We start from the raw sequence: 461,373 nt of genomic DNA, 5'->3' as shown, positions 1-461,373 counted from the left end.
GAACTGCTGCCGCACTACGGGGCCGACTGCCCGGCCGCCGTGGTGGCGATGGCCTCCCGCCCGGACGAGATCGTGCTGCGCGGAACCCTCGACGACATCGCCGGGCAGGTGAAGGCGGCGGGCGTGATCCGCACCGCCGTCATCATGGTCGGCCGCACCCTGGGCGCCGAGCAGTTCCGCGACAGCCACCTCTACTCGCCCGCACGCGAACGCCACGTCTGCTGACGGGCCCCGCACCGGCCGGGCGGCCCGGTCAGCGCACTTCGCTGCGCCCGACGACCGTGCCCGCCCGGTCGATGCAGATGACGTCGACGGCGACCGGCGCGCCCCGCAGCACCGACAGCGCCTCGTCCCGCGCCGCCACGGCCACCAGGTCCCCGAGCGGAACACCCCGCGCGAGGCACAACTGGAGCGCCGCGAGTCCCGTGTTCGCGACCGCCACCTCGGCCGCCAGGGCCTCGTCCGCACCACCGCGCCGGGCCAGCCCGGCCAGGAACGGCTTGTCCACCTGCGACCGGCCCGAGTGCAGGTCGAGGTGGCCGGCGGCGAGCTTCGACAGCTTCGCGAACCCGCCGCAGACCGTGAGCCGGTCCACCGGATGACGGCGGATGTACTTGAGGACCGCGCCCGCGAAGTCGCCCATGTCGAGCAGTGCGATCTCCGGCAGCCCGTACTCGGACACCACGGTCCGCTCCGAGGTGGAACCCGTGCACCCGGCCACGTGGGTGTGCCCGGCGGCCAGGGCCACATCCACACCGCGGCGGATGGAGTCGATCCACGCCGAGCAGGAGTACGGCACCACCACACCGGTCGTGCCGAGGATCGACAGACCGCCCAGGATGCCGAGGCGCGGGTTCCACGTGGAGCGGGCGATCTCCTCGCCGTGGTCCACCGCGACGGTGACCTCCACGTCCCCCGCCCCCCGGTGCTCCGCGGCGACCCGTGCGATGTGGTCGCGGATCAACTGACGCGGCACGGGATTGATCGCCGGCTCACCGACGTCGAGCGGCAGCCCGGGAAGGGTGACCGTGCCCACTCCGGGCCCGGCCCGGAACACCACACCCGAGCCGGGCGGCAGCCGCCGCACGGTGGCCCGGACGAGGGCGCCGTGCGTCACATCGGGGTCGTCGCCGGCGTCCTTGACCACCCCGGCCGTCGCCCGCTCCTCGGCCAGCTCCTCCACCGCGAGCGCGAAGGCGGGCGTCTGCCCCTTGGGTAGGGTGATCGTCACCGGGTCGGGGAAGTCGCCCGTCAGCAGGGCCGTGTACGCGGCGGTGGCCGCCGCCGTCGCACAGGCGCCGGTGGTCCAGCCGGGCCGCAGACCGGTGTGTTTCAGCTGGGCGCTGCGTCCGCCCTCAATCTCACCCATGGATGGATCCGATGCATGTACTCGTACTCGGCGGAACGACGGAGGCCCGCCGCCTCGCCGAGTTGCTGGTGGAGGTGGTCCCGGCCGGCGCGCTGACGAGTTCGCTCGCCGGACGCGTGGCCGGCCCGAGGCTGCCGCCCGGCGAGGTCCGCATCGGCGGTTTCGGAGGAGCCGACGGGCTCGCCGCATGGCTGCGTACCCACCAGGTGGACGCGCTCATCGACGCCACCCATCCTTTCGCCGGGACGATCAGTTTCAACGCGGCCGCTGCCGCCGCTGCCGCCCATGTTCCCCTGCTCGCCGTACGGCGGCCCGGGTGGGTGCCCGGTGAGGGCGACGACTGGCACCCGGCCGGTTCCCTCGCCGAGGCCGCGGCGGCGCTGCCGGCGCTGGGCCGACGGGTGTTCCTCACGACCGGACGGATGGGACTGGCCGCCTTCGCGGGACTCGACGAGCTGTGGTTCCTGATGCGTTCGGTGGACGCCCCCGAAGCCCCGTACCCCGCCCGCATGGAGGTGCTGCTCGACCGGGGCCCGTTCACCCTGGACGGGGAACGCGAACTGATCCGCCGTCACCGCATCGACGTCGTCGTCACGAAGGACAGCGGCGGCGCCGCCACTGCCCCCAAACTCGCCGCGGCCCGCGAGGCGCGGATCCCGGTGGTGGTGGTGCGACGGCCCCCCGTGCCCCAGGGCATCCCGGTCGTCGAAGGCCCGGAAGCGGCCGTCGCCTGGCTCCGCGCACACATCCTGCACGGCAGCTAAGGGCTGTCCGGTAATCCCTGGTGGATCAGCGTGCGGCGTCAGACGCGGTGCATCGCAAGGCGGAGGGACGCCCGAATACTGGATGTATTCGGGCGTTCCGACAACGCGGCGAGGGATGGGGTCTCCCCAGCTCGAGCGCAGCCGAGAGCTTGGGGAAGTGGCTGTCGTCGCACGCCCGCCAGGGATCACGGGACAGCCCTCAGCCGACGGCCGCGCCCCGACAGGCTCTCAGCCCTCCGGATAGCGGCGGGGCGTCCAGACGATCTGCCGCCCGTCACCGCGCTCGACCCAGCGGGTCTGCGAGGACCCGACGAGCAGGATCGTGCGCATGTCGACCTCGGCGGGGTCGAGATCGCCCAGGCGCACGGTCCGCACGCTCTCGGCGGGCCCGCCGACATCCCGGCCGAGGACCACGGGCGTGTCCGGCGAGCGGTGTTCGAGCAGCAGGTCACGGGCCTTGCCGACCTGCCAGGTCCGGCTGCGCGAACCAGGGTTGTACAGCGCGAGCACCAGATCCGCCGTCGCGGCGGCGCGCAGCCGCTCCGCGATCACCTCCCACGGCTTGAGCCGGTCGGAGAGCGATATCGTCGCGTAGTCGTGGCCCAATGGCGCACCCGCCCGCGCGGCGGCGGCGTTGGCCGCCGTCACCCCCGGCAGCACCCGCACCGGGACCTGCGCGTACTCGTCCTGCGACGCCACTTCGAGGACGGCCGTCGCCATGGCGAAGACCCCGGGGTCGCCGCCCGACACCACGGCCACCCGCCGCCCGCGCCGGGCCAGATCGAGGGCGAACTCGGCACGCTCCGACTCGACCTTGTTGTCCGAGCCGTGACGCACCTGCCCCGGCCGCACCGGCACCCGGTCCAGATACGTGGTGTAGCCGACCAGGTCGTCGGCGGCGGCCAGCACTCCGCGCGTCTCGGGGGTCAGCCACAGCGGACCGGCCGGGCCGGTACCCACCACGGCCACCTCGCCACCCTCAGGGGCACCTTCGGGACGCGGCGCCCCGATCCGGCTGGGCAGGACCGCGACCGCGAAGTACGGCACCGAGCCGGCGTCGACCTCGGCCAGCTCGCCCACCCGCTCCCCGGCCATCGTGGCGCGCTCCACGTAACGCACCTCGGGCAGCCGCCCGGACGCCTCGAAGGCGCCGCGCACCGCGGGAAACGTACGGCCCAGCTTCATCACCACGGCCGCGTCGGTGGCGGCGAGACGCGCGGTCAGCTCCTCCTCCGGCAGCGTGCCGGGCAGGATCGTCAGCACCTCCTCGCCCTCCACGAGCGGGGTGCCGAGCCGAGCGGCGGCCGCGCTGACGGAGGTGACGCCCGGGATCACCTCGGTCGGGTAGCGGTCGGCGAGCCGCTTGTGCATGTGCATGTACGAGCCGTAGAAGAGCGGGTCGCCCTCGGCCAGCACGGCGACCGTCCGCCCGGCGTCGAGGTGCGCCGCCAGACAGGCCGCCGCCTCGGCGTAGAACTCCTCCATCGCCCCCCGGTAGCCGCCCGGGTGGTCCGTGGTCTCCGTCGTGACGGGGTAGACCAGCGGCTCCTCGACATGGTCGGCACGGATGTGCTTCGCCGCGATGGACCGGGCGATGGACCGCCCGTGCCGGGCGCTGTGATAGGCGATCACATCGGCCTCGGCGATGATCTCAACCGCGCGTACGGTCATCAGAGCCGGATCACCGGGGCCGAGCCCGACCCCGTACAGCCGGCCCGTCTTCTGCTCGCTCACGTCTACTCTTCCTCGCTGGCGATCGCGTTGAGGGCGGCGGCAGCGATGGCGCTGCCGCCGCGACGGCCCCGTACGATCAGATGCTCCAGCCCGGACGGGTGCGCCGCCAGGGCGTCCTTGGACTCGGCGGCACCGATGAAGCCGACCGGCACACCGATGACGGCGGCGGGGCGGGGCGCGCCCTCCTCGATCATCTCCAGCAGCCGGAACAGGGCGGTCGGCGCGTTCCCGACAGCCACGACCGCACCCTCCAGCCGGTCCCGCCACAGCTCCAGGGCGGCGGCGCTGCGGGTGGTGCCCAGTTCCTTCGCCAGGCCGGGCACCGACGGGTCGGAGAGGGTGCACACCACTTCGTTGTCCGCGGGCAGCCGCTTGCGGGTCACACCGCTGGCGACCATCGCCACATCGCACAGGATGGGTGCGCCGGCCCGCAGCGCGGCACGGGCGCGGGCGACCGCGTCCGGGGTGAAAGCGAGATCGCGGACGAGGTCGACCATCCCGCAGGCGTGGATCATGCGGACCGCGACCTGGCTCACATCGGCGGGCAGCCCCGCGAGGTCCGCCTCGGCACGGATCGTGGCGAAGGACTGGCGGTAGATCGCCGGTCCGTCCTTCTCGTACTGGTGCACAGTGCTTTCGCTCTCTTCCTCGGGCGTGCAACGGTCGGGTGCAGTCGGGTACAGGGTGAGTCGGGCGTACGGGATCAGCCGCGCGTACCGCGGGCCGCGGCCACCGCCGCGGCGAGCACGCCGGGGCGGTCGGGGACGTTCACGGGGGCACCCCGCTCCTCGCCCCGTACGAGGGAGATCCGGTGCCCGTCGGGGGTGGCGACGACGTCGACCCACTCGCCGCGGGGATGGCCGCACCGGCGTTCGCAACCGGACCAGTACACCGGCAGCAGGCCCACGGGCCCCACCACGGCCGCCGCCCGGCCCCGCACATCGGCCAGCGACTTCGCGCAGCCGGGCCGGCCGATACAGGCACCGACCCCGGTCCAGGGGGAGTCGGGCCCGACGACGAGGCCGGTGGCCCCCAGATCGTCCAGCAGCCCAGACGCCCGCCGCCGCTCCACCCCCGGTACGACGACCCCGCGCCACGGTGTCAGCCGCAATTCGCCACGCCCACCGTGCCGGGCCGTCTCCGTCAGGGTCCGCCACTGCGCCGGGGTGAAGCGCCCCAGCGGGATGCCGACGGACAGCGCGGCCCCGTCGTGCGGGCCGGTCACCACGCCCGGGGCGGGACCGTCCGAGCCCGGCGGGCAGTCTCGGTCCTCGGTGGAGGCGGCGCCGGAGCCCTCCTCCCGCAACCGCCGTACGACCTCGTCGAGAAGCGGGCCGGCGCCGCCGGGCAGATCCCTCACGCGCCAGGCACCGGTGCCCGACGCCCGTTCCAGAAAGACCTCGGCCGCCATGAGGGCGGCCTGCGGCGCCTGCGCGCCGGGTATCCGCACCACGGTCCGGTCCGTGCCGATCCGCAGCAGCGCCGCGCCGCCGTCCTGCGCCAGCAGCGTCACATCGCCGCCCAGCGCGTCCACATCGCCACGACCGTCGTCGAGCACGAACAGGAACCTGCCCGACAGCCCGGCCGTCCGGTCGCCCGCGCACAACAGCTCGTCCAGCGCCCGGAGCCACGGTCCGACGTCCCGCGCCCCCCGGCCGTCGAGCCCCGACAGCGGCGAGGCCACGATGTTGCGTATCCGCTCGTGGCGGGCGGAGGGCAGCAGCCCCGCTTCGCCCAGCCGGACGGCCAGTTCGCCACCGCAGTCCCCGCCCAGCCCGCGCAACTGGACATTGCCGCGCGAAGTGAGATGCAACTCACCATCGCCCAGGCTCTCCGCCACCGCCCCCAGCGCATCCGCCTGCACCGCGGTCAGCAGACCACCGGGCAACCGGACCCGGGCCAGAGCGCCGTCGTCCGCCCCGTGCAGCCGCAGCGTGCCGGGACAGGCGTCACCGCGGCCCCGGGCAGACGCGTCTGCGGGCAGCGAAGGCGAAGTGGCAGGTGGGGGCATGGCGGCGAGCATACCGACCATCCGACCGGATCCGTATGCCTCCATCAGCTGACCGGCCCTTACTATGCCTAGTGACGGGCCATCCGGCACGTCGTCGCCACAGACGGCGACAGGGGAGGAAGTCCGGTGCGATTCCGGCACGGTCCCGCCACTGTGAGCCCGGCCCCGGCCGGGCGAGTCAGGAACTCCCTTCCCCGGCCCTCGACTCCGTCGAGCAGGGGAGACTCCATTCCGACACCGCCCGGGGCGTGGACACCCCGAGGAAGGCCCGACGCCGCATGATCCTGCTCCTGTCGACGTCCGACACCGACCTGCTCAGTGCCCGCGCCTCGGACGGCCCGGTCCCCTACCGCTACGCCAACCCCTCCCGGCTCCCGCTCCAGGACCTGCCCGAGCTCCTCGACGGCGCCGACCTGGTCGTCGTCCGCCTCCTCGGCGGCGTACGCGCCTGGCAGGACGGACTCGACCAAGTCCTCGCCACCGGACGCCCCGTCGTCGTCCTCACCGGCGAACAGGCCCCCGACGCCCAGCTGATGGCCGCCTCCACCGTCCCCATCGGCATCGCCGCCGAGGCCCATGCCTACCTGGCCCACGGCGGACCCGCCAACCTGGACCAGCTCGCCCGCTTCCTCTCCGACACCGTCCTGCTCACCGGCCACGGCTTCGCACCGCCCGCCCCGGCACCCTCCTGGGGCCCGCTGGAGCGCACCGCCCGCCGCACCGACGGCCCGGTCGTCGCCGTGCTCTACTACCGCGCCCACCACATGAGCGGCAACACCGCGTTCGTGGACGCCCTGTGCGATGCCGTCGAGGACGCCGGCGCCCGCGCGCTGCCGCTGTACGTCGCCTCGCTGCGCACCCCCGAGCCCGAGCTCATCGAAGCGCTGCGCGCTGCAGACGCGATCGTGACCACCGTCCTCGCCGCGGGCGGCACCCGGCCGGCCGAGGCATCGGCGGGCGGCGACGACGAGTCCTGGGACGCCGGCGTCCTCAGCGGCCTCGACGTCCCCATCCTCCAGGCGCTCTGCCTCACCGGTTCACGCACCGACTGGGAGGACAACGACGAGGGCGTCTCCCCGCTCGACGCCGCCAGCCAGATCGCGGTCCCCGAGTTCGACGGCCGCCTGATCACCGTGCCGTTCTCCTTCAAGGAGATCGACGAGGACGGCCTGCCCGCGTACGTCGCCGACACCGAGCGCGCCGCCCGCGTCGCCGGGATCGCCGTGCGCCACGCCCGGCTGCGCCACATCCCGGCCGCCGAGAAGCGGATCGCGCTCGTGCTGTCCGCGTACCCGACCAAGCACTCCCGGATCGGCAACGCCGTCGGTCTCGACACCCCGGCCAGCGCCGTCGCCCTGCTGCGCCGACTCCGCGACCAGGGATACGACTTCGGTACGCAGGAGGTCCCCGGCCTCGTGTCGGGCGACGGCGACGAGCTGATCCGGGCCCTGATCGAGGCCGGCGGCCACGACCAGGAGTGGCTCACCGAGGAGCAGTTGGCCCGCAACCCGGTCCGGATCCCGGCCGCCGACTACCGGCGCTGGTACGCGACCCTCCCGGCCGAGCTCCGCGAAGCCGTCGAGCAGCACTGGGGCCCCGCCCCGGGCGAGATGTTCGTGGACCGGTCGAGCAACCCGGACGGCGACATCGTGCTCGCCGCCCTGCGCCGCGGCAATCTGCTCATCCTCATCCAGCCGCCGCGCGGCTTCGGCGAGAACCCGATCGCGATCTACCACGACCCCGATCTGCCGCCCTCGCACCACTATCTGGCCGCCTACCGCTGGATCGCCGCCTCCGCCGACGACAACGGCTTCGGCGCCGACGCCATGATCCACCTCGGCAAGCACGGCAACCTGGAGTGGCTGCCCGGCAAGAACGCCGGCCTCTCCGCCGCCTGCGGCCCCGACGCCGCCCTCGGCGACCTGCCGCTGATCTACCCGTTCCTGGTCAACGACCCGGGCGAGGGGACGCAGGCCAAGCGGCGCGTCCACGCCACCCTGGTGGACCACCTCGTACCGCCGATGGCACGGGCCGACAGCTACGGGGACATCGCCCGCCTCGAACAACTCCTGGACGAGCACGCCCAGATCGCGGCGATGGACCCGGCGAAGCTCCCGGCGATCCGCGCACAGATCTGGACCCTGATCCAGGCCGCCAAGCTCGACCACGACCTGGGGCTGGAGGACCGCCCCGAGGACGAGGGCTTCGACGAGTTCATCATGCATCTCGACGGCTGGCTCTGCGAGATCAAGGACGCCCAGATCCGCGACGGCCTGCACGTGCTGGGCGGAGCCCCGGCCGGCGCCGACCGGGTCAACCTCGTCCTCGCGATCCTGCGGGCCCGCCAGATCTGGGGCGGCACCGCCTCCCTGCCCGGCCTGCGCGAGGCCCTCGGGCTCGACGAGTCCGCCGCGACCCGCGTCACCGCCGACGAGGCGGAGGAGCGGGCCCGCGCACTGGTCCAGGCGATGGAGGACGCCGACTGGTCCCCGGACGCCGTCGCCGAGGTGGCGGCCGGGCACCCTCGGGCGGTCGCCGACATCCTCGCCTTCGCCGCCCGCGAGGTCGTCCCGCGGCTGGCGGCCACGACCGACGAACTCGACCACGCCCTGCACGCCCTGGACGGCGGATTCGTTCCCGCAGGACCCTCCGGCTCCCCGCTCCGCGGCCTGGTCAACGTCCTGCCGACCGGCCGCAACTTCTACTCCGTCGACCCCAAGGCCGTACCCTCGCGCCTCGCCTGGGAGACCGGCCAGGCCCTGGCCGACTCGCTCCTGGAGCGCTACCGCACCGACAACGGCGACTGGCCCACCTCGGTCGGCCTGTCCCTGTGGGGCACCAGCGCGATGCGCACCGCCGGTGACGACGTCGCCGAAGCCTTCGCCCTGCTCGGCGTCCGCCCGGTCTGGGACGACGCCTCGCGCCGTGTGACCGGGCTGGAGGCGATCCCGCCGGCCGAGCTCGGCCGGCCGCGCATCGACGTCACTTTGCGCATCAGCGGCTTCTTCCGCGACGCCTTCCCGCACACCATCGGCCTGCTCGACGACGCGGTCCGCCTCGTCGCCTCCCTGGACGAGCCGGCCGAGCAGAACCACGTACGCGCCCACGCCCAGGCCGACCTGGCCGCCCACGGCGACGAACGCCGTGCCACCACCCGTATCTTCGGTTCCCGCCCCGGCACGTACGGCGCCGGTCTGCTCCAGCTCATCGACTCCCGCGACTGGCGCACCGACGCGGACCTCGCCGAGGTCTACACGGTGTGGGGCGGCTACGCCTACGGACGCGAGCTCGACGGCCGCCCGGCCCGCGAGGAGATGGAGACGGCGTACAAGCGGATCGCGGTCGCGGCCAAGAACACCGACACCCGCGAACACGACATCGCCGACTCGGACGACTACTTCCAGTACCACGGCGGCATGGTGGCCACCGTCCGCGCCCTGCGCGGCACCGCCCCGGAGGCGTACATCGGCGACTCCACCCGCCCCGAGACGGTCCGCACCCGCACCCTGGTGGAGGAGACCTCCCGGGTCTTCCGTGCCCGGGTGGTGAACCCCAAGTGGATCGAGGCGATGCGGCGGCACGGCTACAAGGGCGCCTTCGAGCTGGCCGCCACCGTCGACTACCTCTTCGGCTACGACGCGACGACGGGCGTGGTCGCCGACTGGATGTACGACAAGCTCACCGAGACGTACGTCCTGGACCCGACGAACCGCGAGTTCCTCCAGCAGGCCAACCCATGGGCCCTGCACGGCATCGCGGAACGCCTCCTGGAAGCGGAGTCCCGCGGCATGTGGGCCAAGCCCGACCCGGCGATCCTCGACGCCCTGCGCCAGGCGTACCTGGAGACGGAGGGCGACCTGGAGGGCGAGGACTGACTCCCGGGGGCCCGGCTCCGGACCAGCGGTCGGTCACGGGTGTCCGGGCCCCGGGGGCGTCACCCCATTGCCCCAGGTAGACGCACTGTTCAGCGAAGGGGCGTTACCCGTCCTGCCGCCGGGCATAGTGTCGCCCGTGGCGTGGAAGCGATCTACGCATGACCGAAAGTGCCAGTCCTTACATCTCGTCGGCCCGGATCACCGTGCTCGCGGTGCAGCCCGGTGACCCGCCCTTCCGCCTCGTGGAGATCGACGGGGAGGTGGTGAGCGCGGCAACCTCGATGGTGGATGTGCTTGCCGCCGCCTCGGCCGCAGGAATCAAGGTCCATGACCTCGACGACCCGACTGTGGTGCGGTGGGTGGGGGGCGGGAAGTTCCACTGGCGGCCGCACTGAGAGTTGCCGCGCGGCGGCCCCGCGGGTCGGGCGGCGGGTTCGAATCGCCGCCCGACCTCCGGCGGCAGCTCGGCGGGGCGCCGACGATGGTCCGCGACCACCGTCCGAAAACCCAACGCGCGGAAACCGGCACGCGGAAACCCAACAACTCGGGACCCAACAACTCGGGACCCAACACCCAGAACCGCGAGCCAACACCCGAACCTCGGCTCGCGATTACAAAACGCCAACCCACGAGCGCGTCACAGGCCGGGGCCGACGGCTCGGCCGGGCCCCGAACTCTCCCGTCCCGCGCTGACGTTCCACGCACGTTTCGCTGACGTTTCGCTGACGTCCCAGGTCTGCCGCCGCCGCATCAGGCCAGCGAGGCGGCGCGGGCGGGGTCGATCGCGTGCTGGAGAGGTTGGTCATGTATAAAGCGTCGGAGTTCGTCGAGCACAAGCTCTCCGAGGCGATGGCGTTCGGCCCCGAGGGCACCGCCGAGGTGGGGTGTCAGGACGACGTTGGGAAGGGTGAAGAGTGGCGAGTCATGGGCGGGAGGCTCCGGGTGCGTGACATCGAGTACGGCGGTGAGGTCGGGTCTGGCGTGCAGGACCTGCGCCGCGGCGGTCTCGTCGATGAGCGCGCCGCGTGCGGTGTTGATCAGCGTCGCGCCCGGCCCCAGGGAATTCAGCAGCCGTGCCCCGATCGTGCCGCGGGTCTCGGGCAGGAGGGGCGCGTGGAGGCTGACGACATGGCAGGTGGCGAACAGCTCCTCGATGCCGACCAGCCGGACGCCCGCCTGCCGGGCGGTGTCGGGGGAGGCGAGGGGATCCGTGGCGAGGACCTCGACGTCGAAGCGGCCGAGGTGGGCCGCGACGAGACGGCCGATGTGCCCGAGCCCGAGCAGGCCCACGCGTGACCGGTAGGCCCCCGGCACCTGGGGGTTGTGCGGGAAACGGCGGCTGCTCGCGACGTCCCGGGCGATGCGATGCACCTGCTTGAGGCCCAGGAGGACCTGGGCGAGAGTGAACTCCGCGACCGGGACGGCGTTGGCCGCGGCCGCGGAGACGATCGGGACGCCGCGTGCCCAGAAGGCCGGCGTGGTCAGGTGCCGCACGGAGCCCGCGGCGACGAAGACCGCCCGCAACCGGGGGGCACGCGAGAGGAAGGCGGCATCGAGCACGGGCGCGCCCCAGCCCGTGAGCAGGACATCGACCTGTCGCAGCACGTCGGGATCCTCGTCGAGCTGCTGCCGGGTGAGGGGTGGACCCTGCAGGTGTACGAGACGTTCCACTTCGGCTAGGACCTCGCGGGGATAGACGTCCGCCCTGCGTTCTTCCTCCATGACCAACAAGGCTGTCGGTGTGCGGGCCGGCTCGTTCATGGCGTTACGCTCCTCGGCTCTTCGCTGACAGGCGGTCAGTGATTCCACTCGTGGTCCCTGGTCGGGCGCGTGGGGAAATGTCTGACCCGGTGTTGAAGATTGACGTGGCTTGTTCGTTGCCTTGGTCGGTGTGCTTGCAGGCACGATACATCGGATGATTGGTGAGTCCTCGGATGGAGATCGGTCACCCGGAACTCGCCGAACCGCAGGCTTTCGCGTTCACCTGTCAACGGTGCACAGCCGGCCCATCGGTGCGCCAGGCGGCGAAAACAGTGGCTCACCAGGGGATTTCGCCAACTGTCCCGGTCGCATCCCGAGGTGGCGGACGGCGGGGGAGGGGTGTGGGGGCAGGTTCGGCAAGGCTGTTGTGGGTCTTCGCGAGGGTTTTGTATTCATCGGACTATTGACCAAGGATTCGGACGCCGTTAGCGTCCCCAGCAAGCGCTTTCCAGGCCAGCTGTGACCAAGCGCTTCCAGGCCAGCTGTGATGCGGCGAAACAGGAGTTGTCATGCAGAGATCGCGGTGGATCGGTGCGGGTGTTCTCGCTTCCGCACTTGTCCTCACCAGCTGTACATCAGGGCCTGCGGGAGTGGACGCCAAGCAGAACTCGAAGGCACCGCTCGAACTGTGGACCCGGACGACACCGGGCGGTCCGGGAGAGCAGGGAGCGCTCAAGCTCGCCGCCGCCTTCGAGAAGGCCACGGGCTACAAGGTCAAGGTCACGGCGATCTTCGACGACTTCGAGACCAAGCTTCAGCAGCGGGCCGCGCAGAAGAAGCTGCCCGACATCGTCATGAACGATGTGACGCAGCTCGGCGCCATGCACAGCCAGGGCCTGCTGAGGGAGATCGACCTGGACAAGCTCAAGAACGCCGAGCAGATCGTCGGCCAGGGGTTGGACTCCGGCAAGAGCGTGGACGGCAAGCAGTTCGGCCTGCCGTACTCGGCGCAGGCGTCCGCGCTGCTCATCCGCAAGGACTGGCGGGAGAAGCTGAAGCTCGAAGTCCCGCAGAGCTGGGACGACTTCGCCGCGATGGCCGAGGCCTTCACCACCAAGGACCCCGACGGCGACGGCAAGAAGAACACCTATGGTCTCGCCGCACCGCTGTCCACCAAGCGCGGATACGCCTCCTGGTACTTCTCCAACTTCCTCTGGGCCGCGGGCGGAGACTTCATCGCCGACGCCGGGGGCGGCAAGTACAAGCCCGCGATGACCACGAAGGAATCGGTCCAGGCCGTGCAGTGGTTCCGCGACCTCGGCTGCAGGAACAAGGTCATCCAGCCGGGCGCCGTGACCATGGAGACCCCGCCCACGAACGAGACGTTCGAGGCGGGCCGGACCGGCATGTTCGTCGTCGGCCCGTACCTGCTGCCTCGCTTCGACGAGACCCTCGGCAAGGACAAGTACGAGGTCGTCCCGATGCCCAAGGGCGCGAAGGACGCCACCGTGCTCGCCGAGGGCGGGTCCATCTACCTGATGGCGGGCTCCGAGAACATGGCGGGCCAGGACGCCTTCGCCAACTACGCCATCTCCGCCGAGGGCCAGAAGACCGGGATGGCGGGCGACACCGGATTCACCGTGCAGCTGCCCGTCAACAAGACGGTGGACATCTCCGCGGTGCGTCCCGACCCCCGCTGGAAGACGTACGCCGAGGTCTACCAGAGCGCCGGCCGGTACGCGCCGTCCATCCCGAACTGGACCCCCGTCCGGCAGACGACCGCGGAGACCGTCAACGCACTGATGGCCGACTGCGACCTGGACACCGGGGCCAAGCTCAAGGAGCTCGACAAGCAGCTCGCCGACATCCTCAAGGAACAGGGAATCGCCGCGTCATGAGTCTTGACCAGGCGGACCCGGCCGCCCTCCCGGCGGCCGGGCCCGCCACCCGGAAAACGGGCCGCGCGGCCACCGGCCGCCGCGGGCACGACCGCCGGGCCGGCCGGTGGTGGACGCCATGGCTGTTCCTGGCGCCGGCACTGCTCCTCTTCCTGTACTTCAAGTTCATCCCCATGGTCAGCGCGCTGACCATGTCCTTCCAGGACGTCCAGCCCTACCTCGGCAACAGGTGGGTCGGCACCGAGAACTACTCCACGGTGCTCCAGTCCGACGGCTTCCGCGAGGCGGCCTGGCACACCGTCGTCCTCGCCGCCGGACAGACGGCCGGCTCGATGGCCCTCGGCCTCGCGCTCGCGCTGCTGATGGAGGGGCAGGGCCGCAGGCTCGGATTCGTACGCTCCGCGGCGTTCCTGCCGGTGGTGGTGCCGATCGCGGTCGTCGCCGAACTCTGGCGGATCATGTACCACCCGACCGAAGACGGCATGCTCAACTCCATCCTCGGCCTGGTGGGGTTCGGCCCCTCGGGATTCATCAACGACCCCGACACCTCGATGGCCTCCATCATGCTCACCGGCATCTGGCGGGGCGCCCCCTACGACATGATGATCTTCCTCGCCGGCCTCACCAGCGTGGACCGCGGCCTGTACGAGGCCGCGAAGGTCGACGGAGCCTCCAGGCTGCAAAGGGTCTGGCACGTGACGGTGCCCGGGCTGCGGTCGGTGTTCTCGATCCTGTTCATCCTCGCCGCGATCCGCGGACTGCGCGTGTTCACCGAGGTGTTCCTGCTCACCAACGGCGGGCCCGACGGCTCCACCGAGGTCGTGATGACCCTGATCTACAAGCTCGGCCTCGAGCAGAACAGACTCGGCGTCGGCGCGGCGGGAGCCGTCCTGCTGTTCATCGCGACGCTGATCCTGACAGTCGTCGTCCACCTGCTGCGACGGAGAGAGAGCAAATGAACGCGCCGACCGAGACCGCGCTGGGCCTGACGGAGAGCCGCAGTCCGGGCGGGCGGATCCTGAAGGCCGTCACCTACCTGCTGGTCCTGATCGTCTTCGCCGGCCCCCTGCTGGCCCTGCTGGTCAGCGCCTTCAGCCACGTCAAGGACCCGACCCAGCTCAGTGTCATCCCCTCGGGCGCCACTCTGGACAACTTCCGGATCGCCTTCGACCAGGGCGTGCTCGGGTACCTGCTGAACTCGTTCTTCGTCGTCGGCTTCGGGCTGCTGCTCCAGGTGGCCGTCTCCGTCCTCGCCGGGTACGCACTGGCCAGGAAGCGCTTCCCCGGGATGACGCTGGTGCTCGTCGCCATCCTCGCCACGCTGATGCTGCCCGAGGAGATCCTGGCCCTCCCGCTCTCCTTGATCCTCTCCGACCTGCCGGTCGTCCACTTCAATCTCATCGGCACCCTGGCCGGAATGATCGTCCCGCTGGGCGCCTGGGGATTCTCCATCCTCGTGATGACCGAGTTCATGAAGGACGTGCCGCGGGAACTCGAAGAGGCCGCCCGCATCGACGGCGCCGGTGACCTGCGCATCTTCGCCCAGATCATCCTGCCGATGTGCAAGCCCGCCCTCGGGGTCATCGGAGTCTTCGGCTTCACCATGATCTGGGACCAGTACCTGCTGCCCCTCCTGGTCTCCACGGACTCCTCCTCGTACACGCTCCCGCTGGCGCTGCGGACCCTGCGGATCGACCCCGCCGTCACCCCCGGAGTGGTGATGGCCGCCTCCCTCCTGGCCCTGCTCCCCTCCGTGATCGTCTTCCTGTTCTTCCAGCGTTCCTTCGTGCACGGCCTGTCCTCCGGCGCCCTCAAGGGCTGACCCGGCAGACCGTCCGCGCGCGAACCTCCCCCGCACGACCTGTACGACCAGCCCTCCGGCGGCGCACCGAACACGCCACCGGACGCCGACGACAAGGAACGATGCCCCCATGACCCCGAGCGCCGAGACCCCGGTTCCCGCGCCCGCCGCCCCGGACACGACCTGGTTCACCACCGACCGGTTCGGCATGTTCGTCCACTGGGGCCTGTACTCGCTCGCCGCACGGCACGAATGGGTGAAGAACCGGGAGAAGCTGACCGACGAGCAGTACCAGGTCTACTTCGACCACTTCGACCCCGACCGCTACGACCCGGTCCGGTGGGCCAGGGCCGCCAGAGCGGCGGGCATGCGCTACGTCGTCCTGACCACCAAGCACCACGACGGCTTCTGCCTGTGGGACAGCGCCCTCACCGAGTACAAGGTCACCAACACCCCGTACGGCCGCGACCTCGTCGGACCGTTCGTCGAGGCGTGCCGGGCCGAAGGGCTCAAGGTCGGTCTCTACTACTCCCTGATCGACTGGCACCACCCGTCCTTCCCGGTGGACGGCACCCATCCGCAGCGCGACGACGAGGAGTTCAAGGCCGCGGCCGCCGACCGCGACATCCGCGACTACCAGCGCTATCTGCACGGACAGGTCCGCGAACTGCTGACCTCCTTCGGACGCGTCGACTACCTGTTCTTCGACTTCTCGTACGCGGGGCGCACATGGTGGGGCGGCAAGGGCCCGGACGACTGGGACTCCCCGAAGCTGCTGGAGACGGTCCGCGAACTCCAGCCGCACATCCTCGTCAACGACCGGACCGGCCTGCCCGGCGACTTCATCACGCCCGAGCAGTACCAGCCCTCCGGCCCCATGACCAAGGACGGCCGGCCCGTGCTGTGGGAGGCGTGCCAGACGCTCAACGGGAGCTGGGGCTACGACCGCGACAACCTGGACCACAAGAGCGCCGACCTGCTGATCCGCATGCTCGTCGACGGCGTGTCCAAGGGCGGCAACCTGCTGCTCAACGTCGGCCCGACCGGCCGCGGCGACCTCGAACCGCGCGCCGTCGCAGTCCTCGGCGAGATCGGCCGTTGGATGGACCTGCACGAGAGGTCGGTCCGGGGCTGCGGCCCGTCCCCGTACACCGCCCCGCCGGAGTGCCGGTACACCCAGCGCGGCGACCGGCTCTACGTCCACCTGCTCGCCTGGCCGCTGCGCCATCTGCACCTGCCGGGACTCGCCGGCCGGGTGCGTTACGCCCAACTGCTCAACGACGCCTCGGAGATCATCCAGGTCCACATCGACCCGGACCGGCCCGCCATGAACACGGAGATGGGCGGGCAGCCCGCCGGAACGCTCACTCTCGAAATCCCCGTCCAGCGCCCCGACACCCCGGTGCCGGTCATCGAGCTGTTCCTGGACACCCCGGCAGACCGGGCCGACGGCTGACACCGGCACCGGCCCCCTCGATCCACCACCACACTCACGGAGGCACCATGCAACGCCGCACGTTCCTCATGGCTTCCGCGGCAGGGGCGGCGATCGCCGTCGCCCCCACCGGCCCTCTCCCGACCGCGAGCGCGGCGGTGGCCCCGGTCGCCGTCGGTTCGCTGGACGAACTCCAGGCCGCCATCGACGGGGCACGGCCGGGCACCCGCATCGTCGTGGCCGACGGCACCTACACCGTTCCGCCGGACCGGCCCCTGACCATCCGGAACAAGCAGGGCACCGAGCGCGCACCCATCACCATCGTCGCCGGCACGCGCGGCGGCGTCGTCCTCGACGGCGAACACAGCTTCGTCCTCGACGCGTCCAGCCACATTACGCTCAGCGGCTTCTCCTTCCGCCAGAGCAGCACCCTGGACATCCCCCCGAACTGCTCGCACATCAGGCTGACCCGCAACGACTTCCAGCTCGCCGACATCGAGGGCCTGCACTGGGTGATGGTGCGTGCCGACGACAGCAAGGTCGACCACAACCACTTCCACGGCAAATCCACACTCGGCATCTACCTCGGGATCGAGGGCGCGGGCACGGAGGAGATGGCCCAGCGCGTCCATGTGTTCAGGAACTACTTCTCCGACCACACCTTCGCCGGCTCCAACGGCGGAGAGCCGATCCGGCTCGGCGTCAGCCCCCGGGCCCTGTCCAGCGCCCACGCCGTCGTGGAGTACAACCTGTTCGAGCGCGCCAACGGCGACCCGGAGGCCATCTCCGTCAAGAGCTCGGACAACGTCATCCGGCACAACACCATCCGCGACAGCATCGGCGGAATCGTCCTGCGGCACGGAAACCGCAACCGGGTGGACGGCAACTACCTCGTCGCCGGCACGGAAGGCGTGCGGATCTACGGCAACGACCATGTGATCGTCAACAACCACCTCGCCGGACTCGCCGGCCGGGCCATGGTGATCGGCAGCGGTTCGGAGCGCGACCACCTGCCCGGCGAGTCGCCGGACGCCCGCCGCGGCAACGACGCACCCGACCGGGTCCTCATCGCGTACAACACCCTGGCGAACAACAAGGGCACGCTCTCCGGCGAGAGCCAACGCCCCCACGAGCCGCGCGACGTGACCGTTGCGGACAACCTGTTCGTCGGGGAATCGGGCGAGCTGGTCGCGATGGCGAACACCGTGCGGTTCAACTGGTCCGGCAACATCCTGTGGGGTGCCGCCACAGACGGCAACATTCCTTCCGGCGGTGGCACCCGCGTCGACCCGAAGCTGGTGACCGGTCCGGACGGCATCGCCCGGCCGGGCGCGGACAGCCCGGTGATCGACGCGGGCACGCTCAGGCGGCCACCGGTCACCCACGACATCGACGGAGAGCCGCGCGGCCGGCACCGGGACGTGGGCGCGGACGAGTACTCGCACCGGCCGCCCCGGCGCGGACCACTGACCACGGCCGACGTCGGCCCCGACGCCCGCTGACCAGATCCCCCCACAACGCAGGAGGCACCATGCAACGACGCACGTTCCTCAGGGGTACCGCGGTGGCAGCACTCGCCGCCGTGCCACTCGGCACCTCGATGTCGGTCGACGCCTCGGCGGCCGACAAGCCGGTCGGCTCCCTGGCCGAACTCCAGAGCGCGATCAACGCCGCCGTACCCGGCGACCGGATCATCGTGGCCGACGGCACGTACACCGTTCCGTCGGGGGGTGCGATCAATGTGTCCGGCAAGAACGGCACCGCCGCCGCACCTATCACCATCGTCTCCAAGTCCCGCGGCGGCGCGGTGCTGCGCGGTGAACGCAGCTTCGTATTCACCGATTCGAGCAACATCACCGTCAGCGGCTTCGCCTTCCGGCAGAGCACCACGCTGGAGATCCCGGCGAGCTGCTCGTCGATCCGGCTGACCCGCAACGACTTCCAGCACGTGGACACCGGCGATGCGTACTGGGTCGTCGTACGGGCGAACAACACGAAGATCGACCGGAACCACTTCCACGACAAGACCACCGCCGGCATCTTCCTCGTCGTGGACGGCCCCGGCTCGACCGACATGGCCCAGAACATCCAGATCCTCAGGAACCACTTCTCCAACCACAGCTTCGCCGGGGAGAACGGCGGGGAGTCGATCCGGCTCGGCGTCAGCGGACGGGCGCTGTCCGGCGCCCACGCGGTCGTGGAGTACAACCTGTTCGAGCACGCGGACGGGGACCCCGAAGCCATTTCGGTGAAGTCCTCCGACAACACCATCCGCTACAACACCATCCGCAACAGCCGCGGCGGGATCGTGCTGCGGCACGGAAACCGCTCCAGGGTGGAGGGCAACTACCTGATCGGCGGCAGCGAGGGCGTACGGCTGTACGGCAACGACCACGTGATCGTCAACAACTACCTCAGCGGACTGTCCGCGCGGGCCCTGGTCGTCGGCAGCGGCACCACCCGCGACCACAACTCCGGGGAGACGCAGGACGAACGGCGGGGCAACGACGCCTGCGACCGCGCGGTGATCGTGCACAACACCCTGATCGGCAACTCCAGCACGCTGTCGGGCGAGACCCGGACGTACGAGCCCCGGGACGTCGTCATCGCCGACAACCTGCTGGTCGGCGACTCCGGCAGCCTCGTCGCGATGGGGACGACCACCGGCTTCACCTGGCAGACCAACATGCTGTGGGGTGCGGCCGCCAACGGCAACATCCCTTCCGGTGGTTACACCCGCGCCGACCCGAAGCTGGTGACCGGCACGGACGGCGTCGCCCGGCTGTCGGCGGGAAGCCCGGCGATCGGCGCGGCGACCCTGGGCAGCCCCGCCGTGGCAGACGACATCGACGGTGACACCCGGGGCAGTACGCGGGACATCGGCGCCGACGAGTACTCGACGGCGCCCGCGCTCCGCCACCCCCTCACGGCCGCGGACGTCGGTCCGAACGCATCGTGAGGTGACACCGGTGGTGACGGCACCACCGGTGAGACGGTCGCTTCAGTGGAGCCCGGCCGCAGGCCGTAGCCGGGCTCCACGGCAGGGCGGGGCGCCGTCCCGCAGAGGAGGACCGCCGCCAGGCGGCCGAAGGAAGGGAACGCCGTGACAGGCAGCGAGACCCGGGACCGCGCCCCGGGCACCACCGTGACCAGACCCGGATTGTGCTCGGTCACCTTCCGGCAGCTGCCGGCGGCAGAGGTCGCACGCCGGGCCGCGGACGCGGGCCTCGAAGCGGTCGAGTGGGGGGCGGACGTGCACGCACCCGCGACGGAACCCGACATGCTCCGCGCCGCCCGCGAGGCCGGCGACAGTCACGGACTCACCTGCTGCTCGTACGGCTCCTACTTCCGCGCCACGCAGGACGAGCTGGCCGCGTTCCCCTGGACCGCCCGTGCCGCGGTACTCCTGGGGGCGCCACGGGTACGGGTCTGGGCCGGCGGGGTCGGATCGGCGGCCGTCACACCGCAGGAGCGGGGCGCAACCGTGGCCTGTCTGCGGGAGGCGGCCCGGATCGGCGCGGACCACGGGCTGGAACTCGCGCTGGAGTTCCACTCCAGGACCCTCACCGACACCGTCGACTCGACGCTCCGGCTGCTGGACGAGGTCGGCGAGGACAATCTCCGTACCTACTGGCAACCGCCGCTGAACGCCCCCGACGACGAGGCGTTGGCGGGGCTCTCCCGGCTCGTCGACCGGGTCAGCGCGGTACACGTCTTCTCGTGGTGGCCGGGCAACCGCCGGCTGCGGCTGGCCGAGCGTGCGGAGCTGTGGACCGGGGTCTTCGGCCTGCTGAACGAACGGCGCGTCCCGATGGACGCGCTGCTGGAGTTCGTGCCCGGCGACGACCCCGCCGTGCTGGCGCACGAGGCCGCGACGCTTCGGCGCGTGGCAGGTCACCGTCAGGGGCCGCTGCCCCAGGACGTGCTTCATTAGGGCACCGGGCACACTCGACCAGCGGCCACCGACCCACCACACCACCGTCAGGACGGCACCATGCACATCGAGGACGAGCACATCAAGGACAAGCACAACGTGGAGATGCACATCAAGGAGACGGACACACTCCTGTTCATCGGTGACTCCATCACCGACGCGGGCCGCGACCGAGCGGACTCCGCATCGCTCGGCAGCGGATACGTCCACGAGATCGCCCGGACCCTGCATGACCGGGCGAGCGGCGGACCCGGGCCCGCCGTCATCAACAAGGGCCTCAACGGCAATCGCGTGTACGACCTCGAAGCCCGCTGGACCACCGACGTCATCGATCTCCGGCCCACCGTGGTCACCGTGAAGATCGGCATCAACGACACCTGGCGGCGTTACGACTGCGGAATCATGAGCCCGGTCGACGAGTTCGAGGCCTGCCTCGACCGCCTCCTCGCGGACACCGCGCGGAAGCTGTCCGCCCGGCTGGTCGTCATCACCCCGTTCTTGCTGCCGGTCACCGCGGAACAGGAGGACTGGTTCGAGGACCTCACGCCCCGTACCGAAGCCGTCCTGCGTGCCGCGACGGCCAACGGCGCCCAACTCGTCCGCGCGGACCTCGCGCTCCGCCGCGCCGCCGAGCAGCACCAGGCCGCGGAGCTGGCCCGGGACGGCGTCCATCCGAGCCCTGTCGGCCACCGGATCATCGCCGATGCCTGGCTCGCCGCGGTCGACTCCACCGCCGCTGTTTCGGACCCGCGACGGTAGAGCCGTCGGCGGAGCGGCACCCCCTGGGCCTCTCCCTGCTCGCGGAGTTCGCGGAGCGGGGGGAGGCCCATTTGCACATCCATGGACTCCGCGCGTCCGTCTACCTGCACCGAACGCTGAAGCGCGGGGCGCGGGCCGGGCGGAGGGCCGGTTCGCCGAGTCGCAGCAGGCCCCTTCCGTCGTGCCCGGCCGGGAGCATGCCGCGCATTCCCGGCTGTACGACACGACTTGCCCGCATCGGCGCGTGAGGCGGGTCACTTTCCGTGCAGCCAGGGGCATGGTTCTCCGGACCCGGGGCATGCGGCCAGATCGCCGGGGTGTGACCGGCGCACCAGGCAATCCGGAACCGAAGGGCCAAATACGACGTGTCGGCAGCACAACAGACCATCCATGTGGGCGGACAATGGCGTTCGGCCGTCTCCGGCGCCACGCGCGACATCGTCGACCCCGTCGACGCGAGCGTCTTCGCCGTCGTGTCGGAGGGCGACGTCGCCGACACCGATGCCGCCGTCGCCGCCGCGCGTGCCGCCTTCGACGACGGCTCCTGGCCGCGTACTCCCGTGACCGAACGGGCCGGCCTGCTGCGACGCGTCGCGGACCTGCTGGAACGGGACCGGGAGAAGATCGGCGCCCTGGAGAGCCAGGACGCCGGAAAGACCCTCGAAGAGGGGCGCGTCGATGTCGACTGCGTGCGAGACGCCTTCCGCTACTTCGCCGACCTCGTCATGGACGAGAGCGGCGGACGAGTCGTCGACGCCGGGAACGACGAGGTCCACAGCGTCGTCGTCCACGAACCCGTCGGCGTGTGCGCATTGATCACCCCCTGGAACTACCCACTGCTACAGGCGAGTTGGAAGATCGCCCCGGCCCTCGCGGCCGGCAACACCTTCGTGATCAAGCCCAGCGAGATCACCCCGCTCACCACCGTCGCACTGATCGGGCTCCTGGCGGAGGCCGGGCTGCCGCAGGGCGTCGCCAACATCGTCACCGGCGCCGGGGCCACCGTCGGCGCCCGCCTCGCCGAGCACCCGGACGTCGACCTCGTCTCGTTCACCGGCGGCCTGGCCAGCGGTACGAAGGTGGCGCGGGCCGCCGCCGACACCGTCAAGAAGGTCGCACTCGAACTCGGCGGCAAGAACCCCAACGTCGTCTTCGCCGACGCCTGCGCCACCGACGAGGGCTTCGACACCGCCGTCGACCAGGCGCTCAACGCCGCCTTCATCCACAGCGGTCAGGTCTGCTCCGCCGGATCGCGCCTCATCGTCGAGGAGCCGCTGCGCGACCGGTTCGTCACCGAACTCGCCCGCCGCGCCGAGCGGATCCGCCTCGGCCGGGGCACCGACCCCGGCGTCGAATGCGGGCCGCTCGTCTCCGCGCGGCAGCTCGCGAGGACCGAGGACTTCGTCGCGTCCGCCATCGGGGAGGGCGCCGTGCTCCGGGCCGGCGGCGAACGGCCCGACGGCCCCGGCTACTTCTACCGCCCCACCGTCCTCGACCGGTGCGACCGCCGGATGCGCGTCGTCCGTGAGGAGGTCTTCGGCCCCGTCCTGACCGTCGAGACCTTCCGCACGGAGGAGGAGGCCGTCGCTCTCGCCAACGACACCGAGTACGGGCTCGCCGGCGCCGTGTGGACCGCCGACGCGGGCCGCGCCCGGCGCGTTGCCGGGCGGCTGCGCCACGGCACCGTCTGGATCAACGACTTCCACCCCTACCTCCCGCAGGCCGAATGGGGTGGCTTCGGGAAGTCCGGCATCGGCCGCGAGCTGGGCCCGACCGGGCTCGCCGAGTACCGCGAGGCCAAGCACATCTACCAGAACCTCGCCCCGCGCCCCGTGCGCTGGTTCGCGGGCTGAAGCACGCGCGACGCGACGCGCCCGCCACACCTGACGCATGGAGCAGGGCGGTGGGCGCGCCCGCACCCGCACGCAACCGACGCAACGCACACAACGGAGCAGAGGGAAGCAGCACATGACCGACAACCACGTCTACGACTATGTCGTCATCGGCGGCGGCACCGCCGGATCGGTGATCGCCTCCCGGCTCACCGAGAACCCCGACACCACTGTCGCCGTCATCGAGGGCGGCCCCAGCGACGTCGGACGGGACGACGTCCTCACCCTGCGCCGCTGGATGGGCCTCCTCGGCGGTGAACTGGACTACGACTACCCGACGACCGAACAGCCCCGCGGCAACTCCCACATACGGCACAGCCGGGCCCGCGTCCTCGGCGGCTGCTCGTCCCACAACACCCTCATCGCCTTCAAGCCCCTGCCGTCCGACTGGGACGAGTGGGCCGACGCGGGCGCCGAGGGCTGGGACGCGGCGTCGATGGATCCGTACTTCGCCCGGTTGCGCAACAACATCGTCCCGGTGGACGAGGCCGACCGCAACGCCATCGCCCGGGACTTCGTCGAGGCCGCGCGGACCGCACTCGACGTGCCGCGCGTCGAAGGCTTCAACAAGCAGCCGTTCCACGAGGGTGTCGGCTTCTTCGATCTCGCTTACCACCCGGAGAACAACAAGCGCTCCTCCGCCTCCGTGGCGTATCTGCACCCGTTCCTGGACCGGCCCAACCTCCATATCGCCCTGGAGACCTGGGCGTTCGGACTGGACCTCGAAGGCAGCCGGGCCACCGGTGTGCGGGTGCGCACCAAGGAGGGCGAGGAGCACGTCGTACGGGCCCGGCGCGAGGTACTCGTCTGCGCGGGCGCCGTGGACACCCCCCGGCTGCTGCTGCATTCGGGCATCGGGCCCCGCGCCGACCTGGAGAAGCTCGGCATCCCCGTCGTGCACGACCTGCCGGGCGTCGGCGAGAACCTCCTCGACCACCCCGAATCCGTCATCGTCTGGGAGACCGACGGGCCGATCCCGGAGAACTCCGCGATGGACAGCGACGCGGGCCTGTTCGTACGCAGGGACCCGGACGCCGACGGGCCGGACCTGATGTTCCACTTCTACCAGATCCCGTTCACCGACAACCCCGAGCGCCTGGGGTACGAGCGGCCCCCGCACGGTGTGTCGATGACCCCCAACATCCCCAAGCCCCGCAGCCGCGGCCGCCTCTACCTGACCAGCGCCGACCCCGAGGCCAAACCCGCCCTCGACTTCCGGTACTTCACCGACGAGGACGACTACGACGGCCGCACCCTCGTCGACGGCATTCGCATCGCACGCCGCATCGCGGAGCAGGAGCCGCTCGCCGGCTGGCTGAAGCGCGAGGTCTGCCCGGGGCCCGGGGTCACCTCCGACGAGGAGCTCGGCGAGTACGCGCGCAAGGTCGCACACACCGTCTACCACCCGGCGGGGACCTGCCGCATGGGCTCCCCGGACGACGAACTCGCCGTGGTGTCACCCGATCTGAGGATTCGTGGCCTGGAGGGCATCCGGATCGCCGACGCGTCCGTCTTCCCGACGATGACGACCGTCAACCCGATGATCGGCGTGCTGATGATCGGGGAGAAATGCGCGGACCTCCTGGAAGGCAATGCCTGATGACCGCCGAACCGCCTGTCTTCTCCGTGCGCGAGTTGTGGAAGGTCTTCGGCCCGAAGGCCGAGCGGGTGCCGAAGGATCCGGATCTCGCCGCTCTCGCCCCCGCCGAGCTGCGTGAACACACCGGCTGCACCGCCGCCGTGCGCGATGTGTCCTTCGACGTCCGCAAGGGCGAGGTCTTCGTCGTCATGGGGTTGTCGGGCTCCGGCAAGTCGACGCTCGTACGCTGCCTGACCAGGCTGATCGAGCCCACCTCCGGCTCGATCGCCATCGACGGCGAGGACGTGCTGTCGATGGACGCGTCCCGGCTGCGCGAACTGCGCCGCCACCGCGCCGCCATGGTCTTCCAGCACTTCGGGCTGCTGCCGCACCGGTCGGTGATCGACAACGTCGCGTACGGTCTTGAGATCCAGGGCGTCCCGCGCGCCGAACGGCGGGATCGGGCGGCCGAGTTCGTCACCAAGGTCGGCCTCGAAGGCCTGGAGGGCCGCCGCCCCGGCCAGCTGTCCGGCGGCCAGCAGCAGCGGGTGGGACTGGCCCGCGCACTGGCAGTCGACCCCGAAGTCCTGCTGTTCGACGAGCCGTTCAGCGCGCTCGACCCACTGATCAGGCGCGACATGCAGGAGGAGGTCGTACGGCTGCACGGCGAGGAGGGCCGCACGATGGTCTTCATCACGCACGACCTCGGCGAGGCGCTGAAACTCGGCGACCGGATCGCGCTGATGCGGGACGGCCGGATCGTGCAGCTCGGCACGCCCGAGGAGATCGTGGGCGCCCCCGCGGACGACTACGTCCGCGACTTCGTCCGCGACGTGCCGCGCGAACACGTCATGACCGTGCGCACGGCGATGCGGCCGGCCGAGGCCGCCGAGGCGGACAGCGGCCCGGCGCTGGCCCCCGGCGCCACGGTCCACGAAGCCATCGAGGCCGTGGTCCGCAGCGGCGGGACGGCCCGGGTCGTCGAGGACGGCCGCTGCGTGGGCGTGGTCGGCCACGCGGACCTGCTCGGTGTGGTGGCGGGGCTCGCCCCGCAGAAGGAGGCGGCCTGATGCCCGCGCACACCACCTGGGGCCCGCCGGGCCCCGGCGCCGCACCCACGCCCGCCCGTGCCTCGGCCGCGACGGGAAGGCTGCCACGATGAGCACCACCGCCGTCGCGCGCGTGCCACTGAGCGACACCCTCGCCCGGTACCGCACCGCACTCGTGGCGGGGGCCGCACTCGTCGCGCTCCTGCTCGGCATCCTGTTCCTGGGCGGCGGCACCTGGCCCGCGCGCCTCGCCGTCGACCTGTCCGGACCGCTCGGCGACGCCAGCGACTGGATCATCGACAACCGGGACAGCCACCCGCTCTTCCTGTACTTCTTCGGCCACATCAGCAACGCCGTCGTCCTGTCCGTACGCGCCGTCTACCTCGTGCTCCTCGCCGCCGGCTGGGCCGGGGTCACGGCCGCCGCCGGCCTCGTCGCCTGGCGCCTCGCGGGCATCCGCCCGGCGCTCACCGCCGTCGCCGCGTTCGCCGTGTGCGGGCTGCTCGGCATGTGGGTCCCCACCATGCAGACCCTCGCACTGATGACCGTCGCCGTCACCGCGTCCGTGCTGCTCGGCGCGGCGCTCGGGCTAGCCGCCGGACTGTCCGACCGCTTGCACCGAGCGCTGCGCCCGGTGCTCGACACCATGCAGGTGCTGCCCGCGTTCGCGTATCTGCTCCCGGTCGTACTGGTCTTCGGCATCGGCGTCCCGGCGGCCGTCCTTGCCACCGTCGTCTACGCGGCACCGCCCATGGCCCGGCTTACCGCGCTCGGGCTGCGCGGCGCGGATGCAGGGGTCATGGAGGCCGCGGCCTCGCTCGGCGCGACCGGCCGTCAGCGGCTGCTGACCGCCCGGCTCCCGCTGGCCCGCAAGGAACTGCTGCTCGGCGTCAACCAGTCGATCATGATGGCGCTCTCGATGGCCGTGATCGCCTCCGTGATCGGCGCGGGCGGCCTCGGTGACCGCGTGTACCAGGCCCTGGCCTCCGTCGATGTCGGCGCCGCGCTCGCCGCCGGGGTGCCGGTCGTGCTCCTCGCCGTCGTCCTCGACCGTGTCACCGCCGCGGCGGGGGAGCGGATCGGCGCCGCACCCTCCCGGGGGACGGCTCTCGGCTGGGCCGTCGCCGCGGCCGTGGCGACGGCCTTCGCACTCGTCGGCCGCCACACCGGGCGGCTGTTGTGGCCCGACGCCTGGACCGTGGACATCGCAGCGTCCGTCAACCGCGCCGTCGACTGGATGACCGCGCACCTGTACTCCGGGGTGCCCGTCGTCGGCGGCACCGCCGACTGGGCCGCCCGCTTCACCGGCTGGGTCCTCGACCCGGTCCGCGACGGCCTGCAGTGGCTGCCCTGGTGGACCGTACTGCTGCTGGTGGCAGTACTCGCCCAGCTCGTCGGCACCTGGCGCACCGCGCTGACCGCCGTGCTCGCCATGGCCGTGATCGGGGTGCTCGGGGCATGGGAACCGGCGCTGGACACCCTCTCGCAGGTGCTGGCCGCGGTCGCCGTCACGCTCCTCGCCGGTGTGGCCATCGGCGTCGCCGCGGCGCGCGGCCCACGCCTGGAACGTCTGCTGCGGCCGGTGCTCGACGTCTTCCAGACGATGCCGCAGTTCGTGTACCTGATCCCGGTGGTCGCGCTGTTCGGCGTCGGCCGGGCACCTGCCGCCGCCGCCGCAGTGGTGTACGCGCTGCCCGCCGTCGTCCGCATCACCACCCAGGGCATGCGGGCCGTGGACCCGGTCGTGCTGGAGTCGTCCCGCTCGCTCGGGGCGACCGGCTGGCAGCAGCTGCGCCAGGTCCAACTACCGCTTGCCCGGCCCGCTTTGCTGCTTGCCGTCAATCAGGGAGTGGTCCTCGTCCTCGCCGTCGTCATCATCGGCGGCATGGTCGGCGGGGGAGCGCTCGGCTACCTCGTGGTGTTCGGGCTGGCCCAGGGCGACCTGGCGACCGGGCTGGTAGCCGGCGTGGCCATCGTGTGCCTCGGACTGATGCTGGACCGGGTCACCCAGCCTGCCGGAAAGGAGACCCGGAATGCGTAGCCGTACCATCGCCGCCGCCGCGGCGTTCGGCCTGCTGACCCTCACGGGCTGCGGGGCGGCGGACATGACCAAGCAGGCGTCCCCGTACGCCGACGCCCACGGCGCGAAGACCGTGACACTGTCCGTCCAGTCGTGGGTGGGCGCGCAGGCCAACGCCGCCGTCGCCCGGTACCTGCTCGAACACGAGCTGGGGTACCGGGTCGACACCGTCCAGATCGACGAGGTACCCGCCTGGGACGCGCTCAGCCAGGGCCGCGTCGACGCGATCCTGGAGGACTGGGGCCACCCGGAGCAGGAGCAGCGGTACGTCGCGGACAAGAAGACCATCGCACCGGGCGGGGAACTCGGCGTGACCGGCCACATCGGCTGGTTCGTGCCGAAGTACTTCGCCGACACGAACCCCGACGTGACGGACTGGAAGAACCTGAACAAGTACGCCGACCGGCTCCGCACGGCGGAGAGCGGCGGAAAGGGCCAGCTCCTGGACGGCTCGCCGTCGTACGTCACCAATGACAGGGCGCTGGTGAAGAACCTGGACCTGGACTACCAGGTGGTCTTCTCCGGCTCCGAGGCGGCGCAGATCACCCAGATCAAGCAGTTCGCCAAGAAGAAGAAGCCCTTCCTGACCTACTGGTACAAGCCGCAGTGGCTGTTCGAGCAGGTTCCCATGACGGAGGTGAAGCTGCCCGCGTACGAGGAGGGCTGCGACGCCGAACCGGAGAAGGTGGCGTGCGCGTATCCGCACACCCCGCTGCGGAAGTTCCTCAATGCCCGGTTCGCCGACGCGGGCGGCCGGGCCGCCGAGTTCCTGAAGAACTTCCGCTGGACCACCCGGGCCCAGAACGAGGTGGCGCTGATGATCGCGGACCAGAAGCTCGCGCCCGAACAGGCCGCGGAGCGCTGGGTGAAGAAGAACGAGTCCACCTGGCGGGCGTGGCTGCCGAAGTGAACCGCGACGGTATGCCGTGCCGTGCCGTGCCGGACTTCGGCACGGCAGGCAGGACATGTGTGCGGTGGCGGGTCAGGCGCTGGTGTGCAGCGGGACCGTCAGCTGCTTGAGCCAGGTACCCGTGGTGAAGTCACGGGCCTTGATGACGACGGAGTGGGGACCGACCTCGACCTGGAGCCCCTGGTTGAAGGCATCGCCGAGGGAGACCTCGCCGCCCTTGCCGTCGTCCATCCAGCCCACCTGGACGGCTGCGGTGTTGACGACGGTGAAGCCTTCGAGGTTGCCGGTTCCGGGGACGACCCGGCGCACCACCCAGTCGGACAGGTTGAGGTCCCAGTGGGTGTGCCCGGAGAATAGGAACACGTCCTTGTGCCGGCCGAGGATCGACAGGAGCCGGTCGGGCTGGAGGTAGTCGTTGAGGTAGAGCTTGTTGTGGGTGCCCGACACGGTGTTGGGCAGCGGGTGGTGGGTCAGCACCATGACGGGCCTGCGGCGGCGGGCCCAGTACGCGAGACGGTCCTCCAGCCAGGCGAACTGCTCGTCGCTGATCCACACCTCGTCCCACAGCTTCGCGTCGTGGTAGTGCGAGTAGCGCTCGGTCCCGAGACTGAGCACGGGCACGCCACCGAACGACGTCTCGGAGTAGACCTTGTTGCGGCCGGCGAAGTTGTAGAAGCTGCGGAAGAGGGAGTCCTCCGTCGTGCCGTTGGGCCAGGTCGCCTGTGCCAGGGTGTTGGGGTCGCTGTACTTCGGCACGTAGAACTCGTGGTTGCCGATGGCCCAGGCGACGTTCTTGGGATGCGGGTGCCGCTCAAGGGTCTGGCGGACCGCCGCGTACTCGAAGTCGTAGCCGCGCGGGGTGATGTCGCCGGCTATGCCGAGGCCCGCACTGTCGGGGTTGACGCGGTGCAGATCATCGAGGGCCTTGCCGAAGTCCGTCAGGTCGCCCTGGATGTCACTGATGATGTTGAACCGGACCGTCCGGCCCTTGCCTGGCCGGTACGGAGCGGCCTCGGCCGCCGGTGCCGCGAGTCCGGCCCCGGCGGCAAGGGCACCGCCCACCAGGGACGCGGTGCCTGTGGTGGCCATGAACGATCTGCGATCCATTGGAACTTCCTTCGTCTGTACGCCCCCGTGCGGATGGGACAGAGGGAGTGTCGCTGCCCGGGATGGCCCGACGGGGTATCACGGATGACTGTGGCCTGAACTGTTCGGTCTGGCCGATTTGGCCGAGGCCGGAAGAGGCCGGAAGAGGCCGGAAGAGGCCGGAAGAGGTCGGCACGATCGCATGGGTGAACTCCTCCCCGCGCGCCGAGCGTTCCGCGTGGTCGGCAGCGAATCGGGTGGCCCTGTCAGGGCTGTGCTCAGCCACCCAGGGCATCCACGGGCGCAGGTGCTCCAACGACTACCCGACGAAGCGGAAGAGCTCCGGGAGTTCCCCCTGCGTCCGGATCCGGCCGGATGCACCACCCGTTTCGGTACCCAACGCCCGTTCGCGCACTCGTGGTCGCCCGAAGGGGCAACGCGTCCCCGGCCGTGTTTCCGTTCTTCGCTGCCCCGGGCTCCGCCTACGCACGCTCCGTGCGATCCGTCAGGACCGGCACTCTGGAACGAACAGCCCGGCGGCACGGACCGGCACGCCGACGGGCATGCGTACCGGACCGGTGACGGGGAGGGCTGATGAAGGCCGTTCCCGAAGGTGCCGCCGCTCCGGCGCGCACGGACATATCCCGTTCCTGCGACAGGTCGGCTCAGGCTGCCGCGCATTCCCCCGCGCCGGTCCCTGCTGCCCGTCCGGCCCCGTCTTCTGCGGACCGCCGCTCTCCAGTGCCTGCAGCGGACGGCGGGAAACGCGGCCGTCTCCCGTCTGGTCGCCCAGCGCTACACGGCCCCGGTGAAGCCGCCTCCTGCCCAGGCTCCGGGTTTCCGGGCCGTGAAGGCGGATGTGGCGACGAAGAAGAACCGGATCGTCGTTCACCCGCCCGCGGCAGCGGAGTCGAGGGCGTCGCAGGACGCCGCCGTGGCGCCGCCGGACGACAAGGAGGCGCAGGGCAAGGCGGCGAACGCGGAGAAGATGAACGCCGCCAAGCCCGGGGAGTTCGACAAGAAGGCGTTCGTCGACGCGGTGAACAAGGCGATCGACGCGCAGGCGCCGAAGAACCTCGACCAGGCGGACAAGTTCTCCAAGTCCGGCAAGGCCGACGAGATCAAGGGCGAGGTCGACGGGAAGGTCAAGGACGGGAAGGAGTCCTCGGCCAAGGACATCGACACCGCGACAAAGGCCCCGCCCGACACTTCGGTCGCGAAGGACAAAGAGGTCACCCCTCTCACTCCGGACCAGCCCCCTGCCAACCCGGGTGCTCCGTGTGCGGCGGACGCCGTTCCGGCGAAGCAGCCGGTGGCGGTGACCGACTTCTCGCAGGGCCCGGCCGCCAACGACCAGACCATGGCGGACGCCGAGATCAGCGAGGAACAGCTCGCCAAGGGCAATGAACCGGAGTTCGACGAGGCGCTTTCCGCGAAGAAGACCGCCGAGACGGACTCCGCGAAGGCCCCCGCCAAAGGCCGGGCGGCCGAGGACCAGCAGTTCGCGGGAGCGAGGACGGCAGCAGCCACCTCCGGCGCCCAGTCCATGACCGCCCTGACCGCGACCCGTGCTGCCGCGGGAAAGGAGAGGAGGCCTCCGGTCTCGTCGAGGTGTACGGGGCGCTGTTCAACGAGACGGATCTCAAGCGCGAGGAGTACGTCCCCGTCAGACCCCCGGCCGGGGAACGTGCGAGTTCACCGGGGCTCATGGAGCTGGCCAAGAGGCACAAGCCTGCGGAGTGTGTCGCCATTCTGACCACGCGCTCGGGAGTGGAGCCGTACAAGGGGGTGAGCAGGGACCGGAGCAAGTCGGAGATCGACCGGAACCTCGTGAACAAGCTGGATCAACTAAATCTCGCGCACAAATTCGGCTGTGCCGAGATCGACTGTCTGGATCAGGCCTACTCGGTCGAATACAAGGAAGGGATAAACGAATCCCCGGTCAAGGGCGCGGGCATCGAAGCGGTCCATGCGAATGAATTGAAAGGTGTGCACAAAGTCGGAGACCCATACCCGCCGTGCCCGCGCTGCGGGCCCGTACTGAATCACCTCGATGTCATCGTCACGAATTCGTAGTTCTCGTGATGGCTTGCCGAGGTGCAGATGGGGCGTATGTGAGCACCGATCTGTTCAGGGAAGCGCAAGCGCTGACGAGTTCCGATGCGGACCGGGCTCGTAGGGCACTTTTCGCGATATGCGAGGTGATCTGTCCTCAGCGCATGACGCTTGAGCGTGAATCCGTGGAGTACATTCCCGTCCTGTTCGAGGCGGGGCTGTCCCGTGCGACCCTGATCGCGCCGGAAATATTCTTCTATCTGGGTCGAATCTACACGTCGGCACTCTGGTCGTGGAAGAGGTCGCAGCTGCGCAGGCCCCCGGCACGCCACTCGGAATATGACGAGATGGTGGCATGGGAAACGGGCGTAGCTGCCGCTTATGAAAGATTTCTTCCAGCAGTCACCGAGCTGGTCGAGCGGAATGAAAATGTGCGTGACAGGTGCGCAGGTGTGTATCTGCTGTCACAGATGAAGGAACATCGGAACGACCTGATGGGGTTTCTGCGGTCGCTGTTCGATGATTCACTCGATGAGCGACTCAAAGTAGACATCATCGAGGCCCTGGCCAACCTGGGATTCACCGCCGGGCCGATGGACGAGAGGGGACGGGCCGTACATCAATGGGTCCATGAGAAATTGAGTGACCCGTCTCCCGCGATCCGGCTGGGAGCCGCACTCAGCCTTTTTCCCCGGGTTGATGGCGACGAGCAGAAGTCTTTGAAGCGTGAAATCGCCCGGACGGTGCTGGAGGGGCACGCCGTCGTGGAAGAGGCGGCCTGGCTCCTTGAAGGATCAGTTCCGTGGGCCATCCGCAGGGAGATTTCCTACTAGAGATCTTAACGGAGCGGGGTTACATCGGGCCGTGTCGGCTGCCGCGGTCCGCGCCATGCCGCACAGGACCGTCCGAGGCTGACGGGTGATGCGGTCATCACCGGCGAAGACCGGGAGAGCGTCGAGAAGATGGTAAAGAGCTACCGCGGACCGAGCCGCGAAAACCAGCCAGCGCGACGTGCGGGAGCCCAGTGCGCAGGTGCACCAGGGTAACCAGCACCCGGTCGGTGAAGACGAGGTCGTACTTCGGTCCGGCGCCAGCCTCCCGCTGCCGCTCGGTGCCACGCCGCTGGTGCAGGGCCGACTCGCACCGGGCAAGCCACGGGTCTGCCAACTCCTTGATCAAATCGCCGAGATGTGAACGGGAGATGCCGCAGAAAGCGCGATGGGACAAGGCCGCACGGGCCCACTTCTTGGTCACACTCGATCGGCCAGACGGAGCACTGCATCCAGTCCGCGACGCGAACCGGGAGTGGCTCGACCCGGCAGCACATACGAGCGCAGTCCCGCCCCAGCCGCGCCGCCATCCTTCGCGGGATGGTCACCCACCATCAGCGTCTCCTCCGGAGCGACACCCAGTTCACGGCAGGCATGCTGAAACAGCAACGGGTCCGGCTTTTCAGTGTCGTGTTCGTAGGAGTGCACCCAGGACGAAAAATAGTGGTCAAGCCCGTGATGGGCGAAGGTGGCCCGCAGATCCCGGCCCACGTCGCTAACCACCCCCACAACCACGCCGCTCTGAGTCAATCGGACCAGTGTGGACTCGGTGTCCGCGTAAGGCCCCCAATGCTCAGGGGCCTGCAGTTGCTCATAGAGCACGTCAGTGACCGGTGCCAGCTCAGGAACCGAGGCGTACCAGGCTGTGAAGGCATGGCGATGTGCCCTTGAGGACACGTCACGGCCTCGCTGGGCCTCGATCACGTCGGGGTCCGACAGACCGGATTCGAGCCCGCTCAGCATGATGTCCATCGCCACATCGTCCACGGGTTCAGCCATCGCCGCCCGGATCCGGTCTGCATACGTACCGATCTGGAACAGAGTGCCGGAGAAGTCGAAGAGGACGGCCTGCCCCGTCTGCGGACCCTGGCCGCCTACCCCGGCACGCTCGCCGATCCTCTGGGGATCGCCGGCCTCACCGCACTGGAGTTCCTGGAGCTCGGCCCGGAGGAATGTCGTGTCCTGCTCGACGCGGGAGCCGTCCCGCGCACCCTGTCGGCCGCGGCCATCACGGTGCACGGCACCCGGGACCCCCTGCCCATTGTGGGCTTGGCCAACGAACTCCTGGCCCTTTGGGACCGGCCACAGATCATCCAGACCGTCCTCGAAGGCGGCCTCGGACCCATGGCTCGGGGCGGGGAGGCTATGGACGGTGTCTCCCGAGACCCTGAATGACGGCACTTCAAGCCTCGACGGCCTCGGGGACGACGGCCACGGAGCTCATGAAGCGGATCCGCTCCGTTTCTTGCCCGGGGGCGCTCCGTATGTGACAGGGCCGGGGTCGGCGGGCAGATGGCGCACCGCGGTTGCCACGGCCTCCTGTGCCGTGGTGGCCTCGGCCAGCGGGCCCGCGCCCGTGAACCCCTTGCTGACGGTGTAGGCCTGGCCGGCATCGCCCGCGAGCAGGCACGGCCCGATGATGGTCAGGCTCGGGCGGGTGGTGGTGGAGAAGCGCAGCGCCCAGTGGCTGGTGAACGGGTAGAGGCGCCGCAGTGCCGGCTCGGCGTAAGCCGCCTCGATGAGCGCGTGGTACGCGGGCCGGTTCCGTTCGACGGCCTCCGTGCGCATGCGCTGCCACTCGGATTCGGTGAGGCGCACGGGATCGGGTTCGGGCACTTCGGAACGCCCGGTCAGACGCACGAACGGCGCGGCCTGCCGGATGTCGCTCAATGCCGCCCCGTCCTGCCAACCCTGCACGGCCCGCGCGACCTGCGCCAAGTCGTCGGTGTCTCCTTGGACGAGCGGGCTGTCCTCGAACGGTTCCTCACCGCGAATCGACCACCGCCGCTCGACCGCCCACGCGCTGACGACCAGAGCCTTGCGGTACGGCAGCCCGCTCGCGACGCGGGCATGGGACAACGGGTCGGTGGACGAGGGCGTCGCAACGACGGAGAAGCCGCTCTCTTCCGCCACGGCTTGCAGCGCCGCGCCGAGGCTGCCTCGCGCCGCGACATCGGGATACAGAACGGCTGGATCAGGGTGTGTGACCACAGCCGTTGATTGTGCCGCAGCGGTGGGAAAGGGTGTTCCGCCGGGTGTGCGGAACACTCCGCGCCCCGGCCCGGAGACGGCCACGGTCCGGCGCGCGGCCTGTGTCAGGTCTCCTCGTCCTCCGCGCGGCGCTCACCCTCCGCCTGGGACGGCTGGGTGCGCATCGTGGCGGGGTGCCGCTCCTCGGCCGGATCCCTGTCCTCGTCCAGCCTCTCGCCCTCGGCCTGCGACGGAGTCGGGTACTCGATGTTCTCCTTCATGGCAGCCTCCGTAGTCGGGACGCCTGCCTACAGATCGAGCCTATCGCGTCCGTCCGGTCGACGGCCGGGCCGGATAAAGGTGGTCAGCGCGGTGATGCCGGCCCAGTTGACTCCGGCGGTGTACCAGTACGTACCGCCCGGGGTCTCGTCGGTGAGGGCGGGGGGCCGTCGTACCGGTTGCGGCGCAGGAGGATGTCCGTGGCGTAGATAGCCATGCCGGGAGCACGACCGTGAGCTGGAGACAGTTGCCGACCGTGTCCAGGAAGTCGGACGCGAGCAGGGCGTACAGGGCCAGTGCCACGGCCAGCAGTCCGTAGACCAGGACGCGGAGCGAGCGGCCGATCCTCACCCCGACGGACTGGAGGGCCGGTCCCGAGCCGTAGGAGGTCATGGCGTTGATCGCGATCGTGCCCACGATGAGCGCGAGCAGGAAGAACGGCGTGAACCAGCCGGGCAGGATCCCTTCGAGTCCGGTCTGCGGGTCGGTCATGTCGATCGCGGTGGCGGCCAGCGTGCCCAGTGTGACGACGACGCTGGGGGGAAGCCGCCGAACGCCGTCCACCCGGCGACCTCCTCCGGAGAGGTCGCGGGCGGCAGATAGCGGGCGAAGTCGGCGCCGTTGTTGAACGGCAACGGGCCCGAGGCGATGAGGGCGAAGCCGCCGAGCAGCGCCGCCGTGCAACCGGGCGGCGGGCGTGTAGTCCCAGTGGGCGTGCCCACACATTTGTCTATTGGTCGGACACTCAATAAAATCGGGTTCATGGCGTCAAGAGTTCACCGGCCACGAATTCGGCAGTCACTCACTGATCGACGTGCGGAAATGGCCGGCGCGGCCGCTCCGGAGGCCCTGGCTGAAGGGCTGAGGGGCGACACCCTGCGGCGGATGGGCGAGCGCCTCGATGTACGCCAGGGACCGATCGGCCGCTGTTTCCCCGTGGTGGACGAACCGGTGGCGGGGGTGTTTCGGAAGGGTCGCCGGTGCCGAACCGGGCACTCTCATTCCGTCCGACCGGGCGGAGGATGCCGCTGTCGAACACCTCACACACTCCTTCGCACTCGCGACCGGATCCGAGCATGACGCTCTCGGCCGGCCGTGGATCAACGCCCGGCGACCGAGCCGGTACGGTGCCGGCGGCGGCCACGGCCGAACGCGAACCCGGTCCGGCCGCCGGCACTGTGCACTCTGCTGGAAGCGCCCGGCACACCGGACCGTCGCACTCTTCGCCACCCACTGACCAGCACCCAAGGAGACCGCCCGTGCACCCCGGCCTCGTACTGCTTTCCGCCCGCCTCCTCGACGTCGTCACCGGCGAACTGCTCCCGCAGACCGCCGTGGCCGTCTCCGACGGCCGGATCTCCGCACTCGACGACGACCGGCGGATCCGCGCCCTCGCCGGACCGGCGACCACGGTGATCGATCTCAAGGGCGCCGTCGTGACGCCCGGCCTCGTCGACGGACACATCCACCCCCTCATGGGCGCCGAACTCACCCACGGCCTGGACCTGTCCGGCTGCACCACACTCGACGAGGTTCGTCAGGCCCTGGCGCGGGAAGCCGGATCGCTGGCGCCCGGAGCCTGGCTGCACGGCTGGGGCCTGGACCCGAACGTCTTCGGTGACCGGCCCGTCGCATCCGCCGCCATCGGGCCGGTTCTGGACGGAGTCCCGGCCGTCCTGCTGCTCTTCGACGCCCACTCCATGATCGCCAGCCCCCGTGCGCTGGAACTTGCCGGAATCGACGGGCCCCGCCGGTTCGAGCAGTACGCCGAGATCGTGTGCGACGAGGCGGGCCGCCCCACCGGTCTGCTGCTGGAGGACGCCGCCTGCGAACTGGTCGAGCGGGCCGCGCCGCCGATCGCCCCCGCCGAGCGCCGCGCCCGCCTTGCCTCGGCGCTGCGCGAGGTGGCCGCCTCCGGGCTCACCGGCGGGCACGCCATGGACGCCAATGGGGAGAGCCTGTCGCTGTACGCCGAGCTCGACGAGGCGGGCGAACTGCCGCTGCGCCTGAGGGTCGCGCCCTGGCTCCAGCCCGGAGCCGACAGCCAGGCCGTGGCCGACCTCATCGCCCAGCAGGGCAGGGGCGGCCGGCTGTGGGAGGTGGCGGGCGTCAAGCTGTTCATGGACGGCACGATCGACAACGGCACCGCCTGGCTGGAGCGGCCCGACTGCCATGGCGAGTCCACGCACGCCTTCTGGCCCGACCCCTCGTCCTTCACCAAGATCATCGACGAACTCCACCGGGCCGGAGTGCCCACCGCCACTCATGCCATCGGCGACGCCGCCGTGCGCCACGTCCTCGACGCCGTGGAGGCGGCGACGCGTGCGGAGTACCGAGGCGTACGGCACCGGATCGAGCACATCGAGACCGTCCCCGACGACACCCTGCGCCGGTTCGCGGAGCTCGGAGTCATCGCGTCCATGCAGCCCACCCACTGCTGCGACTTCACCCGCGCCGACCACACCGACAACTGGTCCCGGCGGCTCGGCGAGGAGCGTGCCGGGCACGCCTGGCGCTGCCGCGACCTGTGGGACTCCGGAGCCACCGTCGTACTCGGCTCCGACTGGCCCATCGCGCCCTACCCTCCGCTCGCGGTCATGGCCGGCGCCCGCCACCGCCGCCCCACCCGCGATCTCACCCAGCCCCCGCACAACCCCGGACAGGCGCTCACCGCCCTCGAAGCACTCCAGGGCATGACCCTCAACCCGGCACGCGCGGCGGGCGCGGAACACGAGTCGGGGCGCCTGGCCATCGGCCACCGCGCGGACCTCACCGTGTTCTCGGAGAACCCGCTCGCCACGCCCGCCACAGACCTGGCCGGCCTTCCCGTCCTGCTCACCGTGGTGGACGGCCACACCACCCACCGCGACGCCGGCCTGTGACGGGGCGAGGGGCGAGGCGGCCTCGGACAGCCTCGCCCCTCGCCCCTCATGCCTGTCCCGTCGCTGCCGGTCACTCCTCGGCAGCGGCGCCGAAGACCTGCTGCCCGCCGACATAGGTGGCCTCGACACGCAGTGAGGCCAGTTCGGCCGGGTCCACGGAGTGGGGGTCGCGGTCGAGCACGATCAGGTCCGCGAGACGGCCCGCCCGCAGAACGCCGGTGTCGTCGAGCTGGTTGACGTAAGCGGAGCCCGATGTGTACGCGCGCAGGGCGGTCGTCAGGTCGAGCCGCTGGTGGGGGAGGAACGGTGGCATGTCCCCGCCGGGAACGATCCGGTTGACCGCCACGTGGATGCCCTCCAGGGGATCGGCGGAGCTGACGGGCCAGTCGCTCCCGGCGGCCAGCGGGGCGTCGGCGCCGTGCAGGTCGCCGAAGGGGTACTGCCATGCCGCGAGCTCGTCGCCGAGGAACGGGGTGGTGAGCTCGTCCAGCTGCGGCTCGTGCGCCGCCCACAGCGGCTGGAGGTTGGCGACCGCCTCAAGCCGAGCGAAGCGCGGTACATCGTCGGGGTGGACGACCTGGAGGTGTGCCAGGTGGTGGCGGTTGCCGCGCGGCCCGTTGGCCTTCCGCGCCGCCTCGATCGCGTCGAGCGCCTCGCGGACGGCCCGGTCGCCCAGCGCGTGGAAGTGGACCTGGAAGTCCAGGGCGTCGAGCTCGGTCACGTACCCCCGCAGCGCCTCCGGGGCGACGAAGCTGAGGCCGGAATTGGCGGTGGCGCAGCCGCAGGCGTCCTTGTACGGGGCGGTCATGGCCGCGGTGTGGTTCTCGGCGATACCGTCCTGCATGATCTTGACGGTGTCGGCGCGGAAGCGGCCCGTGCGCAAGGTCCTGCGGCGTTCGACGAGTTGGGGGATCTGCTCGGCGCCGGCGTCCCGGTCCCACCACAGGGAGCCGTTGACCCGGGCGGTGAGCAGGCCGCGTCCGGCCGCCGTGACATAGGCGGCCGAGACGTCGGGGTGTCCGCCGTACTCGCCGAGCAGGGCGTCCTGCCAGGCGGTGATGCCGTACGAGTGCAGCAGCCGCTGGGCCCGCAGCAGCCCGTCGACCAGGTCCTCCACGGTGGGCCGGGGCGCGGCGCGGCCGACGAGTTCGACGGCGCCTTCCTGCAGCATGCCCGATGGTGTGCCGTCCGCCTCGCGTTCGACGCGTCCGTCGGCGGGGTCGGCGGTCGAGGCGGTCACCCCGGCCAGCTCCAGGGCCCGGGTGTTGGCCCAGGCGCCGTGGTGGTCCCGGTTGACCAGCAGTACGGGCCGGTCGGGCACGATCTCGTCGAGCATCTGCCGGGTCGGCAGGCCGCCGGGGAAGCTCTCCATCGACCAGCCGCCGCCGGTGATCCAGGGCCGTTCGGGGTGGGCGGCGGCGTAGTCCGCGATCCGGCGGCGGTACTCGGCCGGGTCCGTCGTGCCCGTCAGGTCGCAGGTTCCCAGCTCCAGGCCGCCGAACACGGCGTGGACGTGGGCGTCCTGGAAGCCCGGCAGCAACGCCCGCCCCGCCAGGTCGACGACCCGGGTGTCCGGACCGATCAGTTCGCGTACCTCCTCACCGCCGACCGCGGTGATCCGCTCACCGGTCACCGCCAGGGCGGTGGCGCCGGTGTGCGCGGGGTCCATGGTGATCACGGAGCCTGAGGTGAAGACGAGATCTGCGTGGCTCATCGGGGTACTCCTTGTGTGCTGGTTCAATGCCGGGCAGCGGCGGCCGGGCACTGGACGCTGTCGGGCACGGGGCTTCGCAGCGCTGCTGCCGGGGGCGCGGGAACGGGGCCGTCCCGTGCGGTGGGGCGGGGTGGGGCCGGCTCGTCACAGGGCCGGCCTGTCACACGGTCGGTGCGGTGTCGCGCTCGGCGGGCACGGGCGTCTTCGAAGGGCGGGGTGCGGACGGCCGGTCGCGGTGGAAGTACGGTGCGCGCCGCCCGTACTTGGCCCACAGGGCGGCCGGGACTCCGGTGACGAGGATGACCACCGGCACCAGGGTCAGGAAGCGTCCGTTGTCGGCGGCGAACACGAAGTGCTCGGAGGACGCCCACAGGCTGTAGACCATGTAGCAACCGAGCCCGAGCAGCGCGAGCCCGCACACGACCGGCACCAGCACCGTGACCACCAGCATGCGCGGGTTCCGCCGGGCGTCCGGGGCGAAGGTGATCGCGCAGGCCAGGGCGGCGAAGGCGTAGTAGAGGGAGATCAGGATGCCGACTGAGGTGACGGATCCGACGATGATGTCCTGCAGGCTGCCCAGACCGGCCGACAGCAGGGCCAGCACCGCCGACAGCGCGGCGATCCGCAGGGTCGACAGATGCGGCGTGCGGCGGCGGGTGTGCACCGCGGCCCAGCCTGCACCGAGCACCCCGTCCCGGCTCATCGCGAGTGTCTGGCGTGCGGAGCCGATCAGTACCGACTGCACGCAGGCGATGATGGAGCACAGCAGGACGACGGTGGTCACCGTCCGGCCGACGCCCCCGGCCGCCATCTGGCCGATGTAGGGCAGGCCGCGCTCCCCGTTGGCGACGAGCTCCTCGGGGGTCAGGGTGCGCTGGAAGGCCACGGCCGCGAGCAGGAACAGCCCCGCCACCGCCGCGAGCGACCACATGCCGGCCCTCGCCGACGTGCGCGCGTCGGCGTTCTCCTCCGTCACCGAGAACGCGGTCTCCCAGCCCCAGTACATGAACACCGCGAGCAGGATGCCCATCGCCATCACCGAGGGCGAGGAGAAGACCGTCGGTGAGAACCAGCTGAGGTCGAAGTCGGCCGCGCGACCGGCGACGACGGCCCACATGCAGACGGCGAGGAGCACCAAGAACTCCAGGCTGATCAGCACCAGTTGGAAGCGTGCGGCGACATCGACACCGAGGATCGCCAACGCGGTGAGTCCGACGGTGAGGACCAGGCCGACCGCTATCGATGCCAACGCGGGGGCATCGGTCAGACTCACCCCCGCCACCCGGTGCAGTCCCATCGAGTCGGCCGCGAGCAGTGTGTACTGCCCCATCAGCGGGATGGCGTAGGACAGGAACAGCACCTGGGTGACGACGGTGACCCAGCCGATCATGTACCCGGGCATCGGCCCGACCGCCTTGCCCACCCACACGTACGCCGTGCCGCAGTTGGCCTCGCGCTGGTTCAGCTTGGTGTAGGCCAGGGCGATACCCAGGATCGGCAGCAGACCCAGCAGGAAGGCCGCCGGGATGCCCACGCCCACCGAGGCGCCGATGATGCCCAGGCCGATGCTGAAGGTCGGGCTGATGTTGGACAGGGAGAGCACGACCCCGTCCAGCACTCCGAGAACCTTGGGCAGCTCGGCGGGGGCTTGCGACGGGGTGCCCAAGGCCGTGGTGCCGGAGACCGGGGAGGAAGGGGGCGGGTGGCCGGGCATGGGCTTCTCCTTGACCTCTGAACGGGGCGGTGCGATGTGCCGTGCCGTGGCGCGCTGTGCCGTGGCGTGGTGCGGGTGGCGGCAGCGTGGCAGGGAGGCGACACCAAAGTCAACGGTGATGACAACGTGGTTGACTCCGAATGGGTGAGGGTATGACGTGCGAGGGCCCGGCTGACGGCACAATGGGGCCGACCGGAGCGAGGGGAGTGCGCAGTGGATTCACGTACGGGGAAGCGGGCCGCGGCGGCGAAGGCGGCGAAAGGGAAGCGTGCCGACTCGGGCCGCCCTCGGCCGTCGCTCAGTCCCCGGCTGATCGTCGAGGCGTGCCTCGAACTGATGGACACCGAAGGCGCCGACGCCCTGACGTTCCGCCGGATCGGCGCCCAGCTGGGCGCCGACCCCACGGCGCTCTACCGGCACTTCCGCAACAAGGACGATCTGCTGCTGGCGGTGGCGGACCATCTGCTGGAGGAGAGCATCGAAGGGTTCGAGCCCTCCGACGACTGGCGGCAGACGCTGCGCAGGCTGTTCAGCCGCATGCACAAGGTCTATCTCTCGCACCCGCGCGCCGCCGTGCTCGCCACGGTACGCATCACACGGCGCCCGGCCGAGATGCGGGTGATCGAGATGACCCTCACCGCGCTGTCCGACGCGGGATTCCCGCCCGAGCAGGCGGTGCGCCACTACCGGGCGCTGGTGGACTTCCTGCTGGCCTGGTCGTGCATGGACGCCACCTACTCCACGCTCGACGCGCAGACCCGCCGCGGCGACGAGTCCGCCTGGTCCGGCGAGTACGCGGCGGTCCCCGCCGCCACCCACCCCCATATCGCGGCGGCGGCCCCCTACTTGGCCTCGGTGGACGACGACGCCAACTTCCATTTCGCCCTGGACCTGATGCTGGACGCGATCGCCGCCCGCGCCCCCGCGAGCGGCTGAGGGGCCGGGCGTCGCGAGCCGGACGGCACGACCAACCGGCGAGCCGCAGGCCGATGCGGTCGATGGCGCACCTCCCGGGGGACCTGGTGCTGTCGGGGTGCTGGCCGACGTGGGCCAGGCGGAGCGTGTTGGCCCCCGCCCGCACGGGTACCTGGCCGAACTCCGGTTCGTCGTAGGTGATGACCGGGCTGTAGAGGTCGAGCGGCGCTCCGACCGGGGTGCCGTTCACCGACAGTCGGTAGATACCCCGGGAATCGTGCCGTTTCACCCGCAGCCGCAGGGTTCGCAGCCCGGCGCCCGGCGACTGGAACTCGCAGGTCAGCGCATCCCCGGCAGCAGCAGGTGTGAACAACAAGCCGTGGCCGGCGCTGCATTGGGGGTCGGCGAAGACCTCGGCGCGACCGCCGGATGCAGATTGACGACGACGCTGAGTTCGCGGCCCGGCGGCGGTGAGTAGAGCTACACGGGCGAGGGGCGGGTCAGATCGGTCTGCCAGACCGCGTTCACGGCGCAGGTGACGAGGCGTCCGCAGTGGATGTTCCACCAGGCGAACGGATTCCGGTCGCCCGCAGGGGTGGCGAACCGGGCCAGGAACCGCTCCCCGCCGGACCGCAGATTCATCTCCCACAGGCTCGTGGCCCCGGTCTCGCGCTGCCCGAGCACGATGCGGTCGGCATCGACGAAGCCGTTGTGGGTCGGGTACGTGAAATAGCGCCGCTGGTCGAACGTACTGAGATGGCGCAGCTCGAACGGTTCTGTGGCGGTGGCGGTGGCACGGCCAGTGGCAGGGGCACCGGAAGTGTCCGCGGCTGCGGCTGCAGCCCTGCCCGTACCCTGCGTCCCGGCGGTGAACCCTGAGGCCGGCACAGCCAGCCCGGTCATGCGGCCGAACCCTCTGCGGTGATCTCACTCATGGCGTCCTCACTCATGCGTGCTCACGGTGGGTGGCGCTCAGCTTCGAATCCGCCGATGGAGGAAGTCAAGGTACTAATACGGATTAGTAGCCGCCCGGACCGTCCGGGCGGCAGCCGAGACGGCCGCCGGTGTCGGTCCTGCCGACATCCATTCCGTTCCGCCGTTCCCGGCGGCACCGTGCTCCGGCCGTCAGGGCTCGGTCTCCAGCACCTCGGCCACGGGGCGGCGAGGCGTGCGCGGCCCCTCGGGCCCGTACCCCAGGCGCACGATCATCTGCGGGTGCCCCGTGCCGAGGGCCGGGTCGCGCAGCAGGCGCCGGAGCTCCGGCCATTCCAGGGGCTGCGTCGCGAACGAAGCGACGAGCCCGTGCACCACGGCGGTGAGCAGCACGCGCTCCAGGGCCTGACCGGCACGCAGCCAGTCCGCCGGGCGGTCGCGCACGGTACGGAGCAGGGCGAGCTGTGGCCGGCTCTCGAACAGGGCGCGCGCCCGCCCCGGAACGGCATCCGTGCCCGCGAAGTCCCGGTTGACCGCTCTGCCCGATGCGTCGGTGGGGCCGAAGGCGTAGTCCGGGATGCCGTCGACCGGTGCCTCCACCTCTGCGTCCCGGGTCCAGTAGCGCTGCTCCGCCTCCCTCGCCGGGTCGCTCAGGCCGAACCCCTCGGCATCCCGGATCAGCACGAGCAGAGCTTCCAGGTGTTCCGGCGGCAGGAAGGCGAAGTCGGCCCCCTCGACGCGGGCCGCGTCGACGAGGCGCGCGCGGACGTCGTCGGGGATGACCCGGTCGGCGAACGGAGCGCGGCTGGTGTGACGTTTCCGGATCGCGGGATGCAGAGCGGCGAGGGCCGCATCCGCCGGCTCCCCGGGTACGCCGGAGCGCTCGGCCAGGTGGACGGTCGCCGCGACGGCCGGATCGGCGGGAACCGGAAGCAGTGTGGTCACCGAGTCGAGGCCCCGGTGCAACGCCGAGACCCGAAGATTCAGCAGCGCAGCTCCGCACCCCACATGCAGGGCGCGTGTGGACGGATCGGCCTCCGGCATCTCCCGGTCGAACTCCGCCCGGAGCGTGAGCGTCCGGGTGGCGGGCCGGTACCGGAACCGCCAGGGCTGGGCGTTGTGCATCGACGGGGCGGCGATGGCATCGGCGACCAGTTCCCGCAGCGTCGTGTCGTCGAGCGGCTGTGCAGGCATGCGGCACCTCCCGCAGCGCACGGTGTCCTTCCACCGTCCCACGCGCGGCGGGCCCGGCGCGAGAAGCCCGCCGCACGTGGCACGCCGCACGTCGCGCAGCGCGATGTCCGAATAGCGCCGGATCCGATGCCCGGGGCAGGCCAGCATTGACCACAGGAGCCACCGAGAAGCCAGGAAACCGGAATCAGGACCAGACTCATGATCGACACAACACACCCGGCCGGAACCGTGCGCGACCGGGTCGACGCCACCGACTGGGCCACGCTCACCGACGAGATCGCCGCACACGGCAGCGCACCGACCCGGCGGCTGCTCACCCCCGCCCAGTGCCAGGAGATCGCCGCACTGTACGACGAGACCGAACGCTTCCGCTCCACCGTCGACATGGCCCGCCACCGGTTCGGCTCCGGCCAGTACCGCTATTTCACCCACGATCTGCCCGCAGTGGTACGAGAGTTGCGGGAGGCGTTCTACCCGCACCTGCTTTCCATCGCCCGGGACTGGTCCACGAAGCTGGGCACATCCGCGCCGTGGCCCGACGAACTGGCCGAATGGATCGGCATGTGCCACGGGGCCGGGCAGTCCAAGTCGGCCCAGATCCTGCTGCGTTACGGTGCCGGGGACTGGAACGCCCTGCACCGCGACGTATTCGGCGAGCTGCTCTTCCCGCTCCAGGTCGTCATCGGCCTCGATGTGCCCGGCACCGACTACACCGGTGGTGAGTTCCTCATGACCGAGCAGCGGCCCCGCGCACAGTCCCGGGGATCGGCCACCACACTGCTCCAGGGCCACGGACTGGTCTTCACCACCCGTGACCGGCCGGTCGCCTCCAGGCGCGGCTGGTCGACCGCGCCCATGCGGCACGGAGTCAGCACCGTCCGCTCCGGCCGGCGCCGCACCCTGGGCCTCGTCTTCCACGACGCCGAGTGAACGACCGTCCGGGGGACACGAACCCTGTGCCAGGAGCCGGTGACAGGCCCGGGTCACTCCATGCGGTCGATGAGATACGGGAAGAGAGCGAGGATCTCGCCCAGCGCGGCCGGAGCGAGCGGAACGGCCTCCAGACCGCGGCGGGCGATGTCCAGATGCTGATGGGCCTCGGCCAGCGTGGCGGTGCGTCCGCCGGCCTCCTCGACGAGCTCGGCCGCCCGCCGGGCGTCGGAGTCGTCGAGCGGGTTTCCGGTGCCCAGCAGCAGGGAGAGCCGGCGGGCGGCGGGGTGGTCCGTGGCCAGCGCCGACAGGACGGGGTACGTCTTCTTCAGCCGGCGCAGATCGCTGTGCACGGGCTTGCCCGTGACCTCGGGATCTCCCCATGTCCCCAGGAGATCGTCCACCGCCTGGAACGCCACTCCGAGATGCCGGCCCGCCCGGGCGAGTGCGTCGACGGTCGCGTCCGGGGCACCCGCCAGCACGGCGCCCAGACCGGCCGCGCAGCCGAGCAGCGCACCCGTCTTGTTCTCGGCCATCCACCGGTACTCGTGCGGCTGCACCGCCTCGGGGCCCTGCCAGGGCCGGGACTCGAAGAGCAGGTCGTCGGCCTGGCCGCGCACCAGCTCGGTCAGCGTCCCGGCGAGGTGCCGGACCGCCGCCGCACTGTGTCTTCCGGGTGCGTCGGCCAGGGTCTGCACCGCCAGCGCGAAGAGCGCGTCGCCCGCGAGGATCGCCGGGCCCGTTCCGTACGCCTTCCACACGGTGGCGCGCTGTCGGCGGGTCTCGTCGCCGTCCATGATGTCGTCGTGCAGGAGCGAGAAGACATGGATCAGTTCCACCGCGACCGCCCCGACGACCGCGTCCTCGGCCGGTGCGCCGGCGGCCTCGGCGCTGAGCAGCGCGAGTGCCTGGCGGACCCCCTTGCCCTGTGAGCCCGGGGCGGGGCTGCCGTCCGCCGTGGCCCACCCGAGGGAGAACACGGCCATTTCCGCGTGCCACGGATGCAGGCGACGCACAGCCTGTGCGAGCGCCGGGCGCACCTGCTCGCGGCAGCGGGCGAGCACCTCCGGCGGCGCGGCCTGCCGGGTTGCGGGCGGTGGTGTCATCGTCGTCCGCTCTCCTCGTCCGTGCCGCCGTCGACCAGTGCCACGCCGAGCTCGGCGTACGCCTTGTCCACCATGTCCCGGGCGTTGAGCAGGCCGATCCGGCTGAGGGTGCGGCGCAGCTCGTGCAGATCCGCCGCGGTGTCGTCGCGGTCGCGGCCGAGCCGGGCCAGCGATTTGACGAGTCCGAGCCGGGCCAGCGCCTCGCCCCGGGGTTCGGTCATGGCGCGGAACTCCCCGAGCGCTTCCTCGTACATCGCGCGCGCCTCCTCGTACCGCCCGGCGCGGAAGAGGACGTTGGCGCGCATCTTGTGGTTGTAGGCGAGCGCGCTGGACAAATTCATCGCACGGCAGGTGAGCTCGGCCTCCGCGAGCAGGGCGAGGGCACGCTCCGGATCGTCCCGCAAGGAGATGATGTCGGCCATGCCGCGCAGGGCCCACGCCCGGCCACGCCGGTCGTCCGCGTTGCCGGCGAGCTCGGCCGCCTCCTCGAACATGGCCAGGGCGGTGTCGAGCGAGCCGGTGTTGCGGTGGATCTGCGCGATGCCCTCCAGCGCCCAGACGGTGTGACGCGCCTCGCCGCGCGCCCGTGCCTCGGCCAGCAACTGCTCGTGCAGCGCGGCAACGGTGCGGTAGTCCCCCTGGATCCGGCCGGTCTCCGCGAGGCCGGCGAGGGAGTAGCCGCGGGCGACTATGTCCCCGCCGCGCTTTCCCATGTCGGCGGCCAGCCCCAACAGGCGGAAGGCAAGCCTGAGTTCACCCCGCTGCCGGGCCAGGGTGCCGCCGCTCCAGAGCGCCCAGGCCATCGCCCCGAGGTCGCCGGCCGAGCGGGCGGACCGGTAGCTGGACTTCCAGGCCCGATCGGCTTCCTCGACGTTGCCGAGCCGGCGGTGCGCCTCGGCGACAGCGAGCCCGCACCGGGCCACCTCCTCCTGTGAACCGGACAGTTCGGCCTCCCTCAAGTGGCGTACTCCTTCTGCCAGTACGTCTGTGAGGGAGGAGTTCACCGACATCTTGGTGAGGGCGCCTTGGTACTCGGGCGCCAGTGCCTTGCTGTGCATGGGGGCCTTTCGTGCGCGGGCGGATCAGGACAGGGGATTGCTATGCACTTGATGTATACATTCCATGCATAGTTGCCTGGCCGGTGCACCCGGGTGCTTGCGAGGGGTCGGTCTGGGCTGTCGGACGTGGCTGCTGCTCGTGGCTGTTGCCCGTTGCGAGCCGCCTTGTTGTGGATCAAGACGACGGTCGTGCGTCCGAGGTTGCTCCGCGTCCAACAGAAGTCGACATCGCCGCTACGGCGAGGCCGCAGCCGCGTGTCCAGTACGTGGCCATCGAGCCGGAACTGCACGGTGTCGCCGACTCCACCCGTAATGCCGCACGGACTCCGCCGCAATCCCACCCGGACTTCGCCCGCAATGCCGCTCGGTGTCAGCGGTTACTGTCGCCGTCGTATGCCCTGGCCATAGTAAAAGACAGAAACATTCGAGAGCCCCTTGCGCCGTATGGCAATCGCTTACATGCTGACGCGCAGCCCCCACGACCCTCCGATTCCGTTGATCCCCAAGGGAGTTTCCGGATGCGTCCTGCCCGATCACCGTTCACCACCCCGCCCCCCGGCATGCCGGACGGCCCCGCCCCGCGCGCCTTGAGTCGCCGGACAGTCCTGGGCTCACTCGCCGGTGCCGGTGCGGCGACCCTGCTGGGCGCGGGTCCGGCCGCCGCTCGCCAGACCGGACAGCAGGGCGGGAGACAGGCCGGACGGGAGACCGGGCGCAGTGCGGGGGACACGCTCCTGATCAAGGCGTTCCCGGACGCCGAGAAGGAGCGTATGCGGCTGGCCCGCGCCCTTCGTTCCAGCGACTTCATTCCCACCGGCCGGTACGCCCCGCCCGGCAAGCCCATTTCCGTGACGGTCCGTCCGGCGGGGGGCCGCGTACCGGTGTTGCACATCGGAACCTTCGACTACTACAACAAGGAAGCCTCACTCCAGGAACCGCGTGCCATCCCGCTGCGTCCGGGGCGCAACACGGTCGTCGACGCCCACGGCGGTCCGGTCTATCTGAGCTTCGCGGGCCAGGGTGAGCGTGCCGCCGTCACGTTCGACTCCAACACCCCGCGCATGGCGGTCTTCGAACTCGGCCGCACCGATGAAGCCGACTTCCAGCGGCAGCTGGACGAGAGGATCGACGTCCCCTGGGTCGAGTTGATCACCGATCAGGCGGTCCTCACCCTCACTCGCGAAGGCGCGCTGCTCTACCGAGGCGAGGACCACGCCGAGCTGATGGGGCTGTTCGACACCGTCATCGACAGCCATGCCCGCATCAGCGGTCTGGACGGCAGGGGGCGGATCAACCGGCCCAAGGCGGGCCGCTACCACTTCAACGAGGTGAGCATCGTGCCCACCGGGGTGGGGGCCTACGCCTGGCACGGATACAACGGTTTCCCGCGCGCCTACATGGACCGGTTGTGCACGGTGGCGGGCCTCGCCACCCGGGGCTGGGGTCTCTACCACGAGCTCGGCCACCTCCACCAGCAAGGCGCCTACCAGGCGGACCAGTTGACGGAGGTCACCGTCAACATCTACTCACTGGCCGCGCAACGCACCCTCGGCCAGCCCTCCAACCTGCTGACGGTCGACCCGAAGACCGGGCTGAACCCGTTCCAGACCGCGCTGCCGAAGCTCGGCGCCGAAGGAACCAGCTACGAGAAGACCTTCGGTGCGTACGAAAAGCTCATCCCGCTCCGGCAGTTGGAGCTGGCCTTCGGTGAGGACTTCTGGCCGAAGCTGCACCGGCTCGTACGCAGTGAGCACCAGCACGACGCCCCGGTCGACGACTACACGCACGATCCCGTCATCAACGCCCGCCAGTACCTGGCCCTGGCGACCTACGCCGGCCGCACCGCCGGATACGACCTCACCGACTTCTTCGTCCACAGGTGGGCTCTCCCGATCGATTCCGCAGGCGTCGCCGCGCTCGCCGCGCTGGGGCTGCCGAAGCCGCCCGTCGATCCCAGCACGCTCACCGACTGATCAGAGTCCGACACCCTGCGGCCCGCCCGAGCCGCAGGGTGTCGGACCGGAAGAACTCGGAACCGTACACAACGCAAGACCGCATCACCGCACATCGCGCACCGCATCACCACGCACGACATCACGGCACACGGCAACAGGCCCAGCACACCAGCCAAGGAGATGACATGAACGCGACATCACTGACCCGCTCCGGTGCGCCCGCCCGCAGGCATCTGCGCAGCATCATGAGGTCGGGCACCGTCCTCGCCGCCGCCGCGCTGCTCGCCGTCGGCGCGGCGGGCCAGTCCTGGGCCTCGACGCCTATCCTCCGCTGGACCACGAACGCACCCACACCCGTGTCCACGCTGACGCTCCCGATGGCCGTGGATTCCGCGCCGGACGCATCCGGCGTCTACTTCGCCTACTACACCACTCTGGAGAGCGGCACCCGCCCCTACGCCGGCTTCCAGCCGAAGCCCGTGGACGCGAACGGGAACCGTGTGCTCCAGGCGATCTTCAGCTCCTTCAACGCCGATGCCACGACGACGGACGAGCACTGCAACTACGGGGCCGACGGCGGTGCCGGAGTGAGCTGCGCGGTCCGGTTCCGCTACACACCGGGGACGATGTACTCCCTGGTCCTCAAGCGGGCCGGTGTGAGCGGTGCGACGCAGCTGATGACCGGGGACGTCGTCGAGACCGCGACAGGGGCGCCGGTGGCGCACATCGGCAGTTTCGGGCTGCCGTCCGCCTCGGGCCGGTTCAAGAACGCCGATCAGGGGTTCATCGAGCCGTACCTCTCCGCGGGCTGCGGCCAGCGGATCACGGTGACGTACGGCAAGCCGGTCGGCACCGAGGCGGGCGTCGCCCATACGGGCAGCCTCCCCACCGTCACCGATCCGACCTCCGGGAGCTGCCTGAGCACCGCCTCGCAGACCACGAGCCGGGGGCAGCAGGTCACGGTCACGGGCAACGCGGCGGCAGCGGCGTCCGCGCCCGCAGCCGACCGAATCAATTGAATCCGGAACCACGCCCGGCCCGGCCCCCTTCTTGTGAGGCGCCACCGGCGCCCACTGGCTAAGCTCGACGAGGGGCCCGGAACGGGACGGAGGCTCCCATGACGACTCTCGAACCACGCGATGTCCCCCCTCGCCTCGCCACTGGCGCGTTCATCCTGAACTCCGGCCTGGGAATGCTGAAGGCCGACGCGGAGACGGCCGAGGGCCTGCATGGCATGGCCTGTGTCGCCTACCCGTTCCTGAAGAAGATCGAGCCGGAGAGGTTCACCCGGCTGCTCGCCTGGTCGGAGATCGCGGTCGGCGGAACGCTGCTCGCCCCTTTTGTGCCGACCAGGCTGGCCGGGCTGGCGCTGGCGGGGTTCTCAGGGGGACTGGTCGGTCTGTACCTGCGGGTACCCGGCCTGCGGGAGCCCGGAAGCCTTCGCCCCACCCAGAACGGCATCCCGATGGCCAAGGACTTCTGGATGCTGGGTATCGGCCTCGGTTTCCTGGGTGCCGGTGCGCGCCGGTCGCACACGGCCGTGTCCCGATGCCCATGGCATCGGTCCCGTGGCTGACACGCACCGGCCGGGAACCGTACGGACGACGCCCGGTCCGCGTCGGGGGCCGGCACATCCAAGGAGTGATCATGAGTGAGTCGGACGAGCTCCGCAATCGCGTGCAGCAGATGCGAGCCAAGGCGAAGGACCTGAAGGCCGAGGCCGAGCGTGCCACCGATCCCGAGGAGCGCCGGCGCCTGAAGGAGAAGGCCCGCAGGATCGAATCGGAGAGTGAGCAGGTCAGCGGAATGGCGAGTGGGGACATCTACCCCATGAAGTGAGGTCGGCAAGGCCCGCGAGGCCGGGAAGGCCCGAGAAGCTGGACGGGCCCGCGAAGCTGGAGAGGCCCGGCGTGTGCCCCGTCCCCGGCTCCCGCATCCGTGCGGGAGCCGGGGGGCACACGGGGAATGCGGGCGCGCCCCGGACGTTGAACAACGGTGTGAGCTCAGTGATCGCATCCACCCGGTTTTCCGTGCTCGATCGTTCCCGCATCCGCACGGGGCACGACGGCCCACAGGCGCTGCGCGACACGGTGAGCCTCGCCGAGGAGGCCGAGACGCTCGGTTACCACCGCTTCTGGGTGTCCGAGCACCACAGCGTGCCGGGTGTCGCCGGCTCGGCGCCGACCGTGCTGGCCGCAGCCGTCGCGGCCGCCACCTCCACCATCAGGGTCGGTACCGGCGGCGTCATGCTGCCGAATCATCAACCGCTGCTGGTGGCCGAGCAGTTCGGCGTTCTGGCGTCCCTTTTTCCCGGCCGGATCGACATGGGCCTCGGCCGCTCGGTGGGTTTCACCGACGGCATCCGCAGGGCGCTGGGACGGGACAAGTCGGCTGCCGAGGACTTCGCCGGACAACTCACCGAACTGCTCGGCTGGCTTGACGGCACCCAGCAGTCCTACCCGCAGGTCCACGCGCTCCCCGCCGAGGGGCTGCGCATCCCGCCGTTCCTGCTGGCCACCGGCGAGGGCGCGGGCATCGCGGCCGCTGCGGGGCTGCCACTGGTGGTCGGCGACCTCAGGGGCCGTGAGAAGCTGCTGCGCGCCGTCGAGCGCTACCGCCGTGAATTCCGCCCCTCCTCCTGGGCCGCCGAACCCTATGTCGTCGTGGCGGGGACGATCGCCCTCGCCGGCAGCACGGAGGAGGCCCGCGCGCTCCTGATCCCGGAAGCGTGGTCGATGGCCCATTCCCGGACCCACGGCGTCTTCCCGCCGCTCGTCCCCGCCGAGCAGGTCGAGGCGCGAACCATGACGGAGAAGGAGCGCCGTTTCTACGAGAGCGGGCTGCGCGGCCACCTCCACGGCACGGAGGACGAGGTCGCCACGGAGCTCGAAACGGCCATCAAGGAGACCGGCGCCGACGAGGTGCTCGTCACGACCAGTACGTACGACCGTGCGGCGCTGGTCGACTCGTTGCGTCGCCTGGCCCGGATGGCGCGGCTGACCCCGCACCGATCGGGGTGGTGACCTGCCCTTCGCGGACCTTCCCGTGGGCGGTGTCCATGGACAGCGTGCGGATCCACCGCGTCGTACCCGACCGCAGTGGCCGTCTCCGGGGCCGTGTCACAACCAGGCTGTGACACGGCCCCGGAGATGCCTTGACTCAGTCGAGCCAGTAGCGCTTCCGCTGGAATGCGTAAGTCGGCAGATCGACCCACTGCGTGGCATGAGGGCGCAGGCCCCATGGAAGCCGGCAGGGACCGCGAGATCCGCGTACTTCCACCCCTCCCTCCTGGCCGGAACGGGGCCGGCCGACGTGCGCTCGCGAGAGCCCGCCGGCCGGCCCCGTTCCCAGTGCCTCGAGGCGTGCTTCCTCACGTGCTCAGCGGCTACCGAAGCGGGCCGGGCGCTCACCCCGCCGTAGGCCGTGACCGGGCCAACAGGGCATCGGCGATGGCGATCTGGGCCGGATCCAGGGCCCTCTCGCCGTCCTCGATGTCCCACAGCGCGTTCTGCAGGACACGCCCCAGCGTCCAGCCGGTCGCCCGTTGCCGGTCCAGGCCGAGCACCTCGGTCAGCAGGTCGAAGCGGCGGAGCACCGCGCGGGGCACGTCTCCCGTCGCCACGACGTCGTCCCAGCGGTTGTGCAGCGCAGGCAGCAGGTCGAAGCCGGGGTCGCCGGCCAGCGGTTCCGGATCGATGGCCAGCCAGGGTTCCCGCTGCCCGGCGAGGATGTTGTCGTAGTGCAGGTCCCAGTGCAGCAGGCGGTCGCCCGGTTCGCCGACGAGTTCGGCCACCGCAGACGCGCAGGTACGCACCAGCCGCCGTTCGGCCGGGTCGTGCAGCAGCGGCACGCTGCGCGGCACCTCTTCGAGCATGGCCGCCGCGATGTCGGCCAGCCGCCGGAAGCCCGCAGGCGCGTCCACCGCGACCAGACGTGCCAGCAGTTCGGCGAGGATCTGCACGGCGGCCGCCTCGTCGGCCACCGCCGACAGCGGCCGCGCGGTGTCCAGCCGTTCGAGCAGCATGGTGCCGGTGTCCGGGTCGTGGTCGAGCAGGTGCACCACTCCGTTGCCGTTCCATGCCCGCAGGCCCGGCGCGGCGTCGATGTTGTCCTCGGTGGCCTCCTGGAGCTTCAGCACCGCGGGCGTGTCGTCCGCGCGCGTCACCGGCAGCACCAGAGAGGCCATGCCGTGTGCCGAGGGTCCGTCCAGCCGCAGGCTCCAGCGGTCCAGGAAGTCCTCGGCCAGCCCGGGGAGCGCGGCGAGCCAGGCGCGGGCGGACGCACCGCCGTTCTTGCTGTAGGACGCGGCGAACGTGTCAGGGACGTCGATGGGCCGGGCAGTACTCATGTGTCGCTCCTTCGTCGGATCCGAAATCGGTCGGGTACGAGGGAGGCCGCGGTGGTGCCCGGTCTGCGGGCAGGCGTCAAAGCATGCCGCCACCCTACGCGGACGGCGGGGCCCGGCGCGTGTCGATAACGGGGGAGCGGGCCCGCAGCGGTGAGGGTGAGGGCATGAACAGTGCTGACCTTTTGACCGACGCGTTCACCCGCGTCCGGGAGACGGTGCACTCGGCGGTCGAGGGCCTTCCGAGCGCCGACCTCCATGCCCGTCTCGACGACGGAGCGAACTCCATCGGCTGGCTCGTATGGCATCTCACCCGGATCCAGGACGACCACGTCTCGGACGCGGCCGGAGTCGAGCAGGTCTGGTTCTCCGAGGACTGGGCCTCCCGCTTCGATCTGCCCTTCGCGAAGGAGGCCACCGGGTACGGACACAGCAGCGCGGACGTCGCGGCCGTGCGGGTGGGCTCGGCGGAGCTGCTGCTCGGCTATCACGACGCGGTACACGAACAGACCCTCGGTTTCGTGAGCGGGCTCGACGACAAGGCCCTGGACCGCATCGTCGACGAGGCGTGGTCCCCGCCGGTCAGTCTCGGGGTGCGTCTGATCAGCGTCATCGCGGACGATCTGCAGCACGCGGGTCAGGCCGCCTTCGTCCGGGGAGCGCTGGAGCGCCGGTAGGCGGCAGAGCCGGCGGGCGCCCTCTCCGGGCCCCGCCGCGTGATCGGTAGATTGACCGCACGGTTCGGTCGGAGCCGTGGACCCCGATGACCGGAGGGCACACGTGGGAAGTGACGTACGTTCACGAATATCGGCGTATGCGATCGCCGTCGTGGAGCATCAGCTGCTGCTTACCCAACTCTCGGACAGCTCACCGGTCTTCATTCCCGGACTGTGGCACCTGCCCGGCGGGGGCATCGATCCCGGTGAGCAGCCGCGTCAGGCGCTGGCACGCGAACTGTACGAGGAGACCGGCCTCGAACTCCTGGACGCCCACCTGGTGGACGCCCGCTCGTACAGCGCGCACCGGCTCGGCGTGAACTGGCACCTGGTGGGGCTCTTCTACCGGGTCGACCTCAGACCGGGACCGCTCGCGGTCACCAGGACCGACGACTCCACCTCGGCGGTCAGCTGGAAGCCCCTGTCGGGCCTGGAGGAGTCACTGCTCTCCCCGGCGGCGATCGACGGTCTTGCGATGATCGACACGCAAGGGACGCGGCAGTAGGGCGGTCGTCCGCTGCGCACCACCGCTGGAAAACCGGATGAGGGCCGGACCGGCCCGGTGGTGGGATGGCGCGATGCGAAGCGATTCGACGGTGGCGGTGGACCGAGGGCGGTACCCGGACGCGGTGACGCCCTGGGAGCGGGAGGACTGGCGGGCGGACGCCCTCGGATGGGTGGAGCGCGGGCTCGCCGCGCACGGGCTGCGCGAAACCGGCCCACGGAAGGTGCGACTGCGGCCGTGGTCCGTGTTGGTACGGATGTCCGTCGCGGGCGGCGAAGCCGTGTGGTTCAAGGCCAACCCGCCCGCCAGCGCCTTCGAGGCGGGGCTGACCGAGGCGTTGGCCCGCTGGGTGCCCGGGTACGTTCTGCGGCCACTCGCCGTCGACGCGGACCGGGGCTGGTCGTTGCTGCCGGACGGCGGCACGCTCTTCCGCGACGCGCTCGACGCGGCGGCGGACCGTACCGAAACGGATCCGATTGCCTGGGAGGAACCGCTGCGGCAGTACGCCGGGATGCAGCGTGCCCTCGTTCCGTACGCCGACGAGATCGAACGGCTCGGGGTCCCCGGCGCGCGCATTGCCGACCTCCCGGCGACCTACGACCGGATCGTGGCCGGGAACACCGCACTGGAGCCCGCCGACCGCCGGGCCCTGGGCGAGCTGCGGCCTCGGCTCGTCGAGTGGTGCGAGGAGCTCGTGGGAGTGGGCATCGCGGACACGCTCGACCACGCCGACCTGCACGACGGCCAGCTCTTCGCGCCGGAGCCGGGCCGCTTCACGTTCTTCGACTGGGGCGACGCGGCCGTCGCCCACCCCTTCTGCAGCTTCCTCGTCCCCGCCCTCGCGGTCCGCGAGCGGTTCGGGCCCGAGGCGTTGCCCCGGCTGCGCGATGCCTATCTGGAACAGTGGACCGGCGACGGCCGTACCGCAGCCGAGCTGCGGCGGGCGCTGAGTCTGGCCTGGCGGCTCGGGGCGATCGGCCGGGCCCGCTCCTGGGGTCGCCTCTTCCCTGGCGCGTCCAGCGGGGGAGCGGACGCGCAGGTCGCGCGCTGGCTGCTCGAACTCCTCGCCGAGCCGCCGCTGTAGGGGCGTTCGGCGGGACGAGGCCGGTGGGCCGGGCCGGGGCAGTGGCAACTACGCTGCTTTGATGCCTCGTTCGACGCCACCTCGCCCGGTGGACATCACCCAGGAGCTCCCGGAACTCGCCCCGCTGGCACGCACGGCGGTGCGGCTGCACCCGCGCCCGGGGGAGCCGGCCGTCTCGGACAGCTCCGTCGGCGGACCATTGCTGTGGCCACGGGACGAACCCTGGCCCAGCTGCCCGGAGCACGCGGGCCCGTGGCACCTCGGCCACGTACCCGACGAGGTGCGGGACAGTCGCCGTGTCCTGGCCGCGGGCTGGGCACGGGCGGAGGGAAACGGCCTGACCCTCACCCCGCAGGAGCGGGAAGTGGTGGACCGGGTCGGCTACACCGGTCGGCGCATCCCGCAGGACGGGCCGGTCCCCCTGCTGGCCGTCGCCCAGCTGTACGCACGCGACCTCCCGTCCGCAGAGGGCGGGGGCCTGTGGCCGGGCCCGCAGGGGGCCGATCTGCTCCAGGTGCTGTGGTGTCCCTTCGACCACGACGAGGACTGCCTGCCGAGGGTGCGGCTGGTGTGGCGGCGGGCCGCGGAAGTCGGTACGCCGCTGTCCACGCCTCCCGCGCCGTCGGTGATCGGGGACGACAACTACCTGCCCGCCCCCTGTGTCCTGCACCCCGAACGGGTCACCGAGTACCCGGCACCGCACGAACTGACCGAGGAACTCGCCGAACGCGTCAGGGACTGGGAGGAGCCGCGCGACTACCTGTACCAGGACGCCCTGTCCGTGGCGCCCGGATGGAAGCTCGGCGGCTGGGGCAACTGGAGCTTCAGCGATCCGTGGCCCATGGAGTGCCCGGACTGCGGAGGGCCCGTCCGCCCACTGCTGACCGTCGACAGCGGCGAATGGGACAACGAACGGTATTGGTGCCCCGCCGAGGACGAAGCCGCGGCCGCAGCCCCCGGAGTGGCCTACCCGCAGCCGCAGGAACCCACCCAGATCACCATCGGGCGCGGCTACACCATGCAGGTCTACTCCTGCGAGCGGTCCTTCGGACACACCCCGCTCCAAGTGATGCAGTAGCCCTACGAGTCGATGCCGAGGCGCTTCGCCACAGCAGGGGGCACCGGGCAGATCCGCTCCGGCGGGAGCAGCCGCTGGGCCTGCGCGCTCCGGCCGCCCTGCCTGAGCGCCGCGATCTTCTGGACTCTGGGTGTGATGTCGCTGAGGCCGACGACCCACTCCTCGGCGAACGTACGGATCAGACCGCGTCCCACCCCGACCTGGATGCTGTAGTGATTGAGCGCGGCTCCCCGCAGCGAGCGCTCGGGATCCCACTGGACGTGCACGGGAGCCTGGGCGACAGCTGACGGATCGGCTGTCGTCAGCACCGCCTGCGAGAGCGCCTCCTCCCAGCCGGCCCGGGTGATCCGTACCGCGAGAATCCGCTCCTGGCCCGGCTTCTGCGCCCAGTTGCTGCGGTGCATGAGCCAGCGGAACGACGGCTTGATCCAGGTCATCCTGTTGAACGAGAACGGCGGGACGAACCTGTTCGCCCGCAGGGCCGGTCCGGCGATCGCCGGTGAGTACGCCTGATAGACGACGATCGTCCGGGCGTCGTAGTCGGCCCGTATCTGGTGCTGCGCAGTCATGCGCCAGACATTCTCAGGTTGCGGATCTTCGCCGCCATCGGATTTCCCGCCGCCGTGACTCCTCCGTCCGCGATCACCGTGTCCTCGCGTCCGTCTTCGGTGCGACGCACCGTCGGGGGCGCCTTTTTTTGTGCGTCACGACCACTCGGAGCCGGTACGGCGCTGCCTACTGTTCCCTCACTCGGTGGCGGAGAGCCGCTCCCTCGGAGGTGCACCATGGCCGGCACCGCAGGCACGGAGACCAGGAACAGAAGGGCCCGCGGGACCAGGGCGGCGACAGTGGTGGTCACGGCGCTCGGCCTCGTCTGCACCGCGACCGCGTGCGGCGGCGGTACGTCCGCCGGCGGTGGTGACGGTTCGGCGGTGACGGTCGCCGTCGCCGGTGATCCCGGCAGCCTCAGCCCTACCACGGCACTGGCCAGCACCGCACTGGCGATGAACTCCTTCGCGTACGACACCCTCGTGCACCTGGACGCCGACGGTTCGCCGGTGCCCGGAGTGGCCGAGAAATGGTCCGCCACGACCACCTCGGCGACGTTCACCATCCGCCCCGGAGTCACCTGCGAGGACGGTTCGGCGCTCACCGCCGAGGACGTGGCCGCCGAGTACAACCACATCGCCGACCCGAGGAACCAGTCGCCGATGCTCGGCCTCTCCGTCCCCGTCACCGCTGTGGCCAAGGCCGACGAGGCGGCCCGGACGGTCACCGTCACCACCACGAAGCCCGCACCGTTCATCGTGCAGATGGCCCGGCTGCTGCCGCTGCTGTGCAAGGAGAACCTGGCGAAGCCTGCCGCGCTGGCCAGGACCACCAACGCGAGCGGCCCCTACCGGCTGACCGAAGCGGTCCCGGGCGACCACTACACCTACGTCAAGCGGGACGGATACAGCTGGGGGCCCGGCGGATCCACCGGTGCGGGCCTGCCCGGCAAGGTGGTGGTCAAGGTGGTGTCCAACGGGGAAGCCGAAACTGATCATCGCCGACGAGCCCACCACGGCGCTCGACGTGGCGGTCCAGCGACAGGTCCTCGGTCTGCTCGCCGAGGTCCGCGAGGAATCCGGCGCCGCGCTGCTGCTGATCTCCCACGACCTCGCCGTCGTCGCCCAGGTCTGCGAACGGGTCCTGGTGATGTACGCGGGTCTGATCGTGGAGAACCTCCCGGTCACCGAACTGCTCGACGGCGCCGCCCACCCGTACACCCGGGCACTGGTCGGGGCGGCCCCGACCATGACCACCGACCCCGGCACGGAACTGGCGACCATCCCCGGCCGGCCGCCGGAACCGGGGGAGACCGGCGCCGGGTGTCCGTTCGCCTCGCGCTGCGAACGCGCCCGGGAACGCTGCCACGACGACGCCCCCGGACTGACGGACCTCGGGCCGGGACGCCAGGTCGCCTGCTGGTACCCGGTCAGGCCGGCCGCGGCCACGTCACACACAACGGAGGCGACGTCATGAGCTCACTCGAACTGCGCGGGATCACGGTCCGCTACGGCCGCTTCACCGCCGTCGACAACGTCGACCTGCTGGTGCCGGAAGGCACGGTGACCGGACTGGTGGGCGGGTCCGGGTCGGGGAAGTCGACCCTCGGCAAGGCCGTCGTGGGGCTGGCTCAGGCACGGTCGGGGCGCGTACTGGTCGACGGGAGCGACGCTCCCCGCCGCCACGGGCGCAGCCCCGTGCAGCTGGTGTTCCAGAACCCGTACGCCTCGCTCGACCCGCGCATGACCGTCGGCGCGTCCGTGGCCGAGGCACTGTCCGGCGGGGCGGCCGGGCGCCGGGCACCCCGCCGCGAACGCCCCGCCGCACGCGACGCCGAGGTGGGGCGCCACCTGGAGCTCGTCGGCCTCGATCCCTCCCGTGCCGCGCTCACCCCGGACGCCCTCTCCGGTGGCCAGCGCCAACGCGTGGCGCTGGCCAGGGCCCTGGCCGCCCGGCCCGCCGTGCTGATCGCGGACGAGATCACCTCGGCCCTGGACGTCTCCGTACAGGGCGCGGTGCTCAACCTGCTGCGCCGCCTCCAGCGCGAACTGGGCTTCGCGATGCTCTTCATCTCCCACAATCTCGCGGTCGTCCGCCACCTCTGCGACCAGGTCGCCGTGATGGACGGCGGACGCCTCGTCGAATGCGGCCCCGCCGAAAGGGTGCTGGCGCATCCGGAGCACCCGACGACCCGCGAACTCATCTCCTGCGTACCCGAACTCGCCCTCGCCGAGGAGGCGTCATGACCCGACCGCTGACGATCGACGACCTGTACCGGTTCGAGATCCCCGGTGATCCCGCTCTGTCCCCCGACGGCGAACGTGTCGCGTACACCCTGACCACGCAGGACGCCGGGAACGACCGGGTGGTCCGCTCGATCTGGGAGGTACGCGGCGGGGGCGGCCCGGCCCGGCGCCTCACCCGCGGCCCGGCGGACACCGCGCCGCGCTGGTCCCCTGACGGGACGCGGCTGGCCTTCCTGCGCGCGGGGCAGCTCCATCTGCTGCCCGCCGACGGGGAAGAGGCCACGCCGCTCACCACACCCGCCGACTGCCCGGCCGGGGCGGGCCTCCCGGTCTGGAGCCCGGACGGGTCACGCATCGCCTTCGCCGCTCCCGAGGCATGTCGCGCGGACAGCGCACCGGTGGTCATCGACGCCCTCGGCTGGAAGGCGGACGGGGCGGGCCTGACCGGGTCGGTCCGGACCCAGTTGTTCGTGGTGGAGGTGGCGTCGGGAGAGGTCGTACAGCTCACGCACGACGACCGGCACGTCGGCTCGCCGAGCTGGTCGCCCGACGGCACCCGGCTCGCCTACCCGGCGCGGACCACCCCGGACGCGGCCGTCTTCGGCCCCTCGGCCGCCCATGTCGTAGGGGTCGGGGAGAACGCGTCCGAGCCCCGCCGGGTCGGGCCCGCCGACGGTCTGGCCGGTCCGGTGGGCTGGTTCCCCGACGGGTCCGCGCTGCTCGTCGTGGGCCGTGCCTCGTTCGGTGTCGGCCACTCGGAGCTGCTGCGCCAGCCGCTGGACGGCTCCGCGCCGGTGTCTCTCAGTGCCGCCCTGGACCGCAACGTCATGGGCGGCGGCCCCGGATACCCGGGCGCGCTCCCGCAGTTCCACGGCGACGACATCGTGTTCTGCGCCCGGGACCGGGGTGCGACCCGGCTGTACCGGGTGGGCGCGGACGGGATCAGCGCCTCCCCGCTGCCCGCCGGCACCGGGGTCAGCGGCTGCTCGGTCGTCAGCAAGGCGGGGCGGGCGGCGGTCGTGGTCTGCGACGCGACGCGCTTCGGCGAGATCGTGCTGCTGGACCTGGACGCCTGGGCCGACGGGGAGCCGGGGCGGCCCGGGTGGCTCACCGACCACATGGCCCGGTCGCTGCCGGAGATCGCCCTCCACCCGGTCACCGAACGCGAGTTCGGCATCTCGGACGGCACGGTCGTGCACGGCATGATCACCCGCGCCGTCGGCACACCGCCGGGCGGTCCGCTCCTGGTCGACGTGCACGGCGGCCCGCACAACGCCTGGGCCCCGCACTCCGACCCTGTCCACCTCTACCACCAGGAGCTGGCCTCGCGGGGCTGGACGGTCCTCACGCTGAACGTCCGCGCCAGCGACGGCTACGGCGAGGCGTTCTACACCGCCGCCGTGGGCGCCTGGGGCGAGACGGACGAACAGGACGTCCTGCAACCGGTCGCCGCCCTGGTCGACGAGGGGCTCGTCGACCCGGCACGGATCGCCCTCACCGGCTACAGCTACGGCGGCTATCTGAGCTGCTGGCTCTCCACCCGCACCGACCGGTTCGCCGCCGTCGTCCCGGGCGGAGTCCTGGTCGACCTGAAGAGCATGGCCGGCACCTCCGAGGAGGGCCATCTGATCGCCGACCACGAGATCGGCGACCCGGCACGGATGACGGAACTCTCGCCACTCAGCCACGCCGACGCCGTACGCGCCCCCACCCTGATCCTGCACGGCGGCGCGGACGACACCTGCCCGGTCGGCCAGGCCGAACAGTGGTTCCACGCGCTGCGCACCAGGCACGTACCGGCCCAGTTGGTCGTTTACCCGGGCAGCTCCCATCTCTTCCTCCTGGACGGCCGGCCCTCGCACCGGGAGGACTACTCCCGCAGGCTTGTCGACTGGGTCACCACGCACACCAACCGCTGAACGAGACGGAAATCGGAGTACGACATGACCGACACCACCGAGCTGTCAGCCCGCTGGACCACCCGGCTCACCGAACTCGCCGCCCGTCGCTCCGTACCCGGAGCCGGCCTCGCGATCCTGCACCGCGGCGAGATCGTCGCCGAGACCGCCGTCGGCCTGGCCAACACCGAGGCCGGGATCGGGGCGACCACCGACACCCTCTTCCAGATCGGTTCGATCTCCAAGGTCTGGACGACCACGGTGGCCATGGCCCTGGTCGACGAGGGCGTCCTCGACCTGGACGCCCCCATCGTCGCCGTACTCCCCGAACTGGGCTTGCCCAACGAAGAGTTGACCCAGGGTCTGACGCTGCGGCATCTCCTGACCCACACCAGTGGCATCGACGGCGACCTCTTCACCGACACCGGCCGGGGCGACGACTGTCTGGAGAAGTACGTCGCCCTGCTGGGCGACACCACCCCCAACCACCCGCTCGGCGCCACCATGTCGTACTGCAACGCGGGCTTCAGCCTGCTCGGCCGGGTGCTGGAGGTCGTCACCGGCGTCCAGTGGGACGAGTTGATGCGCGAGCGCCTGTACCGGCCGCTCGGCCTGACGCACACCGCGACCCTGCCGGAGGAGGTGCTGCGCTTCCGCGCCGCCATCGGGCACCTGGGGAGCCCGCCGGCGCAGGCACCCGTGTGGGGGCTGATGCGCTCGGCCGGATCCTCAACGATCTCGGGTCGACGCTGATCGAAGTGGTGGCCGGGGAAGCCGACCCGGCCCGCACCGTCACCGGGGTGCTGATCCAGGACCCCCTGGACGAACCGGCGAGACTGCCCGGCGCGGTGGTGCTCGGCGTCGGTGTGTACGGCGCCGAGCCGGTCGCCGCCCTGGTCGACACGGCCGCCGGACTCGGCGCGGTGGCCGTGGTGGTCCGCTCCCCGGTCCCGGTGGACGGTCCGGTGTCCGAGGCGGCGGCCCGCACCGGCCTGACCGTGCTGGGCCTGACCCCCGGAGCGTCCTGGGCCCAGGTGGCCGCGCTGCTCCGGTCGCTGCTCGCGGTCGACGAACTGGGCACGGTGGGCGGCCCCGACGAGGCCGACGGCGCCGAGCCGCTCGCCGGGGACCTGTTCGCCCTGGCCAACGCGACGGCCGGGCTGCTGGACGGCCCGGTCACCGTGGAGGACCGCGGCGGCCGGGTGCTGGCCTTCTCCAGCCGGCAGGACGACGCACGCACCGCAGGCCGCCGTCCGGCTCGGCCTTTCCGCGCAGCCCGCCTGCGTCCTGGCGCTCGCGGTGACCGGCGAGCAGTACGAGCCCGACCGGGTGGCCGCGGGCCACCGCGTCGCCGAGGCGTTCGCCCTGCACCTGGCCGCGATCCACCCCCGCACCGCCGCGGCCGCCCTGGGCCAAGTCACCTACGCGGTCCTGCCCACCGGTTCGGACGAGCAGGGACTGCGGGTCGCCGAGTCGTTCCTCGGCCGGATCGGTGGCCGGGTGCCCGCCGTCATCGGGGTCGGCCGGCTCGCCGCCCGCCCGGTGGAGCTGCGCCGCTCGCGCGCCGACGCGGACCGTGCGCTGCGGGTCCTCGGCTCCGGCCGCACCCGGCGCAGGGCCGCCCGGCTGTCGGACGTCTACGCCGCCTCGCTGCTGGAGGAGCTGACGGACCGGATGGCCGCCGAGGACGATCTGCCGGACGGCCCCGTCATACGGCTGCTCGCCTACGACGCCGAGCACAGCACGGCCCTCACCGAGACCCTGGACGCCTGGCTGAGCACCTTCGGCGACGTGGCCGCAGCCGCTGCCGCCGTACACATCCACCCCAACACCTTCCGCTACCGCCTCAAGCGGCTGTCCGTGGTCGCGGACATCGATCTCGACGACCCGGAGGCGAGGTTCGAAGCGATGCTGCAACTGCGGCTGAGACCGCCGCACGCCTGAGCCGGATCACTCCATCGCCGTGCCGCACGGAGCCACCCGGACGCCGGTCGGACGGAATGGTGCGAGAGTTTCCCGGAGCAGCGGGACACACCGGCACGCGGGTGTCCGGAAGCCGACGATGGGACAGATGCCATGCCTCTGCAGGGAGAGTACGAGCCGAGCCCCGAACAGTGGGTCCGCGACCAGGTCGAGCTGTTCGAGAGCTCCGGCGGCACCGATGGAACCACGATGCGGGGCATGCCCGTCATCATCCTCACCACCCGCGGGGCCAGGAGCGGGAAGATCCGCAAGACCCCGCTGATGCGGGTCGAGCACGACGGCACGTACGCCGTGGTCGCCTCACGGGGTGGCGCCCCCAAGCACCCCGTCTGGTACCACAACATCGTGGCCGACCCCCGGGTCGAGCTCCAGGACGGGCCGGTCCGCCAGGACATGAACGCCCGCGAGGCCACCGGCGAGGAGAAGGCCCTCTGGTGGCGGCGCGCGGTCGAGGCGTTTCCCGACTACGCCGACTACCAGCTCAAGACCGACCGGCAGATTCCGGTCTTCGTCCTCGAACCGGCGGCCGGACAGCACTGACGGCCGACGGCCGGGCAGCGCCCACGAGCGGCGGCCGGGCGGCACCGATGACCGTCGGGGGAGGCGCGGGCCGGCCCGCCCGCGCCCCCGCACGCGGCCGGGACACCGTCAGCGGTGCTCCGGATTGGGAGCGTCCGCACGGCAGCCCGCGTCCCACGCCGAGCGCTGATTGCCATGGGCCGGGATGCCGCCCGCACGTTTCAGCATCGCGGCGAGGTACATCAGGTTCCAGGCCATGAACGAGGTGTTTCGGTTGGTGAAGTCGTTCTCCGGACCACCCGACCCCGGGTCCAGGTACGAGGGGCCGGGCCCCGCCTCCCCGATCCAGCCCGCGTCGGCCTGCGGAGGGATCGTGTAGCCCAGGTGCTGGAGGCTGTAGAGCAGGTTCATGGCACAGTGCTTGACCCCGTCCTCGTTCCCGGTGATCAGACAGCCGCCGACCCGGCCGTAGTACGCGTACTGGTCCTTGTCGTTGAGGATGCTGGAACAGGCGTAGAGGCGCTCGACGACCCGCTTCATCACCGAGCTGTTGTCGCCCAGCCAGATGGGCCCGCACAGCACCAGGATGTCGGCCGCCATCACCTTCTCGTACAGTCCGGGCCAGGCGTCCCGCTCCCAGCCGTGCTCCCGCATGTCCGGCCAGACGCCCGTCGCGATGTCGTGGTCGACGGCCCGGACCACCTCGGTGCCGACACCGCGCCCCTCCATCACCGCACGGCTGCGGTCGATCAGCCCCTCCGTGTTGCTGACCTCCGGTGAACGCTTGAGGGTGCAGTTGACGTACAGCGCACGCAGGTCGTCGAAGCGGCAGGCGTCGTCGGAGGGTCCGGACGGCGGCATGCGGGGCTCCTTGGCAGGCACGGGGAACGCGGGACGTGGACCCGGTCTACCGTCAACTCCGGCCGTACCGGGCGGTAGACGCGCCGACACCCCCCCCGTACGCAGCAAATCCGGCCTTGGGACCCGAGCGCCCCCCGGACAGCCGATCAGGACGCGCGCCAGTACCGCCCCGCGCGCTCCAATGGACGGGTGACCGTGCCCCCGGACGACTGCCTGGCGCGCAACGAGTGGCTCTGCGGGGCCTATCTCTCCAGCCGTCGCGAGATCCTCTGGGACGCCGTCGTGCAGCACCTCCAGCTCACCGCGGTCTCCGTACTCATCGGGCTGGTCCTCGCCGTTCCGCTCGCCCTGGCGGCACGTCACCGACGCTGGGCGGCGGGCCCGGTGCTCGGTGTGACGACCGTCCTCTACACCGTGCCGTCGCTCGCCATGTTCTCGCTGCTGCTGCCGGTGTACGGACTCTCCGCCTCGCTCGTCGTAGCCGGGCTCGTGCTCTACTCGCTCACCCTTCTCGTACGGAACATCCTCGCCGGACTGCGCGCCGTGCCCGAGGAGACCCGGCAGGCCGCACGCGGCATGGGATACGGCCCGCTGCGGCTGCTGCTCGCCGTGGAACTGCCCCTCGCGCTGCCCGCGGCCATGGCCGGACTGCGGATCGCGACCGTCTCCGCCGTCTCCCTGGTCACGGTCGGCGCGATCGTCGGCTACGGGGGGCTCGGCAATCTCATCTACTCCGGGATGAACACCTACTTCAAGGCCCAGGTGCTCACCGCGTCGGTCCTCTGCGTCGTCATCGCCGTCGCCGCCGACCTGCTGCTCCTGCTCGCACAGCGGGTGCTCACCCCATGGACCAGGAGGCGGTCGTGAACACCCTCGCCGACGCCTGGTCCTGGCTCACCACCTCCGCCAACTGGTCCGGCGACGGCGGCATCTGGCACCGGCTGGGCCAGCACCTCTTCCTCACCGTCGTCTGCCTGCTCATCAGCTGCCTGATCGCGCTGCCCGTCGCCCTGGTCCTCGGCCATCTCGGCAAGGGCGGCGCACTGGCCGTCAACATCTCCAACATGGGCCGGGCCGTACCCACCTTCGCCGTGCTGGTGCTGCTCCTGCTCACACCGATCGGTGGGCACGGCGAATGGCCGACCATCATCGCCCTCGTCCTCTTCGCCGTACCGCCGCTGCTCACCAACGCCTACGTCGGCATGCGGGAGGTCGACCGCGACATCGTGCGCGCGGCCAGGGGCATGGGCATGACGGGCAGACAGCTGATGCTGGGGGTCGAGGTGCCGCTCGCCCTGCCGCTGATCCTCACCGGAGTACGGATCGCCGCCGTCCAGCTCGTCGCGACCGCCACCCTCGCGGCACTGGCCGGCGGCGGTGGCCTCGGCCGGATCATCACGGCGGGCTTCAACCTCGCCTCCACCGCACAAGTCGTCGCAGGGGCGGTGCTCGTCGCGGTCTTCGCGCTGATCGTCGAAGGGCTCTTCGAAGCGGGCCTGCTGCTCGTCCCGGGCCGGCTCCGCGGCGGAGGGTCCGGATGAGGCCGGCAGCCGCCGTCCCCGTACTGCTGGTGCTGCTCCAGGCGGCCGCCTGCACCACCGGCCCCTCGCTGGAGAACCAGGGCGAGATCACCGCACCGCCGGGCGACAGCAGACACCTCACCATCGGCTCCGCGGGCTTCACCGAGAGCGATCTGCTCGCCCAGATGTACGCGCTGCTGCTGGACCGGGCCGGCTACTCCACGAAGATCATCTCCGTCACCAACCGGGAGATCTACGAACCGGCGCTGGAGAGCGGTCAGATCGATGTAGTGCCGGAGTACGCCGCGACCTTCGCCGACTGGCTGAACGCCAAGAAGAACGGCGCCGACGCCGCCCCGGCCGGTTCGCCCGACCCCGCCGCCACCATGAAGGCGCTGCGCGCCCTGGCCGCACCCCGTGGCCTCACCGTTCTCGATCCCGGGCGAGCCGTCGACCAGAACGCCTTCGCGGTCGCCGCCCGTTACGCGGCCGAGCACCACCTGAAGACACTGAGCGACCTGGGCCGGTCCCGGCTGCCCGTACGGCTGGCCGCCGGCGACGAATGCGTCCAGCGCCCCTACTGCGCGCCCGGGCTGAAGAAGACGTACGGCATCCGCATCACCGCCGTGGACCCCAAGGGCGTCGGCACCACCCAGGCCAAACAGGCCGTCCAGAACGGCCGGGACCAGATGGTGCTGACCACCACGACCGACGCCACGCTCGACGACTTCGGGCTCGTCCTGCTCGCCGACGACAGGCACCTCCAGAACGCCGACTACCTCGTCCCCGTCGTCAACCGGTCCCGGGCGGGCAGCGAAGGCGTCCGCACGGCACTGGGCAGGCTCAACACCGTACTGACCACCGCCGACCTGGCCCGGCTCAACGAGCAGGTCGACAGCTGGCGGCGGCTGCCCGAGGACGTGGCGCGCAACTACCTGGAGTCCAAGGACCTCGTTCCGCGCGGCTGACCGACGCGGAACACCGTCGTGGCCGACCGCCGCCCCGCGCGGTCAGGCCCGCAGCCTCCCCGGCAGCCAGCCCAGCTGCACGGCCTCCTGGAACGGACCGCCGCCCTCGTGGTCGTTGAAGTCGTAGACCTCGATGGTCTTGTCCGGGTGGGCGTAGGCGTTGAAGGCGGCGAAGACGGTCGAGGGCGGGCAGGTCATGTCCTCCAGGGCGGTGGAGAACAGCGCCGGCGCCCGCCCGCGCGCCGCGAAGTGCACCCCGTCGAAGTAGGACAGCGTGGCCCTCGCCCGGTCGGCCCGGCCGCGGTGCGTCTTGAGGTAGTTGCCCACCTCGCGGTACGGGGTCCGGTCGGTGACGGTGAGGGCGCGGGGGAAGTCGCAGAGGAACGGGACGTCCGGCGCGATCGCCACCAGGTCGGGTATCAGCCCGCCCACGGCGAGGGTGATGCCGCCGCCCTGGCTCTCGCCGATGGCCGCGGTGCGCGACGCGTCGGCCAGCGGGTGCGAACGCGCCGCCTCCACCGCCCGCACGGCGTCGGTGAACACCCGCCGGTAGTAGTACGACTCCGGGTCCTCGATGCCCCGGGTCATGAAACCGGGGTACGCGGGGGCACTGCCCACCGGGTCCGGGGTGTCGCCGACGAGCCAGCCGCTGCCCTGACCCCGGGTGTCCATCACGAAGTGGGCGAAACCGGCCGAGGCCCAGAGCAGGTGGGTGTGAGCCAGGCCCCGCCCGCCGCCGTAACCGATGAACTCGACCACCACCGGCAGCGGCTCCGTGGTGCCCGCCGGGAGGACGAACCAGCCCTTGACCGGATGACCACCGAAGCCCGCGAACGTCACGTCGTACACGTCCACGGTGGACAGCCCGGTGCCGGTGCGCGGCTCGAAACGGGCGTCGAGGTCGTGGGACCGTGTCTCGTCCAGCGTCTTCGTCCAGAACGCGTCGAAGTCCTCCGGCTCGACCGAACCGCTGCGGTACTCACGCAGCCGGTCGAGCGGCAGATCGAACAGGGACATGTGGGACCGCCTTCTTCGCGGGGATGGTTGATCACACCGTACGGGGGCGTGCGGCGAAGAAGTTGTGCCCGTCCCATTGACCGGCATCCGGACGACCCTCACAGTACTCGTCAATGCGCATTAGTAATACGCATTAATCGATGTGAGGAGCCATGGTGGAGGAACCCGGGAAGCGGGCCAGGCCCGGCCGTTCACCCGCACCGGCGGGCCGCACGGCCCGTCCGCGCCAGGCGGAGGTCGCACGGCTCGCCGGAGTCTCGCAGGCCACGGTCTCGCTGGTGCTCGCGGACAAGAGACAGGGGCCCGCGATCTCGGAGGAGACCCGGCGCAAGGTCCTGGAGGCGGCCCGGTCCCTCGGTTACGTCCCCGACCCGGCGGCCCGCAGGCTCGCGGCGGCGCGCAACAACCTGCTGGGCGTGTTCAGCTTCACCGCGACGTTCCCCACCGATGTGCAGCACTCGTACTACCCGTTCCTGGTGGGCGTGGAGCGCGAGGCCGCGGAGCGCGGCTACGACCTGGTGCTGTTCACGGGGTCGAGCACCGGTGGCGCGGGGGCCGCCGGGCCCGACGCGCTGAACCGGGTCCGCCTCGCCGACGGCTGTCTCTTCCTCGGCCGCCACGCACCGGCCGAGGAGCTGGGCCGGCTGGTCGCCGACGGCTTCCCGATGGTCCACCTCGGCCGCCGGGACGAGCCGGAGGGCCTGCGCTGGGTCGGCGCCGACTACGTGAGCGCCGCCCGCGAGGTCGTCGGCCACCTCGCCGGCCTCGGGCACCGCCGGATGGTGCTGATCCGCGAGGACGACGAGGCGCCCGCCTCCACCGACCGCGAACACGGCTTCCGCGAGGGGCTCGCGGCGGTCGGCCTGGCCGGGCCCGGGACCGTCTTCCGTTCCGCGGACCCGGAGCGAGACCTCACCCCCGAGCGGCTGCGTAGCTGGCTCGCCGACGGCGTCACCGCGTTCGTCGCCGAGGAGACCGACACCGGAGCCGCCTGGCGCGCCCTGCGCCGGGCGGTCGCCGACGCCGGGATCGACTGCCCGCGCGACGCCTCGATGGCGCTGCTCGGCAGCCCGCCCGCCGACCTCGCGGACGGACCCGAACCCACCGGTTTCGACATCCCCCGCACCCGGCTCGGCGCGGCCGCCGTGCGCATGCTCGCCGCGCTGGTCGCGGGGGAAGAGGCCACCGAACCCCTGGTCGCCTGCGCCTTCCGGCCCGGGGCCACTTCGGGCCCGCCACCCGTCATCGAAGACCACTGACCGACCGCGCCACCCGTACGTACAGCTCAAGGAGACCCGTGATACCCGAACCGGACATCCTCGTCGTGGGCGCCGGACTGGGCGACGTCGCCGCCGCGCCGCGCCGATCACCCTGTTCATCGCCATTGGCATCCTGCTCGCTGCCGTGAAACTGCCCGGGGCCGTCGACGCGCTCGAACCCCTCGTCAAGGCGGTCAGCCCGCAGAACGCGGTGCTCTTCGTGCTCGTCTTCACCGTCCTCGTGCCGCTCTGCCTCTACCGCGGCCCGCTCAACGTCTTCGGTCTCGGCGCAGGCATCGCCGGTGTCCTGGTCGCCGCCGGTATCTACCCCGCCACCGCGGTGCTGGGCCTGGCCACCTCGTACAACCAGGTGTTCGGCGTCGCCGACCCCACGAGCACCCGGACCGTGTGGAGCGCGCAGTACGCGGGCGTCACCCCGCAGCAGGTGATGGTCCGCACCCCGCCCTACGTCTGGGCCGTCGCCCCGGCGGCTTCTGCGTGACGGCCGCCACGTACCTCTGATCCGGGGCGTTCACCCGTTCCCGCGGGCGGGCCGAAAACCCGTTGCCCGCGGGGCGGGTGCCTGCGATCCTCCTCCCCATGTCAGACAACGGAACAAGCGGCTCGCACCAGGTCGAAGCGCTCTTCTCGCACGGCCGCCTGACGGCGATCCCCCGCAAGACGGCCCGCCGGGAGCAGTTGCTCGTCCACCTCTCCGACACCCTCTTCGAGCGGGACCGCAGCTACACGGAGCGAGAGGTCAACGAGGCCCTGCTCACGGTGCACGACGACTGCTCGGCGCTGCGCCGCTACCTGGTCGTCGCCGGCCTGCTGGTCAGGCCCAAGGACGGCAGCAGCTACCGGCGCGGGCGCTAGCACCGGCCGCGCCCGTACGTCCTACGCGTCGGCGACCGAGTCGAAGGGCACCTCGTCCCGGGCCACGCCCCGCGCGTCCGCGTCGACCGAACGGCGCAGCGCCTCGTGGAGCTTGGCCGGTGTCAGCACGCCGAGGAACCGTGAACCGTCCAGTACCGCGACCCACCCCGCGTCGTGCTGGAGCATCTCGCTGAACGCCTGCTTAAGCGGGGCGCCGACCGGCACCCAGGCATCCATCCTGCGGGCCAGTTCGCCGACCGTGCCGTACCCGCCCGCGATCCGCAGCGCATCCGCCGCCACCCAGCCGTGCAGATCGCCCTCGCCGTTCAGCACCACCGCCCAGCGGGCCCCCGTGGCGCCGAGCCGGGCCGCCGCCGCGCCGGCCGGCTCGTCCAGCCGGGCGACCGGCGGCTCCTGAAGGTCATCCGGCTCGATCTCGGTGACCGAGAGCCGCTTCAGGCCCCGGTCGGCGCCGACGAACCGTGCCACGTACGGGGTCGCGGGAGCCCCGAGCACGGCTGCCGGGGTGTCGAACTGCTCGATGCGCCCCGCCCCGTACACCGCGATCCGGTCGCCCATCCGGACCGCCTCCTCGATGTCATGGGTGACCATCAGGACCGTCTTGCGGACCGTCGCCTGCAGGCTCAGGAACTCGTACTGCAGCCGCTCGCGCACCACCGGGTCGACCGCGCCGAACGGCTCGTCCATCAGCAGCACCGGCGGATCCGCTGCCAACGCCCTTGCCACGCCCACCCGTTGGCGCTGACCGCCGGAGAGCTGCGCGGGGTAGCGGGAACCGTACGTCTTCGGATCGAGGCCCACCAGATCCAGCAGCTCGGCCGCCCGCTCCCGGGCCCTCGCCCGTTTCCAGCCCACCAGCGCCGGCACGGTCGCCGTGTTGTCGAGGACCGTGCGGTGCGGGAAGAGACCGACCTGCTGGATGACGTAGCCGATCCGGCGGCGCAGTTTCACCGGGTCGACACCGGAGATGTCCTCGCCGCCGACCAGGATCCGGCCCGACGACGGTTCGATCAGCCGGTTCACCATCATCATCGTGGTCGTCTTGCCGCAGCCGGACGGCCCGACGAGGGTGACCAGTTCCCCCTCGGCGACCTCGAAGGAGAGCCCGTCGACCGCGCTCGTGCCGTCCGGATACACCTTGCCGACCTGCTCGAACCGGATCATGCCTGCACGGTAGGAGGCACCCGGGCGCACCGCACACGGGCCGCGACCGTCCGTGTCGTTGCCGTGTGCTGAACTGTCCGTGGCACATCTGATTCAGGAGCACCTTGTGAACAGCTACCGGCACCCCGGCATCGTATTCACCGACCGCCATTTCACGGTCCCGCTCGACCACAGCGATCCGGGCGGCGAGCAGATCGAAGTCTTCGGCAGGGAGGCCGTGGCGAGCGGCCGGGCCGACGAGGAGCTGCCCTGGCTGGTGTACCTGGAGGGCGGTCCCGGCTTCGGTGCGCGGCGCTTCATCGGCACCGAGGCATGGCTGGGGCGGGCCGTGCAGGAGTTCCGGGTGCTGCTGCTCGACCAGCGCGGCACCGGCCTCTCCACCCCCGCCAACCGGCAGACCCTGCCGCTGCGCGGCGGCCCGCGCGAGCAGGCCGACTACCTCAGCCACTTCCGGGCCGACAGCATCGTGCGCGACTGCGAGCTGATCCGCCCGCAGCTGACCGGCGGCGAACCCTGGACGGTCCTCGGCCAGTCCTTCGGCGGCTTCTGCGCCGTCCGCTATCTGTCGGCCGCACCCGAAGGGCTCAGGACCGTCCTGATCACCGGCGGGCTGCCCTCCCTCGACGCGCACGCCGACGACGTGTACCGGGCCGCCTACCTCCGCATCGAGCGCAAGAACGCCGCGCACTACGCCCGCTATCCGCAGGACGTAGAGCGCGTCCGGGAGATCACCGCCCATCTGCTGGAGCACCCCACCGACAGCGCCGGACACCGCCTGACGGCCGAAGGGTTCCAGTCCCTCGGCATCATGCTCGGCGGCGGCAGCGGCAGCCACCAGCTGCACTACCTGCTGGAGAACGCCTTCGTCCGCACCCCGCACGGCACCGAGCTCTCCGACACCTTCCAGGAGGCCGTGCGCACGGCCTCCTCGTTCGCCGGGCACCCGCTGTACGCCCTGCTGCACGAGGCGATCTACGGGCAGGACGAGCGGTCCACCGGCTGGTCCGCCGAGCGGGTCCGCGGAGAGTTCCCGCAGTTCGACGCGGCCGAGGCGCTCAAGGGCGACGGCCCGGTGCTCTTCACCGGTGAGAGCATCCACCCCTGGCACTTCGAGGTGGACCCGGCGCTGCGCCCGCTGCGCGAGACCGCCGAACTGCTGGCCGCCCGCACCGGCTGGGCGCCGCTGTACGACCCCGAGCGCCTGGCGGCCAATCAGGTGCCGGTCGCGGCGGCCGTCTACCACGACGACATGTACGTCGACACGGCACACGCGCTGCGCACGGCGGCGTCGATCCGGGGACTGCGCACCTGGGTGACCGACGAGTACGAGCACGACGGGCTGCGCGCGGGCGGACCGCGGGTGCTGGACCGGCTGCTGGCCCTGGTCCGGGACGAAGTCTGACCGTGCCCGTGAGCGGGAGGAACCGGCCGGCTCCTCCCGCTCAGGGCACCGCGGGTGTCAGTTCTGAAGGGCGTGCAGCGTGTCGTCCAGGCCGGCGCCCGAGCGCGGGGCCCGGTTGTACGGAAGCTTCGACAGGGCCGCCGCCATGCCGCAGGTGTTGGTCACGGCGGAGAACACCAGGCCGGAGCCGATACCGGCGGAGATCCAGCGCGCTGCCGGGAACCGCGCCCCGGCGAGCAGGCCGGCCACCACGAGCGAACCGGCGGCGAGCCGGACCTGACGCTCCATGGGCCAGGTCGCGCGGGCCCCGGCGGGGTGGTCGAGATCGCGTCCCTCGCCCGCCCAGGCCGAGGTGCCACCGGTGAGCGTCATGGCGTCGATGTCTGCGGCGGCGAGGACGTCGCAGGCCCGGGTCGAGCGGACGCCGGAGGCGCACACCATCAGCAGCGAGCTGCGGGCGGCGGCGGACTTCAGCGCGGGCACGGCCTCGGAGAGGCGGTCCAGCGGGATGTTCAGCGCACCGGGCACATGGCCGGAGGCGTACTCGCCGGGGGCCCGCACATCGATCACGGTGAACTCCGCGAGACGGGCCGCGGCCTGGGCGGGGGAGAGGGAGACGGGGCTGGTCACGAGCAGTGTTTCCTTTCGTTCACCGGGGATCGGGAGGGACTCGGTCCGTCCCAGGTCCTGTCCGGCGGATCATGGCCGGGGTCGCGGCGTCTGGTGCGGCACTGATCCGCCGGACAGGGCCTGCCCCGGTCGGGCTAGAATACCCCTCGGGGTATCAAGAGGAGGATGTTGTGGAACTCGACATGGCGGCCGACGAACTGAAGTCGGTTCTCAACCGCCTTCGCCGCGCGCAGGGCCAGCTCGCCGGGGTCATCAGGATGATCGAGGAGGGCCGGGACTGCGAGGACGTGATCACGCAGATGGCGGCCGTGTCCCGGGCGCTCGACCGGGCCGGTTTCGCGATCATCGCGACGGGCCTCCAGCACTGCATGGCCGACGGCGGCAGTGAACCGGAGGACCGGGACCGGATGCGGTCACGGCTGGAGAAGCTCTTTCTCTCACTGGCCTGAGCCGGCCGGGGGCGACGCCGTGGTTCATGCCACGGCGTCGACGAGCATGAACGCGGCCACCGCCAGCAGGGTCACGCCGAAGATCCGTTGCAGGGCGGCCGTGGACACCTTCGCGGCGAGCCGCCGCCCGTCCCAGGCGCCGAGCACCGCCGTCGCGGTGAACGGGGCGATGGTCGCCCAGTCCAGCGCGGTGGGCGTGGCGAGACGGGTGGCCAGTGCGGCCACGGAGTTCACCGTGATGACCAGCAGGCTGGTACCGACCGCCGCGGTCATCGGGAGGGCGACCACGGTGACCAGCGTGGGGACCACCAGGAACCCGCCGCCCACGCCGAGGAACCCGGTCACCGCGCCGAGCCCGGCACCCGTCCGCGCCACCCGTCCGGCGGACACGTCACTCGTACCGGGCCCGGCCTGCGACGCCGGCCCGGCCCGCGGCCGGAGCATCCGTACTGCGGCGACCGCCGCGAGCACGGCGAACCCCACGGTCAGCGGCCCGGGCGGGACCCGCACCGACAGTGCTCCGGCGAGCGCGGCCGGCACGATCCCGGCCGCCGCGAAGAGCCCTCCCGTACGCCAGCGGACCCCGCCCTCGCTGGCGTGGGCGACCAGCCCGGTGAGTGATGTCGCGATGACGATGAGCAGTGCGGCGGTGGTTGCTGCGGAAGGGGTGAAGCCGAGTGGATAGATCAGCGCGGGAACGGCGAGCACGCTTCCGCCGCCGCCCAGCCCGCCGAGCGCCAGGCCGACCACCGCACCGGCGAGCAGCGCCACGATCAGCGTGGTCACGCCGCGGAGGGCCCGGTCACGGGGGCGGCGACCCCCAGGCCGGCCTCCGCCGCCGCGCCGAAGCCGTCGTCGACGGCCACCACCTCGCGTCCCGCCGCGTCCAGCATCGACGCGGCGATCGCCGCCCGCGCCCCGCCCGCGCAGTGCACCCACACGAGGCCCGGAGGCACCTCGCCGAGCCGCCGGGGCAGCTCGTGGAGCGGAATGTGCACCGCCCCGGCTATCGCACCACCGAGGTGCTCGGTGTTGCGGCGCACGTCGAGGACCACCGGGTCCTCGCCGCGCTGCCGGGCGGCCGCCAGGCCCGCGAAGTCGGACCTGGCGAAGGACCGGAGCTCCATCGCCGGGGCCGCCCAGTCCTCGGGGCCGCCGGTGGCCGCGGCGGCCGGACGGTCCAGCCCGACGCGGGACAGTTCCCGCTGTGCGTGGGCGATCTCGGCGGCGGTGCTCGCCAGCAGGGTGACCGGCTTGCCCCACGGGATCAGCCAGGCCAGATACGTGGCGAGCGGACCGTCGCCCTCGAAGTTGAACGATCCGGCGACATGCCCCTGGGCGAACGCCACCCGGCTGCGCAGGTCCACCACCCACTCGCCCGCGGCCAGCCGCCGGGAGATCTCCCCGGCGTCGGCGGGGCCGGGCGGGGTCAGATCGAGCGGAGCCGGCCCCGCGGCATTGGCCGGGCCCATGTGCGCGTAGTACGCGGGGATGTCGTCGAGGCCGGCGAGCAGCTCCGCGACGAAGGTGTCCACGTCCTTGACCAGGGCGTCGTTCCGGCGGCGCTCGTCGCCGATCGTCGTGGCCGACCCCTCGGCCTGCGAGGACGAACAGAAGCTGCCGAAGCCGTGCGTGGGCAGCACGGGCACCTCGTCCGCGAGCTCGTCGGCGAGGCGGTGCACGGAGGCGTGCTGGGCGCGGGCCAGTTCGGCGGTGAGCCGGGGCTCCACCAGATCGGGCCGGCCCACGCTGCCGATCAGCAGCGAGCCGCCGGTGAAGGCGGCCACGTCGCGACCCTCCTCCACCAGCACGTACGAGGTGTGGTGCGGGGTGTGCCCGGGGGTGGCGAGCGCACGCAGCGCGAGGCCGTCGTCGACCTCGGCGATGTCGCCGTCCGCGACCGGGACCCGGGCGAAGGAGACCTCGGCGGCGGCGGGCACCAGGTAGCGCGCCCCCGTGACCCGCGCGAGCTCCAGGCCGCCGGTCACGTAGTCGTTGTGCAGATGCGTCTCCACCACCAGGGCGATCCGCACGCCGCGCCGGGCGGCGGCGGCGATGACCCGGTCGATGTCGCGCGGCGGGTCCACGACGGCGGCGGCCCGCCGGCCGCCCGCCAGATAGCCGCGGTTGCCTAGTAGGGCTTTGTTAGGTCCTGTGGTGTGGTTCTGGTGTTGGTGCGGGTTGGCCGCATATCGAGCAGGCGCCGGTCCAGGTGGCCAGGAGGGCCTGAAGCGCGCGGAGGACCGCGTAGAGGGTCAGGCCGGCGCAGGCGCTTTTGGGTCGAGCCTGAGCATGGTGCAGAACGCCTGGGCGAGGGAGGCGAGGGTGACGTGGCGGTGCCAGCCGGGGAAGTTGCGGCCCTCGAAGTGGTCCAGGCCCAGACCGTCCTTGAGCTCGCGGTAGTCGTGTTCAACGCGCCAGCGGATCTTGGCGATGCGGACCAGTTCGCGCAGCGGGGTCTCGGCAGGCAGGGTGGAGAGCCAGTAGTCGGTGGGCTCGGCGGCGCCGGGCGGCCATTCGGCCAGCAGCCAGCACTCGGGCAGGGAGCCGTCGACGGCGCGGCGGATCGTCCGGTTTGCGGGTCGGACCCGCAGTGCCAGGAACCGCGAGCGCATCTCGGCGCGGGGATTGTGCTTCGTGGTCTTGCTTCCCTGGCGCCAGGTCACGGTTCGTGCCGCCGATCGCCCTGTGTCCAGGACGAGTTGGCGCAGAGTGCTGTGCTGACCGGGGTAGGCCGGTCCGGGCGGGCGGCCCTGGCCGCTGTAGGGCGGGCGCTCGGGGACGGCGTCGCCCGGGTAGGCGGTGGTGGTGCCCTTGACCGCGACGGCGTAGGCCAGGTCGCGCTCGGTCAGGCCCTCGCGGAAGCCGGTCGCGTCGCCGTATCCGGCGTCGGCGACCACCGGCAGGTCAGGAAGTTCCCAGCCCTCGCGGACCTCGTCGAGCATGTCCAGGGCCAGGCGCCACTTCTCCCTGTGCCGCTCGCTGTCGGGGATGGCCGCCTTGGCGCGTCGGCGCTGGATCGCCCCGGTCAGCAGCGCATCGCCGGTGTTCTTGGTGTCGTCCCAGCTCTCGGGCAGAAACAGGCGCCAGTTGACCGCCGAGGAAGCGTGGTCGCTGACCAGATTGACGCTGACGCCGATCTGGCAGTTGCCGCGCTTTCCCAGCGCACCGCAGTACATCCGCGCCACACCCGGTGAGTCGTAGCCGTCCTTGGGAAAGCCCACATCGTCGATCGCGTACGCCTCCGGCGAGATGTGAGCGGCAGCCCAACGAGCCAGCCGCTCACGGACCTTGGCCCAGTCCCAGGTCGAGGAGGCCACGAACTGCTGGAGCTGCTGGTGGTCCACGCCCAGGCGCTCGGCCATCGGCTGCATCGACTTGCGCTTGCCGTCCAGCATCAGCCCGCGCAGGTACAGCTCGCCCTTGGCTCGCTGATCCCGCCGGGCCAGAGAACCGAGCATCTCCGCCGCGAACGCCTCCAAGCGTGTGCGGACCGTGTCCATCTCCTCGGGCGTCACACCTGAAAGAACATCACAACCTATCTGGAGATGATCAATCGGGGTACCTAACAAAGCCCTACTAGGCCCGCTGTCTCGATGGTGTCGACGAAGAACACGACACGGCTCCTTCCGTGATGCTTTACCCCGGGGGGTATCTCTGAATCAGGCTAACACCAATACCCCAGGGGGTATTTCTCGCCCCGGGTGAGACGTGCGCTACGTCGGGGCATCCGGGGAGCGTGGGGCGTGGGTGATCGGCGGCGGTCAGGGCCTGCCCGGTGGACCTGGGCCGGACAGGTCCTAAGCTGCCGACATGACGGAGCAGCTCGAACCCATGCCCGCGGACTGGCTGCGCGCCCTGGCCGTGGTCGCGCACCCCGATGACCTGGAGTACGGCTGTGCGGCGGCGATCGCGGGCTGGACCGACGAGGGCCGCGAGGTCTCCTACCTACTCGCCACCCGCGGTGAGGCCGGCATCGACCGGCTGCCGCCGGAGCAATGCGCACCGCTGCGCGAGCGCGAGCAGCGGGCGAGTGCCGCCGTCGTCGGCGTCCGCGAGGTGGAGTTCCTGGATCACCGCGACGGCGTGATCGAGTACGGCCTCCCGCTGCGCCGGGACATCGCCGCCGCCATCCGCAAGTACCGCCCCGAACTGGTCATCACGCTCAACCATCGGGACACCTGGGGAGGCGTCACCTGGAACACCCCCGATCACCGGGCGGTCGGCCGCGCCACCCTGGACGCCGCCTCCGACGCGGGCAATCGTTGGATCTTTCCGGAACTCGCGAAATCGGGGCTCCGGCCGTGGAACGGGGTGCGGTGGGTCGCGGTCGCCGGGTCGAACGCGCCCACCCACGCCGTCGACGCGACGGTCGGACTGGAGCGTTCGGTGCAGTCGCTGCTGGCGCACCGCACGTACATCGAAGGGCTCACGGACGAGGACCCCGAGGCGTACTGCCGTACCTTCCTGACCGGTCACGCGCGGGCCGAGGGTGAGCGCTTCGGCGGCCGCCCGGCCGTCACCTTCGAACTCTTCACCCGCTGATTCCGGTTCGGATCCGCTCGGCGTTCCGGCTGTGGATGTTCGATGTCGCGCATATTCGAGTACCGCTTCGGAAGACAAAACCGCAGGTCCGCGACTCGATGTTGTCCAGACCATTGACATGCAAGCGCCACGATGTTGAATTCGGTGTTGTTCTGCTGCGCGACTCCGGTGACTTGAGTGATCAATGGAGGACCTGTGACGCCTCGCCCACCCCGTCTCGCCGCGCTCGGCACGGCGGCGACCCTGCTCGTCGGCGGTCTGCTGACCGCCGTGCCGCCCGCCCAGGCGGCCGGCAGCACCCGCGCCGCCACCCCGGCGAAGGCCGCGGACGACCGGCCGGCCCCGGCCATCACGCCGACCCCGCAGTCCGTGAAGCCCCGGGCCGACCGGATCGTCATCAGCCCGACCGTCACTCTGGTGGCGGGCGATACCTCCGACGAGTCCGCCATGCAGGTCGTGGAGAGCGCGCTGCGCCGGGCCGGTGCCCAGCGTGTCGTACGCGCCGACAGACCCGCCCGGAACGGTCTCACCGTCCATGTCGGTGACTCCGCCGCGCTCGCCGCGCAGCGGATCGGCGGCCCGGCCGCGCTGCCCGCCGACGGCTATGTGCTCGGCATCGGCGCCGGTCGCATCGTCCTCGCGGGCAAGGACACCACGGGCACGTACTACGCCGCGCAGACACTGCGTCAGGTCCTGCCGGACGCCGGGCATCCGGGGGCCCAGGTCGCCGGGCTCGCGGTGCGCGACTGGCCGGGCACCGCGCTGCGAGGTGTCATCGAGGGCTTCTACGGCACCCCGTGGTCGCACGAGGCCCGGCTCGATCAGCTCGACTACTACGGCGAGCACAAGATGAACATCTACGTGTACTCGCCGAAGGACGACGCGTACCTCCGCGCGAAGTGGCGCGACGCCTACCCGGCCGGCCAGCTGGATCGGATCAAGGAGCTCGCCGGCAGGGCCGCGCAGCGCCATGTGGAGTTCACCTACGCGCTCTCGCCGGGGCTCTCCGTCTGCTACAGCTCGGAAGCCGACGCGAAGGCGCTGGTCGACAAGTTCCAGACCATCTGGGACATCGGCGTACGTACCTTCGCCGTGCCGCTCGACGACATCAGCTACACCGACTGGAACTGCGCCGAGGACAAGGCGAAGTGGGGGACCGGCGGCGGCGCCGCGGGTGCGGCGCAGGCGTATCTGCTCAACCGGGTCAACAAGGAGTTCATCGCCACCCACCCGGGCGCCCAGCCGCTCCAGATGGTCCCGACCGAGTACTACAACGTCTCCGCCTCGCCGTACAAGAAGGCGCTGTCCGAGCGGCTCGACCCCAATGTCCTGGTCGAGTGGACGGGCGTCGGCGTCGTCGCGCCGACCATGACCGTCGCCCAGGCGGAGGCCGCCCGCACGGTCTTCAACCACCCGATCCTCACCTGGGACAATTACCCGGTCAACGACTATGCGACGAACCGGCTGCTGCTCGGTCCGTTCAGCGGGCGGGAGAAGGGGCTGCCCGGCAAGCTGGCCGGGATCACGGCGAACCCGATGATCCAGCCGTACGCCTCGAAGATCGCGCTTTACACCGTCGCCGACTACGCGTGGAACGACGCCGCGTACGACCCCCGCGCCTCGTGGGGCAAGGGCCTGAAGGAGTACGCGGGCGGCGACCCGCGCACGCAGAAGGCGCTGCGGGCGTTCGCCGACGTGAACTACAGCTCGGCCCTCAACAAGGACCAGGCACCCGAACTGGCGGCGGAGTTCGCCCGCTACTGGAAGTCCGGTGACGCCACCCGGCTCGCCTCGGTGCTCGGTGAACTCGGCGCGGCCCCCGGCCGGCTGCGCGACGGCCTCCCGGACCGTGGCTTCGTCGCCGACGCCGGACCTTGGCTGGATGCCACCGGGTCCTGGGCCACCGCAGCCCGCACCGCCCTTCGCATGGTCGAGGCGGCACGCGCCGGAAAGGGCGCGCAGGCCTGGGAGCTGCGGCAGCAGCTGCCCGCGCAGGTCACCGAGGCGAAGTCCTTCACATACACCGGGCTCGACGGACACAAGGTGCCGGTCCTCGTCGGCGACGGCGTCCTGGACCGGTTCATCGACGCGGCGAACGCCGAACACGACCGGATCCTCGGTGTGAGCGGCAGGCCCACGGCCTCGACGAACCTGGGCACGTACCAGACCAACTCCGCCGCCCGGATGCTCGACGGAGACGACTCCACCTACTTCTGGAGCGACGGGGCGCCCGCCGCGGGTGACGCGGTCACCGTGGACCTCGGCCGGGTCCGCGACATCGGCTCCGTCGCCCTCGCGATGGGCAAGCCCGGCAGTACCGAGGACTACCTCCACCAGGGGGTGCTGGAGTACTCGGCCGACGGGCAGAGCTGGCAGCAGCTCACCGCTTTCTCCCAGAAGCCGGACGTCACCGCGACCGCACCCGCCGGGACGAAGGCGCGCTACGTGCGGGCACGGGCGACGGCGGGCCAGGACAACTGGCTCGTCGTACGGGAGTTCAGCATCCCGACGGACGAGGGCGCCGTGACCGGAGGACCGCCCGCCGCGGCCGGATCCTCGCTGCGCGCGGCGTCCGACGGGGACCCGGGCACCGTCTACCGGGCGGCCCGTGCCCCGGAGGCCGGGGAGGCGCTGGAACTCGGGCTCCTCGCCGCGCGTGCCGTGCCCTCCGTCACCGTCCTCCAGCCGGCCGGGTCCGAGGGCCGCGCCGACATCCAGCTGCGGGGCACCGACGGAACCTGGCAGACCGTCGGCAAGCTCGACGGTCCGTACACCCGACTCGACACGGCCGGCCGCACGGCCGACGCGGTGCGGCTCGTCTGGTACACCGGGTCGGCGGCACCGCAGATCGCCGATGTGGTGGTGGCCGGGCAGGACTGAGGCCCGCGCCCGGTACCGCCCGGCACCTGGAACCGCCCCGTGCCCGGTCCGGCCCGAACCTCTTCGGACCGGACCGGGCGCACCCATGTCCGGGTCCGGCCGAAACCGGCACCGGCAGGTTGTTCCCAGAGAGGCAAGCGACCGCTTAGTATGCGCCGGAGCAGTGGTAATGCCGACAGTGTTGTGGAGGCCCCTCATGCAGGCATGGCGAGTGCGCCGGAACGGCGAGCCGAGCGAGGTGATGCGGCTGGAGGAGACGGACCGGCCCACGCCCGGCGACGGGCAGGTGCTCATCGAGGTGCTCGCGGCGAACATCAACTTCCCCGACGCGCTGCTCTGCCGCGGCCAGTACCAGGTGCGGCCGCCGCTGCCGTTCACCCCCGGCGTGGAGATCTGCGGCCGGACGGCGGACGGGCGGCGGGTGCTCGCCACTCCCGCCCTGCCGAACGGAGGGTTCGCCGAGTACGTCGTCGCCGACGAGGCGGCACTGCTGCCCGCTCCGGACGCCCTGGACGACGCCGAGGCCGCCGCCCTGCACATCGGCTACCAGACCGGGTGGTTCGGCTTGCACCGCAGGGCGCAGCTCCGGGCGGGCGAGACCCTTCTGGTCCACGCGGCGGCCGGCGGCGTAGGCAGCGCCGCCGTCCAGCTCGGCAAGGCCGCCGGAGCCACCGTCATCGGTGTGGTCGGAGGCCCCGAGAAGGCGAAGACCGCCACCGGGCTCGGCTGCGACCTGGTCATCGACCGCCACAGCGAGGACATCGTCGCCGCGGTCAAGGAAGCAACCGGGGGACGCGGCGCCGACGTGGTGTACGACCCGGTCGGCGGCGACGCCTACGCCAAGTCCGTGAAGTGCATCGCCTTCGAGGGCCGGGTGATCGTCGTCGGCTTCGCGAGCGGTGTCATCCCCACCCCGGCGCTGAACCACGCGCTCGTCAAGAACTACTCGATCACCGGACTCCACTGGGGCCTGTACAACACCAAGGACCCGGCCGCCGTCCGCGCCTGCCACGACGAACTCACCCGGCTCGCCGCGCAGGGCGTCGTCAAGCCGCTGATCAGCGAACGCGTCGGGCCGGCCGGGGCCGCGGACGCCGTCCAGCGGGTCGCCGACGGCACCAGCACCGGCCGGATCGTCGTCCTCCCGTCAGGAGCCGCCCGATGACCGCGCCCGACGCGGCCGGACTGCACCGCCGCACCCAGGACCTGCTCGCCGCGCACCCCCCGGCCACCACCGGCCGCACCGAATTCCTCAAGGCCCGTTTCGACGCCGGACTGGCCTGGGTGCACTACCCGGCCGGCCTCGGCGGCCTCGACGCGCCACGCTCCCTGCAACCCGTCGTCGACGCCGAACTCGCCGCGGCGGGCGCCCCCGACAACGATCCGCGCCGGATCGGGATCGGCCTCGGCATGGCTGCCCCCACCGTCCTCGGCTTCGGCACCGACGAGCAGAAGCAGCGCTTCCTGCGGCCGCTCTGGGTCGGCGAGGAGGTCTGGTGCCAGCTCTTCAGCGAACCGGGCGCCGGCTCCGACCTCGCGGCCCTGGGCACCCGCGCCGTCCGCGACGGCGAGGACTGGGTGGTCGACGGCCAGAAGGTCTGGACGTCCAGCGCCCACCTGGCCCGCTGGGCGATCCTCATCGCCCGCACCGACCCGGACCTGCCCAAGCACCGCGGCATCAGCTACTTCATCTGCGACATGACCGACCCCGGAGTCGAGGTGCGGCCGCTGCGCCAGATCACCGGCGAGGCCGAGTTCAACGAGGTCTTCCTGACCGGCGTACGCATCCCCGACAGTCGGCGCCTCGGCCCGGTCGGCGAGGGCTGGAAGGTCGCGCAGACCACGCTGATGAACGAGCGGGTCTCCATCGGCGGGGCACGCGTCCCGCGCGAGGGCGGCATGATCGGCCCGGTCGCCCGCACCTGGCGCGAACGCCCCGAACTGCGCACCCACGACCTCCACCAGCGGCTGCTGACCCTCTGGGTCGAGGCCGAGGTGGCCAGGCTCACCGGCACCCGGCTGCGCCAGCAGCTCGTCGCCGGACAGCCCGGCCCCGAAGGCTCCGGAATGAAGCTCGCCTTCGCCCGGCTCAACCAGGAGATCAGTGGCCTGGAGGTAGAACTGCTCGGTGAGGAAGGGATGTTGTACAGCGACTGGACCATGCGCAGGCCGGAGCTGGTCGACTTCACCGGCCGGGACGCCGGCTACCGCTATCTCCGCTCCAAGGGCAACTCCATCGAGGGCGGCACCAGCGAGGTGCTGCTCAACATCGTTGCCGAGCGCGTACTCGGTCTGCCGGCCGAGCCGCGCAACGACAAGGACGTCCCCTGGAAGGACCTGGCCCGATGACCGCACCGAACGACGAGACCCCGACACCCGATCTGCTGTACTCGGAGGCCGAGGAGGACCTGCGGGCAGCGGTCCGCTCGCTGCTCGCCGACCGGAGTGACGCGCCGACGGTGCTCGCCCGGGTCGAGTCCGACACGCCGTACGACCCGCAGCTCTGGAAGGTCCTCGCCGCGGACATCGGCGCCGCCGGGCTGCTGGTGCCGGAGGAGCTCGGCGGGCAGGGCGCGGGCCATCGCGAGGCCGCGGTGGTGCTGGAGGAGCTGGGCCGCGGCGTCACTCCCGCGCCCTATCTGACCAGTGCGGTCGTCGCCACGGAGACCCTGCTCGCGCTGTCCGTGCGGGAGGGGCCGGCCATCGCACTCCTCGGTGAGCTGGCTGCCGGGCGCAGGGTCGCGGTGCTCGCCGCGCCGTTCGCCGCCGGGCGCCCCGGCGGTGCGCAGCCGGTCGCCGTGGTCGCCGACACGCTGGAGGGCACGGTGACCGGCGTCGCCGACGCGGCCGCCGCCGATGTGCTGCTGGTGCCCGCGACCGACGGCCTGTACGCGGTCGAGCCGGGCGCCGAGGGGGTCGCCGTCGAGCCGCTCGTACCGCTCGACCTGACCCGCCCGCTGGCCACCGTCACCCTTCGCGGGGCGGCCGGGACCCGGCTGGCCGACGGCGCGTCCGCCGTCGGCGCCGTGCGCCGGGGTCTGCTGGCGGGCGCCGGACTGCTCGCCTCGGAGCAGTTCGGACTCGCCGAGTGGTGCCTGACCGAGACGGTCCGGTACACCCGGGAACGGCACCAGTTCAACCGGCCGGTCGGCTCGTTTCAGGCGCTCAAGCACCGCATGGCGCAGCTCTGGCTGGAGGTCGTGTCGGCCCGTGCCGCCGCCCGCAACGCCGCGGACGCCCTGGCGAGCGGCAGTCCCGACGCGCCGTTGGCGGTGGCCGTCGCGCAGGCGTACTGCTCCGGGGTCGCCGTGCGTGCCGCCGAGGAGTGCGTCCAGCTGCACGGCGGCATCGGGATGACCTGGGAGCACCCGGCGCACCTGTATCTGAAGCGGGCCAAGGCCGACTCGGTCGCGTACGGCACCGCCGGACAGCACCGCACGACCATCGCCGAGCTCGTGGAGCTGCCCGCACCGTAACGACAGGAGAGGCAACGGTCCGCAGAACTGCGGGACTTGGAGCGGAGGCGCGTGAAGACGCGCCTCCGCTTCTGCTGTTTCCCGTCAGGCGGGGTACCGCGCACCCCTTTACCTGTTGTTTAATTGCGAGCTGTTCGCAATAACATTTGATCTTGAATAAGGAGTGCGGGTATGACGGCCCGATCGATACGGGGAGCGGCCGCCGCAGTGCTGGCGACCGTGCTGTTGTCGGCCGCGACGGCCTGTTCGCAGCCGGGAGGCCCGGACGGCGGCGGCTCCGGATCGGGGGCGGGGGACTCGGCGGTGGTCGGCATCGCCTACGAGCCCGACAGTCTCAGCCCGCTGCTCGGCTACGGCAAGGACGGCAACTCCAAGATCTTCGACGGGCTGCTCACGCTCGACGACAACATGGAGCTGCGGCCCGCGCTCGCCACCGCCCTGCCCGAGGTGAGCGACGACGGGCTGACGTACACGTACCGGCTCCGCAAGGGCGTGAAGTTCAGCGACGGCGAGCCGTTCGGTGCGAAGGACGTGGTCTTCACCTACCGGACCATCCTCGACGAGAAGACCAACAACGCCTCCCGCACCGAACTCGACGCGGTGAGGAGCGTCGAGGCGGCCGGGGACGACACCGTCGTCTTCACACTCAAGTACCCCTACGCGCCCTTCGCCCGGCGCACCGTCCTGCCCATCGCACCCGAACACATCGCGGGCAAGCAGGACGTCAACACCGGCGACTTCACCACCCACCCCATAGGTACCGGACCGTACCTGCTCACCAAGTGGTCCAAGGGCGAGAAGATCGCCTTCAAGGCCAACCCCGGCTACTGGGGCGGTGCGCCGAAGGTGAAGAAGTTCACCATGGCGATCATCAAGGACGACGACGTACGCGCCACCCGGCTGCGCTCCGGCGAACTCGACGGCGCGATCCTGCCGCCCAACCTCGTCAAGGGCTTCGCCCGCACCGGCGGCACCCGGACGTACGCCGCCACCACCTACGACTACCGCACCGTGACCCTGCCCACCCACAACGAGGTCACGGGCGACATCGCCGTCCGGCGCGCCCTCGATGTCGCCGTCGACCGCAAGGCCATGGTCGACTCCCTCCTCAACGGCGAGGGCAGGCCCGCCTACGGGCCCGTCCCCACCGACAGCGAGTGGTTCACCAAGGGCACCGAACGCCCCCACGACCTCGACGCCGCGAAGAAGATCCTCGACGACGCCGGATGGAAGCCCGGCAAGGACGGCATCCGCACCAGGGACGGCGTGCGCGCCGCCTTCCCGCTCTGGTATCTCACCGGCGACAAGCTGCGCCAGGACCACGCGCTCGCCTACGCCTCCGACGCCAAGAAGGCCGGCATCGACATCACCACCGAGGCCGGGACCTGGGAGGTCATCGAGCCCCGGATGAAGCAGGACGCGGTCCTCGCGGGCGGCGGATCACCCGCCGACCCCGACTTCGACCAGTACACCCTGCTGAAGTCCTCGCTCGCGGGCGACGGCTTCAACAACATGGCGTGGTACGACAACAAGGCCGTCGACCGGGCCCTGGAAGCGGGCCGCAGAAGCGGTGACCGCGCCGCACGCAAGGCCGCCTACGACACCGTCCAGCGCGAACTGGTGAAGAACCCCGGCTACACCTTCCTCACCCACATCGACCACCTCTACGTCGTCAAGGACCGTTTCGGCACCCTCACCACCCAGGTCGAACCGCACGACCACGGACTGGCCTCCGGCCCCTGGTGGAACGTCGAGGACTGGACGCCGAAGAAGTGAGCCACCGCCTCCCCTGGGGGCCGATGGGCAGGATGGCGGGACGGCGGGCCCTACTCGCCGTCCCCGTCCTGGCCGCCGTGACGTTCGGCGTCTTCGCCGTCGCCGCCGCCTCCCCCTTCGACCCCGTCAAGGCGTACGCGGGCACCGCCGGCCTGACCGCCTCGCAGGACAACCTCGACCAGCTGCGGGCCAACCTCGGCGTCGACCAGCCGCTCGTCAGCCGCTGGTGGAACTGGCTGACCTCCGCGCTCGGCGGCGACCTCGGCGACTCCGCGGTCATGCGCCAGCCGGTCGCCGACGTCATCGGTGAACGCCTGGGCTGGTCCGTACTGCTCGCCGCGACCGCCTTCGCCGTCGCCGTGGTCCTCGGCACGGGCCTCGGCGTGCTGGCGGCACGCAGGCCGGGACGTCTGCTCGACCGGTGCGCAAGCTCCGCCGCGTACACCCTCGAAGCCGCCCCGGCCTTCTGGCTCGGCCTGCTCGCCGTCTGGCTCTTCGCCCTGGAACTCGACGTGCTCCCGGCCGGCGGCCTCACCGACGCGGCCAGCGACACCGTCACCCCCGGGCAGGTCGCCACCCATCTGGTGCTCCCCGCGGCCGTGCTCGGGATCTCCCAGCTGCCGTGGTTCTTCCTCTACGTGCGCCAGGGCGTCGCGGACGCCCTCGACGAGGACCCGGTGCGCGGCGCCCGAGCCCGCGGACTGCGCGAACGCACCGTACTGCTCGGCCACGCACTGCGCTCCGGAATGCTGCCGATGCTCACCCTCATCGGCTCCCGCGTCCCCGAACTCATCACCGGCGCCCTGCTCGTCGAGACGGTCTTCAGCTGGCCCGGCATCGCCGCCGCCACCGTGCAGGCCGCCACCTCCGTCGACTTCCCGCTGCTCGCCGCGCTCACGGTGCTCGCCACCGTGGCCGTGGTGCTCGGCAACCTCCTCTCCGATCTGCTGTACGCGATCGCCGACCCGAGGGTGGGCTTCGATGGCTGAGACCGACCTCGGACCCGCGCGTCGCACCACCCGCCGGATCCGCGTGATCGCTTCCGCCGGGATCACCGCCGCGGTACTGCTCGCGGTGCTGCTCGTGCCGCCGCTGGTCCAGCTCGACCAACAGGCCGTCGACCTCGCCGCCAAGCTCCGGCCACCGTCCTGGGAGCACCCGTTCGGTACCGACGACATCGGGCGCGACCTGCTGCTGCGCTGCGTGTACGGGCTCCGTGTCTCCCTGCTCGTCGGCGTCGTCGCCGGGCTCACCGCGACCGTCATCGGGACCGCGGTCGGCGCGCTGGCCGCGGCGTCCGGCGGCTGGACCGACCGCGTCGTCATGCGGCTCGTGGACACCTTCTCGTCCGTGCCGCATCTGCTGCTCGGCATCTTCATCGTCGCGATGTTCCGGCCCGGAGTCGGCCCGGTGATCGTGTCCGTCGCACTCACCCACTGGCTCTCGACCGCCAGGATCGTCCGCGCCGAGGTGCTGTCGCTGCGTTCCCGCCCGTTCGTCGACGCGGCGGTCTCCGGCGGCGCCTCGCGCGGCCGGGTCGTCGCCCGGCACCTGCTGCCCGCCGTGCTCCCGCAGGCCGGCCTCGCCGCGGTGCTCATGGTGCCGCACGCCATGTGGCACGAGTCCGCGCTCTCCTTCCTGGGGCTCGGACTGCCCACCCATCAGGCGAGCCTGGGCAATCTCGTACAGACGGCCCGCGGTTCGCTGCTCGCGGGGGACTGGTGGCCGACGCTCTTCCCCGGCCTGTTCCTGATCGTCCCGACCCTCGCCCTGGCGGGCCTCGCCGGAGCCTGGCGGGAGCGGATCAACCCGCGCCGCCGATCGGAGCTGATGCTGTGACGACCACCCCCGGCCCGAAGACCCCGGTGCTCCGCGTCCGCGGGCTCTCCGTGCGCTTCCGGATGCGCGGCGGGCGGCACATCGCCGCCGTCGAGGACGCGCACTTCGACCTCGCGGCGGGGGAGTGCCTGGCCCTGGTCGGCGAGAGCGGCTGCGGCAAGTCCGTACTGGCCTCCGCACTGCTGGGACTGCTCCCCGGCAATGCGCGGACCTCGGGCTCGGCGCTGCTCGGCGACGGCACCGAACTCCTCACCGCCGATGAACGGACCCTGGCCCGCACGGTACGGGGCCGCCGCATCGGACTCGTCCCGCAGAGCCCCGCCGCACACCTCACCCCGGTCCGCACCGTGCGCGCCCAACTGGAGGAGACCCTGCGCGAGCTGACCGGCACCCGCGGGCCCGCCCTGCGCCCGGCCGCCGAACGGGCCGCCGCGCGCGCCTCGTTCCCGGCCGGGCACCTCGACCGGTATCCGCACGAACTCTCCGGTGGCCTCGCCCAGCGTGCCGCGACCGCGCTCGCCCTGATCGGCGACGCGCCCCTGCTCCTCGCCGACGAACCCACCACGGGACTCGACCGCGACCTCGTCGAGCGGACCGTCGACGAACTGCGCCGCCACACCGACGGGGACCGGGCGCTGCTGCTCATCACCCACGACCTCGCGGCGGCCGAGCGGATCGCCGACCGGGTCGCCGTGATGTACGCGGGCCGCATCGTCGAACTCACCGACGCCGCCCGGTTCTTCGGCGGGCCGGGACCGCGCCACCCCTACGCGCGCGGCCTCCTGGACGCCCTGCCGGAGCGCGCCTTCGTGCCGATCCCCGGCATGCCGCCGGAACTCGGGGCGCTCCCCGAGGGGTGCGCGTTCGCCGCCCGATGCGGCCGTGCCGACGACCGGTGTGCCGAACTGCCCCTGTTCGACGGCCGTCTCGCCTGCCACCACGGTGTGCGGGCGGACGGGGAGGAGCCGGTCCGTGCTTGAACTCACCCGTGTCACTGCCGGGTACGATCCCCGGGACCCCGTCGTCCGCGAGGCGTCGCTGAGCCTCGCGGCGGGGGAGTCGGTCGGGCTGCTGGGCCCGAGCGGCTGCGGCAAGTCCACCCTGGCGAGGGTCGCGGCACTGCTGCACCGCCCGTACGCGGGCACGGTCGTGCTCGACGGCGAGCAGGTACGCGGCTGGCGGCACGCCGCCCCGCGCGCGCAGCGCACCGCCCTCGGTGTCGTCTTCCAGCAGCCCCGGCTCGCCGCCGACCCCCGGCTCACCCTGCGCGAACTCATCGCCCAGCCGCTGCGGGCCACCGGCCGCCGGGCCCAGGTGCCGGACCGGGTGGCCGAACTGGCGCCCGCCGTCGGACTCACGGCCGAACTGCTCGGCCGGCGCCCGCACGAGGTGAGCGACGGCCAGTTGCAGCGCGCCTGTCTGGCCAGGGCGCTGGTCCTGCGGCCGCGATGGCTGATCTGCGACGAGATGACCGCGATGCTCGACGCGTCGACGACCGCCGCGCTGGTCGCGGTGGTGGAGACCTACCGGCGGGAGTCCGGGGCCGGACTGCTGGCCGTCGGCCACGACCGGGTGCTGCTTGAACGCTGGTGCGACCGGACGGTGGGCTGGACGACGGTGTGCGGGGCGGGCGGCACGGCGCAGGAGTCCATGAGCGCGACCGGATAAGTCCATGCCCCTGGCGGTCCGCCGTCCCCCACCCTGTTTGACGAGTCCATGACCAATGGGTGAGTCCGTAGCCAATGGGCGAGTCCATGACCGAAGGGCGGGTCCTCTGCCGACCGACGGGTCGGCCCGTCGGCCCGTCCGGACAAGGAGTGGGACATGCACGGAGCACGCGCCACCGCCATGGTGGTGATCCTCACCGTCGCCGCCTGTCTGGGTCTGGCCGGGCCGTCCGCCGCGGCCGGCCAGACCCCGGGTTCATACAGCAACTACACGTTCCCGGCCGGGACGACCGCTCTCGACGAGGTCACCTTCGGGACGACCGTCCAGTCCGACCCCGGCCGGGCGAACGTCTTCTGGTCCCATCAGTTCGGCTTCACCAACGGGGTCGGCGGCTACATCGGCATGCAGCGCAACCGCTCAGGCGGCGGCCTGTTCCTCTTCTCGCTCTGGGACTCCACCGGAGGCAGGGCGGGAAGCGCGGGCACCTACTGCCAGACGTTCACCGAGGGCGGCAGCGGCTACACCTGCCGGCTCGTGAGCGTTTCACGGCCGGGCACCACTACCGGTTCCGCATCGCACCCGACACGACGTCCGGCTGGTACCGGGCCACGATCACCGATGCCACGGCAGGGACCTCGTTCGTGCTCGGCAGCCTGCAGACCGGCACCGGCGCGAAGGTCTCCACCGGTGGAATGGTCGACTGGGTCGAGTACTTCGACTGGAACAACAACGCCGCTACCTGCGCCGACTCGCCGTACTCCAAGGCCCTCTTCGACCTGCCAGGCGGTACGACGGGCAGCGGGGCCGTCACCGCCGCCCTCGGTGGCACCAGCGTCAGCAGCACGTGCTCCAGCGGCGCCGCGGTGCGGGGCCAGAGCGGCGGCAGCGTGCACGAGGACGGCATCGGCAACTCGTCCTCCGGTTCCCTCACCGGAGTAGGGGGCGCCTGCGTCGACATCCCCGGCGGCACCACGGGCACACAGCTGAACCTCTGGAGCTGCAACGGCGGAAACAACCAGAACTGGGTACGGGCCTCCGACGGAACGCTCCGCGCCCAGTTCCACTGCATGGCGGTCAGCGGCACCACCGTGCGGACCGCGGCCTGCGACGGCTCGGCCGCCCAGCAGTGGCGGACCGACGGAGCGGCCCTGGTGAACCCCGCCTCCGGGAAATGCCTCGACGCCTACGGGGGCGGCAGCGCCAACGGCACCCCGCTCGGCATCTACACCTGCACCGGCGGAGCCAACCAGCGCTGGACGCTCCCGGCCTGATCGAGGGAACGGCAACCGACGGACGGACGACGACCGGGACAACTCTTGTGCGGGGTATGCCCGTTGAGGTGATCACCGGCGCATACTCGGTCGCGTCCGCCCGTCCGGTCCACCACCGAATCCCGGGAGAATCCATGGCGTTCCCGACTCGCCGATCCGTCGTCACCACCGCGCTCGCCACCGCGGCCGCAGGCACGTTCCTGTCCTCCCGGACGGCCGTCGCCTCCGAGGCGGCCGCCGCGTCCCCGGCCGCACGACACCGCCGCACCCGCGCCCTGCCCAGGGCCCACGCGCACAACGACTACCTGCACCCGCGCCCACTGCACGACGCGCTCGCGCACGGCTTCACCAGCGTCGAGGCCGACATCTTCCTGGTGGACGGGGAGCTGCTGGTAGCCCACGAGGCCACCGACCTCGACCCCGCCCGTACCCTCGCATCGCTCTACCTCGACCCGCTGCTCGCGAGGGTCCGGGCCAACCACGGCACGGTCCACCCCGGCTACCGCGAACCCGTGCAGCTGCTGATCGACATCAAGACGGACGGAGCCGCCGCCTATCTCGAACTGGACCGGCAGCTCCGGCGCTACCGGCGGATGCTGACGTCGTACCACCACGGCCGGGTGCGGCCCGGCGCGATCACACCCGTCATATCCGGCGACCGAGCCGCCCGCGCCCCGATGGAGGCGCAGAGCACCCGGTACGCCTTCTACGACGGGCGGCCCGAGGACCTCGGGGGCGCGGCCGACGCCACGTTCGTCCCGCTCATCAGCAGCAGCTGGACCGACGGCTTCAGCTGGCTCGGCGCGGGACCCTTCCCTGTGGCCGAGCGGGACAAACTGCGCGCGCTCGTCGCCACGGCCCACCGGAGCGGCCGGCGCATTCGCTTCTGGGCCACTCCCGACACGCCGGGACCGGAGCGGGAGGCGCTCTGGACGGAGCTGCTGGCCGCCGGGGTCGACCACCTCAACACCGATGATCTGGCGGGTCTGGAGCGCTTCCTGCGCACCCACGACCGCTAAGGGCTGTCCGAGGACGCTCGCCCCACGACGGACCGGACGCGACGCCCCGAGCATGACAGCCAGTCAACACCCGGATGGCGGACACGCCAGCCGTCCGGATGGCTCCTCCGCTACGCCACACTGGCGGCCGAATGCCGCATTCCGGCGCGGCGGAGGAGGTTGGCCATGGCCATTTCGATCTCACTGGTGCTGCTTCTGCTGATCCTCGCGGTGATCTTTCTCCGCAACGGGGGCCTCAAGATCTCGCATGCGCTGGTCTGCGCCATGCTCGGGTTCTTCCTCGCGGGTACGAGCATGGCGCCGACCATCCAGGACGGACTGGCGGCCACGGCCGACGTCGTCAGCAGTCTCAAGCCCTGAAGCCACCAGGCGCCGCGCGGCCACCTCGCGGACGTGACCGGCACACGCGGAGCCGGGTGCCCGCCCTCCCCGGGGCGGGCACCCGCCGCTCACGCGGACGGCGTCGTCATCCGTGCCAGCGCCACCCCGCCGACGATCAGGGAGAGCGCCGCCAGCCGTCCCGGACTCACCGGATCGTGCTGGACGAGGATCCCCAGGGCGATGGCCCCGATCGCCCCGATGCCCGTGAAGGCCGCGTACGCCGTGCCCACCGGCAGCCCCTCCATGGCCCGCGCTAGCAGATACACCGCGCCGACCATGAGTACCGCGCACACCAGCGTCGGCAGCGGCCTGGTGAACCCATGCGTCGGTTTGATGCTCTGGGACCAGGCGATCTCGACCAGCCCGGCGCAGACCAGCAGCAGCCAGCTCATCGGATGCCTCCGCCCAGTTCACGCGCGGCGGTGAGGGCGGCCGCGCGCGACTCGTCGTGCTGGGTGCGGCGGGCGGCGAGCGAGGGATCGATCCGGGAGTTCACCAGCTCGGTCGAGAGGAAGACCGGGTCGTCGATCGCGAAGTGGCCCGCGAGGAAGTCCCGCAGATAGCGTTCCTGGTGGTCGTACGGTTCGCGCGGGGTGCCGGGACCGTATGCCCCGCCCCGGGCGGAGGCGATCACGAAGCGGCGCCCCGCCAGCGACATCTTGGGAAACGTCACCTGGTCGATCCACGCCTTCAGGGAGGCGGGGACGGAGAAGTTGTACATCGGGGTCGTGATCAGTACGACGTCCGCGGCGACCAGTTCGGCCAGCAGCGGCCGCAGCACCTCCCAGGCCCGCGCCTGGTCCGGGGTGCGCACCGCCTCCTCGTACCGGGCGATGTCGGTGATGCCGTGCCGCAGGACGTGGTCGCAGAGCTCGGTCCACGCCTCGTCGATCTGCGGCGCCGGGTCGGTGCGCAGATCGCGGAGCACGTACGTGCCGGCCGGATTCGCGCTCTGCCAGGCGGCGGCGAAGGCATCGCCCAGTTCGCGGCTGTAGGAGTCGCGCCGCGCGCTCGCGGCGATGTGCAGCAGTACAGGCATGGGTACCCCCTGGAATCAGTAAGTGGACATCGTGTCCGCTTAGCTCGACCAGGGTAACCGGACGTCGTGTCCACTTATTCCTGTACGGTGGAATCCATGGAACGCGCGGACGCAGCAAGGAACCGGGCCAAGGTGCTCGCCGCGGCCAACCGGCTCTTCGCCGCGGGGGATCCGCGCAAGGTGACGATGGACGCCATCGCCCGGGAAGCCGGCGTGGGACGGGGCACGCTCTACCGCCGGTACCCCGACATCCCGTCCATCGCCACGGCGCTCCTCGACGAACATGAACGCACGCTCCAGGAGAAGCTGCTGAGGGGCGAGCCGCCGCTGGGGCCCGGTGCGCCGCCCGCGCAGCGGCTGGCCGCCTTCTACGCGGCGATGACCGACCTGCTGGAGCAGCACATCCATCTCACCCTGGGCGCCGAGTCCGGCTCCGCGCGGTTCGCCACCGGGGCGTACGGCTTCTGGCGCGCGCATGTCCGCATGCTCGTCAAGGAGGCGGGCGTCCCCGGCCCCGACGCGCTCGCCGACATCCTGCTGGCCCCGCTGGCGCCCGAGCTGTTCGCGCATCAGCGGAGCCGGGGCCGTGGCGTCGACGAGATCGGGTCGGCCCTGGAAACACTTGCGGAACGGACGCTCGGCGCGAGCTGAGGAGTGCTGGGGTCAGTTCCCGGCAGTGGCTGCCGGGGCGCTCCTCAACTCGCCTTCGCCCACGCGTACCGGTGCTCGGGGCGGCCCGTGTCGCCGTACTTGAGGCTCAGGCTGATGCGGCCCGCGCCCTCCAGGTACTTGAGGTAGCGCTGGGCGGTGGAGCGGCTGAGGCCGGCCCGGGCGGCGACCTCGTGCGCGGAAAGCGGCCCCTCGGCGGCCGACAGGACATGGCGGATGACGTCGGCGGTGGGCGCGGAGTGCCCCTTGGGCAGCCCGGCCGCCGAGCCGGACTCCATGGTGCGCAGGGCGCCGAAGATCTGGTCCACCTGCTCCTGCCCGGCCTCGCCCCGGCCGCCGCCCACGCCTTCGAGGGTCCGGCGCAGGGCCGCGTAACTCTCCAGCTTGGACCGCAGACCGCTGAAGCTGAACGGCTTGACCAGGTACTGGAGCGCGCCGTACCGCATGGCGGTCCGGACGGTCGCCACATCCCGGGCCGCGGTCACCATGATCACATCGGCGGGGTGGCCGAGCTGGCGCAGCCGCCGCACCAGCGTCAGCCCCGTCTCGTCCGGCAGATAGTGATCGAGCAGGACGAGGTCGACATGGTCGCGCTCCAGGAAGGCCAGCGCCTGAGCGGCGGTGTGCGCACGGGAGATGACCCGGAAGCCGGGGACCTTGGCCACGTACGCGGCATTGATCTCGGCAACCCGGAAGTCGTCGTCCACCACCAGGACATCGATCATCGCGACTCTCCCACTTCTGTCAGCGGCCGGACGGTGAGCGCCTCGGGCAGGACGACGGTGAAGACCGCGCCGCCGCCGGCCCGGGCCGTGACGCGGGCCGCGCCACCGTAGCGCTCGGCCAGCCGGCGCACCAGCGCCAGCCCCAGGCCGCGTCCCCGGTGCGCGGGGGACTCCTTGGTGGACCAGCCCTCGGTGAAGATCTGCTCACGCATCCCGGGAGGCACCCCCGGGCCGTTGTCACTGACCCGCAGCACCGCCGTACTTCCTTCCGCGAGCAGTTCGACCTCGATCAGCGTGGCGACGTCCAGCGCGTTGTCGATCAGGTTGCCGAGCACGGTCACCAGATCGCGCGGGTCCACCACCACGTCCGGGAGCCGGGTGCCCGGCGAGATGCGCAGGGAAGCGCCCCGCTCCGCCGCGATGGCCGACTTGCCCACCAGCAGCGCGGACAGCAGCGGGTCGTTGACGCGCTCCGCGACCTGTTCCGCCGAAGCCCGGTGACCGCTGGTCACCTCCTCGACGAACTCCACCGCGGCATCGTGCCTGCCGAGCTCCAGCAGCCCCAGCAGGGTGTGCAGCCGGTTGGCGTGCTCGTGGTCCTGGGCGCGCAGCGCGTCCAACAGGCCGTGCGTGGAGTCCAGTTCACGGCCCAGGAGCTCCAGCTCGGTACGGTCGCGCAGGGTGACCACGGCCCCGCCGTCGCCGGTGGGCATGCGGTTGGCGATCAGCACGCGGCCCCGGCAGACGGTGATCAGGTTCGCGCCGTCGACCCGCCCCGTCAGCACTTCCGCCGTACGGCCCGGCGGCAGCACCTCACCCAGCGGGCGCCCGACGGCCTCCTGGTCCAGCTCCAGCAGCCGCCGTGCCTCGTCGTTGAGGAGCCGGATCCGGCCCCGCGCGTCGAGCGCGAGCACCGCCTCACGGATGCTGTGCAGCATGGCCTCGCGCTCGTCCAGCAACGCGGAGATGTCGGCGAAGGCGAGCCCGTGCGTGGAGCGTTGCAGCCGCCGCGAGACGGCCAGGGCCGCCAGCACGCCCACGGCGAGCGCCGCTCCGGAGTACTGCAGCAGACCGGGAATGGTTCCCAGCAGCCGGTCGTGGACGCTGTCGTAGGCGATGCCCACCGACACGGCGCCCACGATCTTCCCGCGCCGGTCGCGGAGCGGGACCTTCGCGCGTGCCGACCGGCCCAGGGTCCCGTCGTCGATCTGCATGATCTCCCGGCCGCCCAGCGCCGTGCTGGGGTCGGTCGAGACATGCCTGCCGATCTGCGCGGTGTCGGTGTGCGACCAGCGCACCCCGCGGGTGTCCATGACGACGATGTACAACGCGCCGGTGGCCCGCCGGATCCGCTCCGCCTCGGCCTGCACCGGTCCGCCGGGGCTGGGGCCGGTGCTCCTCAGATCGCGTACCAGACCGGGTTCGGCGGCGGTGGTCTGGGCGATGGAGAGGGCCTGGTGCATCGCCTGGTTGTCGAGCTGATGGCTGAGCGGGGCGAGGAAGAGCCCCGTGACGAGCATGATCACGCCGGTGGTGATGACCACCTGGGTGAGGAGGACCTGGGCGAAGACACGGCGCGGCCAGTGAATGCGCATGTGCTCGCCCTCTGCCTTCCGCCTGCCAGGAACATGATGCTCCGTTTCGTCCTCGTGTGAACGCAACGTAAACGTCGTGGTCGCCGATGACCAGTCCTCGTGGCGCATTCGTTGCCGGAGCGCGAGCAGAACGAGCAGAACCCCGGGTTATGAGCAGAACCCGGAGTTGTGGGCGCAAGGGTGCCCGGCTCCTCCGGGCGCCTCTAGCGTCCCGCTCCATGAAAAGCGAAACGAGCCCCGCCATCGAACTGCGGGGGGCGAGCAAAGCGTTCCGGACTCCGTCGGGGGCGCTCCACACCGCCGTACGGGATCTGGACCTCACGATCGGGCGCGGCGAGTTCGTCGCCGTGGTGGGCCCCACCGGATGCGGCAAGTCGACCACGCTGACCCTGGTCAGCGGACTGGAGGAGCCCACCGAGGGCGAGGTGCTGGTGGCCGGGGAACCGGTGCGCGGCATCGGCGACAAGGTCGGCTTCGTCTTCCAGCAGGACGCCGTCTTCCCCTGGCGGACCGTGCTGTCCAATGTGATGGCGGGGCCCCGCTTCCGCGGTGTGCCCAAGCCCGAGGCGAAGGAGCGGGCCCGGGAGTGGCTCGCCAGGGTCGGCCTCTCCTCCTTCGAGGACCGCTACCCCCACCAGCTGTCCGGCGGCCAGCGCAAGCGCGTCGCGCTCGCGGCGACGTTCGTCAACGACCCCGAGATCCTGCTCATGGACGAGCCCTTCTCCGCGCTCGACGTGCAGACCCGGGCGCTGATGTCGGACGAACTGCTGGAGCTGTGGGCCGGTACCGGCGCCTCCGTCGTCTTCGTCACCCATGACCTGGAGGAGTCCATCGCGCTGGCCGACAAGGTGGTGGTCATGACCGCGGGACCGGCCACGGTCAAGGAGGTCTTCGAGATCGACCTGCCCCGTCCCCGCAAGGTCGAGCAGGTGCGGCTGGAGCCCCGGTTCGTCGAGATCTACCGGGAGATCTGGTCCTCGCTCGGCGAAGAGGTCCGCATCACCCGCGAGAGGGGTGCACTTGATGTCGCCTGACACCATCACCGCGAGCGCCGCCGTGACGAAGACCGAGCGGACCCGGGCCAGGGCCAGAGCCGCCAGGAACCGCAAGTACCTGGTGACGGCGAGCCGGATAGCGGTGCTCCTCGCGGTCGTCGGACTGTGGGAATGGCTGGCCCGTACGGCGGTCATCGACCCGTTCAACTTCTCCATGCCCTCGAAGATCTGGGACCAGATCCGCACCTGGGTCGTCGACGGAACCGCCCAGGGATCCCTCTGGGAGCAGATCTGGTACACGCTCTACGAAGCACTGCTCGGCTGGGTCATCGGTGTGATCGCCGGGGTACTGCTCGGGATCGCGCTGGGCCGGGTGCGGTTCGCCGCCGATGTCCTCGGCCCGTACATCAAGGTGCTCAACGCGCTGCCCCGGATCGTGCTCGCGCCGATCTTCCTCATCTGGTTCGGTCTCGGCCCCGCCTCGAAGGTGGCCTCCGCGGTCGTCCTCGTGTTCTTCCCCGTCTTCTTCAACGCCTTCCAGGGCGCACGGGAGGTCGACCGCAACCTCGTCGCCAACTCCCGCATCCTGGGCGCCAGCAACCGCCAGGTCACCCTGCAGGTGGTCATCCCCTCCGCCACCTCGTGGATCTTCACCAGCCTGCACGTGAGCTTCGGCTTCGCGCTCATCGGCGCGATCGTCGGCGAGTACATCGGCGCCACCAAGGGACTCGGCCTGCTGGTCGCCGCCTCCCAGGGCACGTTCAACGCCGCCGGCGTCTACGCCGCGATGGTCATCCTCGCGATCGTCGCGCTGCTGGCCGAAGGACTGCTGACCTTCCTGGAGAAGCGGCTCTTCCGCTGGAAGCCGGCCGACGCGGACACCGCCCGCTGAGCCGACACCGCTCGCAGACGCCCCGTCACCACGACTGTTCCCGAATGTTTCTTCACAAGGACGTGAATCAGATGCGTGCATCCACCCGGATCCCGGCCCTCGCCGTCGTCGGCGTACTCGCCCTGACCAGCCTCACCGCCTGTGGCGGCGACTCCACCTCGGCCTCCGGCGACAAGAACGACAAGGTCAAGATCATGGTCGGCGGCCTGGACAAGGTCATCTACCTGCCCGCGATGTTGACCGAGCGGCTCGGCTACTTCAAGGACGAGGGGGTGTCGGTCCAGCTCCTGACCGAGCCCGCCGGCGTCCAGGCCGAGACGGCACTGGTCTCCGGAGACGTCCAGGGCACGGTGGGCTTCTACGACCACACCCTCGACCTCCAGGTGAAGGGCAAGCAGGTCGAGTCGGTCGTCCAGTTCTCCCAGGCCCCCGGCGAGGTCGAGATCGTGTCCAACAAGGCGGCGGGGGAGGTCCGTTCGGCGAAGGACTTCAAGGGCAAGAAGCTCGGTGTCACGGGCATCGGCTCCTCGACCGACTTCCTGACGAAGTACCTCGCCGTGAGCAACGGTGTGAAGACCAGCGAATTCACACCCGTGGCCGTCGGAGCCGGACAGACGTTCATCTCCGCCCTCCAGCAGGGTTCCATCGAGGGCGGCATGACCACCGACCCCACGGTCGCCACCATCCTGGACAAGAAGCTCGGCAAGATCCTCATCGACATGCGGACCCCCGAGGGCTCCAGGCAGGCGCTCGGCGGGCTCTACCCGTCGTCCAGCCTCTACATGCAGACCGAGTGGGTCAACAGCCACAAGAAGACGGTCCAGAAGCTGGCCAACGCCTTCGTCAGGACGCTGAAGTGGATGTCCACGCACAGCGCCGACGAGATCGCCGCGAAGATGCCCGCCGACTACGCCCAGGGCGGCGGCAAGGCCCTGTACGCGCAGGCGATCAAGAGCACACTGCCCATGTTCACCAAGGACGGCGTCATGCCCGCGGACGGCCCCGCCACCGTCGAGCGGGTCCTGAAGGCCTTCAACCCGAACCTGAAGAACGCCGAGGTGGACCTCGCCAAGACTTACACGACCGAGTTCGTCGAGAAGGCGAACTGACCGCCGCCGCCCACGGCACGCGCACACCCTGGCGGCGCGGCTCCCGGAAACCGGAGCCGCGCCGCCGGGGTGCGCCGGCTACTGCTTCCAGTTCGGGGGCTGGGCGGGGTCGAGGGTCCGCCACTGCGCGAGGACCTTGGGGTCCTGCGCGTCGAGCCAGTCGGTCAGTTCACGGAAGGACACACAGCGGACCTCCTTGCGGGGGCAGACCTCCCGCATCGTGTCCTCGGCGGCGTCCATGTAGATCCCGCCGTTCCAGTCCTCGAAGTGGTTCCCGATGAACAGCGGTGCGCGACTGCCGTGGAAGACCCGGTCGAACCCCGCCACGTACGCGTTCCGCGCCTCCTTGCGCCACGTCTGGTACTTCGCGGGATCGCCCTCGGTGCTGCCCTCGGACTGGTTGTAGAGGAAGTTGAAGTCCATGGACAGCACCTGGAAGTCCTTGCCGGGGAACGGCAGCATCTGCAGCGGGAGGTCCCAGATGCCGTTCTTCTTGGACGGCCAGATCTGGAAGTCGCCGGGGGAGCTCGCGTCGTAACGCCAGCCGAACGGCTTGGACGCCGACAGCAGGTTCTTCTGGCCCTCCAGGCACGGTGCCCGCCCGCCGACGACCTCACGGGTGGGGTCGAAGGGGAGCGGATCGAGGTCCTTGAAGCCGGTGTTCGTCTTCCAGTTCTGCACGAAGGAGTAGAACTGGCCGATCTCGCTGATCCACTCGTCCTTGCTCCAGTCCCCACCGCCCTTCTTCTCGCAGAAGTGGCCGTTGAAATGCGACCCGATCTCGTTGCCCTCCTTCCAGGCACCGCCGAGCTGCTCCAGCGTCATCCGGATGTGCTCGCGTGTCGGGTACGAGATCGCGGCGGCGCCGGCCTTGTGCTGGGGCGGCCGGTAGAGGTCCCGCTTCTCCTTCGGGAGCAGATAGATGCCGGTGAGGAAGAACGTCATGTGCGCGTTGCTCTCCTTCGCCGCACGGCGGAACCGGGAGAACATCTGGTCGTCGCCCTCCAGCGCCCCGTCCCACGAGAACACCACGAACTGCGGCGGCCGTTCACCCGGCTTGAGCCGCTCGGCCTTCAACTGGCCCGGCTGCGGACCGGTGTAGGACGTGGAGCCGTCCCCCAGGATCTTGACCTTTCCGTCCCACTCCTCCTCCTCGGTGCTTCCACCGCCCCCGCGGTGCTCCCGGGCGGTCGGCGTCGGCGCGGCGACGGTGCGCGTGCCCTCCTGCGGGGTCCGGGCGTCCGAGGCATCGTCGGACAGCAGCGGGACGAGGGCCGCGGAGCCCGACACCACGAGACATGCCGCGAGCCCCAGGACGATGCGGGGCGTGAGCCGGGCCCGTATTCGGTGTGCGGTGGACTTCACTCTGTTATCCGTCACTTCGTCGTGGCTTCCGTGTATGTGTTCCAGATCTGTGCCGGGAGCTTCCCGTCGTCCTCGGGGCCACCGGCCAGCCCCTTGAGAGGCAGCGGCGCGAGGCTCTTGGCCAGGTCCATGCGGTAGACGACGACGGCGGTGGACGCGGCCGGGCCGTATCCGACGTACCAGCGCGCGGTGTCGTCCTCGGTGGTTCCGGCCTTGGCGGCGACCGGCGCGGCCAGGGCGACCCCCCTCATGCCGGGCCGGGTGAGCGATCTGGTGATCGCGTCGGCGACGTCGGACCGTACGGCGCGCCTGGGCCGCGGCAGGTCGAGCCGGACCGGCTCGCCGTTGCGGGTGACCTTGCGGACCGAGTACGGATCGGTGTGCACGCCGCGGGCCGCGAACGTTCCGTACGCGTCGGCCATCCGGATGGCGCTGGGAGTGGAGTTGCCCATCGCGAACGCCGGGACGGGCGGGCCGAAACTGGCGGGGAGCAGCCCCGATGACTCGGCGGTGCTGCGGACCAGCTTCAGGCCCGTGTCCATGCCGAGTTGGAGGAAGGGGGAGTTCGCGGACTTCGTCATGGCCTCGTGCAGGCTGATCCGGCCGAAGGACTTGTCGCCGTCGTTGTTGCCCTTGACCATCTTGCCGCTCCGGTCCCAGTAGGGGCCTTCGGGCGTCATGACGGGAATGTCGTCGTCGCCGTCGTACTCGGTCGACGGTGTGACGGTGGAGCGCGGGCCGTTGCGTTCGTGCGTCACACCGTGCTGGAGGCCGGCGGCGTAGACGAAGGGGGTGAACGCCGAACCGGCCGGGACGGTACCCGCGTTGGATTCGTTGAACGCCTGCCGCTCGAAGTCCGGTCCGCCGTACACCGCGAGGATCCGCCCGTCCGGGGCGACGGTCGAGGCGCCGAACCGGACGAACCGGTCGGCCTTGCGCTGCTTGGGATCGAGCTTGTCGCGCGCGTCACGGACGGCTCGGGCGAGGGCGGTCATCCGCGGTTTCTCGAACGTCGTGTAGATCTGGTAGCCGCCGAGGTCGAAGCGTGCGTCGGAGATGTGGCCGGCCCGCTTGGCGTACGACTCGGCGAGCTGTACGAGATAACCGTCCTGCCCGCCCGCGCTGTTGGGCCGGTGCGGGGGCTTCGGCTCGGGGAAGGTGGTGTACGTGGCCCGTTCGGCCGGGCTCAGCCTGCCGATCTCCACCATGCGGTCCAGCGTCCACCGCCACCGTTCGACGGCCCGTTCACGGTTGCGGGGATTGACGGCCGGGTCGTACAGCGAGGCACCCTTGAGCAAGGAGGCGAGGAAGGCGCCCTCGCTGGCGTTGAGCTGGGTGACCTCCTTGCCGTAGTAGGCCTGCGAGGCACGTTGGAGACCGTAGGTGCCACGGCCGAACCAGCTGGTGTTCAGGTACTCCTGAAGGATCTTGTCCTTGCTCAGGCGGCGGTCCAGCTTGACCGCCAGCAGCATCTCGGTGAACTTCCGCGAGAAGGACTGGTCCTGCGACAGATAGACGTTCTTCACGTACTGCTGGGTGATGGTGGACCCGCCCTGGGTGTCACCGTCGCTGACGGTGCGCCACAGCGCACGGGTGATCCCTTGCGTCGATATGCCGTGGTCGGAGTAGAAGTCGGCGTTCTCCGCCGCCAGTACGGCCCATCGGACATGGTCGGGGATCTTCGACAGGGGCATCTCCTGGCGGCTCACCCAGCCGGTCCGGGCCATCGGCGTGCCGTCGGCCCAGTAGTAGACGGTGTCCTGCTGGGTGGCGAAGGCGTTGAGGTCCTCCGGTATGTCCGTACGGGCGTAGGCGATGCCCACCACGGTCGCCAGGGTCGCGGTGAACATCAGGACCGAGCCCAGGCCCAGCCGCCACGAGGGAATCCATCTTCGCCAGCCGCGCCGTCCCGCGCGTGGGTAGTCCGGTGTGCGCAGCCGGCGGGCGATCGGGCGCTTCGTCTGCTTCCGGCGCCCCGTCCCCGGGATCAGCACCGCTCGTGCGGCCAGCGCCGCCCTGCTGAATCTGTTGTGCTGTGTCATTTCGTCCAGCCAGGACAGGCCGGGCCGGCCGCGGTCCGCGACCGTGCCCGTGCAGTGGTCATTGAACGTCCGTCGCCACACGTCGGCACATCGACGCCAACAGATCAAAGGCCAAAGCATGACCGAGAGTTCTGTCGCGAAGTCACGTAAAGATAACAGGCCCCCGGGAGAGGTGGTGCCGGGCGGCTCACCCCGTCATGGCAACCGCCCGGTGGTCCGGGCCCCCCGGTGCCGAACCGGCCAATTCGATTCTTCTCGCGCGCCGACCCCGCCGGAACACCGGACAGGTACCGCGACTTCACCGGGCCCGGCAGCGGCCGGGGGACGAGAGCGAGGGGAACGTCAAGCGCCGTTCCCGGCCAACGGTGACACGCGGGCGTGAGAGTGTCGTGGTGACACCTGGGGCCACCTGCCTAAGGTCTGAGAGCACGCAGCCGGGCCGGCCGGTCGACCCATCGCCATCGTCGAACGACGCATCGCACAGGGAGAAGCAGTGTCGCGTGTCAATCCCGTCCTGGCGCGGGCCCTCAGCACAACACCCTTACTCCGCCTGGACGTCACCCACCGGGGTCGGGTGCGGCGTCTGGGCCTGAAACTCGAAGAACACGGCCCCACCGGATCGGTGAAGGACCGCAGCGCCGTAGGACTGTTACGGGCGCTGCACGACGAACGGCCGCTCACCCCGGGCACCGTGGTGGTCGAATCCACCTCGGGCAACCTGGGCCTCGCCCTGGCCAGGCTGCTGCCGACGCTCGGCTGCGACTTCCTCGCCGTGGTCGATATCAAGACCCCGCACGCCACCCGCCGCGGGCTCGCGGACAGCGGAGCGCGGGTGATCGTCGTCGACGAACCCGACGGCCTGGGCGGCTACCTGCTGAGCCGGTTGCGCCGGGTGCGCGAGCTGTGTGCGGACAACCCCGGATACCGCTGGCCCGACCAGTACGAGAACTGGGCCGCGCCCCACATCCACCGGCTCACCACCGGACCCGAACTCACCGCGCAGGCGGGACCGGAGCTCGGCGCGGTGTACATACCGGTCTCCACCGGCGGCACCCTCGCGGGCATCAGCGCCCATCTGCGCGAGCACCGGCCCGACGTCGCCGCGGTCGCCGTGGACGTACGCGGCTCACTGGCTGTCTCGGGCAGCGGCGGACGGCGCCTGGTCCCGGGCATCGGAGCCAGCCGCCCGTCCGTCTTCCTGAAGGCGCCGCACAGCTACCACCGCGCGGTGCACGTCGACGACATCGAGGCGATCGCCGTCTGCCGGATCATCGCCGAGGACATCGGGCTCGCACTCGGCGGCTCCAGCGGTTGCGCCGTGCGCGCGATGCTGACCGATCAGGAGGAGGCCGGGACGGACGGCCGGCTCGCGGTCTGCCTGGCCGCGGACGGCGGCGCCAAATACCGGGACACCCTCTACTGCGACAACTGGGCGACCGAACAGGGCGTCGCCAAGGAGATCACCGCCGCCGTGCAACGACTGCGCAGCGAAGGACTCTTCTTCGACCGAAAGCACCAGGAGCACTGAACATGGGCACCAGCACCACCCTTGACCGGCAGCGGACCCGCCCCGGCCACCGGCAGTACCTGCCACTGGTGCAGGGCGCCACGCTGATCGAATGGACCGGCACGGGCCTCTTCCTCGCCGTCTCGACCATCTACTTCGTCAAGGTCGCCCATCTCAGTACCTCGTCCGTCGGCACCGGTCTGACCATCGGCGGGGTGGTCGCCATCGCCGCCGCCGTGCCCATCGCCCGGCTGGCCGGGCGCTTCGGGCCGAAGCCGGTGCTGATCGGTGTGATGCTGCTGCGCGCACTGGCCACCGTCGGCTACCTCTGGGTGGACGGTTGGTGGAGTTTTCTGCTCGTGGTCGCCGTCATCGCCGTCACCGAGCAGTCCTCACCCCCACTGGTCCAGTCGTACGTCGGCGCGCGCGCCCCGGAGAACCTGCGCGCGAAGGTCATGGCCGTGCAGCGCACCGTCGTCAACCTCGGTATCAGCCTTGGTGGGCTGATCGCCGGAGTCGCCCTGGGCTCCGGCGCGCCGGGAGCATTCAGGCCGCTGCTGGTCGGTGGCGCGGTCGCCTACGTGGCGGTGGCCGCCGTGTACGCCACCGCGCGGCGGGAGGAGAAGACGGCGACGGCGGTCGCGAGCGCCCGGGTGGCGGATCTGCTCAAGGACCGCCGACTGCTCGGCTTCACCGCGTACAACGCACTGGTGTCGCTCTGGATGCCGGTGCTCAATGTGGCCTTCCCGCTGTGGCTGGTCACCGAGACGGATGTGCCGGAGCGCTATGTGGGCATCCTGTACGCCGTCAACACCGTGCTGTGCATCGCCCTCCAGTACCCCCTCAACCGCTGCTACAGCACCACGCGCCGGGCCTGGCTCTCCTACGCGGGTGCGGCCCTGCTGCTCAGCTGCGGCGCCCTGGCCTTCGCCGCCGCGCCCGGATTCGGGGCGCGAGAGGCACTGCTGGTGCTCGGCTCGGCCGTCGTCCTCCTGACGTTCGCCGAGCTGCTGCAGGTCGGCGCCTCGTGGACGCTCTCCTTCGACCTGGCACCGGAAGGGGCGCGCAGCGCCTACCTGGTGCTGTTCAACACCAGCCGCACGGTGGCCAACCGGGTCGCGGGCCCGGTGCTGATGACCGGCGTCGTCCTAGCCCTCGGCACGGCCGGCTGGATCGCACTCGCCGGCGTACTGCTGCTGGGTGCGTTCGTCCCCTTCGTGATGCTCCGCGCGGCACACACCCCCGGCGGCTGAAGCCGCTCCCGCGCCGTCCCCACCGCAACCGACCCCTCTCGCCAAGGAGCCCCGCCCGTCATGGACTTCGAGCAATACCCCGACAGCCACTTCCGCTATCTGACCCGCGCGGACGTCATCGAGGCCGCCCGCGACGTGGACATCGTGGCGACGGTGGCCGAGGCGCTCAGGCTGCACTCCGCCGGTCGGTCCGAGCTTCCCGAGGAGGCATACCTGGGCTGGACCACCCCGCAGGGCGACTCGGCCAGGCTGCTGGCCATGCCCGGCGCACTCGTCAAGGAGGGGCGGCCGCCGGTCATCGGCATGAAGACCATCAACGCCTCGATCGGCAACCCAGGGCGCGGCATACCCCGCTCCCAGGGCTTCACCCTGCTCCTCGATCCGGAGACCGCCCGCCCCCTCGCCCTGATGGAGGCCGCCTACATCAGCGCGATGCGCACCGCGGCGGTGACCGCGCTCGCCGTGCGCCATCTGGCGGTGCCGGAACCGCGCGGGCTGGCACTCCTCGGCTGCGGCGCCCTCGCCCAGGCGCACATCGCGCTGCTGCTGCGTACCGTGCCCACCCTGCGCCGCATCACGCTGTACGACGTGGCGCCCGACCGTGCGAAGTCCGTCGCCCACCACATCGCCTCGCTGCCGGGTGCGGCGGACATCGAGACGGTGGTCGCCGACGGACCGCGCGAGGCGGTACGGGGCGCCGAACTCGTCGTGCCCGTCACCACGGTGACCCAGGGGTACATCGACCCCGACTGGCTGCTGCCCGGCGCGCTCGTCTGCCATGTCTCGCTGGACGACCTCACCGAAGCGGCCGTGCTCTCGGCCGACACGGTGATCGTCGACGACTGGAGCCTGGTCCGTGACGACCCGCGACGGCTGCTCGGCCGGATGCACCGGGCAGGCACCCTGCTCGGCCCCGACGGCACCCCGCGGGAAGGAGTGACCGCCCGGCCCGGTGCCCGCCGCGTCGACGGCACGCTCGGCGATGTGCTCGCCGGGCGGCACCCGGGCCGCCGCGGCCAGGACGACATCGTGATCAGCAACCCGTTCGGGATGTCGATCCTCGACGTCGCCGTGGCCGACCGCATCCACGCCCGCGCCGAAGCCGCCGGTCTCGGCGCCCGGCTCACGCTCTGAGGGGGATTCGCATGACGATCGATCAGAACATCCAGGAGATCAACCGGACCATGTGGTCGTACGGCGAGTACCGGCACGTCGCCGATCTGCTGCGGCCGGGCGCCGTCGAGCTGGTCGACCGGCTGGCCCCCGCGCCGGACACCGCCCATCTCGATGTCGCCACCGGCAACGGCAACGTCGCGCTGCTGTCCGCCCTGCGCGGCTGCGTCGTCACCGGGCTGGACCTGACCGACGAGTTCTTCCCCGACGCACGCGAACGGTTCGCCCAGGCAGGCGTCCAGGTGGAGCTGCGACGGGGCGATGCCCAGGAACTCCCCTTCACCGACGCCTCGTTCGACCTGGTGACCTCCACCTACGGGATCCAGTTCGCGCCCGACCACGCCGCGTCGAGCGGGGAGATGGCCCGGGTACTGCGGCCCGGCGGCCGCATCGGCATGTGCAACTGGACGGCGCGCAGCTGGACCGCGCACTTCCAGGAGATCCTCTCCGCCTACTTCCCCTCGCCCAACGGCCATCAGGGACAGCCCATGCTGTGGGGATCGCCGGACTACCTCGCCGAACTCCTCGGCCCCGGCTTCACGGTCACCTCCGAACGCCGGGAACTCTTCTACCCGTTCGCCGCGGCCGAGGACCTGGTCACCTTCTTCGAGAACTGCTTCGGCCCCTGCATCGCGGCGAGGAACACCATTTCGCCGCCCTCGCGATGGAAGGAACTGCGAGCGGAAATGGTCGAGATGACCGAGGGATTCCACACCACGGACGAGCGAGGCACGGGCGTACCGGTCGAGTACCTGCTGGTCATCGCCGAGAAGCAGGCGGGCCGGTGACCGGCCTGCCCGAGTACTACCCCCGCCTTCCGCTGGCCGACGGGGCGCGCGAGCGCGCCGTCGCCGCGGCACTCACCCGCCACGAACCGTACGAACTGGGGGAAGGGGTCCATGCCTACGTCGAGCGGTTCGCGGCCGCACACCCCCACCGGACCGCCGTCGAGGACGGCGAAGAGTCCCTCGGATACGGCCGGTTGGCCGACCGGATGCGCCGCACCGCCGCGCAGCTGGCGGCCGCCGGGATCTCTCGGGGGCAGATCGTCGCGGTCGGCGGGCGGCGCGGCGCCGACGTCGTCACGGCCTTCCTCGCCCTGGAGCTGCTGGGCGCCGTCTACCTGCCGGTCGATGCGAGCTGGCCCGCCGCACGCGTCGAATCCCTGCTCACCGACAGCGGCGCGGCACTGATGCTGACCACCGGCGCGCCGACGGACACCGGGGAACTGGTCAAGGGCGCCCGCGCGGCCGGCGTACCCACCACCACACCGGAACCGGCCGATGCCTCGTACACCCGGACCCTGTCGCCCGGCCCGGACGAGGTGCGCTACGTCCTCTACACCTCGGGGTCGACCGGCCGGCCCAAGGCCGCGATCGTCGAGCACCGCGGAATGCTCAACCACCTCTGGGCCAAGATCGACGATCTGGGGCTGACCGCGGACGACCGACTGGCCCAGACCGCGCCGCTGAGCTTCGACATCTCCGTATGGCAGATGCTCGCCCCGCTGCTCGTCGGCGGCCGGGTCCAGATCTTCGCCGACGAGCAGGCACAGGACGGCGCCCTGCTGCTGGAGGCGTTGCGCGGATGCGGCACCACGGTGCTGGAGACCGTACCCACACTGATCCGCTTCCTGCTCGACGCCCAGGAGAGCGCGGGAATCCGGCCCGGCGCGCTGCGCTGGATGATCGCCACCGGCGAGGAACTGCCACCCGCTCTGGCCCGGCGGTGGCACTACACCATGCCGGGCATCCGGCTGCTCAACGCGTACGGCCCCACCGAGTGTTCGGACGACGTCACCCATGCCGAACTCGGTCCTCCGGCCGCCGGAGTACGCCATCTGCCGATCGGCTCGCCCATCGGGAACGCCGAACTGTACGTACTGCGCGAGGAGAACGGGCAGTGGCATGCCTGTGCGCACGGGGAGACGGGGGAGCTGTTCGTCGGGGGACTCGTCGTGGGCCGTGGCTACCTCGGTGACCCGGAGCGCACCGCTCTCGCCTTCTTCACCGACCCGTTCGGCACCGGTGGCGGACGCCTCTACCGCACCGGGGACGCCGTACGCGCACTGCCGGACGGCCAACTGGAGTACCTGGGCCGGGTGGACCGGCAGGTGAAGCTCGGCGGCGTACGCATGGAGCTCGCCGAGATCGAGGCGGTGCTGGGCGACCACCCCCGGATCGCCGCCTGCGCCGTCACCGTCCACACCCCCGACGACACCGGAGCCCTGGTCGCCCGGGAGAGCGCACACACTCCGGTGGCGGCGCAGCCACCCCGGCTAGTCGCGTATGTCGCCGCCTCCGGCGACGAGCCGACGGAGGAATCACTGCGCGCCCATCTGAGCGGCCGGCTCCCTGCTCCCATGGTGCCGCACACCTTTGTCGTCCTGCCCCGGCTCCCGCTCACCCGCAACGGCAAGACGGACTACAAGGCCCTGCCCGCACCACCGCGCCGCAGCCGCCCCGACACGCGCCCGTACGCCCCGCCGCGCGGCGCGGCGGAGACCGCGATCGCGGACGTCGTCGCCGGGCTCCTCGGCACCGGACGGGTCGGCAGGAACGACAGGTTCCTGGAGCTGGGCGGCGATTCGCTGCTGGCCATGCGGCTGGTCGCCGCCCTTCGCGGGACGGGATCGGCCGCCGGCCTGCGTGACGTGCTGCGCGACGGCAGCCCCGCCGCGCTCGCCGCGCTCGGCAAGGAACGGAGGCCCGCGCCCGGTGCCCGCACGGAGGCGGTGCGGGACGGCGCACCGCGCACCCGGCCGCTCACCCCGCAGCAGACCGGCGTGTACTTCCACTGGCGGCTCGACCCGCTCAGCCCCTACTACAGCTACCAGGGTTCCCTGGAACTCGACGGACTCCTCGACGTGGCAAGGCTGGCCCGGGCCTGGCAGCTGCTGCTCGCCGAGAATCCACTGCTCCTCGCCCGATTCGCGGAGAACGACGGGACAGACGGGGCGGACGGGCAGGACGCGGCGCAGGAAGGGGTGCACGAGGTGGTGCACCAGTACCCGCACTGGGAGGTGCCGCTGCCCGGCAGCGCCCGGGACGTCACCGCGGAAGCATTTCGCGCGACGGCCGCCGAGGAGGCGGCCCGGCCCTTCGACCTGCTCACCGAACCGGCCCTGCGGACCAGTCTGTTCCGGTTGCCCGACGGGCAGCACCGGCTCCTTGTCACCATGCATGAACTGCTCCTCGACGGCTGGGGAGCGACCGTGCTGTTCCAGCGCCTGGCCGAACTCTACGAACAGCGGCCCGCCGGGCCCGACCCCGAACGCGCCACCCGCTACGACCGCTATCTCGACCACCTCACCGAGCGGCTGGCCACCGAGGAGGTGGCCGCGGCGGGGGAGTACTGGCTGCGGCGGCTCGCGGGCGGGCTTCCGGTCCTCCAGATCGCACAGAAGCAGCGGCCCGCCGCACCCACCTATCGGGGCGAGATCACCGAGGCGGTCCTCGACGAGCGGCTGTCCCGGCGGCTGCGCGACACCGCGCTGGCCGCGTCCGCCACCGAGTTCGTACCGCTGCTGGCCGCCTATGCACTGGCCCTGAGCTACTACAGCGACACCGACGACGTGATCATCGGCGCCCCGATGGCGGGGCGGGAGCGTCCGGAGACCGCCGATGTGCCCGCCTTCGTGCTCGCCATGCTGCCACTGCGCCTGGACATCGACCCGGCCGTCACCCTCGCGGAGTTCACCGCACAGGTGAGGGAGACGGTGTACGACGCCTATGCCGCGGCCGAGCACCCCTTCGGCTGGACGTTACGGCGGCTTCCGGCCGCCTCGCGGAGCTCATCGGCGACCCCGGTCTTCCAGACCATGCTCAACATGCTGCCCTACCCGGCGCGCGCCACCACGGCGTCGGACGTCCGGTTCCGCTTCGTCGAACTGGACACCGGCTACACCAAGTACGACTGCGCTTTGTACGTCCAGCCGCACGGCCCCGGCCGACTGCTCCTCCAGTACGCCTACCAGCGGGAGCTGCTCGACGCGCCGGCCGCCCGCAACGTACTGGAATCCACCCTGATCGCGCTCCGGGCCCTCACCGACCCGGAGCGTGCCGAGCACACCACCGTTCGCTCCCTCGATCTGCTGCCCGGAGACGATCACCGATGACCACGCCGACCCTGCTGGAACGCTTCGCCGAGCAGGTGGCGGCCCACCCCCGGGCCGTCGCCCTGCGCCACACCGGCACCAGCGTCACCTACCGCGAACTCGACGAATGGAGCGGCCGGCTGGCCGCCCGGCTCACCGCCAAGGGCACCGGCCCGGGCTCGCTGGTGGCACTCGCCGCCCAGCGCGGGCCCGCCGCCGTCGCGGGCGTCCTCGCCGTACTGAAGACCGGCGCCGCCTACCTCGGGCTGGACCCCGCGATACCCGTGCGACGGCAGCGCCGGATGGTGGAGGAGACCGGGCCGCACTGCGTGCTGGCCGAGCCCGGACTCGACCAGTTCCCCACCCTGGACGCCCCCCGCGTCACACTGGCACCCCTGGCCGAGGGCCCGCTGCACCAGGCCCCCGAGCAGAAGCCCGACGAGGACGCACTGTTCCACATCGTCTACACCTCGGGGACCACCGGAAACCCCAAGGGCGTACGCATCAGCCACCGTTCGGTCCGTGGCCGGCTGGAGTGGATGTGGCAGGACCACCCGTTCCCCGAGAACGCGGTGCTCGCCGTCCAGAAGTCACTGGCACTGGTCGCCTCGCCCTGGGAACTGCTGGGCGGACTGCTCAAGGGCGTCCCGTCCGTCGTGCTCGCCACCGATGAACTCCTCGATCCGGTGCTCTTCGCCGCCGCCGTCGAGCAGGAACGGATCACCCATCTCTTCCTGACCCCGCAGCTGATCGCCGGACTGCTCCAGGAGTGCGCCGGACGCCCCGACGGGCACCGCCCGGTGCTGGTCACCAGCGGCGCCGACACCCTGCCCGTGGAAACCGTCCTGCGCTTCCGCGAGGTCTGGCCCGACACCATCCTGCTCAACCTGTACGGCATGACGGAGACCGCCTCCAACGTCGCCGCCTACGACACCGTCCGGCTGCCCGCCGACGCCGAACGCGTCCCCGTGGGCAGCCCCGTGGCGGGCGCCTCGCTCACGGTCCGTGACCGGCTCGGCCGACGCCTCCCGGCCGGTGTGACCGGCGAGGTGTGGGTCTCCGGACCACCACTCGCCCTCGGCTATGTCGGCGGCGACGGCGAGGACCGCTTCACCACCGATGACGCCGGAGTCCTGCACTACCGCACCGGCGACCGTGGCCGTCAACTCCCCGACTCCGTGCTGGAGATCACCGGACGCGCCGACAACCAGGTCAAGGTGCGCGGCTACCGCGTCGAGCTGGAGGAGATCGAGGCCACCCTGCGCAAGGCACCGGACGTCACCGACGCGGGGGCCTACGCGGAGACCGAGGACGGCGAAACACGCATCGTCGCCTGTGTCACCGCCGACGAGGAGACCGGCGCCGCCGCACTGCGCGCGTATCTGCGCGACCGGCTGCCCGACTACATGGTGCCCGCCCGCATCCAGCAGGTCCCACGGCTCCCGCTGAGCACCAACGGCAAGCTGGACCGCACCGCCCTGGGCACACTCGTGGCAGGCATCGGTCAGGAACGGGTGGCCGGATTCACCCCGTCCGACGCCACCGAGACCGCAGTCGCCGCGCTCTGGCAGGAACTGCTCGGCACACCGCCCGCATCGGCGGACCAGAACTTCTTCGACGCCGGAGGCCACTCCCTGCTCGCCGTCCGGCTCGCCAACCGGCTGGCGGCGACGGCGGGCCGCCGCGTGCCGCTGCGCCGCATCCTCGGCGCACCCACCGTCACCGCGATCGCCGCCCTGTGCCGCGAGATCCAGCAGGAGGAGCAGAAATGAACGACCCATGGCTGACAGTGCCGGGCGAGCAGCAGGGCTCCGCCACAGGTACCCTCGCCGTCTGCTTCGCACCCACCGGCGCCCACGGCTCGACGTTCGCGAGCTGGCGGGGCCTGACTCCCGAGGACACCACCCTCGCGTTCGTCGCACCGCCGGGCCGCGGGACCCGCGTCGACGAGGAGCCCGTCACCGACATGGCCGCCTACGCCGACGCGGTGGCGGCCGGGACACGCGAACTGCTGGGCGGGCGACGGCTGGTACTGATCGGAGTCAGCCTCGGCGCCCTGCTGGCGTACGAGACCTGCCGCCGGCTGCTCGACGCCGGGGTGCCCGTCACGCGGCTGTGCGCCGTTGCCGGGCAGTGCCCCGGCGACTTCCACGGCCGAGGCGAGGACGTGACCGTCGAGGACGCCCGCGCCTTCGTCGCCGGAACCGGACTGACCGACCCGGAGCTGCTTGCGGACCCCGAGTTCGAGGAGGTGCTGCTGCCTCCCGTCATCGCCGATCTGCGGCTGGCCGCCCGGTACGACGGCCGGCGGGGGACCGTTCCGCAGGTCGAGTTGCGTGCGGTGTGGGCCACCGACGACCCGCACGTGCCCGAGGTCACCGTGCGCCGCTGGGCCGAGTGGACCCGGGGCGAATGCACCCTGAAGTCCGTCGGGGGCGGTCATTACGCCCACCAGGAGAATCCTGCCGCGGTCATCTCCGCCTGCCTCGACGGACTTCCCGGAATTCGGCCGTCACGGCGTTCCGTGCTCGGTGCCGGCGCGACGGCCGTCGCGTCCACGGTGCTGGGCCTCGGCGCGGTGGCATCGGCGTCACCTGCGGCGCGGGCCGACGCGCCGACGGGGACGGCCGGAGCCTCCTTCGACGGCGATCCCACCGACCCCGTGGCCCTGGCCGTCGCCATGATCCGCCAGAACACCAGCAACCCCGGCGACGGCGCGGTCACCCTGCCGTTCGCCCGGATGCTCCAGGGCATCTTCCGGGATGCCGGAGTCGGAACCGAGATCGTGCCCACTCCGAAGGACGGCAACGTCCACTTCTTCGCCCGCGTACCCGGCAGCGGACCGATCACGAAGAAGCCCCTGATCCTGCTCGGCCACTCCGACGTGGTACCCGCCATCGGCGACAGATGGGAGACGGACCCCTTCGCCGCGGAGATCAAGGACGGCAAACTGTATGGTCGCGGCTCGCTGGACATGAAGGGCGTCAACGCCGCCTTCGTCGCCGCTCTGCTGCGCCATGTCCGCGAGGGAGCGGCCTTCGACCGCGACATCGTCCTCTGGTCCGACTGCGACGAGGAACAGGGCCCCTACGGCGTGCGCTGGTTCCTCACGGAACACCCGGGCAAGGTGGCGGCGGGCGCGGTCATCACCGAGGGCGGCTGGGTACTCAACCAGCGCGACGGCACCACGCCCATGATCGCCTCGCTCACCTGCAACGACAAGCGCTCCCTGCTGCTGCGCCTGGAGACCGCGTCGTACGCCACCCACACCTCCAAGCCGTTCAGCGGACAGGCGGTGATCCGGCTGGGCGAGGTGCTCGACCAACTCGGGGGGTGGCGTGCCCACATCCGCCCGAACGCGCTGTCCCGGCAGTACTTCGCCGAACTGGCCGAGGCCACCACCGACCGGCCGTTCGCCGAGGCGCTCCGGGAGATGCTGGCGGCCCGCACGGACCAGCGGCGGGACCGGGCGGGGGAAGCGGTGGTGCGGCTCAGCGAGACCCCGGAGCTGCACAACGCGATGCTGCGGACCACGCTCGCCTTCACCTCCGCCCAGTCCGGCTACTACCCGAGCATCGTGCCGGGCACCGCGACCGCGGAGTTCCGGGCGGCCTTCCTGCCGGGGGCCGATGACCCCGGACGCATCGTCGCCGAGCTCCGCTCGCTGATCGGTAACCGGGCGACTCTGAGTGTGGTCGGAAATCCGGGCGAGAGCGAGCGGCAGGCCCTGGACCGATTGCGCGGCTATCTGGCCACACCCGACTCCGACTACGACACGGACGTCTTCCGCGCCTGGCAGAGCGCTGTACGCCGGACCCACCCCGGAGTACGGGCCACCGCCTGCCAGTTCGAGGCGGTCACCAGCGCGGTGCCGTTCCGGGAACAGAACGTACCCGTGTACGGCATGTACCCGTTCACCGTGAACCGGGACATGCTCAAGCGCATGCACGGCACGGACGAACACATCGGCGTCGAAGCACTGCGACAGGGCACCGAGACCGTCTACCAACTCCTGGCCGGACTGCGGACGCGGGCCTGAGCCCCTGGCGCACTGTGCGGGCCCGCCCGGCCGGGCACGCCCGCACAGTGCGTCGGACCGTCATCCCACGCTGACCCAGTCCAGGGTGCGCTCCACCGCCCGTTTCCAGTTCGCGTAACCCCCCGCCCGCTGCTCCTCGCTCCACTGCGGTTCCCAGCGCTTCGACTCCTGCCAGTGCTCGCGCAACTCGTCCTGGTCCCGCCAGAATCCGGTGGCGAGACCGGCGGCGTAGGCGGCGCCGAGCGCGGTCGTCTCGGCGACCACCGGGCGGCTGACAGGGACACCGAGCACATCGGCCTGGATCTGCATGCACAGGTCGTTGGCCGTGACCCCGCCGTCGACCTTCAGCACGTCGAGATGGACACCGGAGTCCTGCTCCATCGCCTCCACCACGTCCCGGCTCTGGTAGCAGATCGCCTCCAGAGTGGCCCTCGCCAGATGGGCGTTGGTGTTGTACCTGGCCAGACCGACGATGGCGCCGCGGGCGTCCGAGCGCCAGTACGGGGCGAAGAGCCCCGAGAAAGCCGGCACGAAGTACATCCCGCCGTTGTCCGCGACGGACCGGGCCAGCCGCTCGCTCTCCGCCGCATCGGTGATGATCTTCATCTGGTCCCGCAGCCACTGCACCGCGGACCCGGTGACCGCGATCGACCCCTCCAGGGCGTAGACCGCAGGGCTCTGCCCGAACCGGTAGGCGACCGTGGTGAGCAGGCCGTGCTGCGACCGGATGGGCTTCGTACCGGTGTTGAGCAGCAGGAAGTTGCCGGTGCCGTACGTGTTCTTCGCCTCGCCCGGCTCGAAGCACACCTGCCCCACGGTGGCCGCCTGCTGGTCGCCGAGCACCCCGGTGACCGGGACGGCGGCCCGCAGCGGACGCGAGGTGCGGGTGCGGCCGTACGCCTGAGCGTCGGAGGAGGGATTGATGGTGGGGAGCATCGCCCGGGTGATGCCGAAGATGTCCAGCAGCTCGTCGTCCCAGTCGAGCGTCTCCAGGTTCATCAGCATCGTGCGGCTGGCATTGGTCGCATCGGTGGCGTGGGTGCCGCCGTCGGGGCCGCCGGTGAGATTCCACAACACCCAGGAGTCCGTGTTCCCGAACACCGCGTGCCCACGCTCCGCGGCCTCGCGGACCCCCTCGACGTTCTCGAGAATCCACTTGATCTTCCCGCCGGAGAAGTAAGTGGCCGGAGGAAGCCCCGACTTGCGCCGGATGACCTCGCCGTGCCCCTCGTTCTCCAGGGTTTGGGCGATCGAGTCGGTACGGGTGTCCTGCCACACGATGGCGTTGCAGTACGGACGGCCGGTTCGGGGGTCCCAGACGACGGTCGTCTCGCGCTGGTTGGTGATCCCGATGGCGTCGAGATCCGTGCCGCTGAGACCACCGGTGCGCAGGGCGTTCTGCATCACCGAGTTGGTGCGCTCCCAGATCTCCACCGGATCGTGCTCCACCCAGCCGGGGCGGGGCAGGATCTGTTCGTGCTCCAACTGGTGTCTGGCCACTTCGTTGCCGTCGTGATCGAAGATCATGAAGCGGCTGCTGGTGGTGCCCTGGTCCACTGCGCCGATGAAGTCCGCCATGGCATGCTGCCTCTCCTGAGTCCGGGCTCGGTGAAGGGACCGGGCGTCACGTCTCCGTCGGTACGGGGATGGTTCCCTCCGGTTCCTCCTCCGCCGTGGGGAGGAAACGGCCGATGAACACCTTGTAGACGAACGCTCCCAGTGGTCCGCCGACCAGCGGGCCCACGATCGGCACCCAGAAGTAGAAGTTCCCGTACTGATCCCGCCACGCCCCGCCGTATCCGGTGAGGAAGCTCGCGAGCCGGGGGCCGAGGTCACGGGCCGGGTTGATGGCGTATCCGGCGTTGGTGCCGAACGCCATGCCGATGGCGACCACGATGAGGCCCACGATGAACGGGCCGAGATTGGAGCCCGGCGGGGTGTTGAGGAGATCGGTGACCGCGAAGATGAGCAGTACGAGGATCGCGGTGCCGATGACCTGGTCCCGGAACGCTCCCCATTCGTGGACCGGAAGAGCGGGGTTGCCGTTGGCGGGAAGCGTGGAGAACACGAACTGCGTCTTGATCGTGTGCCCCGGGTCCGCCCTCGCCAGCGCCTCCGTGTAGTTCCACCGCACCAGCAGCGCCGCGACGAACGCCCCCGCGACCTGGGCGAGCGAGTACGGCGCCACCTTCTTCCAGGGGAAGTCCTTGAACGCGGCGAGGGAGAGGGTCACGGCGGGGTTGAGATGCGCTCCGCTGAGCCGGCCCGCCACATAGACGCCCAGTGTGACTCCGAGCCCCCAGGCCCAGGCGATGCTGTCGTGATTCCCGAGGCCGCCCGGCGGATCGGTGAGCGCACCGCCCGCGACGACCTGGGCCACCACACCACAACCGATGAGGATGAGAATCATCGTGCCGAGGAACTCCGCGGAGAGTTCCCCGGCGAGCCCCGACCGCTTGAGCCGCTCCATGGGGTCTCGCTTCCTGTCGATTCACGACCTCTTGCGGCATAGATCCACATCTGAGCGTAGACGGGGGCAGTTGGATCCGCACTCGGTGGCATACGCACCGTTCCCGCCCCCTCCCGGGGCGGGAACGGCGCCCTGTCTCAGTCCACGTCGACGTGGTCGAAGAGCTCCAGCATCCGCCCGAGCACCCGTACGCATGCCGTCACATCGCCATCGGTGAGGTCCCCGTCCACCTGGCGCAGCAGCGACTGCTCGCGGGCCAGAGCGGCGTCGATCGCCGCCCGGCCGCTCGCGGTCAGCCGGACCAGCGACGACCGCTGGTGTGCGGGGTTGGGGATGATCTCGACCAGCCCCGCGGCCGCGGCGTCGTTGACCATGCGTTGCACGAACTGCCGGCTCAGTGCCTGCGCCCGGCCCATTTGGGGAACCGTCATGGGGCCGTTCTCGCGCAGCAGATCCAGTACGGCACGCACACCGACGGACAGGCCCTCGATCGGTGCGGTCTGTTCCACCTTGCGCTGCACACGCCGGTAGAGCGGGCCGACCAGGGCGAAGACCTCCGTGAGCCGGTGGGCCAGTTCCTCGGGCGGCAGGGGCGGGTCGATATCGGTCATCCCGCAATCATGACACCTAGGTTGTCAATGTGACCAGGAGATGGCACCTTGGTTGTCATGAGTGCTGCTTCCGAGCTGAAATTCTTCGAGACCGAGGACGGCCGCCTCGTCCACCGGGACACCGGCGAGGGCCCACTGCTGGTGCTGCTGCACGGCGGATTCCTGGACCACGGGATGTGGGACGACCAGGTGCCGGAGCTGTCGCGCCACCACCGGGTGATCGTGCCGGACGCCCGTGGGCACGGCGGATCGGCCAATGCGACCAGGCCCTTCCGGCACACCGACGACCTGGCCGCCCTGCTGCGCCACCTCGACGCGGGGCCCGCGGTCCTGGCCGGAGTGTCGATGGGTGCGGCCACCGCTGTCGACACCGCGCTGGAGCACCCGGATCTGGTGCGTGCGCTGGTCGTCGGCGGGGCGGGGACGAGCGAGCCCGAATTCGACGACCCCTGGGCCCAGGGGGTCCTGGCCGCGCAGGCCCGCGCCCTGGGCGCGGGTGACATCGAGGGCTGGATCGACGCCTTCATGCTCTTCGTGGCGGGCCCGCACCGCAAGCTCGACGACGTCGACCGCGCCGTGGTGGTGAGGGTGCGCGAGATGGTGGCCCGGACGCTGTCCAAGCACAGCGGTGGCGAGGTCGATCTGAGGGTGCCCGTTCCCGACACCTGGGCGCGGGCGGCCGGGATCGCGGTCCCCGTCCTGGCCGTCAACGGCTCCATCGACGCGGCGGATCACCTCGCCATGGCCCGGCGCCTGGTGCGGACGGTCGCCGACGGGCGGGGGGTGATCGTCGAGGGTGCCGCCCACTACCCGAGCATGGAGAGGCCGGAGGTGTTCGGCCGGATCCTCGGGGACTTCCTGGCGGCCGTTCCCGCGCCGTAGAACGGCCGTACGCGCCCCGGGCAACGGCTGTACGCGCCCCGGGCAACGGCTGTACGCGCCCCGGGGAACGGCTGTACCCGCCCCTTGGAACGGTCGTACCCGCCTCGCAGGGCGCAACCGTCCTCAGTGGCCGGCGGCGGCCACCGCGTCGTCGGCCCCGGCGGTGACCTGCGCCGGGGTGTCGTGCAGCCCCAGGCGCAGGTGCTCGACGTGGAAGAGGGCCTGGTCGAGGAGTTCGGCCACGTGGTTGTCGTACAGCGCGTAGATCACCGAGCGGCCCCGGCGCTCGCCCGTGACCAGGCCGAGGTTGCGCAGCAGCCGCAACTGGTGGGAGCAGGCGGACTGCTCCATGCCGACCGCGTCGGCGAGCTCCGTCGCGGGGCAGGGGCCCTCCTGGAGGCGCGCCAGAATGCGGAGCCGGGACGGCGTGGCGAGGGCCTGAAGGGTGGACGCCACCTCGGTGGCCCCCACCACGTCGAGGCGCTCGCGCGCGGTGGCAGCGGTCTTCGCGTCAACTCCGTGGCCCATGCCCTCATCCTACGGAGATGTATACATGAATGAGTGTTCATGTGATCCTGTATGGTGCGGAGGCCGAACCACTCCGCCCTCTCGCGTGAAGGATCACGCCCATGTCTTCCACCCTCACCCGCCCGGTCGCGCCCGCCGGCCCGGTCCGAACGGGGGGCCCTGGGCGGCGCACCCGGATCCTGGCCCTCCCGGAGGCCCGCTGGGCCGCTGCCGCGCTGCTGCTGTTCCTGGTCGCGCTGCCCCTGCAACTGCTCGGTGCCCCGTGGTGGACATGGGGCCCGCTGTACGCGCTGACGTACGTCACGGGCGGCTGGGAGCCGGGCTGGGAAGGGCTGAAGGCGCTCAGGGAGAAGACGCTCGACGTCGACCTGCTGATGGTCGTCGCGGCTCTCGGCGCGGCGGCGATCGGACAGGTGCTGGACGGCGCCCTGCTGATCGTCATCTTCGCGACCTCGGGCGCCCTGGAGGCGTTCGCCACCGCGCGGACGGCGGACTCGGTACGCGGACTGCTCGACCTGGCACCCGCCAGGGCCACCCGGCTCGGCGAAGCGGGTGCCGAAGAGACCGTGCCCACCGAGGAGTTGACGGTCGGGGACGTGATCCTGGTACGCCCCGGCGAACGCGTCGGGGCCGACGGCCGGGTGCTCGACGGGGCGAGCGAGGTGGACCAGGCAACCATCACCGGTGAGCCGCTGCCAGTGGCCAAGGAGCCCGGCGACGAGGTCTTCGCGGGAACCCTGAACGGCACCGGGGCGCTGCGGGTGACCGTGGAGCGCGACCCGTCCGATTCGGTGATCGCCCGGATCGTCGCCATGGTCGAGGAGGCATCGGGGACGAAGGCCCCCACCCAGCTGTTCATCGAGAAGGTCGAACAGCGGTACTCGATCGGCATGGTGGCCGCCACCATCGCCCTGTTCGCCGTGCCCCTGGCCTTCGGCGCGGCACTGCAGCCGACACTGCTCCGGGCGATGACCTTCATGATCGTGGCCTCGCCGTGCGCCGTGGTGCTGGCCACGATGCCGCCGCTGCTGTCCGCGATCGCCAACGCCGGACGGCACGGGGTGCTCATCAAGTCCGCCGTGGTGATGGAACGTCTCGGTCCGGTCGACGCCGTCGCACTCGACAAGACCGGCACCCTGACCGAAGGCACCCCACGCGTCACCGACATCCGTCCACTCGTGTCCTCGGGCCTGACCGAGGACGCCCTGCTCACGCTGGCGGCGGCCGCCGAGCATCCCAGCGAACACCCCCTCGCCCGCGCGGTCACCGAAGCCGCCCGGACCCGCGGTCTCGCCCTGCCGCCGGTGGCGGACTTCACCTCCGCCCCGGGCACCGGCGTCACCGCCACCGTCGACGGCCGCACGGTCGCCGTCGGCAGCCCGGCCCGCCTGCTGGACGTTCGTACCGGCGAGGCCGAGGCCGGGGCCGCCGCCGAACTCGCCGTACAACTGGAGGAGGACGGCCGCACCGCCGCCCTCGTCGTGCTCGACGGCACACCCGTGGGCGTCCTGGGCATCGCCGACCGGCTGCGCACCGACGCCCGGTCCACCGTCGCCCGCCTCACTCGACTCACCGGCGGCACACCGGTGCTGGTCACCGGGGACAACCCTCGTGCCGCCGCCCGTCTGGCCGCCGAGGTCGGCATCGATGACGTCCGGGCCGGTCTGCTGCCGCAGGACAAGGTGCACGCGGTCAAGGCGATGGAAAGCGCCGGGCGGAAGGTGCTGGTGGTCGGGGACGGCGTGAACGACGCCCCGGCCCTGGCCGCGGCCCACACGGGCATCGCCATGGGCAGGGCCGGCTCCGACCTGGCCCTGGAGACCGCCGACGCCGTCGTCGTCCGCGACGAACTCGCCACCGTCCCCACCGCCGTGGCGCTCTCGCGGCGGTGCCGCCGCCTCGTCGTGCAGAACCTGGTGATCGCGGCCGTCTTCATCACCGGCCTCGTCATCTGGGACCTGGCCGGCACGCTGCCGCTCCCGCTGGGTGTCGCCGGGCACGAGGGTTCCACCGTCATCGTCGGCCTCAACGGCCTTCGCCTGCTCCGCGACGCCGCCTGGACGCGCGCCGAGCGCGAACGCTGAACCCGGGGCAGGCGGGGCAGTACGGAACGGGAAACCCGGTGGGGGTATCGTCGGGCATGCACCGCAGGACCCGTCGACCTGTACGACCACCCGTACGAGCGAGCAATCGAGGCAGCCGTGTATCGCGGACGGACACGCACACCGGGAGCGTCCCGGCTGCTCGTGCTCCGTGCCGTCCTGCTCGGGCTGTTCCTCATGCACGGAGCACCCGCGAGCGCCGCGGAGGGCTGCCACGACGCGGTGACCGTCACGGCGGCCGCACCCGCGCCAGGGTCCATGCAGGCGACCGCCGGCCACGCGGCCATGGAGGCCGGGCACGGTTCCGCTCAGGCGGCTGCCGCCATGCCCGCGATGAACGGCGAGTCGTGCGTATTCACCCATGCCCGTGACCGGGTGCTGCCGCTGCTGATGTCGCTGGGCCTGGCGCTCGTGGCGGTTCAGACACTCGCCGGGCGCCGTACGGCCGTACGCGGACCGGCCCGGCGGGGACCGCCCTTGGCCGGCAGGGGGCTGCTGCTCCAGGTGTGCATCGCGCGGACGTGACAGGGATCCGCCGGTCCACGGCCCTTCGAGGCCGGACCGGTTGGACGAACCTGCCCCATTCGCGCGCCACGGACGTGGCGCACCCACCTGGAAAGAATTTCTGATGTCCGCTTCCCGCTGCTCCGCCGCCCGCCGCCGCACCCGCGCGGCCGCCGGCACCGTCGCCGCCCTCGTTCTGGCACTGACCGCCTGTGGCTCCTCCGACGGCTCGAAGTCCGACGGTTCGTCCATGCCCGGCATGGACCACGGCTCGGCCGGTGCCTCCGCACCGGCCACCCCCGGCGCCGAGTTCAACGATGCCGACGCGAAGTTCGCGCAGCAGATGATCCCGCACCACCAGCAGGCCATCGAGATGGCGAAGCTGGCCGACGGCCGCGCCGCCGACCCCGAGATCAAGAAGCTGGCCACCGCGATCGAGAAGGCCCAGGACCCCGAGATCGACACGATGAAGGGCTGGTTGACGTCGTGGGGCAAGCCGCTGCCCTCGTCCTCGTCCTCGATGGGTGACATGCCCGGGATGGATCACGGCTCGGACGGCTCGGCAATGCCCGGAATGATGTCCGGCAAGGACATGAGCGATCTGGCGGCCGCCAAGGGCAAGGACTTCGACAAGAAGTTCGCCCAGCTCATGATCGGGCACCACCAGGGCGCCGTCACCATGGCCGAGGACGAGCAGAAGAACGGCGACAACGCCGAGGCGAAGAAGCTCGCCGGTGCCGTCGTCACGGCCCAGACCGCCGAGATCGAGCAGATGAACAAGATCATCGACAGGCTCTGACCCCGGCAGGGGTGCGGGCCGCCGGCGTACGAAGGCTCGCACCCCTTTTCCCGGTCCGGCCGGTACGGGCACGTCCCAGCGACCGCAGTTCGGCCGGCGGCCCTCCGGCGCCGCTGCCGGACTTGCGGCCAGGAGGTAGTCGACCCGCCGACAGCGCGGTTAGCGTGACCGCATGGATCGTGACGAACAGTTGCTTCACGCCTCGTCGTTCGGCGCGGCGGCGGTCGCGTACGCCGAGCACCGCCCGGTTCGGCTCCCCGGAGCAGACCGGGTTCCCGCACGGGCAGCACCGCACCGCCGACTCCCGCGTCGCGACCGTCGCGACGCGGGCGGGGCTGCTCGTCATGCCGGAAGCGGAGCGAGAGGCCTTGCTGGGCCGGATCCGTGCCTTCCTCGCAAGCAGACCCGAGACCGCCCGCGGCGAGTTCACCCTCCCGATGCTGACCGGCGTGCTGCGCGTCCGGCGGCTGTGAGGCGCACGAGGCCGACAGCCCGGGCATCAACCGATCGGGCCGCGTAGCAGTTCGGCCACCTCCTCCGCGCCGGTCTCCCGCAGCTCCTCCCCGACCAGCAGCCACCTGGTGACACCGACCGATTCGAGGAAGGCCAGGTCGTGACTGGCGATCAGCAGCGCGCCCTCGTAGGAGTCGAGCGCACCGGTCAGCTGCCGCACACTGGCGATGTCGAGGTTGTTGGTCGGCTCGTCCAGCATCAGCAACTGCGGGGCCGGTGCGGCGAGCATCGTCGCCGCGAGGGCGGCACGGAAGCGTTCGCCGCCCGACAGTGTGCCCGCCGGCTGTTCCGCGCGCTTGCCCTGGAAGAGGAAGCGCGCGAGCTGGGCGCGGATGTGGTTGTCGGTGACCCCGGGCGCCATCCGGGCCACGTTCGCCGCGACGCTCAGTCCGTCGTCCAGCACATCGAGCCGCTGCGGCAGGAACCGCACCGGTACGAAGGTCCTGGCATCGCCGGACAACGGGGCCAGCTCACCGGTGAGCGTGCGCAGCAGCGTCGTCTTGCCGGCGCCGTTGCGGCCGACGAGCGCGATGCGCTCCGGCCCGTTCACCTGGAGGGTGCCCTCGCGCAGCCTGCCGAACCGCGGGCGCAGCCCGTTCAGGCGCAGCACGGTGCGCCCGGTGGGCACCGCCGTGTGCGGGAGGCTCACGCGGATCTCGGCGTCGTCGCGGATCGCGTCGGCGGCCTCCTCCCGGCGTTCGCGCGCCTCGTCGAGACGCTCCTCGTGGACGCCGCGAAGCCTGCCCGCCGACTCCTGTGCCGATCGCTTCCGGCGGCCTGCCAGGATCTTCGGGAGGCCGCCCTCGGCCTCCGCCTTCCGGCCGTTCCTCTGGCGCCGGGCCAGCTTCACCTGTGTCTCCTCCAGTTCACGCTTCTGGCGGCGCACATCGGCCTCCGCGGCGCGCAACATCCGCCCCGCGGCCTCCTGCTCGGCGGCCACGGCCTCCTCGTACGCCGACCAGCCGCCGCCGTACCAGTTCACCGAACCGGTGCGCAGTTCGGCGATGCGGTCGACGCGCTCCAGCAGTTCCCGGTCGTGGCTGACCACGACCAGTACGCCCGAGCGCCAGGAGTCGACGGCTTCGTAGAGCCTGCGGCGCGCGAACACATCGAGGTTGTTGGTGGGCTCGTCCAGGAGCAGGACGTCGGGGCGCTCCAGCAGCAGCGCGGCCAGCCGGAGCAGGACGGTCTCCCCTCCGGACAACTGCCCCACGGTGCGGTCCAGTTCGATGCCGCCGAGGCCGAGCGACCCCAGTGTCGCCAGGGCCCGTTCCTCGACGTCCCAGTCGTCGCCGATCGTCTCGAAGTGCTTCTCGTCGACGTCCCCGGCCTCGATGGCGCGCAGCGCGTCACGCCGCTCGGCGATGCCCAGGGCCCGGTCCACCCGCAGCGTGGTGTCGAGGGTGATGTTCTGCGGAAGGTGGGCGAGGCTGCCGCCGACGGTCACTGCCCCCTGGGACGGGCGCAGTTGACCGGCGAGCAGCCGCAGCAGGGTGGACTTGCCGGCGCCGTTGGTGCCGACGAGCCCGACGCGCCCCCGGCCGATGCTGAGCGAGAGCCCGTCGAAGACGGTGGTGCCGTCCGGCCACCGGAAGGCCAGGGCCGAGCAGGTGAGGGAGGCGTGGGGGGTGGTGGGTGTCGCCATGGTGTTCCTCGCATTCGCAAGCGCAGTGAAGGGGGCTTCGTATGCGAGCACCACGCGGCGACCGGGGAGCGGAGGGAGATGCGGCGGTCCTGAAGATCGAGGGACGGCTCATGCACCGAGGTCGCATCCACGCGGGGTCACGGGCAGTGCGAAGCACTGCTACTGCGTGACGGGCGCACGGGCAAAGCCGTACGGCGTGATGTTCGCGAACCTCAGATGCGCAACGTCCACCTCAATCGGAGACAACAGGACATCAAAACTGTAACGACCGGGGGGCGGAAAGGCAATGTCACCGGGCCTCGGCGGCCGCTGGGCGAAATGCCCGCTTTTGTGAATTCGTGGCGCGAGTCACGTTCGGCCCGCGGGATGCTGTGCCTCATGGATCGGTTCCCTTTCCGCGCAAGGGGAGCGGGTCGTGCGGTGTGAGGTGGATTACCGAAATTCCCGTTAATCGATCTTGTGGGTGAATTGCATTCGGAAATTGGGGTCTTGTCCCGTTCGGCTCTTCTCGCCTACGGTCACCGTCAATCCGGACGGAACGCCGAATCCTGCCGCTGTCCGGCCATCCGACCACCCATGCACGGCAGGAGCGGGGGACCCAGGTAAGCCGCCGGTCCGGAATCCGGAACGGCTCGGGGTGAAGCCGCGCTCGTGTGCGGCCAGGCATCTCCAGCCTGAACCCGACAGCTCACCTCGCAGGCGACGGAGAGGAATCCACCATGTCCGCAACGGGTACGTACCGCCGTCGCAAGTCCACCCCGCTGACCCGCGGTTTCATCGCCGTGGGCACGGGCGCCGCCGCTCTCCTGCTGCCGCTGCTCGGCGCCCACACCGCCTCGGCGGCTCCGGCGCAGTCCGCCGGCGTCGCCGCACCGGCAGCGCAGTACGCCAACGATCTGGACGGCTGGATCAAGGAGTCGCTGGCCGTCATGGCCGAGCACAACATCCCGGGCAGCTACAACAGCATCCACCGCAACATCATGCGCGAGTCGTCCGGCAACCCCCGGGCCATCAACAACTGGGACTCGAACGCCGCCGCCGGGACGCCGTCCAAGGGTCTCCTCCAGATCATCGATCCGACGTTCCGGGCCTACCACGTGCCCGGGACCTCGATGGACAGCTACGACCCGGTCGCCAACATCACGGCGGCGTGCAACTACGCGGCCGCCAGGTACGGCTCCATCGACAACGTCTTCGGGGCCTACTGACGTACGCGACACCGCTGCCGCACGGCCGGGTGCTCCGTCCCGAGGTCAGCCCGGCCTCGGGGGTGTCCAGTCGGCGTGGCAGAGGATCGTGCGGATCGTGACACGGGACGGTGCGAGACGCATCGCCGCGTTGCGCAGCGCGACGGCCGCCGGGTGGGACAGCTGTTGGCCCATCCGGCCGGCCTGCCGCGCGGCCCGCGCGACCGACTGGCTGCGGGGCCGACGCTCCGCGTCGTAGCGGCCGAGCGCCGACTCGACGGTCGCTTCGCCGGACAGCGCGGCGGCCAGTGTCGCCGCGTCCTCCAGTGCCTGGCAGGCCCCCTGGCCGAGATTCGGGGTCATGGCGTGCACCACCTCCGCGTACTTCCGCACCCGTCAGGCCCTGCTCACCGCGCTCGTCAGACGGCTCGTCGCGCACGACCAGGCGGAACTCCAGGCGGCCGGCGAGCGGGCGCCGGTGATGCGCGACGCCGGTGAACTGACGGACGGGCTCGCCGGTTTCGTCGAGCGGCGGCTGACGGGAGCGGGGCGGCAGCGGTCGCTCGCCCGCTACGCGTGCGCGGTCGAGAGCATGCGCCACCCGGAGCTGCGCGAGATTCTTGTGCCGCGGGAGAACGCGGCTCGTGACGCCGTGCGGGCTTTCCTGCGTGCGCGGGGGGTGGCCGACGCCGAAGGCCGCACGCTCACGCTGTTGGCCTGTGTGGACGGGCTGGTATTCGACCGGCTGGTGGGCGGCGGGGGAGTGTCGAGGGGCGAGATCTCGGGGCTGGTCGCCGCGGCCCTCCGTGACTCCGGCTCCGATGTGGGGCATGGCCGCGACGCCCCGGGGTGATGCCGGGCCGCGTCACTCCTGGGCGGGTTCCGCCGCCTGTCGCCGTGGTTCGCGGCGGGGCAGTACGGGAACGGTCGCCGCCTCCCCGCCCCGGACCGCCTGCACCACCGCGTCGTGCAGGCTACGGCTGTCCTCCTCCGAACAGCACCGCACCGGACTGCCCGACATGGTGAACCAGTCGATCGCACCGGTGTACTGCACAGTGACCTGGGCCGAGTCATCCGCCCAGGTCGTGTGAACGGTCAGGTCCCCGGACAGCACACCCACCTCGTCCGTGAGCACGCCACCGCGTCCCGAGAACACACCGCAAGTCGTCCATGACGCCCAAGCCATGTCTCCAGGCTGGCACCACGACAGCGGTTGCGCGACCCGTGAGCCCCGCACTTCGGCCCAGGTCCGGCGGCCCCGCCCTTCCGGATGCTGGAAATGGGGGAAACTTTCCACCGGGTCCGGCTGCGGTTCCCGCACCCCCCGATCCCCGTGCTTTGACGCGTTGTTAGCGCCAAATCGTCGAATAGGGCCCTCGGAACAACGAATTCCGAAGGTGAACACCTATTGACCTGCGGATCACGTCAGGATTGCATGTCGCGCTGGGAGTGACGAAACCACTCACCACGTCCTCGTCTGGAGGCGATACCGCTCCCGCGCTCGAACACCGCACCTGTTGATCGGAACCGCACGATGACCGAAACGCTCAGCGCTCCCCAGGCGCTCGCACCAGCGACCGGCCCCACCCCACAGAAGCTCAAGCGTTCCATCGGCGTCGTGGGCGGAACACTGCTCACCCTCTCCTGCGTGACGCCCGCCTCGACCCTCTTCGTGGTCGTGCCGGACCTGTTCTCCAGCCTCGGCACGTACACCGCCCTCACCATCGCCATCGGCTCGCTGCTCTGTATCGCGGTCGCCTTCTGCTACTCGGAACTGGGCACGCTCATTCCGAGCGCCGGGGGCGAGTACGCCATGGTGTCGACCATGGCGGGGCGGCTCGCCGGGTGGCTCGTCTTCGTGCTCTCGCTGCTGGTCGTGATGATCGTGCCCCCGGTCATCGCCATGGGAACGGCCGACTACCTCGCTCCCATCGTGCACATCCCGGCCTCCGTCGCGGGCGCCGGCGTCATGGTGCTCGCCACCCTCGCCGGTCTGCTGGACCTGCGTGCCAACGCGTGGATCACCGGCATCTTCCTGGTCCTCGAAGTGATCGCGGCGGCCGTCGTCGCCGTACTCGGCTTCGCGCACTCCGAGCGCGGTGCCTTGGCACTGGTGCACGGCTCGGTCGCCTCGTCGGGCGGCGGGAGTTCGACCGTCACCGCGATGATGGTGGTCTCCGGGCTCGCCATCGCGCTCTTCATCACCCAGGGCTTCTCCACGGCCGTCTACCTCTCGGAGGAGCTGGAGAACCCGCGGCGCAACGTGGCCCGCACCGTGCTCGCCACCCTCGCCATCTCCACGGCGGTCATCCTCGTCCCGGTCATCGCCATCACGCTGGGCGCCCCAGACCTGGCGGCACTGACCTCGGGCGACCTCAACACCATGGTCGCCGCCTGGTCCAACTCGGCCGTCGGGACCTTCGTCAGCCTCTGCGTCGCCCTCGCGATCATCAACGCGGGCATCGTGATGGTCATCCAGAACTCGCGGGTGCTGTTCGCCTCCGCCCGTGACAAGGCCTGGCCCGGGCCGGTCAACAACGCCCTGTCCCGGCTCGGCCGCTTCGGCTCCCCGTGGGTTGCGACCCTGGTCGTCGGCGTTCCCGGCGCGGCGCTCTGCTTCGTCAACCTCGACACCCTGTACGGCGTCACCGGGGTCTCCGTCACCGCGATGTACCTGCTGGTCGCCGTTGCCGCGCTGCTCTGCCGCCGCGGCGCGCACCGCGAGGCGCCGGCCTGGCGCATGCCGCTCTGGCCCGCGATCCCGGTCCTGCTGATCGCCGTACTGGCGTACATCCTGACCCAGCAGGAGACCGAGTACCTGCTGTGGACCGGCGGGATCACGGCGGTCGCCACGCTCTACTGGGCGTTCTACCTGCGGCCCCGCAAGGAGACCCGCTGGCTGGTCAGCATTCCGGAGGACGCACAGTCCTGACCCGGACCTGTTCCGTGCCGTGCCCGGCCCGGCGGCGGAGACCATCCGCAGGCGGGCCGGGCACGTGTCCGTCCGGGCCGCCGTCGCGGGCCGGATCGCCCGACCGGGCGCCGTGACGGCCCGACGACGGGCGGACCCACCCCCGACTCCCGCACAGTGGGGTGAGGACAGGCCGTCGTCACAACACGGGGAGTCGGACGGGATGAGCGTGGCACGGGTCGGAGTCGTCGTACACCAGGGCCGTCCCGAGGCCGTCGTCGCGGCGGGCGTCGTACGCGACTGGTGCGCCCGCGAAGGCATCCCCTGCACGGACATCGACGTGTGGCGCGAAGACGGGCGCAGGCGCGGCGGGCGCGAGGAGGCCGACGTCGCGGGCAATCCCGATCTCATTGTGACGCTCGGCGGCGACGGGACATTCCTGCGCGGCGCCCGGATCGCCGCCAAGAACGACGGCGCCGTCCTCGGGATCGACCTGGGCCGCGTCGGCTTCCTCACCGAGGTCCCGGCGAAGGACGTGGTCCGGGCGCTCGACGCCGTCCACCGGGGCCGGGCGGCGGTCGATGAGCGCATGACCCTGACCATGCGGGCCTCCCGCGTACTCGAAGTGCCCAAGGACATCGACGCCCTGATGGCCTACGGACGACGCCCGATGCTGCCGCCCCCGCACGTCGACCTCGAAGCGGAGGCCGCGGCGGAGGACTGGGGCGTGGCACTGGACGTCACCGCGCTCAACGACGTCGTCGTGGAGAAGCTCGCCCGCGACCGGCAGGTCAGCCTCGGCGTCTACATCGGCGGACGGCTCCTCGCCTCGTACTCGGCCGACGCGGTCATCATGGCCACCCCCACCGGCTCGACCGCCTACAGCTTTGCCGCAGGCGGTCCGGTGGTCTCGCCACGCATGGACGCCGTCCTCTTCACGCCCGTGGCGGCGCACATGACCTTCGACCGCACCGTGATCGCCGCGGCCGACGAACCGATCGCCGTCCGGGTCCTGCCGCACTCGGGGCAGGGCGCGGTGACCATCGACGGCCAGCTGCGCGGCGTGCTGGACGCCGGGGACTGGATCGGGGTGTACGCGTCACCGCACCGCCTCCGCGTCATCAGGCTCGGCCCGCACGACTTCTACGGGCGGCTGCGCACCCGTCTGCGTCTCACCGACGCTCCGGCCACGGCGGCCGACGGGGCGAGCGCACCGCTCTTCCGCCCCGACGGACCGGTCCCGCACGACCTGGCCCACCTCCATCTCTCCCTGGCGGACCGGGACGCGGCCGACGGTGGACGGCCACGCAAGGCACCACCCGGATCCCGCCCGTGAACCCGGGCCGCAGGGAGCCCCGTGCGCCGAAGTCGCTCACGTTCGATTCGACAGGTCCCTTACGCCGAAGGAGTTCCCATGGCCGGCAGCGCCGATCTCCCCGCCCCCACCACCGTGACGGTTCCCGACACCGAACTGACCTCAGCCGCCACCCAGTTGGTGCGGGACACCACCGACGACCTGATCTACCACCACTCCCGCCGCGTCTATTTCTTCGGCGGTCTCCAAGGACACAACAGGGGGCTGAGCTTCGACCCGGAACTGCTCTACGTCGCGGCCATGTTCCACGATCTCGGCCTCAACGAGGAGTTCCGTGCCAGCGGGCGCCGGTTCGAGGTGGACAGCGCCGACGAGGCACGGCGGTTCCTGCAGAGCCGCGGTGTGCCCGAGGACAGCATCCGCCGCGTCTGGACGGCGATCGCGCTCCACACGACGCCGGGGATCCCGTCGTTCATGGAGCCGGAGGTCGCACTCGTGACAGCGGGGGTGGAGTACGACGTACTGGGCATCGGGTACGACGACATCAGCGAGGCGGACCGCGCGGCGATCGTCGCCCTGCACCCCCGCCCCGACTTCAAGCGGCGCATTCTCAGGGCCTTCACCGAAGGCATCGAACCCAAGCCGGAGACGACGTTCGGCAATGTGAAGGCCGATGTGCTGGCGCGCTACGTGCCCCGGTTCGAACGGGGCGACTTCGTGGACACCATCCTGGATTCGGCCTGGCCGGAGTGACGGCGGTGAGCGGACCGCACGACCCGGTGGGGGCCACTCCGTCGCTATAGTCGGCATCTGCAGGAAAGTGGTCGTGCGGGGTCGAACGGCTCCGCGCCCGCCGCCCGTTCCTCCCCCGTCCACGGAAAGGGCGAGCGATGCCGGCCGTCCTCGTACTGCTGCTCGCCGGAACGTGGCTGCTCTCCGGCGCCCTGGTCACCGGGACCGATCCGCTGATCGTCGCCGTGGGCCGCACCGCGGTGTGCTGTCTGGTGCTCACCGCCGTCGCGGCGGCCACCGCCGAGGGCAGGTCCGATCTGCGCCGGGCGGCCGCCAAGCCGGGCACCGTGTGGCTGCTGGGCCTGCTCGGCTTCGCCGGGTACGCGGCAGGGACCCTCCTCGCCATCCCGCGCATCGGGACCTCGCTCACCAATCTCGTCGTCGCGCTGATGCCGTGCGCCTCGGTGGCCGTGGGCGCGTTGTTCTTCGGCGAACGGTCCGGGCCGCGCAAGGCGGCGGGGGCGGTACTCGCCTGCGCGGCGGCGGTCGGATACGCGGCGCTCGGCGCGGACGCGGGCGATGCGGACGGGCCGGGGCTGCTGCTGGTCGCGGCGGCGACCGTGGCCTTCGCCGGGTACGGGTTCCTGTACCGGCAGCGGCTCTCGGGGCTGCCGCCGCTCGCCGTGCTGCCCGTACTGCTCGCGGCCGCCACCTGCCTGCTGCTCCCGATGGCGCTGCCCGCGCTGATCTCCCACCCGCCGACCCCCGCCGCGATCGGCGGCACGGTCGTGCTGGGCGCGGCCGTGTACGCACCCGCCTACCTCGTACAGCACCGGCTCATCCTGCTCCGCGGGCCGGTCTTCACGGCCGCCGTGCAACTGGCCGTTCCCTTCACCGTGCGACTGGGCGACTGGGCGCTCGGCACCGCGTCCGCTCCCTCCGCGGCCGAGCTGCTGCTCCTCGCCGTGTGCTGCGGGGGCATCGCACTCGTCACCGTCCAGCCCGCTCCCCGGCTCGCCGCCGCCGAGTGAGCGCGGGGCCGCCGGGCGGACCGGATCAGCCCTCCGGCCGCGGTCCGGCCGTCGTCGCGCCGACCACCGGTGTGCACGGGTGGGCGTGCGTCCCGGGGGCGTCGTGGCCGTCTTCCACCTGGGCCGCGGCGACGGCGCCCAGCGCGGCCAACTCCGTGTCCACGGTGGTGAGATGGCGGGAGCACCGACCGCTGATCACGTACTCCCAGTTGTCCACGCCGACCAGTGCGACATCGTCCGGCACGCGCCTTCCCGACTCCCCGCAGCTGCGGACGCTCTCGTCCATCGTGTCCGGGTCGAAACCCGTGTCGTAGAGCAGGTACGCCTGTTACTGGCCGCCGAGGTGGGTGACCGCCCCGACCAGCACCGGTTCGGTGAACGCTCCCCGGGCGTTCTGGGCGAGTATGCCGATCGTCCGGCTCCGCCCCAACGCGAAGGACTGGGCAAGGGCGTTGGGACGGAAGTCGAGTCTGCGCGCGGCCTCCGCGATGCGCGATCGCGTACCTGATCAACGACGGCAACGGGCCGAGCAACGGGGAGCACAACTTCGGCCTGCTGCGAAGGACGGGCCCGGAGGCCTACGGGCTCAACCCGAAGCCCGCCTGCCTCGCGTACTCCACCACGGCCCGCGAGCTGACCGGGGCGCGGTTCACCGGCCGGCTGCACACCGGCGACCGCGACCTGCACGCCTACACCTTCGGGTCCGCGCCAGCTCGCCCGGCGGCGGCGCGGTGACCACGGCCCTGTGGAGCAGCGACCGCACCGGCAATCCGGTCCGGGTGCGGACCCGGAAGCCGGTCACCGTGGTGGACATGCTCGGCTCGGAACGGGTCCTGGAGCCGGTGGACGGCTGGGTGCACCTCACGGCCACCGGCGCCCCGGTCTGTCTGCGGGCCGCGGTGGACAAGGTCGAGGAGCCACCGCTGCTGTCGCTGTCAGCGCCCCGGGACATCGCGGCGGGAGCGGAGGTTCCGGTGACCGCCACACTCGACAACCGGGTCACCGGTCACAGTGACGGGGCGTCGGTACGCGAGCGCACCGTGGTCTTCGAGATCGAGGGCGAGCGGGTCACCGTCTCGGCGGCCCCCGGCCGACGGGCCACCGCCGTGCTGCAGGTCCAGGCCGGTGACGCTGGTGCGCCATCAGCAGGTGCAGCTGACTGGCTGATCCGCTGTGCTGCCCCGGGCCGGTGGGCGACGTGGCACCCGGCACCCACCGGCCATCGACCATCAGTACCGAGAGGCGATCCACCATGACCAACACCACCACCGGCACCGGAGGCGCCGCCGGTCCCCGACGCCCGCACCGCCTTCGGACGGGCTCACGACCCCGCCCACCATTCGCCCGAGTGCCCACCCTCGCTCTCGCGCCGGCCCTCGCTCCGACCCTGGTCGTGGCGCTCCCGCCGCCCGCCCCGGCCGCGGCGCACACCTGTCCGTCACCTCCCCGAGCCTGATCTTCCAACGGGGCCAGGGCGCGGGGGAGTTCGGCTCGTCGGCCGCCTCGGTCTCCTGGACGGTCACCGACGAACAGGGCGCCCGGGTGCGCGGCGGCACCAGCCGGCTCTCCGGCGGGAAGCCACCATCCCCGTCGTCGACCTCGCCCCCCGGCTGCTTCGAGCTCGCCCTGCACGCGGGCGTCGCCCCCGAACCGACCGACCTGCGCACCTCGTTCGCCGTCATCGAACCCGTGCGGCGACGCCGTGATGGGGCCGGTCGGGAAAACGCGTCGACAGGCGGGTGCCGGTCAGGCTGTGATGGCCGGTACTGCCCGCCGTTCCGAGCGGGCCGAACGCGGGAGCCGTTCTTGACCGAGGAGCGAACGGCGGACATCCACCCCGTGATCGACACCGCGCTCGTCAGGCGGCTGGTCGACACACAGTTCCCCCAGTGGGCGGGGCTGCCGCTGAAGCCGCTCGACCGGGCCGGCTCGGATCATGTGATCCACCGGCTCGGTGAGGAACTCTCCGTCCGGCTGCCCCGCCATCCGGGGGCCATGGGGCAGGCCCGGAAGGAGGCGGCATGGCTGCCCCGGCTCGCCCCGCACCTGCCGCTGGCCGTCCCGGTGCCGATGGGGGTGGGGGAGGCGGATTTCGGCTACCCGTGGCCCTGGGCGGTGTCCCGCTGGCTGGACGGCGAGGTGGCGACCGTCGAGGGCCTGGCGGAATCGGCGGACGCCGCAGTCGGCCTGGCGCGATTCCTGGCAGCTCTCCAGCGGGTCGCGCCGAGTGAGGATCGCGAGGGTCTGACCGTACGGTCACTGGCCGACCGGGACGGTGCGACGCGGGCCGCCATCGCGGCGGTGGACGGCACGTTCGACGCGGCGGCCATGACCGAGCTGTGGGACGCGGCGCTCGGCGCGCCGGGATGGGACCGTCCTCCGGTCTGGTTCCACGGCGATCTCCACGCCGGCAACCTGCTGACCACCGACGGCCGTCTCGACGCGGTCATCGACTTCGGCGAACTCGGCACCGGCGACCCGTCCTGCGACCTGACCATCGCCTTCACCCTGATGTCGGCCGGAACCCGGGCCGTCTTCCGCGACGTGCTGGGCGTGGACGACGCGACCTGGACCAGGGGGCGGGGCTGGGCGCTGGCCACCGGCCTGAACGCCTGCACCGCGTACGCCGCCGACCACCCCCGGGTCGCCGTGCAGACCGCCCGCCAGATCACCGAAGCCCTCAACGGCTGACGAGTTCGCGGGCGGCCCGGCGCTCCACCGGACGACTTCCGCTGCCCGGGGTGGGCCCGTGCCTGGCAGCGGAAGTCGACCGGGTGCGGACCGGGATCAGAAGGTGACGTCCGAGCAGGCGTAGAACGCGTTGCCGGTGTCGGCGATCGTCCAGACGCCGAGGATCAGGTGCTTGCCCGACTTCTGCGGCAGGATCCCGTCGTGGGTCACGGTGGATCCCGGCAGACGGCCGCCGAAGGGCACTGTCAGGAACGGCTGCGGATCCAGGTCGGCCCTGGTGAGGGGCTTGGCGGGGTCGTAGCCGTCCTTGGTTATGTAGTAGCGGAAATCGGTCGTGGCGTGCCGGGCCTCGATGCGCCAGCGGAAGGTGTAGCTCTGCCCGCCGGTGACCTTCGTCGCGGGCCAGGCGCCGCCACGCGGGTCGTCGAGCTCGGAGAACCGGCCGTTGCCGCCGGCGCAGATGGTGCCGTCGACCGGGCCGCGGGCGGGGAAGCCCTTCGGGCCCTCGACGCTCGGCGGCTCCCACTGGATCTGGCCGCAGTTGCGCACGGTGCCGTTGCCGCAGAGCTGCTGACGGCTGACCGGGGCGTCGGTGTAGCCATGGCTCTGAGCGCTGCCTGTGGTGACGAAGAGGGAGGCTCCGGCGATCCCGAGGCCGAGGATGAACGAGGTGATCTTTCTGCGCATGCTTCGCTCCTGGAGGAGGTGTGGGGCGCTGCGTGACGAGTGGGGAGGGCGCGCTCCACCCCACTAGGTCTAGACCAACTTCGAGACTAGTCAGGGCGAATGGTCATGTCCATACCAGTAATGCGCCGTCGGCCGACGGGCTGACGACGGCCGCGATCGGGTCGGGGGATACCGGTCGGCATGGTGGGCCGAGGGACAAAGCAGGCGTACGCTGGCAAAAACGCCTGTGCACCGCGATTGAGCGATGGAGGCGGCCCCATGACCGACCCACACGGCTTCCTCAAGTTCCCCCGACGGCCCGTCCCGGCACGCCCCGTCCAGGAACGGCTGAGCGACTGGAACGAGGTCTACGCGGGACAGGCGCGGCTCCCCCTGGTGTCCGAGCAGGCCGGGCGCTGCATGGACTGCGGCATCCCGTTCTGTCACAGCGGCTGCCCGCTGGGAAACCTCATCCCCGAGTGGAACACGTACGCCGGGCGGGAGGACTGGCGGGCCGCGGCCGAGCGGCTGCACGCGACGAACAACTTCCCGGAGTTCACCGGACGGCTGTGCCCGGCCCCGTGCGAGGACGCCTGTGTGCTGGCCATCAACGCCGACCCGGTGACCATAAAGAACGTCGAGCAGGCCATCGCCGACCAGATCTGGGAACGCGGATACGCTCCACCGCGGCCGCCCGAGCGGCTCAGCGGGAAGACCGTCGCCGTCGTCGGTTCCGGTCCGGCGGGGCTGGCCGCGGCGCAGCAGCTCACCAGAATCGGCCATACTGTCGTCGTCTACGAGCGCGCCGACCGCATCGGCGGACTGCTGCGCTACGGCATCCCCGAGTTCAAGATGGAGAAGCGTCACCTGGACCGCCGCATCGAGCAGATGCGGGCCGAGGGCGCCAAATTCCGTACGGGCGTGGACATCGGCAACGACCTCGGCGCCGCCGGGCTCGCCGAGCGAAACGACGCGGTCGTCATCGCAGTGGGTGCGCGTGGACAACGGGAGTTGCCCGTACCCGGTCGTGAACTGCGCGGTATCCACCAGGCCATGGACTATCTGACCCTGGCCAACCGGGTCACCGAGGGGGACTGCGAAGCTCCGGCCGTCACCGCCGAGGGCAAGCGTGTGGTGATCATCGGGGGAGGGGACACCGGATCGGACTGCATGGGCACCGCACTGCGCCAGGGGGCCGCATCCGTGGTGCAGTTGGACATCAACCCGGAGCCCGGCGGCGACCGTCCGGAGGGCGAGCCCTGGCCCGTCTACCCGAAGGTCTACCGGATCTCCCATGCCCATGAGGAGGCTCGGGGGCGGGCGGGTGCGGATCCCCGGGTCTTCTCCTCGGCCACCCTCCGCTTCGAGGGGGACCGGACCGGGCGAGTGCATGCCTTGCGCCTCGCGGAGGTGGAGCCGCAGGCCAGAAGGCCGCGCCCCGGGACCGAGCGGGGGATCCCGGCGGATCTGGTCCTGCTCGCCCTCGGCTTCTATGGCCCCGAACACGGCACGGGGCTGATGCGGCAGCTCGGACTCACTCTGGACGGCCGGGGGAACTTCGCCCGGAACGTCTGCTTCCGGGCCGAGACTGCGGAGCCGTCCGGGCGGGCGGCCCGCCCCGGGACGGGCGGGATCTTCATCGCCGGTGACGCGGGGCGCGGCCAGTCCCTGGTGGTGTGGGCCATCGCGGAGGGACGGTCCGCCGCAGCCGCGACGGACCGTTACCTGGCCGGCTCCACAGTGCTCCCGGCACCGATCGCACCGCACGACCGACCTCTGGCGGCTTGAGCGCCCCTCTGAGAGGTCGACCCCCTTGCGCCTGTATTACTAGTAATTCATATTCATGGTGGACTGGATGGATGGGGTGGGCGGTGGTTGGGGCGGCCCCGGTGGACCGGGTGGTCCGGCCCTTGTCGACGACTCCCGCCACGACGGTCGCAGCATGCGGCTTGAATTCGACGGTTGAGGCCGCCGAGTGAGGAAAAGTTAGTAGAGCGGGCCGGCCCGGCGAGGGTTCTCGGGTCCGTGGGGTCCATCAGGCGATCCCTCTCGCGCTTCAGCGTATATTCCTTTCGTCCGGCACGTGGTGACCGGTGTGCCGGTCCCGTGTGCCCGCATGCGGTGAATCAGTGTCTCTTTCCTGGCCAGTGCACCCCGCTGTGCCGGTTCCTTTCGTAAAGGTGCTGTGAGTGGAAAATCGTGAACCGCTGCCCGGCGGTGATCCGGAGGTGGATTCCGGTCGGGCCGGAGGGAAAGGTGCCCCGGTGCCCGCGCGCGCAGCCCTGCGTGTGGCGGCGTACCCGTTCCTGCTGGCGGGCGCGGTTTCGGTGGCTGCGACGGCACTGTGTCTCGACTGGGACCCCGACCGTGTGAGCCCGCTCTTCCTGCTCGGTGTCATTTCCTATTTCACCGTGCTCGAACGATTGATTCCGCACCGCCGGTCCTGGCATCCCAATGCCGGTGAATGGTACTGGTACGGGGTCTATTTCGTGCTGACGATGGTATCCAGTGCATTCGCACAGTACCTGGTCTCCGTCGTTGTCTCCGAGGTGTCGCCGAGTGGATCGGATCTCAATCTCTGGGCAGAAATACCGGCGGCATTGCTGACCGGTTCTCTTGCCAGTTACCTGGTGCACCGGCTCGGCCATACCAATGCGATATTGTGGCGGCTGCACGGAGTGCACCATGTGCCGGAAAAGGTCAATGTCGCCAATAATGGCGTCAATCATGTCCTCGATATCGTTCTCGCGCAGGGAACCGTTCAGCTGGCTCTGGCGCTGGTCGGATTCTCCCGGGACTCCGTGTTCGTCGTGGGCCTTTTCGTGGCCGCCCAGGGCTATTTCATCCACGCCAACATCGACGTGCGCATCGGCCGGCTCAACCATGTGCTCGCCAGCCCCGAACAGCACCGACTGCACCACAGCACAGACCTGTCCGAGGCGGGCCACTACGGCTCGGACCTGTCGATCTGGGACCACGCCTTCGACAGTTACACCTGGCGGCCCGGCCGCGAACCGGTCGCGGTCGGGCTCGGCGATCCCGCGGCCTTCCCCCGTACCGGGGAGATCGTTGCCAGCCTTCTCCACCCCTTGCGCCGTGCGAAGGGGCCCAGGACCGGTTCTGTCTGAACTGCCCTTCCATGCCGGTCCTCGGCGTCACGACTTGAGGAGTTACAGCCTTGCCCGACGTGAACAGTGCCTCCGTGAGCGAAAAAGTAGCGATCATCGGCATGGGGTGCCGACTGCCCGGCGGTGCGTCGGACCACCGCGCGTACTGGCAGAACCTCATGGAGGGCAAGGACTGCATCACACCGACACCGGCCGATCGCTATGACGTCGGCAGTCTCGGCAGCAGACACAAGGAGAAACCGGGACGTCTGATCGGCGGCCGCGGTGGATATATCGACGGTTTCGACGAATTCGACCCCGCCTTCTTCGGCATCAGCCCGCGCGAGGCCGACCACATGGACCCGCAGCAGCGAAAGCTGCTCGAAGTCGCGTGGGAGGCGCTGGAGGACGGTGGGCAACGGCCCGCGGAGCTCGCGGGCAGCAATACCGCCGTGTTCGTCGGTGCGTTCACGCTGGACTACAAGATCCTGCAATTCTCCGACCTGGGCTTCTCGTCACTCGCCGCCCACACCGCCACCGGCACCATGATGACGATGGTCTCGAACCGTCTCTCGTACTGCTTCGACTTCCGCGGACCGAGCCTGTCGCTCGACACAGCGTGCAGTTCCTCCCTGGTCGCCGTGCATCTCGCCTGTCAGAGCCTCAACAACCGGGAGACCGATCTCGCGCTGGCCGGTGGTGTTCTGCTGCACATGGCGCCGCAGTACACCATCGCCGAGACGAAGGGCGGATTCCTGTCGCCCGACGGCCGTTCACGCGCGTTCGACGCCACGGCCAACGGCTACGTACGGGCCGAGGGCGTCGGCCTGGTCGCGCTGAAACGCCTTGACGACGCCCTGCGCGACGGCGACCCCATCCACGCGGTGATCCTCGGCGCGGGGGTCAACCAGGACGGCCGGACCAACGGCATCACCGTGCCCAACGCGGACGCCCAGGTCTCCCTCATCCGGCGTGTCTGCGGCGAGGCCGGCATCACGCCCGGCGACCTCCAGTACGTGGAAGCGCACGGCACCTCCACGCCGGTGGGCGACCCCATCGAGGCGAACGCACTGAGCCGGGCGCTGGCCGAGGGCCGCCGACCGGACGCACCCTGCTACGTGGGCTCCGTCAAGACCAACATCGGGCACACCGAATCGGCGGCGGGCATCGCCGGCCTGATCAAGACCGTGCTCTGCCTCAAGCACCGCATGATCCCGCCCCACATCAACCTGGAGCAGCTGAACGCCGCCATCGACCAGGGGGCGTCCCCGTACCGCATCCCGACCGAGCCGACCCGGTGGCCCGCACATGTGGGACCCGCGCGGGCCGGGGTGAACTCGTTCGGGTTCGGTGGCACCAACGCGCACGTCGTGCTGGAACAGGCACCGGAGCGGAGCGCTCCGTCGGTTCCGCCCGCCGAACGGGCCTGGAACATCCTTCCGTTGACCGCCCGCGCCCCGGAAGCCCTCCCGGAGGTGGCGGCCGGCATCCGCCGCGAACTGTCAGGAACGCACGGCCCCGGGGTGTCGCTCCCCGACCTCGGCTACACACTGGCCCACCGCCGCCAGCATCTGGAGTCGCGGCTCTCCGTCGTGTACTCCTCGCGGGCGGGACTGGACGAGGCACTCGACGCCTTCCTGTGCGGCGAGCCGCACCCCGGAGTCGTCCAAGGCCGGCAGCTCGAAGCCGGACAGCGCGGCCTGGTCTGGGTCTTCACCGGGATGGGGCCGCAGTGGTGGGGGATGGGCCGCCAACTGCTGGACGGCGACGAGGTGTTCCTGGATGCCGTGACCCGCTGCGACCGAGTCGTCCGCTCGATTGCCGGCTGGTCCCTGATCGAGGAGATGAGGGCCGACGAAGCCGGGTCGCGCATGGGCGAGACCTGGCTCGCACAGCCGGCCAACTTCGCCGTCCAGGTGGGACTCGCGGCCATGTGGCGCCAGTACGGTGTGCGGCCCGACGCCGTCGTCGGTCACAGCACCGGAGAGGTCGCCGCCTTCTACGAGGCTGGGGTCTACTCCCTGGAGGACGCGGTGAAGGTGGTGCTGCACCGCAGCCGTCTCCAGCAGAAGCTGACCGGGACCGGCACCATGCTCGCCGTGAGCCTGCCCGAGGACGAGGCGCAGGCCCGGGTGGCCGAGTTCGGGGACCGGGTGTCCGTCGCCGCGGTCAACAGCCCCTCGGCGGTCACCCTGGCCGGCGACCGTGACGCACTGGCCGAGCTGGCGGACCGGCTCCACGCCGAGCAGGTCTTCGCCAAGTTCCTCACGGTGCAGGTTCCCTACCACAGCGCGGGCATGGAGGTGATCAAGGACGAACTGCTGGCCTCGCTGGAGGATCTCGCTCCCCGGACGGCGACGGTTCCGCTGTACCTGACCGGGCAGGAGGGCACGGCCCACGGCAGCGAGCTGGACGCGAGCTACTGGTGGAAGAACGTCCGCCACCGGGTCCGTTTCCGCTCGGCCGTCGACCGGCTCGCCGACGACGGATACGGACTGTTCCTGGAGATCGGTCCGCACCCGGTGCTCGGCCACTCCATCCGCGAGTGCCTCGAAGACCGGGGTGCGGCCGCACGGACCCTGCCGTCGATCCGCCGCCAGGAGAACGAGCCGGAGCGCTTCGCCGCCTCGCTGGCCCAGCTGCACAACCTCGGCGTCCCCATCGCCTGGGACACCCTGCACCCGGCGGGCAGATCGGTGGTACTGCCCCGCTACCCGTGGCGGCGGGACCGCTACTGGACGGAGCCCGCACCCGTGGCCCAGGTCCGTCTCGGCCACGCCGACCACCCGCTGCTGGGCCGTCGCACCACGGACACCGAACCGACCTGGGACACCGCCCTGGACACCGAGCGGCTGCCCTACCTCGACGACCACCGCATCCAGTCCACAGTGGTCTTCCCGGCAGCGGGATACCTGGAGATGGCCACGCAGGCGGTCCGCGCCCTGACCGGCGGCACCCATGTCGTGCTGACGGACATCGAGTTCCGCAAGGCGCTGTTCCTGCCGGAGGGCGAGGACCGGGCCGTCCGGCTGACCCTCTCCTCGCAGAACGCGGCGTTCACGATCGCGTCGAAGGGGCCGGACGAGGGCGGCCGGGCGGTTCACGCGAGCGGAGTCGTGCGCTCGGGCCAGCCGCGGCCGGCCGGGCCCCCCGCCGACACCGAAGCCCTCCGGGCCCGCGCCCGGCGCAGGCTGGGAGGCGAGGAATGCTACGCGGAGCTCGCCGCCCTCGGCTACCACTACGGGCCCGCGTTCCGGGCCATCGGCGAGGTGTGGATCGGCTCCGGAGAGGTGCTCGCCCGTCTGCGCCCGCCCGCGGTGATCGGTGACGACGCGGCCGGACACCATATCCATCCCGTAGTGCTCGACGCCTGTTTCCAGTCGCTGCTGACGACACAGCTGCTCGAAGCCGAAGGCACCAGCGCGGTTGCCGGTGGACCGGAACGCCGGACTACCGGGATCCGCCTGCCGCTGTCGATCGACGAGCTGCGCCTCGCCCCGGTGGGAGACCGGCCGATCTGGGTGCATGCCACGGTGACCCGCGACGGCGCGGACGAGCTCGTCGGGGACATGGCCGTCTACGCGGACAGCGGCGAGCCCCTCGGCGGCATCAACGGCTTCCGCGCCGCCGATGTGGAGAAGGCCTCCACCACGGTCGGACTCGGCACGATCGACTCATGGCTCGCCGAGACCGCCTGGATCGACAGCCCCTTCGACCCCGCCACGGACGAGGCCGGACACGGCGCGGCCACCGGCGCCGAAGGCCGCCTCACCGAGCCCACCGGCGGCGACTGGCTGGTGTTCGCCGACAGCCAGGGCGTAGGCGACGCCCTGAGCGCCCTGCTGGCCGCCCGGGGTGAGCGCTGCCACCTGGTGCGTCCGGGCGACACGTACCGGCGAGGGGGCGAAGGCGACGGGTTCACGGTCGTCCCGGGGTCCGCCACCGACCTGGAGCGACTGTTCACCGACCTGGGCGAAGGCAGGGACGGCGAGCACAGCGGCGGCGCGGGCGGCGCGGGAAGCGTCGGATCCATCGTGCATCTGTGGAACCTCGACCTGCCTTCGCTCGCCCAGGCCTCTGCGCAGGACCTCGTACGGACCAGCGCCGCCGGGGCCTACTCGCTGATCGCGCTCGCCCGCACGCTGCTCCGCCGCGGGAAGGCCGGCCGGTTGCACATCGTGACCCGTGGCGCCCAGCACGTCGAGCCCGGCGAGACCGTCGAGCCGCTGGGAGCACCGGCGTGGGGAGTGGGCCGGGTGCTCAGGCACCAGGAGCTCACCTCGCACCCCGGCAAACTGATCGACCTGGGCCCCCGGGTGCCGGGCGACGAGGAGTGCCGGGCCGAGGCCCGTGCGCTGCTGCGTGAACTCCTCACCGACGACGAGGAGGAGATCGCGCTCCGTGGTTCGGCCCGCCGGACCAGCCGCATCCGACGGGCCGAACAACTGACACACCCCCTTCCACTGCGACTGCGCACCGATGCGAACTACCTGGTCACCGGCGCCTTCGGAGCGCTCGGCCGACTGCTCTGCCGGACGCTCGTCCGGTGTGGCGCGCGCAGTCTGATCCTGATCGGACGCACCGCACTGCCTGAGCGCTCCACCTGGCGGGAGCTCGACCCCGACACCGCTGCGGGCCGTGCCACCGCCTTCGTCAAGGAACTGGAGGCGCTCGGGGCACGGGTCGTCCTGGCGCCGCTCGACATCACCGACGAAGCCGCGTTCACGGCCTGGCTGGACGCTCACCGGCGCACCGATCCGCTGCCGGTGCGCGGCGTGTTCCATCTCGCCGGTCAGGTCCGCGACACACTCGTCGAGGACATGGACCACCGCACGTTCGCCGAGGCCCACGACCCCAAGGCCATCGGTGCCCACCTGCTCCACCGCCACCTGCGGGACGAACCGCTGGACCACTTCGTGCTGTTCGCCTCGATCGCCTCGCTGCTGACCACGGCGGGCCAGACCAACTACGCCGCGGGCAACGCGTTCCTGGACGCGCTGGCCCAGCACCGCCGGGCAGGCGGGCTGCCGGGGCTGAGCGTGGACTGGGGCCCCTGGGCCACCGGCATGATCGAGGAGCTGGGGCTCGTCGACCACTACCTCCACAACCGGGGGATGAGCTCGCTCGCACCGGACGTCGGCATGTCCGTGCTGGAACGCGTCATCGGCCAGGACCGCGCCCAGCTGCTCGTCGCCACGGTCGTCGACTGGCCGGTGTTCCAGGCCTGGTACGCCTCACCGCCCCGGCTGGTCGCCGAGCTGGCGGCGGCGGCCCCCGCCAGGGCGGCCATCGGGCCGGGCGAGGGCATCCTCGAAACCTTCCGTCACGCGGACACGGCGGAACGCCTGTCCCTGGTGACCGGACGGTTCGTCGAACTGACCGCCTCGGTGCTGCGGACCGGCCCCGACCGGGTCGATCCGCAGGCCGGGCTCAACGCACTGGGGCTCGACTCGCTCCTTGCGATGGAGCTGCGCGCCCGCATCAGCTCCGAGCTCGGCGTCGCCCCGCCCGTGGTGGCACTGCTGAGCGGCACCCCGGTCGCCGAACTGATCACGCAACTCCACGACGCCCTGGCCGAGTTGGTCGCCCACGAGGCCGGCGGAACGGACACGGGCGAGGTGGAGGTGTTCGAGGACGAACTCAGCCACCCGCTGACACAGAACCAGAAGGCCCTGTGGTTCCTCAGGCAGCTCAACCCCGAGGGCTACGCGTACAACATCGGCGGTGCGGTCGAGGTCCGGGTCTCACTCGATCCCGACCGCATGTTCGAGGCCGTGCGCCGCATGGTGGCACGACACCCCGCCCTGCGCACCAACTTCCGCACGGTGGACGGCGTGCCGCTGCAACAGGTGTCGCCGGAGCAGAGCCCGGACGTCGCACTGTTCGACGTGCAGGACCAGGAGTGGGAGGACATCCACCGCACGATCGTCGCCGAGTACCGAAAGCCGTACGACCTGGAGAGCGACCCGCTCTTCCGCTTCCGCCTCTTCAAGCGCGCCCCCGACCGCTGGGTGATCATGAAGGCGGTGCACCACATCGTCTCCGACGCGATCTCGACGTTCACCTTCATCGAGGAGCTCCTGGCGGTGTACGAGGGGCTCCGCCAGGGGCAGGCCCCCTCGCTGCCGCCCGTCACCGCCCGCTACCTGGACTTCCTCAACGCGCAGAACCGCTTCCTGGCCGGACCCGCGGCGCCGCGCATGCTCGACTACTGGCGTTCGCACCTGCCGGCCGAGGTGCCGACCCTGGAACTGCCCGTCGACAAGCCCCGTCCCGCCGTGCAGACACACAATGGCGCCTCGGAGTTCTTCGTCCTGGACGGCGAGCTGAGCGCCCGGGTGCACACCCTGGCCCGCGAGCACGACGTGACCCCCTTCATGGTGCTGCTCAGCGCCTACTACCTGCTGTTGCAGCGCTACTCCGGCCAGGACCAGGTCATCGTCGGCAGCCCGGTGACCGGCCGGACCGAGCAGGATTTCGCCTCCGTCTACGGCTATTTCGTCAATCCGCTCCCGCTGCACGCGGATCTGTCCGGCGACCCGTCGGTGGCCCGGCTGCTCCAAGAGGTCCGCACCACGGTGCTGGGCGGCCTGGACAACCAGGAGTACCCCTTCGTGCTGCTGGTCGACGAACTGGGGCTCCAGCACGACCCCAGCCGCTCCGCGGTGTTCCAGGCCATGTTCATCCTGCTGACCCACAAGGTCGCCACCGAGAAGTACGGCTACCGGCTCCAGTACATCGAACTCCCCGAAGAGGAGGGACAGTTCGATGTGACGCTGTCGGTCTACGAGGACGAGGCGGAGCGCCGTTTCCACTGCGTCCTGAAGTACAACACCGACCTGTTCCTGCCGGAGACCATGCGGCGGATGGCATCGCACTACACCGCACTGCTCGACAGCATGACCCGCGCCCCGGCGGACCGGCCCACCTCCCGGCTGGAGATGCTGGACGCCCAGGAGCGCGAGCGGCTGATCAGCGAGTGGAGCGGCACCGGACGCATCGCCCTGCCCCCGGCGGCGGGGGAGGGCGGGACGGACGGATTCCGCCCGGTGCACCGGCTGATCAGCGAGACCGCCGCCCGCTGCCCGGACGCCGTGGCCATCACGGCCCCGGCGCTCCAGGGGCCGGGGCGCCGGCTCACGTACGCGGAACTGGACCACGGTTCGGACGAGCTGGCCCGGCGACTGCGCGCGCTCGGGGCCGGTGCCGGGTCGGTGGTGGCACTCTGCATGGAGAAGTCGCCCGACCTCGTCGTCGCACTGCTCGCGGTCCTCAAGGCCGGGGGTGCCTATCTCCCGATCCCGGCCGACCATCCGGCCGACCGCGCCGCCCACGCCGTCCGGGCCGCGGACGCCACCCTCGTCGTCGTCGAGGACGACGCCTGCCGGGACCGGATGGCAGGGCTGCCGGCCTTGACCCTCACGCTGCGGGAGCTGCGCGAGGCGCACCCGGACGCGGTCCACGGGCCGGACGGCCGGAGCGAGGGCGGGACCGGCGCCGAGCACCCGACGGGACCCGACTCGGCCGCGTACGTCATCCACACCTCCGGCTCGACCGGCCTTCCCAAGGCCGTGCGGGTCAGCCACCGCAACCTCGCCTCGGCCTACGCGGCCTGGCTCCAGGAATACCGGCTGGACCGCGACGTGCGGGTACACCTTCAGATGGCCGCCCCGTCGTTCGACGTCTTCACCGGCGACGTGGTGCGGGCGCTGTGTTCCGGCGGCAGCCTGGTGCTGGTCGACCGCGATCTGCTCTTCGACACCGAGCGCCTGTACACCACGATGCGCCGGGAGCGCGTCGACTGCGCGGAGTTCGTGCCCGCCGTCGTACGCGGACTCATGGACCACTGCGAACGCCGGGACCTGAGCCTGGACTTCATGCGGCTGCTGGTCGTCGGGTCCGACGTGTGGAAAGCCGGGGAGTACCGACGGCTGCACGACCTGTGCGGGCCGCAGACCCGACTGATCAACTCCTACGGGGTCACCGAGGCGACCATCGACAGCGCCTTCTTCGAAGGCCCCGTCGACGACCTGGAACCCGGCCGGACGGTGCCGATCGGACGGCCCCTGGGCAACAGCACGCTCCATGTGCTCGACCGGCACGGCGAACCGGTGCCGCCCGGTGTGCCCGGCGAGCTGTGGATCGGCGGTGAAGGCGTCGCCCTCGGCTACGCGGGCGACCCCGAGCTGACCGACCGACGCTTCGTCACCCGGACCCTGAGCCGGGAGCCGGGCGCCGCCCCCGTACGCCTCTACCGCAGCGGCGACGCGGCACGCTGGGACGCGGACGGCCGGGTCCATCTGCTCGGCCGGGTCGACGACCAGGTCAAGCTCCGGGGCCACCGGATCGAGATCGGCGAGATCGAGGCACACCTCGCCCAGCGGCCCGAGCTGGCCCGGACGGTCGTCACGGTGCGCCCCGACGCCCGCGGCGAGGACGTGCTCGTCGCCTACTGCGTCCCGGCCCGAGGGGCCGCACCGGACCGGCGCGCGCTGCGCCGGTACCTCGGGGAGCGGCTGCCCGCGTACATGGTTCCGGCACACTTCGTCGTACTGCCGCAACTGCCGCTGACCGCCAACGGCAAGGTCGACCCCACCACCCTGCCGACGCCCCGGTTCGACGCGGACGACGAACCCGAGGAGACGCCGCGCACACCCTTCGAGCTGAGCATGGCCCGGCACTGGGAGGAACTGCTCGGACTGGAGAGGGCAGGCCTGACACAGGAGTTCTTCGAGGCCGGCGGCAGCTCCATCAAACTGATCGAGCTGATCCACCGGCTGCGCAAGGAATTCGGCGTTGGCATCCCCGTCAGCCTGCTGTACCGGGTCACGACCCTGCACGGGATGGCCGCGACGCTGGAACGCCTGGCGACCGGATCGATCGCCGACGACCTGCCCTGCCTCAGCTTCAACAGCGAGCGGGAGCAGACCGTGTTCTGTTTCCCGCCGGCGGGCGGCCATGGACTCGTCTACCGGGGGTTCGCCACCGCACTGCCCGAGTACCGGCTGATCGCCTTCAACTACGTCCCCGGTGCCGACAAGGTGGCCCGCTACGCCGACCTCGTCGAGTCGCACCGGCCCGAGGGCCGATGCCTGCTGCTCGGCTACTCGCTCGGCGGCAACCTCGCCTTCGAAGTGGCCAGGGAACTGGAGAGCCGGGGACGCGAAGTCGCCCATGTGATCGTGCTGGACTCGCACCGCATCGTCGAACCGTACGAACCAGGCCCCGAGCACATCGAGTTCTTCGAGGCGGAACTGGCCGAGCACCTGCGCAAGCACACCGGATCGGACGCGGTGGCCCGCGAGACCCTCGACCACGCCGCGGAGTACCTGGCCTTCTGCGGGCGCACACCGAACCTCGGCACGGTGTCCGCGACCGTCAGTGTGATCACCGACCAGGAGAAGACGGCACTCTACGCCGCCGGCGAGTCCGGCACCTGGCACGGCAGCTCGACCACGGCCACCGCCCTGCTGCGCGGCTCCGGGATCCACGCCGACATGCTCGACCCCAAGCACGCGGCCCGCAACGCCGAGCTGGTGCGCGGCATCCTCCAGGAGGGCGGCGCCGATGGCCGATGAGACGGAGGACGACTGGAGTGTTCCCGGCCGGGAGAAGGACAGCAGCCCCCGGGTCATCGTGATCGGCGCCGGCGTCGCGGGAATGTCCACCGGGTGCTACGCGCAGATGAACGGGATGCGCTCGCGCATCTTCGAGAAGCATGTGCTGCCCGGCGGCTGCTGCACGGCCTGGTCGCGCGACGGCTACATCTTCGACTACTGCATCGAATGGCTGATCGGCACGGCCACCGGCAACGAAGCCAACCAGGTGTGGCGCGAACTGGGCGCGCTCGACGGCAAGACCATCACCAACTTCGAGATGTTCAACCGGGTGGTCGACGAGAACGGGCGCTCGGTGACCTTCTACAACGACCCGGACCGGCTGGAACACCACCTGCTGGGAATCTCGCCCGCCGACGCCCGGCTGATCCGTTCCTTCTGCCGTGATCTGCGCCGGTTCACCGACATCGAGCTGTACCCGTTCCTGACCGCCCCCGCCCTGCGCACCGTAAGGGAGAGAGCGGCGCTGCTGCGCACCGTGCTGCCCGCGTTCCGCCTGTTCTGGCGCACCGCGGCCACGCCGATGCACGAATTCGCCGACCGGTTCCAGGACCCCTTGCTCCGCAGGGCGTTCCGCAACATCTTCTTCCAGGATCCGGAGGGCTTTCCGCTCCTGCCGTACCTGTTCAACATGGCCGGCGCCCACCACGACAACGCCGGTTTCCCGCAAGGAGGTTCGCTCGGTCTGGCCCGGTCGATCGAGGAACGCTACACCGGCCTCGGCGGCGAGATCAGCTACCGGGCGCGCGTCGAACGGATCCTGGTCGAGGACGGGCGCGCCGTCGGGATCGAGCTGCGCAACGGCAGGCGGTACTACGCCGACCACGTCGTCGCGGCCTGCGACGGCCACACCACGATCCACGGTCTCCTGCAGGGCCGGTACACCGGACCGCGGATCGACAAGCTCTACGACGAACTGCTGCACCGCCCCGGCACGCTGTTCCCCGCGGTGGTCTCCGCCTTCGTCGGAGTCAGGGGCGAGCTGGGCCCCGACCGGGCCCACAGCACCACCTACCTGCTCGACCCGCAGGACGCGGAGCAGCTGCCCGGCGCACTGCAGAGCAGCGTGGTGGTGCAGATGCGCTCCGACTACTCGGACGGATTCGCGCCGCCCGGAAGATCGGTCATCCACTGCACCTACTTCAGCGACTTCACGTACTGGAAGGAACTGCGCGCTGCCGACCGCAAGGAATACCGGGAGAAGAAGCGCCAAGTGGCCGACTTCGTCAGGAGGTTCCTGGAACGCCGGCTGCCGGGCACGGGCGAGCGCATCGAGCTGGTCGATGTCGCCTCCCCGGCGACGACCCGGCGCTACACCGGCAACCACGACGGTTCCATCCTGGCCTGGAAGGCGTTCTCCGAGGCCGACGACATCGCGGCCAAGCTGGTTGGCAAGGACCGCATGCGCCTGCCGGGCCTGCGCGGATTCTCGATGGCCGGTCAGTGGGTCGGCATGGGCGGACTGATCCGTGCCGCGTCCACCGGGCGCTTCGTCGTCCAGTACCTCTGCGACGAGCTGGGACGCGGGTTCACGGCAACCGAGAGCCGAGGCACCGACCCCTGGCATCCGGGAAAGCTGGGCCGACTGCCCCAGCTCGACAACTGGTCCATGCGTGGTGACACCCGCACATGAGCACCGAGGAGAACAGGTTCATGCCGCGTTCCGAACGAGAGTCGATGATCATCATCGGCGCAGGGCTGGGCGGGCTGTCCACCGGGTGCTACGCCCGGATGAACGGCTACCGGACCCATGTCCTGGAGATGCATGAACTGCCCGGCGGCTGCTGCACGGCCTGGGACCGGGGCGACTTCAGACTGGACCCCTGCGTCAGCTGGCTCCTGGGCAGCGGTCCCGGCAACGAGATGCACCAGATCTGGCTGGAGCTCGGCGCGTTGCAGGGCAAGGAGATCCGGCACTTCGACGTGTTCAACGTCGTGCGCGGCCGCTGCGGCCGGGCCGTGTACTTCTACTCCGACCCCGACCGGCTCCAGGCCCACCTCACCGAGCTCTCGCCCGCCGACTCGGCCCTGATCAGGAACTTCTGCAAGCAACTGCGCGCCTTCCGCAAATGCCTGGCCGTCTACCCGTTCCTCAGACCGGTAGGACTGATGCCGACGACGGAACGCTGGCGCATGCTGGCCTCGTTCATCCCGTACTTCAACGTCGTGCGCAAATCCATCGGCGTGCTGATGACCGACTTCTCGGCGCGGTTCAAGGACCCCCTGCTGCGCGAGGCGTTCAACTTCATCCTGTACGAGAAGCATCCGGCGTTCCCCGTACTGCCGTTCCACTTCCAGCTCGCCTCACACGCCAACCTCTCCGCGGGCGTCCCCGAAGGAGGCTCGCTCGGGCTGGCCGAGTCGATCGAGCAGCGCTACCGCGCGCTCGGCGGCGAAGTGACCTACAACGCCAAGGTCGAGGAAGTACTGGTCGAGGACGACCGAGCGGTCGGGGTGCGGCTCAGCGACGGCCGTGAACTGCGCGCCGACATCATCGTCTCGGCCTGCGACGGACGCACCACCATGATGGACCTGCTGAAGGGCCGCTACCTCAACGAGGAGTACCGGCGCCTCTACACCCGCACCATCCGGGAACCCGGCATGGTGTTCCCCGGCTACTTCACGCTGTTCCTCGGCCTGCGCCGCGACTTCCCCGACGCCGACCCCTGCACCACCTACCTGCTCGACGAGACGGAAGCGGCCGCACTGACCGGCATCCGGCACCCCAGCATCAACGTCCAGTTCCGCAATCAGCACTACCCCGAGCTCTCCCCACCCGGGACGAGCGTCGCGTACGTCACCTACTTCTGCGACATCGCCCCCTGGCGCGCACTGGACGAAGGCCCGGAACAGGTGACCCGCCGCCGGGGCGGGCAGGAGCTGCACACGCTCCCGGTGCGCCACGGCCGCGGCTACTACACGGCCAAGCGCCGGGCCCGCGAGACACTAGTCGCGTTCCTGGAACGGCAGCACCCCGGCATCGCCGACGCGATCGCCGTCCGTGACGTGTCCAGCCCGCTCACCCAGGTCCGCTACACGGGCAACTACGACGGCACGGTCCTTGGCTGGCAGCCGTTCGTGGAGAGCGGCGAAACGCTGGAGAAGCTCGTGAAACGGCACGGCCCCGGCCTGCCGGGGCTGCGGAACTTCTACCAGTCCGGCGTATGGGCGACCACCGGCGGCCTGATCCGCGCGGCGGCGGCAGGCCGGCACGTCATGCAGTTCATCTGCCGCGACGACGGCCGCGCGTTCACCGCGTCCATCGACGAAAGCGGTCCGTCACCGACCCACCGGGTCATCGAGGTGGGGCCCCGGCCGGTGCCGCGGCCCCTCACGGAGGGCCGACCGGCCCCCGTCGGGAGAGAGGTAGCGGGATGAGGGCCAGGAAATGGGTGGTGCGCGAGCACATCGAGGGCATCCCCGACGTCGAGCGGATCTACGGCGAGATCGAGGAGGAGATCGACACCGAACTCGCCCCGGACGAGATGCTCCTGAGGACGCGCTACGTATCGGTGGACCCCTACCTCCAGGGCATCGCGCTGGACACCCCGCTCGGTGCGCACATGGGCGCCGACTCGATCATGGAAGTGCTGGAATCGGGTCCGCTCGCCGCCCACCGCCCCGGTGACCTGGTGCAGGGGTTCGGCGGCTGGCGCACCCATCTCGTCAGCAACGGCGCCGCCACCCCCTGGCAGACCGGCACGTTCCCGATGGTTTTCCCGGCCTTCCGCCGCCTGGACCCCGACTGGTACGACGACGTGCTGCCGCTGCCCACCGCGCTCGGCGTGATGGGCGGCCCCGGCATGACCGCCTGGGGCACCCTGACCAAGTTCATGTCGATCCGCCCGGGGGACACCGTCGTGATCAGCGGCGCCTCCGGTTCCGTCGGCTCGCTGGTCGGCCAGCTGGCCAAGCTCGCGGGGGCCAGGGTGGTGGGCACCACATCGACGCCGGAGAAGGCGGACTACCTCGACGAGCTGGGGTTCGACGCGGTCGTCGTCTACCGCCACGGGGACAACAGCGAGGCGGTACGGGACGCGCTGCTGTGGGCCGCGCCGGACGGCGTCGACAAGTATTTCGACAATCTGGGCGGGACCGTCACCGACGCCGTGTTCTCCATGCTCAACATCGACAGCCAGGTGGCCGTGTGCTGGCAGTGGGCCACCCAGGTGGGCCGCGACGTCACGGGACCGCGACTGCTGCCCTACATCATGTTCCCGCGCGCACACGTACGGGGGATCTTCTCGCTGGAATGGTTCACCGAACCGAACTGGCGCGCGCTCCACGACGAGCTCGGCGGCCTGGTCCGGCGGGGCAAGGTGCGCTGCCGACACACCCTCCACCACGGCTTCGAGAACATCCCGGACGCCTACCGGAGCCTCTACCGGGACAGCGGGGCCAACCGGGGCAAGGTACTCGTCGAACTCTGACCCCCTGCCCGGCGCAACCCCCGCCCCCCAGCAGTTCGCCGCACCCGTGCAAGCCAGGAGGCCCCGTGTCCTGCCCCGCCGACGCCCACATCCGCCCCGGCCCGCCCCTGCCCCCGCTGCACCGGCTGGACTTCGACCCACCCGGCCCACCCCGGCCCGTCGAGTTACCCGATGGGACCCCGGCCTGGCTGGTGAGCCGATACGCCGACGTGCGCATGGTGCTGACCGACCCCCGGTTCGGACGCGCCGAGCTCCACCCGCCGGACTCCCCGTCCCGGTCGGGTGAATCCGGTCTGGTGAGCAGCATCGACCTGATCTTCAACCAGGACGGCGAGGACCATCTGCGCCTGCGCCGCACCATGCGGCGCGCCTTCACGCCCAGGGCCGTCGCCCGCTGGCGTCCCTGGATCGCCGAGATCGTCGAACAGCGCCTGGACGAACTCGCGGACAGCGCACGCCCGGCGGACCTGGTGGCCGGCTTCACCCTCCCGCTCCCGGTCGCCGTGATCAGCAGGGTGATGGGCCTCGACAGCGAAGCCCAGGAGTCGCTGCGCCACTGGAGCCAGTACGCCTTCTCGGACGGTTCCCACCCCGACGAGGAAACGGCCTCCGTGCTGGCGGAGTTCGCAGCTTTCGGAGCCGGGCTGCTGGCCGGGCGGCGGAAGCAGCCGGGCGACGACCTGCCCAGCGTGCTGGTACAGGCGGCCGACGAGGAGGGCGGCATCCCGGAGAGTCAACTCGTCCACCTGGTATGCGGGCTGATCGTGGGCGGCCATGACAGCACGATGACGATGCTCAGCAATTCACTGCTCTATCTGCTCGGTGAGCGACCGGAGGTCTGGCCCCGGCTCGGATCGGACGAAAAGGCCGCCGGCACACTGGCGGACCGCCTGCTGCACCTGATTCCGCTCGGCGACGACCGGGGGACCGCACGCCACGCCGCGACCGACACGGAGGTCGGCGGCGTGACTATCCCGGCGGGAGCGGTGGTCCTCGCCGACTGCGGCGCGGCCAACCGCGACCCCGAGGTGTTCCCGCCCCGGCCGCTCGACGACCTGTTCGCGCCCCTGGCGGCGCCCACCCTGGCGTTCGGAGCGGGCGCGCACTACTGCCTGGGCGCCTGGCTGGCCAGGCTGGAACTCCGGCTCGCCCTGCACCGGCTCGCAGCGCGCTTCCCCGGCCTGCGCCTGGCCCAGCCCCTGGAAACCGTCGAATGGCACCTGGGCACCACCTCCCGCAGCCCACAGCGGATCGTTGCGACCTGGTAGAACCACCTGTCCGCGGTGCGCGGAGTCACCCCCGGGGCTCGGGCCAGTCCTGGGCGTCCGCCCACGTGGCGTAGGAGGTCCAGGGGACGGCGGGGAACTGTGTCCGCAGCGCCGCCATGTCCACCCGGTAACCGCCGTTCGCAAAGAAGCTGTACATCGCAAACATGTCGGGGTTCACGGTGCGCAGTTCCTCCAGCGACGACTGGCGGAACGCGACCGTGCCACCCGCGGCCCGCCCGATCTCCTCGGCCATCCGGACCGGCGTGGGATCGTCGCCGGCGACCTCGATCCGCTGCCCGGTCCAGCGGTCCGGATCGGCGACGACCGCGGCCACGACCCGTCCCAGATCCTGCCGTGCAACCTGCTGGAGGGGAGTGTCACCGGGAATCGGCATGGTGAGGAGACCGGCGGCCACCTCGTCCCGGGAGCCCAGGGCGTTGTCATAGAAATAGGTCGGCGCCACCACCGTCGCCGGCAGCCCCGAGTGGGCCAGCAGTTCCTCGGTCCTGGCCTTGGTCTCGAAGTGCGGGACACCGGTGTCCTGGTCCGCACTGGCGACGGAGGCCAGCACCAGATGGGGCAGCTCGGCGTCCCTGGCCGCCCGCACGATGGCCGCGCCCTGGGCGACCTCGGCATCCAGGCCGTCCTGGAACGGGGTGGTGACGGCGAACGCGGCCTTCGCCCCCCGGAACGCCTCGGCGAGCGAGGCCGCGTCGAACAGATCGCCCGGCACGACCTCCGCTCCGGCCGCCGCCAGCGCACGGGCCCGCCCACTCCCGGGATCACGCACGACGGCCCGTACGGCACGCCCCGCCTCCAGCAGGGCGGCGACCACCGCGCCCCCCTGACCACCGGTCGCACCGAGTACTGCTGTAGGCATGAGGTCTCCTTGATCGAGCGACATGGGTCAATGCTGGCCCGGATCCGGCCGGCCCTGCCACCGGGAGGACCCCGGAGACGTCCGGGGCGTACCGGGCGGGTCGTCCCGGCCTCCGCGTCCTGCGGAGGCCGAGGCGACGTACCGTACTGCGGAGGGCTCAGCTGCCGGTGGCGGACCCGGCGGCGTTGCGCCAGAAGGTGAGGTCCAGCGTCATGTACTCGCTGGGCGAATCCTCGCTCGGGAGCCCCTGGACCGCCATGAGGCCCATGTGTCCGGTACCCGTCGTGACGCAGATCTGCCTGACCTGCCCTTGGAGAGCGTGCTGAGCTCGATGGTCTCGGTGAACCGGGTATCCGCGAGGCAGACATCGAGCGAGACCACCTGCCCCGGATCGAGCAGCACGAGAGTGCCGCCCGTGGTCTCGGAGTCGAGGTACCCGCCGGTGTCGCAGGAGAGCTCGTACTCACCGTCCTCGCCCTTCTGGGGCCAGACGTCGTCTTGTCCCCGAGCGTCAGGTGGTAGCCGGCCGGCAGATTGATGCCCTTGTAATCGGCGGGCTCCGGCCGGGGCTTGGTGCTCGGCTTGAAGTCGGTGTCCTTGTCCCCGCTCGGCTTCTGGTTGCCGGTCGTGCCGCTCGTCTGGCTGTCGCCCGAGGAGCTGCTCGCCTGCGACTTCTGATCGTCTTTCTTGAGCAGGAAGTACAGCGTGCCGCCGGCCACGACGCCGAGGACCGGCGCGGCGGCGATGGCGGTGACCGCACGCCGCTTGCCTGAGCCCCCGGGGCGCTGGGGCGCCTGCGGCGCGGTCCGCGGCGCCGGGGGTGCCGGGGTACGTCTGCGCCTGCGTCGGGAACTGGGGCGGGGCGTAGGCGTTGGCGTGCGCCTGGCCCTGGGCCGGATGGGGCACCTGGTACGGGGGCTGCGGCTGCGGCGGGACGGGAGAGGGCTGAGCCGGCTGAGTGAGCTGCTGCGCCACGGGCGGGCCGTAGCCCGGAGGCGGCGGGGTCTGGACCGGGGCCGGTGCCGCCGCGCGTACCGTGATGTCGGCGGAGACCGGGGCGGGCAGCCAGTACTCGGGGCGGCGCAGCACCGTCTCCGCGTTCGCGGACTGGCAGAGTGCGATGACCTCGGCGATCGACGGCCTGGCCGCCGGGTCCTTGGCGAGGCAGCGGCTGACCAGCTCCATCAGTCGCGGCGGGACGTGGGTGAGGTCGGGCTCCTCGTGGACGATCCGGTAGAGAACACCGTGCGAGGACCCTCGCCGAACGCCGGTGCCCCCCGTCGACGCGTACGCCGCCACCTGACCGAGCGCGAAGACGTCGGTGGCCGGGGTCACCTTGCGCCCGGCAGCCTGCTCCGGCGCCATGAACGAGGGGGGCCGATGGTGACGCCGCTGCTGGTGAGCGAGGTCGCGTCGGCGGCGTGGGCGATGCCGAAGTCGATGACGCGGGGGCCGTCGGCGGCGAGCAGCACGCTGGACGGCTTGAGGTCGCGGTGGACGATGCCCGCGCCGTGGATGACGTGCAATGCCTCGGCCATGCCCGCGATCAGCAGCACCACCGTCTCGACGGGCAGTGCCCGGCCGGGCAAGGGCTGTCCCGTACTCAGGACCGGGAGGACGCCGTGGGCGGTGGTCCCGGTTGCAGATCCGGCACCCGGGGCAGCCTGCGCGCCGCGTACGTGCCGGCGCCCGCCGCCAGCAGCATCACGCAGCCCGCGAAGATCAGCCCGGCCTGGCGCAGCCCGAGCCAGGTCGCCAGGGCGCCGACGCCGACCACCGGCAGCGAGATCCCGCCGTAGGCGACGACGAAGAACGCCGAAATGGTGCCGCCGCGATTGCGTGCCGGGGCCACGCCGCTGATCAGGGTGAGCGCGGCACGGAAGGCCAGCCCCTGGCCGGTGCCGCCGCACAGGGCGCCCAGGACGAGCAGGAGCAGGGATTCGGCGATCAGCGAGGACGCCACCAGCAGGAGTCCGGCGACGAGGATGCCGCAGCCGACCGGGAGTGCGAGTCGTGCGCCGATCCGCTGGGACAGGGACTGTCCGACCGTCGAAGCGAGGAACACGGAGAAGACCACGGCGCCCGAGACCGCCGGATTGTGCACACCGAGCGTCCGCTCGGCGAAGCTCGGTGCGACCGCCGTGAACAGTCCCAGAAGCGCGAAGCCGGCGAAGGCCGCCAGCGAGGCGGGCAGGAAGACCCCCTTCACCTCGGAGGGGACGGACAGCCCCTGTGGCCTCAGGCGCGGCCGGCGCTTCGGCTCGGCGACGGTCTCCGGCAGGAGCCAGGTGATCCCGCAGGCCAGGGTCACCAGGCCCAGATGGACCCAGAACGGAAGCGTCAGCGGCCAGGGCGTGTACTGCGCGAGGATTCCGGAGAGCAGGGGCCCGCAGCCCAGACCGCCCATGTTCGCCGCGGTGGCGGCGAACCCCGCACGTGCCTTGTGCCCGGGGCCCGCCAGTTCGATCACGGCCGCCGTCGCCGCTCCGCTCAGCAGACCGGCCGCGCAGCCGGACAGCAGCCGCCCCGCGAAGAGCAGCGGCAGACCCCCTTCCGCCAGGAAGCACCCCGCGCTCGCCGCCGACAGGCCCAGTGCGCACAACAGCACAGGTCTGCGGCCGCTCTCGTCGGAGTAGTTCCCCGCCACCAGCAGCACCGTGATCACGGCGACGGCGTAGACGGCGAAGACGACCGTCACCATCAGCTCGGAGAATCCCTGCTGTTCCTGGTAGAGCCCGTACAACGGGGTGGGCAGGGTGGTGCCGGCCATCCCGATGGCGAAGACCGTTGCGGCGGCCACGTACCCGGGCCGCCATCGGCCGCCGGTGTTCCCTGTGCATTCGCGAGCGTTCACGCACATCACCTCGCGGCCGGTGTTCCGTCGCGGCCGGGCCCGGGAGCGGTCAGTCCCAGAGCTCGTGCGTCATGACCCGCTCGGTGTATGCCGGCCTGCCGTCGGTGTAGACGAGCTGCATGCGGGTGAACTGCCGCAGCTCGGGATGGGCCTTCCAGGACTCCGGTCGGTCCAGCCGGATGATGACGGGATAGGTGTGGAACTTGCCGGCCGCGCAGTAGGGATCGCAGTCGTTCACCGCGTCAAGTGCCCTGCCCGTGGCCGAATTCGATCCCCAGTGGGACCAGTGGATGTCGATGAGGCGGTTGTTGCCGTCGCCGCAGGCGAGCAGGAAGTCGCCGGGCCGTACCTGTGGGTTCGAGAAGCAGTCGACGGCCACCACGCGTGTCGATGAGCGGGACTCCGTGGTGGCGCGTGCTGACGCGGAAGCGGATGCCGGAACGGGAATCGCCGCCGCGAGTGCCGTGGCGGCGCACAGCATGAGCGCTGTCCTGAATTTGCGTGTGTGCATATCGGCTCCTCGGCTGCCTGAGGCCGGTCCCACGCCGGCCGGCGCAGTCGTCGGTCGTGGGCCCTTCTTCCAGCCGTCGTCCCTGAAACGACCATATGGCCACACCCAGTGATACACCACCTGTACGGGTTACAACAGTGCGAAAATGGTATGAAAGGTCGCTCGGGTGCTTCCGCTGCTCGTCAGCGGCCGGGCCGGGCGGCGCGCAGGGCGCGGTCGATGTCCTCCGCCTGTTCCGCGGCGTTCTCCGTCCGGCCTATGGCCGACTCCCATTCCGCCCGGTCGGGGCCGTCGAACCGGGGTGCGAAGTCCGGGTGTTGGCCGAGCCAGTGGGCCAGCCGGGCGCGTACCTCTTCGGTGCCGTACGCCTGATCGGCGGTGAGCTGGAGGTGGCGGACCTTCGCGCGTGCGCGCATGACCAGTGGGTCGTCGAACGCGCAGGCGGCGAGGGCGGCCCGCTCGCGGGCGGCGGCGGTGGGTGGATCGGTGGACACCCGTGCGGGATCACCGAGTTGAGCCGCGTTGGCCCGGTCCGCGGCGACCTGGGCGTCGAATCGCAGGCGCAGGGTCTGCGACAGCCATCGGTGGTATGCGCCGGTGAACGCCGCCGGATTCGAGGCGGCACCGGCTTTCCGGGCCACCCACTGCGCCGCCTCCAGGGCCATGGCCACTCCCTGTCCCATCGTGGGATTGGTGTACGCGACCGAGTCCCCGACGCCGACGAGGCCGGTGACCACGGGCCCGTCGGCGTCGGCCGGTGTGGTCCAGCGATTGTGCAGGCCCCCCATCGCGAGCACTCCGGAGACCGGCTCGGGCTCCAGCGCCAGCCAGGCCGCGATGGCGGGAAACGTCCGGGCGACCCGCTCGAACACCGCAGGGTCCCGCAGTGCCGCGCGAGTCGGATCGGCGGTGGACACCGTCAAGGAGGCCGCGAAGATGCCGTTGTCCGACGGGAATACCCCGCCGACCGCGAACGCCGAGGTCGAACCCGCCTTGACACGTCCGGCATCACGCGGCCCGTCGGGGCGCAGCCGGTACCAACGGCAGAAGTACGCGATCTGGACGCGGTGGTTCTCCACGACGGCGTCCCGGCAGCCCGCCCCGGACAGCCAGCGGGGCACCGGCGAGCGGCGGCCCCCGGCATCGAGCACCAGATCCGCATCGTGCGTCCCGGAGGCGGACTGTACCCCCGTGACCCGCGGGACGTCACCGCGCCGGTCGACGAGGAGCCCCTCGACGGGCTCCCCGAGCCGTACCTCGACGCCCGGCTCGCGGTGCACCGCATCGTGCAGGGCGGCCTCCAGTACGATGCGCCGGGTCTGGATCGTCACCAGGTCCTCGTCGCCGGGGCGGGTGGGACCGCGGTCGTCGAACCACTCGAATTCGTTGCGTTCCCGGGCGCCCATGTGCAGCATCGCGCGGTACACATCCGGAACCTCGGCGCGAAGCACGGTCCGGACCGGGGCCAGGAGTCCGTGCGGCTGGACCGCCTGCGGCACACCGGGGCGGTGCCAGTCGAAGAATTCCCGGTCGGCATCCGGTCCCGGACGGTGACCGTCCCGTTCGAACAGGGCCACCCGATGGCCCCGCCGCCCCAAGAACAACGCGGCGGCCAGGCCGCCGATCCCGCCACCGACAATCGCAACCCGCGTCAATGTGGTCCCCTCCACGCCGTGTTGCGAACCAACCGTAGCGAGCTGCCGCCGGGTCCGGATGCCCCGGCGTGACGCGAGCGGGAGAGCCTAACCCCGCTCCACCAGCCGCTCGGTCGCCGAAAGCGCCATGTGCAGCGCGCTCGCCCGGTCCCCGCCGCGCTGGCCGAGGACCACACGGGTGCTCAACCCGTCGAGCAGGGCCAGGAGTTCGGAAGCGCGGGTCGCCGTGTCGAGGTCCTCGGCGAAGCGGCCCTGCCGCACGCCCTTGGCGAGAAGCGATTCGAGGTCCTCCTGCCAGCCGCGGTCGATCTCGGCCTGGGCCTGTCGCAGCGGCTCGTTCGACGCGGTACGCGCCCACAGTTCGATCCACAGCGTCCAGCGCGGATCGCGCGGCCCGAGAGGGAGGTACAGCTCGATGAACTGGCCGAGCTTGCGTTCGGCGCCGGCCCGGCCGGCCAGCAGTGTCCGACGCTCCTCGGTGAGTGCGCTCTCGCTCCAGCCCAGCACCTCCAGGAGGAGCCGGTCCTTGCTGCCGAAGTAGTAGAGGATGTGGCCGCCGCTGGTGCCGAGGCGCTTGGCGAGTGCCGACATGGTGAGTCCGGCCAGGCCGTCCTCGGCGATGGCCGTCATCGCCTCCTCCAGCATGCGTTCCCGGGCCAGATGCCCGTCCCGCCGTCGCGTCGCCGCCACGCCACCCCTCCCTTTTCCGTGGACCCAGTGACGACCTTACGGGACACCTCCGGGCCCGCCGATTTCGGCGGAGGTCTTGACGGGCCCCCGCGGACACATCTTGAATGCCGTTCTAACTTTTAGAACGGCATTCAAAGTACTGTTCCGGGATTCCCGGAGCACGCACGGATGAGGGGCAGGCCGCATGACGCAGCAGGAGACGACCGCGAGAGCGCCCGGTGGGACCATGGCTACCGACCAGGCCTTCCAGGTCGAGACGCACGGCATCGACCCGATTCCCGACGAGGAGCGCCACGGCGGCGCGAGGGATCTGTTCTGGCTCTGGTTCGGATCCAACCTCACCTTCACCTACGTCATCAACGGCGCCCTGGCCGTCGCCTTCGGGCTCTCCTTCTGGCAGGCGACCGGCGTCGTCGTCATCGGCGGACTGGCGTTCTTCGCCATCAGCGCAGCCGGGCTGAGCGGCGTACGCACCGGCACCGCCACCCTGGTGATCTCCCGGGCCTCCTTCGGCGTGCGTGGCAACTGGCCCGCCGGAATGCTCAACTGGGTGGTCAGCATCGGCTACACCATCCTCAACACGGTCGTCGGCACGCTCGCCCTCGAAGCGTTCTTCGCCGATCTGGGATGGGTCTCCGGCCACGCCGGACGGGCCCTCGCCCTGCTGATCACCCTCGCGCTGACGTTCCTCGTCGCCCTCTGGGGCCATGCCACCGTCCAGCTCGCCGAGCGCTGGATCGCGTACGTACTCGCCGTCGGGTTCGCCGCCCTCCTCGTGTTCCTGCTGCCGGGCGCCGACACCGGCGGTGCGGCGGTCCACCCCGGCGCCTCCGGGTGGAGTCTCGCCTTCGTCGTGATGCTGGCCGGGCCGTTCTCGTACGTCCCGATGCCCGCCGACTACACGCGCTACCTGCCGAGGACGACCTCGCTGCGCTCGCTCACCTGGTACGGAGCCCTCGGCGGCTTCGTCTCCTCGGTCGCCCTGGGCGTGGCCGGGGTGGCCGCCGCCACGCAGACGGACATGACCGACGCCGTGGCGGGCGCCGAGAAGCTGCTGCCGGGATGGTTCCAGCCGCTCTTCCTCGCACTCGTGCTCGGCGGCTCGGTCACCAACTCCATCGTCACGCTCTACTCGTCGAGCCTGAACCTCCAGGTGCTCGGCGTGCCCTGGAGCCGCTCCAGGGCCATCATCATCAGCGCGGCCGTCACCGCCGCGGGCTCCCTCTGCGCGCTCTTCCTCACCGACTTCACCAGTTCGCTGCTGTCCTTCCTCTCACTGCTCATCATCGTGTTCGCGCCCTGGGGCGGTGTGTTCCTCGCGGACATGGTGATGCGCCGCTGCCACTACGACGCACCGGCCCTGCACGCCGGACCGGACGGCGCCTACTGGTACCGCTCCGGCTACCACCCCGCCGGCATGACCGCGCTGCTCGCCGGCATGGTCTTCGCCGCGCTGACCTGCGACTCCGAGCTGTGGACCGGCCCGCTGGTCGCACCGCTGGGCGGCGCCGACCTCACCCTGCTCGGCTCCGTCGTTTCGGCCCTCGTCTACTGGGCACTCGCCCGCCGGACCGTCGCACCGCACACCGAACCTTCCTGACCGGCGGCCACACCCCGCCGAACCACCGACCGACCGCACCACAGCACCACAAGGAGTCACCCCGCATGGCCAGCCCCACCCGCCCCGCCCACCTCGTCCTGCGCAACGCACGCATCCACACCGTCGACCCGGAGCTCCCCGAGGCACAGGCCATGGCGGTGGTCGACGGCCGTATCGCCTGGCTCGGTTCCGACGAGGAAGCGAACGGGTGGACGGGGCCCGGCACCCAGGTGATCGACGCCGAGGGCAAGCTCGTGCTCCCAGGGTTCGTCGACGCCCACAACCATGTCCGGCTCGGCTCGGACGACGCCTGCGTCCAGCTCGCCGGCGCCGCGACCCTCGACGAGGTCCACGCCCGCATCCGCGCCTGGCACACCGCCAACCCCGACGCCGGGTGGATCGAGGCGGAAGCATTCGACTACTCGGCCATCCCGGACGGCCGGATGCCCACCGCCGCCGACCTCGACCCGGTCACCGGCGACGTACCGGCCTTCGTACTCAGCTACGACGTGCATACCGCCTGGGTCAACACCGCGGGCCTGCGCCGCCTCGGCATCGACCGTGACCACACCCACCTGCCGTTCGGCGAAGCCGTGACCGACCCGGCCACGGGTGAACCCACCGGCTTCATCAAGGACTTCGCGGTCAAGGGCCTGTCCCGCGACGGCCACCGCGCCCTGAAGCAGCTGGGTCTTCCGTGGGCCTCGCCCGACCGGCAGTACGGGCGGCTCGCCAAGTCCCTGGACGACGCCATCCGCTTCGGCATCACCACGGTGGTCGAGCCCCAGAACTCGCTCGACGACCTCCCGCTCTTCGACCGCGCACGCACCGAGGGGCGGCTCAAGTCCCGGATCGTCGCCGCCCTCTTCCACCCGCGCGGCACCACCGACGCCGATCTCGACGACTTCGCCACCGCCGCCCACCGCTACGACGACGACCGGATCCGGGTCGGACCGCTCAAGCTCTACATCGACGACGTGGTGGAGCCGCGGACCGCGGCCCTGCTGGAACCCTACGCGGGCTGCCGCCACCACCGGGGCGACACCTTCTACCCGCCCGAGGAGTTCGCCGAGCTGCTGACGAAGCTGGACGCCCGCGGCTTCCAGTGCTTCGTCCACGCGACCGGCGACCGGGGCATCCGAACCGTACTGGACGCCGTCGAGCGGGCCCGCACCGTCAACGGGGAGCGGGACGCCCGCCACCAGGTCGTCCACGTCGAGTGCCTGGACCCCGAGGACACCCCGCGATTCGCCGCCCTGGGCGTGGTCGCGTGCATGCAGCCCCGCCACTGCGCCCCGGAGGTCGCCGGCCCCGGCAAGGACTGGGCACAGAACGTCGGGGAGGAGCGCTGGCACAAGGCATGGCCGATGCGCAGCCTGCACACGGCCGGGGCCGTTCTCGCGCTCTCCAGCGACTGGAACGTGGCGGAGATGGACCCGATGATCGGCATCCACACCGCGGTCACCCGGCGTCCGCTCGGCGGTGGCGAGCCCTGGATGCCGCAGGAGACGATCAGTGTGGAGACCGCGGTCCACGGCTACACGATGGGCTCGGCATACGCCAACTTCCTTGAGAACGAGCGGGGTTCGCTGACCGTCGGCAAGGCGGCCGACTTCGTGGTCCTGTCCCGTGACATCCTGCGCGCCGCACCCGAGGACATCCCCGGCACCGTCGCGGAGACCGTCGTGGTCGGCGGAGTCGTCGAACACACCGCGTGAGAGGCCCCGGCCTCCCGGACCGAAACGCCCCGACGGCCTCCCGGAGTGCCACGCTTCCGCGTGCCCCGAGAGGCCGTCGGCGTTCTTGCCGTACGTGGTGCGAGGTGGGGCGACCCGCGACGCCGTCAGGTGCCGTACCGGCCACCCCACCGGTCAGGCGGCCTGGATCTCGTAGAGTGCGAAGTTGCCCCACTGGAGGTTGGCGTCACGGACCGTCAGGCGCAGGCGCTCGGTCGTCATCCGCTGCGGCAGGGTGATCGTGCGCTGCTCGACGGTCGACGTGTTGCCCGACCAGGCCAGTTGCTGCCCGGCGACCTGGGTCACCCAGGCCGAGCCGTTCCAGGTCTGCACGTCGAGCTGCTTGATGCCCTGGCCGGTGGCGAAGGCGGTGTGCAGGGTGACGGTGCCGACGCTGGTGGGCCGGCGGAAGTCCACGTCGATGGTGCCGGGGAAGGTGACCCCGGAGGACACGCTGCTCCACGCGGTCGCGGTGTTGCCGTCGACCATCCGGTAGGCGTGGCTGTTGCCGAGCGTGGCGTACGAGGTGGTGACGACCGGCTGCAGCGGGGCCCCGGTGAACTGGTGGAAGCCCCGGTCGGGAGCGGTGGCCGGGACCGCGTTGCCGAAGTAGTCCTTGATGTCCTGCGTCACCGTCCCGCCGCGTCCCCTGGCAGGGGAGTCGGCCTGGAGCTTGTAGCCCGCCGGGTCGGTGCCGATGGAGACCAGCTTCGGGTCCGCCTTGATGGCGTTGATGTCGCCGGAGGGGGCGACGGGGGTGTCGGTGCCCCAGTAGAGGTTGGAGTCGTAGACCGTGTTGTTGGCGGTGTCGTAGCCGGCCGTGGTCCGGTTGTAGAAGATGTTGTTGCGGATGTCGATGCCGCCGGCGTTGTTGTAGATGTGCACGATCTTGCCGAGCGGATAGTCGCCGGCCCCGGTGTACGGCGGGTGCACGGTGACGACCCGGCCGCTCGCGTAGATCGTGTTGTTGTAGATCGCGGTGCCCGACGTCTCGGTGGAGAGGCTGAAGACCTCGAAGCCGTCGTCCTTGCTCAGGTTGTACCGGACCACGGTGTCCTTGGTCGGCGCTCCCTTGAAGGAGACGGTGATGAAGAACCCGCCGTCGTTGTCGTGGCTGTAGTTGTACTGGACGATGCTGTGGTTGTTGTCGGCGTCCGCGTCGAAGCCGTGACCGTCGGTGCCCGGCCCGTTGAAGCCGGAGCCCGACACTTCGTTGCGCTGCACGAGCAGGTCGTCGTTGCCCTGCCACCAGATGCCGACGTTCCCGCCCTTGGTGTTGAGCCGGCCGGTGGCGGCCTTGTGGACGCGGTTGCCCTCGATGACGGCGCCCTTGGTGTGCATGGGGGTGATGCCGCCGGCCGTCACGTCATGGACGTAGTTGTCACGGATCTTGACGTCGGTGCTGGGCGTCCAGGTGACGACCTCGCTGTCGGGGATGCCGGTCTCCACCGGGTACAGGCTCGTCATGCCGTTACGCCGGGACCAGGTGGACCAGGTGATGATCCCGTACGAACGGATCCTGCTGACCTCGTTCTTCTCCACCACCAGGTTGTCGAAGAACGTGGGCGTCGTGTTGCCGCGGATGGAGACCAGCAGCCCCGCCGAGCTGACCGTGCTGCCACCGGGCCCGTCCACGTCATGGATGTTCAGATTGCGCAGGGTGACGTTGGACAGCTTGCCCGCGTCCTTGCCGAACAGGTTCACACCGGAGCGGGGCGTGGTGCTGTCGCTCCAGTTGGTCACCTCCAGCCCGTCGAGCGTGAAGTCGTGGACGTTGTTGAGCTTGACCGCGACGTCGCTCGTGCCGCCGCCCTCGATCAGCGGCTTGGCACCCGTGCCGTACGAGCCGACGAGCGCGGGACTGCCGACCGCCCCCGCCCCCCGCACATCCAGCCGTCCCTTCCACCGCTGGCCTGCCTTGAACAGCAGCTGGTCGCCGGGGCCCAGCGTCAACTGGCTCGCCCTGGCAAGGGACTTCCAGGCAGCCGCAGCGTTCCGGCCCGATGCGCTGTCGTTGCCGGATTCGGCGTCGACGTAGTACGTGGTGCCGGCCGCGTGCGGATGGGGCTGCTTCGCGGGTGCCGCCTGCGCGGGCACCGCCGCCACCGCGGAGAGGGGGAGAGCGAGAGCCGCCAGGAGCGCCCCTGCGATCCGCCTTCGCCGGGCGGGTGGGGTACTCGGGATACGTGAGGTACGCAAGTCTCGGTCCTTCCGATTGGATTGCCGGTCTCTGTTGCGCGTTACTTACCGATCCCTGCAGTCATGCCTTCGACGATGCGACGGCCCAGCCAGAGGTACAGCACGATCATGGGGTAGACCAGGATCACGATTCCGGCGAACAGGGCGCCCCAGTCGGAGCTGTACTGCATGGAGCTGTAGAGGCCGAGAAGGGCCGCGGGCAGCGTGCGCTCCTCAGGCGTGGGGGTGATCAACAGGGCGAGCAGGGTCTCGTTCCACAGGCCGATGACGTTGAGGACGAGCACCGTCATCACACCCGGCTTGGCCACCGGCAGCACGACCTGGACGAAGGCGCGCAGCGGACCCGCACCGTCCAGCTCGGCCGCCTCCTCGATCTCGTGGGGCAGTGAGCGCATGTAGCCGGTCAGCACGAACACGGCGAACGGGAGCGACAGCACCACTTGGAAGACCAGGAGTGTGATCCGGTTGTCCCACCAGCCGGTCACCCAGTCGATCATGAACGTGGACACGGAAAGCTTGATCACGATGATGGGGATCACGATCGTCTGGACCGGGATGCTCAGCCCCATCGCGAAGTACCCGGTGAGCCGCCCGGCGGCGCGCCGGTCGGAGCGGGCCAGTACATACGCGGCGGGCGCCGAGAGCGCCACGATCAGCAGGGCTCCGACCACCGTCAGGACGGTGCTGTTGAGCGCGGCGGCGGAGAAGCCGGCCGCCTTCCACGCCGCGGAGTAGTTGCCCCACTCGATGGTGTCCGGCAGCGCGAACGGCGAGAGCCAGACCTGCCCGGAGTCCTTGAGCGACTGGAGGCCGACCCAGGCGACCAGCGCGAGGTTGAAGACGACCCAGGCCCACAGCGCGACGGTCGTCACACGCGGCACCAGAATGTCGCCGAGCAGGCGCCTCATGAAAGCTCCACACGTTCGCGGCGGGTGACACGCCGGGTCAGTACGATGAGGATCGTCGTGACGATCAGGATGACGACGCCCATGGCGGCACCCGAACCCAGCTCGGGCACACCGCTGCCGGCCACCGAGGCGTACTGCTGCACCGCCACGGTGCGGGCCTGGATCGGCGGACTCGCCGGTGTGCCGGCCGTGGTGAAGGCGATCACGATCTCGAACACCTTCAGGCTGTTGACCACCCACAGCACGGCCGACACCGCGAACACGTCCCAGGTCAGCGGCAGTGTGATGTGCCGGAACTGTTCCCACTTCGTGGCGCCCATCAGCTTGGCGTCCTCGTAGAGGTAGGGCGGGATGGAGTCGGCGGCCGACATCATCAGCGCCACGTAGAAGCCGGTGCTCGACCACACCAGCCCGGCGACGATGCACTTGAACACCATGTCCGGGCCCAGCCACGGCCGTCCCTCGATGCCGACCCAGCCCAGGACCGTGTTGACCGCGCCGTCGGGATTGAGCAGGAAGCCGATGGCCACGCCGACCGCGATCACCGAAATGATCATCGGCAGGAAGATCACGGACCGGATGAAGGCCCGGCCCTTGAGCTGCCGCAGCACCATCATGGACAGGAACGTGAAGGCGAAGACCAGGACCCCGCCGCCGAAGGCCAGCACGAAGGTGTTGACGAAGGCGGTGCGGAAGGCCTCGCTGCGCGTCAGGTCGAGGTAGTTGCCCAGACCGTTCCACGTCATGGCGGAACCGGGCCCCGCCCATTTGTTGAAACTGACCCAGAAGCCGAACAGCGACGGCAGGACGAAGAGCGCGGAGTAGGCGATCAGTGCGGGGAGCAGGAAGGGCCAGAAGGCGCGCTCACGTGCCGGCCGCACCCGTTTGCCCCCCTTGCCCGCGGCGGGTGCCGCCACTGCCGCGGGCGGGGTGAGTGTTGCTGTCCCCACGGGCTCAGCCCTTGCTGGCGAGGTAGTCGGTGACCTTCTTCTTGCCGGTCTTCACGAAGGCCGCGGCATCGATCTTGCCGGAGAGCAACTGGTCGTCCAGGGGCAGGAAGACGTTGTTCCACCAGTTCTTGTCCGTGACCATGTCGTCGTAGGTGCGGTGGGTGGACTTCGCCTCGGCGACGTCCTTCTGCACACCCGCCAGGTAGCTGGGCGCGGGGACGTCCGGACGCGCGGGGATGTTGTGCGCGGCGGTGGAGATCTTCTCCGCGTACTTCTTCTGCATTGCGAAGGCGAGGAACTCCTTGGCCGCCTCGATGTTGTGTCCCTTGGCGTTCACGCCCCAGCCGAGCGTGCCGACCTCCACGGAGTTCTTGCCGCCGGCCGGCAGCTGGAACGAGGCGACCTCGGTTCCCTCGGCCAGCTTCGCGTTGGTCTCGGCGGCCAGCCAGGTGCCGTTGAGGTTCAGGTCGTACTTGCCCTGGGCCCAGGCGTCCTGCGCGGCAGGGTACTTGGTGGCCATGAAGTCCTTCTGGAAGTAGCCGCCGTCGGCCAGCTGCTCCACCTTCTCGGCCGCCGCGAGGACGGCCGGCTTGTCCCAGGCGGCCGGGTCCTTGCGCAGGGCGTTGAGGCTGCCGGCCCCCTCGGAGCGGACCAGGACCGAGTAGAACCAGTACGCGTTGTAGAAGTTGACCGTGCCGTCCTGGCCCAGCGGTGTGCGGCCGTCCTTCTTCGCCTTGTCGAGATAGGCGATGAACTCGTCCCATGTCTTGGGAGCGAGCCCCGCGTGCTTGGAGGCGTCGTACCAGACCGCGGTGGAGATCACGGTGTGGGCCATGAAACGGACGTGGTCCTGGTCGGTCGACGCGTTCACCACCGACTCCGGCAGCACGTCCCGCACCTTCTTGCCCTCGCCGGGCACCTTCATGTCCAGGACGTCGTCGAGCGGCGCGGCGAGGTTCTGCGTGACGAAGGCGCCGACGCTGTCGGTGGAGGTGTCGAACAGGTCGGGGCCCTGGCCCGCGTTCATCTCGGTGGGGAGGGTGTCGGTGCCCTTGCGGCCCACGAACTTCAGGTCGACTTTGGTGCCGGTCGCCTCGGTGAAGTCGTCGGCTATCGACCTGATGAGCTTGCCCTGCGGCTCGTCGGCCCCCCAGGAGGAGGTGTAGACGAGCTCCTTCTCCGAGGTGGCGGATCCGTTCTTCTTGCCGCAGGCGCCTACGCTCAGGGCGAGAGCTCCGACGGTGAGCATGACTGTCAACTTACGCACAGGGGTGTGCCTTTCGTGAGGGTGACCGGTGAGCGCGGGATCCGGCGGGCGTGGTGCCGCGGCCGGGGATCAGTGCGGCAGGAGGGACACGACGGTGCCGGTGCGGCGGGCCTGCTCGGCCGCCCAGACGACGCGGTGCGTGGCCAGGCTCTCCGCACCGTCGGTGAGTACCAGGGAGGGGTTGTTCTTGTCGATGGCATCGACGAACGCGTCGAACAGGGCCGCGTCACCGCCGCCGTGCCCGGTGGCGGCCGTGGGATCGCCGTTGGCTCCGGTGTCGATGACGGTTACCTCGTCGGTCACGAAGTCGTGCACGCGCAGGACGACTCCGTCCCCGTCGATGGAGCCCCGGGTGCCGAAGATCCGGGTCTTGCGGTGCTCCAGCGCCGCGAACGCGGTGACCGTGCAGGTGGCGGAGGTGCCGTCGGCGAACTCCATGGTCACCACCTGGGTGTCGACCACGTCGTTGTCACAGGTGTACGCGCACCGGCCGTACGGGCCCTCGCGCAGCGCCGCGAGCACGCCTTCCTTCGTGTGGTCGGCCGTGACCGCGGACAGCGGCCAGAACTCCTTGTCCGCGTCGCCCAGGCAATCGAGGTAGATGCGCTTGGCGGAGTACGGGCAGGTGGACTCCACCGGACACTCCACGCAGCGGTCCGCCGCACCCTCGGGCCGGTTCTCGGCCCGGAAGTGCACCAGATTCCCGAAGGACGACACTCGCTCGGGCAGCGCCCCCTTGACGTGGGCGATCCAGTCGAGGTCGTGGCAGGCCTTGGTCATCAGCATCGGCCCGGACCCCTCCTCGCTGCGCCAGTTGCCGCGTACGAACGAGTGGGCCTGATGCCACCAGCCGACCTGTTCCAGGTGCTGGATGTTCATCACGTCGCCGATCCGCCCCTCGGCGATCAGCTCCCTGAGCCTGATCGTGTAGGGCGTGTAGCGCATGACATGGCAGACGGCCAGCAGAACGTCGTTGCGGTCGGCGGCCGAGGAGATGGCGGCCGCCTCCTCCTCGCTCTGCGCCATCGGCTTCTCCAGGAGCAGGTGGTAGCCGAGATCGGCCGCCCGCACCGCGGGTTCCGTGTGCATGCTGTCCTGCGTCGAGATCACCGCCGCGTCGGCCAGCCGGTCCCGGTCGAGCAGATCCCGCCAGTCGGCGAAGACGTTCTCGTCCGGTACGTCGTGTGCGGCGGCCATGCTGCGCCTGCGTTCCGGATCGGGTTCGGCCACGGCCACAACACGCGCCATGCCGGTCTCCAGAGCACGCCGCGCATAGCTCATACCGCGCAGCCCCGCCCCGATGATGGCGAGAGTGACCACAAAAACCCCCTCGGACTTGCGACTTACTAATGCAAGCTGTTTTTATTTCTCATGTACAGAGCCTGTCAAGGGAGTGACGGTGACAATTTCCGGAGGCGACACCTCACGGCTGCGGCGCATCAATCTGGTCACGACGCTTCGCGCCCTGCGCGGCCAGGGCCCCCTCAGTCTCACCGAGGTCACCAGACGCACAGGTCTGTCCCGCCCGACCGTGGAGAGCCTGACGGAGGAGCTGCTCGGCTCGGGATGGCTGAAGGAACTGCCGCCTCAGCCGGGCCACATGGGCCGCCCCGCCAGGCTGTTCAGTTTCCACTCGACCGGCGGCTACGTGCTCGGGATCGACATCGGCTCGTACAGCATCAGGGCGGCCGTCGCCGACCTGGACGGCACTGTCGTGGCGGCCCGAACGGAGCGGGTGAGCGCGGACGCGGGGCGTTCCGTACGCCTGGCCGCCGTGCGTACGACGGCCGGCGGGGCGCTGGAATCGGCGGGGGTCCGCTCCGCCCAGCTCGCCGCCGTCTGCGTCGGCACCACGGGCGTGGTCAGCCATGACGGCCGGGTCAAACGCTGCGTCGGCCTGCCGGAATGGGACGGTCTGGACCTCGCGGGCGAGTTGGGCGCCGACTTCGACTGCCCGGTCCTGGTGGAGAACGACTGCAATCTCGCCGCGCTCACGGAGGGCTGGATCGGCGAGGCCCAGGGCGTCGACGACGTGGCCTTCGTGCTGTCCGGAGTACGCACCGGTGCCGGTCTGCTGATCGGCGGCCGGGTGCACCGGGGGCGCGGGGGAGCGGCCGGTGAGATCGGTGCCCTGCCCCTGCTGGGCTGGCACCGGGCCACCTCGCATCTGACGGGCTATCCGAAGATGCCGGCGGACGTCCTGCCCCAGGAGGCGGCCGAGTACGTCTTCGCCCAGGCCCGCACCGGCGAACCGGCCGCCCGCTGGGCCGTGGAGCAGTACGCCCACGACCTGGCCGAAGGCATCGCCGCCCTGGTCCTGGCCCTGGACCCGGAGCTCGTCGTGATCGGCGGCGGGGTCTCGCGCTCCGGTGACGTACTGCTGGAGCCGCTGCGGCGGCACCTGGACCCGCTGTGCCTGGAACCCCCGGCCCTCGCGGTCTCCACCCTCTCCGACCAGGCCGTGGTGCTGGGCGCCGTCCGGCTCGCCCTCGACCATGTGGACGCCCAGCTCTACGACGTCGACACGTTGCTGCCCGAACCGTCGTCCTGAACCCCGGCCCCGGGCGCGGCACGTCCCGTCCGCACCGTCGCACACCTCTTGTCCTGTTCCCTCCCCCTCTTAACAAAAGACTCTGTATATGTTGGGCGGGTGTCCTCGGGGGCGCGGGCCCGGTGTAAGGAAACGGCAGGATGTCCCACCCCAGGTTGCTGCCCCGCCCCGTCGCGGCCCGGTCCGTCCCGGGCGAGTTCCCGCTCGACGCGGCGACCACGATCACGGCACCCGGCGCACCGGCCACCACGGCCGCCTGGCTGCAATCGGCCCTGCGCCCCGCGACGGGGCTGCCCCTGCCCGTCACCGACGAGCAGTCCGAATCAGCCATCGTCCTGACGCTGCGGCCGGAGTTGGGGCCCGAGGCGTACCGCCTTGAGTCCGGGCCGACCGGGGTACGCATCGAAGGCGGGGACACCGGCGGGGTCTTCTACGGCTGCCAGGCACTGCTGCAACTGCTGCCGCCACGGATCTACCGCAATTCCCGGATCAGCGACGAGCGTTGGGCGGTGCCGGGGGCGGTGGTGGAGGACGCGCCGCGCTTCGGCTGGCGCGGCGCCATGCTGGACGTGGCCAGGCACTTCCTGCCCAAGCGGGAGGTGCTGCGCTTCATCGACCTGATGGCGATGCACCGGCTCAACACCCTCCACCTCCACCTCACCGACGACCAGGGCTGGCGGGTGGAGATCCGGCGTTTCCCACGGCTCACGGAGACCGGCGGATGGCGCAGGTCGTCCCAGCTGGGTTCCACCATCGACGATCTGACCGAGGACAGACCGCACGGCGGCTACTACACCCAGGACGACATTCGCGAGATCGTCGCCCACGCGGCGGAGCGCGGCGTCACGGTGGTGCCGGAGATCGACGTTCCCGGACACTCCCAGGCGGCCATCGCGGCCTACCCCGAACTCGGTGTGACACACGAGCAGCTGGAGGTCATGACCCGATGGGGCGTCAGCCCCCACACCCTGAACGCGGAGGAGTCGACCATCGACTTCTTCCGGCACGTCTTCGACGAGATCATGGCCCTCTTCCCCAGCGCCTTCATCGGTATGGGGGGTGACGAGTGCCCCAAGGACCAGTGGAAGGGTGATCCGCGCACCCAGGAACTCATCGCCGAGCGCGGACTGGCGGACGAGAACGCCCTGCAGTCGTGGTTCATCACCCGGATCGCCGCCCATGTCGCCGAAAGGGGCCGACGTGTCTTCGGCTGGGACGAGATCCTGGAAGGAGAGCTCCCGCCGGGTGTCGCCGTGGCCTCCTGGCGCGGGATGACCGGTGCCGTCACCGCCGCACGCCGGGGATTCGACGTCGTGTCCTGCCCGGACGACCAAGTCTATCTCGACTACCGTCAGTCGGAACACCCCGACGAGCCGATTCCGGTCTCCGTCCCCGTCACACTGGCGGACGCCTACGCCTTCGACCCGGTCCCGGACGGCCTGAGCGACGAACAGGCCGCACGGGTGCTCGGCGGACAGGCCAATCTGTGGTCCGAGCACATGGACACGCCGCGCATGGTGGACTATTACGCGTTCCCGCGCCTGTGTGCGGTGGCCGAGGCGCTGTGGTGCGGTCCGGACCAGCGCGACTTCGACGAGTTCAGCACCCGCCTGTACGACGCGCACCTGCCCCGGCTCGACGCCATCGGTGTGGAGTACCGGCCGCGGACGGGCCCACTGCCCTGGCAGACCCGCCCCGGCATCGTCGGCGCACCCGCGACGAAGGCCGATCACGAGGCGCACATGAACCGACGGGTGGCGGCCATCCGTTCCTGATCCGAGGCACGGACGGCGGGGCGCTCCCGGCCGTCCGAGCTTCGGGAACAGCAGAGGGTGCGGGCGTGGCCGGGGGTTTGTCTGCCGCTGCCCCCGCGCTCAGCGGCGCAGGGCGGTCTCCTGCCCCATGTGCGACAGCTTCTCGGGATTGCGCACGGCGTAGACCGCGGAGACGAGACCGCCGGCTATGCACAGCGTGATGACGGTGTCGAGCACGCCGTCGAGCCGGACGATCAGCGCCGGGTAGGCGTTGATCTCTGCCGGCAGCAGCGAGACCTCGGTGACCCGGCCCAGCCCGGTGGCCAGCAGGCGGGCCACCTTGTCGACCCCCACGACCGGGTGCAGGACGGCCTGCTTGATTCCGCCGCCGTCACCCATGAGGACCACGTCCGGCGCGAGGATGTCGAGCAGGCCCTGCAGATCGCCCGTCTCGGTGGCCCGCCGGAACGCATCGAGCGCGTCCCGGGTCTCGGCCGGGGAGACGACCTCGCGCGGTCGGCGCGCGGCGACGTGGGTCCGTGCCCGGTGCGCGATCTGGCGGACCGCGGCCGGGCTCTTGTCGACGGCCTCGGCGATCTCGTCGTACTCGACGTCGAACACCTCGCGCAGCACGAACACCGCCCGCTCGGTCGGTGCGAGGGTCTCCAGCACCAGCAGCATCGCCGTCGAGACGCTGTCCGCCAACTCGATGTCCTCGGCCACGTCGGGCGCGGTGAGCAGCGGTTCGGGCAGCCAGGAGCCGACGTAGGACTCCTTGCGGCGGCCGAGCGTACGCAGTCGGCTCAGCGCCTGGCGCGTGGTGATCCTGACCAGGAACGCGCGCTGGTTCTGCACCGTGCCGAGATCGACCCCCGCCCACCGCAGCCAGGTCTCCTGCAACGCGTCCTCCGCGTCGGCGGCCGAGCCGAGCATCTCGTACGCGACGGTGAACAGCAGGCCGCGATGGGCGACGAACGCCTCGGTGGCGGGGTCCGCGCGTACGCCGTCCACGACCTGCCCGGCCGTGTCCGCTGTGCGCTCGCTGTGCTCGCTCTTCACCGGCTGCTCCTGCCTGTTCGCTCTCGACGGTGCCACGCGCACAAGACGCCGCTCCGCGCCGTTCTGTGACACCGACGGGCAGTGGCGCAGGTCACACAACAGGAACTGTCACAACGAGCGGGGCGTCGGCGTCTGGTGTCCGTCGAGTGGAACACCACGAGTGAGGACGAAGCCATGGACGCCCGATTCAACCTGTTCGAGAACGAGACCGCCGCCAAATTCGCCAAGCGGTTCGCCAACGCCGGCCTGGTGATCCAGCAGTCGTCGCTCCCGCATTCCACCCAGGAGCTGGTGTCGCTGCGGGCAAGCCAGATCAACGGCTGCGGTTGGTGCATCGACATGCACACCAAGGAGGCCGCGGCCGCCGGTGAAACCGCGCTCCGGCTCAACCTGGTCGCGGCGTGGCGCGAGTCCACCGTGTTCACCGAGGCCGAACGGGCCGCACTGGCGCTCGCCGAGGAGGGCACCCGGCTCGCGGATGCCCACGAAGGCGTGTCCGACGAGGCCTGGGCCGCGGTGCGCAAGCACTACGACGACGACCAGGTCGCCTCATTGGTCGCCCTGGTCGCCCTGATCAACGCGGCCAACCGGCTCGCCGTGATCGTGCACCTGAAGGGCGGTTCCTACGAGCCCGGCATGTTCGCCGCCTCCCTCGACTGACCGGCGCACGGCGGCAGGGCGAGAAGCGCGAATGGTGCGAGCAGCGCGAAGGGCGCCTGACGAGCAGTTGCTCATCAGGCGCCCTTCGCGGCGTGTCCGGACAGGGATGGCCGGGACAGTGGCTCCGGCCGGATCAGACCGCCGGTGCCGGGTAGGTCGGGTACTCCACGCCGGAGACGTGCTGCACGACCCGGATGACCTGGCACGAGTAGCCGAACTCGTTGTCGTACCAGAGGTAGAGGATCGCGTTGTCGCCGTCGACCTTGGTGGCGCCGGCGTCGACGATCGAGGCGTGGCGCGAACCCATGAAGTCGCTCGACACCGCGTCGGGCGCGGTGGTGAAGTCGATCTGGCGCTTGAGCGGCGAGGTCAGCGACACGTTGCGGAGGTAGTCGAGGACCTCCTCACGGTTCGTCTCGCGACCCAGCCGCAGGCTGAGGATCGCGATCGAGACGTCCGGCACCGGGACCCGGATCGAGCTGCCGGTGATCGGCGCCTTGAGCTCGGGCAGCGCCTTGGCGACGGCGGACGCGGCACCGGTCTCTGTGATGACCATGTTCAGCGGCGCGGAACGGCCGCGGCGATCGGCCTTGTGGTAGTTGTCCAGCAGGTTCTGGTCGTTGGTGAACGAGTGGACGGTCTCCACGTGGCCACGCAGGACGCCGTACTCGTCCGCCATCGCCTTGAGCGGCGGCACGATCGCGTTGGTGGTGCAGGACGCGCAGGACAGGATCTGCTCGTCCGGCTTGATCGTGTCGTGGTTGACACCGTGCACGATGTTGGGGACGTCGCCCTTGCCCGGCGCGGTCAGGACGACCTTGTCGATGCCGGGGCGCAGGTGCTTCGACAGGCCGTCGCGGTCGCGCCACTTGCCGGTGTTGTCGATGAGGATGGCGTCCTTGATGCCGTACGCCGTGTAGTCGACCTCGGACGGATCGTTGGCGTAGATCACCTTGATCTCGTTGCCGTTGGCAACGATGGTGTTCTTCGCCTCGTCGACGGTGATCGTGCCCTGGAACTGGCCGTGGATCGAGTCGCGGCGCAGCAGCGAGGCGCGCTTGACGATGTCCTGGTCGCCGCCCCGGCGGACGACGATGGCGCGCAGGCGCAGTCCGTTGCCGGAGCCGGCCTTCTCGATCAGCAGTCGGGCGACGAGGCGGCCGATGCGGCCGAATCCGTACAGGACGACATCGCGTCCGTCACCGCGCTCGATCTTGTTGGCACCTGTGGCCCCGGCGACGGCCCCGGCGGTGAACTCCTCGACGGAGAGACCGCGGTCGTCGGCCGCGTAGGTCGCGGCGAGCATGCCGATGTCGATCTGGGAAGGACCGAGGTCGAGCGTGGTGAGGGCCTGGAGGAACGGCAGCGTGTCGGTGACCGACAGCTCCTCACCGGCGATCTGGCGGGCGAATCGGTGGGTCTTCAGGATGCTGACCACCGACTTGTTCACCAAGGATCGGCTGTGGAGCAGAACCGTTACGTCCCGCTCCCGGTGCAGTTTCCCGATCACCGGGATCATCGACTCCGCGATCTCCTCGCGGTTCTTCCAGCTGGTGAACGAGTCGTCATTGACAGTCACAGGTTTATCTTTCGAGCTAGGCGGCGCTCATATGCTAACCCCTCGCTACTTTGATCATCCAAATGGGTCGCCGGGGCCGGGTCCGAGCGCCCCGCGCCGGGGGCGTCCTCGGCCGGTGCCGGGCCGGCGAGATGGTCCGGCGTGGCCGGTTCGGGCAGGCCGCGGTACAGCAGCCAGCCCAGGGCGGGCATGAGGATCAGCGGGGTGGGTGCCGTCTGCAGGGACGTGGCGTCGGCGACGCCTCCGATGAGCGGGCCGGCCGGGCCGCCGACGCTGACGGTCAGCCCGAGGGTGATCCCGCCGGCCGTGTCGACTCATGAAGGCAAGTAGTCCTGGACGAGGGTGACTTGCAGCGAGAACGGTACGTTCAGGCCGACCGGGGTCAGGGCGGTGAACAGATGGATCGCCGGACCGGGGGCAGTGCGTCGCAGACGGCTTTGAGCCGGGGATCGGTGGGGGTGGGCAGCTGGACGGGCTGCTGGGGCGAGGCGCGCAGGTGGTCGAGGAGCACCGCCCGCGGGCGCAGCCGCTCCGGTGAGTCGTCGTGGGGGCTCCGGGTGCAGGCGAGGATCAGCTCGCGGAGCAAGGGGTCGACCGAGAGCGCGGTCGGGGTGTCGAGGCCGAGGGGGTTGGTGTCGGCGGGCAGGCCCAGCAGGTGCAGGGCGAGGTGCCCATGGGCGCGGTGCGTGTGGACGCAGCCGGCGGGAACCCGGATGGCCCGGTTGTCGGGCGCGAACCAGGTTCCCGCTTCGGTGGTCACCGCGAGGACGCCGGAGCCCGCGTGGACGACCTGGTGGTCGTCGTGGCGGTGTGCGTCGATGCGCTCGCCGGGGGCCATCGCCTGCGTGCGGGTGGGTGCCTCGGGGGAATGACGGATGTCCGGCATGCGTGGGGACAGCCCTTGGCTGACGGGCGCCGGGCTGCGCGGCCCGACGTTCCGCCGTGCACGGAACGCCCGCCTAAACCCTCGAAATGGCTCTGTGGATGTGATGCCACCCATAGGGGCCACGTCACATCCTAGGTCGGATAGTAGAAACAGGGCCGTCCCAAGCAGCGCGAAAACGGTCCAGAGTGGTCCATTTCGGACATTGCTCCGTATTGGGGTAGTACGTCACATCATTGACCCCCGTCCCGGCCGCCGCTAACCATGGTTCTCGTCGCAGTCCACCGCGACCGGCCCGGACGGACCACCCGCCGGACCACGCAGGGCCCCCGCCCCGCACGCCGCCACCCACCCCGGACGGCACACCCCCTCACCAAGGAGAGTCACTTCCGCATGACCACCCACGCCCTGAACCGCACCAGCCGCCTGCGCAACCTGTCCGTCACCGCCCTGGCCACCACCGCCGCCGCGGCAGCCGCCCTCACCCTCACCTCCACCTCCGCACACGCCGCCGAGACCAAGCAGCCCACCACCCCCGCCGTCGCCAAGGCCACCACCACCGGCGACACCCAGGGCAACAGCGGCTACGCCAACAACCTGGACGGCTGGATCAAGGAATCCCTCGCCATCATGAAGGCCAAGGGCATCCCCGGCACCTACGAAGGCCTGCACCGCAACATCATGCGCGAGTCCAGCGGCAACCCCAACGCCCAGAACGGCTGGGACGTCAACGCCCAGAAGGGCACCCCCTCCAAGGGCCTGCTCCAGGTCATCCAGCCCACCTTCAGCGCCTACCACGTCGCCGGCACCGCCAGCAGCCTCACCGACCCCGTCGCCAACATCACCGCGGCCGCCAACTACGCCGCCGACCGCTACGGATCCATCGACAACGTCAACTCCGCCTACTGAGCAGCGGAGTCGGGCGTGGGGCGCGATGACGCGCCCCTTGTGGACGGCCGGAATCGATACTGTGGGGCCCTTCGACGGGCAGGACGGGATCGTGGGAATGATCGAGCAGTTGTGGGCGGCCGAGGAGATGCCGTTCCACGACGGGCTGTACCGGCCGGACGACACCGGCCGGGAGCTGTACGTGGACGGCCCCGGGGCCTACCACCCGGACGCCGGACAGCCGATCCCCTTCCGGCTCGGAGGCCCGTTCGACGTGGCCCGTGCCATCGAGGAGGAGGGCATCACCGAGGTGAACACCTGCTTCGAGTCGGCACTGCCGGACGGATCGGGCTGGATGTCCGGCGGTGGCAGCGGGATGGGCAACATCGGCTACCTCGCCCGCATCGGCGCCGACCTTTCCCTGCGATGGCTCGCCGTGATGTTCTACTCCAACCCGTTCGCCGGTGTTCACCACGAGGGAGCGACCGCGGTCTTCACCAACGACTGGAACAACCGGCTTACGCTCGACCTCACCGCCCCCGAGCTCGCCTGACCCTGCCCGCGAGCAGGCGAAATCGGCTCGCACCCTCCCCGAGAACCCGCACACCTCTCAACCGGGTTGCCGCTCCCTCGCGTTGATGCCGATCGATCCGATCACGAGTTGTGGTCCACCGCTCCGGCGGGCGCGCGCATGTGGCACAGTCATGCCGTGGATGCACTGAGACCTCAGGACCCCGCGCGCATGGGCGCCTACCACCTGCTCGCCCGTCTCGGCGCCGGCGGCATGGGGCAGGTCTATCTCGGCAGGTCGCCCGGCGGGCGGCTGGTGGCCGTGAAAGTGATCCGCGACGAGATCAGCGACCACCCCGAATCGCTGGCCCGGTTCCGGCGGGAGACCGCGACCGTAGAGGCCGTCCGCAGCGCCTACACCGCGCAGTTGATCGAGGCCTCGCTCGACGAACCGCCCTACTGGCTGGCCACCGAGTACGTGGCCGGACCCACGCTGCGCGGCGCCGTCGGCGCGAGCGGTCCCTTTCCTCCGGACAGCGCACTGAGACTGCTCGCCGCGCTCGCCGAGGGCCTGGCCGCCGTCCACGCACATGGAGTCACGCACCGGGACGTGAAGCCGCACAACGTCATCCTCTCGCCGCAGGGCCCGCAACTGATCGACTTCGGCATCGCGCGAGGACTTGAGCAGACGATCCTCACCCGGGACGGGATGGTGTCGGGGACACCCGGCTACACGGCCCCCGAGGTTCTGCTGCGCAACGAGGTGGGCCAGGCGACCGATGTCTTCGCTCTCGGCGCGACCCTCGCGTACGCGGCGACGGGCCGCCCTCCGTACGGCACGGGCGAACCGGCGGCGGTGAGCTACCGGACCGTGCACGAGGACATCGATCTGGAGGGGGTCCGGCCCGCACTGGCCGAACTCGTCCGGTGGTGCGTCGCCAAGGATCCGGCGGACCGGCCGGACCCGGCCGCAGTGATCGCCCGGTGCGCGGTGGACTCGCCGTTGGCGTCCGACACCCACTACCGGATGCTGGCGCGCACCGCCGAACCCGGCCCCGTACCCCTGCCGGAGACCGGGACGGAGACGGAGGGCGAGCCGACGGCGGGGACGGCGAAGGTGCCGGGGACGCAGGAGCGGACCAGGCCCGTGAACCAGGAGCCCGACGTCCAGCTGGCGGAGCGGGCCGGGACCACCGCACCCACCGGTTCGTCGGGCACCGCGCCGGACGACCGGCCGGGACCGGAGAGGCGCACCGGCCAGGGGCCGCGGGGCGGGACCTGGCTCGCCGTCTGCGCGGTGGCGCTCGCGGTGCCGGTGACGGTCTGGCTGCTCCCGGAGTCGAACGGGCAGGAGACCGGAGACGCCCCCACGGCGGAGGGGACCACGTCCGGGCGGCCGGCCACGTCACCGCCGGCCACCAGGGACTCGGACGGCCGGCCGCCGGACCACATCGTGAACGATCGTGTCTCGCAGGACCGCTGGGCCCTGTCCGAGGACCCTGAGCAGGCGGCCCAGGGCATGGGCTCCTGCGACCTGTCCAGCATCGCCGACTCCCCACCACCGACGGGCCTGCGGTCCTCCGTCACCCACACCACCGGCTCGGACACCGCCTCGCTGCAGTTGCGCCCCAAGGGCGCCGGAGTGGGGAAGCGGCCCGCGCCGTACTACATATCCGTGGGGGTGCGGCCCCCGCACGAGACGGACCCCGTCACCGGACGGCCCCTTCGATCCGTGAGCAAGGGCATCGGTTTCACCAGCAAGCCCGTCGACATCTACTCCCGCTGGTCCTCCGGCGGAACCGTCAAGTTCAAGTACCCCGACGACTTCCGCGCGCATTTCGGCAATCGAACCGTCGACGCGATCCCGGTCGGGGACGACAGGGGCGACTGGACCGTGGTGCTGTACCACGTCGAGGGCGGGCCGAAGAAGTACACATCCGTCGTGTGCAACGGTTTCCACGCCTGAGACACGGACGCACGGCGCGGGGCCGCGGTGTTCGGGCGGCCGGCCCTCAGCGCTGACGGAGGTGATCACGCAGTGCTCGGGCCACCTGGGCCATCAGGGCGTCGGCGCCGGGCTGTGCACTGGCCGGGACGAGTGACTCGGTCAGGGCGGCGACGGCGAAGGCCTGGCCGTCGGAGTGCTCGACGACACCGATCTCGTGCCGGAGATTGAGAAGGGTGCCGGTCTTGGAGGACCAGGCGGAGGCGTCGGAGCTGAAGTCGGGGGCGAGCCGGTGCCGGATGAGGTTGTGGGCCATCAGGCCACGTACGCGTTCGGCCACTTCCGGATGGATCGCCGACGGTGTCCACAGGGCCTGCAGCAGCTCGACGTAGGCGCGTGCGCTGCCGGCGCTGGCGCGCGTGGTGTCGAGCTGGGGCACCCGATGCCCGCGACCGCTGGTGCCCGCGTCGATGGCGAGGGAGAGGGCGAGATGGGCCTGCGAGGCGTCGAAGCGTTCCAGCGGGGTGTCGGTGAGCTCGTCGAGACCGTGCCGCACGGTGATGCCGCGGAGACCGAACTCGCGGAGCATGTCGGTGACCTGGGCGGGCGGGGTGAGGCCGAACAGCACGTCGGCTGCCACGCCGTCACTCACACAGGTGCTCATGTAGAGCAGGTCGTCGACGGCGATCCGGACGGGGTGGCGGAACCGGCTCAGCCCGGTGGGGCCCGGCGTGGTCGTACGTCCGGGCCGCACATCGATCATCGTCGCCCCGTCGAGCTCGCCCCGCCGGATGCGCTCCGCCGTCGCCAGCGCGAGCGGAACCTTGACCAGGGACGCGGCGGGCAACTGGGTGTCCGGGGCGATCCCCACCTCCTCGCCCGTGTGTAGATCCCGCACCAGCAGACAGCCGTGCAGTCCGCCGTCGCGCAGTTGCCGGCGCATCTCGCTCAGCAGCGTCTCGGTGCTCACGCCGCAGCCCCTCCCGTACCGGCCGCGCCGCCGTTCGTCCCACCGCGCGTACCTTTGTCCGCACCTTTGTCCGCATTGCTGCTCGCGCCCAGGCAGCGGCCGATGGCCTTGCCCAGCCGCGCCTCGATGTGTTGTGGATTGCCGCCCGCCGCGGCGACGAGGGCGAACCCCCGACCGAGCTCGACCTCACCGATCGGCCGCCAGCTCAGGGCGAGTTCCTCGGCCTGGTCCGGGGAGCACAGCAGCAGGTCGCCGGTGCAGAGCACTTCCGCCGCGGCAGTGGCCAGGTCGGTCGCGGCAACGAGCTGGGCGGGCCGCAGGCCCACCGCGTCCCGCAGCCGGGTCAGCGGGTCACGGATGTGGGGCACGTCGTCCTCCGGCTGGATCCAGATACGACGGGCCGGGCCCGGCGACGCCCGCCCCATCCGTAACGTCTCGATGTAGAAGCGCCGCACGCCGGGATCCCGGGCACCGGCGAGACCCAGCGGAACGGACCATGTCGCCTCGTCCGCGGGTACCGCGAGCAGAGCGGCGCGCACCAGTTGCGCGTGGATGAGCTCGGTGCGCTGTGCGGGGGCGGCGATCCGGAGATCGAGCGTGATGCCGTGCTCCCTTGCCTGTGCGATCAGCCGGGCGAGACCGGCCGTCGAGCAGAGAGCGGGCACCGCGAGCCGCCAGGGCCTGGACTTGACCGCTTCGGCCTCGTGCAGCAGCACATCGGCCGCCTGGACCAGCTGTCTGGCCGCCGGAAGCATCTCCCGGCCGAAGGGTGTGAGCACGGCCCGCCGCGACATGCGCTCGAACAGCTGCTCACCGAAGTGTTCCTCCAGGGCGGCGACGCGACGGCTGGCCACCGGCTGGGACATCCGGGCCGCGGCTGCCCCCACGGTGAAACCGCCGTGCTCGCTCACACTGACGAATGCCCGACACGCTCCGACCAGATCCACAAGCCGCAGCCTATGCCGGATCGGCATGAAAACGCGCCCGAGCGTATTGGACCGCATGGCCGCCGGGCGGCGAAGGTGGGCCCGGTACTCAAGACCGCCCCGGGATGGGGAGTCGCCTCCCCATCCCCTACGCGCCCCTGCCCTCGGGGCGACCTGGAGGTTCGGACCTCATGAAGACGCACAGCAGCGCCCGGCGCTCCCTGCTCGGTGCGCTGGCCGCTCTCGCTCTCGTACCGCTCGCGGCGTGCAGCGCAGAGGACGCCCGACCCCGGTCCTCCGCATCCCCGGTGGCGTCCTCCCCGCACGCAGGGGCGACGGGACCGGCCGCGGACGCGAGCGCTAAGCCGTTCGACCGGCAGCACCTCGCCCGGCAGTTCAAGGAACTGGAGCGCAAGTACGATGCCCGGCTGGGCGTTTACGCCATCGACACCGGCACCGGTCGCGAAGTCGCCCACAACGACGGCGAGCGCTTCGTCCATGCCTCCACGTTCAAGGCGCTGGCCGCCGGTGCCGTGCTGCGCAAGTACACCCTGGACGGGATGGACGAGGTGATCAAGTACTCGAAGGACGATCTGGTCAGCAACTCCCCGGTGAGCGAGAAGCACGTCGCGACCGGGATGAGCCTGAGCGCGCTGTGCGACGCGGCGGTCCGCTTCAGCGACAACACCGCCGCCAACCTGCTGCTCGGCCGACTGGGCGGGCCCCGGGGCCTGGACGCCGTACTCGCGGGGCTCGGCGACGACGTCACCCGGATGGAACACAGCGAACCGGAACTCAACCGGTGGTCCCCGGGCGCCACGTCCGACACGAGTACACCGCGGGCACTCGCCGAGGATCTGCGCGCGTTCGTCCTCGGAGACGTTCTCGGCACGGGCGAACGCGCACAGTTGACGAAATGGCTGCGGACCAACATGACCGGAGCCGAGCTCATCAGGGCCGGGATGCCCAGGGGCTGGGTGGTCGGAGACAAGACCGGATCCGGCGGCACCTACGGCACGCGCAACGACATCGCCGTGGTGTGGCGCCCCGACGCCGAGCCCATCGTCGTGGCGATCCTGTCGAACCGGTGGAAGGAGGACGCCGAGTACGACAACGCGCTCATCGCGGAAGCGGCCTCCGCGGTCGCCGGGGCGTTGGCGTAGCGGGCAGTGTGCCGTCAGGCGGTGTGCGGCTTCATGCCGTGCCGTACCCACACGTTGGGTTCGACATAGACGGCGCGATCGTGTGCGGTGTCGCAGTGCACCGGTGCCAGGGCGCCGGGTATCTCCACGCGACCGTCCCGGTCGAAGGGCAGACCGGTCCACTGCCGCCACTGCGCCAGCGAACCGCTGACCGTCATCGAGGCCGGGGCCACCTTCTCGATGGTGCCGCCGGCCTTGACGTGCACCCGCACCCAGGGGTCGGCCGGCAGCCCGTCGTCGCGGCACCTGCGGAGGTATTCGGCCATGGGGACCCGCGGATCCAGGTGTTTGGCCGTTGGGCGGACCGGTGCCAGCAGGGCTTCGTGCCCCTGCCGGCCCGCTGCCCGACGCAGCGCGGACAGCATCCGGTAGGACAGGCCACGGCCGAGATAGTCGGCGTCCACCGATATCTCCAGCGCACTGGCCGCCGTCGGAGCGTTCCCGTACTGGCGGTCACGGAAGGCCCAGGCCAGCACCCGGTCCCAGCCCTGGTCGGGCATCTCCTCACGTCCGTCGAGCACGGAGTTGAACGGTACGGCGAGCCCGCGAGCGACGACCCGGTCGCCGTCCGTCGCCGCCACGCAGTACTGCGGGAAGTCCTCGGGCACCCGGCTCAACAAGGCGCTCGCGACCATGTCATGGGGCGTGAAGACGGGCCAGGTGTCGTTGATCTCGTACACACGGGAGATCAGCGAAGGGTCTTCGGCGAGCGGGACGATCCGGATGTTGTCTTTCTCTGTCACGACGCAGCACCCTGCCACAGGGCGGCGCCGTGGCCAAAGGAAAATGACGGGTGGACGGTGCGGGGTGCCGCTGGTCCATGACAGTCCCGTCGGCCGGCTCCGCATCGAGGACGGCACGTCGCGGTGCCCCACCCGCGCGAGCGCACCGGGGCCTGAGTCCTGAGAGAGGATCAGCGCAGTTCCACGGTGATGCCGACTTTGTCGAGGAGCCGGAGCACGTCGTCGACGTACGGTGTCTCGCCCGCCGTGTCCACACTCACCGAGGCGAGCGCGCGCCGGGCCACCTCGGCGTCGTGCCAGACCAGGGTGAACGGAGCGGGCGGCCGCTCCCCGCCGCACACGCAGCCCCGCAACGCGCCCCAGCACTGCTGGTAGTGGCCGCCGGGCCCGGCGACCGCCTCGCCCAGCGCACACACCAACGCCGGCACATCGGTGATGTGCCGGCCGTCGAGGTGCCGCACGGGATCGGGCAGCGGCCCGCCGGCTCCCTGCCGTGCGGCGGCGAACGCGGCCCACTCGGCCCGGCCCTCGGGCGGAAACGCGGCCCACGCCCCGCGCTCGGCCGGTGGCCCCTCGAACCAGGCGTCCCAAACCGGACGGACTGCAGGCACGGGCCGCACGGCCGGGCCCTCGCCGAGCCACAGGTCCACGAGGGCCCCGCCGAGCGCGGACGGGCGGGAGGCGACGACCCCCAGGGGCATGTGTTCCTGGTGGCGCATCACCCGACCGGACCGGTCCAGGGCGAGCAGTGTGACGCGGTCGCCGTCGGCGCGCGAGCGCACCAGCCGGTTCAGCAACCGCTCACCGGGCTCGCAGCCGATCAGCCGGAGCGGCGGTGCGCAGGGGAGCGGGCGGTGGGCGTAAAGGCCTTCGATCCGGCGGCAGTTGCCCAGGCCGGCACCGCCAGTGCCGTTGAACAGCCGCCAGCGGGCGTCCGCGGGCTCGGTGCGGTGCCATACCGGGCCGTCGACCTCGGCCTCGACGGTCACATCGGCCCGCGACGCGTCGCGGGCCGAGGGCCGGCAGTCGAGCAGGACGGGATCGAGCAGCTGCCAGCGGTGCGCGTCGGGGGAACAGAAGGGGCCGTCCTCGGGATCGGTCGCTGGCTCGGGGCGGTCCACGATGAGGTCGAGCTGTCCGAGGCCGCCGGGCCCGACGGATCCGTCCGGTGCGGGCGACCGGTGGCGGACGCGCTCGACCGCCTTGCGCAACCGTCCGGTCGGGGCGCACTCCACGAGGGTCAGCCGTTCCCGGCGCGGCGCCGGCTCGACGAACAGGCCATCCGCGTCGGCGCAGCGCGCCCACACGATCAGCTCGCCGTCCCATTCCTCGCTGACCAGCACGTACTTGAGCGGGAGCGCGCGCTCCCAGGTCCAGACGGCCTCCTCGACCAGCACCGCTTCCGCCGCCCCCTCGCCCGCTTGTCGCCCCTGCTCGCAGCTGCCTCAGACTGCCACGCCCAGGTGACGGCGACGGGGCCGGGGGAGGTGTTCGCGAGGCGCTGCGCCGTGACGCGTGTGGGCGTCACGGCGTACGCGTCCGGGCGGGCGCCCGTCAGCCGAGGGCGCGGCGGAGCGGTGCCGCGGCAGCGGGGTCCCAGCCGCGCCGGGGCACGGAGCCGAGCAGCAGACGTGTGTACGGATGCTCGGGGGCGTCCAGGACCTGGCCGGCCGGGCCCGATTCCACGACCTGTCCGGCCTTGAGGACCAGCACCTCGTCGGCGATGTGGCGGACCACGGCGAGGTCGTGGGTGACGAACAGGTAGCCGATCCCCGACTCGCGCCGGATCGTGGCCAGCAGATCGAGTATCTGCGCCTGGATCGACACGTCGAGCGCCGCGACCGCCTCGTCCAGGACGAGGACGCGGGGCTCGACCGCCAGGGCGCGGGCGATGGCCACGCGCTGGCGCTGGCCGCCCGAGAGCCGCCGGGGCAGCGCCGCCGCCTCCCGTTCGCCGAGGCCGACCTGGTCCAGGAGTTCGGCGACCCGGGCCCGGCGGTCCGCCGCGCCCAGGGCGCCGTGCAGACGCAGCACCTCCTCGACGCAGTCGGCCACGGTGACCCGCGGATCGAGCGAGAGGTACGGATCCTGGAAGACCATCTGGATCTCCCGGGCCCGCGCCAGCCGTTCGGCCCGGCCGCGGGCGCGCGCCGAGCGGTCCCGGCCGTCGAGGCGGACGGTGCCGCCGTCCGGGCGTTCCAGGCCGACGAGCATCCGGACCGTTGTCGTCTTGCCGCTCCCGGACTCGCCGACCAGGGCCAGACAGGACCCGGGGGCCAGCGTGAACGACACGTCGTCGACCGCCGTGTGGTTCCCGTACCGCTTGCTCAGCCCCTCGACGACGAGGCCCTCCGTCCGTCCAGCAGTGCCGGTCACAGCGTGATCCCTTCGTCGGCGCGGTGACACGCGGCGAGGCCGTCGCTGTGTCGCGCCAGCGCGGGGGTTTCCTCGGAGCAGCGGGGCAGCGCAACGGGGCAGCGCGCGGCGAAGGCACAGCCGGGCGGTGCCTCGGCGAGGGATACGGGGCGGCCCGGAATCGCCCGTGGAGCCGGCGCGTCCGCCTCGATGCGCGGGGTGCAGGCGAGCAGCCCCGCCGTGTACGGATGGCGTGGCCGGTCGAACAGCTCGTCCGTGCCCCGGGTCTCGACGATGCGGCCCGCGTACATCACGTACACCCGGTCGCAGATGGCGGAGGCCAGCTCCAGGTCGTGGGTGACGAAGAGCAGTCCGGTGCCGCGCTCGGCCCGCAGGCGGGTGAGGATCGCGATGATCTCGGCCTGGGTGGTGACATCGAGGGCGGTGGTGGGCTCGTCGGCGACGAGCAGCGCGGGCTCGCCCGCGAGGGCGGCGGCGATGACCACCCGCTGGAGCATGCCGCCGGAGAACTGGTGCGGGTAGCGGCGCAGCGCGCCGCGCGGGTCACGGATACCGACGGCGTCGAGGAGTTCCTCGGCCCGTGCGGTGGCTGCCCCGGCCGACGTGCCCGCCGCCCGCATCCCCTCGGTGAGGAAGTCGCCCACCCGTCGCAGCGGGTTGACTGAGGCACGCGGGTCCTGGAAGACCATCGCGACCTGCCGGGCGCGCAGCGCGGCCAGTTCGGTGCGGTTCATCGTGAGGACATCGCGCCCGGCGACCCGTACCTCACCGCTGGTCCGCGCGCCCGCCGGCAGCAGCCCCAGCACGCTGCGGCAGGCCACGGACTTGCCCGAACCGGACTCGCCGACCAGGCCGACGGTCTCCCCGGGGCACACCCGCAGACCGACCCCGTCCAGGATCGGCCGGGCGGCCCTGTCGCCCGGCAACCGGATGCCGAGTCCGTCGATCTCCAGGACCGGGGCGGGGCCCGCTGTGCCGTTCTCGGTCATGCTGCTCACCGTTCCTCCCGACGGGCGATGCGGTCGGCGAGCCCCTCGCCGACGATGCCGAAGGCCACCACCGCGAGGACGATGCACGCGGACGGCGCGAGCGCGGGCAGCATCGCCCCCTGCTGGATCGCCGCCTGCCCTTCGTTGATCATGGCTCCCCAGTCGGCGGTGGGCGGCTGCACACCGAAGCCGAGGAAGGACAGCGCCGCCAGGTCCATCAGCACGTACCCGAAGTTCATCGCGGACTGGGCGAAGACGGTCGGGGCGATGTTGGGCAGCAGGTGCCGCAGACAGACCGACCATCCGGACCAGCCCTGCACCCGGTACGACTCGATGTAGGGGCGGGCCTTCTCCTGCCGTGCGATCCCGCGCACCAGGCGTCCCACGTACGGGGTGTACGCCACCGCCATCGCGACGACCGGCGCGGTCATCCCGGAGCCGACCACGGACACGAGCAGGATCGCGAGCAGCAGTCCGGGGATCGCGAACACCATGTCCATCGACCGGGACAGCAGCGTGTCCGTCCAGCCGCCGCCCCAGGCAGCGACCACCCCGACGAACGTGCCGAGGAGGGTGGAGACGCCGACGACGAGCAGCGGACCGAGCAGGCCGGTGCGGGCGCCGTGGAGCAGCCGGGACAGGATGTCCCGCCCGGACTGGTCGGTGCCGAGGAGGTGGTCGGCCGAGGTTCCCGTCAGGCTCGCCGACAGGTCGACGGCCTCGGGGTCGTAGGGGGAGAGGAGCGGTGCCAGGACGGCGACCAGGACGAGCAGTACCAGGACGGCCACGGCCGCCGTGAACATCGGTCCCTGGCCGAGGACCTTGAGACCGCGCAGGCCGGGGCGGCGGCGCAGGGCGCCGGACGCACCTGACGGGCCGGGGACTTCGGGCGCGTTCGCCGCGGAAGGTGATGTGAGGGTCATGAGGTGCCTTCCCCGTTGATGGACAGACGGGGGTCGATGAGCGGGACCAGCAGGTCCACGACGAGGTTGACGAGGACGAAGGCCGCCACGCTGAGCAGCGTGATCGCCTGCACGACGGCGAAGTCCTTGGCCGTCACCGACTGCACGAGCAGCGAACCGATGCCGGAGACGTCGAAAGCGGTCTCGACGATCGAGGTGCTGATGAGCAGTCCGGCGAGCATGGTGCCGCCGACGGTGACGACGGGGCCGAGCGCGTTGCGCAGGACGTGCCGGCGGACCACGGCCCGCCCCGGCACACCGCGGGCGCGCGCCACCTCGACATGGTCCCGGACCGACTCGTCCAGCATTGCCGAGCGGGTGACCCGGGCCAGCAGTCCGGCGAAGGTGAGCGCGAGCGCGAAGGAGGGCAGGGTCAGGTGGTACAGCCGTTCGCCGAGGCCCTCCGGCGTGCCGCCGGGCCCCGGGAACCAGCCCAGTTGTACGGAGAACAGCGAAATGAGCGCGATGGCGGTGACGAACGAGGGCGTTGCCGTGGCGATGCCGGTGCCGAGGAGCACCGCGCGGTCCGCGATCCCGGGGCGCAGCGCGGCGAGGACACCGGCACTCACCCCGAGGACCGCGACCAGAAGGGCCGCGTAGCCGACCAGCAGGGCCGTGCCGGGGAGCCGCGAGCCGATCAGGCTCGCGACGTCCTGGTGGTACTGGGCGGAGCGCCCGAAGTCTCCCTGCAGGACGCCGCCGAGCCACTTCGCGTACTGCGTCGGCAGCGGGTCGTCCAGGTGGTACTGGCTGCGCAGGGACGCCACGGTCTCCGGGGTCGCCGGGCGGCCGTGCAGGAGGAAGGACACCGGGTCGCCAGGGGCCAGGTGGATCGTGCCGAAGACCACGAGCGAGGTCACGAACAGCACGGCCACCAGGCCGGCCAGCCGGCCGAGGACGTAGCGGGTCATTACTGGGCCGCCCCGATCGTCGCGGCCCACGGGTAGTACAGCTGGGCGATGCCGGTGGGGGCGCCGCTGATCCGCTTGCCGAGGTATACCGTGAACGGCGCCTCGTAGAGCGGGATCACCGGCAGCTCGCGCACCGCGATCTCCTGGAGCTTCGCGGTCAGGTCGGCGCGCTCGGCTGGGTCGGGCTCGGCATTGGCCCGGTCGAAGGCGGCGTCGAACTCGGCGTCGGACCAGTTGCCGTAGTTGCCGAAGTCGCCCGTGCGCAAGTACTGGTAGAACTCCAGCGGGTCGGGCGTGTTGTCGTACCCGTTGGTGACCACCAGGTCGAGACCGGTGCGCGCGCCGGGGTCGACGAAGATCGAGCTGTACGCCTCCGGGGCGACCGTCTTCAGCTCGACGTCGAGTCCGATCTGCCGGCCGGCCGCCTGCACGGCGTTGGCGACGACGCTGATCTCGGGCGTGAGCGAACTGGTGACCATGGTGATCTTCCGGCCCTTGGCGCCGGCCTCGGTGATGAGCTTCTTCGCGGCCTCGACGTCGTACTTCGGTTCGGGCAGGGCGTCGAAGTAGCCGGCGGTCTTCTCCGGCACGAGGGCCCAGGCGCCCTGAGCCGCTGGTGCCTTGGCGGGGACGCCGACGCCGCCGGCCGCCGCCTTGATGATGCCCTTGCGGTCGAGCGCCAGGGAGAGCGCCTGACGGACCTTGAGGTCGCCGAGCGGGCCGTCGTAGTTGAGGACGGCCAGGTCGGCGGCGGCGGTGTTGGGGCCGAAGAGGACCTGGCCCTTGCCGCTGGAGCGCAGCTGCGCGAGCGAGGTGGGGGGCACCATGTAGCCTCCGTCGGCGGTGCCGGAACGCAGGGCGTTGGTACGGGCCGCGGGATCCTCGACGAAGGTGAACGTCAAGCTGTCCGTCTTGGGGATCAGCGCCGGGTCCCAGTAGGCGGCGTTCTTCTTGAGCGTGATGCTGTCGCCCTGGGCCCACTTGTCGAGGGCGAAGGGGCCGGTGCAGTTCACGGTGCCCTTCGGGGTGCCGTAGTCCTTGCCGTTCGCAGCCAGGGTGGCGGCGCTCTCGACGGTGCCGGGGGAAGCGGCCAGGAGCTCGTTGAACAGGACGTCGGGCTTGCTCAGCCGGATCGTCACCTCCAGCGGACCGGTCTTCTTGATGGAGCTGACGTTCTTGAAGGCGGAACCCCATGGGGAGCCGGTGGCCGGGTCCGTGTGGCGCTTGAGGGAAGCGACCACGTCGTTGGCGGTCATGGTCGTTCCGTCGTGGAACTTCACGTTCGGGCGCAGGGTGTAGACGAGGGTGCGCGGATCGGGCTGGTCGTACTTGACCGCGAGACCCGGTTCGATCTTCAGATCCGGGGTGACCCTGAGGAGTTGCTCGCAGACGTTGGCGAGCACGGTGTTCGGCGGGTAGTCGTACGCGAGGGCGTAGTCGAGCGTGTACGGCTCGGCGTAGAGGGACCAGGTGACGGAGGACAGGGAACCCTTCGCCGGCGCGGAGGTCGGCGTGACCCGGTACCCCGGACCGGTCCCGTTCCCGGCGGAACCGGGGTTCGTGGCGCCGGAACAGGCGGTGGCGGTGACCGCGAGGGCGGCGGTACAGACGAGCGACGCGATGGCTCTGGGCATGCGCAAGGAGAACCACCCCTTTACAGGTGTAGTGGCGGGCGCTGGGGATGGAGCGAGTATTGGTGCGGGAACGTTCCCGCACAAGGCTTTGCGGGAACGATTTTGCCGAGGTCGTGAGGGTGGCAGCATGAGCCCCATGACCGAAGCTTCACGGCGCCGCGGGCACGCCTCGCCGCCCACCCCGCCACGCGTCCGGCTCGTCGACGTGGCCCGCGAGGCGGGCCTGTCCAAGACCACCGTCTCGGCGGCGCTCAACGGCACCGGACGGCTCTCCCCGGCTGTCCGGGAGAGAGCCAAGGAGACCGCGCGCAGGATGGGCTACCGGCCCAACGCCACCGCACGCCAGCTACGCGCGGGACGGGCCAGGTTGATCGGGTACGTGGTCGGAGAGTTCGCCGGCGACCCGTGGACGTTCCTGGAGTCGCCGTACTTCGCGCAGTTGACCAGCGCGACCGCACGGGCGGCGCTCAGCCGGGGCTACGCCCTGGTGCTGCTTCCCTCGGGCTCCCTCCAGGACGAGTGGGCCGATCTCCCGCTCGACGCGGTGATCGTCGCGGATCCGGTCGCCGACGACCGGATCGTGGCCGACCTCCTTGCCGCTCGCATCCCCGTGATCAGCGACCGTTCCGTGGAGGGACGGCCAGGTGCCCGATGGGTGGACGTCGACGCGGGGGAGGCCGTACACAAGACGCTCGACCATCTGACCGGGCAGGGGGTGCGGCGGCCCGCGCTGGTGCTGCCCGACAGCACGACCCGCTTCCACACGGGCGCGCTCGCCGCCTACCGCGACCGGTGCGTCGCCCTCGGCCAGCCGGAGCGCCTCGCACTCGCCCCCCAGGCCGGCAACGGGCCGGTGGTCCGGGCCGTCGAGGAGGCCCTCGGCGGACCCGACCGGCCCGACGCGCTGCTCGTCGTTGCGGAGGCGAGCCCGCCCCTGGTGCTGGAGGCGGCGCGCCGCCACGGCTACCGGGTGCCGGACGACCTGCTCGTGGTGTGTGTGAGCGAGGACGTCACCGCCACCCACACCGAGCCGCCCGTGACGACGCTCAGTCTGCGGCCCGGGGAGGTCGCGGAGGCCGGCATCGAACTTCTCGTGGCCGCCCTGGAGTTGGGCCGCGATGAGCCCTCCGGCATGCTGGTGGAGACGCGGCTCGACGTACGGGATTCCTCGCTCCGCAGGGGCGGGCGTTGAACCGGCATCGACCCGGCGGCACACTCGGGCGGCTCAGACCGTGTGGACGAGCGTACCGCCCACATATGTCCGCTCCACGCGTGCCTGGGCGATCTCCTCGGGCGGTGCGGTGAGGATGTCGCGGTCGAGGACGACGAGGTCGGCGAGGTATCCGGCGCGCAGGCTCCCGGAGTCGTCGTGACCGTTCACGTACGCGGTGCCCGCGGTGTAGGCGGCGAGGGCGGTCGGCAGGTCGATCCTCTGCTCCGGGTAGAAGGCGCGGTTTCCGGGGGACTCGGGGGCGACCCGGTTGACGGCGACGTGAATGCCTTCGATCGGGTCGGGGCTGCTGACAGGCCAGTCGCTGCCCGCCGCGAGGGTCGCGCCGGCGCGGACCAACTCGCCGAACGGGTACTGCCAGGCAGCCCGTGCGGGCCCGAGGAAGGGGATGGTCAGCTCGTCCATCTGGGGCTCGTGGGCGGCCCAGAGCGGCTGGATGTTGGCGATGGCCCCCAGCCGGGCGAAGCGGGGGAGGTCGTCGGGGTGGACGACCTGGAGGTGGGCGAGGTGGTGGCGGTTGCCGCGGTGGCCGTTGGCGTCGACAGCGGCTTCGAGAGCGTCGAGGGCCTCGCGGACGGCCCGGTCGCCGAGCGCGTGGAAGTGGACCTGGAAGTCGAGCGCGTCGAGCCGGGTGACGTACCCGCGCAGGGCATCCGGGTCGACGAAGCTGAGCCCGCTGTTGGCGGTGGCGCAGCCGCAGCCGTCCAGGTAGGGGGCGGTCATCGCGGCGGTGAAGTTCTCGGCGATACCGTCCTGCATGATCTTGACGGAACCGGCGCGGAACCGGCCGTGGCTCAACTTCTCGCGCAGCGCGACCAGTTCCTCGATCTGCTCGGCCCCGCGCTCACGGTCCCACCACAGCGCACCCGTGACCCGGGCCGTGAGCGATCCGTCCCGGGCGGCCGTCAGGTAGGCGTCCGACGGGTCGGGCTTGCCGTTGAACACCCCGAGCAGCGCGTCCTGCCACCCCGTGATGCCCAGCGAGTGCAGCAGCTCCTGGGCGCGCATCAGGCCCGCCAGGCGGTCGGCCGGGGTGCTCGCGGGTACCAGCCGGGAGACCAGGGCCGTGGCGCCCTCCTGGAGCATGCCGCTGGGGGTGCCGTCCGGCTCCCGCTCGATCCGGCCGTCGGCCGGATCCGGGGTCCCGGCGGTGACACCGGCCAGCTCCAGGGCGCGAGTGTTGGCCCAGGCGCCGTGGTGGTCGCGGTTGGAGAGCAGCACCGGACGGTCCGGGACGACGGAGTCGAGCAGTTGCCGGGTGGGCAGACCGCCGTCGAAGCTCTCCATCGACCAGCCGCTGCCGGTGATCCAGGCACGGTCGGGATGCGCGTCCGCGTACGAGCGGATCCGCTCCAGGTACTCCCCGACGCCGACCGTGCCGCTCAGATCGCACTCGGCCAGCTCCGAACCACCGGACACCGCGTGGATGTGGGCGTCCTGGAAGCCGGGGAGCAGCAACTTCCCGCGCAGGTCGACCACTTCGGTGCCGGGGCCGATGAGTTCGAGCACCTCGTCGTGGCCGACGGCGGTGATCCGGTCGCCGGTGACGGCGAGCGAGGTGGCCCGGGTGCGGGCCGGATCCGCCGTGAAGACGGGGCCGCGGGTGAAGACCAGATCGGCTGCGGTCATGCGCTGCTCCAGTGCGTGAGGGGGCGGTTGAGCGTGGTGACGAGTGTCATGCAATCCGGACGCCCTTTACACGTCAATGGCGTTGTCATAAGGTCCGCCTGATCGCGTGGTCCGAGAAGGGCAGCGAGAGCGCCGGCACCCCATCGGGCAGGGCGCCGTCCTTTCCGAAGGCCCCATCGTCGACACCGCCCTGCGCCTGGTCGTGCGGCACGGCGCCGACGCGTTGTCCGCGCGGCACCCGGCGCCGAACCCAGCGCTCTCCACTGCTCCTTCCGCGACACGGACGCCCCGTTGCTCGCCGCGACGGGGCTCGCGATCCACGCGTCGCACGGCTCCGACCCGCAGGCCACGTTGCTGACCGCGCGCCGCACGACCGGTGACGCGGGCGCCGGGCCGACGGGCGGCTCGGATCACGGGGACGGGTGACGCAGGCGCCGGGCGGTTCAGGCCAGCGGGACGGGTGACCAGCGGCCCACCGCCGCGAGGTCGGCGCTGATCCGCGCCGCCGTCTCCATCACGTGGGGCAGGAGTTCGGCCAGGCTCTGCTCCGCCGGGCAACGTCCGGCGTGCAGGGCCACGTTCACGGCGGCGACCACCCGGCCCCGCCCGTCCGTGACTGGTGCGGCGAGCGAGCGCAGTCCCTCCTCCAGTTCCTGTTCCACCCACCCGTAACCCCGCCGGGCGGTCTCGGCGACAGCCTCCGCGAGCGCCTCGGGCGCGATCACCGTCCGGGACGTGAACGCCTCGGGGGTGACCCCTGCGAGGAGCGGAGCGCGTTCCTCCTCCGCCAGGGCGCCGAGCAGTACCCGGCCCATCGAGGTCGCGTACGCGGGCAGCCGGGTGCCGACCGTGATATCGATGTGCATGATGCGACTGCTCGCGACCCGGGCGACATAGCGGATGTCGTTCCTGTCGAGGACCGCGACGGAGGCCGACTCGTGGACCCGGCCCACCAGTTCGGCCAGGTGGGGGCCGGCGATCTCGGCGAGCGAGAGCCCGGAGAGCCGGGCGTGGCCCAGCTCCAGTACGCGCGGCCGCAGCTGGAAGCTCCCCGCGTCCTCCCGTACGTAGCCCAGGTGCCGCAGCGTGATCAGCGCCCGGCGCGCGGTGGCCCGGGGCAGTCCCGCCAGGCGCGCCAGTTCGGTGAGGCGCACCGGACCCCGTACGGCCCCGAACGCGCACAGCACGTCGAGACCGCGCGCCAGTGACTGCAGAAAACCGGCCCCCAGCTCTTCCTTGAGCGCTCCCACGCCGGCGTCCCCGCGGATGGCGGAGAGGGCCGTGCCGTCCGGCGGCGGGGCCGGGGCCGCCAGGGCACGTTCCATCGCGACCACGGCGGCGCGCAGCGGCGGCAGGGCCAGGGCGAGGAGGGAAGCGGTGTCGTGACGGCTGGTGTGGCTGACCACGCTGACCGCGCAGACCACGGCCCCCGCAGCGTCGCGCACCGGCAGGGCGACCGCGAGCAGGCCCGGCTCGATCAGCTGGTCATCCACCGCCCGGCCGTCCTCGCGGGCCCGATCCGTCCGGGCGAGGAAGCCGCTCTCGCCCCCCTCGCCCCCGGCGCGCGGGGGCACCGCCGGGAAGCCGTGGTCCAACGGGTCCTCGCGGCGCCGGGACCGCCACCGCTCCCACTCCGCCTCGTCCCAGCCGACGGCGAACAGCGCGCCGGGCGCGCAGCGTTCGGCCGGCAGCAGGTCGCCGGTGCGGAAGGAGATCGCCATGGCCCGCCGCCGCGTGGCCTGGGCGATGAAGCGCACTCCGTCCCCGTCGGGGACGGCCACGGACACGGATTCGTCCAACTCGTCGGCGAGGGTGACGGCGTGCGGTCCGAGGGCCTCGGAGAGTCCGGCGGCGGCCAGATAGGCGTTGCCCAGCTCCGCCGAGCGCGGCGCGAGCAGCAGGTCGCGTCCTTCGGTGCGCAGGAATCCGAGCCGTACCAGCGTCGTGGCGACCCGGTCGACCGTCGACCGGGCGAGACCGGTGGTGCGGGCCAGATCCCCGGGACGGTGGCGGGTCTCCGGTCCTGCGGCGATGGCCCGCAGCACGGTGAGCCCACGCTCCAGGGGTCCGACCAGCTCGTCGGGTGACGCGGCGGGTCCGGTGGGCTGTGCCATCGTCCGGCCTCCTCTGATGACTGGTCGCGGACCGGGGCCGCTGGCTGATCACGATGCGGAAACCGTACCCGGTGTTGTTGACAGGGCCCGAAGCGCGGACGGACACTCACCCCGAGGTAAGTATGAACGAAAGTTCACCAGGCGAACATCCGTCAATCCTCAGTGAATCGGGTCGTTACATGGACAAAGTGGTGAGGTCCGCCGCCGAATCGGTGGCGGACATCAAGGACGGCGCCTCGCTCGCCGTCGGAGGCTTCGGACTGAGCGGAGTGCCGGACGTACTCATCAAAGCCCTGCACGCACAGGGCTCGGGGCGGCTGAGCATCGTGTCGAACAACTGCGGTGTGGACGGCGGAGGCCTCGGCATCCTGCTCGCCGCGGGCAGGGTCGCCCGGGTCACCGGCTCCTACATCGGCGACAACAAGGAGTTCGCCCGTCGCTACCTCGGCGGTGAACTGGAACTGGAACTCACACCGCAGGGCACACTCGCCGAACGGCTACGCGCCGGCGGCTGCGGAATCCCCGCCTTCTTCACCCCGGCCGGTGTCGGAACCCAGGTCGCCGAGGGCGGGCTGCCCTGGCGGTACGCGGCCGACGGCGGCGTGGCGGTGGCGTCCCCGCCCAAGGAGGTGCGCGAGTACGACGGCCGCCCATGCGTCCTCGAACACGGCATCACCACCGACTTCGCCCTGGTCCGCGCGGCCCGCGGCGACCGCCACGGCAACCTCGCCTTCCACCGCTCCGCCCGCAACTTCAATCCGCTCGCCGCGATGGCCGGCCGGATCACGATCGCCGAGGTCGAGGAGCTTGTGGAGCCGGGCGAACTGGACCCCGACCAGGTGCACCTGCCCGGCGTGTTCGTGCAGCGCGTGGTGGCGCTGACCCCCGAGGAAGCGGCCGCCAAGAACATCGAGCGAAGGACGGTCCGGACCCGATGAGCTGGACCAGGGACGAGATGGCGGTCCGCGCCGCCCGAGAGCTGACCGACGGCTCGTACGTGAACCTCGGGATCGGACTGCCGACCCGGGTGCCGAACTTCCTTCCGGAGAACATCGATGTCGTCCTCCACTCGGAGAACGGACTCCTGGGCGTCGGGCCGTACCCGTACGAGCACGAGGTCGACCCCGACCTGATCAACGCGGGCAAGGAGACGGTGACCGTACTGCCGGGGGCCGCCTTCTTCGACTCCGCGCTCTCCTTCGGCATGATCCGAGGCGGCCACATCGACACCGCGATCCTCGGCGCGATGCAGGTCTCCGCCCGCGGCGACCTCGCCAACTGGGCGATCCCCGGCCGGATGGTCAAGGGCATGGGCGGCGCGATGGACCTGGTCCACGGCGTCCGGCGGGTCGTCGTCCTCACGGAGCACACCGCCAAGGACGGCTCCCCGAAGATCGTGGACACCTGCACGCTGCCGCTCACCGGCCGGGCCTGCGTCCACCGGATCATCACCGACCTCGGCGTACTCGACATCACCGACGAGGGTCTCCTGCTCGTGGAGACCGCCCCCGGCGTGAGCGCCGACGAGATCGCGCGCCGGACCGGCGCGCCCGTGCGCGTGCCCACGGGCAGGACACGGTGACCAAGGCTCGCCCCGCAAGTGAAAGGTGACAGAACGTCATGGAAGTGACCCAGCAGGATATCTCCTCGCGGATCGCCGAGGAGCGGGACCAGTACCTGAGCGCCGGTGAGGTACGGCAGCACCCCGCCCGCGACTACGCCCCGTACCGCAGCACCGCGCTGCGCCACCCACGGCATCCCCTGGTCGCCGTCCGGGACCCGGAGGCCGTCGAACTCTCCGGTCCGGTCTTCGGCGTCACCGACGTCGCCGGACTCGACGCCGACCTGACCCGCGGCCACGCCGCCGAACCGCTCGGCGAACGGATCACCGTCACCGGGCGCGTCCTCGACCGCGCGGGACAGCCCGTCCGCGGCCAGCTCGTCGAGATATGGCAGGCCAACGCCGCCGGCCGGTACGCCCACCAGTTCGACCAGCACCCGGCGCCGCTCGACCCCCATTTCACCGGATTCGGCCGCTGTCTGACGGATGATCAGGGCAGCTACCGGTTCACCACCGTCAGGCCCGGGGCCTACCCCTGGCGCAACCACACCAACGCCTGGCGCCCCGCGCACATCCACTTCTCGCTCTTCGGGACCGCGTTCACCCAGCGGCTCGTCACCCAGATGTACTTCCCCGGCGACCCGCTCTTCAGGTACGACCCGATCCTTCAGTCCGTCACCGACGACACCGCCCGCGAGCGGCTCGTCGCCGCCTACGAACACGACCTGTCCACCCCCGAGTGGTCACTCGGCTACCGCTGGGACATCGTCCTCGACGGCCCCGCCGCGACCTGGACCGAGGAAGGCCGATGACCCTGCTCCCCACCCCCTCGCAGACCGTGGGCCCCTTCTACGGCTACGCCCTGCCCTTCCCCGGCGGCTCCGACATCGCGCCCACCGGACACCCCGGCACCCTCGCCGTCCACGGACACGTCCGCGACGGCGACGGCGCCCCCGTCCCCGACGCACTCCTGGAAATCTGGCAGCCCGCCCCGGACGGAGACCGCACCGGCGCCCCCGGCTCCATGCGACGCGACCCGGTCACCGGTGGCCACGCGGGGCGGGACGGAGTCACCTTCACCGGCTTCGGCCGCGTCGCCACCGACGCCGACGGCCACTGGGCGGTGCGCACCCTGCCGCCCGGCGGGGTCCCGTACCTCTCCGTCTGCGTCTTCGCCCGCGGCCTGCTCCACCACCTCTACACCCGGATCTATCTGCCGGGCCCCGCTGCCGACGCCGACCCGCTGCTCGCCGCGCTGCCACCCGAGCGCCGTGCGACCCTGCTCGCCACGGCGGCGGGGCCGGGCGTCCATCGCTTCGACATCCGCCTCCAGGGGCCCGAGGAGACGGTGTTCCTTGACTTCCGCTGAGACGGACCCGTACGACTTCGGGCTCCTCACCCCCGACAGCACGGGCACCGGGACCGAACGGGCCAGCGGCGACCGTGCCTTCCTTCAGGCGATGCTCGACGCCGAAGCCGCCCTCACCCGGGCCCAGGCCGCCCTCGGACAAGCCCCGGCCCGCGCGGCGGCGGCAGTGACCGACGCGGCCCACGCCGAGCTGTACGACCCGCGCGACCTCGCACTGCGTGCCCGCCGGAGCGGCAACCCGGTCATCCCGCTGGTCGCCGCACTCACCGACGCCGTCCCGCCCGACGTCGCACCGTACGTGCACCGGGGCGCCACCAGCCAGGACATCCTGGACACCGCCACCATGCTCGTCGCGGCCCGCACCCTCCCGCTGATCACGGCCGAACTGCACCGAGCCGCCGCCGCCTTCGGGCGGCTCGCCGCCGCACACCGCGACACCCCACTGGCCGGCCGCACCCTCAGCCAGCACGCCGTCCCCACCACCTTCGGCCTCAAGGCGGCGGGCTGGCGCACCCTCGCCCTCGACGCCGCCGACCGGCTCACCGCCCTCCGGCCGCCCGCCCAACTCGGCGGCGCGGCAGGCACTCTGGCCGCCTTCGAGTACCTCGCCGAAGCACCGGGCAGCGGACCCGCCCTCGTCGAGCGGTACGCGGCGGAACTCGGGCTCACCGCACCGCTGTTGCCCTGGCACACACTGCGCACCCCCGTCGCAGACCTCGGCACCGCCCTCGCCTTCACCACCGCGGCGCTCGGCAAACCGGCCGCGGACGTCCTGCTGCTCACCCGCACCGAGACCGCCGAGCTCGCCGAGGGCAGCGGCGGCTCCTCCTCCGCCATGCCGCACAAGAGCAACCCCGTACGCGCCACCCTCATCGCCGCCGCGGCCCGCCAGGCTCCCGCACCGGCCTCCGTCCTGCTCGGCTCGCTCGCCGCCGAGGACGAACGGCCCGCGGGCGCCTGGCACGCCGAATGGCAGCCGCTGCGCCAACTGCTCCGACTGGCCGGAGCCGCCGCTCACCAGAGCGCCGAACTCGCCGAGGGACTACGTGTGTTCCCGGACCGGATGCTCGGCAACCTGCACCGCACCCATGGCCTCGTCGCGAGCGAACGCCTCGCCGCCGCGCTCGCCGGCCTCCTCGGCCGGGCCGAGGCCAAGGAACTCCTCGGCCACGCCGCCCGCCGGGTGACGAGCGAGGGGACGGACCTCGCGGACGTCCTCGCCGCCGACCCGGCACTGACCGGCCGCATCACCCCCGAGCGGCTGCGCGCCCTCGCCGACCCGGCCACCTGCACGGGCGCTGCGCCCCTCCTCGTCGACCAGGCCCTGCGCAGGGAATCCTCCGCAGTCACGGAAGGCCGCCCATGACCCCCGTACTCCACCACCGGATCGACGGACCCCCCGAAGCGCCCGCCCTGATCCTCGGCCCCTCCCTCGGCACCTCGCTCGCAGTCTGGGACGCTCAGGTCCCCGCCCTCGCCCGCCGGCACCGGGTGATCCGCTGGGACCTCCCCGGCCACGGCTCCACCCCGGCCGCGGCGCTGCCTGCCGACGGCGCCACCGTCGCCGGCCTCGCCGCCCTCGTCCTCGACCTGGCCGACCGGCTCGGCGTGGGCCGCTTCGACTACGCGGGCATCTCCCTCGGCGGTGCCGTCGGCGCGCACCTCGCGGCTCACCACCGCGACCGGATCAACGGCCTGGCCCTGGTCTGCTCCTCCGCACGCTTCGGCGAGCCCGGCGCCTGGCGGGACCGCGCCGAACTCGTGCGTACGCAGGGCACCACGACCCTCGCCCCCACCGCCCCCGGCCGTTGGTTCACCGCGGGCTTCGCCGGCACCCGGACCGCGACCCGCCTCGTCGACGACCTTCGCGCCACCGACCCCACCGGGTACGCGGCCTGCTGCGACGCTCTCGCCGCATACGACCTCCGGGCGGACCTGCCCCGGATCGGCGCGCCCACCCTGGTCATCGCGGGCCGCGCCGACCCGGCCACCCCACCCGCGCACGCCCGTGAACTCGCCGACGGCATCCCCGACGCGACGCTCCTCGAACTCGCCGGCGCCTCCCACCTCGCCCCCGCGGAACGCCCAGAGGCCGTCCTTGCCGCACTCCTCGGCCACTTCGCCGCCCCCGAGTCCGAGGCGGATCGGTACGCCGAGGGAATGGCGGTCCGCCGTGCCGTCCTCGGCGACGCCCACGTGGACCGGGCCACCGCCCGCACCACCGCGTTCACCGCCGACTTCCAGGACTACATCACCCGCTGTGCCTGGGGCGAGATCTGGACCCGCCCCGGCCTCGACCGGCGCACCCGCAGTTGCATCACCCTCACCGCACTGGTCGCACACGGCCACCAGGAAGAGCTGGCGATGCACGTCCGCGCCGCTCTCCGCAACGGGCTCACCCTCGATGACATCAAGGAAGTCCTGCTGCACTCCGCCGTCTACTGCGGGGTCCCCGCGGTCAACTCCGCCTTCGCCACGGCCCAGCGCGTCGTGACCGAGGACGGCATCCCGCTCTCCTCCTGACCTCCCCTCCACCACTCCCACGGAGAAGCCATGCCCCGCACCACCGTCGGCATCATCGGAGCCGGACCCGCCGGCCTCCTCCTCTCCCACCTGCTCCACCGGCAGGGCATCGACAACGTGGTCCTCGAACTCCGCAGCCGGGACCACGTCGAGCGACGCCAGCGCGCCGGAATCCTCGAACAGGACACCGTGGACGTGCTGCGCGACTCCGGCGCCGGCGAACGGATGGACCGCCAGGGCCTGGAACACCACGGCATCGAGCTCCGCTTCGACCGGCGCTCCCACCGCGTCGACTTCCCGTCCCTCACCGGCGGACGGTCGGTCATGGTGTACGCCCAGACCGAGGTGGTCAAGGACCTCATCGCCCTGCGCCGACAGGCGGGCGGCACCGTCCTGTTCGAGGCCGAGGCCCTGTCCGTGGACGGAATCGAGACCGACCGACCCGCCATCCGCTACCGCCACGAAGGCGCCGAGCACATCCTCGACTGCGAGCTCGTCGTCGCCTGCGACGGCTACCACGGCATAGGCCGCCGCTCCCTGCCCGAGGGCCTGCTCACCGTGACCGAGCGCACCTATCCGTTCTCCTGGCTCGGCATCCTCGCCGATGTGCCGCCCTCCTGCGACGAGCTGATCTACGCCCACCACGAGCGCGGCTTCGCCCTGCACAGCATGCGCTCGCCCGAGGTCAGCAGGCTCTACCTCCAGGTCGACCCGGACGACAGCACGGACAACTGGCCCGACGAGCGGATCTGGGACGAGCTCGCCACCCGGCTCTCCGTCGACGGCGACTGGAGCCTGCGGCAAGGCCCCATCACCGAGAAGAGCATCACCCCCATGCGCAGCTTCGTCGCCGAACCCATGCGCCATGGTCGGCTGTTCCTGGCCGGCGACGCGGCCCACATCGTCCCACCCACCGGCGCGAAGGGCCTCAATCTCGCCGTCGCCGACGTCACCCTGCTCGCCCGGGCCCTCACCCGCTACCACGCCGACCGGGACGAATCGCTGCTCGACGCCTACTCGGAGACCGCCCTGCGCCGCGTCTGGCGGGCCGAGCACTTCTCGTACACCATGACGACCCTGCTGCACCGCGAACCGGACGAGACCGAGTTCGACCGCAGGCTGCGCCTCTCGCACCTGCGGTACCTCGCGGTCTCGGAGGCGGCGTCGGCCTCGTTGGCGGAGAACTACGTGGGATTCAGCAAGAACTGATCAGCGCCCGGAAACGCCCGAAGGGGGCGGCTGCTCGAAGCGGCGACCCGGGGCGGCGCGACACCCACCTGCCCGCCGAGCACCTGCCCGCGGAGTGGCCGGCCGTGCGCGCCGAGGAGCTCGTTCATCAGCCGGCGCACCGCTTCGAGCCCGGGGCGCGCCGGATCGCGCACGAGTTCCTCGACCGCCGGGACCCGACGGGGTCCGCCCGACCGGTCCGACCCGTGCAAACGGGTGTGCGGGAGTCTTACGTCAACACCATTGACCTTACCCGGTCCGGGCGGGTCTCATTACGGCATTCCGGAGGTATATCCCTCCGCGATCCGAAGGAGCCCGCCCATGGACCACCTCACCTCGCTCCGGGACGCCGAACCGACCCCGTTCTGGCTGGACGACCCCGACCGGCCGCAGGCCGCTTCCGCACTGACCGGGGGCACCACCTGCGACCTCCTCGTGGTCGGCGGAGGGTACACCGGCCTCTGGACCGCCCTCGTCGCCAAGGAACGCGATCCCTCGCTCGACGTGGTGCTCATCGAGGCCGACGAGGCCGGTGGTGCGGCCTCCGGCCGCAACGGCGGATTCTGCGAGTCCAGCCTCACCCACGGCCTGGACAACGGCCTCAGCCGCTGGCCCGACGAGATCGGTGTCCTCGAACGCCTCGGCCGGGAGAACCTCCAGGCGATCGAGGACACCGTCGAGCGCCACGACATCGACTGCGCCTGGGAGCGCACCGGTTCCATCGTCGTCGCCACCGAGCCCTACCAGGTCGAAGGCCTCCGGCACGAGGCCGAGGCCGTCGCCCGTCACGGCGGCAAGGCCGTCCTGCTCGACACCGACGCCGTCCGGGCCGAGATCGACTCCCCGACCTTCCTCGGCGGACTGTGGAACAAGGACGACGTCGCCATGGTCAACCCGGCCAGGCTCGCCTGGGGCCTCAAGCGCGCCTGTCTGTCCCTCGGCGTCCGCGTCTTCGAGCACACACCGGCGCTCGCGCTCGACGAGCGGGGTGCCGTGATGACTGCCCGCACCCCCTACGGCAGGATCACGGCCCGACGGGTCGCCCTGGCCACGAACGCGTACCCCTCCCTGCTCCGCCGCCATCGCCCGTACACCGTCCCCGTGTACGACTACGCGCTGATGACCGAGCCGCTGAGCGAGCGGCAGCTCGCCTCCGTCGGCTGGCGGGGCCGTCAGGGCTTCGCGGACAGCGCCAACCAGTTCCACTACGTCCGGCTCTCCGCGGACAACCGCATCCTGTGGGGCGGCTACGACGCCGTCTACCACTACCGGGGCCGCGTCCGCGCCGAACACGACCAGCGGCACGCGACCTTCGCCACTCTGGCGCGGCACTTCTTCACGACCTTCCCGCAGCTGGCCGGGTTGCGCTTCACCCATGCCTGGGGCGGGGCCATCGACACCAGTACGCGCTTCTGTGTCTTCTTCGACACGAGTCACCACGGAAAGGTCGCGTACGCGGCCGGCTACACCGGTCTCGGCGTCGGCGCGACCCGATTCGGCGCGGAGGTCATGCTCGACCTGCTCGCCGGTGAGCGCACCGAGCGCACGGAGCTCGACCTCGTGCGCCGCAAACCCCTTCCGTTCCCGCCCGAGCCGGTCCGCTCGATCGGCATCGGCCTCACCAAGTGGTCCCTGGCCCGCGCCGACAGCGACGAAGGCCGCCGCAACCTCTGGCTGAGGTCTCTGGACCGCTTCGGTCTCGGCTTCGACAGCTGAGCGACCCGGTGGCCGCCGACCGTACCTGCGGTTCGCCGTGCCCGCCCGCACGAGCCGTGGTGACGGTCGCCGGCTCCGTAGGCCGTAGGCCCAGTCGTAGCACCGCCGTGACGGTCAGGTGTCCAGCGGCTCCGGCGGAGCGACCACGATGTCCCGCTTGAGGATCTTGCCGGTCGCCCCCTTGGGCAGCGCGTCGGCGAACCGCACGATCCGCGGGTACTTGTAGGCCGCCACCCGCTGTCTGACGTAGTCGCGCAGCTCGTCCGACGTCGTGCGGGCGCCGGGCCGAAGGACCACCACGGCGGCGATCTCCTCACCGTGCGCGGGGTCGGGAACACCGACCACCGCGGCTTCAAGGACGTCCGGATGCCGGTACAGAACCTCCTCGATCTCCCGCGGGTACACGTTGTAGCCGCCGCGGATGACCAGGTCCTTCTTGCGGTCGACGACGAAGTAGTAGCCGTCCTCGTCGACACGGGCGAGATCGCCGCTGTGGAACCACCCGTCGCGGAAGGCGCGCGCGGTGGCGTCCGGCCGGTTCCAGTACCCCTTCATGACGTTCGAGCCCCGGATCACCAGTTCGCCGACCTCGCCGGGGCCGGCCGGGGAACCGTCGTCCGCGACGAGCCGCAACTCGACCCCGTGCACGGGAACCCCGATGGAGCCGGGCTTGCGGGGTCTGTCCGGCGGGTTGAAGCAGGCCACCGGGGACGTCTCCGAGAGGCCGTAGCCCTCCAGCACGGTGACGCCCAGCTCCCGTTCGGTGGCGTGCAACAGCTCGACGGGCAGCGAGGCGCCGCCCGAGACCGCCAGGCGCAGCCGCGGCAGGGGCTGCCCGATGCCGTTCTGGAGGAGCGCGTTGTACATCGTGGGCACCCCCAGGAAGACGGTCACCTCGTCCCGGCGCATCGTCTCCAGGGCTCCGCCCGCGTCGAAGCGGGGCAGCAGGGTCAGGCAACAGCCCGCCGCCACCGCCGTGTTGAGAGCACAGGTCTGCCCGAACGCGTGGAACAGCGGAAGGCCTCCGAACAGGACGTCGTCCGGGCCCACGCGCAGCAGTGTCCGCGCCGTCGTCAGCGCGTTGCTGACGAGGTTGCGGTGCGTCAGCTCCGCACCCTTCGGAGTCCCCGTGGTGCCGGAGGTGTACAGAATCACTGCGGTGTCGTCGTCGGCACAGCGGGCCGCCCCGGTCATCGGCGGGACCGAACGCAGCAGCGCGTCGAACATCGCTGGCTCCGCGACCAGGCACTCTGCACCGGCCTGCGCCGCCGCCGGTGCCGCCTCGTCCGCGCAGGCAGGAGCGGCCACCACCAGACGGGCACCGCAGTCGCGGAGCACGAAAGCCATCTCGCCGGACTTCAGCAGCGGATTCATCGGAACCACCACGCCACCGGCGCGCAGGATGCCGTAGTACACGACGGGGAAGTGGATGACATTGGGCAGGGCCACCGCCACGCGGTCGCCGGCTCGCAGCCCTTCGGCGTGCAGGAGCCCGGCGAACCCGGCTGTCATGTCGTCGAGCTGCGCGTACGTGAGCAGGGCCCCGCCCTGCCGCACGGCCGTCCGGTCAGCGTGGGACCGGACGGATCGGGCCAGGAGTGCGAACAGGTCGGTCATGCGGCTTCCTTGTCGTCGGGGATTGCGGGGTGATCACATCGCGTGGCGCGACTCCGCCGCGGCCACCGTCGAGGGAGTGCGCGTCGCCCCAGAAATCCGGAGGCAGCTCGCGGGGGCGATGCGGGGTGAGCCACAACCGCAGTGCGTGAAACCGCGGTCCGGGCCCGGTGGTGTCCGCCGGTGCCGTGAGGGAGTGCAGGACCGCGTGGTTGTTCACCAGCAGCAGGTCTCCGGGGGCGAGGGCTAGATCGAGGCGGAGCTCCGGGGCGGCCGCCGATTCGTCGATGCGGTCGAACAGTTCCAGGTCGCCCGGGGTCAGGCGCGGCACGTCGGGAAAGCGCTGTGCCGACTCCAGCCGGTGACGGTCGTAGCGCAGGCTGAACCGCTCCGGGTCGCGGTGGGCGAGAGGCCCCGCGTGGCAGGGGTGCTGCCCCGGGGCCTGCTCGCCGAGGCGGTCGAGGAAATGCGTGCGATAGAGACCGTCGACGAAGTCGGGCCGACACGCCAGCAGGGTGTTGTGGACCGCCGCCGAACTGGCCAGAGCCGCATGCCCCGCGCCGCTGTCGTTGCGCAGGCACAGCAGGGCGAGCGTGTCGGCCTCGTCGGTGTGGAACGGCCGTGCCGCCCGGACCTCGTGCGGGTCCGCGATGTGGCCGAGCATGTGCCCCGTCGCGTTCTGCGACACCGGGATGCCGAGGTGTCGCCCCAGGCCCCAGAGCAGGACGGCGGCCGTCGCGGGGCCGAAGCGCCCGACCAGGACGCGGCGGATCAGGACGAAGCCCCGCCCGTTCTCCAACTCGTCTGCCGCTCTCGCCAGTTGTGACGCCAGTGCCGGTAGCGGGAAGCGGTCTGCGGTAATCCTCAGCAGCGGGGTTCCCCGTACCCGTACCGCATGCAGAGCGGTGTCGAGCTCGTCGAGCTGAGCCGGGGCGAGATGCCACTCCCAGACACGGGAGTGTGCCAGTTCCGGACCGCGCCACACGGCAGAACCGGTGCAGGGGCTACGGGGTATCTCTGCTGTTGACCCACCCACCACGATTCTTCTCCTCTCTTCGCCGGTGCATTCAGCTGCGCCAAGGGTGGAATCCTGATTTCGTCCGCGAATTCGAGCCGAGAGCCGACTCTTTTCGGCGGGCCGAGAATTTGCCAAGGTTTTTGTGCCGGAATTCTTTGAGGGCCCCGCGGTAGTGCCACGCTAGGTCAGGGTCCGGCGCATCGCTTGACCTGACGGGACAGATCGCTTATCAGTTTGGGACAGAGCCCTGGAGCGCCCCGACCGGAACAGAGCCTTGGAGTGCCCTGATGAAGCCGCTGGTCCGCAACGCAGCACTGAGCAACTACATAGAGCTCAGCCAGTCCCTCGGCATCGATCCGCGCACCCTGATGAAGCGCGTCGGTCTCGATCCGGTCGGGCTCGCCGTCCAGGACCGGTGGATCTCCGGCCTCGCCGTCACCGAGCTCCTCGAACTCTCCGCCGCGGCCGCCGACCGCGACGAGTTCGGCCTGCTTCTCGCCGAGCGCCGCCGCTTCTCGAACCTCGGGCCCATCAGCCTCGTCCTGCGCGAGGAACCCGACGTCCGCAGCGTCATCCGGCTCCTGGTCCGCCACGAGCGCATGTACAACGAGATGCTGCGCAGCCGGCTCACCGAGGCGAACGGGCTCGCCACCGTCAAGGTGAGCCTGGAGCTCGGCGAAGCGCGCCGGGCACGGCAGGCCGTCGAGCTGGCCGTGGGCGCCTTCCACGGATTCCTGCAGGTCTTCCTCGGTGCCCGCTGGCGGCCGGTGTCCGTGTGTTTCACTCACGGACCCCCTCGTGACATCGCGGCGCACCGTCGCCACTTCGGACCGGTGGTGGAATTCGACCAGGAATTCAACGGCCTCGTTCTCTACGCCTCCGATCTCGACACCCCGAATTCGATGTCGGATCCCCTCCTGCGTGGCTATGCCCGCCAGTATTTCGAGTCCATCGCGGTGGTCTCGGAAACCACGGAACTGGACCGGGTGCGCGAGCTGATCGAGGTCCTGCTGCCGACCGGACGCTGCTCGATCGAACAGGTCGCCGGCAGCCTCGGCGTCGACCGCAGGACCGTCCACCGGCATCTGGCAGCGTCCGGCGAGACGTTCTCCTCGCTCGTCAACGCCACCCGCACACAGCTGGCCGAGCAACTGGTGGCGAACCCGCGCCGCTCCTTGACGGAGATCTCCGGCCTGCTCGGCTTCTCCGCCCCCAGCGCCTTCTCCCGCTGGTTCCGCGACCAGTTCGGCACCAGCGCCCGCGAGTGGCGCACCCGCCGGGCGGACACCGGCCCTGTCCCCAAGTGACAAGTCTCCTGTCACCTCGGGTGAAGCGCGGCGCGTAACCCGCTCTTAACGTGGCCGTACCGCAAGGGACACCGCAGCTCGTTCGAGCAACGCCCTTGTGAACAGCCCCAGTTGGCGCGGATGGCGCTTGACGGCCATCCGCCCGCCGCGTCCGCGTACCAGGAGATGACCCATGCACTTCCTCGACGACTCCCTGCTGCCCGAGAACCAGGAGAAGCTGGTCATCCAGGCCGCTCCCTACGGCCCGGAGTGGCTCCCCGGCGACGCCGACGACCTCCCCCTGACCATGGACGAACACGTGCAGGCCGCCGTCGACTGCTACAACGCCGGCGCCACCGTGCTCCACATCCACGTACGCGAACTGGACGGCCACGGCTCCAAGCGCATGTCCATGTTCAACGAACTGCTCGGCCGGCTGCGCGAGGCCGTTCCGGACATGGTCCTGCAGATCGGCGGATCCATCTCGTTCGCCCCCGAGGGCGAGGGCGCCGATGCGAAATGGCTGAGCTACGACACCCGCCACCTGCTGGCAGAGCTCACCCCGCGCCCCGACCAGGTGACGATCGCCATCAACACCAGCCAGATGAACATCGTCGAGATCATGACGGACGACGACCTGGCCGGCACCTCCATCGCCAAGCCCGACTACTACAAGGCCTACCGCGACATGGTCGTCGAGGCCGGTCCCGACTTCTACCTCGAACACCTCAAGCGCCTGCACGCCAACGACATCCAGCCGCACTTCCAACTCGCCACCATGGCGCAGCTGGAGACCGTCGAGCGCCTCATCCGCAGTGGCGTGTACACGGGCCCGCTGGTCCTCAACTACGTCGCCATCGGTGGCGGGTTCGCCGGACGCCACCCCGCCGACCTGATCGAGTTCGTCCGCCGTGTCCCCGACGGCGCCGTCCTCACCATCGAGTCCTCGATGCGCGCCGTCGCCCCCATGAACGCCATCGCCATCGCCCTCGGCGTGCACGTCCGCGTGGGCAACGAGGACAACCTGTGGGCGCGCAAGGGCGAGCGGATGAGCTCCGTCCGACAGGTCGAGCAGATGGTGCGGATCTCCGACGCACTCGGTCGCGACATCGCGAGCGGCGCGGAGGCCAAGGAGATCTACCGCATCGGCGAGTACTACGCCGACACCGACCAGACCCTGGCACGGCTCGGCATGGTGCCCAACCGGCGCCCCGGACAGCGCGGGTTCATGCTCCGCGAGACGACCCGCTGACCACCGCCGAACGAAGAGAGCATCCCATGGCACACGCCATCCGCTTCCACGAGACCGGCGGCCCCGACGTCCTGCGGCTGGAACCGGTCACCGTCGGCGACCCGGGCCCCGGACAGGTCCGCCTCCGGCACGAGGCCATCGGCCTCAATTTCGCCGACACCTACTTCCGCACCGGCCTCTACCCGGCGCCGCTGCCCGCCGGTCTCGGTGTCGAGGGCGCCGGCGTCGTCGAGGCCGTCGGCGCGGGCGTCACCCACGTCGCCGAGGGCGACCGCGTCACGTACACCGGCAGCCCGCTCGGCGCCTACAGCACCGAGCGGATCATGCCCGCCGACCCACTGATCCGGCTGCCCGACTCCATCGGGTGCGAGAGCGCCGCCGCGATGACCATGCGCGGTCTCACCGCCGCCTACCTGCTGCGCCGGATCCATCCGCTGAAGCCCGGCGACACGATCCTGCTGCACGCCGCCGCGGGCGGGGTCGGCCTGATCATCTGCCAGTGGGCGAAGCTGCTCGGCCTCACCGTGATCGGCACGGTCTCCACGGAGGCGAAGGCCGAACTCGCCCGTGCCCATGGTTGCGACCACACCATCCTGTACCGCCAGGAGGACGTCGCCGAGCGAGTGCGGGAACTGACCGGCGGGGCAGGCGTGCCCCTCGTCCTCGACAGCATCGGCAAGGACACCGTCGCCGGGTCCATGGCCTCGCTCAGCCGCCGCGGCCTGCTGGTCTGCTTCGGCACGGCGTCCGGCGTGCCCCCGCTCGACGCGATGCAACTCGTTGTCCACGGCTCGCTGTTCGTGACCCGCCCCGCCCTGGCCGACTACATCGCCGAGCCGGCCGAACGCGACGCTCTGGCCGACGAGCTCTTCGGCCACGTCGCCGCCGGCCGGATCGCGATCCGGGTCAACCAGCGCTACGCCCTCGACGACGCGGTGGCGGCGCACCGGGCCCTGGAAGCGGGCCGCACCACGGGTTCGTCCGTCCTCGTTCCCTGACCCCCTCGTTCCTCCCGACCGCCCCAGGAGAGTGCAATGACGCAGAGCTCCACCCGCACGCGGATCCAGGTCGAACCGCTGACCTGCACCATCGGCGCCGAACTGCACGGCGTCCAGCTCAGCGAAGCCGCCCATGACGCCGGCCTCCACGCCGAGATCAAACAGCTCCTGCTCCGGCACAAGGTGTTGTTCCTGCGCGACCAGGACATGACCCGCGCCGAGCACGTCGCCTTCGCCTCCCGCCTCGGCCCGCTGGAGGACCACCCGGTCCTCGGCAGCGACCCGGACCACCCTGGCCTCGTCCGCATCTACAAGGACCTGGACAGCAAGCCCGAGCACTACGAGAACGCCCTGCACTGCGACGCGACCTGGCGCGACCGGCCGCCCATGGGAGCCGTGCTGCGCTGCGTCGAGACCCCCGAGGTGGGGGGCGACACGATCTGGGTGAACATGGCCGAGGCGTACCGCAGGCTCCCCGAACACATCCGCACACAGATCGCGGGCCTGCGCGCCCGGCACAGCATCGAAGCGAGCTTCGGCGCGGTCCTGCCGATGGAACAGCGTCACCGGCTCAAGGCCCGCTACCCGGACCCGGAGCACCCGGTGGTCCGCACCCACCCGGAGACCGGGGAGAAAATCCTCTTCGTCAACGCCTTCACCACCCATTTCGTCAACCACCACACCCCCGAGAACGTACGGTTCGGCCAGGACCACGCCCCCGGCGCCAACCTGCTGCTGAACTACCTGATCAGCCAGGCGGCGATCCCCGAGTACCAGGTCCGCTGGCGCTGGACCACGAACAGCGTGGCCATCTGGGACAACCGCTCCACCCAGCACTACGCCGTCCAGGACTACTGGCCGGCCGTTCGCAAGATGGAGCGTGCCGGGATCTCCGGTGACCGGCCCTGCTGAGCCGATGACCCGCCGCTACGCGTGGTTGGTGTTCGCCCTCAGCTTCGGACTGCTGCTCTCCGACTACATGTCGCGGCAGGTCCTGAACGCGGTGTTCCCGCTGCTGAAGGCCGAATGGTTGCTCTCCGACGCCCAGTTGGGCTCCCTGAGCGGAATCGTGGCCCTGATGGTCGGACTGCTGACCTTCCCGCTGTCGCTGCTCGCCGACCGATGGGGCCGGGTCAGGAGCCTGGTCCTGGCCGCGGTGGTGTGGAGCCTGGCGACCCTGGGCTGCGCCGTCTCCGCGAGCTACGGACAGATGTTCCTGGGCCGCTTCATGGTCGGCGTGGGCGAGGCGGCGTACGGGAGCGTCGGCATCGCGGTGGTGCTGAGCGTGTTCCCGGCGGCCCTGCGGGCCACCCTCTCCGGCGCGTTCATCGCGGGCGGCGCCTTCGGATCCGTACTCGGAGTGTCGATCGGCGGAGTCGTGGCCCAACACCTGGGCTGGCGCTGGACGTTCGCCGTCATGGGCGTGTTCGGGCTGGTCCTGGCGGCCGTCTACGGCGTCGTCGTGACGGAGCGGAAACTGGCAGCGGCAGACGTCGGACCCGGCGGAGCGCCGGACACCGGGGGGCCGGTGCGGACGCTCCTGCCGAGGCTGTTCTCCTCCGTCTCCGTGCTGTGTGCCTACGTCGGCAGCGGACTGCAGATGTTCATCGCGATGGCGCTGCTGGCCTGGATGCCCAGCTTCCTCGATCGCTCCTACGGCCTGGCGCCGGGCAAGGCCGGGCTCGCCGCCGGCGTCTTCGCGCTGATCACCGGGATCGGCATGGTCGGCGGCGGAATGGTCTGCGACCGGCTCGGACGCGGAAGGCCCCGGCTCAAGTGGACCGTCGCCATCGTCTGCAGTCTCGGCTCGCTGACCCTGCTCACGGCAGGCTTCCAACTCCCTCCCGGCGCACCGCAACTCGTCCTCGTCGGCATCGGCACACTGCTGTCCAACGCCACCGCGGGACCTGCAGCCTCCATGGTGGTGAGCCTGACCCCGACCGCCGTCGCGGCGACGGCCATGGCCACGCTCACCCTCGCCAACAGTCTGCTGGGCCTGGCACCGGGCCCCGCGGTGACCGGCATGCTCGCCGACCGCATGGGCCTGCACGCCGCACTCCAGGTGATCCCGTTCGTCGCGCTGGTGGCGGGACTGGCCTTCGCCCTCGGCAGACGCCACTACGACAAGGGTCTCGTCTCGCTCTCTGCCTGGACCCTCAGAAGATCGGAACTCCCGACATGAACCCCACTCCCGACCCCACGGTCGTGCTGGTGCCCGGACTGCGCGACCACGTCCCCGACCACTGGCAGACGCTGCTCGCCGCCCGGATCCCCGGCGCCGTGACCGTGCCGCCTCCGACGGACGCCGGACTCGCTCGCGACGCCCGGGTGGCGGCCCTGAACGACACACTGTCCCGGATCGAAGGGCCGGTGGTGCTCGTCGCGCACAGCGCCGGAGTGCTCACCACGGTGCACTGGGCGGCCCGGCACCGCCACCCGGTGCGTGGCGCGCTGCTCGCGACCCCGCCGGACTTCGACACCCCGCTGCCCGACGGCCACCCCGGCCCGGGGACCCTGCGGGAGAACGGCTGGCTGCCGGTCCCCCGTACGCCCCTGCCGTTCCCCGGCATCGTCGCGGCCAGCACGAACGACCCCCTGGCCCGCTTCGATCGAGTCGCCGAACTGGCCCGCGCCTGGGGCAGCCGCCTGGTGGACATCGGCCCGGTCGGACATCTCAACCCCGCATCGGGCTACGGGGAATGGCCACAGGCACTGGAGCTGCTCCGCACCTTCGGCTGCGGCACGAGCCCGGACACCGAGGTGCCCGCATGAGCACGCACGAATCCGACCTCGCCGGCTTCCTGCGATGGCTGGCCGAGAAGCGCGGCCTTTCGTTCACCGACTACGCCGAGCTGTGGCGGTGGAGCACCGACGACCTGCCCGGCTTCTGGTCGGCGGTGTGGGAGTACTACGGGCTGGACGCCGTCAGCGACTACGACGAGGTGCTCGCCGACGCGACCATGCCCGGCGCGACCTGGTTCACCGGAGCACGCCTCAACTTCGCCCGGCAGTGCCTCGCCCGCGCCACCGACGAACGCCCCGCACTCATCGCCGTGTCCGAGACGGGCGACCCGGCGGAGATCTCGTGGGACCGGCTCACCGGCGAAGTGGCCGGCCTGGCCGCGGCCCTCCGCGAGATGGGCGTGGGCCCCGGCGACTGCGTCGCCGGGTACCTGCCGAACATCCCGCAGGCCGTGGTGGCCCTCCTGGCCACGGCCGCCGTCGGCGCGACCTGGACGGTGTGCTCTCCGGACTTCGGTACGCCGAGCGTGCTCGCCCGGCTGCGCCAGGCGCGGCCGACGGTTCTGGTGGCCGCGGACGGCTACCGCTACGCGGGCCGGGACCACGACCGGCGCCCGCACACCGCCGAGCTCCTGGACGGCCTGCCCACGGTCCGCCACCTCGTCGCCGTCGACCGTCTCCACACCTGCGAGAGCGGTCCGGCATGGTCCCGGCGGCCGGATGTGACACAGCACAGGTGGACCGAACTGGCCGGCCGGCGGGCCCGACCGGTCTTCGCCGACGTCCCGTTCGATCACCCGCTGTGGATCCTGTGGTCCTCGGGCACCACCGGCGTACCGAAGGGCATTGTGCACGGCCACGGCGGCATAGTCGTGGAACTGCTCAAGGCCCTCGGGCTCGGTGCCGACCTCCGGGCGCGGGACCGCTATCTCTTCCACACCTCCACCAGCTGGATGGTGTGGAACCTCATGGTCGCGGGCCTGCTGCACGGAGCCACGCTCGTCCTGTACGACGGCAGCCCCACCCACCCCGACGCCAACGGGGTCTGGCGGATCGCCGAACGTACCGGCGCGACGGTCGTCGGCGTCGGCGCCGCCTACCTGATCGCAGGGGAGAAGGCGGGCGCCCACCCGGCGGCCGATACGGACCTCCGCGCGGTGCGGTCCATCCAGCAGACGGGTTCGGCGATGCCCGAAAGCACCTGGCACTGGGTCCACGACCGGCTCGCCCCTCACGCCCACCTCCAGTCGATCTGCGGCGGCACCGACATCTGCTCGGTCCTCGCCGGCGGCTCCCCGCTGCTGCCGGTGCGCACGGGCCGGATCTCCGGGCCCGCCCTGGGCGTGGCCCTCGCGTCCTGGGACGCCCATGGGCAGCCGCGTACCGGGCAGCAGGGCGAACTGGTGGTGACGGCGCCGATGCCGTCGATGCCGCTGTTCTTCGTCGACGACCCCGGCGACGAGCGTTACAGGAGCAGCTACTTCGACGTCTATCCGGGCGTGTGGCGGCACGGCGACTGGGTCACCGTCGACACCGACCTCTCCGTCGTGGTGGCCGGACGCTCCGACGCCACGCTCAACCGGATGGGGGTGCGGATGGGCTCGGCCGATCTCTACGCCGTCGTCGAACAGCTCCCGCGGATCGCGGACAGCCTCGTCGTCGGCGCCGAACTGCCGGACGGACGCTACTGCATGCCCCTGTTCGTCGTGCCCGCGGAAGGAGAGCGATTCGACGACGGCCTGCGCGACGAGATCGTCGGCGCGATCCGGCAGAGCCTGTCGCCCCGCCATGTGCCGGACATCATCGTCCCCGTCGAGGCGGTACCCCGCACCCTCACGGGAAAGAAGCTGGAAGTCCCGGTCAAACACATTCTCCAGGGCGCACGCGTCACCGACGTCAGCACGGAAGGCGCCGTGACCCGGCCCGACATGCTGGCCTGGTTCGCGGACTTCGCCGCCGAACTGCGCACCGGCGGGGGAGAGGGGCCACAGCGGAACATGCCCCGCTGACCGGCCCGTGATGCGGCCTCGCGTGTTACTCAACGGTAAGGAATGATGGGGAAAACCATCCACACGGCGGGGGCTGAGGCAGCGATGACCACTTTCGAGGAACGGACCAGGGTGCACGCCTTCCGGGACGACGCCCTGGGAGAGCACGACGCCGTCGGTCTGGCCGCGGCGATCCGACGGGGTGAGGTCGGCGCCGCCGAGGTCGCCAGGGACGCGGCGGAACGGGTACGGACGGTCGAAGCACGGCTCAACGCGGTCCGGACGCCCGTCGACGTCCCGGCGGCCGTCACCCACGCGGGCGGCGCCCTCGCCGGGGTACCGACCTTCGTCAAGGACAACACCGACTACCTGGGGCTCCCCACCGGCCACGGCAGCGCGGCCTTCACCCCGAGGCCCGCGCGAAGGCACGCGCCGGTCGTCCGGCAGTTCCTGAGCAGCGGCGTCACGGTGCTGGGCAAGACCCGACTGCCCGAGTTCGGGTTCAGCCCGACCACGGAATTCGAGGACGCCGAGCCCGTTCGCAACCCGTGGAACACGGAGTACTCGGCGGGTGGTTCGTCCGGCGGCAGCGCGGCGCTCGTCGCCGCCGGGGCGGTGCCGATCGCGCATGCCAACGACGGCGGCGGCTCGATCCGTATCCCGGCCGCCTGCTGCGGTCTCGTCGGTCTCAAGCCGACCCGCGGACGGGTCATGGCGAACGCCGAGAGCCGCCGGCTGCCGCTCGACATCGTCGCCGACGGCGTCGTGAGCCGTTCCGTCCGGGACACCGCCGCGTTCCTCGCCGCCGCCGAGAGCTACTGGCGCAACCCGAAGCTGCCGCCCCTGGGCCTCGTCGAAGGTCCTTCCGAGCGGCGGCTGCGCATCGGATTCCTGCTGGACTCGCCGAACGGTGTCCACGCCGACGCCGCCACCCGGACGGCCGTCACAGCGACCGTGGCCACGCTCGAACGGCTCGGCCACGCCGTGCAACCGGTGGAGTTGGACCTCGACGCCCGCTTCACCGACGACTTCCTCACCTACTGGGGCCTGCTGTCGTTCCTCATCGGTTCCACGGGCCGGACCTTCGGCGCCGACTTCGACCGCCACCGCATGGACGGCCTCAGCCGGGGGCTGCGGGAGACGTACCTCGAGAACTGGCGGCGCACTCCGGGCGTGCTGCGCAGGCTCAGGCGTACGAAGGAGGCGTACGCGGCGGCGTTCCGCGGGCACGACCTCATCCTTTCCCCCGTACTCGCCCACACCGCGCCCCCGATCGGCCACCTCAGCCCCGCCGTTCCCTACCCTGCGCTGATCGAACGGATCCTCGCGTACGTCGCGTTCACGCCCATCGACAACGTGGTCGGCACACCGTCGATCTCGGTGCCCACCCCGAGCGCGACCGAGGACGGACTGCCCGTCGGCGTCATGCTCTCCGGCCGCCCCGGCAGCGAACGGACCCTGCTGGAGGCCGCGTTCGCACTGGAGGCGGAGCAGCCCTTCCGGCGCATCCAGGGCCTGTGACATCGCAGTGGCACCCCGGGCACCCGCGGTCCAGGCGACCGCTCACAGCCGTCGGGCCCCGTCGAAATTCCATGAGGTGATGTCGCGGTAGTGGATCGGCCCCGGACCGCGGCCGATGTTGCTGCCCACCAGATGCAGGCGCGCCGCCCGCCACGGTCGGCCGGTGAACCCGGACAGACCGGCGGCCGCCACCGCGCACGACTTGTCGTCGCGGCGGGCGCGGGCCAGGGTGAGATGGGGTCGCAGGGGCCGGCCCGCGAAGGGGACGCCGCACTCCTCGACCGCGGCGCGCACCGCGGTGGCGAGCAGGCCCAGCCCTTCCAGGTCTCCGTCGATCCCGCTCCACAACACCCGCTCGTCGAAGTGCCCGCTGCCTCGCAGTGCCAGTTCCAGCGGTGGGCGCGTCGCGGCCAGGTGCGCGAGGGGCGGCAGCAGCAAGGGCACCGCCGTGACGGAGAGCTCCCCGAGGAACGCCAGCGTGATGTGCCAGTCCTCGATGCGGTTCCACCGCATGCGCGGATACGCCTCGTACGTGGGGCCCAGCGCCCGTGCCAGCTCGTCCTTCGCCTCGTCGGGCGGGGCGAGTGCGATGAACACGCGTATCGTCGCCGCCGGGAGCTGTTCGCCCGCTCCGGATTCCATGGCCTGCTCGGACGGATCGGTCATCGTCGCTTTCCTGCTCGGGGTGCGGCCGGTCCCGCGTACGCCACCCGATGACACGCCGTCCGACCCTGCAAACTCATTTCCTGCCGACCCGAGGGTACGGGGCTCAGGGACCGGTCTCCTACGCGGAAGAGGTGCCCGGGGCGGGCGTCGCGCCACCCACCCGGCGGGTCAGTTCCCGTGCCGTCTGCGCCACGTGCCCCGCGATCCGCTGCCGCTCCGCCTTGTCGACCGCCTCGTCGGGGTAGGTGACTGCGACCCCGGCGATCGGACGCGCGTGATGGTCCAGGACGGGCGCGGCGACCGAGGAGAGGCCCGGCGTCACCTCGCCCTCCTCCGTCGCGTACCCGAGATGCCGCGCCTGGGCCAGCAGGGCGCGCAGAGCCGTCAGCGTCGCGGGACCGGCGCCGTGCCGCTGCACGAACGCCGACCGGTCGGGGAAGATCGCCCGCACCTGCGCGGGCGGCAGCAGCGCGAGCACGGCCCGGCCGCTCGCCGTCAGATGGGCCGGCAGCCGGACGCCGACCTCGCTGACCAGGGGCGGGCGGCCCGGGGCGCGTTCCTCGATGACGTAGATGACCTCACGGCCGTGCAGGACGGCGAGGTTCGCGTTGTGTCCGGTGCGGTCCACCAGCGAGGCGAGCGGGGCCCGCGCGAGCCGCTGGAACGGCGCCTGACGCTCGTACCCGGAGGCCAGCTCGAAGGCGCTGACCCCGAGCCCGTAGCGCCTCTCCTCCGGCAGATGGACCACGAAACCGTCTGCCGCGAGGGTGTCGAGCAGGTGGTACGTCGTCGAGCGCGCCAGCCCCACGTCACGGCTGATGGCGGCCGCGGGGACGGGCGCGGCCTGGCGGGCCAGATAGCGCAGGACGGCCAGCGCCTGCGCGGCGGCAGGGACGATGCTCATGGGGCGAGAGTAGACCAGATACGTCGCAAACTTTCTGTCTGGTATCCCAGATGCAACGTCTTGGATCCCAGACACAAGCCGTGCTGCAGGACTCGCGGACCCTTTCCCACCTGCGGCTTCATAGGGGCATGACCGTTGTTGTTGGTGTCGGTGCCCTTTCCGCCGACGAAGTTGTGTCCGTTGCCCGTCACGGCGCCCAGGTGGCCCTCGCCCCTGAGGCACTCCAGGAGATCGCCCGCAGTCGCGAGGTCATCAAGGCCCTCGCCGACGACGCCAAGCCCCACTACGGCGTCTCCACCGGCTTCGGTGCCCTGGCCACCCGCCACATCCCCACCGAGCTGCGCGCCCAGCTCCAGCGCAGCCTCGTGCGCTCGCACGCCGCGGGCTCCGGCCCCGAGGTCGAGCGCGAGGTCGTACGGGCTCTGATGCTGCTGCGCCTGTCCACCCTCGCCACCGGGCGCACCGGCGTCCGCACCGAGACCGCCGAGGCGTACGCCGCGCTCCTGAACGCGGGCATCACCCCGGTCGTCCACGAGTACGGCTCGCTCGGCTGCTCCGGCGACCTGGCCCCCCTCGCGCACTGCGCGCTCGCCGTCATGGGCGAGGGCGTCGTCCGCACCGCCGACGGCGAGCGCAAGCCCGCCGCCGAGGCCCTCGCCGAGGCCGGCATCACCCCGGTCGTCCTGGAGGAGAAGGAGGGCCTCGCCCTCATCAACGGCACCGACGGCATGCTCGGCATGCTCGTCCTCGCCGCCCACGACCTGCGCCGCCTGCTGAGCACCGCCGACATCGCCGCCGCCATGAGCGTCGAGGGCCAGCTCGGCACCGACGCCGTGTTCGCCGCCGACCTGCAGGCCATGCGCCCGCACCCCGGCCAGGGCGACAGCGCGGGCAACCTGCGCTCCCTGCTCGCGGACTCGGCGATCATCGCCAGCCACGCGGGCCCGGACTGCACGTACGTCCAGGACGCCTACTCGCTGCGCTGCACCCCGCAGGTCCACGGCACCGCCCGCGACACCCTCGGTCACGCCGAGCTCGTCGCCTCCCGCGAGCTCGCCAGCGCCGTCGACAACCCGGTCGTCACCCTCGACGGCCGCGTCGAGAGCAACGGCAACTTCCACGGCGCCCCCGTCGCCGCCGTGCTCGACTTCCTCGCCATCACCGTCGCCGACGTCGCCTCGATCTCCGAGCGTCGCACCGACCGGTTCCTCGATCCGGCCCGCAACCGCGGTCTGAACGCCTTCCTCGCCGACGACCCGGGCGTCGACTCCGGCCACATGATCGCCCAGTACACGCAGGCCGCGATCGTCTCCGAGCTCAAGCGGCTCGCCACCCCGGCCTCCGTCGACTCGATCCCCTCCAGCGCCATGCAGGAGGACCATGTGTCCATGGGCTGGTCGGCCGCCCGCAAGCTGCGCCGCGCCATCGACGGCCTCGGCCGCGTCCTGGCCGTCGAGCTCTACACCGCCGCCCGCGCCCTCGACCTGCGCGCCCCGCTGACCCCCGCCCCGGCCACGGCCGCGGTGCGCGACGGCCTGCGCGAGACCGTCGAGGGCCCCGGCACCGACCGCTGGCTCGCCCCCGAGATCGAGGAGGCCGTCCAGTACGTGGCCTCCGGCCGCGCCCTGGCCGCCGCCGAGTCCGTGACCGGCGCCCTGGTCTGACCAGGACGCAGTCCCTCCCACCTTCCGGGTCCCGCGGGACCCGGAAGGTGCGGCAGGCCGCTGCCGCGCACGCCCAGGGTCTGCCTGACCATTCCCGTCGGGTCCGGCCCGCCCGGCCCGCACGCTCGCTGCACGGCCGAAACGCCCAAGCAGCTCCGCTACGAGGCGTTCCGGCCGAACGCACCGAACGACCCGGCCTCATCCGAAGCGAATGGCCAGGCAGACCCCAGCCACCCTCCGCCCTCCCCGTCCGCGGCGGGCCGGGCAGCCCTCAGAAGGAGCCGTTTCCCGGTGAATGACCTGCCGACCGCCACGGTGCACAACAGCGTCGGGCAACTGCGCGCCGATGCCTGGAGTTCACTGACGGACCTCACCCACCGCCTCGCCGCACAGGGCGTGGACGGCCGCCCGGACACCACCGCGCGCATCCAGGAACTCATCCGCCTCCTGACGCCCATCGAGCACTGCTGGGCCTTCCCCGGCACAGCCGCCCTGAAGGAGCTCCGCCGGCTGTACGACCAGGGGGAGTACCGGCAACTCGCCCAGCGCACCGACGAGCTGGACCGAGCCCTCGCCGGACACCGGCACCGCGGCACCGCCCCGCACACCGCCGCCACGCCGAGCACAGCGCCCGACGAGACGACGGACACAGCGCACATCCTGCCCGCGCCCTCCACCCCGTACTTCGAGGTACTCGTCGTCGGAGACCTGGACGCCGCCGAGGAACAGGCGCTGCGCGCCGAACTGCGCCGGCTGCGCCGCCCCGACGACGAGTTCGCCTACGAGATCGTCGTCGCCCCGAGCTTCGAGGACGCGGTCATCACGTCCCTCGTCAACTCCAGCCTCCAGGCCGTCGTCATCCGAGACCGGTTCGCCGACCGCTCCCGCCACGACCTCAGCGTCGTCCGCCGGTTCTTCGACGAAGCCGCCGACGCCCACGCCGCCACGCCCGGGGACAGCGGCGAGCAGATCCGCGCCCTGGGCGACCGACTCCTCGCCCTGCGCCCCGAACTCGACCTCTACCTCGTGTCCGAACGGGCCGTGGAGTCCACCGCGGGCCGCCTCAGCCGCCGCTTCCGGCGCGTCTTCCACGCCCGCGAAGGCCTCCTCGAACTGCATCTGTCGATCCTGTACGGCATCACCGAACGCCACCGCGCCCCGTTCTTCACCGCCCTGCGCGCCCACAGCCGCAAGCCCACCGGCGTCTTCCACGCCCTGCCCGTCTCCCGCGGCGCCTCGGTGCTCAACTCGCCCTGGATCCCGGAGATCGCCGACTTCTACGGCCTGAACATCTTCCTTGCCGAGACCTCCGCCACCTCCGGCGGACTGGACTCCCTGCTCGCCCCCACCGGCCCGCTGCGCGAAGCCCAGGACCTGGCCGCCGAGGCCTTCGGCGCCCGCCAGACCTACTTCGTCACCAACGGCACCTCCACCGCCAACAAGATCGTCGTGCAGGCGCTCGTACGCCCCGGCGACATCGTGCTCGTGGACCGCAACTGCCACAAGTCCCACCACTACGGACTCGTCCTCGCCGGCGCCCACGTCGTCTACCTCGACGCCTATCCCCTCGACGAGTACGGCATGTACGGGGCCGTGCCGGTGGAGGAGATCAAGCGGAAGCTGCTGATGCTCAAGCACGAGGGCGTCCTGCACCGCGTCAAGCTCCTCATGCTCACCAACTGCACCTTCGACGGGATCGTCTACAACCCGTCGCGCGTGATGGAGGAGTGCCTGGCCCTCAAGCCGGACCTGGCGTTCCTGTGGGACGAGGCCTGGTTCGCCTTCGCCCGCTTCCACCCCGTCTACCGCCAGCGCACCGCCATGGCCGCGGCCCGCACCCTCACCGACCGCTACCGCGACCCCGGGTACGCCGACACCTACGCGGCCCACCGCGCGAGCCTCGGCGACGACCCGGACGACGAGACCCTCGCCACCGGCCGGCTGATGCCCGACCCGGAAAAGGTCCGGGTCCGCGTCTACGCGACGCAGTCCACGCACAAGACGCTCACCTCGATGCGCCAGGGCTCCATGGTCCACGTCTTCGACCAGGACTTCCGCCACAAGGTCGCGGAGACGTTCCACGAGGCGTACATGACTCACACCTCGACGTCGCCCAACTACCAGATCCTCGCCTCGATGGACCTCGGCCGCCGGCAGGCCGTCCTCGAAGGCTTCGCCCTCGTGCAGAAGCAGCTCGAACAGGCCGGCGTGCTCCGCGACGCGGTCGCCCAGCACCCGCTGCTCAGCCGCTACCTGCGCATCCTCACCACGCCGGAACTCATCCCGCACCGCTTCCGCTCCTCCGGCGTCGAACAGCCCTTGCGCACCGGCCTAGCCCGGATGGAACGGGCCTGGGCAGAGGAGGAGTTCGTCCTCGACCCGACCCGCGCCACCCTGCACATCGGGCTCACCGGCATCGACGGAGACACCTTCAAGCACGACCTCCTGATGGACCGGTACGGCGTCCAGGTCAACAAGACGACCCGCAACACGCTGCTGTTCATGACGAACATCGGCACCACCCGCAGCTCCGTCGCCTACCTCATCGAGGTGCTCGTCCGCATCGCCGAGGACCTGGAGGAACGCATCGGCGAGATGGGCCCGCACGACCGCGCCGCGCACCGCGGCGCCGTCACCGCACTCGACGCGGGCTCCGCGGCCCTGCCCGACTTCAGCGCGTTCCACCCGGCGTTCCGGCCGAGCCCGCGCACCCCCGAGGGCGACATGCGCTCCGCGTTCTTCCTCGCCTACGACGACACCGAGTGCGAGCACCTCTCGACGGACGCCATCACCGACGCCATGGCGCGGGGCCGCACGGTCGTCTCGGCCACGTTCGTCACCCCGTACCCGCCCGGCTTCCCCGTGCTCGTCCCCGGACAGGTCGTCAGCAAGGACGTCATGACCTACATGGCAGCCCTCGACACCCGCGAGATCCACGGATACGACCCGGCTGCCGGATACCGGGTCTTCACCGAGGCCGCCCTCGAAGCACGCCACACCGCCGAGCGCTAGGGACTCCCGTTTGGATCATGCCGGGCTCGCGTGCCCCGGTGCCGCGCCTCGCCGCCTTGTCGTCGGCCGCCGACGCCCCGCGTCGACTCCCTCCTCCGCCTTGCGACGCACGGCACCGGACCCCGCTCCCTGATCCGGCCCGATCCAAACGAAGGACCCCAGCGACGCCCGACCCACGGCACCTCCTCTCCCGCAGCCCCAGGCAGCGGGGGAGGAGGTCGCGTTTTCCCGACCGACCGGATCCCGAAGGAACAACACCCCCTCATGGCACCTCAGATCCTGCGCGCACACGACCGGACCCCCGCACCGTGGAAGAACGGCGGCGGCATCACCACCGAGGTCATGGCCCACCCCCGGGGCGCCGGCACCGACGACTTCGCGTGGCGGATCAGCGTCGCCGACGTCGCGAGCAGCGGCCCCTTCTCCGCGTTCGAGGGCGTCGACCGGATCATCACCGTCGTCGAGGGGCCGGGCATGGCCCTCACCGTCGACGGTACGGAGCACGTCGTGGACACCCGCTGCGCGCCCCTCGCCTTCTCCGGCGACGCCACCACCGACTGCCGGCTGCTCGACGGCCCCATCACCGACTTCAACGTCATGGTGCGGCGCACCGGGGCGAAGGCCGACGTGTCCGTCGAACGCCGCTCCACGGTGCTGCGCCCCACCCCCGGGACCCGCGTCCTCGCGATCGTCCTCGACGGCACCGCGTCTCTGCGCCGGGAGCCCGTCCGCCTCGGCCGGCTCGACGCGGTCCTCTTCCACGACGACGAGGACCCCGTCGGCATCGCTGTCGACGGGGTCCTCGCGGTCGTCTCCCTCACGGACGTCCGCTGAGCGGATCCGGGCAGGCCGCCCGGCATACAACAGCCGCGGCCGCCAGGCCGCGGCTCTCGCATGCCGGGCGGCCTGGCGGCCTGTTCAGGGGGAGGCGTCACGCCCAGGTGGTGGCCGTCCGGTGCACCAGACGGGCGCCGGCCCGCGCCGTGCGCTGGTCGACGTCGAACTGCGGATTGAGCTCGGCGACATCGACGACCACAAGCTTGCCGCTGCCCGCGACCCGTGTGCAGACCCGCTCGACGACCTCCATCGGCACGCCGTACGCGGCGGGCGCGCTGACGCCGGGGGCGACGGCCGCCGGCAGCACGTCCAGGTCGATCGTCAGGTGCACGAGGTCGCAGCTCGCGAGGAACTCGTCGACGAACGACTCCACCCGCGCCATGTCGAGCAGCCCGCACTCGGTGTCCGGCAGGTACCGCACCCCGAGCGACTCCGCGGTGCGGAACAGCGTCTCGGTGTTCGCGGCCTGGCTGATGCCCAGCACCCAGTAGTTGAGGTCACGGCCGTGCCGCCGCTCGCTCTGCGCCATCTGCAGGAACGGCGTGCCCGAGCTGGGCCGCACGTCATCGCGCAGATCGAAGTGCGCGTCGAGGTTCAGCACGCCGAGCCGCCCGCCGGACTTCAGCGCCCGCGTCTGCTCCAGACCGCTGTACGTGCCGAACGCGACCTCATGGCCGCCGCCGAGGACCACCACCGGGTGGCCCGCGTCGACGAGGTGCGTGACCGCGCGGCCCAGCCGCTGCTGACCGGCCTCCAGGGCGTCGTCCGCGTCGCCGGTGACCTCCACGTCACCGGCGTCGAGCGCCCGCAGCGGTTTCGGCAGTGCCATCGAGGCGAGGGCCCGCCGCAGGGCGTCAGGACCCTGCGCGGCGCCCTGCCGCCCCTTGTTGCGGCGCACGCCCTCGTCGCTGCGGAACCCGATGAACGCGATGTCGCCCGGCTCCATCAGCTCCGGATCGAGCTCGACGGCCTTGTGCCACCGCAGGTGCTCCGCGCCGGGCCCGTCGTCCCGGCCCGACCAGGGGCGGGCCGGGACGTCCGTGGCCGGAGCGGTCTCCTGGAACGTGCTCACGCCGCGCCGCCCCCGGCCTCCGTCATCGGGATGCGCACGCCGCGCTCCTTGGCGATCGAAGCGGCGTACTCGTAACCGGCGTCGACGTGCCGGATGACACCCATGCCCGGGTCGTTCGTCAGGACACGCTCGAGCTTGCGGGCCGCGAGTTCGGTCCCGTCGGCGATGCAGACCTGGCCGGCGTGGATGGAGCGGCCCATGCCGACGCCGCCGCCGTGGTGGATCGACACCCAGGAGGCACCCGAGGAGGTGTTCACCAGGGCGTTGAGCAGCGGCCAGTCGGCGATGGCGTCGGAGCCGTCGAGCATCGACTCGGTCTCGCGGTACGGGGAGGCCACCGAACCGGAGTCCAGGTGGTCACGGCCGATCGCGACCGGCGCGGACAGCTCGCCGCTGGCCACCATCTCGTTGAACTTCAGGCCCGCACGGTGGCGTTCGCCGTAGCCGAGCCAGCAGATGCGGGCCGGCAGGCCCTCGAACGAGACGCGCTCGCCGGCCATGTCGAGCCAGCGGTGCAGGTGCTTGTTCTCCGGGAACAGCTCCTTGATCGCCTTGTCGGTGGTCGCGATGTCCTTCGGGTCGCCGGACAGTGCGGCCCAGCGGAACGGGCCGAGGCCCTCCTCGAACAGCGGCCGGATGTGTGCCGGCACGAAGCCGGGGAAGTCGAACGCCCGGTCGTAGCCCGCCTTGCGCGCCTCGTCGCGGATCGAGTTGCCGTAGTCGAAGACCTCGGCGCCCTTGTCGAGGAAGCCGACCATGGCCTCGACGTGCAGGGCCATCGACTTGCGGGCGCGCTCGGTGAAGCCGGCCGGGTCGGCCTCGCGCTCCTTGTGCCAGTCCTCGACCGAGATGCCGACGGGCAGGTAGGCCAGCGGGTCGTGGGCGGAGGTCTGGTCGGTGACGATGTCGATTGGGGCGTCCCGCTCGAGGAGCTCGGGGAAGATCTCGGCGGCGTTGCCGACGACACCGATGGACAGGCCGCGGCGCTCGTCGCGGGCCTGGACGGCCAGTTCGAGGGCATGGTCGAGGTTGTCGGCCTTGACGTCGAGATAGCGGGTGCCGATGCGGCGGTCGATGCGCGTCTCGTCGACGTCGACACAGATCGCGACACCGTCGTTCATCGTCACGGCCAGCGGCTGGGCGCCACCCATGCCGCCCATGCCGGCGGTCAGGGTGATCGTGCCGGCCAGGGTGCCGTCGAACTTCTTGCGGGCGACGGCACCGAAGGTCTCGTACGTGCCCTGCAGGATGCCCTGGCTGCCGATGTAGATCCACGAACCGGCCGTCATCTGGCCGTACATCGTCAGTCCCTCGGCCTCCAGCTTGCGGAACTCCTCCCAGTTGGCCCAGTCGCCCACCAGGTTGGAGTTGGCGAGCAGCACGCGCGGCGCCCACTCGTTGGTGCGCATCACGCCGACCGGCTTACCGGACTGCACGAGGAGGGTCTCGTCGTCCTTGAGGGTCTTGAGCGTGCGGACGATCGCGTCGTACGCCTCGTGGTTGCGGGCGGCCTTCCCGGTTCCGCCGTAGACGACGAGGTCCTCGGGGTGCTCGGCGACCTCGGGGTCGAGGTTGTTCATGAGCATCCGCAGGGCGCCCTCCTGCTGCCATCCGAGGCAGTTCAGTTCGGTGCCGCGCGGGGCCCGGACGACGCCCGGCGCTTCGTGGGAAGGGCTGGTCATGTGTGCTCCTCTTGGGGATCGAGCCGTTGTGCACCGTCATGACACGCGACGGGCGGAGCCGGGACCAGTGGCGTCGCCCGCATTTCTCGGATCCGAGACGCTTGCCCGGGAAGGGGACCACCGGCCCGTTCGCCGATGGCACCGCTCCCATAGGATCGTCACAGGCAGTGGGCAGCAGGCAGGGGGAGCGGATGGCGAGGACGGTGGGCGGCGTGGTCGTGGACCCGGCGGAGCTGGCCCGGTGGTACGAGCAGGGCGCGGGCGGTTCCGTCCCCGCGTACCAGCGCGTCAAGGAGCTCGTCGAGCGGCAGATCAGGAACGGCCACTGGCAGGAGGACGACGCCCTGCCCTCGGAGAGCCAGTTCGTCGACGCCCTCGGCCTGTCCCGCATGACCGTCAACCGCGCCCTGCGCGAGCTCGCCACCGAGGGCGTCATCCGGCGCGTCATGGGCGTCGGCAGCTTCGTCGCCCAGCGCAAGGCCAGCTCCGCGCTCCTCGAGGTCCACAACATCGCCGACGAGGTGCAGAACCGCGGCCACCGCTACGCCGCCCGTGTGCTCTCTCTGGGCGAGGAGAAGGCCGACGACCGGACCGGCGCGCACCTCGGTCTCGGCACCGGGCAGCCGGTCTTCCGCTCGAGGGTGGTGCACTACGAGGACGGGGTGCCGCTCCAACTGGAGGACCGCTACGTCAACCCGGCCTTCGCCCCCGGCTATCTGGAACAGGACTTCACGCTGCAGACGCCGTACACGTTCCTGTCGAAGGTCGCGCCGCTCGGCCGGGGCGAGCACATCGTGGAGGCGGTCCTGGCCTCGCCCGAGGAATGCGCGATCCTCGGCATCGGGCCGTCCGAACCATGCCTGCTGATCTTGCGCCGCACGTGGTCGCGGGACGCACTCGTGAGCCTCGCACGCCTGCTCCACCCGGGTTCCCGCTACCGCCTCGAGGGCGCGTTCGCCATGCACTGAGGCGGCCCGGATCCACTGGACAGGCTTCAGTCGACGGTCTGCGCCCCCGCGGCCGGAGGCGTGTGTCCCGAGACCGCCGCGGTCAGCCGCGCCGCACCCTGCGCCAGGGCCCGGCGCACCTCCTCGGTGTCGTGCCGGCCGTGGTGGCGGCGCCAGGTGGTGCTGATCGCGGCGACGGGCCGCTCGTTGTGGTCGAACGCGGCCACCCCCATCGAGCAGAAGCCCTGCGACACCAGTTCCACCTCCTGCGACCAGCCGCGCTCCCGCTCCCGGGCCAGCTCGCCGGCCAGTCCCTGCAGGGAGCGCGGCCCGCGGCCGGTGCGGGTGGTCAGATCGCCGGGCCGCGAGAACAGCGCCCGCAGCTGTGCCTCCGAGGTGTGGGCGAGGATGGCGCGGCCGTTGGCCGTCAGATGGGCCGGCAGGCGCACGCCGACATCCGTCACAAGTGCGATGTCGACGTCCCCGGCCCGGACCGGAGGGCGCTCCTTGAGCAGGTAGACCGTCTCCGAGCCCTGCAGGATCCCCAGGTGCACGGTCTGGCCGAGGCGGCTCGCGACCGTGCGCAGGATCGGCCGGGCGAGCCGTTCCAGCGGCTCGTGGCGCAGATAGGCCGAGCCCACCTCGAAGGAGGACACGCCGAGCCCGTACGCCTGTTCCGAGGGGACGTACGTGACGAAGCCGCGGTCGGTCAGCACGGTGAGGATGTGGTACGCGGACGAGCGCGGAATGCCCAGGTCACGGGCGAGCGTGGCGGCCTGTACGAGGCCGGGCCGGCCGGCGAGGTACACGAGCATGTCCAGGGCTCGCGCGACCGCCGGGGAAGCGCTCGACGCCGGACCGGGCGTCGGCTTGTGTTCACTCATCGGATCACCTCTTGACGCACCTGTATAGACAGGAATATACAGGCTGTCATTCATTGTCGGGAGCCCGGACGACACGCCGGTGCCGCGACGCACATCGCTCCGCCAGGTCCTCAGGCACTTCCTGCGGTACCCGCCCCCCCAAGAGGGAGACACTCGTTTGCGCACCGAAAACGCCGGCCTGAGCCGTGGGCTCAACTCACGGCACATCCGCTTCATCGCACTCGGCTCCGCGATCGGCACCGGGCTCTTCTACGGCTCCTCCGCGTCCATCCAGGCGGGCGGCCCCGCGGTCCTGCTCGCCTACCTGATCGGCGGCGCCGCCGTCTTCCTCGTCCTGAGGTCCCTGGGCGAGATGGCCGTGGCGTCCCCCTGCGCCGGCTCATTCGGCGAGTACGCGAACCGCCACCTCGGGCCGCTCGCCGGCTTCCTCACCGGCTGGACGTACGCCTTCGAGATGGTCATCGTGGCCGTCGCCGACGTCACGGCCATCGGCGTCTACATGGGCTTCTGGTTTCCCGAAGTCCCGCGCTGGATCTGGGTCCTGGCCGCCGTCCTCATCGTGGGCGCGCTCAACCTCGTCAGCGTCAAGGTCTTCGGTGAGCTGGAGTTCTGGCTGTCCCTCGTGAAGATCGTCGCCATCGTCGCGATGATCGTCGTCGGCATCGTGGTGATCGCCTTCGGTCTCGGCAGCGGCCATGCCCACGTCGGCCTGTCCAACCTGTGGAGCAACGGCGGCTTCTTCGCGGGCGGCATCGACGGCTTCGTCATCTCCTTCGCCATCGTCATGTTCGCCTTCGGCGGCACCGAGATCATCGGCGTCACGGCCGGCGAGGCGCAGTCCCCGGAGAAGACCATCCCCGGCGCGGTGAACTCCATCCCGCTGCGCATCATCCTCTTCTACGTCCTGACCCTCGCCGTGATCATGTCGATCACCCCGTGGCAGCAGATCAGCGACTCGGGCAGCCCCTTCGTGCAGATCTTCGCCGGAGTGGGCCTCAAGTCCGCGGCCGCCGTTCTCAACGTCGTGGTCCTCACCGCCGCCCTGTCCGCCATCAACAGCGACATCTTCGCCGCGGGCCGCACGATGTACGGCCTCGCCGAGCGCGGGCACGGCCCCGCCGCCATGCGCCGCGTGACCCGCAACGGCGTGCCCTGGGTGACCACCCTCGTCATGATCGGTGCCCTGCTCGCCGCCGTCCTGATGAACGCCCTCATCCCGGGCAAGATCTTCCTGATCATCTCCTCCATCGCCACGTTCGCCACGGTCTGGGTCTGGATGATGATCCTGCTCACCCAGCTGAAGGCCCGCCGTTCGATGTCCGCCGAGGAACGCGCGTCCCTGAAGTTCCCGGCCCCGTTCTGGCCCTACGGCCAGATCGTCACCCTCCTGTTCATGGCCGCGGTGATGGTCCTGCTCGGCCTCCACGAGAGCACGCGGGTGGCGCTCGTCGTCGGCGTGGTCTGGCTGGCCCTCCTCACGGTGGTCTACCTCCTCGCGGTCCGTCGCGGGCGGCACGGGCCCGCGGTCGGTGCCGCCCCGGCCGACACCCCCGCGGCCACGACCACGCCGGCAGAGAATCCGGCCGGGATCTCCGGCTGACCTGTTGCGAACGGCACCCGCGGGCGGACTCCGGAGCGAGGACGCCCGCTCGGTGCACATCCGGGAGGAGGCTCTCGCCCCGGCGCACAGCACAACGTGGCGCCGAGCACATGAGGCGGCGCCGACTCCGGACGAGTCCGCCCTCGAACCGGCACGGCGGCCGTACGGCCCGCGTCATGCAGGAAACTCCTGGCCCGGTGACGCCCGCGTGCCACAACGGGCAGATCTCCGCGACCTGCTCGGCCGCGCGCCACGCACTCCGTGAAGGCCGGCGAACTCTCGGCGTCGAGGCTATGAGCGCTCGGCTCCGGCTCGCCGCCGCGTCGACTCCCGCTCCAGCAACTTCGCCGGGACCAGACGGTGTTCGGGGGTCGCGCCGGGCTCCGGGGGGTTTCCTATGACGTCCATGAGGAGTTCGGCGGCCTGACGGCCGATGGATTCCGGGGCGAGGTCCAGGGCGGTCAGCGGGGGGCGGGAGCTGCGGGCGAACTCGCCGTCGGCGCCGACCACGATCTGGACGTCCTCCGGGACGGACAGGCCCAGTTCGCGGCAGACGGCGAGCGTCGCGAAGCCGAACTTCTCCATCACGACGTACAGCGCGTCGGGCCGGTCGGGGCGGGTGAGCAGGCGGCGGGCGGCGGCCGTCGAGTCGGTGCCCGGCTCGGCGCGGTCGAGCAGCACCGGACGGCCGGTGCGCGCACACCAGTCGCGGTAGGCGCTTGCCGCGTCCTCGTCGTAGGACTGGCCGGTGGAGCCCGTGAGGAGGCCGACGCGCTGCGCCCCGGTCGCCGCCAGGTGGTCCAGGGCGGCCTGGGCGCAGGTGGAGAGTTCGTTGTCCACCCAGGGGAAGGCGTCCTTGCGGGACAGGTCGCGGCCGGTGGTGACGACGGGGACGCCCATCGCGGACAGGCGCGTGAGCAGCGGGTCGTCGGTGAGCGGGTCGATGACGATCGTGCCGTCGAGCGGGAGCGACTCGAAGGGGCGGCCGTCGAGCGAGGGCGGGACGAGGACGAGGGAGTAGTCGCGGTCCATCGCGGTCCAGGTCGCCGCGTTGACGATCTTGACGAAGTACTCGATGTCGGTGATGCCGCCCTCGACCGCGGTGCGGTGCGTGAGCCCGATCAGCCCGGTGCGGGCGCCGCGCAGGCCGCGGGCGTTGGGGTTGGCGCGGTAGCCGAGGTCGCGGGCGACGGCGAGGACGCGTTCGCGGGTGTCGGCGCCGACCCGGCCGACGCCGTTGAGCGCGTGCGAGGCGGTGGTGACGGAGACGCCGGCCCGGCGGGCGACCTCGCGCAGACCGCCGCCGCCCGCACCCCGTCGGCCTGGCTTCCGGTCGGCCCCGTGCGGTCCGTGCGGCTCTGTGACGTCTGACATGACCGTGAGCTTACAGATTGACTGCCAAAACGTTTAGGCATTACCTTCCGAACCATCGCCAAAACGTTTGGGCAATGGCGCCCGGCTCGATGCCAAAACGTTTAGGCACTCCGCTCACCCCGCAAAGGACGCCTGCCGACCATGGCCGAGGCCACCCGCTCCGCCCCGCTCGCATCTCCCGCGCCCGCCGACCCCCCGAAGACCCCGGAAGGCTCCGCCTCCGTCTTCACGGTCGAGCAGCGCGGCATCGATGCCGTCCCCGACGCCGAACGCCAGGGCGGCCCCAGCCGCCTGTTCGGGCTGTGGGCCGGCACCAACACCACCGTGTTCACCGTGGTCTACGGAGCGCTCGTCGTCTCCTTCGGCCTGTCCTTCTGGTACGCGGTCGCGCTCATCGTCGTCGGCAACATCCTGGGCTTCGCCGTCACCGGCCTCACCAGCCTCCAGGGCCCGCGCACCGGCACCTCCACCCACTCCGTCTCGCGCGCCGCGTTCGGCCCGCGCGGCGGCAAGCTGCCCGCGCTGCTCAGCTGGGTCATGCTCGTCGGCTTCGAGGCCGGCGGCATGGTGCTGATCGTGCTCGCCGGGCTCGCCCTGCTCGACCAGGCCGGCGTCACCGCCGGCACGCCGGTGAAACTGCTGGTCATCGCGGTCGCCGCCGGGCTGCAGATGCTGCTGCCGCTGTCCGGCTACCACCTGATCATGAAGGTCCAGAAGTACTTCGCCTGGATCTTCGCCGCGATGTTCGCCGTCATGGCCGTCCTCGTCTTCCCCAAGGCCGACTTCGGCACCCACGGCGACGCGCCGTCCCTCGTGACGATCTCCCTCGTGCTCGCCATGGTCACCGCGTCCGGCGGCCTGTCCTGGGCCGACATGGGCAGTGACTACTCGCGCTACCTGCCCGCCGACTCCGCGCCCCGCAAGGTCTTCGCCTGCGCCGCGCTCGGCGGCATGGTGCCCAACATCCTGCTCCAGGTCCTCGGCGCCGCCGTCGCCACCGCGACCACGAACGCCGCCGACCCCGTCTCCGGGCTCCCGGAGATCCTGCCCGGCTGGTTCACCACCCCGTACCTGCTGCTCGCGATCGTCTCGCTGCTCGCCGTGAACACCACGGACATGTACTCCTCGGGCCTGAACCTGCTTGCCGTCGGCATCCCGATCAAGCGCTGGATGGTCGTCTTCGTCGACCTCACGCTGTGCACGGCCATCACCCTGTGGGCCGTCTTCTCCGCCGACTTCTACACGCTGCTCTCGAACTTCCTCAGCCTCATCGTGCTGTGGCTCGGCCCCTGGGCCGCCGTCTACCTCACCGATTGGGCGCTGCGCCGAGGCCGCTACCACGTGCCGTCCCTCTTCCCGAAGGAGAGCGGCAGCGAGGGCATCTACTGGCACAAGGGCGGCGTCCGCCCCGCCGGTCTGATCGCCGTCCTGCTCGGCTTCGCGGCCGCCGTTCTCTGGGTCGACTCGACCGTCTTCACCGGACCGCTGTCCGACGCCGCCGGCGGCCTGGACCTGTCCGTCTTCGCGGGCGCCCTCGTCGCCGGCGTCACCTACTGGCTGCTGGCCCGGCGCACCGTGCGCGCCGAGGCCGAGCTGACCGCCACCCTCTGAACCGCCCCGACTCCCTCACCCCGTACGTCTTCTCCTGGAGCCGAACCACCATGAACCAGCCCAGCCTCCGCCAGCTCATCGATGCCGGTGAGGGAGTCGTCAAGGCCGACCGGATCATCCGCGGCGGGCAACTCGTCAACGTCTGCACCGGTGAGATCTACCCGGCCGACGTCGCCATCACCGGCGACCGCATCGCCGCCACCGGCGACGTCGCCGCGTACGAGGGCCCGGACACGGAGATCGTCGACGCGACCGGCAAGTACCTCACCCCGGGTCTCATCGACGGCCATCTTCACCTGGAGTGCTCCAAGCTGTCGGTGACGATGTTCGCCGACGCCGCCGTCCGCTACGGCACCACCTCGGTGATCTCCGGGCTCGACCAGTTCCTCGTCGTCGCCGGGCTCGACGGGGTGCGCGAGGCGCTGCGCGAGGCCGACGCGTCGCCGATGAAGATCTTCTGGGGCGCGCCGTTCAAGACGCCGTACACGCTGCCCGAGACGACGGTCGGCTTCTCCTTCGGGCCCGACGAGCACGCCGAGACCCAGGAGTGGGCGGAATGCTTCGGCGTGTGGGAGACCGTCGCCGAGTTCGTCCTCAACCGTGACGAGAAGGTGCTGCGCGCCCTCGAACTCGCCCACCGCAACCGCCTGCCGATCTTCGGCTGCGCCCCGATGGCCGCCCCCACCACCATCAACGCCCTGTCCGCCGCCGGTGTCCGCCTCGACCACGAGAGCTACACCGCCGAGGAGGCCCTGCTGAAGCTCCGGGCCGGCATGTCCCTGCTGATCCGCGAGTCGTCCGTCGCGCACTTCATGAACGAGAACGTGCGCACCGTCACCGAGTTCGGCGCCCAGTCCCGCCGCGTCGGCTTCTGCACCGACGACATGCACGTCGCCGACATCCTGCGCGAGGGCCACCTCGACAAGCTGGTCCGCATGGCGATCAAGGCGGGCGTGACGCCTGTCGAGGCGATCCAGATGGCCACCCTCAACTGCGCCGAGATGTACCGCATCGACCACCTCGTCGGCTCGATCACGCCCGGCCGCTACGCCGACGTGCTCATCGTCGACTCTCCCGAGTCCTTCCAGGTCGAGCGGGTCTTCGCGCGCGGCGAGCTGGTCGCCGAGGGCGGCCGCACGCTCGACGCCCCCGTGGCACCCGAGCGTTCCGCCGCCCTGTCCCCGGCCTTCCAGGTCGCCCCCGTCACCGCCGACGGCATCGGCGTGCGCGCCGAGGGCGACAGCGCGGACGTGCTCGTCGTCGAGATGGACCGCACCGTTCCGTTCGTCCGCAAGGGCGTGCCGATGACGCTGCCCGTCGTCGACGGCACGGTCCGCGCCGACACCGACCGCGACGCCCTCTACGTCACGGTCTCCGAGCGCTACGGCAAGAACGACGGCGCCACCGTCACCGCGATGATCAACGGCTTCGGGCTGCGCTCCGGCGCCATCGCCTCCTCCGCCGCGCCCGACGACAACAACATCATCTGCGTCGGCGCCGACCGTGCCGACATCGCGCTCGCCGTCAACCACCTCTCCGAGCACGGCGGCGGCCAGGTCGTCGTCGAGAACGGCGAGATCAAGGAGTTCCTGCCGCTGCCCGTGGCCGGCATCGTCGCCGACCTCGCGCCCGAGGAGATGGCCGCCGCCGAGGACCGCCTGGAGGCCGCCGCCCGCGCGCTCGGCTGCGAACTCCCGTCCGCCTTCGGCTTCCTGATCTTCCTGGAGATCACCGCGATCCCCGAGTACGCCGTCACCGACCTCGGCGTCGTGAACTACCACACGCAGGACGTCGTCGACATCCTCGACCCGGCCGCCGCCCCGGTCGCCAACTGACTTACAGAACTCAGGAGTTGAGGAGCATCATGACCATGAACGTCGACGCGTTCATCGCCGGACTGCCCAAGTGCGAGCTGCACCTGCACATCGAGGGCACCCTGGAGCCCGGCCTCAAGTTCGCGCTCGCCGAGCGCAACGGTGTCGAGCTGCCGTACGCCGACGAAGCCGCGCTGCAGGCCGCGTACGACTTCGACGACCTGCCCGGATTCCTCGCCGTCTACTACGAGGGCATGTCCGTCCTCCGAACCGAGCAGGACTTCTACGACCTCGCGGCGGCCTACGCGGCCAAGGCCCACTCCCAGAACGTGCGTTACGCGGAGATCTTCTTCGACCCGCAGGCGCACACCGCGCGCGGCGTCGCGTTCGACACCGTGATCCGCGGCCTGACCCGCGCCCTGGACGACGCGGAGCGCGCGACCGGCTTCACCGGCCGGCTCGTCATGTGCTTCCTGCGCGACTTCCAGGCCGAGTTCGCCATGACGACCCTGGTGCAGTCCCTGCCGTACAAGGACTGGATCGTGGGCGTCGGCCTCGACTCGGACGAGGCGGGCAACCCGCCGGTCAAGTTCCGCGAGGTGTTCGCGCGGGCCCGCGCCGAGGGCTACCGACTGACGATGCACTGCGACGTGGACCAGAAGAACTCCACCGAGCACATCCGCCAGGTGATCGAGGAGATCGGTGTCGACCGCATCGACCACGGCGTCAACGCCCTGGAGGAGCCGGCGCTGATCGCCGCCATCCGCGAGAAGGGCCTCGGCCTCACGGTCTGCCCGATCTCCAACTCGCACGTCACGGACGGCCTGAAGGCCGCCGAGATCCGCGCCCTGCTCGACCAGGACGTCAAGGTCACGGTCAACTCCGACGACCCGGCCTACTTCCCCGGCTACGTCGCCGAGAACCTGGCCGCCCTGCGCCCGGCCCCGGCTTCCCTCACGGACGCCGACCTGGTCCGCCTCCAGCGCAACGCGATCGACATCTCCTGGGCGGCCCCGGCGATCCGCGACCGCTTCCTGGCGGAACTCGACGCCTACGCGAACCGCTAGACGCGCACGGCAGTTCGCGCCGAGACCCCGGCAAGGACCTTTCCCTGCCGGGGTCTCGACGTCGCCGCAACCTTCGCGGGCGCCGCGATATTTGGTCCCGTCGAGACATCCGCCCCATTCACCTGATGATCCAGCCCATCGCCGCCAGCCGCTGCCGCGTCCGCAGGGTAGTGATGTCGTTCGGACCGAGCACCTGCTCGTAGGTCCTGAGGAGGCCGGCCAGCATCGTCGCCGCCTCCTGCCGGCGGCCGGAGGTATGGAGGGCCGCGACCAGGTCACTGCAGACCGACATGGTCAGATCGTCGTCGTGACCGAGGACGGCCAGGCTCCGGCCGTGGACGTGCTCCAGGATTGCCAGGCCTTGTTCGCTCCGACCTGCCGAGTAGAGGATCGAACCGAGCGTGGCGGCCGTCCGAAGCGTTTCCGGGCGGTCGGGCCCGAGCAGCCGGTCGCGGCGTTCGGCCGTGTCGGTGAGGAGGCCGATGCCCTCCTCGGTGTGTCCGGCCATGCTCAACGCGGCGCCGAGGTTGTGGGCGTACGCAAGCGTGGCCGGGTGGTCGGGGCCGTGGGCGCGGCGGCTGCGGGACAGCGCCTCGCGGTGCATCGCCTCTGCCTCCGGGAGGCGTTCCAGCTGGTAGAGCGTGTGGCCGAGGGCGTCGTAGAGGGCGATGGTCTCGTCGTGCGTCGGGCCCAGGAGTCGTTCGAAGTCGGCGAGGAGCGCGCGCAGTTCGGGCTCCGCCTGCTGGTGCAGGCCCCCTTCGCTCAGGTCGAGGGCGATATCCATGCGGCGCATGACGTCCGGGGGCAGCTCCGGCGACGAATCCGACACGACCATGTGCTCGGCGCCTCCTCGGTGAGTTCGTCCAGCAATGTATTACGTTTCACCGCATCGCACCCAGCTCTCACGCACCGAAGTGTGCGAACGCAGCCCATCGCACCGGCTGTTGGGGATCCTCGGCCCGCAACTCCCGTACGGCGTCGTGCAGGGCGTACGCCGTCGAATCGGGGTCGAAGCCGCCCGCGTCCGTGAGATCTCCGTACAGCCGGGTGCAGAGTCGGGCCGCCGTGTCCGCGCCCACCGGCCACAACGTGCCGATGACGTGCCGCCAGCCCGCGTACTGCAGTGCGCTTGCCATGGTGATCGCCTCGTCGGGAACCGTGACGCCGCCCATGGCCGTGCGGCAGGCCGAGAGGAACGCGAACTCGCCCTGCCCGAAACGGTCGGCGTGCAGATCTGCGATGGTCAGCGTCCCGTCGGACAGCATGATTCCACCGCGAGAGGGGCGAGCCAGATTCTGGCCGCCGTGGCAGCTCAGGTGTGTCCAAGGGTGGCCGCGCAGCGCCTCGCGCACGGCCTGTCGGGTCGCCGCCGTGCCGCGCAGTTCCGTCACAGCGGGGAACATCCCTCGCAGCGCCGCCAGTTCGACGTCCACCTGGGGCAGGGGTTCGAGACCTGCGGTGTCCGGCATGCCGACGGCAAGCAGCCGGGCCGGCAGGTCGGCGGGGGAGCGGGCGGCCCGGCTCTCGATCAGCGCGCGCAGCGTCGGGGTGTACGACGACACCACCCGGTCGACCACGGCGTCGCCGGCCGTCCGCGGCTTCGGGCCGAACACGTCCGGCGTCGCACGGGCCGCGGCGTGCAGCGGCAGCAGGGCCAGCGGTCCGGTCGGGCACCACCACAGCCGGGGCCACGCCTCGCCGGGTGCGGGCGGTGCGGTGTGGCCGAGCGCCGTCAGCACGGGCTCGGCGACGGCACCCCACAGCCAGTCGAGGGTGCTGGTCACCATGAGGTTCAGCGAGACCCGTGCGGTGGCGTTCCGCCGCCCGCTCCCGTACCGTTCCAACGCCATCACGTAGCGCACGACCCGCTCCAACGTGCCGACGAGGTCGAGGTCCGGCAGCGGGACGACGGTGGTGGCCGCCTGGTCGATCACCAGGGCGGTGGCACCCCAGCGGCTGACGACGACCAGTACCACCGGCCCGCCGGCGGCGGCCTGCCGCAGCCGGGCCGCGGTCGCAGGCCGGCGGAAGTCCGCGAGGCCCGGCAATTCCCTCGCGCGAGCGAGGAGGTCCTCCTGCTCGGCGGCCCACACCAGCCGCTGGTTGGCGGCCCGCGCCCACCAGCGTGCCTCGCCGTCCGCCTCGGGCTCATGGACGTCCTGCGGACCGCGCGAGGTGTCGAGCGATGCCTCCACCTCGGCGAGCCGGTCCGCGATGTCCGGGGCAGTGGTCCGCAACAGGTCCGTGTCCCCTCGGGTGTCGAGGAGTTGGGACCACAGCACGCCGCGGCCCTGCTCCAGCAGTTCCAGCGCACGCTCGGCGTCACCGGCGGCGATCGCGCAGCTCGCGGCCTCGGCGGCCAGACCGCTCCACCGTGCCAGCCGCTGCTCGCGCACCTCGCGGTCCACCCCGGGCGAGGCGAGCGACGGCAGCAGTTCGATCGCCGCCGCGTAGCCGTCCAGCGCGGTGCGCCACTGCCCGTGCCCGGCCGCGACCCTGCCCCAGGACGCGGCCGACTCGATCCGGGACGACTGCGGCGCGGACCGCTCGCCGGCCACCTCCCGCCACAGCGTCAACGCCTCCGCCGTGTGCTCGTCGCCCAGGTCCAGCAGGGTGGCGGCGAGGTTGAGGGTGGCGAGCGTGTGCACGGGGTCGTACGGCGGTGTGGCCTTGCGCGCCTGCCGGAACAGGGCGACAGCCTGCTCGCCGTCCGCGCGCTGCTGCGTGGCCCGGAAGCGGGCATGGGCGCTGTTGCCCCAGTTGTTGAGGTAGCCGGCCCGCTGCGGCTGGTGCTGCCCGGTGGCTCGCACGGCCAGCCGGTGGGCTTCCGCCGCCTCCGCCAGGTCTGCCGAGTCGTCGTCACCGGACTCGCGAACCAGCGAGCTCAGTCCCTTTTCGATCTCCCGTGGCAGCCGCGGCCTGCGTCCGGATTCCAGGTGGGCGTTGCCGAAGCTGACGGGAAGCGGGTCGGGCCCGCCCTCATGCCGGTACAGGAGTACATTCCCCAGATTGGACGCGTACATCGCACGCTGGGGATGATCCGGCGCCGTCAGGCGCAACGCCTCCCGGTGCGCGTCCACGGCCGCGTCCAGATGGATGCGTTCCCCGGTCGCGTCCGCGAGGGTGCGGAGCACGGTTCCGTGGGTGTTGAAGCTCTGCGGACGGGGCCGGCCCCGTTCACGTTCCACCCGCAGCGCGTTCTCGATCGAGGCCACCGCGTCGTCGAGGTCCTGGACGTCGTCACTGAGCAGGTAGCGGGCGTGCAGCACTCTGCTCAGGCCCGACAGCGCCAGAGGCCTGTTGACGTGCTTGGGCCCCGCGGTCTTCACCGCGGCGGTCATCGATGCGACGGCCTCGCGCAGAAGCTCGGGTCGTCGTGTGACTTCGAACTGCGTGAGCAGTGCGTTGCCGAGATTGGACCGGTACTGCGTGTTCGCCGGGTCGGTGTCGGGTGAAGCCGCCACCACGGCCCGGGCGTGCAGCACCGCACGGTCCACATCAGCCACGTCGCCCGTGAACTCGAAGCGCGTCGCGAGCGCAGCGACCAGGCCGCTCTCGCAGATGCGCCGCAGTTCGGACGACGTGGCGCCGCGTAGTGCCTGGGTGCTCAGCTGGACGGCCTCCGTCGCGTCCACCGGGTTTCCCGTTTCCCCGGCACGGACCGTCAACGCGCTGCTCAAGTTGTTGAGCAGGTTGGCGAGTTCACTGCCGGTCGGGCCTTCCCGCAGGGCGGTGCGGGCCGTCGTCACCGCGCGCTCCAGGTCGGCGTCGTCGCGGCGTCGCTCGAACCGCATCCGCAGTGCCAGCGCGAGATTGGCCATGTCTCCCGGCCAGAAGCGGTGCTCGGGCGGGTACGCCGTGACGGTCGCGGTGAAGAGGTCCACGACCCGGTCGAGTTCGTCCGGGTCGTCCGTGTACTGCTGCGTCTTGAGCAGCGCGATGGCGCGCCGGCCCCACTGCTCGGGCCCGAGGAAACGGTGGTCGACGGTCGGACCGCGGGACAGCAGGTCCATCACCTCGTCGGGTACGACTCCACGGTCCAGGCTGCCGACCCGGGAGTAGAGGAGCAGCGACGCGTACAACTCGTCAGGTCCGTCGGACGGGCTCTCCGCCAGGCACCGTGCCCAGTGCAGGCGCGCCAGTGCGTGCATTGCCTCGAAGGACGTGCCTTGCGGTGACATCGCCGCGCGCCACAGAGGCGCGGCCGCCGGCAGCACGCCGAGGCCCAGCACAGCGTCACGGTCCTCGTGCCGCTCGAATCGCTCGGCCAGCGCGGTCACGGCTCGCACAGCCGCGGCAAGTTCCTGATCCGGCACGGCCTCACCCCCAACCCACGGTCGCGGCACACCTGTTGACCGATACGGTAATCGAGCCGAGAAGTCGCATGCCGGCAAAGCCGGCCCAGGAGGTGTGTGTTGACGCCGACCCCGGACGACCGGGCCGCAGCCGCCTGGCTGTGTGCCGCCCTGCCGGAGCTTCAGGACGCGGCGGCCGACGACGACCACGCGCTCGACCGGCTCGACCGTGCCGTCGCCGCCGTCAGGGACGGCCGCCCGGCGGCGGAAGTGAGCCGGCTCCTGGGATACGAGCCGGCACCGGACCCCGACAAGTCCGCCGGCCGCCCGGCGGACGGCCACCCCGAATCCCTGGACGTCTTCGGGCTCGATGCCGTCACCGTGCGCGGCACCTACCGCTGTCCGGGCGGCCGGTGCGGGCGCCGCGCCGGCGCGGACGAGAACGGCCGCGAGCCGCGCTGTGTCATCGACGAAGCGCCGATGGTCTTCAGGTCGCTGTGAACAGCCTCCTCACGGAGGTCGGCCGCAAGCTCGCCGACCGCTGGCTCAGCGCGCTGGTGCTTCCCGGCGCGTTGTTCGTGGCCGCCGTGATGTGCGGCTGGTGGCTCGGCCATCCGCACGCGCTGGACACGGGGCGCCTGGAGGACGCGGTACACAGGCTCGGGCAGCAGCTGGCGGGTCGGCCTGCGGCTGTGCTGCTCGCGGTGGCCGGGGCGCTGCTCGGCGCGACGGGTGCCGGACTGGCCGTACAGGGAGCTGCCGCGGGAGTACGACGGGCGTGGGTCGCCCGACGTCCCGCCCGGTGGGTGGCCCGGCGGCGGCGCAGGGCCCAGGGCGCGCAGGCCCGACGCGGGCACACCCCGCCGGCGCGATACCTGCCCGCGCGTGCCACTGCCATCGGCGACCGCTTCCGCCTCGTCGACCAGCGCGTCGACGCGCAGTACGGCCTGGCCGTGGCCCTCGCCTGGCCACGGCTGTGGCTGCTGCTCCCCGACACCGCGACCGCCGCGATCCGTGACGCGACCACCCGCTACCGGGCGGCCACGGAAGTCACCGCGTGGGGGATGCTCTACCTGCTGCTGGGTGCCTTCTGGTGGCCGTCCGTGCTGGTCGGCCTGGCCGCGGTGGCCGTCGGGCAGGTGCGGGGCCGCTCGTCCGGGGCCGCGCTCGCCGACCTCGTGGAGGCCGCGGTCGACATCCATCAGCGGCCACTGGCTGACACCCTCGGCATCGACTTGCCGCACGGGCGGATCACCCCCGAAGAGGGGGCACGGATCAACGACATCCTCAACAAGCGCGGGTGAGGAATGGCGGCTGTCCTTGTGCCAGGTCAGGCGCCTTTTTCCATACCCCCTGGAAGAGCGCGGGCGCTTCCGGGCCGAGTACGACACCAGGGGGTTCTTCGCCCCGGGCAGACGATTTCCGCAGGCATATTCGCGGGAGTCTGCCATTTTGACTGCCGGCCGGTCGGTGGGGGCACCCATCGCCCGGTCCGAGGCGCCTCATCGACAGCCCCCGAAACAACCGCCGGGCCCGTTCCCGATCTGCTGTGCACCCCAACCAGCCAATCCCCAACTGGCCGCAGAGTAAAGGGAGTTGCAACAGTCCAGGTGAACGATGGCTTGTCGGGAAGGAATTCAGCCGTTTCCCTCCGGCCATGCCTTCCACTCGCGACCGACGGGGGCGAAAAAGACGGTTGCCGATCACTCACTCGCACCTTGACCGGCGAGTAACCACGCCACTACCTTTCAATCCGCTTCGAACACACGCTTCATATCGGCGTTCCGCGGTGGGCTTTTCCCTGCAGGAAGCCGGTGAGCCGCCGTGTCTGTTTCTGTACAGAACCCCCCACCGTGCAGTCTCACCCTTGATTCGGAGAATGATGAACTCCGCTGTGCGTTCCGAAGAAATGATCATTGGCATTACTCCGTACGGTGAGCCCGATGCCGGGCTCACCCTGGCGGTCAGCCGGGCCGGCGGTCTCGGTGTGCTCGACCTCGGGGCCGGCGAGCGGAGATCCCGCGAGGCCCTCGCTCGACTGCGGCGCACGGCTTCGGGCAGGTTCGGCGTCCGGGTCGACGCGCACTGCCGGCTCACCCCGGCCGACCTGACTCCGGACGGTCCGCACACCGTGGTTCTCGCGGCCGCAGCGGCGGCCGGGGAAGCGGGCGCGGCCTGGACGATCGCCGGGCTCGCGGCGCGCTTCCGCGTCCTCGTCGAGGTCACCGACCTGCAGGGCGCACAGGATGCGTTACGCGCCGGGGCGCACGGCCTGATCGCTCGCGGCACCGAGTGCGGCGGCCGGATCGGCGAGTTGAGCACCTTCGTCCTGCTCCAGCGACTCCTCGCCGCGCCCGAGGTGACCCGGCCCGTATGGGCATGCGGCGGCATCGGCCCTCGAACGGCCGCCGCCGCGGTGGCCGGCGGAGCGGCCGGCGTCGTCCTCGACGGCCAGCTCGCGCTGCTCGCCGAGTCGGCGCTGCCCGAACCGGTCGCCGCGGTGCTGCGCACCGGTGACGGCTCGGAAACCGTCGTCCGGGCCGGTCACCGTTTCCTGCTGCGGCGAGGCCCGGACGCTCCGCGCCTCGCGGAGGGCGCCGGACCGCAGGAGGTGGCGGCGCTTCTGGGCGGGCGGGATCCGCGTACCCAACTGCTCCCGGTGGGCCAGGACGGCTTCCTCGCCGCCCTGTTCGCGGAGCGGTGGGGCGATGTGCGCCGAACGGTGCGCGCGCTGCGGGAAGCGGTGCTGGGCGCCGTCCGGGACGACACGGCAGCACGGGCCCTGCGGCCCGGATCGCCGATGAGTCTGGCGCTCGGCACCCGGCTCCCCGTCGCGCAGGGGCCGATGACAAGGGTGAGCGACGGCCCCGCTTTCGCCGCGGCGGTGGCAGCCGACGGAGCACTGCCCTTCCTCGCCCTGGCGCTGGCGGACGGCACGCGGACGCGGACCATGCTGGCCGAGACCCGGGACGCGGTGGCCGGCCGGCCCTGGGGCGTGGGAGTCCTCGGCTTCGCGCCGGAGGACGTGCGTACGGCCCAGCTGGAGGCCGTACGGGAGATGCGGCCGACCCACGCGATCATCGCCGGTGGCCGGCCGTCCCAGGCGCAGGCCCTGGAGCAGGATGGCATCCGGACGTTTCTGCATGTGCCCTCACCGGGGTTGTTGCGGCAGTTCCTCCAGGCCGGGGCGCGCCGGTTCGTGTTCGAGGGCTCGGAGTGCGGCGGGCATGTGGGGCCGCGCGGAAGTTTCGCGCTCTGGGAGGCCCAACTGGCCGTCCTGGAGGATTTCCTGGAGAGTCACGATGCCGCGGACCTCGAGGTGTTCTTCGCGGGCGGCGTGCACGACGAGCGGTCGGCGGCGATGGTCGCCGCTCTGGCCGCGCCGCTGACCGCGCGCGGCGCGGCCGTCGGTGTGCTGATGGGTACCGCTTATCTGTTCACCGAGGAGGCCGTGTCCCGCGGGGCGGTCCGGCCGCTCTTCCAGCAGCAGGTCCTGGAGGCCGAGCGCACCACGCTGCTGGAGTCGGCGCCGGGGCACGCGACGCGGTGCGTACCGAGCCCGTTCACCGCCGGCTACCGCGACCAGGAGGCCCGGCTGCGCGCCGAGGGCGTGCCGGACCGGCGGATCTGGGAGGAGCTGGAGAGGCTCAACGTCGGCCGGCTGCGCATCGCCAGCAAGGGCGTCGACCGATCCGCAGACGGCTGCCTCTCTCCGGTCGACGAGCGACGCCAGCTCGCCGAGGGAATGTTCATGGCCGGCGAGGTGGCCGTGCTGCGCTCGGCGACCACGACCGTCGCGGCACTGCACGAGTCGGTGACCACGGGCGCCGCCGAGCATCTCGCCCTGCGGACGGCGCAGTCGGCCCCGGCGAGCGAGGTGCGGGAGCCGGTCGCGCCCGCTCCGCTCGACGTCGCCGTCGTCGGCATGGCGTGCATGTTCCCACAGGCGCCCGACCTGCCCGCCTTCTGGGCGAATGTGGTCGCCGGAGTGGACGCGGTGAGCGAGGTCCCGCCCGAGCGCTGGGACCCGGCCGTCCACCATGGCGAGTCCACCCCGTCCAAGTGGGGCGGCTTCCTGCCCCGCATCCCCTTCGACCCGCTGCGCTACGGCATCCCGCCGACGTCTCTCGGCAGCACCGAACCGGTGCAGCTGCTCTCCCTGGAGGCCGCCCGGCGGGCTCTGGAGGACGCCGGATACGGCGACGGTGGACGGGAGTTCGACCGCTCGCGCACTTCCGTGGTGTTCGGCGCCGAGGCGGGCAGCGATCTGTCGAACGCGGCCACGCTGCGGGCGGTGCTGCCCTCGTACTACGGCCGTGTCCCCGAGGGTCTGGACGACCAGCTCCCCAGACTCACCGAGGACTCCTTCCCCGGCATGCTCGCCAACGTCATCTCGGGCAGGATCGCCAACCGGCTCGATCTCGGCGGCGCCAACTACACCGTCGACGCCGCCTGCGCCTCGTCACTGGCCGCGGTGGACGTCGCCTGCAAGGAGCTGGCCGGCGGCACCTCCGACGTGGTGTTGTGCGGCGGCGCCGACCTGCACAACGGAATCAACGACTATGTCCTGTTCTCCTCCGTGCACGCCCTGTCTCCCACCGGCCGCTCACGTGCCTTCGACGGCTCGGCGGACGGCATCGCGCTCGGCGAGGGCATCGCCTGCGTCGTCCTCAAGCGGCTCGCGGACGCCGAGCGGGACGGCGACCGGATCTACGGCGTCATCAAGGGCCTGGGCTCCTCCAGCGACGGCCGCTCACTCGGACTGACCGCGCCCAGGCCCGAGGGCCAGCGCTCGGCTCTGGAGCGCGCCTATCGCAACGCAGGCGTCTCACCGGCGGACGTCGGTCTCGTCGAGGCGCACGGCACCGGGACGGTCGTCGGCGACCGCACCGAACTGCGCATCCTCAGCGAGGTGTTCACCGAGGCCGGGGCGGAACCAGGCGGCTGTGCACTCGGTTCGGTGAAGTCGCAGATCGGCCACACCAAGTGCGCCGCCGGTCTCGCCGGAATGATCAAGACGCTGCTGGCGCTGTACAACGGCGTCCGGCCGCCCACCCTGCACGTCGAGAATCCCAACCCGGCGTGGGAGGCGGACACCAGCCCCTTCGCGTTCCACGCCGAGGCCCGGCCGTGGGCGGCGCCCGCGGAGGAACGGAGCGCCGGAGTGAGCGCGTTCGGCTTCGGCGGGACCAATTTCCACGTGGTGCTGGCCGCCCACGCCGGTGGCGTACCGCCCGTGCGGGGACTGGACGCCTGGCCGGCCGAACTGTTCGTGTTCCGCGGACGGAACGAGGCCGCGGCCCGCCGGGCGATGGAGGAGCTCCTCGCAACCGCTCAGCCCGAGGGCCGGTCGTGGCGGCTTCAGGACCTCGCGCTGAGCGCGGCCCGGCGGTCGGACGCGAGCGCGGACCCGGCCCGGGTCGCCATCGTGGCCACGGACGTGGACGACCTGGTCGAGAAGGTGCGGCGGGCCCTGGCCGACCCCGCTCCGGCACGCGGCATCCACCGGGCCGGTACCGGCGACTCGGACGGCGCCAAGGTGGCATTCCTCTTCCCCGGCCAGGGCAGCCAGCGCACCGGCATGCTCGCCGACCTGTTCGTCGCCTTCCCGGAGCTCCGCCCCTATCTGGAACTCGCCCGCGCCCACGCCGACACCCTGTATCCGCCCGCCGCCTTCGACGACACCGAACGCGAGAGGCAACGGGCCGCGCTGACCGACACCCGGGTGGCACAGCCCGCCCTCGGCGTCACGGGACTCGCCGCGCACGCCGTGCTCACCGCGGCCGGCGTGCAGCCGGACATGGCCGCCGGGCACAGTTACGGCGAGCTGGTGGCACTGTGCGCGGCCGGCGCACTGACCCCCGAAACGCTGCTGGAACTGAGCGCGGAGCGAGCGGCAGCGATCCTTCAGGCCGCGCAGTCCGCCCAGGGCGACACGGGCGACCCCGGGACCATGGCCGCGGTCTCGGCCGGCGCCGAGGACGTGGCGCAGGCACTCAAGGCGGCGTCCGTGCCGGACAGTGTGGTCGTCGCCAACCGCAACTCGCCCGGCCAGACGGTGATCTCGGGACCGACGGACGCCGTCGACGAGGCCGTCCGGCTGCTGCGCGAGGCCGGCCACGGTGCCAAGCGCATCCCCGTCGCCTGCGCGTTCCACAGCCCGCTGGTCGCCGCCGCCTCCGACCGGTTCGCCGAGGCGCTCGCGGCCCGGCCGGTGCACGCGCCCGAGTTCCCCGTGTGGTCCAACCGCACGGCCACCCCGTACGCCGCCGACGGTGACGCGGTGCGGGCCGAACTCGCCGCCCAGATCGGTGCCCCGGTCGCCTTCGCCGAGCAGATCGAGGCGATGTACGAGGCCGGGGCACGCATCTTCGTCGAAGCCGGCCCCGGCTCGGTCCTCACCCGGCTGGTCGGGCAGATCCTCGGCGACCGCCCGCACCGCACGGTGGCCTGCGAACCCCGGCCGGGCAGCGGCCTGCGCGGCTGGCTCGACGCCCTGGCCGAGCTCGCCGTCGCGGGGCTCCCGGTGCGCGCCGGGTGGCTGCTGCGCGGCCGGAACGCGGTGGACGCGGCACGTACCCCGGCGCCGAAGCTCCCCGGATGGACGGTCGACGGACAACTGGTCCGCACCGCCGACGGCGCCCTCCTCACCGGCGCGCTCGCACCGGCCCGACGAGTCACCAAGACCCTGGAGACGACTGTGACGACGAACTCCCCGCACAGCGCACCGTCCGACCAGGACACGCTCATCTCCGAATTTCTGCGCACCAGCCGCGAGATGATCGCCGCCCAACGGGACGTTCTGCTCACCTACCTCGGATCCGCCCCGGGCGCGCGGCCCGTCCCGTCCCCGGCGGCCCCGCAGGTGATCCAGGCCGTGCCACAGCTTCCCCCGGCGCAGCCGTCGATGAAGGACCCGGAACGGGCCACGCCGGCCACCGCCGTGGAGCCGGTAACCGCGCAGCCCCCCGGTCCGGCCGATGTCCAGCGGATCGTTCTGGAAATCATCAGCGAGCGCACCGGCTACCCCGTCGACATGATCGAGCCCGACCTCGACCTGGAGGCGGACCTCAGCATCGACTCCATCAAGCGGGCGGAGATCGCGGGCGAACTGGCCCGGCGCCTGGGTGCCGGGGCCGGCACCGACCTCGCCGCGCTGGACGACGACGCGCTGGAGGAGCTGGCGAAGGCGCGGACGGCCGCCGCGGTGACCGACTGGCTGACCGCGCGGATGGGCGGACCGGCCGAGCGGCCCGCCGCCCCTGCGGAGGCGGAGCCCGCTCCGGCGGCGGTGGAGCCCGGACCGGGGGCGGTGGAGCCCGGACCGGACGCGGTCACCGCCGAACCCCCCGGACGGCACCTCCTGCGCCCGGTCCTCCTCGACGAGCGGGCCGACGCCCGCACCGACCCGTCGTCCGTTCTCGCGGGCACCCGCTGGATCCTGCTCGGCGACGCCCCCGAGGTCGCCGCCCGCCTGGCGTCCCACGGCGCCGAGGTCTCCGCACGGGCCCGGGACCACGTCCTGACGGAGACCGACGGACCGGTGGACGGCGTGCTGTGGTCGGGGGCCCTCGCGGACACCGACGAAATGCCCTTGCTGCCCGCCTCGTTCCCCGTGCTGAAGGCCGCCCTGGCGCGCGCCCCGCGATGGCTGCTGGCCGTCCGGCCCGCCGACGGTGAGGTGCCCGATCCCCGGACCGCGGGGCTGCGGGGTCTGTTCCGGACCGTGGCGCGCGAGTACCCACAGACGGTGGCCCGGGTCGTCGAGGTCGCCGACGCCTCGCCGTCCGCGCTCGCGCACGCCGTGGTCGCCGAGGCCGTCGTGTCGGACCGGACACCGGTCGTGCTGCGGACGGCGGCAGGCCGGCACGGGTTCGAACTGATGGCGGCGCCGCTCGGCGTGCTCGGCAGCACGGGCGCCGGACCGGCCGGGGCGGGCACCCCGGAAGCCACCGCGCTCGGCCTGGACCAGGACTCCGTGGTGCTGCTGGCAGGAGGGGCACGGGGCATCACCGCACAGTTCGCCGCCGTGCTCGCCGGCGCCGCACGCTGCCGTCTGGAACTCCTCGGCCGGACTCCCGCCCCGGACGGTCCGGAGGCCGCGGACACCGCGTCCGCGCGTACCCCGGCCGAGCTGCGCGCCGCGCTCGCCGCCCGCGGCGGACTGAAGCCGGCCGAGATCAACCGCGCCGCCGAGCTGCTGCTCGCCCAGCGGGAGATCACGGCCACCCTGACTGAGATCACCGCAGCGGGCGGCCGGGCCCGCTACCGGTCGGTCGACTTCCGTGAGCCGGACGCGGTACTGCAGGCGGTGAAGGAGATCCATGCCGAGCACGGCCGGCTCGACGGCGTGGTGCACGCGGCCGGTGTGATCGAGGACCGGCTCATCGCAGAGAAGAGCACGGAGTCCTTCCGACGCGTCTACGCCACGAAGGCGACCGGCGCCGACGCCCTGCTCACCGCATTGGAGGAACTGCCCGCACCGCCCGCGTTCACCGTGCTGTTCGGCTCGATATCGGCCGTCCTGGGCAATCGCGGCCAGGTGGACTACGCGGCTGCCAACGACGCGCTGGAGACCCTCGGCGCGGCCTTCGCCGCCCGTACCGGACGACGCGTGGTGACCGTGCACTGGGGCCCCTGGGCACCCTCGGCCGGTCACAGCGGAATGATCGGGGCCGAACTGGCCCGGGAGTACGCCCGGCGCGGCATCCGGCTGATCGACCCGGAGGAGGGGACCGCGGCGCTGCTGCGGGAGCTCGCCTGGGGCGAGGAGTCCGCCACCGCCGTCGTCTACACCGCCTCGGGCTGGTGACGGCCGTGGTGGCGCCGGCCCGACACGGTCTCAGCACCCAGGTCAGGGCCGCACGACAGGTGCCGGTGGCCATCGTGGGGATGGCGGTGCTGCTGCCGGGCGCCGCGGACCTGGACGCCTACTGGCGCAACCTGCGCGACGGCGTGGACGCGATCGGCGCGGTACCGGACGGGCGTTGGGACGCCGAGTACTACCACCCGGGCACCGCCTCCGACCCGGCCGTCGCGAATCGGGTCTACGCCCGCCGGGGCGGGTTCGTGGACGGGCTCGCGCAGGTGGAGGTCACCCGGTTCGGGATCATGCCGAACTCGGTGGCCGGTACCGAGCCCGACCAGCTCATCGCCCTGCACGTGGCTGCGGCCGCCCTCGACGACGCGGGTGGCACGGATCGCCTCCCCGACCGGGCGCGGGTCGGCGTCGTTCTGGGCAGGGGCGGCTATCTCACGCCCGGCCTGGTCCGGCTCGACCAGCGGGTCCGTACGGCCGGCCAACTGGTCCGCACACTGGCGGAGTTGCTCCCGGAGCTGACGGGGGACCAACTCGCAGGAGTGCGTCAGGCGTTCACCGAGCGTCTCGGTCCGGACAGCCCCGAGTCCGCGATCGGCCTGGTGCCCAACCTCGCCGCCTCCCGGGTCGCCAACCGGCTCGATCTGCGCGGGCCCGCGTACACGGTGGACGCCGCCTGCGCCTCCTCACTGGTCGCCGTGGACCAGGCCGTGGGCGAACTCGCCTCCGGGCGGTGCGACGTGATGCTCGCCGGCGGCGTCCACCACTGCCACGACATCACGCTGTGGAGCGTCTTCTCCCAGCTGCGCGCTCTCTCTCCCAGCCAGCGCATCCGGCCCTTCCACCGGGACGCCGACGGCATCCTGATCGGTGAGGGGACGGGCGTTGTGGTCCTCAAGCGGCTGGCCGACGCCGAGCGCGCCGGAGACCGGATCTACGCAGTGGTCCGGGGTACCGGAGTGGCGAGCGACGGACGGGCGGCCGGTCTCATGAACCCCGAGCCCGGTGGCCAGGCGCATGCGGTACGGCAGGCGTGGCGGGCGGCCGGCCTCGACCCCGCCGAGCCGGGCTCGGTCGGCCTGCTGGAGGCGCACGGCACCGCGACACCGGCAGGCGACAGCGCCGAACTCGCCACGCTCACCGAGGTGTTCGGACCCGGAGACGGTGACGCGGTTCTGGGATCGGTCAAGTCGATGATCGGGCATGCCATGCCGGCCGCCGGGGTCGCCGGCCTGGTCAAGGCCGCACTCGCCGTCCACCACCGCACACTCCTTCCGACACTGCACTGCGACGACCCGCACCCCGCCCTGGCCCGTACCCGGTTCCGCACCCTGGAGAAGGCCGCCGACTGGGAGACCACCGAGCGCAGCCCCGTGCGCCGGGCCGCCGTCAACGCGTTCGGCTTCGGCGGGATCAACGCGCATGTGGTGCTGGAGGAGGCCCCTGGCGGGCACGGGTCCCGCGCGGGCGCACCGGCCCGCCCGGTCGCCGAGGTCGACGAGCCCGAGCACGTCCTGCTGCTCGCCGCCGACTCCCCGGCGAGCCTCGCCGCCCTGCTGGACGCCGACGACGACACCGTACGGGCGGCCGGCCTCGCCCCCGGCCACCCGCACCCGGAGGCGGGCCGCGCCCGCCTCGGCATCGTCGGACCGACCGCCAAACGGCTCGCTCTGGCCCGCCGCGCGGTCGCCCGGCGGCGAGGCTGGCACGGACGCGGTGACGTCTGGTTCCGGCCGAGCCCCCTCCTGGGCGCCGGCCACGGCCGACTGGCATTCCTGTTCCCGGGTCTGGAGGGCGAGTTCACCCCGCAGGTCGACGACGTGGCCGCCCATTTCGGTCTGCCTGCCCCCGCAGTCGACGGAGACCGGACCGACGACGTGGGCCGGCACGGTTTCGGCGTGGTCGCCGTCGGCCGCCTCCTCGACGCGGCGTTGCGCCGCAGCGGGATCGTGCCGGACGCGGTCGCCGGACACAGCGTCGGCGAGTGGACGGCCATGGCCGCGGCCGGGCTGTATTCAGGGGACGAGGTCGACGCGTTCATGGCCGCCTTCGACCCCGACTCGGTGACGGTCCCCGGTCTCGCCTTCGGCGCGATCGGCGCCGGTGCCGAGCACGTCCTGGCCGCCCTGCGCGACGAGGGCGGGAGCCGGGCGGGCCTGGTCCTCTCGCACGACAACGCACCCGGTCAGTCGATGGTGTGCGGTCCGCAGGCGGCGGTGGAGGACTTCGTACGGGCGCGTCGCGCCCAGGGCGTCCTCAGCCAGGTCCTGCCGTTCCGCTCGGGCTTCCACACGCCGATGCTGCGCCTTCATATCGGACCGATCGAGGAGGCCGCCCGCCGGTTCCGGCTGCATCCGCCGCACACCCCGCTCTGGTCGGGCACGACCGCCGCGCCGTTCCCCGAGGACGAGACGGGGATCCGGGCTCTCTTCATCCGGCATCTGCTGGAACCCGTGCGGTTCCGGCAGCTGACCGAGGCCCTGAACGCGGCCGGTCACCGGGTGTTCGTCCAGGTCGGCCCCGGTCAGCTCGGCTCCCTGGTGAGCGACACCCTGGGCGGTCACGACCACCTGGTGGTCGCCGCCAACTCGCCCCATCGCACCGGCCTCGCCCAGCTGCGCCGGGTGGCCACCGCGCTGTGGACGGCGGGTTCGGCGGTGGCGCCCTCCCTGCAGCCCGCCGAGGCCGCACCCACCGATCAACGGCCTTCGGTGCGACTGGACTTGAGCGGTGCTCTGGTGTCCCTCTCGCCCCAGCGGCTCACCGAGCTTCGGGCCGGGCTGCGTGCGCCCGCGCGTGCGCCGGCCGGCCCGTCGCCGCTCGACTCCCTCGCCGAGAGCTCCCCGGTTGCCGCCGAACTGAGCGCCCTGCTGAGCGAGACCGCGGACACGGCCGCCGCCCTCATGTCCGCGAGGATGGCGACGCCTGCGCCGGCTCCGTCCGCCGGGCCGCGGCACACCACCGTCCGTGTCTCGCCCGACACCATGCCCTACCTCCTGGACCACTGCTTCTTCCCCCAGCGGCCCGGCTGGCCCGAAATCGCCGACCGGTGGCCGGTCGTCCCGGCCACGACGATCGTGCAGCACATCGTGGACGCCGCGCAGGAGACGGCCCCAGGCGGGCTGCCGGTCGCCGTGCACGGCGCGCGGTTCGACGAGTGGCTCACCGCCACCCCGGCCGTCGACGTGCCCGTGACCGTGACGCCGAAGGATCCGGGCCTTCTCGCCGTCTCCTTCGGCCCGCGGGCCCGCGCCACCGTGGAGCTCGCCGCCGCGTACCCCACTCCGCCCCCCGCCCCATGGGTCACCGATCCCGGGGCCGAGCACGCCCCCGACCACACCGCTGCCCAGCTCTACGCCGAGCGCTGGATGTTCCACGGTCCGGCGTTCCAGGGCGTCAGCGAACTCACCGCGATCGGCGACCGCCATGTGCGCGGACGTCTCACCACCCCTTCCGCGCCCGGCGCGCTGCTGGACAGCGTCGGCCAGCTCCTCGGCTACTGGATCATGGCGACCCGTTCCGAGCGCACCGTCGTGTTCCCGGTCGGGATGCGGGAGATGCGGTTCTACGGGCCGCATCCGGCGCCGGGCACAGAGGTGGAATGCCTGGTGCGCGTCACCTCGCTCACCGACGCCTTTCTGGAGGCCGACGTACAGCTGAGGGCCGGGGGCACCGTGTGGGCGGAGCTGTACGGCTGGCAGGACCGCCGCTTCGACAACGACCCGCAGACCCGGCCCGTCGAGCGCTTCCCGGATCGCAACACCCTGTCCGAGCCGCGCCCCGGCGGCTGGCGGCTGCTGCACGAGAGGTGGCCGGACCTGGCGTCCAGGGAGCTGATCATGCGCAACTCCCTGGGCGGTGCGGAGCGCGCGGAGTACGCCCGCCACGCCCCACGCGGGCGCCGGCAGTGGCTGCTGGGGCGCATCGCGGTCAAGGACGCGGTGCGGCAGTGGCTGTGGGACCACGGCGAGGGCCCCGTCTTCCCGGCGGAACTGCGGGTGCACAACGACGAGACGGGCCGTCCGTACGTCACCGGCGTGCACGGACGGACCCTGCCCCCGCTGGACGTCTCGCTGGCCCACTGCGCGGAGGCAGCCGTCGCGATCGTCCGACCGCACCGGACCGGCCCCGGCCCCGGCATCGACATCGAGGAGGTCACCGACCGCACCCCGCAGGCCCTCGCCGCCGCCCTCGGCGGGGACGAGCTGCGGCTGCTGCACCGCCTGTCGGCCGACACCGGCGAGAGCGAGGCCGTGTGGTTCACCCGTTTCTGGGCGGCCAAGGAGTCCGTCGCCAAGGCGGAGGGCACCGGATTCGGCGGCCGGCCGCGGGACTTCACCGTGCTCGACGCGACCCCGGCGGGCGACCGGCTGGCCGTCGCGGGCCGCCTGCAACGCGCCCACACCGTGCACTGCGTACCGACCACCAACCCGCCCCGGCTGCCGGAACGCGCGTACGCAGTCGCATGGACGGCGGGAAACCCGACCGTTAAGGAGTACGACGCCCGATGAATGCTCCCACCCCCCACACCCCCGTCACCGCCGACGAGGAGTCCGTACTCGCCGACCTCACCGGCATGCTGGCGCGGCTCCTGGAGGACGAGTACGGCCTCGACGATGTCGAGATCGGCATGAGGACCACCTTCAACCGTGATCTGGAGCTGGAGAGCATCGACCTCGTCACCCTGGCCGGGCTGCTCCAGGAGCGGTACGGGGACCGGGTCAACTTCGCGGAGTTCCTGGCCGGTATGGAGTTCGACGAGATCATCGAACTGACCGTCGGACGGCTGGTCGAGTACGTCGTGACCAGTCTGAAGGCCGGGGAGGCGAGCTGAGCCATGGCAATGGTCGACACCGGCTCCGTCCGGTTGCACGTACAGCGGATCGGTCCCCGGGAGGGCCGACCGGCCACCGCCACCGTAGTGCTGGTGCACGGTCTGCTCACCGACAGCCTGGCCAGCTACTACTTCACCGTCGCACCCGCGTTCGCGGCCGCCGGTCTCGACGTCGTCATGTACGACCTGCGCGGCCACGGGCGCAGCGAACGCCCCGCCGAGGGCTACACGGTCGAGCACAACATCGACGACCTGGAGGCGCTGCTTGACCGGCTGGCGGTGACCGGTCCGGTGCATCTGGTCGGCAACTCCTTCGGCGGCACGATCGCGTTCGGCTTCGCGGCCAGGCACCCCGAGCGGGCGGCGAGCGTCAGTCTCATCGAGTCCGAACCGGCCACCGCCGCCTGGGCAGAGAAGCTGGAGGGCATCCTGGCCCGCGTCGTGACCCAACTCGCCCACAACGAGCCCGACGCGATCGCCTGGATCAGCACCCACCGCGGGCACAACACCGCGCGCCTGGCCAAGGGCGCGGCCAGACTGGCCCGCGACACCACCCTCGGCCGGGACATCCCGGCCAGCGGCGTCCTGACGGCAGGCCGGATCGCGGCAGTGCGCTGCCCGGTGCTCGGCCTGTACGGCGGCGACTCCGATCTCGCCGAACTCGCGCCCTGGCTGGCATCGACGCTTCCGGACTGCCGGACCGTGGTGATTCCGGGGCACGAGCACTCGGTCCTGGTGGAGGCCTCCGGGACGGTCGGACGGCACATCCTGGCACTCGTCGAGGAGGCCGGCCGCACCACCGGGCGAGTGGCGGCGGAGGTGGCCGGGTGAGCCGCTTCCTCTTCGTCGTCCCGCCCCTGGTCGGGCACATCAACCCGACCGTCGGTGTCGCCGCCGAACTCGTCGCGTCAGGACATGCGGTGGCATGGGTGTGCCCCGATCCGGCGCTGGTCGGCCGACTCGCGGGCCCCGGGGCCGGGCCCGTCATGGCGTGCGCCGGGGCGCCCCCGGGCGAGCGGCCGACCGAGCTGCGCGGTCCGGAGGCGCTGAAGTTCCTGTGGGAGCGCTATCTGCTGCCGCTGGCCGAGTCGATGGCCCCGGGGGTCCGGGCCGCCGTCGAGGCGTTCCGGCCGGATGTCGTCGTCGCCGACCAGCAGGCCTTCGCGGGCGCGCTGATCGCGGAGCGGCTGGGCCTGCCGTGGGCGACCTCGGCGACCACGTCGGCCGAGTTCACCGACCCCCTCGCCGGGCTTCCCAAGGTCGGCCAGTGGCTGCAGCAGCGGCTGGGCGTGCTCAGGGAGGCCGTCGGGGACCCGGCGGGCACGGCCGACCCCCGCTTCTCACCGCATCTCGTCCTCGCCTTCAGCACACCGGAGCTGGCGGGTTCCGCGCACGACGGGGTCTGCTGGGTCGGTCCGTCGATCACGGCGCGTCCGTCCGCCGCCGGCTTCCCGTGGGAATGGCTCGATGCCGGCCGCACCACCGTCCTGGTCACCCTGGGCACGGCCAATACCGACGTCGGCGGCCGCTTCCTCGACGTGTGCCGGAGCGTGCTGCGGGAGCGGGCCGACCGGGTGCAGTCGGTCATCGCCGATCCCGGTGGCGTGCTCTCGGCGCGGGACGGCGACAAGGATGTGCTGATCGTGCCGTCCGTGCCGCAACTCTCCCTCCTGGAAAGGGGCGTTGGCGCAGTGGTCTGCCATGCCGGCCACAACAGTGTGTGCGAGGCCCTGTGGCACGGGGTTCCCCTCGTGGTCGCTCCCATCCGCGATGACCAGCCGGTAGTGGCCGGACAGGTCGTGGACGCCGGGGCGGGGGTGCGGGTGCGGTTCGGGCGGGTCACTGTCCAGAAGCTGGCCTCGGCGGTCGACTCCGTCCTGGACGACCCCGGATACCGCGACGGGGCCCACCGGATCCGTACGGCGTTCCGTTCCGCGGGTGGGGCCCGTGCCGCCGCGCTCCACCTCGATGATCTTGCTGTGCGTCAGGTGGGCAGTGCCGCCGCCCGGGAAGGCTCCGGCATGTCCACCCGGGCGGCTCCGACTTCGACAGACACTCTCGCGCACTGCGAATCAGCCGATGCAACCCCTCGACGTACGGGAACAGCCAGGGAGTTCAGATGAGCGAAGACACCGAGTCCACTGACCGGATCGCCCGGCTGCGGCCCGCCTATCAGGCGGACATCGCCGCCGGCTGGGAGCGCTTCTTCGAGCCGCGCCGAACCGACTGCCCATGGTGTGGTTCGCAGGAGCTGACCACCCGGCTGCGCACCACCGACCTGCTCCAGCACAAGCCGGGCCGTTTCGTCCTCGACCGCTGCGAGGGCTGCGGTCACACCTTCCAGAACCCTCGGCTGAACGCGCAGGGACTGGACTTCTACTACCGCGACTTCTACGACGGGCTCGGCGAGAAACAACTCGGTGACACCTTCGGGGGCCGTACCAAGATGTACCGGGGACGGGCGGAGTCGATGCTGCCGTACGACTGCGCGCCGAAGAGATGGCTGGACGTCGGGACCGGGCACGGCCACTTCTGCGCGGCTGCTCGAGCGGTGCTGCCACACACCGTGTTCGACGGACTCGACTTCACCGACGGCGTCGAACTGGCCGAGCGCGAGGGCCGGGTGGACCGTGGCCATCGGGGCAGTTTCCCCGACCTCGCACCCGAGCTGGGCAGCCACTACGACGTGGTGAGCATGTTCCACTACCTGGAGCACAGCACCGAGCCCGATCGTGAACTGCGCGCCGCATGGGAGACGGTACGGCCCGGCGGGCATCTCCTCATCGAGGTGCCGGACCCGGAGAGCCGCTGTGCAAGGTTGCTGGGCCGTTGGTGGCTGCCCTGGCTCCAGCCGCAGCACCTGCACTTCGTCCCGGTGGCCAATCTGCGGGCGCGGCTCACAGAAATGGGCTTCACAGTGCTCGCCGAGCAGCACGCCGAGCCGCACGACCCGGTCGACCTGCTGGCCGCCGTATGGCTGGCGCTGAACCACGCGGCACCGCGCGACGATGCGCCGTGGCTGCCCGAGCCACCGAGCCGGCTGCGCCGCACGCTGCGCGGGGCGCTGCTGATCGCCGGCATTCCGGCGCTGGTGGTGGGCACCCTGCTCGACCGGTTCGCGGTGCGGCCGCTGTCGTACCGGCTTCGGGTGTCGAACGCGTACCGGATCGTGGCCCGGCGCGACTGACGGGCGGGGCGAGCGCCGTCTCTGCCCCGGCTGCCCGGCGCGGATTCCCGCGCGATCGGCTCCGGGCAGTTGGCCCGCATCAGGGCCGGGTGTCACACGGCCTGCGGGGCGACGGCCATGTTCTGGCCCGCCACGATGCACCAGCCGTCCACCTGCTCGGCGATCACGTAGAGCGTCGCCCCCCACGGACCGTCGACAGGATTGCCCGCGCTGTCGGTGGGCGTCTGCACCACGTTCACCGCGATCACGGCGGGGGCTATCTCCAACATCTTGACCACGTCGTACCGGGCAAAGGAGTCGCGCAGGAAGCTCTTCAGCGCCGGAGCGCTGAACTCGGCGATCGCTTCCCTGCCGTCAAGACGCGTGCCCCTCGCGTTGGTCCAGGAGGCGTGTTCGGTGTACTGCTCGCCCAGCGCAACCGGGTCTTTCGCGTTGAAGGCCTTCTCCAGGCGCTTCACCACATCGGTCACCGCGGTCCGGGTCTCCGGCGAAATCGTCCCCACTACAAGAATGTCGCTCGTCATGACAGTGCCCTTCTCCGCGCCGAATTGATCAGGTGATGGCTGCGAAAGCCGCCATCGCCCACCCCACAACATCAACCATGATTGAGGTCAAGCCGCGAGACGAGCAGGTTCATCGTCTGCTGGTGGTACACGTCAAACGTGTCCCTGACCAGCGGAAACGCTGTATCTGACGTTTCTCGTCGGCGATGTGGTCCGGAAGCGGTCCGGGTCTTGGTGCCGTTCGGCGGTGGCTGGCTTCGTCTGCGAGGCAGGAGAGGACGGGGCGAGCCGTGAGAGCCGCGGGCGGCCGCTGCAGTGCGTCCGTCCTGCTCCAGACTGGCGACGACGGAACGAACGGGGGGCGCCCCTGACACAAGGACAAGCCTCGTGCCAGGGGCGCGGTCGAACGAGTCAGGGTCTGCCGCGAGGGTCAGCGTACGGCGTAGGCCCTGATCAGGGTCTGTTCGATCGTGCTGCCGTTGGCATCCCATGCCTTGACGCGCAGCGATACGTAGCCCGAATCCGGGTTGCGCAGGGTCACCTTGTAGCTGTCGCCCTTCGCGCTCTTCACCTTGGCGGGGTGCCAGGTGTCACCGTCGTCGGTGGACATCGTGACCTCGACCCCGCGGATGTCCGGAGTCGTGCCGGTCTGGAGGGCGAACCCCAGATCGAAGTGGTCGGTCCTGCCACCCCGGGCGGTGTTCTCCGCGTCCAGGTCCAAGCCGTACTTCGGCCAGAGAAGCGCGAGGCTCTCCTTGTCGCTCGCCGGCCGGGCGGACTTGAACGTCCATGCGGTGCTGGTCTGCGTGGACAGCGGGAACCACGCCGGGTGCTCCGTGTCCAGGGTGAGGCGGTAGGTCGCCGGGTCGGGGCTGACCGGCAGCGTGGTCAGCGAGAGTCGCGGCACCTCCTTGAGGAGCTTCCCGTCCTGGTACAGCCGCACCGTCCGCTTGTCGGCGTCGTGTTCGAAGAAGCTGGCGTGCCCCTGGCTGTCACTCATCTCCGGGATGGTGAGGGTGATGTTGTCACCCTCGCGGACCGCCTGGCTGGCCTTCGGCCCGGCCGGGCCGTTTGCCGCGCCCAGCCAGGTCTGCTCGTGCTGCTCGCCCGGCTGGTAGGTGCGGAGTTCGTCCCTCACAATGCGGGCGACGTCGGTGCGGTCCGGGTAGATCCTGTGCCACCACCGTATGTCCTTCATCATCGGCGACCTGCTGCCGGTGGAGTACCACTCCTCCCGGTCCAACGGCGCGTCGAAGGAGTTCAGGACGTCGAAGATGAAGGCATCGTTCGGGCGGACCGCCGAGTCGACGTCGCCGATCACGCTGCCCTTGGTGCTGCGGTAGTGGGACTTCATCACGGCCGAGTTCTCCGCGGTGACCGCGTCGACGGGGTCGGCCGGAATCCCACCGGGGACCATCATCGCGATGTTATACACCTGGGGGACGTCTGTGATGCCCTGCAGGTTGATCCGCGTGGGACCGTCGGCCATCCGGCCGAAGAGCACCGCGCCCTCGTCCTGGGTGAGGGACCAGGCCGGGATGGCAGTGCCGGTGAAGCGCGACACGCCGGTGGCGAAGGGGCCGGGCCGGTCGTTGACGAGGATCACGGCCTTCGCGCCGGCATCGGCCACTGCGGCGATCAGCTCGGCAGACTTCGTGTAGCTGAACGGGGTGCTCTCGCGGGTGACGACCGCGAGCTTGCCATTGAGGTCCTTGCCGGCCAGGTCCTCCGGCCGTGCCATGCCGGCGTCAACCGCCTGGAGCGTGCTGCGGTCGTACAGCCGGGCCGCATCGGCCACCGGCTTAAGCGGGAGCGCGCCTCCCTGCCCGGCGTAGGACGCGCGGATTTCCGGCGAGTACCTGCGCTGCTGGAAGTGGAACTCGAACGTGCCGAGCGTCACCGGCTTGGTGGGCACCACATAGGTGTGGTTCCAGATCGGGCTAGCCGCAGGCTTCATGAAGTCGATCCCCGGCTTGCCGGGGAGCTGCTGGCGGTACCCGAGCTTGAAGTTGTCCGCCTCGGACTCCTTGGGCGTGGCGACCTTGACCTCCTTGCCCAGCCGGGCATCCAGCGTGACCGCCCGGTCCGCCGTCAGTTCCACGACGGGCTCGCCGGCGAGGGTGTAGTCCGTGACCAGGGACGAGGCCTTGTCCCTCGTGTGTACGACACCCATGACGGAGTAGCGTCCCTGCGGCACCGCGACAGTCTTGGTTCCGTCCTGGGGGAAGACCTGGCGGAAAGCCCCCGTGTCCAGGTCGAACACCGCAATCTCGCCGGTCGCCGGGTTTCCGTGCCGGTCGATCGTGTCGACGGTGAGGTCGACGGTGGGCACCCCCTTCGTCGCGCCGACGGTGGTGTGGATCGCGGTGCCGTCGGTCGCGGTGGCGGTGATGACACCGGTGTAGTCGCCCGTGGCGCCGAGCTCGGGGTGGTAGGTCACCGTCACGCTCGCCGTGGAGTTCGCCGGGACCGTCACGCCGGTGGTGCTGAGCGTGAACGTGCCGTCCGGTGCGGGCCCGGTCTCCCCGGAAGAGGCCAGGCTGAGCGACAGCGTCTTGTCCGTGGAGGAGGTGTTGACGTAGTTGACCGTCTTGGCGACCGGCGCGCTCTCGGCCGACTTCTTGCCCATGCTGACGACGGCGGGGCTGGAGTAGACCGTGGCGTCGATGGCCTTGGGTACGTCGACCCGGCCGCCGCCCTGCTGGTAGGCGGTGTACGCGCCCTGCTTGGCGGTGCCGACCAGCACCTGCTTGAGCCGGTCAGCGGTCCAGTCCGGATGGCGCTGGGCGAGGATCGCCGCGGCGCCGGCCACATGCGGGGTGGCCATCGAGGTGCCGTTGGCCGCGGTGTAGTCGGCGTCGACCGGGGTACCCATCGAGGTGCCCGCGGCGCGCGCGGCGACGATGCCCACGCCCGGCGCGGTGATCTCCGGCTTGACGGCGAAGGTGTCCTTGAGCGGGCCGCGGCTGGAGAAGCTCGCGAGCTCGTCCTGCTTGGACACCGCGCCGACGGTCAGCGCGGCATCCGCGGCACCCGGCGAGCCCACGGTCGCCTTGCCGGGGCCCGTGTTGCCGGCCGCGATGACGAACAGTGCGCCGGAGGACGCGGTGAGCTGGTCGACGGCCTCGCTGATCGGGTCGGTGCCGTCACTGGGGGCGTTTGTGCCCAGGCTCATGCTGACGACGTCCGCACCCTGGGCCACTGCCCATTCCATGCCGGCGATGATTCCCGACTGGGGGCCTTCACCGGCGCTGTTGAGGACCTTGCCGATGTACAGGTCTGCGCCCGGTGCCACACCCTTGTACTTGCCGCCCGACGCGGCACCCGAACCGGCGATGGTCGAGGCGACATGCGTGCCGTGACCGTGGTGGTCCACCGCGTCGGGGTCGTCGGTGAAGTTCTGCGTCTCCTTCACCCGCCCCGCCAGATCGGGGTGCGTGGGGTCGAGGCCGGTGTCGAGGACAGCCACCTTGGTGCCGGTGCCGTCGTAGCCCTTCGCCCACGCTTCCGGAGCACCGATCTGCGGCACACTCTGATCCAGCGTCACCTGCACCGGCCGGTCGAGCCAGAGCTTCTTGATGCCGTCGGCGAGCTTCGGTGCCTTCGTGGCGGAGGCGCTGTCGTCGTCGACCGCCTCCCAGAACGTCGCCGCCTTCTTCTTGCTCGCGCGCAGCGCCACCGCGTTGGCGCTGGGCAGCTCGTCCTCCTTCACCGAACCGGTCGGCGCGGCCTGCTTGAGCGCCTTGCCCGCCTTGCCCCGCGCGCCCGCGAAGGTCGCCATCAGCGGCACTGCGCGGCGGTGCGCGTCGTCGTAGCCGTACTCGACCAGCTTGGTGACGTTGAACAGCTCGCGGTCGAGCTCGTTCGCGGCAAGGTACGGCTGCGCCTTGTCAGGGATGACGTAGACCTCGTCGCCCACCTTCATGGTGGAGAACGCCGCCGGGGTGCCGTCGGGCGCGGGCGCGACCGTTGCCGCCTGCACGCCGTTGGCGTAGCGGTCCAGCGTGACCACCTCACCTGTGACGAGGGTGATCGTGTGTGCGGCGACGACCGGGCCGTTGTGCTGCGACTGGGTCGCCCGGGTGGTCGGCGCTTCGGCGGCGGCGACGGTGGGGATGCCGAGCGCCCCGGCCACGCAGGCCGTGGCCAGCAGCGCCGTGAGAGCCCGATGCGAGCGGTGTGGCAAGCGCCGGAATACGGGCATGGCCAGGTGGACCGGGAAACTGGACGCCCCAGCCGGTGGTGACTGTCTCATGCGGCAAAGACCTTTTCTGAGGGGAGAATGCGCGCGGATACCGCGCGGTTGCGGGGGTTGCGCATCACGCCGAACGGGTGCGATGAATGCGGTGGGTGCCGGCCGGCGCTGCTTCGGGCCGATCGGTGGTGTGGCGTCGGCCGACGAACGCCGCGTCCCGCTGCGGCGGCAGTGAGCTGGAACTGGTCGGCTGGCCTGCGGGGTTCGCCCCGGAACCCGGCCTCGTCGGGAAAATCAGGAGGGGTGGACCGGTCGAGGCGATCCGTCAGATTCGACCCTGCGCCAGAAGCCGTGCGGACGCGGGGGGATGAACGGCGACAGGCGGATGTAATGATTCCATGCCGTTGAGTGTTGTTCGCGCACTGGCTACCGGACGATTGGGCAGATGACCCATCTTTGCTTCCGCGCTCGCCTAACGGTGGGCGCCGGCCGGGCTGTCGACGACGACGCCGGCTTCGACGACCTTCACGGCCAGCGCCGTCCGGGACGACACCTCGAGCTTGCGCATCGCTGCTTCCACGTGCCGCGCGACCGTCTTCGGCGACAGGATGAGGACACCGGCGATCTCCCGGTTGGTCCGGCCTCCGACGAGCAGCCGGACTACGTCGAGCTCCCGGGGGGACAGTTGATCGCCGTAGCTTCGCCGTCCACCGTGCCACGACGGACGCTTGACCCCGACACCGGCTGCACGCAGGGTGTGCATGACGCGCTCGGCGTCGCCACGAGCGCCGAGGGTGGACAACCCCTGGAAGGTTTCCGTGAGGATGGAGAGGGCCGCATCGGACTGGTCCGCACGTAGCAGACAGTGGGCCTGCCGCTCACGGCTGAGCAGGGCGTCGTATGGCCGCGGAAGGCTCTGCCACGCGTCGGCCGCACGCGCGAACAGTTCGGCGGCGCCGAGGGGATCGCCCTGATGCTGGGCCAGGATTGCCCTGCAGGTGGACAGGGCGGCATGCGGGCCGGGTGAGCGGCGATCGCGCACTCCCGCTGCGAAAGCGTCGACCAGGTCGCCGGCTTCGTCGGCGCGGCCGGCCATGAGCAGCGCCTCGGTCCGGACCGGGGCGAGTTCGGTGGCCCAGATCCAGGTGCCCTTGTGTTCCAGGAAACGGATCGGCTCATCGGTCAGCCGCAGCACGTCGTCGATGCGCCCCGCGCCGAGCCGGAGCCTGGCCAGGGCGCCGGCAGGTTCGATGGAATACTCCGCACCGCCATGTCGGTCCGCTTGTTCCAGGACGACCCGCAGGCACTCGTCCGCTCGGTCCTGGTCACCGCGGGCCGCATACAGCAAGCCGGTGACCATGGCCGGCGCCAGGCGGCTCACCGGCTGCAGGAGTTCCTCGTCACCGGCCAGCGATCCGGCCCGGTCGGCCAGCCCGTTCCAGTCTCCGGTGAGCCAGTCCAGGTGGGCCAGTGTCACCTGCGCCTTCCCGCGGAGCTTCTGGTACTGATACGTGTCGGCCAGCCCTGCGGCCAGTGTGAGCGCCCGCCTCGCCTCCGGGTACCTCCCCCAAATCAGCGCCATGTGCCCAACGTTGAGTTGGCCGACCATGATCTGCTGCCTCTCCGCGGCGGTGGACGCGTCATCGCCGATCAACGCCGCCTCCACCCACCCCTCCTCCTCACCGAGCAGCAAAAGCCCACTCGCCCGCCCGACCCGGATGCTCAGCCGGTCCCCCGGCGCCATCGAGACCGGCACCTGCGCAACGCGCCGCAGCCACCTGAGGTGTTCGGCCGCGGGTGTCGTCGTCCCGTACGGCAGGCCGAGGAACATCATTGCGCGGGCTGCCTTCGCCGGGTCGTGCCCGAGGTCGGGCAGTGCGCGTTCCATCTCGATCCGGGACTGCTCGAACGCCTCCGTCTGCTGCAGCAGCCGGGCGACATGGAAGCGGATCTCCGCCGCCTCGCTCGGCGCCGGCTCGCCGGCGTCCAGCACGAGGCGGAGAGCGTCCATCAGTTCGCGGTAGCGTTCGTGCCCGCTGAGCAGGCAGAACGGAACCTTGCTGGTCAGCCGCACCACGTCGGCGGGTGGCAGATCGGCGTTGGTGAGCAGATCGTGCACCAGGATGACCGCCGTCGCATCGTCACCCGAGGCGAGGGCGAGGTCGGCAGACTGTTCCGCGTACCGGCACCATGCCGTCGTGTCGCCGGCCTCCCGGAAGTGGCGCGCGAGCTGGGCGACCGGGGACGGAGTGGCGCCTTCGAGGACGTGCGCGGCACGCAGGTGCATCGCCCGCCGCTGCGGCACAGGAATCGCCTCGTACACCGCGCGGCACGCCAGCATGTGCCGGAACGAGACGAGCCCGCGCGGGTCCTCCCTCAGCAGCCCCGAACCCACCGCTTCCGCCAAGCCTGCCAGCCTGCTCGCCGGATCGCTTTCGGGAGCCATCACCTCGACGACGGCGCCCTCGGGGGCGGGGTCGGTGAGCACGGCGGCCGCGCGCAACGCCGCCTGTGCCGCCGGGCCGAGCCGTACGCTGCGTTCCAGTACGACATCCCGCACCGTCGGCGGTACCACGATCTCACGCAGCCGCTGCCGCGCCCAGGAGTCACCCCGCCGGGTCGGGCCGCCGTGGTTCCACATCAGCCGGACGGATTCCTCGATCGCGAGCGGAAGCCCGTCGGTCCGGTCGTGCAGGATGGTCGCGAACTCGTCGGAAACCCGTTCCCCACCCAGCATCGAGGACACCATGGCGGCAGTCCCCGGGACGTCCAACGGCTCCAACGACAGCCGCAGCCGCGCCGCGCCCGTCGGCTGCCGCGACGACAACCGCAGCAGCAGAGAGTCCGGCGCGATTTCCTCCGGGCGGTAGCTCACGAGCAGACTGACCTGTTGTCGCGGACGTGATGCCAGGAACAGCAGAAACTCCAGGGTGGCCTCGTCTGCCCAGTGCACGTCCTCAACCGCGAGCAACCCGATGCCGAGCCGTTCGAGGATCTCCTCGATGGCCCGGAAGAGTCGGTGTCGTGCTGCCGCTGCGTCTTCGGCCGGGTCGGGTGTGGGCGGCAGCGACGGTGCCCACTCGGGGAACAACGGCCGGAGCGCCCCCGCCAGTCCGCTCAGGCCGAGCCCGGCGACATCCTCGGTCGCCGGTCGGATCGCGTCCACCACCGGCCCGAGTGTGAAGGGCCGGCGAACAGCTGGGCAGGCCGCCAGCAGCACCCGCTGCCGGGCCGGGGCATGCGCCGCGAGCAGCTCCTGGATCAGCCGGCTCTTACCGATCCCGGCCTCGCCCTCGACCAGCACGACCACCGGCGGGGCGGACAACGCCGCTCTCAGAGTGGCGAGGTCGCGCTCGCGTCCGACCAAGCCGGGGGATGCGATCGCTGGTAGGTCGCGTGTGTCGGAATCGCTGGTTGACATTCGCCCCACCGTGGGAGACAGGCGACGGCGTGCCCGAACCGTCGTCTTCCGTGAACAATATGATCAGAGGTTACAAGCCGAGGTGGCAGGGGGGTAGGCCACGTTCGCAGGCGTGGTGCACAAGGCGATCACTGTGGAGTCCCGGGACCGATGTCTATGCTGCCATCATCCCGCCCGGGGCAGGGGCCTCCGCGTCACTGGCGTACCTCCTCGGTGTTGCGGCGGACGATCGCCTTGGCGGCCTCGCTGGGATTGTTCTCGTTCATGGAATTCCTCCGTGGAAGGTGCGGTCGGTCGGCTTGGCCCGCACAGGTCTTGAGCAGGTGTCAGATCACTCAGGTCTGGCCGCCGTCGCGGCCGAGGCCGGTCACCTCGTGGTCGGCCTTCTCCCACAGACTGGCCAGGCCGCCTCCGACGCGTCCTCGCTGCTCGGCGCGTGGGGGCACTGCCCCAGGCAGGCGCTTGCGTGTCTACCGGTCGGCATCGCTGACGGCGGACGAGGGCGACCGATATGAACCGCTGAAAGACGGGCGCGATTTCAAGATCTTCAGGGCACTTCTATTCGGGCAGGTGGTAGATGGCGAGGGCCGCGGTGTCGTCGTGGAGGTGGTTGTTGCTGTAGATGAGGAGATCGTGGTGGAGGCGGTCGAGGAGTTCCCGGGGCTGGAGAGGGCCCCAGGAGAGGACACGCCGGCGGAGGGGGTAGAAGGCCCCGGTGCGGTCACGTGCTTCGGTGACGCCGTCGGTGTAGAGCAGCAACTGGTCTCCGGGACCGAAGGGGTACTCGTCGACCCGGTAGCCCTCTGTGAGGTGCATGCCCAGGTTGAGGGGCGGTGAGGGGTCGGCCGACTCCAGTTCGGTGACCCCGTCCGAGCGGATCAGGAGGGGTGGGGGGTGGCCGCAGTTGACCACGCGGACCACGTGACGGCGGGGGATCTCGGCGAAGACAGCCGTGACGAAACGCTCGCCCACGTCGCTTCCGGCCAGGTGGGCGGCTCTGCGATTCATGCTTGTCTCCGCCCGGCGGGCAACGGCGGCGAGGTCGGGTTCGTCGTGGGCGGCCTCGCGGAAGGCTCCGAGGAGGGTGGCGGCCGTCTCGACGGCGGGGAGTCCCTTGCCGCGGACGTCGCCGATGACAATGCGGAGTCCGTACGTGGTGGGGACGGCCTCGTACAGGTCACCGCCGATGCGTGCTTCCGCAGCGGCGGACAGGTAGAGGTCTTCGACCAGAAGTGGGCCGATGCGGTGCGGGACCGGGCTCAGCAGGACATGCTGCGCGATCTCGGCCACGAAGCGCACATTGGCGAGAGTGCGTTCCCGGCGCACCCGGTGGGCAGCGAGGAGTGTTCCGAGGGCGCCGACCACAGCGGTGCTCAGGTAGGCGGCCACGTAGTGACGCTCCCACACGTAGCTCACCGGGCGGCCCGCGCAGCACGGGGTGCCGGCCAGGACTCCTTCGAGGACGATCGCGAACACGGTGACGCCGACGACGACAGCGGGGCCGTGGGCGAAGGCTGCGATCACGGGGAGGGCGATGAGCAGGAAGCTCACCGGCCACTGCACGGGCGTGAGGGGTTCGAGCACCAGGATGCCCGCGACATAGAAGGCGGGCAGCCACCGCATCCACACGGGCGCGGGCGTCACCTGCGGACCGCCGCCGTCGGGCGGCGCTGCCCGGCCACTCGCCGCCCCAGGGCGGCCCGGCCACCTCACCGCTCACTCCGTCGCAGAGCGAGCGGCGCAAGCGCGGACGCTGCCCGGCCGGAGGACGAAGCCGCCGTATGGGCCCGCATGCGGACGTTGCTCCTGGCGGCTCCACTCAAACAGCCTGTACACGCGGGACTCCCGGCACCTGATGTGGGCAAGACGTCCATCCTGCTGCCCGGCAACGCTTCGGGCCCACCATTGCTCCAGCCAATGGCATGTCAGGACCTTCGCGCGGGGATCTCTGTGCCCTGCGTCGAGCCCGAGGTGATCACGCGGCGGCTGCCTCGGGCAGGCGCGTGCCCATGCGAACGGCTCGACGTGGCACCTGGCAGCCGACTCTTCCGGAACCAGGCCGGCAACTATGTGGACGTGCGCCTGGAAGAAGCCCGGCTTCTTCGGCGAGTACGAGACGAGCAGGTTCTTCGTCTGCTGCCGTCGGTCGAGTTGTGGTCGCCGTACAGGCAGGTCGTGCACACGTCTTGACCGGTGGCCGCTGCCGCACGCACCGTAGCTGGGCAGTTCTTTCCAAGGGGGGGTACGTGAACAGCAAGTGGCTCGGTGCGTGTACGGGACTGGCCCTCTTCGCCGTGGTGGGCGCCCTGCCGGCACCCGCTTCCTCCGAGCCGCGGCCGGGGCCGGCGCATGCCCTGCCGCTGGGCGCCGCCGGTTTGACCGAGACCCGTAGCACGCGGACGTTGCAGCCCGGTGTCACGCTCACGCGGATCGTGCGCGGTGCCGACGCCCCGGCGCTTGCGTGGACGGTCGAGGTCTCGATACCCGGCGGCGTCACCTCCCCGGACCCCGACGCGCCGCCGACGGCGCTGAAGGACCGGGCGAGCGCCGACGAGCTGGCTGCCGATTTGCAGGAGGACGGTTTTGACGCCCGGGTCGAGGAGGTCACGACTCCGGCGGTCGCCGACCACGCCGGTGGAACGCTCGGATGGCGGGTCCGGGTCGGGCAGTTCGACTCGCAGTCCACCGGGACGTCGGAGCGCACCAGGCTCAGAGGTGCCGGGTACGCAGGGTCCGTCGTGTACACCGGCTGGGACGGGAATTCGGCGGACCGTGGCCCGTGGCGGATCGACGTGCTCACCATCGACCCGGACCGGTTCCGCGGCGGGCTCAAGGCATCGTACGGTTCCGATCTGGAGAACCGCGAGAAGACCAGCGAGCTGGCAGCCGCCTCCGGTGCGACCGCGGCGGTCAACGGCGGCTTCTTCGTCCTCGACCCGAGCGCGGGAGCCCCGGGCGATCCGGCCGGCATCGGTGTCTACGACGGACGGCTACTGAGCGAGCCGGTGAACGGGCGCCCCGGTCTGGTGATGCGCGACTCCGGTCGGCACAGCGCGGTCACCCGGCTCAGCTGGAAGGGACGGGTTGTCGGCCGGGGCGCGTCGCAACCCCTGGACGGTATCGACCGCGTACCGGGGTTGATCAGGAACTGCGGCGGCACCGCCGACGACAGTCCGACCTCGCTGCCCCTGCATGACGTGACCTGCACCGACCGCGACGAACTCGTGGCGTTCACGGCGGATTACGGACGGCGGACACCACAGGGCGACGGCCTGGAGACCGTAACGGACGCCCGTGGACGGGTCCTCGAACTCCGCTCACCGCGTGGTGGATCGCTGCCGGCCGGCGGCAGCTCCGTGCAGGCGACCGGCACACGCGTTGCCGAACTGGCCGACCTGGCGCGGGTCGGCCGACCTCTGCGCATAGAGGGGGCGTTGCGGGACGGCAGCGGTCGCAAGGTCTCCCCATCACCGGCGACCAGCATCTTCAACGGCGGCCCCGAACTGGTCCGCGACGGGCGGCTGCACGTCACGCCTGCCACCGACGGAATGGTGCAGCCCGGCAACGCGAGCTTCTACTACGGCTGGGTGCACAAGCGCAATCCACGCACGCTCGCCGGGGTGGACACCGCCGGCAGGACCGTGTTCGTCACCGCCGACGGACGCAGCACGGATGCGCTCGGGCTGAGCATTCCCGAGAGCGCCGCCGTGGCCAGGGCACTCGGCCTGCGCGACGCGGTCAATCTCGACGGCGGCGGGTCGACCACGATGGTGGTCGACGGAGAAGTGATCAACAACCCGTCCGACGCGGCCGGTGAACGCCCTGTGGGGGACGCACTGCTGATCCTGCCGGACCGTGGCTGACCCGGCTCGATCCGAGAACACCGGAACCAGTTACCACCGACCGACGGGAGCCGCCGTGAACGCCGTCCCGATCCGCCGATCCCGCCTCCTGCTCGTCCTTCTCGCGCTGCTGCCGGCCCTCGCGTCGACTCCGCCTGCGCACGCCACCGCGTCGACGGTGTCATCTGCCCGGCAGGCGGGCGGGTCGGGTGTCCCGTCCCGGGGTGCTGAGGTCGTCGCGGTCACCCAGGTCGCCGACCGGCAGGTCGATCTGTCGGTGCGTTCACCGGCCCTCGGAGGCCGGGAGGTGAACGTACGTCTGCTCACGCCCGATGGCTGGGACCCGGGCGACCGGAGCCGGCGCTGGCCGACGCTCTGGCTGCTGCACGGCTGCTGCGGGGACTACACGTCGTGGACCGCTCGGACCGACATCGCGCGGACCGACAGCCTGCGCGACGTCCTCGTGGTCATGCCGGAGGGCGGCTGGAACGGCTGGTACAGCGACTGGTGGAACTACGGCCGGGGCGGTGACCCGGCGTGGGAGACTTTCCACACCAAGGAACTGCGTCTGCTCCTCGAGCACGGCTGGGGGGCGAGCAGGAACCGCGTCGTGGCGGGACTGTCGATGGGTGGCCAGGGCGCTCTGCTGTATTCCGCCCGGCACCCCGGGATGTTCAAGGCGGTCGCGGCGTACTCCGGTTCCGTGCACCCGCTGCTCAACGACGAGTCGACGAACCGCATCATGGGGTTCTTCGCCGGTCAGGGCAATGACCCGCTGAGGGTCTGGGGCGACCCGGTCACACAACGTGACGTCTGGGCGGCCCACGATCCGTTCCACCTGGCCAAGCGCCTCACTCCGATCCCCGTCTACCTGTCGTGCGGTGACGGCACCACCGGCCCCTTGGACCCGCCGGGCAGCACGAGCGCGCTGGAGGCGGACTTCAACAGGCAGAACCACGCTCTCGCCAGCGAACTCGAACGCAAGGGCGCGAAGCATGTGACGACCAACTTCTACGGACCGGGGACCCACGGCTGGCCGTACTGGCAGCGTGAGTTGCACTCCTCGCTACCGATGTTGCTCCAGGCCATGAGGGCAGACGGCTGAGCGGCCGCGCGCCGCGGCCGTTCGTCATGGCATCCCCGGCGTGCCATGTCCGACCGCGGCTGGGACGCGCACGGACGTGGCATCCGCACCAAGGCCGAACTCGGCGGAAATCGTAGTTGTCCCCGTCGGACAGCACACATCACACCCCGCGCCGGAGCCTGTGGGGTTCGGCGAGACCTCAGTCCCCGGACCGGCCGGTCATTCCGGCGATCGTGTACACGCGGCTCGCGAACTCGGCGATCTGTTCGTCGCTGAGATTTTTCGCAAGATTTGCCTCCGTGATCATGCCGATCAGGCGGTGGCCGCCCTGGACGTCGATCACCGGCAACCGCTTGATCTGGTGTTCCTCCATGGTTGTCAGGACATCGCGCGCGTCCGCTTCGGCATCGATCCAGTGCACCTTGGCCATGAGTGATCCGGCCTGCACAGTTGCCGGGTCGATGCCCTCGGCGCAGCATTTGACGACGATGTCACGGTCCGTGATCAAGCCTGTGAGTCTGTTGTTGTCGCCGCAGATGGGCAGGCAACCGATGTTCAGATCGCGCATCATCTTCGCCGCGTCCAACAGCGACTGGTGCGCGCCGACGCACTGCACGCCGCCGGACATGATGTCTCGCGCTCGCAGTTTCGCACCCATGGTTTCCTCCCGTTCCGACTGCGTTGCCTCCTCCGTCATCGATCACAACACGAATGGCTCAGCACCGCTCCTCAAAAGCGTCGGCGATACAGGGATCCCGAGCGTCGCTCCCGGCCGGATCGGCCCCGAGCGGCCGAGGCGGACACTGGGAACGGCCTGGTCGGAGCTGCCGGCTCCTCGGACGGAGAGCCGGCGCTCACGAACCTGGAGCCGGTGCGGGTTGCCACTGCGGCTGCCGGCCCGCAGGCAGGGTCCGGCCGACGGCCCTACCGAATTGGCGGCGGAGTGGCGGTTGCCCAGGAATGGGCGGTCTCCTTGTCGGAGTCGAGCACGTCCTCACCGTAGAGATCCTCCAGCCAGTTGGTCTGGTAGATGGTGTCGAGGTAACGCTCGCCGAGGTCCGGGCTGACGGCCACTGCGGTGAGTTCGCTCGCGTCGTGCCGGGCCAACCAGTCCGTTGCGCCACTGATTACCGTGCCGGTGGAGCCGCCGAACAGGAATCCGCGCCTGGCCAGACGATGGCAGGCACGTATGGTGTCCGCCTCCTCGACAAGAATCACCTCGTCGACATAGGACTCGTCGAGCAGCGGAGGGCGCATGCTCATGCCCAGGCCGGGAATCATCCGGGGGCCCGGCGAACCGCCGAAGGACACCGAGCCGACACTGTCCACCGCGATGATCCGCACCGGCCGGTGCCATCTCCGGAAGTAGCGCGCACAGCCCATCAGGGTCCCGGTGGTGCCGGCTCCGACGAACAGCACGTCCAGCCGCGGGAACTGCCGGGCGACCGCCGGCGCGGTCGTACGGTAGTGCGCCTTCCAGTTGTTCGGATTGGTGTACTGACTGAGCCACACATATCGGTCGTCGGAGGCGCACAACGCGCGGAGGTAGTCGAGCCGGGCGCCGAGAAATCCGGAGTCCGCCCGCGGTTCGGCGAGCACATGCACCTTGCTGCCCAACGCCTCCATCATCATTCTGTTCGACAGATTGCCGCGGGAGTCCGTCACACACAGGAACCGGTAGCCCTTGCTCGCCGCAATCACACTCAGCGCCACGCCGAGGTTTCCGGACGAGGACTCGACCAGGATCGATTCCGGTGTCAGGATTCCATCCCGCTCAGCGGCTTCCACCATCGCGGTCGCGGCCTTCAACTTGATCGAGCCTGCGAAGTTGAAGCCCTCACACTTCAGGAAGAGTGAATGCCCGAAGATCGACCGGAGGTCGACATAGAGATTCTCTTCGTTGAAGCCGTAGGGAGTGGAAATGACGGGCACCATGGTCTCCTCTGTCTGGAGCAGAGCACTTTCGGAGTCATCCGGCCGGGGGCGGGACCCTCGCCCGTGCGGGCGAGGCCCTGTCTCCAACCGGCGGGACAGGGCCCTGTGTCAGCGGCCGCTGTCTCGTGCGTCAGGACCTGCTGCGACGGGACTGGTGTGCTCTTCCGGGCTCAGCCTCGAAGAAGCCGCCTGCGCTCTCGGCCGGCTCATCCGTACCGGCTCGTTTCGTGGAAGAAGTCGTCGACGACGTGCAACTCTCCGGAGCGGGCCACCTCGGTGTACACGTACTTGCCCACCGCGAGGTCGAGCACCCCGAGGCCGAAGGGCGAGAACACCACCGGCCGGTCCGCCGGCACCTCTACCCGTCCGGCCATCACGTCGTCGAGCGTGCCGTGCAGGAAGTCCCGGTTGCCCGTGAGCTGCTCGGCCAGATGCGGGGACGTGTCGGCCTTGAGGCAGTGCTCGACGTCATCGACGATGTTGGTCGAGGCGAGCAGGATCTCCGGCGCGAGGTCGCGCAGCGACACGTGCAGCACCAGCGGATTGTGTGCGAACCATGACAGGTCACTGACGTGCGGTTGGCCGGCGACCGTGGCGAAGACGACCAGGTCGCTGTTTCGGATCAACTGCTCGGCACTGTCGTGCACGGTGATCCGGCCGACGGTGTCCGACTGCTCCAGGTAGCACCGGAAGCCTGCCGCGCTCTCGGCGGACAGGTCGTGTACGCCGATCTCGTCGAACGACCAGCCGGTGCCGGCCAGGAAGGTGTGGATGTAGCGGGCGATCAAGCCCACCCCGAAGAACCCGACACGCGTCGGTCGCGGCCGGTCGCGGCTGAGCCAGTCGGCCGCCGACGCCGCCGACGCGGCCGTCCGGGTGGCGCTGATGATCGAACTCTCCAGACAGGCGAACGGGTAGCCGGTGTCGGGGTCGTTGAGGATCAGCACCGCCGATGCCCTGGGGATGCCTGCCGTCACGTTGTCCGGGAAGCTGGAGATCCACTTCAGGCCGTCCACCCGTGCCTTCCCGCCGATCGAGGCGGGCAGCGCGATGATCCGGGAGGACGGGCGGTCGGGGAAGCGCAGGAAGTACGACGGCGGGTTCACCGAATCACCGGCGCCGTGCGCCCGGTAGGTGGCCTCGACCAGCTCCGTGATCCGCTTCTCGCATCTGTGCAGCGTGCGTTGGACCTGGGCACCGGAGATCACCGCGAACGGTGGAACGGTGATCGGCGCGACCGTTGCGGACTCTCTCGGGGTGGAATCGACGGTGGTCATCGCGTGGTCACCTTCACGGTCGGCGAGCAGTCGTCCAGACGCACCGGATCGGCCATGGCGACGAGCACCTCACGCGGTCCCTCGAAGGGCTCCCTGCTGTGCGCGGTGCGGACGTTGTCGACGACCATCAGGTCGCCGGCCTGCCACGGTTCGCGTGCGGTGTTCGCCTCGTAGACGTCGTTGAGCAGCTGCACGACATCCTTGCCGATCGGGTCGCCGTTGCCGAAGCGGGTGTTGAACGGCATCCCGTCGGCGCCGTAGACGTCCACCAGGTACTCGTGCACCTCGGGGTCCATCGTCCACTCGTTGAGGAACGCGATCTGGTTGAACCAGCAGCGTCGGCCGGTGACCGGGTGGCGCACCACGGCGCTGCGGTGCTGTCTGGTACGCAGTCCACCATCGGGCTGCCACTCGAACGTGATCGCGTTGGCGCGGCAGTAGCGCTCGACGGCGCTCCGGTCCTCGGTGCCGAAGGCCTCGGCGACGGACGCGCCGATCTCGTCGTTGTAGCTGCGGGTGAGCAGCCAGCCCTCGCGCTCGAACCGCTCGGTCAACTCGGTGGGCAGCGCCTCGAGCACGGTCGGTGAGTCGGCCACCGCGGTCGCCCCGCCGTCGGTGGGCGCGCTGAGACAGGCGAACATCATCAGGCCGGGGAACTCGAGCGTGTAGCTCAGTTCATGGTGCATGCACATGGGCTGGTTCGGCGGCCACTTCGATGAGGAGTACACCCCGTCGGAGTAGGTCTGCCGGGGTGCGAATGCCTCCTGCTCGGTCATCAGACCGGTGGCCAGCTTTGAGAAGACGGCTGCGGTCTCGGCCGCGTCACGCAGCCCGAGGCCTCGGACCAGGACCGAACCGTGTTCGGCGACGACTGCGCGCAGCGTCTCCCGGTGCTCGGCCGCCCAGGCCGGCGCGTCTCCGGTGACCTCGGCCCTCAGGCGCGGGGGTTTGCCGGATTCCAGTTCCACGTCGACCAGCGACGCCGTGGATGTGGACGACATTTCGATCTCCTTTCAACTGATACTCAGGAAGAAGCGAACAACTCGGTGGCCTGCAGAACAGCCTTGGCTGTCTCGGCCGGACGGGTACGCAGGAAGTAGTGACCGCCGTCGGCGAGCTCGTGCAGGTCGACCTGCTCGGCCAGAAGCTGCCAGTCGAGGTATCGGCGCGGGTACTCCGCCGTGCTCGGGTCGTCCGAGGCAACGACCACGGTGACCGGCACGGACAGCTTCTGCGCGGGCGGGCTCTCCAGGGCCTCGATGAAGTAGCGGTGCGCGGACACGCAGTCGTGCCGGTAGGCGGCGCCGACATGCTCGGCGTGCTGCGGCCCCAGCTCACCGAGTGCGCCGCAACCGCCTCCCGTGCTCAGGTCCGTGGCGATCTCGGCGTCGCTCCGCCCTGCCAGCCCGGCGACGCCGGCGCGCCGGTCGTCGGCGTCACCGAGCAGTTGCGCGCCGAGGAACACTCGTTGGACGTCCACCCCGTGCTCCCGCAGCTTTCTGGCAGTCTCCACGGCCCATGCGGCGCCCGAGGAGTGGCCCCACAGCAGGACCCTGGTCAGACCACGCCCGGTGATCTCGTCGACGACCTGCTCGACCACCTGCGTCATCGGCGTGAGCGGCTCGCTCTCGGCGGCCACGTCGTGACCGGGCAGCTCGACGGCGTAGACCGCCGGTCCACCGTCCGGCAGTGCCCTGGCCATCGGCTGGAAGTTCACCGCGTTGCCGCCGGCGTAGGGGAAGCACACCAGGGCAGAGTTCTGCGCACCGTCCGATTCCGACAGCGGCTGAAGCAGCCCGGCACGCCGCCCGGACCTGCTGTCGAGCAGCCCGGCCAGATCGGCGAGGATCGGGTGACGGGTGACATCCTTGAGGGACACCGCGCGGTCCAGGACGATGGCCAGCTTCACTGCCGACAGCGACGTACCGCCCCGGTCGAAGAAGTGGTCCCGCCGTCCGATCTGGTCCTGCGGGATGCCTAGCACCTTCGCCCATGCGGCCGCCAACTGCTTTTCGGCCGGCGTGTCCGGCGCGCGGAAGTCGTCCCGGACGACATCGAGTTCTCCTGCGAGTGCCGTCAGAGTCCTTCTGTCGATCTTGCTGTTGGCCGTCAGCGGCAGAGTCTCCCGCCAGTGAAAGGCCGACGGCACCATGTACGCGGGCAGCGACTCACCGAGCCGGTCCAGCATCACGTCCACCTCGAGCGGCTGCCGACCGGAGTAGAACGCCACCAGGTGCTTGCTCTGGTCGGCCCGCTCGGCGACCACGACCGCACCGTCGCGAACACCGGGCACCTGCAGCAAGGCGTTCTCGATCTCGCCGATCTCGATCCGGAAGCCACGGATCTTCACCTGGGTGTCGCGGCGGCCGAGGAACTCCAGCTTTCCCCCGGGCGTCCAGCGGCCGTAGTCGCCGCCCCGGTAGAGCCGGGCGCCCTCACGGTGCGGATCGGCCAGGTAGGCCTGTCGGGTGAGCTCGGGGTCGTTGACGTATCCGCGGCCGACGCAGACGCCGGAGAAGACGATCAGGCCGGGGGCTCCGAGCGGCACCGGGATCAGGTGCTCGTCGACGACGTAGACGTGCACGTTGTTGACCGCGGGACCCAGCAGAACCCGGTCTCCGTCGGGCGCGCGGTCCATGACCTCGTGGTTGGTGTCGTCCGAGGTCTCGGTCAGCCCGTAGGCGTTGACCAGCTTGATCCCGGGCTGGGCGGCGAACCAGCGCTGCACGAGCTCCTTCTTCAGCGCCTCGCCCGTGACCGACACGCACCGCAGATCCGGCAGCTCGCGGGGGTGCTGATTCAGCCAGGACACCACCACGTCCAGGTAGGAGGGCACGACCTGGAGGACGGCGACCCGGCCGTCGATGATCTTGTCGACGAACCGCTGGACGTTCAGGATCACCTCTTGCTCCACCAGCAGGGTCCGTCCCCCGACCAGGAGCGCGGACATCAGCTGCCAGAGCGAGATGTCGAAGCATTGCGGTGCGGTCTGGGCGACCACCTGTCCCTCGCCGATCTCCAGGTCGTCGATCTTGGCGTAGAGGTGGTTCAGCATGCCCGCGTGCTCGCACATCGCGCCCTTGGGCTCACCTGTGGAGCCGGAAGTGAAGTAGATGTAGGCGAGCTGGTCCGGTGCGACGTGGACGGCCAGATCATCGTCGGCGTGGTCTTCCTCGTAGGCCGTGCCGACGAAGAGCTTCTGGACCCCGGGCAGTGGGCCGAGGGCCTGATCGAGCGTGGCGGTGCTGCCGGGTTCGGTCAGCACGAGCTCGCATGCGGCACGGGAGAGCATGGTCGCGAGCCGGTCGGCCGGGAAATGCGGCTCGATGGGCAGGTACACGCCGCCGGCCTTGAAGATCGCGAGGACGGCGACCATCCAGTCCAGGTTGCGCTCGGTCACCACCGCGACGACACCCTCGGGGCGCAGCCCGCGCCCCAGCAGGGCTCGTCCCACCCGGTTGGCGCGCGCGTTGAGTTCTCGGTACGTCAGTTGCAGATCCCCGTGCACCGCGGCGACGGCGTCCGGATGTGACGCCACCCGCTGCTCGAACAGTTCGTGGAACCGGTGGTCCGGCAGTTCCCGGTGCGGACCGGCGAGTTCTTCGAGCTGGAAGTGGAGTTCCTCGGCGGAGAGCAGGCTCTGCCGCTCGTGCCCGGCGTCCGGATCGGCGGCGATCAGCGTGAGTGCGGTGAGGTGGTAACCGGCGATCCGGACGGCGCAGTCCTCGTCGAGTGCGTCGGTTCGATACCGCAGCCGCAGCGCAAGGTGGCCGCCGTGTTGCGAGAACCCCACCCGCAGCATGGTGTCACCGGTGACTTCGCCGCCCATGCCGTGCGGATCGAACACGACCTCGATCGACGGCTCGGCCAGGCCCAGTTCACACCTGAGCTCGTCGACCGGGAAATCCTGGTGCGACAGCAGCTCCGACGCGACCCGATGCGCGTTCAGCAGCAGCGTCCGCCACGAGTCGGGCTCGGTCGTCAGCCGGCAGAGCAGCGGCCGGCCGCCCCCCGCACTGACATATCCGGTCGCGACCTCGTGCTCGCCGGAGAGCGCGGCGAGCACCTTGGCGTGTGCTGTCAGCAGTACCGAGTCGAGCGGCACCGCCAGGTCCTCGGCCAGTCGGCCCAACGCCGCCACGACGTCGTCCGGGATCGGCGCCTCGTGTTCGCCGAGTCCCTTCACCGGATTGAGCGTCCACCGCGGGATTTCGGTGAGTCCACCGGCGACGAGCACATCGCGCCAGAATTCCCGGTCGGCCTTCACTTGCGTTCCCATCTGGCCGTCTCTCTCCAATCGTTTCAGCTACCGTGCTTTGCCGCCGAAAAGGGTCAAGCTGCTACCCCTTCCGCGCCAGCGCCTCGGGCTGATGGGGGGCGTCTCGCATCTCCGCGGCGGGGTTTCCTCCCCAGCGTGCGTGCGGGGGGACCTCTTCGCCCTTCATCAGGAAGGAGTCGGGTGCGAGCACCGCGCCGACGCCCATCGTCACGCCGTAATGAACGTGCGCTCCCACACCGACGGTGCAGCCGGCATCGAGGGTGCTGCGATCGGATTTGAAGGTGCCGTCCTCCTGCGAGTGGCACTGGATCTTGCTTCCCGCATTGAGCGTGCAGTCGTTTCCGACGGTGGTGAGCGTCCGCTCCGTCATATAACAGCCGTCATCGAAGACCCTGCTGCCGATCCGAACCCCCAGCATTCGCCAGATCACGTTCTTGAAAGGCGTTCCGTTGAAGATGTTGAGGTAGGTGTCGGGCACCTTCCAGAGGCGCTCGTGCCACCAGAAGTAGGGCTCGTAGATGGAGCACACCTGCGGTTGCAGCCTGCGGAATGCTGCGATGCCGCGCTCCACCAGTACGAAGTAGACAGCGGTGAATCCGAGGCTGAACACCAGGAACGCGGCGATCATCACATGCCCGTAGGAGCCGTACAGTTCAGCGTTCGCCAGGCCGAAAATCGTGAGCACGAAGAAGTGCAGCCACCGCACGAGGAGGAAGAAGATCATCGAGCGGATGTTGTAGCGATTCTTCGCAGCGAGGCTGCGGCGCAACTCGTCGCCGGTGCGCAGATGGTCGAACCGGGAATCGCGCTCGACCGACCGGGGAATCTCGAAGCACGGCGAGCCGAGCAGTCCCACCCCTTCGCGCACCTCGCCTTCGAGCGGAACCATCACCTTCGTCGCGAGGAGACAGTTCTCACCCGTTCTGGCCCCCGAGGGATAGGCGATGTTGTTCCCGAGGAAGTTGTATGACCCGATCGAGGCCCGGGACACCCGGAAGGACGTGCTCGAATAGTCGGCGTTGATGACGGAGAGCCCGTCGGCGACCATCGTCCCGCTCCCGACCGAGCACAGAAACGGGGTCTCGTGCTGCACTTCTGTGCCGAAGTTCGACCCGGTCTGCTCGACCTGGGACAAGTCGTATCCGATGCCGCGCAAGTAGTGGACGATGTAGGAGCTGTCACCGAACAGCCATGTGAAGAACTTGATGTTGGTCATGCGCCCGATCGTCCGGTGCACCGAGTAGTGAAGCCCGTACAGCGGATAGACCTTGTCCGGCTCGACGACCAGGTTCAGCAGGCGCGGAACGGTGAACATCACTGCCATGCCCACGACGACGAAGCCGAAGAACAGCAGCAGGGAAAGGACCAGCGCGTCGACGTAGAGATCCGGCGACGTGAGCCCGCCCGTGCCCGGCCCCAGCCGGTCGTGCAGCGCCGGAACCAGGGTTACCAGCATGTACGCGCCCCCGACGGTCAGTGGCACGTAGAGGAAGAGCAACTGAAGCACGGTGATGAGACCGAAGCCGACCCGGCGCAGCGTGCCGCATTCGGCCGGCTCGATCCTCAGGTAGTCATGCTGTGTGGGCTGTGCCGGGGACCCGTGCCAGCGCTGACCGCCCGGGACCGCCTGGCCGCTGTACAGCGTGGACGTGTGGCCGAGCTGAGCCCCGTCGCCCATCGACACGTCGATGTCGAGCACGGTCTTCTCGCCGATGAACACGTCCCGGCCCAGGGTGACCCGGCCGGTCTGGATACGGCCGGCGTGCGCCCGGTAGCACAGGAAGAACGAGTCCTTGCGGATCACCGTGCCGGCGCCGACGGTGAGCAGGTCGGGGCAGACCGGAACGTTGCGGGAGAGGATCGTGACGCCTTTGCCGATCCGTGCGCCCAGCGCTCGCAGGTACAGCACGTACAAGGGATTGCCGACGAAGAAGATCATCGGGTTGGCGTGGATCAGCACCTTGACGGTCCAGAAGCGCAGATAGGTCAGACCCCAGACCGGGAACTCGCGTGGTTTGCACCGGCCGATGAGGAGCCATTTGGCCGCAACGGGGAAGGTGCACAGAGCGACGAAGCCGACGCCTCCGAAGACGAAGGACCGCAGATAGACATCGATGACACCCGATCCGGCGGAAACCCATGCATAGCCTCGGTCGGCGACAAGTCCGGCAAGGAAGGAGTACCCCAGGAAAAGCAGGAACTGCAGGATTCCGCAGAGGACGTATCCTGCCGTGCGGGCCGGGGCCACCACCCCGGTCGGCACCGGGACCGAAGGCTCGACGGGTGCGGCATTCGCGAGCCCCGTCGCCAGGCTGCGGATCGTCGGGTACCGGTAGATGTCCTTCATCGACGCCGAGGGAAGGTCTGCATGCTTCCTGACCCGTGCACAGAAATGAGCCATTACCAATGAGTTGGCGCCGAGGTCATCGAAGAAATGGCTGTCGACAGACACCCATTCGACGCACATGACGTCAGCCAGCACTTCGGCGAGGTTCTTCTCGATGCCGGTCTCCGGGCCGGTGTACTTGCGTGTACCGATTGCGGATTCATCCGACCCGGGAGTCAAGACGTCGAGGGGTTGATCCTCCATGCGAGCTCCTTGAGGAACTTTCGAGTACCGACGTCATTACGGTCGGCGCCCTGTACTCGCGGTTTCGATGGCCGGAGCGAGTGGTCCGGAATCCACGAGATCGGGATCTGTTGTCCGTATCCCAAACCGCTGCCTCAGTCTTAGCTGTCCACCGTCGGGCTGCCACTCGAACTCGGTCGCCTCGGTGCGGCAGTAGCTGTCCCGGTTCACTCCTCGTCCGTGATCCTGCCTGGCGGGACGGCGGTGATATGCACATGCGTTTCGACGTGCTGCATGCGAGTGATGCGTACCCGCGTATGTAGCGGAACACGGTCGGGATTCCGACGCCGAACCCCTCAGCCGGCCGGGCGTACGTATCACAGCAGCGCAGATGGGCCAGTGCCAGCAGGGCTTGCCGACCAATCGGCAGGCGGCGCCACCGTGCCCCGGTCACTTGCCGCCGGGCGACGAGTTGCCTGCTCGGGTACTTCTGGGTACAGCCCTCACTCATCTCTGGTGCCAGGTCGGAAAGGGCTCGGTGACGACATCCGGGGTGTCGCAGCTGCCGGGCGGCGGGGCGACGCCCGAGAAGTTCGCAGGTGGTCGCGTGTGGCACACACGGCCGCAACCGTCTGGTGTCACTCCATCAGCGAGATACGCCCGCCCGCCGGCAGAGTGATCGTGGTCATGCTCCGAGACCTTTCACCCACTGGTGTCATAGTGCGGCTGACGCATCAGGAAGCGATCGTGCAGGGCGGACTCGGTGCACGCCTCACACGCCGGTGACGTGCTCAGTGGCCCCGGAGCGGGCGGACCCGGCAAACGCCTGGTCATCGCGGCTTCCGGACAGCGGGCGAAGGATCTGCGGTCCGGCCTGCTACCAGCCCGGACCGCAGTCGACGGACCACCGCTGCAGCCACACGTCCCCTCCCTGTACCAGCGGTGTTCGTCAACATGCTGCGCGAGCACATCGACCGGTTCGGCATTGCGCCGGATGGCCGGCTCCTCAGAGGCGAGGCCGGTGGCCATGTCGATACCACTGCTCCCGGGATACGCGCACTGTGGGCCGAGCATCCGATCCTCGTGGTGCGGCACGTCTCTTCGGGGACCGGGACCAGGGCCGGGGCCGGGACCAGGACCGACGGTTCGGCCGGGAGGTCATCCGGTGGGCGCCGGCCGGTGGTGCGCCAGGGCCCGCGCCACCAGGGCGTCGGGCTCGGGGTGTGCCTGCAACGCCTTCAGGATCAGCAGCCACCACCGGTGAAGCCGGTCGGAGAGGTCCTCGTGCTCCGCCATCTCCTCGGTGAGGTCGTACAGCCCGAAGAACGTGCACACCAAGGTCGTGGCGGTGCTCGACGGCTCGACGTCGTCAGCGAGTTCGCCCTCGTCGCGTGCCTCGGTCAGAAGGCGCGTGACGGCAGCCGTCCAGACGGCGAAGGGAGTGGGTATGGCGACGTCGATGGTGCGGCGCTCAGCCCACAGACGCGCGCCGGCCCGGGTCATGACGTCGTCGCGCAGTGCCTTGACGATATCGAAGCTGAGGGCGACCAGCTTCTCCAGCGGCGGTACGCCGGGGGCGGCATAGCGGTCAGCCAACAACGGCCAGGATGCGAACTGTTCGCGTACGACCGCCAGTGCGAGTCTCTCCTTGCTGGAGTAGTGGAAGTAGACGGCTCCGCTGGTGCGCCCAGAAAGTTCGCTGATCTCATTGATGCTTGTCCGTGCGTACCCTTGTTCAACGAAAAGGTGTGCCGCGGCTTCCAGTAGAGACTTTCGGGTCGCGCGCGCCCTGTCTTGCACGTGTGTTCTACCTTCGTTCGTCTGTGCCCATATTTTGATCCGGGAAAGTAGTGCGCCGTGGCGCACTGACGGCGCTTCATGCCATTAATGCGTGGAGATTATTATTGTCCTTGGGCCGTAATTGGGTACGGCCCATGGCGGAAATTCGCGCTTCGTCGGTGCTGTCGAGCGCGGTCGCCGGTCTGTGGGGGTTCGGCATCTTCAGTCAAATGCCCTTGATTTCAGTGGAGTTGAGGGACGAGAGGCTTCGTTCGCCCGTTGCTGGATGTCGCGCACGCTTCGCGAGTACTCGGTGGTGAGCGTTCCGTCAAACACTCGAAATGATGATTGCGGCCTCTCGTCCGGGAAAATAACGTAGTCATCACGATGTTTCTGGGTTCTTCCGGAGAAGATCGGGCGATGCCCACCTCTGTAGGACCCGGAAGCGAAGCATCAGCCTTCACGCGTGGTCGAGCAGGACTCGTTCGACAGCGCACCTTCTGCGGCCGAGCGGGCCTCTCCGCAGCCCCCTGCTTGTAACTGCGAGCACCGACGCAGTGGGGCGGCGCGCTCTTCGAGAACGGCAGGCAAATGACAACTCGTCACATCTTCACTTGGTCCCCGGCCGCCATCGTCTTCGACTGTGACGGAACCCTCGTGGATACCGAACGGCACTGGCAGGACGCGCGTAGCCGGGTCTTCGGAGAGTTCGGGCTGAAGCCCCGCCCCGGCTTCGCCGAGCGGGCCAAGGGCGTGCACTACACCGAGTGCGGCCACCTCATGGCCGGAGAGGCCGGGAAGCCGCAACTCGCCGACGACATGACGCATGCGCTTCTGAGACACTTCAAGGCGCTCGTTGCCGAAGACCCCGTGACCATGCCGGGTGCGGCGGCATTGGTCCGCCTCGCCGCCCGCCACATCCCGCTCGCGGTCGCCAGCAACTGCCCGTTGGACGTGGTCGAGTCCACCCTCGCCCGAGTCGGCCTCCTCGGCCACTTCGACCATGTCGTTGTCGCGGGCGATGGACTGCTGCCGAAACCCCATCCGGACGTCTACGCCACCGCGGTCCGCCTGTGCAACGTGCGGCCGGAGGACGCGATGGCTGTGGAGGACTCGATCACCGGCATCGAGTCGGCCCGGAGAGCAGGCATGCGCGTGCTCGGCGTGGGGCCTCGGCCGGCCGAAGAGGGGGCTGACCAGGCCGACCTGTGGCTGCGCACTCTGGCCGATCCAGAACTCCAGGCATGGGCCCATGCCTGGGCGGATGAGACCGCCTGAGGCTTGTCCCGTACTGATCTCCAGGCTGACGCAACTGCCCACCGGCCACACAGCGGAGCTGACGGTCCACCGCCGGCGTCGCGACTCAAGAGCGGTGTCATCAACGTCCTGCCCTCCTGCACGTGGCACTCCAGTCGGACTTGCTCAATTGCGCTGGTCAACGACTTGGGTGTGGAGAGTGCAGCGGGCTGGAACGGGGGTGGGCGGTCTCTGTCGGGCCGTCCCGCGAACAGGAGACCGCGCTGCTCGTACCGGACGGCGTGGCAGTCGCCGGGCTCGACCAGGACGTGGGCGGACGGTGATTCGCGGCACCCTTTCGGGTGCGCAGGGCGACTCCTGCGCAGGGTTGCCTGGAGGGTAACGGAGCCTCCAGGCATCCGAGTTCATCTTCTAGAAGAACCCAAGCTTCTTCGGGCTGTATGAACAAAGAATGTTCTTCGTCTGCTGATAGTGCTCCAGCATCATCTTGTGGTTCTCGCGGCCGATCCCGGACTGCTTGTAGCCACCGAAGGCCGCGTGTGCCGGGTACGCGTGGTAGCAGTTCGTCCAGACCCGGCCGGCCTGGATGGCGCGGCCCGCCCGGTACGCGGTGTTCATGTCGCGAGTCCACACACCGGCCCCCAGGCCGTACAGCGTGTCGTTCGCGGTCCCGATCGCGTCGTCGAAGTCGGAGAAGGACGTGACCGCCACGACCGGGCCGAAGATCTCCTCCTGGAAGACCCGCATCCGGTTGTCGCCCTCGAAGATGGTGGGCTGGATGTAGAAGCCGCCCGCGAGCTCCCCGTCGTATTCGATCCGCTCACCGCCCGTGAGGACCTTCGCGCCCTCCTGCCGGCCGATGTCCAGGTACGAGAGGATCTTCTTCAGCTGCTCGTCGGAGGCCTGTGCGCCGATCATCGTGTCCGTGTCCAGCGGGTGCCCGGGCACGATCCGTTCGGTGCGGGCGATGCCCGCTTCCAGGAATTCGCCGTACACCCCGCGCTGGATGAGGGCTCGCGACGGACAGGTACAGACCTCCCCCTGGTTGAGGGCGAACATGGTGAAGCCTTCGAGGGCCTTGTCGCGGAAGTCGTCGTCCGCGTTCCACACGTCGTCGAAGAAGATGTTGGGGGACTTGCCGCCGAGCTCCAGGGTCACCGGCCGGAGGTTCTCGGAGGCGTACTGCATGATCAGCCGCCCCGTCGTGGTCTCACCGGTGAAGGCGACCTTCGCGACCCGCGGGCTGGAGGCGAGCGGTTTGCCTGCCTCCGTTCCGAAGCCGTTCACGATGTTGACGACGCCAGGCGGCAGCAGGTCGGCGACCAGCTTCAGCCATACGTGGATGGAGGCCGGGGTCTGTTCGGCCGGCTTCAGGACCACCGAGTTGCCTGCCGCGAGCGCCGGAGCCAGCTTCCACGTGGCCATCAGGATCGGGAAGTTCCACGGGATGATCTGCGCGACGACGCCGAGCGGCTCATGGAAGTGGTACGCGACCGTGTCTTCGTCGATCTCGCTCAGCGAACCCTCCTGGGCACGCAACGCACCGGCGAAGTAGCGGAAGTGGTCGATGGCGAGGGGGATGTCGGCGGCCAGGGTCTCGCGCACCGGCTTGCCGTTGTCCCAGCTCTCGGCGACCGCGAGCTCCTCCAGATGGGCCTCCATCCGGTCGGCGATCCTGTTGAGCAGCCCCGCACGGTCGCCGGCCGCCGTGGCTCCCCAGGCGGGCGCCGCGGCGTGTGCCGCGTCCAGGGCCAGTTCGACGTCCTCGGCCGTGCCGCGGGCGATCTCGGTGAAGGAGCGGCCGTCGACGGGGCTGGGGTTCTCGAAGTACTGACCACGGACGGGCGGTACGTAGGCGCCGCCGATCCAGTGGTCGTAGCGGGACTCGTACGAGACGATGGCGCCCTCGGTACCCGGCGCGGCGTAGCGGGTCATCTCTGTGGCCTCCCGGTCCGGTGCCGCCCGCCATCGGGCGGCCCTCGGCGCGAGGGTAGACAGCGGTACGTTGCAATCCCGTTGCACAGGGTGCGCGGGGCAGCGGCTACCGCTGCTCGGCGTCCAGCGCCCGGACCCTGGCGAGGAGGGCCGGGCGCTGCCCGGCGGGAACGGCCGCGGCGAGCGCTTCCCACACCGGGAGGTCGTCCTCGCCCCAGGGGCTGTACGCCCAGTCGGCCAGCAGCGCGGGGTCACCGCGTGCGATGAGCGCCGCCCGCAACTGCTCATCGAGCCGGCGCCGCAGCCGGACGACGGAAGGCGCCCGCGAGCCCGGCAGCAGCGGACCCGCGTACGCCGCGAGCGCCGCGGCCACCGCACCCGACGCCAGCCGGCGCGCCACCGTGTCGAAGTCCGCGTCGACCGGGGCCGAGAGCCGGTACGGGCGGGAGAGGAGGAGCTCCGGACCGAGCAGCCGCCGCAGCCTGGACAGTTCGGCCCGCAGCGTCACCGGGGTCACCGACTCGTCCTCGTACAGCTCGACGAGCAGTTCGTCGCCGCCGAGGCCCTCGGGGCGGCGGGCCAGCGTAGCCAGGATCTCGCTGTGCCGTCTGCCGAGCCGGATCCTGCGGCCTCCCGTCACCAGCAGCGCCTCGTCCCGGCCGAGTGCGCTGAGCCGCACGGTCCCGACGGCCGGTGCGGGGGCAAGCAGCGCGAGGTGCGACTCGGCGGCGCGGGCCACCGCCTGTACGAACGCCAGACTGTGCGGATGCGCAAGCCGGTTCCCGCCGGTGATGTCCACGGCACCCAGCACCCGTCCGGTGTGCGGGTCGTGCAGCGGTGCCGCCGCGCAGGTCCACTGCTGGACCGGCCGCAGGAAGTGCTCGGCGGCGAAGACCTGCACCGGACGGTCCACGGCGATGGCAGTACCCGGCGCGTTCGTCCCGGCCGCCGACTCGGACCAGCGGGCACCCTCCACGAAGTTCATCCGGCCGGCGGCCCGCCGGGTCACCGCAGGTCCTTCGACCCACAGCAGTCTGCCGTGCTCGTCGCACACGGCCAGGAGATGCTCCCCGTCCGTCGCGTAGGCGCCCATCAGTTCACGGATCACCGGCATGGCCCGGGCCAGCGGATGGCCGTCCCGGTACGGTCCGAGGTCGTCGGGGCCCAGTTCGACCACGGCCGCACCGTCCGGGCTGACCCTGGCCCGCGCCGAACGCCGCCACGACTCACCGACGACCGGACGGACCGGCCGCTCCAGCCGGCCCGCCGAGGTGAACACTTCGTGTGCGCGGCGCAGCTGGCCGATCCGCGCACCCGGGTCCGTATCGGCTGCCAGCGCCACCCAGGGATCCGTCACCTCACCCTCCCGTCCAGGGGCTTCCCGCACACCCATCGTCGTCGCAGCCGGCCGCTGCGACAACCGCGGTGAAGAGAACGATCGGCCCGGGTGGCGAAGGCGGGTCAGCCCGCCGAGTACAGATTGACGAGCCGGATGTACCGCACCCAGTCCCAGTTCGGGCCGGGATCGGTGTGGTCGGTGCCGGGGACCTGGGCGTGGGCGAGGATGTGCGCGCGGTCCTTGGGGATGTTGTAGCGGTCGCACACCGAGGCTGTCAGCAGCGCGGACTTCTCGTACATGGCGTTGGTGAAGTACGAGGGCTTGTCCACCCAGCCCTCGTGCTCGATCCCGATGCTCCGCGTGTTGTAGTCCCAGTTGCCCGCATGCCAGGCGATGTTCTTCTCCCGGACGCACTGGGCGACATAGCCGTCGGCCGAACGCACCAGATAGTGCGCGGATACCTGCTTCGCAGGATTCTGGAAGATCCCGATCGTGTCCGGGTACGTCTCCTGTGTCACATGGATGATCACGTACTGGACCGGATAGGCCGAAGGGCGGCTCGACACCGTGTAGTTGGAGGTGGAGGCGGGCGTCCAGTGGGCGAGCGGATAGTCCGTGTCGCCCGCGGTCGTGTCGGCCATGGCGCGGGTGGAGGCCGGGATCAGGGCGGCGGCCGCCGTCGCGGCGGCACCCTGGAGGATCCTTCTGCGGTGCATGAACACTCCTGTGTGTGTGGGGGAAGAGGGGCGGGGGTGTGAGGAAGGACGGGGAGGTGTGGGTGGTCAGGGGCTGGCCAGCAGGGTCGCGGTCTCCCGCAGATGGCGGTGGAGACCGCGGTGGGGGTCGCCCGCGGGCAGCCATTCCTTGCGGATCTTCGCCACGCAGGTGTAGTTGGTGTCGCACACATTGGCCAGCGGGGCCTCACCGGCCTGGCTGACCAGCTGGTAGGCGTCGAGCTCCGACAGGCCGTAGTCGCGCGCGAGCCACTGCACCAGGTCCAACTGGGAGATCCGGAAGGCGTCTTCGAGCGGGCGGGCGGAGCCGGTCGACATCAGGTGGGTGTCGGACTCGATGCGCGGCCACGGCGTCGTGACCCCCTTCAGCAGCTCGACGAGCACCACGGTGTTCATCGCGCACTCCACGGCGACCCCGCAGGTCTCGCCCTCGCCCTGACGGGCATGGCCGTCGCCCAGGCTGAGCAGCGCCCCCTCGACGTTCACGCCCAGGTAGCAGGTGACGCCCGCTCGCATCTCCGGCGTGTCCATGTTCCCGCCGTGCGCGTCCGGGACCAGCGCGGACCGTACCTCCAGGTTGGCCGGGGCCACCCCGACCGTGCCGTGCATCGGGTCCATCGGCAGTTCCACCTGGATGCCGCTGTCCCGGGCGCTGAACAGACAGGTGCGGCGCGCCCGGTCGAGCTGCCACATCCACACCACCTCGGGCAGCGGCGCCTGCAAGGACGCGGTGGTGTGGGTGGAGGTGAGCGCCCCGAAGAGCGGCACGGTTGTCGAAGCCGCCCAGTCCCTGGCCGGTTCGACGGAGACGAAGTGCACCGCGACGGTGTCGCCGGGCTCCGCGCCCACCACATGGAAGGGGCCGGTCTGCGGGTTCAGAAAGGGGAACTCGCAGACCTCGGAGACCAGATCCTTCTCGGAGCGGACCCGCCCGGCGAAGCAGTCCTCCGTGTACACGTCGAGGAACGTCCCCGGCTCGATGCGGGCGACCGGAGCCGCTCCACCGAAGGTCCAGGCATACTCGCCCTCTTTGGGGCGGACGGTCAGGATGCGGGGGTCGTTCATGGCTGTACTGCTCCTGTCTCTGCTTCCGTCCCGGCTTCTGCGGCCGGCGCCGGGGTGTCGTCGAGATGGACCCGTCCGGTCTGTGCCACCCGCTCCGGATGCCTGCGCAGCAGCACCACGAGGACAACGATCCCGATCAGCATCCAGACACCGACGACCGGACCGGCGTACGAGACGGGCGCGCTGAGTTCGGAGACGAAGTCGAACGCCGGGATCCCGGCGGCCGTCAGCAGGGCGGGGACGAACGCCGCGATGCCCAGTACCGGGAACAGCAGGTGGAGCACGGGGTTGAAGGCGTCGCGACGTCGTCGCAGGAAGTACCCGGCGCAGGACAGATTCACGATGATGTACACACCGATGATCACCGTGACGATCACGGTGGCCAGCAGCGTGAACGCGGTCACCGGGTCATAGGCGAGACCCAGTCCGAGCGCCGCGCCGACCGCGATCACGAACTGCACGGCCACGCCGATGACGGGGGACCGGAACCGCGGGTGGAGCCTCGCGAACGCCTGCGGGAACACGCCGATACGGCCGAGGGCGAACGCCGTCCGGGTCGACACGTTGGCACACGCGTTGGCGTTGGCCACGGTCGAGTTGACCACGGCGAGGAAGAGCAGCACCCAGAACAGCCCGAACGAGGCGCGGGCCACGCCTTCCCACGAGGCCGCCCCCGATCCGCCGAATCCGGCGAACCTGTCGGGCCCGAAGTACACCGACATCGCATACGTGGTCAGGACGTACACCAGGCCGATGGAGAGCGCCGCACCGAGCACCGCACGCCGCATCGTGCGCCGGGGATTCCGGGCCTCCTCGGCGAGCGGCGCCGCCGCCTCGAAGCCCGCGAAGGCGAGCACGGCGTAGACCGAACCGGCGAAGATCCCGCTGATGCCGCCGTATCCGTCGGCGGTGTGCGAACTACCGAAAACCGAAAGGGTGTTGTCCGCACCGGCCTGCCCGATGAGCAGCACGGCGAAGGCGACGAAGACGAGCACCTCGAAGATGCCGAGCACGGTGCCGAACCGGGCGGAGGCCCGTACGCCGTAATACCCGGCGAGCGCGATGATCACCGTACCGAGCAGCGACCAAGGCCACCACAGGTCCGCCGGGTAGGACGACCACTCCTGGTGCAGCGTCCCCGCCGTCGTGAAGCCGAGCTGGAGCAGCAGCAGCGCGGGGACCAGTGCTTCGACGAAGACATATCCCCAGCCGACGAGGAACCCGATGGCCGGGTGCAGCCCCTGCGCGGAGTAGGTGGCGACGGAACCGGCGGCCGGCAGCCGGCGGGCCAGTTCGGCGACGCACGAGGCGGTGAGCAGGCAGGCGACCAGGGCCACCAGCACGGACAGCGGCAGACTGCCGCCCGCGAAGGCGGCCCCGGCCGGAATCGACGCGGCGATGGCCGCGGCGGGCGCCATCGCCGTGACGCTCTGGAACAGGACCTCGCGCAGCCCGATGGCGTCGCGCAGGAGTCCGCTGTCCGATTCCCCCGACATCCCGCGGCTCCCTTGTGCGGCCGAGTGTCTCGCGCGCCCTACCGTACGGGCGCCGCGCGGGTGGCGAAAGACGGCGGGGCGGAAATGGCCTCTGTGGACCGGGGAGAGCGCCGGACGTCGAAATCGGTACGGGCGCGGCCACTTGGGACCAGTGGCCGCGCCGGGGGATGGGGAGTGTGGAGTGAAGTCCGTTAAGGAGATGAGGTGTTGACGATCCCAGCCCTCGGCGGGCAGGTGCAGCGCAGGGACGGGCTGCGGCGGAAGCGCGTGTGCGCGGGTCAGCCGTGCAGCAGGCGGGTCCGTACGCGGGCGTGCGCGGTCAGCCGTGCAGCGGGCGGGCGAGCTTCAGCTCAGTCACCGACGTCTCGATGCCGCTGTCGACCAGCCGGCCGTTCGCGTCGAACGCCTCGGCGCCGTCGGTCATCCCGAAGTCGTTGTCGTTGATGAGTACGAGCGTGTCCCGGCCAGTCACCGCAACTCCTTCGATCTTCCCGGGCACGCCCGCGACCTTGCCCAGGTCGACGACCAGGCTCTTGCGGAGCACCGGCACGCCCGATGCCGAGGGTTCGGTGAGTTCCTCGTACGAGGGAGACGTCGTCGGGTCGTCCCAGGAGGATCCCAGGATTCCGGAGCCGTGCGGGAGCGTCACCCGGTGCAGTCGGGCCGCCTTGTCCGTGCGCTCCTCGACCAGCAGCTCGTGCCGGCCGAGCGCGACGACCGAGGAGATCTTCAGCTCCGAGGTGTCGTCCTCGCCCGGATCCACGACATCCACCGCGTCGAACCGGTAGGCGTACTCCGCGGTGACCGCGCGCTTCTTCGTCGAGAAGCGCAGCAGCCGCACATTGCGCGAGGCCTCGCCCGCGTCCTGGTCGGGCAGCGAGAGCGGGCTCTGCACAGCGAGCACCAGATCGCCGCCCGGCAGGAGGGCCAGCCCCTCGAAACCGCGGTTGATCTTGCGGTGCAGAAGAACGCCGGGCAGCGCCTCCACCACCGGATAGTCGGCGCCCGTCAGCCCGAGACCCTCCGGCACGTAGCGGGCGAGCACCCGGCCGCGCGTGGAGACGTGCACCAGGGAGGGGCCGTACTCGTCGACGAGCCAGAAACTGCCGTCGGTGGCACGGACGATGCCCTCGGTGTCCAGGCCGTTCGGGTCGTACCCGAGCGGCGTCTTCGCGTCGTAGGTGTACGGGGCCTCGTCACGGCCCGGCTGGTTCGGCAGACCCGTGACCGCGGCTCCGGACCGGGTGGTGATCGGGATGGCCTGGAGGACCTCGACGCGCTTCCCGCTGACCCGCACCTTGACGATCGCCGGGTCGAAACCGGGAACCGGGAAGGTGCGCCGCTTCTTCCCGTCGACCTTGATCTGCCCGTTGGGCCCGCGGTCGGTGACGGTCCAGAACTCGCCCCGGCGGCCCGCCGGATAGATGTCGCTGCCGATGCCGCCGAGCCGCACCCCCCGGTCGTCCGCGACCGTTCCCGGCAGCAGCCGGTTGCTGAAGCCGGCCAGCGGAACGTCGCCGAGCACGGCGGTCCCGGTGACCCGCGCCGTGCGCTCCGGACGCTGGTGCCGGTCCTGCGCGCCGATTGCCGTTCCCGTCGCGATCACCGTACCGAGCAGGGCGAGCGGCAGGCCGACGGCAAGGGAACGACGGACAACGCGCGCGGACATGGGGCCTCCTGGTGCATGAAAAGCTCTGACGGCCGTCAGGTTCCGCCCTCGCTCTCAACGCGCGGTGACGTCCAGTTGAACGCACGGGCAGAACGTGGCGACGGGAGGGGGCGGGGGCGGAGCGGAGACTCCGTCGCCCCGCTCCGCACCCTCCCCCTCCCGTTGCCGATCGGCCTCGCCGGCCGTACGAGCGGGGCTCAGTCCTCCGAAGTGCCCGAGCCCGCCAGCGCGGCCGCCGGGTCGTCGTCCGCCGGACCGGCCGGGACCCAGCGCCCGCCCTCCTTCCGGTACGGCCACCAGCGCCCGTCGCGTCCGTACCGGAGCTGCGCGCCACCGGCCACCGCGGTCCACCGATTGCCCGCCGACCGCAGCCGGGGCCGCTCACCCTCCTCCCACGCCTCGGCGAGCCGGGCCCGCGCCCTGGCCAGGTGCTCCGGATCGGGTGTCCACTCCTCTTCGAGCACGGTCAGCGCCGCCACCCCGCCGTACCGCCAGGCCCGCACCGCCGCGTCGAGCTCCGCCCCGCGCCGCCCCGAACCGGCCGCCAGCCGCTTCACGATCCAGGGCTCGGGCCGGGTCTCCGCGGCCAGTCGCACGGCATCCTGATGCGGGGTCAGCCCGGTCGGCAGCGGCTGCTGTTCATGGCCGGGCGAGAGCGCGTCGGCCAGCATCCGGTGGGCGCGTGCCGCACCGTCCGTCGCCAGCACCTCCAGTGCCGCCGGGTCGATACCGGCCTGTGGTTCGGACTCCGTGTCCAGGGACGGCGCCGATCCTGGCTCCGCGGGCAGCGGCGGGGGATCGGGCAACGGGGGCAGGATGTCCCGTGCGGCGAACGCCTCGTCCGCCCGTACACCCCGCTCGTCGGCCTTCGCCGCAGCAGCCTCCGTCCTGTCGGCCGGACCGGACGCCCCGTGCCCCTCGGCGCGGGCCGCTATCCGGACCTGGAGCTCGTCCAGCAGCCGCCGCTCACCGCGCCCCCGCATCAGCAGCAGAACGAACGGGTCCTGATCCAGCAGCCGCGCCACCTGATAGCACAGCGCAGCCGTGTGCGGACAGTGGTCCCACGCGTCACAGGTGCACTCCGGGTCCAGATCGCCGATCCCGGGCAGCAGCTCCACCCCGGCCGCCGCCGCGTCCTCCACCAGGTGCGGCGGCATCTCCCGGTCCAGCAGCGCCGCGATGTGCCCGGCCCGCTCGACGGCCATCTCGAGGAACCGCTCCCAGTCCGCCTCGCTCAACTCCTGGAGCAGCACATCGCTGCGGTACGTGGACGAGTCCCCGTCGCGGACCACCGCGGTGATCCGGCCGGGCCGCACGGAGACCGCACCGACCCGGCCCTCGCGGGCGAACCTGCGCCCCTTCTTCAGCTGCTGGCCGTCCAGCGCGGTGTCCTCCAGGGCCTTCAGCCACGCCTGGCCCCACCAGGACCCGGCGAAGCCGCGGCCGTGCGCGGGCGGCAGCGCGGCGAAGGTCCGTTCCTGACCCGGAGCGGCGTCACCCCGGCTGGCGCTCTCGTACGCGCCACCGTCGTAGCGGTAGCCGTCGTGTCCGTCGCTCATCGTGTGCCCCCTCGCAGCTCCACCAGATCGGTCAGTTCCGCATCGGTCAGTTCGGTCAGCGCCGCCTCGCCGGAGCCGAGCACCGCGTCCGCGAGCCCCTGCTTGCGGGACAGCATGCCGGCGATCCGGTCCTCGATGGTGCCCTCGGCGATCAGCCTGTGCACCTGCACCGGCTGGGTCTGGCCGATCCGGTACGCGCGGTCGGTGGCCTGAGCCTCGACCGCCGGGTTCCACCAGCGGTCGAAGTGCACGACATGACCGGCCCGGGTGAGGTTGAGACCCGTACCGGCCGCCTTCAACGACAGCAGGAACACTGGGGCTTCGCCCGCCTGGAAGCGGTTGACCATCGCCTCGCGCTCCGCGACGGGCGTCCCGCCGTGCAGGAACTGCGTGCGCACCCCGCGTGCCGCCAGGTGCTGTTCGAGCAGCCGGGCCATCTGCACGTACTGGGTGAAAACCAGCACGCTCGCCTCCTCCGCCAGGATCGTGTCGAGCAGTTCGTCCAGCAGCTCGACCTTTCCCGAACGGTCCGCGATCCGGGGCTCGTTCTCCTTCAGGTACTGCGCAGGGTGGTTGCAGATCTGCTTCAGCGCCGTCAGCAGTTTGACGACGAGACCGCGTCGGGCGAAGCCGTCGGCGCCGGAGATCGCTTCCAGCGTCTCGCGCACCACCGCTTCGTACAGACCGGTCTGTTCCGCCGTCAGAGACACCGTGCGGTCCGTCTCGGTCTTCGGCGGCAGCTCCGGTGCGATACCCGGATCGCATTTGCGCCGTCGCAGCAGGAACGGCCGCACCAGCGCGGCGAGCCGCTCGGCGGCCGCCGGATCACCGCCTTCCGCGGTGCGCGCGTAGCGGGTACGGAAGGTGCCGAGCCGTCCCAGCAGACCGGGCGTCGTCCAGTCGAGGATCGCCCACAGCTCGGAGAGGTTGTTCTCCACCGGAGTGCCGGTGAGCGCCACCCTGGCCTGCCCGCCGATCGTCCGCAGCTGCTTGGCCGTTGCCGAGTACGGGTTCTTCACGTGCTGGGCCTCGTCGGCGACCACCAGACCCCACCGGATGCCGGCGAGCTTCGCCGCGTCGAGCCGCATGGTGCCGTACGTGGTGAGCACGAACTCGCCGTCGGCCAGTTCGGCGAGGCTGCGCGATCCGCCGTGGAAGCGGCGTACCGGCGTGCCCGGCGCGAACTTCTCGATCTCCCGCTGCCAGTTCCCCATGAGGGAAGTCGGACAGACCACCAGCGTCGGCCCGGCGGCCGATTCGATGCTCTGGCGGTGCAGATGCAGCGCGATCAGCGTGATGGTCTTGCCGAGACCCATGTCGTCGGCGAGGCAGCCGCCGAGACCGAGCGAGGTCATGGTGTGCAGCCAGTTCAGACCGCGCAGCTGATAGTCGCGCAAGGTGGCGTCGAGGGCCTCGGGCGGGCCGACCGGATGCGGCTCGCCCTGCTGCCCGGCCGCCTCCGGGTCGGCCAGCCGACGGCGCAACCGCTCCAGCCAGCCGGTGGCCCGGACCTCGACCCGCTGCCCGTCGACCTCGGTGGAACCGGTCAGGGCCGCGCCCAGCGCATCGATCGGTGTGACCTTGCGGTCCCGGGTCTCACGGGCCCGCCGGGCCTCCTCGGGGTCGATCAGCACCCACTGGTCCCGCAGCCGCACCACCGGCCGATTGGCCTCGGCCAGGCGGTCCAGCTCGGCGCGGCTGAGCTTCTGGTCACCCAGCGCGAACCACCAGTCGAACGCCAGTAGCGCATCGGCCGACAGGAGCGGCGGTGCCTCGGAGCCGGTACGCGCGACCCCCTCGCGCCCCTCGTCGTCCTCCTCGCCGTCGGGCGGACCGATCACCGCGCGGGCGGTGAGTTTGCGGGCCAGCTCCTTGGGCCAGTGCACCTGGACCCCGGTCGCGGCCAGTGCCCGTCCGGCGGGGCCGAGGAGTTCGGCGAGTTCGTCGTCGTCCGGCTCGACGGAGTCGGGCACCGCGGCGGACAGCAGCGGAGACAGCGGCGACCAGGCACGAGCCGCCCGGCGCAGCGCCGGCAGGACGTCCATCCGGGCACGTGGTCCGAAAGCTGCCGCGGTGCCCGCGCCGCCCGCCCAGACCTCGGCCGCATCGGCGACCAGCGTCGGATCGCTGACACTGTGGATCTGCAGGACAGTCCGGAAGGAGGGGCCGGCGGACAGCTCGCCCTCCTTGTCCGGAGCGGTGAGCCCGGACGCCTCCACCCGGAGCGAGAGCCGGACGCCCGCGTCGTGCCCGGCCGCGACATCGGTGACCCAGGCCCGGTGGCCGGGCAGCTGCTGCGGTTCATCGACGGTGAAGGCCGGGCCGCCGCCTGCGATCGGTGCGGCGGGGGTGCGGGGCAGACCGTCCGCCACCGCGTCGAGGAACGCGCGCAGCAACCGCTCGGGCTCGGGCAGCAGTACGGGCTCCGCGGCCCCGTCGAGCGGTACCGCGTGGGCGAGGGGCGGCATCGAGGCGGCGAGGGTACGGATCCGTGACTGGTCCTCCGCAGTCAGCGGACCGGCCCGCCAGGCATCGTGATCCGTGACGCTGAGACCAGGCAGCAGCAGGCCCCGGGCGGCGAGTTGGAGAGCGAGGAGGGCGGCCGCACCCCAGAACGCGGCCGCGTCGGAGGCATGCGCCGAGGCCCGCGCACGCGTCAGCACGGGCAGTACGTCGCGGACCGGGAGCAATCGTGCCGGTACGGCGTACACCCGCGCGTCGGCGCCGACGACGGCCAGTTCCTCCACGGATCCGGGACCGTCGGGCGGGCTGCTGCCGTCCGGGTGCCAGAAGGCGACGCGGCCGGTACGGGAGGGATCTCCGGGCAGGAAGACCACGGAGCAGGCGGAGAGTGCGGAGATCTCGGGGAGCGTTGCCGCAGGGAGTCTTTGCACAGTGATGCCGAATTCCTCAAATTTGACTAGTGGGGGGTCGGGTCGCCGAGGGTACCCCACCGATGTCATGAGGCGTGAGCGGATTCTTCATGATCCAGGACACATGTCGATCCGTCGGGATGCCGGGATGACGGGCCAATGCGTCGGCCAGGGGGGGCGTGGTGCACCCCTGGGTGCGGTCAGCACCCCCATCGGGGGAGGGGGTATACCCCCGGAGACCCCGGGTGGTGGCGCCATGGTTGCCGCATACCCGGCCGCCATACGTTTCTACAGGTCAGCGCAGCTTTCCAGAGACCGGAGACGTCATGCCCCAGGCCACAGCCACCGCAGCGGAAGGTACCCGTGACGGTGCGGAAAGCGCGGGAGGTGCCGACGGAGCCGGAGCCGGAGCGAGAGTCGGAGTTGGGACCGGAACCGGCACTGCTCCGGCTCAGGGAAGCGACTTCGCGCCGCTGCTGCGGGCTGTGAAAGGGCAGGGCCTCCTGGAGCGGCGAACCGGGTGGTACGCCGCAGGCATCGTCGTCAATCTGGTCGCCCTGGGCGCCGTGATCACCGGCATGGTCCTCCTCGGCAACACCTGGTGGACCCTGCTCCTCGCACTGCCGCTGGCGATCTTCTGGTCGCGCACCGCGTTCATCGGGCACGATGCCGGGCACGCCCAGATAACCGGCGACCGCGGCGCGGGCCGGGCCATCGGCCTCGTGCACGCCAACCTGCTGCTCGGCATGAACGAGGCGTGGTGGAACGACAAGCACGTACGCCACCACGCCAATCCCAACCACATCGACAAGGACCCGGACGTCGGCGTCGGCGCCCTCGTCTGGACGCAGAAGCAGGCGGCCCAGCGTGAGGGCTTCGCCCGCTGGCTCACCCGAAACCAGGCCCGGCTCTTCTTCCCGATGCTGCTCCTGGAAGGCATCGCGCTGAAGATCTCCGGATTCCAGTACCTGCGACAGCAGCCCGCCCGGGAACGAGCCCTCTCGGCACTGCTCCTGGTCGCCCACCTGGGCCTCTACGCAACGCTGCTGCTCACCGTGTTGTCCCCGGGCAAGGCCATCGTCTTCGCGCTCGTCCACCACGCGCTGTTCGGGCTCCACCTGGGCATGGCCTTCGCGCCGAACCACAAGGGAATGGAGATGCCGGACCCCGACGGCGAACGCTGGGGCCACCTCCAGCGCCAGGTCCTCACCTCGCGCAACGTACGTGGCGGCATCCTCACCGACTGGTTCCTCGGCGGGCTCAACTACCAGATCGAGCACCACCTCTTCCCGAGCATGCCCCGGCCGCACCTGCGCCTGGCGCAGCCCATGGTGCGCGCCCACTGCGAATCACTGGGCATGCCGTACGCGGAGACCGGACTGATCGAGTCCTATCGGCAGGCACTGCACCACATGCACGAGGTCGGCGAGCCCCTGAGGTGAGTTCTTGACCTGCTGGAACCGATGGGCTCGGACATGCGTTCTCACAGCAGGAGCGGCTCCGGGCCGCGAAGGAGGCGTGGACGATGTCGAACAGCGCGAAGATCGCCATCGGGGGAGTGGTCGTAGCGGTCATCCTGATGCCGTTCATCGGTTTCTGGCTGTCGTTGCTTGTCCTGATCGGAGTTCCGGCCGTTGCGTATCTGCTGCTGGACCCCAGCCAGCGACGCAGGCTCCGCAGGATCACCCGCAAGGAAATAGGCCGCTGAGGCGACAGGGCACCGAGGGGTCCGACTGTCGGTGCCCCCGCCGACTCCGCGGAACGGATCTCAGGCCGGCCGTACCGCGAGCGTGTCCAGAGCCTTCAGGAGCTTCGGCAGTTCCGTACCGCGCCCGACCGGCAGCACCTCGCCCGGCTCCTCGTCCAGCAGGATGAACGCGATGTCGTCGGTTCGGGCGACCAGGGACCAGCCGGGGCCATCGGCGCGCAGCATCCGTGCGTCGCCCGTGGCGAAAGAAGAGCGGACGCGGCCGGGTGGCGGCGGAGTGCCGATGTAATCGTGTGCCTGGGCGAGTGCCCGCCGTACACCGGGGTGCACTCCGGATAGCGCGTCCGCGGCGGTGTCGTCGGGCCCGCCGCTCCCGGCTCCGGTTTCGGTCTCAGTGTCCACCTCACCCTGAACCTCTACTTCAGGGTGAGGGTCAGGTTCGGATCCGGGCGCGGATCCGGGCTCGGGTTCGGCGACGGCCTCGGCTCCCGATTCGGCGACGCCTTCGGGTACGGCCTCGGCTCCGGATTCGGCGGCCTCGGCTCCAGGCGTGGGCCCGGTCTTAACCCCGGCCCCGGTCTCGGCCCGCGGGCTCTCCCCGCCCGGCGGGCTGGTGAAGGCCGTCTCGTCATCGATCTGCTCGCGCCACGCGCTCCACTGGTGCGCTATCTCGTCCGCGCCCATGCGTCGCTGGGCCGGTCCCCACGACTCGGTGTCGGGCGGGGTCAGCGGCGCCGGGTCGGTGCCCTCGGCCTCCGGATCCGGCAGCGGATCGTGCGGCGCGGCCACGCCCGGAGCGGCGACCGCCACCGGGAGAGGCCAGCCCGGCAGCGCGCAGACCACCGAACGGTCGTCGGGAGAGAGGTCGTACTCCATGCCGCAGTCCCAGGCCGCGATCGCGACGGCCACCAGCGATACGTCATCGACGACCACGGTCCACCGCGCGCCACTGCCGTCCTGGCCGAGGACCAGCCCGTATCCCTCGGCGTACGGTTCGAGGGCGAGCGTCGCGCAGGCGGCCGGGTAGTCGTCGGCGAGGACGCTCGGGAACTGCGCCGGTGTCAGCAGCACGGCGGTCAGCACATACAGCGCGTCGTCGTCGGCGACCGTGTCGTTCGGCGCAGTCACGGCGCTCTCCTCGTCCCTCGTCGTTGTCCGTCGGCGCACCTTAACGAGTGAGTAACCCACTCGTCGAGGCCCTGACAAGGCAGGATGTCGGTTCCGCGCGCGGCCGGACGGCGTCCGTCATCGGACGGGCAGCCCCAGCAGGGTTCGGGCCACGGTCTGGGGCGATTCGCCGCGCTCGCGGGCCAGCGCGATGACGGCTCGGCAGGCCAGCTCACTGACGCCGAAGGAGAGCGCCTCGGGCGACACCCAGCCGCTCGCCTCGTCCATTCGTGCCTGATCCTCCTCCACGGATGCCGAGACGAAGGTGGCGGCCGCCTCGAAGAGGTTGTGCTGCTTGCGCCGGTCCTCCTTGGAGGGCGTTGCGGGCCAGTCCTCCTTCCGGTCGGAGGTGACGACCTTCCGCAGGCTGCCGATTATGTCGATCATGAGGACCGCCTTCCCGAGGAACTCTGAGTGCGTGACATGCCGTACCTGTTTGCGGTGTTCCCCGTCGACGTAGGGTTGGACCTTCGGCGCCGATGCAAGGGGGCAGTGCGGTGAAGCGGTACGACCGGCTGAAGGAGATCCGGCGTCTCGATCCGGAGCGGGACTTCCTTCGAATCTACCGGATCATGGCAACCTACGAGTTTCCCTGGGACATCACCAGAGCGCTCGAACTGGCTCTCTACCGCACGTACGCCGTACCCAGCATCGGCCGACTGCTGGCTCGGACCGCCGAGCTGACGGACCGTTCACAGAAGCGGTACGACGACACCGCGCTGCTCCTCGACACCGTCCTGGAGCACGGCTTCGACAGCGATCCGGGGCGTACGGCACTCCGCCGGATCAACCAGATGCACCGCAGCTACGACATCAGCAACGACGACATGCGTTATGTGCTGTGCACCTTCGTCGTCACCCCGAAGCGCTGGCTCGACTCCTACGGCTGGCGCCGGCTCTCCGACCACGAACTGCGGGCGTGCGCCGCCTATTACCGGGTCCTGGGTGCGCACATGGGCATCAAGGAACTGCCGCAGACGTACGAGGAGTTCGAGCGCACCCTCGACGCCTATGAGGCCGAACACTTCGGCTGGGACGAAGGGGGACGCCGGGTCTCCGACGCCACCCTGGACCTGATCAGCTCCTGGTATCCCCGCCCGCTGGCCCCCGCCGCGCGAAAGTTCGCCCTCGCACTGCTCGACGACTCGCTGCTGCGCGCCTTCCGGTACGAACGTCCCGGCGCCGCTGCCCGTAATCTCACGCACGGCGCCCTGCGGCTGAGGGCGCGCGCGGTGCGTCTCCTGCCGCCGCGTACCACCCCGCACTACGCCCGGCAGAATCCGGAGATCAAGGGATACCCGGACGGCTACGAGGTCTCCGGGCTGGGGACGTTCCCGGTCCCGGGCGCCGGAGGCTGCCCGATCCCGCACGATCGGCGTTCCGACGCGCCGGTGGAGTGAACACGACGACAGGGGACGGGCAGGTCAGGCCGTCCGGACGGCAAGGGCGAGGAAGCGGTCGTCCTCATCGGTGTACTGATCGAGCCGCCAGCCCGAACGCGTCAGCAGCGGGCGGAGGTTGGGCTCGGCCCGCAGATCGTCGTCCCTGATCCGGCGGCCGTGGCGTGCCGCGAGGGCCGCCCGCCCGATGGGGTGGAAGAGTGCCAGCCGCCCGCCCGGACGCACTACCCGTGCCAGCTCCGCCAGGTCCGGACCGGGGTGCGACAGGTGGGAGATCAGCCCGGCCGCGAACACCGCGTCCAGCGTCCGCGACCTCAGCGGCAGACGGGCGACATCGGCGAGCAGCAGCATCCCTTCGCGGTGCCGCCCCGTCCGTACGGCCGCCTCCAGCATCGCCACCGTCAGGTCCACGCCCACGACCGTGCCCTGCGGCCCGACCGCCGCGCGCAGGGCGGGAAGCGCCCGTCCCGTGCCGCAGCCGGCGTCGAGCACCGCGTCGCCCGGGTGCAGCGAGAGGGCGTCGGAGGCCGCGTCGTAGGCGGGTCCGTCGTCCGGGAAACGGGCGTCCCAGTCCGCCGCGCGCGCTGCGAAGAACTCCTGGACGTGTGTGTGGTCATCGGTCATACAGACATGATCGCGTAGTTGCCGATGGAGTGAAACGGAGCGAAACATCGGGAAATGAGGTGGGCGTTCGAGCCCTGGCCGATCGTTCGGCAACCTCTCTCTGTCATATTCCGGCAGTTTCGAAATGTGCCCCTGGCGCGTGCCCCCATCGCGGCTAGCGTCCCCGATCCATGGGACACCTGGACCACGCCTCCTTCGGCTGGCTGACCCCCGCGCTTTCGTTCGCCATGGCATGCATCGGCGCGGCTCTCGGCCTGAGCTGCACCGTGCGCGCTCTCGACTCGACCGGCCGCTCGCGCCGCAACTGGCTGATCACGGCCGCATCCGCCATCGGCTCCGGCATCTGGACCATGCACTTCATCGCGATGCTCGGATTCGGGGTGAGCGGCACGGACATCCGCTACGACGTACCGCTGACCCTCCTCAGCCTGTTCGGCGCCATGGTGGTGGTCGGCGGCGGTGTCTTCGCCGTCGGCTACGGCCGCGACCGGACCAGGGCGTTGCTGCTCGGCGGGCTCGCCACCGGACTCGGCGTCGCCAGCATGCACTACCTCGGCATGGCGGCACTCCGTCTGCACGGCACGATCCACTACGACCCGCTGCGGGTCGCGCTCTCCGTCGCCATCGCGGTCGCCGCGGCGACCGCGGCGCTGTGGGCCGCGCTCAACATCAAGTCGTCGCGGGCCGTGGCGCCGGCCTCCCTCGTCATGGGCGCCGCGGTCAGCAGCATGCACTACACCGGAATGTTCGCGGTCTCCGTACGGGTCGCACCCTCCGGGGCGGGACTGCCCGGCGCCACCACCATGCAGTTCATCTTTCCCCTCGCCGTGGGACTCGGCTCGTACCTCTTCCTGACCTCGGCATTCGTCGCACTCTCCCCGACGGCCGGGGAGCGCGCCGCCTACGCCTTCGCCGAATGCACCGAAGCACCCGCTGACACGGACCCCGCCGTTGCCCCGCAGGGCTTCACAGGGCGGGGCGCCGCCTTCCGGTCACGGCGCGGCGGCGGCCTCGGGGCCCCCGAGACATCGCCCGCCGCCGTGCCCGTCACCCGCCCCTGAAAAAGGCGTGACCCGTCGCCCGGAAACCGCGACACACCCAGCACCACACTCGGAACGAGGAGGCCATGCGCCCACCCCGCACGACCCCGGAACCCGGTGAGCCGGCCATCGCCCAGCCGGCGCGAGGCCGCCGCGCCCACGCGGGCCCACCGGCCGACGAGAGCGCCGAGCAAGACCTGCAGCTGCTGCGGATACCGGCCCCGCCCGCGCCGCGAGGCCGGTGGACCCTGCGCCCCAGGACCGTACGCGCGAAGATCATCTCGCTGCTGATGGTGCCCGTTGTCTCGCTGCTCGCCCTATGGGGATTCGCCACCGTCACCACCGCCCAGGACGTGGCACGCCTTCGCCAGCTGGAGCGGGTCGACAGCGAGATCCGGGCCCCCGTGTCCACCGCTGTCGCGGCGCTCCAGAGCGAGCGCCGGGAAGCCATGCTCCAGAGCGCCACGCCCAGCAGCACCCAGGCCGCCCTGCTGGAACGCCGGGCCGGACGCACCGACAAGGCACTCGCAGCCCTGAGGCTCGACAGCGGCCACACCATCGCCGACACCGGCAACGTCCCGTCCGAGGTCGCCGACCGGCTCGACGGCTTCCTCGGCCTCACCCGGAACCTGCGCGCCGATGAGCGGGCGGAGGGACAGGCCGAGGACGACGCGAGCGCCGCGAACGCCGTGTACGACCGGTACACCGAGGTCATCTCCGCGGCCCTGGGAGTCTCCGGCGCACTCACCACGGTCCAGGGCTACGCAGGCGGCTCCGACGCCCGCGTGCGGCTCGAACTGGCCCGGGCCGACGAGATGCTGGCCCGTGAGGACGCCCTGCTGACCACCGCCGCCCGCATAGGAACGCTCAAGGACGGCCAACTGCGCCAGTTCACCGGCGCGGTGGAGACCCGCAGGAACCTCACCGAGACCGCGGGCGCGGACCTCCCCGCCCCCGAGCGCGCCGCCTGGCAGCGGCTCACCGCCGGCCCCGCCCACCGGCAGATCCAGGCAGCCGAGGACAAGGTGCTCGCCGCACCCGCCGGACGCGGGGCCGCGCGGGCCGCACCGGCCGACGACTGGGAACGAGCAGCCGAACGAGTCCGGACCGAGGCCCGCACCATCCAAGCCACCGCCGGTCAGCACACCGCCGGTCGCTCCTCCCCGCTCGCCCGAGGACTGTTCACCCCGTCCGGAGCCGCCGTCCTGTTCGGCTGCGTCGCCGTCACGGCCTCCCTGGTGATCTCCGTACGCATCGGTCGGGCGCTCGTCGTCGAACTCGTCAGCCTTCGCAACAGCGCCCTGGAGATCGCCCGCCGCAAACTGCCCCGGGCCATGAAACGGCTGCGGTCCGGTCAGGAGCTCGACATCGGCGCCGAGGCTCCGCAGGGCCCGGCCGCCCACGACGAGATCGCCCAGGTCGCCGAGGCGCTCGGCACGGTGCACCGGGCAGCTCTCGGCGCAGCCGTCGAACGGGCCGAACTCGCCGACGGCATCTCCGGAGTCTTCGTCAATCTGGCCCGGCGCAGCCAGGTGCTGGTCCACCGCCAGCTCAACCTGCTCGACAGCATGGAACGCCGCGCCGACGACCCCGACGAGCTGAGCGATCTCTTCCGGCTGGACCACCTCACCACCAGGATGAGGCGGCACGCCGAGAGCCTGATCATCCTGTCCGGCGCGGCACCGGGACGCGCCTGGCGGATGCCCGTACCGCTGAGCGACGTCGTACGGGCCGCAGTGTCCGAGATCGAGGACTACGCCCGGACCGAGGTACGGCAACTCCCCGATGCCGCCGTGCAGGGCACAGCCGTGGCCGACCTCACCCATCTGCTCGCCGAACTCATCGAGAACGCCGCACAGTTCTCACCGCCCCACACCAAGGTACGCATCAGCGGCGAACCCGTGGGAAACGGCTACGCCCTGGAGATCGAGGACCGAGGCCTCGGCATGGGCGACGAACTCCTCGGCGAGGCCAACCGGCGGATCGAGCAGGCCGAGGCGCTCGACCTCTTCGACAGCGACCGACTCGGACTCTTCGTCGTCAGCAGGCTCGCCGTGCGGCACCACATCAAGGTCCAGTTGCGCACGTCCGCGTACGGCGGGACGACCGCGGTGGTGCTGCTGCCCACCGCACTGCTGCAGAGCGCGCTGCCGTCTGCCGGAAGCCCGCCCGCCGAGGACCCGGCAGCCGAGCGGAACACCTCTGGCCGGCGCGGAGGCGTTCACGCCCGTCCGCCCTTCGGTCCGGGCGCAGGCGCCCGGCCGGGCCACGGCACCCGTTCCGCCCGGCCGACGACCACCGCCTTCCCACCACCGGCGCCCGCGCTGGATGCCGGTCGCGATCCGGGGCACCTTTCCGGTCCTGCCACCGTCACCGCGTTGCGCGGGCGTCCCGGCCGAGCGGAGCAGCCCTCCGGCGCCCTGCCCCGCACGGAACCGCCGCCCGACGAGGACACGCTGCCGCGCCGGGTACGGCAGGCCAGTCTCGTTCCGCAGCTCCGCGAAGAGCCCCGTCCCGGCGAACCACCGCCCGGCGAAGGCCCGAACGGCACCGTCCGGCCTTCGCGACTCACACCCGAGCAGGCCAGGGACCGGATGACCGCCTACCGCAACGGGTGGCTGCGCGGCGGCGGTACGGCTTCCGGCACGTCCGCGGTCCGGCCCGATGCCACAGACCCGCGTCCACGCGGCGAAGAAGACCCTGAACGATCGCGAACGAAAGGAGACCTTGAATGATCGCGAACGAGAGGACCGCCGGGCGTCATACCTCGGGCGAACTCGACTGGCTGCTGGACGACCTGGTGACGCGGGTCGGCGAGGTCCGGCACGCTGTCGTGCTCTCCAACGACGGCCTTGCCGTGGGCGCGTCCAGCGTGCTCAGCCGCGAGGACGCCGATCATCTTGCCGCGGTGGCCTCCGGATTCCACAGTCTCGCCAAGGGCGCTGGCCGCCACTTCGAGGCCGGGGACGTACGGCAGACGATGGTCGAGATGGACGAGGGTTTCCTGTTCGTGGTGGCGGCCGGCGACGGATCGTGCCTGGCCGTGCTCAGCACGGCGTTCGCCGATATCGGCCTGGTCGCCTACGAGATGGCCCGGCTCGTCAAACGCGTCGGCGAGCATCTCCGTACCCCGGCGCGGTTCGCCGCACCCCCGCCGACGGCCGGCTGAGCGGGCGGAGGCGTCCGTGCCCATGAACGATGACGACCCGGGAGACATCCCGCTGCTGCCAGGGTCACACCTGCTGCCGGGATCACGCCTGCTCCCGGGCAGCCAGTGGTACGACGCCGAGGCCGGCCCGCTGGTGCGTCCGTACGCGGTGACGGGCGGCCGGACCGAACCGGGCTCCAACGGGGCGCAGTTCGACCTGATCGCGCTCGTCACCCTCGATGACAAAGCACCGGACCGGTCGGAGGAGCAGTACCTCCTCGGCCCCGAACACCGGGCCCTGCTCACGCTCTGCCGGTCGCGGACCCAGTCCGTCGCGGAACTCTCGGCCGATGCGGACCTGCCCGTGGGCGTCGTCCGCGTACTCCTCGGCGACCTGCTCGAAGCGGGCCGCGTACGCGTCAGCCGTCCCGTTCCGCCCGCGCAGTTGCCCGACGAGGACATCCTGCGTGAGGTGATCAACGGCTTGCGGGCACTGTAGAAGCACGCCGAGCCGCCGAGCCGCCGAGCGGGAGAGCGGCACGGGCCCTGCTCCCCCCTCCGGTGGAGGGGAGGAAGGGCCCGTGCCCGTTGTACGTGAGGTTCTCCGGGTCAGACGTTGACGCCGTAGTCGGACGCGATTCCCGCCAGGCCCGAGGCGTAACCCTGTCCGACCGCGCGGAACTTCCACTCCGCGCCGTGCCGGTACAGCTCGCCGAAGACCATGGCGGTCTCCGTGGACGCGTCCTCACTGAGGTCGTACCGGGCCAGCTCGACGCCGTTCGCCCGGTTCACGACGCGGATGAACGCGTTGCGGACCTGGCCGAAGCTCTGTCCACGGCTGTGCGCGTCATGAATGGAGACCGGAAAGACGATCTTGGCCACGTCCGACGGGACGGCCGACAGGTCCACGTTGATGGACTCGTCGTCGCCCTCGCCCTCCCCGGTCAGGTTGTCGCCGGTGTGCTGGACCGAACCGTCCGGGCTGGTGAGGTTGTTGTAGAAGACGAAGTGCAGATCGGAGAGGACCTTGCCCGCGTCCGAGCACAGCAGCGCGCTCGCGTCCAGGTCGTGGTCCGCGCCCGTCGTCGTCCGTACGTCCCAGCCCAGGCCGACCGTCACTGCGGTCAGGCCGGGTGCCTCCTTCGACAAGGAGACGTTGCCGCCCTTGGCCAGGGTCACACCCATGAACATCCTCCATTGATCCAGTGGTCCAGCGGTTCGGTGAACGGCGCTGCTTCGGCCGTCCCCTGGTCAACGACGGCGTCGCGACCGTGGTGGTTCCCTTGCTTGCGCAAGCCCTGAAGTGAACGTCCTTGAGACGTACCGTACGTTGGTGGCTCGGTGCCCTAGGCGGGTGGGTCGGCTCGGGGCGCCTGTACATCGGTCTCCTTCATGGCCTTCGCCTCACTCTTCAGGATCCGCATGGATTTGCCCAGGGCTCGGGCCGTGTCCGGCAGCTTCTTCGAACCGAACAGGACGATCACCACGATCGCCAGGATCAACAGGTGCCAGGGTTCGAGGCCGTTGCGCAACATGTACGTCCCGCCCTTCCTTTCGGTGCTTCGGCCGGAGTTTTCGCTCGGCGTTCGAGGACAGTGCTTCAAGCTGGCTGTAGGCAGGTCCGATGATCCGCTCGGACATCAATACTTGCTACATTGCGCAACTGTACAACCATGGGATGGTGGAGCACGTCTTCCCTCATGGGAACCGGACGGACGGGGTGGCCGATGACGGGAAGCCGTAACGCGGGAGCGGGCAGGGGGAGGGCCGGCCGCCTGCGCCGGACAGCCATGTTCGGGCTGTCGTTCCTCGTACTGCTGGTCGCGGGCGTCGGGTGGGGCTACCTCAAACTCGGCGGCAGCATCGACACCTTCAGCGCGGACGGCATCTCCGACGACCGGCCGCCGGGTTCCTCGCAGGGGCAGAACGTCCTGGTCATCGGATCGGACTCGCGCTCGGGCGACAACAGCAGGCTCGGCGGTGGCACCGGCGCCGTGGGGCGTTCCGACACCGCGTTCCTCCTCCATGTGTACGGCGACCACAAGCACGCGGTCGCCGTGTCCATTCCGCGTGACGCGCTGGTCGACATCCCGGCCTGCAAGGCGCCCGACGGCCGGTGGACCGCCCCGCAGCACGGCGTGATGTTCAACGGGGCGTTCTCGGTGGGGGAGACGGCCGAAGGGAACCCGGCCTGCACCCAGAACACCGTCGAACAACTCACCGGCCTGCGCGTCGACCACACCGTCGTCATCGACTTCGCCGGATTCTCCGCGCTGACCTCGGCCGTCGGCGGCGTCCCCGTCTGCCTGCCCCAGGACATCTACCAGCGCGACCTCAGCCCGAAGCGCACCACCCGAGGGGACAAGCTCTTCACGAAGGGTCCGCAGACCGTCTCCGGACAGCAGGCACTCGACTACGTCCGGCTGCGGCACGGCATCGGCGACGGCTCGGACATAGGGCGTATCAAACGGCAGCAGGCATTCGTAGCCTCCCTCATCAAGAAGGTCAAGTCGCAGGGACTGAACCCCACCACGCTCCTTCCCCTGGCAAACGCGGCCACCGACGCGATGACCGTCGACCCCGGACTCGGATCGGCCGACCGGCTGCTGTCGTTCGCCCTGTCGATGAAGAAGATCGACCTGCACAACACCAAGTTCGTGACCGTCCCGTGGCGTTACGAGGGGGCCCGCGTCGCGATCGTCGAGCCGGACGCCGACGCGCTCTGGGCCGCGCTCAAGGCCGACCGCACGGTCGACGGCAAGGACGCCAGCGGCAAGGTACCGGGGAAGTCCTCGGACAAGGGCGACGGGAAGGACAGCCGCCCGGCGTCGCCCGCGGCGGACGCTCCGGTCTCCGGCAAAGGAATCAGCGTCGCCGTCTACAACGGAACCACGGTCAGGGGACTCGCTGCCCGGGCGGCCGAGTTCCTGCGCTCCCGGGACTTCACCGTCACCACCACGGCCACCGCGAGCAGCCAGGACCACGCCTCGACCGTGATCGAGTACGGACCCGGACTGCGGGACGAGGCGGAAACCACCGCGCGACTCTTCGCGGCGGCACGGACGACGGCGTCCGGCACCGCCGGAATCCAGGTGATCCTGGGCAGTTCCTACGCGCAGAACCCCTCGGCCCCACCCGGGGCGCCGACTCCCTCCACCGTTCCGTCCAACGTCGCCGACGAGGCCCGGTCGGCCGACGACGACCCGTGCGCGGACCTCTCGTACGGCTGACCGGCCGTCAGGGGTGGTACGGCGTGGCTCAGCGCGACGCCCCGGCCGTCCGGAGCTGCAACGCCGGGTGACGGGGGGCCGCGAAGCCGTACGACTCGTACAGCGCGGCCCCGTCCTCGGTGGCGTTCAGATTGATCACCGTGACCCCGGCCTCCTCGCGGAACCAGGTGAGCAGGGCGTCGAGGCAGATCCGGGCATGACCCAGACGGCGCCGCCGGGGGTCGGTGCTGACATTGGAGACGTGCCCCAGCAGACCGCTCGGGTTCGAGGGGCCGGGGGCGTGCGCGTCGCACGTCCCGACCGCACTGGCGACGACGCCGAGCACGGGATCGTCGACCAGGAACGCGGCGAACAGGCCTGGCCGGCGCAGCCGCTCGGCGAACCACTGCGCGGAGGCCGCCCGCCACGGCGCGTCCGGGCCGCCCGTCTCCACCCCCATCCCGTCCAGCATCAGCCCCCGCAGCCGGACCAACGCGGGCACGTCGTCGAGCGTGGCACGACGGGCACGCACCACCACCGGCACACCATCGCGGCCGGTACCAGTGCTGGTAGCAGTACGGGTGCCGGCCTCGAAGCCGGACTCATCACGGTCGATGTACGACGGGGTCACGAAGGGCTCCACTTCTGCTCGTAGCGGGTCCGGGCCGCCCGCAAGGCGTATGCGTACAGAGCCAGCACCGTTGCCAGCAACAGGTAATAGAGCGGCGGCAGCGCGCTCATGCCCAGCAGCCCGCCGAGCGGGGTGAGCGGCAGCAGCAGGCCCACCACGGCGAGACCGAACGCGGCCACCCGCAGCGGACCGCCGCCGTGACCGCCGACGACCCGTCCGCCGATGCCCCGTCCGCCCGTCCGGAGCAGCAGCATCACCAGGGCCTGGGTCAGCAGGTTCTCGGTGAACCATCCGGAGTGGAAGGCCTCCTGCCCGCCCGACGTCGCGGAACCGTGCAGGGCGAAGGCAAGCACGGTGAACGTCGCCAGGTCGGCGGTGGCGTTCAGCAGACCGAAGCCCGTGATGAAGTGGAGGAAGTCGCGAGGGCGCAGCACCGTGGGCCATCGCAGCACCTCTGACGCGGGCCGGTCGAAGGCGAAGGCGAGCTGCGCCACGTCGAAGCACAGGTTCTGCACCAGGACCTGCGCCGGAAGCATCGGCAGGAACGGCAGCATCAGCCCCGCGGCGAGCATCGCGATGACGTTGCCGAGGTTCGACGAGAGCGTGATGCGCAGATATGTGGCGATGTTCCCGCTGGAGTGGCGGCCCGCGGTGATCGCGTGATCAATGGCCGCAAGGTCCTTTTCGGCGAGGACCACGTCCGCGGTCTCCCGCGCCACGTCGACCGCGTTGCGCGGACAGATGCCGACGTCCGCCGCGTGCAGCGCGGGCAGATCGTTGACCCCGTCACCGAGGAACCCCGTGGTCCGCCCGGCGGTGCGCAACGCCGACACGATCCGTGCCTTGTGTTCCGGCGTGCAGCGCGCGAAGACCGTGACCCGGTCGGCGGCCTGCGCGAGCTTCCCGTCCGACAACGCGTCGATCTGCTCCGCGGCCATGACCTCGCCCGGATCGAGTCCGAGATCCCGGCAGGTGCGGGCGACGGTGCCGGGATCGTCACCGGTGAGGACCTTGACGGTGATGCCCCGGTCATCGAGCGCGGCCAGGGCGTCCGACGCGCTCGGCGTGAGTGCGTCCCGCAGAGTGACGAAGCCGAGGAACGTCAGTCCCCTCTCGTCGGCCGTGGAGTACGCACGGGGCCGGGCCGGGCGCTCGGCGCGGGCCACGGCGATCAGCCGCAGACCGCCGGCGGTTTCGCGGGCTGCGAGTTCGCCCAGCCGGATCCGTTCGGCCTCGTCCAGCGCGCACCGTTCGAGCACCGCCTCGACCGCCCCCTTGGTCACGAGAGTGTGGACGCCCAGCCTGCCGGGGCGGCGGACGACCGCGGTGGCGAGGCGGCGCACCGGATCGAACGGGAGCGCGGCGACGCCTTCGTACGCGGACAGCGGCTCCTCCCGCTCCTCGGCCGCGTCGAGCACCGCCTCGTCGAGTGCGTCGGGGGCGGGCAGATCGGCCAGCTGGAGTGTCCACAGCGCGTTGACCGCGGCCCAGTGCAGTGCCTCGGGATCGGAGCGGCCCGACACGCCCAGCGAACTCTCGACGACCGGCCGGTCCTGGGTGAGAGTTCCGGTCTTGTCCACGCACAGCACATCGATCGCGCCGAGGTCGTGCAGCGCGGGCAGCCGTTTGACGATCACCCCATGGTTCCTGGCGAGCAGCGAAGCACCCCTGGCCAGTGCCGTCGTGACGATCACCGGCAGCATCTCCGGAGTCAGCCCCACGGCCACCGCGACGGCGAACGGCAGCGTCTCCAGGCCCCGGCCGCGCAGCGCCGCGTTGGCCATGAGCACCAGAGGCGGGGTGAGCAGCATGAAGCGGATCAGCGTCCAGGAGATCCCGTGCACCGAACGGTCGAAGGCACTGGTCCCGCGGCGGCGCGCCGAACCGTCGTACGCGGCGGCGAACCTGGTCTCCGCACCCGTCGCCGTCACCACCGCCGTACCGCTCCCGGAGGCCACGCTGCTGCCCTGGAAACACAGCTCCGGCCGGGCGAACGGCCCTTCCCCGGCGCCGGGCCCGGGGCCGGCGGCGGCGCGGAGCCGTGACGGCGTGTCCACGGGGTGCTTCGCTACCGGCACCGACTCGCCGGTGAGCGCCGACTGATGGACGGTCAGGCCACTCGCACGCAACAACCGCACATCGGCGGGTACGAGATCACCCGGACCGAGCCGGATCACATCACCCGGCACCAGCTCCCCGACCGGGAGCTCACGGGCGCGCGGCGCGGCATCCGGCCCTGTGCGGCGCAGGACGGTCGCGGTGGTCGCCACCAACTCCCGCAGCGCGGCGGTGGACCGGTCCGCCCGGTGCTCCTCCGCGGAGCGCAGCAGACAGCTGACCACCACGAGCACCAGCGTCACGCACGCCGTGCCCCATGAGGCCACCGCTGCCGAGACCAGGCCCAGACACAGGAGGACCGAGGTGAACGGGTCGCGCAGACTGCGCAGGAAACGGCGGGGCCAGGAGACCGGGCGCCAGGCCGGCAGCGTGTTCTCGCCGAACCGCGCCAGCCGTTCCCCCGCCTGCTCCTCAAGCAGCCCCCTCGGTCCGCTGTCCAGCGAGCGCAGCACCTGCAAGGAGGTCGGTGCGGCAGTCGCGGCAACGTCGGCAAGGACATCGGGGGCGGCGCTCCGCCCGGCCTTCGCACCGGCCATCGGTACGACGACGGCGGAGGGCGCATCGGGGTCGTCGGTGCTGCCGGGACCTGCGGCGGCACTGCTCTCAGGCACCGAGCCCACGGAGGTGTGAGGGCTTTGCGGGCGCGTGTCCGGCACGCTCCGCGAGCTGGCCGACCATCAGCCGGACGACGGTCACCACATCGGGATCGTCGACCAGGTACACCTGTCGGCGGCCTTCGCGCCGGGACCGTACAAGACCCGCCAACTTGAGCTTTGTCAGGTGCTGGCTCACCGAAGGAAGGGTGCCGCCCACCCGGTCCGCGAGCCCGGTCACATCGCTCTCGCCCTGGGACAGGGCCCATACGATGTGCAGCCGCGCAGGCGTCGCCAGGAGGCCGAAGGCAGCCGCGGCCTCCACCAGTACCTCCGCGGGCGGATCCTCGAAACCGCCGTCGGCAGCTTTCGACACTCTTGCTCTCCCTGTCCGCGTGGCCCGATTCCTCGCACCCGAAGCCTTCAGTGTAGGCGCCGGACGTCCGGCGCCTGCGGGCCCCTGCGCGGACGGACCGGGATCGGCGGACATAGCCCCGGTGATCGGCGGATATGACCGGGGGAGAGATGCCGGATTGCGGACCGATCCGATTGTGGACCGATCCGGGCAGCGAAATGATCCGGACTTGTCACATCACCAAGAAATCGAACTCGCCCCATGGTGAGGGTTCTTCTTTGCCATGCTGTCGGCCTGCGCAGGCGGGAACTGGGCGGGCGATTGCCGACGCACACGGCATCCGAGCCCCCTGAGACGGCTCCGACCTGCGAATTCGACGTCCAGCGACGCACTGGTGAGAGAAGTGATCAATGCCTTCCGAGCACGCTGACAACACATACGGGGAGACGGCCGGGGAGTCCGCGGAGACCGATTCTCTGGCGCTGAAGATATTGGTAGCCGGAGGCTTCGGCGTCGGAAAGACAACACTGGTCGGCGCCGTGAGTGAGATCAGGCCACTGCGGACGGAGGAATTTCTCAGCGAGGCGGGACAGTCGGTCGACGACACGGACGGGGTCGATCAGAAGACCACCACAACCGTCGCCATGGACTTCGGACGGATCACCATCCGGTCCGGCCTCTCGCTCTATCTGTTCGGCACGCCGGGACAGGACCGCTTCTGGTTCCTGTGGGACGAACTCTCGCAGGGCGCGCTCGGTGCCGTAGTCCTCGCTGATACCCGTCGGCTGGAGGACTGCTTCCCGGCCGTCGACTACTTCGAGCACCGCCGCATTCCCTTCGTCGTCGCGGTCAACTGCTTCGCCGGGGCCCGCGCATACGACGAGCACGAGGTGTCCCGCGCTCTCGACCTCGACCTCGGCACACCCGTAGTCCTGTGCGATGCGCGCGACCGGGAGTCCGGCAAGGAGGTGCTGATCCGCATGGTCGAGTACGCCGGCAGGATGCACACCGCCCGGCTTCTCGACTCGGTGAGCTGACCCTACCGGGCGCTCGTCCGCCGCATGATCCGGGGCCGGGACCAAGCCACATGGCGAAGGAGCGCTTGCCCCTGCGTGACCGGTGCGCAAGGCTTACGGCAACGGGGCACGGGGAACGCATGAGCGGGGAGGAGCGGGGAATGGCGCTGGACAGGGGACTCGACTGGCTCCTTGACGACCTGACGAAAAGGGTCGAGTACATACGGCACGCACTGGTGCTGTCGAACGACGGACTGGTCACGGGGGCGAGCACGGGCCTGGCCCGCGAGGACGCCGAGCATCTCGCCGCGGTCTCGTCCGGGCTGCACAGCCTGGCCCGTGGGTCGGGGCGCCACTTCCGGGCAGGGAAGGCCCGGCAGACCATGGTGGAGTTCGACGAGGCACTGCTCTTTGTGACGGCGGCAGGGGACGGCAGCTGCCTGTGTGTGCTGAGCGAGGCCGAGGCAGATGTCGGCCAGGTCGCCTACGAGATGACGTTGATGGTCAACAGAGTCGGTGAGCATCTGGGTGTCGCCGCACGGCAGTCGGCGGGCGAAGGGGTCGACCGCCTCTGACCGGGGCGAGGGGTGTGCTGATTCGGCGACGGCAGCTCTGATCGGGGCGAGGGGATCTGATCGGGGCGAGGGGATCTGATCGGGCGGAGGCAGTTCTGATCGGGGCGCCGGAGTTATCCACAGGCTGGGCGGGCGGGATCTCTTCCGGGCTACGGTGCTCACAGAGAGTGACCGAGCCTCATGGGGGAGAGCGTCATGACTGTTGCCGAAGACGTGTGCACGGAGACCACCGGTGTGCCTGCGGAGAGCATGCCCGCCGCAGGCGCGGTGGCGGTGGGCGCGGCCGCCCAGGAACTGCGCTTGAAGCGCGGCGAGTTCGCGATCGCCGTGCATCTGGGGCTGATCCGCCTGACGGTGCCGCGGGACGGCGGGCGGCCGAGGGTCGGGTGCGTCGAGATCGAGCGGCTCCGGTCGCAGGCCGGGTTCCCGGAAGAGCTCCGGGAAAGGGTGCGCACGGTCGGGACGGCGAAGGGGGCTCAGCAGCTCGGCATCAGCCCGGACCGCTTCACCAAACTCGCCCGTGCGGGATGCCTCACGCCGATCACCTTCTACCAAAACCGGTACCGGGCAATCGTCTGGCTCTATCTCGCCGATGAACTCACGGGGTTCGCCGCCCGGGAATCACAGCTCCTGACCGGCAGGAGCCCGGCCTGGCTGCGTGACCGCCTGGAGAGAGGCGCCGACTGCCGTGCGGTCAACTGGCGCTCGCGCCGGGTCGAAAGGCTGCTGAGCCTCATGGAGGATCCATGGGCCCGAGTGGCCGTGCTCGCAGACACACTGGACCCGGTGCAGTTGGCGGAGGTGGTCGACGATCCGTACGAACGCGCGTACCTCGCCAGGATCCGACCAGGACCGGCCTTCGGGCCGGCCGGGCCGACCTGGGCGCGCGAGACCACGGCGCATCTGATGCAGGCTGACGAACCTGACGAAATGCTGTGGCGGCGGGTGAGCCTGATCACGGAGCTGGACAATGCCCGGGAGGTTCGGCAGGCGCCCCGTCCGGGCGCCGATCGGCGCACCTTCCCCTACCCGGGAACCGAGCGTGAGCCCAAGCCGGATTCCCGAGCCGATACGGAACCCGGTCCGGCGTCCGCTGCGGTCCCCACGCTCCCTCCCGCCGCCTCACCGATCCCGAGCCCGGGTTCGAACCCATGTCCGAGCCCGATGTCAGGGCCGGTTCCGGCACCCGGTCCTGTCCAGGCGTCGACAGACACAGCGGAGCCCGCGGTTGGTCTCCTCGCCCGCATCGGTCTGCGCAGGCGTACGGTCAGGGCTGCGAACCGTCGGCCATCCCCACCGGGGCGTGCGCCGTTCGGCGGGTGACGACGAGGAATCGCGCCCACCGCGACCGATGGGGAACCAACCGACCGCGACCGATGGAGAAACCAGCGGACGGAGGAAAAGAGCTCGCGGAGAATGCGCGGCACCAGGCATTCTGTCCCCCATGCTGATCAAGGAAGCCACCACCGAGGACTGGCCCGCCATCTGGCCGTTCTTCCAGGAAATCGTCGCCGCGGGGGAGACCTTCACCTACCCACTCGATCTCGGCGAAGCGGACGCCCGTTCCTGGTGGCTCCTGGAGTCCCCAAACCGTACGGTCGTCGCGGTCGACGACGACGGGACGGTCCTCGGCACGGCCAAGATGAACAACAACCACGTGGGCAACGGCTCGCACATCGCCAGTGCCAGTTACATGGTCGATCCCAAGCACTCGGGGCAGGGCGTCGGCCGGGCCCTGTGCGAGTACACCCTGGAATGGGCCCGCACGTCGGGGTTCAGGGCGATGCAGTTCAACGCGGTGGTGGAGACGAACGTCCACGCCGTCGGGCTCTACCGGTCGCTCGGATTCGAGATCCTCGGGACACTCCCGGAAGGGTTCAACCACCCGGAACAGGGCTTTGTCGGGCTGCACATCATGCACCGCCGCCTCTGACAACGGCATCGCCGCTCACGCCGCACTCCTCGCTCCTTCGTCCGCGGTGTGTCCGTCATGTCCGAACCCGTGGCGGTGTTTGAACAGTTGGTGTCACAGATGCTTCGTGGGGCGGGTGCGTGGGGTGTTGGCGGGGGCAGTACTCTGCGCCCCACCGCCACTCGGGCGATGACACTCATGCGGAGGAAGAATCCATGACCATACCCAGGAGATCGTTGCGCGCCGCGGGAACGCTCGCGGCCGCCGCGGTCGTCGGCCTGACCGGCGCGGTGCTCTCCGCCGGCCCGGCCGCAGCTCACACCCCCACCTGGGCCGTGACCTGTTCCGAGGTGAGCCTCGACCTGACCGCCTACAACAGCAACGTCACCAACCAGGTGACCGTCACTGTCGACGGCAAGGACCTCCTGCCCACCGAGACCTTCGGCAGGGAGTTCCACAAGAAGCTGGAGCTGCCCGAGCACGACAAGGAGCTCACGGTCCACCTCGTTGTCAAGGCCGGCGACGGCGACAACTTCTCGCGCGACGAGACCAAGACGGCGCCCGTGTGCGAGGACGCCGGCACCCCGCCGCCCGCACCGTCCGAGGGCACGCCGTCCCCGGCTCCGTCCACCGAGACACCGGCCGCGAGCGCCACGCCCAGTGAGGCGCCTTCGACGTCCGCGCCCGCCGCGGCCTCCCCGAGCCCCAGCTCGCCGGACCTGGCCGAGACGGGTTCCTCGTCCGCCACCCCGGTCATCGCCGGAGCGGCCGTGGCCGTTCTGCTGGCGGGCGGCGGCATCATGTGGTCCGTGCGCAAGCGTCGTACCGCACAGCACTGACGAATGAGCCGGTGGTCCTGACGCAGGCTGTGCCGGGACGACCGGTCGAGGCGGTGCCGCCGCACGCCCGGTGCGTGGGGCGGCACGTCCTCCGAAACACCGTCACACCTGCTGCGTGGTCGGCGGAGGAGTGGCGACGGGCGGCACCGAGGGCCCGATCTCGCACCAGACCGCCTTGCCCTCGCCGCGGGGCTCGATGCCCCAGCGAATGGCTACGGCGTCCAGAAGCAGCAGACCCCGCCCCGAAGTCGCGGTTTCGCCCGGACTGCGCCGCCTCGGCCAGGCGCTGGAGCGGTCCTGTACGGAGAGGCGGACCCGCCGTACGGGCTCCGGCAGCACCTCCAGGGTGAGGACCGCGCCGCCTTCCGTGTGCAGCAGGACGTTCACCAGGAGCTCGCCCGTCACCAGCTCGGCATCGTCGGCGAGTTCGGCCATGTCCCAGTCGGTCAGGGCCTGACGCACGATGTTGCGGGCGTCGGACAGCCCCTCCGGGTCCGCCTGGTGGATGTACTGGTGCAGCCGCGGAGCCCGCGGCGACCCGGGGTCCGGGCTGCGCCGAAGCACCAGCAGCGCGACATCGTCCCCGGAACCCCAACGTTCCCAGAGCCGGTCCGACAGATGGTCGGCCAGTGCCTGGGCACTCGCCGGCCCTGCGCTCACCTCATTGATCAGCGCCTGGAGACCCGCGTCGATGTCGGCGCCGGGCTCTTCCACCAGCCCATCGGTGTACAGGACCAGAGTTTCGCCCGGCACCAGGTCGAGGCGGGTCTCCGGGAACTCCTCGTCCTCGAATTCGGTCGAGATGCCCAGCGGCAGACCGCCGCGCACCTGGGGGCTGCCGACCCGGCCGTCCATATGCCGGATCAGCGGGCCGAAATGCCCGGCCCGAACCACGCGCACGGTCCCCGACGCGAGATCGACCTGGGCGTAAGTACAGGTCGCGAAGCGGTCCGTGTCCAGCTCGGAGAGGAAGCGCGACGCCCGGGCCAGCACCGTCGAAGGAGGGTGCCCCTCGGCGGCATACGCGCGCAGGGCGATGCGCAACTGGCCCATGATGGCGGCGGCGTGCGTGTCATGACCCTGTACGTCACCGACCACGATCCCGAACCGGTTCTTGGGCAACGCGATCACGTCGTACCAGTCACCGCCGACCTGACGTCCGCTCCAGGCGGAGTGGTAGCGCACGGCGATCTCTCCGCCCTCGATCTCCTGGATCCGCCGCGGCAGCATCGCGGCCTGGAGACCGGTGGCGAATTCGCGCTCCTCGTCGAAGAGCTTCGCGCGCTGGAGGGACTGCGCCACGATCGCTGCCAGCCCCAGGCACAGATTCCGCTCGTCCGCGTTGAAGGACGTGCCCTCGCGGTAGAACAGCGCCAGCGTGCCGAGGGAACGTGCCTGGGCGACGAGGGGCAGATAGGCGGCGGCCCGGAATTTCAGCCGGTCGGCACAGGGCGCCAGCACGGGGTAGCGATGGGTGAGAGCCGAGACCGAGGTCAGGAACCGGGGCCGGCCGCTGAGCACGGCGTCCGCCAGGGGGAACCGCCGGTCCAGCCCGGCGTCCCCGAACCCGTCGATCGCCTCCACCGCGTCGCCGCTCAGAGCGATGACACTCAGCGTGGTGTTCTCGACCAGGCCGAGCGAGAGACCGTCCGCCCCGAGCCGGGCGAGCCCGCCGGGTCCGGTCAGTGCCGCGGTCACATCATCGACGGTCACCGCACGTGACAGCGCCCTCGTTGTTCGTTCAACGATGCTGGTCTGGCGTTGCCGCCGTTTCTCCAGATCCAGCACGAAGGCCGAATGGGTGACTTCCGCCGTGGCGTCCTGCACCACCCCGACGATCCGGTGCGCCAGGCCGTCGTCGCTGCGCAGTATGCGTGCCTGGATGTGGGTCCACTGGTTCCTGCCGTCGTCCAGCGGCACCCGGAAATGAACGCTGTACGAACTTCGACCGCTCTTGATCGCCTCGTCGATCGCCACCTCGAGACGGGTCCGTTCCGACCCTTCGAGCCGTTCCAGCACGGTCTCGGGCCGTGAGTCGAAGGTCCGTGGATCCAGGCCGAACACCAGCAGCCCGGCATCGTCCATGTCGAGCGTCCCGGCCACCACGTCCCACTCGAAGCTGCCCGTCCGGTTCATGGCAAGCCGCTGTGCCGTCGCGATCTCGCCGTTGTGCGTCTTCTCGATCAGCGGGCGAGGCGGGACGGAAGTACTCGGTTGCTGGTCGTGATCGGTCATTCCTGCTCCGGAGGTCGCCGGGCGGGGCTGACGGGCTGTGCGGCCCGAACCGGGTCACCTAATTGTCGAACCGCTTCCGGCAGGTTGCCACAGCGGAAACCCGGCAAAATCCGGCCGGACGAGCAGGACCGGGCGGGCCAGGGACCCCTGCTGTCCCGGCACAGGCCCTGCCCCGCAGAATGGCAGCGGAAGATCGTCCGCGATCGGCGGTCGACACGGCACGAGGGCTGACCGGAGCGCATTCATGAACCACGAAGATCCAGTTCTGCTGCACACCGAAGGACGCGTCCGGCACATCACGCTCAACCGCCCACGTGCCCTCAACGCGCTGAACCACGCCATGGTCACGCGCGTCGCCGAAGCACTCGCCGACGCCGAGCACGACGAGTCCGTCACCGCGGTCCTGATCACCGGTGCGGGCGAGCGCGGCCTCTGCGCGGGCGGCGACATCCGGTCCATCTACGAGGACGCCCGGGCCGGCGGCGGCGCATCGCTGGATTTCTGGCGGGACGAGTACCGGCTCAACGCCCGTATCGCCCGATTCCCCAAGCCCTACGTCGCGATCATGGACGGCATCGTGATGGGCGGAGGCGTCGGCGTCTCCGCCCACGGCGACATCCGTGTCGTCACCGAACGCTCGCGCGTCGCCATGCCCGAGACCAGCATCGGATTCGTCCCCGACGTCGGCGGCACGCATCTGCTCGGTGCGGCGCCAGGTGAGCTCGGCACCCACCTGGCACTCACCGCGGAAGCGGTCGGCGCGGGTGACGCGCTGCTGTGCGGGCTCGCCGACCACTTCATGCCGTCGCAGCGCCTCGCCGAACTCACCGCGGACCTCGCCAAGTGCGGCACAGCCGCCGAGATCGAGGGGACGGTGCGGCAGTACGCCTCACCCGCGCCGGAGGGCGAACTGGCCGCGCACCGCGAGTGGATCGACTCCTGCTACCGGGCGGCCTCAGTGGAGGAGATCATCGACAGGCTCGACAACAGTGGCATCCCCGCCGCCAAGCAGGCCGCCGAAACCATCCTGACCAAGTCGCCCACCTCGCTCAAGGTGACCCTCTCCGCGCTGCGCAGGGCACGCCGGCTCGGCAGCCTGGAGGCGGTGCTTGACCAGGAGTACCGGACTTCGTGCACCGCCTTCACCAGGCCGGACTTCGTGGAGGGCGTGCGGGCCCAGATCGTCGACAAGGACCGTGATCCGCACTGGAGCCCGGCGGACCTCGCCGAGGTGACCGACGCGGACGTCACACTCTTCTTCGCCCCGCTCGGCGACCGCGAACTCGGTCTGGCCGCCGTTTCCGGGACGGCGGACTGAGACGCGGCCAGCGGGGCGGGAGACACGTACGGGAATCAGAGGTCGTCCGGCCCGTCGACTGTGCGGAACGGGACGCCGAGCAGATCGGCCGCGGCCTTGAGGTCCTTGGCGCGATGGCCGGTGCACAGCGTCCAGTGATGACCGATGCCGGTCGCTGACCAGGCATCGGTCCACTCGCCGGGGTCGAAGCCGAAGTCGACCCGTGAGGTGGTGTTGCCGATCTCCAGCAGCGGCCCGGGTACGACCCGGCCCTCGGAGGCGACGAAGACGAAGGTCCCGTCGGCTTCCTGCCCGATGCCGAACGTGGTGACCGGGCCATGTCGGACGTCGAATTCCACGCTCACGCCCCAGCCACGCTTGCCGTGGTAGACACCCAGCCCGCGCAGCAGCGGATCCTTGGCGCTGATGGCGAGGTGGGCGGGGCCGTCGTGGCCCATCTCCACGACCCGGTCCCGGAAATTGAGGGCCTGGAGTTCGGTGAAGGAGCCACCGGCGCCGATGGTGTCGGCGATCAGCATGGCGAGGCTGGTGCGCAGTTCGTACTCACCGGCCATCGGGATGCCACGTGCGGTCAGCAGCGACGCGCCGAGGATCATGCCGGCGCCGAGCCGTTCGTGGATCTCGCCCTCCAGACCGCGGTGGTAGTAGGCGAGACTGTCGAGTGCGAAGTCGTCGACGAGCCGGTCCAGCCCGACCGAAACCCGGGCGGCCCATGCGAGATCGTCCTCGTCGACGGAGTCGTCGAGGGTGAAGACCGTACGGGCGAGCGCGACACGTTCGGCGGCCGCCTCGTCCGTCACGGTGGCGACGCGGACCCGCAGGTCGTCGAATTCGAGAACTTCGACATGCCCGCCGAACTGGGTGGAGACCAGCGTCAGGTCGGTGGAGACATCGAGCATGCCGGGGTAGAGGTGACCCATCAGACCGTGCCGGCCGTGACGCAGCACGCCGCGGACCTGTGCGGCACGGATCCAGCGGCGGATCCGGTTCCACGCGTTCTCGTCGCGCAAATGGCCCGAGACGGAGCGGAAGGGGATGCCGCCGCGCCGGAACACATTGGCGACCTCCGGCAGCGGGCACTGCCCGCAGTACGCCAGCCACTTGCCCGTATCGGTGTCCGGGTGGTCCATCGCCTCGGTCGGCTGGAGGTCGATCACCAGTACCGGAGCGTGTGCGCGCTGGGCGATCGGCAGGACCATCGAGGCGGTCAGATACGTCGTCAGAAACGTCACGACGATGTCGCAGTCGGCCGAGCGCAGCCGTTCCGCGGCCTTCGCCGCCTCCTGCGGATCGGAGATGAAACCGGCGTCGACGACCTCGCAGCCCATTTCCTCGAACCGCCCGGTCACGAAGCGGGCCGACTGACGCAGCCGGTCGAGCAGACCGGGGAACTGCGGCCAGTACGCGCCGAGTCCGCCGGACACCAGACCGATCCTGGTACGGCGGCGCGTGGTGCGGGTGAGCACGCTGTCGAGCGCGGCGGGCGAGACATCAGTCATGAGCTTCCTTCCTTCGGTTCTGTCGAGGGCCGAACGGACTCAGTGCTGTTCCAGCCGCGCGGCGGCCCGGTCCCAGGCCCGCCGGTCCCCCTGCGGGGCGTAGTGGCGCAATTCCTGCGTCCGTGCCACCAGTTGTCGCATGTCCGTGAGGCCACCCACCAGTCCCCGGGCACGCGCCTGTACCAGGATGTTGCCGAGCGCGGTCGCCTCGGCCGGGCCGGCCGTGACGGGAAGCCCCGTGGCATCCGCGGTCCACTGGCACAGGAGCTCATTGCGCGAACCCCCGCCGACCACATGGATGCGGCTCAGCTCCCGCCCCGCGAGACCGGCTGCCTCCCGCAACGTCCTGCGGTGGGCCAGCGCCAGGCTTTCCAGCACACACCGGACATGGCCACCGGGGCTGTCGGGCGGCACCTGCCCGGTCCGTACGAGATGGGCGTCGATCCGCGACGGCATGTCACCCGGTGCGAGGAACGTCTCGTCGTCCGGATCGATCACCGCGGCGAACGGCCGGGCACGGGCCGCCGCCGCGAGCAGTGCGGGCAGACCCGGATCCTCGCCCCGCCGGTCCCAGGTACGTCGGCACTCCTCAAGCAGCCACATCCCCATGATGTTGCGGAGATAGCGGACAGTGCCGTCCACCCCGCGCTCGTTGGTGAAGTTCGCCGCACGGGACTCCTCCGTCAGTACCGGAGCCGGCAGTTCGAGTCCGGCAAGCGACCACGTCCCGCAGGAAACATAGGCGAACCCGGGCTCGGTCGCGGGCACCGCCGCGACCGCCGACGCCGTGTCGTGCGACGCGACGGCAGTCACCGGCGTGCCGGCCGGCAGACCCGTGTACTCGACGACGTGCGACAGGATCGTCCCCGCCGGATCACCCGGCTCACGCAGCGGTGGGAACATGGAACGCGCCAGGCCCAGCCTGCCGATCAGCGCATCGGACCAGCCGCCGGCCGAAGCGTCGAACAGACCGGTCGTCGACGCATTGGTGATCTCCGCTCCCACCGAGCCCGTCAGCCAGTGGGTCAGCAGATCTGGCATCAGCAGCATCGTCCGCGCCGCACCCCACTGGGCACTCGTACGGTGTGCGGCCACCTGGAACACGGTGTTGAACGGCAGATGCTGCAACCCGCCGACGGCATACAGCTCCTGGGGCCCGCACACCGCCAGTACCTGCTCGGCCGCCCTTCCGTTCCGGCTGTCGCGGTAGTGGAAGGGCAGCCCGAGCAGGGCCCCGTCGGCATCGAGTAGGCCGTAGTCGACCGCCCACGTATCGATCCCGATCGACGCGACCGGACCGCTGCGCGCCGCGGTCCGCAGACCGTCCAGCATTCCCTGATACAGCGCGAGCACGTCCCAACGCAGCCCGTCCGGCAACCGGACCGGCGCATTGGCGAACCGGTGCACCTCGGTCAGCCGGAGCTTCTCGGGCCCGGCCAGGCCGGTGATCACCCGGCCGCTGGTGGCACCGAGGTCCACGGCGGCGAAGGCCGCCTCGCTGTGTGACGTCACAGACATCGACCCCTCATCCGGTCATCGGAGAAAGGCCGCGGCCACGCCGGCATCGACGGGAACATGCAGCCCGGTCGTGTGCGTGAGGTCGCCGCCGGTCAGCGCGAAGACGGCGTTGGCCACATGCTCCGGGAGCACCTCGCGCTTGAGGAGCGTCCGCTGGGCGTAGAACTCGCCGAGCTTCTCCTCCTCGATGCCGTACGTCGCCGCGCGCTGAGCTCCCCAGCCGCCCGCGAAGATCCCCGAACCCCGCACCACGCCGTCGGGGTTGATGCCGTTGACGCGGATGCCGTGCTCACCCAACTCGGCCGCCAGCAGCCGCACCTGGTGCGCCTGATCGGCCTTGGTGGCCGAGTAGGCGATGTTGTTCGGACCCGCGAACACCGCGTTCTTCGACGCGATGTAGACGATGTCGCCTCCGAGGTTCTGTGTCCGCATCATCCGGGCGGCCTCGCGCGAGACCAGGAACGAACCGCGCGCCATGATGTCGTGCTGAAGATCCCAGTCCGCGGCCGTCGTCTCCAGCAGCGGCTTGGAGATGGAGATCCCGGCGTTGTTCACCACGAGATCCACACCGCCGAACGCCAGCGCGGCGGCCCGGAAGGCGTCGGTGATCTGCTCCTCACTGGTGACATCGGCCGTCACGGCGACGGCCCGGTCCGGACCGCCGAGTTCCTGCGCCACCGAGGCGGCGTTCGCCGTGTCGATGTCCGCGACGACGACACATGCTCCCTCCGCGACCAGCCGGTGCGCGATGGCCTTGCCGATGCCGGACCCCGCGCCCGTGACCAGCGCCACCCGGGTGGCCAGCGGCTTGGCCCTCGGCATCCGGCGCAGCTTGGCCTCCTCCAGCTCCCAGTACTCGATCCGGAACTTCTCGGCCTCCTCGATCGGTGCGTAGGAGGAGACGGCCTCGGCACCGCGCATCACATTGATGGCGTTGAGGTAGAACTCGCCGGCGACCCTGGCCGTCTGCTTGTCCTTGCCGAAGGAGAACATGCCGACCCCGGGCACCAGCACGATCGCCGGGTCCGCACCACGCATCGCGGGGGAGTCGGGCGAGGCATGACGTTCGTAGTACGCGCGATACGCCTCCCGGTACTCCCCGTGCAGCTCCTTCAGCCGCGCCGCCGCCTCGTCCAGCGGGGCATCCGAGGGCAGGTCGAGGACCAGCGGCCTGACCTTCGTACGGAGGAAGTGGTCCGGGCAGGAGGTGCCCAGAGCGGCGAGCCGTGGGTGTTCGGTCCGGGCGAGGAAGTCCAGCACCGGCTCGGTGTCGGTGAAGTGGCCCACTTGCGGACGGTCGGTGGAGGCCAGTCCGCGGATCAGCGGGGCGAGGGCGGCAGCCCGCTCGCGGCGCCGCTCCTCGGGAAGCCGCTCCCGGCCCGCCCATTCAGGGCCGAAGGGTTCGGCCCCACCGCGTTCCTGGAGGAAGGTCTCGGCGGTGCGGATCATCCAGAGGGCATTGCGCTCGCACTCCTCGGACGTCTCGCCCCAGGCCGTGATGCCATGGCCGCCGAGGATCACCCCGACGGCCCGCGGGTTGGCCTCCTTGACCGCCGCGATGTCCAGACCGAGCTGGAACCCCGGCCTGCGCCAGCCCACCCAGGCCACCTTGTCGCCGAAACACTCCGCGGTCAGTTTCTCGCCGTCGGCGGCGCACGCCAGCGCGATGCCCGAGTCCGGATGGAGATGGTCGACGTGAGCGGCCTCCACCAGGGCATGCATCGCCGTGTCGATGGACGGCGCCGCACCGCCCTTGCCGTGCAGGCAGTAGTCGAAGGCCGACACCATCTCGTCCTCGCGCTCCACTCCCGGGTACACGTCCTTGAGAGCGCGCACCCGGTCCAGGCGCAGCACGGCGAGCCCGGCCTCGGTGAGCGTGCCGAGATCACCACCGGAACCCTTGACCCACAGCAGTTCGGTGCCGCCACCGGTGACCGGGTCGGTGCCGGTGGCCTTGACCGATGCGTTGCCACCGGCGTAGTTGGTGTTCCGGGCGTCGGAACCGATCCGGTGGGCGCGTTCCAGGAGCGCGGCGACTTCGGAATGCGTCGCGGAGGCCATGGGTTTCCTTCGTGGTCGGGGTTCCGTCTGAACCGGTCGATGGTCGTACGGGGGAGCGGCGGACGGGCTCAGGCGCCCCAGCCTGCCTGCTCGCCGCCGACCCGGGCGGCGGCGATCCGCTCCTGATTGCCCGAGGCCAGATAGGCGGCGAACGGATCCCTCGCCAGCCCGAGTTCCTCCCGCACCTCGGCCAGCAGCGGACGTACATCGGTGTTGTACGCGTCCATCAGCGCGCCGTTCGCCGCCAGTACGTCGCCGGACCGCTGCGCGGCGCTCAGCGCCTCCATGTCGACGAGCAGGGCCTTGGCGGTCGCTTCCTGCACATTGGCGACCGACCGGATCACGGCGGGGATCTTCGCCTCGATGTTGTGGCACTGGTCGAGCATGAAGTTGACGTTCGTCTCGGGTTGCAGGCCGCCGTTCCTGACCACTTCGTGCATGATCCGGAACAACTGGAACGGGTCGGCGGCCCCGGCCATCAGATCGTCGTCCGCGTAGAACCGGGAGTTGAAGTCGAACGCACCGAGCTTTCCCCCGCGCAGCAGACCGGCCACGATGAACTCGATGTTGGTGCCGGGCGCGTGGTGCCCGGTGTCCACGACCACCTGGGCCTTCGGGCCGAGCCTCAGGCAGTGTGCGTACGCCGTACCCCAGTCGGGAACGTCGGTCGCGTAGAACGCGGGCTCGAAGAGCTTGTACTCCAGCAGCATCCGCTGGTCGTCGCCCAGCCGCTCGTACACCTCGGCCAGCGCCTCGGCGAGCCGGTCCTGACGGGCCGTGATGTCGTCCTGCCCGGGGTAGTTCGTACCGTCGGAGAACCAGAGCTTGAGATCGGGAGACCCGGTCTCGTCCATGATGCCGACGCACTCCAGCAGATGGTCGGTGGCCTTTCGGCGCACCTTCGGGTCGGGGTGGGTGACCGAACCGAGCTTGTAGTCGTCGTCCTGGAAGACGTTGGAGTTGATCGCCCCGATCCGCAGCCCGAGGCCCTCGGCGTGCCGCGTGAGCGCGGTGTAGTCCTCGACCTTGTCCCACGGAATGTGCAGGGACACCTTCGGTGCCACACCCGTGAACGCGTGCACCTGGGCCGCGTCCTCCATCTTCTCGAACGGGTCGCGCGGCACACCCGGTTGTGCGAACACCTTGAAACGCGTCCCGGAATTCCCGTACCCCCATGAGGGCGTCTCGATGACCTGGGACTTCAGAGCTGCCTTGACGGCCGACACATCAGACATGAACACCTCGTAGCAGAGTCATCCAGCGACCGGAGACCGCCCGGACGTGTGAATCGTTTCATCCGTTCGTACGCTAGGTTTGCCGCGAGCTTCCAGTCAAGGAGCCGGTCGGGTTCTCTTGGAGTGTTGAATCAATTCATCGCGCAGTACTCCGGCCGCCCCGACCTGCCCCACCTCCGCGGCCTGACCGGCCCGTTCGGCGCATGGTGGCGCCCGGAAGGCGAGACTCAGCGGCCGCCGCCGGACATGCTCGGCCGCAGCGAGCTCACGAGGTCGAAGAACCGGGACTCGTTGCCGCAGAGGCCGGCCCGCTGAAGCGCGCTGTCGGCCTCTGCGATCGGCGAGGCGAGCAACGGCACGTACAACGGGCCGTCTTCGGGATCCGCGAGCGCGGCGCGAGCGGCCTCCAGCAGTCGGACATACGCCTGGGCCGCGGCGAGTTCGTCATTGCGCATCTCAGCATCTCCCGGTCAGAGGTGTCGGACCCACCAGCATCCACCATGGGTCTGACAACGCCCGCCGACGGCGGTGCGGGAGCGCCCGTCATCCGCCGTCCGGTCTCCGTGCACAGGCCGGTGGTTCGACCTCCAGGAATCTTCGGCGCCGCGCACCTCGGTACAGCAGCACCATCCAGCCCAACTCCCGCAGCACCGCCGCGCACCGGGCCAGCTCCTCTTCCTCCGAACGGGCCGCCCCGCTGCCGGGCGGACCGAGCCACTCGACGCGCACACCGCCAGGTGCCTCGCCCTGCTGCAAGCGGTATCCGGTTGCCGTTCGCAGGCCCGATCCGTCAACGGCCGAGGGGGCCAGCCCCGATGCCTCGAGGGCGATGGCGACCGCTCTCACCGGCCGGAGCATCTCCCACTGCGCAGGTGTGCCCTGCGGGTCGGCGTGTCCGGTGTTCGTCAGCCGACGGATCTGCAGCATTCCCTCGAACGCCGTCCGCACGGAAGCGGTGCGTCCTGTGTCCGGCACCGCAGCGGTCGGGCCGTCCCCGGTGGCCGGTTCGAATCCGGCCCCGTCCTCGGTTTCCATCGGCGTCCCCCTTCGACTGTGCCGTACTGCTGCCAGTGTGCGTCGTGCCACTGACAGCGGCTCGGGTGCGGACCACGGCCGCCCTGTCGGCAGCCGGAACCGCCGGTGCCTTCGTGGCCGATGCCCCGGGTCAGGTCTGCGGCACGTCCCCTTCCCCGGTGAGCGGCGACCCACCCCCGCCGAGCACCTTGCCGGGGTTGAGGATGCCGTGCGGGTCCAGCGCCGCCTTCACCGCGTGATGCATGCCCAGCACCGCGGAGCCCAGCTCCTTGTTCATGCCGCGCATCTTCAGCAGTCCCACCCCGTGCTCGCCCGTCACCGTGCCGCCGAGGGCGATCGCGTCGTCGAGGATGTCCTCGAAGGCCGACTGGGCGCGGGCGCGCTCGGCTTCGTCGCCGGGCGTCGTGATGATGAGTGGATGCAGGTTCCCGTCACCGGCATGGGCGATGTTGGCCACCAGAGTGTCGTGCCGGACCGCCGTCCGCTGGATCCGGGCCGGCATCTCCGGTATCGCGGTCCGCGGTACGCACACGTCCTCGGTCAGGACCGGACCGAGCCGTTCCAGCGCCGGATAGGCCAACCGGCGTGCCTGGAACAGCGCGTCGGCCTCCTGCTGGTCCGTGGAGACCGCGGCCCAGGTCGCCCCCGCCCGCTCGAAGCACTCCCGTACCAGCTCGGCCTCCGCATCGCCCTCGGCCCCCGGTGTGTCGACCCTGCCGAGCAGCACCACGTCCGCGTCGGCGGAGAGCCCCATCTTCTTCCAGGCGTCGACGGCGGCCGGGCAGTGACGGTCTACCAGTTCGAGCGCGGAGGGGATCACGCCCGACGCGGTCACGGCGCTCACCGCTTCACCGGCGGCGACCACCGAGGAGAAGTATCCGGCCACGGTCCGCTCCTGCGGCTGCGCCGGGCGCAGCCGCACCGTGATCTCCGTGATCACCCCCAGGGTGCCCTCGGCCCCGACCATCAGTCCGGCCAGGTCATACCCCGCCACGCCCTTCGCGGTCCGCCGGCCGAGCGGGACGACCTCGCCGAGCCCCGTTGACCACTTCGAGGCCCAGCACGTAGTCACGCGTCACGCCGTACTTGACGCAGCACATCCCCCCGGCGTTCGTCGCGACGTTCCCGCCGATCGTCGACCAGGGCGAGCTCGCCGGATCCGGCGGATACCAGAGCCCGTACTCCGCGCACGCCGCCCGCAGATCGTCGTTGACCACTCCCGGCTGGACGACGGCCAGCCGCTCCGCCGCGTCGATGCGGACGATGCGGTTCATGTCCTCGAAGGACAGGACGATCGCTCCGTCCACGGCGTTCGCACCTCCCGACAGGCCGGTGCCCGCGCCGCGCGGAACGAGCGGGATGCGGTGGGCCAGGCAGTGCCGGACCACATCCCGGACCTCTTCGGTGCTCTGCGGACGCACCACGGCCAGGGGCGTTCCGTACGGGGCCCACTCCGCCTCGTCGTGCTGATACCGGGCGAGGCCGGCCGGATCGGTGAGTACCCGTCGGGCCGGGATGTCGTCGACTGGTGCGTTCGCCACGTCCGTGGCCACCTCCCACTGCAAAGAGGTACTGACCATCATCATTGCGCGCGGAGTCCGGGAGCCGGCCGGAGCCCCCTGTTCCATTGCGAGGGAAAAACTGACCGAGGGATGTCCCGCGGCCAGCGACCCGCAATCGATCCAACCGGGCGATGATCATTAAACTGGCGCGAACGGGTGACGGATTTCGATAGGGTCGACCGTCCGACAGTCCCATACCCGGAGGATCCACGCACCGTGCCCGACAACGTCGCAGGCCCCGGCACCGATCGTGCCGCGCTGCGCGCCGACTGCGCGAACTGCTTCGGGCTGTGCTGCGTGGCACTGACCCTGACGCGGTCCGCGGACTTCGCGATCGACAAGGACGCCGGGAAGCCCTGCCGGAACCTCCAGGAGGACTTCCGCTGCGGCATCCACACCGAGCTGCGCACCCGGGGCTTTCCCGGCTGCACCGTGTACGACTGCTTCGGGGCGGGCCAGAAGGTCTCCGGCGAGACCTTCGACGGGCAGGACTGGCGCAGTGCCCCGCGGACCGCCCAGCAGATGTTCCAGGTGTTCCCGGTCATGCGGCAGCTCCATGAACTGCTCTGGTACCTCACGGAAGCGCTGTCCCTGGAACCGGCGCGGCCCCTCCACGACGAGATCCGGCGCACCCTCGACGAGACGGAACGCCTCACGCACCTCCCGGCGGACGCGTTCCGCGAACTGGACGTGGCCGGGCACCGCGACGTCGTGGCCGAGCTGCTGCTCCGCGCCGGCGCGCTGGTACGGGATACGGCACCGCGGAAGAAGAAGCGCGACCACAGGGGCGCCGACCTCATCGGAGCCAGGCTCAGGGGAGCCGATCTGCGGGGCGCCGACCTGCGCGGCGCGTATCTGATAGCAGCCGACCTCACCGGTGCCGATCTACGCCTGGCCGACCTGATCGGCGCCGACTTCCGGGACGCGGACCTGTCCGGGGCCGACCTCACATCGAGCCTCTTCCTCACCCAGGCACAGCTCAACGCGGCCAGGGGCGACGCGGCGACGAAGCTCCCGCCGTCCCTCGGCCGCCCCGCGCACTGGGACCGGTGAACCCGGGCCCGGAGGCGGCCGCCGACGGACGACCCGGTCCACGCCGCTAACGGCCGTGGACCGCCCATGCCGCAACCTGCCGAATCGGCCGGTGCGTCGGGGCACTGCGGACGTGTCCGGTTCGTTGCACAGTGTGGCGTACCCGGAACGCCGCAGACGACCGGACCGAGGAGTCCCGCACATGCCCAGCAGTACCGACCGCAGCCGCACCGAACCCAATGGCACGGACGGGAACCGCACCCGTCTGGTCGAGCGCCTGATGGAGCAGTTCCCGCACGTGCCCCGGGAAGCCGTCATCAAGGAGGACCTGCTGCGCGGCGGCCTGGCGTTCGACGAGTCCGCGCTCAGCGACAACGAGGGCGGCGACGTCAAGCCGAAGTCCTACTTCATCTTCTCCTTCGACCACGGCACCCTCCCCGAGCTCGGCGCGGCCGCCCTGCGCCGCCCGCCGGAGGAGATCGTCCTCACCGGCGGTCCGTACGACCTGCGCAGGACCGTCGTGTCCGTCCGGGTCAACCCGGCGTCCCCGTACCGCGTCGCGGCCGACGGCGACGGTGTGCTCGGGCTGTATCTCGACGGCCGACGGATTTCCGACGTGGGCCTCCCGCCCATGCCGGACTACTACCGGCACACCCTGGAGAACGGCAAGTCCGTGATGGAGGTGGCACCCACCATCCAGTGGGGATACCTCATCTATCTGACGGTCTTCCGTGTCTGCCAGTACTTCGGGGCGAAGGAGGAGTGCCAGTACTGCGACATCAACCACAACTGGCGCCAGCACAAGGCGGCGGGACGCCCGTACACCGGGGTGAAGCCGGTCGAGGAGGTCCTGGAGGCGCTCGCCATCATCGACAAGTACGACACGGCGAAGACCTCCACCGCCTACACCCTCACCGGCGGGGCCATCACCTCCCACATCGGCGGCCGCGACGAGGCCGATTTCTACGGCCAGTACGCCAAGGCCATCGAGGAGCGCTTCCCCGGCCGCTGGATCGGCAAGGTCGTCGCCCAGGCCCTGCCCAAGGCCGACGTGCAGCGGTTCCACGACTACGGCGTGCAGATCTACCACCCCAACTACGAGGTGTGGGACCGCCGGCTGTTCGAGCTCTACTGCCCCGGCAAGGAACGCTACGTCGGCCGTGACGAGTGGCACCGTCGCATCCTGGACTCCGCCGAGGTCTTCGGCCGCCGCAATGTCATCCCCAACTTCGTGGCGGGCGTGGAGATGGCCGAGCCCTTCGGCTTCACCACGGTGGACGAAGCCATCGCCTCCACCACCGAGGGGCTGCGGTTCTTCATGTCGCACGGCATCACCCCCCGGTTCACCACTTGGTGCCCGGAGCCCACCACCCCGCTCGGGAAGACCAACCCGGACGGGGCGCCGCTCGAATACCACATCCGCCTGCTGGACGCCTATCGCGCGACCATGGAGGAGTACGGTCTCAGCTCGCCCCCCGGCTACGGCCCGCCCGGACCCGGACGCGCGGTCTTCTCCGTCAGCTCGTTCATGGACAGTCTTCCGGCCCGTCCGGACGACGCCCTCTAGTTCAGGTCCGGCCGCCGGACCCGGCGGCCGCCAGTTCACGCACGATGCTCGCGAACCCCCGCACCAGGCTGCTGTCCGTGCCGTCGACCCAGGCGAGCACGGTCCGCAGGGGCTCGGCATCGGTCAGCGGCACCCAGGTGAGATCGGGCCGGGCGTAGTACCTGGCCATGCTCATCGGCGCGAAGCAGACGGCGGAACCCCCGCCACCTGCTCCAGCATCTCCTCGACGTCGTCGTTGGTCGGCCCCCACCTGGGACTCGATCCGTCCGGGCGGGGGTTGACCGCCCACCAGTCCACCCACTCGCGCGGCGCACGCTCGGTCCACATCAACGGTTCGTCGGCGACGTCGAGCACGGAGATCCCGTCGCGTCCCGCGAGCGCATGCCCGGACGGCATTCCCACGACGCGCGGCTCCGTATGCACCAGCTCCGAGCGGAGGCCGGTCAGGTCATTGGGCAACCCGACGAAAGCCACGTCGACCAGCCCTTCGCGCAGAGCCGCGGCCTCCTGCCCCCAGTCGTATCGCATGGGCGGCCGGTTCACCTTCCCCGGAGTCGGCGCCTACTCGGCGAGCAAGTTCGCCCTCGAAGGCCTGTCCGAGGCGCTCGCGGCCGAGGTCGCCCCGCACGGGATCAAGGTACTCATCGTCGAACCCGGAGCATTCCGGACCGGATTCGCCGGGGGAGGGGCGCTCCGGCAGACCGCCGCGATGCCGGCGTACGAGGCGACCGTCGGCCGCGTACGGACAGGCCTGCCCGACTCGGACGGAAGCAGGAGGGCGACCCCGACAAGGCCGCGGCGGCCATCCTCACCGCCCTCGCCGCCGAGGAGCCGCCCCTGCGACTGCCGCTCGGCAACGACGCGACCGACGCGATCCAGGCCCACCTCGAAGCGGCCCGTGCCGAGACACTCGCATGGGAGGAGGTCAGCCGGAGCACCGGCTTCGACGGCTGAGGAGCACGGCCGATGCCAACGTCCCGGGCCGGCCAGACGGTGACCGAGCGCCGGGGGCGGCGAGCGCCACCCGCCGTGCCCCGGCGCCGGCGAACCTCAGGCGCGCCACTCGGCGGTGCGCTCGGGGGACGCCTCGGCGAGTGCCTTGCGAATGGCCTCCACGTCGCCCTGATGACCGTAAACAGGCGTACCGGGCTGCTGACGCCAGGACTCGTCGAGTCCCCCCGCGTCCACGGTGTCAAAGCCCAGCTCGTCGATGAGATCGCGCACGACCTGCTTGGCCGCCGCGTCGTCACCGGCCACCGGAAGCGCCTGACGGCCGGGACTTCCCGCGGGGAGCCCGTTGGAGAGGATGTCCTGGGCGTACGTTCCGTTGAACGCCTTGATCACCGGGTGGCCGATCTGCTCCTCGGTCCACCGGCTCTCGGGCTTGCCGTCCTCGATCGCGGCGATGCGGCCGTCGCGCTGCTGCGGGTAGTAGTTGCCCGTGTCGATGACCGCGACCCCGTCCGCAGCACCGTCGATCAACCCGGCGGGCAGGTCGGGGACGGCCTTGAGCGGGACGGTGACGACAACGACCTGGGCCCCCTGAGCCGCCTGAGAGGCGAGGACCGCCGTGGCTCCGGTCTCGTCGGCGAGCGCGGCGAGCGTCTGCGGTCCACGCGAATTGGCGATGGACACCTCGTGGCCCAGTGCGGTGAGGCGCCGGGCGAGGTTTCCGCCGATGTTGCCCGCTCCGATGATGCCGATCTTCATGGATCCGACCTTCCGATGGCGACTGCGGTACGTGATGTGGTCTCGCGGGTTCATCAACTACCCGTTTCCGGGCTGTATTCCTGGCAATGGCAAAACGATTCGCCCGTTCATCCGAAGGATGGGAACGACCGACTGCGGGCACCTACAGGAAGACAACCGAAGCACTCATCCCATGTGAAGGCGGTGCCCATGCTCCATGGCGTCGACGTCAGTTCCCATCAGTCGTCCTTCGGCACGGACGGACTGGACTTCGTCTTCATCAAGGCCACCGAGGGCCGTTCGTACATCAATCCGCATCTCTCGGCGCAGGTGAAACGGGCGAGGGACGCGGAGTGCGTGGTCGGCTTCTACCACTTCCTCTGGCCGGGGAACATCACGGCCCAGGCCGAGTACTTCGTGAGCAAGGCCCCGGAGAAGGCGGGCGATCTGCTCGCCGTGGACTGGGAGGAGAACGGCGAAGGCACCCGGGCCGGCAACGCGGAGAAGGACCGGTTCATCCGTGAGGTCAAGCGCCTGCGGCCGCACCACAAGGTTCTGCTGTACTGCAACCAATACTTCTGGCTGAACCACGACACCACGTCGTACGCGGGTGACGGTCTCTGGATCGCCGACTACGTGACCGCCGGAAAGCCCAGGATCAAAGCCTCCTGGCGTATCCATCAGTACACCGACCACCCGCTCGACAAGGACGTCGCCGACTTCTCCTCCCGGACCGCCATGCGCAACTGGGCCCGGGGGTAGCTGCCGCGGGACCGTACGCGTCGGCGGGCGGCCCCGATCGGGAGGGGCGTGACCGGGCCGTAGCGGCGGGCAGAGCCTCCGACGACCCCGCTCATCAGCAGGTGCCGGCGCCGGTGCCGGCAGCCGAGGCGTGCGCCGATCAGCAGGTGAAAACCCATGACGGGTGCGCGCCTAAGATGGCCGGCGATGTGCGCGACCCCGCCCAGCCTCCTGGGACTCACGACATACCTGCTGTCCAAGACCGGCAAAGCGGCGCGGAGCCGGCTGGCGGCGCGACTTGCCGAGCGCGACATGCGGATCTGGCACCTGGCCGTGCTGTCGGCACTCATCGACTTCGGCCCCCATGCGCAACGGGAACTGGCATCCCGGCTCGGGATCGACCGGAGCGACATCGTCAAGATCGTGGACGATCTCGCGCTGGCCGGTCTCGTCGACCGGGCCCGGGACACCGGAGACCGCCGCCGGGTGACCGTCACACCCAACCCGGCCGGCCGTGCGGTGCTCGCAGAGCTCCAGGACGATGCGCTGAGCGTGCAGAAGACACTGCTCGCCCCCCTGACCGCGCGCGAACAAGCCCAGCTGGCAGCTCTGTTGAGGCGTGTCCACGCCCATGTCCATGACGGCCCCGAAGAGTCGATGTCAGGTCGCTGACCGATTCCCCGGGCTCGGTGCGGCACACTTCTCGGGTGACCACAGCCGCGGCTCAGCCGCCTCGCGACCGCGCACTCGGGCGCGGAATCACCACCCTCATTCCGCAGGCCGCCACGGCCACCCCGGCCGAACAGGCAGCGGCCGTGCTGACGGCGATGCAGAGCGTTCCGGTACGTGTGGGAGTCCTCCAGGCGGCCGTGGTGCTCCTGGAGGAGCGAGTGCGCGCGACGGAGGACGCGGCGGAACGCGCGGCCGCCGCGACGACGGTCGCCATGCTGCGCAGCGCGATCGGCCGGGCCGGCTGACGGGGCCGGGGTCGGGGTCGGGGCAGCCGACCAGTACAGGCCGGGTCGGGCCCGGGGAGCTGATCGGTGTGGACGGAGCCGGGCCCGGGGAGTTGATCAGTTCAGCTCGTCGAGGGCTTGGTCGCAGGCCTCGGGATGGTTCCGCCAGTACCGCCAACTACGCTCGTGGGACAGGACACTGGCGAGTGCCTCCGCCGGGCCGAGACGCCGAGGCCCGGCGATCTCGCGTACGACCACGACGGCCGCCTTCAGCCCGTCCCACCCGCCCTCGGCCAGAAACCCGAGTACGGCGGCAGGATCCTCCGCGGCTGCGGCGCGCGTGGATTCCACCAGTGGTTGCAGCCACCGGGCCCACTGCCGGTACTGGTCCGATACATCCGAGTCCGCCCTGTCCGGCCGCTCCGCCGTCTCCAGCAGCGGCGCCAGCGCCCGCGTGAGGCGTTCGCAGTAGCTCGTCGCGCTCTCCGTGACCCACGGGTGTTCGGTGGTGAAGTGCTCCCAATCGGTCACCCCCAACTCGTGGAGCCACCAGGCGCCGACGGGCCGCAGTCCCTCGGTCCCGCCGAGAACGAAGGCTTCCCGCACCAGTTCGTAACTCGGCAGGGTGCGTTCCGCGAGCAGCACGGCGTCGTACAGATCCTTGCCCTGCGGATACGCGTCGGTGATCAGCCACAGCAACTTCCAGGCGAGTGACAGCTCGGGCGACACCGCCTGCACCCGGCAACCCGGTCCGTCTCCCAGCGGCTGAAGCTCGGTGAGCACGGCGGGAGAGGGCAGGGTCTCGTTGAACACCACGTCGAGCTGTACGGTCCCGCCGGGCACTCCGTCCGCCGTCCACGGAAGCAGCATGCGCCGGCCCGGAACCCGGTCGTACGTCCAGATGTCCTCGGTCACCAGGCCCGCCGCGTCGATCCGTACCGAGCCATGGGCGGCGGCCGCAGCTGCCGCGTCCCGGGCGATCGCGTCGAAGAGACCCGTGGCACGAGGGTCGTCCATGCCCCAGTCCCGGGGCACGAAGAGGAAGTCCAGATCTCCCGGATCACGGGCGGCCTCCCCGAACCACGTGGCCATCAACACGCTCCCACGCAGCACCAGACGGTTACCCCACGGGCCGTCCGCTACGGACGCGAGCACCGTGTCCAGTACGGTACGCCGCGCCCGATGCCAGGCCTGCCCCACCTCTTCCCGGTCCTCGCCGAAGAGCGGCTCTCCGGACCGGTAGGCATTGGCGAACTGCTTCAGAGCGGGCTCGAAGATCAGTGGATGATTCATGCCGTCCGGTGCGGGCAGCAACGTGTCCGGAAAGTCTGATCTGCGCCGCGTCTCCTCGTCGAGGGGCGCATGCGGGACCTGCGAGGTCTCCGTCCACAACCTGCTCCAGGCGGTGGATCCGTCGGCGGAAGATGTCATGGTGAGGCTCCTGCGGGAGGGCGCGCTGCTTTTCGCGGGGCATGTGGTGGACACCGAGACATCGGGCACGCTCGATCATCTGACGCGAGCATAGGTGTCCGCGCCGGGTTCGAGAGCGGTGGGTCCGGGCCTGATGGGCAGGAGCCTCCGCAACGGCAAGCACCTGTCGTCCAACGATCCAGGGGCGTTCGTTCATTGGCATGGACCTGATAGTGATGCTGCGTTACAGTCCGTTGCGGCACACTCTGAGAGCGCTCTCAGATCTGAGCTCTCGGACGCCTGCTGTTCCTCCCCGCGATTTCGGAACAACAGAAGGGCCACTGTCTTGAGATGTATGAACGCGCTGCGAACGAGCCTGGCCGCCGCACTGGTCGTCGGAGCCTGGGCGACTGTGGGGCTTGCCTCCGGCCCGGCATCCGCCGCCACCGTGGACCCACCTCCCGCAACACCCCGCTCCACGGCCGGTGAGGCGCCGGCGTCCGCAGGACTGTTCGCCGCCATGCGGCGAGACCTCGGCCTGACGGAAAGCCAGGCCAGGGCGCGGCTGGCCGCGGAGAAGACGGCAACCGCTTTACAGGACAAGGCGCGACGGGCCGCCGGTTCCTCCTACGCCGGTTCCTGGTTCGATCCGGCCACCGGCAGGCTCGCCGTGGCGGTGACCGACGGCCGGAAGTCGGCCGCCGTACGCGCCTTGGGGGCATCCGCCCGGCAGGTGCGCCACAGCGTGCGGCAGCTCGACGCGGCCAAGGCCCGGATCGACGGACTCGCGGCACCGGCAGGTGTCAGCAGCTGGCACGTGGACCCGAAGGCCAACCGGGTCGTCATCGACGTTGTCGCTTCGGCGGCGTATGACAACGATGTCCGCACCTTCGTCGAACGGGCCCGCAAGGCCGGCCCCGTGCAGGTGAAGCAGACTCCCGAAGGGCCCAGAACCTTCGCTGCCGGAACCGTGGGCGGCGATCCCTACTACACGGGCAACGTCCGGTGTTCCATCGGCTTCTCCGTGCACGGTGGCTTCGTCACGGCAGGCCATTGCGGACAGACGGGCGCCGCGGTCAGCGGATGGGACCGTTCGGCCATCGGCAACTTCCAGGGGTCGTCCTTCCCCGGCGACGACTACGCCTGGGTGAGTGTCGGCAACGGCTGGTGGACCGTCCCCGTCGTACTCGGCTGGGGCACCGTCTCGGACCAGTTGGTGCGGGGCTCCGCAGAGGCACCCATCGGCGCCTCGGTATGTCGCTCCGGCTCCACGAGCCACTGGCACTGCGGCAACGTGCTGGCCACGAACGAGACGGTGAACTACAGCCAGGGCGCGGTTCACCAGATGACCAAGACGAGCGTCTGCGCCGAGCCGGGAGATTCGGGCGGCTCGTTCATCAGCGGGGACCAGGCCCAGGGAGTCACGTCCGGCGGCTGGGGCAACTGCACCAGCGGCGGGGAGACCTGGCACCAGCCGATCAACGAGATCCTGAACCGGTACGGGCTGACACTGCACACAGCCTGACGCCACGCCGGGCGGGCTCGACCCGGTCCGCCCGGATCCCACCGTGAGGGCCTGCCGCGCGGCACGGGCGTAGTCGCTCGGATGCGGCAGGCCCTTCACGCGGGACAACTGGCAGACCGGAACCCTTGAGGTCGTCGAGTTCCGCAGTGGGACCGGCCGACCTGAGGGCCGGGGTCCGGGCCGGCAGCGGTGGCTGCCGGGTCGGTTCACGGGCCGGCTTCGACGACCGGGTCTCCGAGCGGCCGGCGGTGGAGCCGATCGAGCCGTTCGCCTTTCCGGTCGGCGCGGACGGCGTGCTTCGGCCGGCGCCGCGGCCCAAAGGGCTGTCCCGGGGCCAGCACCTTTCTCCTCGGTGAAGAAGCCGCTTCGCCGGACGGAAAATCTGGCGACCCGAGGGGACTGCTCGACTACGGTCGCTGGGGGAGGTGAACGCGTGTCCTGGCCATCTGTGATCATTCTCGTCCCTGCGAAGCGACGCCCGTCGTTTGAGGGGCGCATCCGTTCCCTTGAGCTCGTGCCGGATCCCGTGACGGGTGACGAAAGGCTGTACCGGCACGGGTACTCGTACTGCATCGACCTCTCGGGTGGGATCCTGGCGGACTACGAGCCGGAGGAGATCGAGCAGGTGACGACCCGGATCGGGGAACCGTACGCGGTCTACGTGTCGTGCCAGTCCATGGACGCGGCCCGGGCCTTCCTCCGCGACGTCCTGCCCGGTGTCGACGGCCTTGTCGACACCAATCACCACGAGATCCTGCAGGCGAGCGAGTTCCTCACGCTGGTGGACCGTTACCCCGGATGGGACTGGCGCCGCCAAGCAAGTACGGACCTCCAGTAGATCGGATCGCATCCATGTCATGGCAGAGTCCTGAAGAATCGCGTGCGTCTGTCCTCACCGCCACGACGACCGATTGGATGGCGGAGGACCAACGCATGGCTCGTGGGCGGCGCTCCTACGAGTGCGGCTCTCCTCCCGCGCGGCAGGTCATTTCCCCACCACCACTGTCCGAGGCGGAGATCTGCGAAGCGGAGGCGGAGCTGGGCATCGTGTTCCCGGACCAGTACCGGGAGTACTTGCTCCGGCAGAGCGCCGGCGGTGTGGTGAACCGGTTGTGCCAATCCGCGGCGGGCTGGGGCTGGCATGGGGACTCAAGCGCCAACTACCACTTGCTCACCACTGACTTCCCGCATCCCGACTCCTACCGTGCGTACGAGGATGAGCTGGACGCACGTGAGCCGCAGGCGCCGGACTTTCCGGATCACGACGCCTACCAGGCGGCGTGGAAGCAGTGGGACGCCGAGTACGGGGTGTTCCAGGAGCGCAGGACTGCCGGCGCTGTATTTATCCAGGACAACGGCTGTGGCTTCTCGACCCTGCTCGTTGTCACCGGTCCGCACCGGGGCTCTCTGTGGTTCGACGGCCGGGCCACCTGCGACCAGATCCTTCCTTTGAACCTGGATGGTTACCCCGTGTCGTTCACGGACTGGCTCGCTCGCAACTCCATGGATCTGGTCGGCTGGTGATCGCGACCGGGCCGGCGCCGGTTGGAGCCGGTCCGGCAGCCCGCTCGCAATACAACCACCTTGACCACCGATGAGAACTTGGTCGGGCTCATCGCGGGTCCGGTCGTCAGCGGGGGTCGTTCAACCAGTCACCAGGGACCAGATCGCGAATTCTGTTGATGCCCTCTGCCGTACGGCCGCGCGCCAGGACGGCCATTCCGCCGTCGTCACGCACCAGGACGTCATCCTCGAGGAACCAGCGGATTCCGGGTTCTGCCTCGCCCACAGGATAGGCAGGGAAAGGCAGCCGAGTGCAGACCCGCTCCAGCGTCTCAATGCCCTGATCGTCGAAGACGTCCAGGAAATCACAGTACTCGTCGTCCGCCTGCAAGAACTCCGAGAGAACGATATCGATAAAGGCCAAGGAGAGCCGCTCAAGCCAACCCTCCCAATGTTCGGCGGCCTTGTCGGCCAGATCGGCCCTGATGAATACAGCGGGATCTTCTTCGCCCAGCGCTTCCAGGAGAATCCCCCAGGAGGCGGCACCCTGGTTCTCGTGCCGGAAGACCAGGGCTTCCTCTGAATCGTCCACATGGAGTTCGGACGGACTCAGCAGGACGTCATGATTTCTGGTGAGATCCCGACGGCGGCCGAACAGCAGGTAGCCGTCACGAAGCGTCCGAGGCAGCTGGACTCCCAGCCTTTTCTCCGCTGCCACGAGGTCGGCCTCGGTCCAGCCGTCGTCATCGCCGAGCGGCTCCGCCCAGTTCGCGACGAACCCTTGGATGAACTGCCAAGCGCCACTGCGGCTCCCAGTGCCGACGGCGAGGGATTGAACCATGTCGAACTCATGCGTCATACGAGGACGATATCGGCCAGGCCGAGCGCACCGTACGTGCTGAGCCCACACCCCGAAAACCGTGCGAGGCCGGCGTCGATGCTGTCGGATGATGGGTGGATGACCCGACCCAGGATCCGTGTTGCCGCATACGTGATCCGGCATCGTGCCGTACCCGAATTATTGGTTTTCGACCATGTCGGAACTCCGGCCGCCGGAACTCAGGTGCCCGCAGGAGGAGTGGCATCCGACGAGGAGTTGGATCAGGCCGTCCTGCGGGAAGTCGCTGAAGAAACCGGGCTGTCGGACGTCGCGGTGGTCCGGCAGATCGCCGTGGAGGACAAGCCTCACCCCGATACGCGACTACCGCGCAGGACCACCTTCTTCCACCTCCGGGCACCGGCCGATACCCCTGACTCGTGGGAGCACAGGGTCGGTGGGGATGACGACGACGCCGATCTCACCTTCGCCTGCTCTTTCGTGCCCCTCCCCCTGAAGTACCCGTTGGCGGACGAACAGGACGTCTGGCTGGGGCGCATCGATCCTCTCTGGAACACGTTGATGTCTTCCGACGGCCGTGGTGCGGACATTCCGCGTAGTCGGCCGAGCGCACCCTGACCGACTTCGGCGTGCTGGTCGGTAGTGGAGGGGGTGAGGTGTGGCGTTGCCGTCGAACGAGAATCAGGGCCAGTGTGCAGGAGGGCTCAGGGAGGACTCGGGGATCGCTCCGGGGAGTACCTGATGTCAGGGCGCGTGGTCGCCTGACAGCCTGCTGGACATGACTTCAACAGGCTTGACTCGAAGGACCGTTGTAGGCGCTGCCTTGTCGGGAACGGCAGCGCTGCTCGCCACCGCGGCGCTGCCCCTACCCCGCGCCGATGCCTCGTCCGATTCGCTCCCGCCGCTGGACCTCACCGCCCTGCAGGCCGCTATCGACGACCTGGAGCACCCGCCGTCGACCGCGGCCCAGTTGCGGGTCGGCGGCGCGGCCGGACACTGGTACGGCACCTCGGGTATGGCGGATGTCGGGACGCGGCGGCCGGTGAGGGCAGGGGACAAGGTCCGGATCGGCAGCATCACCAAGGTCTTTGTCGCCACGGTGCTGCTGCAACTGGTGGGGGAGGGCCGGGTCGAGCTGGACGCGCCGGTTGCGCGCCTTCTGCCGGGGTGGCTGCCGGCCGGCTTCTCGGGCGTCACCGTGGCCCATCTGCTGAACCACACCAGCGGTCTGCCCGACCACGTCGGCATCCCCGAGCCGGAGACCGCGGAAGAAGTGTTCCGTCACCGCTTCGACCACTGGACGCCGCGGGAGTGGGTGGCGACGGCGACGCACGGGCCGCTGAAGTTCACCCCGGGCACTCGACAGGAGTACCGCGGGATCAACTACTCACTGGCCGCACTGATCATCGACAACGTGACCGGCCGTCCCTACCGGGAGGCGGTCGAGGCCCGCATCCTCCGCCCGCTCGGTCTGGAGCACATCGTCGTGCCCGGCGAAGACCCTCGCATCCACGGTCCCCACGTGCACGGCTACCTGACGATGGCCGACGGCCGCCTGCGGGACATCACGACGTACGACCAGTCGTCCGCCCGGGGCGAAGGCGACATGATCTCCACCACGGGCGACATCGACCGCCTGCTCGTCGCGCTGTTCTCCGGCGAACTGCTTCCTCCGGATCTGCTCCGGCTGATGTTCACCCTGCCGCCGGCCGATGTGCGGATGCTCGACGGGTCTCCCGCCCGCTACAGCTCGGGGTTGCAACAGGCCACCGTCAACGGCACCACGCTCTGGGGCAAGACCGGGGAGACGTACGGGTACAAGAACGCCGCCTTCTCCACTCGTGACCAGCGGCGCCGCTTCGTACTCGCTCACCAGCCGACGACCCCACGCAACGGCGAGGAGACCCAGATGGTCGCCAGGGTCGCCGACCTGCTCACCCGTAACTCCTGACTCGTGGCTCATGGCCTGTGACCCGTGGCCCCAGCACCGGCGCCCGGGACGTGGCCCAGCACTCGCCGATTTCTCCCCGTCTGTATGGTCAGTTGCTCAGGGGACGTCAGCACGCGGCAACGGTCCGCGAGGCTGCTGGTCCGGCGCACCGGTGTGATGCGCCGGAGCACATGGGGAGCTGAGATGAGCGTGGGATCCGTACTTCGTCAGGCGAATGCCGAGGGCATGAGAGCCATTCCCGCCGGGGAGATCATTCTGCGTGACGAAGGCACTCGGACGGACTGGAAGGTGGAGGTCGGTGCCTTCCGACTGGCGCCGTATCCTGTGACCCGCGAGCTGTACCTCGCGGTTCGGGGCGAGGTGCCCGCGAGTTCGGCCGGTCCGCGTACGCCGGTGACCGAGATCTCGTGGAACGACGCTGTCCGGTTCTGCAACCTGCTCTCGCAGGAGGCGGGGCTCCGGCCCTGCTACTCGACGGGCGACGGCCCCGACGGGCTGGACGCGGTCTGCGACTGGCGGGCCGACGGCTATCGACTCCCGTCCGAGGCGGAGTGGGAGTACGCATGCCGAGCCGGAACCTCCGGCGTTCGCTACGGGGACCTGGACGAGATCGCCTGGCACCACGGGAACTCCGGCGGCGAGGTGCACGACGTCGCGACCAGGACGCCGAACGCCTGGGGCCTCCACGACATGATCGGCAACGTGTGGGAGTGGTGCTGGGACCTCTATGATCCCGAGGTCTACGGCCCGTACCGCGTATTCCGTGGCGGGGGCGGATTCGACCGGCCCCGAAGCTGCCGGGCGTCGTGCCGCCGCAAGAGCCATCCGACCTTCCGCATCGACGACCTGGGGTTCCGGCTCGCGCGAACGGTGTGAGCCGGTGAGGAGAGAAGGCCGTTTCCGGAAGCGTTGCGGACCCCGGCACACCATCGCAGTCGAAGAACAGCCGGGCTTACGGCGTTGGCGTCGCATCGAGGTCGCGGTCTAGGAGCGTGGATGGCTCCTAGTCTTCTGAGTCAGGAATTCTGTTCAGATGTGTAGGCTTGCCTTATGGCACGGACGGGGCGGCCGAAGGCTGAGTTGACGTTGTCGGACGAGGAGCGGGCTGCTCTCGAGGGGTGGGTGCGGCGCCGTTCGACACCGCAGGCGTGGGCCCTGCGGTGTCGGATTGTCCTGGCCTGCGCCCAGGGTGCCTCGAACAAGGACGTGGCCGCTCAACTCGGGTCCACACCTCATGCGGTGGGCCGCTGGCGGTCCCGGTTCGTGCAGTATCGAATTGCCGGGCTGGGTGACATGCCGCGTCCGGGTGGCCCGCCGACAGTGACGGACGAGCAGGTGGCGGCGCTGGTCGCCAGAACCCTGGAGTCCACGCCGAAGAATGCAACCCACTGGTCGACGCGTTCGATGGCGAAGGAACTGGGCCTGTCGCAGTCGACCGTGTCGCGGATCTGGCGGGCGTTCGGCCTCCAGCCGCACCGCTCGGAGACGTCTCTGCTGTCGACGGATCCGTACTTCATCGACAAGGTCCACGACGTCGTCGGCCTCTACCTGGACCCGCCTGAGAGAGCTCTGGTGTTCTGCGTCGACGAGAAGTCGCAGATCCAGGCCCTGGACCGCTCTCAGCCGGTGCTGCCGATGATGCCCGGCGTTCCGCAGCGGACCACCCACGACTACGTACGCGCCGGCACCACCACCCTGTTCGCCGCCCTGGAGGTCGCCACCGGCAAGGTGATCGGTTCCCTGCACCGCCGCCACCGCGCCGAGGAGTTCAAGAAGTTCCTCATCAAGCTCGACAAGGAAGTCCCGGCCGGCCTCGAGGTCCACCTGGTGCTTGACAACTACGCCACCCACAAGACCCCGGCCATCAAGACCTGGCTACTGGCACACCCACGGTTCCACCTGCACTTCACACCCACCGGATCGTCCTGGCTCAACCTGGTGGAGCGATGGTTTGCCGAGCTGACGAACAAGCAGATAACACGAGGCGTCCACAGATCCGTCCAGGCCCTGGAGAAGGACATCCGGACCTGGATCGCCGCATGGAACACCGACCCCAGGCCCTACGTCGGGACCAAGACCGCAGACGAGATCCTCGAACGCCTCGCCAGTTATCTGAACAGAATTCCTGACTCAGAAGACCAGGGATCCGGCCAATGGCTTCGGGTCAGGTCCGCTTGCGGCTCGCGATCTCGTCAGAGAGCTGCTGCACGTGGGCGGGGTCCGCGTCCCGGGCAAGGGCGACGTAGTGGTCCATGACGGCCGGCCGGTAGCGCACGGGCAATGTCTGTCCTGGGGCGAGTCGGGTGAGCTCGGTGATCGTGAGGTCTTCGTCTGCGATACCGCGGAACGAGATGCCGTCGGCGGTCTCCACGTCGAACATCAGGACCACGCGTGGATTGCCGTTGACCTCCCGCCAGTCGACGAGAACGCCGAGCGCAAGCGCCCCCGTACGCAGTTCCGCATTGCGCTTCCGTGCATCACTGCTCAGGAGCGGGTTCGGGGCGACGCCCGGGAAGTCGGGCCCGACGCCGAGCGATTCCCGACTCAGGTCGGGCCTGAGCTGCGCCATCAGATCGTTGAGCTTCTTCTTCGAACCGAACATCCTGACCCCTCCCTCACACCGGTGCCGGAATCTCGGCCTGGCGCTTCGCCTTCACTGCGATTGTACGTCGCGGCCATTCCCGACCTCCGTCGCATCGCCCCGTCCCGATGGGGTCGCCGTCTGCGGTCGCGGATGGGCTCGGTCGGTGCACCTGTCTGTCGGACGAGCCACGTCCGCACGCCGACAGGAGGACCAAGCCGTGATCGATATTGACCCCAACAGTAGCGGGCTTCCGGGGATCGCGCAGTTGCGCGACATCGTGGGCGCGGTGATGACCGTCGGCCTGTTCCTGAGCGTGCTCGCGCTCATCATCTCGGCGATCGTCTGGGGTTTCGGAGCCAACAGCAGCAACCCTCATCTCGCGTCCCGTGGCAAGACCGGGGTGCTGGTCTCGTGCGGTGCCGCGATCCTGTGCGGAGCGGCGGTCACGCTGATCAACTTCTTCTGGACCGTCGGCCAGGCCGTGAACTAGACCGCGGCCTCCGCGCCCTCGCCCTCTGCGGCCGGCACCACTGAGGTGAGCGCGATGGCGCCGCCCACGAAGCCGGGGACGAGCGCGGGCCGGTCCGCCATGCCGTACGGGATGTAGCCGGCCAGTACCGGCACGAGGAAGGCGAACAAGGCGGTGCCGGCCGCCACGGTGTGACGCGCAGCGCGTGCGCCCCTTGCCCCCTGTCCCCGGCCCCCCGCCCCTTGGTCCCGCCCCGGCACCGGTCGCCATGGCAGCGGGCCTCTGTAGGGTGCGTCGCGTGAGTGACATGTATGAGCTGGCGGTATCGGTCGATCTGCGGGACGAGCTCTCCGAGCCGGAGCTGGCCGAACTGCGCTGGCACCTGGGAATCGGGCCGCAGCCGGAGAGCCTGTCGATCGTGACCGAGTTCCCGATCGTGGTGGAGGACGAGGCGGGCGAACCGGTGGTCGAGGACGAACCTCGTCCACTGCTGGCCGGCAGTGGTGCCGCCTGGCGGGTCGGTGGTGTGCTCGGGTCGGCACTGGTGGGCCGCGCGGACCTGCCGCGGAAGGGGTGGTCGCTGACCTCCCGGCAGGAAATCCACCCCGACGAATTCGAAAAGGTCGGCGAGCTGCTCCGCTGGCTTGCTGCGCGCGTGCAGGACACCCACCGGCAGGTGGACGACGTCGTTTCGATCGGCCACTTGAGGTTCCACGAATCCTTGATACCGGAAGTGATCGGGTTCGCGGACGGGCAGATCGTGTGGCCGGCCCAGTGGTCTGCTCCGTAAATCGCGTAGCCGTCCGCCACTGATCCGGCATAGCTTCTGCCCCATGGCTGACGAGTGCTTCATCCATCCCCGGCTCGCCGCGATCTACGACGCGCTCGAACCCGATCGGGGCGATCTGGACGCCTACGTCCGTCTCGCCGAGCAGATCGGGGCTCGCCAGGTCCTGGACATCGGCTGCGGTACAGGAGTGTTCGCCCTTCTGCTGGCCGACCGCGGCATCGAGGTCGTGGGTGTCGATCCGGCCACCGCGGCCATCGATGTGGCCCGGGGCAAGCCGGGCAGTGAACGGGTGCGCTGGATCTCCGGTGATGTGACAGCACTTCCGCCGCTGCAGGTCGACCTCGCGACCATGACGGCCAATGTCGCCCAGGCCATCGTCGACCCACGGGAGTGGCGGACGACCCTGCGGAGGGCGTACGAAGCACTGCGGCCCGGCGGAACCCTTGTGTTCGAGACACGGGATCCGGCCAGGCGTGCCTGGGAGGAGTGGAATCGCGAGGCCTCGTACGGCGTGACCGAGATGCCGGGAGTCGGTGGGGTCGAGAGCTGGGTCCAACTGCTCGAAGTGCGCGGGCCGCTGGTGACCTTCCGCTGGACCTATGTGTTCGCCGCGGACGGGCAGGTACTGACATCGGATTCGACGTTGCGATTCCGCGAGCGGCGGGAGGTCGAGACGGAGTTGGCTGCACAGGGCTTCGTGGTGCAGGACGTCCGCGACGCCCCAGACCGCCCGGGGCGCGAGTTCGTCTTTCTCGCCCGGCGCCCCGGGGGCGAAGGCTGACCGCCTGCGTACTGCGCGGGAGATCGCGGCGCTCGAAACACAACTCGGATTCCCGCTCCATCCGCAGCTGAGGGCACTTCTGAAGCGGCACAACGGCGTCATCGAACACCCGGCGAGCGTCCGTTCTGCCCGAGCGGTGTCGTCGTGAACGACTCCGAGGATGATCCCGGGAACACCGGCGGTTTCGTTTGGATCTCCAGGCGGACAGGCCTGCGGGCCGACCGGAGACGGATGCCCACGATGCGCAGTGGGACGGTGTGATCTGCGCTGCTCAAAGCCCGCAGCGATGCCCAATTCGGTTACGGCGGGTGTCGGGCCCGGGGCCACGGATGATAGGCAGGGCGCGTGATCGATACGCGGGAGGGCGACGCCCGATGAAGATGATGCGCCGGATCGCGCTGTACGCCGCGCTGCCGCTGGTTGTTCTGCTCGCGGCCGGCTACGGCTGGTACCGGGTGAGCGACACCGGCAAACGGTGGCGGTACGAGGACCGGCTCGCCACGTACTGCGAGGGTCTGCTTCCGGTCGCCGAATCCGCAGCCCTGACCTCGTACTCCATCGATCCCGGGCTGCCGGGGGACCGCACGGGCGGTGCCGGTGACGACCGCTGGAGCGAGTGCGGAGTGGCGGACACCCGGCTGCTCGTCGCCCTGATTCCGTACGACGACGTCCGTAACCGCAACCTCTCCGGTGAGCCGCTCGCGATGCTGCGCGACGGGAGTTCGGATCATCTGCCCGTAGCCATCGGTGGTGGCTGGCAGGGCTACACCGATTTCCGCGACACCGGCATCGTGCTCAACTGCACCGACCGGCCCGCCTCCCTCGTCGTGACCGTGAGCGCCGACGAGTCGCACGAGAACGCCTGGGAGACCCGGCAGATCGCCCGGCTGGCCACGACCACCGCCCAGCGGGCCGCCGAGCGGTGGTCCTGCAGCGCCCCGCACGGTGCCGGCGTGCAGCCCATCCCTCTGCAACCCGATCGCCCGGAGCCCGGCAACGCCACCGGCACCTGCGCAGGAGTCCCCGTTCCGGGCGACGACTCCGTCGACTGGCACCGTGAGACCACCGCGGCCGGCGCCGCCCTTCTGGAGACCTGCGCGCTCGGCGAGACGAAGGCGTGGGACGAGGAGCTCTACTGGTTCGGCGCCGCGTTCGGCCCGTACGCGCAGCGCCTTCGGACCTCCGACGACGACGAATCCGGTGGCTACCACGGCGACGCGGGCGCCGATCGCCACAGCGCCTGGGCGAGCGCCGAATGCGGCACGGGCCCGCGCGCCCTCTTCACCGTCAACGACACCGAGTACGCGGCCCCGCCGCACGGCTACCTACGCACGGCCCTCCGTGCCTTTGCCGAACGTGCGGCTCAGCGCCATGGATGCACCGACCTGAGACTGCCCTCCTGACGGCGCGGAACCATGCTCAGGAAATGACGGTCCCGGTGAGTCCGACGAACCCCGGGCGCTCTCTCAGGCGTGACCAGATTTGGCCGTAGCATGTCAAGAATCATGGTGATGTGCCTTGTTGCTTCAAGGTCGTCGTGCCTCAATGGGAAAGCGATCTCCCCTGACGGTTCGTCAGGAGTTTGCTGCATTCCGGCGCGGCACGTCGAATCAACGCGTCGGCAGTCCCCTCACATTCGGTAGTCCCCCCACATGAAGGGCAACCACCATGAGGCATGGCATACGGCGACTCGGCTTCTGTTCCGCTCTCGCCGCCGGCACACTCGCGCTGGCACCCACGGCTGAAGCGGTCACCCCCACCACCGCGACCATCAACTTCGACTGCGGCGTATACGGCTCGGGCAGCGCGACCCTCACCGCCACCCAGAGCGGCACGGCCGCGACCATCAACCTCTCGACGTCCGCCATCAAGGCACCGATCAGCGTCGGGGCGAACTCGGTCAAATCAACGCTCACACTCACCAACAAGGGCTCCGGAGCGGTGACGTTCACCGGCAACGCCAACCCCGCCATCCCCGCCGGAAGCCCGGTGTCGACGGGTCCGCTCAAGGGGACCGTGGCAGCGGGCGACAGCCTGGCGGCCAAGTCTCTCCAGGTCGTGGTCTTCGGTATCACCGCGACCTGCAACGCGACGTCCGCTCAGTCTCCCGGACCGTTCGTGTTCTGAGTCGGCCCCTTCGCGCTGAGTGAAGTACCTGGCTGAAACGGCTACGGTGCGGTCGGCCCGTGTCCCCGCCTGCGGGCGGTGTCGCGGGCCGACCGTGCGATCGCGAGCGGGCACTCGCCCAAATACCTCACCCGGACCGCTTGCCATGTGTGCGCAGGGCCCCCTGCAGCCGGGCGATGTCTGCGGCGTCCTTGGGCCGCCGAGGTCGTGAGGGATCCCAGACCGGGGTCATTCGCTTGATCTCGATCTGGGCCTGCGGGGCGACGACCGCACACCGGAGATCGCCGATGCGACCCGGCCCTGAGTCGAGCATGCCATCGGGCCAGGGCGCACCGGCCCAGGGGCCCCCGGCAATCACCACATGGCCGGCCGAGTCACGGTCCAGGAGCGTAAAGCTGCTCTCCAGCCCGTCCTTGGCGAAATCGAGCTGAAGGTCGGGCGGCGACCCCGGGACCGGTTGACAGCCGTGCGACAGCAAACCCTCGGCCAGCGACCCGGCGTCGTCGGCCCAGACGAACCGGTCGATGTCCGCATGGTCCCGGGTGATCTCGCCGAGGAAGAAATCCATGGCCCATCCACCACGAAGCCACAGCGAGATGCCAAGAGCACCGGCAATGTCCATCGACTCGGCGATCAGGCGTAGCTGCTGACCTGCACGTCCCTTGTCCATGGCCAGCCAGGCTACGCGGCAGGGGCAGGCAGCGCTCCGTCCCGACGAATCCACGCTGCTGCGCTGACCGCAGACCGGCTTCGGTGCCGAATTCCTGGCTGCGGCGATCAGGGCGTCCGCAGGAACCGAGTTCGATATTGTGCACCGCGACACCTGCGGGAAGTGGGCGACACCAGCCGCGCCCTGTCACGTGGAGCAGGGCCCAGCGACCTAGATTTCGCAGGTGAACGCGCTCACCTTCTCCGCCGCTCTGATCACCTTCGTCTCGGTCGTCGGGCCGCCCAAGGTCCTGATCTCCTTCGCTCACCTTGCCAAGCTGCACCCGACCCGCCAACTGCGCACCATCGCCTTCATTTCCTGCGGGTCGGCGATCTTCATCGGTCTGGTGGCCAGCTTGACCGCCCCGTTGCTCCTGGAGCTGTTCCACATCAGCACACCCGCGCTCCTGCTCGCCGGCGGCCTCATCTTCTTTCTCTACGCAGTCGGCCTCGTCCTGGGGATTCCGACCGGAGTGGACGCCCCCGACGAGGGCACCCCCGATGTGACCAGCGGAATGCGCGAACTCCTCGTGCCGTTCGTCGTCAGCCCGCTGGCCATGACCGCACTGCTCATCGAAGCCACAGCACGTTCATCCTGGACCTGGCGCTCCACAGTGGCCGGTGCCTACGTGGCGGTGATTCTGCTCGACCTCGTCTGCATCCTGCTCCTGGAACGTGTTCTCCGCGCCACGCACCATGCGACATTCGAACTCCTCGGCCGGCTTCTGGGCCTTCTGCTCGCCGCAGTCAGCATCGACCTGGTCCTCGACGGCCTGGCGGAACTCGGCGTCGGGCTCAGCGGGCGTGACCACTGAGACGAACGGTCTCACGGGCGTGCCGCTCCGGGGGGAGGGAGCCCGGACGCGCCTCGGGCGGGCTCTGCGGCCGAGCCACCTGGCTGCCCGGCCGCCGAGCCGCCCATGCCCCTCCCGTCAGGTCATGCAGCCGCCCGGGAAACGGAATCGCCTGCTCTTCCCCCCTCCACATCATGGTGGATCGGCGTCCCCGAGCCGGTCAGCGGAACGCCCGTCCCGCCATGGCACGCCGCGACGATCTCCGCCGCGATGGACAAGGCGGTCTCCTCGGGGGTACGGGCTCCGAGGTCGAGGCCGATCGGGGAGCGTAGGCGCGCCAACTCCTGGTTGGTGAGGCCCACTTCGCGCAGGCGGCGGTCGCGGTCCTCGTGGGTGCGGCGTGAGCCCATCGCGCCGACGAACGCGACCGGCAGCCGCAAGGCCGTCTCGAGGAGAGGAACGTCGAACTTGGCGTCATGGGTGAGCACGCACAGGACGGTTCGTGCGTCGGTCGTGGTGTGCCGGAGGAAGCGGTGCGGCCAGTCGACCACCAGTTCGTCGGCCTCGGGGAAGCGGGCCCGAGTGGCGAAGACCGGCCGGGCGTCGCACACGGTCACGTGGTAGCCGAGGAACTTGCCGGCCCGTACCAGCGCCGTCGCGAAGTCCACGGCGCCGAACACGATCATCCGGGGCGGCGGCACCCTCGACTCCACGAACAGTGTCACGCCGCCCGGACAGCGCGACCCGTCCTCCGCGACGTCGACGGTGCCGGTGCGGCCGGTGTCCAGCATCGCGCGGACCTCCCCCGCAGCCGTCCGGTCCAGTTCCGGTTCTCCGCCGAGGCCGCCCTCGTACGATCCGTCCGGGCGGACGAGCAGCGCCCGCCCGAGCAGTTCCGCCGGGCCCCGGGCCACCCGGGCGAGTGCCGCAGCCTCTCCTCGGCCCGCGGCCGACACCCCGGCCCGGTACACCGATGCGTCGGCGCGCACCGGTGTGACCAGGATGTCGATGACGCCGCCGCAGGTGAGTCCCACCGCGAAGGCGTCCTCGTCGTCGTATCCGAACCGTTCGCGAACCGTGCGCCCGTCCAGGAGCGCCCGGACGCACAGGTCGTACACCGCGCCTTCCACGCAACCGCCGGAGACGGAACCGATGACGGTGCCCTCACCGTCGACGGCCAGGGCGGCGCCGGGACCACGCGGCGCGCTGCCGCTGACGGCCACGACAGTGGCGACGGCGAAGTCCCGGCCCTCCTCGAACCACCGGCTCAGCCCCTCGGCGATGTCAAGCACCCCGGGCTCCTCCCTCCGCCCGGCCGCCCCGTGCCCCGACCGCCGCCCCGCCGCCCCGTGCCTCGTCCGCCGCACGAAGGATGCGGTCCGGACGGATCGGCAGCTCCCGGTGGCGTACCCCGGTCGCGTGCCACACCGCGTTGGCGATCGCGGCCGCGACTCCCACGACGCCGATCTCGCCGATGCCCTTGATGCCGATCGGATCGCCCGGGACGGGGTCGTCCACCCAGTCGGCCTCGATGAGCGGCACGTCGGCGTGCGCGGCGAAGTGGTACCCGGCGAGGTCGGCGCCGACATGGCCGCCCGAGGCCCGGTCCCTGATCGCCTCCTCGTGGAGCGCCATGGAAAGCCCCCAGGTCATTCCGCCGATGAACTGGCTGCGGGCGGTGAGCGGATTGACGATGGTGCCTGCGGCGAAGATGCCGAGCAGCCGTCGTACGCGCACCTCACCGGTGTCCACATCCACCGCGACTTCTGCGAACTGCGCACCGAAGGAGTGGCGCTCCTTCTCGCTGAGCGCGCCGATGGCCTCGGCGGTGTTCGACCGGGCTGTGATCCCCTCCGGCGGAATGCCGCCGCCCAGCGCCAGCCGCTCCCGCAGTTCGTCCGCGGCGATCGTCACCGCCCACGCCCAGGAGCGCGTTCCCATCGAGCCGCCGGCGATCATCGCCGGGCCGAGGTCGCTGTCCGCGATGCGTACCCGGACGGATTGCGGATCCACACCCAGCGTGTCCGCCGCGACCAGAGCCATCGCGGTCCGCGCCCCGGTCCCGACATCCGCCGCGTTGATCCGTACGGTGAAGGTGCCGTCCGGTTCGGCGGTCACGGCCGCGGTGGACGGCCCGACCCCCGAGGGGTAGGTCGCCGCCGCCGTTCCCGTTCCCAGCAGCCAGCGCCCCTCACGGCGCAGCCCGGGACGAGGATCACGGTTCGCCCAGTCGAACCTGCGTGCGCCCTCCTCGAAACAGGCGAGCACATTGCGGCTGCTGAACGGCAGCCCGGACACGGGACCCGCCTCGGGCTCGTTGCGCGCGCGGAGCGCGATCGGGTCCACGCCGCACATCTCGGCCAACTCGTCGAGGGCCGATTCGAGGGCGAAGGATCCGGGCGCCTCGCCCGGTGCGCGCATCCACGTAGGGGTCGGCACGTCGAGCCGCACGAGCCGGTGAAGGGTGTGATGCGCATCGGCGTCGTACAGCACACGCCCCAGGACGGCGCTCGACTCGATGAACTCGTGCACGGTCGACGTGAGGCTCTGCGCCTGGTGGTCGAGCGCGCGCAGCCGGCCGTCGGCGTCGGCGCCGAGCCGGATCCGCTGCGCCGTGGGGCTGCGGTAGCCGATCAGGGAGAACATCTGGCGGCGAGTCAGCACGACACGGACCGGGCGGTGGAGAACGGTCGTGGCCATCACGGCTGCCACTTGATGCGGGCTCAGCCCCTTCGATCCGAAGGCGCCCCCGACGTGCTCCGACCGGACCCGTACGGCCGCCGGATCGAGGGAGAAGAGCTGCGCCAGCTCGCTCGCCACCCAGCTGCTGCCCTGGTTGGAGTCGACGACATCGAGCCGGCCGTCGTTCCGGCGGGCCGTGGCGGCATGCGGCTCCATCGGATTGTGGTGCTCCTCAGGCGTGGTGTACTCCGCGTCCACGACGACGGCGGAGGCGGCGAGTCGGGCCTCGACGTCCCCCTTCTCCGTCTCGGCCTGCACCATCGGCGTGCTCTCGGGCGTGTAGGCATCCGGACGGTCGGCATGGAACGAGACATCGTGCGGTTCCACGTCGTACTCGACGACCAGAGCCTCGGCGGCCTCCCTGGCCTGCTCGGACGTCTCGGCCACCACCAACGCCACCGGCCAGCCCGCGAAGGGCACGCGGTCGTGCTGGAAGATCCCGACGACCGGGTTCGGCCGCCCCAGCATGCCCATGTAATCGATGTCGACGCGCGGCGCGTTTCCGTGGTGCAGCACGGTCAGAACGCCGGGCATGGCCAGGACGGGGCCGTCCTCCACCGAGCGGATCCGGCCGCGGGCCACGGTCGACAGGACCAGCCAGCCGTGGGCGAGTTCGGTGAAGGGAACCTCCCCGGCGTAGCGGGCAGCCCCGGTCACCTTGTCGCGGCCCTCCACCCGGGTACGGGCGGAGCCGATGGCGCCGGTCACGGCGGCGACCCCGGTCGTCGTCGTCATCGGGTGGCCTCCTCGGTGAGCTCGGTCAGCACGGCCACGATGAGGTTGCGCATCAGGGTCACCTTGTATCCGTTCTCGGGAAGGGCCTCGGCGGCCGCCAGCTCGGCATCCGCCGCAGCGGCGAACGCCTCCGCGCTCGCCGGTCCGCCGATGAGTACTCGCTCGGCGGCACGGGCCCGCCACGGCCTCGAAGCGACGGCCCCGAGCGCGAGACGTACTTCGTGTACGACTCCGTCCCGGACATCGAGCGCGCCGGCGACCGAGCCGATCGCGAAGGCGAACGAGGCGCGCTCGCGCACCTTCCGGTACCGCGAGCGGGCGGCGACCGGCGCGGGCGGCAGAGTGACGCCGGTGATCAGCGCGCCGGGCGGGAGGGCGGTCTCGACGTGCGGCGTCTCACCCACCGGCGGATAGAACCCGCCGATCGGCAACTCGCCCGGCCCGTCGGCCGTTTCGTACGAGATGACGGCGTCGAAAGCGGCGAGGGCAACCGCCATGTCCGAGGGATGGGTGGCGATGCAGTGCTCGGACGCGCCGAGGATCGCGTGGTTGTGGTGCTCACCGTCGATGGCGGGACAACCGCTTCCGGGGGAGCGCTTGTTGCACGGCCTGCTGATGTCGGTGAAGTAGCCGCAACGGGTCCGCTGGAGCAGATTCCCGCCGACCGTGGCCATGTTGCGCAGCTGCCCCGAGGCGCCTGCCAGTACGGCCTGCGCCAATGCCGGGTAGTGACGCCGTACATCGGGGTGGGCCGCGAGATCGCTGTTGGTGACGGTCGCCCCGATCCGCAGCCTTCCGTCGCGGTCTAACGCGACAGTGTCGAGCGGGAGTTCTCGTACGTCGACGAGGAGCGCGGGACGTTCCACGCCGGTCTTCATCAGATCCACGAGGTTGGTGCCGCCGCTGAGGAAACGGGCGTCGGGGGCGGATCCGATCAGAGCGACCGCGCCGGAAACATCAAAGGCTCGTTCGTAACCGAATTCCCTCATGCCGCTTTCTCCTTGCCCTGGACCTCGGCAGCCTGCGCCACTGCCTGCACGATCGACACATAGGCGCCGCAGCGGCACAGGTTGCCGCTCATGCGCTCGCGGATTTCCTCGGCACTGAGCACGGGCACCCCCGCTTCCGGCCGGACATCGTCGGTCGCTGCGCTCGGCCAGCCCGCCGCGTGTTCCTCGATCACCGCGATGGCCGAACAGATCTGACCGGGTGTGCAGTAACCGCACTGATAGCCGTCGAGGTCGAGAAAGGCCTGCTGCACCGGATGGAGTCGCTCGCCATCGGCCACGCCCTCGATGGTGGTGATCGCCCGCCCCTCCGCCGCGACCGCGAGCTGAAGGCAGGAAACCGCCCGACGCCCATCGAGCAGCACCGTGCAGGCACCACATTGGCCCTGGTCACAGCCCTTCTTGGAACCGGTCAGGTCGAGATGCTCACGCAGGGCGTCGAGCAGGGTGGTGCGATGGTCGACGGGCAGTGTGTATTTCTCGCCATTGATGTTCAGGGTGACGGCGCTGGACGTCGATTGAGTCATGATCAGCCTTCTTCCGCGTTGCTGATGCGCGTCGAACGAGACGATCCCGGTGGACATTACGGGAGGGAGCGGGCGATGAGAACGAATGAACCGTAGACGGTGGGCGCAGGTCAGCCACACCGGCCGGATCTGCCGCTAAGGTGAGTCCAAGCGGACAGTTGTCCACTTGTCGTCGAACCTAGCGGACAGCTGTCCGCTCAGCAAGGCCGGACTCGGCTGCCCCTTCAGGGAGGAGGAAGAATGCGGGACGAGGCACGGGACGGGAAGGGTGCGACTCTGCGCCCGGACGCGCAACGCAACCGTGAGCGCATCCTGGAGGTCGCACTGGCAGAGCTGACGCGGGCGGCGGATGCCCCGTTGAGCACCATCGCGAAGAAGGCGTGCGTCGGACAGGGGACCTTCTACCGCAACTTCCCCAACCGCGAGGCCCTCGTTCTGGAGGTCTACCGCTTCGAGATGCAGCAGGTCGCGGACACAGCGGCCCAGCTGCTCAGCACTCGCGCACCCGACCGGGCCCTGAGGGAGTGGATGGACCGTCTCGCACAGTACGCCATGGCCAAGGCAGGCCTGGCCGACGCGTTGCGCAAGTCCACCAGCAACCGCGGCAGCAGCCTGGCCCAACTGGGGCACGGGCCGGTGACCAGAGCGCTCACACTGCTGCTGACTGCGAACGAGGAGGCCGGCACCATCCGGCTGGGTGTGACCCCCGACGACTTCGTACTCGCCATCGCCGGGCTCTGGCAGATCGACCCGCACAGCGACTGGCAGCCGCGCGCCACACGGCTCCTGGACCTTGTGATGGACGGCCTGCGGGCGGGGGCACCCGGAGCGGGAGGCCGCGCGGCGGACGAAACGGAAGCGAGCGTACGCGCGTCGGGTGGGGCGGAAGCGGGCGGATCCGGGCGGGTGGCACGAGCAACGGACTGACCGTACCGGCCGGATTCCGGTCGTTCGTTCAACGCCCGGTATGTTCATGAGGGTTGAGGGTGTAGGCATGCCTTTTTCCGATGAAGTGGCCGCAGTGGCCGTGCTGGAATATCAGGCGCAGTGGCCGGCGGACTTCGAGCGGCTGGCAGGGACGTTGCGCAATGCCCTGGGAAGCCAGGCGCGCGCGATCGACCACGTCGGTTCCACGGCGGTACCCGGCCTGGCGGCCAAGGACTGTGTGGACATCCAGGTGCGCGTCACCGCTATCCATGAAGTCCGGCAGATCGGGCTCCTTGCTGCGATCGGCTTCCGTTGCCGCCCCGAGCCATGGAACCGGGTGGAGCATTCCGGCGGGGAGCAGTGCCGCAAGTTGGTGTTCGCCCCGCCGACGGGTGCGGGGAGGCGCAACGTACACCTGCGCCGGGACGGCGACCCGAACTGCCGATACGCTCTTCTGTTCCGCGACTACCTGCGTGCCGATGAGGCTGCCCGACGGCAGTGGGGAGGCGTTCAAGCAGCGGCTGGCCCGCAGCGTGCCCGACCTGCTGGATTACGGGCAGATCAAGGCCCCGGCCACCGAGATCCTGATGATCGCGGCCGAACGCTGGGCAGCGGCAACGGGCCGGCAGCCACCTCCGGGCCGTCCGGCATCGCGCACGTCTCCCGCGAGATGACCGGATTTCGACGGTGTCCGTGCCGGGACGGAGAAGGCGCCCGCCGATCCGGTTCCGTTCTCGGCCGGTGCGTAGGGTGCGGGGATGATCGAGGTACCGGAGACGTTCGCGAGAAGCACGATCGAGCGCGAGGGCGAGCCCGGAGCGGTTTGGCTCGCCGGACTGCCGGGGATCGTGGAGGAGTTGTTGGGGTGCTGGGAATGTGTGCCGGACGGCGAGGTCATGCATGGGGGCGTCGGGATCATCGTGCCGGTGCAACGGCCGGCAGAGGGGGCGGCTGTGGTGAAGGTGTCCTTCCCCCACCCCGGCAACGTCCACGAACCGGACGCGTTTGCGGCCTGGGGCGGACGCGGCGCGGTGCTGCTGCATGATCGCGACGACGAGCACTTCGCGATGCTGCTGGAGCGAGCCCTGCCGTCGACCCTGGCGGAGCTCGAGGACGAGGACGAGGTGGCGAGAGTCGCAGGGCGGATCAGCCATGCGCTGGCCGTCCCCGCGCCCAGTGGACTTCCGAGGCTGCGGGAACAGGCCGATGCCTGGGAGGCCCAACTCCGCCAGGACGCCGAGGAACTGACGCACGCACTTCCCCGGTACGTGGTGGACGCGGCCGTGGCGACCGTCCAGGAGCTGGGCCGTGATCAGCCGGACACCCTCGTCCACGGCGACCTGCACGCTCGCAACATCCTGCGCGCCGACCGAGAGCCGTGGCTGGCGGTCGACCCCAAGGGGTACGCAGGAGACCCCGCGTACGACGGCGGGACCCTGCTCAAGACGCGGGCGCTGACGCTCGTCGAGGCGAGCGACCTACGGAAGACAGTGTTCCGCACCCTGCACGTCTTCGCCGAGGCAGCCGAGGTCGATCGCGAACGCGCGCGGCGCTGGGCCCAGTTCCATGCTGTCCAGGCTTCGTTCTGGGGACGGCGCCACGGATTTCGTAGGGCACGGAAAGGGGCAGGACTGGACTGGCTCACGCAATTCGTCGACTCGCTGGCGGAGTTGCTCGTCGACCGGGCGTAGCCCGGGAGCCCGCGAGGGAGGGGGGAGGGGCATGAACTCGCCGGCCACGCGTGGGACAGGCTGTCGGAGGGGTGGCGGGTGACTATCGACGCATCTCGATGCCCGGCATCGCGGGCGGCGGCATCTTCGGACGTGCACCGCAGCCCGCGATCTCGGCAGTGGAGCGGCAGCGGCTCAGACCGCGCTGTTGCGTAGCTCCACCAGAGCATCCGTGGTCAGGGGCCGGGGTGTGCTGTCCGGTTCGACGAGAATGACGGTGCAGGTGGCGGCATGCGTGAGCGCGGTCGTGAAACTGCCGTCGGCGAACTGAATGACGGGCCCACGCGGCGAGAGCCCGATGGCGACGGTGCGGGCGTTCACGTCCATGGCATGCCGGGCGAGGGCGCGGCCCGCGGCGGCGTGGTCGCCGGCGCTGGTGAGGATCTGGCCGGTGGCGGCGATGCCGTGGACGTTCAGCCGGTCGAGATGGGCGGTGACGGCGGCGCGCGCCTGGTCGGCGGTCTCGGTGTCGACAGCCTGTTCCTCGATCACGGCGGTCTGCTGGACATGGACGACCTCCAGCGGGCTACCGGTGTCGCGAGCAACCCGGGCCGCCGCGTCCACTATGGCGGAGGCCCGTTCATGGGCGCCCACGGCGACGATGACGGGAGGCGCGCCCGTTGCGGCGGCCGGGCTGCCGACGGGGGTGAGCGACGGCGCGACGGGTTCACTGCCGCCGGTCTGCGCTTCGGCCTTGCGCAGCAGGCCGTGGCCGCTGGCCAGAACGGGGATGGCGAGGAGGAAGGTGGCGGCGCCGAGATAGAAGGGGACGCTCAGGTCGGTGGCGTCGGCGAGCTTGTCGGCGACGAACGGGGCCAGACCACCGCCGATGAATCGCAGGAAGCCGTAGGCGGAGGAGGCGACAGGGCGCTCGACGGGGGAGACGAGCATGACAGCCTGGGTGGTTAGGGTGTTGTTGATGCCGATGAAGGCGCCGCTGACGATGACGGCCACGATCACCACGGTGGGCGTGCTGACGCCGGCCGCGATGACCGCCATCACGACGCCGAGGCCCAGCAGGTTGGCGTAGAGCACGGGGGCGGTGCCGTACCGGGCCTGAAGCCTCGGGGCGACGAAGACACTGAACGAGGCCACCAGGAGACCCCAGCCGGTGAAGACCAGGCCGAGCTCATGGGCGCTCAGCTCCATGGGGTACGGGGCGTAGCCCAGCATGGTGAAGAAGCCCCAGTTGTACAGCAGCGCCATGATGCCCATGGTCAGCAGTCCGCGGTGGCGCAGAGCCTTGAGCGGTGCGATCGGTGAGACGACGCGCCTCGGCTTGGGCAGCGAGGGTACGAAGGCGAGCGTCGCGATCAGTGCGACGGCCATCAGGACGGCGACGCCGAAGAACGGGCCGCGCCAGCTGATGCCGCCCAACTCGCCGCCCAGCAGCGGTCCGACGGCGATGCCGAGGCCGAGCGCGGTCTCGTACAGGATGATCGCGCCGCCGAACCCGCCGCTGGCGGAGGCGACGATGACGGCGAGGGAGGTCGCGATGAACAGCGCGTTGCCCAGGCCCCAGCCGGCGCGGAAACCGACGATGCCATTGATGGAATTGGTGGCGCCGGCCAGGGCGGCGAAGACGACGATGACCGCCAGGCCCATGACGAGTGTGCGTTTGGCGCCGAGGTGGCTGGAGACCCAGCCGACGAACAGCATGGCCACGGCGGTGACGATCAGATAGCTGCTGAACAGCAGGGACACCTGGCTGGGCGAGGCGTGCAGGCTCTTGCCGAGAGCCGGCAGGATCGGGTCGACCAGGCCGATGCCCATGAACGAGATCACGCAGGCGAACGCCACGGCCCAGACGGCCTTGGGCTGCCGGAACGGGCTGGCGGCCTTTCCATTCGGTGCACTCATGTGCGTTTCTCTCCAAGCATTGAGAAGAGGCGACGGGGGAGAGCGAACAGGTTCTGTGCACCGGCCAAGGGGCCGGTCAGGAACGGTCCTGACCGGCCTGACGGTCCTGGATGGCGCGGGCCAGGGCGGGCAGCGCGACTCGCACCGCTCGCTGCTCCGGCTCGCTCAGCTCCTCGATGAGCAGCCGGAGGGCGTCCGCGCGCTCCGCTCGACGCTGCCGGAAGACCTCCAGGCCGGTGTCCGTGGCTTCCACCAGCACCGCCCGGCCGTCGTGGGGGTCGGCGACCCGGCGTACGAGACCGGCGCGTTCCATCCGGTTGATCAGCTGGGTCATGTTCGGCTGGGAGGCACCTTCGGCGCGGGCGAGCTCGGTCAGACGGTGCGGTCCCTCACGGCCCAGACGCCCCGGAGCGGAGGAGGCCGCGGTGCTCAGACCTCCGGCGACGGCGCTCTGGCGCACGTGGCGGACCATCCGCTCCACGGCGATCATCAGCGTCTCGGCCGAGACCTCGGAATCCAGTTCCACAACCCGCTTATCCATAAGTGCTTCATGCATATACGTGTAGTGCGAAGCAACGCCGAGGGCGACGGGCCCTCGACTCGTTAACTTAAGTTGCGTTTCTCCTTTCTGGTAACTAAAGTTGTCGACATGATGCCGCTTGAGATCACTACCGCGGAAGAGGCAGCCCTCGACAAGGCTCTTCTCGACGCCCTCAACCCACTCGCCTCGGCGATGCGTGCGCGTGCGACCGGACTTCCTGAAGAACGCATGTGGGATGCCGACCCCGTCGACGTCACGCTCTCGATCCTCACCGCCTGGAAGGTGGTGGACGCGGAGGTCAAGCGATTGACGGCAATCGCGGCAAGAACCGCGGGCTCCTACGGTGCGAGCTACGAGCAGTTGGGTGCTGCTTGGGGCATCACCCGGCAGGGTGCCCGCAAGAAATGGCCCGAAGCGGTCGAAAGGCCGGCCTCCGCGGCAGCGGAGACGAGCTTCATCGAACTGTGCGGTGGCAGCGCCGAAGTCTCCCGGGATCCGTCATCGGGTGGCTGGACGTGGGCCGGACGGGGAGCCGATGGCGCAGCCGGCGAGGCCGACAGTACCTCGCACTGTGCAACGAAGGAGGAGGCTGCCGCCCACGCAGGCGCCTTCCTGAAGGAGCATGCCACCGAAGGGAGATAGGCGCAGCGGGCGCTCATGAGGAGCTGTTGCGAACTTGCTGGTTCCGCGGTCGCGCCGAGCTTGTCAGTGGTGTGGTGCATGATCGGCATGTTGGCTCTTCGAGGAGATGGGGCACCATGCCGATCACAAACCAGCAGGTGACTGAACGCGCCTTTCTGCGGCCGCTGTACGCGGACGACTACTTTCCGGATCACGTCCTCGACAAGGGCGCGGCGATTCTGCTGAACCTGTGCGAGCGGATCGAGGCAGAGCGGCCGGTGGATCTCCAGGCCCTGTATGTGCTCACGGAGGCGGCGACAGAGCAGTTCAATCTGCTGGAGGCCGAGTTCGAGGCGGCGGGCAGTGCGATCGAGACCGTCGCGCGTGAGGAGATGGCCGAGGACTTCTGGTTCGTGGCGTCGGCCTACGGATTCCCGGACGCGGACGTGGAGGAGTTGATAGCCGCCAGGGATTGGTGAGCGGTGGGCGATGAACGGATGGCTGGGGCGGTGGTCCTCGTCGAGCCATGGCAGGCACGGCAGGCGCGGGCACAACAGCCGGGATTCCTCCGGTTACCGACCTGGCCAGGGCGGTGGCGACTTCAACGCAGCGAGGTGCCGAGTGCGGCCAGACCGTTGCGGACAGCAGCCGATGTCTCGTCGAGCTGCTCACGCTGATGAACATGCCAGTCGGAGTCGATGCGAAACGGATCGCCGGCGAAGCGGGGGATGACGTGAAGGTGTACATGGAAAACCTCCTGGAAAGCGGCTTCGCCGTCCGCGAGAAGCAGGTTGACGCCCTCACACCGCAGACCTGACCGACGCAGCGCCCGCCCGAGCCGGTGAGCCACCTTCCAGACCTGGACGCCGACGTTCTCCTGAAGATCCTCCAGCCCCACCGCGTGCGTCCTGGGAACGACCAACAAGTGACCAGGGTTTACGGGCCGGAGATCCATGAAGGCGACCACCGACTCGTCTTCGTGAACGATGCTGGCATCCGCCTGACCGGGCACTATCGCGCAGAAGACACAACCGTCGCCCGCCATAAGCCGCTCCTCACGCTCCAAGTACCGAGTGCCGACCACCACATCAGAGGACTCGCCCGAGCGCGAGCGAATTCCATCCCGCCCGATGACGAGCAACACTGTGTGGAGATCTTCGGCGGCGGATATTGTCATGCTTCACTCTGAGCAAGGGATGTGATCATGGCAGAACGTGCCGTGCCGCCTCGTGTGGTGGCTGCAGAACGTATCGCCTCCGAGGCAGGCTTCAAGAAGAGTTGCATCCCTGAAGTGGGCAGGCTCCTCGGACTGGCCGCTGCTGCGAAACCCGACGGAGTCATCGCGGAGAGCGGCACCGGATCCGGAGTGGGTACTGCCTGGCTGCACAGTGGCCTTGGCGCTGGTGCGCGCCTGGTCACCGTGGAGCGTGATGAGGACCTGGCCCGCCGTGCGGCCGCCGTCTTCGCGGACGACCCGCGCGTCAGCGTCCTCATGGGGGATTGGCGGCTGCTTGAGCAGCACGCCCCCTTTGACGTCTTCTTCTGCGACGGCGGGGGCAAGCGTGATGATCCGCAGCGGGTCGTCGATCAGCTCGCTCCTGGTGGCCTCCTCATCCTGGACGACTTCACCCCCTCGCCCCACTGGCCGCCTCGTTTCGAGGGCGAAGTGGATGAACTTCGCCTGTTCTACCTCGCTCATCCGGATCTGGAAGCCACCGAGGTGCTGACAACACCAGGTAGTTCAGTGGTTATTGGGACGCGCCGCGCGTAGCCACGAAGAGAAGCGATGTCTTGCCTACTCGGTCTCGCCCGACTGCTCGCCGGAGCGGGAGCGTCGGTGGGCTGAGACCCGTTCACGGGTGGCGCACCGGCGGGAGCAGTAGCGGCGTTCCGGGCCGCTGCCTTGCGTGACGAAAACGTTCCGGCAGCTGGACGATGCGCAGATCCTGCCGGGTGGACGTTGGCGGTCCCAGACGAGAACAGCCAGGGCCATGCAGGACGAGGCGAGGAGCCATTCGTCCCAGGGAGCATCGTCGTCGCTGTCGAGATGGGGGTGCCAGGGGGAGCTGCCGCCGTGCGATGTGAGGCGGAGAGGTCCGGTGTGTTCCTCCAGGAGCCGATTGAGGTGGGCGGCCGCTCCGTCGGCGGTCTCTGCGCTGAAGACTTCCCGCAATACGGCGGCAGCCGCACGCATCGCGGCGACATCGTGGGTGGTGAGCGCGATGTCGCCTGTCTCGCCGTACGAGCGGAGCACATCGGCGACTTCGCTCGGGTCGGGGAGCTCGGCATCGAGAACGTTGATCAGGGCTGCGGTCCGCCGAGCCACGGCCAGTACGGAGTGCCGGGTGGACCAGTCGTCGATGTGGGAAGACACTTGGGCAATGTAACGCATCTTGTTAGGTTTTGAGTTACCTCCGTAACGTGTTGTTCATGAAATCGCGTTACTCGCTCCGCCTCTACCTCGTCGGAGCAGCGGCGGCTCGTGCCGGGGACGAGATGTCAGGACCGGCGCTGATGCTGGCCGGGTTCGCGTCGGCCGGATCCACCACCGACGCGTCGTCGCTGCTCGCAGGCATCACGATCTCCGCCGTCGTAGGAGGGCCGCTGATCGGGGCGCTCCTCGACAGAGCGGAACGACCGGGCCGCCTGCTGGCCGGAGCCCTCGGCCTGTACGCGGCCGGCCTGGGAGCGATCCTCGTGGGGCTCGGCCGTTTGCCGTTCACTGTCACCCTCCTGATCGCGGTTCTGGCGGGGCTGCTGGGGCCGGCCCTGTCGGGCGGATGGACGGCCCAGCTCCCTCGCGTGGTACCGGTTGACGGGCTGCCCCGTGCGAACGCGCTCGATGCCATGATGTTCAGTGCGGCGAGTCTGGCCGGTCCGGCTCTCGCGGGCGGCCTGGCGGAGGTGCTGGGGGCGCCGACGGCCGTGGTGGTCTCCGCAGGGCTCATCGGTTTGACGCTGCCCGGCGCCTGGATGCTTCCGGCCCGTCACGGTCGGGGGCGAGACAGCCGGACGAGTTCGGTGATCAGCGACCTCGCTGCCGGAATCCGGGTCGTCATGAGGAAACCGCCGCTGGCCCGGGCGACCCTCACCTCGGTCGTCTCCTGCGTTGCGCAAGGCATGCTGACGGCCTGCATGATGCTCCTCGGCGAGCGTGTCCTGGGCGGAGCCGGTCGCGGCGCGATGCTGCTCTCCTGCGCGGCGGTCTCCGCCCTGGTCGCAAACGCCGTACTCGCGAGGTTTCCGCGCTCACTCGCCCCCGATACGGTCATCTGGGCCAGTGCCCTGGTCCAGGCTGCCGGGTTGGCCCTGGCCACGGCGGAGCAACCAGCGCCGGTGATCGTGGCCGTACTGATGCTCGGGATCGGTGAAGGCCCCCAACTCGCCGCCTTGTTCGCGATCCGCCACCGGGAAGCTCCGGACCACCTGCGTGGCCAGGTCTTCACCACCGGAGCCAGCTTGAAGATCACCGGATTCGCCCTGGGGGCTTCGGTGGCCGGGCCGGTCGCGACCTGGTCCCTTCAAGGTGCTTTGGCCCTCGCGGCGAGTGTGGCGGCCCTTGCGGCACTGGCCTTCTTCGTGATCCCGTCGGCGAGAGTCGGCTCGTCCGGGCACCGCGCGATATCGCGTTGATCAGGACGAACGGCTGCAGGCACCTGAACTGCTCGCCCTTGCGATCGAGTGGGATCACGGACGGCGCCCCCACGCCGAGATCATAGGGGCGGTCGCGAGATCGAGGCGTCCGGTGGCGACATTCGCCAGGTGGCGGTCGATCTCGTCGTCGGTGGCAAGCCCTTCCGCCACCAGACGGCCGCGGATCTGCCGCACGGTCGCAGCCTCGAGAACGGAGCAGGCCGGCGAGGTGATCGGGAAGTAGGCGTCGGCCCGTACGTCTTCGAGACCGGCCTCACGCAGCAGCCGGGGGAGGGTCCGGCCGTACGACAGGTCCGCGCCTCGTGCCGCCATCAAACTGCGGAAGCCGGATCGCAGCCGGTTCGCGAGCCGCTGTTCCGGACCGGACTCGTCCGGACACAACAGCGGCTGCAACCCCGGATCGGCATCCTCCAGAAGCAGCCGACCGCCGGGTCGCAGCGCCTGGACCATCCGGCGCAGTGCCTCGGCGCGGTCGGTGACGTGTACCAGGACGAGCCGGGCGTGGACGAGGTCGAAGCCGCCGGGCGGCGGCGGGTCGACCGCCACGTCGTGCCGCAGCACCTCGATCGCGCCACTGCTGATGTCGTGGGTCCACGACACGTCGATGTCGGTGGCGATCACCGCACCCGTCGGGCCGACCCGCTCGGCCAGTCCGAGGGGCACGGACGGAGAGCCGGCGCCGACCTCCCAGCACCGCATGCCGGCGGCGATCCCGAGCTGGTCGACATGCCGGAACGTCACCGGATCGAACAACTCGCTGAGGGCGCCGAAGCGGATTCCTGCCTCCGATTGCTGGTTGTCCAGCAGGTAGCCGTGATCCGTGTCGTGTTCAGCCATGTGGTGATTCTGGCAGAAACGGCCGGCGCCGCATTCCTCGCACCGGCCGTCACCCGCGAGGATTGCCCAGCGGCTCGGCACCGGTGATGCGGACGAGGGCCGTATCGCTCGCACCCCTCGTTATTATCCACACCGGCGGCGCTCGCCCCACTCCCCGTACGACGCCTCGGCAGCCTGAGCACGGGCAGCCGAGATCCACGGACACGCGCTCGGCTACTGAGGTTTTCAGGGTGGAGTCGGTGGTACGAGGGTCAGACCGGTGGCGGTGAGGCAGCCGTTGGTCAGGTGGGGCCGGAGCTGGATCCTGCGTAACTCGCGGCGGAGGACACGGTCGAGGTCGTCAGGGGCGTCAAAGGCGGTGTTGGCCATCGCTCTGCGCACGAGTGACCAGATGGCCTCGACGGGGTTCAGGTCAGGCGCATAGGGCGGGAGGCGGAAGGTGGTGAGCCAGTCGTGCTCGGCCTCATACCGCTTCAGCCCGGCGGCCAGGTGGGTGTTGCCGCGAGGCTTTTACCCGCGGCCACACCTCCTTCTTCCACAGCTCCACCGCGTGCTCGTCACGCTCGACTGCTCTGCGGGCTGGTGCCTGCCAGGACCAGCCGTTCACGAAACGCCCGACGCTCAGCGGTCAGGCCCCCACCCTCCGGATACCTCATCCCACAGGCATACCGCAGGGATCATGAACCGTCACTCCACGACGACAACCCGAAAACCTCAGTAACAGCGCGCCACGACAAGCAGATTGGTGACTCTCTCCATCGGCACGACGACGGCTTTCACCGTTCCGCCCACTTGAATCCGCACGTTTCCGCCGTCAGCGCTCTTCAGCTTCCCGCACGTGGATGTCCCGTCATGCTTGACCGTCACGTACGCGGCCGGGTCCGAGCCCGCTTCCGGGGCCCACCAGGTCGCGGTGATGCCCAGGAGGAAGCACACCAGCGCTGCGGCGACGATGGTCCGGCCCCGCCTCAGCCGGGCCGCTGCGGCGTCGGCCAGGGCGATCTGGTAGGCCGCGACCGATGCGTGGCGACGGTGGATGTCCGCCAGGGTCACCATGCCCTCTCGGGTGCCGGCCTGCGCCGCGAGGGCCTGCCACAGTCCCGCCAGGGACAGGGCGATGCCGCCGCCGATGAGGAGGGTGACCGCGATGCGCCAGTCGGTGGTGAGCTGAGCCGTCGTATCACGGCCCTTGAGCACGGCTCCGGCGGTGACCAGCGTGACGAAGGCGGCGAGGCCGTTGCGCCAGGCCTCCGCGTTGGCGCGCACCGCGGGCAGCGAGGCTTCGGCCAGCGCGGCGAAGCGGTCGCGCTCGGTCAGATCCGTGGGCGTCGGCGGGCGCTCCGGCTTGCGGGGCCTCAGCGGCATCCCGGTCATGGCTGTCCGCCGGTCGAGGCCGGAGCGGGGTCGGCGGTGAGCTCGATACGGAAGCTGACACCGCAGCCGCCCACGGCGTTCGGTTCTGCGGTCCCGGATGCCCCGGCCGGATGCGCGGCACCGCACGAGCAGGTGACGTCCAGCACGACCGGGGCGCCGTAACCGTACGTGCGAGCAGGCTCCACCAGACCCGTGCCGCCGGTTCCCTGGACTCCCGTACGGCTTCCGCCGATCCCGCTGGTGACCGCCGTCAGCGGACGCCGGTCGGTGAAGTGGTGCACACAGCGCGGGCAGGCACCCTCGACAACGGCCGAGGAGACGTTGTCACTCGTCATCACCACCGCTGCGAGGGCACCCGACTCCAGCAACTCGAAGGCGACCTCCGTCCAGTGGTAGTCCGAGGTCTGTTCATAGGGGATCGGAGACTGGGGCTGATGGGGCATGGTCACCTCTGCGGACGGAACCGCGAATCTCGCGTGCGGAATGGGTCACGATCCGAAGTGGGCGTACGACGCCCACTTCACGGGTTCGGTGGGATCGCTGTCGCGCAGTGCGCGAACGGCTCGGTGGAGCGCGACAGCGGGCTCCGTACCGCTGTCGGTCGAAGTCAATTCCCGGTAGAAGTGGTCCGACACGACCGCGGCCGAGGCATCACCCACCGGCCAGCTGGTAGCGACGATGTGCCGGAACCCGGTCAGCTGCATCGCCGCCGCGAGGTGGATCGCCTCGTCCGCGAGGTCGGGTACGCCCGTGGCGGTCTGGCATGCCGACAGGTACGCCAACTCGGCGTGGGCGAGGTCCAGGTCCGCGATGTCCGCGATCGACAACGGACCGTCGCCGAGACTGAAGGCGCTCGCCGCAGGATCGGAGGGGTCCTGGGCCGCGTGGCAGGCGAAGTGAATCCGGTCGCAGTGCGGGAGCTCGTCGAGGACGGCCCGCCGGGTCGCGGCCGTCCCGACCAGGCTCACCACCTCGGTCGCGTTCGCCGCGTACCGACGCAGGCCGGCCAGCTCGTCGGCGACCGCCGGCAACGTGGCCAGCCCGGGGGTCTCCGGCAACGCGATCGCCAGGTGCCGCCGCACCGCCGGCTCCGAGCGCCGGACCCGGCTCCGGGACAGCGCGGCCAGCGTCGGCGTGTAGGAGGAGACCACCAGGTCGGCGGTCCACGCACCGCCGGAGCCCGTTGCCGACCGGTGGCGGGGATGGTGACCAGCGGCGTGCAGCGGCAGCATGCTGAGCAACCCCACCGGACACCACCACAAGCGCGGCGGCGCAGCGCCCGTCCGACCGGAACGCGGACGAGCGTCGTGCCCGAGCCGAGCCAGGATCGGCCCCACGATGCTGTCCCACAGCCAGCCGAGGACGTCGTGGCTGGTGTGCCGGGCCCGCTCGCGAGCCAGGAACGACACGCTCGGGTCGGCCTGGGCCCCGGTGGCGGACAGCAGGTCCGAGACCTTGCCGGACACATCGCGGATCGAGACCGAGGGGAGTGCCACTACCTCGGGCGCAGGCGTGTCATGACGGACGATCAGCGCATGACATCCGTAGCGGCTGACATTCACGACGACCACCGGACCGTCCGTGGCCGCGTTCTTCAGCTCGGCGTACGGCGTAGGCCCGAGGAAATGCTCGAACCCTTCGACCTGGCGGACCCGCTCGACAGTCTCGTCCCACTCCCGGGCCAGATCCCGGCGGCGCTCGCCGGCCTCCGTGGAGAACTCCGTCCCTCGGACCCCGCTGCGGACCCCGCCGGCCGGACCGATCAACTGGTGCCGCTCGCCTGCCGGAGAGAGCTCGCCGACGGGGGAGAACTCACCGATGGAGGTGAGCTCGCCGACCGGGAAGCGCTCGCCCGCGGGCGCGAATGTGTCGAGCCGGGTCCGCAGCGTCGTGAGCCGCGTGGCCAGCTCGGGGTGAGAGCCGGCCAGATCGCTGAGGTCACTGCGGAGGTGCAGTGCCTGAGTCCAGATGACCGACCTGCTCTGTTCGAGCATTTTGACCGCGGTCGAAAGCTGCCCGGCGGCTATGGCGGCCCCCGCGGCCTCGGAGGCGAGCCCCGACCACCTGCGCAGGGTCTCGCTGCGCACCCCGGTCCGCATCCCGTGCCAGGCGACGGTGGGCAGACGCCGGACCGCGAGCCCGTAGTCCACGACCGCTCCGTCGACGTCGCCCTCCTGCGCCGCGAGCCGGGCGGCGTGGACCGCGCACTGCATGGCCATGTCCGGGTCGCCGTACGGATCCCGGGCGGCCTCGCGCCAGCACGAAAGGGTGGCCTCCAGATCGGCGCGCTTCCCGGTGACGCTGTGGCGCTGCTCCAGGATGCGCCCCAGTGACCACAGCCATTCACCCCGGCGGGCGTCTCCCGCCCCCGTGACCTCGACGGCTCGCCTCGCGGTGGCGACCGCCTGATCCAGCAAGGTCACATCTCGCCGGGCCCGCGCGGCCGTCGTCAGTGCCACGGCGCGGTTCCGGAGGAAAAGGCCGTAATCCGAGGAGCCGGGGTGAACCGCGTCGATCATCCGTTTGCTGACCCGCAGCATCTCCGCGACATCCGCGGGGTCGGGATCACCGGCGAGATCGACTCGCATGCGCAGGAGCCAGGAGAGGGTGGAGAGCGGCCTGCTGACGAAGTCCCCGTGCTCCGGGAACTCCCGCTCCGCCTCGACGGCCAAGGTGATCGCCTCGTTCAGGACAGAGCGGTCGCCGGTCCGGTGGAAGACCTGAGTGAGCGCGTTCGCCAGTCCGACGGCGGCGATCGACCGCGTTACCGGATCCCCGGCCGCATACCGGAGCGCGGCCCGGAGTGCTTCCACCGCCGCATGCATGTCCAGGTCGTCGCCGAGGTGAGCGTGCCGGACCCGCAGCGCCATCCCCAGACTGTAGAAGTCGCGGGCGCGCGAAGAGGCACCGGACGATCGCGCACCCGTCACTTCGCGCAGCTCGATCACGGACCGGTCGAAGTCTGCCGAGGACCCGGTGAGTATGGCCCTGGCCTGGACGAAGACGGCGTGGTTGTGGAGTACGGACGGGCGTCCGCGGTCGCCGTCGGGCATTTCCGCGAGGGCCGTCCCCAGGGTCGAGATCGCCTCGTCGAGGTCGGGAGCATTGCCGGTCTTCTCGTAGCGGGCGAACAGTGCCGACGCGAGGCGGGAGAGCACGGAGACGGACCGGTCCTCGTTCGCGGCGTCGAGATCCGCCGCCTCCCGCCCGGCGGCCACCGCCGCGTCCAGGTCGGCCGGGTCCATCGTGTGGTGGAACCGCCATTCAAGGACCTTGGCCAGCTCGCTCAGACTCGCCGGCCTGCAATCCGGTGCCGGATGCCCCTCGGACACCGCGTCGCGGATGACGGCGACGACGTGCTCCAGGTCGTCCGGGTTCCGGCGGTCGTCGTAGCGGAGCCGAAGAGCGAGGGCCAGCCTCGGCAGATGGTCCGCCCGGTCCGGGGCGGTGGGGAGCACGGTACGGAACGCCTGCTCATGGGCCTCGATCGCGGCATCGAGGTCGGTCGCGTCGCCGTCCCTCAGGAACCTGCTGACCAGAGTGTCCCCGAGGTTCGACAGGTAGGTGCTGTACTGCGGATCGTCCGGTTCCGCGGCGGCGACCATTTCCCTCAGCACATCGATGGACTCGGCGCCGTCCGCCGCGGAGCCCGTGACCCGGAACCGGGTGGCGAGCGCCATCGCGAGGCAACCCCGACGGATCGCGCGGTCGGCTTCATCGGCCTCGGTGCTCGGTACGAGCGCTCTGGCCAGGTCGACGAGGGTGTCCATGGCGTCGAGTTCGGTCGTGCTGCGCGACCGCATGGAGAACCGGACGTTGTCGAGTTCGAGCCCGATGTTGACCGAGCGATCGGCCTCGTCGGCCCGGGTGTCGAGACGTACGGCGACCCGCAACAGCGTCCCGGCCATCTGCCCGAACTCGGGACGCGCTGCGGCGAGGCACGCACGGGCGGCACCGAACACCCGGTCCAGGTCGGCCCGTTCCCCGGTGTGCTCGAAGCGCCTCTCAAGGGCATCCAGCCTGCCCACGAGCCGCAGACCCCGCTCCGCATGGTCGGGCGGCGTCGCAGTGAGGACGGCCGCCCAGAGTTCGATCGCCTCGTCCAGATACGGCAGTTCGCGCCCGCTGTCGTAACAGGCGACGGCCGCGTTCAGGAGGTTCGAGTACGTGATGATCCCGTCCTCGCCTTCGCCCAGGGAGGTCGACGCGACCGAGAGACGCCCGACACGGACCGACTCCCACAGATCGGCGACGTCCCCACCGTGTTCGAACCTGCGGCGCAGCCGATAGCAGAGATCGGACAGGGCCCGGACCCACGAGGCGCTGCCTTCCGGCGCCTCGCGGACCGCGGCCTCGCACGTACGGACGCTCTCCTCCAGATCGGCCGGGTCGCCCGCGCTGTCGAACCGACGGTGCAGGGCGTCGCCGAGATCCACGAGGAAGTCGGCTCTCCGGGCGTCGTCCCCCGGAATGCTGTCGAGCGTCGTCCGCCACAGGGCGACCGCTTCGTCGAGATCGGCCCGATCCCGGGACTTCGCGTGCCGGGCACGGAGGCTCTTGTCGAGCGCCGCCAGAGCGGACCCGTAGTCCGTGTCGGAACTGTCGGCCGTGACGCAGGCGAGCCGTCCCCACCGCACGGCCGAGTCGAAGTCGGCGATGGAGTCCGTTGCCTCGGCCAGATGCCGGTGCGAGCGCCCGAGCCGCTGATACCGCAGCCAGAGGAACTGGTCGCCGGGCGGTGTGCCGGCGACCGAATCCTCCAGTGCCCGAATGGCCTCCTCGAGGCATGCCCTCTCGCCGGTCCGTTCGTGTACGACCAGCAGCGAATCGGCCAGCAGCGACAGCCTGCGTGCCCGGTCCCTTCCAGGCGACGAGAGGCCGACGGCCTCCCGACGAGCCGCCACGACGTTCCGCGCGTCCGCCACGTCCCTGGAGGCCCGATGACGCTCGTGGTACGCCTGTCCCAGACGCCCGAGGGCGAGGATCCGGCCCGCGGGGTCCTCGGGCGCCGTGCGAAGAGCCCACACGATGCGATCGATCGCCAGGTCAAGGGGACTGAGGTCGGTGCCGTCCGAGAGGGAAAGCAACCTGTCGGCGGACTCGACCGCCCAGCGCAGGCGACGGCTTCCGTCCGTCGCGAGGATCCCGACCATTTCCGCCACCTCGGCGGGGACCAGTTCCGGCGCGGTCTGCCGCAGCCCGAGGAAGAACCCGATGGCGTTGTCGGCTTCGACCTGCCCGGCGGTGGTACCGGACGCCACGCCTCGCCAGAAGCGGAACAGGGCCGACTCCGCCGCCGCCGTCACGTCGAGCTCCGGCTTCCCGGCACGGCCGCCGCGGACCGTGGCGGCCACGGCCGCCGCGTGCTCGTCCTCGGCCTCCGGATCGGTCAGGTGCCGAGGATCCCCCGACTCCCGGAAGAGGACGATTCTCCGGCGGACGGCCGCGGCCGGGTCCGGCACGGAACGGGGCGTTGGATCCTCTGACATCGCTTCAGGCTACTGAAAACACACTCTCAAGTACTTCAGTCCGACTATTTCGTGATCACGCGATGGCCCGCCACTCGTTGCAGACCCGGCAGCAGACCGGTGGGAATGAGCAGACGGCCGTACGCAGAACGACTGTCCGCAGAGAGAGCCGTCCGTTTTCCGAGGTGCTACTACTGCTCGTAGCACCGACGGGCGAGATGGACAGTGACGTCGGCGGTGATCTCGACCGTCTCAGGCAGAACCTGCATGATCTGCCTGAATACCAGCTCTCGCTCCAAGGCTGGCAGTACGAGATAGGCAGAGATGGTCGAGAGTTGACCTACATAGTCGTGAGCGCTCATCGTCAAGCGCCTTTCGACCACCTTCTGTTGAACATCGGTGAACCATTCGGACCGCTGGAGCTCCGTGCCGGGCCACTGCATTTCGCACTCCGCAGGTGTGCCGTCCGGTGACGGAATCTCGTCACTCTCCAAGTACGGTGCTCGCGCCGCGCGCACAACTGCCTCGACCGCCGGATCAGCAAGCCGGATCGGTCCGCCGAACGAAGCGAACACACCACTCGGCTCCAGCAGGGCGGCCATGCGAGACCACCGGCCCTCCGAGGCCGTCCAATGCAGCGCCGCTGCCGCATAGACCAGCCCGCACTTCTCACCTGGCCGCAAGTCCTCGAACGCGGCCTGCACCGTCGTGACGCCTGTCGGAACGTGCTTGCGAAGCTCTTCGAGCATGGCCCCGTCAGGGTCGGTCGCTGTGACCGTGACCCCCTGCCGAGCGAACAGGCGGGTCGCCTTGCCCGTCCCGGCGCCGATCCCGAGGGCGGTCCGGACCGGATGACCCGCGTACGCCATCACCATGTCGAAAAGCTCCAGGGCATAGCCCGGACGGAACCGTTCGTAGGCTTCTGCCATTGCTCCGAAGCTCTGTGCACGACCAGACATGCCGAGCATCCTGACACGAGCCGTGCCGTCAGTGACCCGGCCGTGGAACCATCTGTCGGACACGGCGCTCACCAATCATGGCCGTCGGGGCCCCTGGATCAGTTTGTTGCCCTCCGGGCCCGCGCCCGCTCCCATGACCACGAACCCGCACCCACCAGCAGAGCCGTTCCCAACGCGTACACCGGCACCCAACGTGTCGTCGTCGCAGCGAGACTGTCGGCAATGGCCTGGCGGCTCCGCATCCGCTGAGCATGGGCCAGCGCGTCGGCATCATGACCGGCCAGGTTCCCCGGAGCGGCCCGCGTTCGCAGGCTCTCGTACCGGCCGGACTCCACGCACCCGTGCCGGATGCCCGGCATCGGGAACAGCCAGTCCCAGCGCTGCAGTGCGGGCGCCAGCGCAAGTGCCACGCACAGACCCACTACCAGCGAGAAGGCGGCCAGGCTCCATCCGTGGGCGGCCCGTCGATCCGGCGTCCACACCGGCACATGGCCGAACGACAGGACCACCGCGAGCAACGTCACGCCGAGATAGGTGGAGAACCACTCCCATGACCCCTGCGCAAGCGAGAACGCCAGCACCACGGCAAGGGCGGTCCCGAGAACACCGGCATCGCCGGCCGTCCGCTCCCCGATGCCGACCACAGAGCCCCGGGCACCTCGACGGCTGCGCACATTCACACGTTCTCTCCTGCCTGCCTCCGGAGCGCCAGCCTCCCGCAGAGGCCCGTTGCCACCCTTCGACACCACAGTGGTACGTCTCCGACCACACCCGAACGGCACAGCCACCAGCCATCCGGTCACCCCCAGCCGCTCCGGCGGCCATGAGGCCACTCCGGCCGCGCGGCCGGTCAGGGCCCGCTGACGATGCCGTGGAGCCCGGTTGTCAGTGCTGGATGCAAGACTGCTCGGCGTGATCGAACCGAATCCGAAAGTGGACCTGCTCCGTTACCTGCAAGACGGGCGTGACGCCCTGTTGTGGAAGCTCGATGGGCTCTCGGAATACGACGTCCGTCGCCCGCTGACCCCTACGGGAACGAACCTGTTGGGGCTGGTCAAGCATCTCGCCGGCGTGGAACTGGGTTACTTCGGCGACACGTTCGGGCGGCCGTTCTTCAACGAGGAGCCGCCGTCCTGGTGGTATACGGAGGATGCAGAACTCAACTCGGACATGTGGGCCACCGCAGACGAGTCGCGCGAAGAAATAGTTGGGCTCTATCACCAGGCGTGGGAGCACTCCAACACCACGATCGAGACGCTGGCACTTGACGCGATCGGTCACGTCCCGTGGTGGCCGAGCGAACGACGCGAGGTGACACTGCACCACATCCTGGTGCGCGTGATCTCCGATACCCAGCGGCACGCCGGCCATGCCGACATCGTGCGCGAGCTCATCGACGGAAGTGTCGGGTACACGCAGAGCCAGGACAGTCTCCCATCAAGCGATCAGGCATGGTGGGAGAGCCACCGGCGCCGACTGGAGGACGTGGCGCGAGAAGTCGGCGACAACTGACCCTGCCCTGCCCTGTTCCCTACCCGTCGGCACTGGGTCGGCCGGATGGTGTCATTCAGCCGGCTCGGCCCACTCGACTTGTCCTTTCGGCCTGTGCTTCGACCTCCCCCAAGGGCTGCGGTGTTGTCCGAGACCGTTGCGGCCCCGAGCCCGTAGCCAGGGGGCTCCCGAACCGCCGGAGGAGGTCAGAGGAGGCCGAGCCAGTAGCGGTACGCCGAGGCGAAGGGTTCGACGCCGTTCCCCTCGCGAAGGCCGGCTTCCATCAACCACTCGCACGTCTGCCGGGCCTTGCTGATGAGGCCTGCGGGATAGCCGTAGCTCACTCGATGTTCGGCGAACTCGTCCTCGTCCTCGACATGGGCTTCGCCGCCATGGAGCCGCACGACATCGAGATCGAGGTCCACCATGCGCAGCACGGCCCCGCTCGGGCTCCACTCGGGTGCCGTGCACACGTCGCAGTAGATCTCGGGGCCCGGGTCCACGCAGAACGTGGCTGTCCACCATTCACCGCGAGGTACCAACGTCACGTAGGCGAACCGGCTCGTCCAGCCGCCCGTGGCCGAACGGACGGGGACACCCTGCGCCGTGCCCAACCACACCCCGTGCTCGTCTTCACCCAGCCGGACAGCAGTCCACCGCGCGCTCAGGCTGCCGTCGTATTTCCGGATGTCGACCAGCACGGAGGTGCACTTTACGATCACTCCAAAAGGCTTACCCGACAGCGCTGTCGAAATACCAGTGGCTGCTTCCCGGCCCGGCGGACGGGGCGCTCATCACCCTCCCGACCCTCCCACGCTGAACAGGGCATCACGCGCGGTGGCCACGTCGGGGTCGGTCCAGCCGCTGACTGAGATCCGTGCCTCTTCGCCAGGGAGCAGCGTGATCAAGCCGCGGTCCGCCACGGCGTCGGGCCCCAGCCGGTCGGGCTGGAGCAGGAGATCGCGCACCAGCGTCCGTGCCGTGACGACGATGTCGACTGCACCAAGTGCGCGCCCGGCTCCAGCTTCGGCTTCGGCTCCGGTTCGGGTGCCGGTTTCGGGATCGAGACGGACGTCGTACTGCGGCACCGGGTAGGCGAACTCCTTGTCGAGTACGGGGAAATACACCGCCCGGAGTCCGTCGGCATCGGCCACCAGGAATTCCCTGAAGGAGCCCTTTTCCGGCAGCAGCGGGCTCGGCACCGTCAGTCTGGTGACCGTCCGCGGGCCCGCTTCCAGCTCCACTGACGCCTCGTGCAGCACGGTTCCCTCCGCGTCGAGCCGACGCAGGTGGACCGTCGTGCGCCAGTCGGAGCCGGACTGATTGTCGAGGGCGAGTACGGGACCGTCATCCGTGGGGACGAGGGAGAGCAGCCGGTCCGCGTAGAGCCGCCGCAGCTCGTGGTAGAGCGGCTTGAGCCGGCCGTCGCCGTCGATGGCGGCCCACGAGCTGACCGGCCAGCAGTCGTTGAGCTGCCAGAGAACGGTGCCTGCACACACCGGCCAACTTGCCCGCCAGTGCTCGATACCCGCGGCGACGGCGCGCGCCTGGACGACCTGAGCCAGGAAGTGCCACCGGTCGAAGTTCCCCTCAGGCAGGCCGAAATGACGCTCGATGCCTCGGTTCAGTTTGCCGTTGCCGCCCTCTGCCTTCTGGTGGTGCAGCATGCCGGGGGAGTCGGGGGCGAGCCGCTCGCCGGGCAGGGCACGATGGAGCGTCGCGAGGGCGGGGGGAGCCTGCCAGCCGAACTCGGCGCAGAAGCGGGGCACGTCTGCCCGGTACTCGGCGTAGTCCTGACGGTTCCACACCTCCCACGAGTGGTGGGTACCGTGCCGGGGATCGTTGGGATGGTGGTCCCATGACCCGGACCAGGGACTGCCCGCCGTGTACGGGCGCGTCGGGTCCAGCTCGGCGACGATCCTGGGCAGCATGCCGAGGTAGTAGCCCTCGCCCCAGGAATTGCCGGCCAGCGGCTGCTCCCAGTCCCAGTCCCGGAACCCCCAGAGGTTCTCGTTGTTGCCGTTCCACAACACCAGACTCGCGTGTGGCATCAGCCGGATAACGTTGTCACGCGCCTCTGCTTCGACCTCTCCGCGCAGTGGCTGCTCCTCCGGGTAGGCGGCGCACGCGAACGGGAAGTCCTGCCAGACCATGAGACCCAGCTCGTCGCACACGTCGTAGAACGCGTGGTCCTCGTAGATGCCTCCGCCCCAGATACGGATCAGGTCGACGTTGGCCTCGGCGGCCTGGGTCAGTCGCTTCCGGTAGCGCTCGGGCGTGACCCGGGAGGGCAGGACGTCGTCGGGGATCCAGTTGACCCCGCGCGCGAAGATCCGTACGCCGTTGACGACGAAGGTGAAGCCGGTGCCGTGGGAATCCGCCGAGCGGTCGGCTTCCACCGTGCGGAAGCCGACGCGGCGCGTCCAGGCGTCGAGCCGCTCACCTCGCTCGTCGAGCAGCGTCACGTCGAGGTCGTACAACGGCTGGTCGCCGTATCCCCGCGGCCACCACGGCGCGGGGTTCTCCACGTTCAGGCACAGTACCGCGCTGTCGCCTTCGAACGCGATCTCCGCCTCCGTGCCGGCGACGGTGGCGCGGAGGGTCAGCCGCCGGCCGGTGCCGTTCGCGGTGCGTTCCGTGCGTACCCGCAGTTCGACGTGGCCGGTGGAACCGTCGACCGAGACGAGGGGGCGGACCTCGGCGAGGCGGGCGGTGGACCAGTGTTCGAGGCGCACCGGCCGCCACATCCCGGCGGTCACGACGGTCGGACCCCAGTCCCAGCCGAAGCTGCACGCCATCTTGCGGATGTACTGGAAGGGCTCGGGGTAGGCGTTCGGGCGCTCCGCGGTCAGGGCGCGGACGCGGTCCGCCTCGTCGTAGGCCGATGCGAATCTCACTTCGAGCCGTCCGGCCCGCCCCGTGACGTCGAAGCGGTGGACGCGGTGCATGTTGCGCGTGGTGCCGAGGCTTTCACCGGCGAGGACGACCTCGGCGGCGGTGTCGAGTCCCTCGAAGACCAGCTCGGCCCGCTCGTGCTCGCTGCTGTGGTGCAACTCGCTCACGTAGGACCACGCCCGCCGTCCCACCCAGGCGATCTCGGTCTCGTTGTGGCCGATGAAGGGATCGGGTATGACCTGGGCGGCGAGCAGATCGGTGTGGACACAGCCGGGGACACGGGCAGGCAGCAGCGCGTCCTCGTGGCGCAGGCTCCAGCCCTCGTTCAGCGGGGTGACGTCCTTCATGGTGTGGGGCTCCAATCGCCTGGCAGCTGATGGATGCGTATACGGGGTGACGCGGTTGACCCGGTGATCGGCACACTGTCCGTCCATGAACCGGTGAAGCTTTGAATGGTTCACTTTCAGCCGCCAACAGGGCGCCTATGCGCCTGACTTGTGTGTTCCTGACGGGTATTGGTTACAGATGGGCATCGCCCGACGAACGTGAACTTTACCGGTTCAGGTTCGGCTGGCATAGTGCCGCCACTCGGTGTGACTGCCGTCATTTCACGCCGAACCGGGCCGGATCTCTGCTCAACGAGGGTGCGAAACGCCGCTCGGGGGCGGGCCGGTACTGCCCCGGGGGACGAAGCCGGCGCATCCCACGCGGGCGTTCCCCACCTCGTCACCTGCGACGAGGGACAGGAGTGCGCTTGCCGCGCGTGCGCCGTGGCCCGGAATGTCACGGGTGACCACCGAGAGCACGGGGCGGACCACCTGGGTGAGCGGGGACTCGTCCCACGCCACGACCGAGAGGTCGGCGGGGACGGAGAGGTTCAGTTCCTGGGCCACCGAGAGCGCCGCGACGGCCATGATGTCGTTGTCGAAGACGATCGCCGTGGGGCGCACGGGCGAGATCATCAGGCTCCGTGCCGCGCGGGCACCCTCGTCGCCCGTGTAGTCGGTGTGGATCACGGTCGCCCCGGGGATCCCGGCCTCCCGGCAGGCCGCGCCCAGGGCCGCGTCCCGCACCGCCGTGTGCGCCAGTCCGGCGGGCCCGGCCACACGTGCGATCCGGCGATGGCCGAGTGCCGCCAGGTAGCGGACGATCTCGTGGACGCTCTCGCCGTCGTCGGACCAGATCGCGGGGAGTGTGCCCGCCGCGTGGGGCGGCCCGATGGCGACCGCGGGCAGGTCGAGCGCCTCGATGGCGGGAGGGCGGGGGTCGTCGGTCTGCAGGTCCATCAGGAGCACGCCGTCGACCCGCCGTTCACCCCACCAGCGCCGGCACAGTTCGATCTCGCTCTCCTGCGAGGCGACCATCTGCAGCATCAGCGCGTACGAGCGCTCGACGAGGACGCTCTCCACCCCACTGATGAACTCCATGAAGAACGGCTCGACACCCAGCGTCCGGGCGGGGCGCCGCACGGCAAGACCCACTGCCTGCGCCCGACCGCCGGTGAGTGCGCGGGCGGCGCTGTTGGGACGCCAGCCCAACTCCTCGGCGATCTTCTTGATCGATGCCCGGGTGGTCGCGGAGACGCCCGGCAGGTCGTTGAGCGCGTAAGAGACCGCCACCTTGGAGACACCGGCGCGGCGTGCGATGTCCGCCATGGTCGGCCGCTTCACACGCCGCTCCTGTTCTGCGCCGAGCTGTTCAACGTGGGGAGAGTCTGGAGAGACCTTATCGCTCGGCCGGGCCGCATCGAGCGCCGGTGCCGCGCCCGGTGGACGAATCGAGATCGGTTGCCGGTCTGCAGGTCTACCGGCCGGGCGGCCGTACCGCGATTCTCGCGGGAGGCTGCCCGGCCGGAAGCCGTTACGAGGCTCTGCCGGTGTCGGCGGTGGCTGTCGGCTGGAGCGGCTACACGGTTCCGGGGCCCTGGTAGGCGCCCATGTTCGGCGGGTTGCCGACCGGGTTTCCGTACAAGTCCCGGTCCGGAGAGCCCGGGACGGGGGTGCCCACGTGCAGGGCCGGGGAGCCGGAGCGCAGACGCAGGCCCAGGGGCAGGGCGCCGGTGGGGTCGGAGAGCAGCGGGTCGGCGGTGGTGCCGCCGGGGTTCGCGGGCGTGCCGACCGTGTTCACCAGGTCGTTGTGGGAGAGGGTGACGCCGCCGCTCCTCAGGTTGAAGGAAGCGGTGCCGGCGCCTTCCTTGACCACGATGTTGTTGGCGAACGCGATCTCGTGCTTCTCGGTCGTGTTCTCGTTGACGACGGTCTGGCTGACGCCGTCGCCGGCGTAGATCGTGTTGTTGTGGAAGCGGACGTCGTCGAAGGAGCCGCGGCAGGTCTCTATGCCTCGGAAGTGGTCGTTGCGGCTGATGTTGTAGCGGATGATCGCGTTGCCGAGCTTGCCGGTGGCGGTGCAGACGAGGAAGAATCCGCCCGCGTTGTCGTGGCTGACGTTGTACTGGAAGACGGTGCCGAAGGTGCCCTCGTCGACGTCGTACGCCATGCCGTCGCGGGTGGTCTCGCCGCCGGACACCTCGTTGTACTGGAAGACGGTGTTGTCGGCGTTCCAGGGCCACATGCCCGCGTTGTAGCCGGCGGAGCGGCGCTGAAAGCCGTCGAGGCGGTTGTGCTCGACCAGGGTTCCGTCGGTCGCGGTGATGACGATGCCGTCGCCGCCGAGGTCCTCGAGGGTGTTCCCGCGCACCACGATGCGGGTGGAGGGCAGGTAGGCGGGCCCGTTCGGGTCGTGATCGCCGTGCACCGGACGGTTGTTCCAGGTGGAGGCGAAGTAGATGCCCTCACGGTCGACGGTGCGGACGGTGTTGCCGGCGACGACCACGTCGTCGAACCTGGTCGGCTTCTTCGAACCCGTTACGGAGAAGAGGATGCCCGCCGAGCCCTCGGTGCCCTTGGTGTCGTCGCCGCGGATGTCGTGGATGTCGAGGCCGGTCAGCCGGTAGTGGGTGCCGGTGCCGAAGTCCTGGAGCTGGACCCGTACGCCTCGCTTGTTACGGCCCGGAGCACCCGAGTTGGTGATCTCCAGGTCCTTCGCCTCGACCCACTGGGTGTCTTTCAGCAGCAGGGTCTCGGCGTTGCCGCCGCCGTCGATCACGGGCTTGGCGCCGGTGCCGTACGCTCCGATCACCATGGGCTTGCCCTCCCGGCCCGATCCGTTAGGGGCGAGGGTGCCGGTGCAGCGGGTGCCACGCTTGAGCAGGATCGAGCTGCCGGTCTTCAGATCCAGGCGGTTGACCTGGTCCAGGGTCCTCCAGGGCCGGCTGCGAGAGCCGTTCTCCGTTCCGGACGCGGTCCCGCAGTCGACGTACTGGACCTGCCGGGCACTGTCGCGAGGGGTGTTCGTCGCTGAGGCGGCCGGTGCGGTGGATGCTGCCAGTGCGACGGCGACGAGTGCCGCACTCGCCGTGCGTACGGCTTCGGAGCGGCGTGGCAAGGGGATGTTCATCTGTCTCCGCTTTCCTTGTGTTGCTTCTCTGCCGCGCTCGGAAGCGGGCGGCCGGGCATGGGTTTCGGTTCGCATGGAGAGGCGTCGCACAGCGAGGCGGCCGCTCGGAAGATGTCGTCACCTGAATCGGCGGACGGTCCCGCCACTGTGGTCACGAGTCGGCTGACACCGCATTCGCCGGGTCCGCTTCGTCGGCGGATCGCTCCAGAAGTTCGGTGACGCAGGTGAGAGTCAGGAGATGGGACCGGGAAATGGGACCGGGAAATGGGACCGGGAGGTGGGGGCGGGGCTGACTTCGGCCCCCGGAGCCGGCCCGTATATGAATCTGCCCTTGAGGCCGCCCTCGAAGTCGGTCCTCAAGGGCAACCCTCGAACCGATCCCTGAACAGGGACTTCAGTCGGCCTCTCGACAACTTTGGATTTGCTGCGGTGAGAGGTGGGCCCGCGCTACCGGATGCTGAGTTCGACCCGCAGCGGCCGGTGGTCGGAGATCGCCATGTCCAGGACCTGGGCCCGCCGGGCGTCGACCCCCTTCGAGGCGAACACGTAGTCGATGCGCTCCCGCGGATTCACCGAGTCGTACGTGAAGCCGTCACCCTTCCCGGCCACCGGCCAGGTGTCGGTGAGCCGCTTGGTCACCGAGGCGATCTCCTCGCTGTCCGGCGTCGCGTTGAGGTCGCCCACCAGCACCGTGGGAAGACGGGCGCCGTTCACGATCGTGTTGATCGCCGCCACCTGCGTGTGTCGCTCGGCCTGCGAAGTGTGCTCCAGATGCGTGTTCAGGAAGCGGAACTTCTTGCCTCGCACCATGAGGTCGGCCTCCAGCAGACCCCGCTGCTCGCCCGTCTCCGATCGGGGCAGGAGCGTGTTGTGGGAGTTCACGATCGGGAAGCGCGACAGGATCGCTGTCCCGTACTGGCGTCGCGGATCACCCGGCCTCTCCGGGTCCAGGTCCAGGTTCGTTCCGTAGGCCAGGTGAAGGTCCAGTCGCTCCGCGAGCCACTCCGCCTGATCGACGAATTCACTGCGCGAGGCGAAGTGCCGGTCCACCTCCTGCAGGCCGATCACATCGGCCCCCGACTGCCGTACTGCCTGGGCGACGTGATCCAGATTCAGAACATCGTCCGGATCCGCGCCGTGGTGAATGTTGAACGTCATCACCGTCACGTCACGTCCGGGCACCGACGCCGAGGACGCCGAGGCCGAAGCCGACGCCGGCCCGGCGGCGGCCAGAGCCGTCGCCGCGGTCAACGCCGTCACCATGATCAACGCGCATCTGTCCCACACACGAGACACACCACACCTCCGAATGGCATAGGAAACGAACGCCAACTCACGGCGCCCCGAGGGTGGTTGAACATAACCGCACTCACTCAAACACTCAACTGGTGAATTCTCTTAGTATGTCTGATTTCTGGTTCAGTGACGCGATAGTCGGATATGGGTGGTGCGGATTTTGGTCGCGCGGACCTCTTGACGTCGTGTCCCCTCGCCTCCAACATATCCAAAGTCCTTTAATTAAAGGGTCTTTACTTACCTGGAGGGGAACTCTGTGGCCGATCCGTTCCTGCCGCCGACCGACCCCCGCCGCCGTGCCGAACGCGGTCTGGCGCGGGTGTCCGCCCGTCGGCGACCGCCCGAGCGGACCAAGGCGAGCACGCTGGACAGCAGGATCCACAACCGCGCGCTGGTTCTGGCGACGCTGTACCACCAGGGCGCGATGAGCAGATCGGAGATCGCGCGGACCCTGAGGCTCACCGCCCCCACGGTGTCCGCGCTCATCGCCGAACTGGAGGGAGACGGGCTCGTCGTCGACACCGGTCCTCGCAAGGGCAGCCGGCTGGGCAAGCCGGCAAGTGTGATGCGGATCGACGACGACGCCGCCCACATTCTCACCGTGGACCTGTCGGGCAGTGAGTACTTCAGCGGCGCGGTCCTCAACCTGCGCGGAGATGTGGTCCAGCGTGCCCGCGTGCGGTACGGAGACATCCTCGGCGAACGTGCCATCGAACTGGTATTTCAGCTTGTCGGCGAACTGATGGACCTCGCACCGCGGCGCATACTCGGCATCGGGGTCGGCTCGCCAGGCATCGTCGGCGACGCCGGAGTCATTCATCACGCAGCCCATCTGGGCTGGAGCGAACTGCCGCTCGCCGCACAGCTCGCCGAACGGTTCGGTGTGCCGGCCTATGTCGGCAACGACGTGAACATCGCCGCTCTGGCCGTGCTGCACTTCCGGAACGCCAAGACGCAGAACCTCATGGTCATCACGATCGAGCACGGTGTGGGCGCGGGCCTGATCGTGGGCGGTGAACTCGTCGAGGGCGAGCAGTTCGCCGCCGGTGAGATCGGGCACGTAACGGTCGACGAGGACGGCGATCCGTGTATCTGTGGACATCGCGGATGCCTGGAGCCACTGATCGACGCGGCCGAACTGCGTATGCGTCTGGCCGGCCGTGACCCGTCAGAACACGACGCCGTACTCGCCGACGCGGGCCGGGCGCTGGGCTCCGTCCTCGCCCCGATCAGCAGTGTGCTCAACCTCAACGAGATCGCCCTGCTGGGCCCGCCGGACCTTGTCGAGGGCTCCTTCCTCGACGCCGCGGCCGCGGTGATCCGGGCACGTACATACGCGCCCATCAGCGCGTCACTGACCATGCGGTCGTTCGCCGGCGACTCGGACCTGATCCTGCTCGGCGGGGCCAGCATCGTCCTCGCCGGCGAGCTGGGCGTGTGGTGAGGCACGAGCCCTGCCCGGCTGCCGCCGGCCCCGCTCCTCTTCCTCTTCCTCTTCCTCTTCCTCTTCCTCTTCTCGGAACCCGCTCTTCCCAGAGCCCCTTCCTCCAAGACCCCCTTTTCTCCAGGAGTTTCCATGACACGCAAAGGCATGCGGTACAGCGCACTCGTGGCCGTCACCCTCACCGCGGCCCTCGGCGCGAGTGCCTGTTCGGGGTCGGCGGGCAGGGGCTCGGGCGGCGACTCGAAGCCCCGGGCGGTCCCCGTCGTCAAGGGCGAGGGAAAGACCCTGACCGTGTGGGTGATGGATGGCGACTACTCCGACGCCACGCTCAAGGCGATGAACGACCGGTTCACCGAGCAGACCGGCGCCAAGGCGAAGGTGGAGGTCCAGAACTGGGACGGCATCACCACCAAGATCACCACCGCGCTCGCGACGTCGACCCCGCCGGACGTCATCGACATAGGCAACACGCAGGTGGCGAGCTTCGCCGCCAGCGGAGGGCTGATGGACCTCACCCCGTACACCAAGGATCTCAGGCAGGGCCAGTCCTGGCTGGCCGGCCTCGAAGAGCCCGCGACGGTGGACGGACGGCTTTACGCCGTGCCCTCGTTCGCCGGAGCCCGCGCGGTGATCTACAACAAGAAGATCTGGGCCGAGGCCGGCGTGAAGACCGTCCCCACCACCTTCGATGAACTGACCAGCGCCCTGCGCAAGATCCGCGCCGACAACCCCGCCCCCGACTTCTCACCCTTCTACCTGCCGGGTCGGTACTGGCACACCGGTGTGCAGTTCGTGTGGGACGCGGGCGGCGACATCGCGGCGAAGCAGGGCTCCACCTGGAAGGGGACCCTCGGCACCGAAGCGGCGCAGCGCGGGCTGAACGAGTACAAGCAGTTCCAGAACGAGTTCTCCGCGCCGTCCACCCGCACCATCGATACACTCAACCCCGACCAGACCCGGGTCTTCGCGGACGGCAAGGCATCGGCGATGAGCGCGACCAACGCCACGATCGCCCTCATCAAGAAGGCCAACCCCAACTTCAAGGAATCCGACCTCGGAACCTTCCCGTTCCCGGGCAGGTCCGGCAAGTCCCAGCCCGTGATGCTCGGCGGCTCCGACTGGGGCATCGCGGCCAAGAGCGCCAACTCGGACCTCGCGCTGCAATGGGTGAAGATCGCCACCGCGCCGGACGTGCAGAAGCAGTGGATCGCCGGCAACGACGGCTGGATCCCGAACAGCGCGGGGGCGGTAAAGGCCGCCAGCAGCGAGGCCGAACCCCTGTTCCGGGGATTCTTCGACGCGGCCCTGCGGTCCAAGGCCACCCCGGCCGCCGCCGACTGGGCGGCAGTGGAGGGAAACAAGGACATCGACAAGGTGTTCTCCTCCATCGCCTCCGGGACCAGGAACGCGAAGCAGGCGGCCGACACCTTCGACGAGACAGCGGGCAAGGTTCTCAATGCCCAGCACTGAGCAGACCGTGCGCGGCAACCCGAAGGCGGCCCTCGCACCGTCCAGGCCAGGGCGCGCGGGCGATGCCCGGCCGCGGCGCCCCGGCGGTGCCGGAACACGTACCGCCTCCGCACGGCACCGTGGCCCGTGGGCGGCGTGGTGGCTGCTGACCCCCGCCGGGCTGGTGATGCTGGCCGTCACCGTCGCGCCGATCGCCTTCCTCGTCTACGCGTCGTTCACCGACTACGACCAACGCTCCCTGTTCACCGGCGCGTTCGACGTCGTCGGCACCCGGCAGTACACCGACCTCCTGTCGCAGTCGGAATTCTGGGACGCCCTGACCCGGACCGTCGTGTTCACCGCCGCGATGGTGGCGGGAAGCATGGCCGTGGGCGCCGGCGTCGCCCTGCTCCTCACCCGGCTGGGGGCGGCCATGCGTATGACCGTCACCATCGTCCTCATCCTCGCCTGGGCGATGCCGACGGTCGCCTCCTCCCTCGTGTGGAAGTGGCTCTTCCAGCCCGGATACGGCGTGGTCAACTGGCTGCTCACCCAGACCGGCCTCTTCGGCGACATGACCAACACCGACTGGTCCAACAGCGCACCCCTGGCCTATCTGTCCATCTGGCTGCTCATCGTCTGGCAGGCCGTACCGTTCATCGCGCTCACCCTTTACGCGGCGCTGAGCCAGATGCCGTCCGAGCTGCAGGAGGCAGCCCGGCTCGACGGGGCCGGCGAGTGGCGCCTGTGGTGGTCGGTCACCCTTCCGTTCCTCCGTCCGACACTGACGCTGGTGACCCTGATGTCGGTGATCTGGGACTTCAACGTCTTCAACCAGATCTGGCTCGTCTCGGCCGGAGGGCCCGACTCGGCGACAACCACGCTGGGGGTCTTCGCCTACCAGACCGCCTTCGTGGCTTTCCGCGTCGGCCAGGGCGCGGCGCTGTCCGTCGTCACGACCATCATGCTGCTCGCCGTCACCGCTCTGTACATCCGACGCCTGCTGCGCTCCGGGGAGGACCTGTGACCATGCTCCGCACACGCGGCGCCCGCTCCACCGCGGTCCGGGGCCGGCTGCTCAGCAACAGCCTGGCCATCCTGTTCTGTCTCGTATGGCTGTTCCCGGTCTACTGGATGGTCAACACCGCGCTCAAGCCCCGCTCCCAGGCGATGACGGCGACGCCGCAGTTCTGGCCGAGCTCGCCCACCCTGCACAACTTCGACGTCGCGCTCAATCGGACGGGGTTCTGGACGAACCTGTGGAACAGCCTGCTCGTGGTCGGCGGAACAGTGCTCGTCGCCGTTGTGCTCGGCAGGTTCGCGGCAGCCGCGGTCTCGCGGTTCCGGTTCCGCGGCCGACGCACCGTCATGGTCGCGATCCTCGTGGCGCAGATGCTGCCGGGAACAGCCCTGCTCATCCCCACCTTCCTGGTTTTCAACGAGGCCGGGCTGCTGGGTACCTACACGGGCCTGATACTCGCCTACCTCGCTCTGGCACTGCCGTTCTCGATCTGGGTGATGCGGGGATTCTTCGCGGCCATTCCCGTCGAGGTGGAGGAAGCCGCCCGCCTGGACGGAGCCTCGACCTGGCAAGTGCTCTGGAAGATCCTCTTCCCGCTGGTGCTGCCGGGCGTGATCGCGTCCAGCATCTTCGCGTTCATCGCCGCCTGGAACGACTACCTGATCGCCTACACGTTCATGAAGGACCGGAGCCAGTACACCCTGCCGGTGTGGCTGGCATCCTTCACCAACCCCGCCAGCGGAACCGACTACAGCGCGCAGATGGCCGGTTCGGTCATCTTCTCCCTCCCGGTGGTCGTGTTCTTCCTCCTCATTCAGCGCAAGTTGGTCTCCGGCATGTCGGCCGGAGCAGTGAAAGGATGACTCGCTCGATGCTCCTCCCTCGCCCCGTATCAGTGCACATCGACAACGGCGAGTTCGTCCTCGACGCTTCGACCTCGATCACCGCCGCGCCGGAGCTGTGCTCCACGGCCCGCTGGCTGCAGTCGGTCCTGAGGCCCTCCACCGGCTTGGACCTGCCGCTCCTGCCGGTCTCGTCCCTTCCGCCTCTCCGGTCCGAGGCGCGACACGTGATCGACCTGAGGCTGGGCGAGGGCCTGGGCCCGGAGGCGTACCGGCTCCGTGCGACCTCCGACGGCGTCGTCGTCGAAGGCGGCGACCGGGCCGGCGCCTTCTACGGATGCCAGAGCCTGCTCCAGTCGCTGCCCGCCGAGGTCCACCGCCGCTCCGAGGTGACCGGGGTGCGGTGGGCGATGCCCGCCGTACGCATCGAGGACGCGCCGCGGTTCGCCTGGCGCGGCACGATGCTGGACGTGGCACGGCACTTCATGCCGAAGCACGACGTGCTGCGCTTCCTCGACCTGATGGCCATGCACCGTCTCAACACACTGCATCTGCACCTCACCGACGACCAGGGCTGGCGGGTGGAGATTCTGCGCCACCCGAAACTCACGGAGGTCGGCGCGTGGCGGCGCGAGTCCCAGCTCGGTGCGTCCCCCGACGCCTCCGGGGACGGGCGGCCGCACGGCGGCTTCTACACCCAGGACGACATCCGCGAGATCGTCGGCTATGCGGCACAGCGGCACATCACCGTCGTGCCCGAGGTCGACGTGCCCGGGCACTCCCAGGCCGCGATCGCGGCCTATCCCGAACTCGGAGTCGGCGGTGGGCAGTCGGAGGTATGGACGCGGTGGGGCGTCAACCCCCGCGTTCTCAACACCGAGGAGTCGACCGTCGACTTCTTCCGCGACGTCCTCGACGAGATCATGGATCTCTTCCCCGGCCCGGTCATCGGAGTGGGCGGCGACGAGTGCCCCACGACCGAGTGGAGCGAGGACGCGCGCAGCCAGGAATTGATGCGCGAGCGCGGGCTGAGCCACGAGAACGAGCTGCGGTCCTGGTTCGTGCGGCAACTCGGCTCGCACGTCACCTCGCGCGGGCGGCAACTCCTCGGCTGGGACGACCTGCTGGAGGACGAGGTCCCGGCGGGAACCGTCGTCGCCTCGTGGCGCGGCATGACCGGCGCCGTCACCGCGGCGCGCAGGGGCCTGCGGGTGATCGCCTGCCCGGACGACCAGGTGTATCTCGACTACCGGCAGTCCGACCGCCCCGACGAGCCGATCCCCGTTGCCGTGCCCGTCACGGTGGAAACGGCGTACGGATTCGACCCGGTGCCGCCCGAGCTGACGGAGACGGAGCGCGCGCATGTCCTGGGCGGCCAGGCCAACATCTGGACCGAGCACATGGACTCACCACGGACCGTCGACTACTTCGCGTTCCCCCGCCTGTGCGCCGTCGCCGAGGCGCTGTGGACCACGGGTGACCGCAGGTACGAGGAGTTCCGCGGCCGTCTGGACCGTCATCTGGCCCGTCTGGACGCAGTCGGTGTCGAGTACCGCCGCGAGACCGGCCCCCTGCCGTGGCAGACCCGTCCGGGCATCGAGGGACGACCGTCGACGCCCGCCGAGCGGGAGGCTTTCATCGACGAGCTCGTGGCCGACATCAAGTCATAGCCGCGATCGAGCCCTGACCGCGCACTTTCGCGAGGCGGGCTGCTCAGTGGGTGATGGCGACCAGAACCGAGGAAATCGGCCCCTGACCGGTGAGAACAAGGATTGCTGAGGTCCTTTTCCCACCCCTGACGGAGGTACCTTCCAGGAGAGGACACATATGTCGGGTCCTGTTCGACGGCCGCCGTCAGGTGCAGAAATTCCTGCACCTGACGGCGGCGGGTAGCCGGCGCGTGCCCTGTCGGTGGCCGGTGCAGGCGGTCACGGACCGGTCAGTGGGCGTTCTCGGTGGGCCGGATGCCTCGCGGGATCCAGGCCCAGACCGCAGCGGCGGCGACCAGTGCCAGGGCGGCCCCGACGGCGAAGGCCGGGGTCATGCCGTGGGTGAAGGCGCGGGCGACCTGGTCCAGGAGCGAGGCGCCGTGGGCGCCGCCGAGCTCCTGGGCGGCGTGGGCTCCCTCACCGACCGAGTTGTGTGCCGCGGCCGGCGCGGAGGCGGGCAGGCTGCTTCGGTACAGGGCCCCGGCCAGGGAGCCGAGGGACGCCACGCCGAGGGCGGCGCCGAGTTCGTAGCAGGTCTCCTCGATCGCGGCCGCACCGCTGACGTGCTCGTTGGGAGTGGCGGCCATCAGGGTGACCGAAGCCACCGTCGTGGCGAGCCCGGCGCCGAAGCCGATCAACGTGAGGGCAGCCGCCATGACGGGGTAGCCGACGTGGTCGTCACCGTCCTGCGCCAGCCAGGGCAGGACCAGCCCCGCAGCCATCAGGACCAGGCCGGCCGTTACGACATGGCGGATCGGAAGGGCGCGCATGAGAACCGGGGCGAGCAGGGAGGTGACCACCAGGGCCAGCGGCGCGGGCAGCACCCGCAGCCCCGCCTGGAGGGGCGAGTACCCCTGTGCGTACTGGAACCACTGGGTGAGCAGGAACAGCACCGCACCGAGCGCGACCATGCCCAGGAAGAGGACCGTGGCCGAGACGCTGAAGGCACGGCTGGCGAACAGGCGCACATGCAGCAGAGGGTGGGCCAGTCGCAACTGACGGCGCACGAAAAGCGTCAGGACGAAGGCGGCGATCGCCAGCATCAGCCAGGGCAGGGGCGTGGTGAGCCCGCTCTTGCCGAGCTGCTTGATACCGGCGGCAAGGGCGAGCATGCCGACGATGGACTGGGCGACGCCGATCCAGTCCCAGCGCCCGGCGCGCGGCGCGAACGATTCGGGCAGCAGCCAGGCGCCGAGGGCGATGACGGTGAGCGCGATGGGGATGTTGAGCAGGAAGGCCGACTGCCAGCCGTAGTCCTCGACCAGGAGCCCTCCCACGACCGGGCCCAGCGCCATGCCGCCTCCCATGACTGCCGCCCACACCGCGTACGCGAGCGCCCGCTCGCGGGCGTCGGCGAAGACGTGCCGCAGGATCGACAGCGTGGTCGGCATGATCGCGGCACCCCCGACACCGAGCAGTGCGCGGGCGACGATCACGTGCCATGCCTCAGTGGCGGCCACCGCGCCCAGCGAGGCCGCGGCGAACAGCGCGAAGCCGACCAGCAGGAGCCGCTTGTGGCCCCACCGGTCGCCCAGCGCGCCTGCGGTCACCAACAGTCCCGACAGAGCGAGGGCGTACACATCAATGATCCACAACTGCTCCACGGCGCCGGGCTGAAGATCGGCGACCAGTGAGGGGAAGGCGACGTTGAGGATCGTGGTGTCCATGGCGATCAGCAGCAGGCTGCCGGAGAGGATCGCCAGGACGACCCAGCGGCGCGCGTGCACACGGTCTGCGACCGGGGCCACGGCGGGGCGGGACATTGAGACTCCAGAAGGTTGAGTAAGACGTTCAAGTCTTAAATGAGACATCAATGTATCACCGCTTTGTTCATTCCGGCAATCAGGACGATGCCGGACGTCTGCATGCGAGCAGAAGGCCACGGCTGCGGCTGCGAGTGTGGTCACGGGTGCGGCTGCAGGTGTGGTCACGCGTGCGGCCACGTCGAAAGAGACCGGGGGCGGAACCGGCCCGCCCGGTGGCCTTTGGCGGGCCATCCCGGCCGGGCCGTCCTCATGTGGGGCGGATACATGGAGGACGCACCCGCCCCACGACAGGTGATCAGAAAGGAACTTCCCAGTGATCTGAGTCGAAGATTCCCTGCCTGTTCTGGTGAGAATGGATCCCATGGACCATCTGCTGCACTTGGACCGCACACTCGACGAACTGGACCCACCTTGCTGGACGCCCCCTGCCGCTGACGCGACTCACTTGGTACGCAGAGTCCATGAGTTGCGGCGTGTGTGCCTGGAAGAGCTTGGACCGGCGGACCTGCGCATCCTCATTTTGCGCCGTGATCACTACGTTGCCGGAGACCGCGGTTGCTGACCTGCCGCGCGGCGGAGCCGAGGAGCTTGCCCGCTTCCTCGCACGGCCCGAATCGCTCCCGGACGTAGTCGTGGCTCCGGCGCTCGGGAACGAGTGCTCTCTCGGGTGGATCCAGGGAGAGGCTCACGACGTCACGGACCCTTGTCGATGAAGTGCGGGTCCGTGGACGGCTTGAACGTCTGCGAGCGGCACGGCGCCAGTGCGAACGCCCCGCCGGCATGCAGATCCCCCGCGGACGGCTGCTGAAGTGCCGGCCGCCACGGAGTTGCTCACGGATGAATCCTTGCGCGTCCCGGAGGCACATCGTTCCGCGGGGCAGTGACCCGGCTGCGGAGAAACACGGTGTCAGTCGGCTGTCCGGCCGAACGGCTGACTTTCGATCAAGAGTGCCCTACCGTCATCTCGTGTACACGCTATCGCCTGAGGACCCGTCACACATCGGGCCGTACCTGCTCATCGGTCGTCTCGGGGCCGGTGGCATGGGGCGGGTGTACCTGGCCCGTTCCGAGGGCGGCCGTACCGTGGCGGTCAAGGTTGTACACGATGGCTTTGTGCACAACCCCGAGTTCCGAAGGCGGTTCGCCCAGGAAGTCGAGTCCGCGCGCAAGGTCGGCGGGGCCTGGACCGCACCCGTCCTCGACGCAGACATCGAGGGCCCGGTGCCCTGGGTCGTGACCGGATATATTCCAGGCCCCGACCTGCACGCCGTGGTGTCGGGGGAGCACGGGCCGCTGCCACTGGCATCGGTGCTCGCCCTCGCCAACGGGCTCGCCCGGGCACTCGGCGATATCCACGGCGCAGGCCTGGTCCACCGCGATCTGAAGCCGTCCAACGTCCTGCTCACCGTCGACGGGCCGCGCGTCATCGACTTCGGCATCGCGCGTGACCCCGGTCGACGGGTTCCTCACCAGGACCGGCGCCGTGATCGGATCACCGGGCTTCATGTCGCCGGAGCAGGTCCGCGGCGAACCGCGGGTCGCCCCGGCCTCGGACGTCTTCTGTCTGGGGACGGTCCTCCACTACGCAGCCACCGGCCGGACCCCGTTCGGTGCCCTGGACCGTGGGGCGCACGCACTGATGTTCCGCATCGCCGAGGAGGAGGCGGATCTGACCGGTCTGCAGCCCCCGCTGGCCGAACTGGTACGGGACTGCCTGGACAAGGACCCTCGTAACAGGCCCACAACGGATGAGATCGCCGCCCGTACCGAGCCCTGGTCCCTGGCTGCCCGTCCCGCCTGGCTGCCCGCCGAACTCCTCGCCAGGCTCGGCTCCCAGGCGGGCCGTCTCCTGGACCAGGACGCCCCCGGACGGGTGGTCACGTCAGCGTCGGTGCTGCAACCGGGGGCGGAGCCCCAAGCGCGGGGGGAATCCGAGCCGGACAAGGAGCCGGAAGCGGAGCCGATACCAAGTCCGGAGCCGACCCCCGATCCGAAGCCGGCCCCGGAGCCTACACCCGGCCCGGATCTTTCCCTCGACCCGGATCTGGATTCGGCGCCGCAGGACAGGACGATGCCGGGGGCGGAGGCACTGCACCCTCGGAGACCGAATCGGCTGCGGCGGGGGCTTGCGCTTGCCGCAGGGTTGCTCGTCCTCACCGGCGCGGGGGTCGTGCTCGCTCCGGTGTTGGGCGAAGCGGGCACGGCAGGGGACGGCGATGGTACGCCGGTGCGGAGGACGTCGGCGACGCCTTCCGTCGACAACACCTCCGGCTTCGTGGGGACCTGGTCGGGCGAGGTGACGGACGGCACGGAGGAGGGAGGCGTCCAGTTCGTCAGTTTCACGATCGACAAGAGGGACACGGGGACGAGGAACAGTGCGAACTTCGTCCTGCAGTACCCGGAGCGGGTCTGCCTGGGGCAGATCCGAGCCATGGTTGTCGATGACCGGCACACGGTCGTGACACATCAGGATCTGGACGCGACCGACCTGGACCAGGGGTCCTCCTGCTCACCGGAAACTCAGACGCTCACGCTCAAGGGCGAAGCGTTGGAGTGGCGAGCCGGAAACATCAAAGCTCTTCTGCGGAAGGACGCCTCAGCACAACCGAGCGACGAGGTCCTGCAGACGTACGTGGGGTCATGGACGACCCCGGACACCAAACCGCCGATGAGTCTCGACATCCGTCGCCTCAAGCCGGGAGCAGAGATCGAGTTCTCAGCAGGCGAGGGCAGCCGTTGGTGCGGTGTGACGGCTGTCGTCACCGTGGTCGCTCGGGACAGGCTCTTCGCCGCCGTGAAGGTTCCCACCCAGCCGGACATGGGCATCTGTCACGGCCACGACACCTTCGACATCCGCCCCGCCGGGAAGGACCGCCTGCGGATTCTCACCCGGCGCGGCGCCCCCTATGTCTTCACTCGAACCGGGGCCTGAAGGGCGGACAACGGGGCAGGGCACTGGGCCTCGGCGATACCGGTCAGAACCGCCTTCGGCCTCAAGTGACTTCACCCACCTCGGACGAACCTTCCTGTCGATCGGCCGGTACACTCGCTGGCCATGCCCATACCGAGACTCGCATGGATCACCCCGCGCCGCGTGAGAGTCGCCGCCGTCCTGGCTGCGGTATTCGCATCCGGTTGGTACCTGGGACAACCCGTCAGGCTCCCGCAGTGCGGTGCTCCGATGAAGCCCGTACGCTACAGCAACTACTTGGCAGCCGATCTGCCCCGAGGCTGCGAGGACAAGCCGCGACTCCTGGCCTGGCTCACAGGAAACCTCAGCTGAAGGCAGGAGGGACGGATCGCGCTCATGGCGGCGACTTTCGGGCCTGCCTCGTCCAACATTCACGAGGACGATGACGTTGTGTCAGCGAACGCTCATCGCGACCCCGCTGCCATAGGCCTCACGGGAGTTGACGATGGGCGGGGGTGGCTGTCCGACGGCTATCTGACTTCGGCTCGTCAGGGTGAGGTCGGGGTGTCGAGGGTCAGGCCGGTGCCGGCTATGAAGCCGTCGAGGGTGTCGGGGCGGTACTGCAGGCGCTTGAGCCGGTTGCGGACGAGGGCCTCGAGTCGGTCGAGGGCCATGACGGCGAGGTTGGCCAGGCTGCGCTTGACGTGCGCCCAGACCCACTCCACGGGGTTGAGGTCGGGCGAGTAGGCGGGAAGCAGGAACACCCCAGGCACGCTCGGCGATCAACTCACGCATGGCGTGGGAGACGTGGGTGTTCAGGCGGTCCCAGACCAGCACGATGGGCGCCTTGGCGAGCTGGTGCACGCCGTCGACCAGAGCGATGAAGTCACGCTCGCCCACGCTGCGGCGCTGCCCTTGCCCGCGGGGTGGGTACGCAGGCGGCGGCACAGCCGGGTGCACGAGCCCGGCCGCATGGCGATCAGTCCCGCCACGGACAGGCGTCCCGAGCGTCGGCCACTGACCGTCACGACCGGTGTGCGGCCTCGCCGGCCCCAGGTGCGTCCTCTGGGCGGCCTGCGGGTGAAGCCTGCCTCGTCCTCGAAGCAGATGTAGCCCCCGCAGGCCGCCCGGGTACTTCTACCTCCGCCCAGGTCGCCTCCTTCCGCGTGGTGACGGCCTGCTCGTCCCGCTCGGCCACCCTGCGCGCGGGGACCTGCGGGCTGAAGCCGAGCCGGTGCACCAGCCTCGTGGCGCCCGAGACGCTGTACGAGACGTGGAACTTCCGCCCGATCAGCATGGCCACCCTCGCAGCGGTCCACGCCTGGTCCTCCACCCAGCCATGCGCGGCCGGACCCTGCTCCAGATACGCGGCCAGCTTCTCCAGGCAGCGCTCGGACAGCCGGCACCGCGACCCACTCGGACCGCGTGACGCCAGCGCCCCGACCCCGCCCTCGCGCCACAACTGGTGCCACTGATAAGCCGACTTCAGACTCACCCGCAGACGCCGTGCCACTTCCGGCGGCTTGACCTCCTGCTCGAACAGCTCGGCCGCCTGCATCCGCACCGACTCCCGACGCACCCGTCCCGCAACGGTCAGCCCGCCCCCATCCGAATACCTCACACACCCTCGAATACAGCCACCACACCAAGCCCATCAGGGACTTCGGGAAAGTTCACCCTGACGAGCCGAAGTCAGTAAACGCATCGCAGCACCGCCGCGGTGGTCGGGCGCGACGTACCTCCTCGGCCACGTCGACAGGTTCCGGCGTGACGATCGCAATTACCTGGCAGGCCACCCGACGACTCCGTCCGCGGGAAAGGGCGTGCGAATCCCTGTTGTCCGTGGCATGCGCGGGCCCGGCCCGGACCGCGAACGATCCCGGGACGGGCCGCGTTTCACCTGTCGGTCAGCTCGACGTACTGGCGAACATGCCGGGCTCGTACGAGCCTCCCGGATTGTGGACGATCACGTTCATCCGGGTGGCCGCATTGATCAGGGAGACCAGGCAGACCAACGCACCGACATGGTCGTCGTCGTAGTGCTTGCGCACCTCGGCCCAGGTCTCGTCGGACACACCGTGGTCGCCGAGCCGGGTTCCTTCCTCGGCGAGCGCCAGCGCGGCTCGCTCGGACATGGTCCTTGCCGACAAGACATCCCAGGCGGATAAGCGTCATACTCCTCCCGCGCCACCCGCGACTAGCTGCGCATACCCGTGCAAGCGCGGCATCAGCACGGCCATTCCCGTTTCGGCCGATACCGTCGAGCGGTGTGGCGACCGCCCGATGCTGCCAGGCCCACGACTCAGGAGCAGGAGCGAACCGCATCGTCCCAGGCGCCGGGACTGCGGTAGTGGTTCTTGTGCCCCGCGGCGAGCACCTGGCGTAGTTCCGCACGGTGCTGCGCGTCCATCGGGAGTTCCAACTGATCGAGGAGGGCCGGCGCGGCGGCTGGTTCCAGATCGCCGTAGACGTCGTGGAAGCTTGCCCGGAGGCCGCGGAAGAGGGCTGGGTGCAGGGTGGGGAGCCGCATGGCGGTGCGGTATATCGGTTCCTTCACGGACCAGCGCACCGGACCCGAGCACTCCAGGACCCGACAGGCTCGGCGGAGCAGGGCTTCCGATGGATCGGCCACCACGCGGTCGATGTCGCTACCGAGCACTTCGGCGAAGGCCGTCGCGGAAGTGGTGTGATCCTCGAACCAGTCCACCCACAGCGAGTAGGTGACAGCCTCGACGTCCCTGTCCACCTCCAATCGCTGACGGTAGCCTTCCCACAGTACATCGGCCGGAAGGGGCCCCTCCGCGCTCCCGTCCGCGAACCGGATCTCGCAGGTGACCCAGTATTCGTCGAGCAGGTCCAGCAGCCCGAAGGCCAGTCGCACCTGGTCGGCTGCATCCAGGTCTTCGGCGAACACGTCGCCCGCCCAGGAATGCGCCACTTGGTTGGCCGTGAGCAGCACGTCCGGCTTCTCGTCGCTCACCCATCCGCCGAGCACCTGGCCAACACCTTGATCAGCCAGCCAACGCCGTGCCGTCTCCACGGCTTGCATCTCCATTCTGGAAGTATGGCAAGCCTCCCAAGACCCGAACGAAACAGCCCAGCCTCCTTGCGGCGATGCAGCCCCCGCCGCTTACGTGCCGTCCAGACGAGGTCTTGCCAGCACATGTTCCGGAACCGCGAACGGCGGACCGAAAAACGGTTCGACGGCTCCACAGGGTCCTGAACCGTGGCGCACCATGACGAACTTCGAACTGGTTACTGTCGCGGACGTTCGGATCATGCAGGGGATGGCGCAGCGTGTCACCGCCACCCGCCCGGACCTGGTGAACAGTGATGCGTCGTTCGGCGAGCTGGCCTGGAACTGGGGCAAGGGGCAGGCCGGCGAGGGCGCGAACTGGCGGCGTGGGCTGTGGTTCTCCGGTGGGGAAACGGTGGCCTGGGGCTGGGCACACCTTCCACACCAAGTGAGGCGGAGCGACGGGTCGGTGAAGGACGTGACCAGCGCCTATCTCGCGTATCAGGTCCATCTCGACCACGCCGGGCCGGTCGATGAGGTGATCGACCGGTACGACGACACTGCGGCAGACACCGAGCGTACGGTGATGCCGAGTGCCGCCGATGAGTTCGCCCTCAAGCGATGGGCGGCGCGTATGGGGGCCGGCAAGGGCGATGCTGCTGCAGGGGATGCACCTGGCACGGGCGGCCGGGGTCACTCATATGACGGTCGCCTGCCTGGGTGCGCCGGGACATCCCCAGGCGCGTGGGCCGTACTACGGCGTCGGTTCCGGGAGTTGACGCGCGACGCCCCGCTCATCAAGAGCAAGAGCAAGAGCAAGAGCAAGAGCAAGAACAGGACCAAGACCAAGGCCGCGGGCTGAGGACCGTCCGTTCGGGTAGTCGCAGTTCAGGCCACGTCGGATCGGGTCACGACCTCTGTACGTGGGTGTCGTCAGCGTGGCGGTTCGACCGCAGGAGGAGGCAGTGGATCGTGCTGCCCAGGTCGAGAGTCACGTCGACCGGATCAAGGCTCAAGCGCCAGATGTTCGGTGGTGCAGGCTTCCGCCGTCTTCAGGAACGAGTCCTGCTGGCGTGAGCGAGATGCTGGAGATCCAGTGGGTCCGTCCTGTCCGGCCCGTGCTCCTGTCAGTGGCCCGGCCTACTGTAGGGACGACAGCGGATCCATGATGATGAAGACAATGAACAGGAGTTTCCTTGACGACTCTGACCGATCGGCCGAATACCGCGCTGCTCGTCATCGATGTCCAGAACGGGGTGGTGGCAGGCGCCCATGAGCGCGATGGTGTGATCGCGAACATCAACACCCTGGTTGGCAAGGCACGTGTCGAGGGCGTGCCCGTCATCTGGGTGCAGCATTCCGACGACGATCTCAAGCGAGACAGCGAGCCCTGGCAGTACGTGTCGGAACTGGTCCGCCGGGATGCTGAGCCTCTCATCCACAAGATCTACGGCGACTCGTTCGAGGAAACCGCCTTGGAGGCGCTGCTTGCCGAGCGCGGGGTGGGCCGGTTGGTCGTGACGGGGGCCCAGAGCGACGCGTGCATCCGCTCGACGCTTCACGGGGCCTTCGTCCGCGGGTACGACGTGACACTGGTCGGCGACGCACATACGACGCAGGACCTCACGGAGTACGGCGCTCCGGCCCCGGGCCAGGTGATTGCGCACACCAATCTGTACTGGCAGTGGCAGAGCGCACCCGGACGCCGCGCGGGGACGGTCGATACAGCGGAGGTGACATTCACCGCGGACGCAGGCTGAGCCGTCGCGGTTCGGAGACCCTTGTTCTCGTCCGGGGCAGCGTGGTGTTGCGTACGGGCGCGATGGGCGTGGTCGGTCAGCCGGGGGTAGGCAGCAGTGTGGGGGTGTCGGCTTCCTGGGCGGTGGCCAAGAGGGCGCGAAGACGCAGGCATCCTCACTCCTTGCCCCGCAGATCTCGCCCAGTGCCGCCCATGGGAGCGCCAGTTGCTGTGGTCCCGGGCGAGAGGAAGAGGCAGACGTCATCGTGGCCGGAGCACAGCCCACGGAGGCGTCGACCTGTCAAGAATGCCCCGAGGACCGGACCCCCGCGCCCGACGAGTACGGGCCCGTGGGGGAGAAGACGCTGACTGGGCCGGGCAAGAAACGACTGGCTGAGAGAAACGCAGACCTCCGCCAGCGTAGAGCCGATCGGGCAGGGCACCGGAGTCGTCCTCGTACGGCCGGCGACCTCCCGCCTCCCGTCCGATCGAATTGCTCCTGGAGTGCTGGCGCCGACGCCACCGGCGTCTGCTTCGCAGGCCCCGGTGGACCCACGCGTCATCAATGGCGCCGTGGTCGGCATCCTGTCCGGGGCTCGCGGCTGCGCCGAGCCCGACTCAACCGCCGTGTACTCCAGCGTCGCGGACCACCTCACGTTCCTCCAAGGACCCGTCCGGTCTCCGGGGCCCGCATCGGCCAGGTGCGGGCTGTTTCCCGTAAGGGTGGGTGTCGATCCGGCGGGCGAGAGCTCCTGGCGATGCCGGCGGAGTTCGGCGAGTCGCCTATAGGCTCTGCTTCGTGGCTACCGATGCGTTTGTGCCCTGCGATGTCGTTCGCTACGTTGCTGAGGTCTCGGCCGCCCTCGCCGGAGTCCGCCCCGACCTGGTCGGCGTCTACTTGCATGGCTCGGCTGTGCTCGGGGGGTTCCATGCCGCCCGCAGCGATGTGGACGTGCTGGCGGTTATCGCCGATCCGGGCACCAAGGCCGACCAGCAGGCCATGGGCGAGGCGGTGGTAGAAGTCACGGCGCGGTGTCCCGGTACGGGGCTGGAGATGAGCGTCATCACCGAGGCGACCGCGGCCAGCCTCGGTTCCTGTCCGTTCGAGGTTCACATCCGCACCACAGCGACCGAGACCGTCGTGATCCCCGGGGCAGACCATACCGGTGATACGGACCTGGTCCTGCACAGCGTCGTGTGCCGTGAGCACGCGCTCGCCGTCTGCGGTCCACCGGCCTCCGCGGTCTTCGGCCCGGTTCCCGCCGACAGGGTAGGCGCCGCGATGGTCAGTGAGCTGCGATGGGCGCTGGATCACGCGACTGCAACGTATGCGGTGCTCAACGCCTGTCGTGCGCTGCGCTTCGCCGATGACGGGCAGCTGTGTTCCAAGCTCGACGGCGGCCGTTGGTATTTGGCCCGTCATGGTGACAACGCGGTCGTCGCGGCGGCCCTCGCTCACCAACGCGACGGACATACGGGACCGGCGACATCCGCAGCCACCGCATTTGTGGCAGCAGCATGTGATCGCCTGGGCCTCTCCGGCCCGGTCCCAGGCCCTTCACGGTAGCTGCTGGCGGCGGCCACCACGTGGTGGCGAACGGACCTGAGAGCTGTCCCGCAAATGACCTTCCACGTGGGCAAAGACGTGCTCGACGCGTGCTCGGACCTGCTTGTGGGCGTTGATGTCCGTTTGCTCCAAGCGGGTATTTCCTGGGCCTTGCGGCGGTTGCGAGGTATCACCGATCCGATGCCTGGACAGTCACTGAAGTCTTTCAGCGTTGCCGCTCCGGAGTGAGGACCGCTGCGGCGATTGACGTCATTCGATTTGGGCTGCACCGCGCCTTGCGGAAGATCCGCCAGGACTTGAGACGGGCGATGCCATCCTCGACCGGGGCTCGCGCCCTCGACAGCGCCTGGCTGACTGTCTGTTGGGTGAGGGTCAGTTCACCTCCTGCGGGCCGTCTGGCGGGTGTGGTCACCCACGCGCTGGCCCCGATGCAGGTGCGATCGGACAGGGGTAGCGTCGAGCAGTACGAAGGGGTGTGCGCGGTCCCGACCGAGATCCCGAACCCGGCAGCGATCTGCGCGAGGGGCTCGTGCTTGCGCAGCTACACCAGAGTGTCCAGGGCACGCTGGTGCGGCGGGAGCTTGCACCGCTGGTCACCCTCGTGGGTGGCGATGAGCATGGTGATCCACTCGACCAAGGCGTGCGGCAGGTCGAGCGCAGCAGGATTCCGTCCCAACAAGGCTTCACCGCTGTTGGGTTGAGGTTTCGAACACCTCCCTCAACGGCGCGGGAGCCTTCCACGTATTGGTCATGCTCCTGTCCCCCAAACGCTGACCGCGCTGGAAGGCCTCGGTCACTGGGCCAGTTGTAGGGCAGAAACTTCCCGTCGAGGGTGATGACGACTTGCTCGGCCCCGTCGTGGGTCGTGCGCCCGATCTCCGGCTTGAATTTGATCGCGCTCGTGATCCCGTCGCCGAACTGTTCGTGGATCAGCTCTTTCAAGGCCGGGCCATAGACCTGCAGCGCCTCATAGAAGCGGTAGATCGTCGGATCGGTCGGTACCGCGCTGGGAAGTCCGCCGCGCTACAGAACGGCGGGCGAGCATCGGCACAGCTTCCGCAGGCAGGTCGAGCAGCTCGGCGACCCGGCGTGGGCTGTCCGGTGGGAGTGGATGTTGCCCGAGCAATGTTGCGGTGGTCCACACCAGCGGCCGGTCGATCGCGTCAGCCGGCTGCTGCCACGTGAAGCCCTTGGCCAGTCTGCTGGAGGCGATCGCAGCCGTTGCCTCGTCGCGATACATGCCCGGCCGGTGGTCGCTCGGCGCCGGTTGTGCGCAGCGCCGTACGCCGCGCCATTCCCCGCGTCGTTCATTGCTTCGAGATCTTCCTGTCCAAGGCTCCGCCAGGTGCCGGGCCGCGAACGACCGGCCAGGCTGCCGAGAGAGCTTTCCGGCCGGACGCCGCTCGCGACCGGTGTTCAGACGAGCACCGGTGCGGGAGCGGGCAGGTACGGGGTGATGTTGCGCCAGGCGCGCTCCATGTATTCCTTCTTCTCGCCGACCGGGGCGACATAGTGCAGTGCACCGTCGGCGGCCTCCTTGCCCTCGAGACGGGCGATGATCCAGGCGGCGAGGTAGTGCGAGGCCAGGCAGCCGCCGGCGGTGGCGATGTTGTCCTTGGCGTAGAAGGGCTGGTTGAGTACCTCGACGCCGGCAGCGATGACCCAGGGCTTGGTGATCAGGTCGGTGCAGGCGGGGATGTCGTCGAGCAGGCCGAGCCTGGCCAGCACGAGTGCGCCGGAGCACTGCGCCGCGATGAGCTGGCGCGAGGGGTCCAGACCCCGCAGGATGTTCATGATCGCCGGGTCTTCGACGACCTCGCGGGTGGCGATGCCACTGCCGACGATCACGGCGTCAGCGGCGCACGCCTCCTCAAGAGTGGACATCTGCTCGATGACCACCCCGTTCATCGACGTCGCCTTGGGACTGGGGGTGGCGATGGTGACGCGCCAGTCGTCGGTCTTGATGCGGTTGAGCACACCGAGCGCGATCAGGGAGTCGAGCTCGTTGTAGCCCTCGAAGGTGAGGATGGCGATGTGCACGGCGGCTGTCCTTCCGGGTGGGCGGGTCTTGACGGTAAGGAGCCGCGAACAGGACAGTCAAAGAATTGTCATGCATACAATCCGGTGCATGGCAGCTTCGCGGCACAAAACACTGGTCGACGCGTTCGCCGCCGACATCCGGACCGGGCGGCTCGCCGCCGGCGCACGGCTGCCGACACACCGCGGGCTCGCCGCCCGTGAGGGCATCGCCGTGGTGACCGCGACCAGGGTGTACGCCGAGCTGGAAACGATGGGCAATCGCCGCAGTCGCCCTCATCCTGGAGCGGGGTCCGTGGCGCCGAGATGGACGACGTAGTCGCCCGACAGCCTCTCAACTCGATGTACCGCGAGGTTGGTGCGGGTCGAGAGCCCGTGGATCCGATCCGGTGGCGATCTCGCCCAGGCGCGAGGACCAGGCCGTTCGACGCGCAGGGCGCCAGGCCGTGGCAGTGGGCCGGGGCCCGAGCCGGGGACTGGGGTGCGTACGCTGCCGAGACCAGACGCCGACCGATACGGAAGTGACTCAGGTGGACATCCGACAATGTCAGGACCGCGACCTTGAAACCCTGGAGAGGCACATGCCCTCACCCGGACAGACATGCCGTCATGCGACGCGATTCGAAACGCAGCAGCAGGGTCTCAGCACCTTCCTGGTCGCCTGGTCCGACGGAACCCCCGTCGGGACGGCACAGATTCTGTGGCGCGGGTGCAAGGCAGCCGAGGTCCATGAACGCTTCCCGGAATGCCCGGAGTTGAACGGTCTTGGAGTCTGGCCACCGCATCGGAGATCACAGGGCATCGGGACCGCCATCGTCCGTGCCGCGGAATCCCGGGCCCGGCGCGACGGCTACCAGCAGATCGGATTGGGCGTAGACGATCAGAACCACCGTGCAGCCTCGCTCTACCTCCGACTCGGCTACCAGGAAACCGGCTGCCGATACCTCGACCGCTATCACTACCTCGACGACGACGGAGTGCGCCACGAGGTTGCCGACCCCGCCCGGTTCCTGATCAAGCAGCTCACCGGACAGCCAAGCTGACACGTACCAGCCAACGTCCACATCGCCGCGGCAGGCGCCATGCAAGCACCTTGTTCAGAGGTTTCCAAACACCCGAACTCCCACCACGGGCCTTGACCCCGGATTGTGAACACGTCTATGCGGCTTGGGCCAGGGTAGTTGCTGCGGGTTGGAGGCCGTTCTCGTAGGCGATCGGGGATCTTTGGCCGAGGCGGGAGTGCCTGCGTCGGGTGTTGTATCGGGTCAGCCGGCGGAAGGCGTCGAGCCTGGCCTCGCGCTCGCTCGGCCAGGCCTTTCGGCCTTTGAGTGTTTCTCTCTTGAAGGCTGCGTTGAAGCTTTCCGCGGCGGCGTTGTCCGCGCTGGACCCGATCGCGCCCATACTCTGCTGGACCCCTGCTGACCTGCAGATCTCGGCGAAGGCCCTACTCGTATATTGCGAGCCGTGGTCGGTGTGCATGATCGCTCCTGCCAGGCTCCCGCGGGTCCGCTCGGCGGCCGCCAGGGCGTCGGTGACGAGCTCGGTCCGCATGTGGTCGGCGATCGCCCACCCGGCCAGCCGGCGTGAGGCGAGGTCGATGACGGTTGCGAGGTAGAGCGGCTTCGCGCCGCTGACCGGCAGGTATGTGATGTCCCCGACGTACTTCGTGTTCACCACAGCCGCGGTGAAGTCACGCCCGATCAGATCTGGCGCCTTCGCCGCGGCCTGGTCCGCGACGGTGGTGCGGTGCCGGCGGCGCAACCGGACTCCCTCGAGCCCGATGGTCCGCATGATCCTCGCGACGCGTTTGTGGTTGATAGCCGGGCCGTCCCCGTCACGGAGCTCGGCGGTGATCCTCGGAACTCCGTAGGTCCCGTTGGAGTCCTGGTGGACCTTGCGTATTCGGGCCGCGAGCCCGGCCTCGACGGCCTGCCGGGCCGCTCTTGCGGCTGCGGTGCGGCGCCAGTAGTAGAAGCTCGAGCGGGCCAGGCCGAGGATGTCGCAGAGCCGCTTCACGCCGTGACGGCGCTGGTGATCCTCAACGAACTGGTAGCGGTTCACCAGCGCGTCTCCGTCGCGAAATACCGGGCCGCCTTACGGAGGATGTCGCGTTCTTCCTCGAGTTCGCGGATCCTCTTGCGTGCTGCGGTCAGCTCCGCCTGAACGTCGTTGCCTTCGGTTCGGGCAGCGGTCGGCGGTGCGGAGTGAGCGCCGGGCCGGCGCCCGTCCGCGGCTCGGATCCAGTTCCTCAGCGTCTCGGTGTTCACCCCGAGATCAGCGGCGACCGACTTGATTGTCGCTCCCGGCCTCGACCGGTACAACGTGACCGCGTCCGCCTTGAAATCGGCGGGATAGTGCTTCATCCCCACAGGGACTCCGTTCTCCTGGACCATCAAGATCCAAGTCTCTCCGGTGTCCAAAATCCGGGGTCAAGGTCCCCCGACCACCTCGCCCAGAACATAGCCGCCGGCGCTCTGCGCCTGTCGGAGACCGAACTCACCGCCCTGAACGCTCCGGACGGCTTGTTGCCATCAGTGGACCGATGGGAAGCCGGGCGTTCTGACGAGCACCCAGCCCGATGCGGCGGAGGGCAGGGAAGCGGGCCTGGTGCCCTTGCGTACAGTCGCAAACGAGTGGGTGTACGTCGCCACCTCAGCGGTCTCGGCTTCTCGACGACGGCGCCCGACGAGGGGGCGTCGCACCGTCGTGCGCCCTCGTACGGACTCCTGGCCGGTGAGGGTGGCCAGTCCTGCCGGATCCCTCAGTTTCTGGGCCCGGCAGCACCTGCCGTACCGATGGAGAAACTTGCGCCGGGCGCTGCGTAGTCGACAGGACCGGCGAACCGGGCCGAGGCGCGGGCGACCGCCTGCTGCGGGGTGAGGAAACGACCGACGTGGGTGACGATCAACCGGCCGGCTCCGGCGCCGCTCGCCGTGCTTCCGGTGTCCTCGGGTGTGTGGTGCACCTGGTCACCGTCGGTTGGCACCTGGGCGCTTTCGGCCTCGCACAGCAACACATCGCACCCGCAGGCAAGTTGTGTAAGGTTCGCGCAGGGCGCGGTGTCGCCGGAATAGACCAGTGAGCGGTCCTTGGCGTCGATGCGTACGGCGAAGGCCGGGATGCCGTGCTCCACTGCCCGGCTGGTCAGCGTGAGTGCGCCGATCTGCGCCCGGTGGCCGTCATACAGTTCATGGACGGCGAAGGCGGACTCGACGGGGCTGCGCGTCGCGGTGTTGGTGAGGAAGCCGGCCAGCCGGTCGGCGATGCCCGGCGGCCCGTACAGGGGAATCGGCGCGGTGAGTTGAATGTCCGCGAAGAGCGCCGCGTAGTAGGCGGTCAGCAGGTCCGAGCTGTGATCGGCATGAAGGTGCGAGATCCAGATCGCGTCCAGCTCGTCGAGACGGGCATGGCGCTGAAGTTGTGCCAGCGTTCCGCTACCCGCATCCACCCAGACCCGGGTGCCGCCGCTGGAAACCAGGTAGCCGGAACACGGGTTGTCCACGCTCGCGTACGGCGTCGCTGACCCCAGGACGGTCAGATGGAGAAGATTGCTGGCCATCCGCGGAGTTTATAGAACACTTGATCCGTAGCTACCGGCAGGCCATCCATGCCGCGGCCTGCGTTTGTCGTCTCGTCGTCCGTCCACGCAACTCACGATGATGCTCACCGATGGCCGCACCGCGTCGGCGTCCGATGTCAGTCCCGGACGAGACAGAACGGGTGTCCTGCCGGATCCGCGAAGATGCGCCAACTTCGCTTTCCGTCACCCTCGTCGAGCAACGTCCCACCCCGATTGAGGACATCCTCCTGGGCTCGGTCCAGGTCCTCGACCGCCAGGTCAAGATGGAACTGCTGGGGATGAGCGGAGTCGGGCCAGCGCGGCGGCCGATGGTCTTCCGCGCGCTGGAAGGCCAGGACGAACCCACCGTCGGTGTGGAGCGTTGCCCAGCCCTCGCCGAGCGACCACCGTGGATCAGGCCGGTTCACCACGCCGCCGAGAAGCGACTGGTAGAACCGGGACAGCTCACCGACATCAGCACAGTCCAACACCACACACTGCAGCTTGGCAATCACGAACGGCAGCGTCTCACGATGGCTGATCAAGATCTACAGCTTGAGTGCCGGTGTTCTGCGGCGCGTGAACAAGCATCGGCAGGAACCTCGCCAGTTCGGCTCGGACGCGGCGAAGGACTTCGTGGGGAAGTACGACGACATCGAAGCCGCGGAACGCCAGACCTGCGTGGTCCACCCCGTTTCCATGCCTGAGTCGACCGCCGAGTCTCGTCAACGAGCCGGCGCCGGGTGAGGGCCTGCACGGGTCCTCGTGCAGCGGCGAACGCGGTCTCGGCGCCCTTCGTGAGCCGGCCGGTGTCCCGTCCGGATCGGCTCGGGAACCGTTCCCCCGGATCCTGCGGGACCTGTTGACGTGTTGTCCGCTGGTTGCGCCGCCCGGTTCGGGAGTAGCGGAGTCCGGGCGGGATGCCGGGTCAACGCCGGGGAATCGGTTCCGGGTCCACGAGCACGCAGCGGGTTCCGCTGTAGATGGTGGGCATGCAGCGGTTGCAGTGCACGCACAGAGACGTGTTGCTCGTTCCGGCCGTGTAGCGGTTGACCAGGTCGGGCTCGCGCAGCAGGGCACGGCCCATGGCCACGAAGTCGAAGCCCTCGGACATGGCCTGCCGTGCGGTGGCGAGGTCGGCGATGCCGCCGAGCAGGATCAGCGGAAGGTCCAGCGCTGCGCGGAATTGGCGGGCCGACTCCAGCAGGTACGCCTCCTGATAGGGGTACTCGATCAGGAAGCGCCTGCCGAAGGCCTGCACGCCGAGCCGCTGCGGCTGCGGGAAGGCGGCGGCGAACTGGCGCAGCGGGGCTTTGCCGCGGAAAAGATACATCGGATTGAGCAGGGAGCTGCCGGCGGTGAGCTCCAGCGCGTCGATCGTGCCGTCGTCCTGGAGCCACCGAGCGAGCTGCAGACTCTCGTCCAGCCAAATGCCGCCGGGGACACCGTCGTCCATGTTCAGCTTGGCGACGATGGCAATCCGGTCGCCGACCGCGTCGCGCACCGCGCGGGCGGCCCCGCGCGCGACCGCCGCCCGGTTGGCGAGGCTGCCGCCGTACCGGTCCCGGCGCCGGTTGAGCTTGGGGCTGAGGAACGCGCTGGCGAAGTAGTTGTGCCCGAGATGGATCTCCACGGTGTCGAAGCCGGAAGCGACGGCGATCTCCGCAGCCTCGCCGTGCGCCCTGATGATCCGGGCGATGTCGGCCTCGGTGGCGGCCTTGGTCGTCCTCATGCTGAGGGGATTGAGCCGGCGGGTGGGGCCGAGCGCCGGGCTGCGGTTGGAAGCGGCGTCGGCGACCGGCCCGGCGTGGCCGATCTGGGCCGACACCGCAGCGCCTTCGGCATGCACGGCATCCGTCAGGCGGCGCAGGCCGGGGCCGGCTTCGGGGCGCATCCAGATCTGGTGACGCTCGGTTCGGCCCTCCGGGGCCACTGCCAGATAGGCGACGGTGGTCATACCCACCCCGCCCGCTGCGGGTCTGCGGTGGTACTCGATCAGCTGGTCGGTGACCAGCGCTTTCGGAGTGGCACCCTCGAAGGTTGCTGCTTTGACAATGCGGTTGCGCAGAGTCAGCGGGCCGAGCTTCGCCGGGGTGAGGACATCGGGGACATCACGGGGCGCCGATGTGGCCATCAGTCAGACATCCTTTCCGCGCACGCAGACGACGGAACAGATCCCACATCAGCAGCGCAGTGACGGCATATCAGTTCGAGTCGTTCGGGGCTCGGGCTGCCGAAGGGTAGGGCCGGTCCGTGCCGCTCCGGGCAGTCGCGTCCTGCAGGACAGCACAGTCTCCCTGCACTTTCAATTGCGTGTGGAAAATGCGCACTTACCCTTCGGTGTGCTCCCGGTTCGAACGAACGGATGGCCGCGGTCTGCCTTGGAGCATCACCAACTCATCTCCCGCCAGGTCAGGCCGAGAGCGCTTGGTCTGCCCCCGTTCATCGGAATCGGAATGCATCGACGCCGACGCCGACGCCGACGCCGGAGCAGGGGTCTCACCCACCTTCTCGGGGATCCCTGATCTCACCGAACTCGCCGCGAGAGTCGGCGGCCGCCGCTCAACCGCAGGCATGCCCCCACAGAAGCGGCGTCCCACGCTCCGAGTTGTCATGGCCCTCCGGCGTCACGCCTCCCTCACGCTGACGGCAGCCCGGTGATGGCGGGGCGCCTCGATCTCGTCGATCAGCGCGATCGCCAGGTCCGCGTATGCAATTCGGCTGGCCGGGTCGCCATGCTCAGCGATCTGGTACCGGCCGGTGCGCGTGCCCTCATGGTCGAAGTCACCTGCCGGGGCCAGATACACCCAGTCCAGGTCGCACCCCCGTAGTTCGTCGAGGCCTGCCGCGTGGCCGAGGGAGAAGGAGCGGTACTCGTTCGGGTAACCGGGCTCGTCCATCAAGGGGGCACCGGATGCACCGGGCATGACCGACGCGAGCCCGACCACCACGAGGCGGCGCACACCCACGTTGGCCAGGCCGGTGGTCAGGGCTCGGGACGACGAGGTGAAGAACTCGTGTGGCGGCACGGACAGGTCCGCGGCGGCACTGACGACGGCGTCATGGCCGGCGGCCGCATGCTCGATGCTCGCCGTGTCCGTGACGTCCCCGGCCACGACCCGCACGTCTGTCAGGTCGCCGTGGCCCGCAGGTTCGCGCACCACCGCGGTGACCTGATGTCCGCGTCGGTGCGCCTCTGCCACAACCTGCCGCCCGGCCCGACCTCCTGCCCCGAAAACCACAATCTTCACGACGAACCGCCTCTCACCAGGGCCGGGGCCCATGCAGCCGGCCAGTTCCCGGAAGCTACCGAAGCCCTCGGTTACCACGGGGATACTGGCTAGAGTGAGACCATGAGGGAACCGTTGCCCGCCGACATGTTCGACGAACTGTGCCCGTCCTCACTCAATCCGATCCGTTTCGGCGACAAATGGGCGGCACTCATCATCCGCTGTCTCGAGCACGGGCCGCGCCGGTTCTCCGAGCTGCGCGTGCCACTGAGCCGCGTCACCCCCAAGGTCCTGACCCAGTCGTTGCGGTCGCTGGAACGAGATGGTCTGGTCAAGCGCACCGTCTACGCCGAGGCCACCCCGCATGTCGAGTACGAACTGACGCCGTTGGGCCGCAGCATGCTCCAACCGATAGCGGTAGCTTGCGCCTGGACGGAGAAGCACTGGGACGAGCTGCTCGACGCCCGGGAGTCGTACGACGCCACCACTCGCCCGACCGCACTGGACAGCTAGGGCATTGTCGGTCGGCGAAGTGGTCGAGGCCCAGGGGCCTTTCCGCTCGCAGTGAACTCCTCCACACCAGGATCCAAGCTTCGGTGAGACGGCAGACGCGACACTCCAGGGCTGCTGTTCTTGCGCGATATTCCTTGCGGCGCTACTCGCATCACTCGCATCACCGACGTCGTCAGGGCCGTCATGGCCTTGCTCGCAGCGGCAGCATGAGCTCAGCAGGACCCCAGGGTGGACGGGGCAGTAGCGAGATCGAGATCACCTGCATCAAGGGAGCCAACTCACCGTGGCAGACATCAAGGTCACCTACGACAAGACCGCTGACGCAGCGTACGTGTACTTCACCGATCCGCAGGACTGCGTGAATTCCGCCCAGATGTATCCCTGCGATCCGGTGGACGTCGACGGCGTGATCAACCTCGACTTCGACGAGCGGGGCCGCCTCATAGGCATCGAGGTATTGGCGGCCAGTTCAAAACTGCCCGAGTACCTCCTCAAGTCGGCAAAGCGACTGGACACCGAAGATGCCTGTAGCAACTGAGTGCGGCAGTTGGCCCCCTCGCCCGGCAGCGGTTCGGAAAGGGCTCACTGCCATGTGGAGGAGGTAAACGCTGTCAATCCGTGTGCGGCTTCAGGAGGGCGACAGCCCCGTATCTCAGCATGCGTAGAAGTGCATCCTCGCCGGTCTGAAGTGCCAAGAGCATGACTTGCCGACCGCTCGGCCACCCCAGGTCCTCCGTCAAATCGACCGTAACGGGCCGTTGGCGGCCGCGCAGCGACGGCGGCGGTGAAGGTGTTGGCCCAGCGTGTGCCGCGTGGCGCTTCGTTGTATCCCCGGCGCATTCGGGATGAACCTGGAGGAGGGCTTGGGTCTCGCCGGGAGCCGCGCCCGCTTGTTCGCTCGCTGCGTGAATGTCTCGACTGCTTGAAGGAGCTGCCCAACCTCTGGCGGGTATGCAGGCCTCTGCTGGCTGGGCAGCACGTCGTGGCTCTGAGTGCCACCCGGGCAAATCCGTGACCTGCGGCAATAGGCAGGACCGACTCCTCGTTCCGCCGGCTGCCTCTGCGACCTGGACCCTTCTCATGTGGCTGCGCTGATGCCTTCCCGTAGTGCTGGACCCGTGCCCGGGGGTGGGCAGGCGCGGCGGCTGGGGGCTGTTGGATCCCTCACCGCGCCTACCGCTAGAGTGCGATGCTTGTTCGATTCGCCGCGAGGCGGATGGGGAGGGGGAGAGGTTTTGAGCGCGCAACTGAGAGAAACCGCTACTGAGTTGGCGGAGATCTTGTGGCGGGAGCACACCGTTTACCGGGAGCGGTCCGGCGGTGTGGTCATCCGGGGTGAGCATGTACGGCGGTGGATCAGCCTCGCTCCGGCGGGCGGCCGGGACGAGATCCTCGTACGCGCGGGGCGCATCCTGGATGGCGGCACTACCGCTCCGGCACGTTCGGAGGCCGTGGTGCCCCTCTCCGCTGGTACAGGCGTGCTTGCCGCGACCTGCCGTCGCCTGCTCGCCGAGGCAGCGGCAGATGCGGCGCCGGTCCCGCCGGGACGTGCAGCGCCCGGGCGGTCCAAACGCTCCGGAAAGGCCGCGCGGCCCAAAGGCAGCGGGAAGCACACCAGTTTCGGTTCATGGGTGATCCTCGCCTGTGTCGCAGGTGTTGTTGCCCTGTACGTCTACGTCACCGTGCTGCACGGATAGGCACTGCTTCTCGGTTCCATCCAGGACTCGGCTCATGACGCCCTCCCGTACGACAGCCGCCAGGCAGCCACGTTCCGCCGCCGCGAACAGGCTCGCGCCATACGCGCGGCACCCGCCGTGGGTGATCCCGTCAGCGTCTCCGGCCTCGCCCGCCGCGGCGAACGGGCCCGGACCACAGCGACTTCCATCGCCACGGCGACCTGCTCCAGAAATCCCAAGCCGTCGTAACGCAGCCACAGGCTGCCGACGGCCACGGAGTCACCAGCGCACACCTGCACGCAAGTTCTCGCCATCCGAATCAACCGGGGACAGCGCAGCGCAATCGACTCGGGGACATGGTGCATGAGCAGCCAGGGTGCACGTGTCGGAGTTCTGGCTCACATTCCCTGGAGCATGCCCGCTGAGTCACGATTGGCGGGTGAGTCGGCACCGGGGAAGTTTCCCGGATTGGGCCCGTCCTCGGTGCGGTATGGCTGACAGTCCGGCCCGTGGAAGAAGTAGCGCCCAGGCTGAAGGAGTTGCTGTTCCCGTCGATCGCCGACGTGGCAGTACTGTCCGTCGCCCTGAACATGAGACGGTACGGATAGCGGCTCCAAACAAGGTGGTTGGGTCCATCTGTACCGGATGCGGGAGCGGGGCATGGCGAATCCACTGCTCCCTCCTGCGATTTCCCGCTGATGTGCCCAGTGGAGGCAGCCGGGTCACTCGCTGATTGCGTGTCCGCAGGTTCCTCCGCCCAGTCATCTCGTACGGGCGGCGGACCTTCGCCGAACAGCTTCCAGCGTTGACCCGTCGGTATGGCCGGCGGACCGAGCGGCTGCGGTCGACGCTGGCCGCAGTCGGTCACGCGCCTGCTGGGCGGGCCGGTGCCCGCATGACGAATTGCTACGGCGTGTCCGCGAGCCGCAGCACGGTGCTGCGGCTGGTCGAAACGTGGCCCGACCTCGAAGTTCCGGCCCCGCAGATGGTCGGCGCCGACGAATACGCGACCCGCAAAGGGCGTCATTACGGGACTGTCCCAGCCTGCCCCCGAGCCCTCGATGACCCACAGGACGTCGACCAAGGCCTCGGCCACGGCGTGGGACAGAGACGCGTACACGGGCATCAGGGCGGACTCCCATCAGGCCACGGCAGCAGATTCCGGCCATCCCACCACTCACGACTGGCATCACACTCAGCGAAGCCAGTCGTCGGTGGGGTGACCGTAGCGTTGCCCATCGCCTGGATGAAGTGGAAACCGCAGCTGGGCGTCGAGCCCCGCCCGTAACCCGCTCGCCGGGCCGCGAGGCTTCGGCGCGCTGCCCGGCGATCTGGGAACGCTCGAACAGGGCGTTCCGCCTGTGATGGTGGCTGTCCAGCGGTGAGCCTCCCGGCCGCAGCGACCCGGCGCCGCGAACCCGAAGACGCCATGCGTTCTGGAGGCGTCATAGACGGGGCGCATCAGTCGTCACGGAAGGTCGGTGCGGCCCCACCAGTTCGGCCGTATCGGTACTCCGTCCGCATCACGTTCCACCGGCGGCGTCGAGGTCGGAGGCGGCACCGCGTCCGTCGGCTCCGGCTCCGCCTCCGGTTCTTCTTCAGGTTCCGCCTCAGGCTGGGCCGGGTGCGCCGGCGGCGTGGCCGGCGTGGCCGGTGCAGCGCTGTCGTCCAGCAGTTCCGCCACTGTGAACCGCGTGCTGAAGGACTGCCAGGCACCATCGATCACCAGGAGGAAACCGTCGCTTTCCCGGAAGAGCCGACGGCGCTTCGGACTTCTAGGGTGCTCCGGGGTATGTCTCCGGGCACGCTGCTCCAGCTCCACCAGAGCCTCTTCGCGCGTGCCGTCCACATGCGTCAGCACGTACGCCTCCCCGTGCTTGCGCTCCCCGATACCCACGGTCGTCTCGATGACCAGTCCCCAAATCGCCATGCTCCCGCCCCTCCCGTTCGAATCAAGAGAAAGCCTAAAGCGTGCTGCAGATAGATGTGGACGGGCATTTCTCCTGTGTGGGTGGAGCATTATCTGATGAGGCCTTCTGGGTAGAAATGCTGGCCGGGGGGTGAAGATGCTGCTGTTCGTGTGGCTGCTGAAGGCCGCTCCTGAAGGAATGGGAACCTGCTGAGTGGGGGAGACCATGGTGCCTGCCGCCGGCTGACAGGCGCAGCTGCTGGTGGCCGACTACAACAGGACGAACCTCACGATGCGCCAGCCTGGTCGCTGTTCGGCCGCTGGCCGGCCATCTCTGTCGGGTCATCCAGCGGCGGCAGCCACTGCTGGCGATCGAGCCGGCTGCCCGCCCTGTCGGCGCTGCGGAGCGGCTTCACCGACACCGCCCGGCACCTGGTCAACCAGCACCTCAATCGGAACTGCTTCGTACAGGTCCGCTCTGTCCGGGAGCGCGCCCCTCGGCGCCGCCATCGTGCGAGTTCGACGCTGGGCAATCCGACCGTACGGAGGCCAAGTCGGGAGAAGCCCGGTCGGCTTCTCGGACCGTGTCGCGGGCGGATAGGACCGTGAGGAATACGACCGGCCTCGACGTCGGCCGGGATGTCCTGACACTTCGAGCCCGGTCTGCCCGGCGCTCACAGGGAAGAACGTCACTTGGACGCGGTCGAGACCAGACCGGCGGCCACCGGCGCCCAGTTCATCGACAGGCTGCAGTGCGAGCGCGACGGTACCTCGGACACCTCCTCGAATGGAGCATCGACGTCGACACCAGCACCGCTCATGACGGTCGCATCCGGCCAGTCGAGGTATCCCTCCAGGGGGGTGGACCCCACCGTCTCCGTGAACTCCCGGTGGCAATCTCAGAGGTCTCCGGACATCCGCCTGCTGCCCTGCAAAGGTTCAGGCGTGATCCTGAACGGGGCGGTGGCGATCGATTGAGTCGGCCTCCGTAAGGTGGGAGCCGATCATGTGATCCCATCCGAGGAGTTGTCCGCCATGCCGCAGATCACCGTCGACTATTCCGGCCTGCTCGACGCGGCCTTCGACCGTCCGGCCTTCGCGCTCGCCCTGCACCCGATCGTCGTCGATACCGTTGACGCCCGCCTGGAGGCTTGCAAGACCCGCTTCCGTCGGGTCGAGGACTTCACCGTCGGCACCGAGACCGAGGGGCACGCCGTCCTGCACGTGGAGATCGGCCTGCTCCACGGCCGCACCGACGCGACCAAGGTCCGCCTCGCGTCCGCCGTGCTCGCCCTGGTCGCCGCCCAGGTCAAGCCAGTCGATGGCGTCACTCTGCACCCCTCCGTCGAAATCCCCAACCTGGACGCGTCCTACCGAAAGAGCTGACACACCTGCTTTCAAGCGCGACGAGCCGGCTGTCTGCCCAGCTTCCCGGCGCGCCGCCGCAACGTTGGAAGGCGCGGGGGCCGGCCGGTTGTACCGGCGGTTGCTGCAGGCCGCGCTGACCCGGCCGATCGACTGGTTGACCTCTCGTCTCGTCGCTCGAAGGGCTCATTCACCCAGCGCGGACGGCCAACTCCTGTGCGCTGAGACCTCGGTGGTCCAGCAGCCACTTCAATATCGTGCCGAACCCGGGGTGCTCCGTCATGCCCGCAGGTCAGTACTCCAGCTGTAGATCTCGATCACGTACGCCGAGGCCGGTCGTCGGTACCCTCCTCGCGTGGCTGAGACCTGGGACGAACGACAGCTGATCACGGACGGGTTCGAGCGTGTCCACATCAAATCGGAGTGGTACGACGGACCTCGTTCGGGTGTCGCCGAGTAGATGGCGCGGCTCACTACTTCCAGAACGACGACTACGCCAACATCAACGACGCTGCCGAATACCGGGTGTGGCCCGCGAGCGTGGAGGCGCTGGCCCTGGAGCGAGAGCAGTGGGCGATCTACGCCAGGCGGAATGAGCGACATGAAGCGAGGACCTCCGCGCCGGACAGCCATCCGGGCATTGGGGGAATCGATGCCCGGTACGACGAACTGAATGCGCTGCTCGCGTCGCACCGCCAGGCGCCCGCTGACGCGCGGCGGCTGGTGGCCCAGTGGCAGTTTGTCGCCGACCGTCGCTACCAGGTTGAGGGAGTCACCTGCTGGGTTCGGTGGCGTCCCGGCCAGACAGCGGTCGTTGAGTAATAGCGCCTTGGCTGCGGGCCATGATTTTGCTGGTGGGGCCGGTGCTGACACGGCTGTGACCACCGTTGATCATCGTGAGTTGTGTGGACTGACGAAGAGACGGTGGCCGCAGGTCACAGCATAGATCCCGGCCGCTGGCGGACGAACTTCGAGGCCCTGATGAGGCGGATCGCGGGCCGGTTCGCCCGGATCGAACCGCGGCGTCGGGTCTGACGGCTGGTGCTGGGGGTGCTCGCCGACCTGCCCCGCAAGAACTGCTGGACGATCGCCGAGTGGGTGGCGGATGCCACTCCGCTCAGCATGCAGAATTCTTGGTGATCGGCCTCTCGGGGAGTCCGCGATCCCGATCAAGTCGAGGCCGATCAAGACGACATCGGTGAATCTGCGCCACTGGGGCTTGTTCCGGTTCTCTCATGTCTTCCGGGCGTTGGAGCGGAGGGAGCCGGTGCCCTTGCCGACGGCACCTCGGAGGCCGCGCAGGCCGATGGCGCGGCAACGCTGAAGGGCATTGCCACAGCGAAGGCCTCAGGCAGAAGAGGTGTGCGCACGGGGCAGCCCGGAGACGGAGACGCAGTGACTGTTGAAGTCCTGCTGATCATTCACGTTGTTCAGGGGGAACCTTTCCCACTTGGTCAGATCACCCGATCGGTGGGAATGTGTGGCCCGCCCACGTCATGCCAGATTGGCGGCTCCGTCTGTGATTTGGCCCCGGGACAGCCGGTATTCAGGGGCCGCCGAACAGCAGCACCGGTGTCGGCTCAGTCCCGATTTCCTGCTGGGAATGGTGCTCGCGCTGGTCGCAAGGCGGGTTTCCCGGCCAACGGGGCCGCGTGGCGCGTACGGTGGGCTCGACGAACACGCCCCGCCCGTAATGACGGGAAAGCGCAGGCGGCAGGGACATAACACAGGAGGAAGAGCGGGATGACGCACGCCGCGGCGAGCGAGTTGGACGATCGGGTCCTGGGACGCAGATGGACCGTGCGCCTGGACCCCGCCGGGCGAGGCAGTACAGGAGTGCGCATCTCATGCAGCCGCCCAGCCTGCCCTGAGCAACGCCTGCCGACCGCGGCCGCCGGCCGTGCGGCCGCGGTCGCCCACCTCAAGGCCCACCTGAAGGCCGCTGCGCCGCCTCGGGCCCAGTCGTACTGCGCGTGCAGGGCGGAGAGTTGCCACGCCCATATCCGTCCCGCCGACCGGCAGACGCGTGCCCAGCCCTGGAGGTGCGGCGGGGCGGCGGTCCTGGCCGTTGTCACCGACCGGGAGGGCCGCTGGTGGCAGGCCATGGAGTGCTGTTCACGCTGCGCGGCCGCCACGCCTGGCGCGACGGTCGTCTCCACCGCCCCCGCCGTATTCGGCCCGGCGGCCGGCCCCCCGGCTACTGCCGGACCTCCGTCGGCCGTTCCTGCCGGCGCTCCGCAGTTCTCCGACCATTCCTCACCCACGGCCGGCATGCCCCCGGTGCCTGCTGCCCGCCCCGCCCCTGCAGGGCGAAACCGCGTAAACAGGCAGATGATCGCGCAGCGCCTCATCCCGCACGGTCTGCGGCCCGTTGTCCTGCGCGACGAGCTTGTCGAGCTCGGGGACCTGTTCCGTGCCTACCAGCAGCGCACCGAACCCGACCTGGGGCTCCTCGCCGACCTCCACGAACGCAAGGCACGGGCCTTCATGGCCTGGGCCGATGTCACCGGCGACATCAATTTGCGGCTGGAGGCACGGCGCGCCGAACAGGCCGCTGTCGCCGCGCGCTTCCAGCAGCTGCAGCGCACCGGCCACAGCGCGGACAGTGACGGGCCGACGGTGGCCCGCCTGCTGGCGGTGCCCACGCAGTGGGAACACGCACGTTCTGTCCTCGCGCACGTGGCCGACCACAGCCCGCTTCCCGGCCCAGAGGCACGGTTGTTGGCGGTGATGCTGACCCTGCGCACCGCGCACGCCGGTACCGGCAACCTCGTCGGGCAGGATCTGACGACGCTGGGTCTGACCGATCCGGAGGGCCTGGTCGGGGAGCTGGCCTGCTGCGGCTGGCTGGGCATCCCCGGCACCACCAGTGACCTGCTCGCATCCCGGCCGGAGAACCCCACTACCGTCACTGTGCCCTCCTTGGTGCCCGATGCGGACGGTTCCGGACCGTTCACGTTCGGCAAGAAGATGCGGCCCAAGCTCAGCGGTTGGGCCCAGAGAGTCGTCTCGGACAAGAAACTCCGCAAGGCCAAGGCGCCCGCGGCCGCCCGCCTGCTGGCGATGACGTTGGCAACCCAGACCAGCATCGATGGACGTCTCGGTCCCGGCGGTCGGGGGATCGCTCTGGAGTCTCTCGCTGCCTGGGTCCCGGTGGATCCCGAAGAGCTGCAACACCTGGTCGACCAGTTGACCGCAGCGGACTGGCTCACCGAAGTCACCCTCACCGAAACCCAGTTCACCGGTCAGGTGAGCGAACGCGTCCTTCCGCTCACCTGCCCGCTTCTCTAGTAGTGCTTGGTCATGTGCGGTCTGCGATGGCGTGTCTTCTTGATGGGTCGTGTCGTTGACAGGACGTGCTGAGTGGGGAGTTGGCTGCGGTCCGGTGTGATCTGGAGGACTTCGCGGCGGAGATGTTCGAGCCGTTCGCGCGAGCGGATCAGCGTCGGTGGGGTGGGGTCTATCTGCGGGGCCTGCTGCTGGACGGCGGGCGCAAGTCGGTGGAACCGATGGCCGCCCGCCTGGGCGAAGACGGGAACCGGCAGGCGCTGGCCCACTTCATCACCTCCAGCCCGTGGGATGCGGCGCATGTGCGGGCCCGTCTGGCCTGGCGTATGCAGCCGGTCGTCAAGCCCACCGCGTTGATCATCGATGACACCGGGTTCCTCAAGGACGGGGATGCGTCGGCGTGTGTGACCCGGCAGTACACCGGCACTGCGGGCAAGGTCACCAACTGCCAGGCCGGGGTGTCGCTGCACCTGGCTTCCAACGGCGCCTCGGCGGCGGTGAACTGGCGTCTGTTCCTGCCCGGGAGCTGGGATCCCGCCTCGCCGAAGGCCGATCAGGCCAAAGTGGCCCGCCGTGGCAAGTGCGCCATCCCTGCCCAGGTGGGCCATGTCGAGAAGTGGCAGCTGGCCCTCGACATGATCGACGAGACGCGGTCCTGGGGCATCGAGGTGCCCCAGGTCATCGCCGACGGCGGCTATGGTGACACCGCCGCCTTCCGGCTCGGCCTGGAAGAACGCGGTCTCGATTACGTGGTGGGCATCTCGACCCCGACCACCGCACAGCCCGAGGACGCACAGCCGTCTGCCCCGGCCTGCACAGGCCGGGGCAGACGGCCGGTTCCTGCCTACCCCGAGCCGGCCCGGAGGGTGAAGAGCCTGGTCATCGCGGCCGGAAAGTCTTCCGCGCGGCCGGTGCAGTGGAGGGAGGGATCACGGCCGGGCAGTGGCCGCAGCGGGCACAAACGCATGTACTCGCGCTTCGTGGCCCTGCGGATCCGGCCCGCCGGACGCGAGATCCGCAAGGCCACGGCCGCCACCGAGCTTCCGGTCCGCTGGTTGCTGGCCGAATGGCCCGCCGACCAGGACGAGCCCGTGCAGTTCTGGCTCTCCAACCTGCCCGCAACCACCCCGTTGCCCGTCCTCGTGCGCACCGCGAAGCTCCGCTGGCGCATCGAGAACGACTACCGCGAGATGAAACAGGCCCTGGGCCTGGCCCACTTCGAAGGCCGAACCTGGCCAGGCTGGCACCACCACGTCACCCTCGTCTCGGTCGCCCACGCCTTCTGCACCCTGCAGCGACTGAGCCGATCCCCAAAAGAGACGGCGTCGGCCTGAGCCTCTACCGAGTCGTCCACGAGCTGCAGATACTCCTCGCGATCTGGACCGGCGCCTGCCCCACCTGTCACCGCAACATGCCAGACCCCGCACCAACATGACCAAGCACTACTAGTGCTCTGACCGGGAAGGTTCACCGGGTTGGGGATGGCGGCGGTTGGATATGGGGTGACGTCCGTCCGATCGCTGGGGGTGTGGTGGCAGAGCCTGTTCGTGTGCGCAGTTTGACCGATCAGGAAGGGCAGAAGCTGCAGCAGATCGTGCGCCGGGGCAGCACCAGTTCGGTGCGTTACCGGCGCGCGATGATGCTGCTGGCCTCGGCCGGCGGTAACCGGGTGCCGGTGATCGCACAGTTGGTGCAGGCCGACGAGGACACCGTCCGGGACGTGATCCACCGATTCAATGAGATCGGCCTGGCCTGCCTGGACCCTCGGTGGGCGGGAGGCCGTCCCCGCCTGCTCGGTTCTGACGACGAAGACTTCGTCGTCCAGACGGCCACCACCCGCCCGCCCAAGCTCGGCCAGCCCTTCACCCGCTGGTCCATCCGTAAACTCGCCGCCTACCTGCGGAAAGTCCACGGCCGCGTCACCCGCATCGGCCGCGAGGCGTTACGTTGCCTGCTCGCCCGCCGCGGCATCACCTTCCAGCGCACCAAGACGTGGAAGGAGTCCCCGGACCCCGAGCGGGACGCCAAGCTCGACCGCATCGAACACGTCCTGGACCGCTTCCCCGACCGGGTCTTCGCATTCGACGAGTTCGGCCCGCTCGGCATCCGACCCACCGCTGGCTCGTCCTGGGCCCCTGCCGGTCACCCCGAACGGCACCCTGCCCAGCACCCTCCGCCCATGAGGTGGCCACGTTCACCCTCCCTGCGGGGTCTGGCCCGGCATGGGCCACATTGAGGACGAGCGGCGGTCTCCGGCAGGGAGCCACACCGGGTCCGGCAGATTCATGAGGGCGAGTCGGGCCGGATCGATCACAGCGGTGATCTCGGTGATGCGGCCGTCGGCGACGATGAAGGCGAGGAGGGAGACCGGGGTGCCCTCTTCGCTCCAGGTGATGACACCGGGGCGGCCGTTGACGGTCGCCGCATGTCCTCGGGCTGTGCCGCCTGCCACTCGCGCGCGGGTGGCGACTTCGGTGGCTCCGAGCGTGACGAACCGTCCATCCGGGGTGTGAATGGTGAACTTCACTTCGGGGTGGAGAACCTGTAGCAGTTGCTCGAACTGACCGTGGCGGGCCGCAGCCAGGAAGGCTTGAACCACCTCGCGTTGCTGTCGTCCGGTGCCTGCCAGCTGCTGGAAGTCTCGTACTTTCCTGATTTTCCTGCGGGCGCGGCTGGTGAGCATTTTGGTCGCGTCGGTGGACTTGCCGAGAATTGTGCCTATCTCTCCGTGGGGCACGGCGAACACGTCGTGCAGCACGAACGCCAGCCGTTCGTCCGGGCGCAGCGAGTCCAGGACCGTGAGGAGCGCGAGGCCGACGGAGTCCCCGAGCGCCACGAGGTCTTCCGGAGCAGGAGCGTCGTCGAGGGTCACGGTGAATTCGGGCAGCTGGTCGTCGAGGGCGACTTCAGGGCGGGTCCGGCCCGATCGCAGGACATCGAGGCTGATGCGGCCGACCACGGTGGTCAGCCGGCCGCCGAGGTTCTCGATGGTGCCGGTGTCCTGGCGGGAGAGACGCAGCCATGCCTCCTGGACCACGTGCTCCGCGTCGGCGTGTGATCCGAGCACGCGGTAGGCGACGCCTCGAAGCCGGTCGCGGTGGGACTCGAAGGCCTCGGAGACCGGATCCGTGGGATGGGCGTCGGGCATGTTGTTACCTTCCTCGAAACTGCTCCGTCATAGGTGTGACGGGCACAAGCCCCGGAACGTAACCCCGATCAAGGCGAGCACTCCCAGATGGAGAACCGGCTCAAGAACAAGAACACGAACAACCGCGACGTGTGGGCCGCGGTCGGGCATCTGCAGAAGGCGATCGCGGCCGGAGGCGTCGACCCGAAGCTGCTCGCGCTGGTCCACCTGCGCGTCAGTCAGATCAACAGCTGCTCGGCGTGCGTGTACGCGAGTGTCGCCGGGGCGAAGAAGGCCGGCGAGACCGACGAGCGGCTGCACAATGTGGTGGCGTGGCGGGAGGCGCCGTTCTACACCGATGCGGAGCGCGCGGCGCTGGAGCTGGCGGAGGCCGCCACCCAGCTGCAGGACGGTGCGGAAGGAGTCACCGACGAGATCTGGGCAAAGGCCGACGCCCATTTCACCGAGCAGGAGATCGGAGCGATCAACCTGGAGATCGCGCTGACCAACTTCTTCAACCGGATCAACCGCACCATCAAGGAACCGGCCGGCCAGACCTGGGGCTGACTCCGACGCGGTTCGTATCCGCTGACCGCACACTGTGAGGAAGCGTTGATCGCGTCGGGGCCGGCTGCGCTCCCCCCGCACGGGCGGCACACTTCGCGCAGCGTGATGCCGGCCCCATGGGTGATCAGATGATGCTTGCTGCCCGCCACGCCCCGGTCCATGGGGATTCAGCCTGTCCCGGAGCCTCTTCCGACACCCGGATGTGGCGGCCGCCACGGGGCCAGCTTCGTAATCGGCGGCTCCGTCACTTCGAGTCGTAGTACAGCCGGAGAAACTCCTCCATGGCCGCGTCGACACCGACGCGGTCACCGGTGGCGAGCAGGTCGAGCAGCAGGCCGCGGACGGTGGCGAGTCCCAGCCTGGCGCGGTTCCGGGCCACGGCAGGGTCCACACCTGCGGCGACCTCGGCGGCCATGAGTGGCTCGAGCCAGTTGTTCACGAGCCCTTCGAGGATCGGGGCGGCTTCGGGACGGCCCCGCAGCGCGTGCCCGTAGATCTCGAAGAAGAGCCGCTCCTGACCTGCCAGTCGAGGGTCCGTCAGCTGCTTCCAGAGGAGCCTCGCAGCATCGGAGGGCGAGAGACCGGGTTCCAGGCGGAACCGGGACAGCAGATCAAGCTGGCGCTGCTCCGAAGTCCGGACGATCTCGACGAGCAGCTGTTCCTTGGAACCGAAATAGTGGATCAGCATGCGGTGGCTGACACCGATCGCGGCACCCAGACCGCGCAGGCTCAGGTCCGCGAAGCCGTGTGCTGAGACGTAGTCGACGGCTGCGTTCATCAGTTGAGAGCGCCGGTCCCCGTCCTTATCGGGCGCTGCCTTGTCCTCAGGATGCGAACCGTCCGTATTCACCACGTTGCGAGTGTACCAATTGGTACATGGCCTATGTACCGTGTGGTACATGAAGCCTGTCACCGTGTCGATCGACGTACCGCAGACGCCCGAGCAGGCTTACGGTTTCCTCGATGTCATGACTCACCACGAGCGATTCACCAACCACTACCTGACCGACTGGCACTACAGCGGCCCCGGTCGCGGCATCGGATCGTGCGCCACGGTCACAGCCGCGCTGGGCGGCACGAAGACCGACGTCACCATCGAGGTCGTCGAGGCCGACCCGCCTCGGCGCATCGTCGAACGGAACGTCAGTGCGGCCGGCCGGCGCCTGGCCCGTGGCACCTACACCATCGAACGGCTGCGAACAGGCGGAAGCCGCGTGTCGTTCAAGTACACCTGGGCACGCGCCCGCTCGCCGACTGCCTGCTGGCGCCCGTCGTCCGGGCCACCATGCGGCGCGCCAACCGTACGGTCATGCGGCGCCTGGCCGCCGAGTTGGATCGCCACGTGTCCACTGCCGGATCCTGAGCCGGTTCTTGTCGGCTCGTCTGTCCTATGCAGGACCCGAGAGCCAGGGCGTCCCTGCCCGCACCCGGGACCGGACTACCCGAGCCGGTTCCTGTTCATGACCGGATCCACTTTTTTTGGTTCTTGGCGCAGCAAGCCGGGTGGCATGCCGGTCGCTCCCGACACCGGCCCGTGGGCGACTTCCAAGGCGTTGATTGTCTGCCCGAAACACTACGAGCCGCTCGGCCAGCTGCTTGCGGTTCGGTACACGATTGAGGTCGGGCCATGCCGGGCCGGCGGTTCGGCTGGTGGGTGATCAACAGGCGGCCTGCCGGGCAAGTGAGAGTTCGAATACCCTTGGCCGGCTCTGCCTCCAGTTGCGCGAACTGCTCTCCGCCCAGCGTCGGTAGCGACGCCAGACCTGACGATCGCGGAGAAACGGGTCGTGGTATCTGTCGGGCCGAACTACTTGAAATTGTGTCAACTTCGACGCAGGTAAGGGGTCTTGTTGCGTGCAGCTTTTACGTCTCGGGGCACCGGCTGTGTTTCTCCTGAGCAGAGCGTTCTTCCGGGTCGGTGTCATGAAGACTTCCGGCTTGTTTTGGTGGCGCGTCTTGGCGAGGTGAACAATATCGATCTGGTCGAGGCTGGTCTTTGTGATGCGTTCGGTGCCGGTGGGGACGGCGGCGATTGCGGCTTGGCGGATCAGCCGGCTCGGGCTCTCGATCCGGCCCGCGGCGCAGAGGCGGGGGCATCAGATCCAGTACGGGGCCGCGGGCACCTTCTCGGCCCCGGCGATACTCAGGTCCGCGCCCGTGGAGCGGCCGGTGAGCCAGGCGAGCAGGGCGGCCTGCGTCCCGGCGATCAGTGGGGTGGTGCTGCTGTCGGCCGGGTCGCCGAGGTCGTGTGCCAGGTCGCTGTCCAGCGCCTCGATGCGCAGTGCGGGCACATTGTCGCGGCGGGCGAATTCGGCGGCGATGTCGTCGATGATTCAGCGGGCGGCGGCGGGGGGTATGTCGGCGAAGCCATAACCGGCCGCCAAGTCGGCGTGGTGTACTTCGAGTTCCCGCAGCCGGGCGGGCACCAGCGTGTGCGGGGTGCGCAGTTCGCCAGTGCGCATGCGCACCTCCGCCTGCCAAGCGTCCTCGGGCAGCGCACGCACCGCCTCGGCGAACCGATCGGCGCCTGCCGCGACGTCGGCGACCAGTTCCGCCGTCGGGCGTGCCGCACCTGCGTCGATCTCGGCGGCCCGTGACTCCATGCTCGAATACTGCGGTGTCTCCACTACCGAGCGGGCCCATGCCAGCAGCCGGCACAGGCTGTCGCCGGCCCGCGCGACATGTGTGATCGTGTGACCACGGGTCCATGGTGGAACTAGGGAGGGCTGCCGGATCTGCGCGTCGGAAAGCGTTCTGACGGTGGCGATGAACCGTTCCGTGGACTCGTGGAAAGGGTCAAGTACCGCGTTCAGTCGCATGTCACACCCTTTACAGGTTTCTGCTATCCAGAAATTAATATCCACATGATGAGAGGTGGGGATCGACAGTATGGGGTGCTTGATGGGTCGTCAAACCTGTCCCGATGGCTGACCGATGACAGGTATTGCGTTCCTGCTTTATCTTCCAGTCGTTGCCGGTGACCGTCCTACGGCGTTTGGTTGGTGATCCGCAGGAGCAAGCCAGGGCGAACATCCCAGGTACTGGTGGCGTAGTCGCTGGTCAGTTCCTCGTCCTGTGAGATGTCGCGACGGGCGAGAAGGGTGTAGGGACCTTCCCATCACAGGTTCGGGTCACAGCCGTGATTGTCCTGGTTCTGGTCCTGGTTGCCCATGGCTCCGTCGTCCTTCGGAGTTGTGGTCGGGCCAGGGGATACGGAAGCACGGCGCGGGGAACAGTTGGGGCGCGAAGCCGGGACGCGGGTGGCTCATCGGGCAGGGTATGCAGTTGCCGGGGCGGGGCGTGGTGCTGTCGGATGCGGCGTGCGGCATGTGGAATCCAGGTGGGCGTGGTCGCGGGCGGCTGGTCAGCCGAGTCGGGCGAGGTTCGGCCCGGCTCGGCTGGGCGCAGGCATTCCGGGCACCGGAGACACCGCGCTGAACCCGGGCCTGCCCTGTCCCTCAGGCCGTCGGACCGGAGAGCTGCAGTGCCGCGGCGTTCCGTTTCCAGCCGGACCACAAGGTGGCATCCGCGCAGTAGCCGCAGTCCGGGCCGAAGAACATCCGGCCGGCCGCTTCGTCGCCCATCAGCCAGTAGCGGAACCAGGCGGTGGCCGGGGCACGGAAGTCCCCGCCGTCGCCGATCGAGTCGAGATGGCCGGCGCCCCGGACCTCACCGTAGACGGCAGGGACGTGGTCGGAATCCTGGTACATCGCCTTCACCAACGCCGGCCACACGATGTGGTCCTGCTGCCCGGCCAGATAGAAGACGGGCTCGTCCATCAGGTCCGGATCGGTCAGGGGACCCGGCTGTATGGGCACAGCGGTGATCACCCGTGGATCGATCGCCGCATTGACGGCGGCCGCGCCACCCTGCGAGTGACCGGCGGAGCCGATGTGCGCCAGATCCACCTTGTGGTAGTAGGGACTTGAGCTGTCTGCGTTGCGTTGCTCCAGCACGTCGATGCCAAGGCGCATGCTGATTGCGTAGTTGGAGGTCGGCGTATTGGCGGCAGCCACGATGAAGCCCTGGCTCGCCCAGTGCCGCAGCAGCGAGCTGTACACGCCGGGCACCGCGCCTGTGCCGTTGCCCCAGATGATCACCGGATGGGATTCTCCGGACTGCCCCAGATTCTGCGGCCGGTAGAAGGTGTGCACGATCCCGACTTCCACACTCACGGCGTACGGCCCCGGTGCACCCCAGTCAGTGCCGACGGACGGGGTACCCACCGCGGCCGCTGAAACCGTCGACGGCGACCGAGCCGCGTCACTCGCCCCGACGGCGCCTGCGGACACCCCGGGCGCCGCACCTACCATCAACACGGCGGCGGCCAGAAGGCCGCCAATCGTAAGCCGTCTTCTCTTGCCCGACATGGCAACTCCTCCACGGATACGGCACGTTGCGCGTCCTCGCGTCGTGACCAGAGCCATGATGGGATCTCGTGTTGCTCCTGTCTGTCCGCAGACGCCCAGTCGTCACGCCGGATTCCTGGGCGTCTGCACAACGCCGCCGCACGTGGTTCAGGGGTGGGCGTTGCTCTGACCGGCCGGCCCGGCGGCCGTGGCCACAGCGCCCGGGGCACTCGTGCTTGTGCTCGCGACTACTCGGAAGTCGTCCCATCCGGTGGGTCGGCTGTAGCGGATGAGGGTGCAGCCGATGGCGGCGAGGAAGCGTTCGGCAGTTTGCGCGTGATCGGATACGGTGCGCAGTCATGGGTGAACTGATATTGATCAGGCATGGCCAGACCGCATGGAGCCTGTCGGGCCAACACGCCGGCCGCACCGACATCCCGCTGACTGACGCGGGCGAGGCCGCGGCCAGGTCGCTTGCTCCGAGGCTTGCCCGACGCCATCTGGTCGCCGTGTTCAGTAGCCCGCTGAGCCGCGCCATGCGGACGGCCGAGCTGGCCGGCCTGACAGGCGTCCAGCCCGATCCCGACCTGATGGAGTGGGACTACGGAGGGTATGAGGGACTGACCGTGGTGCAGATCCAGCAGACGGCGCCAGGTTGGGACCTGTGGCGGGACGGCGTGATTCCCGGCGACGCAGCCCATCCTGGCGAGGAGCTCCGGCAGGTGGCCGCGCGCACGGATGCGGTGCTTGACCGGATCCGGCCACTGCTGGACGACGGCGACGTCGCCGTCGTCGCCCACGGTCATCTGGCGCGCGTGCTCACCGTGCGCTGGCTCGGCCTAGACGCGTCCGCCAGCCGGTTGCTCGGCCACCCGCATCCGGGCACGCTCAGCTTCCTGGCCACCGAGGGCGAGCAGCCCTTCATCGCCGCCTGGAACGTTCCGTAGCGGCAGCCTGCCGCTTCACGCCTGGTGCGAGAGGCGCCGGAAAGCAAATGAGCGCCGCAGCGATACCGGCGAAGGCCAGGAAGTGTTCCGCCTTGCGCTCGTAGCGGCGGTGGCGGCGGCTCCCACCGGCTTCGCCTCGCCGTCGACCGTGATCCCCTCGCTGTTCATGCGATGCCGGGGTGGCAAGGCCCCCGGCCTGTCGCGGGCGTGGTGGCGGAGGCCAGCGGCACTGCTGGTGTGTTCGCTCAGGCGGAGGGCATTCATGGCCGGGTTGCGCAGTCAACTCCCGGGTGGAACGCCGGTCCCCACGGGACGTGACGGACGGCCCATGAGACAGTCACGGCACAGCTCACTGATAGTCACCGAGAAGAGAGATTCATGGGAACGTTGCCCGTTGTGTCACGCCGCGACGAGTTCGATGCCTTGGTCGTCAGGACCGACTACGACGACGACCGGGCGTGGCGGGATCTGGCGGCGGCGCTGATGGAGCCCTGGGGAGACAGGCAGTACGAGGCGCAGATCCACTTCATCAACGATCCGGTCTGGGCGGGGAGGACTGCGTGGACGAAGAGGACTACGAGCAACTGACCGAGTTCGGGCGCGAGTTCCGCACCATTCCCGCAGGGGTTCACGAGGTCTACGCGAATCTGAGCATCGGCAACCTGGGCTTCGAGGAGTTCGCGGCATCGGCCCACGACGATCCCGAAGGGATCTACCGGCCCTGCTGAATGGAGCAACAGCCGTCGATGTCGCGCACTACGGCCTGGCCGCCGCAGCCAGGCTCGACGTGAACGCGTACGACGTCGTGGTCATCGACCGCGACCTGCGCGGGATCCACGGCGACAGGCCCTGCCAGCGCATCCGGTCTCAGGCCCGCCGCAGACCGGCCGATGGGCGGTGCGCCCGTCATCACGACCACCCCCGGCGTCGCCTCTCGCATCGCCGACGTTCCGGCCTCCTGACGCGGCAGGACGGGCCGGTGCCGGGCCACCAGCAGCCCGACGCGCCGGCCCGTGCCCGGTGGCGTACCGCCTACGGCGCCGATCCTCCCGGCTGTCAGCCCCGACGTCGGTCCCGGGGGAGGGTGAACGCGGCGAAGCCCGTGATCAGGACGGTCATCCCGGCGGCGGAGGTGATGGCGATGGCCGTGGTGCGGCCGGAGTGAGCCTCGGGGGGGTGGCATGCGGAGGGCTGCCGGATCCTGGGGGACGGGTCGGCCGAGGGATCGGGGGTCGGGGCGGTGCCGGCCGCTGTCGGGTCCACCGTGCCCGCGCCGACCAGCGCCTTGTTGGCCGGGATGTGATACGGCGTAGCGGTGAGGTGGTCGGATAGCTGAGTGGGCGTCGGATCCGGGTGTGCGGCGACGGCGAGCGAGGCGGCGCGAGGCGGCGGCCAGCTCGGCGCCGTTGCTGGTGAAGCTGCCCGTACCCCCCGGGGCCGACACTCATCACGGCATCGCCGGGCGCGGCCGGATCGGGCGCGGTGCGGGGTGCGAGCTTCCGATCCGGGGCACCGCCCGGTCCGAGTGCGGCGACGGCCAGGACGCCCGGCAACGCGGCCGGATAGGCGGCCGGGGCGGGGGCGTCCTCGGATCCCGTGACCGTGCCGCCCGACGCGTACGCCGGGGCGATCACCACCGTGCCGTGGCGTCTCTCGTCACGGACCGCCGCGACGAGCGCCGGGCTGCTCCGGGCCAGAGCGATCGGGACATCGATGACGCGCGCACGCCGGGCAACGGCCGCGTCGATCCCGGCGGCGCGGTCGGCGACGGTGACGCCCGCGCCCCGGGGTGTGTCCCATGCGCGGCACGGAGTGATGTACTGCTGCGGCCACGGGACGTCGACACGATGTTGCCGGGAAGGGTTGACGCAGCCACCGGCCCGGGGCGGGGCAGTGGGGATCCGGGGCAGGCCGATGTCGGCTGCGGCGGGCGAGGCGGCGAGGAGCGGTCCGGCCGCGGTCAGGATGGCGGCCAGCAGCACGGGAGGGTACGAACTGCCCCACGGGGCGGCCGGGTCATCGGGACGTGCCTCCCTCCGTGGCCGCGGCCCCGGCCCTGCCGGGCGCGGCGCTACCGGGGCGCGGGGCACGGGCCGGTGCAGCGCCCGGCGTCGCGGTGCGCGTGCGGACCGCCGTACCGGGTGCGGGGGCCGTATCGGGGACCGGGTGCGGTGCGGTGCGCTCCCGCCACGGGGCCGGGCCGGTCGACGCGTCCGTCCTCGGGAGGCGCGGGTCACGGAGTGGGGCCGAGGAACGTCCCGGCACACGGTGCTCCTCGGCGGAAGCGACCGGGCCCGAGGAGGCGGTGGTGCCCAAGGGGGCGGGAGGCGGCAGTGGGCTGCGCGGTGGCCCTCGGCCGGGCGGTGTCCCCGGGGTTCCCGGACGCAGCTGGGCTCTCGGGTGTGGGGGGATTGGCGGTGGTACGGCGTTGGGACATCGAGGTCAGCGGCGGCACCGGCTCCGCCGGCCGCCGCGGGACCTCCTGCGTGCTCTCGTCCAGCACCGCGCGCGGGCACGCGGGGTTGAAGGCCTTGAAGCAGGTGGCACACCGGCCGCTCCACGGATGCCTGCCGGTCAGCTCGTGTTCCTCCGTCATTCCGTCACATCCTCGGGAAGCAGCAGCCGCAGCTGGTACGTGCCGGCGCCCGGGACGGACCCGAGCCGCCCGGCCTGGCTGGTCATCATCTGTTCGAGCACGGTGCGGGCGTAGCGCCCGTTACCGAAGCTCGGGCCGCGGTCGACCCCGGCGAAGTGGCGGCGCAGCGCCTCCAGCGAGGCGGGCACGCACTCGTAACCGTCCCGGGCGCTCTGGCGGCGCTCGATGTCGACCAGCTCGTCGGCGCCGTACGAGGTGAAGGTGACGGGTGCGTCCGAAGCGGGAGGCCAGACCCACCTCGACTACAGGAAGAGCGCTTCGGAACTGCCGCCAGTCGCTCGCCGACCTGGAAGCCCGTACGGCCGCGGCCAAGTCCTGGAGGCGGGTGCTGCCTTGATCCGGAGGCGCCGACGGTGGCGGTCCGCGAGGGTGCCCGGCGGATGTTCGCTGCCGCGCTGGAGGCCGAAGTCAGCCAGAAAATAGCCGAGTTAGCCGCCGAGACGGATGGCGCTGGGCGGGCGCCGGTTCTGTCGAAGCCACGGCCCCGCGCGTGAACGACAAGAGGGTGGATGCGGCCACCGGCGAGCGGATGCCGTTCTCCTCGAAGATCCTGCCGCCGTGGTGCCGCAAGTCACCCAAGGCCAGTGAGGTGTTGCCGCTGCTCTACCTGCACGGGCTGGCCTCTCCTGCGTCCTGGTGCTGATGGGCGTGCAGTTGCACGGCGCCAAGGAACTGATCGCGCTGGCCGAGGGGCTGCGTGAGTCGGCCGAGTCGTGGGCCGACCTGCTGCGCGACTGCCGCCGACGGGGCATGCGCGACCCCGAGCTGTTCGTCGGCGACGGCGCGATGGGCTGTGGAGCGCTGGCCGAGGTGTTCCCGGGCGACCGGCACCAGCGGTGCGGGGCGCACAAGGCCCGGAATTTCACGAGTGCCCCGCCGAAGTCCGCACAGCCGGGCGCGACGAAGGCGATGCAGGAGATTTGCAACGCCGAGGACCGCGCGCACGCCGAGAAGGCGATCCAGGCGTTCGCGAAGACCTACGGCGTCAAGTTCCCCAAGGCCGTCGCGGAGATCGTCGACGACTGGGAAGAACTGCTGGCGTTCTACGACTTCCAGGCCGGGCACTGGATTCGCCTGCGGACCACGAATCCGATCGAGTCGTCCTTCTCCGCGGTCAAGCTCCACACCAAGGTCACTTGCGGCGCGGGCAGTCCGGCTGCGGCACTTGCGATGGTGTTCAAACCCGTCGAGTTCGCCCCAGGCCCGTTGGTGCGAGGTCACCGCACCCCACGCCGTCGCCCTCGCCCTCGCCCTCGTCCGAGCCAGCGTCGGCGTCGGCTTCGAGAACGGTCGCCTCGTCGAACGCCCCGAGGAACCCGCCGCAGCGTGACGCACCTCAATCACCTGCAAATCCTGACAGTTGCTCATGGAACAGCGCCGGTGACGCTACGCTGCTGTGTCGTGCATGAGACGCGCCTCGACACTGCTCGGATCCGGGCGGCTCGCCGGGTAATCGATCCGATATTTCGCGACACTCCGCTGTACCGCTGCGAGGCGCTGGAGCCCGGCCTCGGATGCACGGTGAGCATCAAGCTCGAAACGGCGAACCCGGTCCGCAGCTTCAAGGCCCGCGGCACCGAGGTAGTCGCGAGCCTGCTCGCCGACAACGGCTCGCCGGCCGTGGTGTGCGCCAGCGCGGGCAACCTTGGCCAGGCCCTTGCCTGGTCCGGTCGCGGCCGGGGGCTCGATGTCACCGTCGTGGCATCCCGCTTTGCAACTGTGGCCAAGCTTGATCGCATCCGCGCGTTGGACGCCAGGCTGGAGCTGGTGGACGGCGATCACGAGACGGCGCGCGAGCGGGCGGCCGCCATCGCACGGTACGACGGCATCCGGCTGCTCGAAGACAGCCTGGACATCGAGACCTGCGAAGGCGCGGCGACCATCGGCCTGGAACTGGTGGACACCGCACCGTCGTTCGACACCGTTCTGATTGCTCTCGGCGGCGGGGCGCTGGCCACCGGCGTGGGCCATGTGGTGAAGGCATTGGCATCCGAAGTCGAGGTGATCTGCGTCCAGCCGCTGGGCGCACCGGCGATGACACACTCGTGGCACCAAGGGCGTGTCGTCACCACCGACTCGACCAACACCATCGCCGACGGCGTAGCCGGCCGGCGCCCCATCCCGGCCGTCCTGGACGACCTCCTCCTGGTCGCTGACGACGCCGTCCTGGTCCAGGAGGCATCGATCACCGCCGGTATGCGGGCGCTCCTCGACCACGCCGGCCTCGTCGTCGAACCGTCGGCCGCGCTCGGCATCGCGGCGATCCTCGAAGACCGTGAACGCTTCGTCGGCCGACACGTAGTCACCATCGTGTGTGGCAGCAACGTCGACGTGGACTCCTACCACCGCTGGGTCGGTGTGGATCCCATCCGCAGGTCTTGACAATTACTCGGTCCGACGAGGTCCGGGGTGGAGGAGACTCCGGGCGATCCGTCGAGCCTTGAAAGGTCGGCGGTTGATCGCGAGGGGCGAACATATATGAAACCACTGTCGGAAATGACCGAACGCGAGTACTTCGCCTGCGTCGGCCAACGTCCCGGCATGTTCGTCGGAAAGACCTCTTTCCACCTGTTGACCGCGTTCCTGACCGGCTATGACCAGCACGCCCTCAGGCATGGTGGATATGGGCTCACCGGCTGGCACGACTGGCTCGTCGCCCGTCGCGGACATACCTGCAGCCACGCCTGGCCCGGCCAGGTCCTCCACGTCGCCTTCCCGAACGGCTGGAACGACATCTGGGACCTTCCGCCTGAGGACGAGCGGCACGCGATCAAGGTCCTGTTCGAACTCCTCGACGAGTTCGCGGCTGAGCGCGAAGCAGTCCAGGGCGCACAGCTCTTGGATTGACCGGGACGACAGGCCGCACGACGTCTCAGTCGAGATGAGTACCAGGCACGAAGGCCCTTGCCGCCCCGAGCGTTCACGCCCGGGGCGACTCGTCATTTGGGGCGCCGTGCTGATCGCGAGGCCGTTCCCTGCAAGGGCTCCGACTGCACGCCGGACCGGACCAGCGCTGTCGGTTCGTCGTTGAGAACTCGGGAGACGATCCGCCTCGGGCGGTCGGGCCCGACCGCCCGGCGGCCAAACACCTGATCCTCACCGGCACCCCGGTCGCCGGGTGCACCGAGGCATTGGCCCGGGAGGCAACGGGCTCGGCATCAACGCCCTGCGCTGATCTCCTGGTGCACTGACCTGCTGGCGACGCCTGAACTTTCGACCGGAGGTTCAAGGCAGGCACGGCGCACGCCGACGGCCCGGTGGCCGACCTCAGGCTGGCTTGCGCCACACGGAGATGTGCTTCGCGGAGTCCTGGGTGAACGGCGCCCCGTCCCAGTCCGCGACGCGACGTTCCAGCTCCAACCCGGCGATCCGTGCCATCAGATCGAGCTCAGCCGGCCAGGCGTACCGGTGCCGGGAGTTGTCACGGCGGTAGCGGCCGTCGTCGCCTTCGCGGGTGAAGTGGTGCGAGACGAGAATCTGCTCGACCAGGTCGAAGGTATCGAAGCCGAGATGATGCTCGGAGACGTCGAACGGCACCGCGACCTGGCCAGGCGGCAGGAACCGCAGCGGCGGTACACCCAGCTCGATGACGAATCGGCCGCCGGGCTTCAGATGGCGTGCGGCGTTGCGGAAGCACTCGACCTGCTCGTCCTGAGTCAGCAGGTTCGTGATGGTGTTGTAGACGAGATAGACCAGGGTGAACTCGCCGGGGACGACGGTGGAAGTCATGTCCCCGACAGTTACCGGGAGCGTGTCCTCGTCGATCTTGCGCCGCAGCACCGCTGCCATGTGCTCAGACAGTTCGATGCCCACTACCGGCACACCACGTTCCCGGAGTGGGACGCCCACCCGTCCGGTTCCGATGGCGAACTCCAGGGCCCGGCCGTCTCCGGCGAGCTCAGCGAGGAAGGCGAGAGTCGGTCCTAGAACGGCGGCCGAGGACATCTCGATCTCTTCAGTGTCGTAGCGGTCGGCGGTCGCACGGGTCCACAGCTCACTGCTTGTCACGGACGGCCACTTTGCCGGGTGCCGAGGGCCGCTGTCGAGCGGATTTACCTTCCACCGGAGTCGGTCACAGGTTCAGGGCGGGTCGGTACAGACCTCCCAGGAACCGTCCGGACCGGAGGGGCAAGGTCACGGCAGCGGTGCGGTCGTTCTCCTCGGTGCAGCGTGCATGTCCCACAGCCTGTCATAGACTCCCCATGGCTTCGCCCTGTGCCAACCCACACCCCTGGAAGGTCCGTTAGGACTTCTGAGCGCCCTCACGATCTGTCCGAGGCCAATGCTACGAGGGGCCGGGCACACGGCAGGACGCCGCTACGGCTGCACGTGTTGGTTCTGGAGTGACCGCAAGACCTCCATCCCGGCGATCGCACCCCTCGGGGACGTCCCTGCCCGGTCCGTGGCGAGGCGACGGTACGCCCTCCGTCGAAGCGCAGCAGTCGTACGTCATGAACACGAGCCGTCGACCAGGTCCGCGAGGACGCGATGGTCGCGCTGCCGGGTCGGGCGGTGGTTGCGGTCTGGATGTTCTGGTCCAACGGGTGGGTTGGCCCGGTGGAACGTACGAAGTGACCGCAGGGCCGGCCTATGAGCACCGTCATGTCAGGGCACCCGTGCCCGACCGTACGAGCAGCGGAGGCTCGCCGCCCGGTTCGCTGCTGCATACGTGCGACCCAGGCCGCGGGCCCAGCGGGTGAGGCCGCGGTTGTGGGATCCTCCGGTCGACGATGTCGGTGGCGGACCCGGGGCGGGCGGACCCCCCGCTCTTCTTTCGAAGGAGCCCGCTGAGAGCTGGGTCGGGCACGGGACGCCGTGCACCCTTTCGGGCGTCGGCTTTCCCATTCCGCCCGCCTAACCGGACGTGTTCGTTGGCAGAGCATCCGCTCTCTGCGGTCTTCGTCCAGGCGCAGGGCCTGGGGTCGGTGTTTCATGCGGCGATCCCGTTACGGATGTCCTTCTTCAGGGCTTGCACGGATCGGTGGACGCCTCGCCGTATTTGCTTGCTCGTCAGCTCGACAAGCCAGCGTTCAACCAGGTTGAGCCAGGACGATCCGAGGTGGACCCCGAGACCGGCCGGGACTTCCTTGTCGAGCTTGATGAGGAACTTCTTGTACTCCTCGGTGCGGTGGCGGAGGTGCAGGGAACCGATCACATTGTCGGTGGTGACCTCCAGAGCGGCGAACAGGGGGTCTGCGACTTTTCGTCGACGCAGAACACCAAAGCTCTCTCAGACGGGTCCGGGCAGAGTCCGACGACGTCGTGGAGCTTGTCGATGAAGTGCGGATCTTTCGACAGTTTGAACGTCTCCGAGCGGTGCGGCTGCGGGCCGAACGCACGCCAGATCAGCGACACCGCCTACTGCACCGCAGGGACCACGCGTGCGGTGTCGAACGGCGCCGCACCCACCCCTCGAGAGCGGCCCGCTCCTGACTCAGAAGACTAGGAGCGGGTGGCGGTCGCGCAGCTGTTACCCGCGGTCGTTGTCCCGTTGCCCGTGTCGATGGGCTTGCTGCGGTCGTACGGATCGACCTGGCGGGCCTTGCCGGCGGGCTGCTCGTCGGCCGTTCCGAAAGGTGGCACGAAGTAGCCGGTCGGGGCGGAGCAGCCGCCGTTGGTCATGTCGAGCGCGTAGGAGACAAGGGACATCGTGCCTGGTTCGGTGATGACTTTGGCCGGGTCGTCCCAACTCATCACCACCTGGCGCCGCACGATCGTACGGACGACGACCTCGGCGTCTCGTTCGTCGTCGCCCGCCGGGGTGACCGGGTACACGAAGGTGACGTCCGCCGTCACCTCGACCGACCCCTGTTTCCCTTCCCGGTACGTGAGACGGCCGCGTGTCTTGACCACGTCACCGACCAGTCGGGACTGCTCCGGCTGGAAACGGCTGAACAACAGCAGCGGGTCGGATTTGTCGGTGGGCGCTGACGACGACAGGGCGGTACGGAGATACTCCTGGACGTCCTTCTGGTGCGGGTTCAGCAGAGCGATCGCCTTCGTGGGCCGCTCGCCGCGCAGCACACGGGAGTCGAGCCCCGCGGCCACCAGGAAGTCCCTGCTCTGCCGCAGTGCCCGCTCGACCTGGGCGGCGTCCATCCAGCCGGTCGCCTTGGCCGGTGGCACCGTGATCCCTGGCGCTCCGTCGGCCCAGCGGGCGGCAGGCGAACCCCGGAAGGGTTCGGCGAGGGTAGGGCGCAGATCCCGCTCGGCGCCGGGAGCCTCCCGCGGGCTTTCCGACTCGGCGGCCAGCGGCGCCCCGTCCTGCCCGCCGTCGTCGCCACCGAACCAGCCGACCACCTGTTGCGGGAAGAGCGCCACGACAAGGAGTGCCAGGATCGACACCAGCCCAGTCACGTGCCAGCCTGTCCTGCGCCGGGGCTGGGCCGGCGAGTACGTACGCCAGCCTTCCGGCTGCCCGGAACGGTCCCGCAGCCGCCGCTCCACCTCACGGGCGCGCGCCGAAGGCTCCACAGGTGCCCCGGCCGCACCCGTCACCGATTCACGGAGGAACCGCTCCCACTCCTCTTCGGACACGGACGACCCGTCCTGCCCCCCAGCCCCGCTCACACCGCACTCCCGTTCTCGTTCGATTGCTCGATGGCTCGGCCGTCTGATCAGTTGACTGTGTACCGGCCTATCGAGAGCCGCCCGTATGATCGCATGAGCAAGCCGTCGGCCTGCTGGGGTGGTTGGTGAAGGTGAACAGGGAGTCGATCCGGAGGCCGACGGCAGCGGTTCTTCTCGCGGGTTCATCAGTCAGAACAAGCGCGGTGGCAGCTCCAGCGCCTACGGTGGTCACCAGCCGCTGATCTCCACGTGTATCGCCCAGAGCTCGTGTATCGCGGCCGGAAGATCGCAGTCCTCGGAATCGGCGATGGCGTCCTCCCAGTGAAAATACATCTGGTCCGACCGGGTCCAGGCCAGGAGGTCGACGATTCGCGTGAACGCCGATGGGGCGAACGACGGCACCAGTTCCTGGTCGTCGCCTTCGAGATCGGCCGTGGTACGCAGCTTCCGCCCCGCCAGCAGCCGCAGCCAGGCCGTAGCCGCGTGGGCCGACTGGGACACGATGTGCCGATCCGGTTCCTGGTCCTCGGAGTAGCACAAGCCCACCTCGGTCAACCGCTCATGAACCGCGTCGACGTCGACCGGCTGTCCCGCGGCAGCCTTGCGCAGCTCACACACCGCGTCCGGGGTCGACAGGACGGGGCAGTCGCTCAATTCCTCGCCCTCTCGCTCGATGCGGTCAAGCGAGGGTTCCATCAGGTCGTACAGGCAGGCCAACCGTGCCCGAGAGGTCAGCCTTTCGGTGAACTCGTCGATGATTCGCGGCAATTGGTCATACACCGTCTCCTTCATGCGTGCATGGGTACCACTCGGCGCTGACACTCGGCGCACGGCCTGGCCTGAGGTACTTCGACAACAACGGCTCCAGTCGTGGGGGAGCGGTCAGGCGCTCGGCCCCGGGCGTGGCCAACCCGAGGTGGTGACCGCCGCCTCGGGAACGATCAATCCCGGTGGGCCCGGCAGGGCGGCGGCATACCGTCGATGTGGGCGGGGCCGAGACAGCGGCCGACTGCACGAGTGGTTTTCCGAAGCGCGTCCACATCGACGGCGCTTCTCGGAGGTGAAGGGCCTGGTTGAGTTCGTCGATGGGCGGCCCGCAGACAGGACGCGCGACGAATGCGGGCCCGCCCTGACCAGCTTTGCACCGCATTGGGTGACACCGGCTGGGCAGTGTGTCGGACTTGCGTACACATCGGGCGCCTCCGTTCCGTCCAGCACCAGGCCGCCGAGCTCCTCGACGACCTCCGCACACCACATACACCCACCGCGGCATCACCCCGCAGGCCGCCGCCATATACCCTCGGCCACACACCAGACCGCACTCACCCCCACCGGCGAAACCCTGATCACCACCCGGGCGCCTCGTCCCGCCCCCGTTCCAAGGGCGCCCCCGGCGATGCCGTCGAACCGGACCGGGCCGTCGACGAGATCCACGCCGCCCTGGAAGGGGGGACGCTCCGCGTGTGGTCGAGCGACGACCTCGCCGACCTCGGCACCGCCCTGCGCATCCTCTGGAGTGCGTATCCGGTCCCCAGCGGCTACGGCCGCCGCCACGAACTCCTCCAGGTGACCACCGCCTGGCGCGGCGACATTGACCCGAAGACCAGCAGTCACCGTCCGCGCATCGCTCCTGGCAGAGCTCAGCGACGCGGAGACGACCTAGCGGCCGAGAGCCTGTCGCACGGTCAGGTTGTAGTACTTCCGCAGTCGGTACAGTTCCCAGCACGACAACACCGTCACCGACACCGGAGCGCCGAGCAGGAACACGACCCGGGCAAGGACGGGAACCTCGGCGTTCTCGTTGTTGATCACATCAAGGGCGGCCATCACCCACACCAGCAAGGTGGCGAGGATCGGCGGCAGGACCTCGTGGATGTCGGCGGTGCGGAACACGTGCATGAGACAGAGCACGATCCCGTACAGGGCGAAGCCCAGCGACCACGCGCAGAGGGTGATGAGGACGACCATGCCGGGGGTCCCGATGGCGTCACGGAAACCGGCGGTCTCCGGGTCGGGCGCGACGGCGAGGGGGAACGTCGCCATGGACCCCATCAGAGCCGCCACCGTCCCGAAGGACTTCAGGGACCGACGCAGGTAGACCCCGCGCAGCGCACCCTGAGCGGCGAACGCGAACAGGGCGATCACGAACGGGAAGGCGCACACGAGGACGAGTGTGCTGATCCAGCTCTGGTCGAACTTGTCGCCCGCGATGGTCTCGACGTCCTTGGCGGTGTCGACCGGCTTGTACGACATGACCAGCACGAGCCAGGCGGCGATGCCGAGCCCGGTCCGCCACATCTGGATCTTGCGCACCGTCAGGTCCTCGACGGCATCCGGGCGCGATGGGCGGAAGGTCCGCTGGGCGGCGTAGAACGGGTTGTAGACGCACTTGAGGATCCGCTGCCTGCGCGTCAGCAGCGGCCGGGGCGGGCGCGGGAACGGCGGCTGCGGGCCTCCGCCGTGCGGCTGTGGCGGGTACGGGCCCCAGTTCTGCGGCGGCCCCGGGTACCCCGGCGGCGGCGGCACGGGTGCGGGCTGTGGCGGGTAGGGCCCCACGCCGGGACCGCCGGGGTACGGGGGGTGTCCGTAGGGCTGATGGCCGGGACCTGGGCCCGGCTGTCCACCGGAGCCGGGACCGGGTCCGCCCGGCGGACCCCAGTAACCATTGCCGTTCGTACTCATGCCGTGCACCCCCGATGTTCAGTCTGTGCCCTGCGCGCCGCGGCTCGAACCGCCCGCTCAGCGTGCGGCGTGATCCTACCCATCGTGGAGGCCGAGAAGTGCACGTTCCGGGACCGGGCCGGGCACCGGCGGGTGACGACCTGGGGTGCGACAGGGAGCGGCTGTGTTCCTTTGGCAGACCTTTTCTCCCGACCCTACCCGCCATGAACTGGGCAAAGCTCTTGGCGCTCCTCGCGGACGCGGCGTTCTTCGGCTCGGGAACCCTCATCCACGTCCAGGGGCGGGGCGAGAGGCGGCGAGTCATGGCAGTTCGCTCCGGCCAGGACCCGGCCCAGTGGGATTCCGTAACCGTCCGTCATGCCATTGTGTTTGACGCCCTGTTGGCTTCGGTCGACCGGTGAGCTGCCGATCTGGAAGCTCCGGGCGGTGATGCACAACGCAGGCCGCCGGCGCGGCATGAACGAGGACGCCGAGCGGATCCACGCGCTGTTCTGGCAAGCCGCCGTCCGTTGGCTTCCCGCGGTGAAGGAGGCCATGGGCATCCAGGCCAAGGCTCTGCTGGTCCGGCTGAATGCCGTCTGCAGGGCCGTCGACGAGCTCGCCAAGGAGATCGACCACCGTTCGGCGTTCTTGGCGGATGCCTTGACTTGCCGGCTGCATGAGTTGCTCCTTCCCCCACCCCGGCGGAGGCGTCGGTCTGCTCCGTGGCGGATCGGCCGCAGCAACCGTGCGGCGTCCAGCACGTAGGCGATCCGGTGCTGCGCCGTGTCGGCGTTCGTGGGCACGACCGGGATGGCGAGACGGTCGGCGGGTGTGGGTGCGGGTGCGAGCGCGAGGGTTTGCGCAGCAGGCGGACAGAGCCGGACCCGGTGCCGGCCAAGCGGCCTCAGCACACGACCTCCAGCCGCAGGCCTTCGCACGCGACATGTCGCCGCGGCGCCAGGAGCTTTTCGGTGAGGTTTGCACGGCCGGGGCTGCGAGAGTGCGCAGCGGCTCGGATGCGGGGCCGAGCAGCGCCGCCAGGCCTTCGCCCGCGTACTGGTCGCGCTGCTCCCACCAGACCGCCTCAGCAGTGCGGGTGGGGAACGCGGCGGCATGGGCGGCGGGGGTGAGCGGTGCGGCCGCCATGGCGTGCCGGGGCTCGCGGGCCCTGGGAAATATGGGCCACCCGCACGCCCACCCACCCAGTTCTCGCGCCCGGGCCGAGAGCGGGGACTTCACCGCTGCGACGGGCAGCCGTGGGTGGGCGGGTTCGCGGTGTCAGTCCGGCTGGGGACGGTCGAGGGTGTGCCGGCAGATCGTCCGGGCACTGACGTCGAGGGCTTGGGCGAATCCCACGACGGTGGTGTCGCGGGCCCGGCGAGGGGCCTCCTCGCGTGGGCGATTTCGGCTTGGGCTCCAGCGGGCCCCGCTGCGGAGTCGAAGGGCCGGCTGGAGCGCTCTGTTGTGGACGCGTCCCTAGAAAGGTTCTGCGGCCCGGAGGAGGCTCTGCGGAAGGTAGGGGGACTCGACGCGGATGTCCCAGCCGCGACGGCGAGCGTGGCAGGCCAGGGCGAGGATGTCGAGGTTGATGGAGGCGTCCGGATCGTCGGCGCGGTCGGCGACCTGGTAGTAGTCGCGGTGGGCTTCGAGCGCGTCGGCCAGGGCCAGGTTGAAGCTCTCCTCGTCGCCCTCCACGAGCTGCGACAGCAGCACGGTCGGCGGCATGGCGAAGCCCCAGTCCTTGGCCTTCTCGGCCTGTTGCAACGCCCGCTGCGAGGCCGCTTCGGGATCGGCACCCTTCAGGTAGGCATGGAGGGCTTCGCGGTACGCGCTGAAGGCGGAGCCGTCCGGTTGTGCGAAGGCGGGACCGGTGAGGACCAGCGGAGCGAGGTCCTCGCGTGCGCCGGTGATGAGGGCGAAAGCAGTGGCCTTCTCCCAGTTGCCGGCGCCGGCCTTCTCGCCGCGCTCGGCCCGGTAGCGCAGTGCGCGGCCGTCGACGGTCACCTCGGTCTCGGTGCCCGGCTCCGCGAGGGCGATGCGGAACAGCGCCGCACCCGCCCGGGAGGCCAGCTTGAGGTTCGCGAGCTGGGCGTCCGTCACATGGCCGGAGCCTTCCGCGCGCCACTTGAAAAGTCGCTCCTGGTCACCCATGACGCTGCTGAGCCGCCAGACGTCGAGGGGCTCTCCGTCGACCGCGGTGAACGCCTCCTGGACGTGCTTCTCGTACAGGGCCGCCACCTGCGGGGCTACTGTCCGCTCGCAGGCCGGCCGTTCCACCACCAGCGGGCCCGCGGCGAGCGCGGCGACCGCGTCCGACCGCCGGTTCCGGCCGAACCCCGCGACCCGCGGGCCTTGGGCCTCGAAGCCGGTGATCAGAGCGTGCGGGAGGTAATCGGTGCGGGCAGCCGGAACCCAGCCCAGTGTCCGGTAGGCGAGCGCGGCGAGGGCGATGGGGACAAGCGGTAGGAGAGAACTCGGGGAGGCCGAGGGACCGTGCTGGGTGGCGTGCCGGGCCAGGAGGTCGGCCAGCGCGGCATCGAAGGCCTCCCGGTCCTCGGCGGCCAGGGCGCGCAGCGTGCGCAGCGCCACGCTGTCCGTCCGGTCCATGAGGGGCGCACCGGTCTGCCCGGCGCGGGTACGGATGCGGTCCAGGGCCGCGTCGATGGCGGCGATCTTGGCCTGCGCGCTCGGCGGGTACTCCTCGTCGTCGCCGGTGTCGTCCAGAACCACGGCCGTCAATCCTGTGGCGAGCTCGCCGAGGGGCGTTCCCTGTGCCTGCCCGGCGAACTTCCTCCGGGCGAAGTAGAAGGCCTCGCCGTGCCATTTCGCTTTGTCCCTGAGGACCGACAGGCAGAGCGCGTCGATCCACTCCCCGGGCGTGACGCTCTCCTCGGGAGCATCCTCGCCCGGTTCGTAGCTCATGCCGAAGTTCACGTAGTCCAGGAAGACCTGGAAGCTGCAGTGCGGGTGGTATGCGGCGTAGGCGACGGCGCCGGCGGCGGCTTCGGAGGCGTCCTTGAGGGCGGCCTTGGCTTCCGGGGTGCCGAGGTCGGGTATCTCGACGGAGAGGGCACCCAGGTAGTCGAGGAACTCGTCGGCGATTGACTGCCATTCGTAGGTGGCCATCCGGCCGGCCCGCGACATCGACCGCACCTGACCCCCGATCCGGTTGGTGAAGTCCTCGCGCGCTGCCGACACGACGGCCCCGCCAACCTGGTGACGCTCTATCCGCACTGTCCTGCTCCTTGATCGATTCCTTGCGGACAGCCTAGGCACGGGATCTGACAGACAGCGGCTGCCGCGTACGGGGGCTCCAGCCGGTCGGCCCGCTCCGAGGGGCTTGTGGCGGGTGCGGCGGCGGTGATGCGGGCCGACCCCGATGACGTGAACAGCGGTGCGACCGAGCGACTGCCATGCCGCAACGTGGGCTCGAGAAGCCTGTGGTGACCGGGCACACTGAGCGTCCGCCGTCGCCGGCCTCGGCCCCGGACGAAGCTGGGGGCCTCAAGCCTCCGTGGCCGAGCGCGCCGAACACCGGCCGCCGTTCTCAAGGCGATCCACGCGTACGGCACTCGGCGGACAGAGTCGTCGCGGGTCGACCTGACGGGTCTGCGGCGCAACCGGTCGGCGGCGGATTTCGACCGCTTCGGGAGCCTGATGATGCGGCGGCGAGTCCCCTGAGGGGGCTCCGCCCAAGCGGTGGTCGGTGCTTCTGGTGCCGGAGTTCGGCTGGGCGGTTGATGTCCTGGGCGAATGGATCGAGGACGGCGATGTCTACGCCGTCGAAGGTACCGATCTAGTCGGTGCTGACGGGCTCCGCGTAGTCAAGGCAGTTGTCAAGTCGCCCCCTGTGGAGCGCGCCGCTGTCGAGCCGTTCAGACTCGATGTAGGTGACACCGTCTCTCGTGAACACCCCGGTCACCCGGAACTCGTGGTCGTGTTGCGGAGCGTCTGGATACCGGAAGGCCCAGACGGAGCCGATCCTGGGATACGCGGTCACGTTGCCCAGTCTGTCACTGCCAGGGCGGTACGCGAGGCCGGCGCTTCCGGCGGGGCACAGCCACTCGTGCGGCGATGAGAACGGTTGCCCCGAGATGTACCGCGAGCTTGTCGAACCTGGCTGCCACCCCTGGTTCCGCTACAACCTGGCCGATCTGGTCGAGGTCGGTCTTCGTGATGCGTTCGCTGCCGGCGAGGATCGCGGTGATCGCTCCCTGGCGGATCAACCGGGTCGGCCTTCCGATCCGGCCCGCGGTGCGCAGATGAAGGCAGGAGGTGCGGCGGGGGAAGGCCCCTACCCGGTGCGTGCGGAGAACGAGCGCGGCCTCCACTGCCGTGATCCGTACTTTGAACGGTTCGTGCTTCCCGAGCCCAGCCGGGATGGTGGCCGATGGGGGCCGGGGCCGTACCTCGGCGGGGCCCGCCAGGTACCAGTCGGCTGTGGGCGTGCGGGAGGAACCGCAGGGCGGATTCCAGACGGCAGCACGAGCCCGTCCCGCATGTCGATGACCAGCAGTGCGGGTTGCCCGGGACGTACGCCCGGCCACACCCGGTAACCGACCGATCTGCACAGCACCATGCGGTGCAGACCGGTCGGCACGAGTTCTGAACCCGACTTCTGAACCCGACCTCTTACTCGGTGCGCACAGCCGTGGCGGTTCGGGCCCTGGCGGCCCAGCCGGCGGGCAGCAGCGCACCCAGGGTGGCGATGAGCAGGCCGCCGAGCGCGAGCGGGAGCAGCTCGGCCGCGTGGTAGACGGCGATGACGGACGCGGGGAAGCGGAGCCCCGCTCTGTCACCCATCGCGGGGATGACCCAACTGTGCAGGACCACGCCGAGCGGCACGCCCAGAGCGCCCGCGACCAGTCCGGTCACGACGACCGAGGTGATGACCATGGCGATGGTCTGCCGGGGGGTCATGCCGAGCGCCTTGTGGACACCGATCTCCCGGACGCGCTCGCGGGTATCGAGCAGCACGCCGTTCAGCACGCCGAGCGCGGCGATGGCGACGAGCATCAGCGTGAGGATCACGGACAGCGTGCTGAGTGTGACGACCATGTCGCCGCCGGCGTGGAGACCGCCGGTCCGAGCGGTGGCTCCCAGCGGTTCCAGGTGCCTGTTCAGCCCGTCGACGTAGCCGGGCACGTCGGTGCCTGACATGACCGCGATGTGATGGCTCGTCTCCGTCAGATCGGGATGCGCGGCCGCGAGGTTCGAGGCGTCGGTGAAGACCTGCATGCCGTCGTTACGGGGGTCGAGGACCTCACCGACGATCCGGACCGTGACCGGCTCGGCCAGGCCGTTCAGCGTGACGGAATCGCCGATGCGGGTGCCGGTGGCGGCCAGAAGAGGGGTCGGGACCACGGCCTCGCCGGGCCTGTCGATCCAGCGGCCCGAGACCATTGTGTAGCCGCCCCAGGAAGCGTCGCCGGTGAAGGCGATCACGTCGATGGTGCCGGTCAGACCGGACACGGTCGCCCGTACCGTCGCCGCGCTGTAGTACTTCCCGGTTCCGGCGGTGGCCCCGATGGTCGCGGCGACCGCAGCGGGATCGGCCTTGGGCTGCTTCCCGGCACCAGGGCCTTGAGGTCCGAAGTCCGGCAGGGGCGCGGGCACGACGACATCGGCGGCGTCGTGGGCCTTGGCCTCCATCACCTGGCTGAGCGAGGCGCCCATTCCCACGGTGAACGTGACGGCGATGGTGCCGAACAGGATCGCGGTGCCCATGGCCAGCGCACGGGCGGGCCGCGCGAAGGGCCGGGCCAGGCCCAGGGCGACCGGCTGCGGCAACAGCAGCCAGGCGGGCCGCCCACCGGCCGTGCCCCGCCGAAGCGGTACGCCCGACGGCGAGCGCATCGACCGTACGCAGCCGGCCCGCTCGCCGGGCACTCGCCCACGCGGTCGCCGACATCAGGCCGAGCGCCCCGGCAATCACCACCAGGTCGACCCAGGGGACGACGGTCAGGGACGAGGTGCCGTAGACCTCCCCGGTCTCGGCCAGTACGGGGACGGCGAGCAGGTGGCCGGCGAGGACGCCGAGGGCCGTGCCGACAGCCGCCGGGATCAGCGCCTGGCCCACGTAGGCCCGCACGACCTGGGCAGGGGTGAAGCCGACGGCCTTGAGGATGCCGATGCGGCGCGTTCCCGTGCCCACGGCCGACGCGACGACGTTGCCGACGATGAGCACCGACATGACCAGGCCCAGGGCACCGAACGCGATGAGGAACGGGACATAGAGGGCGGTGTCGCGCTCGGCACTCTTCTGGACCGTGAGCCAGGACTGTTCGCCGACGACCGCTCGATGCGGCAGGGGTCGCGTCACGGCCCTGCCGCCCGCGGTGATCTGCGCGGCTGTGCCCGCATCGGTGAAGCGGTAGAGCATCTGATAGCCGCCGCTGCCGGGCGCGGTGAGCGCCGGCATCCGGGCCGGAACCACCCAGGCGTCAGCGGTCTGCGTGACCGAGCGGGCCACACCGACCACCGTCAGCGTCGGAAGGCCGGACGGCTGGGAGAAAGCGAGTTGCATGCCCATGGTCGGGATGAGCGAGGAGTCGGCGGACAGCACGATCTCGCCGGAGTGTGTGGGCCACCGTCCTTCGAGCAGTGCCACCTCGTCCACATCCTGGCCGGGATCGCCCCGCCCGACCACGGTCATCGGCCACCCGGGCTCGCCCCGTCCGACCGCGGGGTGACCATCGCCGTACGGAACGGCCCGGCCGCACTGCTCACCTCCTCGGCATGTCCGGACTTCGACAGCTGCCCGGCACCCACCTCGCCCGCGTCGAACTGCACGGACAGATGCGCCCCGTGCCGCTCGGCAAAGGCGTCGTCGAAGGGCGCGCCGGACACCACGAGCAGCGAGCCGCCGAGGACGGAGGCGGCCACCGCCATCATCGTGGCGAGCCCGATCGCCAGCGTCTGCACCCGGCGTCGCCCCACCCCAGAGCGCACCACCTTGCCGAGCACGCTCATCGGACGGCTTCCGAGGTGGTGGCTTCCGAGGTGGTGGCTCCTGTGGCGGCGGCCCGGAACCGGATGTCTTCGGTGATCCGGCCGTCGGCGATCCGGACTGTACGGTTCGTGCATGACCGGGCCAGAGCCAGGTCGTGGGTGACCACGACGACGGTCTGGCCCTCCGCATTGAGGTCGGTGAGCAGCCTGCTGACGTCTTCTCCGGCGGCCGTGTCCAGGGCCCCGGTCGGCTCGTCGGCCAGGAGCAGCGCCGGCCGGTTCATCAACGCGCGGGCCACTGCGACGCGCTGCCGCTCGCCGCCCGACAGCCGCCCCGGGTAGGTGCGGGCGTGCCGGTCGATGCCCAGCAGCTGAAGGAGTTCCGCCGCCCGGCTGCCTGCCGCGCCGCGTGTCATACCCGCCAGGCGCGCGGGCAGTCCGATGTTGTCGGCGACGGTCAGATCGTCGAGCAGGTTGAAGAACTGGAAGACCATCCCGATTCTGGACCGCCGGTAGAGCGCCGATCCGGCCTCGCTCAACTGGTCCACCCGCACGCCATCCACAGTGACGGTCCCCGTGTCGGGCCGGTCCAGGCCCGCGATCAGATTGAGCAGCGTGGACTTGCCACTGCCGGAAGGGCCCAGGATCGCTACGGCCTCTCCGGGCTGCACAGTCAGCGACGCCCCGTGCAGAGCAGGCGGACCGTCGTCGTATCGGCGGTTCACCCAGCGCAGTTCGATCACCGGCATGGTCACGAAAGGCTCCTTGGATACGGGAAGTTGGCTGCGTGAACGCTAAGAGCGAGCCGGGCTTGCACGCGTCGCCCGCCCGAACCCATTGCGGTACCACGTCGGGATGAGCCCGCAAAAGCGTCGTCCCTGCGATGTAGGCAGGTGATGTATCCGGGGCTGTGGCAATGACCACCAGGACGGACTCCGCGGGTCCACGCCGCGGCGACAATGAACCGGTGATGAACGTACGCACCGAGGTGGAGCAGCTGCGGGATCTCGCCCGCCGCACTCTCCGCGACGCCAGGCTTCCGAGCGGTCCACCGCTGCGCCCCACCCGGCGCGCCTGGCAGTTCGACGTGCTGGTGGCACTGGCACTTGGAATCACCACCATCTACTACGGCATCGACAACGCCGGCAACATCGTGGTGCGCGAGATCGCACCCGGCGTGGAGCGCGTCGTGCCTCGCCTGTCCGGCCTCGGCGGCATGGCCTTCATGGTGACCCTCGCGAGCATCGCCTCGGGTGCCCTGGCACTGCGCCGCCGCTACCCGCTCGCCGTGCTGTGCATCGTGACCGCCGCGACACTGGCGACACCGCAAAGCGTCCTGCGGCTGACCTTCTACGCGTTCGTCATCGCCGTCTACAGCGCCGCCGTTTACAGCCCGTACAGGGCGGCGACCCTGGCGGCGCTGCCGGTGTCGACCGTCCTGGTCGGCACCGCGGGGAACTCGGTGACACCGATCGTCCCCAACGAGTACATCGCTTTGCTGATCCTGGCCCCGATGGCCGTTGCCGCCGTCGGCCTGCGTACCTGGAAACTCCGAACCGACGAGGGCCGCAGCCGGCTCACCGCCCTGGAACACGAACAGACTGAGGCGCTGCGCCGGGCCGTCGAGCACGAACGGGCCAGGATCGCCCGCGAACTGCACGACGTCGTCACGCACAACGTCAGCGTGATGGTCATCCAGGCGGGCGCCGCCCGAACGATCATGAAAACCTCACCCGAGCAGGCCGCCGAGGCGCTGCTCGCCGTCGAAGCGGGCGGCCGGGCGGCCATGATCGAGCTACGCCACGTCATGGGACTGCTCACCATGGCCGACGAGGACGAGGAACCGGACACAGGCGCAGACCTGGCGGGCACGGCGGCGGAGCTGACCCCGCAGCCCGGCCTGGATCAGCTGGAGACGCTGGTCGGACGGGTCCGGGACACCGGACTGCCCGTCGACCTGACCGTGACCGGCCCGCCCCGTTCCCTCCCGCCCGGCCTCGAACTTGCCGCCTACCGCGTCGTCCAGGAAGCCCTCACCAACACCGTGAAGCACGCTTCCGGCGCCACCGCCGCCGTGACCGTCGAGTACCGCCCGGAACAGCTCCGGGTGGAAGTCACCGACGCCGGGGGACACCCGGGCGAGAGTGCGAACGCCGGAAGCGGCCAGGGCCTGATCGGCCTCCGCGAGCGTCTCGCTGTCTACGACGGAACCCTGAACACCGGCCGACGCCTGACCGGCGGTTACCGTGTGGAGGCCCTGCTCCCCTTGGAGACACTGTGACCGATCCGCTGCGTGTGCTCCTCGCCGACGATCAGACGCTGGTCCGTACGGGATTCCGGTTGATCCTCGGCGCCGCCGGCTTCGACGTCGTTGCCGAGGCGACCAACGGAACCGAAGCGGTCGAAGCGGTCCGCCGCACACGTCCCGACGTGGTCCTGACGGATATCCGGATGCCCGAGATGGACGGCCTGGAAGCCACCCGCCGCATCCTCACCGACGCCACTGACGAACCCCGCGTGATCATCCTGACCACCTTCGCCCTCGACCGGTACGTCTACGCGGCGTTGTCCGCCGGGGCCAGCGGCTTCCTCCTGAAGGATGTCACCCCCGAGCAACTGACCGCCGCTGTTCGCACGGTCCGCGCCGGCGACGCTCTCCTCGCGCCCACCATCACCCGCCGCCTCGTGCAACGGTTCACTCAGCGCGGCAGTGACACCGCCGCCCTCCACCGCGACCTCGCCTCACTCACCCCGCGCGAACTGGAGGTCTTCGGCCTGCTGGCCCGAGGACTGAGCAACGCCGAACTCGCCACCCGCCTCCACCTCGCCGAGGCGACCGTCAAGACGCACGTGGCCCGTATCCTCGCCAAGCTCGGACTCCGCGACCGTGTCCAGGCCGTCATCGTCGCCTACGAGACAGGACTGGTCAGCGCCGGCGCCCGCGAGGCCGCACAACAGTCCACCGAGCAGACGTAGACCCGAAGCCGAGAATATTGGATCAGCGCCCCACGAGCCACTGGCGCCCCGCAAGCGAGCAGAACTTCGCGGTGAATCCTGAGCGAGTGAGTGCGTGAGTCCGTCGAGAACCTAGTAGGGCTTTGTTAGGTCCTGTGGTGTGGTTCTGGTGTTGGTGCGGGTTGGCCGCATATCGAGCAGGCGCCGGTCCAGGTGGCCAGGAGGGCCTGAAGCGCGCGGAGGACCGCGTAGAGGGTCAGGCCGGCGCAGGCGCTTTTGGGTCGAGCCTGAGCATGGTGCAGAACGCCTGGGCGAGGGAGGCGAGGGTGACGTGGCGGTGCCAGCCGGGGAAGTTGCGGCCCTCGAAGTGGTCCAGGCCCAGACCGTCCTTGAGCTCGCGGTAGTCGTGTTCAACGCGCCAGCGGATCTTGGCGATGCGGACCAGTTCGCGCAGCGGGGTCTCGGCAGGCAGGGTGGAGAGCCAGTAGTCGGTGGGCTCGGCGGCGCCGGGCGGCCATTCGGCCAGCAGCCAGCACTCGGGCAGGGAGCCGTCGACGGCGCGGCGGATCGTCCGGTTTGCGGGTCGGACCCGCAGTGCCAGGAACCGCGAGCGCATCTCGGCGCGGGGATTGTGCTTCGTGGTCTTGCTTCCCTGGCGCCAGGTCACGGTTCGTGCCGCCGATCGCCCTGTGTCCAGGACGAGTTGGCGCAGAGTGCTGTGCTGACCGGGGTAGGCCGGTCCGGGCGGGCGGCCCTGGCCGCTGTAGGGCGGGCGCTCGGGGACGGCGTCGCCCGGGTAGGCGGTGGTGGTGCCCTTGACCGCGACGGCGTAGGCCAGGTCGCGCTCGGTCAGGCCCTCGCGGAAGCCGGTCGCGTCGCCGTATCCGGCGTCGGCGACCACCGGCAGGTCAGGAAGTTCCCAGCCCTCGCGGACCTCGTCGAGCATGTCCAGGGCCAGGCGCCACTTCTCCCTGTGCCGCTCGCTGTCGGGGATGGCCGCCTTGGCGCGTCGGCGCTGGATCGCCCCGGTCAGCAGCGCATCGCCGGTGTTCTTGGTGTCGTCCCAGCTCTCGGGCAGAAACAGGCGCCAGTTGACCGCCGAGGAAGCGTGGTCGCTGACCAGATTGACGCTGACGCCGATCTGGCAGTTGCCGCGCTTTCCCAGCGCACCGCAGTACATCCGCGCCACACCCGGTGAGTCGTAGCCGTCCTTGGGAAAGCCCACATCGTCGATCGCGTACGCCTCCGGCGAGATGTGAGCGGCAGCCCAACGAGCCAGCCGCTCACGGACCTTGGCCCAGTCCCAGGTCGAGGAGGCCACGAACTGCTGGAGCTGCTGGTGGTCCACGCCCAGGCGCTCGGCCATCGGCTGCATCGACTTGCGCTTGCCGTCCAGCATCAGCCCGCGCAGGTACAGCTCGCCCTTGGCTCGCTGATCCCGCCGGGCCAGAGAACCGAGCATCTCCGCCGCGAACGCCTCCAAGCGTGTGCGGACCGTGTCCATCTCCTCGGGCGTCACACCTGAAAGAACATCACAACCTATCTGGAGATGATCAATCGGGGTACCTAACAAAGCCCTACTAGGGGCAGAGGCACTGCCAGTGTCGGGCGGAGGGGCAGCAGTCGGAAGCTGATGCTGCTTCGGCAGGGTCAGGGACGCCCGCGATCAGCATTTCCGCTATCGGGCCCAGCTGCCCTTGTTGTGCCTACCTCGCCGGCGTCGGATGACGTCGCCAAGAGCGCCGTCCCTGCCGTCCTCGCCGACCGGATCCGTTCCGTCGGCGAACAGTTCGATGCCCTGATCCGGGCAGGCAAACCGATGGCCGCCCCGGCCGCGGCCGATCAGGACCAGGTGGTCGACGATGAGTGCCGCCTCGCTCATCAGGTGACTGGAGATCAGGACGGTGCGCCCCTCGGCCGTCAGGCCCCAGTGAGGGCGCCGGATCCACAGGACGCCCTCCGGATCGATCCCGTTGACCAGCTCGTCGAGCACCACGACGGCCGGATCGCCGAGCAACGCCGCAGCGACTCCCAGCCGTTGGGCCATACCCAGCGACAACGTCCCCATCCGTCGGCGCGGCGCCCGCCAGCACGGCCGGCTCGATCACCTCATGCACACGGCGTGCCAGGATCCGGTTGCTCCGGGCCAGGCACCGCAGATGGTTCAGTGCGGTCCGGCCGGGGTGCACGGCCCCGGTGTCGAGCAGAGCGCCCACCCGACGCAGCGCATCGCGCAACTGTCGGTACGGTGCGCCGTCGATTCGCACCTGGCCGGCGGACGGCCGGTCCAAGCCCAGCATCATGCCCATCGTGGTGGACTTTCCGGCGCCGTTGGGGCCCAGGAAACCGGTCACCCGGCCGGGCCGTACCCGGAAGCTGAGCCCGTCCACCGCCGTGGTGTGCCCGTAGCGCTTGGCCAGGTCGGTCACCTCGATCACGTCGGCGATGTTCCGGACGACAGGCCCCGCCGCATCCGGCCCGGGACCTACTGGCCTCCTCCACCCACGGGTGGAGGAGGCCAGCACAGGAGCCTGTGTCTCCGCCCCTGGGAGGAGCGCCAGGTTCAACTGCCGGACAGAGATGGCGGGCCCTGCGCCTGAATAGGTCGAGAGGCGCGAGCAATTACTACTGAGGTGGACCCGGACCACCATCCGATCCCGGCCAGGCGGCTGATCCGACGCCAACACCTCGCTCTGGACTGCGCGTTCGTATTCGTCTATGCGGCCACACTGTTACTGACCGCCTCGACGGCCGTTGCGCCATCGTCCACGGCACTCTCCCCGGCCCCGGTGCCGTGGGAGCGGCTCGTCCTCATCGCGGTGGTCGGCGCGCCCGTCGCCGTACGGCGGATCTGGCCGTTGCCCGTGCTCGTGTTCGTGCTGGCGGTGACCGTCGTCGCCGTAGCACGGGACGCCACCTGGGACCCGTTCCTGGCGGCGGCGTTCGCCATGTACATCGTCGCCCTCACGGTGCCGTCACACGGTTGGTGGCAGCGGTGGCTGCCCGGACCGGCGCTGGCGGCCCTGTCCCTGGCCGGTTCCGCCGGAGCTGACGCACGCGGGCGACACGTACTGGTGGCGCGGCGACCCGGGGCTGCTACTGCTCGGCTTCACCGCGTTGCTCGGTGCATGGCAGCTGGGACGGGCCGCGCGGCAGAGATGTGAGTTCGCCATCCGAGCGGTGGAGCAGCTCGCGCAGCGAGCCGTCACGGAGGAACGTCTGCGGGTCGGCCGCGAACTGCACGACGTCGTCACCCACAGCATGGGCCTGATCGCGGTCAAGGCCGGTGTCGCCGACCATGTCCTGCACGTCGGACCGCAGGAGGCGCACGACGCGGTGCAGCTCACCGAACGTACGAGCTGCACCGCATTGAACGACATGCGCCGGATGCTCGGTGTGCTGCGCACCCCCGAGGGCAAGCAGCAGTCGGCCTCTCTCAGCCCGGTCCCCGGCGCTGTCGCGCTTCCTGAACCCGTCGGACATGCAGGCCCACCCGCCGGGTGAGTTCCTCCTACGCCATTTGCCGACGTGACAGTGCCCGCCTTCGGTGAGAGGCCGTGGGTGGTGAGGTCGCGGAGCACGCCGGCGTCGGTGACCTGTGCGGGGCAGGGACGGGTTCGACGGATGCAGACCCATGACGCACATGTTCTGACAAGCCGTCAGTCGCTCCGTGCCCCCTTCCGGGGATGTGGAACGCCGTCGGCCCATCGGGTACTGCTTCGCGGCCACATCCGGAAGCGGTACTCCGCCTGTGGGCCCGTACGCCACCGTGTACGGGCCCACAGGCCTGTTCCGGTTACCCCTACCGTCTGCGCAGCACGCCGCCTGCCGCGATGTCACGCCGGATATCGAGGAAGTCGGCGTCGGCGAGGTTCATGTCCGTCGCGAACGAGAGCGGCAGCCCGGGAGTATGCCGGGCCGGGGGCGTCACGACACCAGGCCGGCCCCCTCCAGCTCGGTCAGCCGTACGGTGCACAGACCCCCACGCTCGGCCTTCACCTCCGTCACCTTCAGCTGCGTCCCCGGCGCGAGGATGTACTCCTCCTCACCCGTGAACGCGGAGAACCGCCGGATCCCCACCGCCCGCGCGGGTGTCACCTCGAAGAGTGTCCGCCGGCCACGCCCACCGAGGAACGCGCGGGCCACACCCAGCTCGGACGTGCACGACGACACGCCCCACCACGTCACCGTCCGCCCCAGCGGGTACTGGGACCGCAGATCCAGCGCCACACCACGCCACAGCGGCCGCGTCTGCGCCGGCAACGCCTCCATCGCCGAGAACAGCAACCGCAGGTACGGGAGGTACGGCACCACGCGCTCGCGGTCCGACGAGCGCAGCACGGCGTTGATCTCGCGGTAGAAGCCCGACTCGCACGTGTACAGGTAGAGGGCCGAGATCGCGTCGGCCGACAAGGCGCCCGCGGACGGCGCCTCCGCGGCCTTCGTCTCCCCGAAACGGCTCGACAGATCGATGTGCCGGTCCAGGTACGCGAGCACCCGCGAGACCGGCTCGACGGCCTTCCGGAAGTCCATCAGCGGCGTGTCGAACACCCCGGTGACGGGAGGCAGGACGAGGCCCTCGTCCTTGACGCTGGTGAGCCGTTCCAGATACAGCTGGTGCAACTCCATCGTGGACGCGATGAACGCCCCCATCCGCTGCGCGACACCACCGTCCGCCGGCTCGCCGGCCCCGCCCGTCCCCTGGTCCCAGCCCTTCTGCGGCAGCCAGTCGACCGGCTCGGCCCCCACCGCTGCCAAGGCGTCGTTCACCTGGGCGAAGTGGTCGCCCTCGCAGAACAGATCCCCCTGCGCGGCCGGATTGGCGTGGTCCAGGTGACGGACCTGCACCCCCGGGTACTTCTTCTCCAGCCGCTGGACGACCCTCTTCAGACTCCGGGCGTGCGCGCCCCACCAGGCGAACACGACCCCCCGGTCGTCCTCCTCCACCGCGTCCTGCTTCGCCCGGAGGATCTCCTCTACGATCTGCTCGGCCACGGGCCGCCAGAACGACGTGTGCCGATCGGTCGCCATCGCCCCGTCCGCGCTCGCCGTGAGGGACGCGTTCAGCAGCAGCACACCCTGGGTGAGCATCGCCTGGAACCACTCGGGCGGCTGAACCGTGCCCTCCTTCTTCAGCAGGGCGCGGACATCGGCGATCGGGGTCTTCTTGACGATGCCGTACTTCCACATCGCGGCCGCTTTTATGAGGCAGCGGATGCTTACGACCCGGCCGAACTGGCTGTCCTTCCAGTCGTTGAAGGTGTTGTCGAACATCGCGATGCCGGTCGCGCTCTCCGCCCGCGGATAGGGGTTCTGTCCGAAGACGACCACCTTCCACTTCTCCGGCGGATGCGGCTTCAACGCCTGGAACGTCAGCTCGCGCACCGGAACGACCTCCGGGCTGCGCTTCGGGCCGATGAAGTCGGCGGCTCCCGGCTGCGCCTCGATCAACGGTCCGAGCAGCGGCAGCCACGGCTCGCCGCCACCGGTGAACAGGTCGGCCAGTCCCAGCGGATCCCCGGCCGGGGATCCGGCATCGCCCGCGGCCGTCACGTCGGCATCACTCATGAGGGTGCAACTCCCGATACTCGAACCGGACGCCTCCAAGGGCGACCCGGCATGCTGATCAGATGTGGCAGGGTCGTTGCCGGTGTCCGCGCCCTGGGCGGCACCGGCCTGCGAGGTACTCGGGTCAGTGACGAAAGGAAGGCCGCTGCGGCACGTTGATCCGGACCCGCCGTGCGGACCCCGCTCCCTCGATGTCGTCGAGCTGCCCCAGTACGGCGGCCCGCAACTCGTCGTAGTCCGCGAAACCGTGGTCGTGGAAGAGGGTGTAGCCCGTCCACATCAGGTTGGCGCATACCTTCGCGGGCACCTGACCGGTCTGCGCGCCCATCCCGACGAGGGCCACCGACCGGATGCTGCCCGGCTTCGCCCGGTTCTGCAGATGTACCGCCTGGAAGGCAGCCGCGCATGCGAGGGCCACGTTCATCGTGTCGCTGACGTTCTGTGACGACTGGCGCATGGTGGGCGTCGAGATCAGGTACCGGGGTACGTCCGCCCCGGACGGGACGCACACCGCGCTGCCCACCGGCAGCCGTCCGCCGAACCGGTCGCGGATCGCCCGCTGCACGCGCACCTGGATACCCGCACCGAGGTACCGCTTGACGACGGCGTCGACCCCACCGTCCATCCGGCCACGCTCGTTGGTGGGGGATACCCAGGCGTCGGCGTCCACATCAAGAAGGGACCCTCGCCTGATCCCGACCTCCGGCGTGTCCGCGAACGCGGACCGCCAGGCCGTCACCACCTCGTCGTTGACGTCGACCAGGACGACGCTCAACGCATGCCTGACACCCACGAATTCACCCCTCTCGCCCGTGATCTCGAACAGTTCCGAAGCTACCGCGCGCCACTGACAATGCCGTTCGACAGGGTCGTTCGAGCAGGGGAGCAAAAGAGCAGGGGGCGGGCGAGGGAAGACAGGCACACCGGACAAGTGAATGTGACGGGGCGTGGTGCCGGCCACCGGGCACTCCTCCTGCGGAGCCGCCGGGACGATCCCGCCGCCAGACGCTTCTTCCGCCGCCCGATGCAGAAGCCTTCGCTGCTCCGCCGGCGCAGCCCAGCAACCCCGGCCGCGTTCAGCGGCATCTCACCCCCACTTCCGCCCCTGCCGCCACCTGATGACAGCCCCCGACCACCGAGCCGAGATGACCCGTCCGCTTCGCCGTCCGGGACCAGACCACCAGCGCGCTTGTCTCTCGGCCCGGAAACGGCAGCCAGCGCAGCCGGCACCGAGCACAGCGGCCGTCCGGACGATGACCTCGGCGAGAACGATCGCCGGGGTAAAGGTGAGGTGCGGCCGAGGCGGCAGCACGACCATCTGTACGGCAGCGCCCACCGGAACCACCAACGCTGCAAGCAAGCCGACCGATCCAGGCTGCCTGTTGGCCGCACCCACCACACCAAGGACCAGCCCGAACGGCACACCCACCACCAACCAGCTGACCATATCCGTGTCGGCCCCCGAGACGAAGGAATCCGTCACGTAGTACGCCACCGTGGCAGCGACCAGCGCCAGGGCCCCGACCAGCGCACCCCGGACCCATGTACCGGCCAGCCAGCCCATCGCCACCGCCAGCGCGGCCCAGGACCAGCCTGCGTCCACCAGCAGGTTGAGCACCTTGACAGCCTTGGCTCAGACGGTGCCCGTGAGAGGCATTCCGAGCTCCACATATGGCGACGAAAGCGCGTTGACGAGTGAGGTGGCTGCCCCGAAGCCCACGCCGGCGGCGAGGCCTCCCACCGTGATTTTCATACCGCGAGGGTAACCAGTGCGCCTGGGCAAGGTATCCAGCGCGCCTGGGCACTGAATGATGCCCACTACCAGTAGCGGCCCTCCGTCATGGCCTCCAGCGCCGCCCGGTTCATGACCAGGTCATCGGTGGCGGCCGGCGCTGCGACCTCGCCGAAGTGGATCTGCCGGTAGCCGACCCGCAGCATCACGATCGCGTGCCGAAGGCAGGCGTAGAGCGTGTGGAAGTCCATGTCCCGCGGTGTGTACCCGGTGAGCTTCGCGTACCGCTCCTCCACGGCGGCCCGTTGGAAGAACCCCGGCAGTCCCTCCTGCCCCAGTGTGACTGTGAGGTCATGGAAGAAACGGTGCAGGTAGATCGCCCACGCGAGGTCCAGCTCCCGTGGTCCGAGGGCGGCCATCTCCCAGTCGAGGACGGCGGTGGGCTCGAAGCCGTCATAGATGATGTTGCCGATTCGCGCGTCGCCCCAGCTCACCACGGTCTCGCCCTCGTCGGCCGGCCACAGCTCCTCCAGCCGGGCGAAGGCGGCCTCGATGACGGGTGAGTGCGGACGGCCGTCTACGACCCAGCCGTAGTACGTCTGCAGGTCTTCTACATGCCGCCGCAACGGGCTGCCGCTTCCCCGCCCTGCGAGGAATCCCGCCTCCGACACCTGGTCATGCAGTCGCGCCAGGATGGAGACACTGGCGTGCTCCAGCTGTTCGCGCTCGGCGTCCGTGGCGGCGTGCAGCCAATTGCCCTCGTAGGTGTACGGCATGACGTCCGGCGGCACACGCCCCTCGACGCGCTCCATCACGAAGAACTCCGCGCCGAGGTGGGCGGGGTCGGTCTCCAGCCAGTGCACGGCGGGCACCGGCAGGTCGGTGTGCGCGGCGACGAGGCGCATCACCTTGTACTGGCGGGTCATGTCGTAGGCGGGGAAGACGGTGTACGCGTTCGGGTCCGCGGCCAGGCGCAGGACGCAGCGGCGGACGGGGGGCGGCGCGACGGCATCGTCCTGCTCGATGTCGAAGAGCAGGGTCTCGCTCGACATGCCGTTGGAGTCCGGCACGGTGACGGCCGTCGGGCGGGCTCCGGGGTGGACGGCGGTCAGCCAGGCTGCGAGCCGGCGGGCGAGTTCCTCCGGGTCGCGGGTGGTACGCCGGATCCGGGGTGCTTCGGGGTTTGCAGCCATACGAGTTCTCCGTACATCAGGGTGCCACCGAGTCGTAGCCGGTGAAGCCGCTCGGGTCGTGGCGGCCGAACGTGCCGTGCTCGAAGATCCCGTAGCCGGTGGCGCCGTCGAGGGTGAAGCGGGCGGCGTGTTCAGTGACGCCGAATACGGCCATGGGGTGCGCAGACAGGTGGGCGAGGTCATAGCTCCGTCGGTCGATCCAGTCGCGGCCGTGCCACGTCCCGTGGCTCCAGTCGTCAGCGGGTGGGTAGCCTGCGCCGACGGCCAGCGGGGAGGAAATGAGGATCTCCGCAGTGAGCTCGATGTCCTTGCGATTGCGGTCGGCGAGATGAATGACCGCGCGCTCGGGGTGGCGGGTACCGGAGCGGTACGTGATGTCCGGCTGAGGCCAGCCCAGTTGGGTGTCGGGGCGGCCGCCGCGTACCTCGACGGCGTCGCTGAGGGTGCGGTAGCCGTCGGGCTCCTCCTGGACGATCACCATCAGGAACCGGTCGTCGAACCGGACGGGGCACCACAGCCAGTGGAAGCCCTCCGGGACGTGCTCCTGCCCCGCGCGTCCGCCGTTCTCGCCGGGGATGGGCCGCACGCCCCAACTACGGTCGCGTGTGCCGGTCCACTCGTCGGCGGTGACGGTGAACTCCTCGCCCTTCGCGCGGATCACGCCGGTCACCGTGCCGGCCTGAACGAAGCGGCGGCCTTCCAGAGTGAGGCGGTTGCCGCGGCGCATCGTGTGATGTGGCTCCCACAGAGGCTCGAAGGCCCCCTGCCAGCTGAGATCGTACGACAGGCCGTCGGGGTCGGCCGGGTCGGCGGCGCAGTGCAGCGTGAAGCGCTTCAGCGGCTCGTCGACGGTGATGCGGAGCGGGCCGACCTCCATCCGCATCCGGTCATCGGAGAGGGCGTCGGAGGCGCGGACGGCGAGGAGTTCGTCGCCCAGACGAAGCGTGGCGAAGGCGTCGATCACGCCGGTGTTGGGGTAGACGCCCAGGCCCAGGACGAGCAGGGCGCGGCCGGCGTGGTCGAAGACGTGGAAGATGCAGCGGTCGTAGGCGTTGCGGTCGCTGGTGGCGATGTACCGCATGGAGAGCGGCGCTTGGTGCACGGGGTATTCGTCGAGGGCTACGGGGCGTTCGGGCACGAGGGCCTCCGGCGGGGCTCAGCGGGGGCTTGCACGAAAGCTGACGATACGTCAGATCAATGGTCATGGCCAGGGGAGTTCGTCATGGTGAGCCGCCGAGACCTGGAAGCACGGCAACAGCACCCACCGCGGATCCAGTCGGGCCCGGGGGTACCGTGGCGCGGGTGGTCAAGGGGGCCGGAGACGATGACGCTCGAAGGCGGAGACCGCGGACTCGTTGGCCCTCGACCGCACCGAGGCGCTGGGATTCACCAGGCCAATGAAGTTGCGTTACACGATTCCGAGGGCTTCGCCTGTCGCGGCACCGCCGCGCAGGGAACACTCCGGTGGGTCGTCTCGTTCTGACCTCAGGACCACTGCCCCGAACGTGAACCGAAGGAGCGCCTTGTCCGACACCTCGTCCACCGTCTCCGCGTCCTCTCTCCCGCCGCTCGCCACCCAGGCAGAACGCCTGATCGAGCTCGGGGTGCACGAGCTTGCGCGGCTACCCGCCGACGACCTGCGCACCTTCGCCGAAAACGCCGGCCGCGGAGACGGCGGCGCCCTCCTCGCCGTCCACCCGGACCGCGCCCCCGCGTCTGCCCTGGCACCGCTGCTCCGCCGTGACGGCAAGCCCGGCTTCATCGTCACCGACATGCCCGACGTCGACCGGTTCGCCCCCTGCGCCGCCGAGCCGCCCGACGCTCCTCTCTACCTCATCGCCGACCTCGACCGCGGTGACCACATGGCCAATTGGAGCCCCGACGAGGCACTGCCCGCTCTCACCAAGGCGGACCGCACCCCGCTGCTGCTCACCGAAGGCATTCATTGGGTGCTCCAGCAGCCGGCGGCCCTTGAGCGCAACCGCTGTTTCATGACCATCGGCTCCCGGCTGCGCAAGGCCAACGGCACCCTGGACGCCCGCACCCCGGCGATCTGGATCAGCAACGGCACAGGGCGAGACGGCCGCGAGCGACGCAACGCCCCGAAGGTCGGCTGGTGTTGGTGGGGCAACCGCCACACCTGGCTGGGCTTTGCCTCAGCTACGAGCCGCAGAGGCTAGTAGTGCTTGGTCATGTGCGGTCTGCGATGGCGTGTCTTCTTGATGGGTCGTGTCGTTGACAGGACGTGCTGAGTGGGGAGTTGGCTGCGGTCCGGTGTGATCTGGAGGACTTCGCGGCGGAGATGTTCGAGCCGTTCGCGCGAGCGGATCAGCGTCGGTGGGGTGGGGTCTATCTGCGGGGCCTGCTGCTGGACGGCGGGCGCAAGTCGGTGGAACCGATGGCCGCCCGCCTGGGCGAAGACGGGAACCGGCAGGCGCTGGCCCACTTCATCACCTCCAGCCCGTGGGATGCGGCGCATGTGCGGGCCCGTCTGGCCTGGCGTATGCAGCCGGTCGTCAAGCCCACCGCGTTGATCATCGATGACACCGGGTTCCTCAAGGACGGGGATGCGTCGGCGTGTGTGACCCGGCAGTACACCGGCACTGCGGGCAAGGTCACCAACTGCCAGGCCGGGGTGTCGCTGCACCTGGCTTCCAACGGCGCCTCGGCGGCGGTGAACTGGCGTCTGTTCCTGCCCGGGAGCTGGGATCCCGCCTCGCCGAAGGCCGATCAGGCCAAAGTGGCCCGCCGTGGCAAGTGCGCCATCCCTGCCCAGGTGGGCCATGTCGAGAAGTGGCAGCTGGCCCTCGACATGATCGACGAGACGCGGTCCTGGGGCATCGAGGTGCCCCAGGTCATCGCCGACGGCGGCTATGGTGACACCGCCGCCTTCCGGCTCGGCCTGGAAGAACGCGGTCTCGATTAC

At 70.3% G+C, this 461,373-nt stretch carries 373 protein-coding genes, 27 pseudogenes and 2 riboswitches (2 of these 402 only partly in view); of the genes and pseudogenes, 220 read left to right on the top strand and 180 right to left on the bottom strand.

Going from position 1 to position 461,373, the window contains the following annotated elements:
- Positions 1–225 carry the 3' portion of a precorrin-4 C(11)-methyltransferase gene (cobM, locus tag OG842_RS03515; protein ID WP_266727321.1) on the top strand. It extends 525 nt beyond the left edge of the window, so only the last 225 of its 750 coding nucleotides appear in the window; its start codon lies off the left edge, out of view; its stop codon occupies positions 223–225.
- A 28-nt stretch (positions 226–253) separates the two neighbouring features.
- Here the strand turns inward: cobM and OG842_RS03510 are convergent, their stop codons facing one another.
- Positions 254–1,369 (bottom strand): cobalt-precorrin-5B (C(1))-methyltransferase, encoded by a 1,116-nt coding sequence (locus OG842_RS03510; protein WP_266727319.1) that lies wholly within the window; start codon positions 1,367–1,369, stop codon positions 254–256.
- Positions 1,370–1,380: 11 nt separating this feature from the next.
- On the opposite strand from OG842_RS03510, the gene OG842_RS03505 reads away from it, so the two are divergent.
- A complete protein-coding gene (locus OG842_RS03505; RefSeq protein WP_266727317.1) occupies positions 1,381–2,133 on the top strand; it encodes a cobalt-precorrin-6A reductase in 753 nt (250 codons plus the stop codon).
- A gap of 228 nt (positions 2,134–2,361) precedes the next feature.
- Here OG842_RS03505 and OG842_RS03500 read toward each other — a convergent pair whose 3' ends face one another.
- The 3 genes from OG842_RS03500 to cobG form a co-directional block, all read right to left on the bottom strand.
- On the bottom strand, positions 2,362–3,867 hold the full coding sequence (locus OG842_RS03500) for a precorrin-2 C(20)-methyltransferase (protein ID WP_266727316.1): 1,506 nt from the start codon (positions 3,865–3,867) through the stop codon (positions 2,362–2,364).
- A gap of 2 nt (positions 3,868–3,869) precedes the next feature.
- A complete protein-coding gene (locus OG842_RS03495; protein WP_266727315.1) occupies positions 3,870–4,496 on the bottom strand; it encodes a precorrin-8X methylmutase in 627 nt (208 codons plus the stop codon).
- A gap of 74 nt (positions 4,497–4,570) precedes the next feature.
- Positions 4,571–5,890 (bottom strand): precorrin-3B synthase, encoded by a 1,320-nt coding sequence (cobG, locus tag OG842_RS03490; RefSeq protein ID WP_266733416.1) that lies wholly within the window; start codon positions 5,888–5,890, stop codon positions 4,571–4,573.
- Positions 5,891–5,936: 46 nt separating this feature from the next.
- A riboswitch (cobalamin riboswitch) is annotated at positions 5,937–6,085 on the top strand.
- A 71-nt stretch (positions 6,086–6,156) separates the two neighbouring features.
- On the opposite strand from cobG, the gene cobN reads away from it, so the two are divergent.
- Complete coding sequence (gene cobN, locus OG842_RS03485) at positions 6,157–9,753, top strand: cobaltochelatase subunit CobN (RefSeq protein WP_266733414.1); 3,597 nt, start codon at positions 6,157–6,159, stop codon at positions 9,751–9,753.
- Between the two features lie 158 nt (positions 9,754–9,911).
- On the top strand, positions 9,912–10,148 hold the full coding sequence (locus OG842_RS03480) for a hypothetical protein (protein WP_266727314.1): 237 nt from the start codon (positions 9,912–9,914) through the stop codon (positions 10,146–10,148).
- Positions 10,149–10,503: 355 nt separating this feature from the next.
- Here OG842_RS03480 and OG842_RS03475 read toward each other — a convergent pair whose 3' ends face one another.
- Positions 10,504–11,514 carry a hydroxyacid dehydrogenase gene (locus OG842_RS03475; RefSeq protein ID WP_266727313.1) on the bottom strand — a complete coding sequence of 337 codons (1,011 nt, stop codon included), beginning with the start codon at positions 11,512–11,514 and terminating at the stop codon, positions 10,504–10,506.
- Positions 11,515–12,104: 590 nt separating this feature from the next.
- Between OG842_RS03475 and OG842_RS03470 the strand changes: the two genes are divergently transcribed.
- The 13 genes from OG842_RS03470 to OG842_RS03410 all read left to right on the top strand — a co-directional run bounded on the left by OG842_RS03470 (position 12,105) and on the right by OG842_RS03410 (position 28,791).
- Entirely contained in the window at positions 12,105–13,352 is a 1,248-nt protein-coding gene (locus tag OG842_RS03470; RefSeq protein WP_266727312.1) for an ABC transporter substrate-binding protein, read from the top strand.
- Positions 13,349–14,311 (top strand): carbohydrate ABC transporter permease, encoded by a 963-nt coding sequence (locus tag OG842_RS03465; protein ID WP_266727311.1) that lies wholly within the window; start codon positions 13,349–13,351, stop codon positions 14,309–14,311. Before OG842_RS03470 ends, OG842_RS03465 begins: the two co-directional genes overlap by 4 nt.
- Positions 14,308–15,174 (top strand): carbohydrate ABC transporter permease, encoded by an 867-nt coding sequence (locus OG842_RS03460; protein WP_266727310.1) that lies wholly within the window; start codon positions 14,308–14,310, stop codon positions 15,172–15,174. Before OG842_RS03465 ends, OG842_RS03460 begins: the two co-directional genes overlap by 4 nt.
- Before the next feature lie 109 nt (positions 15,175–15,283).
- Positions 15,284–16,609, top strand: a complete 1,326-nt coding sequence (locus OG842_RS03455) for an alpha-L-fucosidase (protein WP_266727308.1) — start codon at positions 15,284–15,286, stop codon at positions 16,607–16,609.
- Between the two features lie 47 nt (positions 16,610–16,656).
- Entirely contained in the window at positions 16,657–18,090 is a 1,434-nt protein-coding gene (locus OG842_RS03450; RefSeq protein WP_266727306.1) for a polysaccharide lyase 6 family protein, read from the top strand.
- A 29-nt stretch (positions 18,091–18,119) separates the two neighbouring features.
- A complete protein-coding gene (locus tag OG842_RS03445) occupies positions 18,120–19,547 on the top strand; it encodes a polysaccharide lyase 6 family protein (RefSeq protein WP_266727304.1) in 1,428 nt (475 codons plus the stop codon).
- A gap of 144 nt (positions 19,548–19,691) precedes the next feature.
- Positions 19,692–20,522: a sugar phosphate isomerase/epimerase family protein gene (locus OG842_RS03440; protein ID WP_266727302.1), complete on the top strand. Its 831-nt coding sequence runs from the start codon at positions 19,692–19,694 to the stop codon at positions 20,520–20,522.
- Between the two features lie 60 nt (positions 20,523–20,582).
- Positions 20,583–21,281 carry an SGNH/GDSL hydrolase family protein gene (locus OG842_RS03435; RefSeq protein ID WP_266727300.1) on the top strand — a complete coding sequence of 233 codons (699 nt, stop codon included), beginning with the start codon at positions 20,583–20,585 and terminating at the stop codon, positions 21,279–21,281.
- A gap of 365 nt (positions 21,282–21,646) precedes the next feature.
- The gene (locus OG842_RS03430) at positions 21,647–23,134 is read left to right on the top strand and encodes an aldehyde dehydrogenase family protein (RefSeq protein WP_266727298.1); all 1,488 of its coding nucleotides are present in this window, start codon (positions 21,647–21,649) and stop codon (positions 23,132–23,134) included.
- 115 nt (positions 23,135–23,249) lie between these two features.
- On the top strand, positions 23,250–24,773 hold the full coding sequence (locus OG842_RS03425; RefSeq protein ID WP_266727296.1) for a GMC family oxidoreductase: 1,524 nt from the start codon (positions 23,250–23,252) through the stop codon (positions 24,771–24,773).
- Positions 24,773–25,822, top strand: coding sequence for a quaternary amine ABC transporter ATP-binding protein (locus OG842_RS03420; RefSeq protein WP_266727294.1), 1,050 nt, complete (start codon positions 24,773–24,775; stop codon positions 25,820–25,822). The genes OG842_RS03425 and OG842_RS03420 overlap by 1 nt, the downstream gene beginning before the upstream one ends.
- Before the next feature lie 88 nt (positions 25,823–25,910).
- Positions 25,911–27,842: an ABC transporter permease subunit gene (locus OG842_RS03415; RefSeq protein ID WP_266727293.1), complete on the top strand. Its 1,932-nt coding sequence runs from the start codon at positions 25,911–25,913 to the stop codon at positions 27,840–27,842.
- On the top strand, positions 27,835–28,791 hold the full coding sequence (locus tag OG842_RS03410; RefSeq protein ID WP_266727292.1) for an ABC transporter substrate-binding protein: 957 nt from the start codon (positions 27,835–27,837) through the stop codon (positions 28,789–28,791). The genes OG842_RS03415 and OG842_RS03410 overlap by 8 nt, the downstream gene beginning before the upstream one ends.
- Before the next feature lie 72 nt (positions 28,792–28,863).
- Here the strand turns inward: OG842_RS03410 and OG842_RS03405 are convergent, their stop codons facing one another.
- Positions 28,864–29,898 carry a metallophosphoesterase family protein gene (locus OG842_RS03405; RefSeq protein ID WP_266727291.1) on the bottom strand — a complete coding sequence of 345 codons (1,035 nt, stop codon included), beginning with the start codon at positions 29,896–29,898 and terminating at the stop codon, positions 28,864–28,866.
- A gap of 787 nt (positions 29,899–30,685) precedes the next feature.
- Between OG842_RS03405 and OG842_RS03400 the strand changes: the two genes are divergently transcribed.
- Genes OG842_RS03400 through OG842_RS03390 form a run of 3 tightly spaced genes read left to right on the top strand, consistent with a single transcriptional unit; the run spans position 30,686 to position 32,765 of the window.
- Complete coding sequence (locus tag OG842_RS03400; RefSeq protein ID WP_266727290.1) at positions 30,686–31,633, top strand: hypothetical protein; 948 nt, start codon at positions 30,686–30,688, stop codon at positions 31,631–31,633.
- Positions 31,585–31,953, top strand: a complete 369-nt coding sequence (locus OG842_RS03395; protein WP_328512079.1) for a hypothetical protein — start codon at positions 31,585–31,587, stop codon at positions 31,951–31,953. Before OG842_RS03400 ends, OG842_RS03395 begins: the two co-directional genes overlap by 49 nt.
- A gap of 38 nt (positions 31,954–31,991) precedes the next feature.
- Positions 31,992–32,765, top strand: a complete 774-nt coding sequence (locus OG842_RS03390; RefSeq protein WP_266727288.1) for a hypothetical protein — start codon at positions 31,992–31,994, stop codon at positions 32,763–32,765.
- 417 nt (positions 32,766–33,182) lie between these two features.
- On the opposite strand, the gene OG842_RS03385 is transcribed toward OG842_RS03390, so the two are convergent.
- Positions 33,183–33,878, bottom strand: coding sequence for an HAD family hydrolase (locus tag OG842_RS03385; RefSeq protein ID WP_266733413.1), 696 nt, complete (start codon positions 33,876–33,878; stop codon positions 33,183–33,185).
- Here OG842_RS03385 and OG842_RS03380 point away from each other — a divergent pair.
- A pseudogene (locus tag OG842_RS03380) lies at positions 33,828–34,157 on the top strand (hypothetical protein); the annotation flags it as partial. The gene OG842_RS03385 and the pseudogene OG842_RS03380 overlap by 51 nt on opposite strands.
- Positions 34,158–34,202: 45 nt before the next feature.
- On the opposite strand, the gene OG842_RS03375 reads toward OG842_RS03380, so the two are convergent.
- The 3 genes from OG842_RS03375 to OG842_RS03365 all read right to left on the bottom strand — a co-directional run bounded on the left by OG842_RS03375 (position 34,203) and on the right by OG842_RS03365 (position 35,795).
- On the bottom strand, positions 34,203–34,973 hold the full coding sequence (locus OG842_RS03375; protein WP_266727287.1) for a DUF6193 family natural product biosynthesis protein: 771 nt from the start codon (positions 34,971–34,973) through the stop codon (positions 34,203–34,205).
- Positions 34,974–35,077: 104 nt separating this feature from the next.
- Entirely contained in the window at positions 35,078–35,233 is a 156-nt protein-coding gene (locus OG842_RS03370) for a hypothetical protein (protein ID WP_266727286.1), read from the bottom strand.
- A gap of 40 nt (positions 35,234–35,273) precedes the next feature.
- Positions 35,274–35,795 (bottom strand): hypothetical protein, encoded by a 522-nt coding sequence (locus tag OG842_RS03365; protein ID WP_323185698.1) that lies wholly within the window; start codon positions 35,793–35,795, stop codon positions 35,274–35,276.
- Between the two features lie 695 nt (positions 35,796–36,490).
- Here OG842_RS03365 and OG842_RS03360 point away from each other — a divergent pair.
- Positions 36,491–38,113 (top strand): amidohydrolase, encoded by a 1,623-nt coding sequence (locus OG842_RS03360; protein ID WP_266727284.1) that lies wholly within the window; start codon positions 36,491–36,493, stop codon positions 38,111–38,113.
- A 70-nt stretch (positions 38,114–38,183) separates the two neighbouring features.
- Here OG842_RS03360 and OG842_RS03355 read toward each other — a convergent pair whose 3' ends face one another.
- Both OG842_RS03355 and OG842_RS03350 read right to left on the bottom strand, forming a co-directional pair.
- Positions 38,184–39,827 (bottom strand): amidohydrolase, encoded by a 1,644-nt coding sequence (locus OG842_RS03355; RefSeq protein WP_266727282.1) that lies wholly within the window; start codon positions 39,825–39,827, stop codon positions 38,184–38,186.
- Positions 39,828–39,987: 160 nt separating this feature from the next.
- Positions 39,988–41,541 carry an APC family permease gene (locus tag OG842_RS03350; RefSeq protein WP_266727281.1) on the bottom strand — a complete coding sequence of 518 codons (1,554 nt, stop codon included), beginning with the start codon at positions 41,539–41,541 and terminating at the stop codon, positions 39,988–39,990.
- Between the two features lie 213 nt (positions 41,542–41,754).
- Here OG842_RS03350 and OG842_RS03345 point away from each other — a divergent pair, with 213 nt between their 5' ends.
- On the top strand, positions 41,755–42,477 hold the full coding sequence (locus OG842_RS03345; protein WP_266727280.1) for a TetR/AcrR family transcriptional regulator: 723 nt from the start codon (positions 41,755–41,757) through the stop codon (positions 42,475–42,477).
- A 459-nt stretch (positions 42,478–42,936) separates the two neighbouring features.
- Here the strand turns inward: OG842_RS03345 and OG842_RS03340 are convergent, their stop codons facing one another.
- Both OG842_RS03340 and OG842_RS03335 read right to left on the bottom strand, forming a co-directional pair.
- Positions 42,937–43,359, bottom strand: coding sequence for a hypothetical protein (locus tag OG842_RS03340; RefSeq protein ID WP_266727279.1), 423 nt, complete (start codon positions 43,357–43,359; stop codon positions 42,937–42,939).
- Between the two features lie 222 nt (positions 43,360–43,581).
- Positions 43,582–44,583: an Acg family FMN-binding oxidoreductase gene (locus tag OG842_RS03335; protein WP_266727277.1), complete on the bottom strand. Its 1,002-nt coding sequence runs from the start codon at positions 44,581–44,583 to the stop codon at positions 43,582–43,584.
- A 198-nt stretch (positions 44,584–44,781) separates the two neighbouring features.
- On the opposite strand from OG842_RS03335, the gene OG842_RS03330 reads away from it, so the two are divergent.
- Positions 44,782–45,513, top strand: a complete 732-nt coding sequence (locus tag OG842_RS03330) for a 2OG-Fe(II) oxygenase (protein ID WP_266727275.1) — start codon at positions 44,782–44,784, stop codon at positions 45,511–45,513.
- A gap of 53 nt (positions 45,514–45,566) precedes the next feature.
- On the opposite strand, the gene OG842_RS03325 is transcribed toward OG842_RS03330, so the two are convergent.
- Entirely contained in the window at positions 45,567–46,619 is a 1,053-nt protein-coding gene (locus OG842_RS03325) for a polyprenyl synthetase family protein (RefSeq protein ID WP_266727273.1), read from the bottom strand.
- On the bottom strand, positions 46,616–47,677 hold the full coding sequence (locus OG842_RS03320; RefSeq protein ID WP_266727271.1) for a tetratricopeptide repeat protein: 1,062 nt from the start codon (positions 47,675–47,677) through the stop codon (positions 46,616–46,618). The genes OG842_RS03325 and OG842_RS03320 overlap by 4 nt, the downstream gene beginning before the upstream one ends.
- A gap of 518 nt (positions 47,678–48,195) precedes the next feature.
- Here OG842_RS03320 and OG842_RS03315 point away from each other — a divergent pair.
- The 5 genes from OG842_RS03315 (at position 48,196) to OG842_RS03295 (ending at position 52,655) form a co-directional block, all read left to right on the top strand.
- The gene (locus tag OG842_RS03315) at positions 48,196–49,650 is read left to right on the top strand and encodes a M60 family metallopeptidase (RefSeq protein ID WP_266727269.1); all 1,455 of its coding nucleotides are present in this window, start codon (positions 48,196–48,198) and stop codon (positions 49,648–49,650) included.
- 167 nt (positions 49,651–49,817) lie between these two features.
- Positions 49,818–50,651 (top strand): hypothetical protein, encoded by an 834-nt coding sequence (locus OG842_RS03310; protein WP_266727267.1) that lies wholly within the window; start codon positions 49,818–49,820, stop codon positions 50,649–50,651.
- 98 nt (positions 50,652–50,749) lie between these two features.
- On the top strand, positions 50,750–51,208 hold the full coding sequence (locus OG842_RS03305) for a hypothetical protein (RefSeq protein WP_266727265.1): 459 nt from the start codon (positions 50,750–50,752) through the stop codon (positions 51,206–51,208).
- A 71-nt stretch (positions 51,209–51,279) separates the two neighbouring features.
- Positions 51,280–51,471, top strand: a complete 192-nt coding sequence (locus OG842_RS03300) for a DUF6381 family protein (RefSeq protein WP_266727263.1) — start codon at positions 51,280–51,282, stop codon at positions 51,469–51,471.
- 158 nt (positions 51,472–51,629) lie between these two features.
- Complete coding sequence (locus OG842_RS03295; RefSeq protein ID WP_266727261.1) at positions 51,630–52,655, top strand: MsnO8 family LLM class oxidoreductase; 1,026 nt, start codon at positions 51,630–51,632, stop codon at positions 52,653–52,655.
- A 383-nt stretch (positions 52,656–53,038) separates the two neighbouring features.
- Here the strand turns inward: OG842_RS03295 and OG842_RS03290 are convergent, their stop codons facing one another.
- The gene (locus OG842_RS03290) at positions 53,039–53,980 is read right to left on the bottom strand and encodes an aminoglycoside phosphotransferase family protein (protein ID WP_266727259.1); all 942 of its coding nucleotides are present in this window, start codon (positions 53,978–53,980) and stop codon (positions 53,039–53,041) included.
- Positions 53,981–54,144: 164 nt separating this feature from the next.
- Here OG842_RS03290 and OG842_RS03285 point away from each other — a divergent pair, with 164 nt between their 5' ends.
- The 4 genes from OG842_RS03285 (at position 54,145) to OG842_RS03270 (ending at position 57,360) form a co-directional block, all read left to right on the top strand.
- A complete protein-coding gene (locus OG842_RS03285) occupies positions 54,145–54,654 on the top strand; it encodes a mycothiol transferase (protein ID WP_266727257.1) in 510 nt (169 codons plus the stop codon).
- Positions 54,655–54,730: 76 nt separating this feature from the next.
- Entirely contained in the window at positions 54,731–55,198 is a 468-nt protein-coding gene (locus OG842_RS03280) for an NUDIX hydrolase (RefSeq protein ID WP_323185697.1), read from the top strand.
- 73 nt (positions 55,199–55,271) lie between these two features.
- A complete protein-coding gene (locus OG842_RS03275) occupies positions 55,272–56,282 on the top strand; it encodes a phosphotransferase (protein ID WP_266727253.1) in 1,011 nt (336 codons plus the stop codon).
- Between the two features lie 61 nt (positions 56,283–56,343).
- The gene (locus OG842_RS03270) at positions 56,344–57,360 is read left to right on the top strand and encodes a hypothetical protein (RefSeq protein ID WP_266727252.1); all 1,017 of its coding nucleotides are present in this window, start codon (positions 56,344–56,346) and stop codon (positions 57,358–57,360) included.
- A gap of 2 nt (positions 57,361–57,362) precedes the next feature.
- Here the strand turns inward: OG842_RS03270 and OG842_RS03265 are convergent, their stop codons facing one another.
- A complete protein-coding gene (locus OG842_RS03265) occupies positions 57,363–57,929 on the bottom strand; it encodes a DUF4291 domain-containing protein (protein ID WP_266727250.1) in 567 nt (188 codons plus the stop codon).
- Between the two features lie 216 nt (positions 57,930–58,145).
- Between OG842_RS03265 and OG842_RS45130 the strand changes: the two are divergent.
- From OG842_RS45130 to OG842_RS03230, 7 genes and pseudogenes are all read left to right on the top strand, one after another.
- Positions 58,146–58,823 (top strand): annotated as a pseudogene (locus tag OG842_RS45130) (ABC transporter substrate-binding protein); the annotation flags it as partial.
- A gap of 112 nt (positions 58,824–58,935) precedes the next feature.
- Positions 58,936–59,385, top strand: coding sequence for an oligopeptide/dipeptide ABC transporter ATP-binding protein (locus OG842_RS03255; RefSeq protein ID WP_266727246.1), 450 nt, complete (start codon positions 58,936–58,938; stop codon positions 59,383–59,385).
- On the top strand, positions 59,382–60,155 hold the full coding sequence (locus tag OG842_RS03250) for an ABC transporter ATP-binding protein (RefSeq protein ID WP_266727244.1): 774 nt from the start codon (positions 59,382–59,384) through the stop codon (positions 60,153–60,155). The genes OG842_RS03255 and OG842_RS03250 overlap by 4 nt, the downstream gene beginning before the upstream one ends.
- Positions 60,152–62,074, top strand: coding sequence for a S9 family peptidase (locus OG842_RS03245; RefSeq protein WP_266727242.1), 1,923 nt, complete (start codon positions 60,152–60,154; stop codon positions 62,072–62,074). Before OG842_RS03250 ends, OG842_RS03245 begins: the two co-directional genes overlap by 4 nt.
- 24 nt (positions 62,075–62,098) lie before the next feature.
- On the top strand, positions 62,099–62,806 hold the full coding sequence (locus OG842_RS03240; protein ID WP_266727240.1) for a serine hydrolase domain-containing protein: 708 nt from the start codon (positions 62,099–62,101) through the stop codon (positions 62,804–62,806).
- A 534-nt stretch (positions 62,807–63,340) separates the two neighbouring features.
- On the top strand, positions 63,341–63,997 hold the full coding sequence (locus OG842_RS03235) for a PucR family transcriptional regulator (protein WP_266733412.1): 657 nt from the start codon (positions 63,341–63,343) through the stop codon (positions 63,995–63,997).
- Between the two features lie 132 nt (positions 63,998–64,129).
- On the top strand, positions 64,130–64,576 hold the full coding sequence (locus OG842_RS03230) for a nitroreductase family deazaflavin-dependent oxidoreductase (protein ID WP_266727238.1): 447 nt from the start codon (positions 64,130–64,132) through the stop codon (positions 64,574–64,576).
- 108 nt (positions 64,577–64,684) lie between these two features.
- On the opposite strand, the gene OG842_RS03225 is transcribed toward OG842_RS03230, so the two are convergent.
- A complete protein-coding gene (locus tag OG842_RS03225) occupies positions 64,685–65,416 on the bottom strand; it encodes a flavodoxin family protein (RefSeq protein WP_266727236.1) in 732 nt (243 codons plus the stop codon).
- 189 nt (positions 65,417–65,605) lie between these two features.
- On the opposite strand from OG842_RS03225, the gene OG842_RS03220 reads away from it, so the two are divergent.
- The 3 genes from OG842_RS03220 to OG842_RS03210 are packed head-to-tail and all read left to right on the top strand — an operon-like array spanning position 65,606 to position 67,904.
- Entirely contained in the window at positions 65,606–66,283 is a 678-nt protein-coding gene (locus OG842_RS03220; RefSeq protein WP_266727234.1) for an ABC transporter permease, read from the top strand.
- A complete protein-coding gene (locus tag OG842_RS03215; RefSeq protein ID WP_266733410.1) occupies positions 66,280–66,957 on the top strand; it encodes an ABC transporter permease in 678 nt (225 codons plus the stop codon). The genes OG842_RS03220 and OG842_RS03215 overlap by 4 nt, the downstream gene beginning before the upstream one ends.
- Positions 66,954–67,904 (top strand): ABC transporter substrate-binding protein, encoded by a 951-nt coding sequence (locus tag OG842_RS03210; RefSeq protein WP_266727232.1) that lies wholly within the window; start codon positions 66,954–66,956, stop codon positions 67,902–67,904. The genes OG842_RS03215 and OG842_RS03210 overlap by 4 nt, the downstream gene beginning before the upstream one ends.
- A 42-nt stretch (positions 67,905–67,946) precedes the next feature.
- Here OG842_RS03210 and OG842_RS03205 read toward each other — a convergent pair whose 3' ends face one another.
- A complete protein-coding gene (locus OG842_RS03205; RefSeq protein ID WP_266727230.1) occupies positions 67,947–68,921 on the bottom strand; it encodes an acetylxylan esterase in 975 nt (324 codons plus the stop codon).
- A gap of 152 nt (positions 68,922–69,073) precedes the next feature.
- Here OG842_RS03205 and OG842_RS03200 point away from each other — a divergent pair, with 152 nt between their 5' ends.
- From OG842_RS03200 to OG842_RS03190, 3 genes and pseudogenes are all read left to right on the top strand, one after another.
- Complete coding sequence (locus OG842_RS03200) at positions 69,074–70,180, top strand: LacI family DNA-binding transcriptional regulator (protein WP_443063963.1); 1,107 nt, start codon at positions 69,074–69,076, stop codon at positions 70,178–70,180.
- A 97-nt stretch (positions 70,181–70,277) separates the two neighbouring features.
- Positions 70,278–70,702 (top strand): annotated as a pseudogene (locus tag OG842_RS03195) (transporter); the annotation flags it as partial.
- A 78-nt stretch (positions 70,703–70,780) separates the two neighbouring features.
- Positions 70,781–71,056, top strand: coding sequence for a DUF2087 domain-containing protein (locus OG842_RS03190; RefSeq protein ID WP_266727228.1), 276 nt, complete (start codon positions 70,781–70,783; stop codon positions 71,054–71,056).
- 21 nt (positions 71,057–71,077) lie between these two features.
- Here the strand turns inward: OG842_RS03190 and OG842_RS03185 are convergent, their stop codons facing one another.
- A complete protein-coding gene (locus OG842_RS03185) occupies positions 71,078–72,241 on the bottom strand; it encodes an ABC transporter ATP-binding protein (RefSeq protein ID WP_266727226.1) in 1,164 nt (387 codons plus the stop codon).
- Positions 72,242–72,347: 106 nt separating this feature from the next.
- Between OG842_RS03185 and OG842_RS03180 the strand changes: the two genes are divergently transcribed.
- Complete coding sequence (locus OG842_RS03180) at positions 72,348–73,643, top strand: alpha/beta fold hydrolase (protein ID WP_266727225.1); 1,296 nt, start codon at positions 72,348–72,350, stop codon at positions 73,641–73,643.
- A 57-nt stretch (positions 73,644–73,700) separates the two neighbouring features.
- On the opposite strand, the gene OG842_RS03175 is transcribed toward OG842_RS03180, so the two are convergent.
- Positions 73,701–74,273 carry a rhodanese-like domain-containing protein gene (locus tag OG842_RS03175; RefSeq protein WP_266727224.1) on the bottom strand — a complete coding sequence of 191 codons (573 nt, stop codon included), beginning with the start codon at positions 74,271–74,273 and terminating at the stop codon, positions 73,701–73,703.
- A 170-nt stretch (positions 74,274–74,443) separates the two neighbouring features.
- Here OG842_RS03175 and OG842_RS03170 point away from each other — a divergent pair, with 170 nt between their 5' ends.
- The gene (locus tag OG842_RS03170) at positions 74,444–74,722 is read left to right on the top strand and encodes a metal-sensitive transcriptional regulator (protein ID WP_266727223.1); all 279 of its coding nucleotides are present in this window, start codon (positions 74,444–74,446) and stop codon (positions 74,720–74,722) included.
- Between the two features lie 24 nt (positions 74,723–74,746).
- Here the strand turns inward: OG842_RS03170 and OG842_RS03165 are convergent, their stop codons facing one another.
- The 3 genes from OG842_RS03165 to OG842_RS03155 form a co-directional block, all read right to left on the bottom strand.
- Positions 74,747–75,508 carry a sulfite exporter TauE/SafE family protein gene (locus tag OG842_RS03165; protein ID WP_266727222.1) on the bottom strand — a complete coding sequence of 254 codons (762 nt, stop codon included), beginning with the start codon at positions 75,506–75,508 and terminating at the stop codon, positions 74,747–74,749.
- Positions 75,505–76,839: an MBL fold metallo-hydrolase gene (locus tag OG842_RS03160; RefSeq protein WP_266733406.1), complete on the bottom strand. Its 1,335-nt coding sequence runs from the start codon at positions 76,837–76,839 to the stop codon at positions 75,505–75,507. Before OG842_RS03160 ends, OG842_RS03165 begins: the two co-directional genes overlap by 4 nt.
- Positions 76,840–76,977: 138 nt before the next feature.
- The gene (locus OG842_RS03155) at positions 76,978–78,240 is read right to left on the bottom strand and encodes an IS701 family transposase (protein WP_443063949.1); all 1,263 of its coding nucleotides are present in this window, start codon (positions 78,238–78,240) and stop codon (positions 76,978–76,980) included.
- Between the two features lie 295 nt (positions 78,241–78,535).
- Between OG842_RS03155 and OG842_RS03150 the strand changes: the two genes are divergently transcribed.
- The 14 genes and pseudogenes from OG842_RS03150 to OG842_RS03090 all read left to right on the top strand — a co-directional run bounded on the left by OG842_RS03150 (position 78,536) and on the right by OG842_RS03090 (position 93,556).
- Complete coding sequence (locus tag OG842_RS03150; RefSeq protein WP_266727221.1) at positions 78,536–79,267, top strand: PIG-L deacetylase family protein; 732 nt, start codon at positions 78,536–78,538, stop codon at positions 79,265–79,267.
- A 195-nt stretch (positions 79,268–79,462) separates the two neighbouring features.
- Positions 79,463–82,147: a beta-N-acetylglucosaminidase domain-containing protein gene (locus OG842_RS03145; RefSeq protein ID WP_266727220.1), complete on the top strand. Its 2,685-nt coding sequence runs from the start codon at positions 79,463–79,465 to the stop codon at positions 82,145–82,147.
- Between the two features lie 196 nt (positions 82,148–82,343).
- Complete coding sequence (locus OG842_RS03140; protein ID WP_266727219.1) at positions 82,344–83,312, top strand: NADPH:quinone oxidoreductase family protein; 969 nt, start codon at positions 82,344–82,346, stop codon at positions 83,310–83,312.
- Positions 83,309–84,496 carry an acyl-CoA dehydrogenase family protein gene (locus OG842_RS03135; protein WP_266727217.1) on the top strand — a complete coding sequence of 396 codons (1,188 nt, stop codon included), beginning with the start codon at positions 83,309–83,311 and terminating at the stop codon, positions 84,494–84,496. Before OG842_RS03140 ends, OG842_RS03135 begins: the two co-directional genes overlap by 4 nt.
- Positions 84,493–85,623 carry an acyl-CoA dehydrogenase family protein gene (locus OG842_RS03130; protein ID WP_266727215.1) on the top strand — a complete coding sequence of 377 codons (1,131 nt, stop codon included), beginning with the start codon at positions 84,493–84,495 and terminating at the stop codon, positions 85,621–85,623. The genes OG842_RS03135 and OG842_RS03130 overlap by 4 nt, the downstream gene beginning before the upstream one ends.
- A gap of 171 nt (positions 85,624–85,794) precedes the next feature.
- A complete protein-coding gene (locus OG842_RS03125) occupies positions 85,795–87,399 on the top strand; it encodes an ABC transporter substrate-binding protein (protein ID WP_266727213.1) in 1,605 nt (534 codons plus the stop codon).
- A 23-nt stretch (positions 87,400–87,422) separates the two neighbouring features.
- Positions 87,423–88,388, top strand: coding sequence for an ABC transporter permease (locus tag OG842_RS03120; protein ID WP_266733405.1), 966 nt, complete (start codon positions 87,423–87,425; stop codon positions 88,386–88,388).
- Positions 88,381–89,238, top strand: a complete 858-nt coding sequence (locus tag OG842_RS03115) for an ABC transporter permease (protein ID WP_266727211.1) — start codon at positions 88,381–88,383, stop codon at positions 89,236–89,238. The genes OG842_RS03120 and OG842_RS03115 overlap by 8 nt, the downstream gene beginning before the upstream one ends.
- A gap of 62 nt (positions 89,239–89,300) precedes the next feature.
- Complete coding sequence (locus OG842_RS03110; protein ID WP_266733403.1) at positions 89,301–90,218, top strand: ABC transporter ATP-binding protein; 918 nt, start codon at positions 89,301–89,303, stop codon at positions 90,216–90,218.
- Positions 90,211–90,906 carry an ABC transporter ATP-binding protein gene (locus OG842_RS03105; protein ID WP_266727209.1) on the top strand — a complete coding sequence of 232 codons (696 nt, stop codon included), beginning with the start codon at positions 90,211–90,213 and terminating at the stop codon, positions 90,904–90,906. Before OG842_RS03110 ends, OG842_RS03105 begins: the two co-directional genes overlap by 8 nt.
- A gap of 156 nt (positions 90,907–91,062) precedes the next feature.
- A pseudogene (locus OG842_RS45125) lies at positions 91,063–91,455 on the top strand (DUF3472 domain-containing protein); the annotation flags it as partial.
- A gap of 92 nt (positions 91,456–91,547) precedes the next feature.
- Positions 91,548–92,177, top strand: a complete 630-nt coding sequence (locus tag OG842_RS03100; protein WP_266727207.1) for an RICIN domain-containing protein — start codon at positions 91,548–91,550, stop codon at positions 92,175–92,177.
- A gap of 134 nt (positions 92,178–92,311) precedes the next feature.
- On the top strand, positions 92,312–93,196 hold the full coding sequence (locus OG842_RS03095) for a phosphatidylinositol-specific phospholipase C/glycerophosphodiester phosphodiesterase family protein (protein ID WP_266727205.1): 885 nt from the start codon (positions 92,312–92,314) through the stop codon (positions 93,194–93,196).
- Positions 93,197–93,361: 165 nt separating this feature from the next.
- Positions 93,362–93,556, top strand: a complete 195-nt coding sequence (locus OG842_RS03090; RefSeq protein ID WP_124720290.1) for a hypothetical protein — start codon at positions 93,362–93,364, stop codon at positions 93,554–93,556.
- Between the two features lie 89 nt (positions 93,557–93,645).
- Here OG842_RS03090 and OG842_RS03085 read toward each other — a convergent pair whose 3' ends face one another.
- Both OG842_RS03085 and OG842_RS03080 read right to left on the bottom strand, forming a co-directional pair.
- Positions 93,646–93,969, bottom strand: coding sequence for a DMT family transporter (locus OG842_RS03085; RefSeq protein WP_266727204.1), 324 nt, complete (start codon positions 93,967–93,969; stop codon positions 93,646–93,648).
- Complete coding sequence (locus tag OG842_RS03080; RefSeq protein ID WP_266727203.1) at positions 93,966–94,616, bottom strand: FMN-dependent NADH-azoreductase; 651 nt, start codon at positions 94,614–94,616, stop codon at positions 93,966–93,968. Before OG842_RS03080 ends, OG842_RS03085 begins: the two co-directional genes overlap by 4 nt.
- A gap of 96 nt (positions 94,617–94,712) precedes the next feature.
- On the opposite strand from OG842_RS03080, the gene OG842_RS03075 reads away from it, so the two are divergent.
- Positions 94,713–95,267 carry a TetR/AcrR family transcriptional regulator gene (locus tag OG842_RS03075; RefSeq protein ID WP_266727201.1) on the top strand — a complete coding sequence of 185 codons (555 nt, stop codon included), beginning with the start codon at positions 94,713–94,715 and terminating at the stop codon, positions 95,265–95,267.
- A 44-nt stretch (positions 95,268–95,311) separates the two neighbouring features.
- Here the strand turns inward: OG842_RS03075 and OG842_RS03070 are convergent, their stop codons facing one another.
- Both OG842_RS03070 and OG842_RS03065 read right to left on the bottom strand, forming a co-directional pair.
- Positions 95,312–96,010, bottom strand: coding sequence for a response regulator (locus tag OG842_RS03070; protein ID WP_266727199.1), 699 nt, complete (start codon positions 96,008–96,010; stop codon positions 95,312–95,314).
- Positions 96,007–97,605 (bottom strand): sensor histidine kinase, encoded by a 1,599-nt coding sequence (locus OG842_RS03065; RefSeq protein ID WP_266727197.1) that lies wholly within the window; start codon positions 97,603–97,605, stop codon positions 96,007–96,009. The genes OG842_RS03070 and OG842_RS03065 overlap by 4 nt, the downstream gene beginning before the upstream one ends.
- A 218-nt stretch (positions 97,606–97,823) precedes the next feature.
- Here OG842_RS03065 and OG842_RS03060 point away from each other — a divergent pair, with 218 nt between their 5' ends.
- From OG842_RS03060 to OG842_RS03050, 3 genes are all read left to right on the top strand, one after another.
- Positions 97,824–98,639, top strand: a complete 816-nt coding sequence (locus tag OG842_RS03060; RefSeq protein ID WP_124720284.1) for an ABC transporter ATP-binding protein — start codon at positions 97,824–97,826, stop codon at positions 98,637–98,639.
- On the top strand, positions 98,629–99,492 hold the full coding sequence (locus OG842_RS03055) for an ABC transporter permease (protein WP_266727195.1): 864 nt from the start codon (positions 98,629–98,631) through the stop codon (positions 99,490–99,492). Before OG842_RS03060 ends, OG842_RS03055 begins: the two co-directional genes overlap by 11 nt.
- Positions 99,493–99,563: 71 nt before the next feature.
- Positions 99,564–100,601, top strand: a complete 1,038-nt coding sequence (locus OG842_RS03050; protein WP_266727193.1) for an ABC transporter substrate-binding protein — start codon at positions 99,564–99,566, stop codon at positions 100,599–100,601.
- A gap of 78 nt (positions 100,602–100,679) precedes the next feature.
- Here the strand turns inward: OG842_RS03050 and OG842_RS03045 are convergent, their stop codons facing one another.
- Positions 100,680–101,966, bottom strand: coding sequence for a hypothetical protein (locus OG842_RS03045; RefSeq protein WP_266727192.1), 1,287 nt, complete (start codon positions 101,964–101,966; stop codon positions 100,680–100,682).
- An 11-nt stretch (positions 101,967–101,977) separates the two neighbouring features.
- Entirely contained in the window at positions 101,978–104,008 is a 2,031-nt protein-coding gene (locus tag OG842_RS03040) for a transglycosylase domain-containing protein (RefSeq protein WP_328512078.1), read from the bottom strand.
- A 493-nt stretch (positions 104,009–104,501) separates the two neighbouring features.
- Between OG842_RS03040 and OG842_RS03035 the strand changes: the two genes are divergently transcribed.
- From OG842_RS03035 to OG842_RS03005, 7 genes are read left to right on the top strand one after another with little or no spacing between them, the layout of a single operon-like run.
- Positions 104,502–105,536, top strand: a complete 1,035-nt coding sequence (locus tag OG842_RS03035) for a pyridoxal-phosphate dependent enzyme (protein WP_266727189.1) — start codon at positions 104,502–104,504, stop codon at positions 105,534–105,536.
- Between the two features lie 2 nt (positions 105,537–105,538).
- Positions 105,539–106,768 carry an MFS transporter gene (locus OG842_RS03030; RefSeq protein ID WP_266727187.1) on the top strand — a complete coding sequence of 410 codons (1,230 nt, stop codon included), beginning with the start codon at positions 105,539–105,541 and terminating at the stop codon, positions 106,766–106,768.
- A 60-nt stretch (positions 106,769–106,828) separates the two neighbouring features.
- Positions 106,829–107,902, top strand: coding sequence for an ornithine cyclodeaminase family protein (locus OG842_RS03025; protein ID WP_266727185.1), 1,074 nt, complete (start codon positions 106,829–106,831; stop codon positions 107,900–107,902).
- Positions 107,903–107,913: 11 nt separating this feature from the next.
- Positions 107,914–108,729, top strand: coding sequence for a class I SAM-dependent methyltransferase (locus OG842_RS03020; protein ID WP_266727183.1), 816 nt, complete (start codon positions 107,914–107,916; stop codon positions 108,727–108,729).
- On the top strand, positions 108,726–112,058 hold the full coding sequence (locus OG842_RS03015; protein WP_266727181.1) for an amino acid adenylation domain-containing protein: 3,333 nt from the start codon (positions 108,726–108,728) through the stop codon (positions 112,056–112,058). The genes OG842_RS03020 and OG842_RS03015 overlap by 4 nt, the downstream gene beginning before the upstream one ends.
- Positions 112,055–113,809 carry a non-ribosomal peptide synthetase gene (locus OG842_RS03010; protein WP_266727179.1) on the top strand — a complete coding sequence of 585 codons (1,755 nt, stop codon included), beginning with the start codon at positions 112,055–112,057 and terminating at the stop codon, positions 113,807–113,809. Before OG842_RS03015 ends, OG842_RS03010 begins: the two co-directional genes overlap by 4 nt.
- Positions 113,806–116,076: a M20/M25/M40 family metallo-hydrolase gene (locus tag OG842_RS03005; RefSeq protein WP_266727177.1), complete on the top strand. Its 2,271-nt coding sequence runs from the start codon at positions 113,806–113,808 to the stop codon at positions 116,074–116,076. Before OG842_RS03010 ends, OG842_RS03005 begins: the two co-directional genes overlap by 4 nt.
- Positions 116,077–116,136: 60 nt before the next feature.
- On the opposite strand, the gene glpK is transcribed toward OG842_RS03005, so the two are convergent.
- The 3 genes from glpK to OG842_RS02990 all read right to left on the bottom strand — a co-directional run bounded on the left by glpK (position 116,137) and on the right by OG842_RS02990 (position 119,157).
- Positions 116,137–117,654, bottom strand: a complete 1,518-nt coding sequence (gene glpK / locus OG842_RS03000; protein ID WP_266727175.1) for a glycerol kinase GlpK — start codon at positions 117,652–117,654, stop codon at positions 116,137–116,139.
- A gap of 46 nt (positions 117,655–117,700) precedes the next feature.
- Positions 117,701–118,546 (bottom strand): MIP/aquaporin family protein, encoded by an 846-nt coding sequence (locus OG842_RS02995; protein WP_266727173.1) that lies wholly within the window; start codon positions 118,544–118,546, stop codon positions 117,701–117,703.
- A 137-nt stretch (positions 118,547–118,683) separates the two neighbouring features.
- A complete protein-coding gene (locus OG842_RS02990) occupies positions 118,684–119,157 on the bottom strand; it encodes a MarR family winged helix-turn-helix transcriptional regulator (RefSeq protein WP_266727171.1) in 474 nt (157 codons plus the stop codon).
- A gap of 57 nt (positions 119,158–119,214) precedes the next feature.
- On the opposite strand from OG842_RS02990, the gene OG842_RS02985 reads away from it, so the two are divergent.
- Positions 119,215–120,039, top strand: a complete 825-nt coding sequence (locus OG842_RS02985; RefSeq protein ID WP_266727170.1) for an alpha/beta fold hydrolase — start codon at positions 119,215–119,217, stop codon at positions 120,037–120,039.
- A gap of 123 nt (positions 120,040–120,162) precedes the next feature.
- Here the strand turns inward: OG842_RS02985 and OG842_RS02980 are convergent, their stop codons facing one another.
- Positions 120,163–120,567, bottom strand: a complete 405-nt coding sequence (locus OG842_RS02980; RefSeq protein WP_266727169.1) for an ArsR/SmtB family transcription factor — start codon at positions 120,565–120,567, stop codon at positions 120,163–120,165.
- Between the two features lie 101 nt (positions 120,568–120,668).
- Between OG842_RS02980 and OG842_RS02975 the strand changes: the two genes are divergently transcribed.
- The 4 genes from OG842_RS02975 to OG842_RS02960 all read left to right on the top strand — a co-directional run bounded on the left by OG842_RS02975 (position 120,669) and on the right by OG842_RS02960 (position 124,445).
- Positions 120,669–122,651, top strand: coding sequence for a heavy metal translocating P-type ATPase (locus OG842_RS02975; protein ID WP_266727167.1), 1,983 nt, complete (start codon positions 120,669–120,671; stop codon positions 122,649–122,651).
- A 162-nt stretch (positions 122,652–122,813) separates the two neighbouring features.
- Positions 122,814–123,194, top strand: a complete 381-nt coding sequence (locus OG842_RS02970) for a hypothetical protein (protein WP_266727166.1) — start codon at positions 122,814–122,816, stop codon at positions 123,192–123,194.
- 103 nt (positions 123,195–123,297) lie between these two features.
- Entirely contained in the window at positions 123,298–123,972 is a 675-nt protein-coding gene (locus tag OG842_RS02965) for a DUF305 domain-containing protein (RefSeq protein ID WP_266727164.1), read from the top strand.
- A gap of 164 nt (positions 123,973–124,136) precedes the next feature.
- The gene (locus OG842_RS02960) at positions 124,137–124,445 is read left to right on the top strand and encodes a hypothetical protein (protein ID WP_266727162.1); all 309 of its coding nucleotides are present in this window, start codon (positions 124,137–124,139) and stop codon (positions 124,443–124,445) included.
- 26 nt (positions 124,446–124,471) lie between these two features.
- Here OG842_RS02960 and OG842_RS02955 read toward each other — a convergent pair whose 3' ends face one another.
- The gene (locus OG842_RS02955) at positions 124,472–126,130 is read right to left on the bottom strand and encodes an ABC-F family ATP-binding cassette domain-containing protein (RefSeq protein ID WP_266727160.1); all 1,659 of its coding nucleotides are present in this window, start codon (positions 126,128–126,130) and stop codon (positions 124,472–124,474) included.
- Positions 126,131–126,691: 561 nt separating this feature from the next.
- Positions 126,692–126,847, top strand: a riboswitch (cyclic di-AMP (ydaO/yuaA leader).
- A 2-nt stretch (positions 126,848–126,849) separates the two neighbouring features.
- On the opposite strand from OG842_RS02955, the gene OG842_RS02950 reads away from it, so the two are divergent.
- Complete coding sequence (locus tag OG842_RS02950) at positions 126,850–127,338, top strand: transglycosylase SLT domain-containing protein (protein WP_266727158.1); 489 nt, start codon at positions 126,850–126,852, stop codon at positions 127,336–127,338.
- Between the two features lie 45 nt (positions 127,339–127,383).
- On the opposite strand, the pseudogene OG842_RS02945 reads toward OG842_RS02950, so the two are convergent.
- Positions 127,384–127,689: pseudogene (locus OG842_RS02945) on the bottom strand (FAD-dependent monooxygenase); the annotation flags it as partial.
- On the opposite strand from OG842_RS02945, the gene OG842_RS02940 reads away from it, so the two are divergent.
- A complete protein-coding gene (locus tag OG842_RS02940; protein WP_266727156.1) occupies positions 127,679–128,170 on the top strand; it encodes a TetR/AcrR family transcriptional regulator in 492 nt (163 codons plus the stop codon). The pseudogene OG842_RS02945 and the gene OG842_RS02940 overlap by 11 nt on opposite strands.
- Positions 128,171–128,182: 12 nt before the next feature.
- On the opposite strand, the gene OG842_RS02935 is transcribed toward OG842_RS02940, so the two are convergent.
- Positions 128,183–128,503 carry a hypothetical protein gene (locus OG842_RS02935; protein ID WP_266727154.1) on the bottom strand — a complete coding sequence of 107 codons (321 nt, stop codon included), beginning with the start codon at positions 128,501–128,503 and terminating at the stop codon, positions 128,183–128,185.
- Between the two features lie 348 nt (positions 128,504–128,851).
- Between OG842_RS02935 and OG842_RS02930 the strand changes: the two genes are divergently transcribed.
- From OG842_RS02930 to OG842_RS02915, 4 genes are all read left to right on the top strand, one after another.
- Positions 128,852–130,249, top strand: a complete 1,398-nt coding sequence (locus OG842_RS02930; RefSeq protein ID WP_266727152.1) for an APC family permease — start codon at positions 128,852–128,854, stop codon at positions 130,247–130,249.
- Between the two features lie 202 nt (positions 130,250–130,451).
- Positions 130,452–131,564, top strand: coding sequence for an NAD(+)/NADH kinase (locus tag OG842_RS02925; protein ID WP_266727150.1), 1,113 nt, complete (start codon positions 130,452–130,454; stop codon positions 131,562–131,564).
- Positions 131,565–131,642: 78 nt separating this feature from the next.
- The gene (locus tag OG842_RS02920) at positions 131,643–132,296 is read left to right on the top strand and encodes an HD domain-containing protein (protein ID WP_266727148.1); all 654 of its coding nucleotides are present in this window, start codon (positions 131,643–131,645) and stop codon (positions 132,294–132,296) included.
- A 137-nt stretch (positions 132,297–132,433) separates the two neighbouring features.
- Entirely contained in the window at positions 132,434–133,306 is an 873-nt protein-coding gene (locus tag OG842_RS02915; protein ID WP_266727146.1) for a DMT family transporter, read from the top strand.
- 25 nt (positions 133,307–133,331) lie between these two features.
- On the opposite strand, the gene OG842_RS02910 is transcribed toward OG842_RS02915, so the two are convergent.
- Entirely contained in the window at positions 133,332–133,592 is a 261-nt protein-coding gene (locus OG842_RS02910) for a substrate-binding domain-containing protein (RefSeq protein ID WP_266727145.1), read from the bottom strand.
- Between the two features lie 445 nt (positions 133,593–134,037).
- On the opposite strand from OG842_RS02910, the gene OG842_RS02905 reads away from it, so the two are divergent.
- The gene (locus OG842_RS02905) at positions 134,038–134,562 is read left to right on the top strand and encodes a hypothetical protein (RefSeq protein WP_266727143.1); all 525 of its coding nucleotides are present in this window, start codon (positions 134,038–134,040) and stop codon (positions 134,560–134,562) included.
- Positions 134,563–135,112: 550 nt separating this feature from the next.
- Positions 135,113–135,997 carry an aminoglycoside phosphotransferase family protein gene (locus OG842_RS02900; RefSeq protein WP_266727141.1) on the top strand — a complete coding sequence of 295 codons (885 nt, stop codon included), beginning with the start codon at positions 135,113–135,115 and terminating at the stop codon, positions 135,995–135,997.
- Positions 135,998–136,093: 96 nt separating this feature from the next.
- On the opposite strand, the gene OG842_RS02895 is transcribed toward OG842_RS02900, so the two are convergent.
- Positions 136,094–136,684: a lytic polysaccharide monooxygenase auxiliary activity family 9 protein gene (locus OG842_RS02895; RefSeq protein WP_266727139.1), complete on the bottom strand. Its 591-nt coding sequence runs from the start codon at positions 136,682–136,684 to the stop codon at positions 136,094–136,096.
- A 258-nt stretch (positions 136,685–136,942) separates the two neighbouring features.
- On the opposite strand from OG842_RS02895, the gene OG842_RS02890 reads away from it, so the two are divergent.
- The 7 genes from OG842_RS02890 to OG842_RS02860 all read left to right on the top strand — a co-directional run bounded on the left by OG842_RS02890 (position 136,943) and on the right by OG842_RS02860 (position 155,085).
- Positions 136,943–138,451, top strand: coding sequence for a glutamate synthase subunit beta (locus OG842_RS02890; RefSeq protein ID WP_266727137.1), 1,509 nt, complete (start codon positions 136,943–136,945; stop codon positions 138,449–138,451).
- A gap of 440 nt (positions 138,452–138,891) precedes the next feature.
- Positions 138,892–139,791 carry a sterol desaturase family protein gene (locus tag OG842_RS02885; protein ID WP_401874996.1) on the top strand — a complete coding sequence of 300 codons (900 nt, stop codon included), beginning with the start codon at positions 138,892–138,894 and terminating at the stop codon, positions 139,789–139,791.
- Positions 139,792–139,841: 50 nt separating this feature from the next.
- Complete coding sequence (locus tag OG842_RS02880) at positions 139,842–149,348, top strand: non-ribosomal peptide synthetase/type I polyketide synthase (protein WP_266727135.1); 9,507 nt, start codon at positions 139,842–139,844, stop codon at positions 149,346–149,348.
- Positions 149,338–151,020 carry a phytoene desaturase family protein gene (locus OG842_RS02875; protein ID WP_266727133.1) on the top strand — a complete coding sequence of 561 codons (1,683 nt, stop codon included), beginning with the start codon at positions 149,338–149,340 and terminating at the stop codon, positions 151,018–151,020. Before OG842_RS02880 ends, OG842_RS02875 begins: the two co-directional genes overlap by 11 nt.
- A 20-nt stretch (positions 151,021–151,040) precedes the next feature.
- Positions 151,041–152,765 (top strand): phytoene desaturase family protein, encoded by a 1,725-nt coding sequence (locus OG842_RS02870; protein WP_266727131.1) that lies wholly within the window; start codon positions 151,041–151,043, stop codon positions 152,763–152,765.
- Positions 152,762–153,817, top strand: coding sequence for an MDR family NADP-dependent oxidoreductase (locus OG842_RS02865; RefSeq protein WP_266727129.1), 1,056 nt, complete (start codon positions 152,762–152,764; stop codon positions 153,815–153,817). Before OG842_RS02870 ends, OG842_RS02865 begins: the two co-directional genes overlap by 4 nt.
- 65 nt (positions 153,818–153,882) lie before the next feature.
- The gene (locus tag OG842_RS02860; protein WP_266727127.1) at positions 153,883–155,085 is read left to right on the top strand and encodes a cytochrome P450; all 1,203 of its coding nucleotides are present in this window, start codon (positions 153,883–153,885) and stop codon (positions 155,083–155,085) included.
- 25 nt (positions 155,086–155,110) lie between these two features.
- On the opposite strand, the gene OG842_RS02855 is transcribed toward OG842_RS02860, so the two are convergent.
- Complete coding sequence (locus OG842_RS02855) at positions 155,111–155,965, bottom strand: NmrA/HSCARG family protein (protein WP_266727125.1); 855 nt, start codon at positions 155,963–155,965, stop codon at positions 155,111–155,113.
- Positions 155,966–157,004: 1,039 nt separating this feature from the next.
- Between OG842_RS02855 and OG842_RS02850 the strand changes: the two genes are divergently transcribed.
- Complete coding sequence (locus tag OG842_RS02850) at positions 157,005–157,202, top strand: hypothetical protein (RefSeq protein WP_266733852.1); 198 nt, start codon at positions 157,005–157,007, stop codon at positions 157,200–157,202.
- On the opposite strand, the pseudogene OG842_RS02845 reads toward OG842_RS02850, so the two are convergent.
- The 6 genes and pseudogenes from OG842_RS02845 to OG842_RS02820 form a co-directional block, all read right to left on the bottom strand.
- Positions 157,145–157,330: pseudogene (locus OG842_RS02845) on the bottom strand (serine/threonine protein kinase); the annotation flags it as partial. The gene OG842_RS02850 and the pseudogene OG842_RS02845 sit on opposite strands and share 58 nt — an antisense overlap.
- Positions 157,297–157,554, bottom strand: a complete 258-nt coding sequence (locus tag OG842_RS02840) for a protein kinase domain-containing protein (protein ID WP_266727123.1) — start codon at positions 157,552–157,554, stop codon at positions 157,297–157,299. The pseudogene OG842_RS02845 and the gene OG842_RS02840, both read right to left, overlap by 34 nt.
- A gap of 14 nt (positions 157,555–157,568) precedes the next feature.
- The gene (locus OG842_RS02835) at positions 157,569–158,825 is read right to left on the bottom strand and encodes an MFS transporter (protein ID WP_401874859.1); all 1,257 of its coding nucleotides are present in this window, start codon (positions 158,823–158,825) and stop codon (positions 157,569–157,571) included.
- Positions 158,826–158,868: 43 nt separating this feature from the next.
- Entirely contained in the window at positions 158,869–159,330 is a 462-nt protein-coding gene (locus OG842_RS02830) for a hypothetical protein (protein WP_266727119.1), read from the bottom strand.
- A 182-nt stretch (positions 159,331–159,512) separates the two neighbouring features.
- Positions 159,513–160,985, bottom strand: coding sequence for an NAD(P)/FAD-dependent oxidoreductase (locus tag OG842_RS02825; RefSeq protein WP_266727117.1), 1,473 nt, complete (start codon positions 160,983–160,985; stop codon positions 159,513–159,515).
- A gap of 87 nt (positions 160,986–161,072) precedes the next feature.
- Positions 161,073–161,630, bottom strand: a complete 558-nt coding sequence (locus OG842_RS02820; RefSeq protein WP_266733401.1) for a TetR/AcrR family transcriptional regulator — start codon at positions 161,628–161,630, stop codon at positions 161,073–161,075.
- Positions 161,631–161,901: 271 nt separating this feature from the next.
- On the opposite strand from OG842_RS02820, the gene OG842_RS02815 reads away from it, so the two are divergent.
- Positions 161,902–163,275, top strand: coding sequence for a purine-cytosine permease family protein (locus OG842_RS02815; protein ID WP_266727115.1), 1,374 nt, complete (start codon positions 161,902–161,904; stop codon positions 163,273–163,275).
- 65 nt (positions 163,276–163,340) lie between these two features.
- Positions 163,341–164,993 carry an amidohydrolase gene (locus tag OG842_RS02810; RefSeq protein ID WP_266727114.1) on the top strand — a complete coding sequence of 551 codons (1,653 nt, stop codon included), beginning with the start codon at positions 163,341–163,343 and terminating at the stop codon, positions 164,991–164,993.
- A 153-nt stretch (positions 164,994–165,146) separates the two neighbouring features.
- On the opposite strand, the gene OG842_RS02805 is transcribed toward OG842_RS02810, so the two are convergent.
- The 5 genes from OG842_RS02805 to OG842_RS02785 form a co-directional block, all read right to left on the bottom strand.
- The gene (locus OG842_RS02805; protein ID WP_266727113.1) at positions 165,147–167,210 is read right to left on the bottom strand and encodes a right-handed parallel beta-helix repeat-containing protein; all 2,064 of its coding nucleotides are present in this window, start codon (positions 167,208–167,210) and stop codon (positions 165,147–165,149) included.
- Between the two features lie 41 nt (positions 167,211–167,251).
- Positions 167,252–168,118: a carbohydrate ABC transporter permease gene (locus OG842_RS02800; RefSeq protein ID WP_266727111.1), complete on the bottom strand. Its 867-nt coding sequence runs from the start codon at positions 168,116–168,118 to the stop codon at positions 167,252–167,254.
- Positions 168,115–169,068, bottom strand: a complete 954-nt coding sequence (locus tag OG842_RS02795; RefSeq protein WP_266727110.1) for a carbohydrate ABC transporter permease — start codon at positions 169,066–169,068, stop codon at positions 168,115–168,117. Before OG842_RS02795 ends, OG842_RS02800 begins: the two co-directional genes overlap by 4 nt.
- Positions 169,069–169,072: 4 nt before the next feature.
- Positions 169,073–170,317 (bottom strand): ABC transporter substrate-binding protein, encoded by a 1,245-nt coding sequence (locus tag OG842_RS02790; protein ID WP_266727109.1) that lies wholly within the window; start codon positions 170,315–170,317, stop codon positions 169,073–169,075.
- Positions 170,318–170,404: 87 nt separating this feature from the next.
- Positions 170,405–171,655: a Gfo/Idh/MocA family protein gene (locus tag OG842_RS02785; RefSeq protein ID WP_266727108.1), complete on the bottom strand. Its 1,251-nt coding sequence runs from the start codon at positions 171,653–171,655 to the stop codon at positions 170,405–170,407.
- Positions 171,656–171,734: 79 nt separating this feature from the next.
- Here OG842_RS02785 and OG842_RS02780 point away from each other — a divergent pair, with 79 nt between their 5' ends.
- Positions 171,735–172,886, top strand: a complete 1,152-nt coding sequence (locus OG842_RS02780) for an ROK family transcriptional regulator (protein ID WP_266727106.1) — start codon at positions 171,735–171,737, stop codon at positions 172,884–172,886.
- Positions 172,887–173,026: 140 nt separating this feature from the next.
- A complete protein-coding gene (locus tag OG842_RS02775) occupies positions 173,027–174,661 on the top strand; it encodes a beta-N-acetylhexosaminidase (protein ID WP_328512077.1) in 1,635 nt (544 codons plus the stop codon).
- Positions 174,662–174,760: 99 nt separating this feature from the next.
- Here the strand turns inward: OG842_RS02775 and OG842_RS02770 are convergent, their stop codons facing one another.
- Positions 174,761–175,699, bottom strand: coding sequence for an RNA polymerase sigma-70 factor (locus OG842_RS02770; protein ID WP_266727102.1), 939 nt, complete (start codon positions 175,697–175,699; stop codon positions 174,761–174,763).
- A gap of 174 nt (positions 175,700–175,873) precedes the next feature.
- On the opposite strand from OG842_RS02770, the gene OG842_RS02765 reads away from it, so the two are divergent.
- Entirely contained in the window at positions 175,874–176,359 is a 486-nt protein-coding gene (locus OG842_RS02765; RefSeq protein ID WP_266727100.1) for a carboxymuconolactone decarboxylase family protein, read from the top strand.
- Between the two features lie 133 nt (positions 176,360–176,492).
- Here OG842_RS02765 and OG842_RS02760 read toward each other — a convergent pair whose 3' ends face one another.
- The 3 genes and pseudogenes from OG842_RS02760 to OG842_RS02750 form a co-directional block, all read right to left on the bottom strand.
- Positions 176,493–177,938 carry a glyceraldehyde-3-phosphate dehydrogenase gene (locus OG842_RS02760; protein WP_266727098.1) on the bottom strand — a complete coding sequence of 482 codons (1,446 nt, stop codon included), beginning with the start codon at positions 177,936–177,938 and terminating at the stop codon, positions 176,493–176,495.
- Positions 177,935–178,354, bottom strand: a pseudogene (locus OG842_RS02755) (MFS transporter); the annotation flags it as partial. The pseudogene OG842_RS02755 and the gene OG842_RS02760, both read right to left, overlap by 4 nt.
- A 2-nt stretch (positions 178,355–178,356) precedes the next feature.
- Positions 178,357–178,824, bottom strand: a pseudogene (locus OG842_RS02750) (cupin domain-containing protein); the annotation flags it as partial.
- A gap of 390 nt (positions 178,825–179,214) precedes the next feature.
- On the opposite strand from OG842_RS02750, the gene OG842_RS02745 reads away from it, so the two are divergent.
- The 3 genes from OG842_RS02745 to OG842_RS02735 all read left to right on the top strand — a co-directional run bounded on the left by OG842_RS02745 (position 179,215) and on the right by OG842_RS02735 (position 182,185).
- The gene (locus OG842_RS02745; RefSeq protein ID WP_266727096.1) at positions 179,215–179,730 is read left to right on the top strand and encodes a transglycosylase SLT domain-containing protein; all 516 of its coding nucleotides are present in this window, start codon (positions 179,215–179,217) and stop codon (positions 179,728–179,730) included.
- A 25-nt stretch (positions 179,731–179,755) separates the two neighbouring features.
- A complete protein-coding gene (locus OG842_RS02740) occupies positions 179,756–180,262 on the top strand; it encodes a hypothetical protein (protein ID WP_266727094.1) in 507 nt (168 codons plus the stop codon).
- 156 nt (positions 180,263–180,418) lie between these two features.
- On the top strand, positions 180,419–182,185 hold the full coding sequence (locus tag OG842_RS02735) for a serine/threonine-protein kinase (protein WP_266727092.1): 1,767 nt from the start codon (positions 180,419–180,421) through the stop codon (positions 182,183–182,185).
- Positions 182,186–182,231: 46 nt separating this feature from the next.
- Here OG842_RS02735 and OG842_RS02730 read toward each other — a convergent pair whose 3' ends face one another.
- On the bottom strand, positions 182,232–183,107 hold the full coding sequence (locus OG842_RS02730; RefSeq protein WP_401875000.1) for a serine hydrolase: 876 nt from the start codon (positions 183,105–183,107) through the stop codon (positions 182,232–182,234).
- 23 nt (positions 183,108–183,130) lie between these two features.
- The gene (locus OG842_RS02725; RefSeq protein WP_266727088.1) at positions 183,131–184,108 is read right to left on the bottom strand and encodes a LysR family transcriptional regulator; all 978 of its coding nucleotides are present in this window, start codon (positions 184,106–184,108) and stop codon (positions 183,131–183,133) included.
- Positions 184,109–184,251: 143 nt separating this feature from the next.
- Here OG842_RS02725 and bla point away from each other — a divergent pair, with 143 nt between their 5' ends.
- Positions 184,252–185,223, top strand: a complete 972-nt coding sequence (bla, locus tag OG842_RS02720) for a class A beta-lactamase (protein WP_266727086.1) — start codon at positions 184,252–184,254, stop codon at positions 185,221–185,223.
- Between the two features lie 14 nt (positions 185,224–185,237).
- Here the strand turns inward: bla and OG842_RS02715 are convergent, their stop codons facing one another.
- The 7 genes from OG842_RS02715 to OG842_RS02685 form a co-directional block, all read right to left on the bottom strand.
- Positions 185,238–186,005, bottom strand: coding sequence for an N-acetyltransferase (locus OG842_RS02715; RefSeq protein ID WP_266727084.1), 768 nt, complete (start codon positions 186,003–186,005; stop codon positions 185,238–185,240).
- Between the two features lie 170 nt (positions 186,006–186,175).
- The gene (locus tag OG842_RS02710) at positions 186,176–187,402 is read right to left on the bottom strand and encodes a barstar family protein (RefSeq protein ID WP_266727083.1); all 1,227 of its coding nucleotides are present in this window, start codon (positions 187,400–187,402) and stop codon (positions 186,176–186,178) included.
- 157 nt (positions 187,403–187,559) lie between these two features.
- A complete protein-coding gene (locus OG842_RS02705; protein ID WP_266727082.1) occupies positions 187,560–188,381 on the bottom strand; it encodes an ABC transporter ATP-binding protein in 822 nt (273 codons plus the stop codon).
- The gene (locus tag OG842_RS02700; protein ID WP_266733399.1) at positions 188,378–189,370 is read right to left on the bottom strand and encodes an ABC transporter ATP-binding protein; all 993 of its coding nucleotides are present in this window, start codon (positions 189,368–189,370) and stop codon (positions 188,378–188,380) included. The genes OG842_RS02705 and OG842_RS02700 overlap by 4 nt, the downstream gene beginning before the upstream one ends.
- A 5-nt stretch (positions 189,371–189,375) precedes the next feature.
- Entirely contained in the window at positions 189,376–190,293 is a 918-nt protein-coding gene (locus OG842_RS02695; RefSeq protein ID WP_266727080.1) for an ABC transporter permease, read from the bottom strand.
- Positions 190,290–191,243 (bottom strand): ABC transporter permease, encoded by a 954-nt coding sequence (locus tag OG842_RS02690; protein ID WP_266727078.1) that lies wholly within the window; start codon positions 191,241–191,243, stop codon positions 190,290–190,292. The genes OG842_RS02695 and OG842_RS02690 overlap by 4 nt, the downstream gene beginning before the upstream one ends.
- Positions 191,243–192,877, bottom strand: coding sequence for an ABC transporter substrate-binding protein (locus OG842_RS02685; protein ID WP_266733398.1), 1,635 nt, complete (start codon positions 192,875–192,877; stop codon positions 191,243–191,245). The genes OG842_RS02690 and OG842_RS02685 overlap by 1 nt, the downstream gene beginning before the upstream one ends.
- A 136-nt stretch (positions 192,878–193,013) precedes the next feature.
- Between OG842_RS02685 and OG842_RS02680 the strand changes: the two genes are divergently transcribed.
- Entirely contained in the window at positions 193,014–194,069 is a 1,056-nt protein-coding gene (locus OG842_RS02680; RefSeq protein ID WP_266727076.1) for a LacI family DNA-binding transcriptional regulator, read from the top strand.
- Between the two features lie 33 nt (positions 194,070–194,102).
- Here the strand turns inward: OG842_RS02680 and OG842_RS02675 are convergent, their stop codons facing one another.
- Positions 194,103–195,737 (bottom strand): amidohydrolase, encoded by a 1,635-nt coding sequence (locus tag OG842_RS02675; RefSeq protein WP_266727075.1) that lies wholly within the window; start codon positions 195,735–195,737, stop codon positions 194,103–194,105.
- Between the two features lie 291 nt (positions 195,738–196,028).
- Here OG842_RS02675 and OG842_RS02670 point away from each other — a divergent pair, with 291 nt between their 5' ends.
- Complete coding sequence (locus OG842_RS02670; protein ID WP_266727074.1) at positions 196,029–196,163, top strand: hypothetical protein; 135 nt, start codon at positions 196,029–196,031, stop codon at positions 196,161–196,163.
- A gap of 17 nt (positions 196,164–196,180) precedes the next feature.
- Here the strand turns inward: OG842_RS02670 and OG842_RS02665 are convergent, their stop codons facing one another.
- Complete coding sequence (locus OG842_RS02665; protein ID WP_266727073.1) at positions 196,181–197,851, bottom strand: IclR family transcriptional regulator domain-containing protein; 1,671 nt, start codon at positions 197,849–197,851, stop codon at positions 196,181–196,183.
- A gap of 179 nt (positions 197,852–198,030) precedes the next feature.
- Here OG842_RS02665 and OG842_RS02660 point away from each other — a divergent pair, with 179 nt between their 5' ends.
- The 8 genes from OG842_RS02660 (at position 198,031) to OG842_RS02625 (ending at position 206,247) form a co-directional block, all read left to right on the top strand.
- Positions 198,031–198,789, top strand: coding sequence for a CoA transferase subunit A (locus OG842_RS02660; RefSeq protein ID WP_266727071.1), 759 nt, complete (start codon positions 198,031–198,033; stop codon positions 198,787–198,789).
- Positions 198,786–199,433 carry a CoA transferase subunit B gene (locus tag OG842_RS02655; protein WP_266727069.1) on the top strand — a complete coding sequence of 216 codons (648 nt, stop codon included), beginning with the start codon at positions 198,786–198,788 and terminating at the stop codon, positions 199,431–199,433. The genes OG842_RS02660 and OG842_RS02655 overlap by 4 nt, the downstream gene beginning before the upstream one ends.
- A gap of 38 nt (positions 199,434–199,471) precedes the next feature.
- The gene (gene pcaH, locus OG842_RS02650) at positions 199,472–200,224 is read left to right on the top strand and encodes a protocatechuate 3,4-dioxygenase subunit beta (protein ID WP_266727067.1); all 753 of its coding nucleotides are present in this window, start codon (positions 199,472–199,474) and stop codon (positions 200,222–200,224) included.
- Positions 200,221–200,781 carry a protocatechuate 3,4-dioxygenase subunit alpha gene (gene pcaG, locus OG842_RS02645; protein WP_266727066.1) on the top strand — a complete coding sequence of 187 codons (561 nt, stop codon included), beginning with the start codon at positions 200,221–200,223 and terminating at the stop codon, positions 200,779–200,781. The genes pcaH and pcaG overlap by 4 nt, the downstream gene beginning before the upstream one ends.
- On the top strand, positions 200,768–202,147 hold the full coding sequence (pcaB, locus tag OG842_RS02640) for a 3-carboxy-cis,cis-muconate cycloisomerase (protein ID WP_266727064.1): 1,380 nt from the start codon (positions 200,768–200,770) through the stop codon (positions 202,145–202,147). Before pcaG ends, pcaB begins: the two co-directional genes overlap by 14 nt.
- Positions 202,144–203,304 (top strand): bifunctional 3-oxoadipate enol-lactonase/4-carboxymuconolactone decarboxylase PcaDC, encoded by a 1,161-nt coding sequence (pcaDC, locus tag OG842_RS02635; protein ID WP_266727062.1) that lies wholly within the window; start codon positions 202,144–202,146, stop codon positions 203,302–203,304. The genes pcaB and pcaDC overlap by 4 nt, the downstream gene beginning before the upstream one ends.
- A gap of 30 nt (positions 203,305–203,334) precedes the next feature.
- Positions 203,335–204,513, top strand: coding sequence for a 4-hydroxybenzoate 3-monooxygenase (locus tag OG842_RS02630; protein WP_266727061.1), 1,179 nt, complete (start codon positions 203,335–203,337; stop codon positions 204,511–204,513).
- Between the two features lie 339 nt (positions 204,514–204,852).
- A complete protein-coding gene (locus tag OG842_RS02625; RefSeq protein ID WP_266727060.1) occupies positions 204,853–206,247 on the top strand; it encodes an NAD(P)/FAD-dependent oxidoreductase in 1,395 nt (464 codons plus the stop codon).
- Positions 206,248–206,361: 114 nt separating this feature from the next.
- Here OG842_RS02625 and OG842_RS02620 read toward each other — a convergent pair whose 3' ends face one another.
- Positions 206,362–207,864, bottom strand: a complete 1,503-nt coding sequence (locus OG842_RS02620) for a long-chain-fatty-acid--CoA ligase (RefSeq protein ID WP_266727058.1) — start codon at positions 207,862–207,864, stop codon at positions 206,362–206,364.
- Entirely contained in the window at positions 207,815–208,846 is a 1,032-nt protein-coding gene (locus OG842_RS02615; RefSeq protein WP_266727056.1) for a TauD/TfdA family dioxygenase, read from the bottom strand. Before OG842_RS02615 ends, OG842_RS02620 begins: the two co-directional genes overlap by 50 nt.
- Positions 208,847–209,166: 320 nt before the next feature.
- Between OG842_RS02615 and OG842_RS02610 the strand changes: the two genes are divergently transcribed.
- From OG842_RS02610 to OG842_RS02575, 8 genes are all read left to right on the top strand, one after another.
- On the top strand, positions 209,167–210,186 hold the full coding sequence (locus OG842_RS02610) for an AraC family transcriptional regulator (RefSeq protein ID WP_266727054.1): 1,020 nt from the start codon (positions 209,167–209,169) through the stop codon (positions 210,184–210,186).
- A gap of 172 nt (positions 210,187–210,358) precedes the next feature.
- Positions 210,359–211,417: a 3-keto-5-aminohexanoate cleavage protein gene (locus OG842_RS02605; protein WP_266727052.1), complete on the top strand. Its 1,059-nt coding sequence runs from the start codon at positions 210,359–210,361 to the stop codon at positions 211,415–211,417.
- A gap of 26 nt (positions 211,418–211,443) precedes the next feature.
- A complete protein-coding gene (locus OG842_RS02600; protein WP_266727050.1) occupies positions 211,444–212,415 on the top strand; it encodes a quinone oxidoreductase family protein in 972 nt (323 codons plus the stop codon).
- Between the two features lie 36 nt (positions 212,416–212,451).
- A complete protein-coding gene (locus tag OG842_RS02595) occupies positions 212,452–213,327 on the top strand; it encodes a TauD/TfdA dioxygenase family protein (RefSeq protein ID WP_266727048.1) in 876 nt (291 codons plus the stop codon).
- A complete protein-coding gene (locus OG842_RS02590) occupies positions 213,311–214,597 on the top strand; it encodes an MFS transporter (protein WP_266727046.1) in 1,287 nt (428 codons plus the stop codon). The genes OG842_RS02595 and OG842_RS02590 overlap by 17 nt, the downstream gene beginning before the upstream one ends.
- Positions 214,594–215,187, top strand: coding sequence for an RBBP9/YdeN family alpha/beta hydrolase (locus OG842_RS02585; RefSeq protein WP_266727045.1), 594 nt, complete (start codon positions 214,594–214,596; stop codon positions 215,185–215,187). Before OG842_RS02590 ends, OG842_RS02585 begins: the two co-directional genes overlap by 4 nt.
- Positions 215,184–217,166: an acetoacetate--CoA ligase gene (locus tag OG842_RS02580; RefSeq protein WP_266727044.1), complete on the top strand. Its 1,983-nt coding sequence runs from the start codon at positions 215,184–215,186 to the stop codon at positions 217,164–217,166. Before OG842_RS02585 ends, OG842_RS02580 begins: the two co-directional genes overlap by 4 nt.
- A gap of 84 nt (positions 217,167–217,250) precedes the next feature.
- On the top strand, positions 217,251–218,666 hold the full coding sequence (locus tag OG842_RS02575) for an amidase (protein WP_266727042.1): 1,416 nt from the start codon (positions 217,251–217,253) through the stop codon (positions 218,664–218,666).
- A 42-nt stretch (positions 218,667–218,708) separates the two neighbouring features.
- On the opposite strand, the gene thpR is transcribed toward OG842_RS02575, so the two are convergent.
- A complete protein-coding gene (gene thpR / locus OG842_RS02570) occupies positions 218,709–219,332 on the bottom strand; it encodes an RNA 2',3'-cyclic phosphodiesterase (protein ID WP_266727041.1) in 624 nt (207 codons plus the stop codon).
- A gap of 118 nt (positions 219,333–219,450) precedes the next feature.
- Positions 219,451–220,236, bottom strand: a complete 786-nt coding sequence (locus OG842_RS02565; protein ID WP_266727040.1) for an IclR family transcriptional regulator — start codon at positions 220,234–220,236, stop codon at positions 219,451–219,453.
- 128 nt (positions 220,237–220,364) lie between these two features.
- Between OG842_RS02565 and hutH the strand changes: the two genes are divergently transcribed.
- From hutH to OG842_RS02550, 3 genes are all read left to right on the top strand, one after another.
- On the top strand, positions 220,365–221,900 hold the full coding sequence (gene hutH / locus OG842_RS02560) for a histidine ammonia-lyase (RefSeq protein ID WP_266727039.1): 1,536 nt from the start codon (positions 220,365–220,367) through the stop codon (positions 221,898–221,900).
- A 291-nt stretch (positions 221,901–222,191) separates the two neighbouring features.
- Positions 222,192–224,912 carry an aminotransferase class I/II-fold pyridoxal phosphate-dependent enzyme gene (locus OG842_RS02555; RefSeq protein ID WP_266727038.1) on the top strand — a complete coding sequence of 907 codons (2,721 nt, stop codon included), beginning with the start codon at positions 222,192–222,194 and terminating at the stop codon, positions 224,910–224,912.
- A gap of 264 nt (positions 224,913–225,176) precedes the next feature.
- Positions 225,177–225,746 carry a HutD/Ves family protein gene (locus tag OG842_RS02550; protein ID WP_266727036.1) on the top strand — a complete coding sequence of 190 codons (570 nt, stop codon included), beginning with the start codon at positions 225,177–225,179 and terminating at the stop codon, positions 225,744–225,746.
- Between the two features lie 97 nt (positions 225,747–225,843).
- Here the strand turns inward: OG842_RS02550 and hutG are convergent, their stop codons facing one another.
- Both hutG and hutU read right to left on the bottom strand, forming a co-directional pair.
- On the bottom strand, positions 225,844–226,821 hold the full coding sequence (gene hutG / locus OG842_RS02545) for a formimidoylglutamase (RefSeq protein WP_266727035.1): 978 nt from the start codon (positions 226,819–226,821) through the stop codon (positions 225,844–225,846).
- Positions 226,818–228,503 (bottom strand): urocanate hydratase, encoded by a 1,686-nt coding sequence (hutU, locus tag OG842_RS02540; protein WP_266727033.1) that lies wholly within the window; start codon positions 228,501–228,503, stop codon positions 226,818–226,820. Before hutU ends, hutG begins: the two co-directional genes overlap by 4 nt.
- Positions 228,504–228,694: 191 nt before the next feature.
- Here hutU and hutC point away from each other — a divergent pair, with 191 nt between their 5' ends.
- A complete protein-coding gene (hutC, locus tag OG842_RS02535; RefSeq protein ID WP_266727031.1) occupies positions 228,695–229,471 on the top strand; it encodes a histidine utilization repressor in 777 nt (258 codons plus the stop codon).
- 26 nt (positions 229,472–229,497) lie between these two features.
- On the opposite strand, the gene OG842_RS02530 is transcribed toward hutC, so the two are convergent.
- Positions 229,498–230,334: an IclR family transcriptional regulator gene (locus OG842_RS02530; RefSeq protein ID WP_266727030.1), complete on the bottom strand. Its 837-nt coding sequence runs from the start codon at positions 230,332–230,334 to the stop codon at positions 229,498–229,500.
- A 157-nt stretch (positions 230,335–230,491) separates the two neighbouring features.
- Between OG842_RS02530 and OG842_RS02525 the strand changes: the two genes are divergently transcribed.
- Positions 230,492–231,934, top strand: a complete 1,443-nt coding sequence (locus tag OG842_RS02525; RefSeq protein ID WP_266727029.1) for an amino acid permease — start codon at positions 230,492–230,494, stop codon at positions 231,932–231,934.
- A 291-nt stretch (positions 231,935–232,225) separates the two neighbouring features.
- Here OG842_RS02525 and OG842_RS02520 read toward each other — a convergent pair whose 3' ends face one another.
- Complete coding sequence (locus OG842_RS02520; RefSeq protein ID WP_266727027.1) at positions 232,226–233,308, bottom strand: LacI family DNA-binding transcriptional regulator; 1,083 nt, start codon at positions 233,306–233,308, stop codon at positions 232,226–232,228.
- Positions 233,309–233,449: 141 nt separating this feature from the next.
- Here OG842_RS02520 and OG842_RS02515 point away from each other — a divergent pair, with 141 nt between their 5' ends.
- The 3 genes from OG842_RS02515 to add are packed head-to-tail and all read left to right on the top strand — an operon-like array spanning position 233,450 to position 237,800.
- On the top strand, positions 233,450–234,919 hold the full coding sequence (locus tag OG842_RS02515) for a purine-cytosine permease family protein (protein WP_266727025.1): 1,470 nt from the start codon (positions 233,450–233,452) through the stop codon (positions 234,917–234,919).
- A 50-nt stretch (positions 234,920–234,969) separates the two neighbouring features.
- Entirely contained in the window at positions 234,970–236,754 is a 1,785-nt protein-coding gene (locus OG842_RS02510; protein WP_266727023.1) for an adenine deaminase C-terminal domain-containing protein, read from the top strand.
- 35 nt (positions 236,755–236,789) lie between these two features.
- Positions 236,790–237,800 carry an adenosine deaminase gene (add, locus tag OG842_RS02505; RefSeq protein WP_266733397.1) on the top strand — a complete coding sequence of 337 codons (1,011 nt, stop codon included), beginning with the start codon at positions 236,790–236,792 and terminating at the stop codon, positions 237,798–237,800.
- A 118-nt stretch (positions 237,801–237,918) separates the two neighbouring features.
- Here add and OG842_RS02500 read toward each other — a convergent pair whose 3' ends face one another.
- Together OG842_RS02500 and OG842_RS02495 are read right to left on the bottom strand one after the other, a co-directional pair.
- A complete protein-coding gene (locus OG842_RS02500) occupies positions 237,919–238,635 on the bottom strand; it encodes a tetratricopeptide repeat protein (protein WP_266727021.1) in 717 nt (238 codons plus the stop codon).
- Between the two features lie 67 nt (positions 238,636–238,702).
- A complete protein-coding gene (locus OG842_RS02495; protein ID WP_266727019.1) occupies positions 238,703–242,116 on the bottom strand; it encodes a CHAT domain-containing protein in 3,414 nt (1,137 codons plus the stop codon).
- A gap of 96 nt (positions 242,117–242,212) precedes the next feature.
- Here OG842_RS02495 and OG842_RS02490 point away from each other — a divergent pair, with 96 nt between their 5' ends.
- From OG842_RS02490 to OG842_RS02455, 8 genes are all read left to right on the top strand, one after another.
- On the top strand, positions 242,213–242,596 hold the full coding sequence (locus OG842_RS02490) for a hypothetical protein (protein ID WP_328512076.1): 384 nt from the start codon (positions 242,213–242,215) through the stop codon (positions 242,594–242,596).
- A complete protein-coding gene (locus OG842_RS02485) occupies positions 242,593–243,399 on the top strand; it encodes a hypothetical protein (protein WP_266727015.1) in 807 nt (268 codons plus the stop codon). The genes OG842_RS02490 and OG842_RS02485 overlap by 4 nt, the downstream gene beginning before the upstream one ends.
- A 605-nt stretch (positions 243,400–244,004) precedes the next feature.
- Positions 244,005–250,907 carry a type I polyketide synthase gene (locus tag OG842_RS02480; protein ID WP_266727013.1) on the top strand — a complete coding sequence of 2,301 codons (6,903 nt, stop codon included), beginning with the start codon at positions 244,005–244,007 and terminating at the stop codon, positions 250,905–250,907.
- 80 nt (positions 250,908–250,987) lie between these two features.
- Positions 250,988–255,424, top strand: a complete 4,437-nt coding sequence (locus OG842_RS02475; RefSeq protein WP_328512651.1) for a beta-ketoacyl synthase N-terminal-like domain-containing protein — start codon at positions 250,988–250,990, stop codon at positions 255,422–255,424.
- A complete protein-coding gene (locus OG842_RS02470) occupies positions 255,421–255,747 on the top strand; it encodes an acyl carrier protein (protein ID WP_266727011.1) in 327 nt (108 codons plus the stop codon). Before OG842_RS02475 ends, OG842_RS02470 begins: the two co-directional genes overlap by 4 nt.
- Positions 255,748–255,750: 3 nt before the next feature.
- On the top strand, positions 255,751–256,578 hold the full coding sequence (locus OG842_RS02465; RefSeq protein WP_266727009.1) for an alpha/beta fold hydrolase: 828 nt from the start codon (positions 255,751–255,753) through the stop codon (positions 256,576–256,578).
- On the top strand, positions 256,575–257,870 hold the full coding sequence (locus tag OG842_RS02460) for a glycosyltransferase (protein WP_266727007.1): 1,296 nt from the start codon (positions 256,575–256,577) through the stop codon (positions 257,868–257,870). Before OG842_RS02465 ends, OG842_RS02460 begins: the two co-directional genes overlap by 4 nt.
- Complete coding sequence (locus OG842_RS02455) at positions 257,867–258,934, top strand: class I SAM-dependent methyltransferase (RefSeq protein WP_266727005.1); 1,068 nt, start codon at positions 257,867–257,869, stop codon at positions 258,932–258,934. Before OG842_RS02460 ends, OG842_RS02455 begins: the two co-directional genes overlap by 4 nt.
- 92 nt (positions 258,935–259,026) lie before the next feature.
- Here OG842_RS02455 and OG842_RS02450 read toward each other — a convergent pair whose 3' ends face one another.
- From OG842_RS02450 to OG842_RS02435, 4 genes are all read right to left on the bottom strand, one after another.
- Complete coding sequence (locus OG842_RS02450; protein ID WP_266727003.1) at positions 259,027–259,458, bottom strand: SgcJ/EcaC family oxidoreductase; 432 nt, start codon at positions 259,456–259,458, stop codon at positions 259,027–259,029.
- A gap of 409 nt (positions 259,459–259,867) precedes the next feature.
- Positions 259,868–263,623: a S8 family serine peptidase gene (locus OG842_RS02445; protein WP_266727001.1), complete on the bottom strand. Its 3,756-nt coding sequence runs from the start codon at positions 263,621–263,623 to the stop codon at positions 259,868–259,870.
- Positions 263,624–264,104: 481 nt separating this feature from the next.
- Positions 264,105–267,053, bottom strand: coding sequence for an ATP-binding protein (locus tag OG842_RS02440; protein WP_266726999.1), 2,949 nt, complete (start codon positions 267,051–267,053; stop codon positions 264,105–264,107).
- A gap of 558 nt (positions 267,054–267,611) precedes the next feature.
- Positions 267,612–268,697: a PP2C family protein-serine/threonine phosphatase gene (locus tag OG842_RS02435; RefSeq protein WP_266726997.1), complete on the bottom strand. Its 1,086-nt coding sequence runs from the start codon at positions 268,695–268,697 to the stop codon at positions 267,612–267,614.
- A 602-nt stretch (positions 268,698–269,299) separates the two neighbouring features.
- Between OG842_RS02435 and OG842_RS02430 the strand changes: the two genes are divergently transcribed.
- On the top strand, positions 269,300–270,916 hold the full coding sequence (locus OG842_RS02430) for a phosphodiester glycosidase family protein (RefSeq protein ID WP_266726995.1): 1,617 nt from the start codon (positions 269,300–269,302) through the stop codon (positions 270,914–270,916).
- Between the two features lie 157 nt (positions 270,917–271,073).
- The gene (locus OG842_RS02425; protein ID WP_443064051.1) at positions 271,074–272,000 is read left to right on the top strand and encodes an alpha/beta hydrolase; all 927 of its coding nucleotides are present in this window, start codon (positions 271,074–271,076) and stop codon (positions 271,998–272,000) included.
- A gap of 178 nt (positions 272,001–272,178) precedes the next feature.
- Here OG842_RS02425 and OG842_RS02420 read toward each other — a convergent pair whose 3' ends face one another.
- The 8 genes and pseudogenes from OG842_RS02420 to OG842_RS02385 all read right to left on the bottom strand — a co-directional run bounded on the left by OG842_RS02420 (position 272,179) and on the right by OG842_RS02385 (position 283,839).
- Positions 272,179–272,637, bottom strand: coding sequence for a CBS domain-containing protein (locus OG842_RS02420; RefSeq protein ID WP_266726992.1), 459 nt, complete (start codon positions 272,635–272,637; stop codon positions 272,179–272,181).
- A gap of 266 nt (positions 272,638–272,903) precedes the next feature.
- A complete protein-coding gene (sbnA, locus tag OG842_RS02415; protein ID WP_266733393.1) occupies positions 272,904–273,911 on the bottom strand; it encodes a 2,3-diaminopropionate biosynthesis protein SbnA in 1,008 nt (335 codons plus the stop codon).
- A 209-nt stretch (positions 273,912–274,120) separates the two neighbouring features.
- Positions 274,121–275,191 carry a 2,3-diaminopropionate biosynthesis protein SbnB gene (gene sbnB / locus OG842_RS02410; RefSeq protein ID WP_266726990.1) on the bottom strand — a complete coding sequence of 357 codons (1,071 nt, stop codon included), beginning with the start codon at positions 275,189–275,191 and terminating at the stop codon, positions 274,121–274,123.
- Positions 275,188–276,192, bottom strand: a complete 1,005-nt coding sequence (locus OG842_RS02405) for a TauD/TfdA family dioxygenase (RefSeq protein WP_266726988.1) — start codon at positions 276,190–276,192, stop codon at positions 275,188–275,190. The genes sbnB and OG842_RS02405 overlap by 4 nt, the downstream gene beginning before the upstream one ends.
- A 23-nt stretch (positions 276,193–276,215) precedes the next feature.
- Positions 276,216–279,470 carry a non-ribosomal peptide synthetase gene (locus tag OG842_RS02400; protein WP_266726986.1) on the bottom strand — a complete coding sequence of 1,085 codons (3,255 nt, stop codon included), beginning with the start codon at positions 279,468–279,470 and terminating at the stop codon, positions 276,216–276,218.
- 61 nt (positions 279,471–279,531) lie between these two features.
- Positions 279,532–282,060, bottom strand: a complete 2,529-nt coding sequence (locus OG842_RS02395) for a Pls/PosA family non-ribosomal peptide synthetase (protein WP_266726984.1) — start codon at positions 282,058–282,060, stop codon at positions 279,532–279,534.
- 295 nt (positions 282,061–282,355) lie between these two features.
- Positions 282,356–282,550, bottom strand: a pseudogene (locus tag OG842_RS02390) (transposase family protein); the annotation flags it as partial.
- A gap of 647 nt (positions 282,551–283,197) precedes the next feature.
- Positions 283,198–283,839 (bottom strand): ScbR family autoregulator-binding transcription factor, encoded by a 642-nt coding sequence (locus OG842_RS02385; protein ID WP_266726982.1) that lies wholly within the window; start codon positions 283,837–283,839, stop codon positions 283,198–283,200.
- Positions 283,840–284,409: 570 nt separating this feature from the next.
- On the opposite strand from OG842_RS02385, the gene OG842_RS02380 reads away from it, so the two are divergent.
- The gene (locus OG842_RS02380) at positions 284,410–285,096 is read left to right on the top strand and encodes an HAD family hydrolase (protein ID WP_266726980.1); all 687 of its coding nucleotides are present in this window, start codon (positions 284,410–284,412) and stop codon (positions 285,094–285,096) included.
- A 390-nt stretch (positions 285,097–285,486) separates the two neighbouring features.
- Here OG842_RS02380 and exaC read toward each other — a convergent pair whose 3' ends face one another.
- The 8 genes from exaC to OG842_RS02340 form a co-directional block, all read right to left on the bottom strand.
- Positions 285,487–287,010 (bottom strand): acetaldehyde dehydrogenase ExaC, encoded by a 1,524-nt coding sequence (gene exaC / locus OG842_RS02375; protein WP_266726978.1) that lies wholly within the window; start codon positions 287,008–287,010, stop codon positions 285,487–285,489.
- A gap of 106 nt (positions 287,011–287,116) precedes the next feature.
- Positions 287,117–288,367 (bottom strand): GAF domain-containing protein, encoded by a 1,251-nt coding sequence (locus OG842_RS02370; RefSeq protein WP_266726976.1) that lies wholly within the window; start codon positions 288,365–288,367, stop codon positions 287,117–287,119.
- Between the two features lie 104 nt (positions 288,368–288,471).
- A complete protein-coding gene (locus OG842_RS02365; protein ID WP_266726974.1) occupies positions 288,472–289,065 on the bottom strand; it encodes an N-acetylmuramoyl-L-alanine amidase in 594 nt (197 codons plus the stop codon).
- A gap of 66 nt (positions 289,066–289,131) precedes the next feature.
- Positions 289,132–290,148 carry an acetamidase/formamidase family protein gene (locus OG842_RS02360; protein ID WP_266726972.1) on the bottom strand — a complete coding sequence of 339 codons (1,017 nt, stop codon included), beginning with the start codon at positions 290,146–290,148 and terminating at the stop codon, positions 289,132–289,134.
- Positions 290,145–291,644, bottom strand: coding sequence for an APC family permease (locus OG842_RS02355; protein WP_266726970.1), 1,500 nt, complete (start codon positions 291,642–291,644; stop codon positions 290,145–290,147). Before OG842_RS02355 ends, OG842_RS02360 begins: the two co-directional genes overlap by 4 nt.
- Positions 291,645–291,963: 319 nt before the next feature.
- Positions 291,964–293,313, bottom strand: coding sequence for an esterase-like activity of phytase family protein (locus OG842_RS02350; protein WP_266726968.1), 1,350 nt, complete (start codon positions 293,311–293,313; stop codon positions 291,964–291,966).
- A 197-nt stretch (positions 293,314–293,510) separates the two neighbouring features.
- Positions 293,511–294,872 carry an SWIM zinc finger family protein gene (locus OG842_RS02345; RefSeq protein ID WP_266726966.1) on the bottom strand — a complete coding sequence of 454 codons (1,362 nt, stop codon included), beginning with the start codon at positions 294,870–294,872 and terminating at the stop codon, positions 293,511–293,513.
- The gene (locus tag OG842_RS02340) at positions 294,869–297,766 is read right to left on the bottom strand and encodes a DEAD/DEAH box helicase (protein WP_266726964.1); all 2,898 of its coding nucleotides are present in this window, start codon (positions 297,764–297,766) and stop codon (positions 294,869–294,871) included. The genes OG842_RS02345 and OG842_RS02340 overlap by 4 nt, the downstream gene beginning before the upstream one ends.
- A 305-nt stretch (positions 297,767–298,071) precedes the next feature.
- Here OG842_RS02340 and OG842_RS02335 point away from each other — a divergent pair, with 305 nt between their 5' ends.
- Both OG842_RS02335 and OG842_RS02330 read left to right on the top strand, forming a co-directional pair.
- Positions 298,072–299,187: a fatty acid desaturase family protein gene (locus OG842_RS02335; RefSeq protein WP_266726962.1), complete on the top strand. Its 1,116-nt coding sequence runs from the start codon at positions 298,072–298,074 to the stop codon at positions 299,185–299,187.
- A gap of 83 nt (positions 299,188–299,270) precedes the next feature.
- Positions 299,271–299,453, top strand: coding sequence for a hypothetical protein (locus OG842_RS02330; RefSeq protein WP_148832927.1), 183 nt, complete (start codon positions 299,271–299,273; stop codon positions 299,451–299,453).
- Positions 299,454–299,513: 60 nt separating this feature from the next.
- On the opposite strand, the gene OG842_RS02325 is transcribed toward OG842_RS02330, so the two are convergent.
- Positions 299,514–300,581, bottom strand: a complete 1,068-nt coding sequence (locus tag OG842_RS02325; protein WP_266726958.1) for a hypothetical protein — start codon at positions 300,579–300,581, stop codon at positions 299,514–299,516.
- Positions 300,582–300,698: 117 nt separating this feature from the next.
- Positions 300,699–301,007 carry a hypothetical protein gene (locus OG842_RS02320; RefSeq protein ID WP_266726957.1) on the bottom strand — a complete coding sequence of 103 codons (309 nt, stop codon included), beginning with the start codon at positions 301,005–301,007 and terminating at the stop codon, positions 300,699–300,701.
- 110 nt (positions 301,008–301,117) lie between these two features.
- Here OG842_RS02320 and OG842_RS02315 point away from each other — a divergent pair, with 110 nt between their 5' ends.
- The gene (locus OG842_RS02315; RefSeq protein WP_266726956.1) at positions 301,118–302,020 is read left to right on the top strand and encodes an oxygenase MpaB family protein; all 903 of its coding nucleotides are present in this window, start codon (positions 301,118–301,120) and stop codon (positions 302,018–302,020) included.
- Between the two features lie 24 nt (positions 302,021–302,044).
- Here the strand turns inward: OG842_RS02315 and OG842_RS02310 are convergent, their stop codons facing one another.
- Complete coding sequence (locus tag OG842_RS02310; protein ID WP_266726954.1) at positions 302,045–302,644, bottom strand: class I SAM-dependent methyltransferase; 600 nt, start codon at positions 302,642–302,644, stop codon at positions 302,045–302,047.
- A gap of 170 nt (positions 302,645–302,814) precedes the next feature.
- Here OG842_RS02310 and OG842_RS02305 point away from each other — a divergent pair, with 170 nt between their 5' ends.
- The 4 genes from OG842_RS02305 (at position 302,815) to OG842_RS02290 (ending at position 307,331) form a co-directional block, all read left to right on the top strand.
- Positions 302,815–303,705, top strand: coding sequence for an MHYT domain-containing protein (locus OG842_RS02305; RefSeq protein ID WP_266726953.1), 891 nt, complete (start codon positions 302,815–302,817; stop codon positions 303,703–303,705).
- 65 nt (positions 303,706–303,770) lie between these two features.
- Positions 303,771–306,419 (top strand): sensor histidine kinase, encoded by a 2,649-nt coding sequence (locus tag OG842_RS02300; protein WP_266726951.1) that lies wholly within the window; start codon positions 303,771–303,773, stop codon positions 306,417–306,419.
- Entirely contained in the window at positions 306,416–306,853 is a 438-nt protein-coding gene (locus tag OG842_RS02295; RefSeq protein ID WP_266726949.1) for a roadblock/LC7 domain-containing protein, read from the top strand. The genes OG842_RS02300 and OG842_RS02295 overlap by 4 nt, the downstream gene beginning before the upstream one ends.
- Positions 306,854–306,875: 22 nt before the next feature.
- Positions 306,876–307,331 (top strand): DUF742 domain-containing protein, encoded by a 456-nt coding sequence (locus tag OG842_RS02290; RefSeq protein ID WP_266733391.1) that lies wholly within the window; start codon positions 306,876–306,878, stop codon positions 307,329–307,331.
- Positions 307,332–307,441: 110 nt separating this feature from the next.
- Here the strand turns inward: OG842_RS02290 and OG842_RS02285 are convergent, their stop codons facing one another.
- Complete coding sequence (locus OG842_RS02285; protein ID WP_266726947.1) at positions 307,442–308,017, bottom strand: TerD family protein; 576 nt, start codon at positions 308,015–308,017, stop codon at positions 307,442–307,444.
- A 161-nt stretch (positions 308,018–308,178) separates the two neighbouring features.
- Positions 308,179–308,367, bottom strand: coding sequence for a Sec-independent protein translocase subunit TatA (tatA, locus tag OG842_RS02280; RefSeq protein WP_266726945.1), 189 nt, complete (start codon positions 308,365–308,367; stop codon positions 308,179–308,181).
- Positions 308,368–308,559: 192 nt separating this feature from the next.
- Between tatA and OG842_RS02275 the strand changes: the two genes are divergently transcribed.
- A complete protein-coding gene (locus OG842_RS02275; RefSeq protein ID WP_443063962.1) occupies positions 308,560–310,062 on the top strand; it encodes an LCP family protein in 1,503 nt (500 codons plus the stop codon).
- A gap of 28 nt (positions 310,063–310,090) precedes the next feature.
- On the opposite strand, the gene OG842_RS02270 is transcribed toward OG842_RS02275, so the two are convergent.
- From OG842_RS02270 to OG842_RS02260, 3 genes are read right to left on the bottom strand one after another with little or no spacing between them, the layout of a single operon-like run.
- On the bottom strand, positions 310,091–310,672 hold the full coding sequence (locus tag OG842_RS02270; RefSeq protein WP_266726943.1) for a GNAT family N-acetyltransferase: 582 nt from the start codon (positions 310,670–310,672) through the stop codon (positions 310,091–310,093).
- A complete protein-coding gene (gene mgtA, locus OG842_RS02265) occupies positions 310,669–313,401 on the bottom strand; it encodes a magnesium-translocating P-type ATPase (protein ID WP_443063961.1) in 2,733 nt (910 codons plus the stop codon). Before mgtA ends, OG842_RS02270 begins: the two co-directional genes overlap by 4 nt.
- Positions 313,394–313,759 carry an ArsR/SmtB family transcription factor gene (locus OG842_RS02260; protein WP_266726939.1) on the bottom strand — a complete coding sequence of 122 codons (366 nt, stop codon included), beginning with the start codon at positions 313,757–313,759 and terminating at the stop codon, positions 313,394–313,396. Before OG842_RS02260 ends, mgtA begins: the two co-directional genes overlap by 8 nt.
- Positions 313,760–314,148: 389 nt before the next feature.
- Here OG842_RS02260 and OG842_RS02255 point away from each other — a divergent pair, with 389 nt between their 5' ends.
- The 5 genes from OG842_RS02255 to OG842_RS02235 all read left to right on the top strand — a co-directional run bounded on the left by OG842_RS02255 (position 314,149) and on the right by OG842_RS02235 (position 318,080).
- Positions 314,149–314,775, top strand: a complete 627-nt coding sequence (locus OG842_RS02255; RefSeq protein ID WP_266726937.1) for a GTP-binding protein — start codon at positions 314,149–314,151, stop codon at positions 314,773–314,775.
- Positions 314,776–314,915: 140 nt separating this feature from the next.
- Entirely contained in the window at positions 314,916–315,329 is a 414-nt protein-coding gene (locus OG842_RS02250) for a roadblock/LC7 domain-containing protein (protein WP_266726935.1), read from the top strand.
- A 195-nt stretch (positions 315,330–315,524) separates the two neighbouring features.
- The gene (locus OG842_RS02245; RefSeq protein WP_443063960.1) at positions 315,525–316,652 is read left to right on the top strand and encodes a DUF6397 family protein; all 1,128 of its coding nucleotides are present in this window, start codon (positions 315,525–315,527) and stop codon (positions 316,650–316,652) included.
- Between the two features lie 121 nt (positions 316,653–316,773).
- A complete protein-coding gene (locus tag OG842_RS02240; RefSeq protein WP_266726933.1) occupies positions 316,774–317,262 on the top strand; it encodes a GNAT family N-acetyltransferase in 489 nt (162 codons plus the stop codon).
- A 194-nt stretch (positions 317,263–317,456) separates the two neighbouring features.
- Complete coding sequence (locus tag OG842_RS02235) at positions 317,457–318,080, top strand: LAETG motif-containing sortase-dependent surface protein (protein ID WP_266726931.1); 624 nt, start codon at positions 317,457–317,459, stop codon at positions 318,078–318,080.
- 102 nt (positions 318,081–318,182) lie between these two features.
- On the opposite strand, the gene OG842_RS02230 is transcribed toward OG842_RS02235, so the two are convergent.
- Complete coding sequence (locus OG842_RS02230; protein WP_266726929.1) at positions 318,183–320,315, bottom strand: SpoIIE family protein phosphatase; 2,133 nt, start codon at positions 320,313–320,315, stop codon at positions 318,183–318,185.
- A 244-nt stretch (positions 320,316–320,559) separates the two neighbouring features.
- Here OG842_RS02230 and OG842_RS02225 point away from each other — a divergent pair, with 244 nt between their 5' ends.
- Positions 320,560–321,633: an enoyl-CoA hydratase/isomerase family protein gene (locus OG842_RS02225; RefSeq protein ID WP_266726927.1), complete on the top strand. Its 1,074-nt coding sequence runs from the start codon at positions 320,560–320,562 to the stop codon at positions 321,631–321,633.
- Between the two features lie 35 nt (positions 321,634–321,668).
- Here the strand turns inward: OG842_RS02225 and OG842_RS02220 are convergent, their stop codons facing one another.
- The 7 genes and pseudogenes from OG842_RS02220 to OG842_RS02190 form a co-directional block, all read right to left on the bottom strand.
- Positions 321,669–323,132, bottom strand: a complete 1,464-nt coding sequence (locus OG842_RS02220) for an L-fucose/L-arabinose isomerase family protein (RefSeq protein WP_266726926.1) — start codon at positions 323,130–323,132, stop codon at positions 321,669–321,671.
- Between the two features lie 39 nt (positions 323,133–323,171).
- Positions 323,172–324,650: a rhamnulokinase gene (locus OG842_RS02215; RefSeq protein ID WP_266726924.1), complete on the bottom strand. Its 1,479-nt coding sequence runs from the start codon at positions 324,648–324,650 to the stop codon at positions 323,172–323,174.
- Between the two features lie 15 nt (positions 324,651–324,665).
- On the bottom strand, positions 324,666–326,711 hold the full coding sequence (locus OG842_RS02210) for a bifunctional aldolase/short-chain dehydrogenase (RefSeq protein WP_266726922.1): 2,046 nt from the start codon (positions 326,709–326,711) through the stop codon (positions 324,666–324,668).
- A gap of 68 nt (positions 326,712–326,779) precedes the next feature.
- On the bottom strand, positions 326,780–327,946 hold the full coding sequence (rhaI, locus tag OG842_RS02205; RefSeq protein WP_266726920.1) for an L-rhamnose isomerase: 1,167 nt from the start codon (positions 327,944–327,946) through the stop codon (positions 326,780–326,782).
- A gap of 227 nt (positions 327,947–328,173) precedes the next feature.
- Complete coding sequence (locus OG842_RS02200) at positions 328,174–328,401, bottom strand: hypothetical protein (protein ID WP_266726918.1); 228 nt, start codon at positions 328,399–328,401, stop codon at positions 328,174–328,176.
- Between the two features lie 88 nt (positions 328,402–328,489).
- Positions 328,490–328,981 (bottom strand): hypothetical protein, encoded by a 492-nt coding sequence (locus OG842_RS02195; RefSeq protein WP_266726916.1) that lies wholly within the window; start codon positions 328,979–328,981, stop codon positions 328,490–328,492.
- 130 nt (positions 328,982–329,111) lie between these two features.
- A pseudogene (locus OG842_RS02190) lies at positions 329,112–330,522 on the bottom strand (FAD-binding oxidoreductase).
- Positions 330,523–330,759: 237 nt separating this feature from the next.
- On the opposite strand from OG842_RS02190, the gene OG842_RS02185 reads away from it, so the two are divergent.
- Both OG842_RS02185 and OG842_RS02180 read left to right on the top strand, forming a co-directional pair.
- Positions 330,760–331,596, top strand: a complete 837-nt coding sequence (locus OG842_RS02185) for a pentapeptide repeat-containing protein (RefSeq protein WP_266726914.1) — start codon at positions 330,760–330,762, stop codon at positions 331,594–331,596.
- A 181-nt stretch (positions 331,597–331,777) separates the two neighbouring features.
- Positions 331,778–333,142 (top strand): radical SAM protein, encoded by a 1,365-nt coding sequence (locus OG842_RS02180; RefSeq protein WP_266726913.1) that lies wholly within the window; start codon positions 331,778–331,780, stop codon positions 333,140–333,142.
- A 1-nt stretch (position 333,143) separates the two neighbouring features.
- Here the strand turns inward: OG842_RS02180 and OG842_RS02175 are convergent, their stop codons facing one another.
- Together OG842_RS02175 and OG842_RS02170 are read right to left on the bottom strand one after the other, a co-directional pair.
- Positions 333,144–333,317, bottom strand: coding sequence for a hypothetical protein (locus OG842_RS02175; protein WP_266726911.1), 174 nt, complete (start codon positions 333,315–333,317; stop codon positions 333,144–333,146).
- Entirely contained in the window at positions 333,314–333,670 is a 357-nt protein-coding gene (locus tag OG842_RS02170; protein ID WP_266726909.1) for a LysR substrate-binding domain-containing protein, read from the bottom strand. Before OG842_RS02170 ends, OG842_RS02175 begins: the two co-directional genes overlap by 4 nt.
- Between OG842_RS02170 and OG842_RS02165 the strand changes: the two genes are divergently transcribed.
- The gene (locus OG842_RS02165; RefSeq protein ID WP_266726907.1) at positions 333,669–334,139 is read left to right on the top strand and encodes an SDR family NAD(P)-dependent oxidoreductase; all 471 of its coding nucleotides are present in this window, start codon (positions 333,669–333,671) and stop codon (positions 334,137–334,139) included. The genes OG842_RS02170 and OG842_RS02165 overlap by 2 nt on opposite strands.
- A gap of 53 nt (positions 334,140–334,192) precedes the next feature.
- Here OG842_RS02165 and OG842_RS02160 read toward each other — a convergent pair whose 3' ends face one another.
- On the bottom strand, positions 334,193–334,906 hold the full coding sequence (locus tag OG842_RS02160; protein ID WP_266726906.1) for an NADPH-dependent F420 reductase: 714 nt from the start codon (positions 334,904–334,906) through the stop codon (positions 334,193–334,195).
- Between the two features lie 135 nt (positions 334,907–335,041).
- Between OG842_RS02160 and OG842_RS02155 the strand changes: the two genes are divergently transcribed.
- The 3 genes from OG842_RS02155 to OG842_RS02145 all read left to right on the top strand — a co-directional run bounded on the left by OG842_RS02155 (position 335,042) and on the right by OG842_RS02145 (position 336,549).
- Positions 335,042–335,593: a glycoside hydrolase family 25 protein gene (locus tag OG842_RS02155; protein WP_266726904.1), complete on the top strand. Its 552-nt coding sequence runs from the start codon at positions 335,042–335,044 to the stop codon at positions 335,591–335,593.
- Positions 335,594–335,779: 186 nt separating this feature from the next.
- Positions 335,780–336,244 (top strand): MarR family winged helix-turn-helix transcriptional regulator, encoded by a 465-nt coding sequence (locus OG842_RS02150; protein WP_266726902.1) that lies wholly within the window; start codon positions 335,780–335,782, stop codon positions 336,242–336,244.
- A gap of 35 nt (positions 336,245–336,279) precedes the next feature.
- Complete coding sequence (locus tag OG842_RS02145; protein WP_266726901.1) at positions 336,280–336,549, top strand: hypothetical protein; 270 nt, start codon at positions 336,280–336,282, stop codon at positions 336,547–336,549.
- 96 nt (positions 336,550–336,645) lie between these two features.
- On the opposite strand, the gene OG842_RS02140 is transcribed toward OG842_RS02145, so the two are convergent.
- Positions 336,646–337,959: a nucleotidyl transferase AbiEii/AbiGii toxin family protein gene (locus OG842_RS02140; RefSeq protein WP_266726899.1), complete on the bottom strand. Its 1,314-nt coding sequence runs from the start codon at positions 337,957–337,959 to the stop codon at positions 336,646–336,648.
- Between the two features lie 334 nt (positions 337,960–338,293).
- On the opposite strand from OG842_RS02140, the gene OG842_RS02135 reads away from it, so the two are divergent.
- The 3 genes from OG842_RS02135 to OG842_RS02125 all read left to right on the top strand — a co-directional run bounded on the left by OG842_RS02135 (position 338,294) and on the right by OG842_RS02125 (position 340,987).
- Positions 338,294–339,463 (top strand): S1 family peptidase, encoded by a 1,170-nt coding sequence (locus OG842_RS02135; RefSeq protein ID WP_266726897.1) that lies wholly within the window; start codon positions 338,294–338,296, stop codon positions 339,461–339,463.
- Between the two features lie 514 nt (positions 339,464–339,977).
- A complete protein-coding gene (locus tag OG842_RS02130) occupies positions 339,978–340,301 on the top strand; it encodes a hypothetical protein (protein WP_266726895.1) in 324 nt (107 codons plus the stop codon).
- A 95-nt stretch (positions 340,302–340,396) separates the two neighbouring features.
- Positions 340,397–340,987: an SMI1/KNR4 family protein gene (locus OG842_RS02125; RefSeq protein ID WP_266726893.1), complete on the top strand. Its 591-nt coding sequence runs from the start codon at positions 340,397–340,399 to the stop codon at positions 340,985–340,987.
- Between the two features lie 106 nt (positions 340,988–341,093).
- Here OG842_RS02125 and OG842_RS02120 read toward each other — a convergent pair whose 3' ends face one another.
- Positions 341,094–341,825, bottom strand: a complete 732-nt coding sequence (locus tag OG842_RS02120) for an SMI1/KNR4 family protein (protein WP_266726891.1) — start codon at positions 341,823–341,825, stop codon at positions 341,094–341,096.
- Positions 341,826–341,924: 99 nt separating this feature from the next.
- On the opposite strand from OG842_RS02120, the gene OG842_RS02115 reads away from it, so the two are divergent.
- The 4 genes and pseudogenes from OG842_RS02115 to OG842_RS02100 form a co-directional block, all read left to right on the top strand.
- A complete protein-coding gene (locus OG842_RS02115; protein ID WP_266726889.1) occupies positions 341,925–342,422 on the top strand; it encodes an NUDIX hydrolase in 498 nt (165 codons plus the stop codon).
- 160 nt (positions 342,423–342,582) lie between these two features.
- On the top strand, positions 342,583–343,755 hold the full coding sequence (locus tag OG842_RS02110) for a serine hydrolase domain-containing protein (RefSeq protein ID WP_266726887.1): 1,173 nt from the start codon (positions 342,583–342,585) through the stop codon (positions 343,753–343,755).
- A 225-nt stretch (positions 343,756–343,980) separates the two neighbouring features.
- The gene (locus tag OG842_RS02105; protein WP_266726885.1) at positions 343,981–344,631 is read left to right on the top strand and encodes a formylglycine-generating enzyme family protein; all 651 of its coding nucleotides are present in this window, start codon (positions 343,981–343,983) and stop codon (positions 344,629–344,631) included.
- A gap of 174 nt (positions 344,632–344,805) precedes the next feature.
- Positions 344,806–345,876 (top strand): annotated as a pseudogene (locus tag OG842_RS02100) (IS630 family transposase); the annotation flags it as partial.
- 43 nt (positions 345,877–345,919) lie between these two features.
- Here OG842_RS02100 and OG842_RS02095 read toward each other — a convergent pair.
- On the bottom strand, positions 345,920–346,357 hold the full coding sequence (locus OG842_RS02095; RefSeq protein ID WP_266726883.1) for a hypothetical protein: 438 nt from the start codon (positions 346,355–346,357) through the stop codon (positions 345,920–345,922).
- Positions 346,358–346,556: 199 nt separating this feature from the next.
- Here OG842_RS02095 and OG842_RS02090 point away from each other — a divergent pair, with 199 nt between their 5' ends.
- A complete protein-coding gene (locus OG842_RS02090; RefSeq protein WP_266726881.1) occupies positions 346,557–346,829 on the top strand; it encodes a DUF6112 family protein in 273 nt (90 codons plus the stop codon).
- Here the strand turns inward: OG842_RS02090 and OG842_RS02085 are convergent.
- Complete coding sequence (locus tag OG842_RS02085; RefSeq protein ID WP_266733850.1) at positions 346,826–346,996, bottom strand: hypothetical protein; 171 nt, start codon at positions 346,994–346,996, stop codon at positions 346,826–346,828. The genes OG842_RS02090 and OG842_RS02085 overlap by 4 nt on opposite strands.
- Before the next feature lie 119 nt (positions 346,997–347,115).
- Between OG842_RS02085 and OG842_RS02080 the strand changes: the two genes are divergently transcribed.
- From OG842_RS02080 to OG842_RS02065, 4 genes are all read left to right on the top strand, one after another.
- Positions 347,116–347,598 carry a hypothetical protein gene (locus OG842_RS02080; protein WP_266733386.1) on the top strand — a complete coding sequence of 161 codons (483 nt, stop codon included), beginning with the start codon at positions 347,116–347,118 and terminating at the stop codon, positions 347,596–347,598.
- A 43-nt stretch (positions 347,599–347,641) separates the two neighbouring features.
- Entirely contained in the window at positions 347,642–348,379 is a 738-nt protein-coding gene (locus tag OG842_RS02075) for a class I SAM-dependent methyltransferase (protein ID WP_266726880.1), read from the top strand.
- 374 nt (positions 348,380–348,753) lie between these two features.
- Positions 348,754–349,782 (top strand): hypothetical protein, encoded by a 1,029-nt coding sequence (locus OG842_RS02070; protein ID WP_328512075.1) that lies wholly within the window; start codon positions 348,754–348,756, stop codon positions 349,780–349,782.
- 265 nt (positions 349,783–350,047) lie between these two features.
- The gene (locus tag OG842_RS02065; protein WP_266726877.1) at positions 350,048–350,506 is read left to right on the top strand and encodes a hypothetical protein; all 459 of its coding nucleotides are present in this window, start codon (positions 350,048–350,050) and stop codon (positions 350,504–350,506) included.
- A gap of 127 nt (positions 350,507–350,633) precedes the next feature.
- Here the strand turns inward: OG842_RS02065 and OG842_RS02060 are convergent, their stop codons facing one another.
- Positions 350,634–351,176: a nucleotidyltransferase domain-containing protein gene (locus OG842_RS02060; RefSeq protein ID WP_266726875.1), complete on the bottom strand. Its 543-nt coding sequence runs from the start codon at positions 351,174–351,176 to the stop codon at positions 350,634–350,636.
- A 223-nt stretch (positions 351,177–351,399) separates the two neighbouring features.
- Between OG842_RS02060 and OG842_RS02055 the strand changes: the two genes are divergently transcribed.
- On the top strand, positions 351,400–352,029 hold the full coding sequence (locus OG842_RS02055) for a MarC family protein (protein WP_266726873.1): 630 nt from the start codon (positions 351,400–351,402) through the stop codon (positions 352,027–352,029).
- A gap of 122 nt (positions 352,030–352,151) precedes the next feature.
- Here OG842_RS02055 and OG842_RS02050 read toward each other — a convergent pair whose 3' ends face one another.
- From OG842_RS02050 to OG842_RS02035, 4 genes are read right to left on the bottom strand one after another with little or no spacing between them, the layout of a single operon-like run.
- Positions 352,152–353,300: an XdhC family protein gene (locus tag OG842_RS02050; protein ID WP_266726871.1), complete on the bottom strand. Its 1,149-nt coding sequence runs from the start codon at positions 353,298–353,300 to the stop codon at positions 352,152–352,154.
- A complete protein-coding gene (locus OG842_RS02045; protein WP_266726869.1) occupies positions 353,293–355,485 on the bottom strand; it encodes a xanthine dehydrogenase family protein molybdopterin-binding subunit in 2,193 nt (730 codons plus the stop codon). The genes OG842_RS02050 and OG842_RS02045 overlap by 8 nt, the downstream gene beginning before the upstream one ends.
- Entirely contained in the window at positions 355,482–356,474 is a 993-nt protein-coding gene (locus OG842_RS02040; protein ID WP_266726867.1) for an FAD binding domain-containing protein, read from the bottom strand. The genes OG842_RS02045 and OG842_RS02040 overlap by 4 nt, the downstream gene beginning before the upstream one ends.
- Positions 356,471–357,019: a (2Fe-2S)-binding protein gene (locus OG842_RS02035; protein ID WP_266733384.1), complete on the bottom strand. Its 549-nt coding sequence runs from the start codon at positions 357,017–357,019 to the stop codon at positions 356,471–356,473. The genes OG842_RS02040 and OG842_RS02035 overlap by 4 nt, the downstream gene beginning before the upstream one ends.
- 240 nt (positions 357,020–357,259) lie before the next feature.
- On the opposite strand from OG842_RS02035, the gene OG842_RS02030 reads away from it, so the two are divergent.
- The 4 genes and pseudogenes from OG842_RS02030 (at position 357,260) to OG842_RS02015 (ending at position 359,637) form a co-directional block, all read left to right on the top strand.
- Entirely contained in the window at positions 357,260–357,946 is a 687-nt protein-coding gene (locus OG842_RS02030) for a TetR/AcrR family transcriptional regulator (RefSeq protein ID WP_266726865.1), read from the top strand.
- 40 nt (positions 357,947–357,986) lie between these two features.
- A pseudogene (locus OG842_RS02025) lies at positions 357,987–358,403 on the top strand (GrpB family protein); the annotation flags it as partial.
- A 22-nt stretch (positions 358,404–358,425) separates the two neighbouring features.
- Positions 358,426–358,620: a hypothetical protein gene (locus OG842_RS02020; RefSeq protein ID WP_266726863.1), complete on the top strand. Its 195-nt coding sequence runs from the start codon at positions 358,426–358,428 to the stop codon at positions 358,618–358,620.
- Between the two features lie 84 nt (positions 358,621–358,704).
- Positions 358,705–359,637, top strand: coding sequence for an aminoglycoside phosphotransferase family protein (locus tag OG842_RS02015; RefSeq protein ID WP_266726861.1), 933 nt, complete (start codon positions 358,705–358,707; stop codon positions 359,635–359,637).
- Between the two features lie 174 nt (positions 359,638–359,811).
- On the opposite strand, the pseudogene OG842_RS02010 reads toward OG842_RS02015, so the two are convergent.
- Positions 359,812–361,539 (bottom strand): annotated as a pseudogene (locus OG842_RS02010) (MFS transporter); the annotation flags it as partial.
- Positions 361,540–361,612: 73 nt separating this feature from the next.
- Positions 361,613–362,077, bottom strand: a complete 465-nt coding sequence (locus OG842_RS02005) for a MarR family winged helix-turn-helix transcriptional regulator (protein WP_443063959.1) — start codon at positions 362,075–362,077, stop codon at positions 361,613–361,615.
- 108 nt (positions 362,078–362,185) lie between these two features.
- On the opposite strand from OG842_RS02005, the gene OG842_RS02000 reads away from it, so the two are divergent.
- Both OG842_RS02000 and OG842_RS01995 read left to right on the top strand, forming a co-directional pair.
- Positions 362,186–362,719 carry a hypothetical protein gene (locus OG842_RS02000; RefSeq protein WP_266726859.1) on the top strand — a complete coding sequence of 178 codons (534 nt, stop codon included), beginning with the start codon at positions 362,186–362,188 and terminating at the stop codon, positions 362,717–362,719.
- Positions 362,720–362,835: 116 nt separating this feature from the next.
- Positions 362,836–363,177, top strand: a complete 342-nt coding sequence (locus OG842_RS01995) for a DUF5713 family protein (RefSeq protein ID WP_266726857.1) — start codon at positions 362,836–362,838, stop codon at positions 363,175–363,177.
- A gap of 122 nt (positions 363,178–363,299) precedes the next feature.
- On the opposite strand, the gene OG842_RS01990 is transcribed toward OG842_RS01995, so the two are convergent.
- Complete coding sequence (locus tag OG842_RS01990) at positions 363,300–363,875, bottom strand: HIT family protein (RefSeq protein WP_266726855.1); 576 nt, start codon at positions 363,873–363,875, stop codon at positions 363,300–363,302.
- A gap of 21 nt (positions 363,876–363,896) precedes the next feature.
- On the opposite strand from OG842_RS01990, the gene OG842_RS01985 reads away from it, so the two are divergent.
- Positions 363,897–364,469 (top strand): O-methyltransferase, encoded by a 573-nt coding sequence (locus tag OG842_RS01985; RefSeq protein ID WP_266726854.1) that lies wholly within the window; start codon positions 363,897–363,899, stop codon positions 364,467–364,469.
- A gap of 24 nt (positions 364,470–364,493) precedes the next feature.
- On the opposite strand, the gene OG842_RS01980 is transcribed toward OG842_RS01985, so the two are convergent.
- Complete coding sequence (locus OG842_RS01980; protein ID WP_266726853.1) at positions 364,494–365,090, bottom strand: CGNR zinc finger domain-containing protein; 597 nt, start codon at positions 365,088–365,090, stop codon at positions 364,494–364,496.
- Between the two features lie 38 nt (positions 365,091–365,128).
- Here OG842_RS01980 and OG842_RS01975 point away from each other — a divergent pair, with 38 nt between their 5' ends.
- Positions 365,129–366,331, top strand: coding sequence for an MFS transporter (locus OG842_RS01975; protein WP_266726851.1), 1,203 nt, complete (start codon positions 365,129–365,131; stop codon positions 366,329–366,331).
- Positions 366,332–366,385: 54 nt separating this feature from the next.
- Here OG842_RS01975 and OG842_RS01970 read toward each other — a convergent pair whose 3' ends face one another.
- The 7 genes and pseudogenes from OG842_RS01970 to OG842_RS01935 form a co-directional block, all read right to left on the bottom strand.
- On the bottom strand, positions 366,386–367,189 hold the full coding sequence (locus tag OG842_RS01970; protein ID WP_266726849.1) for a methyltransferase domain-containing protein: 804 nt from the start codon (positions 367,187–367,189) through the stop codon (positions 366,386–366,388).
- 225 nt (positions 367,190–367,414) lie between these two features.
- Positions 367,415–367,793, bottom strand: a pseudogene (locus OG842_RS01965) (transposase); the annotation flags it as partial.
- Between the two features lie 110 nt (positions 367,794–367,903).
- A complete protein-coding gene (locus OG842_RS01955; protein ID WP_266726847.1) occupies positions 367,904–368,554 on the bottom strand; it encodes a hypothetical protein in 651 nt (216 codons plus the stop codon).
- Between the two features lie 5 nt (positions 368,555–368,559).
- Positions 368,560–369,006: a hypothetical protein gene (locus OG842_RS01950; RefSeq protein ID WP_266726845.1), complete on the bottom strand. Its 447-nt coding sequence runs from the start codon at positions 369,004–369,006 to the stop codon at positions 368,560–368,562.
- Between the two features lie 45 nt (positions 369,007–369,051).
- Positions 369,052–374,052, bottom strand: a complete 5,001-nt coding sequence (locus OG842_RS01945) for a CHAT domain-containing protein (protein WP_328512074.1) — start codon at positions 374,050–374,052, stop codon at positions 369,052–369,054.
- 170 nt (positions 374,053–374,222) lie between these two features.
- Positions 374,223–374,960 (bottom strand): class I SAM-dependent methyltransferase, encoded by a 738-nt coding sequence (locus OG842_RS01940; RefSeq protein WP_266726841.1) that lies wholly within the window; start codon positions 374,958–374,960, stop codon positions 374,223–374,225.
- A 128-nt stretch (positions 374,961–375,088) separates the two neighbouring features.
- The gene (locus OG842_RS01935) at positions 375,089–375,670 is read right to left on the bottom strand and encodes a hypothetical protein (protein ID WP_266726839.1); all 582 of its coding nucleotides are present in this window, start codon (positions 375,668–375,670) and stop codon (positions 375,089–375,091) included.
- 232 nt (positions 375,671–375,902) lie between these two features.
- On the opposite strand from OG842_RS01935, the gene OG842_RS01930 reads away from it, so the two are divergent.
- Entirely contained in the window at positions 375,903–376,502 is a 600-nt protein-coding gene (locus OG842_RS01930; protein WP_266733381.1) for a DinB family protein, read from the top strand.
- 185 nt (positions 376,503–376,687) lie between these two features.
- On the opposite strand, the gene OG842_RS01925 is transcribed toward OG842_RS01930, so the two are convergent.
- From OG842_RS01925 to OG842_RS01905, 5 genes are all read right to left on the bottom strand, one after another.
- Positions 376,688–377,203: a DUF402 domain-containing protein gene (locus tag OG842_RS01925; RefSeq protein WP_266726837.1), complete on the bottom strand. Its 516-nt coding sequence runs from the start codon at positions 377,201–377,203 to the stop codon at positions 376,688–376,690.
- Positions 377,204–377,275: 72 nt separating this feature from the next.
- Entirely contained in the window at positions 377,276–379,723 is a 2,448-nt protein-coding gene (locus OG842_RS01920) for a glycoside hydrolase family 2 protein (RefSeq protein ID WP_266726835.1), read from the bottom strand.
- Positions 379,724–380,011: 288 nt separating this feature from the next.
- A complete protein-coding gene (locus tag OG842_RS01915; RefSeq protein ID WP_266726833.1) occupies positions 380,012–381,046 on the bottom strand; it encodes a LacI family DNA-binding transcriptional regulator in 1,035 nt (344 codons plus the stop codon).
- Positions 381,047–381,281: 235 nt separating this feature from the next.
- The gene (locus tag OG842_RS01910) at positions 381,282–382,832 is read right to left on the bottom strand and encodes a right-handed parallel beta-helix repeat-containing protein (protein WP_266726831.1); all 1,551 of its coding nucleotides are present in this window, start codon (positions 382,830–382,832) and stop codon (positions 381,282–381,284) included.
- Positions 382,833–383,279: 447 nt separating this feature from the next.
- The gene (locus tag OG842_RS01905; RefSeq protein ID WP_266726829.1) at positions 383,280–384,095 is read right to left on the bottom strand and encodes an endonuclease/exonuclease/phosphatase family protein; all 816 of its coding nucleotides are present in this window, start codon (positions 384,093–384,095) and stop codon (positions 383,280–383,282) included.
- A 289-nt stretch (positions 384,096–384,384) separates the two neighbouring features.
- Between OG842_RS01905 and OG842_RS01900 the strand changes: the two genes are divergently transcribed.
- From OG842_RS01900 to OG842_RS01880, 5 genes are all read left to right on the top strand, one after another.
- Complete coding sequence (locus tag OG842_RS01900; RefSeq protein WP_266726827.1) at positions 384,385–385,572, top strand: ROK family transcriptional regulator; 1,188 nt, start codon at positions 384,385–384,387, stop codon at positions 385,570–385,572.
- 132 nt (positions 385,573–385,704) lie between these two features.
- The gene (locus OG842_RS01895) at positions 385,705–387,042 is read left to right on the top strand and encodes an extracellular solute-binding protein (RefSeq protein WP_266726825.1); all 1,338 of its coding nucleotides are present in this window, start codon (positions 385,705–385,707) and stop codon (positions 387,040–387,042) included.
- Positions 387,029–388,048, top strand: a complete 1,020-nt coding sequence (locus OG842_RS01890; protein ID WP_266726823.1) for a carbohydrate ABC transporter permease — start codon at positions 387,029–387,031, stop codon at positions 388,046–388,048. Before OG842_RS01895 ends, OG842_RS01890 begins: the two co-directional genes overlap by 14 nt.
- A 2-nt stretch (positions 388,049–388,050) precedes the next feature.
- Entirely contained in the window at positions 388,051–388,905 is an 855-nt protein-coding gene (locus OG842_RS01885; RefSeq protein WP_266726821.1) for a carbohydrate ABC transporter permease, read from the top strand.
- 8 nt (positions 388,906–388,913) lie between these two features.
- Positions 388,914–390,554: a beta-N-acetylhexosaminidase gene (locus OG842_RS01880; protein WP_266726820.1), complete on the top strand. Its 1,641-nt coding sequence runs from the start codon at positions 388,914–388,916 to the stop codon at positions 390,552–390,554.
- 269 nt (positions 390,555–390,823) lie between these two features.
- On the opposite strand, the gene OG842_RS01875 is transcribed toward OG842_RS01880, so the two are convergent.
- Entirely contained in the window at positions 390,824–392,356 is a 1,533-nt protein-coding gene (locus OG842_RS01875; protein WP_328512073.1) for an MFS transporter, read from the bottom strand.
- Positions 392,357–393,139: 783 nt separating this feature from the next.
- Between OG842_RS01875 and OG842_RS01865 the strand changes: the two are divergent.
- Together OG842_RS01865 and OG842_RS01860 are read left to right on the top strand one after the other, a co-directional pair.
- Positions 393,140–393,751: pseudogene (locus tag OG842_RS01865) on the top strand (protein kinase domain-containing protein); the annotation flags it as partial.
- A gap of 91 nt (positions 393,752–393,842) precedes the next feature.
- Complete coding sequence (locus OG842_RS01860) at positions 393,843–395,291, top strand: protein kinase domain-containing protein (protein ID WP_323185694.1); 1,449 nt, start codon at positions 393,843–393,845, stop codon at positions 395,289–395,291.
- A gap of 527 nt (positions 395,292–395,818) precedes the next feature.
- On the opposite strand, the pseudogene OG842_RS45120 reads toward OG842_RS01860, so the two are convergent.
- The 3 genes and pseudogenes from OG842_RS45120 to OG842_RS01840 form a co-directional block, all read right to left on the bottom strand.
- Positions 395,819–396,891: pseudogene (locus OG842_RS45120) on the bottom strand (IS630 family transposase).
- A gap of 286 nt (positions 396,892–397,177) precedes the next feature.
- Positions 397,178–397,408: pseudogene (locus tag OG842_RS01845) on the bottom strand (carboxymuconolactone decarboxylase family protein); the annotation flags it as partial.
- 164 nt (positions 397,409–397,572) lie between these two features.
- Entirely contained in the window at positions 397,573–398,319 is a 747-nt protein-coding gene (locus tag OG842_RS01840; protein WP_266733379.1) for a hypothetical protein, read from the bottom strand.
- Between the two features lie 187 nt (positions 398,320–398,506).
- Here OG842_RS01840 and OG842_RS01835 point away from each other — a divergent pair, with 187 nt between their 5' ends.
- From OG842_RS01835 to OG842_RS01825, 3 genes are all read left to right on the top strand, one after another.
- A complete protein-coding gene (locus tag OG842_RS01835; protein ID WP_266726812.1) occupies positions 398,507–399,148 on the top strand; it encodes a hypothetical protein in 642 nt (213 codons plus the stop codon).
- Positions 399,149–399,482: 334 nt separating this feature from the next.
- Entirely contained in the window at positions 399,483–400,046 is a 564-nt protein-coding gene (locus tag OG842_RS01830; RefSeq protein ID WP_266726811.1) for an isochorismatase family protein, read from the top strand.
- 777 nt (positions 400,047–400,823) lie between these two features.
- Positions 400,824–401,591 (top strand): aminoglycoside adenylyltransferase domain-containing protein, encoded by a 768-nt coding sequence (locus OG842_RS01825; protein ID WP_266726809.1) that lies wholly within the window; start codon positions 400,824–400,826, stop codon positions 401,589–401,591.
- A 205-nt stretch (positions 401,592–401,796) separates the two neighbouring features.
- Here the strand turns inward: OG842_RS01825 and OG842_RS01820 are convergent.
- The 3 genes and pseudogenes from OG842_RS01820 to OG842_RS01805 form a co-directional block, all read right to left on the bottom strand.
- Positions 401,797–402,267 (bottom strand): annotated as a pseudogene (locus tag OG842_RS01820) (transposase family protein).
- A gap of 134 nt (positions 402,268–402,401) precedes the next feature.
- Positions 402,402–402,831 (bottom strand): annotated as a pseudogene (gene cynS, locus OG842_RS45115) (cyanase); the annotation flags it as partial.
- Positions 402,832–403,007: 176 nt separating this feature from the next.
- A complete protein-coding gene (locus OG842_RS01805; protein ID WP_266726808.1) occupies positions 403,008–403,631 on the bottom strand; it encodes a DJ-1/PfpI family protein in 624 nt (207 codons plus the stop codon).
- Positions 403,632–403,719: 88 nt separating this feature from the next.
- On the opposite strand from OG842_RS01805, the gene OG842_RS01800 reads away from it, so the two are divergent.
- A complete protein-coding gene (locus OG842_RS01800) occupies positions 403,720–403,947 on the top strand; it encodes a GntR family transcriptional regulator (protein ID WP_266726807.1) in 228 nt (75 codons plus the stop codon).
- Positions 403,948–404,209: 262 nt separating this feature from the next.
- Positions 404,210–404,671 (top strand): GNAT family N-acetyltransferase, encoded by a 462-nt coding sequence (locus OG842_RS01795; protein WP_401878967.1) that lies wholly within the window; start codon positions 404,210–404,212, stop codon positions 404,669–404,671.
- 115 nt (positions 404,672–404,786) lie between these two features.
- Here OG842_RS01795 and OG842_RS01790 read toward each other — a convergent pair.
- The 3 genes from OG842_RS01790 to OG842_RS01780 form a co-directional block, all read right to left on the bottom strand.
- Positions 404,787–405,997, bottom strand: a protein-coding gene (locus OG842_RS01790) for an IS3 family transposase (RefSeq protein ID WP_266726803.1) whose coding sequence is annotated in 2 segments (ribosomal slippage) — positions 404,787–405,706 and positions 405,706–405,997 — 1,212 coding nt in all. Because the reading frame shifts where the segments join, the coding sequence is not laid out codon by codon here.
- Positions 405,998–406,389: 392 nt separating this feature from the next.
- Complete coding sequence (locus OG842_RS01785) at positions 406,390–407,187, bottom strand: MBL fold metallo-hydrolase (RefSeq protein ID WP_266726801.1); 798 nt, start codon at positions 407,185–407,187, stop codon at positions 406,390–406,392.
- A 137-nt stretch (positions 407,188–407,324) separates the two neighbouring features.
- A complete protein-coding gene (locus tag OG842_RS01780; protein WP_266733377.1) occupies positions 407,325–407,702 on the bottom strand; it encodes a VOC family protein in 378 nt (125 codons plus the stop codon).
- Positions 407,703–407,766: 64 nt separating this feature from the next.
- Here OG842_RS01780 and OG842_RS01775 point away from each other — a divergent pair, with 64 nt between their 5' ends.
- Positions 407,767–407,934 (top strand): hypothetical protein, encoded by a 168-nt coding sequence (locus OG842_RS01775; RefSeq protein WP_266726799.1) that lies wholly within the window; start codon positions 407,767–407,769, stop codon positions 407,932–407,934.
- Positions 407,935–408,115: 181 nt separating this feature from the next.
- Here OG842_RS01775 and OG842_RS01770 read toward each other — a convergent pair whose 3' ends face one another.
- Positions 408,116–409,321, bottom strand: coding sequence for an NADH:flavin oxidoreductase (locus tag OG842_RS01770; protein WP_266726797.1), 1,206 nt, complete (start codon positions 409,319–409,321; stop codon positions 408,116–408,118).
- 493 nt (positions 409,322–409,814) lie between these two features.
- The gene (locus OG842_RS01765) at positions 409,815–410,471 is read right to left on the bottom strand and encodes an NAD(P)-dependent oxidoreductase (protein ID WP_266733375.1); all 657 of its coding nucleotides are present in this window, start codon (positions 410,469–410,471) and stop codon (positions 409,815–409,817) included.
- Positions 410,472–410,540: 69 nt separating this feature from the next.
- Between OG842_RS01765 and OG842_RS01760 the strand changes: the two genes are divergently transcribed.
- From OG842_RS01760 to OG842_RS01750, 3 genes are all read left to right on the top strand, one after another.
- Positions 410,541–410,930 (top strand): winged helix-turn-helix transcriptional regulator, encoded by a 390-nt coding sequence (locus tag OG842_RS01760; protein WP_266726793.1) that lies wholly within the window; start codon positions 410,541–410,543, stop codon positions 410,928–410,930.
- Positions 410,931–411,213: 283 nt separating this feature from the next.
- On the top strand, positions 411,214–411,468 hold the full coding sequence (locus OG842_RS01755) for a DUF2283 domain-containing protein (RefSeq protein WP_266726791.1): 255 nt from the start codon (positions 411,214–411,216) through the stop codon (positions 411,466–411,468).
- A gap of 697 nt (positions 411,469–412,165) precedes the next feature.
- Positions 412,166–412,627 (top strand): hypothetical protein, encoded by a 462-nt coding sequence (locus tag OG842_RS01750; RefSeq protein ID WP_266726789.1) that lies wholly within the window; start codon positions 412,166–412,168, stop codon positions 412,625–412,627.
- Between the two features lie 1,447 nt (positions 412,628–414,074).
- On the opposite strand, the gene OG842_RS01745 is transcribed toward OG842_RS01750, so the two are convergent.
- The 3 genes from OG842_RS01745 to OG842_RS01735 all read right to left on the bottom strand — a co-directional run bounded on the left by OG842_RS01745 (position 414,075) and on the right by OG842_RS01735 (position 415,387).
- A complete protein-coding gene (locus OG842_RS01745) occupies positions 414,075–414,536 on the bottom strand; it encodes a hypothetical protein (protein WP_266726787.1) in 462 nt (153 codons plus the stop codon).
- A gap of 266 nt (positions 414,537–414,802) precedes the next feature.
- Positions 414,803–414,937, bottom strand: coding sequence for a hypothetical protein (locus tag OG842_RS01740; protein WP_266726785.1), 135 nt, complete (start codon positions 414,935–414,937; stop codon positions 414,803–414,805).
- Between the two features lie 267 nt (positions 414,938–415,204).
- Entirely contained in the window at positions 415,205–415,387 is a 183-nt protein-coding gene (locus OG842_RS01735) for a hypothetical protein (RefSeq protein WP_443063958.1), read from the bottom strand.
- A gap of 163 nt (positions 415,388–415,550) precedes the next feature.
- On the opposite strand from OG842_RS01735, the gene OG842_RS01730 reads away from it, so the two are divergent.
- From OG842_RS01730 to OG842_RS01705, 6 genes and pseudogenes are all read left to right on the top strand, one after another.
- Positions 415,551–415,901: a 5-carboxymethyl-2-hydroxymuconate Delta-isomerase gene (locus tag OG842_RS01730; RefSeq protein WP_266726783.1), complete on the top strand. Its 351-nt coding sequence runs from the start codon at positions 415,551–415,553 to the stop codon at positions 415,899–415,901.
- A 402-nt stretch (positions 415,902–416,303) separates the two neighbouring features.
- On the top strand, positions 416,304–416,702 hold the full coding sequence (locus tag OG842_RS01725) for a hypothetical protein (protein ID WP_266726781.1): 399 nt from the start codon (positions 416,304–416,306) through the stop codon (positions 416,700–416,702).
- A gap of 159 nt (positions 416,703–416,861) precedes the next feature.
- Positions 416,862–417,011, top strand: a pseudogene (locus OG842_RS01720) (IS701 family transposase); the annotation flags it as partial.
- A 1,200-nt stretch (positions 417,012–418,211) separates the two neighbouring features.
- A complete protein-coding gene (locus OG842_RS01715) occupies positions 418,212–419,171 on the top strand; it encodes a hypothetical protein (RefSeq protein ID WP_328512072.1) in 960 nt (319 codons plus the stop codon).
- Between the two features lie 65 nt (positions 419,172–419,236).
- Positions 419,237–420,502, top strand: a complete 1,266-nt coding sequence (locus tag OG842_RS01710; protein WP_443063957.1) for an IS701 family transposase — start codon at positions 419,237–419,239, stop codon at positions 420,500–420,502.
- A gap of 197 nt (positions 420,503–420,699) precedes the next feature.
- Positions 420,700–421,338, top strand: a pseudogene (locus OG842_RS01705) (helix-turn-helix domain-containing protein); the annotation flags it as partial.
- A 24-nt stretch (positions 421,339–421,362) separates the two neighbouring features.
- Here OG842_RS01705 and OG842_RS01700 read toward each other — a convergent pair.
- Positions 421,363–422,316: a sigma-70 family RNA polymerase sigma factor gene (locus OG842_RS01700; RefSeq protein ID WP_266726777.1), complete on the bottom strand. Its 954-nt coding sequence runs from the start codon at positions 422,314–422,316 to the stop codon at positions 421,363–421,365.
- Positions 422,317–422,403: 87 nt separating this feature from the next.
- Here OG842_RS01700 and OG842_RS01695 point away from each other — a divergent pair, with 87 nt between their 5' ends.
- Entirely contained in the window at positions 422,404–422,862 is a 459-nt protein-coding gene (locus OG842_RS01695; RefSeq protein ID WP_266726775.1) for a carboxymuconolactone decarboxylase family protein, read from the top strand.
- 244 nt (positions 422,863–423,106) lie between these two features.
- Here OG842_RS01695 and OG842_RS01690 read toward each other — a convergent pair whose 3' ends face one another.
- Entirely contained in the window at positions 423,107–423,640 is a 534-nt protein-coding gene (locus tag OG842_RS01690) for a TetR/AcrR family transcriptional regulator (protein WP_266726773.1), read from the bottom strand.
- A gap of 121 nt (positions 423,641–423,761) precedes the next feature.
- Here OG842_RS01690 and OG842_RS45110 point away from each other — a divergent pair, with 121 nt between their 5' ends.
- The gene (locus OG842_RS45110; RefSeq protein ID WP_443063956.1) at positions 423,762–424,520 is read left to right on the top strand and encodes an SRPBCC family protein; all 759 of its coding nucleotides are present in this window, start codon (positions 423,762–423,764) and stop codon (positions 424,518–424,520) included.
- A gap of 438 nt (positions 424,521–424,958) precedes the next feature.
- On the opposite strand, the gene OG842_RS01680 is transcribed toward OG842_RS45110, so the two are convergent.
- The 3 genes from OG842_RS01680 to OG842_RS01670 form a co-directional block, all read right to left on the bottom strand.
- Positions 424,959–425,183, bottom strand: a complete 225-nt coding sequence (locus tag OG842_RS01680) for a hypothetical protein (RefSeq protein WP_443064050.1) — start codon at positions 425,181–425,183, stop codon at positions 424,959–424,961.
- Between the two features lie 12 nt (positions 425,184–425,195).
- Complete coding sequence (locus OG842_RS01675) at positions 425,196–425,681, bottom strand: maleylpyruvate isomerase family mycothiol-dependent enzyme (RefSeq protein ID WP_328512071.1); 486 nt, start codon at positions 425,679–425,681, stop codon at positions 425,196–425,198.
- Positions 425,682–426,320: 639 nt separating this feature from the next.
- On the bottom strand, positions 426,321–427,232 hold the full coding sequence (locus OG842_RS01670; RefSeq protein WP_266726765.1) for a poly(ethylene terephthalate) hydrolase family protein: 912 nt from the start codon (positions 427,230–427,232) through the stop codon (positions 426,321–426,323).
- Between the two features lie 338 nt (positions 427,233–427,570).
- On the opposite strand from OG842_RS01670, the gene OG842_RS01665 reads away from it, so the two are divergent.
- From OG842_RS01665 to OG842_RS01650, 4 genes and pseudogenes are all read left to right on the top strand, one after another.
- On the top strand, positions 427,571–428,158 hold the full coding sequence (locus tag OG842_RS01665) for a histidine phosphatase family protein (RefSeq protein ID WP_266726763.1): 588 nt from the start codon (positions 427,571–427,573) through the stop codon (positions 428,156–428,158).
- Between the two features lie 378 nt (positions 428,159–428,536).
- A complete protein-coding gene (locus OG842_RS01660) occupies positions 428,537–428,746 on the top strand; it encodes a DUF6924 domain-containing protein (RefSeq protein ID WP_266726761.1) in 210 nt (69 codons plus the stop codon).
- Positions 428,719–428,886: a DUF6924 domain-containing protein gene (locus OG842_RS01655; protein ID WP_266726759.1), complete on the top strand. Its 168-nt coding sequence runs from the start codon at positions 428,719–428,721 to the stop codon at positions 428,884–428,886. The genes OG842_RS01660 and OG842_RS01655 overlap by 28 nt, the downstream gene beginning before the upstream one ends.
- Before the next feature lie 5 nt (positions 428,887–428,891).
- Positions 428,892–429,020: pseudogene (locus OG842_RS01650) on the top strand (response regulator transcription factor); the annotation flags it as partial.
- A 1,730-nt stretch (positions 429,021–430,750) separates the two neighbouring features.
- On the opposite strand, the gene OG842_RS01645 reads toward OG842_RS01650, so the two are convergent.
- Entirely contained in the window at positions 430,751–430,942 is a 192-nt protein-coding gene (locus OG842_RS01645) for a hypothetical protein (RefSeq protein WP_266726758.1), read from the bottom strand.
- Positions 430,943–431,167: 225 nt separating this feature from the next.
- Here OG842_RS01645 and OG842_RS01640 point away from each other — a divergent pair.
- The 3 genes and pseudogenes from OG842_RS01640 (at position 431,168) to OG842_RS01630 (ending at position 433,661) form a co-directional block, all read left to right on the top strand.
- Positions 431,168–432,144 (top strand): annotated as a pseudogene (locus OG842_RS01640) (IS256 family transposase).
- 71 nt (positions 432,145–432,215) lie between these two features.
- A complete protein-coding gene (locus OG842_RS01635; protein ID WP_266733374.1) occupies positions 432,216–433,196 on the top strand; it encodes a threonine ammonia-lyase in 981 nt (326 codons plus the stop codon).
- Between the two features lie 114 nt (positions 433,197–433,310).
- Positions 433,311–433,661 carry a hypothetical protein gene (locus OG842_RS01630; protein ID WP_328512070.1) on the top strand — a complete coding sequence of 117 codons (351 nt, stop codon included), beginning with the start codon at positions 433,311–433,313 and terminating at the stop codon, positions 433,659–433,661.
- Between the two features lie 420 nt (positions 433,662–434,081).
- Here the strand turns inward: OG842_RS01630 and OG842_RS01625 are convergent, their stop codons facing one another.
- From OG842_RS01625 to OG842_RS01595, 6 genes and pseudogenes are all read right to left on the bottom strand, one after another.
- Positions 434,082–434,822 carry a class I SAM-dependent DNA methyltransferase gene (locus OG842_RS01625; RefSeq protein WP_266726754.1) on the bottom strand — a complete coding sequence of 247 codons (741 nt, stop codon included), beginning with the start codon at positions 434,820–434,822 and terminating at the stop codon, positions 434,082–434,084.
- Between the two features lie 940 nt (positions 434,823–435,762).
- Positions 435,763–436,169, bottom strand: a pseudogene (locus OG842_RS45105) (IS630 family transposase); the annotation flags it as partial.
- Between the two features lie 87 nt (positions 436,170–436,256).
- On the bottom strand, positions 436,257–437,351 hold the full coding sequence (locus tag OG842_RS01610) for a hypothetical protein (protein WP_266726750.1): 1,095 nt from the start codon (positions 437,349–437,351) through the stop codon (positions 436,257–436,259).
- Between the two features lie 261 nt (positions 437,352–437,612).
- Entirely contained in the window at positions 437,613–438,176 is a 564-nt protein-coding gene (locus OG842_RS01605; RefSeq protein ID WP_266726748.1) for a hypothetical protein, read from the bottom strand.
- An 867-nt stretch (positions 438,177–439,043) separates the two neighbouring features.
- Entirely contained in the window at positions 439,044–440,066 is a 1,023-nt protein-coding gene (locus tag OG842_RS01600) for a hypothetical protein (RefSeq protein WP_266726746.1), read from the bottom strand.
- Between the two features lie 260 nt (positions 440,067–440,326).
- A pseudogene (locus OG842_RS01595) lies at positions 440,327–440,473 on the bottom strand (IS5/IS1182 family transposase); the annotation flags it as partial.
- A 19-nt stretch (positions 440,474–440,492) separates the two neighbouring features.
- Here OG842_RS01595 and OG842_RS01590 point away from each other — a divergent pair.
- Positions 440,493–440,813: a hypothetical protein gene (locus tag OG842_RS01590; RefSeq protein WP_266733848.1), complete on the top strand. Its 321-nt coding sequence runs from the start codon at positions 440,493–440,495 to the stop codon at positions 440,811–440,813.
- 711 nt (positions 440,814–441,524) lie between these two features.
- Here the strand turns inward: OG842_RS01590 and OG842_RS01580 are convergent.
- From OG842_RS01580 to OG842_RS01565, 4 genes and pseudogenes are all read right to left on the bottom strand, one after another.
- Positions 441,525–443,282, bottom strand: coding sequence for an immunity 49 family protein (locus OG842_RS01580; protein ID WP_266726744.1), 1,758 nt, complete (start codon positions 443,280–443,282; stop codon positions 441,525–441,527).
- 562 nt (positions 443,283–443,844) lie between these two features.
- Positions 443,845–444,048 (bottom strand): hypothetical protein, encoded by a 204-nt coding sequence (locus OG842_RS01575; RefSeq protein WP_266726742.1) that lies wholly within the window; start codon positions 444,046–444,048, stop codon positions 443,845–443,847.
- Between the two features lie 632 nt (positions 444,049–444,680).
- Positions 444,681–447,020 (bottom strand): annotated as a pseudogene (locus tag OG842_RS01570) (ABC transporter permease).
- The gene (locus OG842_RS01565; protein ID WP_266726740.1) at positions 447,017–447,754 is read right to left on the bottom strand and encodes an ABC transporter ATP-binding protein; all 738 of its coding nucleotides are present in this window, start codon (positions 447,752–447,754) and stop codon (positions 447,017–447,019) included. The pseudogene OG842_RS01570 and the gene OG842_RS01565 overlap by 4 nt, the downstream one beginning before the upstream one ends.
- A 215-nt stretch (positions 447,755–447,969) precedes the next feature.
- Here OG842_RS01565 and OG842_RS01560 point away from each other — a divergent pair, with 215 nt between their 5' ends.
- Complete coding sequence (locus OG842_RS01560; RefSeq protein WP_266726738.1) at positions 447,970–449,280, top strand: sensor histidine kinase; 1,311 nt, start codon at positions 447,970–447,972, stop codon at positions 449,278–449,280.
- Positions 449,277–449,975, top strand: coding sequence for a response regulator (locus tag OG842_RS01555; protein ID WP_266726736.1), 699 nt, complete (start codon positions 449,277–449,279; stop codon positions 449,973–449,975). Before OG842_RS01560 ends, OG842_RS01555 begins: the two co-directional genes overlap by 4 nt.
- Before the next feature lie 235 nt (positions 449,976–450,210).
- Here the strand turns inward: OG842_RS01555 and OG842_RS01550 are convergent, their stop codons facing one another.
- Both OG842_RS01550 and OG842_RS01545 read right to left on the bottom strand, forming a co-directional pair.
- The gene (locus tag OG842_RS01550; RefSeq protein WP_443063949.1) at positions 450,211–451,473 is read right to left on the bottom strand and encodes an IS701 family transposase; all 1,263 of its coding nucleotides are present in this window, start codon (positions 451,471–451,473) and stop codon (positions 450,211–450,213) included.
- A 309-nt stretch (positions 451,474–451,782) separates the two neighbouring features.
- Positions 451,783–452,392: pseudogene (locus tag OG842_RS01545) on the bottom strand (ATP-binding cassette domain-containing protein); the annotation flags it as partial.
- Between the two features lie 195 nt (positions 452,393–452,587).
- Here OG842_RS01545 and OG842_RS01540 point away from each other — a divergent pair.
- Both OG842_RS01540 and OG842_RS01535 read left to right on the top strand, forming a co-directional pair.
- The gene (locus OG842_RS01540; protein WP_266726735.1) at positions 452,588–453,118 is read left to right on the top strand and encodes a DUF7134 domain-containing protein; all 531 of its coding nucleotides are present in this window, start codon (positions 452,588–452,590) and stop codon (positions 453,116–453,118) included.
- A 16-nt stretch (positions 453,119–453,134) separates the two neighbouring features.
- Positions 453,135–453,458, top strand: coding sequence for a histidine kinase dimerization/phosphoacceptor domain-containing protein (locus OG842_RS01535; RefSeq protein ID WP_266726733.1), 324 nt, complete (start codon positions 453,135–453,137; stop codon positions 453,456–453,458).
- 298 nt (positions 453,459–453,756) lie between these two features.
- Here the strand turns inward: OG842_RS01535 and OG842_RS01530 are convergent, their stop codons facing one another.
- The 6 genes from OG842_RS01530 to OG842_RS01505 all read right to left on the bottom strand — a co-directional run bounded on the left by OG842_RS01530 (position 453,757) and on the right by OG842_RS01505 (position 459,585).
- Positions 453,757–453,885 carry a hypothetical protein gene (locus tag OG842_RS01530; protein ID WP_266726731.1) on the bottom strand — a complete coding sequence of 43 codons (129 nt, stop codon included), beginning with the start codon at positions 453,883–453,885 and terminating at the stop codon, positions 453,757–453,759.
- The gene (locus tag OG842_RS01525) at positions 453,882–455,522 is read right to left on the bottom strand and encodes an ADP-ribosyltransferase domain-containing protein (RefSeq protein WP_266726729.1); all 1,641 of its coding nucleotides are present in this window, start codon (positions 455,520–455,522) and stop codon (positions 453,882–453,884) included. The genes OG842_RS01530 and OG842_RS01525 overlap by 4 nt, the downstream gene beginning before the upstream one ends.
- A gap of 124 nt (positions 455,523–455,646) precedes the next feature.
- Positions 455,647–456,315, bottom strand: coding sequence for a macro domain-containing protein (locus OG842_RS01520; protein WP_259933035.1), 669 nt, complete (start codon positions 456,313–456,315; stop codon positions 455,647–455,649).
- Positions 456,316–456,609: 294 nt separating this feature from the next.
- Positions 456,610–457,140 carry a DUF6518 family protein gene (locus OG842_RS01515; protein WP_266726728.1) on the bottom strand — a complete coding sequence of 177 codons (531 nt, stop codon included), beginning with the start codon at positions 457,138–457,140 and terminating at the stop codon, positions 456,610–456,612.
- Between the two features lie 200 nt (positions 457,141–457,340).
- A complete protein-coding gene (locus OG842_RS01510; RefSeq protein WP_266726727.1) occupies positions 457,341–458,447 on the bottom strand; it encodes a phosphotransferase family protein in 1,107 nt (368 codons plus the stop codon).
- Between the two features lie 16 nt (positions 458,448–458,463).
- Complete coding sequence (locus OG842_RS01505; protein WP_266726726.1) at positions 458,464–459,585, bottom strand: hypothetical protein; 1,122 nt, start codon at positions 459,583–459,585, stop codon at positions 458,464–458,466.
- Positions 459,586–459,970: 385 nt separating this feature from the next.
- On the opposite strand from OG842_RS01505, the gene OG842_RS01500 reads away from it, so the two are divergent.
- Together OG842_RS01500 and OG842_RS01495 are read left to right on the top strand one after the other, a co-directional pair.
- Positions 459,971–460,627 carry a DUF5701 family protein gene (locus OG842_RS01500; RefSeq protein WP_266726725.1) on the top strand — a complete coding sequence of 219 codons (657 nt, stop codon included), beginning with the start codon at positions 459,971–459,973 and terminating at the stop codon, positions 460,625–460,627.
- A 65-nt stretch (positions 460,628–460,692) separates the two neighbouring features.
- Positions 460,693–461,373: the 5' portion of an IS701 family transposase gene (locus OG842_RS01495; RefSeq protein ID WP_443063954.1), read on the top strand. Its footprint extends 585 nt past the window's final position; only the first 681 of its 1,266 coding nucleotides appear in the window; it begins with the start codon at positions 460,693–460,695; the stop codon falls past the right edge of the window.

Origin of the sequence: Streptomyces sp. NBC_00376 (assembly GCF_036077095.1) — a bacterium.
Lineage (GTDB): Bacteria > Actinomycetota > Actinomycetes > Streptomycetales > Streptomycetaceae > Streptomyces.
This window is presented reverse-complemented; position numbering and strand designations above follow the sequence as displayed.

Excerpts from the sequence above, each read along its gene's own strand:
- OG842_RS02310 (WP_266726954.1), bottom strand. The coding sequence starts at position 302,644 with ATGACCGATGACCACACACACGTCCAGGAGTTCTTCGCAGCGCGCGCG.
- OG842_RS02210 (WP_266726922.1), bottom strand. The coding sequence starts at position 326,711 with ATGGCCTCCGCGACGCATTCCGAAGTCGCCGCGCTCCTGGAACGCGCC.
- OG842_RS01730 (WP_266726783.1), top strand. The coding sequence starts at position 415,551 with ATGCCGCAGATCACCGTCGACTATTCCGGCCTGCTCGACGCGGCCTTC.
- OG842_RS02865 (WP_266727129.1), top strand. The coding sequence starts at position 152,762 with ATGAGGGCCAGGAAATGGGTGGTGCGCGAGCACATCGAGGGCATCCCC.
- OG842_RS02895 (WP_266727139.1), bottom strand. The coding sequence starts at position 136,684 with ATGCGCAGAAAGATCACCTCGTTCATCCTCGGCCTCGGGATCGCCGGA.
- pcaG (WP_266727066.1), top strand. The coding sequence starts at position 200,221 with ATGACCCTGCTCCCCACCCCCTCGCAGACCGTGGGCCCCTTCTACGGC.
- OG842_RS03230 (WP_266727238.1), top strand. The coding sequence starts at position 64,130 with ATGCCTCTGCAGGGAGAGTACGAGCCGAGCCCCGAACAGTGGGTCCGC.
- OG842_RS01560 (WP_266726738.1), top strand. The coding sequence starts at position 447,970 with ATGAACGTACGCACCGAGGTGGAGCAGCTGCGGGATCTCGCCCGCCGC.
- OG842_RS03185 (WP_266727226.1), bottom strand. The coding sequence starts at position 72,241 with ATGATCCGGTTCGAGCAGGTCGGCAAGGTGTATCCGGACGGCACGAGC.
- OG842_RS03340 (WP_266727279.1), bottom strand. The coding sequence starts at position 43,359 with ATGACCGGGCTGGCTGTGCCGGCCTCAGGGTTCACCGCCGGGACGCAG.
- OG842_RS02700 (WP_266733399.1), bottom strand. The coding sequence starts at position 189,370 with ATGACCGAGAACGGCACAGCGGGCCCCGCCCCGGTCCTGGAGATCGAC.
- OG842_RS01660 (WP_266726761.1), top strand. The coding sequence starts at position 428,537 with ATGGGAACGTTGCCCGTTGTGTCACGCCGCGACGAGTTCGATGCCTTG.
- OG842_RS01880 (WP_266726820.1), top strand. The coding sequence starts at position 388,914 with ATGCTCCTCCCTCGCCCCGTATCAGTGCACATCGACAACGGCGAGTTC.
- OG842_RS02730 (WP_401875000.1), bottom strand. The coding sequence starts at position 183,107 with ATGCGCCGGCAACTGCGCGACGGCGGACTGCACGGCTGTCTGCTGGTG.
- OG842_RS02250 (WP_266726935.1), top strand. The coding sequence starts at position 314,916 with ATGGCGCTGGACAGGGGACTCGACTGGCTCCTTGACGACCTGACGAAA.
- OG842_RS03050 (WP_266727193.1), top strand. The coding sequence starts at position 99,564 with ATGCGTGCATCCACCCGGATCCCGGCCCTCGCCGTCGTCGGCGTACTC.
- OG842_RS03460 (WP_266727310.1), top strand. The coding sequence starts at position 14,308 with ATGAACGCGCCGACCGAGACCGCGCTGGGCCTGACGGAGAGCCGCAGT.
- OG842_RS02595 (WP_266727048.1), top strand. The coding sequence starts at position 212,452 with ATGACGCAGAGCTCCACCCGCACGCGGATCCAGGTCGAACCGCTGACC.
- OG842_RS03010 (WP_266727179.1), top strand. The coding sequence starts at position 112,055 with ATGACCACGCCGACCCTGCTGGAACGCTTCGCCGAGCAGGTGGCGGCC.
- OG842_RS02200 (WP_266726918.1), bottom strand. The coding sequence starts at position 328,401 with ATGCGCAATGACGAACTCGCCGCGGCCCAGGCGTATGTCCGACTGCTG.
- OG842_RS02115 (WP_266726889.1), top strand. The coding sequence starts at position 341,925 with ATGACCCGACCCAGGATCCGTGTTGCCGCATACGTGATCCGGCATCGT.
- OG842_RS02035 (WP_266733384.1), bottom strand. The coding sequence starts at position 357,019 with ATGACTCAATCGACGTCCAGCGCCGTCACCCTGAACATCAATGGCGAG.
- OG842_RS02230 (WP_266726929.1), bottom strand. The coding sequence starts at position 320,315 with ATGACCGATCACGACCAGCAACCGAGTACTTCCGTCCCGCCTCGCCCG.
- OG842_RS02165 (WP_266726907.1), top strand. The coding sequence starts at position 333,669 with ATGGGCGGCCGGTTCACCTTCCCCGGAGTCGGCGCCTACTCGGCGAGC.
- OG842_RS02070 (WP_328512075.1), top strand. The coding sequence starts at position 348,754 with ATGAAGATGATGCGCCGGATCGCGCTGTACGCCGCGCTGCCGCTGGTT.
- OG842_RS03055 (WP_266727195.1), top strand. The coding sequence starts at position 98,629 with ATGTCGCCTGACACCATCACCGCGAGCGCCGCCGTGACGAAGACCGAG.
- OG842_RS02765 (WP_266727100.1), top strand. The coding sequence starts at position 175,874 with ATGGACGCCCGATTCAACCTGTTCGAGAACGAGACCGCCGCCAAATTC.
- OG842_RS02955 (WP_266727160.1), bottom strand. The coding sequence starts at position 126,130 with ATGGCGACACCCACCACCCCCCACGCCTCCCTCACCTGCTCGGCCCTG.
- OG842_RS03205 (WP_266727230.1), bottom strand. The coding sequence starts at position 68,921 with ATGTCCCTGTTCGATCTGCCGCTCGACCGGCTGCGTGAGTACCGCAGC.
- OG842_RS02170 (WP_266726909.1), bottom strand. The coding sequence starts at position 333,670 with ATGCGATACGACTGGGGGCAGGAGGCCGCGGCTCTGCGCGAAGGGCTG.
- OG842_RS03210 (WP_266727232.1), top strand. The coding sequence starts at position 66,954 with ATGAGGCCGGCAGCCGCCGTCCCCGTACTGCTGGTGCTGCTCCAGGCG.
- OG842_RS01700 (WP_266726777.1), bottom strand. The coding sequence starts at position 422,316 with ATGCCCGACGCCCATCCCACGGATCCGGTCTCCGAGGCCTTCGAGTCC.
- OG842_RS01995 (WP_266726857.1), top strand. The coding sequence starts at position 362,836 with ATGCCGATCACAAACCAGCAGGTGACTGAACGCGCCTTTCTGCGGCCG.
- OG842_RS02740 (WP_266727094.1), top strand. The coding sequence starts at position 179,756 with ATGACGCGCCCCTTGTGGACGGCCGGAATCGATACTGTGGGGCCCTTC.
- OG842_RS02800 (WP_266727111.1), bottom strand. The coding sequence starts at position 168,118 with ATGAGGCGCCTGCTCGGCGACATTCTGGTGCCGCGTGTGACGACCGTC.
- OG842_RS01905 (WP_266726829.1), bottom strand. The coding sequence starts at position 384,095 with ATGGTGACGGCGTTGACCGCGGCGACGGCTCTGGCCGCCGCCGGGCCG.
- OG842_RS01695 (WP_266726775.1), top strand. The coding sequence starts at position 422,404 with ATGGAGAACCGGCTCAAGAACAAGAACACGAACAACCGCGACGTGTGG.
- OG842_RS01980 (WP_266726853.1), bottom strand. The coding sequence starts at position 365,090 with ATGCGTTACATTGCCCAAGTGTCTTCCCACATCGACGACTGGTCCACC.
- OG842_RS03095 (WP_266727205.1), top strand. The coding sequence starts at position 92,312 with ATGGCGTTCCCGACTCGCCGATCCGTCGTCACCACCGCGCTCGCCACC.
- OG842_RS03305 (WP_266727265.1), top strand. The coding sequence starts at position 50,750 with ATGACGACTCTCGAACCACGCGATGTCCCCCCTCGCCTCGCCACTGGC.
- OG842_RS03445 (WP_266727304.1), top strand. The coding sequence starts at position 18,120 with ATGCAACGACGCACGTTCCTCAGGGGTACCGCGGTGGCAGCACTCGCC.
- OG842_RS02290 (WP_266733391.1), top strand. The coding sequence starts at position 306,876 with ATGAACGATGACGACCCGGGAGACATCCCGCTGCTGCCAGGGTCACAC.
- OG842_RS02830 (WP_266727119.1), bottom strand. The coding sequence starts at position 159,330 with ATGCACACACGCAAATTCAGGACAGCGCTCATGCTGTGCGCCGCCACG.
- OG842_RS01835 (WP_266726812.1), top strand. The coding sequence starts at position 398,507 with ATGACGAACTTCGAACTGGTTACTGTCGCGGACGTTCGGATCATGCAG.
- OG842_RS02480 (WP_266727013.1), top strand. The coding sequence starts at position 244,005 with ATGATCATTGGCATTACTCCGTACGGTGAGCCCGATGCCGGGCTCACC.
- OG842_RS02565 (WP_266727040.1), bottom strand. The coding sequence starts at position 220,236 with ATGAGCATCGTCCCTGCCGCCGCGCAGGCGCTGGCCGTCCTGCGCTAT.
- OG842_RS02815 (WP_266727115.1), top strand. The coding sequence starts at position 161,902 with ATGGCTACCGACCAGGCCTTCCAGGTCGAGACGCACGGCATCGACCCG.
- glpK (WP_266727175.1), bottom strand. The coding sequence starts at position 117,654 with ATGGCGGACTTCATCGGCGCAGTGGACCAGGGCACCACCAGCAGCCGC.
- OG842_RS03240 (WP_266727240.1), top strand. The coding sequence starts at position 62,099 with ATGACCGACACCACCGAGCTGTCAGCCCGCTGGACCACCCGGCTCACC.
- OG842_RS03325 (WP_266727273.1), bottom strand. The coding sequence starts at position 46,619 with ATGACACCACCGCCCGCAACCCGGCAGGCCGCGCCGCCGGAGGTGCTC.
- OG842_RS03405 (WP_266727291.1), bottom strand. The coding sequence starts at position 29,898 with ATGGATCGCAGATCGTTCATGGCCACCACAGGCACCGCGTCCCTGGTG.
- OG842_RS03030 (WP_266727187.1), top strand. The coding sequence starts at position 105,539 with ATGGGCACCAGCACCACCCTTGACCGGCAGCGGACCCGCCCCGGCCAC.
- OG842_RS02810 (WP_266727114.1), top strand. The coding sequence starts at position 163,341 with ATGGCCAGCCCCACCCGCCCCGCCCACCTCGTCCTGCGCAACGCACGC.
- OG842_RS03115 (WP_266727211.1), top strand. The coding sequence starts at position 88,381 with ATGGCTGAGACCGACCTCGGACCCGCGCGTCGCACCACCCGCCGGATC.
- OG842_RS02500 (WP_266727021.1), bottom strand. The coding sequence starts at position 238,635 with ATGGTCGTGTCGGATTCGTCGCCGGAGCTGCCCCCGGACGTCATGCGC.
- OG842_RS02225 (WP_266726927.1), top strand. The coding sequence starts at position 320,560 with ATGAACCACGAAGATCCAGTTCTGCTGCACACCGAAGGACGCGTCCGG.
- OG842_RS02180 (WP_266726913.1), top strand. The coding sequence starts at position 331,778 with ATGCCCAGCAGTACCGACCGCAGCCGCACCGAACCCAATGGCACGGAC.
- hutH (WP_266727039.1), top strand. The coding sequence starts at position 220,365 with ATGACCGTTGTTGTTGGTGTCGGTGCCCTTTCCGCCGACGAAGTTGTG.
- OG842_RS02465 (WP_266727009.1), top strand. The coding sequence starts at position 255,751 with ATGGCAATGGTCGACACCGGCTCCGTCCGGTTGCACGTACAGCGGATC.
- OG842_RS03120 (WP_266733405.1), top strand. The coding sequence starts at position 87,423 with ATGGGCAGGATGGCGGGACGGCGGGCCCTACTCGCCGTCCCCGTCCTG.
- OG842_RS03310 (WP_266727267.1), top strand. The coding sequence starts at position 49,818 with ATGAACGCGACATCACTGACCCGCTCCGGTGCGCCCGCCCGCAGGCAT.
- OG842_RS01970 (WP_266726849.1), bottom strand. The coding sequence starts at position 367,189 with ATGGCTGAACACGACACGGATCACGGCTACCTGCTGGACAACCAGCAA.
- OG842_RS01760 (WP_266726793.1), top strand. The coding sequence starts at position 410,541 with ATGAGGGAACCGTTGCCCGCCGACATGTTCGACGAACTGTGCCCGTCC.
- OG842_RS01795 (WP_401878967.1), top strand. The coding sequence starts at position 404,210 with ATGCCCTCACCCGGACAGACATGCCGTCATGCGACGCGATTCGAAACG.
- OG842_RS02625 (WP_266727060.1), top strand. The coding sequence starts at position 204,853 with ATGGACCACCTCACCTCGCTCCGGGACGCCGAACCGACCCCGTTCTGG.
- OG842_RS02030 (WP_266726865.1), top strand. The coding sequence starts at position 357,260 with ATGCGGGACGAGGCACGGGACGGGAAGGGTGCGACTCTGCGCCCGGAC.
- OG842_RS01785 (WP_266726801.1), bottom strand. The coding sequence starts at position 407,187 with ATGGCCAGCAATCTTCTCCATCTGACCGTCCTGGGGTCAGCGACGCCG.
- OG842_RS02125 (WP_266726893.1), top strand. The coding sequence starts at position 340,397 with ATGGCTCGTGGGCGGCGCTCCTACGAGTGCGGCTCTCCTCCCGCGCGG.
- OG842_RS01840 (WP_266733379.1), bottom strand. The coding sequence starts at position 398,319 with ATGCAAGCCGTGGAGACGGCACGGCGTTGGCTGGCTGATCAAGGTGTT.
- OG842_RS02685 (WP_266733398.1), bottom strand. The coding sequence starts at position 192,877 with ATGCCCAGAGCCATCGCGTCGCTCGTCTGTACCGCCGCCCTCGCGGTC.
- OG842_RS02420 (WP_266726992.1), bottom strand. The coding sequence starts at position 272,637 with ATGGGTGCGAAACTGCGAGCGCGAGACATCATGTCCGGCGGCGTGCAG.
- OG842_RS01770 (WP_266726797.1), bottom strand. The coding sequence starts at position 409,321 with ATGGCCACATCGGCGCCCCGTGATGTCCCCGATGTCCTCACCCCGGCG.
- OG842_RS02240 (WP_266726933.1), top strand. The coding sequence starts at position 316,774 with ATGCTGATCAAGGAAGCCACCACCGAGGACTGGCCCGCCATCTGGCCG.
- OG842_RS02510 (WP_266727023.1), top strand. The coding sequence starts at position 234,970 with ATGAACCAGCCCAGCCTCCGCCAGCTCATCGATGCCGGTGAGGGAGTC.
- OG842_RS02175 (WP_266726911.1), bottom strand. The coding sequence starts at position 333,317 with ATGAGCATGGCCAGGTACTACGCCCGGCCCGATCTCACCTGGGTGCCG.
- OG842_RS03110 (WP_266733403.1), top strand. The coding sequence starts at position 89,301 with ATGCGCGGCGGGCGGCACATCGCCGCCGTCGAGGACGCGCACTTCGAC.
- OG842_RS02870 (WP_266727131.1), top strand. The coding sequence starts at position 151,041 with ATGCCGCGTTCCGAACGAGAGTCGATGATCATCATCGGCGCAGGGCTG.
- OG842_RS02940 (WP_266727156.1), top strand. The coding sequence starts at position 127,679 with ATGGCGTGCACCACCTCCGCGTACTTCCGCACCCGTCAGGCCCTGCTC.
- OG842_RS01690 (WP_266726773.1), bottom strand. The coding sequence starts at position 423,640 with ATGAACGCAGCCGTCGACTACGTCTCAGCACACGGCTTCGCGGACCTG.
- OG842_RS02360 (WP_266726972.1), bottom strand. The coding sequence starts at position 290,148 with ATGAACGACCCCCGCATCCTGACCGTCCGCCCCAAAGAGGGCGAGTAT.
- hutC (WP_266727031.1), top strand. The coding sequence starts at position 228,695 with ATGGCGAGGACGGTGGGCGGCGTGGTCGTGGACCCGGCGGAGCTGGCC.
- OG842_RS02665 (WP_266727073.1), bottom strand. The coding sequence starts at position 197,851 with ATGGCACAGCCCACCGGACCCGCCGCGTCACCCGACGAGCTGGTCGGA.
- OG842_RS02345 (WP_266726966.1), bottom strand. The coding sequence starts at position 294,872 with ATGAGCGACGGACACGACGGCTACCGCTACGACGGTGGCGCGTACGAG.
- OG842_RS01765 (WP_266733375.1), bottom strand. The coding sequence starts at position 410,471 with ATGGGCCCCGGCCCTGGTGAGAGGCGGTTCGTCGTGAAGATTGTGGTT.
- OG842_RS03190 (WP_266727228.1), top strand. The coding sequence starts at position 70,781 with ATGTCAGACAACGGAACAAGCGGCTCGCACCAGGTCGAAGCGCTCTTC.
- OG842_RS03090 (WP_124720290.1), top strand. The coding sequence starts at position 93,362 with ATGGCCATTTCGATCTCACTGGTGCTGCTTCTGCTGATCCTCGCGGTG.
- OG842_RS02045 (WP_266726869.1), bottom strand. The coding sequence starts at position 355,485 with ATGACGACGACGACCGGGGTCGCCGCCGTGACCGGCGCCATCGGCTCC.
- OG842_RS02220 (WP_266726926.1), bottom strand. The coding sequence starts at position 323,132 with ATGACTGATGTCTCGCCCGCCGCGCTCGACAGCGTGCTCACCCGCACC.
- OG842_RS01920 (WP_266726835.1), bottom strand. The coding sequence starts at position 379,723 with ATGAAGGACGTCACCCCGCTGAACGAGGGCTGGAGCCTGCGCCACGAG.
- OG842_RS02440 (WP_266726999.1), bottom strand. The coding sequence starts at position 267,053 with ATGTCAACCAGCGATTCCGACACACGCGACCTACCAGCGATCGCATCC.
- OG842_RS02160 (WP_266726906.1), bottom strand. The coding sequence starts at position 334,906 with ATGAACCCGCGAGACCACATCACGTACCGCAGTCGCCATCGGAAGGTC.
- OG842_RS02195 (WP_266726916.1), bottom strand. The coding sequence starts at position 328,981 with ATGGAAACCGAGGACGGGGCCGGATTCGAACCGGCCACCGGGGACGGC.
- OG842_RS03455 (WP_266727308.1), top strand. The coding sequence starts at position 15,284 with ATGACCCCGAGCGCCGAGACCCCGGTTCCCGCGCCCGCCGCCCCGGAC.
- bla (WP_266727086.1), top strand. The coding sequence starts at position 184,252 with ATGAAGACGCACAGCAGCGCCCGGCGCTCCCTGCTCGGTGCGCTGGCC.
- OG842_RS02690 (WP_266727078.1), bottom strand. The coding sequence starts at position 191,243 with ATGACCCGCTACGTCCTCGGCCGGCTGGCCGGCCTGGTGGCCGTGCTG.
- OG842_RS02975 (WP_266727167.1), top strand. The coding sequence starts at position 120,669 with ATGTCTTCCACCCTCACCCGCCCGGTCGCGCCCGCCGGCCCGGTCCGA.
- OG842_RS02450 (WP_266727003.1), bottom strand. The coding sequence starts at position 259,458 with ATGACGAGCGACATTCTTGTAGTGGGGACGATTTCGCCGGAGACCCGG.
- add (WP_266733397.1), top strand. The coding sequence starts at position 236,790 with ATGAACGTCGACGCGTTCATCGCCGGACTGCCCAAGTGCGAGCTGCAC.
- exaC (WP_266726978.1), bottom strand. The coding sequence starts at position 287,010 with ATGACCCGCTACGCCGCGCCGGGTACCGAGGGCGCCATCGTCTCGTAC.
- OG842_RS03510 (WP_266727319.1), bottom strand. The coding sequence starts at position 1,369 with ATGGGTGAGATTGAGGGCGGACGCAGCGCCCAGCTGAAACACACCGGT.
- OG842_RS03315 (WP_266727269.1), top strand. The coding sequence starts at position 48,196 with ATGCGTCCTGCCCGATCACCGTTCACCACCCCGCCCCCCGGCATGCCG.
- OG842_RS01910 (WP_266726831.1), bottom strand. The coding sequence starts at position 382,832 with ATGAACATCCCCTTGCCACGCCGCTCCGAAGCCGTACGCACGGCGAGT.
- OG842_RS03040 (WP_328512078.1), bottom strand. The coding sequence starts at position 104,008 with ATGACACAGCACAACAGATTCAGCAGGGCGGCGCTGGCCGCACGAGCG.
- OG842_RS02110 (WP_266726887.1), top strand. The coding sequence starts at position 342,583 with ATGACTTCAACAGGCTTGACTCGAAGGACCGTTGTAGGCGCTGCCTTG.
- OG842_RS02350 (WP_266726968.1), bottom strand. The coding sequence starts at position 293,313 with ATGTCCGCGCGCGTTGTCCGTCGTTCCCTTGCCGTCGGCCTGCCGCTC.
- OG842_RS02990 (WP_266727171.1), bottom strand. The coding sequence starts at position 119,157 with ATGACCGATATCGACCCGCCCCTGCCGCCCGAGGAACTGGCCCACCGG.
- OG842_RS02105 (WP_266726885.1), top strand. The coding sequence starts at position 343,981 with ATGAGAGCCATTCCCGCCGGGGAGATCATTCTGCGTGACGAAGGCACT.
- OG842_RS01665 (WP_266726763.1), top strand. The coding sequence starts at position 427,571 with ATGGGTGAACTGATATTGATCAGGCATGGCCAGACCGCATGGAGCCTG.
- OG842_RS02245 (WP_443063960.1), top strand. The coding sequence starts at position 315,525 with ATGACTGTTGCCGAAGACGTGTGCACGGAGACCACCGGTGTGCCTGCG.
- OG842_RS02580 (WP_266727044.1), top strand. The coding sequence starts at position 215,184 with ATGAGCACGCACGAATCCGACCTCGCCGGCTTCCTGCGATGGCTGGCC.
- OG842_RS02775 (WP_328512077.1), top strand. The coding sequence starts at position 173,027 with ATGTCCCACCCCAGGTTGCTGCCCCGCCCCGTCGCGGCCCGGTCCGTC.
- OG842_RS03080 (WP_266727203.1), bottom strand. The coding sequence starts at position 94,616 with ATGCCTGTACTGCTGCACATCGCCGCGAGCGCGCGGCGCGACTCCTAC.
- OG842_RS03370 (WP_266727286.1), bottom strand. The coding sequence starts at position 35,233 with ATGAAGGAGAACATCGAGTACCCGACTCCGTCGCAGGCCGAGGGCGAG.
- OG842_RS02585 (WP_266727045.1), top strand. The coding sequence starts at position 214,594 with ATGAACCCCACTCCCGACCCCACGGTCGTGCTGGTGCCCGGACTGCGC.
- OG842_RS02040 (WP_266726867.1), bottom strand. The coding sequence starts at position 356,474 with ATGAGGGAATTCGGTTACGAACGAGCCTTTGATGTTTCCGGCGCGGTC.
- OG842_RS02965 (WP_266727164.1), top strand. The coding sequence starts at position 123,298 with ATGTCCGCTTCCCGCTGCTCCGCCGCCCGCCGCCGCACCCGCGCGGCC.
- OG842_RS03135 (WP_266727217.1), top strand. The coding sequence starts at position 83,309 with ATGACCGCGCCCGACGCGGCCGGACTGCACCGCCGCACCCAGGACCTG.
- OG842_RS02790 (WP_266727109.1), bottom strand. The coding sequence starts at position 170,317 with ATGCTCACCGTCGGAGCTCTCGCCCTGAGCGTAGGCGCCTGCGGCAAG.
- OG842_RS01745 (WP_266726787.1), bottom strand. The coding sequence starts at position 414,536 with ATGGCGATTTGGGGACTGGTCATCGAGACGACCGTGGGTATCGGGGAG.
- OG842_RS02020 (WP_266726863.1), top strand. The coding sequence starts at position 358,426 with ATGAGGCTGCCCGACGGCAGTGGGGAGGCGTTCAAGCAGCGGCTGGCC.
- OG842_RS03130 (WP_266727215.1), top strand. The coding sequence starts at position 84,493 with ATGACCGCACCGAACGACGAGACCCCGACACCCGATCTGCTGTACTCG.
- OG842_RS03330 (WP_266727275.1), top strand. The coding sequence starts at position 44,782 with ATGATCGACACAACACACCCGGCCGGAACCGTGCGCGACCGGGTCGAC.
- OG842_RS02155 (WP_266726904.1), top strand. The coding sequence starts at position 335,042 with ATGCTCCATGGCGTCGACGTCAGTTCCCATCAGTCGTCCTTCGGCACG.
- OG842_RS02820 (WP_266733401.1), bottom strand. The coding sequence starts at position 161,630 with ATGCTGGAGGAGGCGATGACGGCCATCGCCGAGGACGGCCTGGCCGGA.
- OG842_RS02095 (WP_266726883.1), bottom strand. The coding sequence starts at position 346,357 with ATGTTCGGTTCGAAGAAGAAGCTCAACGATCTGATGGCGCAGCTCAGG.
- OG842_RS02300 (WP_266726951.1), top strand. The coding sequence starts at position 303,771 with ATGCGCCCACCCCGCACGACCCCGGAACCCGGTGAGCCGGCCATCGCC.
- OG842_RS03225 (WP_266727236.1), bottom strand. The coding sequence starts at position 65,416 with ATGCCGCCGTCCGGACCCTCCGACGACGCCTGCCGCTTCGACGACCTG.
- OG842_RS01525 (WP_266726729.1), bottom strand. The coding sequence starts at position 455,522 with ATGAGTGATGCCGACGTGACGGCCGCGGGCGATGCCGGATCCCCGGCC.
- OG842_RS03270 (WP_266727252.1), top strand. The coding sequence starts at position 56,344 with ATGCCTCGTTCGACGCCACCTCGCCCGGTGGACATCACCCAGGAGCTC.
- OG842_RS03320 (WP_266727271.1), bottom strand. The coding sequence starts at position 47,677 with ATGCACAGCAAGGCACTGGCGCCCGAGTACCAAGGCGCCCTCACCAAG.
- OG842_RS03070 (WP_266727199.1), bottom strand. The coding sequence starts at position 96,010 with ATGATCGATGTCCTGGTGGTGGACGACGACTTCCGGGTTGCCGAGATC.
- OG842_RS02455 (WP_266727005.1), top strand. The coding sequence starts at position 257,867 with ATGAGCGAAGACACCGAGTCCACTGACCGGATCGCCCGGCTGCGGCCC.
- OG842_RS02475 (WP_328512651.1), top strand. The coding sequence starts at position 250,988 with ATGGCGGTGCTGCTGCCGGGCGCCGCGGACCTGGACGCCTACTGGCGC.
- OG842_RS02380 (WP_266726980.1), top strand. The coding sequence starts at position 284,410 with ATGACAACTCGTCACATCTTCACTTGGTCCCCGGCCGCCATCGTCTTC.
- OG842_RS02355 (WP_266726970.1), bottom strand. The coding sequence starts at position 291,644 with ATGTCGGGGGAATCGGACAGCGGACTCCTGCGCGACGCCATCGGGCTG.
- OG842_RS02520 (WP_266727027.1), bottom strand. The coding sequence starts at position 233,308 with ATGTCAGACGTCACAGAGCCGCACGGACCGCACGGGGCCGACCGGAAG.
- OG842_RS01895 (WP_266726825.1), top strand. The coding sequence starts at position 385,705 with ATGACACGCAAAGGCATGCGGTACAGCGCACTCGTGGCCGTCACCCTC.
- OG842_RS03450 (WP_266727306.1), top strand. The coding sequence starts at position 16,657 with ATGCAACGCCGCACGTTCCTCATGGCTTCCGCGGCAGGGGCGGCGATC.
- OG842_RS02295 (WP_266726949.1), top strand. The coding sequence starts at position 306,416 with ATGATCGCGAACGAGAGGACCGCCGGGCGTCATACCTCGGGCGAACTC.
- OG842_RS02005 (WP_443063959.1), bottom strand. The coding sequence starts at position 362,077 with ATGGATAAGCGGGTTGTGGAACTGGATTCCGAGGTCTCGGCCGAGACG.
- OG842_RS01885 (WP_266726821.1), top strand. The coding sequence starts at position 388,051 with ATGCTCCGCACACGCGGCGCCCGCTCCACCGCGGTCCGGGGCCGGCTG.
- pcaH (WP_266727067.1), top strand. The coding sequence starts at position 199,472 with ATGGAAGTGACCCAGCAGGATATCTCCTCGCGGATCGCCGAGGAGCGG.
- rhaI (WP_266726920.1), bottom strand. The coding sequence starts at position 327,946 with ATGTCTGATGTGTCGGCCGTCAAGGCAGCTCTGAAGTCCCAGGTCATC.
- OG842_RS02835 (WP_401874859.1), bottom strand. The coding sequence starts at position 158,825 with ATGTGCGTGAACGCTCGCGAATGCACAGGGAACACCGGCGGCCGATGG.
- cobN (WP_266733414.1), top strand. The coding sequence starts at position 6,157 with ATGATCCTGCTCCTGTCGACGTCCGACACCGACCTGCTCAGTGCCCGC.
- OG842_RS02150 (WP_266726902.1), top strand. The coding sequence starts at position 335,780 with ATGTGCGCGACCCCGCCCAGCCTCCTGGGACTCACGACATACCTGCTG.
- OG842_RS03250 (WP_266727244.1), top strand. The coding sequence starts at position 59,382 with ATGAGCTCACTCGAACTGCGCGGGATCACGGTCCGCTACGGCCGCTTC.
- OG842_RS03125 (WP_266727213.1), top strand. The coding sequence starts at position 85,795 with ATGACGGCCCGATCGATACGGGGAGCGGCCGCCGCAGTGCTGGCGACC.
- OG842_RS03290 (WP_266727259.1), bottom strand. The coding sequence starts at position 53,980 with ATGAGTACTGCCCGGCCCATCGACGTCCCTGACACGTTCGCCGCGTCC.
- OG842_RS02120 (WP_266726891.1), bottom strand. The coding sequence starts at position 341,825 with ATGACGCATGAGTTCGACATGGTTCAATCCCTCGCCGTCGGCACTGGG.
- sbnB (WP_266726990.1), bottom strand. The coding sequence starts at position 275,191 with ATGACCACCGTCGATTCCACCCCGAGAGAGTCCGCAACGGTCGCGCCG.
- OG842_RS02530 (WP_266727030.1), bottom strand. The coding sequence starts at position 230,334 with ATGAGTGAACACAAGCCGACGCCCGGTCCGGCGTCGAGCGCTTCCCCG.
- OG842_RS02910 (WP_266727145.1), bottom strand. The coding sequence starts at position 133,592 with ATGGACGAGAGCGTCCGCAGCTGCGGGGAGTCGGGAAGGCGCGTGCCG.
- OG842_RS02470 (WP_266727011.1), top strand. The coding sequence starts at position 255,421 with ATGAATGCTCCCACCCCCCACACCCCCGTCACCGCCGACGAGGAGTCC.
- OG842_RS01605 (WP_266726748.1), bottom strand. The coding sequence starts at position 438,176 with ATGAAGGAGACGGTGTATGACCAATTGCCGCGAATCATCGACGAGTTC.
- OG842_RS03200 (WP_443063963.1), top strand. The coding sequence starts at position 69,074 with ATGGTGGAGGAACCCGGGAAGCGGGCCAGGCCCGGCCGTTCACCCGCA.
- OG842_RS03020 (WP_266727183.1), top strand. The coding sequence starts at position 107,914 with ATGACGATCGATCAGAACATCCAGGAGATCAACCGGACCATGTGGTCG.
- OG842_RS03140 (WP_266727219.1), top strand. The coding sequence starts at position 82,344 with ATGCAGGCATGGCGAGTGCGCCGGAACGGCGAGCCGAGCGAGGTGATG.
- OG842_RS02060 (WP_266726875.1), bottom strand. The coding sequence starts at position 351,176 with ATGGACAAGGGACGTGCAGGTCAGCAGCTACGCCTGATCGCCGAGTCG.
- OG842_RS02875 (WP_266727133.1), top strand. The coding sequence starts at position 149,338 with ATGGCCGATGAGACGGAGGACGACTGGAGTGTTCCCGGCCGGGAGAAG.
- OG842_RS02405 (WP_266726988.1), bottom strand. The coding sequence starts at position 276,192 with ATGTCGTCCACATCCACGGCGTCGCTGGTCGACGTGGAACTGGAATCC.
- OG842_RS02000 (WP_266726859.1), top strand. The coding sequence starts at position 362,186 with ATGATGCCGCTTGAGATCACTACCGCGGAAGAGGCAGCCCTCGACAAG.
- OG842_RS03025 (WP_266727185.1), top strand. The coding sequence starts at position 106,829 with ATGGACTTCGAGCAATACCCCGACAGCCACTTCCGCTATCTGACCCGC.
- OG842_RS01955 (WP_266726847.1), bottom strand. The coding sequence starts at position 368,554 with ATGCCGCTGAGGCCCCGCAAGCCGGAGCGCCCGCCGACGCCCACGGAT.
- OG842_RS02215 (WP_266726924.1), bottom strand. The coding sequence starts at position 324,650 with ATGTCTGTGACGTCACACAGCGAGGCGGCCTTCGCCGCCGTGGACCTC.
- OG842_RS02575 (WP_266727042.1), top strand. The coding sequence starts at position 217,251 with ATGACCACTTTCGAGGAACGGACCAGGGTGCACGCCTTCCGGGACGAC.
- OG842_RS03415 (WP_266727293.1), top strand. The coding sequence starts at position 25,911 with ATGAGCACCACCGCCGTCGCGCGCGTGCCACTGAGCGACACCCTCGCC.
- OG842_RS02985 (WP_266727170.1), top strand. The coding sequence starts at position 119,215 with ATGAGTGCTGCTTCCGAGCTGAAATTCTTCGAGACCGAGGACGGCCGC.
- OG842_RS03285 (WP_266727257.1), top strand. The coding sequence starts at position 54,145 with ATGAACAGTGCTGACCTTTTGACCGACGCGTTCACCCGCGTCCGGGAG.
- OG842_RS02235 (WP_266726931.1), top strand. The coding sequence starts at position 317,457 with ATGACCATACCCAGGAGATCGTTGCGCGCCGCGGGAACGCTCGCGGCC.
- OG842_RS02950 (WP_266727158.1), top strand. The coding sequence starts at position 126,850 with ATGTCCGCAACGGGTACGTACCGCCGTCGCAAGTCCACCCCGCTGACC.
- OG842_RS01940 (WP_266726841.1), bottom strand. The coding sequence starts at position 374,960 with ATGGCAGAAGCCTACGAACGGTTCCGTCCGGGCTATGCCCTGGAGCTT.
- OG842_RS01670 (WP_266726765.1), bottom strand. The coding sequence starts at position 427,232 with ATGTCGGGCAAGAGAAGACGGCTTACGATTGGCGGCCTTCTGGCCGCC.
- OG842_RS03435 (WP_266727300.1), top strand. The coding sequence starts at position 20,583 with ATGCACATCGAGGACGAGCACATCAAGGACAAGCACAACGTGGAGATG.
- OG842_RS01510 (WP_266726727.1), bottom strand. The coding sequence starts at position 458,447 with ATGGCTGCAAACCCCGAAGCACCCCGGATCCGGCGTACCACCCGCGAC.
- OG842_RS03065 (WP_266727197.1), bottom strand. The coding sequence starts at position 97,605 with ATGCGCATTCACTGGCCGCGCCGTGTCTTCGCCCAGGTCCTCCTCACC.
- OG842_RS02305 (WP_266726953.1), top strand. The coding sequence starts at position 302,815 with ATGGGACACCTGGACCACGCCTCCTTCGGCTGGCTGACCCCCGCGCTT.
- OG842_RS02855 (WP_266727125.1), bottom strand. The coding sequence starts at position 155,965 with ATGCCTACAGCAGTACTCGGTGCGACCGGTGGTCAGGGGGGCGCGGTG.
- OG842_RS02695 (WP_266727080.1), bottom strand. The coding sequence starts at position 190,293 with ATGACCCTCACATCACCTTCCGCGGCGAACGCGCCCGAAGTCCCCGGC.
- OG842_RS01715 (WP_328512072.1), top strand. The coding sequence starts at position 418,212 with ATGATCGCGCAGCGCCTCATCCCGCACGGTCTGCGGCCCGTTGTCCTG.
- OG842_RS01945 (WP_328512074.1), bottom strand. The coding sequence starts at position 374,052 with ATGTCAGAGGATCCAACGCCCCGTTCCGTGCCGGACCCGGCCGCGGCC.
- OG842_RS03060 (WP_124720284.1), top strand. The coding sequence starts at position 97,824 with ATGAAAAGCGAAACGAGCCCCGCCATCGAACTGCGGGGGGCGAGCAAA.
- hutU (WP_266727033.1), bottom strand. The coding sequence starts at position 228,503 with ATGACCAGCCCTTCCCACGAAGCGCCGGGCGTCGTCCGGGCCCCGCGC.
- OG842_RS03265 (WP_266727250.1), bottom strand. The coding sequence starts at position 57,929 with ATGACTGCGCAGCACCAGATACGGGCCGACTACGACGCCCGGACGATC.
- OG842_RS01630 (WP_328512070.1), top strand. The coding sequence starts at position 433,311 with ATGACCGAACGCGAGTACTTCGCCTGCGTCGGCCAACGTCCCGGCATG.
- OG842_RS02600 (WP_266727050.1), top strand. The coding sequence starts at position 211,444 with ATGGCACACGCCATCCGCTTCCACGAGACCGGCGGCCCCGACGTCCTG.
- OG842_RS01600 (WP_266726746.1), bottom strand. The coding sequence starts at position 440,066 with ATGAGTACGAACGGCAATGGTTACTGGGGTCCGCCGGGCGGACCCGGT.
- OG842_RS03355 (WP_266727282.1), bottom strand. The coding sequence starts at position 39,827 with ATGAGCCACGCAGATCTCGTCTTCACCTCAGGCTCCGTGATCACCATG.
- OG842_RS03465 (WP_266727311.1), top strand. The coding sequence starts at position 13,349 with ATGAGTCTTGACCAGGCGGACCCGGCCGCCCTCCCGGCGGCCGGGCCC.
- OG842_RS02920 (WP_266727148.1), top strand. The coding sequence starts at position 131,643 with ATGGCCGGCAGCGCCGATCTCCCCGCCCCCACCACCGTGACGGTTCCC.
- OG842_RS01800 (WP_266726807.1), top strand. The coding sequence starts at position 403,720 with ATGGCAGCTTCGCGGCACAAAACACTGGTCGACGCGTTCGCCGCCGAC.
- OG842_RS01950 (WP_266726845.1), bottom strand. The coding sequence starts at position 369,006 with ATGCCCCATCAGCCCCAGTCTCCGATCCCCTATGAACAGACCTCGGAC.
- OG842_RS03350 (WP_266727281.1), bottom strand. The coding sequence starts at position 41,541 with ATGCCCGGCCACCCGCCCCCTTCCTCCCCGGTCTCCGGCACCACGGCC.
- OG842_RS02065 (WP_266726877.1), top strand. The coding sequence starts at position 350,048 with ATGAGGCATGGCATACGGCGACTCGGCTTCTGTTCCGCTCTCGCCGCC.
- OG842_RS03245 (WP_266727242.1), top strand. The coding sequence starts at position 60,152 with ATGACCCGACCGCTGACGATCGACGACCTGTACCGGTTCGAGATCCCC.
- OG842_RS02850 (WP_266733852.1), top strand. The coding sequence starts at position 157,005 with ATGTCGGCGGAGACCGGGGCGGGCAGCCAGTACTCGGGGCGGCGCAGC.
- OG842_RS02365 (WP_266726974.1), bottom strand. The coding sequence starts at position 289,065 with ATGCACCGCAGAAGGATCCTCCAGGGTGCCGCCGCGACGGCGGCCGCC.
- OG842_RS01675 (WP_328512071.1), bottom strand. The coding sequence starts at position 425,681 with ATGCGACTGAACGCGGTACTTGACCCTTTCCACGAGTCCACGGAACGG.
- OG842_RS01975 (WP_266726851.1), top strand. The coding sequence starts at position 365,129 with ATGAAATCGCGTTACTCGCTCCGCCTCTACCTCGTCGGAGCAGCGGCG.
- OG842_RS03475 (WP_266727313.1), bottom strand. The coding sequence starts at position 11,514 with ATGAACGAGCCGGCCCGCACACCGACAGCCTTGTTGGTCATGGAGGAA.
- OG842_RS02610 (WP_266727054.1), top strand. The coding sequence starts at position 209,167 with ATGAAGCCGCTGGTCCGCAACGCAGCACTGAGCAACTACATAGAGCTC.
- OG842_RS02255 (WP_266726937.1), top strand. The coding sequence starts at position 314,149 with ATGCCTTCCGAGCACGCTGACAACACATACGGGGAGACGGCCGGGGAG.
- OG842_RS03085 (WP_266727204.1), bottom strand. The coding sequence starts at position 93,969 with ATGAGCTGGCTGCTGCTGGTCTGCGCCGGGCTGGTCGAGATCGCCTGG.
- OG842_RS01875 (WP_328512073.1), bottom strand. The coding sequence starts at position 392,356 with ATGTCCCGCCCCGCCGTGGCCCCGGTCGCAGACCGTGTGCACGCGCGC.
- OG842_RS02935 (WP_266727154.1), bottom strand. The coding sequence starts at position 128,503 with ATGGCTTGGGCGTCATGGACGACTTGCGGTGTGTTCTCGGGACGCGGT.
- OG842_RS03410 (WP_266727292.1), top strand. The coding sequence starts at position 27,835 with ATGCGTAGCCGTACCATCGCCGCCGCCGCGGCGTTCGGCCTGCTGACC.
- OG842_RS45110 (WP_443063956.1), top strand. The coding sequence starts at position 423,762 with ATGAAGCCTGTCACCGTGTCGATCGACGTACCGCAGACGCCCGAGCAG.
- OG842_RS03275 (WP_266727253.1), top strand. The coding sequence starts at position 55,272 with ATGCGAAGCGATTCGACGGTGGCGGTGGACCGAGGGCGGTACCCGGAC.
- OG842_RS02550 (WP_266727036.1), top strand. The coding sequence starts at position 225,177 with ATGGCACCTCAGATCCTGCGCGCACACGACCGGACCCCCGCACCGTGG.
- OG842_RS03300 (WP_266727263.1), top strand. The coding sequence starts at position 51,280 with ATGAGTGAGTCGGACGAGCTCCGCAATCGCGTGCAGCAGATGCGAGCC.
- OG842_RS03150 (WP_266727221.1), top strand. The coding sequence starts at position 78,536 with ATGACGGAGCAGCTCGAACCCATGCCCGCGGACTGGCTGCGCGCCCTG.
- OG842_RS02890 (WP_266727137.1), top strand. The coding sequence starts at position 136,943 with ATGACCGACCCACACGGCTTCCTCAAGTTCCCCCGACGGCCCGTCCCG.
- OG842_RS02925 (WP_266727150.1), top strand. The coding sequence starts at position 130,452 with ATGAGCGTGGCACGGGTCGGAGTCGTCGTACACCAGGGCCGTCCCGAG.
- OG842_RS02630 (WP_266727061.1), top strand. The coding sequence starts at position 203,335 with ATGCCCCGCACCACCGTCGGCATCATCGGAGCCGGACCCGCCGGCCTC.
- OG842_RS02330 (WP_148832927.1), top strand. The coding sequence starts at position 299,271 with ATGTCGAACAGCGCGAAGATCGCCATCGGGGGAGTGGTCGTAGCGGTC.
- OG842_RS02075 (WP_266726880.1), top strand. The coding sequence starts at position 347,642 with ATGGCTGACGAGTGCTTCATCCATCCCCGGCTCGCCGCGATCTACGAC.
- OG842_RS02930 (WP_266727152.1), top strand. The coding sequence starts at position 128,852 with ATGACCGAAACGCTCAGCGCTCCCCAGGCGCTCGCACCAGCGACCGGC.
- OG842_RS02915 (WP_266727146.1), top strand. The coding sequence starts at position 132,434 with ATGCCGGCCGTCCTCGTACTGCTGCTCGCCGGAACGTGGCTGCTCTCC.
- OG842_RS02275 (WP_443063962.1), top strand. The coding sequence starts at position 308,560 with ATGACGGGAAGCCGTAACGCGGGAGCGGGCAGGGGGAGGGCCGGCCGC.
- thpR (WP_266727041.1), bottom strand. The coding sequence starts at position 219,332 with ATGACCGATCCGTCCGAGCAGGCCATGGAATCCGGAGCGGGCGAACAG.
- OG842_RS02745 (WP_266727096.1), top strand. The coding sequence starts at position 179,215 with ATGACCACCCACGCCCTGAACCGCACCAGCCGCCTGCGCAACCTGTCC.
- OG842_RS02135 (WP_266726897.1), top strand. The coding sequence starts at position 338,294 with ATGAACGCGCTGCGAACGAGCCTGGCCGCCGCACTGGTCGTCGGAGCC.
- OG842_RS02080 (WP_266733386.1), top strand. The coding sequence starts at position 347,116 with ATGTATGAGCTGGCGGTATCGGTCGATCTGCGGGACGAGCTCTCCGAG.
- OG842_RS02620 (WP_266727058.1), bottom strand. The coding sequence starts at position 207,864 with ATGACCGACCTGTTCGCACTCCTGGCCCGATCCGTCCGGTCCCACGCT.
- pcaDC (WP_266727062.1), top strand. The coding sequence starts at position 202,144 with ATGACCCCCGTACTCCACCACCGGATCGACGGACCCCCCGAAGCGCCC.
- OG842_RS02515 (WP_266727025.1), top strand. The coding sequence starts at position 233,450 with ATGGCCGAGGCCACCCGCTCCGCCCCGCTCGCATCTCCCGCGCCCGCC.
- OG842_RS02725 (WP_266727088.1), bottom strand. The coding sequence starts at position 184,108 with ATGCCGATCCGGCATAGGCTGCGGCTTGTGGATCTGGTCGGAGCGTGT.
- OG842_RS02680 (WP_266727076.1), top strand. The coding sequence starts at position 193,014 with ATGACCGAAGCTTCACGGCGCCGCGGGCACGCCTCGCCGCCCACCCCG.
- OG842_RS03075 (WP_266727201.1), top strand. The coding sequence starts at position 94,713 with ATGGAACGCGCGGACGCAGCAAGGAACCGGGCCAAGGTGCTCGCCGCG.
- OG842_RS03425 (WP_266727296.1), top strand. The coding sequence starts at position 23,250 with ATGACCGACAACCACGTCTACGACTATGTCGTCATCGGCGGCGGCACC.
- OG842_RS02980 (WP_266727169.1), bottom strand. The coding sequence starts at position 120,567 with ATGGGCCACGGAGTTGACGCGAAGACCGCTGCCACCGCGCGCGAGCGC.
- OG842_RS02140 (WP_266726899.1), bottom strand. The coding sequence starts at position 337,959 with ATGACATCTTCCGCCGACGGATCCACCGCCTGGAGCAGGTTGTGGACG.
- OG842_RS01990 (WP_266726855.1), bottom strand. The coding sequence starts at position 363,875 with ATGACAATATCCGCCGCCGAAGATCTCCACACAGTGTTGCTCGTCATC.
- OG842_RS03335 (WP_266727277.1), bottom strand. The coding sequence starts at position 44,583 with ATGCCTGCACAGCCGCTCGACGACACGACGCTGCGGGAACTGGTCGCC.
- OG842_RS03420 (WP_266727294.1), top strand. The coding sequence starts at position 24,773 with ATGACCGCCGAACCGCCTGTCTTCTCCGTGCGCGAGTTGTGGAAGGTC.
- OG842_RS02015 (WP_266726861.1), top strand. The coding sequence starts at position 358,705 with ATGATCGAGGTACCGGAGACGTTCGCGAGAAGCACGATCGAGCGCGAG.
- OG842_RS01890 (WP_266726823.1), top strand. The coding sequence starts at position 387,029 with ATGCCCAGCACTGAGCAGACCGTGCGCGGCAACCCGAAGGCGGCCCTC.
- OG842_RS02395 (WP_266726984.1), bottom strand. The coding sequence starts at position 282,060 with ATGGAGGATCAACCCCTCGACGTCTTGACTCCCGGGTCGGATGAATCC.
- OG842_RS03395 (WP_328512079.1), top strand. The coding sequence starts at position 31,585 with ATGGAGCTGGCCAAGAGGCACAAGCCTGCGGAGTGTGTCGCCATTCTG.
- OG842_RS02285 (WP_266726947.1), bottom strand. The coding sequence starts at position 308,017 with ATGGGTGTGACCCTGGCCAAGGGCGGCAACGTCTCCTTGTCGAAGGAG.
- OG842_RS03505 (WP_266727317.1), top strand. The coding sequence starts at position 1,381 with ATGCATGTACTCGTACTCGGCGGAACGACGGAGGCCCGCCGCCTCGCC.
- OG842_RS02995 (WP_266727173.1), bottom strand. The coding sequence starts at position 118,546 with ATGGAGCGGCTCAAGCGGTCGGGGCTCGCCGGGGAACTCTCCGCGGAG.
- tatA (WP_266726945.1), bottom strand. The coding sequence starts at position 308,367 with ATGTTGCGCAACGGCCTCGAACCCTGGCACCTGTTGATCCTGGCGATC.
- OG842_RS02605 (WP_266727052.1), top strand. The coding sequence starts at position 210,359 with ATGCACTTCCTCGACGACTCCCTGCTGCCCGAGAACCAGGAGAAGCTG.
- cobG (WP_266733416.1), bottom strand. The coding sequence starts at position 5,890 with ATGCTCGCCGCCATGCCCCCACCTGCCACTTCGCCTTCGCTGCCCGCA.
- OG842_RS02660 (WP_266727071.1), top strand. The coding sequence starts at position 198,031 with ATGGACAAAGTGGTGAGGTCCGCCGCCGAATCGGTGGCGGACATCAAG.
- OG842_RS02655 (WP_266727069.1), top strand. The coding sequence starts at position 198,786 with ATGAGCTGGACCAGGGACGAGATGGCGGTCCGCGCCGCCCGAGAGCTG.
- OG842_RS02400 (WP_266726986.1), bottom strand. The coding sequence starts at position 279,470 with ATGGGAACGCAAGTGAAGGCCGACCGGGAATTCTGGCGCGATGTGCTC.
- OG842_RS03480 (WP_266727314.1), top strand. The coding sequence starts at position 9,912 with ATGACCGAAAGTGCCAGTCCTTACATCTCGTCGGCCCGGATCACCGTG.
- OG842_RS02675 (WP_266727075.1), bottom strand. The coding sequence starts at position 195,737 with ATGACCGCAGCCGATCTGGTCTTCACCCGCGGCCCCGTCTTCACGGCG.
- OG842_RS02335 (WP_266726962.1), top strand. The coding sequence starts at position 298,072 with ATGCCCCAGGCCACAGCCACCGCAGCGGAAGGTACCCGTGACGGTGCG.
- OG842_RS03005 (WP_266727177.1), top strand. The coding sequence starts at position 113,806 with ATGAACGACCCATGGCTGACAGTGCCGGGCGAGCAGCAGGGCTCCGCC.
- OG842_RS02320 (WP_266726957.1), bottom strand. The coding sequence starts at position 301,007 with ATGATCGACATAATCGGCAGCCTGCGGAAGGTCGTCACCTCCGACCGG.